299 protein-coding genes, 6 tRNA genes, 1 other RNA gene and 3 pseudogenes are annotated in these 343,433 nt (G+C 71.4%); 149 read left to right on the forward strand and 160 right to left on the reverse strand.

The features are described 5' to 3' along the window. Positions 1 to 319: 319 nt before the first annotated feature. From glgB to ABD784_RS12805, 7 genes and pseudogenes are all read right to left on the reverse strand, one after another. A pseudogene (gene glgB, locus ABD784_RS12775) lies at positions 320 to 2,545 on the reverse strand (1,4-alpha-glucan branching protein GlgB); the annotation flags it as partial. Continuing rightward, the gene (locus ABD784_RS12780; protein WP_344885375.1) at positions 2,545 to 4,602 is read right to left on the reverse strand and encodes an alpha-1,4-glucan--maltose-1-phosphate maltosyltransferase; all 2,058 of its coding nucleotides are present in this window, start codon (positions 4,600 to 4,602) and stop codon (positions 2,545 to 2,547) included. The pseudogene glgB and the gene ABD784_RS12780, both read right to left, overlap by 1 nt. A 132-nt stretch (positions 4,603 to 4,734) precedes the next feature. Then, a complete protein-coding gene (gene glgX / locus ABD784_RS12785) occupies positions 4,735 to 6,831 on the reverse strand; it encodes a glycogen debranching protein GlgX (protein ID WP_344885378.1) in 2,097 nt (698 codons plus the stop codon). A 16-nt stretch (positions 6,832 to 6,847) separates the two neighbouring features. After that, positions 6,848 to 7,819 (reverse strand): 23S rRNA (guanosine(2251)-2'-O)-methyltransferase RlmB, encoded by a 972-nt coding sequence (rlmB, locus tag ABD784_RS12790; RefSeq protein WP_344885381.1) that lies wholly within the window; start codon positions 7,817 to 7,819, stop codon positions 6,848 to 6,850. Positions 7,820 to 8,128: 309 nt separating this feature from the next. Continuing rightward, a complete protein-coding gene (cysS, locus tag ABD784_RS12795) occupies positions 8,129 to 9,568 on the reverse strand; it encodes a cysteine--tRNA ligase (RefSeq protein ID WP_344885384.1) in 1,440 nt (479 codons plus the stop codon). 88 nt (positions 9,569 to 9,656) lie between these two features. Beyond that, positions 9,657 to 11,084, reverse strand: coding sequence for a 2-C-methyl-D-erythritol 2,4-cyclodiphosphate synthase (ispF, locus tag ABD784_RS12800; RefSeq protein ID WP_344885387.1), 1,428 nt, complete (start codon positions 11,082 to 11,084; stop codon positions 9,657 to 9,659). 109 nt (positions 11,085 to 11,193) lie between these two features. Further along, positions 11,194 to 11,676: a CarD family transcriptional regulator gene (locus tag ABD784_RS12805; protein WP_309080829.1), complete on the reverse strand. Its 483-nt coding sequence runs from the start codon at positions 11,674 to 11,676 to the stop codon at positions 11,194 to 11,196. 265 nt (positions 11,677 to 11,941) lie between these two features. On the opposite strand from ABD784_RS12805, the gene ABD784_RS12810 reads away from it, so the two are divergent. Next, positions 11,942 to 12,478: a hypothetical protein gene (locus ABD784_RS12810; RefSeq protein WP_344885391.1), complete on the forward strand. Its 537-nt coding sequence runs from the start codon at positions 11,942 to 11,944 to the stop codon at positions 12,476 to 12,478. Between the two features lie 114 nt (positions 12,479 to 12,592). Here ABD784_RS12810 and ABD784_RS12815 read toward each other — a convergent pair whose 3' ends face one another. Next, positions 12,593 to 13,273 carry a response regulator transcription factor gene (locus ABD784_RS12815; RefSeq protein WP_344885394.1) on the reverse strand — a complete coding sequence of 227 codons (681 nt, stop codon included), beginning with the start codon at positions 13,271 to 13,273 and terminating at the stop codon, positions 12,593 to 12,595. Next, entirely contained in the window at positions 13,270 to 14,466 is a 1,197-nt protein-coding gene (locus tag ABD784_RS12820; RefSeq protein WP_344885397.1) for a sensor histidine kinase, read from the reverse strand. The genes ABD784_RS12815 and ABD784_RS12820 overlap by 4 nt, the downstream gene beginning before the upstream one ends. Before the next feature lie 183 nt (positions 14,467 to 14,649). Between ABD784_RS12820 and phoU the strand changes: the two genes are divergently transcribed. Further along, positions 14,650 to 15,312, forward strand: a complete 663-nt coding sequence (gene phoU / locus ABD784_RS12825; protein WP_344885400.1) for a phosphate signaling complex protein PhoU — start codon at positions 14,650 to 14,652, stop codon at positions 15,310 to 15,312. Between the two features lie 128 nt (positions 15,313 to 15,440). On the opposite strand, the gene ABD784_RS12830 is transcribed toward phoU, so the two are convergent. From ABD784_RS12830 to ABD784_RS12840, 3 genes are all read right to left on the reverse strand, one after another. Next, the gene (locus ABD784_RS12830) at positions 15,441 to 16,187 is read right to left on the reverse strand and encodes a phosphoglyceromutase (RefSeq protein WP_344885403.1); all 747 of its coding nucleotides are present in this window, start codon (positions 16,185 to 16,187) and stop codon (positions 15,441 to 15,443) included. Between the two features lie 77 nt (positions 16,188 to 16,264). Next, positions 16,265 to 16,564, reverse strand: coding sequence for a DUF2516 family protein (locus tag ABD784_RS12835; protein WP_344885406.1), 300 nt, complete (start codon positions 16,562 to 16,564; stop codon positions 16,265 to 16,267). 9 nt (positions 16,565 to 16,573) lie between these two features. Then, complete coding sequence (locus tag ABD784_RS12840) at positions 16,574 to 17,911, reverse strand: trans-sulfuration enzyme family protein (protein WP_344885409.1); 1,338 nt, start codon at positions 17,909 to 17,911, stop codon at positions 16,574 to 16,576. A gap of 82 nt (positions 17,912 to 17,993) precedes the next feature. Between ABD784_RS12840 and tmk the strand changes: the two genes are divergently transcribed. The 4 genes from tmk (at position 17,994) to ABD784_RS12860 (ending at position 21,597) form a co-directional block, all read left to right on the forward strand. Continuing rightward, positions 17,994 to 18,692 (forward strand): dTMP kinase, encoded by a 699-nt coding sequence (tmk, locus tag ABD784_RS12845; protein WP_425582981.1) that lies wholly within the window; start codon positions 17,994 to 17,996, stop codon positions 18,690 to 18,692. Then, complete coding sequence (locus ABD784_RS12850) at positions 18,689 to 19,828, forward strand: DNA polymerase III subunit delta' (protein ID WP_344885412.1); 1,140 nt, start codon at positions 18,689 to 18,691, stop codon at positions 19,826 to 19,828. Before tmk ends, ABD784_RS12850 begins: the two co-directional genes overlap by 4 nt. Positions 19,829 to 19,876: 48 nt before the next feature. Further along, positions 19,877 to 21,388, forward strand: a complete 1,512-nt coding sequence (locus ABD784_RS12855) for an alpha/beta hydrolase (RefSeq protein ID WP_344885415.1) — start codon at positions 19,877 to 19,879, stop codon at positions 21,386 to 21,388. 136 nt (positions 21,389 to 21,524) lie between these two features. Then, positions 21,525 to 21,597 (forward strand) — tRNA-Thr (locus tag ABD784_RS12860). Between the two features lie 134 nt (positions 21,598 to 21,731). Here ABD784_RS12860 and ABD784_RS12865 read toward each other — a convergent pair. The 5 genes and pseudogenes from ABD784_RS12865 to ABD784_RS12880 form a co-directional block, all read right to left on the reverse strand. Further along, the gene (locus ABD784_RS12865; protein WP_344885418.1) at positions 21,732 to 22,577 is read right to left on the reverse strand and encodes an aldo/keto reductase; all 846 of its coding nucleotides are present in this window, start codon (positions 22,575 to 22,577) and stop codon (positions 21,732 to 21,734) included. Positions 22,578 to 22,756: 179 nt separating this feature from the next. Next, entirely contained in the window at positions 22,757 to 23,230 is a 474-nt protein-coding gene (locus ABD784_RS12870; protein WP_344885420.1) for a hypothetical protein, read from the reverse strand. A gap of 107 nt (positions 23,231 to 23,337) precedes the next feature. Next, on the reverse strand, positions 23,338 to 24,327 hold the full coding sequence (locus ABD784_RS12875; protein WP_425582989.1) for an NAD(P)H-quinone oxidoreductase: 990 nt from the start codon (positions 24,325 to 24,327) through the stop codon (positions 23,338 to 23,340). Positions 24,328 to 24,467: 140 nt separating this feature from the next. Beyond that, positions 24,468 to 24,563, reverse strand: coding sequence for an MFS transporter small subunit (locus ABD784_RS14355; protein ID WP_425582990.1), 96 nt, complete (start codon positions 24,561 to 24,563; stop codon positions 24,468 to 24,470). A 237-nt stretch (positions 24,564 to 24,800) separates the two neighbouring features. Then, positions 24,801 to 26,156, reverse strand: a pseudogene (locus tag ABD784_RS12880) (OFA family MFS transporter); the annotation flags it as partial. A gap of 207 nt (positions 26,157 to 26,363) precedes the next feature. Here ABD784_RS12880 and ABD784_RS12885 point away from each other — a divergent pair. After that, positions 26,364 to 26,451: transfer RNA gene (locus ABD784_RS12885), tRNA-Ser, on the forward strand. 146 nt (positions 26,452 to 26,597) lie between these two features. On the opposite strand, the gene ABD784_RS12890 is transcribed toward ABD784_RS12885, so the two are convergent. Beyond that, positions 26,598 to 28,328: an ABC transporter ATP-binding protein gene (locus tag ABD784_RS12890; protein WP_344885425.1), complete on the reverse strand. Its 1,731-nt coding sequence runs from the start codon at positions 28,326 to 28,328 to the stop codon at positions 26,598 to 26,600. Between the two features lie 41 nt (positions 28,329 to 28,369). After that, positions 28,370 to 29,599 (reverse strand): DUF1611 domain-containing protein, encoded by a 1,230-nt coding sequence (locus ABD784_RS12895; RefSeq protein WP_344885428.1) that lies wholly within the window; start codon positions 29,597 to 29,599, stop codon positions 28,370 to 28,372. 262 nt (positions 29,600 to 29,861) lie between these two features. Between ABD784_RS12895 and ABD784_RS12900 the strand changes: the two genes are divergently transcribed. After that, positions 29,862 to 32,459: an ExeM/NucH family extracellular endonuclease gene (locus ABD784_RS12900; protein WP_344885431.1), complete on the forward strand. Its 2,598-nt coding sequence runs from the start codon at positions 29,862 to 29,864 to the stop codon at positions 32,457 to 32,459. 27 nt (positions 32,460 to 32,486) lie between these two features. Here ABD784_RS12900 and ABD784_RS12905 read toward each other — a convergent pair whose 3' ends face one another. Next, positions 32,487 to 34,499, reverse strand: a complete 2,013-nt coding sequence (locus ABD784_RS12905) for an FAD/NAD(P)-binding protein (protein ID WP_344885434.1) — start codon at positions 34,497 to 34,499, stop codon at positions 32,487 to 32,489. A gap of 233 nt (positions 34,500 to 34,732) precedes the next feature. On the opposite strand from ABD784_RS12905, the gene ABD784_RS12910 reads away from it, so the two are divergent. Both ABD784_RS12910 and ABD784_RS12915 read left to right on the forward strand, forming a co-directional pair. Further along, positions 34,733 to 36,976, forward strand: coding sequence for a prolyl oligopeptidase family serine peptidase (locus ABD784_RS12910; protein ID WP_344885437.1), 2,244 nt, complete (start codon positions 34,733 to 34,735; stop codon positions 36,974 to 36,976). Positions 36,977 to 37,017: 41 nt separating this feature from the next. After that, positions 37,018 to 37,109: transfer RNA gene (locus ABD784_RS12915), tRNA-Ser, on the forward strand. Positions 37,110 to 37,254: 145 nt separating this feature from the next. On the opposite strand, the gene ABD784_RS12920 is transcribed toward ABD784_RS12915, so the two are convergent. Then, positions 37,255 to 38,268: a hypothetical protein gene (locus tag ABD784_RS12920; protein ID WP_344885440.1), complete on the reverse strand. Its 1,014-nt coding sequence runs from the start codon at positions 38,266 to 38,268 to the stop codon at positions 37,255 to 37,257. A gap of 25 nt (positions 38,269 to 38,293) precedes the next feature. After that, a complete protein-coding gene (locus tag ABD784_RS12925) occupies positions 38,294 to 40,519 on the reverse strand; it encodes a RecQ family ATP-dependent DNA helicase (RefSeq protein ID WP_344885443.1) in 2,226 nt (741 codons plus the stop codon). Positions 40,520 to 40,649: 130 nt separating this feature from the next. Between ABD784_RS12925 and ABD784_RS12930 the strand changes: the two genes are divergently transcribed. Further along, a complete protein-coding gene (locus ABD784_RS12930; protein ID WP_425582982.1) occupies positions 40,650 to 42,122 on the forward strand; it encodes a phosphohexomutase domain-containing protein in 1,473 nt (490 codons plus the stop codon). Further along, positions 42,119 to 42,598, forward strand: a complete 480-nt coding sequence (locus ABD784_RS12935; protein WP_344885450.1) for a hypothetical protein — start codon at positions 42,119 to 42,121, stop codon at positions 42,596 to 42,598. Before ABD784_RS12930 ends, ABD784_RS12935 begins: the two co-directional genes overlap by 4 nt. Before the next feature lie 114 nt (positions 42,599 to 42,712). Here ABD784_RS12935 and ABD784_RS12940 read toward each other — a convergent pair whose 3' ends face one another. From ABD784_RS12940 to ABD784_RS12950, 3 genes are all read right to left on the reverse strand, one after another. After that, complete coding sequence (locus tag ABD784_RS12940) at positions 42,713 to 43,486, reverse strand: alpha/beta fold hydrolase (RefSeq protein WP_344885453.1); 774 nt, start codon at positions 43,484 to 43,486, stop codon at positions 42,713 to 42,715. Then, positions 43,483 to 44,010: a PadR family transcriptional regulator gene (locus ABD784_RS12945; protein ID WP_344885456.1), complete on the reverse strand. Its 528-nt coding sequence runs from the start codon at positions 44,008 to 44,010 to the stop codon at positions 43,483 to 43,485. The genes ABD784_RS12940 and ABD784_RS12945 overlap by 4 nt, the downstream gene beginning before the upstream one ends. 152 nt (positions 44,011 to 44,162) lie before the next feature. Continuing rightward, a complete protein-coding gene (locus ABD784_RS12950; protein ID WP_344885459.1) occupies positions 44,163 to 46,004 on the reverse strand; it encodes a phosphoenolpyruvate carboxykinase (GTP) in 1,842 nt (613 codons plus the stop codon). 311 nt (positions 46,005 to 46,315) lie between these two features. Here ABD784_RS12950 and ABD784_RS12955 point away from each other — a divergent pair. Next, positions 46,316 to 46,392, forward strand: a tRNA-Arg gene (locus ABD784_RS12955). A 114-nt stretch (positions 46,393 to 46,506) separates the two neighbouring features. Here the strand turns inward: ABD784_RS12955 and ABD784_RS12960 are convergent. The 4 genes from ABD784_RS12960 to ABD784_RS12975 all read right to left on the reverse strand — a co-directional run bounded on the left by ABD784_RS12960 (position 46,507) and on the right by ABD784_RS12975 (position 48,816). Continuing rightward, positions 46,507 to 47,043, reverse strand: coding sequence for a DUF488 domain-containing protein (locus ABD784_RS12960; protein ID WP_344885462.1), 537 nt, complete (start codon positions 47,041 to 47,043; stop codon positions 46,507 to 46,509). A 10-nt stretch (positions 47,044 to 47,053) separates the two neighbouring features. Then, positions 47,054 to 47,269: a hypervirulence associated TUDOR domain-containing protein gene (locus ABD784_RS12965; protein ID WP_344885464.1), complete on the reverse strand. Its 216-nt coding sequence runs from the start codon at positions 47,267 to 47,269 to the stop codon at positions 47,054 to 47,056. Beyond that, on the reverse strand, positions 47,266 to 47,811 hold the full coding sequence (locus tag ABD784_RS12970; RefSeq protein ID WP_344885467.1) for a SixA phosphatase family protein: 546 nt from the start codon (positions 47,809 to 47,811) through the stop codon (positions 47,266 to 47,268). Before ABD784_RS12970 ends, ABD784_RS12965 begins: the two co-directional genes overlap by 4 nt. Before the next feature lie 201 nt (positions 47,812 to 48,012). Continuing rightward, positions 48,013 to 48,816 carry a winged helix-turn-helix domain-containing protein gene (locus ABD784_RS12975; RefSeq protein ID WP_344885470.1) on the reverse strand — a complete coding sequence of 268 codons (804 nt, stop codon included), beginning with the start codon at positions 48,814 to 48,816 and terminating at the stop codon, positions 48,013 to 48,015. Between the two features lie 457 nt (positions 48,817 to 49,273). Here ABD784_RS12975 and ABD784_RS12980 point away from each other — a divergent pair, with 457 nt between their 5' ends. Further along, complete coding sequence (locus ABD784_RS12980; RefSeq protein ID WP_344885472.1) at positions 49,274 to 50,014, forward strand: response regulator transcription factor; 741 nt, start codon at positions 49,274 to 49,276, stop codon at positions 50,012 to 50,014. Further along, a complete protein-coding gene (locus tag ABD784_RS12985; protein ID WP_344885474.1) occupies positions 50,011 to 51,534 on the forward strand; it encodes a sensor histidine kinase in 1,524 nt (507 codons plus the stop codon). The genes ABD784_RS12980 and ABD784_RS12985 overlap by 4 nt, the downstream gene beginning before the upstream one ends. A 36-nt stretch (positions 51,535 to 51,570) precedes the next feature. On the opposite strand, the gene upp is transcribed toward ABD784_RS12985, so the two are convergent. Then, entirely contained in the window at positions 51,571 to 52,209 is a 639-nt protein-coding gene (upp, locus tag ABD784_RS12990) for a uracil phosphoribosyltransferase (protein ID WP_344885476.1), read from the reverse strand. A 58-nt stretch (positions 52,210 to 52,267) separates the two neighbouring features. Between upp and tadA the strand changes: the two genes are divergently transcribed. Next, on the forward strand, positions 52,268 to 52,750 hold the full coding sequence (gene tadA, locus ABD784_RS12995; RefSeq protein ID WP_344885479.1) for a tRNA adenosine(34) deaminase TadA: 483 nt from the start codon (positions 52,268 to 52,270) through the stop codon (positions 52,748 to 52,750). Between the two features lie 105 nt (positions 52,751 to 52,855). Continuing rightward, a tRNA-Ser gene (locus tag ABD784_RS13000) sits at positions 52,856 to 52,946 on the forward strand. 62 nt (positions 52,947 to 53,008) lie between these two features. Here the strand turns inward: ABD784_RS13000 and ABD784_RS13005 are convergent. The 3 genes from ABD784_RS13005 to ABD784_RS13015 all read right to left on the reverse strand — a co-directional run bounded on the left by ABD784_RS13005 (position 53,009) and on the right by ABD784_RS13015 (position 56,368). Next, positions 53,009 to 53,968 carry a carbohydrate ABC transporter permease gene (locus ABD784_RS13005; RefSeq protein WP_344885482.1) on the reverse strand — a complete coding sequence of 320 codons (960 nt, stop codon included), beginning with the start codon at positions 53,966 to 53,968 and terminating at the stop codon, positions 53,009 to 53,011. After that, positions 53,965 to 54,936: a carbohydrate ABC transporter permease gene (locus ABD784_RS13010; RefSeq protein ID WP_344885485.1), complete on the reverse strand. Its 972-nt coding sequence runs from the start codon at positions 54,934 to 54,936 to the stop codon at positions 53,965 to 53,967. Before ABD784_RS13010 ends, ABD784_RS13005 begins: the two co-directional genes overlap by 4 nt. 94 nt (positions 54,937 to 55,030) lie before the next feature. Beyond that, positions 55,031 to 56,368, reverse strand: a complete 1,338-nt coding sequence (locus ABD784_RS13015; RefSeq protein ID WP_344885488.1) for an ABC transporter substrate-binding protein — start codon at positions 56,366 to 56,368, stop codon at positions 55,031 to 55,033. Between the two features lie 193 nt (positions 56,369 to 56,561). Here ABD784_RS13015 and ABD784_RS13020 point away from each other — a divergent pair, with 193 nt between their 5' ends. The 11 genes from ABD784_RS13020 to ABD784_RS13070 all read left to right on the forward strand — a co-directional run bounded on the left by ABD784_RS13020 (position 56,562) and on the right by ABD784_RS13070 (position 73,304). Next, positions 56,562 to 57,566 (forward strand): LacI family DNA-binding transcriptional regulator, encoded by a 1,005-nt coding sequence (locus ABD784_RS13020; RefSeq protein ID WP_344885491.1) that lies wholly within the window; start codon positions 56,562 to 56,564, stop codon positions 57,564 to 57,566. Positions 57,567 to 57,888: 322 nt separating this feature from the next. Then, a complete protein-coding gene (locus ABD784_RS13025; protein ID WP_344885494.1) occupies positions 57,889 to 59,874 on the forward strand; it encodes a BCCT family transporter in 1,986 nt (661 codons plus the stop codon). Positions 59,875 to 59,958: 84 nt separating this feature from the next. After that, entirely contained in the window at positions 59,959 to 60,417 is a 459-nt protein-coding gene (locus tag ABD784_RS13030; protein ID WP_344885497.1) for a 23S rRNA (pseudouridine(1915)-N(3))-methyltransferase RlmH, read from the forward strand. A gap of 45 nt (positions 60,418 to 60,462) precedes the next feature. After that, on the forward strand, positions 60,463 to 61,737 hold the full coding sequence (locus ABD784_RS13035) for a hypothetical protein (protein WP_344885500.1): 1,275 nt from the start codon (positions 60,463 to 60,465) through the stop codon (positions 61,735 to 61,737). 352 nt (positions 61,738 to 62,089) lie between these two features. Then, positions 62,090 to 67,402, forward strand: coding sequence for an Lhr family helicase (locus ABD784_RS13040; protein WP_344886200.1), 5,313 nt, complete (start codon positions 62,090 to 62,092; stop codon positions 67,400 to 67,402). Then, positions 67,395 to 68,201 carry a DNA-formamidopyrimidine glycosylase family protein gene (locus ABD784_RS13045; RefSeq protein ID WP_344885503.1) on the forward strand — a complete coding sequence of 269 codons (807 nt, stop codon included), beginning with the start codon at positions 67,395 to 67,397 and terminating at the stop codon, positions 68,199 to 68,201. Before ABD784_RS13040 ends, ABD784_RS13045 begins: the two co-directional genes overlap by 8 nt. Before the next feature lie 187 nt (positions 68,202 to 68,388). Continuing rightward, positions 68,389 to 69,492 carry a hypothetical protein gene (locus ABD784_RS13050; protein ID WP_344885505.1) on the forward strand — a complete coding sequence of 368 codons (1,104 nt, stop codon included), beginning with the start codon at positions 68,389 to 68,391 and terminating at the stop codon, positions 69,490 to 69,492. Between the two features lie 133 nt (positions 69,493 to 69,625). Continuing rightward, the gene (locus tag ABD784_RS13055) at positions 69,626 to 70,612 is read left to right on the forward strand and encodes a pseudouridine synthase (protein WP_344885508.1); all 987 of its coding nucleotides are present in this window, start codon (positions 69,626 to 69,628) and stop codon (positions 70,610 to 70,612) included. Beyond that, complete coding sequence (locus ABD784_RS13060; RefSeq protein ID WP_344885511.1) at positions 70,609 to 71,223, forward strand: DedA family protein; 615 nt, start codon at positions 70,609 to 70,611, stop codon at positions 71,221 to 71,223. The genes ABD784_RS13055 and ABD784_RS13060 overlap by 4 nt, the downstream gene beginning before the upstream one ends. A gap of 9 nt (positions 71,224 to 71,232) precedes the next feature. Continuing rightward, positions 71,233 to 72,168, forward strand: a complete 936-nt coding sequence (locus ABD784_RS13065) for a DUF1684 domain-containing protein (protein WP_344885514.1) — start codon at positions 71,233 to 71,235, stop codon at positions 72,166 to 72,168. 50 nt (positions 72,169 to 72,218) lie between these two features. After that, the gene (locus ABD784_RS13070) at positions 72,219 to 73,304 is read left to right on the forward strand and encodes an NADH:flavin oxidoreductase/NADH oxidase (RefSeq protein ID WP_344885517.1); all 1,086 of its coding nucleotides are present in this window, start codon (positions 72,219 to 72,221) and stop codon (positions 73,302 to 73,304) included. 109 nt (positions 73,305 to 73,413) lie between these two features. On the opposite strand, the gene ABD784_RS13075 is transcribed toward ABD784_RS13070, so the two are convergent. Beyond that, positions 73,414 to 74,898, reverse strand: coding sequence for an MDR family MFS transporter (locus ABD784_RS13075; protein ID WP_344885521.1), 1,485 nt, complete (start codon positions 74,896 to 74,898; stop codon positions 73,414 to 73,416). A gap of 341 nt (positions 74,899 to 75,239) precedes the next feature. Here ABD784_RS13075 and ABD784_RS13080 point away from each other — a divergent pair, with 341 nt between their 5' ends. Next, positions 75,240 to 75,779, forward strand: a complete 540-nt coding sequence (locus ABD784_RS13080) for an NUDIX hydrolase family protein (protein ID WP_344885524.1) — start codon at positions 75,240 to 75,242, stop codon at positions 75,777 to 75,779. Positions 75,780 to 75,820: 41 nt separating this feature from the next. Beyond that, positions 75,821 to 76,720, forward strand: coding sequence for a DUF6707 family protein (locus tag ABD784_RS13085; protein ID WP_344885527.1), 900 nt, complete (start codon positions 75,821 to 75,823; stop codon positions 76,718 to 76,720). Positions 76,721 to 76,774: 54 nt separating this feature from the next. On the opposite strand, the gene ABD784_RS14360 is transcribed toward ABD784_RS13085, so the two are convergent. After that, entirely contained in the window at positions 76,775 to 77,176 is a 402-nt protein-coding gene (locus ABD784_RS14360; RefSeq protein ID WP_425582983.1) for a DUF6480 family protein, read from the reverse strand. A 157-nt stretch (positions 77,177 to 77,333) separates the two neighbouring features. Between ABD784_RS14360 and ABD784_RS13095 the strand changes: the two genes are divergently transcribed. After that, entirely contained in the window at positions 77,334 to 78,305 is a 972-nt protein-coding gene (locus ABD784_RS13095) for a TIGR03885 family FMN-dependent LLM class oxidoreductase (RefSeq protein WP_344885530.1), read from the forward strand. Beyond that, positions 78,302 to 80,044 carry an alpha-amylase family protein gene (locus ABD784_RS13100; protein WP_344885532.1) on the forward strand — a complete coding sequence of 581 codons (1,743 nt, stop codon included), beginning with the start codon at positions 78,302 to 78,304 and terminating at the stop codon, positions 80,042 to 80,044. The genes ABD784_RS13095 and ABD784_RS13100 overlap by 4 nt, the downstream gene beginning before the upstream one ends. 6 nt (positions 80,045 to 80,050) lie before the next feature. Here ABD784_RS13100 and ABD784_RS13105 read toward each other — a convergent pair whose 3' ends face one another. Continuing rightward, complete coding sequence (locus tag ABD784_RS13105) at positions 80,051 to 81,139, reverse strand: FUSC family protein (protein ID WP_344885534.1); 1,089 nt, start codon at positions 81,137 to 81,139, stop codon at positions 80,051 to 80,053. A 41-nt stretch (positions 81,140 to 81,180) separates the two neighbouring features. Between ABD784_RS13105 and tgt the strand changes: the two genes are divergently transcribed. From tgt to ABD784_RS13120, 3 genes are all read left to right on the forward strand, one after another. Continuing rightward, complete coding sequence (tgt, locus tag ABD784_RS13110; RefSeq protein WP_344885537.1) at positions 81,181 to 82,491, forward strand: tRNA guanosine(34) transglycosylase Tgt; 1,311 nt, start codon at positions 81,181 to 81,183, stop codon at positions 82,489 to 82,491. Positions 82,492 to 82,655: 164 nt separating this feature from the next. Continuing rightward, the gene (locus ABD784_RS13115; protein ID WP_425582984.1) at positions 82,656 to 85,382 is read left to right on the forward strand and encodes a phosphoenolpyruvate carboxylase; all 2,727 of its coding nucleotides are present in this window, start codon (positions 82,656 to 82,658) and stop codon (positions 85,380 to 85,382) included. A 71-nt stretch (positions 85,383 to 85,453) separates the two neighbouring features. Beyond that, entirely contained in the window at positions 85,454 to 85,714 is a 261-nt protein-coding gene (locus ABD784_RS13120; protein WP_344885539.1) for a hypothetical protein, read from the forward strand. 30 nt (positions 85,715 to 85,744) lie between these two features. Here ABD784_RS13120 and ABD784_RS13125 read toward each other — a convergent pair whose 3' ends face one another. After that, positions 85,745 to 86,443, reverse strand: coding sequence for a queuosine precursor transporter (locus ABD784_RS13125; RefSeq protein WP_344885542.1), 699 nt, complete (start codon positions 86,441 to 86,443; stop codon positions 85,745 to 85,747). A 157-nt stretch (positions 86,444 to 86,600) separates the two neighbouring features. Between ABD784_RS13125 and ABD784_RS13130 the strand changes: the two genes are divergently transcribed. The 4 genes from ABD784_RS13130 to dctA all read left to right on the forward strand — a co-directional run bounded on the left by ABD784_RS13130 (position 86,601) and on the right by dctA (position 94,747). Then, a complete protein-coding gene (locus tag ABD784_RS13130) occupies positions 86,601 to 88,613 on the forward strand; it encodes a penicillin-binding transpeptidase domain-containing protein (protein ID WP_344885544.1) in 2,013 nt (670 codons plus the stop codon). 131 nt (positions 88,614 to 88,744) lie between these two features. Beyond that, a complete protein-coding gene (locus ABD784_RS13135; RefSeq protein ID WP_344885547.1) occupies positions 88,745 to 89,560 on the forward strand; it encodes a hydroxymethylpyrimidine/phosphomethylpyrimidine kinase in 816 nt (271 codons plus the stop codon). Between the two features lie 179 nt (positions 89,561 to 89,739). Next, the gene (locus ABD784_RS13140; protein ID WP_344885550.1) at positions 89,740 to 93,024 is read left to right on the forward strand and encodes a S8 family peptidase; all 3,285 of its coding nucleotides are present in this window, start codon (positions 89,740 to 89,742) and stop codon (positions 93,022 to 93,024) included. A gap of 283 nt (positions 93,025 to 93,307) precedes the next feature. Then, a complete protein-coding gene (gene dctA, locus ABD784_RS13145) occupies positions 93,308 to 94,747 on the forward strand; it encodes a C4-dicarboxylate transporter DctA (RefSeq protein ID WP_344885553.1) in 1,440 nt (479 codons plus the stop codon). 83 nt (positions 94,748 to 94,830) lie between these two features. On the opposite strand, the gene ABD784_RS13150 is transcribed toward dctA, so the two are convergent. Next, on the reverse strand, positions 94,831 to 96,156 hold the full coding sequence (locus ABD784_RS13150; RefSeq protein ID WP_344885556.1) for a Y-family DNA polymerase: 1,326 nt from the start codon (positions 96,154 to 96,156) through the stop codon (positions 94,831 to 94,833). Then, positions 96,153 to 96,554, reverse strand: a complete 402-nt coding sequence (locus ABD784_RS13155) for a LexA family protein (RefSeq protein WP_344885559.1) — start codon at positions 96,552 to 96,554, stop codon at positions 96,153 to 96,155. Before ABD784_RS13155 ends, ABD784_RS13150 begins: the two co-directional genes overlap by 4 nt. Positions 96,555 to 96,754: 200 nt before the next feature. Between ABD784_RS13155 and ABD784_RS13160 the strand changes: the two genes are divergently transcribed. Together ABD784_RS13160 and ABD784_RS13165 are read left to right on the forward strand one after the other, a co-directional pair. Beyond that, positions 96,755 to 97,297: a hypothetical protein gene (locus ABD784_RS13160; protein ID WP_344885561.1), complete on the forward strand. Its 543-nt coding sequence runs from the start codon at positions 96,755 to 96,757 to the stop codon at positions 97,295 to 97,297. A gap of 161 nt (positions 97,298 to 97,458) precedes the next feature. Next, positions 97,459 to 99,771: a LuxR C-terminal-related transcriptional regulator gene (locus ABD784_RS13165; protein ID WP_344885563.1), complete on the forward strand. Its 2,313-nt coding sequence runs from the start codon at positions 97,459 to 97,461 to the stop codon at positions 99,769 to 99,771. A gap of 74 nt (positions 99,772 to 99,845) precedes the next feature. Here the strand turns inward: ABD784_RS13165 and ABD784_RS13170 are convergent, their stop codons facing one another. The 6 genes from ABD784_RS13170 to ABD784_RS13195 form a co-directional block, all read right to left on the reverse strand. Beyond that, positions 99,846 to 100,460, reverse strand: a complete 615-nt coding sequence (locus ABD784_RS13170; RefSeq protein WP_344885565.1) for a malonic semialdehyde reductase — start codon at positions 100,458 to 100,460, stop codon at positions 99,846 to 99,848. A 174-nt stretch (positions 100,461 to 100,634) separates the two neighbouring features. Further along, the gene (locus ABD784_RS13175; RefSeq protein WP_344885568.1) at positions 100,635 to 101,066 is read right to left on the reverse strand and encodes an acyl-CoA thioesterase; all 432 of its coding nucleotides are present in this window, start codon (positions 101,064 to 101,066) and stop codon (positions 100,635 to 100,637) included. Between the two features lie 106 nt (positions 101,067 to 101,172). Beyond that, positions 101,173 to 102,648 carry an aldehyde dehydrogenase family protein gene (locus tag ABD784_RS13180; protein ID WP_344885571.1) on the reverse strand — a complete coding sequence of 492 codons (1,476 nt, stop codon included), beginning with the start codon at positions 102,646 to 102,648 and terminating at the stop codon, positions 101,173 to 101,175. Between the two features lie 175 nt (positions 102,649 to 102,823). Then, complete coding sequence (locus tag ABD784_RS13185; RefSeq protein WP_344885574.1) at positions 102,824 to 104,356, reverse strand: APC family permease; 1,533 nt, start codon at positions 104,354 to 104,356, stop codon at positions 102,824 to 102,826. An 88-nt stretch (positions 104,357 to 104,444) separates the two neighbouring features. Then, positions 104,445 to 105,392, reverse strand: coding sequence for an AraC-like ligand-binding domain-containing protein (locus tag ABD784_RS13190; RefSeq protein ID WP_344885577.1), 948 nt, complete (start codon positions 105,390 to 105,392; stop codon positions 104,445 to 104,447). Between the two features lie 94 nt (positions 105,393 to 105,486). Next, on the reverse strand, positions 105,487 to 106,095 hold the full coding sequence (locus tag ABD784_RS13195) for a TetR/AcrR family transcriptional regulator (protein ID WP_344885580.1): 609 nt from the start codon (positions 106,093 to 106,095) through the stop codon (positions 105,487 to 105,489). A 177-nt stretch (positions 106,096 to 106,272) separates the two neighbouring features. On the opposite strand from ABD784_RS13195, the gene ABD784_RS13200 reads away from it, so the two are divergent. Both ABD784_RS13200 and ABD784_RS13205 read left to right on the forward strand, forming a co-directional pair. Then, a complete protein-coding gene (locus ABD784_RS13200; RefSeq protein WP_344885583.1) occupies positions 106,273 to 108,327 on the forward strand; it encodes a primary-amine oxidase in 2,055 nt (684 codons plus the stop codon). Continuing rightward, the gene (locus tag ABD784_RS13205) at positions 108,303 to 108,794 is read left to right on the forward strand and encodes a hypothetical protein (RefSeq protein ID WP_344885586.1); all 492 of its coding nucleotides are present in this window, start codon (positions 108,303 to 108,305) and stop codon (positions 108,792 to 108,794) included. Before ABD784_RS13200 ends, ABD784_RS13205 begins: the two co-directional genes overlap by 25 nt. Before the next feature lie 19 nt (positions 108,795 to 108,813). Here the strand turns inward: ABD784_RS13205 and ABD784_RS13210 are convergent, their stop codons facing one another. Continuing rightward, positions 108,814 to 109,395, reverse strand: coding sequence for a TetR/AcrR family transcriptional regulator (locus tag ABD784_RS13210; RefSeq protein WP_344885589.1), 582 nt, complete (start codon positions 109,393 to 109,395; stop codon positions 108,814 to 108,816). A gap of 234 nt (positions 109,396 to 109,629) precedes the next feature. On the opposite strand from ABD784_RS13210, the gene ABD784_RS13215 reads away from it, so the two are divergent. Continuing rightward, complete coding sequence (locus ABD784_RS13215; protein WP_344885592.1) at positions 109,630 to 110,361, forward strand: SDR family oxidoreductase; 732 nt, start codon at positions 109,630 to 109,632, stop codon at positions 110,359 to 110,361. Positions 110,362 to 110,413: 52 nt separating this feature from the next. Here the strand turns inward: ABD784_RS13215 and ABD784_RS13220 are convergent, their stop codons facing one another. The 6 genes from ABD784_RS13220 to ABD784_RS13245 all read right to left on the reverse strand — a co-directional run bounded on the left by ABD784_RS13220 (position 110,414) and on the right by ABD784_RS13245 (position 118,286). Beyond that, positions 110,414 to 111,547 (reverse strand): FecCD family ABC transporter permease, encoded by a 1,134-nt coding sequence (locus ABD784_RS13220; RefSeq protein ID WP_344885594.1) that lies wholly within the window; start codon positions 111,545 to 111,547, stop codon positions 110,414 to 110,416. Next, a complete protein-coding gene (locus ABD784_RS13225; protein ID WP_425582991.1) occupies positions 111,544 to 112,602 on the reverse strand; it encodes a FecCD family ABC transporter permease in 1,059 nt (352 codons plus the stop codon). Before ABD784_RS13225 ends, ABD784_RS13220 begins: the two co-directional genes overlap by 4 nt. A 1-nt stretch (position 112,603) precedes the next feature. Then, positions 112,604 to 113,650, reverse strand: coding sequence for an iron-siderophore ABC transporter substrate-binding protein (locus ABD784_RS13230; RefSeq protein ID WP_344885597.1), 1,047 nt, complete (start codon positions 113,648 to 113,650; stop codon positions 112,604 to 112,606). A 264-nt stretch (positions 113,651 to 113,914) separates the two neighbouring features. Beyond that, entirely contained in the window at positions 113,915 to 115,606 is a 1,692-nt protein-coding gene (locus ABD784_RS13235) for a ribonuclease J (protein WP_344885600.1), read from the reverse strand. Positions 115,607 to 115,818: 212 nt separating this feature from the next. Next, positions 115,819 to 116,595 (reverse strand): response regulator, encoded by a 777-nt coding sequence (locus tag ABD784_RS13240; RefSeq protein ID WP_344885603.1) that lies wholly within the window; start codon positions 116,593 to 116,595, stop codon positions 115,819 to 115,821. Then, the gene (locus tag ABD784_RS13245; RefSeq protein WP_344885605.1) at positions 116,592 to 118,286 is read right to left on the reverse strand and encodes a sensor histidine kinase; all 1,695 of its coding nucleotides are present in this window, start codon (positions 118,284 to 118,286) and stop codon (positions 116,592 to 116,594) included. The genes ABD784_RS13240 and ABD784_RS13245 overlap by 4 nt, the downstream gene beginning before the upstream one ends. 141 nt (positions 118,287 to 118,427) lie before the next feature. Between ABD784_RS13245 and ABD784_RS13250 the strand changes: the two genes are divergently transcribed. The 5 genes from ABD784_RS13250 to ABD784_RS13270 all read left to right on the forward strand — a co-directional run bounded on the left by ABD784_RS13250 (position 118,428) and on the right by ABD784_RS13270 (position 124,276). Continuing rightward, positions 118,428 to 119,396, forward strand: a complete 969-nt coding sequence (locus tag ABD784_RS13250; protein WP_344885608.1) for a Bug family tripartite tricarboxylate transporter substrate binding protein — start codon at positions 118,428 to 118,430, stop codon at positions 119,394 to 119,396. Further along, complete coding sequence (locus ABD784_RS13255; protein ID WP_344885610.1) at positions 119,393 to 120,019, forward strand: tripartite tricarboxylate transporter TctB family protein; 627 nt, start codon at positions 119,393 to 119,395, stop codon at positions 120,017 to 120,019. The genes ABD784_RS13250 and ABD784_RS13255 overlap by 4 nt, the downstream gene beginning before the upstream one ends. Beyond that, positions 120,020 to 121,552, forward strand: a complete 1,533-nt coding sequence (locus ABD784_RS13260) for a tripartite tricarboxylate transporter permease (RefSeq protein ID WP_344885613.1) — start codon at positions 120,020 to 120,022, stop codon at positions 121,550 to 121,552. 286 nt (positions 121,553 to 121,838) lie between these two features. Next, complete coding sequence (locus ABD784_RS13265) at positions 121,839 to 122,465, forward strand: TetR/AcrR family transcriptional regulator (RefSeq protein ID WP_344885616.1); 627 nt, start codon at positions 121,839 to 121,841, stop codon at positions 122,463 to 122,465. A gap of 275 nt (positions 122,466 to 122,740) precedes the next feature. Beyond that, a complete protein-coding gene (locus tag ABD784_RS13270; RefSeq protein WP_344885619.1) occupies positions 122,741 to 124,276 on the forward strand; it encodes an alanine/glycine:cation symporter family protein in 1,536 nt (511 codons plus the stop codon). A 99-nt stretch (positions 124,277 to 124,375) separates the two neighbouring features. On the opposite strand, the gene ABD784_RS13275 is transcribed toward ABD784_RS13270, so the two are convergent. Continuing rightward, the gene (locus ABD784_RS13275; protein ID WP_344885622.1) at positions 124,376 to 124,672 is read right to left on the reverse strand and encodes a putative quinol monooxygenase; all 297 of its coding nucleotides are present in this window, start codon (positions 124,670 to 124,672) and stop codon (positions 124,376 to 124,378) included. Positions 124,673 to 124,800: 128 nt separating this feature from the next. On the opposite strand from ABD784_RS13275, the gene ABD784_RS13280 reads away from it, so the two are divergent. Further along, positions 124,801 to 125,325, forward strand: a complete 525-nt coding sequence (locus ABD784_RS13280; protein WP_344885625.1) for an SRPBCC family protein — start codon at positions 124,801 to 124,803, stop codon at positions 125,323 to 125,325. 90 nt (positions 125,326 to 125,415) lie between these two features. Here ABD784_RS13280 and ABD784_RS13285 read toward each other — a convergent pair whose 3' ends face one another. Further along, positions 125,416 to 126,255: a DUF4352 domain-containing protein gene (locus tag ABD784_RS13285; protein ID WP_344885628.1), complete on the reverse strand. Its 840-nt coding sequence runs from the start codon at positions 126,253 to 126,255 to the stop codon at positions 125,416 to 125,418. 234 nt (positions 126,256 to 126,489) lie between these two features. On the opposite strand from ABD784_RS13285, the gene ABD784_RS13290 reads away from it, so the two are divergent. Next, a complete protein-coding gene (locus tag ABD784_RS13290) occupies positions 126,490 to 126,975 on the forward strand; it encodes a YciE/YciF ferroxidase family protein (protein WP_344885631.1) in 486 nt (161 codons plus the stop codon). Between the two features lie 172 nt (positions 126,976 to 127,147). Here ABD784_RS13290 and ABD784_RS13295 read toward each other — a convergent pair whose 3' ends face one another. From ABD784_RS13295 to ABD784_RS13315, 5 genes are read right to left on the reverse strand one after another with little or no spacing between them, the layout of a single operon-like run. Then, positions 127,148 to 127,660: a GNAT family N-acetyltransferase gene (locus ABD784_RS13295; RefSeq protein ID WP_344885634.1), complete on the reverse strand. Its 513-nt coding sequence runs from the start codon at positions 127,658 to 127,660 to the stop codon at positions 127,148 to 127,150. A gap of 21 nt (positions 127,661 to 127,681) precedes the next feature. Then, positions 127,682 to 128,617, reverse strand: a complete 936-nt coding sequence (locus ABD784_RS13300; RefSeq protein WP_344885637.1) for an ABC transporter substrate-binding protein — start codon at positions 128,615 to 128,617, stop codon at positions 127,682 to 127,684. Beyond that, on the reverse strand, positions 128,614 to 129,303 hold the full coding sequence (locus tag ABD784_RS13305) for an ABC transporter permease (protein WP_344885640.1): 690 nt from the start codon (positions 129,301 to 129,303) through the stop codon (positions 128,614 to 128,616). The genes ABD784_RS13300 and ABD784_RS13305 overlap by 4 nt, the downstream gene beginning before the upstream one ends. Then, entirely contained in the window at positions 129,300 to 130,007 is a 708-nt protein-coding gene (locus ABD784_RS13310) for an ABC transporter permease (RefSeq protein ID WP_344885642.1), read from the reverse strand. Before ABD784_RS13310 ends, ABD784_RS13305 begins: the two co-directional genes overlap by 4 nt. Continuing rightward, a complete protein-coding gene (locus tag ABD784_RS13315; protein WP_344885645.1) occupies positions 130,004 to 130,822 on the reverse strand; it encodes an ABC transporter ATP-binding protein in 819 nt (272 codons plus the stop codon). The genes ABD784_RS13310 and ABD784_RS13315 overlap by 4 nt, the downstream gene beginning before the upstream one ends. 228 nt (positions 130,823 to 131,050) lie before the next feature. On the opposite strand from ABD784_RS13315, the gene ABD784_RS13320 reads away from it, so the two are divergent. Together ABD784_RS13320 and ABD784_RS13325 are read left to right on the forward strand one after the other, a co-directional pair. Further along, positions 131,051 to 131,536 (forward strand): hypothetical protein, encoded by a 486-nt coding sequence (locus ABD784_RS13320; RefSeq protein ID WP_344885649.1) that lies wholly within the window; start codon positions 131,051 to 131,053, stop codon positions 131,534 to 131,536. 9 nt (positions 131,537 to 131,545) lie between these two features. Then, entirely contained in the window at positions 131,546 to 132,007 is a 462-nt protein-coding gene (locus ABD784_RS13325) for a DUF421 domain-containing protein (protein ID WP_344885652.1), read from the forward strand. Positions 132,008 to 132,123: 116 nt separating this feature from the next. On the opposite strand, the gene ABD784_RS13330 is transcribed toward ABD784_RS13325, so the two are convergent. The 6 genes from ABD784_RS13330 to ABD784_RS13355 form a co-directional block, all read right to left on the reverse strand. Continuing rightward, positions 132,124 to 133,344 carry a metallophosphoesterase family protein gene (locus ABD784_RS13330; RefSeq protein WP_344885656.1) on the reverse strand — a complete coding sequence of 407 codons (1,221 nt, stop codon included), beginning with the start codon at positions 133,342 to 133,344 and terminating at the stop codon, positions 132,124 to 132,126. 104 nt (positions 133,345 to 133,448) lie between these two features. Further along, complete coding sequence (locus ABD784_RS13335; RefSeq protein ID WP_344885658.1) at positions 133,449 to 135,260, reverse strand: bifunctional sugar phosphate isomerase/epimerase/4-hydroxyphenylpyruvate dioxygenase family protein; 1,812 nt, start codon at positions 135,258 to 135,260, stop codon at positions 133,449 to 133,451. A 5-nt stretch (positions 135,261 to 135,265) separates the two neighbouring features. Next, positions 135,266 to 136,285, reverse strand: coding sequence for a shikimate dehydrogenase (locus ABD784_RS13340; protein ID WP_344885661.1), 1,020 nt, complete (start codon positions 136,283 to 136,285; stop codon positions 135,266 to 135,268). Beyond that, entirely contained in the window at positions 136,282 to 137,292 is a 1,011-nt protein-coding gene (locus tag ABD784_RS13345) for a DctP family TRAP transporter solute-binding subunit (RefSeq protein ID WP_344885664.1), read from the reverse strand. The genes ABD784_RS13340 and ABD784_RS13345 overlap by 4 nt, the downstream gene beginning before the upstream one ends. Before the next feature lie 77 nt (positions 137,293 to 137,369). Then, complete coding sequence (locus ABD784_RS13350; RefSeq protein ID WP_344885667.1) at positions 137,370 to 138,644, reverse strand: TRAP transporter large permease; 1,275 nt, start codon at positions 138,642 to 138,644, stop codon at positions 137,370 to 137,372. Further along, entirely contained in the window at positions 138,641 to 139,225 is a 585-nt protein-coding gene (locus ABD784_RS13355) for a TRAP transporter small permease (protein WP_344885670.1), read from the reverse strand. The genes ABD784_RS13350 and ABD784_RS13355 overlap by 4 nt, the downstream gene beginning before the upstream one ends. A 132-nt stretch (positions 139,226 to 139,357) precedes the next feature. Between ABD784_RS13355 and ABD784_RS13360 the strand changes: the two genes are divergently transcribed. Together ABD784_RS13360 and ABD784_RS13365 are read left to right on the forward strand one after the other, a co-directional pair. After that, on the forward strand, positions 139,358 to 140,371 hold the full coding sequence (locus ABD784_RS13360; RefSeq protein ID WP_344885673.1) for a LacI family DNA-binding transcriptional regulator: 1,014 nt from the start codon (positions 139,358 to 139,360) through the stop codon (positions 140,369 to 140,371). A gap of 192 nt (positions 140,372 to 140,563) precedes the next feature. Further along, positions 140,564 to 141,307 (forward strand): Ltp family lipoprotein, encoded by a 744-nt coding sequence (locus tag ABD784_RS13365; protein WP_344885676.1) that lies wholly within the window; start codon positions 140,564 to 140,566, stop codon positions 141,305 to 141,307. 4 nt (positions 141,308 to 141,311) lie between these two features. On the opposite strand, the gene ABD784_RS13370 is transcribed toward ABD784_RS13365, so the two are convergent. Next, positions 141,312 to 141,911, reverse strand: coding sequence for a GNAT family N-acetyltransferase (locus ABD784_RS13370; protein WP_344885679.1), 600 nt, complete (start codon positions 141,909 to 141,911; stop codon positions 141,312 to 141,314). Between the two features lie 178 nt (positions 141,912 to 142,089). Between ABD784_RS13370 and ABD784_RS13375 the strand changes: the two genes are divergently transcribed. From ABD784_RS13375 to ABD784_RS13395, 5 genes are all read left to right on the forward strand, one after another. After that, positions 142,090 to 142,539 carry a DUF4383 domain-containing protein gene (locus ABD784_RS13375; RefSeq protein ID WP_344885682.1) on the forward strand — a complete coding sequence of 150 codons (450 nt, stop codon included), beginning with the start codon at positions 142,090 to 142,092 and terminating at the stop codon, positions 142,537 to 142,539. A gap of 58 nt (positions 142,540 to 142,597) precedes the next feature. Beyond that, positions 142,598 to 143,275, forward strand: coding sequence for a fasciclin domain-containing protein (locus tag ABD784_RS13380; protein WP_344885685.1), 678 nt, complete (start codon positions 142,598 to 142,600; stop codon positions 143,273 to 143,275). Positions 143,276 to 143,471: 196 nt separating this feature from the next. Beyond that, the gene (gene sigK / locus ABD784_RS13385; RefSeq protein ID WP_344885688.1) at positions 143,472 to 144,059 is read left to right on the forward strand and encodes an ECF RNA polymerase sigma factor SigK; all 588 of its coding nucleotides are present in this window, start codon (positions 143,472 to 143,474) and stop codon (positions 144,057 to 144,059) included. Next, positions 144,059 to 145,009, forward strand: a complete 951-nt coding sequence (locus tag ABD784_RS13390; protein ID WP_344885691.1) for an anti-sigma factor — start codon at positions 144,059 to 144,061, stop codon at positions 145,007 to 145,009. Before sigK ends, ABD784_RS13390 begins: the two co-directional genes overlap by 1 nt. Positions 145,010 to 145,050: 41 nt before the next feature. Further along, entirely contained in the window at positions 145,051 to 146,613 is a 1,563-nt protein-coding gene (locus tag ABD784_RS13395) for a molybdopterin-dependent oxidoreductase (RefSeq protein ID WP_344885694.1), read from the forward strand. Between the two features lie 25 nt (positions 146,614 to 146,638). Here the strand turns inward: ABD784_RS13395 and ABD784_RS13400 are convergent, their stop codons facing one another. From ABD784_RS13400 to ABD784_RS13410, 3 genes are all read right to left on the reverse strand, one after another. Continuing rightward, positions 146,639 to 147,214, reverse strand: a complete 576-nt coding sequence (locus ABD784_RS13400; protein WP_344885697.1) for a type II toxin-antitoxin system RelE family toxin — start codon at positions 147,212 to 147,214, stop codon at positions 146,639 to 146,641. 9 nt (positions 147,215 to 147,223) lie between these two features. Continuing rightward, positions 147,224 to 147,526: a type II toxin-antitoxin system Phd/YefM family antitoxin gene (locus ABD784_RS13405; RefSeq protein WP_344885700.1), complete on the reverse strand. Its 303-nt coding sequence runs from the start codon at positions 147,524 to 147,526 to the stop codon at positions 147,224 to 147,226. An 80-nt stretch (positions 147,527 to 147,606) separates the two neighbouring features. Then, positions 147,607 to 148,353 (reverse strand): class I SAM-dependent methyltransferase, encoded by a 747-nt coding sequence (locus ABD784_RS13410; RefSeq protein ID WP_344885703.1) that lies wholly within the window; start codon positions 148,351 to 148,353, stop codon positions 147,607 to 147,609. An 83-nt stretch (positions 148,354 to 148,436) separates the two neighbouring features. Between ABD784_RS13410 and ABD784_RS13415 the strand changes: the two genes are divergently transcribed. After that, positions 148,437 to 150,083: a cell wall-binding repeat-containing protein gene (locus ABD784_RS13415; protein WP_344885705.1), complete on the forward strand. Its 1,647-nt coding sequence runs from the start codon at positions 148,437 to 148,439 to the stop codon at positions 150,081 to 150,083. Positions 150,084 to 150,105: 22 nt separating this feature from the next. On the opposite strand, the gene ABD784_RS13420 is transcribed toward ABD784_RS13415, so the two are convergent. The 3 genes from ABD784_RS13420 to ABD784_RS13430 all read right to left on the reverse strand — a co-directional run bounded on the left by ABD784_RS13420 (position 150,106) and on the right by ABD784_RS13430 (position 151,926). Beyond that, on the reverse strand, positions 150,106 to 150,915 hold the full coding sequence (locus ABD784_RS13420; RefSeq protein WP_344885708.1) for a hypothetical protein: 810 nt from the start codon (positions 150,913 to 150,915) through the stop codon (positions 150,106 to 150,108). Continuing rightward, a complete protein-coding gene (locus ABD784_RS13425; protein WP_344885711.1) occupies positions 150,912 to 151,286 on the reverse strand; it encodes a PadR family transcriptional regulator in 375 nt (124 codons plus the stop codon). The genes ABD784_RS13420 and ABD784_RS13425 overlap by 4 nt, the downstream gene beginning before the upstream one ends. 127 nt (positions 151,287 to 151,413) lie before the next feature. Further along, positions 151,414 to 151,926 (reverse strand): phosphoribosyltransferase, encoded by a 513-nt coding sequence (locus tag ABD784_RS13430; RefSeq protein WP_344885714.1) that lies wholly within the window; start codon positions 151,924 to 151,926, stop codon positions 151,414 to 151,416. Between the two features lie 139 nt (positions 151,927 to 152,065). On the opposite strand from ABD784_RS13430, the gene ABD784_RS13435 reads away from it, so the two are divergent. After that, positions 152,066 to 153,088 carry an LLM class flavin-dependent oxidoreductase gene (locus tag ABD784_RS13435; RefSeq protein ID WP_344885717.1) on the forward strand — a complete coding sequence of 341 codons (1,023 nt, stop codon included), beginning with the start codon at positions 152,066 to 152,068 and terminating at the stop codon, positions 153,086 to 153,088. Between the two features lie 15 nt (positions 153,089 to 153,103). Here ABD784_RS13435 and ABD784_RS13440 read toward each other — a convergent pair whose 3' ends face one another. Beyond that, on the reverse strand, positions 153,104 to 153,601 hold the full coding sequence (locus ABD784_RS13440; protein ID WP_344885720.1) for a GtrA family protein: 498 nt from the start codon (positions 153,599 to 153,601) through the stop codon (positions 153,104 to 153,106). A 256-nt stretch (positions 153,602 to 153,857) separates the two neighbouring features. Here ABD784_RS13440 and ABD784_RS13445 point away from each other — a divergent pair, with 256 nt between their 5' ends. The 3 genes from ABD784_RS13445 to ABD784_RS13455 all read left to right on the forward strand — a co-directional run bounded on the left by ABD784_RS13445 (position 153,858) and on the right by ABD784_RS13455 (position 155,550). Beyond that, entirely contained in the window at positions 153,858 to 154,301 is a 444-nt protein-coding gene (locus tag ABD784_RS13445) for a hypothetical protein (RefSeq protein ID WP_344885723.1), read from the forward strand. 91 nt (positions 154,302 to 154,392) lie between these two features. Then, positions 154,393 to 154,803: a VOC family protein gene (locus ABD784_RS13450; protein WP_344885726.1), complete on the forward strand. Its 411-nt coding sequence runs from the start codon at positions 154,393 to 154,395 to the stop codon at positions 154,801 to 154,803. Positions 154,804 to 155,394: 591 nt separating this feature from the next. Continuing rightward, on the forward strand, positions 155,395 to 155,550 hold the full coding sequence (locus tag ABD784_RS13455; protein ID WP_344885729.1) for a hypothetical protein: 156 nt from the start codon (positions 155,395 to 155,397) through the stop codon (positions 155,548 to 155,550). A gap of 47 nt (positions 155,551 to 155,597) precedes the next feature. Here the strand turns inward: ABD784_RS13455 and ABD784_RS13460 are convergent, their stop codons facing one another. From ABD784_RS13460 to ABD784_RS13475, 4 genes are read right to left on the reverse strand one after another with little or no spacing between them, the layout of a single operon-like run. Continuing rightward, positions 155,598 to 156,401, reverse strand: coding sequence for an ABC transporter permease (locus tag ABD784_RS13460; protein ID WP_425582985.1), 804 nt, complete (start codon positions 156,399 to 156,401; stop codon positions 155,598 to 155,600). Beyond that, positions 156,402 to 157,346 carry an ABC transporter permease gene (locus ABD784_RS13465; RefSeq protein ID WP_344885732.1) on the reverse strand — a complete coding sequence of 315 codons (945 nt, stop codon included), beginning with the start codon at positions 157,344 to 157,346 and terminating at the stop codon, positions 156,402 to 156,404. It abuts the gene before it with no gap. Next, the gene (locus ABD784_RS13470) at positions 157,343 to 158,524 is read right to left on the reverse strand and encodes an ABC transporter ATP-binding protein (protein ID WP_344885735.1); all 1,182 of its coding nucleotides are present in this window, start codon (positions 158,522 to 158,524) and stop codon (positions 157,343 to 157,345) included. Before ABD784_RS13470 ends, ABD784_RS13465 begins: the two co-directional genes overlap by 4 nt. 56 nt (positions 158,525 to 158,580) lie before the next feature. Then, positions 158,581 to 159,819 (reverse strand): ABC transporter substrate-binding protein, encoded by a 1,239-nt coding sequence (locus ABD784_RS13475; protein ID WP_344885738.1) that lies wholly within the window; start codon positions 159,817 to 159,819, stop codon positions 158,581 to 158,583. A gap of 321 nt (positions 159,820 to 160,140) precedes the next feature. Here ABD784_RS13475 and ABD784_RS13480 point away from each other — a divergent pair, with 321 nt between their 5' ends. The 3 genes from ABD784_RS13480 to ABD784_RS13490 all read left to right on the forward strand — a co-directional run bounded on the left by ABD784_RS13480 (position 160,141) and on the right by ABD784_RS13490 (position 163,692). After that, a complete protein-coding gene (locus ABD784_RS13480) occupies positions 160,141 to 160,620 on the forward strand; it encodes an Lrp/AsnC family transcriptional regulator (RefSeq protein WP_344885741.1) in 480 nt (159 codons plus the stop codon). After that, the gene (locus ABD784_RS13485; RefSeq protein WP_344885744.1) at positions 160,617 to 162,068 is read left to right on the forward strand and encodes an aspartate aminotransferase family protein; all 1,452 of its coding nucleotides are present in this window, start codon (positions 160,617 to 160,619) and stop codon (positions 162,066 to 162,068) included. The genes ABD784_RS13480 and ABD784_RS13485 overlap by 4 nt, the downstream gene beginning before the upstream one ends. Before the next feature lie 175 nt (positions 162,069 to 162,243). Continuing rightward, a complete protein-coding gene (locus tag ABD784_RS13490) occupies positions 162,244 to 163,692 on the forward strand; it encodes an NAD(P)/FAD-dependent oxidoreductase (RefSeq protein WP_425582992.1) in 1,449 nt (482 codons plus the stop codon). A gap of 88 nt (positions 163,693 to 163,780) precedes the next feature. Here ABD784_RS13490 and ABD784_RS13495 read toward each other — a convergent pair whose 3' ends face one another. The 4 genes from ABD784_RS13495 to ABD784_RS13510 form a co-directional block, all read right to left on the reverse strand. Then, entirely contained in the window at positions 163,781 to 165,172 is a 1,392-nt protein-coding gene (locus ABD784_RS13495) for an NAD-dependent succinate-semialdehyde dehydrogenase (protein WP_344885750.1), read from the reverse strand. Between the two features lie 283 nt (positions 165,173 to 165,455). Further along, positions 165,456 to 166,526, reverse strand: coding sequence for a Fic family protein (locus ABD784_RS13500; protein WP_344885753.1), 1,071 nt, complete (start codon positions 166,524 to 166,526; stop codon positions 165,456 to 165,458). A 197-nt stretch (positions 166,527 to 166,723) separates the two neighbouring features. After that, positions 166,724 to 168,289 carry a GMC family oxidoreductase gene (locus tag ABD784_RS13505; protein ID WP_344885756.1) on the reverse strand — a complete coding sequence of 522 codons (1,566 nt, stop codon included), beginning with the start codon at positions 168,287 to 168,289 and terminating at the stop codon, positions 166,724 to 166,726. 142 nt (positions 168,290 to 168,431) lie between these two features. After that, positions 168,432 to 168,635, reverse strand: a complete 204-nt coding sequence (locus ABD784_RS13510) for a hypothetical protein (RefSeq protein WP_344885759.1) — start codon at positions 168,633 to 168,635, stop codon at positions 168,432 to 168,434. 26 nt (positions 168,636 to 168,661) lie between these two features. Here ABD784_RS13510 and ABD784_RS13515 point away from each other — a divergent pair, with 26 nt between their 5' ends. From ABD784_RS13515 to ABD784_RS13530, 4 genes are read left to right on the forward strand one after another with little or no spacing between them, the layout of a single operon-like run. Beyond that, entirely contained in the window at positions 168,662 to 169,279 is a 618-nt protein-coding gene (locus tag ABD784_RS13515) for a CGNR zinc finger domain-containing protein (RefSeq protein WP_344885761.1), read from the forward strand. Further along, positions 169,276 to 170,286, forward strand: a complete 1,011-nt coding sequence (locus ABD784_RS13520) for an acyltransferase family protein (protein WP_344885763.1) — start codon at positions 169,276 to 169,278, stop codon at positions 170,284 to 170,286. Before ABD784_RS13515 ends, ABD784_RS13520 begins: the two co-directional genes overlap by 4 nt. 57 nt (positions 170,287 to 170,343) lie before the next feature. Beyond that, a complete protein-coding gene (locus ABD784_RS13525; protein ID WP_344885765.1) occupies positions 170,344 to 170,799 on the forward strand; it encodes a 6,7-dimethyl-8-ribityllumazine synthase in 456 nt (151 codons plus the stop codon). Positions 170,800 to 170,809: 10 nt separating this feature from the next. Continuing rightward, positions 170,810 to 171,952 (forward strand): FAD-dependent oxidoreductase, encoded by a 1,143-nt coding sequence (locus tag ABD784_RS13530; RefSeq protein WP_344885767.1) that lies wholly within the window; start codon positions 170,810 to 170,812, stop codon positions 171,950 to 171,952. 129 nt (positions 171,953 to 172,081) lie between these two features. On the opposite strand, the gene ABD784_RS13535 is transcribed toward ABD784_RS13530, so the two are convergent. After that, positions 172,082 to 173,392, reverse strand: coding sequence for an MFS transporter (locus ABD784_RS13535; RefSeq protein WP_344885770.1), 1,311 nt, complete (start codon positions 173,390 to 173,392; stop codon positions 172,082 to 172,084). 123 nt (positions 173,393 to 173,515) lie between these two features. Beyond that, positions 173,516 to 174,583, reverse strand: a complete 1,068-nt coding sequence (locus ABD784_RS13540) for a C45 family peptidase (RefSeq protein WP_344885773.1) — start codon at positions 174,581 to 174,583, stop codon at positions 173,516 to 173,518. 134 nt (positions 174,584 to 174,717) lie between these two features. Between ABD784_RS13540 and ABD784_RS13545 the strand changes: the two genes are divergently transcribed. Continuing rightward, positions 174,718 to 175,737 carry a LacI family DNA-binding transcriptional regulator gene (locus ABD784_RS13545; RefSeq protein ID WP_344885776.1) on the forward strand — a complete coding sequence of 340 codons (1,020 nt, stop codon included), beginning with the start codon at positions 174,718 to 174,720 and terminating at the stop codon, positions 175,735 to 175,737. A gap of 12 nt (positions 175,738 to 175,749) precedes the next feature. On the opposite strand, the gene ABD784_RS13550 is transcribed toward ABD784_RS13545, so the two are convergent. From ABD784_RS13550 to ABD784_RS13580, 7 genes are all read right to left on the reverse strand, one after another. Beyond that, complete coding sequence (locus ABD784_RS13550) at positions 175,750 to 176,448, reverse strand: cation diffusion facilitator family transporter (RefSeq protein ID WP_344885779.1); 699 nt, start codon at positions 176,446 to 176,448, stop codon at positions 175,750 to 175,752. Further along, positions 176,448 to 176,822, reverse strand: a complete 375-nt coding sequence (locus tag ABD784_RS13555) for an ArsR/SmtB family transcription factor (RefSeq protein WP_344885782.1) — start codon at positions 176,820 to 176,822, stop codon at positions 176,448 to 176,450. Before ABD784_RS13555 ends, ABD784_RS13550 begins: the two co-directional genes overlap by 1 nt. Before the next feature lie 28 nt (positions 176,823 to 176,850). Continuing rightward, a complete protein-coding gene (locus tag ABD784_RS13560) occupies positions 176,851 to 178,158 on the reverse strand; it encodes a DUF3500 domain-containing protein (RefSeq protein ID WP_344885784.1) in 1,308 nt (435 codons plus the stop codon). A 100-nt stretch (positions 178,159 to 178,258) separates the two neighbouring features. Further along, positions 178,259 to 178,855 carry a GNAT family N-acetyltransferase gene (locus ABD784_RS13565; protein ID WP_344885787.1) on the reverse strand — a complete coding sequence of 199 codons (597 nt, stop codon included), beginning with the start codon at positions 178,853 to 178,855 and terminating at the stop codon, positions 178,259 to 178,261. 3 nt (positions 178,856 to 178,858) lie between these two features. Beyond that, positions 178,859 to 180,166, reverse strand: a complete 1,308-nt coding sequence (locus ABD784_RS13570) for an MFS transporter (RefSeq protein WP_344886212.1) — start codon at positions 180,164 to 180,166, stop codon at positions 178,859 to 178,861. A 111-nt stretch (positions 180,167 to 180,277) separates the two neighbouring features. Continuing rightward, entirely contained in the window at positions 180,278 to 180,460 is a 183-nt protein-coding gene (locus ABD784_RS13575) for a hypothetical protein (protein WP_344885790.1), read from the reverse strand. 15 nt (positions 180,461 to 180,475) lie between these two features. After that, a complete protein-coding gene (locus ABD784_RS13580; RefSeq protein ID WP_344885793.1) occupies positions 180,476 to 181,102 on the reverse strand; it encodes a hypothetical protein in 627 nt (208 codons plus the stop codon). Positions 181,103 to 181,202: 100 nt separating this feature from the next. On the opposite strand from ABD784_RS13580, the gene ABD784_RS13585 reads away from it, so the two are divergent. After that, a complete protein-coding gene (locus tag ABD784_RS13585) occupies positions 181,203 to 182,135 on the forward strand; it encodes an aldo/keto reductase (RefSeq protein ID WP_344885796.1) in 933 nt (310 codons plus the stop codon). 670 nt (positions 182,136 to 182,805) lie between these two features. Here the strand turns inward: ABD784_RS13585 and ABD784_RS13590 are convergent. From ABD784_RS13590 to ABD784_RS13630, 9 genes are all read right to left on the reverse strand, one after another. Beyond that, entirely contained in the window at positions 182,806 to 185,718 is a 2,913-nt protein-coding gene (locus tag ABD784_RS13590; RefSeq protein WP_344885799.1) for an NACHT domain-containing protein, read from the reverse strand. 184 nt (positions 185,719 to 185,902) lie between these two features. Beyond that, positions 185,903 to 186,904: an ADP-ribosylglycohydrolase family protein gene (locus ABD784_RS13595; RefSeq protein ID WP_344885802.1), complete on the reverse strand. Its 1,002-nt coding sequence runs from the start codon at positions 186,902 to 186,904 to the stop codon at positions 185,903 to 185,905. A gap of 64 nt (positions 186,905 to 186,968) precedes the next feature. Further along, a complete protein-coding gene (locus ABD784_RS13600; RefSeq protein WP_344885805.1) occupies positions 186,969 to 188,213 on the reverse strand; it encodes a DUF6880 family protein in 1,245 nt (414 codons plus the stop codon). Positions 188,214 to 188,384: 171 nt separating this feature from the next. Continuing rightward, the gene (locus tag ABD784_RS13605) at positions 188,385 to 189,524 is read right to left on the reverse strand and encodes a Gfo/Idh/MocA family protein (protein WP_344885808.1); all 1,140 of its coding nucleotides are present in this window, start codon (positions 189,522 to 189,524) and stop codon (positions 188,385 to 188,387) included. Further along, a complete protein-coding gene (locus tag ABD784_RS13610) occupies positions 189,521 to 190,309 on the reverse strand; it encodes a ThuA domain-containing protein (RefSeq protein WP_344885811.1) in 789 nt (262 codons plus the stop codon). The genes ABD784_RS13605 and ABD784_RS13610 overlap by 4 nt, the downstream gene beginning before the upstream one ends. Positions 190,310 to 190,390: 81 nt before the next feature. Beyond that, entirely contained in the window at positions 190,391 to 191,281 is an 891-nt protein-coding gene (locus ABD784_RS13615) for a carbohydrate ABC transporter permease (protein ID WP_425582986.1), read from the reverse strand. 14 nt (positions 191,282 to 191,295) lie between these two features. After that, on the reverse strand, positions 191,296 to 192,252 hold the full coding sequence (locus ABD784_RS13620; RefSeq protein ID WP_344885814.1) for a carbohydrate ABC transporter permease: 957 nt from the start codon (positions 192,250 to 192,252) through the stop codon (positions 191,296 to 191,298). Between the two features lie 4 nt (positions 192,253 to 192,256). Continuing rightward, positions 192,257 to 193,495 carry a sugar ABC transporter substrate-binding protein gene (locus tag ABD784_RS13625; RefSeq protein ID WP_344885817.1) on the reverse strand — a complete coding sequence of 413 codons (1,239 nt, stop codon included), beginning with the start codon at positions 193,493 to 193,495 and terminating at the stop codon, positions 192,257 to 192,259. 110 nt (positions 193,496 to 193,605) lie between these two features. Continuing rightward, entirely contained in the window at positions 193,606 to 194,802 is a 1,197-nt protein-coding gene (locus tag ABD784_RS13630) for a Gfo/Idh/MocA family protein (RefSeq protein WP_344885820.1), read from the reverse strand. Between the two features lie 185 nt (positions 194,803 to 194,987). On the opposite strand from ABD784_RS13630, the gene ABD784_RS13635 reads away from it, so the two are divergent. Further along, the gene (locus tag ABD784_RS13635) at positions 194,988 to 196,013 is read left to right on the forward strand and encodes a LacI family DNA-binding transcriptional regulator (RefSeq protein WP_344885823.1); all 1,026 of its coding nucleotides are present in this window, start codon (positions 194,988 to 194,990) and stop codon (positions 196,011 to 196,013) included. A 162-nt stretch (positions 196,014 to 196,175) separates the two neighbouring features. Here the strand turns inward: ABD784_RS13635 and ABD784_RS13640 are convergent, their stop codons facing one another. From ABD784_RS13640 to ABD784_RS13650, 3 genes are all read right to left on the reverse strand, one after another. Then, positions 196,176 to 197,018: a hypothetical protein gene (locus tag ABD784_RS13640; protein ID WP_344885826.1), complete on the reverse strand. Its 843-nt coding sequence runs from the start codon at positions 197,016 to 197,018 to the stop codon at positions 196,176 to 196,178. Between the two features lie 558 nt (positions 197,019 to 197,576). Next, complete coding sequence (locus ABD784_RS13645) at positions 197,577 to 199,298, reverse strand: DNA/RNA helicase domain-containing protein (RefSeq protein ID WP_344885829.1); 1,722 nt, start codon at positions 199,296 to 199,298, stop codon at positions 197,577 to 197,579. Then, positions 199,285 to 199,602: a nucleotide pyrophosphohydrolase gene (locus ABD784_RS13650; RefSeq protein ID WP_344885832.1), complete on the reverse strand. Its 318-nt coding sequence runs from the start codon at positions 199,600 to 199,602 to the stop codon at positions 199,285 to 199,287. Before ABD784_RS13650 ends, ABD784_RS13645 begins: the two co-directional genes overlap by 14 nt. Positions 199,603 to 200,043: 441 nt before the next feature. Here ABD784_RS13650 and ABD784_RS13655 point away from each other — a divergent pair, with 441 nt between their 5' ends. The 6 genes from ABD784_RS13655 to rbsD all read left to right on the forward strand — a co-directional run bounded on the left by ABD784_RS13655 (position 200,044) and on the right by rbsD (position 206,278). Further along, the gene (locus tag ABD784_RS13655) at positions 200,044 to 201,183 is read left to right on the forward strand and encodes a LacI family DNA-binding transcriptional regulator (protein ID WP_344885835.1); all 1,140 of its coding nucleotides are present in this window, start codon (positions 200,044 to 200,046) and stop codon (positions 201,181 to 201,183) included. A gap of 50 nt (positions 201,184 to 201,233) precedes the next feature. Then, positions 201,234 to 202,799 (forward strand): sugar ABC transporter ATP-binding protein, encoded by a 1,566-nt coding sequence (locus tag ABD784_RS13660; RefSeq protein WP_344885838.1) that lies wholly within the window; start codon positions 201,234 to 201,236, stop codon positions 202,797 to 202,799. Next, positions 202,796 to 203,758: an ABC transporter permease gene (locus ABD784_RS13665; RefSeq protein WP_344885841.1), complete on the forward strand. Its 963-nt coding sequence runs from the start codon at positions 202,796 to 202,798 to the stop codon at positions 203,756 to 203,758. The genes ABD784_RS13660 and ABD784_RS13665 overlap by 4 nt, the downstream gene beginning before the upstream one ends. 77 nt (positions 203,759 to 203,835) lie before the next feature. After that, the gene (locus ABD784_RS13670) at positions 203,836 to 204,768 is read left to right on the forward strand and encodes a substrate-binding domain-containing protein (RefSeq protein ID WP_344885844.1); all 933 of its coding nucleotides are present in this window, start codon (positions 203,836 to 203,838) and stop codon (positions 204,766 to 204,768) included. A gap of 91 nt (positions 204,769 to 204,859) precedes the next feature. Next, the gene (locus ABD784_RS13675) at positions 204,860 to 205,834 is read left to right on the forward strand and encodes a ribokinase (RefSeq protein WP_344885847.1); all 975 of its coding nucleotides are present in this window, start codon (positions 204,860 to 204,862) and stop codon (positions 205,832 to 205,834) included. A gap of 60 nt (positions 205,835 to 205,894) precedes the next feature. Beyond that, positions 205,895 to 206,278 (forward strand): D-ribose pyranase, encoded by a 384-nt coding sequence (gene rbsD, locus ABD784_RS13680; protein WP_344885850.1) that lies wholly within the window; start codon positions 205,895 to 205,897, stop codon positions 206,276 to 206,278. Here the strand turns inward: rbsD and ABD784_RS13685 are convergent. After that, complete coding sequence (locus tag ABD784_RS13685; RefSeq protein WP_344885853.1) at positions 206,275 to 207,414, reverse strand: YkvI family membrane protein; 1,140 nt, start codon at positions 207,412 to 207,414, stop codon at positions 206,275 to 206,277. The genes rbsD and ABD784_RS13685 overlap by 4 nt on opposite strands. A 229-nt stretch (positions 207,415 to 207,643) precedes the next feature. On the opposite strand from ABD784_RS13685, the gene ABD784_RS13690 reads away from it, so the two are divergent. The 3 genes from ABD784_RS13690 (at position 207,644) to ABD784_RS13700 (ending at position 210,387) form a co-directional block, all read left to right on the forward strand. Next, positions 207,644 to 208,843 carry a pyridoxal phosphate-dependent aminotransferase gene (locus ABD784_RS13690; RefSeq protein WP_344885856.1) on the forward strand — a complete coding sequence of 400 codons (1,200 nt, stop codon included), beginning with the start codon at positions 207,644 to 207,646 and terminating at the stop codon, positions 208,841 to 208,843. After that, positions 208,840 to 209,799 (forward strand): 2-hydroxyacid dehydrogenase, encoded by a 960-nt coding sequence (locus tag ABD784_RS13695; RefSeq protein ID WP_344885859.1) that lies wholly within the window; start codon positions 208,840 to 208,842, stop codon positions 209,797 to 209,799. The genes ABD784_RS13690 and ABD784_RS13695 overlap by 4 nt, the downstream gene beginning before the upstream one ends. Positions 209,800 to 209,946: 147 nt before the next feature. Continuing rightward, complete coding sequence (locus ABD784_RS13700; RefSeq protein WP_344885861.1) at positions 209,947 to 210,387, forward strand: DoxX family protein; 441 nt, start codon at positions 209,947 to 209,949, stop codon at positions 210,385 to 210,387. A 112-nt stretch (positions 210,388 to 210,499) separates the two neighbouring features. Here the strand turns inward: ABD784_RS13700 and ABD784_RS13705 are convergent, their stop codons facing one another. The 3 genes from ABD784_RS13705 to ABD784_RS13715 all read right to left on the reverse strand — a co-directional run bounded on the left by ABD784_RS13705 (position 210,500) and on the right by ABD784_RS13715 (position 212,788). Next, a complete protein-coding gene (locus ABD784_RS13705) occupies positions 210,500 to 211,279 on the reverse strand; it encodes a DUF6308 family protein (protein ID WP_344885864.1) in 780 nt (259 codons plus the stop codon). Positions 211,280 to 211,319: 40 nt separating this feature from the next. Beyond that, positions 211,320 to 211,940 (reverse strand): flavodoxin family protein, encoded by a 621-nt coding sequence (locus tag ABD784_RS13710; RefSeq protein ID WP_344885866.1) that lies wholly within the window; start codon positions 211,938 to 211,940, stop codon positions 211,320 to 211,322. Positions 211,941 to 212,059: 119 nt separating this feature from the next. Next, entirely contained in the window at positions 212,060 to 212,788 is a 729-nt protein-coding gene (locus ABD784_RS13715; RefSeq protein ID WP_344886218.1) for a M50 family metallopeptidase, read from the reverse strand. 193 nt (positions 212,789 to 212,981) lie between these two features. Between ABD784_RS13715 and ABD784_RS13720 the strand changes: the two genes are divergently transcribed. Further along, complete coding sequence (locus ABD784_RS13720) at positions 212,982 to 213,491, forward strand: DUF4396 domain-containing protein (RefSeq protein WP_344885870.1); 510 nt, start codon at positions 212,982 to 212,984, stop codon at positions 213,489 to 213,491. Then, a complete protein-coding gene (locus tag ABD784_RS13725) occupies positions 213,488 to 213,619 on the forward strand; it encodes a hypothetical protein (RefSeq protein WP_344885873.1) in 132 nt (43 codons plus the stop codon). Before ABD784_RS13720 ends, ABD784_RS13725 begins: the two co-directional genes overlap by 4 nt. A 96-nt stretch (positions 213,620 to 213,715) precedes the next feature. On the opposite strand, the gene ABD784_RS13730 is transcribed toward ABD784_RS13725, so the two are convergent. Then, on the reverse strand, positions 213,716 to 214,168 hold the full coding sequence (locus ABD784_RS13730) for a VOC family protein (protein ID WP_344885876.1): 453 nt from the start codon (positions 214,166 to 214,168) through the stop codon (positions 213,716 to 213,718). 50 nt (positions 214,169 to 214,218) lie between these two features. On the opposite strand from ABD784_RS13730, the gene glsA reads away from it, so the two are divergent. Then, the gene (gene glsA / locus ABD784_RS13735) at positions 214,219 to 216,018 is read left to right on the forward strand and encodes a glutaminase A (RefSeq protein ID WP_344885879.1); all 1,800 of its coding nucleotides are present in this window, start codon (positions 214,219 to 214,221) and stop codon (positions 216,016 to 216,018) included. 167 nt (positions 216,019 to 216,185) lie between these two features. Continuing rightward, on the forward strand, positions 216,186 to 216,926 hold the full coding sequence (gene aqpZ, locus ABD784_RS13740; RefSeq protein ID WP_344885882.1) for an aquaporin Z: 741 nt from the start codon (positions 216,186 to 216,188) through the stop codon (positions 216,924 to 216,926). 166 nt (positions 216,927 to 217,092) lie between these two features. Here aqpZ and aztD read toward each other — a convergent pair whose 3' ends face one another. The 4 genes from aztD to aztB are packed head-to-tail and all read right to left on the reverse strand — an operon-like array spanning position 217,093 to position 221,706. Beyond that, positions 217,093 to 218,295, reverse strand: a complete 1,203-nt coding sequence (aztD, locus tag ABD784_RS13745) for a zinc metallochaperone AztD (protein ID WP_344885885.1) — start codon at positions 218,293 to 218,295, stop codon at positions 217,093 to 217,095. 26 nt (positions 218,296 to 218,321) lie between these two features. Next, positions 218,322 to 219,248 (reverse strand): zinc ABC transporter substrate-binding protein AztC, encoded by a 927-nt coding sequence (gene aztC, locus ABD784_RS13750; protein WP_344885888.1) that lies wholly within the window; start codon positions 219,246 to 219,248, stop codon positions 218,322 to 218,324. After that, entirely contained in the window at positions 219,245 to 220,630 is a 1,386-nt protein-coding gene (locus ABD784_RS13755; protein WP_344885891.1) for an ABC transporter, read from the reverse strand. The genes aztC and ABD784_RS13755 overlap by 4 nt, the downstream gene beginning before the upstream one ends. A 44-nt stretch (positions 220,631 to 220,674) precedes the next feature. Next, entirely contained in the window at positions 220,675 to 221,706 is a 1,032-nt protein-coding gene (gene aztB / locus ABD784_RS13760) for a zinc ABC transporter permease AztB (RefSeq protein ID WP_344885894.1), read from the reverse strand. Between the two features lie 57 nt (positions 221,707 to 221,763). Here aztB and aztA point away from each other — a divergent pair, with 57 nt between their 5' ends. The 3 genes from aztA (at position 221,764) to ABD784_RS13775 (ending at position 225,005) form a co-directional block, all read left to right on the forward strand. Continuing rightward, positions 221,764 to 222,390, forward strand: coding sequence for a zinc ABC transporter ATP-binding protein AztA (aztA, locus tag ABD784_RS13765; protein WP_344885897.1), 627 nt, complete (start codon positions 221,764 to 221,766; stop codon positions 222,388 to 222,390). 38 nt (positions 222,391 to 222,428) lie between these two features. Beyond that, the gene (locus ABD784_RS13770) at positions 222,429 to 224,234 is read left to right on the forward strand and encodes an FAD-dependent oxidoreductase (RefSeq protein WP_344885900.1); all 1,806 of its coding nucleotides are present in this window, start codon (positions 222,429 to 222,431) and stop codon (positions 224,232 to 224,234) included. Positions 224,235 to 224,351: 117 nt separating this feature from the next. After that, complete coding sequence (locus tag ABD784_RS13775) at positions 224,352 to 225,005, forward strand: nucleoside/nucleotide kinase family protein (RefSeq protein ID WP_344885902.1); 654 nt, start codon at positions 224,352 to 224,354, stop codon at positions 225,003 to 225,005. A 107-nt stretch (positions 225,006 to 225,112) separates the two neighbouring features. On the opposite strand, the gene ABD784_RS13780 is transcribed toward ABD784_RS13775, so the two are convergent. Both ABD784_RS13780 and ABD784_RS13785 read right to left on the reverse strand, forming a co-directional pair. Continuing rightward, the gene (locus tag ABD784_RS13780) at positions 225,113 to 226,396 is read right to left on the reverse strand and encodes a FecCD family ABC transporter permease (RefSeq protein WP_344885904.1); all 1,284 of its coding nucleotides are present in this window, start codon (positions 226,394 to 226,396) and stop codon (positions 225,113 to 225,115) included. Then, positions 226,393 to 227,490, reverse strand: coding sequence for a FecCD family ABC transporter permease (locus tag ABD784_RS13785; protein ID WP_344885907.1), 1,098 nt, complete (start codon positions 227,488 to 227,490; stop codon positions 226,393 to 226,395). The genes ABD784_RS13780 and ABD784_RS13785 overlap by 4 nt, the downstream gene beginning before the upstream one ends. A 198-nt stretch (positions 227,491 to 227,688) precedes the next feature. Here ABD784_RS13785 and ABD784_RS13790 point away from each other — a divergent pair, with 198 nt between their 5' ends. Then, entirely contained in the window at positions 227,689 to 228,702 is a 1,014-nt protein-coding gene (locus ABD784_RS13790) for an iron-siderophore ABC transporter substrate-binding protein (RefSeq protein WP_344885910.1), read from the forward strand. A gap of 3 nt (positions 228,703 to 228,705) precedes the next feature. Here the strand turns inward: ABD784_RS13790 and ABD784_RS13795 are convergent, their stop codons facing one another. Continuing rightward, on the reverse strand, positions 228,706 to 229,764 hold the full coding sequence (locus tag ABD784_RS13795) for a GTP-binding protein (protein WP_344885913.1): 1,059 nt from the start codon (positions 229,762 to 229,764) through the stop codon (positions 228,706 to 228,708). Between the two features lie 147 nt (positions 229,765 to 229,911). On the opposite strand from ABD784_RS13795, the gene ykgO reads away from it, so the two are divergent. The 5 genes from ykgO to ABD784_RS13820 all read left to right on the forward strand — a co-directional run bounded on the left by ykgO (position 229,912) and on the right by ABD784_RS13820 (position 233,693). Further along, positions 229,912 to 230,034: a type B 50S ribosomal protein L36 gene (gene ykgO, locus ABD784_RS13800; RefSeq protein ID WP_336716599.1), complete on the forward strand. Its 123-nt coding sequence runs from the start codon at positions 229,912 to 229,914 to the stop codon at positions 230,032 to 230,034. A 138-nt stretch (positions 230,035 to 230,172) separates the two neighbouring features. Next, the gene (locus ABD784_RS13805) at positions 230,173 to 230,475 is read left to right on the forward strand and encodes a hypothetical protein (RefSeq protein ID WP_344885916.1); all 303 of its coding nucleotides are present in this window, start codon (positions 230,173 to 230,175) and stop codon (positions 230,473 to 230,475) included. Then, positions 230,472 to 232,640 carry an alpha/beta hydrolase gene (locus tag ABD784_RS13810; protein WP_344885918.1) on the forward strand — a complete coding sequence of 723 codons (2,169 nt, stop codon included), beginning with the start codon at positions 230,472 to 230,474 and terminating at the stop codon, positions 232,638 to 232,640. Before ABD784_RS13805 ends, ABD784_RS13810 begins: the two co-directional genes overlap by 4 nt. Before the next feature lie 50 nt (positions 232,641 to 232,690). Continuing rightward, positions 232,691 to 233,299 (forward strand): hypothetical protein, encoded by a 609-nt coding sequence (locus tag ABD784_RS13815; RefSeq protein ID WP_344885920.1) that lies wholly within the window; start codon positions 232,691 to 232,693, stop codon positions 233,297 to 233,299. Between the two features lie 25 nt (positions 233,300 to 233,324). Continuing rightward, positions 233,325 to 233,693: a nuclear transport factor 2 family protein gene (locus ABD784_RS13820; RefSeq protein WP_344885923.1), complete on the forward strand. Its 369-nt coding sequence runs from the start codon at positions 233,325 to 233,327 to the stop codon at positions 233,691 to 233,693. An 81-nt stretch (positions 233,694 to 233,774) separates the two neighbouring features. Here ABD784_RS13820 and ABD784_RS13825 read toward each other — a convergent pair whose 3' ends face one another. Then, positions 233,775 to 234,818, reverse strand: coding sequence for an FUSC family protein (locus ABD784_RS13825; protein ID WP_344885926.1), 1,044 nt, complete (start codon positions 234,816 to 234,818; stop codon positions 233,775 to 233,777). 113 nt (positions 234,819 to 234,931) lie between these two features. Then, positions 234,932 to 235,612: an NAD(P)H-binding protein gene (locus ABD784_RS13830; RefSeq protein WP_344885929.1), complete on the reverse strand. Its 681-nt coding sequence runs from the start codon at positions 235,610 to 235,612 to the stop codon at positions 234,932 to 234,934. 185 nt (positions 235,613 to 235,797) lie between these two features. On the opposite strand from ABD784_RS13830, the gene ABD784_RS13835 reads away from it, so the two are divergent. Then, entirely contained in the window at positions 235,798 to 236,670 is an 873-nt protein-coding gene (locus tag ABD784_RS13835) for an EamA family transporter (RefSeq protein WP_344885932.1), read from the forward strand. A 306-nt stretch (positions 236,671 to 236,976) separates the two neighbouring features. On the opposite strand, the gene ABD784_RS13840 is transcribed toward ABD784_RS13835, so the two are convergent. The 5 genes from ABD784_RS13840 to ABD784_RS13860 all read right to left on the reverse strand — a co-directional run bounded on the left by ABD784_RS13840 (position 236,977) and on the right by ABD784_RS13860 (position 243,411). Further along, a complete protein-coding gene (locus ABD784_RS13840) occupies positions 236,977 to 238,347 on the reverse strand; it encodes a hypothetical protein (RefSeq protein WP_344885935.1) in 1,371 nt (456 codons plus the stop codon). A gap of 213 nt (positions 238,348 to 238,560) precedes the next feature. Then, on the reverse strand, positions 238,561 to 240,954 hold the full coding sequence (locus tag ABD784_RS13845) for a SulP family inorganic anion transporter (RefSeq protein WP_344885938.1): 2,394 nt from the start codon (positions 240,952 to 240,954) through the stop codon (positions 238,561 to 238,563). Positions 240,955 to 241,245: 291 nt separating this feature from the next. Then, positions 241,246 to 241,977 (reverse strand): FadR/GntR family transcriptional regulator, encoded by a 732-nt coding sequence (locus ABD784_RS13850; protein WP_344885941.1) that lies wholly within the window; start codon positions 241,975 to 241,977, stop codon positions 241,246 to 241,248. Between the two features lie 10 nt (positions 241,978 to 241,987). Continuing rightward, positions 241,988 to 243,025, reverse strand: coding sequence for a cation diffusion facilitator family transporter (locus ABD784_RS13855; protein ID WP_344885944.1), 1,038 nt, complete (start codon positions 243,023 to 243,025; stop codon positions 241,988 to 241,990). Continuing rightward, the gene (locus ABD784_RS13860; RefSeq protein ID WP_344885947.1) at positions 243,022 to 243,411 is read right to left on the reverse strand and encodes an ArsR/SmtB family transcription factor; all 390 of its coding nucleotides are present in this window, start codon (positions 243,409 to 243,411) and stop codon (positions 243,022 to 243,024) included. The genes ABD784_RS13855 and ABD784_RS13860 overlap by 4 nt, the downstream gene beginning before the upstream one ends. A gap of 118 nt (positions 243,412 to 243,529) precedes the next feature. Here ABD784_RS13860 and ABD784_RS13865 point away from each other — a divergent pair, with 118 nt between their 5' ends. The 5 genes from ABD784_RS13865 to ABD784_RS13885 all read left to right on the forward strand — a co-directional run bounded on the left by ABD784_RS13865 (position 243,530) and on the right by ABD784_RS13885 (position 248,500). Continuing rightward, entirely contained in the window at positions 243,530 to 244,378 is an 849-nt protein-coding gene (locus ABD784_RS13865) for a (Fe-S)-binding protein (protein ID WP_344885950.1), read from the forward strand. Next, on the forward strand, positions 244,375 to 245,850 hold the full coding sequence (locus ABD784_RS13870) for a lactate utilization protein B (RefSeq protein WP_344885953.1): 1,476 nt from the start codon (positions 244,375 to 244,377) through the stop codon (positions 245,848 to 245,850). The genes ABD784_RS13865 and ABD784_RS13870 overlap by 4 nt, the downstream gene beginning before the upstream one ends. Further along, a complete protein-coding gene (locus ABD784_RS13875; RefSeq protein WP_344885956.1) occupies positions 245,847 to 246,488 on the forward strand; it encodes a LutC/YkgG family protein in 642 nt (213 codons plus the stop codon). The genes ABD784_RS13870 and ABD784_RS13875 overlap by 4 nt, the downstream gene beginning before the upstream one ends. Positions 246,489 to 246,777: 289 nt before the next feature. Continuing rightward, positions 246,778 to 247,143: an L-rhamnose mutarotase gene (locus tag ABD784_RS13880; RefSeq protein WP_344885959.1), complete on the forward strand. Its 366-nt coding sequence runs from the start codon at positions 246,778 to 246,780 to the stop codon at positions 247,141 to 247,143. A 7-nt stretch (positions 247,144 to 247,150) separates the two neighbouring features. Beyond that, on the forward strand, positions 247,151 to 248,500 hold the full coding sequence (locus ABD784_RS13885) for an MFS transporter (protein WP_344885962.1): 1,350 nt from the start codon (positions 247,151 to 247,153) through the stop codon (positions 248,498 to 248,500). A 147-nt stretch (positions 248,501 to 248,647) separates the two neighbouring features. Here the strand turns inward: ABD784_RS13885 and ABD784_RS13890 are convergent, their stop codons facing one another. Next, a complete protein-coding gene (locus tag ABD784_RS13890) occupies positions 248,648 to 249,700 on the reverse strand; it encodes a helix-turn-helix transcriptional regulator (RefSeq protein ID WP_344885965.1) in 1,053 nt (350 codons plus the stop codon). A gap of 61 nt (positions 249,701 to 249,761) precedes the next feature. Between ABD784_RS13890 and ABD784_RS13895 the strand changes: the two genes are divergently transcribed. From ABD784_RS13895 to ABD784_RS13910, 4 genes are all read left to right on the forward strand, one after another. Continuing rightward, the gene (locus ABD784_RS13895; RefSeq protein WP_344885968.1) at positions 249,762 to 250,364 is read left to right on the forward strand and encodes a DinB family protein; all 603 of its coding nucleotides are present in this window, start codon (positions 249,762 to 249,764) and stop codon (positions 250,362 to 250,364) included. 39 nt (positions 250,365 to 250,403) lie between these two features. Continuing rightward, positions 250,404 to 250,997, forward strand: coding sequence for a DinB family protein (locus ABD784_RS13900; protein WP_344885971.1), 594 nt, complete (start codon positions 250,404 to 250,406; stop codon positions 250,995 to 250,997). 319 nt (positions 250,998 to 251,316) lie between these two features. Then, on the forward strand, positions 251,317 to 252,318 hold the full coding sequence (locus tag ABD784_RS13905) for a trypsin-like serine peptidase (protein ID WP_344885974.1): 1,002 nt from the start codon (positions 251,317 to 251,319) through the stop codon (positions 252,316 to 252,318). Between the two features lie 2 nt (positions 252,319 to 252,320). Beyond that, entirely contained in the window at positions 252,321 to 252,635 is a 315-nt protein-coding gene (locus ABD784_RS13910) for a hypothetical protein (protein WP_344885977.1), read from the forward strand. Between the two features lie 135 nt (positions 252,636 to 252,770). Here ABD784_RS13910 and ABD784_RS13915 read toward each other — a convergent pair whose 3' ends face one another. The 3 genes from ABD784_RS13915 to ABD784_RS13925 form a co-directional block, all read right to left on the reverse strand. Beyond that, positions 252,771 to 254,297, reverse strand: coding sequence for a rhamnulokinase (locus tag ABD784_RS13915; protein ID WP_425582987.1), 1,527 nt, complete (start codon positions 254,295 to 254,297; stop codon positions 252,771 to 252,773). Beyond that, the gene (locus ABD784_RS13920) at positions 254,298 to 256,331 is read right to left on the reverse strand and encodes a bifunctional aldolase/short-chain dehydrogenase (protein WP_344885980.1); all 2,034 of its coding nucleotides are present in this window, start codon (positions 256,329 to 256,331) and stop codon (positions 254,298 to 254,300) included. It lies immediately after the preceding gene. Between the two features lie 171 nt (positions 256,332 to 256,502). Further along, a complete protein-coding gene (locus tag ABD784_RS13925; RefSeq protein WP_344885983.1) occupies positions 256,503 to 257,267 on the reverse strand; it encodes a DeoR/GlpR family DNA-binding transcription regulator in 765 nt (254 codons plus the stop codon). Positions 257,268 to 257,357: 90 nt separating this feature from the next. Between ABD784_RS13925 and ABD784_RS13930 the strand changes: the two genes are divergently transcribed. Next, on the forward strand, positions 257,358 to 258,188 hold the full coding sequence (locus ABD784_RS13930) for an SDR family oxidoreductase (protein WP_344885986.1): 831 nt from the start codon (positions 257,358 to 257,360) through the stop codon (positions 258,186 to 258,188). Here ABD784_RS13930 and ABD784_RS13935 read toward each other — a convergent pair. Together ABD784_RS13935 and ABD784_RS13940 are read right to left on the reverse strand one after the other, a co-directional pair. Then, on the reverse strand, positions 258,173 to 259,624 hold the full coding sequence (locus ABD784_RS13935; protein ID WP_344885989.1) for a xylulokinase: 1,452 nt from the start codon (positions 259,622 to 259,624) through the stop codon (positions 258,173 to 258,175). The two genes, ABD784_RS13930 and ABD784_RS13935, sit on opposite strands and share 16 nt — an antisense overlap. Continuing rightward, entirely contained in the window at positions 259,621 to 260,691 is a 1,071-nt protein-coding gene (locus ABD784_RS13940; protein WP_344885992.1) for an NAD(P)-dependent oxidoreductase, read from the reverse strand. Before ABD784_RS13940 ends, ABD784_RS13935 begins: the two co-directional genes overlap by 4 nt. Before the next feature lie 59 nt (positions 260,692 to 260,750). Between ABD784_RS13940 and ABD784_RS13945 the strand changes: the two genes are divergently transcribed. Continuing rightward, positions 260,751 to 261,500 carry a DeoR/GlpR family DNA-binding transcription regulator gene (locus ABD784_RS13945; RefSeq protein ID WP_344885995.1) on the forward strand — a complete coding sequence of 250 codons (750 nt, stop codon included), beginning with the start codon at positions 260,751 to 260,753 and terminating at the stop codon, positions 261,498 to 261,500. Positions 261,501 to 261,532: 32 nt separating this feature from the next. Here the strand turns inward: ABD784_RS13945 and ABD784_RS13950 are convergent, their stop codons facing one another. The 3 genes from ABD784_RS13950 to rhaI all read right to left on the reverse strand — a co-directional run bounded on the left by ABD784_RS13950 (position 261,533) and on the right by rhaI (position 265,075). After that, positions 261,533 to 262,816, reverse strand: coding sequence for an MFS transporter (locus tag ABD784_RS13950; protein WP_344885999.1), 1,284 nt, complete (start codon positions 262,814 to 262,816; stop codon positions 261,533 to 261,535). A 187-nt stretch (positions 262,817 to 263,003) separates the two neighbouring features. Then, positions 263,004 to 263,897, reverse strand: coding sequence for an alpha/beta hydrolase fold domain-containing protein (locus ABD784_RS13955; protein ID WP_344886002.1), 894 nt, complete (start codon positions 263,895 to 263,897; stop codon positions 263,004 to 263,006). Then, on the reverse strand, positions 263,894 to 265,075 hold the full coding sequence (gene rhaI / locus ABD784_RS13960; RefSeq protein WP_344886005.1) for an L-rhamnose isomerase: 1,182 nt from the start codon (positions 265,073 to 265,075) through the stop codon (positions 263,894 to 263,896). The genes ABD784_RS13955 and rhaI overlap by 4 nt, the downstream gene beginning before the upstream one ends. Positions 265,076 to 265,163: 88 nt before the next feature. Here rhaI and ABD784_RS13965 point away from each other — a divergent pair, with 88 nt between their 5' ends. Beyond that, positions 265,164 to 266,165 (forward strand): LacI family DNA-binding transcriptional regulator, encoded by a 1,002-nt coding sequence (locus ABD784_RS13965; protein WP_344886009.1) that lies wholly within the window; start codon positions 265,164 to 265,166, stop codon positions 266,163 to 266,165. 83 nt (positions 266,166 to 266,248) lie between these two features. Here the strand turns inward: ABD784_RS13965 and ABD784_RS13970 are convergent, their stop codons facing one another. Beyond that, positions 266,249 to 267,418, reverse strand: coding sequence for an MFS transporter (locus tag ABD784_RS13970; RefSeq protein ID WP_344886012.1), 1,170 nt, complete (start codon positions 267,416 to 267,418; stop codon positions 266,249 to 266,251). Positions 267,419 to 267,555: 137 nt separating this feature from the next. Here ABD784_RS13970 and ABD784_RS13975 point away from each other — a divergent pair, with 137 nt between their 5' ends. Together ABD784_RS13975 and ABD784_RS13980 are read left to right on the forward strand one after the other, a co-directional pair. Continuing rightward, positions 267,556 to 267,771 (forward strand): PLDc N-terminal domain-containing protein, encoded by a 216-nt coding sequence (locus ABD784_RS13975; protein ID WP_344886014.1) that lies wholly within the window; start codon positions 267,556 to 267,558, stop codon positions 267,769 to 267,771. A gap of 307 nt (positions 267,772 to 268,078) precedes the next feature. Then, entirely contained in the window at positions 268,079 to 270,016 is a 1,938-nt protein-coding gene (locus ABD784_RS13980; RefSeq protein WP_344886017.1) for an FAD-binding monooxygenase, read from the forward strand. 113 nt (positions 270,017 to 270,129) lie between these two features. Here ABD784_RS13980 and ABD784_RS13985 read toward each other — a convergent pair whose 3' ends face one another. Further along, complete coding sequence (locus ABD784_RS13985) at positions 270,130 to 271,032, reverse strand: hypothetical protein (protein ID WP_344886223.1); 903 nt, start codon at positions 271,030 to 271,032, stop codon at positions 270,130 to 270,132. Between the two features lie 226 nt (positions 271,033 to 271,258). Between ABD784_RS13985 and ABD784_RS13990 the strand changes: the two genes are divergently transcribed. Continuing rightward, entirely contained in the window at positions 271,259 to 271,690 is a 432-nt protein-coding gene (locus ABD784_RS13990) for a MarR family winged helix-turn-helix transcriptional regulator (RefSeq protein ID WP_344886020.1), read from the forward strand. A gap of 87 nt (positions 271,691 to 271,777) precedes the next feature. Beyond that, positions 271,778 to 273,010, forward strand: coding sequence for an MFS transporter (locus ABD784_RS13995; protein WP_344886023.1), 1,233 nt, complete (start codon positions 271,778 to 271,780; stop codon positions 273,008 to 273,010). A gap of 12 nt (positions 273,011 to 273,022) precedes the next feature. Here the strand turns inward: ABD784_RS13995 and ABD784_RS14000 are convergent, their stop codons facing one another. The 6 genes from ABD784_RS14000 to ABD784_RS14025 all read right to left on the reverse strand — a co-directional run bounded on the left by ABD784_RS14000 (position 273,023) and on the right by ABD784_RS14025 (position 280,156). Further along, complete coding sequence (locus tag ABD784_RS14000) at positions 273,023 to 273,886, reverse strand: HAD family hydrolase (protein ID WP_344886026.1); 864 nt, start codon at positions 273,884 to 273,886, stop codon at positions 273,023 to 273,025. A gap of 55 nt (positions 273,887 to 273,941) precedes the next feature. Further along, complete coding sequence (locus tag ABD784_RS14005) at positions 273,942 to 275,240, reverse strand: glycerate kinase family protein (RefSeq protein WP_344886029.1); 1,299 nt, start codon at positions 275,238 to 275,240, stop codon at positions 273,942 to 273,944. Between the two features lie 44 nt (positions 275,241 to 275,284). Next, complete coding sequence (locus tag ABD784_RS14010; RefSeq protein ID WP_344886032.1) at positions 275,285 to 276,880, reverse strand: SLC13 family permease; 1,596 nt, start codon at positions 276,878 to 276,880, stop codon at positions 275,285 to 275,287. Further along, entirely contained in the window at positions 276,877 to 278,430 is a 1,554-nt protein-coding gene (locus ABD784_RS14015; protein WP_344886035.1) for an ATP-binding protein, read from the reverse strand. The genes ABD784_RS14010 and ABD784_RS14015 overlap by 4 nt, the downstream gene beginning before the upstream one ends. Beyond that, positions 278,417 to 278,584 carry a hypothetical protein gene (locus ABD784_RS14020; protein ID WP_344886038.1) on the reverse strand — a complete coding sequence of 56 codons (168 nt, stop codon included), beginning with the start codon at positions 278,582 to 278,584 and terminating at the stop codon, positions 278,417 to 278,419. Before ABD784_RS14020 ends, ABD784_RS14015 begins: the two co-directional genes overlap by 14 nt. A gap of 129 nt (positions 278,585 to 278,713) precedes the next feature. Next, a complete protein-coding gene (locus ABD784_RS14025; RefSeq protein WP_344886040.1) occupies positions 278,714 to 280,156 on the reverse strand; it encodes a helix-turn-helix domain-containing protein in 1,443 nt (480 codons plus the stop codon). Positions 280,157 to 280,302: 146 nt separating this feature from the next. Between ABD784_RS14025 and ABD784_RS14030 the strand changes: the two genes are divergently transcribed. Next, positions 280,303 to 282,183, forward strand: a complete 1,881-nt coding sequence (locus ABD784_RS14030; RefSeq protein ID WP_344886042.1) for a calcineurin-like phosphoesterase family protein — start codon at positions 280,303 to 280,305, stop codon at positions 282,181 to 282,183. 127 nt (positions 282,184 to 282,310) lie between these two features. Here ABD784_RS14030 and ABD784_RS14035 read toward each other — a convergent pair whose 3' ends face one another. From ABD784_RS14035 to ABD784_RS14055, 5 genes are all read right to left on the reverse strand, one after another. Then, a complete protein-coding gene (locus ABD784_RS14035) occupies positions 282,311 to 283,018 on the reverse strand; it encodes a FadR/GntR family transcriptional regulator (RefSeq protein ID WP_344886045.1) in 708 nt (235 codons plus the stop codon). Beyond that, the gene (locus tag ABD784_RS14040; protein ID WP_344886048.1) at positions 283,015 to 284,382 is read right to left on the reverse strand and encodes an MFS transporter; all 1,368 of its coding nucleotides are present in this window, start codon (positions 284,380 to 284,382) and stop codon (positions 283,015 to 283,017) included. Before ABD784_RS14040 ends, ABD784_RS14035 begins: the two co-directional genes overlap by 4 nt. A 97-nt stretch (positions 284,383 to 284,479) precedes the next feature. Then, positions 284,480 to 285,148 carry a DNA alkylation repair protein gene (locus ABD784_RS14045; protein WP_344886051.1) on the reverse strand — a complete coding sequence of 223 codons (669 nt, stop codon included), beginning with the start codon at positions 285,146 to 285,148 and terminating at the stop codon, positions 284,480 to 284,482. Between the two features lie 9 nt (positions 285,149 to 285,157). Continuing rightward, entirely contained in the window at positions 285,158 to 285,541 is a 384-nt protein-coding gene (locus ABD784_RS14050; protein ID WP_344886054.1) for a PIN domain-containing protein, read from the reverse strand. A gap of 2 nt (positions 285,542 to 285,543) precedes the next feature. Beyond that, positions 285,544 to 286,059: a helix-turn-helix domain-containing protein gene (locus ABD784_RS14055; protein WP_344886057.1), complete on the reverse strand. Its 516-nt coding sequence runs from the start codon at positions 286,057 to 286,059 to the stop codon at positions 285,544 to 285,546. Between the two features lie 174 nt (positions 286,060 to 286,233). On the opposite strand from ABD784_RS14055, the gene ABD784_RS14060 reads away from it, so the two are divergent. The 3 genes from ABD784_RS14060 (at position 286,234) to aceB (ending at position 289,908) form a co-directional block, all read left to right on the forward strand. Beyond that, positions 286,234 to 286,686 (forward strand): hypothetical protein, encoded by a 453-nt coding sequence (locus ABD784_RS14060; RefSeq protein WP_344886060.1) that lies wholly within the window; start codon positions 286,234 to 286,236, stop codon positions 286,684 to 286,686. Positions 286,687 to 286,895: 209 nt separating this feature from the next. Then, positions 286,896 to 288,209 carry an isocitrate lyase gene (gene aceA, locus ABD784_RS14065; RefSeq protein WP_344886063.1) on the forward strand — a complete coding sequence of 438 codons (1,314 nt, stop codon included), beginning with the start codon at positions 286,896 to 286,898 and terminating at the stop codon, positions 288,207 to 288,209. A 67-nt stretch (positions 288,210 to 288,276) separates the two neighbouring features. Beyond that, a complete protein-coding gene (aceB, locus tag ABD784_RS14070; RefSeq protein ID WP_344886066.1) occupies positions 288,277 to 289,908 on the forward strand; it encodes a malate synthase A in 1,632 nt (543 codons plus the stop codon). Positions 289,909 to 290,149: 241 nt separating this feature from the next. Here aceB and ABD784_RS14075 read toward each other — a convergent pair whose 3' ends face one another. Continuing rightward, positions 290,150 to 291,451, reverse strand: a complete 1,302-nt coding sequence (locus ABD784_RS14075; protein ID WP_344886069.1) for a hypothetical protein — start codon at positions 291,449 to 291,451, stop codon at positions 290,150 to 290,152. A 417-nt stretch (positions 291,452 to 291,868) separates the two neighbouring features. Between ABD784_RS14075 and ABD784_RS14080 the strand changes: the two genes are divergently transcribed. Together ABD784_RS14080 and ABD784_RS14085 are read left to right on the forward strand one after the other, a co-directional pair. Then, on the forward strand, positions 291,869 to 292,429 hold the full coding sequence (locus ABD784_RS14080; RefSeq protein ID WP_344886072.1) for an NADPH-dependent FMN reductase: 561 nt from the start codon (positions 291,869 to 291,871) through the stop codon (positions 292,427 to 292,429). Positions 292,430 to 292,479: 50 nt separating this feature from the next. Further along, on the forward strand, positions 292,480 to 293,235 hold the full coding sequence (locus tag ABD784_RS14085) for a DsbA family oxidoreductase (protein WP_344886075.1): 756 nt from the start codon (positions 292,480 to 292,482) through the stop codon (positions 293,233 to 293,235). 107 nt (positions 293,236 to 293,342) lie between these two features. On the opposite strand, the gene ABD784_RS14090 is transcribed toward ABD784_RS14085, so the two are convergent. The 3 genes and pseudogenes from ABD784_RS14090 to ABD784_RS14100 form a co-directional block, all read right to left on the reverse strand. Further along, entirely contained in the window at positions 293,343 to 294,779 is a 1,437-nt protein-coding gene (locus ABD784_RS14090) for a sugar porter family MFS transporter (protein WP_344886078.1), read from the reverse strand. Between the two features lie 105 nt (positions 294,780 to 294,884). Continuing rightward, positions 294,885 to 295,523, reverse strand: a complete 639-nt coding sequence (locus tag ABD784_RS14095) for a LytR C-terminal domain-containing protein (RefSeq protein ID WP_344886081.1) — start codon at positions 295,521 to 295,523, stop codon at positions 294,885 to 294,887. Between the two features lie 131 nt (positions 295,524 to 295,654). Then, positions 295,655 to 295,951, reverse strand: a pseudogene (locus ABD784_RS14100) (type II toxin-antitoxin system VapB family antitoxin); the annotation flags it as partial. A 178-nt stretch (positions 295,952 to 296,129) separates the two neighbouring features. Between ABD784_RS14100 and ABD784_RS14105 the strand changes: the two are divergent. Beyond that, positions 296,130 to 297,164 (forward strand): isopenicillin N synthase family dioxygenase, encoded by a 1,035-nt coding sequence (locus tag ABD784_RS14105; RefSeq protein WP_344886084.1) that lies wholly within the window; start codon positions 296,130 to 296,132, stop codon positions 297,162 to 297,164. Here the strand turns inward: ABD784_RS14105 and ABD784_RS14110 are convergent. Continuing rightward, positions 297,161 to 297,781 (reverse strand): hypothetical protein, encoded by a 621-nt coding sequence (locus ABD784_RS14110; protein WP_344886087.1) that lies wholly within the window; start codon positions 297,779 to 297,781, stop codon positions 297,161 to 297,163. The genes ABD784_RS14105 and ABD784_RS14110 overlap by 4 nt on opposite strands. 268 nt (positions 297,782 to 298,049) lie before the next feature. Between ABD784_RS14110 and ABD784_RS14115 the strand changes: the two genes are divergently transcribed. Continuing rightward, positions 298,050 to 298,379, forward strand: a complete 330-nt coding sequence (locus ABD784_RS14115) for a stress protein (protein WP_344886090.1) — start codon at positions 298,050 to 298,052, stop codon at positions 298,377 to 298,379. A 146-nt stretch (positions 298,380 to 298,525) separates the two neighbouring features. Further along, positions 298,526 to 299,407 carry a manganese catalase gene (locus ABD784_RS14120; RefSeq protein ID WP_344886093.1) on the forward strand — a complete coding sequence of 294 codons (882 nt, stop codon included), beginning with the start codon at positions 298,526 to 298,528 and terminating at the stop codon, positions 299,405 to 299,407. Positions 299,408 to 299,522: 115 nt separating this feature from the next. Here ABD784_RS14120 and ABD784_RS14125 read toward each other — a convergent pair whose 3' ends face one another. From ABD784_RS14125 to ABD784_RS14135, 3 genes are all read right to left on the reverse strand, one after another. Then, entirely contained in the window at positions 299,523 to 300,362 is an 840-nt protein-coding gene (locus tag ABD784_RS14125; RefSeq protein ID WP_344886096.1) for a Rieske (2Fe-2S) protein, read from the reverse strand. A gap of 169 nt (positions 300,363 to 300,531) precedes the next feature. Then, on the reverse strand, positions 300,532 to 301,848 hold the full coding sequence (locus ABD784_RS14130) for a DUF3100 domain-containing protein (protein ID WP_344886099.1): 1,317 nt from the start codon (positions 301,846 to 301,848) through the stop codon (positions 300,532 to 300,534). Further along, positions 301,845 to 303,065 carry an amidohydrolase gene (locus ABD784_RS14135; RefSeq protein WP_344886102.1) on the reverse strand — a complete coding sequence of 407 codons (1,221 nt, stop codon included), beginning with the start codon at positions 303,063 to 303,065 and terminating at the stop codon, positions 301,845 to 301,847. Before ABD784_RS14135 ends, ABD784_RS14130 begins: the two co-directional genes overlap by 4 nt. Positions 303,066 to 303,150: 85 nt before the next feature. Between ABD784_RS14135 and ABD784_RS14140 the strand changes: the two genes are divergently transcribed. Beyond that, positions 303,151 to 304,281: an Lrp/AsnC family transcriptional regulator gene (locus ABD784_RS14140; protein ID WP_344886105.1), complete on the forward strand. Its 1,131-nt coding sequence runs from the start codon at positions 303,151 to 303,153 to the stop codon at positions 304,279 to 304,281. A gap of 64 nt (positions 304,282 to 304,345) precedes the next feature. On the opposite strand, the gene ABD784_RS14145 is transcribed toward ABD784_RS14140, so the two are convergent. After that, positions 304,346 to 304,430: transfer RNA gene (locus ABD784_RS14145), tRNA-Ser, on the reverse strand. 143 nt (positions 304,431 to 304,573) lie between these two features. Between ABD784_RS14145 and ffs the strand changes: the two genes are divergently transcribed. The 4 genes from ffs to recR all read left to right on the forward strand — a co-directional run bounded on the left by ffs (position 304,574) and on the right by recR (position 310,196). Beyond that, positions 304,574 to 304,670, forward strand: an RNA gene (gene ffs, locus ABD784_RS14150) — signal recognition particle sRNA small type. 29 nt (positions 304,671 to 304,699) lie between these two features. Beyond that, complete coding sequence (gluQRS, locus tag ABD784_RS14155) at positions 304,700 to 305,617, forward strand: tRNA glutamyl-Q(34) synthetase GluQRS (protein WP_344886108.1); 918 nt, start codon at positions 304,700 to 304,702, stop codon at positions 305,615 to 305,617. A gap of 42 nt (positions 305,618 to 305,659) precedes the next feature. Continuing rightward, on the forward strand, positions 305,660 to 309,559 hold the full coding sequence (locus ABD784_RS14160) for a DNA polymerase III subunit gamma and tau (protein WP_344886111.1): 3,900 nt from the start codon (positions 305,660 to 305,662) through the stop codon (positions 309,557 to 309,559). A gap of 37 nt (positions 309,560 to 309,596) precedes the next feature. Beyond that, positions 309,597 to 310,196, forward strand: a complete 600-nt coding sequence (gene recR / locus ABD784_RS14165) for a recombination mediator RecR (protein WP_344886113.1) — start codon at positions 309,597 to 309,599, stop codon at positions 310,194 to 310,196. A 12-nt stretch (positions 310,197 to 310,208) separates the two neighbouring features. Here the strand turns inward: recR and ABD784_RS14170 are convergent, their stop codons facing one another. The 3 genes from ABD784_RS14170 to ABD784_RS14180 all read right to left on the reverse strand — a co-directional run bounded on the left by ABD784_RS14170 (position 310,209) and on the right by ABD784_RS14180 (position 313,079). Next, positions 310,209 to 310,826: a DinB family protein gene (locus tag ABD784_RS14170; RefSeq protein WP_344886115.1), complete on the reverse strand. Its 618-nt coding sequence runs from the start codon at positions 310,824 to 310,826 to the stop codon at positions 310,209 to 310,211. Positions 310,827 to 310,899: 73 nt separating this feature from the next. Further along, positions 310,900 to 312,087 (reverse strand): ABC transporter permease, encoded by a 1,188-nt coding sequence (locus tag ABD784_RS14175; protein WP_344886118.1) that lies wholly within the window; start codon positions 312,085 to 312,087, stop codon positions 310,900 to 310,902. Next, positions 312,084 to 313,079 (reverse strand): ABC transporter ATP-binding protein, encoded by a 996-nt coding sequence (locus tag ABD784_RS14180; protein ID WP_425582993.1) that lies wholly within the window; start codon positions 313,077 to 313,079, stop codon positions 312,084 to 312,086. Before ABD784_RS14180 ends, ABD784_RS14175 begins: the two co-directional genes overlap by 4 nt. Before the next feature lie 489 nt (positions 313,080 to 313,568). Here ABD784_RS14180 and ABD784_RS14185 point away from each other — a divergent pair, with 489 nt between their 5' ends. After that, positions 313,569 to 314,855: an aspartate kinase gene (locus ABD784_RS14185; protein ID WP_344886123.1), complete on the forward strand. Its 1,287-nt coding sequence runs from the start codon at positions 313,569 to 313,571 to the stop codon at positions 314,853 to 314,855. On the opposite strand, the gene ABD784_RS14190 is transcribed toward ABD784_RS14185, so the two are convergent. Together ABD784_RS14190 and ABD784_RS14195 are read right to left on the reverse strand one after the other, a co-directional pair. Continuing rightward, complete coding sequence (locus tag ABD784_RS14190) at positions 314,852 to 315,019, reverse strand: hypothetical protein (RefSeq protein WP_344886126.1); 168 nt, start codon at positions 315,017 to 315,019, stop codon at positions 314,852 to 314,854. The two genes, ABD784_RS14185 and ABD784_RS14190, sit on opposite strands and share 4 nt — an antisense overlap. 101 nt (positions 315,020 to 315,120) lie before the next feature. Beyond that, positions 315,121 to 316,770: an alkaline phosphatase D family protein gene (locus ABD784_RS14195; RefSeq protein ID WP_344886129.1), complete on the reverse strand. Its 1,650-nt coding sequence runs from the start codon at positions 316,768 to 316,770 to the stop codon at positions 315,121 to 315,123. Positions 316,771 to 316,876: 106 nt separating this feature from the next. Between ABD784_RS14195 and ABD784_RS14200 the strand changes: the two genes are divergently transcribed. The 6 genes from ABD784_RS14200 to ABD784_RS14225 all read left to right on the forward strand — a co-directional run bounded on the left by ABD784_RS14200 (position 316,877) and on the right by ABD784_RS14225 (position 323,465). Next, complete coding sequence (locus ABD784_RS14200) at positions 316,877 to 317,647, forward strand: aminoglycoside 3'-phosphotransferase (RefSeq protein WP_344886132.1); 771 nt, start codon at positions 316,877 to 316,879, stop codon at positions 317,645 to 317,647. Between the two features lie 60 nt (positions 317,648 to 317,707). Further along, entirely contained in the window at positions 317,708 to 318,577 is an 870-nt protein-coding gene (locus tag ABD784_RS14205) for a 3-methyladenine DNA glycosylase (protein WP_425582988.1), read from the forward strand. A gap of 143 nt (positions 318,578 to 318,720) precedes the next feature. Next, positions 318,721 to 320,421 (forward strand): carbon starvation CstA family protein, encoded by a 1,701-nt coding sequence (locus ABD784_RS14210; RefSeq protein ID WP_344886138.1) that lies wholly within the window; start codon positions 318,721 to 318,723, stop codon positions 320,419 to 320,421. A gap of 16 nt (positions 320,422 to 320,437) precedes the next feature. Beyond that, positions 320,438 to 320,692: a cory-CC-star protein gene (locus ABD784_RS14215; protein ID WP_344886141.1), complete on the forward strand. Its 255-nt coding sequence runs from the start codon at positions 320,438 to 320,440 to the stop codon at positions 320,690 to 320,692. Between the two features lie 62 nt (positions 320,693 to 320,754). Next, a complete protein-coding gene (locus ABD784_RS14220; protein WP_344886144.1) occupies positions 320,755 to 321,819 on the forward strand; it encodes an ArsA family ATPase in 1,065 nt (354 codons plus the stop codon). A gap of 74 nt (positions 321,820 to 321,893) precedes the next feature. Next, the gene (locus ABD784_RS14225; RefSeq protein ID WP_344886147.1) at positions 321,894 to 323,465 is read left to right on the forward strand and encodes a Na+/H+ antiporter; all 1,572 of its coding nucleotides are present in this window, start codon (positions 321,894 to 321,896) and stop codon (positions 323,463 to 323,465) included. Positions 323,466 to 323,501: 36 nt separating this feature from the next. Here the strand turns inward: ABD784_RS14225 and ABD784_RS14230 are convergent, their stop codons facing one another. Beyond that, positions 323,502 to 323,933, reverse strand: a complete 432-nt coding sequence (locus tag ABD784_RS14230; protein WP_344886150.1) for a YchJ family protein — start codon at positions 323,931 to 323,933, stop codon at positions 323,502 to 323,504. Positions 323,934 to 324,043: 110 nt separating this feature from the next. Between ABD784_RS14230 and ABD784_RS14235 the strand changes: the two genes are divergently transcribed. The 5 genes from ABD784_RS14235 (at position 324,044) to ABD784_RS14255 (ending at position 329,412) form a co-directional block, all read left to right on the forward strand. Continuing rightward, on the forward strand, positions 324,044 to 325,003 hold the full coding sequence (locus ABD784_RS14235) for a hypothetical protein (RefSeq protein WP_344886153.1): 960 nt from the start codon (positions 324,044 to 324,046) through the stop codon (positions 325,001 to 325,003). Between the two features lie 136 nt (positions 325,004 to 325,139). After that, positions 325,140 to 325,391: a phosphoribosylformylglycinamidine synthase subunit PurS gene (gene purS, locus ABD784_RS14240; protein WP_309080546.1), complete on the forward strand. Its 252-nt coding sequence runs from the start codon at positions 325,140 to 325,142 to the stop codon at positions 325,389 to 325,391. A 2-nt stretch (positions 325,392 to 325,393) separates the two neighbouring features. Then, positions 325,394 to 326,143 (forward strand): phosphoribosylformylglycinamidine synthase subunit PurQ, encoded by a 750-nt coding sequence (gene purQ / locus ABD784_RS14245; RefSeq protein WP_344886156.1) that lies wholly within the window; start codon positions 325,394 to 325,396, stop codon positions 326,141 to 326,143. Then, positions 326,140 to 328,458 (forward strand): phosphoribosylformylglycinamidine synthase subunit PurL, encoded by a 2,319-nt coding sequence (gene purL, locus ABD784_RS14250; protein WP_344886159.1) that lies wholly within the window; start codon positions 326,140 to 326,142, stop codon positions 328,456 to 328,458. The genes purQ and purL overlap by 4 nt, the downstream gene beginning before the upstream one ends. A gap of 90 nt (positions 328,459 to 328,548) precedes the next feature. Then, positions 328,549 to 329,412: an aldo/keto reductase gene (locus ABD784_RS14255; protein ID WP_344886162.1), complete on the forward strand. Its 864-nt coding sequence runs from the start codon at positions 328,549 to 328,551 to the stop codon at positions 329,410 to 329,412. 87 nt (positions 329,413 to 329,499) lie between these two features. Here the strand turns inward: ABD784_RS14255 and ABD784_RS14260 are convergent, their stop codons facing one another. Continuing rightward, positions 329,500 to 330,687, reverse strand: a complete 1,188-nt coding sequence (locus ABD784_RS14260; RefSeq protein ID WP_344886165.1) for a zinc-dependent alcohol dehydrogenase — start codon at positions 330,685 to 330,687, stop codon at positions 329,500 to 329,502. Positions 330,688 to 330,887: 200 nt separating this feature from the next. Beyond that, a complete protein-coding gene (locus ABD784_RS14265; RefSeq protein ID WP_344886167.1) occupies positions 330,888 to 331,862 on the reverse strand; it encodes a sugar-binding transcriptional regulator in 975 nt (324 codons plus the stop codon). A gap of 220 nt (positions 331,863 to 332,082) precedes the next feature. Here ABD784_RS14265 and ABD784_RS14270 point away from each other — a divergent pair, with 220 nt between their 5' ends. The 9 genes from ABD784_RS14270 to ABD784_RS14310 all read left to right on the forward strand — a co-directional run bounded on the left by ABD784_RS14270 (position 332,083) and on the right by ABD784_RS14310 (position 343,227). After that, positions 332,083 to 333,303, forward strand: a complete 1,221-nt coding sequence (locus ABD784_RS14270; protein WP_344886170.1) for a zinc-binding dehydrogenase — start codon at positions 332,083 to 332,085, stop codon at positions 333,301 to 333,303. Next, complete coding sequence (locus ABD784_RS14275) at positions 333,300 to 334,748, forward strand: RbtT/DalT/CsbX family MFS transporter (protein WP_344886173.1); 1,449 nt, start codon at positions 333,300 to 333,302, stop codon at positions 334,746 to 334,748. The genes ABD784_RS14270 and ABD784_RS14275 overlap by 4 nt, the downstream gene beginning before the upstream one ends. Then, positions 334,745 to 336,472 (forward strand): dihydroxyacetone kinase family protein, encoded by a 1,728-nt coding sequence (locus ABD784_RS14280; RefSeq protein WP_344886176.1) that lies wholly within the window; start codon positions 334,745 to 334,747, stop codon positions 336,470 to 336,472. Before ABD784_RS14275 ends, ABD784_RS14280 begins: the two co-directional genes overlap by 4 nt. A gap of 11 nt (positions 336,473 to 336,483) precedes the next feature. Next, on the forward strand, positions 336,484 to 336,963 hold the full coding sequence (locus ABD784_RS14285; protein ID WP_344886179.1) for a ribose-5-phosphate isomerase: 480 nt from the start codon (positions 336,484 to 336,486) through the stop codon (positions 336,961 to 336,963). Positions 336,964 to 336,977: 14 nt separating this feature from the next. Further along, a complete protein-coding gene (locus tag ABD784_RS14290) occupies positions 336,978 to 337,727 on the forward strand; it encodes a GolD/DthD family dehydrogenase (protein ID WP_344886182.1) in 750 nt (249 codons plus the stop codon). Positions 337,728 to 338,545: 818 nt separating this feature from the next. Beyond that, positions 338,546 to 339,943, forward strand: coding sequence for an ABC transporter substrate-binding protein (locus ABD784_RS14295; protein ID WP_344886185.1), 1,398 nt, complete (start codon positions 338,546 to 338,548; stop codon positions 339,941 to 339,943). Between the two features lie 6 nt (positions 339,944 to 339,949). Then, positions 339,950 to 340,945: a carbohydrate ABC transporter permease gene (locus ABD784_RS14300; protein WP_344886188.1), complete on the forward strand. Its 996-nt coding sequence runs from the start codon at positions 339,950 to 339,952 to the stop codon at positions 340,943 to 340,945. Positions 340,946 to 340,982: 37 nt separating this feature from the next. Beyond that, positions 340,983 to 341,864: a carbohydrate ABC transporter permease gene (locus ABD784_RS14305; protein ID WP_344886191.1), complete on the forward strand. Its 882-nt coding sequence runs from the start codon at positions 340,983 to 340,985 to the stop codon at positions 341,862 to 341,864. A 31-nt stretch (positions 341,865 to 341,895) separates the two neighbouring features. Then, the gene (locus ABD784_RS14310) at positions 341,896 to 343,227 is read left to right on the forward strand and encodes a cytochrome P450 (protein ID WP_344886194.1); all 1,332 of its coding nucleotides are present in this window, start codon (positions 341,896 to 341,898) and stop codon (positions 343,225 to 343,227) included. Positions 343,228 to 343,433: the final 206 nt, after the last annotated feature.

The following is a 343,433-nucleotide window of genomic DNA, read 5'->3' on the forward strand; positions in this document are numbered from 1 at the left end:
ACACTATTGAGTTCTCAAACAACAGACACCCCGGACTACCACAACCAGGACCAACATCCCGACCGCTTCGCTCCGAAGCAACTTGTCTATCTTACCTCAGTCGATCCGGCGTGTCAACTTGACTCCGCCGAACTTCCTGAGAAGTTCATCCGCCGTTGTCCGTCAGGCTTCGTTTCCGTTGCCTTCCGTCCCCGGCGCGAGAAAAAACTATACACGCCCCCGAGCACCCTCGCAACTCCGGCCGCCTCCCCGGCCGCCGCCGGGTCCGCAGCCCTGATTTCCAGGCCCAGAGCGGCCCTCCGCCCCGCGGCGGACCCGGTCAGCGGACCGTCGACCCCTGATCGGCCGGGGTGAAGTAGAGCACAGAGAACGCCGGGATCACGATGTCGGCACTGGCCGGCTGCCCGTAGTGTCGCTCCGCCGCCGCATTGAGTCCGCCGGCATTGCCCAGCCCCGAGCCGCCGAACTCCTCGGCATTGGTATTGAGCGCCTCCACCCAGTGCCCCGCCTGCGGCAGTCCCAGGCGGTAGCCGTGGTGGTCCGAGCCCGAGAAGTTGGCGACCACGACCAGCTGCCCGCCGTCGGTGCCCCGGCGCGCGAACGCGAGGACGTTGCCCAGGGCGTGGTGCGCATCGATCCAGTCGAAGCCTGCGGGGTCGTTGTCCTGGTTCCACAGCGCCGGCGTTCGGCGGTACACCTCGTTGAGTGCCCGCACCGACAGCTGCACCCCGCGGTGCGCGGGGGTCTCCGTCAGCCACCAGTCCAGCCCGTGCTGCTCGCTCCACTCCGACTCCTGGGCGAACTCCGTGCCCATGAAGATCAGCTGCTTGCCCGGGTGGGCCCACTGGAACGCCAGGTACGCGCGGACCTGGGCGGCCTGCTCGTACCGGCCGCCGGGCATCCGGCGCAGCAGCGACCCCTTGCCGTGGACCACCTCGTCGTGGCTGATCGGCAGCAGGTAGTTCTCGCTCCACGCATAGGCCAGGGAGAACGTGATCCGGTCGTGGTGGTACTGCCGGTTGATCGCGTCCTCCTGCATGTACTGCAGGGAGTCGTGCATCCAGCCCATGTTCCACTTCAGCCCGAACCCGAGCCCGCCGTGGGCGGTCGGGCGGGTCACGCCGTCGTACGCCGTGGACTCCTCGGCGATCATCACGGACCCGGGGTAGCGGCCGTAGGCGGTGGCCGTGGCCTCCTTGAGCAGGGCCACCGCCTCCAGGTTCTCGTTGCCCCCGTGCACGTTGGGCTCCCACTCGCCGTCCTCGCGGGAGTAGTCGAGGTAGAGCATGGAGGCCACGGCGTCCACGCGCAGGCCGTCGACGTGGAACTCGTCCAGCCAGTACAGCGCGTTGGCGACGAGGAAGTTGCGGACCTCGTTGCGCCCGAAGTCGAAGATGTGGGTCCCCCAGTCCGGGTGGTCGCCCCGGCGCGGGTCCGGGTGCTCGTAGAGCGCCGTGCCGTCGAACCGCGCCAGCGCCCACTCGTCCTTGGGGAAATGCGCCGGGACCCAGTCGAGGATCACGCCGATTCCGGCCCGGTGCAGGGTGTCGACCAGGTAGCGGAAGTCGTCGGGCGTGCCGAAGCGCGACGTCGGGGCGTAGTACCCCGTGACCTGGTAGCCCCAGGAGCCGCCGAACGGGTGCTCCGCCACGGGCATGAACTCCACGTGGGTGAAGCCGAGCCAGCCGACGTACTCGGCGAGCTGGTGCGCCAGCTCGCGGTAGTCCAGCCCGGGCCGCCAGGAGCCGAGGTGGACCTCGTACACGCTCATCGCGGACTCGTGCGGGTTCGTCTCCGCGCGGGCCTGCATCCACTCGTCGTCGTGGAAGGAGTAGGCGGACTCGGTGACGATGGAGCCCGTCCGGGGCGGCACCTCGGTGCGGCGGGCCATGGGGTCCGCCTTGTCCCGCCAGACGCCGTCGGCCCCGAGGACCTCGTACTTGTAGACCGCGCCGTCCCCCACCCCGGGGATGAAGATCTCCCACACGCCGGAGTGGCCCAGCGAGCGCATCGCCGCGCCGCCGCCGTTCCAGTGGTTGAAGTCCCCCTTGACCCGCACGGCGCGGGCGTTCGGGGCCCACACCGCGAAGCTGGTGCCGGCGACGTCGCCCAGCGCCGAGTGGTAGCGGCGCACGTGCGAGCCGAGCACGGTCCACAGCCGCTCGTGCCGCCCCTCCCCGATCAGGTGCAGGTCCAGCTCCCCGAGCGTCGGCAGGTGCCGGTAGGGGTCGTCCTGGGTCACGGGCTCCGCGTCGGCGTACGTGGTGCGGACCCGGTAGTCCGGCACGTGGCCGGGGCGCCGGGTGCGCGGCAGCACGGCGGTCCACACGCCGCCGTGCTCGTGGCGCAGCGGGAGCGTCTCGCCGGAGTCCAGCACGACGTCGACCGCCTCCGCCAGGTGCCGCAGGGCACGGAAGGTGACGGCGTCGTCGTCGTGCAGGTGCGCGCCCAGCACCGCGTGGGGCTGGTGGTAGGTGCCGTGCGCGACGGCGTCGAGCACCTCCGGCGCGACCGGCAGCGGGGCGGGGCGGGCGGGCTGGTGCGTCATGCGGTGCTCCGGACGATGTGGAGGATGTGCGCCGGCTCCTGGTAGGGATCGAGCCGGACGTAGTTGTGCTCGCCCCACCGCCAGGACTGGCCGGTGAGCAGGTCGCGGACCTCGAAGCGGCCGTCGCCGTCGAGGTCGCCGGGCGTGAGGTCGAGGGCGGGCAGGTCGAGGGTGACCGTGGACTCCCGGGCCGCGTGCGGGTCCAGGTTCACCACCACGAGGACGGTGTCCGTGGGCTCGGAGCCGGCCCCGTCCAGCAGGCCGCGCGGGGCGGGCCGGGACTTGGAGAAGACGAGCGTGGCCTCGTCCGTGGAGGTGTGCAGGTGGACGTTCGCCAGGTCGCCGAGGGCGGGGTGGGCCCTGCGGATCTCGTTCAGCCGGGTCAGGTAGGGCGCGAGCGAGCGCCCCTCCGCCTCGGCGGCCGCGAAGTCGCGGGGCTTGTACTCGTACTTCTCGTTGTCCGCGTACTCGCCGGAGCCGGGCCGGGCCGCGTTCTCGCAGAGCTCGTACCCGGTGTAGACGCCCCAGAGCGGGCTGCCCGTGGCGGCGATGGCCGCCCGCAGCTTGAACGCGGCGGGGCCCCCGTACTGCAGGAACTCGGGCAGGATGTCCGGGGTGTTGACCCAGAAGCTGGGCCGGAAGTACGGCGACGTCCGGTGCGAGACCTCGGTGAGGTACTCCTCCAGCTCCTCGCGCGTGTTCCGCCAGGTGAAGTACGTGTAGGACTGCTGGAACCCGGCCTTGCCGAGCGCGTGCATCATCGCCGGGCGCGTGAACGCCTCGGCGAGGAACACCGCGTCCGGGTGGAGCTGGGAGACCTCGCGGATCAGCCACTCCCAGAACCAGAGCGGCTTGGTGTGCGGATTGTCCACGCGGAAGATCCGCACACCCCGCTCGATCCAGAGCAGCACGATCCGCAGGACCTCCTCGCGCAGGCCCTTGGGATCGTTGTCGAAGTTCAGCGGGTAGATGTCCTGGTACTTCTTCGGCGGGTTCTCGGCGTAGGCGATCGACCCGTCCGCGCGCGTGGTGAACCACTGGGGGTGCTCGGCGACCCACGGATGGTCCGGCGAGGCCTGCAGGGCCAGGTCCAGGGCGACCTCCAGCCCCAGCTCGCGGGCGCGGTCGACGAACGCCGCGAAGTCCTCGACCGTGCCGAGATCCGGATGGATGGCGTCGTGCCCGCCCTCGGCCGCGCCGATCGCCCACGGGGAGCCGGGATCGTGCTCGCCCGCGGTGAGCGTGTTGTTCGGTCCCTTGCGGTGGGTGCGCCCGATCGGGTGGATGGGCGGCAGGTAGACGACGTCGAAGCCCATCCGGGCGACCGCGTCGAGGCGGTGCCGGGCCGTGGCGAAGGTGCCGGACGTGTACCGGCGCGTGCCGTCGTCGTACTCCTCCTCCAGGACCGCGCCCTCGGAGCGCGGGAAGAACTCGTACCAGGCGCCCTGCCCCGCGAGGCGGCGCTCGACGAGCAGCGGGTACGCGCCGCCGCGCGTGACGTGGCGGCGGATCGGGCGCTCGGCCAGGAGCGCGGTCAGCTCGGGCGACTCGGCGGCGGCGAACCGGTCGGCCACGCTGCGGTCGGTGTCCTCGAGGACGCGGGCGAGGCCGCGGAACAGCTCGGCGTCGGCCGCAGCGGTCTTGCGGTCCCGGGCGGCGGCCGCGAAGAGCCGGGCGCCCTCGGCGAGCATCAGCTCCTCCTCGATGCCGGCGCCGATCTTGATGCCGGCCGCGTGGTGCCAGGTGCCGTAGGGGTCGTCCCAGCCCTCGATCTCGAAGGTCCAGGCGCCGGCGGCGTCCGGACGGAGGGTGGCGTGCCAGCGGTCGGTGCCCGGGGCGCCGGGGACCATCCGGACCCGCTGGGCGGCCGAGCCGTCCGGCCGGTAGAGCACCGCGGTGGCGCCGACCGCGTCGTGCCCCTCGCGGAAGCAGGTCGCCGAGACCGGCACGTCCTGCCCGGTGACGGCCTTGGCGGGGAAGCGACCCCCGTCCACCACCGGCTGGACATCGGTGACGGGGATCCGTCCGAATCGCGTCGCGGGAAGTCTCTTCACACGCTAGACGCTAGTGGGCGCCGGTGGGCCTGCCAAGGTCTTGACCGAAAGCGACGGGCCGGACGGTCGCCTGACCAGCCCGTGATCGGGCCGCCCGCGATCGCGCCGGCGGACGGGCCGGCCGCCGGCGCGTCAGCTGCGGAAGACCGCCACCGAGTTGCCGGCCACCCGGTAGGACTCGCCCGCGCGCAGGACGGTCCCGCGGCGGGCGCGATCGGCGGGCTCGGTGCTGAAGCGCAGATCGAAGCGCAGATCGTCCTCGTCGCGGCCGATGAACGCCCGCAGCTCCTCGCCGTGCGGCAGGGTCAGCTCCACCGGATCCGGCGTGCCGTTGAAGACCACCAGGCCGTCGAACCGCCCCTCGGGGGACCCGATCAGCAGCTGCATGAGGCGCGTCTCCGGGTCCAGCCACTCCTCCTCCTGGAGCGGCTCGCCGGAGGTGTTGAACCAGAGCAGGAAGCCCGTGTCGTCCTGCGCGGGGTACGTGTACGGCTGGTTGGCGAGGAACTCACGGCGGATGCGGACCAGCGCGCGCGTCACGCCGAGCATCGCCTCCTGCTCGGGACCCAGGTCCCAGTGCAGCCAGGACATGGGGTTGTCCTGGCAGTAGGCGTTGTTGTTGCCGGCCTGGGTCTTGCCGATCTCGTCGCCGGCCGTGATCATCGGGACGCCGAGGGACAGCAGCAGCGTGGCCATCATGTTCGAGGCGGACTTGAGGCGCTCGCGGGTGATGTCCGCGTCGCCGGTCTGCCCCTCGACCCCGTGGTTGTAGCTGTTGTTGTCGCTGGTCCCGTCGCGGTTCTCCTCGCCGTTGTCCTCGTTGTGCTTGCGGTCGTAGGAGACCACGTCGCGCAGCGTGAAGCCGTCGTGGGCGGTGACGAAGTTGACCGAGGCCAGGGCTCCTCGGCCCGAGGGCGCGAAGAGGTCGCGGGACCCGGCGAGGACCGTGGCGAGCGAGGCGACCGAGGACCCCTGCTCCCCCGCGGCGAGCCGTCCCTGGTCCGCGGCCCAGAAGGTGCGGACGGTGTCCCGGAACTTGTCGTTCCAGTCGGCGAACCCGCGCGGGAACCGGCCGGTCTGCCAGCCGCCCATGCCCACGTCCCAGGGCTCGGCGATCATCTTCACGCCCGTGAGGGTCTCCGAGGCGGCGATCGCGGCGAAGAACGGGTGGTCCGGCGTGAAGTTGTTGTTCCCGTCCCGGCCCAGGGTCGCGGCGAGGTCGAACCGGAAGCCGTCCACGTGGAACTCCTCGACCCAGTAGCGCAGCGAGTCCATGGTCATGCGGATGACGGCCGGCTCGGTGAAGTCGAGGGTGTTCCCGCACCCGGTGGTGTCCAGGTAGTGCCCGTCCTCGGTGTGCCGGTAGTAGTGGTGGTCGGCGAGGCCGCGCCAGGACAGCGCCGGCTCGCCGGAACCGCCCTCCGCCGTGTGGTTGTAGACGACGTCGAGGATCACCTCGATCCCCGCATCGTGCAGGTGCTTGACCATGCCCTTGATCTCGTCGCGCACGGCGGCCGGCCCGGCGGCGCGCGCTGCGGCGGTGGCGTACTCGTGGTGCGGGGCGAAGTAGCCGAGCGTGTTGTAGCCCCAGTAGTTGGGCAGCCCGAGCTCGCGCAGGTGCGGCTCGTCGATGTGGAAGTGGATCGGCAGCAGTTCGACGGCGGTCACGCCCAGGGCACGCAGGTAGTCGAGCATCACCGGGTGGGCCAGGCCGGCGTAGGTCCCGCGCACCTCCTCCGGCAGGTCCGGGTGCAGCATCGTCAGGCCCTTGATGTGCGCCTCGTAGATGACCGTGTCCCGCCACGGCACGTGCGGCCGCCGGACGGTGCCCCAGTCGAAGCCGGCGTCGGGGACGTAGACGCCCCAGTAGTTGCCGTCGTCGTCCTGCTCGATGGCGCGGGCGTACGGGTCCACGAGGAGCTGGCCCGACTCGGGCCGGTCCGCCCCGTGCTCCCAGAACGCGTAGCGGGCGCCCGGGCGCAGCCCCTCGACGGCGCCGTGGTGGGCGCCGTCGGTCAACTCGGTCAGCGTGGCCGAGGCGAGCCCGCCGCCCGGGACGGTGAACCAGACGTCGACGTCCTCGAGCTCGGGGGCGAAGACGGAGACGTTGACCGTGTCGGCGACGTCGGCGATGCCCGCGACGTCGTCGTGGACCCCCCGCGGGAACTGCCGCGACGGGTGGCCCCGGCCCTCGAGGGAGGCCGGGATGTTCAGGGGTGAACTGGTCATGTCAGCAGGATGCCCCTCACGCGCCGCGGCGCCGGGAGACCTCGTAGAGCGAGATCCCCACGGCCATCGAGGCGTTGAGGGACTCCATGGCGGAGTCGATCGGGATGGACACGATCGCGTCGCAGGTCTCGCGGACCAGCCGGGAGAGGCCCTTGCCCTCGGAGCCGACGACGATGCACAGCGGCTCGGTGGCCAGCTCGAGGTCGGGCAGCTGGACGTCGCCCTCGCCGTCGAGCCCGACGACGAAGACGCCCATCGCCTTGATCTCCTTCAGCGCGGTGGTCAGGTTGGTGGCCCGGGCCACGGGGACGCGCGCGGCGGCGCCGGCGCTCGTCTTCCACGCGGCGGCCGTCATGCCCACGCTGCGGCGCTCGGGGACGATCACGCCGTGCCCGCGGAACGCGGAGACGGAGCGGACGATCGCGCCGAGGTTGCGCGGGTCCGTGATCCCGTCGAGGGCGACGAAGAGCGGCTGCGTCCGGATGTAGCCCTTCTGGGAGCGCGCGACGGTCGCCTCCGCGAGCTCGATCGCGTCGGCGTACTCGTACGGCGGGACCTGCAGCACCAGGCCCTGGTGCACGGCGTCGTCCGTCATCCGGTCCAGCTCCTGCTTGCTGGTCTCCAGCACGGCGATCCCGCGCTCCGCGGCCAGCTTGAGCGTCTCGCGGACGCGGTCGTCCACGTCGATGCGGGTGGCGACGTAGAGGGTCTTCGCGGGGATCTCGGCGCGCAGCGCCTCGACCACCGAGTTGCGCCCGGTGACCATCTCCGCCGCGTTCTTGGAACGACCGGTGCGGCCGCGTCCGCCCTGCTTGGCGCTCGAGCGCTCGGAGAGCTGCTTGGCGCGGTAGGCCTTGTGGTAGACGCGCTCCTCCGCCTTGGGGGTGGGGCCCTTCCCCTCGAGGGACTTCCGGCCGTGGCCGCCGGTGCCGACGGAGGGGCCCTTCTTGGTCTTGCGGACGGCGCCGGGACGCTTGGGAGTTGCCATGATTCGGATCCTTGTCACGTTTGTACTGGGTCGCGTGTCCTGAGCCGCGATCGAACTGCACCGCGATCGGACCGGGCCGCGCTTCGGACCGGGCCGCGCTGGGAGGGCGCCGGGGCACGGGGGCCTGCGGCGGCACCCGGCACGTGTCGAGCTCAGGCCCCGGGCAGGGACCATCCTACGCGGGCGGCGCCAGCCCGGCGCGGGCCCGGCGGGACTCTTGAGGAACCCTGCATGCCGCGGGCCGCGCGCCCGCGGCCCCGGCCCGGGGCCGCGGAGGGCTCCCGTCCCCCGGCGCCACGGGCCTGCGGGCTAGCCCCCGAGGCTCCAGCGGGCTCCGTCGGCCGAGTCCTCGACGACGATCCCGGCCGCGGCCAGCGTGTCGCGAATCGCATCCGCGGTGCCCCAGTCCCTCGCGGCGCGGGCGGCCGCACGGGCCTCGAGCTGCGCCCGGACGAGCACGTCGAGGGCCGCCGTCGAGCCCGGGTCCCCGCCGGCGTCGTTCCCGGCGTCGTCGAGGCCGAGGACCGCGGTGGCGGCCGCCGCCTGTGCGTACGCGGCGGCGACGGCGTCCCGGTCGCCCGCCGCGAGCGCCGTGTTGCCCGCCCGGACCGTCTCGTGGAGCGCGGCCAGGGCCTGCGGGACGTTCAGGTCGTCGTCCATCGCGGCGGCGAAGGCGTCGGGGACGCGGCCGACGACGGCGTCCGCGCCGAGCATCCGCTGCGCGTTGCGCAGGAACGTGTCCACGCGCTCGACGGCGGCACCGGCCTCGGTGAGCGACGTCGGGCTGTAGTCCAGCTGGCTGCGGTAGTGCGCCTGGCCGAGGAAGTACCGGACCACCCGCGGCCCGGCCGCCTCCAGCATCTCCTCCGGCGAGACGGTGTTGCCGACCGACTTGGACATCTTCTCGCCCTCGAAGGTGACCATGCCGTTGTGCATCCAGAAGTTCGCGAAGTCCTGACCGGCCGCCGTCGACTGCGCCAGCTCGTTCTCGTGGTGTGGGAACCGCAGATCCAGGCCGCCGCCGTGGATGTCGAACGCGTTGCCGAGGTACTTGCCGGCCATCGCCGAGCACTCGAGGTGCCAGCCCGGGCGGCCCCGGCCCCAGGGGCTGGCCCAGGAGGCCGTCTCCGGGTCGGTGCCCTTGTGGCCCTTCCACAGGGCGAAGTCGCGGGGATCGCGCTTGCCCCGCGGGTCGGCGTCCGGGGCGGCCTGCATGTCGTCGATGCGCTGGTGCGTGAGCGAGCCGTAGGCCTCCCAGGAGCGGACGTCGAAGTAGACGTCGCCGGAGTCGTCGAGGGCCGGGTAGGCGTGGCCGCGCTCGATCAGCTCGGCGATGAGCTCGTGCATCTCGCCGATGTGCCCGGTGGCACGGGGCTCGTAGGTGGGGCGGCGCACGCCGAGGGTCTCGTAGGCCCGGGCGAACTCCTGCTCGAACCGGTACGCGAGCGCGAACCAGGGCTCCTCCGCGCGGTAGGCGGGCTCCGGGACGAAGCCGTCGGCGAAGGACGCGGCGGACTTCTCGAGGATCTTGTCGTCGATGTCGGTGACGTTCCGGACCACGGTCACGCGGAAGCCGCGGTACTCGAGCCAGCGGGTGAGGAGGTCGAACGCGATGGCGGAGCGGATGTGCCCGACGTGCGGCATGCCCTGCACCGTGGCCCCGCAGTAGTACAGGCCCACCTGCCCGGGGACGAGCGGCGTGAAGTCGCGGACCTGGGCCTGGCGGGTGTCGTAGAAACGGATGCTCACCCGCACAAGGGTAGCGGAAGGCCCGCCGTCGTCCCGGACGCGGTCCGCCGCCGGGCCGCGGGCGCAGCCGCCGGCGGGGACGGCCCGGCTACGGCCGGTACACGAGCGCGTTGGCGTAGGCCGTGACGCCCTCGCCGGCGCCCTCGAAGCCGAGCCCGTCCGACGTCGTCGCAGTCACCGTGACCGGTGCGCCCGCGGCCTCGCTGAGCACCCGGTCCGCCTCCTCCCGCCGCGGCCCGAACCGGGGACGGTTGCCGACGAACTGAACCGCGACGTTGCCGATCTCGAAGCCGGAGGCGCGGACGAGGCGTGCGGCCTCGGTCAGGAGGGCCGCCCCCGATGCGCCGGCGAGCTCCGGCCGCGACGTGCCGAAGTGCGTGCCGAGATCGCCGATCCCGGCCGCCGAGAAGAGGGCGTCGCAGGCCGCGTGCGCCACGGCGTCCGCGTCCGAGTGCCCCTCGAGGCCGCGCTCGCCGGGCCAGTGCAGGCCGGCGAGCCAGAGCTCGCGGCCACTGCCCTCGGGGGCGAACCGGTGCACATCGATGCCGGTCCCGATCCGGGGCATCGACGGGTGGTCGCGGTCCATGGGGCCTCCGGTCTCCTCGGTCTCGCCGGTGGGTGCGTTCTCGCCAGTCGGTGCGTTCTCGCCGGTGGACGCGTTCTCGCCGGCGGACGCGACGGCGGCCTCGGCGATGCGCAGGTCCTGCTCGGTGGTGATCTTCAGCGACTCGAGGCTGCCGGGCACCAGGTGGACGGGGATCCCCGCCAGCTCCATCAGCATGGCGTCGTCCGTCACCGCCTCGGCCCGGTGCCCGGCCCAGGTCTCCGCCTGCCGGTGCGCGGCGGCGAGGGCGGACCGGACGAAGCCCTGGGGCGTCTGCACGGCCCGCAGCGTGGAGCGTGCCGGAGTGTCGTAGACCTGCTCGGGAGCGATCCGCGGGTCCTCGGCGGGGACCGCCGTCTTGACGGTGTCCACCACGGGCAGGGCCGGGATGACCGCCGTGGCACCGGACTCCAGTGCGCCGACGACGGCGTCGAAGACCGCGGCCGGGGCCAGGCAACGGGCCGCGTCGTGGACCAGGACCAGATCCGCGGCAGGGCCGATCGCGTCGAGTCCCGCCCGGACGGAGGCCGTCCGGGTGGCTCCTCCCGCCACGAGGACGACGCCGCCGGTCCCCGCTGCCTCGTGCCCCGCGGTGTCCCGGACTGCGGCGGCCGACCCGCCGTCGTCGGCGTCGGGCTCCGTTGCAACGGGCCGGCCGCCGAGCTCGCGGCCGATCCGCCAGAGGTCCTCGCTCTCGGCCGGCAGCACCGCGACGATCTCCGCGCCGGGCAGTGCCCGCCGGACACCGCGCACCGCGCGGACGAGCATGGGCTCGCCGGCGACCGGGACCAGTGCCTTGGGCAGGTCGCGGCCCAGCCGGGTCCCGCTCCCGGCGGCGACGACGATGACGGCCACCCGGGAGCCGTGCTCCGGCGGCGCGGATGTTCCACGGGAAGGAATGCGTGAGTCCACGTCAGCACTCTATCCACTGCGTCGGTCCGGCGGGGCGCTGAGTGCCCGTTAAAGCAGAACAGCCCGTTCCCTCGAGGGGAACGGGCCGGAATGCCAGCTGCGGGGCCTGCTAGGAGGCGAGCACCTCGTCGAGCATGCTCTCCGCCTTGACCTCGTCCAGCTTCTTGGCCAAAGCCAGCTCGCTGATGAGGATCTGCCGGGCCTTGGCCAGCATGCGCTTCTCGCCGGCCGAGAGCCCGCGGTCGTGCTCGCGGCGCCACAGGTCGCGGACGACCTCCGCCACCTTGATGACATCGCCCGACGCCAGCTTCTCGAGGTTCGCCTTGTAGCGACGCGACCAGTTGGTCGGCTCCTCGGTGAACTCCGCGCGGAGGACGTCGAAGACGTCGTCGAGACCGTCCTGGTCGACGACGTCGCGCACACCCACCAGATCCACATTCTCCGCCGGAACCTCGATCGTCAGGTCGCCCTGGGCGACCTTCAGTTTGAGGTACATCTTCTCTTCGCCCTTGATGGTCCGCATCTTGATCTCTTCGATCCGTGCGGCCCCGTGGTGGGGGTAAACTACCGTCTCGCCAACCTCAAAAACCATGTTTGATTTTCCCCTTTCCCACAGACGAGTTTATCACGTGCCTTCTGGAAATACCGGCGCGTTGACCCTCCGTCCCCGGCTCCGTGCGCAATAATCCGCCCGCAGGGCAACGGCGGACCGCCGCTGCGGAGGCCGCGACGCCGCCGTCCGGACCGGGGCGGTGATTCTCTTCTACAACGAGTAGGATTGACGGGAATGCCGTCGCAGCGGGCCCCGCCCGGTGCGATCGATTAGTCGAGACCGAACCTGATGAGGAGTTCGTGCAGTGATCACCGCACAGAAGACGCGCGGACGCCGCGCCCTGGCCGTCGCCGCCCTCGGCCTGGTTGCCCTGAGCGCAGCCGGCTGCGGCGCCATCAACGACCAGGCCACCGCCACCGAGTACGCAGCGTCGGACGGCGTGAACTTCACCGCCGGCGACGCCGAGGTCCGCAACCTCATGCTGGTGACCACCGGGCCCGAGGCCGAGGCCCGCGTGCTCGGCAACGTGGTCAACGAGTCGGATCAGTCCGCCGAGCTCGAGCTGGGCATCAACGGCTCCTCCGTCACCATCGACGTCCCGGCCGGCACCACGGTGATGCTGAGCGAGGACGGCCACAAGACCACCGTCCCGTCCGCCGGCGAGCTCCCGGGCTCCATGGTCCCGGTGGACGTGACCGCCGGCAGCGAGTCCACCGAGGAACTGGTCCCCGTCATCGACGGCACCCTCGAGGAGTACCGCCAGTTCCTGCCGGAGGGCTACCAGCCGGAGAACAACGAGCACCTCAAACACGAGGAAGAGGAAGAGGCCGGCCACCACTAGCCGTCCCGTGGCCGCCGGCACGACGACGTCGGGCGGCGGCCGACAGCGCGAAGGGCTGCGGCCCCGGTCCACCGCTCGGTGGGCCGGGGCCGCAGCCCTTCGTCCGTCCCGGCCTCAGGCCTCGAACTTGTAGCCGAGCCCCCGCACCGTGACCAGGTGCTGCGGGTTGGACGGGTCCGGCTCGATCTTCGAGCGCAGGCGCTTGACGTGCACGTCCAGCGTCTTGGTGTCGCCGACGTAGTCGGAGCCCCAGACCCGGTCGATCAGCTGCCCGCGGGTGAGGACGCGTCCCGCGTTGCGCAGCAGCATCTCCAGCAGCTCGAACTCCTTCAGCGGGAAGGGCAGGGGCTCGCCGGACACGCTGACCACGTGCCGCTCGACGTCCATCCGGACCGGCCCCGCCTGCAGGGTGGCCGTGACCAGCTCCTCCGGCTCGGCCTGGCGGCGCAGCACGGCGCGGACGCGGGCGACCAGCTCCCGCGACGAGTAGGGCTTGGTGACGTAGTCGTCGGCCCCCAGCTCGAGGCCCACCACCTTGTCGATCTCGGAGTCCTTGGCCGTGAGCATGATGACCGGGACGCTGGAGCGCTGGCGGATCTGCCGGCACACCTCGGTGCCGGACTGGCCGGGCAGCATGAGGTCGAGCAGGACGAGGTCCGCGCCGGCCCGGTCGAACTCGGTCACGGCGTCCAGCCCGTTGTCCACGACCCCGACTTCGAACCCCTCCTTCTCGAGCAGGTAGGCCAGGGGGTCGCTCAGGGACTCCTCGTCCTCGACCACCAGAATGCGCGTCATCTGTTCTCCTCTGAGTGCGTCGCGCGCGAGCCGCGCGGTTCGTCGACGGGCGGCGGGTTCTCCGCCGTCGTGCCTTCCTCGAAGACCGGCAGCCTCACCGTGAACGTCGAGCCCTGACCGGGCTGGGACCAGACGGTCACCTCGCCGCCGTGGTTGGACATGACGTGCTTGACGATGCTCAGGCCGAGGCCCGTGCCGCCGGTCTGGCGGGACCGGGCCGAGTCGACCCGGTAGAAGCGTTCGAAGATCCGTTCCTGGTCGTCCGCGCTGATGCCCGGGCCCTGGTCCGTCACGGATACCTCGACGAGGTCGTCGCGGACCCGCACGCCGACCCCGACCGTGGTGTTCTCCGGCGAGTAGCGGATGGCATTGTCCACGAGGTTGCGGAACGCGGTCATCAGCAGGTCGGGGTCCCCGTGGACGACGGCGTCCCTGGCCCCGCCGACCTTGACGGCGATGTTCTTGCCCTCGGCGGTCAACTTGTTGCGGTCGACGGCCTCGGCGAGGGTGTGCGCGACGTCGACGGGCCGGCCCTGGAGGACCACGTCCGTCCCCTGCAGCCGGGAGAGCTCGATGATGTCCTGCACGAGCGCCGAGAGGCGGTGCGTCTCCTTGTGCAGGCGGCCGGCGAAGCGCTTGATCGCGACCTCGTCGCCCGCGGCGTCCTCGATCGCCTCCGCCAGGAGCGAGACGGCCCCGACGGGCGTCTTCAGCTCGTGCGACACGTTCGCCACGAAGTCGTTCCTGATCGCCTCGGTGCGGGTGATCTCGGTGCGGTCGTCGGCCAGGAGCAGGATGTACCGCTCGGCCAGGGGCGCCACCCGCACGTGCACGACGATGCCGCCCTGGCCCAGCGGGCCCCGGGGCAGCTCGAACTGGCGTTCCTCGATCACGCCGTCGGCCCGCACCCGGGCCGCGAGGTCGAGCAGCTCCTGGTGCACCACGGTGTGCCCGCGGACGAGCCCGTAGGCGTAGGCGGCCGGATTCGCCCGGACCACGCCGTTGACCTCGTCGATGACGACGAACGCCCGTCCGACGATGGAGAGGATCTCGGCGGTCCCGTCGGGCAGCGTCGGCTCGAGGACCTCGGGCACGGCGTCGCGGCGGCGCTGGCTGATGTGGAAGGCCAGCAGGCCGCCCGCACCGAGGAGCAGGCCGGTCAGGCCGGCCAGCACCAGTAGTAGGGAATCCATCACTGCACCAGCTTAGGCCGCTCGGACGGGCGCCCGCCGCCGCCCGGGGCCCCCGCGGGGCCGGTTCACCCAACGTTCACTTGCCCCGCCCGATTGGTTTACTTAGTAGTGTCAGTGTGAGCAATTGAGCCAGACCGCCTCTCGCAGGTTTCAGGACGCAAGGTTCTGATGAAAGGACCCCCCATGCGCAAAGTCTTCCAGGCCGAACTCCAGACCATCGGCGAGGAACTGATCAATCTCTCCAAGCTGGTCGCCGAGGCGATGGAACGGGCCTACGAGTCCTTCGCCAATGCCGACACGCAGCTGGCGCAGGAGGTCATCGCCGCCGACGCGCGGATCGACTTCCTGCAGAACAAGCTCGACGAGCACGCCATCGACGTGCTCGCCCTGCAGGGGCCGGTGGCTTCCGACCTGCGCATGATCGTGGGCTCGCTGCGCATGAGCGCCTCGCTGGAGCGCATGGGCGACCTCGCCCGGCACATCGCCCAGCTGACCCGGCTGCGCTTCCCGAACCAGGTGGCCCCCGAGTCCGTGCAGCCGACGTTCGCGGAGATGGCCCGCCTGAACATCGAGATCGCCACCAAGGTCGGCCAGCTGCTGGACACCCGGGACCTGGCCATCGCGGCGGAGATCATCGGGCTGAACAAGGAGATCGACGAGCTGCACTCGTCCGTCTTCAAGGCCATCGCCAGCGACGACTGGGCCGAGTCCGCGCCCACGACGACGGACGTGACGCTGGCGAGCCGCTACATGGAGCGCTTCGGCGACCACGGCGTCTCGGTGGCCCGCAAGGTCAACTACCTCGTCACGGGCGAGTGGGAGCCGAACCTCAACGACAACGTCTGAGTTCCGGCGCCGCCCTCCGCGGGCGGCAGCAGAGAGGGGGAGGCCCCGGCGCGATGCCGGGGCCTCCCCCTCTCTCGCCCGCCGTGCGGCGGTGCTGCGTGCGGTCCGCTGCTACGCGGGCCCCGGCGCTACTTGCGGCCCTGGCTCGCGACGGCCTTGACGGCCTCGGCCGCGGCCTCGGGGTCCAGGTACTTGCCGCCGGCCACGGCGGGCTTGAAGTCCTCGTCCAGCTCGTACAGCAGCGGGATGCCCGTGGGGATGTTCAGCCCGGCGATGTCCTCGTCCGAGATCCCGTCCAGGTGCTTCACGAGCGCGCGCAGCGAGTTGCCGTGCGCGGCGACCAGCACGGTCCTGCCGGCGACCAGGTCCGCCTTGATCTCCGACTCCCAGTAGGGCAGCATCCGCTCGAGGACGTCCTTGAGGCACTCGGTGCGCGGGGCGTCGTCGCCGAGGTCCGCGTAGCGCGGGTCGCCGATCTGGGAGAACTCCGAGGAGTCGTCCAGGGGCGGCGGCGGGGTGTCGTAGGAGCGGCGCCACTCCATGAACTTCTCCTCGCCGAACTCCTCCAGCGTCTCGGCCTTGTTCTTGCCCTGCAGCGCACCGTAGTGGCGCTCGTTCAGCCGCCAGTCGCGCTTGACCGGGATCCAGAGGAGGTCGGCCGACTCGAGGGCGAGGTTCGCCGTGGTGATCGCGCGCTTCAGCAGGGAGGTGTGCAGCACATCCGGGCGCAGGCCCGCCTCGATCAGCAGCTCGCCGCCGCGCTTGGCCTCGGTCCGGCCCTGCTCGGTCAGGTCGACGTCCACCCAGCCGGTGAACAGGTTCTTCTCGTTCCAGTCGCTCTGCCCGTGACGGAGCAGGATGAGGGTGTAAGTCATGGTTTCATCCTACAGACGGGCCGCCGCCGGGCACCGGCTGCGGCCGGATTCGCAGTAATGTTCCGGGCGGCTCGGCCTCAGTAGCTGTAGCCGCCGCGGCCGGAGACCGCAGGGCGCACGTCGGCGAGGTACACCGCGGCGACGCAGGCCGCGATGAGCTGCAGCAGGCCGCCGCTGCCCCCGTAGACGCTCAGCAGGCAGAACAGGGTGGACCCGGCGGTCAGCGCTAGCCAGAAGCCCTTGGAGCGCTTGCCGGCGCCCTCGAAGTTCGCTGCCGGGCGGCGCACCGCGTCCAGGAACGCCCAGACGGCGAGGACGAGTGCGACGACGCCCAGCGCCAGGAAGAGATAGTGCTCGATCGCGTAAGCCAGACCCATGCTGACAGTCTAGGCCCGGGCCCCCGCGCCGTGGTCGAGGGCGCGCGCCAGATCGGCCCAGAGGTCCTCGGCGTTCTCGATGCCCACGCTGAGCCGGACGAGGTTCTCCGGGACGGTGGGCGCCTCCCCCGGGTGACGACGCCGGCGCTCGGCGAGCGACTCGACGCCGCCGAGGCTCGTGGCCGGCGTCCACAGCCGCAGCGCGGCGACGACGGCGTCCGCGGCGCGGAGGCCGGCCTCGGCGCCGTCGTCGTTCCCGGCAGCGTCGTTCCCGGCGCCCGCCGGCGCCACGGCGATGGAGACGACCGAGCCGAAGCCGTCCATCTGGGCGGCGGCGCGGGCGTGGCCGGGGTCCCCGGGCAGGCCCGGGTAGCGGACCGACTCGACCGCGGGATGGGCGGCGAGGCGCTCGGCGAGAAGCTGCGCGGTCGCCTGCGAGCGCTCCAGGCGCACCGCGAGCGTGCGCATCCCGCGCAGGGTCAGCCACGTCTCGAACGGCCCGGCGATCGCCCCGTGGAGGGTCCGGTAGGCCAGGAGCCGCTCGCGCAGAGCCGCCGAGGAGGTGACGACCGCGCCGAGGATCACGTCCGAGTGGCCGCCGAGGTACTTGGTGGCCGAGTGGACTACCACGTCGGCCCCGGACTCCAGCGGGCGCTGCAGCAGCGGCGTGGAGAACGTGTTGTCGACGACGGTCAGGATCCCGCGCTCCCGGGCGGCGGCGAGGATCGCCGGCAGGTCGGCGACCTCGAGCATCGGGTTGGTGGGGCTCTCGACCCACAGCAGGGTGGACGGCCCGGCGTCACCCGCGGCCCCGGCCGCCTCCGCGGGTGCGGCGTCGAGGGGAGCCGCGTCGAGGGGTGCGGCGTCCAGTGCGGCGACGACGGCGTCCGTGTCGGCGATGTCGACGTGGACCACCCGCAGCCCGGTCCGCCGGGTCAGGTCGCCCACGATGGCCAGGCTGCCGTTGTAGCTGTGCCGCGGCAGGACCACGGTGCCGCGGGCGGGCAGTAGCGACATGGCCGCGGCGATGGCGGCCATGCCGGAGCCGAAGGCCAGGGCCGGCTGGTCCGCCCGCTCCAGCTCCGCCAGCGTGGCCTCGAAGGGATCCCAGGTGGGATTGGTGAAGCGGGCGTAGCCCCGCTCGCCGGCGTCGGGCAGGCCGGCGCCGCGGAAGGTGGAGGAGAGCACGATCGGGGGGTTCACGGGCTCGTCCGTCTCGTGCGGCGGGCGCCCGGCCGCCACGACGACGCTGTCCGGCGCCAGCCCCTGCCCGTGGCCGTGCCCGCCGGCCGGGGATCCGTGCGGGGAGAACTGTCCGGTGCCCTGCTCTGCGGTGCCTTCGCTCATGCTCACGAGGGTAGGGCGCGGCGTTGTCCACGGGCCAGCCCGCGACCGCCGGCGACGGCATTGTTGCGGCTAGGCTGGTGGGGTGAGCCAGCAGCATGAGCACCCCCGCACGCCCGAGCGCTCGCCGTCGGCCCACCCCGGACCAGGCCTGTTCGTGGTCTTCGAGGGAGGCGACGGCGCCGGCAAGTCGACGCAGGCGGCCCGCCTGGCCGAGGCGCTCGACGCCGCCGGCGAGACCGTCCTGCGGACCCGGGAGCCGGGCGGGACGGAGATCGGCGAGGAGCTCCGCTCGCTCGTCCTGGACCACGGGCACGGCACCGTCGACCCGCGCACCGAGGCCCTGATCTTCGCCGCCGCGCGGGCCGCGCACGTGGAACAGGTCATCCTGCCCGCCCTCGCGGCCGGGCACGTGGTGGTCTGCGACCGCTACATCGACTCCTCGGTCGCCTACCAGGGCGTCGGCCGCGGCCTCGGCGTCGAGGACGTCCTGAACGTCAACCGCTGGGCGACCCAGGGGCTCATCCCCCACCTGACCGTGTTGCTGGACGTGGACGCCGCGGCCGGGCGCCGGCGTCGGACCGTCCGCGACGCCGGCGGGGCGGACCGGCTCGAGGCCGAGTCGGACGACTTCCACACGCGCAACCGCCGGGCCTTCCTGGACCTGGCGGCCGGCGATCCGGCCCGATACCTGGTGCTCGACGCCGGTCAGGGCGTGGACGAGCTCGCCGGGGCCGTCCTCGAGCGGGTCCGCGGGCTGCGCGGCACCGGGGCGGGCGCATGAGCGTCTGGGACGAGCTGCCCGGGCAGGACCAGGCCGTGGCGCAGCTGGAGCGCGCCGTCGCCGGCGGCGGCCCCGCGCACGCATGGCTGTTCACCGGGCCTCCCGGCTCCGGACGCTCGAACGCGGCGCGCGCCTTCGCGGCCGCCCTGCAGTGCGAGCACGGCACCGGCTGCGGCGCATGCAAGGGATGCCGGCTGACCCTGGCCGGCGCGCACCCCGACGTCTCCATGGTGACCACCGAGAACGTGAACTACATGATCAGCGACGTCCGCGAGCTGATCACCAAGGCGCAGGACCGTCCGTCCGGCGGACGGTGGCGCGTGATCGTCATGGAGGACGCGGACCGCATGACAGAGCGGACCACCAACGTCCTGCTCAAGGCGATCGAGGAGCCGCCGCCGCACACCGTGTGGATCCTGTGCGCGCCGAGTCCGGCGGACGTGCTCGTGACGATCCGGTCGCGGTGCCGGCCGCTGGGCCTGCGGGTGCCCAGCCGGGAGGCCGTCGCCGAGCTGCTGGTCCGCCGCGACGGCCTGACCGCCGAGCAGGCGGAGTTCGCCGCGCGGGTCAGCCAGTCGCACATCGGGGTGGCCCGGCGGCTCGCCCAGTCGGAGGAGGCCCGGCTGCGGCGGGACAAGACCGTGCGGCTGCCCCTGTACCTGCGCACGGTCGCCGACGCCGTCGCGGCCGCCGGGGAGATCGTCGAGATCTCCACCAAGGAGGCCACGAGCTCGGCCGAGGAGCGCGCCGCCGCCGAGACGGCCGGGCTGCGCGAGCTGCTGGGGCTGGAGCCCGATGCGCAGATCCCGCCGCAGCTGCGCAGCCAGTTCAAGCAGGTCGAGGAGGCCACGAAGCGCCGTGCCCGCCGCGGGATGAACGACTCGCTGGACCGGGCGCTCATCGACCTGACGACCGTCTACCGGGACGTGCTGGTCCTGCAGCTCGGGACGGGGACCGAGCTGGTCAACGACTATCTGGCCGAGCCGCTCCGGCAATTCGCCGCCCGGGGCACCCCGACCGATACGCTGGCGAGGATCGACCTCATCGCCGAGGCCCGCCAGCGCATCACGGCCAACGTGACACCGCTGCTGGCGATGGAGGCCATGATGGCCGGCCTCCTGCCGCGCCGCGGCTGAGCACCTCCCGTCCGCGCCCCTCCCATCCGCACAGGAGTCCCCACCCGCATGATCCGACGCCCCGGCCTCCCCGCGCTCCCCCGGCACCGGGCGGGCACCCGACGCGGCCGGTGGGCCGCAGCGCTCGCGGCCGCGGCCGCCGTCGTACTGGCCGCCACCGGGTGCACGCCGCAGCCCGACGAGCGCGGCCCGGAGCCGGCGGCGGTCCCCTCCGGCCTGGAGCGCTTCTATGAGCAGAAGCCGGCCTGGGAGGAGTGCCAGGGCAGCTTCGAGTGCGCGAGCGTCCAGGTGCCCCTGGACTACGCCGCCCCCGAGGGGGAGAGCATCGAGCTGGCGATGATCCGCAAGCGCGCCCCCATGCCGGAGGGATCCCTGCTCGTGAACCCGGGCGGCCCCGGCGCCTCCGGCGTGCAGCTCGTCCGCAACACCGCGACCACGACGTTCTCCACCGACCTGCGCGAGAACTTCCACCTGGTGGGGTTCGACCCGCGCGGCGTCGGCCAGTCCGCTGCCGTCGAGTGCCGCACCGACGCGCAGCTGGACGAGGGCCGCGCGGGCGAACCGATGTCCATCGCCGAGCTCGGGGAGCTGTGCGACGCGAAGAACGGCGAGATCCTCTCCCACGTGGACACCGACAGCGCCGCCCGCGACCTCGACATCCTGCGCGCCGTGAACGGCGACCACGACCTCAACTACCTCGGCTTCTCCTACGGCACCAAGCTCGGCGCCGCGTATGCCGACCTGTTCCCGGAGAACGTGGGGCGCCTGGTGCTCGACGGCGCGATGGACCCGACGCTCGGGATCTCCGAGGTGACACTGGCGCAGGCGGAGAGCTTCCAGCAGGAGCTGCGCGCGCTGGTGGAGTGGTGCGGCGGCGAGGCGTCCTGCCCGCTCGCCGGCGGGCAGGACGGGCTGGACGAGCTGGTCCAGATCATGGACCGGCTCGAGGCGGACCCGATTCCCGTGGAGGACGGGCGCGAGTTCACCGAGGCCGAGTTCGTCAACGCCCTCCTGCTGCCCCTCTACGACGACGGCTGGTGGCAGTCGTTCAGCGAGGGCCTGACCGAGCTGCAGCGCCAGGACAGCGCCGAGTCGCTGATGTACATGGCGGACGCCCGCTCGGGCCGGCTCGACGACGGCACGTACGCGGACAACTCCTGGGACGCGTTCACGGCGATCAACTGCCTCGACTACCCAGACCCGAGGGTGGACGGCGCCGCGCTGGACCGCGCCCTCGACGACGTCTCCCCCACGATCGGCTGGTACCTGGGCGGGGACCTCTCCTGCGACGCCTGGCCCGCTCCTCCCGTGGGGGACCTCGATCCCGCGCAGCCGCTCGCCGGGGACGCCCAGGCACTGGTCATCGGCACCACGGGCGACCCGGCGACGCCGTACGAATGGTCCGAGGCGCTCGCCGAGCAGCTCGGCCCGAGGGCCCGTCTGGTCACCTACGAGGGGCACGGCCACACGGCCTACGGGCGCAGCAACGACTGCATCACGAAGGCGGTCGACGCCTTCCTGATCGACGGCGAGGTCCCCGCCGAGGGCCTCACCTGCTGAGTAGTTCCGCGCCGGGCACAGCGCCGGATCAGGGCCGGGGCAGGGCCGGGACGGAGGGGACGGAGCGCGTTTTGACCGGGCCCTGACCTGTCCTATAAAGTTGTCGCTCGTGGGAAATCCTCGGATCCCCCACGGTGCCTCCTTAGCTCAGTCGGTAGAGCGTTTCACTCGTAATGAAAAGGTCGCCAGTTCGATTCTGGCAGGGGGCTCGGCGAAAGAGAGCGGCTGATCTGCAGAGGCAGGTCGGCCGCTCTTCTCGTTCCCGGTCCTTCCGGGCCCGGGAACGCGCGAGGCGCCGCCCGGTTCCCCGGGCGGCGCCTCGCCGTCGTACGGCTCGCGTCGACTACTCGAAGTCGCTGACCGCAGGGTCCGGCCCGATGCGGCCCTCGGCCCCGCGGTCCAGCCCGTCGATCTTGGCCAGATCCTCCTCGTCGAGCGTCAGCGCCACGGACTCCCAGTTGGCGACGATGCGCTCCGGGGTCACCGATTTGGGGATGACCACCAGGCCCTTGGCCAGGTGCCAGGCGATGACGACCTGCGCCGGCGCGGCCCCGTGCTTCTCCGCGATCTCGGTGATCACCGGGTTCTCCAGCAGGTCGGAGCGGTTGCCCAGCGGCGACCAGGACTGGTGCAGGATGTCGCGCGACTTCTCGTACTCGCGGAGGCTGCGCTGCGGGAAGTACGGGTGCGTCTCGACCTGGTGGATCGCCGGGACCACGCCCGTGGCCTCCTCGATCTCCTGCAGCGCCTCGACCGTGAAGTTGGAGACGCCGATCGACTTGACCTTGCCCGTCTTCTGCAGGTCCACGAGGGCCTTCCAGGTGTCCACGTACTTGCCCTGCTTCGGCTGCAGCCAGTGGATCAGGTACAGGTCCACGTACTCGAGGCCGAGCCGCTGCAGGGAGGCGTCGAACGCGGCCAGCGTCTCCTCGTAGCCCTGGTCCGCGTTCCACAGCTTGGTGGTGATGAACAGTTCCTCGCGCGGCACGCCGGACGCGGCGATCGCCCGGCCGACGCCCTCCTCGTTGCCGTACACCTTGGCCGTGTCGATGTGGCGGTAGCCGGCCTTGAAGGCCTCGCCGACCACCTTCTCCGCGACGTCGTCCTCGACCTGCCAGACCCCGTAGCCCAGCTGCGGGATGGTGTTGCCATCGTTGAACTTCAGTACCGGTGATTCGTGGGTAGTCATGCACCTCATCCTGCCATCGTCCACGGCTGCACGGGAGGCCCCCTACGCCGACCGCGTAGTGCTGCGTCAGACGGGAATAAAGCCGGTCCCGCGCTGAGTTGAATCGTTTTTCGCGGGACAGTGGCCGGCCGCGATGCGCCGGGTCGGCCGAGTACGCAGGGTCAGCCGAGTGCGCCGGGTCAGCCGAGTGCGTCGGCGGCGGCCCGGGCGCTGGCGACGCCCTCCACCACGACGTCGGCCCGGCGGCGGACGCTGTCGAGCCCGGTCTGCAGGTCGGCGGCCGCGTGGCTCTCGGCGTCGAGACGGGCCATCGCGGCGGCCTGCGCCGCCTGGGCGAGGTCGTTGGCCGCCTTCGAGAGGGCGCGGTGCACCGCGGAGGCCCCCGGGGGGATGTCGGTCCCCTCGCTGGGCCGGGCGGCCTGGGCCCGGACGCAGATGCGGCGGACCTCGTCGAGCTCGTCGGCGAGCCGGTTCGCGATGGAGGCCAGGCCGTTGTAGAGCTCGTTGTACTGCGGGTCGTCCTCGATGCCCTCGAGGACCTGGTGGAAGCGGTCGAGCCCGCGTTCGAACCGGTCGTGGGCGCGCCGCCACACTCCCAGTCCGAGCTCCTTGGTGTCGCGGTGAGCGCCGCGAAGTCGTGCGAAGAGACCCACGGAACCATCTTGCCATGAAGGCGGGCGCGTCCGGCGGGCGCCCTCGGACTGTCCGCCGCCCCGGCGGCCCGGAGTACTGCCGTCGGGGGTGCCGCGACCGAGCACGGCTAGGGACGCAGGAGGACCTTGCCCCGGTGCTCGCCGGAGTCGAAGTAGGCGTGCGCCGCCGCGGCGTCGGCGAGCGCGAACACGCGGTCGGTGGTGGGCTTCAGCCGCCCGGCCGAGACCATCGGCCAGACGTGCCGGCGGACCTGGTCCATGATGGCCGCCTTCTCCGCGCTGGGACGGGAGCGCAGCGTGGTGGCGATGACCCGGCCGCGGCGTGCCATGAGCGCGGACAGGTCCAGCTCCCCGCGCACGCCCCCGGCCAGCCCGATCACCACGAGGCGCCCGCCGGTGGCCAGGGTGGAGACGTTGGCGCCCAGGTACTTCGCGCCGACGACGTCGAGGACCACGTCCGCCCCGTGCCCGTCGGTGGCCTCCCGCATCCGCTCGGCGAAGTCCTCGGTGCGGTAGTCGATCAGCAGGTCGGCCCCGAGGCCGGCCGCGTAGTCCAGCTTCTCCCGTGTGCTGCCGGTGACGGCCACGTGGGCGCCGTAGGCCTTCATGATCTGGATGCCGGCCGCCCCGATGCCGCCCGAGCCGCCGTGGATCAGCACCCACTCCCCCGGGCGGACCGCGGCCTCCAGGACCAGGTTGGACCACACCGTGGCGGCCACCTCGGGCAGGCCGCCGGCGTCGATCGGGTCGACGCCGGACGGCAGCGGGACGGCCTGCCCCGCGGGCACGGCCACGTACTCGGCGTACCCGCCTCCGGCGAGGAGCGCGCAGACGGGAGCGCCGTCGTTGTACTCGCCGGCCGGGGACGCGACGTCCGCGCCGCGGGCGGCCACCGTGCCGGAGACCTCGAGGCCGGGGATGTCGCTGGCGCCCGGCGGCGGCGGGTAGACGCCCTTGCGCTGCTGGACGTCGGCCCGGTTCAGTCCGGCGGCGGAGACTCGGATCAGGATCTCCCCGGGCGCGGGAGTCGGCACGGGCCGGGAGACGATGCGCAGGACCTCGGGTCCGCCGGAGCCCTCGAAGACGGCCGCGCTCATGGTCTGGGGAATCGTCTCGGTCATGCGCTCTCCTCCTGCGTGCGGGCGGGGCCGGTCGGCGGCGGGCGTGCCGCCACTGCTGCTGGCAGTCTCGCACAGTGGGCCGGTACCCGGCCTCCTGCACGGAGCTGCGGTCGCGGTCAGCCGAACAGCTGGCCCACGCGCAGGAGCGTCTGCCAGACGCCGAACAGCAGGGGGACGCCGACGAGGAGCCAGCCGAAGGCGACGCGGCCCACGGCGCGGTCGGTCTCCGGGCGGTCGGTCTCCGGGCGGTCGTCGTCGGCTGCCGAGCCGGCGTTCTTGGCCCCCGGTCCATCCCGGTGCGGGCCCCCGGCCGCCGTCGCCGCCGAGCCGCTCTCCGCCGAGCCGCTCTCCGCGGACTCCCCGGCCGCGGGGTCCCCCGCCGCCGAGGGGCTCGAGACGAGCTCCCGTCCACGATCGTCCGCTGCCCCGCGGGCGTCACCGGCTCCGGCGGGCGGGGGCTCGTGGAAGCGCTCGTGGACCGGGCGGATCAGGAGATTGGCGGCGAAGCCGACGGCGAGCAGCGCGACCATGGTGAACAGGACGGGCCGGTAGTTCTCCGCCATCATGGTCCCGGGCTCGCCCTGCGCGTCGAGGAACCCGTTGACGATGGCGGGTCCGGCGATGCCGGCGGCGGACCAGGCGGTCAGGAGCCGGCCGTGGATGGCGCCGACCTGGTACGTGCCGAAGAGGTCCTTCAGGTAGGCCGGGGCCGTGGCGAAGCCGCCGCCGTAGAAGGAGATGATGACGAACGCCAGGAAGATGTAGAGCAGGCGGCTGGTGTCGCCGACCAGGGCGAGGGCGGTGTAGAGCACCGCGCCGGCGCCGAGGAAGACCATGTAGACGCCCTTGCGGCCGATCCGGTCCGAGGCCGAGGACCAGCCGAAGCGGCCGAGCATGTTGCCGATCGAGAGCAGGCCCACGAAGCCGCCGGCCACGGCCGCGGACACCGCGGATGCGCCGTCGCCGGCCCGGAAGAAGTCCTGGATCATGGGGGCCGCCTGCTCGAGGATGCCGATGCCCGCGGTGACGTTGAGGAACAGGGCCGCCCAGAGGAGCCAGAACTGCGGCGTCCGGATGGCGCTCCGCGCCGAGACGTTGTTGTCCGTGACGAGCGCCGACTTCTTGGCCTGGCTCGGGTGCCAGCCCCGCGGCCGCCAGCCCTCGGCCGGGACGCGGATGGTGAGCGCGCCGTACACCATGAAGCAGAAGTAGACGACGCCGAGCGTGACGAACAGCTGGCCGACGGCCTCGCCGGAGGGGATCCATCCCTCGGCGCCGGACTCGGGGTCGTAGAGGCGCATCAGCCGGGTGGACAGGGGCGAGGCCACGAGCGCGCCGCCGCCGAAGCCCATGATCGCCATGCCGGTCGCCATGCCGGGGCGGTCCGGGAACCACTTCATGAGCGTGGACACCGGGGAGATGTAGCCGATGCCGAGCCCGATGCCGCCGAGCAGGCCGTACCCGACGTAGACGAGCCACAGCTGCTGGGAGAAGATGCCGGCCGATCCGACGAGGAAGCCGGCGGACCAGAAGCAGGCGGCCACGAACATGGCCTTGCGTGGACCGGACCGCTCCACCCAGGTGCCCATCACCGCGGCGGAGAGGCCGAGCATCACGATCGCGATGGAGAAGATCACGCCGATCTCCGTCAGGCTCGCGCCGAAGTGCTCCACGAGGGCCGTCTTGTAGACGCTGGTGGCGTAGGCCTGTCCGATGCACAGGTGGACGGCCAGGGCCGCGGGCGGGATCAGCCACCGGTTGAAGTTCTGCGGTGCGACGGAATGGGACCGGTCCAGCCAGCTCATGCGACCTCCTGGGAGCGCGGCCGGCCGGCCGACGGGGCCGGCCCGCCGCCAGCGGACCGCTGGGACTCGGCCGCCGACGTGACGACGGCCACCACGCATTCTGCCTCAGGTCAGCGCGTCGTGGAAGAACCGTTTCGGGTACCGGGGAGGGGCCGCGCGCCGTGGCTTTGGCGACGCGCAGCGGCTGGCTCTAGAGTTGGTCTCTCCGGATGGTTGTCCGAGCGGCCTAAGGAGCCGGTCTTGAAAACCGGTGTGCGGCGACCCCGCACCAAGGGTTCAAATCCCTTACCATCCGCAGTGTCGAAGGCCCCGGCCCTCCCCGTCCGGGAGGGGCGGGGCCTTCGCCGCGTCCGGGGACGTGTCCGCCCCGCCGCGGACGCCGCGGCCACGACCGGATCGGCCGGGCACGAGTCAGTCGGGCACAGTTCAGTCCGGCACAGTTCAGTCGGGCACGACGACGACGCGCGCCCCGGGCTCCGGGCCGTCGCCTTGCGGGCCCTCGCCGGCCGGGGCGGCCTCCCCCGCGCCGCCGGTGCCATCGGACCCGTTGGACGCGAGGACCACGATGCCCGGGTAGCCGCGGACGAGCGCGCGCAGTGCGCGGCGACCGGCCGCGTCCAGATCGGCGTCGATCCGGTTGAGCAGGAGCAGCGGCGGCGTCCCGAGCACGGCCCTGGCCAGGTGGACCTGGGCCCGCTGGCCGGGGGTGAGAGGCTGCCCCCCGTTCCGCAGGAGAGTCCGGAGCCCCTGCGGAAGGGTCCGTTCCCAGGCCTCCGGATCCGCGCCGGCGGCAGCGAGCGCGGCCCGGGCCTCGTCGTCGTCGGCGTCCGGGAGCCGGTAGCGGACCGCGCGGAGGATGCTCCCGCGCTCCAGCGGCATGCCCGAGGACGCGTAGCCGACCAGCCGGCGGCGCTCCCGAGGACCGGCCGCTGCCAGATCGACCCCCGCGACCCGGCACGCGGCACGGCCCGGGGCGAGACCGGCGAGCTCGTGGAAGACCGCGTCCACCTGCACGTCGCCGCCAACCAGCCGGACCGTCTCGCCGGGCACCGCCTCCAGGAGTGGTTCGGCATCCCCGCCGCCGTCCGCGGGCCGGCGGGTGAGCTCCACGGCCTGCCCGGAGGCCCCGGCGGACCCGGACGGCGCGGACTGGCCCGTGCCGGGGCCCCCGAGCCCCCGGCGGGCCGCTCCTGCCCCAGTCGCGGAGGGACCCGCCTCGCTGAGGACCGGTGCGATGATGCGGCGCGCGGCCCGGAAGTTCTGCCGGTACTCGACCACGCGCCCCTGCTCCGTGGACTGGGCGCCCACCACGCCGGCGAGCATGAGTGCGCTGGAGGCCGTGGCGGCATCGACCCGGCCGCTCGAGGCGAGCAGTCCGACCCCGATGGACGCGGCGATGGGCGCGACCATGGAGGCCGAGCGGAGCACGCCGGTGATGCGGGCGCGCGACAGGGCGGCCTCCACCACGCGCTGCCCGGCCCGGTCGACGCGCCGGGCCTCGCGCGCCGACCCGCCGGCGAAGCGGACGGCTTCACGGGCGTGCACAGTGTCGGCGACCTGTGCGGCCAGCCGGCCTCGGGCCCGCCGGACGGTGCGCGCGCGCTCGAACGCCGGGCGCGAGAGCAGCAGCAGCACGGCCACCAGCAGCAGCAGCGGCAGGCCGACCGCCGCCCCGAGCCAGACACTGGTCAGGGAGAGCCACACGACCGTGACGACCACGAGCGGGATCCCGGCGACGAGGGGCGCGATGCCCTGCGCCACCCAGTTGCGCACCGCCGTGAGGTCGTTGGTGCTGCGGGCGATGGTCACCCCGGCGCTGCGGCTCCGGTCCGAGTCGAGGGTCGAGCGCACGAGCTTCACGCGCAGCTCGTGGATGTAGTCCTGCCCCAGCTGCTCCGCGACGAGCCGCTCGGCGAACACGCTGGCGCCCACCGCGACGACGGCGGCCGCCGCGGCGGCCAGCAGCCCCTGCACGGGTGCGCCCGTCCCGGCCGCGCCGACGAGCCGGCCCGCCAGCGCGGCGGCCAGGACCGAGGCCCCGGCGCGCACCAGCGCCAGGGCGATCAGCCCCGCGAGGTACCAGCGCCGGGTGCCGACCAGCAGGGGAGGCAGCGGCTCGTCGCCGCGGCGCTCGCCCGGCGCGCGGTCACGGCGCGGGGCCGGCGTCGACACGGGTGCCGGCGTCGACGCGGGCGCCGGGGGGCCGGCGGAGATCACCGGCGCGCCCCCGCGAGGAGGCTGGCCGCGACCTCCGGCCGGCAGAGGTCGAAGGTCGGGATGATCCGTTCCGGGACATGCCCCGCCGCCTCGGCCGCGGCCAGCGGCGACGCGGTCAGGACACCTGAGATGGCGGCGACCTCGACGCCGGACTCACGCAGGATGCTGCTGCCGGAGAGGGCTCCGAGCGCCTCCTGCGCGGCGAACAGGGTGGAGTCCACGACCCGGTGGAACAGCGGATCGGCCAGCAGCCGCCCCGTCTCCCCCTGGAAGATGCCGTCGGCGATCTCCAGCACGATCACGTCCGGGGCGTCCGCGGCGAGCGCGGCGACCATGCTGGTGAGGAGCTGGCAGATCTCGGCGTAGTCGGTCTGGAAGGTGGTGGGGTAGCCGAAATCGGTGAAGTCCATGACGCGGGTGGCGCCGGCATCCCGGAAGAGGTTGACGTCGTTCCCGGCGCCCGTGCCGGTCACCTTGCCCGCCGCGACGGCGAGGCCGGCGTTGGAGAGCCCATTGACGAGGCAGCCGACCGTCGTCGACTTGCCCGAGTTCATGGACGAGCCGAGCACGGCGAAGATCGGGGGCAGCGCGTCGGGCAGCCGCTCAGCGGCGACGAGGCGCTCGGGTGCGTGGTCGCGGAGGTTGACGACGCCGTCGTCGTCGGCGAGTAGGCCGATCGGCTCGATCCGGGTGGCCTCCTCGACGCGGGCGTGGGCCTTGCGGACCTGCGAGGCGAGGCCGCCGCCGGCCACGAGATCGCACGGCTCCAGCGACGACGGGACGTAGGCGAGGAACTGGTCCGGCGCGTACCGGTGACCGTAGGCGACGAGGATCTCCTGCCCCGGGAACAGCAGGGCCTTGCGCGAGACCGGACTCTCGAGCCGCTTGTGCTGGCCGATCTCGAGCACGCGCGCGAGGACGACGTCGCCGGCCTGGGGGACGACCCCTGCCCCCGACCGCAGGGCGTACCCGGACGGTGCGGCCGCGACGTGCCCGGCGACGAAGCGGGTGGTGTAGGCGGGGCGGGCGGCGAGGAGGCGCTCCTCGGCGAGCGCCTCCTCGTGCAGACCCGGGCGGACCGCCTCGAAGGTGGGGGCGAGGAAGGACTCGGGCTCGGCGGCGGCGGCGCGCCCCTCGGGACGGCTCTCCGCTCGGGGAGCGGGGGCGTGGAGACCTGCCATCCCGGTGCCGGGGAGGGTCGAGGTCCTGGTGTCGGTGACAGTCATGGTGCACTCCTGGGGTGGTCGGTCGGCGACAGCGGGACGTCCGGTCGCAGAAACCATCTAGTCAGACCCAGATGAGGCGCGGATGAGAAGCGCAGGAGGAACCGATGAGAGACCGGTCGCCGAGCCTGCACCGGCGGTCCACCTCCCGGACACCGTGACGCAACTCACCGTTCATGGAAAACTGGTGAACTCTGAAGCTGTTGTTTTGCGTCCGCGCCCGCGGACCGTCCTGCTCCGTTCCCGTCCTCGTGAAGGAACCCCTGTGCGTCCACACTCCACTCGCCCCACCGCTCTCGCGGCGGCACTGGCGCTGACGGCCTCCCTGGCCGTCGCCTCGGCGGCCGCCGCCGCAGTCCCCGCCTCGACGGCCGTCGCGTCGCCCTCCGCCTCCGCGTCCGCGGCGGCGGAGGGCGGCGTCATCATCAACGAGGCCTACCTCTCCGGCGGCAGCCGCAACGCCGTCTACACCCACAAGTTCGTCGAGCTCCTCAACACCTCCGGCGCGCCGGTGTCGCTCGCCGGCTGGAGCCTGCAGTACCGCTCCGCCTCCGGCACCGCGGCGACGCACTCCACCGTGGAGCTCACCGGGACGATCGCCCCCGGCGAGACGTTCCTGGTGGCCGGCGGGAGCAACGGCACCTCCGGCGCCGCGCTGCCCGCCCCGGACCTGACGACCTCGTTCAACCCCGGCGGGACGAACGGCACCGTGGTCCTCGCCGAGACGACGGAGCCGCTGAGCCTGCCCACCGGCTCGATCATCGGCGTCCAGGACGTCGCGGACCTGCTGGGCTACGGCGGCTCGAACACGTTCGAGACGCAGGCGGCCCTCTCGCCCGCCAGCAACTCGGAACCGCTCTCGTTCAACCGGACCGACGGCGTCGACACCGACGACAACCGCGCCGACTTCGCGCTCAGCCCCGACGTCACGCCGACGGCCTCCGGCGGGGCCGGCGATCCCGGCACCACCCCCGAGCCGGAGCCGGCACCGGAACCGCAGGCGGTCTCCATCGCCGAGATCCAGGGTGCGGGCGCGGCCAGCCCGCTGGCCGGCGAGCGCGTGTCCACCCGCGGCGTGGTGACGGCGGCCTTCCCCACGGGCGGGATCGACGGATTCTTCCTCCAGACCGCCGGCACCGGATCCGAGGGCGGCGACGACGCGGCCGCCAGCCACGGGATCTTCGTCTACGCGCCGGAGGCGGTGGCCTCCGTGGCGGTCGGCGATCACGTCGAGGTCGCCGGCACCGCCACGGAGTACTACGGCATGACCCAGGTGGACGCGACCGCGGGGCGGGTCTCCCCCGTGGACGAGCCGGCCGAGGCCGTCAAGCCGCTGACCGCGGCCTGGCCCACCACCGACGCCGAGCGCGAGCGGTACGAGGGCATGCTGTGGCAGCCGGAGGGCCGCTGGACCGTCGCGGACAACTACTCGCTGAACCAGTACGGGGAGATCGGCCTGGCCTTCGGCGAGAGCTCCCTGCTCCCCGGGGAGGCGCGGCTGCCGCAGCCGACCGACGCGGCTCCGGCCGGGTCGGACCTCGCTGCCGCGATCGAGGCGGAGAACGCCCAGCGGAGCGTCACGCTCGACGACGGCGCGACCGTGAACTTCATGGGCGGCAGCCGCAACCAGGACATCCCGCTGCCCTATCTCTCCCCCGGGACGCCCGTGCGCGTCGGCGCGGCGACGACGTTCACGTCACCGGTGGTCCTCGACTACCGCTACGACCAGTGGCGGTTCCAGCCCCAGACCCAGCTGACCGGCGAGAACCCGGACGACGCCCCGGCGTCGTTCGCCGACACCCGCACGCAGGCGCCGGCCGAGGTCGGCGGCGACGTGAGGATCGCCTCCTTCAACGTCCTGAACTACTTCACCACCACCGGCCGGGAGTTCGTGGAGGAGCTCGGCGGCAGCTGCTCCTGGTACACGGACCGGGACGGCGAGCCCGTCGGCACCAACCGCTGCAACCCGGACGGACCGCGCGGCGCCGCCGACGAGGACGACCTCGAGCGTCAGGAGGCCAAGATCGTCGCCGCGATCAACGGGCTCGGCGCGGACGTCGTCTCGCTGGAGGAGATCGAGAACTCGGCCGCGTTCGGCCAGGACCGCGACGAGGCCCTGGCGACCCTGACGGCCGCCCTCAACGAGGGGGCCGGCGCGCCGGTCTGGGACTTCGTGCCCAGCCCGGCGGACCTGCCGGCGGACGAGGACGTGATCCGCACGGCGTTCATCTTCAAGCCCGCGGCGGTGAAGCCGATCGACGAGTCGGTCATCCTGGACGACCCCGCCTTCTCCAACGCGCGCCAGCCCCTGGCGCAGGCCTTCCAGAAGGTCGGCGGGAACAGCAAGACGCGCTTCCTCGCGATCGTGAACCACTTCAAGTCCAAGGGCTCCGCGCCGGACGACGGATCGTCCAACGACGACGCCGGCGACGGCCAGGGCGCCTGGAACGCGGCCCGCGTGGCCCAGGCCGAGGCGCTGGTGGCCTTCGCCGGGGAGATGACGCAGGAGCGGAACACCGAGAAGGTCTTTCTCACCGGCGACTTCAACTCCTACACGCAGGAGGACCCGATGCAGGTCTTCCACGCGGCCGGCTACACGAACCTGGGCGCCGCCGCCGACGGGGAGAAGGAGCACACGTACCTCTACGGCGGGCTGGTCGGCTCGCTGGACCACATCCTGGCCTCGCCCGCCGCGGCCGCGCAGGTCACCGGCCACACCGTGTGGGACATCAACGCGGACGAGCCGATCGCCCTGGAGTACAGCCGCTACAACTACAACGCGACCGACTTCTACGCGCCGGATCCCTACCGGGCCTCGGACCACGACCCGGCGATCGTCGGCATCGACCTCCCGAAGAAGTAGCCGCACGCCGGGCCGCCCGGCGACGGGCTACCGGGCCGCGAGCCTGACGATCTCCACGGCGACGGCGTCCGCATCCGCGAGGGTGCGGGCGCCGTCGTCGTCCGTGCCCTCCGACTCGGCGGCGATGGCCGTGCCCCACTGGACGCTGGAGAGCTGCAGGCCCAGGACGAACAGCGCCCGGTGGGCGACCCCGTGGGCGTCCACCAGACGGTAGGGGCGCCCGACGACGTCGAACCCGGACCCGGGCATGAGCTCGCCCTCCTCGGTGGGCATCGCCCGCGGGCGGGCCAGCCCGTCGTCCTGCAGCTGGCGGAGCAGCTCGGAGGCGGTGTGGGCCACCCGGTTGGCGGGCATCATCGCCTCGAGCATGTGGTGCGCGGTCGCCGGCGAGGCGTCCACCCACGGGGACGAGGCGGTGAAGACGCCGGCGTACTCGCCCTCCTCCTCGAGCGAGTACACCGGGTCCGGCCCGAGGAAGCGCACGACGCCGGCCCGGCTGAGCGCGATCAGCTCCTCGATCCGGCGCAGCGGCGGCCCGCTGGCCGTGCCCTCGACCAGCGGCTCGAACCAGCGCTGGAGCTCGTCGGTGCGCGAGACCTCGTCCACGAGGCCCTCGGCGACCATGCGCTTGATCAGGAGCCGACCGGCATGCAGCGCGCCGATCGCCATCTTCAACGGGTCCTCCTCGCCCGCCGCCGAGGACCTGGCGTCCTCCTCCAGGTACGCCTGCACCGCCCGCTGGTACTCGTCGGCGTCGGCGAATCCGCGCCGTGCGAACGGGTGCCCCAGGGCGGGGACGTCCAGCCAGCCGACGCCGGGGGCCACCTCCTCGACCAGCTCGGCCAGCCGCGAGCGCCAGACCTCCTGGCCGTGGACGCGGGTCCCCTGCACGGTCTGGTCGGCATGGCGTGGGGCGTCGAGGATCTCGTCCATCCGCGCCAGGAACCCGGCCGGGTCGGAGAACGCCCCCGGGCGCACCCGCGCCGCGACGGTGTAGAAGGTCCGGAGCACGTCCCGGTGCAGCAGCGGCCAGATGTGGGCGTCGAAGCCGACCTTGCCCGCCGGCTCGCCCGGCGCGCCGGCGGCGGCGAGGGCGTGCACGCGCTCGAACGTCAGGTACGCCAGCTCGACGCTGGGCGGCACGAACGCGGGGACCTCGGCCTTCGCCCGGTATGGGACGCCGCGGCGTGAGCCCGCGTGGATCAGGGGCTCCCGGCCGCTCGGACGGTACTCGAGCCGCCGCCCGGGCTCCCGGCCGACGGTGACGAAGTCGCCGCCGCGGCCCTGCGTCAGCTGGGCGAGCGCGTCGAAGAAGTTCAGCCCGAGGCCGCGCACCAGGAGCGGCTCGCCGCCGGGGAACACGGACCAGTCCACGTCGGAGGGCACGTTGGGGCCCTGGTACACGAGCCCGAGCTCGTCGGCCCGCTGCCCGGCCGCGGCCTGGCGGGGGTTCAGCTCGGCCGGGACGTGCCCCACGGCCAGGACGACGGCGTCGGCCGCCAGGGTGCTGACGTCCCCGTCGGTGGAGCGCAGCGTGAGCAGGTAGTCGGTGCCGCGCTTGTCGAGCCGGACCGCCGAGGCCGGCACGTGCTCCACCGACGCGACGGCGGGGTGCTCGCGCAGCCGCTGCGCCACGGCGTCGTACACGTGCTCCAGGTACCGCCCGTAGAGGGCGCGCGAGGGGTAGTCGCCGGGACCGAGCGAGTCCAGCTCCTCGAGCTCGACCGGCGCCAGGGTGGCACCGTCCCCGCGGAGCCGGCGCCACTGGTCGAAGGTCAGGCCGGGCTCGCCCGAGCGGCGCGGGGGCGCGACGGTGGGGTACACGGCCGGCGTGTTCATGAGGAAGAGCCGGGACTGCCGTGGCGACCACACATGCCCCGAGCCCGGGCGGTACGGGTCCACCACGCGGATGTCGACGGGTCCCGGCACGGGCTCGTCCGGAGCGGTCGCCGCCTCGAGCCGGGCCAGCAGCCGTTCCAGGGCCGAGGTCCCCCGGGGTCCGGCCCCCACCACCGTGACGACATACCGTTCGCGCCGCATACACTCTCCAAGAATTCGGTCCGACCGGTGAAGTGTCCCCGGTCCTGCACGCCCCCGGCTCCGAGGCCCGGCCTCCGAGGGCCGGATCCGGGGCGCCGGTCTCCGCGTGCCCCTCAGCGTAGCGCGGTGCGTGCCGCCACCCGGGGCAGCGAGCCGATCCCGCCCCCTAGACTGGCTCGCAAGCGCCGGCCGGCGGAGGCCCGGCAGCGGTGGGAGCAGCAGTGGAAGCGGCGATGGGAGCAGCGATGGATGGAACCGGCACAGCGCTCGGCGGCGGAGACGCCCGGGCCGACGGGGCGGCGGATCCCTTCGCGTGGCTCGAGGACATCCACGGCGCCGACGCGCTCGACTGGGTCCGGGCGCGCAATACCGAGACGGAGGCCTGGCTGCAGGACGGCCCGGCCGGCCCGGCCGGAGGCTACGAGGCCCTGGTCGACTCCCTGCAGGAGGTCCTCGAGGCGGAGGACCGGATCCCCGGCGTCGTGAAGCGCGGCCCCCACTACTACAACTTCTGGCGCGACGCCGAGCACCCCAAGGGAGTGTGGCGGCGGACCGAGTGGGCGTCCTACCTGACGGACGAGCCGGAGTGGGAGACGCTCCTCGACGTCGACGCGCTCGCCGCGCGCGAAGGCGTCGACTGGGTCTACGCCGGCGTGCAGATGCTGCGGCCGGCCCTCCGGGAGCCGTACGAGCGGGCCCTCGTGAAGCTCTCCCCCGACGGCGGGGACGCCGTCCGGATCCGCGAGTTCGACGTCGTCCGGCGCGCGTTCGTGCCCGCCGAGGACGGCGGGTTCGACTTCGAGGTGGCGAAGTCCCGGGTGTCCTGGGCCGGCCCGGACGCGGTCTACCTGGCCTCCGACTTCGGCCCCGGGTCGCTCACCCGGTCCTCCTACGCACGCACCGTCCGGCAGGTGCGGCGGGGGCACGACGTCGCCGCGGCCCCCGAGGTCTTCGCCGTCGATCCCGGGCACGTGCTGGCGGCAGTGGTCCACGACCAGACCCCCGGCTTCGAGCGGACGCTCGCGATCGACATGGTCGACTTCCACCACTCCCGGACGCACCTGCTCCGCCCCGCGGCGGACGGGCGCGAGGAATGGGTGCGGGTCGACGTGCCGGAGGACGTCCGGGTCGATGCGCACCGGGAGTGGCTGGTGTTCGCCCCGCGCACCGACTGGTGGCTCGCGGACGGCACGGTGGTGCCGGCCGGTTCGCTGGCCGTCGCCGGGCTCGAGGCGTTCCTGGCCGGGGATCCGGGCGTGACCGTCGTCTTCCGGCCGGACGCGCGCACGGCCCTGCAGGGGTACTCGTTCACGCGGGACTACCTGGTCCTCGCAGTCCTGGAGGACGTGGCCTCCGCCGTCTTCGCCGCGGACCCCGCCGCCGGGTGGAGCCTGACGCGGCTGGACACCGGCGCGGAGTTCGAGGCGGTCTCCGTCGCCGCGGTCGACGACGAGGATCCCGAGCGCCCCAACGACGTCTGGGTGACCAGGTCGGGCTTCCTCACACCGACCACGCTCCTGCGCGGCGTGCTGGACCCGGCGGAGCCCGACCCCGCGGCCGGCGACGACGAGTCGGCCCGCGGCGTCGAGATCGTGGCGCTCTCTCCCGTCAAGGCCGCCGGCTCCCACTTCGAGACGGCCGGGCTGCGGGTGGAGCAGCACTTCGCCACCAGCGACGACGGCACGCGGGTGCCGTACTTCCAGGTCGGACCGGCCCGGCTCGCGGCCGACGGGCAGAACCCGGTCCTGATGACGGGGTACGGGGGCTTCCAGACGAGCCTGACGCCGTCGTACTCCGCAGCGGTGGGACGCGGCTGGCTGACGCGGCGCGACGGGGCCGGCCGCACGGGCGTCTACGTGGTGGCGAACATCCGCGGCGGCGGCGAGTACGGGCCCGAATGGCACCGGGCCGCGCTGAAGGAGAAGCGGCACCGGGCGTACGAGGACTTCGCGGCGATCGCGCGGGACCTGATCGGGCGCGGCGTGACCTCGCCGCAGCGGCTCGGGGCCACCGGGCGGAGCAACGGCGGGCTGCTCATGGGGAACATGGTCACCGGGTACCCGGAGCTGTTCGCCGCCGTGTCCTGCGGCGTGCCGCTGCTGGACATGCGCCGCTACACCCGCCTGTCGGCCGGCCATTCGTGGATCGCCGAGTACGGGGACCCGGACGTACCGGAGGAATGGGACTTCGTCCGCACGTTCTCCCCGCTGCACCGGGTCGACGACGTTCCCCCGGGGACACGGTTCCCGGCGACGCTGATCTGGACCGCCACGAGCGACGATCGGGTGGGACCCGTGCAGGCACGGAAGATGTACGCGAAGCTGGCCGAGCGGGGCGCCGAGCACCTCCGCTACCACGAGGACATGGAGGGCGGTCACGCCGGGGCGGCCGATCAGCGGCAGGCGGCCCGCATGCTGGCGATGAGCTACGAGTTCCTCTGGCGGCACGCGGCGGCCCCCGTTTTGGCAACGCGGTGACGGATTCGCTAGTCTTGTCTGGCTGGTTCTTCCAGCGGTCTGGAGACGTGCCGGAGCGGCCGAACGGACTTCACTGCTAATGAAGGGTCGGGGTTAAACTCGACCGGGGGTTCAAATCCCCCCGTCTCCGCCAAAAACCCCCTCGTCAGAGGGGGTTTTTTGTTGTCCTGACCCGGAGCCGGCGGGGCTTGCTCCTGCCCGGATCGGCCCCGCACGGCGGTGTCGGAGCCGATCCGGCCCAGAGGGCGGAGGCCCGGGGGCGGAGGCCCGGGGGCGGGCTACTTGCCGCCCTGGAAGCTCGTGAGGACCTGCCGGACCACGGCCTCGGGCAGTCCGGTGAAGTCGACGACGATCCGTCCGGCCTCCTCCAGTCGTCCGGCCCCGAGGTGCTCGAGGAACTCGACCCGCTGGGCCGGCGGGAGGTCTGCGGAGTTGAACGAGACGGGTCCGTTCGGCCCCTCGCCCTCGAATCCGAAGTCGGAGACCCCGTCGCCGATGCCACCGTTCTGGGCGGCCGGGGCGGACTCCAGGAGCGGCTGGATCTTCTCCTTGGTCAGCCCGGAGAAGTCGGCGAACAGCTCGGCCGCGCCCTCATAGTCGCGGTCGCGCATCATGGACTGGAACTGGTCGGCCTCCGCCGGCGGGAGGTCGGCCGTGCTGAACTCGCGGGCCTCGCCGTCGACCTGCTCCGTGATCTTGTACGTGGCCACCCTGCGGTCTGCCTCGCTGCCGAACTGCTCCGTCCAGTCGGAGGGGATGACCAGGTCTCCGGCCGGGGCGGGGCCGGCGGGCTGGCGCTGCGGGGTCGCTCCGGCCTCGGGGTGCTCGGCGTCGGCGGGTCCTGCGTCCTCGTTCCGGTCGTCCGCGGCGGACGCCTCGGGTTCCGCCCCGGAGTCCGACTGCGGCCGCGGGGACGGTGCCCCGGTCTCCGCCGCCGATCCGGCGTCCCGGGGGTCCGGGCCGTCCTGCGCCGCGTCCATCACGTCGCGCGGGCCGTGGATCTGGGGATACTGCTCCAGGCTGCGGACGGCGATGATGCAGGTCTTGACGCTGCGCTCACCGGTGGCCCGCTGGTACTCCTGCACGGCGGCGAGGAAGTTCCCGGTGCCCAACTGCCGGTAGATGGCACGGTGCTGGTCGGCGTTCAGGCGCGCCGACGCCTCCCTCGCGCCCTCCGCAGTGACGTGCGCGGCGACGTCGGCCGCGTTCCGCTTGCGCAGCGTGGAGACTCCCCACCACAGGAGGGTCAGCACGAGCAACGGAATCAGGACCCAGAACAGCGCTTCCAGCATGCCAACAAGTGTAGTAGCTCCAGACCTAGGCGCTGAGGGCGAGGGTGAAGGGCAGGACTCCGGGGGCTCCGGCGAGCCGGAGTACCCTGGTCGCCTCGGTCAGAGTCCATCGACTGTCGGCGATGTCGTCGACCAGCAGGACGGGGCCGGAGGCCGCCGCGAGGTTCGGCGCCATCTGCTCCGGGACGCCGAACTGCCCGTAGACGTCGGCCAGCCGGAAGGCGCTGCTGCCTCCGGGGCCGTTGCGTGGGCCGCCATGACGATATTCCAGCTCGCCGCCGTAGGGCAGTTTCCCGATCTCCGCGAGCCCCTGGGCCAGCGAGCGGACCAGCTGGGGACGTCGGCGGGACGGCAGGTTGAGCACGGCGACGGGCCGTTCGGACCAGCCCCACTGCGCGAGGACCTGCACGCAGGCCCGCAGCATCTCGTCGGGGATCGGGGCGTCGGGCGCCTCCCCCTCGAAGATGGCCCGCAGAGGTCCTCCCCAGCCGAGGTCCGTCAGCCGAGCGAGGGCGCGGCCGGGGCCCATGATCTCCTCCGGCTTGATCTTGCCCTTCAACGGCACCCCGAGCCGGTCCATCCCGCCCGGCCACATGGCCCGTGGCTCGAGTTCTACGCCGACGCGGCCGAGGGCGGCCTGCGCCCCGGCGTTCGCGGACTCCTCGATCCCTGTCGGGTACCAGGCGCCGGCGCAGTTATCGCACCGGCCGCACGGGGCCGCCTCGGGGTCGTCGAGGGCCAGGGCGAGGAACTCCATCCGGCACGCCGACGTGTTCTCGTAGTCGAGCATCGCGTTCTGCTCGGCGACGCGAGCGGCCGCGACGCGCGCGTACCGTTCGCCGTCGTAGGCCCACGGCGTGCCCGTGGCTGCCCAGCCGCCCGAGACCCGCTGCACCGCGCCATCCACTGCCAGCACTTTCAGCAGCAGCTCCAGCGGGGTGCGGCGCAGGTTCACCCTGGCCTCGAGCTGCGGGGCCGAAAGGGTCCCGGACTCGTTGAGTGCCACCAGCACGGCCTCGGCCCGCTCCCGGTCCGGCATGGACGAGGTCGCGAAGTACTGCCAGATGTCCCTGTCGGCCGTTCCCGGCAGCAGCAGGACGTCGGCGTTGTCCGTCCCGCGACCGGCGCGGCCGACCTGCTGGTAGTACGCGACCGGCGAGCTCGGCGCACCGACGTGCACGACGAAGCCGAGGTCCGGCTTGTCGAATCCCATGCCGAGCGCGCTGGTCGCCACCAGCGCCTTGACGGCGTTGGCCTTGAGGGCCTGCTCGGCCTCGGCCCGTTCCTCGGTCCCGGTGCGGCCGGTGTAGGCGAGCACGTGGTGCCCGGCCTCGCGCAGGGCACGGGCGATGTCCTCGGCCCCTGAGACGGTCAGCGCGTAGATGATGCCGCTGCCGGGCAACGACTCCAGATTGGACAGGAGCCAGGCGAGCTGGCTGCGCGGGCTCGGGAGCTTGAGCACGCCGAGCCGGAGGGATTTGCGGGCCAGCGGCCCGCGCAGCACGAAGACGTCGCCGGCGTCCGCGGCGAGCTGCTCCTGCACGTCGTGGACCACGCGCTCGTTGGCGGTCGCGGTCGTGGCCAGGACGGGCACGTTGCCGGGCAGGACCTGGATCAGGTCGCGGATGCGCCGGTAGTCGGGGCGGAAGTCGTGCCCCCAGTCGGAGATGCAGTGCGCCTCGTCGATCACGAGCAGCCCCATGCGGCGGACCAGCTCCGGTAGCTGCTCGTCGCGGAAGCGCGGGTTGTTCAGGCGTTCCGGTGAGACCAGCAGGACGTCCACCTCGTCCGCCGCGAGGCGGGCCCGGATCTCGTCCCATTCGAGCGCGTTGGCCGAGTTGATGGCGGCGGCGCGCACGCCGGCCCGCTCCGCGGCCGCGACCTGGTCCCGCATGAGGGCCAGCAGTGGACTGACGATCAGCGTGGGGCCGGCGCCCCTGGCCCGCAGCAGGAGGCTCGCCACGAAGTAGACGGCGGACTTGCCCCAGCCGGTGCGCTGGACGACGAGGGCCCGGCGGCCGCCCGAGACCAGAGCCTCGATCGCCTCGAACTGGCCGGGGTGGAAGTCGACGCCGTCGCGCCCGACCAGCCGGCCGAGCACCTGGCGTGCCTCGGCACGCAGTTGCGTCTCCGCCGCCCGGCCCGTCGCGGTGCCCTCCTGCCCGACGGCAGCGCCCGGGGCCGTCGTTGCGGGCGGCGGTGCCGCGTATCCGGGGTGCGCCGCTGCGTTCGATCCTGCATTCTCAGCCATGCCGGTCAGTATGTCAGCCGTCGCTCACAGCTTGGCGTGAGCCCGCCCCGGCTGTGGACGGCCGCGGCTCGGGCCCACCGAACGGGGCCCGGTCCGGCGGGCCGGGCGTGCGCCTACTATGCTCGTCGTCGTGGACAGACTGAATCTCACTGACTCATTCAAGGCGTACGACGTGCGTGGCGTGGTGGGCTCGACCCTGACGGCGTCTGCCGTGGAGGCGGTCGGCGCGGCCTTCGTGGACGTGCTGGGCCTGGCCGGGAAGCCGGTGCTGGTGGGCCGGGACATGCGCCCGTCCTCGCCCGAGTTCGCCCAGGCGTTCGCCCGCGGGGCCGCCTCGCGCGGCGGCCGGGTGCAGCTGCTCGGACTGGTCTCGACCGACGAGCTGTACTTCGCCTGCGGCACGCTGGAGGCGGCGGGAGTGGTGTTCACGGCGAGCCACAACCCGGCGGAGTACAACGGCATGAAGATGGCCCAGGCCGGCGCCGTTCCGGTCTCCGCCGACACCGGCCTGTTCGAGATCCGCGATCTGGCCCAGCGCTACCTGGACGACGGCCTGCCGACCCCCGTGGAGGGCGGGAGCACCGCCGAGACCGATGTCCTGGCCGACTACTCCGCCTACCTGCGCTCGCTGGTCGACTTGTCCTCCATCCGGCCGCTGAAGGTCGTGGTCGACGCCGGCAACGGCATGGGCGGGATGACGACGCCGGCCGTTCTGGGCGACTCGATCCTGCCCGCGCTTCCGCTGGAGATCGTGCCGTTGTACTTCGAGCTGGACGGCACCTTCCCGAACCACCCGGCGAATCCGCTGGAGCCGGAGAACCTGCGCGATCTTCAGGCTGCGGTCGTTGAGCACGGGGCCGACATCGGACTGGCGTTCGACGGTGACGCCGACCGCTGCTTCGTCATCGACGAGCGCGGCGAGCCGGTCACCCCGTCGGCGATCACCGCGATGGTGGCACGCCGGGAGATCGCCCTCGCCGTCGCCGGCGGCGAGGAGACTCCCGTGGTGATCCACAACCTCATCACCTCCCGTGCGGTGCCCGAGCTGATCGAGCGGGAGGGCGGCCGCGCCGTCGAGACCCGCGTGGGCCACTCCTTCATCAAGGCCGTCATGGCGGCCGAGGGCGCGGTTTTCGGCGGCGAGCACTCGGCGCACTACTACTTCCGGGACTTCTTCAACGCGGACACCGGCATGCTCGCGGCTCTGCACGTCCTCGCGGCGCTCGGCGGCCAGGACCGCCCGCTGTCGCAGCTGGCCGAGGAGTTCGACCCGTACTTCGCCTCCGGCGAAATCAACTCCCGGGTCGAGGACAAGGACGCGGCCGCCGCGGCGGTCCTGGCGCAGTTCGCGGCCGGCTGGGAGTCCGACGGCGGCGGGCGCGGGACCGTGCGGGCCGCGGCCCTGAACGGCCTGGTCGGCACGGGGACGTCCGTGGGCACCATGGACGGTCTCACGGTGTCGGCCCAGGACGGTGGGTGGTGGTTCAACCTCCGACCGTCCAATACCGAGCCCTTCCTGCGCTATAACGGCGAGGCGAAGGATCGTGGCACGATGGAGGCTGTCCGCGACACCGTCCTTGAAATCGTCAGGAGTCACGCATGACCACCAACCGCATCGCCGATCTGGGCGCCGCGGCGCACGAGGAACTCAACCGCCTGCTCGGCACCTCGCTGGGCATCGCCCGCGAGCAGCTCGAGGAGCACGGCGTGTTCCTGCCCTTCGCCGTCGGACTCACGCCCGCCGAGGGTGACGCCGACGGCGAGATGCGCCTGCTGGCCGTCCAGCCGCCCGAGGAGGCGGACGATCCCGAGGCCGACATCGACGCCGACGTGATGATGCAGGACCTGATCGCCGTCCTGAAGGAGCAGAAGGACGAGTTCGTCGCCGTCGCCATGGTCTCGGACGTGACGCTGCTCGAGGAGGGCCGCGACGCGATCCATGCCGCCGGCGAGCACAGCCTCGGCGGGGCCGTCGCCGCATTGCAGGCCTACTCCGCCCCGTCCCCCGACGCCGACGAGCCGGCGTGGGACTTCGCCGAGCCGAGCGTGGAGTCCAGCGACGTGGTCGTCTGGGCCTGACGGCCGGCTGCATCGTCCCGACCTGACCGAGGGCCGGGCCCCGCCTGGCGGCGCATCGCGCCGCGGCTCGGGGCCCGGCCCTCGTCGGTCACCCCTCCCGGGGTGCCGTTCGGGTCAGGGGGCGACCAGGAGCGGGTGCGCCTCCGCCCGCTCGGCCCAGCGCCGGACGACGGCGTCGAACAGCAGCGGCTCCTCGAGGTTCCAGGCATGATGCGCTCCCGGAGCGAGGCGCACGGTCGCCTGCGGGACAGCCCTCCGAAGTTCGGCGAGCCCCCTGCGGACGAAAGCCGGCTCCTTCGCCCCGGCGACCAGGAGGAGCTCGGCCTCGACGCCGTCGAGTTGCGGCACTCCGCCCCGGACCACGTCCGCGGCGACGGAACGGAGCGTCTCCGGCTCCGCATCATCGATCCCGGCGCTCTCCAGCGCCCCGTAGGCTCCGGCCTGGGTACGGACGAACCAGTCGGCGCCCCACATCCGGGGCCGGGCCCGGACGGCGGCGCGCTGGGCCGCCGTCTGGGGCAGCACGGGAAGCCCGCTGAAGACGGCCGTGCCCACCAGCTCGGGATGGCGCTCCAGCACGCGGAGGCCCACCAGCCCTCCCAGCGAGATACCCACGAGATGCACCACGCCGGTGTCCACCCGCTCGGCCACGAACGCCGCGACATCGTCCGCCGCGCTCTCGAGGCCCTGCCAGGGCTCGCTGCGGCGCGCGCCATACCCCGGCAGATGCGGGGTCAGCACACGGTAGTCGCCGAACGCCTCGACCTGGCGATGCCAGGACCAGTTGCCGGTGGCTCCTCCGTGCAGGAAGACGATGGTCCGTGTCGGCCCGCCGTCGCTGCGGGGCCGCCGCGAGGGGTGGACCTCCGGATACTCCTCGACCGTCACGGGAGGTTCCTCTCCACCTGACGGAGCCACTTGAGCTCCGAGTCCGCCTGTCCGATGCTCCGCTCCAGTGTGGCCGCCATCAGGTAGGCCCGGCGGTCGAACCCCTCCAAGTCACCCAGATCCGCGCGCTGCTCGCGGTAGTCCTCGAGCTGGGCGGCGATGCGGGTACGGCGCTCCTGCAGGAGCTGCACGACGGCGTCGCGCTCGAGCTCGCCGGCGAAGAAGACGCGGCCGAGGAACGGTTCGCGCGCGGGCTCGGCGTCGGGTTCGGCGCCCAGCCACGCCCGGAGCGCGCCGCGGCCGGCCTCGGTGATGTGGTGCTCCTTGCGGTCCGGGTAGTTCTCCTGCGGGACGACCTTCACGACCGCCATGCCGGTCTCGACCAGCTGGCCCAGCGTCCGGTAGATCTGCGCCTTGTCGGCGTTCCACACGTGCCCGATGCTCGCATCGAAGTGCCGCTTCAAGTCGTACCCCGTCATGGGCGACAGGGTGAGGAGGCCGAGGATCAACCGTGCGAGGATCATGCGCCGATTCTTTCACCAGCTAGTCGTCTCGTCGCCTAGGCACGCTGACGACGCCGCGCGGCGGAACCGCACGTCAACGCAAGACGCCGCCGTTCTGGGACGGAGGTCCGTCCCGGAGCAGCGGCGTCGGCGCGGAGTGGCGGCTCGGAGGCTCAGGCCCGGAAGCGCTCCTTGAGCCCGGCGAGCTCGTCGCGCAGGGACGCCGGCAGGGCGTCCCCGAAGTTCGCGTACCAGGTCTCGATGTCCTCGACCTCGGTCCGCCACTCGTCGGCGTCGACGCGGACAGCGGCCTCGACGTCCTCCGGGGTGAAGCCGTCGAGCCCGGCGAGGTCCAGGGCGTCCGCCGTCGGAACGTACCCGATGGGCGTCTCCCGGGCGCCCCCACCGCCCTCGATGCGCTCCGTGACCCACTTGAGCACGCGGCTGTTCTCACCGAAGCCCGGCCAGGCGAAGCCGCCGTCGGCTGTGCGTCGGAACCAGTTGACCAGGAAGATCTTCGGCCGGCGCTCGGGGTTGAGCTGACCGGAGATCCTGTCCCAGTGGTTCAGGTAGTCGCCGGCGTTGTAGCCGATGAAGGGCAGCATCGCCATGGGGTCGCGGCGCACGACGCCGACGGCGCCGGCCGCCGCCGCAGTGGTCTCGGACGACAGCGTGGAGCCCATGAAGACGCCGTTGGCCCACGAGCGCGCCTCGGTGACCAGCGGGATCGTGGTCTTGCGCCGGCCGCCGAAGAGGATCGCGTGGATCTCCACGCCCTCCGGGTTGTAGTACTCCTGCGAGAGCATGTCGATCTGGTCGATCGGCGTGCAGAAGCGCGAGTTGGGGTGCGCCGCCGGACGGCCGGAGTCCGGCGTCCACTCGTTGCCCTGCCAATCCGTCAGATGCGCCGGGACCTCGTCGGTCATGCCCTCCCACCACACGCCGCCGTCGTCGGTGAGCGCTACGTTCGTGAAGATCGAGTTCCCCTTGGCGATCGCGCGCATGGCGTTCGGGTTGGTGGACCAGCCCGTTCCCGGCGCGACGCCGAAGAGACCGTACTCCGGGTTGACGCCGCGCAGCTCACCGTCCTTGCCGATCCGCATCCAGTTGATGTCGTCGCCGAGGGTCTCCGCCTTCCAGCCCTCGATGGTCGGGTCCAGCAGGGCGAGGTTGGTCTTGCCGCACGCCGACGGGAACGCCGCTGCGATGTTGTAGGCCCGGCCCTCGGGGCTGGTGAGCCGCAGGATCAGCATGTGCTCGGCGAGCCAGCCCTCGTCACGGGCGATAACGGAGGCGATGCGCAGTGCGTAGCACTTCTTGCCGAGCAGGGCGTTGCCGCCGTACCCGGATCCGTAGGACCAGATGGAGCGCTCCTCCGGGAAGTGGACGATCCACTTCTCCTCGTTGCACGGCCACGGGACATCCGCCTCGCCGTCGGCCAGCGGTGCTCCGACGGAGTGGAGCGCGGGGACGAAGAAGGCGTTCTCCGCCTCCATCTTGCGCAGGACGCCCGTGCCGATGCGGGCCATGATCCGCATGGACGCGACCACGTAGGCGGAATCGGTGATCTCCACGCCGTACTGCGGCTGCTCGGCATCGAGCGGACCCATGACGAAGGGGATGACGTACATGGTGCGGCCGCGCATCGAACCGGTGAAGCGCTCCCGGAGGATCGACTTCATCTCCTGCGGGTCCATCCAGTTATTCGTGAAGCCGGCGTCGCGCTCGTCCTTCGAGCAGATGAAGGTGCGCTCCTCCACGCGCGCGACGTCCGCCGGGTCCGAGAACGCCGCGTAGGAGTTCGGGAACAGGTCGTCGTTGAGCTTGCGCAGGGTCCCCGCCTCGACCAGCTCGGCGGTCAGGCGATCGCTCTCCGCCTGGCTGCCGTCCACCCAATAGACATCAGCCGGCTGCGTCATCTCCGCCACCTCGGCCACCCAGGCCGCGAGCTCCTCGTGCGTCGTCGGCACTAACGCCTCGTCGTCACGAACCTGCTGATTCAAGCTCACGCTCATGTCCATTCCCTCCATTGGGCTGTTACTGGTGAACTCGATGCTAGGTTGCCGCCCTGACGGCGTCCTGTGACAGAGGTCTCCGGAAGGCGGTGTCCGAATCGCACCCGGCGCCGACTCCCCCGGAATCCCGCGGTTCGAGCCGAAATTGATGTGATGTAAGTCACGTAGACCGGTCTAGTTCATGCGTCGCGGGGCGCGAATCTTCACCCACCGACGGGCGCCCGAGGCGCACCCCGAATTTGCACGCCCGTCGGACTCGTGTAAAGTTATTCGAGGTCGAACGCACGACGGTCGGCCGGAGAACAGAATATGCGCCCATAGCTCAGCTGGATAGAGCGTCTGTCTACGGAACAGAAGGTCAGGGGTTCGAATCCCTTTGGGCGCACCAGTTCTAATGTCCCGGGAGCGAAGATCATCGCTCCCGGGACATTTCTTTGTCCGGCCCCCTGCCTGCCTGCCAGCCCGCCTGCAATCGCAGGCCGGAGGGCCGGCCCCGACAGCCTCAGGCCGGGTACTCGACGGTCCCGCCCCGGACGACGGCCCCACGCGTCAGCTCGGCCGGCTGGACCCGCCCGCCGGGCATGAGGTGCCGGACATCGACGCCGCGGGCCAACAGGTGATCGGCGATGATGCGCCGGTGGCAGCGCCACCAGACGGCCTCGGAGCACATGATCGCCGGCCGCGCCTCATCGGCCATCGTCCGCAGCTCGGCCAGCCCGGCCTCGAAGTCCTCGGACAGCGCATAGTCGGCGTAGTTGTGGAAGCTGCGGTTCTGCCAGAACCCATTCACCTCCGGCTCGATCGCCCGCTGCAGGTTCCGGCGACCACCGAGGTCAGGGACGCGTCGATAGGCGATGCCCTGCGCGGGCAGGTTCTCCGCGAGGTTCTCAGCATTGAACTGAGGGTGCCGATTGGACCCGGGCAGGCTCCGGACATCCACCACAACTCCTATCCCGGCGCTCTGGAGCAGCTCGACGAACTCCTCCAGCGGGTGGGTCGAGTGACCCACCGTGAGGACCACGGCTTCCTCGTCCGGCATGGCTCCCCCTTCAGTCGGAGAGGCGCTTCAGGGCGCTGCCCTTGTGCGCCGCCACGTGGTCCGTCTTGTCGCTCTCGATCTCGTACTGCGGCTCGTCTTCGCTGGCGCGGCGACGATGCCCCTTGTAGTCGAAGTCGGACGTATGGACCTTGATCACTCGGCCGGAGACGTGGCCGGCCTCGGAGTTCCAGCCGACGTGGTCGCCGACCTTGAACTTGCGGCTCATCGAGGGCCTCCTGTCGTGGGGTGGACGGGCGGGACGAAAGCGGTGACGCGGGCATCGCGCCCGTCCAGCTCCGCCCACGGCGAGGCGGTCTCCAGGACGGTCAAGCCGGCGGTCGGGTAATCCTGAGCCAACTCCATGACGGCCTCCTGGTCCGAGTCCGCGGAGGCGAGACGCAGGGCGGTGTCCTGGACGGTCGGCAGGTGCCCGATGACCAGCAACGTCCCCACGGTCTCGGGTGTCTCGTTGATGATCGAGATCAGACGCACCGCGTCGGCGCCATAGACCCGCGAGTCGATGTACGGCGTCGGACCCCGCTCGCCGAGGACGTGCGAGACCCAGACGCACGTGGAACGGGCGCGGAGCGCGTCCGAACAGACGACGTAGTCCGGCACGGTGCGGTGCTCGAGCATCCAGCGGCCGGGACTCGGCGCCTCCTGCTCGCCGCGCGAGCCCAGCGGCCGGTCGTGGTCCTCCACACCGAAGAGGAAATCCGCCTGCGCATGGCGGAGCAGCATCAGCCGCTTGAGGTGGTGCCGATTCATGCCCCCCACCCTACTCACCTACCGGAACCGAGGGGAGCGTCCGGCGGCAGGGCTCCGGCGGCGCCGCCGACGCCGTGGCGCCCCTCGGCGGACGCCGGCGAGGCGCAGGGAGACCCCGGGCAGCAGAGCGGCCGCGGAGCATCCAGGAGGATGCTCCGCGGCCGCCCTGCTGCCCCATGCCCTGCGGGGCGTACGTCGCTGCTAGATGGAGTACTCCGGTGCGGCCCAGACGACGACCTCGGGGTGCTCGTAGAAGCGGTAGCCCTGACCGCGGACGGTCCGAACCGTGTTGGCGAGCCGGCCCAGCTTGGAGCGCAGCCGACGGATGTGCACGTCGATGGTCCGCTCGTTGGGCACCTCCTCGGCGTTGCGCCACAGGTTGACCAGCAACTCGTCGCGGCCGACCGTCCGCGTCCCGTTCTCGACCAGGTAGTTCAGCAGTTCGAACTCCTTGTAGGTCAGGTTCAGGGACTCGCCGTCGAGGTGGACCTCGCGACGCGAGAGATCGATCAGCACGCCGGACGGTCGCGGCGCTGCCTGCTGCGGGCGCTGCTCACCGCGCGGGCGGCGGGAGACGGTCGGGTCGCCGAGAGCCTGGCGGACCACGTCGAGGCTGTCGCCAGTGGCGTCGGCCGGGGCGAGCGCCACCGCGGCGTGCGTCTTGGCGTCCGGAGCCAGCGTCTGCAGGAAGGCGCGCACCTGGGTGGCCAGCTTGCCCAGCGAGGTACCGGCCTCCTGGGCGGCCCCCTCGTCGAGACCGACGTAGAGGACGAACCCGCGGGCCTGCGTGTCGTTCTTCACCGGCTGCGGGCCGGCCTGGCCGCTCGGCGTGACCACGGGCGTCGGCGAGGTCATCGGCTGCTGCTCCTGCATGCCCGGGACCGCATGGAGCGGCCGATAGCCCTGGGGCGCCCCGTAGCCCGCCTGCGGCTGGCGCTGCGCGGCGGCCGCCCGGTTCTGGGCGTTGCGGACGGAGATGTGGACGTATCCGGAAGTCACGGACATGCTTTACCTCTTAACTGTGCGAAGAGCAGGTGGCGCCGCCAAGCCCGTCCGCCGGGGCGTTGAGCCCGCCCGTCGGCCGTCTATGACGATCACACCACTCAGTGTGACGGGGCTCTAAGCGAACCCGCAAGTAATATTCCTCGCTACTGTTCAGTATTTGAGACGAAACGGGTCGATTGTGACGATGATCACTCTGAGCACATCGGCACTGGACGGAATTGCCACTGGACAGATTGTGCATTCAACGCCCCTCCCACTGACACTCAGCCGTGCCGAGGGTCCATCGATAGATCTTTATGAGCATCCTTGTATAACTATTCACAAGTATTCAGCTGTTCACACGGCAGATTCCCAGCCCCCGCCGCTTGACTCGGCCCTGGCGCCGTGCCGCCGCTTTCACAGCCGCGTCACAGCCCGGCCCTAGATCCGCCCTACGTACCGGGTGCACAGTTGGACCATGAATCCCGAACACTTCGCGCCGCACCAGCTCCCGCGGCTGCAGCACCCGGACGGCACCCCGGTCCGGGCCCTGGTGGTCGACGACGAGCCGTCGCTGGCCGAACTCGTGAGCATGGGCACCCGCATGCTCGGCTGGGACGTGCGCACCGCCGCGGACGGGCCCGGCGCCGTCGCGCTGGTCAAGGAGTTCACCCCGGACGTCCTGGTCCTCGACTGGATGCTGCCCGGCTTCGACGGCCCGGAAGTGCTGCGCAGGGCCCGCGCGCTGCTGCCGGACCTGCCCTGCCTCTTCCTCACCGCCAAGGACGCGCAGGAGGACAAGATCGCGGGCCTCGCCACGGGCGGCGACGACTACGTCACCAAGCCCTTCAGCCTCGAGGAGGTGCTGCTGCGCCTGCACCGGCTCGTGGAGCGCTCCGGCGTGGCCGCCAGCGACGCCGCTGAGCTCGTCGTGGGCGACCTGGTGCTCGACCTCGACCTCCGCGAGGCCCGCCGGGGCGGCGAGTCGATCGCCTTGACGGCGACGGAGTTCGATCTGCTCCGGTTCCTGATGGAGAATCCCCGCCGGGTCATGAGCAAGCGGCAGATCCTGGACAACGTGTGGGACTACGACTTCGGGGGCCAGGCGAACATCGTGGAGCTGTACATCTCCTACCTCCGCAAGAAGATCGACGCCGGCCGCGAACCGCTGATCCACACGGTCCGCGGCGCGGGCTACGTCCTGAAGCCCGCCTCGTGACCCACGCGCACGGCACCCCGCCGCGCCCGGCGTCCCCTCCCCCGGCCCCGCCGCGCCCGCTCTCCCTGCGTTCGCGCATGCTGATGGCGCTGCTCGGCATGCTGGCCCTCGTCTGCCTGGGCATCGGCGTCGTGACCTACTCGGCGATGTCGAGCCAGCTGCACGATCGGCTGGACCAGGACGTCGCCCAGGCCGCCGAGCGCTCGGCCGCCCACCTCTCGCAGTCGGGCCAGGCCGATCCCCTGCGGGCTCCCGGGCAGGCGTCGGGCACCCTGAGCTTCCTGCTGCTCGACGACCGGCTCGGAGTCGGTGGAGTGCTGGACTCCACCACGGGTGAACGGCGCACGGTCTCGGCCCTGTCCGCGGACGACGCCGAGGCCCTGCTGGAGACGCCGGCGGACGGACGCGCGCACTCCCTGCAGCTCAGCATCGGCGGCTACCGCGTGGTCGCACTCGACCTGCGCGGCACCACGCTGGTCACCGGGCTGCCCACCGCACCCGTCCAGTCGACCCTGGGCCAGCTCGCGTGGACCATCACCCTGGTATCGGCGGCGGGCCTGGCGGGCACGGGACTCGTCGGCTCGCTGATCGTCCGCCGCTCGCTGGAACCACTGGAGCGGGTGGCGTCCGTGGCGGACGGCGCCGCGCGGCTGCCCCTGGAGGCCGGTCCCGTGGAGCTGGCGGACCGGGTGCGGGCCGTCGACGCCGTCCCGGGGACGGAGGCCGGGACCATGGGGGCGGCCCTGAACCTCCTGCTGGACAATGTCGCCGCGGCGCTGCAGGCCCGGCAGCACTCGGAGGAGAAGCTGCGCAGGTTCGTCGGCGACGCGTCGCACGAGCTGCGCACGCCACTGGCCGCGATCCGCGGCTACGCGGAGCTGGTCGGAGCCACCGAGCACCTGAGCGACGACGGACGGGCCAGCATGAACCGGGTGGTCGAGCAGAGCCGGCGGATGGGCTCCCTGGTGGACGATCTGCTGCTGCTCGCCCGCCTCGACTCCGCGCGCGGCGGCTCCGCTCCGGCGACCCCCGACGACGACGTCGACCTCTCCCGGCTCGTCGCCGAGGAGACGGCGGACTTCAGGGTGACCGCTCCGGGGCACCAGTGGCGCCTCGAGCTGCCGCCGGACCCCGTCGTCGTGCGCGGACAGACCGCGCAGCTGCGGCAGGTGGTGGCCAATCTGCTCTCCAACGCCCGCAAGCACACACCGGACGGGACGGAGGTGACCGTGTCCCTCCGCATCGCGGCGGCCGGTGCCTCCGAGGGAACGACGGCGGCGCTCTCCGTGGTGGACGACGGCCCGGGCATCCCCGCCGACTTCCTGCCGCACGTGTTCGAGCGCTTCGCCCGCGCCGATGCCGCACGCTCGGGCGGGGAGGGCACCACCGGCCTGGGGCTGCCGATCGTGCAGGCGATCGTCGAGGCGCACGGCGGCGGCATCGACGTCGACAGCCGGCCCGCGGATGTCGGCTCGCCGGGCTGGACCCGGTTCGAGGTGCGGCTGCCGCTGGCCCGGTGACCCGGGCGCCCGGGCACCGGGTGGCTGGGTGGCTGGCTAGTGCGCCAGGCCGTAGAGGCGGTCGCCGGCGTCGCCGAGGCCCGGCACGATGTACGCCTTCTCGTCGAGGCGCTCGTCCAACGAGGCGAGGACCACGTGCAGGCGCTCGACCCCGCCGTGGGCGTCCTTGAGCCGCTGCAGCCCCTCGGGGGCGGCGATGAGGCAGATGCAGGTGACCTCGTCGGCCCCGCGGTCGAAGAGGAACTTGATGGCCTCGATGAGCGTCCCGCCCGTGGCGAGCATGGGGTCGAGAACGAAGACCTGGCGTCCCGTCAGGTCGGCCGGCAGGCGCTCCGCGTAGGTGACGATGTTGAGCGTCTCCTCGTCGCGGGCCATGCCGAGGAAGCCGACCTCGGCGGTCGGCACCAGCCGCGTCATGCCCTCGAGCATGCCGAGGCCCGCCCGGAGGATGGGCACCACGAGCGGCGTCGGCTTGGCGAACGCGGTGCCGGTCGTCGTCGCCACGGGCGTCTCGACCTCGACCTCGACGGTGCGGACCTCCCGCGTCGCCTCGTAGGCCAGGAGGGTCACCAGCTCGTCGGTCAGCTGCCGGAAGACCGGCGAGGGGGTGGTCTTGTCGCGGAGGACGGAGACCTTATGGGCGACCAGCGGGTGGTCCACAACCTGTACACGCATGCTCCAAAACTACCAGCAGGGACCCGTGCAGGGAGGGCCGCTCCACTAGGCTGGGGGCGTGATCTCGCGCGCCTCCCTCCACGATGCGTGGATGGGCCTCGCCCTCGACGAGGCCCGGGCGGCCCTGACGACAGCGGACGTGCCGATCGGCGCTGTCGTCCTCGGCCCGGACGGGTCGGTCATCGCGCAGGGGCGCAACCGCCGCGAGGCCGACGGCGATCCGACGGCGCACGCCGAGGTCGAGGCGATCCGCGCGGCCGCCGCCGCCCTGCGGGGCACGGGGAACGACGACGGGTGGCGGCTGACGGACTGCACGCTCGTGGTGACCCTGGAGCCCTGCGCCATGTGCGCGGGCGCCATCGTCCTGGCCCGGATCCCGCGCGTCGTGTTCGGCGCCTGGGACGAGAAGGCCGGGGCCGCCGGCTCGGTGTTCGACGTCCTGCGCGAGCCCCGGCTCAACCACTTCGTGGAGGTCCATGCCGGCGTCCGCGAGCAGGAGTGCGGCGACCTGTTGCGCTCCTTCTTCCGGGACATGCGCTGACCCGGGCCCGATCCGGGGCCCGCTGGCGCCGCGACTGGCGCGTCGGACAGCACGGGAGTGCCGATTTGAGCGGATCGGACGCGCTCCGGTACAGTAGTCCAGTCTGGTGACGTGTCCGAGCGGCCGAAGGTGCAACACTCGAAATGTTGTGTACGGTAACCCCGTACCGTGGGTTCAAATCCCACCGTCACCGCCAGCCGAGAAGGCCCCGAGATCTCATCTCGGGGCCTTCTTCGTGTGCTCTTCTGCGGGTGCGGGCTACCCCTTCGCCGAGCCCGCGAGCAGGCCCCGGACGAAGTACCGCTGGAGCGAGAAGAACACGATCAGCGGCACCACCAGGGAGACGAACGCACCGGCGGTCAGGCGCGCCCAGCTCTGCCCGCGCGAGCCGGCCAGCTCGGCCAGTCGCTGCGTGAGCGGCGCCGTGTCCGGCGTGCCGGAGGAGAACACCAACGCCACGAGCAGGTCGTTCCAGACCCAGAGGAACTGGAAGATCGCCACGGAGGCCAGCGCCGGCATCGCCAGCGGCAGCACCACCTTCAGGAAGATCTGCCCATGCCCCGCGCCGTCGACCCGGGCCGCCTCGATGACATCGCGGGGGATCTCCGAGATGAAGTTGTGCAGCAGGAACGTCGCCAGCGGCAGCGCGAAGATCGTGTGCGCGATCCAGACGGGCAGGTACTGCTGGTCGGGGATGATCGGGATGACATCGCTGATCGAGCGCATCGCCGGGTGCAGGAAGGCCACCGTCATCTGCAGCAACGGGATCAGTGCCAGCTGGAGCGGGACGATCTGCAGGGCGAAGACGAGGATGAACAGCGTCGAGGAGCCCTTGAACTTGATCCACGCGAACGCGTACGCGGCCATGGCCGCGAGCGCCAGGGGGAACAGCGTCGCCGGGATCGCGATGAAGAGCGAGTTGATGAAGTACTCCCCGAGCTGCGGCGCGGAAGCGGACCCGGAGAGGAGGACCTCCTGGTAGTTCTGCAGCGAGAACCCGGGATTCTGGAAGACGGTCCACCAACCGGTGGACTCGATCAGGTCCGGCTCCCGGAACGAGGAGAGGAAGAGACCGAACGTCGGGATGGTCCACAGCACGGCGATGATCAGCGCGATCACCGAGGCCACGCGCGAGGTCACCCGCTTCTTGACGCGGCCCGCCTTGGCCTCCACTTGGCCCCGTTCGACGGGTGGCGTGGGTACGGCTACCTGGGTCATCGGATCTCCCTCTGCTTCCGGAGCACGCGGATGTTGTAGACCACGATCGGCGTCACCATGAGGAACAGGATCAGCGCCAGGGCCGCACCGCGGCCCGGCTCACCGGCGCGGAAGGCCTGCGTGTACATCTCGTTGGCGACCACCGATGTGTCGAAGTTGCCGCCGGTCATCGTGCGCACGATGTCGAAGACCTTGAGTGTGGCGATGGTGATGGTGGTGACCACGACGACGATCGAGGACTTGATCCCGGGCACCGTCACGTTGAAGAACCGCTGGACCGGGGACGCGCCGTCCAGCTCGGCGGCCTCGTGCTGCTCGACCGGCACTCCCTTGATCGCGGCGGAGAGGACCACCATCGCGAAGCCCGTCTGGATCCAGATCATGACGACGATCAGTGCGAGCGTGTTCCAGGGCGAGTTCTGCAGGACCTGCTGCGGCTCTCCCCCGAGCCACACGATGACCTGGTTGACCAGGCCGTACTGCTCCCGGCTGGGGGAACGGTAGGCGTACATGAACCGCCAGATGATGCTGGCCCCGACGAACGAGATCGCCATCGGCATGAAGACGAGCATCTTGTAGTACTTCTCGCCGCGGGACTTGTCGATCAGGACCGCGTAGACGAGCCCGACGACGGTGGAGACGGTCGGCACCAGGAGCACCCAGAGGACCGTGTTCCACAGCGTGTTCAGGGCCTGCGGCTGCGTGAACATCCAGACGAAGTTGTCCATGCCGTTGAAGGCACCGGTCCGGTCCGTGAACGCCATGAAGCTGGTGCGGATCGCCGGGTAGACGAGGCCGATGGCCAGCAGGAGCATGGCCGGGCCGAGGAAGAGGGCGAGCTGGATGAAGTCCTTGCGCCCCCGTGAACTGCGGTCGAGGAAGAAGAGGATCAGTCCGAAGACGGCGATGAACGCGGCGATGCCGGTCGCGAACTGGAGGATCTTCCCCATGAGGTCGAGTGAGGTCATGTTGTCTCCGTTCTTCGATGGGCGGACGGCTCGTGCCGCCCGCCCATCGAAGCTGAAGGGGGCGCCGGGCAGTCCCGGCGCCCGCGGGTTCGATCTACGGCCAGCTGCTCTCGACCTGCTTGAGGACGGTCTCGGACTCGGCGCCGCTGATCCAGTCGACCATGGCCTTCCACAGCGACCCGGCGCCCACTGCGCCCGGCATGAGATCGGATCCGTCGAACCGGAACGAGGTCTCGGGGTTCTGCAGCATCTCGATCGAGTCGACGAGGAGCTGGCCCGAGGTCTCCGCCGCAGCCGGGTCCACGCCGCTGTTCGCCGAGATGACGCCGCCGAGGGAGACCCGCTCGTTGGCCCAGGTGTCCGAGGCGAGGAACGTCTGGACGGCCGTGATGGCCTCCGACTCGCGGAAGGCGCCGACCAGCTCGCCGCCGCCGGTGACCGCGGGTGCTCCCTCCTCGACCCCCGGCAGCAGGAAGGCGTAGACGTCGCCGTCCTCGGCGATGGTCGTGCCCTCCGGCCAGAAGCCGGCGTAGAAGGAGGCCTGGTGATGCATGGCGCACTCGTCGTCGAGGATCGGCAGGCCCGCCTCGCCGAAGTCGGTGCCGGCGATCGTCGAGACGTCGCCGAAGCCGCCGTTGACGTAGTCGGGGTCCTTGATCAGCGCGCCGACGCGGTCGAGGGCCTCGACGATGCGCGGGTCGTCGAACGGGATCTCGTGGTTGACCCACTGGTCGTACACCTCGGGCCCGTGGAGCCGGAGCACGTAGTCCTCCAGCCAGTCCGTCCCCGGCCAGCCCGTGGCCTCCTGCGAGCCGAAGCCGACGCACCACGGCTTGTTGCCGTCGGCGGCGATCTGCTCCGTCAGCTCGTCCACCCCGTCGAGCGTCGTGGGCACCTCGTAGCCGTTCTCCTCGAAGAAGGCCGGCGAGTACCAGACGTAGCCCTTGATGTTGGCCATCAGCGGAGCCGCGTAGAACTCGTCCTCGACCGTGCCGTAGCCCTTCCAGTCCTCGCTCCAGAACTCGTCGACGTTCGCCTCGACCGACTCCGCGGCCGGAACGAGATGCTCCTGGGCGACCATCGTCGCCAGCAGCCCGGGCTGCGGGAAGAAGGCCAGGTCCGGTGCGTTGCCACCCTGGGCGCGCACGTTGATCTGCGTCTCGAACTCCCCCGAGCCCTCGTACTCGATGTCGATCCCGGTGCAGGACTCGAAATCGGCCCACGACTCGTTCAGCAGGTCGGCCTCGACGTCGATGATCGAACCGTAGGCCGAGACGGTCTCGCCCTCGAAGGTTCCGTACTCCTCGTACTGGGCGCAGTCCGTATCACCTCCGGCCTGCGGATCCGTGTCCCCCACGCAGCCGGTCAGGGCGAGCGACGCGGCGCCCACCACCCCCAACGACAACGCGGCTCTGCGATGTGTGTGCTTCACGTGAACTCCTGTGATCGAAATGCCATCGGAACGCTGACCAGCCGCCCGTGCAACCGGTTCCACTGGTACCGTAACGTAGATCACACGGACTCCCAAGGGTTCGTTCAAGGTTTTCGGCTACGGTTCGGTCACGACGGGGCGGGAGGGGCCCTCCGCGGTCGGCGCCGTTCGAGCAGATCGGAGAGACGACCTCATGGTCACCCTCGCGGACGTCGCCCGGCGGGCGGGCGTGTCCAAGTCCACCGCTTCCCGAGCCCTCTCCGACGGCCGCGTCTCGGCCGCCACGCGCGAGCACGTCCTCCGGATCGCCGCCGAGCTGCACTACGTCGCCTCCCCCGCAGCGGTGAGCCTCGCCACCGGGCGCACGGGGACCATCGGCGCGATCGTCCCCGCCTTCGACACCTGGTACACGGCCACGCTGATCCGGGGCATCGCCCATGCGGCGCTGCGGCACGACTTCGACCTGCTGCTCTTCGAGCTCGGCGAGCACGGCGAGCACCGCGACCGGGCGTTCGACCACTTCCGCAGACGGCGGCATGTGGACGCCGTCTTCTCCGCGAACTTCGCCCTCACCCGCCGGGAGGTCGGGGCACTCCGCGACCTCGGCATCCCCGTCGGAGCCATCGGCGGCCCGACCCCGGGCATCCGCACCTGGTGCCTGGACGACGAGGCCGCCGGCCGCCTGGCCACCCAGCACCTCCTCGGCCGGGGCCACCGGGACATCCTCTTCGCCGGCGGGCGGCCCGAGGAGCCATTGGCGATGTACGTGGCCGAGGAGGCCCGCCATGCCGGGTATCTCTCCGCGCTCCGCAGCGCCGGACTCGCTCCCCGCCCCCGGCGCGCTCTGCTGCCGACGGTCGCCGCGGCCAAGGAGGACGCCGCCGCCGCCTTCGCCGCCGATGACCGCCCGCGGGCCGTCGTCGCCGCCAGCGACGAGATCGCCATGGGCTACGTGCTCGCCGCCCGCGAGGCGGGACTGTCCGTCCCGGCGGACGTATCGGTCGTCGGCGTGGACGACCACCCGCACGCCGCGGCCTTCGACCTCACGACGGTCCAGCAGGACCCGGCGGAGCAGGGACGGCTGCTCATCGACTGGCTCGCCGGCGAGATCGACGAGCCCTCCGGCGAGCGCCAGCACACGGCGCTGGCGCCGGTGCTCGTGGCCCGCGGCTCGGTCGGCCCGGCACCGGCCGCCTGACCGGCCGGCACCGGGGCCCCGCGACGGCGCGGGCCGTGATCCGCATCACCTCTATGCGTGATAACGATGACGCGTCGATCCGCGCCTCGACCCCCGGCCCGGCGGGGATCCAGCCGCGTCGGCGACCGCCACGGGTCGGCGGCTGGGCTAATCCCGTGGCATGGATCACTGCTAGGGTCTGGGGCTTGTCCGGCGCGGAAGCCCCCGAGGGGCCGGTACCGCGCCCTTCACCGGGATCCTGCGAGGCTCCGCAGAGCTACGCCGTGCCCCGCGCCAGCGTGCGGGCCGCCGGACTGACCTGTCCCCGATCCGAGGAGTCACCGTGGACGCACCACGGCCAACCGACCACCCCGTCCAGCCCACCGCCGCGACCCGTTCCGGGCGCCCGGAGGCGGCGGAGAGCTACCCGCACGACATCCATCCCGGGCTGGTGCCGGGCATCGCCGTCGACGAGCAGCGCGTCCGTTACGGGACCGACAAGGCGGTCTTCGGCGTCGCCGCCGTGCTGATCGTCGCCTTCATCATCTGGGGCGTGACCAACACGGCCTCACTCGCAGCCGTCTCCGCGGCCGCGTTGAGCTGGGTCGTCCACAACACCGGGTGGCTGTTCAACCTCCTGGTGGCCATCGTCCTCGTCTTCCTGCTCTATCTCGCCTTCAGCCGCTACGGCCGCATCCCGCTCGGCCGCGACGGCGAGGCACCCGAGTACAAGACGTTCTCGTGGATCTCCATGATGTTCTCCGCCGGCGTGGGCATCGGGATCTTCTTCTTCGGGCCCTACGAGCCGCTGCTGTACTTCATGAGCCCCGCGCCCGGCGTCGGCACGGACCCGGAGACTCTGGACGCCATGCACAAGGGCATGGCCCAGACGCTCTACCACTGGGGCTTCCATGCCTGGGCGCTGTACTCCCTCGTGGGCGCCGCCGTCGCCTACGGTGCGTACCGCCGCGGCCGGGTGCCGCTGATGAGCTCCATCTTCACGCCGATCTTCGGCCGCGACCGCGTCGCCGGCTGGCAGGGCAAGACCATCGACATGCTCGCGATCGTGGCGACGCTCTTCGGCACGGCGGCGTCGCTGGGCATCGGCACGCTGCAGATCGGCCGCGGCGTGGAGATCGTCGCCGGGATCGGCCGGCTCGGCAACGGGCTGCTGGTCGCGATCATCGCCATCCTCACCATCGCCTTCGTCGCGTCCGCCGTGTCCGGCATCGGCCGGGGCATCAAGTGGCTCTCCAACATCAACATGACGGTGGCGTTCTGCCTGGCGCTGTTCATCTTCGTGGCGGGCCCCACGCTGTTCCTGCTGAACTTCCTGCCGTCGGCGGTCATGCAGTACTTCACCGACTTCTTCCAGATGATGGGCCGCAGCGCGTCCTGGGGTCCGGACGCGGCGGCCTTCTCCGAGTCGTGGACGGTCTTCTACTGGGCCTGGTGGGCCTCGTGGGCGCCATTCGTCGGCATCTTCCTGGCCCGCATCTCGCGCGGCCGCACGCTCAAGCAGTACTTCCTGGCCACGCTCGCCGTCCCGTTCATGGTCTGCGTCCTGGCCTTCGGCACCTTCGGCGGGGCCACGATGTGGCTGCGGGCCAACGGGAATCCGCAGATCACCTCGGAGTCCTCGCCGCAGGACCTACTCTTCGACGTGCTGCACGCGCTGCCGCTGGGCGAGATCACGCCGTTCGTGGCCATGTTCTGCATCGCCGTCTTCTTCATCACCTCGGCCGACTCCGCGTCCCTGGTGATGGGCACGCTCTCCCAGCGGGGCAACCCGGCCCCGGACAAGAAGGTCACGGTCTTCTGGGGTCTGGCCATGATGGGCATCGCGGTGGTCATGCTGCTCGTCGGCGGAAGCGATGCCCTGAGCGGCCTGCAGAACCTGATCATCGTGTCCGCCCTGCCGTTCTCGGTGATCCTCCTGCTGATGATGGTGGCCTTCTTCCGGGACCTACAGACGGACCCCGCGGCCATCCGCCGCGAGTACGGGATGACGGCCCTGGAGAACGCGGTCCGCAGCGGCATCGACGAGCACGGCGACGATTTCGCCCTGGTGGTCGAGAAGGCTCCCGACGGCGAGGGCGCCGGCTCCGAGTTCGACTCCTACGCCGACGAGGTCACGGAGTGGTACCAGCGCACCGATGAGGACGGGAATCCGGTGGACTACGACTACGGGAAGGGCGAGTACGCCGACGGCTGGACGCCGGAGACCGGGGCCCTCCCGACGGTCGACACAGCGCGCGCCGACGCGACGGGGACCGGCGACGACGGACGCCGCCCCGACGGCGATCCGGAGCGCGAGCTCGCGCGGTAGACACCTCCGTCCACCGTCCCACGGCACCACGGAGGGCCGGCCGTCCGTTCCTGGATGGCCGGCCCTCGATGGAAGACTGGACCCATGGCAATACGGGTGTTGGCGATCGGCAAGAAGCACGAGTCGTGGGTGCGCGAGGGCATCGACCGCTACGGGCAGCGCATGAAGAAGCCGTACGACGTCGCCTGGCAGCTCCTGCCGCACTCGTCGCGGGAGGCGGACGCGGCCCGGGCGGAGGAGTCGGAGCGGCTCCTGGGGCGGATCGCCGCCCAGGACTACGTGGTGCTGCTCGACGAGCGCGGGCGGAACGTCGACTCGCCGACGCTCGCGCGGACCCTGCAGCAGCAGTTCGACACCGCCAGGCCGGTCACCGTGGTCATCGGCGGGGCCTACGGTGTGGACGACTCGGTGCATCGGAGGGCGGACTTCGTGTGGAGCCTGTCCAAGCTCGTGTTCCCGCACCAGCTGGTGCGGCTGGTCCTCGCCGAACAGCTCTACCGGGCGCAGGAGATCTCGGGCGGCCGTCCGTACCACCACGTCTGACCGCCTCACAGAATCCGTCCAGTCGGGCCCGCTAGAAAAGACGCCATGCCGCGCAGAGACCTCACCCGCTTCGCCGACCTCCCGCACCACAGCTTCGGCTCCGTCGCGGAGTTCCTGGCCGCCCCGGTCCCGGACGGGATCCTGACGATCGACTACCACGGCTCGCCCCTGGACCTGCTCGTCCAGCGGCGCCCGGGCGCCGACACGACGCTCGTGCTCTTCCACTCGGCACTCTCCCCCAACATGCAGACCCTGCCGGTCTTCAGCGGCCTCGGCGTGACGCGGGGGCTGGACGTGAACGTGGTCTGCGTGGCGGACCCGAGCCTCGAGCTCGACGACGAGCTCAACATCGGCTGGTTCTCCGGCAACAGCCGCCAGCCGCTCCAGCAGGATCTGCCGGGCGTCCTGCGGCACGTGGTCGAGGGGCTGGCGGCGGAGCACCTGGCCTTCTTCGGCACCTCGGCGGGCGGATTCGCCGCCCTGCTCTACGCCGCCCACTTCCCCGGCTCCCTGGCGGTGCCGGTCAACCCGCAGATCATCCTCCGGGACTTCTCCGACGTCGACGTCCTGTCCTACGGCCGCTCCGCCTTCGGAGCCCCCGACCTCGCCGCTGCACGGACCGCCCTGACGGAGCGGATCTCCGGCGACCTGCGCGAGACGTATGCCGGCCGAGGGGACGTGACCATCGGCTACGTCCAGAACCTGCGCGACGGCCGGCACTTCTGGCGGCACCTGAGCCACTTCATGCTGGCGGTGCAGGACACCGCGGACCTGCTGGTCCTCGCCGACGACTGGGGGATGGGACACGTACCCCCGCCGAAGAGCGTCAATCGCACCATCCTCGAGACCGTCGCCGGGGCGCGCGGCGACTGGGCGGCGGCGCTGGGGCGCCTCGGCTTCCGCGGCGGCCTGACCTTCGAGGACCTCAAGGAGGCGCGAGCCGCCCTCCCGCCGACGGAGGCCGCGGCGCCCGCGTCCGCAGCGCCGGGCCCGACCGACGCGCCGCCTGCCGCCACCGATCGTGCCGCTACCGCTCCCGCGCCCGCAGGGGCTGCCACCGCCGCTGCCCCGGCCGCTCCCCCGGTGGCCACCGCGGGCTCCGGCGCGTTCCCGGGGCATCCCCGGCGCGCGGCCTCCCGATGCGCGTGGAGGATCGGGCGGAGGATCGCCTCACTGCTGCCGGAGCGGATCCGGCCCCGGGCAGCAGCGGTGGCCCGGGCCGCGGCGCGCCAGGGGCGGGCCGCTGCCCGATCGGCCCGCGCCTGCCTGCGCCGGTGCGCCGCGTCGGTCAGGGCCTCGGCCGGGCGCCGCACCCCGTAGCCGCTTCCCCTAGCCGCACCCCGTAGTCGCACCCCGTAGTCACACCCCGTGGCCGCATCCCGAGAAACAGGGAGAGCGGTCGCGCAACACGGCGTGCCGGACCGGAGCTTCGGGTACGGTAAAACCACTAGTGAGCAAAACCTTCAGCGCAGGCCCCCAGCGAGGTGAAGAGTATGTTCCACCGCAACGCACGCTCGGCCGTCCCGGCCCGCACGGCACGCCGTGACACCGGGACGCACGATGCCGCCCTCGATGCCGCCACCGCAGGCGTCGGCGTTCGGATGGACGCCCTCCGGGTCCCGGCCGCACCGGGGGCCGCCTCACCAGGACCCGCCGGGCTGGAGGTCGCGCCATATCGCGCTCAGTCCTGACCCGGTTCAGCCCCGCGACCCGCGACTGGTTCGAGGGCGCGTTCAGCGCGCCCACGCAAGCGCAGGCCGGCGCGTGGGAGGCGATCAGCCGCGGCGAGAACGCCCTGGTGGTAGCGCCGACCGGATCCGGCAAGACGCTCTCCGCCTTCCTCTGGGCCCTGGACTCCTTCGTCCGGCACACCCGCGACGAGACGCCGGACCCGGCGCGAGCACCAGCACCGGGACAGGCTCCGGCGCCAGCACACGCTCAGGCACCGGGACAGGATCAGGCACCGGCACAGGCTCCGGCGCCCACGGCGGGTGAGGCGACGCCGTCGTCCACGGCCCGGCAGCGGCAGAAGCGCGCCACGCGCGTCCTGTACATCTCGCCGCTCAAGGCGCTCGGGGTGGACGTGGAGCGCAACCTGCGCAGCCCGCTCATCGGCATCACGCAGACCGCCGCGCGGCTGGGCCTGCCGGCACCGGAGATCCGGGTCGGCGTGCGCTCGGGCGACACCCCCGCCGGCGAACGCCGCAAGCTGCAGACCAACCCGCCGGACATCCTCATCACCACCCCGGAGTCGCTGTTCCTGATGCTCACCAGCCGGGCGCGCGAGACCCTCGGCGCGGTGGACACGGTGATCGTCGACGAGGTCCACGCCGTCGCGGGGACCAAGCGCGGCGCCCATCTGGCGGTGTCGCTGGAGCGACTGGACGCGCTCCTGCGCCGGCCCGCGCAGCGGATCGGCCTCTCCGCCACCGTGGAGCCGCGCGAGGAGGTGGCCCGCTTCCTGGGCGGGACGCGCCCGGTCACGGTGGTCGCCCCCGAGTCCACCAAGAAGTGGGACCTGACCGTCACGGTCCCCGTGGAGGACATGACGGACCTGCCCGCCGCGGCCGCGGCGCACGACCAGGGGCCCGCGTCCGGGCTGCAGCCGCAGGCGAGCATCTGGCCCCACGTCGAGGAGCGGATCGTGGACCTGATCGAGGCGAACCGCTCGACGATCGTGTTCGCCAACTCGCGCCGGCTCGCCGAGCGGTTGACAGGCCGGTTGAACGAGATCCACGAGGAGCGCCTGCAGCTCGCGGCCGAGCAGGCAGCCGAGCAGGCGGCTCAGCAGGCGGCCCGGCCAGCCGCGCCCGCCGGCGCCCCGTCCGGTTCGGACGCGGACGCGTGCACGGACGCGGACCCCGACGGCGGCTGGGCCTCCGCCTGGGAGGGTCTGCGCGAGGGCGCCGCGGCCCGCTCGGACCCGACCCGCACGCCCGCAGAGATGATGGCCCAGGCCGGCCAGACGTCCGGCGCCCCGGCGGTGCTGGCCCGCGCCCACCATGGCTCCGTCTCCAAGGACCAGCGCGCCGAGATCGAGGACGCGCTGAAGTCCGGCCGGCTGCGCTGCGTGGTGGCGACCAGCTCGCTGGAGCTCGGCATCGACATGGGCCTGGTGGACCTGGTGGTCCAGGTGGAGTCACCCAACTCGGTGGCCTCGGGCCTGCAGCGCGTGGGCCGCGCCGGGCACCAGGTGGGCGCCGAGTCCCGCGGTGTGTTCTTCCCCAAGCACCGCGGCGACCTGCTGGACACCACGGTGACGGTGGAGCGCATGGTCCGCGGCGCGATCGAGCCGCTGAAGATCCCGCAGAACCCGCTGGACATCCTCGCCCAGCAGACGGTCGCGGCCGCCGCGCTCGGCGAGGTGGACGTGGAGGAGTGGTACGACGTCGTCCGGCGGTCCGCACCGTTCGCCGCCCTGCCGCGCTCCGCCTACGAGGCGACGCTGGACCTGCTCGCCGGCAAGTACCCCTCCGACGAGTTCGCGGAGCTGCGTCCCCGCGTGGTCTGGGACCGCGATGCCGGCACGCTCGAGGGACGCCCCGGCGCGCAGCGGCTCGCGGTCACCTCGGGCGGCACCATCCCCGACCGCGGGCTCTTCGGCGTCTTCCTCGCCGGCGACGAGTCCGGCGCCAAGCGCGTCGGCGAGCTGGACGAGGAGATGGTCTACGAGTCGCGGGTCGGCGACGTGTTCGCGCTCGGGGCCACCAGCTGGCGGATCGAGGACATCACCCACGACCGCGTGATCGTCACCCCCGCCTACGGCCAGCCGGGCAAGCTGCCGTTCTGGCATGGCGACGGGCCCGGCCGGCCCGTGGAGCTCGGCTACGCCGTCGGGCGCGCCCGCCGCGAGCTCGCCGCCCTCGGCGAGGACGACGCCGTCGCCCGGCTGTCCGCCGCGGGCCTGGACCCGTGGGCGGTCTCCAACGTCCGCGCCTACCTGGAGGCCCAGCGCGAGGCGACGGGCAGCATCCCGTCGGACCAGACGCTCGTCGTCGAGCGGTTCCAGGACGAGCTCGGCGACTGGCGGGTGGTCCTGCACTCGCCGTTCGGCATGCCGGTCCACGCACCGTGGGCGCTCGCCGTCGGCGCCCGGCTTCGCGAGCGGTACGGGCTGGACGGGGCCGCCATGGCCTCCGACGACGGGATCGTGCTGCGGGTGCCCCTGATGGAGGACGAGCCACCGGGCGCCGACCTCTTCCTCTTCGACCCGGAGGAGCTCGACGACATCGTCACCCGCGAAGTGGGCGGGTCGGCGCTGTTCGCGTCCCGGTTCCGCGAGTGCGCGGCCCGGGCGCTGCTGCTCCCCCGGCAGAACCCCGGCCAGCGGACGCCGCTGTGGCAGCAGCGGCAGCGGTCCGCGCAGCTGCTAGACGTGGCGAAGAAGTACCCGACCTTCCCGATCATCCTGGAGACGGCCCGCGAGTGCCTGCAGGACGTCTACGACGTCCCCGCCCTGCGCGACGTCGCCGCGGCGGTGGGCCGGCGGGAGATCCGGATCGCCGAGACCACCACGCGCCAGCCGTCGCCGTTCGCCCAGTCGCTGCTGTTCGGCTACGTGGCGCAGTTCCTCTACGAGGGCGACTCGCCGCTGGCCGAGCGCCGGGCCGCGGCCCTCTCGCTGGACCCGACGCTGCTCAACGACCTGCTCGGCCGCAGCGAGCTGCGCGAGCTCCTGGACCCGGACGTCATCCGACGCACCGAGGCGGAGCTGCAGCGGACCGCGCCCGACCGCCGGCTGCGCGGCGTGGAGGGGGCCGCCGACCTGCTCCGTCTGCTCGGTCCGCTGACCGCCGAGGAGCTGGCGCTGCGGCTGCGGCCGGACGGCGAGGCCACCGACACGGAGCCGGCGGGGGGCGCCCCTTCGACGGAGTCGACCGACGACGCCGGGGCCGACGACGCGGGGGCCGAGGACGCGAGCCCGGACGGGGAGGGGGTCGACGACGGCGGCCACGCCTCGGTGGCGACGGCCCGAGCCTGGGCGGAGGAGCTGGTCCGCAGCGTGCGCGCCCTGCGCGTGAACGTCGCCGGGCGCGAGGTCTTCGCGGCCATCGAGGACGCGGCCCGGCTGCGCGACGCACTCGGGGTGCCGCTGCCCATCGGCGTGCCGCTGGCCTTCGTCGAGCCGGTCGAGGACCCGCTCGGCGACCTGGTGGGCCGGTACGCGCGCACGCACGGCCCGTTCGCCTCCGCCGAGGCGGCCGGCCGGCTGGGGCTGGGCGTCGCCGTCGTGCACTCGACCCTGCAGCGGCTGGCCCAGTCCGGGCGCGTGCTGGACGGGGAGTTCCGGCCGCGGGAGCTGCTGCCGGCGGAGCACCGCGGCGGCGACGCGGGACTCGAGTGGTGCGACGCCGAGGTCCTGCGCCGGATCCGCCGCCGCTCCCTGGCCGCCCTGCGGGCCGAGGTGGAGCCCGTGGACGCGGCCACGTACGCGCGGTTCCTGCCGGCGTGGCAGTTCGTGGGCGACGGCGAGACGGCCGCGCCGCAGCTGCGCGGGGCGGACGGCGTGGCGGCCGTCGTCGAGCAGCTCGCCGGGTACCCGGCGCCGGCAAGCGCCTGGGAGACCCACATCCTGCCCGCCCGGGTGGCCGACTACCGGCCCGGGCTGCTGGACGAGCTGCTCTCCTCCGGCGAGGTGCTGCTCACCGGCGCCGGGGCGCTCAGCGGCAACGACGGCTGGGTCGCGCTGCACCCGGCCGGCACCGCCGAGCTCACCGTCAACGGGGCCCCCGGCCCGGCGCCCGCCCCTCAGACCGCGCCACGGACCGCCCCACGAGCCGACCGACCGGGCACCAGCGAGGCGGACGAGTCCGGGGAGGCGGCGGAGGTCGGCGAGGCGGCGGAGGCGCCGTCGGCCGCACGCGACGCGGTCCTCTCCACCCTCTCCACCGGCGGCGCGTACTTCTTCCGCCACCTGGCCGAGGCGCACCCGGGCGTGCCGCAGCCGGACCTGCTCGATGCCCTGTGGGAGCTGTTCTGGGCGGGGCGCCTGACCAACGACACGTTCGCCCCCGTCCGCGGGCTGCTCGACGGCGGCCGCACCGCCCACAAGGCGCGGGCCTCGACGCCGCGCTCGCGCCTGGCCCGGCCCTCGCGCCTCGGTCTGCGGTCCGGTCTGCGCGGGCGGCTCGAGGGCGGCAGCAGCGCGGGCCTGCGCACCGGCCTGCGCACCGGGGCGGGCGGGCCCGACGGCGGAGACGCGCAGGCGGTCACCACCGGCGTGCTGACCCCCGCGCAGCAGGCCCGGGCCGCCGGGCGCTGGTCCCTCGCCCCGGCGCCCGAGCCGGACGCCACCCTGCGCGCCCACGCCACGGCGGAGCTGCTGCTGGACCGCTACGGGGTCCTCACCCGGGGACCGGTCGCGTCCGAGGAGGTGCCGGGCGGGTTCGCGCTGCTGTACCGGGTCCTGGCGCGGCTGGAGGAGGCCGGGCACATCCGGCGGGGCTACTTCATCGAGCACCTCGGCGCGGCCCAGTTCGCGCTCTCGGCCACGGTGGACCGCCTGCGCGCGCACGTCGGCTCGGGCGGCCGGGCCGGCCTCGGGGACGACGTCACCGGGCCGGACGCCCTGCAGTACAGCGCCGAGGCCGCGCGCCGGGCCCCGCTCGCCGTCGCGCTCGCCGCCACCGACCCGGCCAACCCGTACGGGGCGGCGCTCGGGTGGCCGGCGGCGCCGTCGTTCGCCGGCGAGGACGCGCCGCGGCACCGCCCGGGCCGGAAGGCCGGGGCCGTCGTCGTGCTGGTCAACGGGGCGCTGGCGCTCTACGTGGAGCGCGGCGGCCGGACCGTCCTGGCCTGGACGGAGGACCCGGCCGAGCTCGCCGCGGCCGCCGAGGCCCTGGTGCGCGGACTGCGCGCCGCCCGGGTGGAGAAGATTTCTGTCGAGAAGGTCAGCGGGGTCCCGGTCCTCGGGACGCCGCTGGCGCAAGCGCTACGTGCCGCCGGGTTCTACGCGGCGCCGAATGGGGTGAGATTCCGTGCCTGAGGGTGATTCCGTGCACCGGGCCGCGCGCATGCTGGATGCTGCGCTGACGGGCCACGTGCTGACCAAGACGGACTTCCGGGTGCCGCAGGTGGCCACGGTGGATCTGGCCGGGCGGCCGGTCGACTCCGTGTGCGCCCGCGGCAAGCACCTGCTGATCCGGATCGGGGCGGACCCGGCCCAGCTGCTGACCATGCACACGCATCTCATGATGGACGGCCGCTGGGAGGTGTACGCGCCCGGCGAGCGCTGGCGCGTGGCCGGGCACAAGGTGCGCTGCGTGCTGACGAACTCGACGTTCGAGGCGATCGGGGTGGACCTGGGGTTCCTGCGGCTCTTCCCCTCGCGGCTGGAGCCGCAGGCGGTGGGCCATCTGGGCCCGGACCCCCTGGGGCGCGACTGGGACCCGGACGAGGTGCGGGAGCGCATGCTGCAGGCGCCCGAGCGGGCCGTCGGGCTGGCTCTGCTGGACCAGCGGAACATGGCCGGGGTGGGCAACATCTACCGGTCGGAGGCCCTGTTCGTGTGCCGGGTCCACCCGCTGACGCCGGTGGGCGAGGTCCCCGACCTGCCCCGGCTGATCGAGCGCTGCTTCCTGATGCTGCACGCCAACCGGGACCGGGAGCGGCGCAAGACCACGCCGGCCGAGCTGCGGGAGCCGTACTGGGCATACAAACGGGCGGGCCGGCCGTGCTTCCGCTGCGGGACGCCCCTGGACCTGCTGCGCATCGGGCCGGCGAAGCTGCAGCAGGACCGGGACGCGTACGTGTGCCGGACGTGCCAGCCGGATCCCGCGGCCTAGCGCCCGGCCAGGTCGCCGGCTGGGCGTCAGCTGGCGGTGCACTCCCAGCTCGCTGCGGATCGCCGGGGCATCTCGCCCCGGCGCGGCCGGGCGCGTACGTTGTGAACCAGGGACGCCCGCCGGCCGGCGCGCGGGCGTCCGCGCCGCGCCTGCGGTGCCCGACTGGAGCGAAGCGAGGAACCGAACCATGCCCATCGTGGGAGTGATGGCCGACCCCGGCCTGCCGGAGATCATCTCCCGGCAGGCACGCGCCGCCGTCGAGGAGAACCTGGCCGAGTTCGACCGGGACGGCTGGACCGTCGTGGTCGAGCGGGGCGCCCTGCCGCTCACCGGCGACGGCGACATCCCGCTGATGGAGCGCTCCTCCGCCCTGCTCGCCGAGCGGGACTGGGACTACATCATCTACGTCACCGACCTGCCCCGCACGTACGAGGGCCAGCCGCTGGCGTACGAGCTGGAGAACGAGACGAACGCCGCCCTGCTCTCGCTGCCGGCGCTGGGCTTCTGGCGGCTCACGGCCCGCCTGCGGACCCTCCTCACCGATCTGGCGCTGACGCTGCACGAGCGCCAGGCTCCGGAGGACGAGCGCCGAGCGTCGAACATCCGGACCCCCGGGGTCCGCACCGCCCACCACGAGGACCACGACGGGCGCGTCTTCGTCACCCTCGACTCCCCGGTGAGCCGGCTGCGCCTCCTGGCCGGCATGATCCGCAACAACCGGCCGGGCCGGCTGCTCACGGCGCTCTCCACCTGCATCGCCACCGCGGCGGCCGCCGGCGCCTTCGGCATCTTCTACACGAGCATTTGGAACATGTCCGACGCGCTGCCGTCCCGGCGGCTGCTCCTCATCAGCGTCGTCGCCGTGCTGACGCTGAGCATCTGGCTGATCGTGCGCAACAACCTGTGGACCCGGAGTGCCAGCATCGAGCAGTCCGGCACCGCGCGCGTGGGTGTCGGCTCGGCGTCCAACCAGGCGGCCCTGGACAACACCGCGACGGTCATCACCGTGGTCCTCTCCGTGGCGTTCATGTACGCGGTCCTGTTCACGGTGCTGTTCGCCGGTTCCATCACCATCGTCGACGCCGGCTACCTCGAGTCCCAGCTGGAGCATCCGGTGGGCGTCGGCGACTACGCGACGCTGTCCTGGCTCGCCGCGTCGCTGGGCACGATGGCCGGCTCGCTCGGCTCCAACTTCGACAGCGACGCGGCGATCCGCGAGGCCACCTACAGCCGCCGGGCGCGGCAGCGGCGCCAGCTCAACGAGGAGGCCGAGGAGCACGAGGCGGACTAGGGGCCCGCCCCTCCGCGCCCGCCACCGGATGGCCCGCGGCCACCCCGGGGCCCCGACCACTGGGCCGCCCCGACCACCGGACGGCCCGCGGGGCGGCGTCGCACCGTGCCCGTGGGACACTGGGACGGTGGCCATGAAGTCTCCCCTCCCCGTCCGCAACGGCGTCGGCGCAACCCGGCTCCGGCTGCCGGAGACCCCGCGGAGCGGACAGGCCACGGTGCTGGAGCACCTGGTGGCCCGCTTCGGCCACATCGACCCGGCGGAGATCGCCCAACGGTTCGACGACGGCGAGGTGGTCGCCCGCGACGGCGCGCCGCTGTCCCGCGCCACGCCGCTCGGCGCCCACGAGTTCGTCTGGTACTACCGGACCCTGCCGCCGGAGACGCCGATCCCGTTCGAGGAACGGGTCCTGGCGCAGGAGCGCGACCTGCTGGTGGTGGACAAGCCGCACTTCCTGCCCACGACGCCCGGCGGCGGATTCCTGCAGGAATCGGCGCTCGTGCGGCTGCGCAACCGGCTCGGGCTGCCGGAGCTGACGCCGATCCACCGGCTGGACCGGGCGACGGCCGGCGTCATCCTGTTCTCGGTCCGCGCCGAGACGCGCGGGGCCTACCAGACCATGTTCGAACGGCGCACCGTCCGCAAGGAGTACGAGTGCGTCAGCGCGCTCCCCGCTCGAGCCGACGCCCGGGCAGACGGGGCGGCCGCCGGGAGCCGCTTCCGGGACTTCCCGGTCCTGGTGCGCAGCCGCATCCGGAAGACCAAGGGCGAGCTGCGCGTGCACCTGGAGGACGGGCCGGCCAACGCCGAGTCGGCGGTGGGCCTGCTCGGGACCGGCGTCAGCGGCGGCCACCGGGCCGGCCTGCCCGTGGCCCACTTCCGGCTCGTGCCGCACACCGGCAAGACGCACCAGCTGCGCGTCCACATGGCCTCCCTCGGCCTGGGCATCCTGAACGACGTCTTCTACCCGGAGCTGCTGGACAAGGCCCCGGACGACTACCGGCGCCCCCTGCAGCTGCTGGCCCGCAGCATCGAGTTCCCGGACCCGCTCACCGGCGACCGCCGCCGGTTCGAGTCAGGCCTGCGGCTCAGCGAGGCCCCCGGCGGCAGCACCACGTGACCGACCCCGGCGCGGGTCCCCTGGGCCTCGAGGGCGGCGGCCTCTGGTACTACGCGTCGACCTTCGTGCTCGTGGCGCTCGACGCCGCGTTCCCGCCCATCCCCTCCGAGCTGCTGGTCCTCGGCTCCGGCCCCCTGGCCGCCGACGGGCGGCTCTCGGCCCTCTGGGCCTGGCTGGCCGCCGCGGCCGGCTGCCTCGCCGGGGACCTGGGGCTCTACTGGGTCTTCCGGCGGGGCCTGACCGGGTGGCTGGACCGCTTCCGGGCCGGGCGCTGGATCCACCGCAACACGGTGGCGGTCATGAACCGGCTGGGCCGCGACGCCACCTACGCCTCGCTGCTCGGCCTGCGCTTCGTCTCCGGGGGCCGGACGGCGTCGGTGGCGGCCGCCGGCATCGCTGGCGTCGGGCTGCGGCCCTTCCTCGCGCTGGCCGCCCTCGGCTCCGGACTCTGGGCAGCGTGGATGATGCTGCTCGGCTACCTCACCCAGTCGGTCACCGGCTGGCCGACCTGGGCCGCGACGCTGGCCTCGCTGGTCCTCGGGGCGGTCATCGGCGGCCTTCTCGCCGGCGCGCTGACGTGGGCGAAGCGCCGTGGGGGTCCCCGGGCGTAGGCTGGAACCATGGCTCAGGATGCAACGGCTCAGGATTCCACCCTGCCCTCCCCCTCCCCCTCGCGCGCCGCCTGGCAGCAGTGGCACCAGGTCCGCGAGGAGGCTCTGGCGACCGAGTTCGGCTGGCTCACGCTGACCAGCTACCAGTGGCTGCCGTCGGCCCCCGCCCCCGTGGAGCTGGTCCCCGGGCGCTTCGGCGCCGGCCCCGACGGCGCGGTCTTCGAGCCCGACGGCACCGAGGTCCTCGAGCACGACGACGGCCGGCCGGTCACCGACCGGCTCACCCGCGCGCTCGACGAGGGCGAGTCCGTCGACTGGCTGCGCACCCGGGATGTCACCGGCCAGGAGACCGTCGTGGAGCTCGGCGTGCGCGGCGGGCGCTACATGATCCGCACGCACGCGCGCCGGAGCCCCCAGCTGGACGCGTTCGACGGCGTCCCGACCTTCCACTACAACCCCGCCTGGGTGGTGCCCGGCCGCTTCGAGCCCTACCCGGAGCCGAAGCGGGTCCAGGTCGGGACCTACCGGCCGGACACCCGGCTGGAGAAGGAGCTCGCCGGAGAGATCGTCTTCGAGATGCCGGCCGCCTTCCCGCATCGACTGGCCGCCGAGCGGAACCGGGACGGCTCCCTCACCGTCGCGTTCCACGACGCCTCCAACGGGGACACCACCCCGGAGTGGCGCTTCGTCACGGTGCCGGAGCCGGGCCAGGACGGGGCGGTGACCATCGACTTCAACCGGACGCTGTTCTACCCGTTCGCGTTCTCGCAGTTCGCGGTCTGCCCGCGGCCCCCGGAGGGCAACCGGCTCGAGATCGCCGTCAACGCTGGCGAGCGCTCGGAGCGTCCGGCCGACACGACGGGCAGCCTCTCCGCCGCCGACGTGGAGCGCACCACCACGGCCGGCCCCGTGGACGCGGGTGACGCCCGGCACACCGGGGAATAGTCGCCGGCCCGGACGGGTTCGGCCAGAGTGTGAGCACACTCTTCAGCCCTGTGACCCTGTCCACCCCGGACGGCGACGGCCTCGCGCTGCGCAACCGCGCCGTCGTCGCGCCGATGTGCCAGTACTCGGTGGACGCCGAGGACGGCGTCCCCACCGACTGGCATCTCTCCCACCTGGGCGCGCTGGCCGCCGGCGGATTCGGCCTGGTCATCGCCGAGGCGACCGCCGTGGTCCCCGAGGGACGGATCTCCCCGCGGGACACCGGCCTCTGGAACGACGAGCAGACCCGGGCGTGGAAGCGCATCACCGACCTGATCCGCGCCAACGGCTCGGTCCCCGGCCTCCAGCTGGCGCACGCCGGCGCCAAGGCGTCCACGGAGCCGATGCTGCCGGGTCTGCGCGAGGCATCCGTCCCGGAGTCCGAGGGCGGCTGGCAGACCGTCTCCTCCTCGGTCTCCGACGTGTTCGGGCTCGCCCCGGCGCGGGAGCTCACCGGCGAGGACATCGAGCAGCTCGTCGCCGACTGGGCGGCCGCAGCCCGGCGCGCCGACGAGGCCGGGTTCGACGTCGTCCAGATCCACGCCGCGCACGGCTACCTCCTGCACCAGTTCCTGTCGCCGCTGGCCAACACCCGCACCGACGAGTACGGCGGCTCCTACGAGAACCGCACCCGCCTGGTGAAGCGGATCGTCGAGGCGGTCCGCGCGGAGTGGCCGGCGCACAAGCCACTCGCCATCCGCTTCTCCGGGACGGACTGGACCGAGGACGGCTGGACGCTCGCCGAGACCGTGCGCCTGGCCGGTGAGCTGCGCGCCCTGGGCGTGACCGCCTTCGACATCTCCTCCGCCGGCATCGGCCGGTACGCCGGCCCCAAGTCGGGGCCCGGCTACCAGACCGCGCTCGCCGCCGCCGTGCGGGCCGGGCTGGAGGGGACGGACTCGTTCGTGACCGCCGTCGGCATGATCACCACCGGCGTGCAGGCCGAGCACGTCCTCGTCACCGGGCAGGCGGACGGCGTCGCCATCGCCCGCGCCGCCCTGGAGAACCCGCACTGGGCGGCCGTGGCCGCCCGCGAGCTCGGCGTGCCCGCCGAGGAGAACCCGCGCGCGACGCCGCTCTGGCGCGGCCACTGGTGAGCCGCGTCCGGCCGGACAACGACGAGAGCCGGTGTGCTCCCCACCTCGCGGTGGGGAGCACACCGGCTCTCGTCGTCCGCACGGCTCACGCCGGGCAGGGGCCGGCCCCTCAGTGGGCCGCGGGCGTGTGCTCCGCGGACGGCTCGTCGGCGAAGACGCTCTTGCGCATGAAGCAGGAGAGCACCAGGACCAGCACGGCGAAGATCGCCGCGGTGAGGAAGCCCTGCTGGTAGCCCTCCACCTGGGCCTGCACCGGGCCGAGGCCCTCGGCGGCGGCGCCGACCGTCCCGCTGGCCATGATCCCGACCAGCAGGGCCGTGCCGGCCGCGCCGCCGAGCTGCTGCAGGGTGCTGAGCACAGCCGATCCGTGCGAGTGGAGGTGGTGCGGCAGCGGGTTCAGGCCGGTGGTGAACGCCGGCGTGAAGAGCAGGGCGAAGCTCAGCGACATGAACAGGTGCGCCACCACCATGATCCAGACCGGAGTGGTCTCGGTCAGCTGGGTGTAGCCGAGCAGCACCGCGACCAGAATGACGCCGCCGGGGACCATGAGCGGGCGCGGCCCCACCTTGTCGTACAGCCGACCGACCACGGGCGCCAGCAGGCCCATCAGCAGACCGCCGGGCAGCAGGAGCAGGCCGGTGCCCAGCGGATCGAGCCCGCGGACGTTCTGCAGGAACAGCGGCAGCAGGATGATGATGCCGAAGAGGGAGACCATCGCCAGGACCATCAGGGCCAGGGAGAGCGTGAACGGGCGGTAGGTGAAGGGCCGCAGGTCCAGGAGGGCGCGGTCCTGGCGCTGCAGGCGCAGCTGCAGGAGCGTGAAGCAGGTCAGCAGGACCAGGGCGACGCCGATGGCGACGAACGGGCCCGCCCCCGGGCCGGTCGCGGCGGCGCCCCCGCCGTGGCCGCCGCCGAGCGTGCTCAGCCCGTACACGAGCAGGCCGAAGCCCGGCGCGGCCAGCAGCAGCGACGGCACCGAGAGCGGCTTGGCCTCCTCCGCCTCGCCGCCGAGCAGGCGCGCGCCGATGAAGAGCGCGACCAGGGCGACCGGGAGGACCAGCAGGAAGATCCAGCGCCACTCGAGGAACTGCAGGATGAGGCCGGAGATGGTCGGTCCGACCGCCGGCGCCACGGAGATCACGATCGAGACGTTGCCCATCATGGCGCCGCGCTTCTGCGGCGGGACGATGTCGAGGATCGTGGTCATCAGGAGCGGCATCATGATGGCCGTGCCGCACGCCTGGATGACGCGCGCGGCGAGCAGGATCCCGAAGATCGGCGCCACCGCGGCGAGCAGCGTTCCCACGGAGAAGAGCAGCATCGCCAGGATGAAGACGGTGCGGATGGCGAAGCGCCGCAGCAGGAAGCCCGTGGTCGGGATGACCACGGACATGGTCAGCAGGAAGGCCGTGGCGAGCCACTGGACGGTGGACTCGCTGACGTCGAACGCGACCTGCAGCCGCGGCAGGGCGACGTTCATGATGGTCTCGTTGAGGATCACGACGAAGGCCGCGATCAGCAGGGTGAGGATCGTGGTGCGGGCGCGCGGATCGAGTTGGTCCGGTCGACGCTCGGTTGCGGCGGATTTCGGCACGGGTTTCCTTAACGTTCGGCGCGGTTCGGGCCCGCTGGGGGCCGCGGCCGGAGCGGTGGGCTGGGCTGCGGACCGACACACGGCCGCCCGGGCGGCCACGCGGGGGCGACGGCGCTGGGCCGAGGGGTGTCGAGAGAGCCTCCACAGCTTACCCCTGCGGATTGAGTTACAGCGGGTTAATGAGAGGAGGATCTCATCTGATTGACTCTTCTCAATCACTCAGTCTGCCACACGGCCGCCCGACACGCCAGCGGTCGCCCCGCGGGGCCGGTCGGCGGCGCGGAGCGGATCGGGCCGCCGCCTCCGTGCCCCGGCCCTCCGAGTGCGCTAAACATGAGGGTATGAGCGTTCGCACACCAGACCCCTACCCCGGCTGGCTGTCCGAGGAGGACCTCCACGAGGCCCGCCAGCGGCTGCCGATCGCCTACGTCGAGGCCATCCCGGTCCGGGTCGACCCGCTGGGCTACGTCTCGGAGGTGGGGCTCCTCTACAAGGCCGACGCCGACGCCCGGTTCCGCTTCGCGTTCGTCTCGGGCCGGGTGATGTACCGGGAGACCGTGCGCGCCGCCCTCATCCGGCACATCGAGCAGGACCTCGGCCCGCTCGCGATGCCGCAGCTGCCGCCGTCGCCGTCGCCGTTCACGGTGGCCGAGTACTTCCCGTCGCCGTCGGAGACCGGGCTGACGGACGACCGCCAGCACGCGATCGCGCTCTGCTACGTGGTGCCGGTCCGCGGCGAGTGCAATCCGCGCCAGGACGCCCTGGAGCTGAACTGGATGAGCCCGGCCGACGCCCTGAGCGCCGACGTCTGCTCCGAGCTGCCCGGCGGCCGCGCGAACCTCATCCGGCAGGCCCTCGCCCACGTCGGCTGGTGCGAGTAGCGCCCCCGGCACCCCTGACCCGACAGGAGAGGAACCACCCCGTGCAGACCCCGCAGCCGGCAGGACCCGTCTACGTCCGGAGCGTCCGGGCCGAGCAGGTCCGCCCCGGCGACCGGTTCATCACCCGCCACGGATCGCCGAGCGCGCCCGTGACGTCGCTGCGCGTCCTGCCGGACAGCTTCGGCACGCCGGCCCTCGTGGAGGCGACGCTGGCCAGCGGGCAGAAGGCGAGCATCGCGTACGGCTCGTCGATCCGGGTCCACACCTCCACGCCGACGCCGTCGCTGACCTACGAGGACCTGCAGGCCCTGCCCGTCGAGGCCGAGTCGCCGGAGGCCGTGCTGCTCTCGATCGCGGAGAACTACGCCGAGGACGCCGGGATGGTCGAGCGCATCGGCAAGCTCGCCCGCGGAGTGAACCCCAAGGCCGGCGCGCACCTGGAGGACCTGTACGCCCTGACGGAGCACCTGGTGGTGGACCGGGACGACCGCGCCAGCGCCTGGCGGGTGCTCGACATCCTGACCGAGATCCCGTTCGACGGGAACTTCGGCCGCTGGAAGTCCGTGGAGTCCGCGCTCGCCCTGGCGGCGTTCCTCGCCTACGACGGAGGCGACCTCGATGCCGCCGAGCGCTACGCCGCGGTCCTGCGCCGGACGGCCCACGAGGAGCAGGACCCCGTCCAGGCGAAGCTGACCGCCGAGCTGCGGCAGCGCCAGCTGGACGAGCCGAACCTGTTCGACCGCGAGATCCACCGGGCCGTCGCGGCCCGCGACCCCGAGGCGGAGGGCAGCTGGCGGCTCCAGCGGCTGCGCACGCTGCTCTATCTGCTCGCCCATGGCGGCTCGCGCACGCTGGACGCGGCGGAGCTGCGCCGCCGCATCCAGCACGAGCTCCGGGCGCTGGGATCCCCGGGCGGGCGCCCCGCCTGGAACGCCTCCTGAGTCGCGCCGCCGCACGGGCGGCCTGCGTCCCGGGAATCTGACGCCCCGCCGGGGCTACTCGTCGTGGCCCTGGTCGCCGCTCATCTGCCCGCTCGCCGGAGGCGTCTCCCCCGGGCGGACCCCGCCGCCCTCCTGGAGGCCGGCGTCGCGCTGCTGCTCCGGGTCCGGGTTGGCGTCGTCGGCCTGCTGGGCGCCGGCCCCGCTGCGGGACGCGTCCTCCGTGTCGGCCAGGTCGCTGCCGCCGAGGTCCGTGGACGGGACGTTCCCGTCCACGGCGTCCCGGCCCTCGGCCGGGGACTCGGTGTGCGCCCGCGGCTCGCCGCCCGGCTCACCGCCCGGGGCCTCCTGGCCCGGGGCGCCCTCGCTGGGCGCCTGGGCGTGCTCGCGCGGTTCGCGGCCGGCCTCGCTGCTGCCGCCGCCTGACAGGTGCTCTGCTTCGTTTCCGTGATGTCCCATGCCCGCATCATGGCACCGGGGGGCGCGGGCGGTGAAGAGGGGGCCAGGTGGGAACTCCCTGACAACCGCCGGGAGACCTTGACCGTGCGTCGCGGCCGGCCGCTAGGGTGAGCGCAGAAGGGAGCACGGCACCGGCGACACAGGAGAGGGAGCACGGATGGTCCTCCTCGGATTCCACGCCTCGCACGAGCAGATCGGGCCCCGGCAGCTGCTCGAGGACGCCCAACGGGCGGAGGCGGCAGGCTTCAGCGCCGCGATGTGCTCGGACCACCTCAACCCCTGGGGCAGCGCCCAGGGCCACGCGGGGAACGCCTGGACCTGGCTCGGAGCGGCCCTGGCCACCACGCGCCTGCGCTTCGGCGTCGTCACCGCCCCCGGCCACCGGTACCCCGCGGCGACCTTCGCCCACCAGATCGGCACGCTGGCCAGCATGTTCCCGGGCCGCTTCTGGGCGGCCGTCGGCACCGGGGAGTACGTCAACGAGTCGGTCACGGGCCAGGCGTGGCCGCCGAAGGACGAGCGCCGACGCCGCGTCGCCAGCACCGTCGAGGCACTGCGGCGCCTGATCGCCGGCGAGACCGTGACGAGCCGCGACGACCTGGCCCGGCTCGAGCAGATGCGGCTCTGGGACCGGCCGGACGTCCCACCGCAGCTGCTGGCCCCGGCGGTCTCGCCGCAGAGCGCCGAGTGGGCCGCCGGATGGGCCGACGGGCTGATCACGCTCAACCAGCCGGTCGAGACGCTGCGCGACGTCGTCGAGGCCTACCGCGGAGCGGGCGGCCAGGGGCCCCTGGCCCTGCAGGTCCACCTCAGCTGGGCCGAGACGGCGGGCGAGGCCGAGTCGATCGCCGTGGACCAGTGGTCCACCAACGTGGTCTCCCCGCCGGTGACCTGGGACCTCCCGACGCCGGAGCACTTCGAGGCCGCCACGCAGGCCGTGCGCCCCGAGGACGTCCGCGGCGCCGTCGTGGTCTCCGCGGACCTGGACGAGCACGCGGAGCGCCTGCGGGAGTACGCCTCCCTGGGATTCGAGGAGATCTACCTGCACCACGTGGGACAGGAGCAGTCCGGCTTCATCGAGGCCTTCGGGCGGGACGTCCTGCCCCGGTTCGAGGAGGCACGCCGATGAAGGGCACGGACTCCTCGGACCTGTGGTGGAAGACCGGCCTGGTCTACTGCGTGGACGTCGAGAGCTTCCTCGACTCGAACGGCGACGGGGTCGGCGACCTCGCCGGGCTGACCCGCCGCATCGACTACCTGGCCGAGCTCGGGGTCACGTGCCTGTGGCTCATGCCCTTCTACCCGACGCCGGGACGGGACGACGGCTACGACATCACGGACTTCTACAACGTCGACCCGCGGCTGGGCAGCCTCGGCGACCTGGTGGCGCTGCTCCGGACCGCGCACGACCGGGGCATCCGGGTCATCGCGGACCTGGTGCTGAACCACACCTCGGACCAGCATCCGTGGTTCCAGCGGGCCGAGGAGGACCCGGACAGCCCGGAGCACGACTTCTACGTCTGGCGGGACAGCGAGCCGCCCGACACCTCCGACCTGGTGATCTTCCACGGCGAGCAGAAGGGCATCTGGTCCTGGAGCGAGAAGGCCGGCAAGTGGTACCTGCACCGCTTCTACAAGCACCAGCCGGACCTGAACGTCTCCAACCGGCGGGTGCGCAACGAGATCGCCAAGATCATGGGGTTCTGGCTGCAGCTGGGCCTGGACGGCTTCCGGGTGGACGCCGTCCCGCAGCTGCTGACCGTGGGGCTCCACGACGACATCGAGAACGACGGCTTCACCGACCCGCACGGGTACCTGGGCGAGCTCCACGCGTTCATGCGGCGCCGCTCCACGGACGCGATCCTGCTCGGGGAGGTGAACCTCCCCTACCGCGAGCAGGAGACGCTGTTCGGCGAGCCGCCGGCGGTGGAGCTGGACCTGATCTTCGACTTCGTCGCCATGCAGAACCTGTACCTGTCCCTGGCCCGTGGGGAGGCCGGGCCGATCTCCGCCGCCCTGCGCACCCGGCCGCCGATCGACCCGGCCAACCAGTGGGTCACGTTCGTGCGCAACCACGACGAGCTGGCCCTGGACCAGCTCGGCGAGGCCGAGCGCGAGGAGGTGTTCGCGGCCTTCGCGCCCGAGGAGCGCCAGCGCGCGTACGGCCGCGGCATCCGCCGCCGGCTGCCGCCGATGCTGGAGGGCGACCAGCAGCGGATCCGGATGGTCTACTCCTTCATGTTCTCGCTGCCCGGCACCCCGGCGCTCTTCTACGGGGAGGAGATCGGCATGGGCGAGGACATCGACGCCGAGGGCCGGCAGGCGGTCCGCTCGCCGATGCAGTGGGCGCCGGGCCCCGCCGGCGGCTTCTCCGAGGCCGAGCCCGAGGACTTGGTCGCCCCGGTGGTCGGCGGCGACTTCGGCCCGGAGAACATCAACGCGCACGACGCCGCCGCGGACTCGCAGTCCCTGTTCAACTTCATCCGCCGGCTGGTCGCGGCACGACGGCGGTGCCTCGCCCTCGGCTGGGGCTCCACGGAGCTCCTCGAGCAGCCGGAGACCGCCGTGCTCGCGCACCGCGCCGCGCTGGAGGCGAACGACTTCGTGGCCGCCGTGCACAATTTCGCCGCCGAGCCGGTCGAGACGCGCGTCCTGATCCCCGACGCCGCGCCCGGCGACGAGCTGGAGGTCCTGGTCGACGTGGGCACCACCGACGACGACTCCAAGGAGCCGATCGACGAGGGCGAGCACGCCCACCGGATCCGGAAGCTCACGGTCGAGGACGACCGGCGCGTCCCGGTGGCCCTGGGCCCCTACGGCTTCCTCTGGTTCCGGCCCTTCAGCCTGGGCCCGGGCGGGATCTTCTAGGGGCGCCTAGGCGGACCGCCCGGCCCGGTCGCCGCCCAGCAGGCGCGGGGCGAGCACCACGGCCATGCCGACGGCGCTGCCGATGACGGTCTCCACCAGCCGGTCGTACAGCAGCGCGGCATCGAGGCCGTGCGTGAGCGAGATGCCCAGGATCGCCAGCGGGGTCACGAACGCCTGCGCGAAGAAGTAATTGCGCAGGATGAACATATCCGTGGCGAACTGCAGCAGGCCCATCAGCAGCAGCGTGGCCACGGGGTTCGGGCTCGAGGCCGCGATCACCGCCGTGAGCAGCAGTCCGGCGAGCGTGCCGGCCACGCGGTGGAGCCCGCGCGCGACGCGCTGCCGGGTCGACTGGCCCACCAGCGGTACGACGGCGGCGACCATCGCCCAGTAGCTGAACTCCGTCCCCAGCACGGGCATCAGCAGGGTCGCGACGGCCCCCGCCGCCGCGGGGGCGACGAAGTAGCCGATCGACTCCCGCCACACCTGCCGCCGGATCGCGGGATCCAGCGGTGCCGGCTCGGCCCGCCGCCAGGGCGTCCGCCGTTGCGGCAGCACCCGGCCGGCCTGGCCGAGCAGCACCGAGAACAGCGCGGTCAGCACCGCGGTCAGCATCCCCTCCCCGATCGGCAGCGGGGCCGCGGCCCCGGCCGGCAGCGTGGAGATCGCCGAGAACGCGAAGACCTGGAACAGGGAGCCGGCGGGCCGGATCTGGTTCAGGCCGGCGATGATCGACGTGACGACGGACACCGCGGAGGTCAGCCCGACGGCGACCCAGACGCCCGCCGTCGGCCCGTGCAGCTGCGAGACCGGGTCCACCAGGAACCGGCCGGCCAGGGCCGCAGCCAGGATCAGGACCAGCATGTAGCCGCCCACCTGCCCCTGCCGCACCAGCCGGGCCCGGTGCCCCGGGACCCGCCCGTACACGCCCGTGAAGGCCGCGAAGACCACGAAGAGGGACAGGTCCAGCCGGTCCAGCTGGAGCAGCACGAACAGGGGGACGAAGATCCCCAGCCCGCAGCGCAGCCCGAGCCAGTGGTCCTCCCGGGCGGGGCCGAGGCGGAACAGCTGGCGCCAGTGCAGGGGATCGCTCATGCCTCCATTTCTACCCGCACGGATACGGCAGACTTGGAGGCATGACCGCGCCAGAGACTTCCGTGACCGATACCGCAGCCGCGCCCGCGACCGTCCCCGACGTGCCGCCGTCGCACCCCCGGCAGGCCGACTTCGGCTTCACCGTGGGCACCCGGCTGCCCAACGGCCGCGGACGCACCGGCGTGATCCGCACGCCGCACGGCGAGATCGCCACGCCCGCGTTCGTCGTGGTCGGGACCAAGGCGACCGTCAAGGCCGTCACGCCGGAAGCGGTGGCGGACCTCGGCGGGCAGGCCGTGCTCGCCAACGCGTACCACCTGTACCTGCAGCCGGGCGCCGACGTGGTGGACGCGGCCGGCGGGCTCGGCCGGTTCATGAACTGGTCCGGCCCCACCTTCACGGACTCCGGCGGATTCCAGGTGATGAGCCTGGGCTCCGGGTTCAAGAAGGTGATCGACATGAAGGCCGCGGACTCCTCCGGCGGCGACGACGCGGTCGCGCCCGGCAAGGAGCGCCTCGCCAACGTGGACGACGACGGCGTCTGGTTCAAGTCCCACCTCAACGGCGATGTGCACCGGTTCACCCCCGAGGTGTCCATGGGCGTCCAGCACCGGCTCGGCGCGGACATCATGTTCGCGTTCGACGAGCTGACCACGCTGCACAACTCCCGCGGCTACCAGGTCGAGTCGCTCGAGCGCACGCGGCGCTGGGCGGAGCGCTGCATCCGCGAGCACTTCCGGCTCACCGACGACCGGGCGGGCAAGGACTACCAGGCCCTCTTCGGCGTCATCCAGGGCGCGCAGTACGAGGACCTGCGGCGCAAGGCCTGCCGCGACCTGGCGGCCATGCCGTTCGACGGGTTCGGCATCGGCGGGGCGCTGGAGAAGGAGAACCTGGGGACGATCGTCGGCTGGTGCGCCGAGGAGCTGCCCGAGGACCGGCCCCGCCACCTGCTGGGCATCTCGGAGCCGGACGACGTCTTCACCGCCATTGAGAACGGCGCCGATACGTTCGACTGCGTCTCCCCCACGCGGGTGGCCCGCAACTCCGCGTTCTACACCCCGCACGGGCGCTTCAATCTCTCCGGCCGGCGCTACCGGACCGACTTCACGCCCCTGCAGGAGGGGTGCGACTGCTACACCTGCACCCACTACACGCGCGCCTACATCCACCACCTCTACAAGGCCAAGGAGATGCTCAGCCACACGCTGATCTCCATCCACAACGAGCGGTTCGTGGTGGGCCTGGTGGACGCGGCGCGGCACGCGATCGAGGACGGCACGTTCGATCAGCTCAAGGAGCGCGTGCTCGCCGACTACTACGCCGGCACGGGCGATCCGCAGGGACTCTGACCGCTGCGGGCCGGCGCGCCGGGCGCCGTCATCCTGCCGTTTCGTGACGCCGTGGACGGGCGGTATCCGTGACGCGTTGATACCGTGTGAGCCATCTGACGTGACGATGGGGTCGCGTGAAGTCCGACTGCCGCGGTGATCCCGCGGCTTGATCGAGGAGATTCATGCCCCACGAGACAACGTTCGACAGCGCCCGCGACCGGGCGGGCGGCCCCTCCGGGACGGAGACCTCCGCCCGCGCCGTCGCCTCCCACGAGATCCCCGACGCCATGCGGCACGACGTTGGCCTGCTGGTGGGCCTGCTGGGCCAGGTCCTCGCCGAGTACGGCGCCGACGGACTGCTCGACGACGTCGAGCGGCTCCGCGGCCTGACCATCGAGGCGCTCGAGGACCCGGACGGGACGGCCCTGGCCGCCGCGGAAGAGCTCGTCGAGTCCTTCTCCGCCGAGCGGGCCAAGGAGGTCGCCCGCGCCTTCACCTGCTACTTCCTCCTCGCCAACCTGGCCGAGGAGCAGCACCGCATCCGCAGCCTGCGCGAGCGGGACGGCTCCGTCCCGCTCGCCGAGCAGCAGCCATCCGACTCGGTCGCGGCGGCCTTCGCCCGCCTGGCCGACGAGGTCGGCCGCGAGGAGGCGGAGCGCCGCCTCCAGGAGCTGCGCTTCCACCCGGTCCTGACGGCGCACCCGACGGAGGCGCGCCGCAACGCGATCAGCTCCTCGGTTCGCCGCGTCGGCGAGCTGCTCGACGAGCGCGACGACCCGCGGCTGGGCACCCGCGCCCGCGAGGAGAACACCCGCCGCATGCTCGAGGAGATCGACAACATGTGGCGCACGGCCCAGCTGCGCGTCTCCAGCCCGTCCCCGCTGGACGAGGTCCGCAACGCCCTGGCCGTGTTCGACTCCTCGTTCTCCCGCGTGTTCTCCGCGGCCTACCGGCGCATGGACGACTGGCTGCAGGGCGAGGACCGCGGCACCCGCGCACCGGTGGCCCCGGCCTTCATCCGGCTGGGCTCCTGGATCGGCGGCGACCGGGACGGCAACCCCAACGTCACCGCCCAGGTGACGCGGGCCGCCGTCGCGCAGGCCGCCGATCGCGCGCTGGCCGAGCTCGCGGCCCGGACCCGCCGGGTCGGCACGGCCCTGACCGTGGACGACCGCTACGCCACGGCCTCCGCCGACCTGACCGCCCTGTGGAACAGGCAGCGCCAGCTCTCCGAGGAGCTCACGACGGCCGCCGCCGAGCACTCGCCCAACGAGCCGCACCGCCAGGTCCTCCTCGCCGTCGCCGCCCGCTTGGACGCCACGCGCTCCCGCGACGCCGACCTGGCCTACGGGCGTCCCGACGAGCTCGTCGCCGACCTGCGGGTGGTGCAGGACTCGCTCGCGGGCGCCGGGGCCCGGCGCGCCGCCTACGGCGACCTGCAGGAGCTGATCTGGCAGGTGCAGACGTTCGGCTTCCACCTCGCCGAGCTCGAGGTCCGCCAGCACTCCAAGGTCCACACCCAGACCCTGCAGTGGCTGGAGGACCCCGACTCCGTGGAGCGGATGGCCGTCCCGGGCGAGGAGGTCATCGAGACGTTCCGGGCGATCGCCGCCGTCCAGCAGCGCTACGGCGTGGACGCCGCCCGCCGCTACATCGTCTCCTTCACCACCTCCGCCCAGAACCTCGCGGACGTCTACACGCTGGCCGAGCGCGCGCTCGGGAGCCCCGAGGAGGCCCCCGTGCTGGACGTGGTCCCCCTGTTCGAGACGTACGAGGACCTGCAGAACGCGCCGCGGATCCTCGAGGAGATGCTCGAGATCCCGGCCGTGCAGCGCCGCCTCGAGCAGACCGGGCGCCGGCTGGAGGTCATGCTCGGCTACTCGGACTCCGCCAAGGACGTGGGCCCGGTCGCGGCGACGCTGGCCCTCTACGAGGCGCAGGAGCGGATTGCCGCCTGGGCGCAGCGGCACGGCATCCTGCTGACCCAGTTCCACGGCCGCGGCGGCGCGCTGGGCCGCGGCGGCGGTCCGGCGAACCGGGCCATCCTGGCGCAGCCGCCGCACTCGGTGGACCTGCGCTTCAAGGTCACCGAGCAGGGCGAGGTCATCTCGGCCCGCTACGGCAACCCGGAGATCGCCCTGCGCCACATCGAGCAGGTCGCGGCCGCCACGCTCATGGCCTCGGCCCCCTCCACGCAGGAGCGCAATGCTCGGGCGGCCGAGCGCTTCGCCGACCTGGCGGCTCGCATGGATGCGGTCTCCCGGGAGCGGTTCGACGCCCTGGTCGGGGCCGAGGGCTTCGCCCCGTGGTTCGCGGAGGTCACGCCGCAGGACGAGGTGGGCCTGCTGGCCATCGGCTCGCGGCCGGCCAAGCGGGGCCTGTCCGTGGAGTCCCTGGAGGACCTGCGCGCCATCCCGTGGAACTTCGCCTGGAGCCAGGCCCGCATCAACCTCACCGGCTGGTACGGCCTGGGCTCCGCCCTCGAGGCGGTCGGCGACGCGGAGCTGCTGCGCGCCGCCTACGCCGAGTGGCCGCTGTTCCGGGCGCTGATCGACAACATCGAGATGTCCCTGGCGAAGACGGACCGCCGCATCGCGGAGCGCTACCTGGCCCTCGGAGACCGCGACGACCTGGCCGCGCTGGTGCTGGAGGAGCTGGACCTGACCACCAAGTGGGTCCTGGAGATCACCGGCCAGGAGCGCCTGCTGCAGGACCACCGCGTGCTCGGCCGCGCCGTCGAACTGCGCAACCCCTACGTGGACGCGCTCTCGCTGCTCCAGCTGCGGGCGCTGCGCACCCTGCGCTCGGACGCGGTCGAGGAGCTGGACGAGGCCGCCCTGCGGGACCAGCGGAACCTGCTGCTCATCACGCTCAAGGGCGTGGCCGCCGGCCTGCAGAACACCGGGTAGCTGGCGGCCTCCGCACCGGGGCAGCGGGGCCGCCTTCGCGGCCGTCCCCGGCCTTTCGCTAGAGTCGGGGCATGGAGTCCACCGCGCGCCGACCGCTGCTGCCGGAGACGCTCCGTGGCCGGTTGACGCTCTGGGCGATGCTCTCCGGGGCCGTGCTGGCCCTGGCGTACTGCGGCTCGCTGCTGCTGCCGGAGGTGACCGCGCCGAGCCCCGGGGACGCCTTCAAGGTCCTGTTCACGACCCTGCCGTTGCTCTACGGCCGCGGCGGGGCGCAGAGCCGCCGCCGTCCCGACGCCCGGCCGGGCGGGGCCGGGGGCGGCACCGCGGAGTGACCGCCGGCCCGGCGCGCCGGCACCGCCGGGTCAGGCGGCGTAGGTGGGCTCGCGGCGCTTGAACCAGCCGATCACGGCGGTGGTGATGGGGACCAGGAGGACCTCCACGGCCGTCTTGTAGAGGAAGCCGACCACCACGTAGTTCACGAACGTGCCGGCGTCGGTGATCCCGATGACGCCCGCCGCGATGGAGCAGAAGATCAGGGTGTCGGCGAACTCGCCCACGCCGGTGGAGCCGATCAGCCGGGCGATCAGCCGGCGCTCCCCGAAGCGCTCCTTCATCCGGACCAGCACCCAGGAGTTGAGGGTCTGGCCCGCCGCGAAGCCGAGCAGCGAGGCGGCGACGATCTGCCAGACCGGGCCCAGGGTGGCCGCGAGCGCCTCCTGCCCCTCGTACCACTCGGCCCCGGGCAGCGCGATGATGACCCAGAAGCACAGGCTGGTGAAGACCGAGAGCGCGAACGTGGTGATGATCGCCCGGCGGGCCGCCCTGAAGCCGTAGACCTCGGAGACGACGTCGCCCAGGATGTAGGCCAGCGGGAAGAGGAAGAAGCCCCCGTCGGTCACGATGGGGCCGAAGGTGACGCCCTTGGTGGCGCCGATGTTGGACAGGACGACGACGACCGCCATCAGCGCGAGCACGGTCGCGAAGTAGGGGCTGCCCGCCGAGGCGAAGGCGGCCTGTGCGGCGCGTTGGGGCGCGGAGGAGCGAGGATCGGCTGAGGCCATGAGGTGGTGTCCCGTTTCTACAGTGGTTCGCCTGGCGCTCCGGGCGGTGTCCGCCGGCGCCGGCTGTATTAGCACGTGCCCGGCAATTCTCCCACGGGGACGGGACCGGTTAGCGCGGCAGATTGCGCAACCCCGTCCCGGCCAACATAATGGCGCCATGCGCCCCCTCTCCCGCGGCCTCGGCCTCGTCACTGTCCTGTGCCTCGCCGGAGCCTCCCTGGCCGCCTGCAATCCCGCGCCGCCGGACCCGCGCCCGGCCGCAGAGGCCCTGGTCGACGCGCTCGAGGCCGGGGACCTGACCGCGGTCCCGATGAGGGGGACCGAGCCCGCCGCGGCCACCGAGGCGCTGACCACGGCGTACGGCCCGCTGGAGGACGTGGACCGCGAGCACTCGGTGGTCGACGTCGCCGTCGACGAGGACTCCGCGGACGGCAACGGGCCGGTGACCGCCACGGGCACGGTGCGCACGGTCTGGGACGTCGACGAGACGGACCGCGACTTCGTCTACGAGACGCAGGCCGTCTGGGAGCTCGACGGGGAGGCCGACGCCTGGCGGCTCCGGTTCGAGCCGTCCGTGCTGGCCCCGGACCTGACGGCGGGAGAATCCCTGGCCATCGCCTACGAGCCGGCTCCGCGCGGCGAGATCCTCGGCGCGGCGGAGGAGCCGTTGGTGACGGACCGGCCCGTGGTGCGCGTCGGCATCGACAAGACCCGCGCGGAGGCCGAGGCGTGGGAGGACTCGGCCCGGGCCCTGGCCGAGCTGGTGGGCATCGACCCGGACGCGTACGCGGAGCGCGTGGCGGCGGCCGGCGAGCGCGCCTGGGTCGAGGCCATCGTCCTGCGCGACGACGAGACCCGCACGGCCACGGACACCGAGATCTCGGCCATCCCCGGCGCCGCCGCCCACGCCGACACCCTCCCGCTGGCCCCGACCCGGTCGTTCGCCCGGCCGCTGCTCGGGACCGTGGGCCAGGCGACCGCGGAGATCGTCGAGGCGTCCGACGGCCGCGTCAGCGCCGGGGACCAGGTGGGCCGCTCGGGCCTGCAGTCCGCCTACGACGCGGTGCTCGCCGGGACCGCGGGCCTGACGGTCACGCGCAACTCCGCCGAGGGCGAGCCGGTGGCGGAGCTGTTCGCCGCGGGGCCGGTCCCCGGCGCGAGCGTGGAGACCACCCTGGACCGCGAGCTGCAGAGCCTGGCCGACTCCCTGATCGCCGATTCGGCGTCGCCGGCCTCGATCGTCGCCGTCCGCCCGTCCGACGGCGCGGTGCTCGCCGCGGCGTCCGGCCCGGAGGACAACGGCTACAACACCGCGCTGCTGGGCCGCTACGCGCCCGGCTCGACCTTCAAGGTGGTCACCGCCCTGGCGATGCTGCGCGACGGCGCCACCCCGGAGACGGAGGTGCAGTGCCCGGAGACGATCACCGTGGACGGCCGGTCCTTCAAGAACTACGACGGCTACCCCGAGGACGCGCTCGGCACCATCACGCTGGCCGAGGCGCTCGCCCAGTCCTGCAACACGGTCTTCATCCAGGCCGCCGTCGACCTCGGCGCACAGCCCCTGGCGGACGCGGCCGCCGCCCTCGGCCTGACCGCCGAGGCGGCCACGGGACTCGAGGCGTTCCTGGGCTCGGTCCCGACCGGCTCCACGGGCACGGAGCTCGGCGCCAACGGGATCGGCCAGGGCGTCGTCCAGTCCTCTCCCCTCGGGATGGCGACAGTCATGGCCTCGGTGGTCGCCGGCGCACCCGTCCAGCCCCGCCTGGTGGTCGACCCCGCACCCGAGGCGACCGCCGGGGACTCCGAGTCGGCCTCCCCCTCGGCGTCGGCGTCGGCGTCGGCGTCGGAGCCGGCCTCGCCGTCGGCCTCGGCGGCGCCCGACGGGAACCCGCTGACGGCCGAGGAGGCCGGGACGCTCGCCGCGATGATGGCCGGCACCGTGGAGCGCGGCACGCTGACCGACCTGCAGTCCGTTCCCGGGGCGGCGGTGATCGGCAAGAGCGGCACCGCCGAGTACGACGCCGACCGGAACGCGCACGCGTGGGTGATCGCGGCGCAGGAGGACCTCGCCGTCGTCGCCTTCGTCGAGGACGGCGAGGGCGGCTCGCAGACCGCCGGCCCGCTGGTCCGCGAGTTCCTCACCGGCGCCCGGGAGGCCTCCGCCGGGTAGGTCCGCGCCTGCGGCGGGACTGTGGGGCGGAAGCGTGGTGCAGGGCGGCGGGGCAACGTGCACAGTCGCGGTCCCGCGGGCGTGCGCCCGCGCTGGGCACGGCCGTGGCGCCCGCCCCTAAAATGGGGGCCATGACTTCCACCGACAACGCAACGGCCCCCGCCATCACCCTGACGATCGCTGGTTCCGAGGCGACCGGCGGCGCCGGCGCGCAGGCCGACCTGAAGACGTTCCAGCAGTTGGGCACGTACGGCATCGTCGCGCTGACGTGCATCGTCTCCTTCGACCCGAAGGAGAGTTGGAACCACCGGTTCGTGCCGGTCGAGCCGGGTGTCATCGCGGACCAGCTGGAGGCGGTCCAGGAGTGCTACCGGGGCCAGCTGGACACCGTGAAGCTGGGCATGATGGGCTCCCCGGCCACCATCGGGACCGTGGCGACGGCCCTGAGGAGCCAGGACTGGCGGAACGTGGTGCTGGACCCGGTGCTGATCTGCAAGGGCCAGGAGCCGGGCCACGCGCTGGACACCGACGAGGCGCTCAAGGCCGAGCTGCTCCCCCTGGCCACATTCGTGACCCCGAACCACTTCGAGGCCGAGCAGCTCTCCGGCCTGTCCATCGAGGACGAGGACGGGCTCGTCGCCGCGGCGAGGCGCATCCACGAGATCTCCGGCGCTGCGGTGCTCGCCAAGGGCGGCGTCCGCCTGGCCGGACCCGATGCCGTGGACGTCTTCTACGACGGCGAGACGCTGGAGGTCCTGCGCGCCCCGAAGATCGGCGAGGTCGCCGTCTCGGGCGCGGGCTGCTCGCTGGCCGCAGCGGTCACGGCCGAGCTGGCCAAGGGTGCGGCACCCCTCGAGGCCGCCCGTACCGCCAAGGCGTTCGTGACCCGCGGCATCGAGCGCCGCGTCTCCTCCAACGCGCCCTTCGACGCCCTCTGGCAGGGCTGAGGCGGCGAGCGGACTCGGATGGGAAGCGCTCTCAACGCAAGGTAAATATCAAAGAACTCCTTGACAAGTGACATGGGTCACCTAGGCTGGCACGCGGAGGCCGCCGCCCGGCATCACGCCAGGAGCCGGCCTCCCGCGCCGCCTCACGACGTGCGCGAATCCTGAATCCAAGGAGCAGCATGTCCCACTCGCACCGTTCCCGCCGGGCCGCCCGCGGCCTGTCGCGGGCCGTGGCCGCCTCCGCGGGCCTCGCGCTCGCGGTGACCATGGCCTCGCCGGCCCAGGCGACGCCGTCGGACCCACCCGCCGAAGCCATCGCCGGCACCTCGCTCAAGGGCCACGACGCCAAGCTGTCGCCGTCGCTGGCCCGCGCCGAGGGCCAGGTCTCCGTCTTCGTCCAGTTCGCGGGCCAGGGCGCCTACGAGCAGACGCAGCCCGACGCCGTCCTCAAGCGGAAGGGCAAGCCGGTCGACAAGTCGGCCAAGGTCAAGGAGATCCGCAAGAACATCAAGGCTCAGGGCAAGGCCGCCGCGAAGGCGGCCAAGGCCGAGGTCGTCTACACCACCACCAACACGCTCCCCGGCGTCGCGCTCCGCGGGGACGCGGACCAGCTCCGCGCCCTCGCCGAGCGCGACGACGTCGTGAAGGTCAGCGCCATCACGCCGAAGACCCCCAGCAACTCGGGCGCCGTCGTGGACACCCGGACACTCAACGCCTGGCAGGACCTGGGCGCCACGGGCGAGGACACGACCATCGCCGTGCTGGACACCGGCGTCGACTACACGCACGCCGGTTTCGGCGGCCCCGGCACCCGCGAGGCGTACGAGCAGGCCCAGGCCTCCACCGAGCTCCCCGGCCCGGACTCGGGCCTGCTGGACCCCGAGAAGTTCATCGGCGGCTGGGACCTCACGGGCGACGACTACAACGCCAACCCGTCCGCGGACAGCTACCAGCCGATCCCCCACCCGGACCCGAACCCGCTGGACTGCGCCACGGCCGGGCACGGATCCCACGTCGCCGGCAGCGCCGCCGGCTACGGCGTGAACGCGGACGGCACCACGTTCCGCGGGGACTACTCCTCCCTCACGGCCGCCCAGGTGGCCGAGATGAAGGTCGGCCCCGGCACGGCCCCGGCGGCCCAGGTGGTCGGCATCCGCGTCTTCGGCTGCGAGGGATCGTCCGCCGTCGTCGGGCAGGCGCTCGACTACGTGCTGGACCCCAACGGCGACGGCGACTTCTCCGACCGCGCCGACGTGGTGAACATGTCGCTCGGCTCCGACCACTCGCCGGTCGACGACCCGGAGAACGACATCGTCGACGCCCTGACCCAGGTCGGCATCCTCTCGGTGGTCGCCTCCGGCAATGCCAGCGACGTGACCGACGTCGGCGGGTCCCCGGGCAACGCGGCCTCCGCTCTCACGGTCGCCAACAGCGTCGGCTCGACCGTCACGCTCGACGGCGCCGAGGTCCTCGCGCCGGCGGACGTCGCGGGCCGCGCCGCCGGCCAGTACTCCGTGAACTTCGACTACCAGAGCGCCACGGAGGAGCAGCTCACCGGCGAGGTCGTCATGGCGCCGGCGGAGAACGCCTTCGGCTGCGACCCCTGGCCGGCCGGCACCGACCTGGGCGGCAAGTGGGTCTGGATCCAGTGGGAGGAGGACGGTGCCTTCCCGTGCGGCTCCGCCCAGCGCTTCAACAACGTGGAGGCCGCCGGCGGCGCCGGCGTCATCCTCGACTCCCCGCGCCTGGTCTTCGACGCCGGCATCGCCGGCAACAGCACCATCCCCGGCATGCAGTTGAACCAGACGTACTCGGAGCAGCTGCGCCCGGCCGCCGAGGCCGGCACGCTGCAGATCCGCCTGGACGCCGAGTGGATCGGCTCCACCAAGGCCGACTCCGGCGCCCTGGACACGCTCAACGCGAGCTCCTCGCGCGGCGTCCACGGCAGCGCCGGCACCGTCAAGCCGGACGTGGCCGCCCCCGGCACGTCGATCGGCTCCGTCGGCGTCGCGACCGGCAGCGGCCAGGCCGTCATGACCGGCACGTCGATGGCCACGCCGCACGTGGCCGGCCTCGCCGCGCTCCTCTACGGCGCCGGCGACTACACGCCGTACCAGGTCAAGTCCATGCTCATGAACACGGCGACGGCGGACATCGAGACCGCCGAGGGCGAGGTCTACGGCCCGAACCGCGTGGGCGCCGGCCGCGTCGTCGCCGACGCCGCACTGCAGACTCCGGCCCTGGCCTTCGCGACGGACGCCCCCGAGCGCACGTCCCTGGTCTTCGGGGTGATCGAGCTCGGGACCGAGGCCTACACGGCCACGAAGTCGGTGACCGTGCAGAACCTCTCGGACACCGAGCGGACCTACGCGGCCTCCTACACGGCGGCGACGGAGATCCCCGGCGCCGCGTACTCCCTGAGCGCGGACAGCGTCACCGTCCCCGCCGGCGGGACGGCCACCCTGGACGTCACCCTGACGGTCGACCCGGCGCAGTTCGCGAAGACCATGGACCCGACCATGGAGGCGACGCAGCAGGGCCTGGCCCGCCAGTGGCTGGCCGATGCCACGGGCCGCGTCGAGCTGCGCGCGGACTCCGTGCCGACCCTGCGCGTCCCCGTGCAGGCGGCCCCCAAGCCGGTCGCGGCGATGGAGGCGGCGAAGAAGTCCAAGGTCCGCGACGGCGAGGCCTCGATCCAGCTCTCCGGCCGCGGCATCGACCAGGGCGAGGGCGCGGAGAACATCACGTCGCTCGTCTCGCCCTTCGAGCTCGGCGCGAGCTCCGGCGACCAGCAGGACAGCGAGACGCCGGGGGCGAACGCGATGGACCTGGCGTTCGTCGGCGCCAACTCGGATGCCTCCACCGTCGGCGCTGCCGACGGCGTCCTGAGCATCGGCGTCGCAACCCACGACCAGTGGGCGCACCTGGCCGGCGGCCTCGAGATCAACGCCGAGTTCGACGTCGACCTGGACGGCACCGTGGACTTCTACACGATCACCACGCGCTACGACGACATCGACCTGGACGTGGCGGCGACCTTCGACGCCGAGACCGGTGAGAACGTCGACGTGTGGCCGGTCAACCTCGCCCAGGGCGACACGGACACCAACCTGTTCGACTCCAGCGTGGCCGCGCTGCCGGTCTCGCTGGCCTCGCTCGGCGTGACGGGGGACCAGCAGATCAACTACCGCGTGGCCACGTTCAGCGAGTACTACACGGACGACGACGGCCGGTCGGTCCCGGTCGACGCGACCGACTGGATCGGCTACAACCCGGTCTCGCCGGAGGTCTCCTTCGGCGGGCTGCTCTTCGCCGATCTGCCGCAGAGCACCCTGGAGGCCAGCGTGGCCACCAGCCCGGCGGGCAAGAACGGCAAGGGCAAGCCCAAGCCGGACTCCGAGGCCCTGCTGCTGCACCACCACAACGCGCTCGACGCGCGCGCCGAGGTGGTGGAGTTCAAGTAGCCCTCACCAGGCGAGCGGGCCGTGCCCGCGGCGGAGACGGATCCCCGAGGGATCGATCCGCTGCGGGCACGGCCCGCTGTTTCGCGTCGCCTCCCGCAAAATCGTCACTGACCTGCGCATTTCCACTCTCCGCCTGGAGAATCTTCCGAAAAAGCCGCCCCTACTCTTTCGTATTGCGGAAAAGAATTATTCTCTTGTGAAATCCGCCACGCCCATTTACCTTTGAGGTTGCCCGCCGCGCATGTGACGGGCCTCTCACCATCGACCGAATGGGTTCCGACCAATGAAGATTTCACACGAGGCCACGCTGAAGGCGAGTTCGGCGCCGGCCAAGAAGCGGCGGCTGCACCAGTCGCTCTTCTTCCAGATCCTGATCGCCGTAGTCGCGGGGGTGCTGATCGGCCATTTCTGGCCGACCATCGGCGAGCAGCTCAGGCCGCTCGGAGACGGTTTCATACGTCTGATCAAGATGATCATCGCCCCGCTGATCTTCCTGGTCATCGTCACCGGCATCGCAGCCGTGGGCGACGTGAAATCCGTGGGCCGCGTAGGGGTCAAGGCTCTCCTCTACTTCACCGGAGCCACGCTCTTCGCGCTTCTGTTCGGCATGGTCGTCGCCAACATCGTCCAGCCCGGCAAGGGCTTGAACATCGATCCGTCCACCATGTCGCAGGAGGCTCTGGACGAGAAGACGGGCGGCGCCCAGCCGCACGGGGCGTCAGAATTCCTGCTCGGCGTCATCCCGGAGAGCGCCTTGGGCGCCTTCGCCGAGAACTCGCTCCTCCAGGTGCTCTTCTTCTCGGTCTTCTTCGGCATCGCGGTCATCGTCCTCGGCCAGGACCGCTGCCGTCCGCTGCTGAACATCTTCGAGCTGGTCCTGGAAATCGTCTTCAAGATCATGTCCTGGATCATGCGCGTGGCACCCATCGGCGCCTTCGGGGCCATGGCATTCATCATCGGTCAGTACGGCATCGAGACACTCGGCACCTACGCCAAGCTCATCGCAGCCTGCTACGCGGCAGCGCTCATCTTCATCGGCCTGCTGTTCGTCGTTGCCTGGGTGATGGCAGGCGTCCCGCTCTGGTCATTCATCAAATACACCCGCGAGGAATTCCTCCTGGCCCTGGGCACGGCCTCCACCGAGGCCGTCATGCCCCGCATCATGACGAAGCTGACGCGGGCGGGCTGCTCCCGCGCCACGACCGGACTGGTGATCCCCACCGGCTACTCGTTCAACCTCGACGGCGCAGCCATGTACCTCTCCATCGCCGTCCTCTTCCTGGCCCAGGCCTTCGGACACGACCTGAGCCTCGGCCAGCAACTGGCCGCCCTCGGCATCCTGCTCCTGACCTCCAAGGGCATGGCCGGCGTACCCGGCTCCTCCTTCCTGGCGCTCTCGGCCACCGCCGCAGCACTCGGCATCTTCCCCGTCGCCGGCGTCGCCCTGATGCTCGGCGCCGACCGTCTCATGGACTCCATGCGAGTCGCCGTGAACCTCCTCGGCAACTGCGTCGCGACCTTCGTGGTGGCCAAGTGGGAGAACCAGTTCGACCGAGGCGTCATGCAGCGCGCCTTTGCGGGCACGCTCACGGACGAGGACGAGTCCGAGTTCCAGCGCCAGCACTCCCCCGGGGCGAATGTCGCTGCCGGCAGCGAGTCCACACCTGCCCCGGGCGCCGTCCAGGTGGCCCAGCCGGTCCCGGCGACGGGCACCGCGCGGTAGCCGCCGCGCCCACCTCCGCCCCAATGACGAGCGGGCGGCCCGGATCTCCGGGCCGCCCGCTCGTCTGCGTCCAGAGACCTGGCCTAGCCGCGGACGACCGGCAGGTCCGTCCACTCGGTCGTGAAGCGGGGCGAGGAGAACTGCCGGCGCATGCTCCACGCCGCCGGCTCCGCGAGTCCGCCGCGGCCGATCCCGATCGAGGCCTGTCCGAACCGGGACTTGACCCGGCCGAGGACGTCGCTGAGCTCCGGGCCGGCCTCCGCGCCGCCCGCAGCACCGTGGCCGTCGTCGTCCCCGCCCAGCGCGGAGAACAGATCCAATTCCTCCTGTTGCGGGGCGTCGGCCGGGCTCAGTCCGGAGAGCACCACGCCGGCGCGGGCGTAGGCAGCGTCCGGCGCCACCCGGCCGCCGAGGGCGGAGACGGCGGCGCGGACGATCTCGATCGGGTCGGCGGTCGGCGCCGCCAGCGGCACGGAGACCGTGGGGTTCGACGCCATGCCGGCGGCGAAGCGGCTGGTCCCGGCGAACGCGGTGACCACGCTGGCCCGCAAACCGCGCGCGGCGAGCCGGGAGGCGGCGCTCTGGGCGTAGACGGTCATGACCTCGCGCATCTCGGCGGCCGTGGTGACGGGCTGGGAGAACGAGCGGGAGAACATGATCTGGTGGGCGTCCGCCCGCTCGTCGATCGGCGGGATGCACGGCGTGCCGTTGAGCTCCAGCACGGTGCGCTGCAGCACCACGGAGAACTTCCGCCGGATCCAGGCCGGGTCGGCATCGCGCAGGTCGGCGATGCTGCCGATGCCCAGCCCCTCGAGCTTCTCGCCGCTGCGCCGTCCGACGCCCCACACCTCGGTGGCCGGCAGGCGCTCCTGCAGCCGCCGGAGCTGCTCGGCCGGCAGGGAGCCGAGGGAGCAGACGCCGTCGAAGCCGGGGTTGTTCTTCGCCACGTGGTTGGCGAACTTCGCCAGCGTCTTGCTGGGGGCGACCCCCACGCAGACCGGCAGTCCCACCTGGCGACGGACGGCCTCGCGCACGGTCCCGGCGGCCTCGACGGCGGCCGCCTCGTCGCCGGCCGGCAGGCCGAGGAACGACTCGTCGATCGAGTAGATCTCCTGCCACGCGCCGAAGCGGCCGATGACCTCCATCGCGCGCGCGGACATGTCGCCGTAGAGCTCGTAGTTGCTGGACCGGGCCACGAGGCCGTGCCGCTCGGCCTCCGGCGCGAGCTTGAACCACGGCGCCCCGGTCCGGATCCCCAGCGCCTTGGCCTCGGCGCTGCGCGCCACGACGCAGCCGTCGTTGTTGGAGAGCACGACGACGGGGCGGCCCTCCAGCCGCGGGTCGAAGACGCGCTCGCAGGAGACGTAGAAGTTGTTGACGTCGACCAGGGCGAAGAGGTGCCCGCTCATAGCCGGTGCAGGCTCCGGGTGACGACGCCCCAGACGTCGAATCCTCCGGGGATGCGCTCGACCGCCGGCTCCCCCGGCGGCAGGGGGTCGGTCTCGAGCGCGCCTCCGCCGCCGTCGTGCCGGAGGCGCCGGACCATTAGCTCTCCGCCCACGACGGCGACCACGACGTTGCCGGGACGTGGTGCGCGGGCGCGCTCGACGATGATCTCGTCGCCGTCGGAGATGCCGGAGGCGGCCATCGAGTCGCCGGCGACGCGCATGACGAACGTGCTGGTGCGATCCGGGATCAGGTGCCGGTTCAGGTCGATGCCGCCGTCGTAGTAGTCCCCAGCCGGCGAGGCGAAGCCGGTGGCGGCCTTCGGGCGGACGGTCCCGGCCGCGTGCTCGGACGACTCCATGGCACCTCCCCGACGATCCGGACCACCCGCATCGAACAAACTTTCGATCATCAGTGTAGTGCCGGGCCGGGCCCCGCGCCACGCCGAGGGTGAGCCCCGGGGTGACACCGGACCGGGCCGGGCGAAAAGCCGGATGAAGGACCCCGTCCAGTTCGCCCCACCCGGCCGCGGCGCCCCCTGCCGGCAGTCGACTGGTGCGCATGGACACACTCGATACAACCCCAGTCACGCAGCACGCCGCCACCGGAACGCCCCCGGGCGTCCGCCGACGGCGGGTCCTGACCGGCGCCGCCTGGTCGGTTCCCATCATCGCCGCCGCGGTCTCCGCGCCGGCGGCATCGGCCAGCCCCTCCACGGGCGGCCAGCTGACCTATCCGGCGCCCTTCCGGTACAACGGGGCGGGGCTCCAGGTCGTCCAGACCTTCATGACCGCGACGGCGGACGGCCTGGTCGCCGGCGCCGCGACCGGGGCGATCACGCTCACGGTCAACGCCCCGGCGGGGACGACCCTGCAGACGCTCTCGCTCAACGCCGGATGGGTGCTGACGAATCCGGACTCGACGAGCGGCACCTTCGTCTTCATCCACTCCGCGGGCATCGTCACCGGTCGCGACGGGACAGAGGAGATCTCGCTCCCGACCTACACCCTCCAGACGCCGGAGGAGCCGCCGGCCGCGGGCTCGGTCACCATCTCCTGGACGAGCGACAACTTCACGGGAGGCTCGGTGACCTACTCGGGCTAGTCCCGGCGGGCAGCGACCAGGGCAGGGGGTGAGGAAAAGGGTTAAAGGCTCAAGTAACTGTCAAACCCTCGTCCCCGCCGGGTCCACCGCGCCCGAAGCGACGTACCCTCGTGACTACCGGCTGTTCCGCCCAGCCGGTTCTGGGGGAGGCGAAGTGCATCGTGGAGGAGAGGCTCGCAGGGGCGATCCCGGTCTGGACGCGGTTCCACACCGTCGCCCCTGACGTGCGCCTGATCGGGTTGCGGGGCCCCGTGGGCTCGGGGAAGTCCGGTTTCGCCGCCCGCTGGATGCGGTGGCAGGCGTCCGAGCTCGGCCGGCGGCCCTCGCTCGTCGACGCGCGGATCCCGGGCGCCGACCTGTCCACCGGGCCCGGTCCCGGGGAGGCGGCCTGCGTGCTGCTGCCGCCGGACCCCGCCGCGGACGCCGCGCTGCGGGCCAGGGGCGGCTTCGTGCTGGGGCCCCGCATGCTCATGCTCACCCGCGACGAGACCCTGCACGCCCTCCGCCCGGACGGTACGGCGCCGGAGGCCTTCGCGGACGTGGTCGACGAGGCCCGCCGGTACGTCGGCGGCTGGCTCCACGGCCTGGCCTTCCTCACGTCGCCGTCAGCGGTCCCGATGGCCGAGCGGGCCGAGCAGCTGCTCCCCGCCGTCGAATCCGCGTGGCTGCCCTGGCTCCTGGCGCAGGACGATCCCGACCTCCTCCTCGACGCCTGCTTCCTGCCCCGCCTGTCCCCCGGCCTCCTCTCGGCCCTGACGGGGAACGACGACGGCCCCGGGCTCTTCGACCACGCCGTCCGCGCGGGGCTCGCCCAGGAGGGGCGGGTGCCGGATCTGATCCAGACCGCCGTGATCGGGCAGACGCGCCGCACCCGCGAGTCGGAGGCGACCCTCCGCTTCGACGCCGCGACCCGGGCGCTGGCCACGGAGGCGGGACCGGTGGAGGCGTTGCGCTACGCCGTGGAGCACCGGCGGTGGACGGCGGCCTCCGACCTCGCCCGGCGCGCCTGGCCCCGCCTGCTCAACACGGACCCGCAGTTCCTCATGGAGGCCGTGCGCCTGGTTCCCGAGCGCTTCGCGGAGGCGCACCGGGAGAACATCATCGGGCGGATCCTGCTGGACCTCCTGGGCCCGCTGCGGCGCGACGTGCCCCTGCAGTTCGTGGACGTGCCGGAGCACCCGCCGGGGCTCGAGGAGCTGCGCCTGATCCTGCGCCACTCCCCGCGGCGGGACCACGTGCTCGCCCTGAACGGGCTGACCCTGCTGACGATGTACGAGCGGACCATCGGGCTCTACGGCGATGCGGCGAAGACCGCACGGAGGTCGCTGGCGCTCGCGTCGACGCTGCCGGGTGGGCCCCGGAGCAGCGATCTCTCCGTCGCGGCGCTGCACGCGGGCCTCTCGCTGCTGCTCGTCGACGACGTCGAGCGGGCCCTCGAGGCCTTCGAGCTGGCATGGCACCACAGCGGCGGACGCGAGAACCCCTACTCGGCGTCGGAGGCAGCGGCGACGGCGGCCCTGGTCCACGCCGAGCGCGGCGGGCGGGACGCGGCCGTCGGCTGGTTGGAACGGTTCGAGCACGTGGCCGCCGTCGAGTGCTGGAACATGCCGCGGGCGCACGACAAGGCGGATGTCGCCCGCGCGCTGCTGGCGCTCGACGAGCTCGATGTCCCCGCCACGGCCGAGCACCTGGAGTGCCTGCGGCACCAGCCGGAGATCGCGGAGCTCTGGCCGTTCAGCGTGCTGGCGCGGGTCCGGCTGCAGCGACTCCAGGGCCACCCGAGCCTGGCGGACGAGACGCTCTCGGCGGTGGTGCGGCAGCGGCGCCGGCAGGCCGAGGCGCCCCTGTCACGTCGGTTGCTGACCGTCCTGCGGGCCGAGGCGCTCCTCGCCGGCGAACGGCCGCACGAGGCCCGCGACTTCGTGCGCTCGACCATGGAGGGGATGCCGGAGGCGATCGTCTGCGACGCGTGGCTGGCGGTGGCCTTCGGCGACCAGCGGCTCCTGACGGCCGCGCTGCGGCATGCCGACGACCCGGCGCTGGCCCCGCGGCTGCACCGGTTCCTGGCCGGCGTGGCGGTGGCCGTGCGGAACTCGCCCGGGGAGATCGAGTCCGCGGTCCGGGACCACCTCGAGGCGGGCCTGCCCCTCGTGGGGCTGGTCCCCTACTGGAGGTCGACGGCGGCGCGGGACCTGATCCTCGACCGGCGGCTCCTGCCGCCGGAGTGGGTGGCCCGGCTGGACGGCCTGGCCCTGGCGGAGCAGGACCCGGGCGAGCGCAGACCCTCCCTGACGGCGCGCGAGCGCGAGATCCTGGCGGCGCTGGCCGAGGGGAAGTCCCGGCCGCAGATCGCCCGCGAGCTGTTCGTCTCCACGAACACCATCAAGACGCAGACGTCCGCCCTCTACGCGAAGCTCGGCGCCTCCACCCGGGAGGACGCCGTGCGCGAGGGCGGACGCTGGGGATACCTGTGACGCGCGGGCCGGGGGCGGTGATCCCGCCCGGTGATCCGGCCCGGCGATCAGCCCGGGCCCGTTGACGCGTCGGCTCAGACGGTGCGGACTGCGACGTCCGGGGCCAGGCGCGGCAGCCGCTCGTGCGCGGCGTCCTCGCCCGGGTGGCCGACGTTGACCACCATGAAGGACCGGTGCCCGGTGCCCTCGTTGAAGGCGGCGTCCACGGCGTCGGCGTCGAAGCCGGCCATCGGCCCGGCGTGCAGGCCGACGGCGCGGACGGCCATGATGAAGTATCCGGCCTGGAGCCAGGCGTTGTTCTTGCCGACCTCGAGGCGGGTGCCCTCCTCGGAGAACATCTCCACGGCCTGCGGGGCATGCGGGAAGACGTCGGCGAAGTGCTGGGTCCACGCGGTGTCGAAGGAGAGGATCGCCGTGGCGGGCGCCGTCTGGGTCTTGGGCCGGTTGCCCTCGGCCATGGCCTCCACGAGCCGGTCGCGGGAGGCGCCCTGCTCCACCCACGTGATGCGCAGCGGCTGGTTGTTCATCAGCGTCGGGCCGAACTTCAGCAGCTCGTACACGTGCGCCAGCTGCTCGTCGGAGACCGGCTCCTCGGAGAACGTGCGGATGCTGCGGGCCTCGCGGAACAGCAGGTCGGCGGCCTCGTCGTCGATCGCGAGCGGGCGGGTCTGGAGGGTTTCCACGGTCATGCTGGTGATCCTGTCGGTAGGGGATGTCAGGGAAGCAGTGTCCCTCCCTTCAACAGGACGGATCCCGGCGCCCATACCGCGCCCGGGTGTGAGATGAGCCATACGCAGCCGTGACGACGGCGGCCCGTCGCCGCCGCGTCTGCCGGCGGGGACGGCCAGGGGGACGGCCCGGGACTATGCTCCCCGTCGCCCGCGCCCGGGCCGCGTCTCCACCAGGCAGGCCGAGAAGACGTCCCGTTCCTCCGCCGTCACGGCCCGGGCCGAGCGGCCGTCGTCGGCGAGCGGGACCAGGACGGTGGTGGCGTCGAACACCGTGGTCCCGCCCTGCACCCCGACGTGCCGGACGTCGACGGACTTGGTCCCGATCCGCTCGACGCCCACCCGGACCACCATCTCGGGGACGTACTCGCCCTGGGCCAGATAGTCGACCGTCAGCGACGCCACCACGGTGCCGGCACCGCCGCGGAAGCTGTCCAGGCCGGTGTGGGCGCGGACCCAGCGCACCCGCGACTCCTCGAGCAGGGTGACGATCCGCGCGTTGTTCAGGTGCCCGTTGGCGTCCTGATCGGACCAGCGCAGCGCCACGGGGATGTCGGTGAAACCCATACCGGGATCATACGGCCGCCACGGGGGGGCCGGCCGCGCCGGGCGGCGTCGCCCGCCCGGCACCGGCTCCCGCGGCGGCCGTGCTCAGTTGTCCAGGCCCGCGGCCTCAGTAGTTGATGACCTGCGGCGCGCCCAGGTGCTTGAGCCCCTCGACGCCGAACTCGAGGCCGAAGCCCGACTGCTTCATGCCGCCGAACGGCATGCGCGGATCCACGGCCCCGTGCTTGTTGATCCAGACCGTGCCGGCCTCGATCCGCGCGGCGATCTCGACGGCGGCCTCCCGGTCCGCGGACCACACGGAGGCGCCGAGGCCGACCTCGAGCCCGTTGGCCATCTCCACGGCCTCGTCGACGCTCGAGTACTTCACGATCGGCAGGGCCGGCCCGAACTGCTCCTCGGCGACCAGCGGGTTCCCGTCCTCGATGTCGGCCACGAGGGTGGCGGGATAGAAGTAGCCGGGGGCGGACTCGTCGGGGTCGCCGCCGGTCAGGACCCGCGCGCCGGAGTCCTTCGCGGCCTGCACCAGCCCCGCGACGACGTCGTACTGGGCCTGGTTCTGCAGCGGACCCAGGACGTTCTGCTCCTCGAGCCCGACGCCCATCGGCATCACCTCGGCGACCTCGACGAGGGCGGCGCACACGTCGTCGTACACGTCCTCGTGGACGTAGAGCCGCTTCAGCGCCGCGCACGTCTGGCCCGTGTTGATGAACGCGCCCCAGAAGAGATCTTCGGCGATCGCCCGCGCGTCCACGTCCGGCAGGACGATCCCGGCGTCGTTGCCGCCGAGCTCCATGGTCACGCGCTTGACCGTGTCCGCGGAGTCCTTGATGATCTTCTTCCCCGCGGCCGTGGAGCCCGTGAACATGATCTTGGCGATGTCCGGGTGCTCCACCAGGAGCGCGCCGACGTCGCGGCGGCCGGCCACCACGTGCAGCAGGTCCGCCGGGAGCGCCGTGTTCATCACGTGCACCAGGGCGAGGACGGACAGCGGCGTGTTCCCGGAGGGCTTAACCACCACCGTGTTGCCCATGCGCAGCGACGGCGCGATCTGCCAGACGGAGATCATCATGGGCCAGTTCCAGGGGCCGATGGCGCCGACCACGCCGAGCGGCCGGTAGTGCAGCTCGGCGCGGCCGCCGTCGTCGTCGAACAGGACCTCGGGCTCCAGCTCGAACCCCGCCGTCGCGCGCAGCCAGGCCACGCAGGCGCCGACTTCGAAGCGGGCGTTCGGCCCGTTCAGGGGCTTGCCCTGCTCGCGCGAGAGGAGCTCGGCGAGCGCCTCCGCGTTGGCCTCCACGGCGTCCGCCGCGGCGTTGAGGGCCGCGCTGCGCTCGGCGTGGCTCCTGGCGCCCCAGGCCGGCTGCGCGGCGCGGGCCGCGGCGATCGCGGACTCGAGGTCCTCGGGCGTCGCCTCGGGGGCCCGGCCGACGACGGCGCCGGTCGCCGGGTCGAGGATCTCCCGGCCGCCGGTGCCCGGCTGGATGGCCTCGAGCAGGTCGGCGGCGGTGGCGAAGCGGGCGGCCGATCCGGCCGGCCGGGTCTCGGTGGAAGGTGCCTCGGTGGAAGGGCTCTCGGTGGTCATCGTTGCTCCTGCGGGTAGGCGGGTGGTTCAGTGCGATCAGGGGAAGCAGTGGTCCGGCTCTCATCGTCTCCGACGAGGCGCGGCGGCGGCTTGCCCGGGCGCGCACCGGTCTTGGACCAGCGCGCGCCGTGGGCGGCGGGGTCTCCCGGCGGCAGGTGTCGTCGGGAGACCCCGCTCATCGCGCGGCCCCCGCCCCGATGCGGGAGTACACGTCCGGACGGCGGCGGCGCAGGGCGATGGCCCAGAGGGAGCCGAGGACGCCGGCCGCCAGCACGAGCGCCGGCAGGAGCCAGCTCAGGACGCCTCCCTCGGCGCCGATCAGCACCCCGAAGTTGGCAAGGATCATGACCAGCAGCACCACCATGGCGGCCCCGGCCAGCAGCGGTGCGAGGAGGGCGGTCCAGGCGCCCTCGGTGTGGGCGTGCCGGCGGAAGAACCCGACCACCGCGAACGAGGTCAGCATCATGAGCGCGACGAGGCCCAGGGCGCCCATGTTGGTCAGCCAGGTGAAGAGGGTGAGGACCGGGAACAGCGCGCCGAGCTCGTGCCCGGCGCCCGCCACGGCGAAGACGACGATGACGGCGAGGGCGACGGCCGACTGGACCAGCGACCCGGCCACCGGCGCGTGGACCCGGTTGGTGCGGGCGAGCACCGGCGGCAGGACGCCCTCACGGCCCATCGAGAAGAGGTACCGGGCGATCACGTTGTGGAAGGCGATGAGGGCAGCGAGCACGCTGGTCATGAACAGCAGGTTCCCGAGGACGATGAACCATCCGGCGACCCGGCCCTCGAGGAAGACGAACATCAGGTCCGGGCCCAGCTCGGCGGAGCGGGCGACCACGGCCGAGTCGCCCTCGCCGACGGCCATCGCCCAGGCCGAGAACGCGTAGAAGAGGGCGATCACGACGATGGCCACCAGGGTGGCCCGCCGGGCCGTGGTCCGCGGGTCCTTCACCTCCTCGTTGTAGATGGCGCCGGACTCGCAGCCCATGAAGGCGGCGATGCTGAAGACCAGCGCGGCGCCGACCCCCGCCGAGAAGAGGGCGCTCGGCTCGAGGGACGCGGCACTCAGGCCCTCGGGAGCGGCACCCAGCGCGACGACGTCGTACACCAGCACGATCAGGAACTCGAGGGCGACGACGACGCCGAGGACCTTGGCCGAGAGATCGACCTGGTTGATCCCGAGGAATCCCACCACGGCCCAGCCGGCGAGCGCCGCCGCCCACCACGGGACCGTCAGTCCGAGCGCCGCGAGGAACGAGGACAGGACGAAGCCGAACATCCCGTAGATGCCGATCTGCATGGCGTTGTACGCGACGAGGGCGACCCAGGCGGAGCCGACGCCCGCCCAGCGGGCCAGCCCGAGCGAGATGTACGAGTAGAAGGCGCCCGCATTGGAGACCCAGCGGCTCATGGCCGTGTAGCCGACGGCGAAGACCATGAGGACCGCGCCGAGGACGAGGAAGGACAGCGGGATGCCGAGCAGCCCGGTCACGGCGTAGTTGCTGGTGACGCCGCCGGCGACGACGGTCAGGGGCGCCGAGGCCGCGATGATCATGAGGGCCAGCGCGGGGACGCCGAGCCGCCGTCGGCCCAGGCCCGCGGCCCCGGCGGGGATGCCGGCGGGGACGCCGTCGGCCGTGGGCGGCGACGGGCGGGGGCGGGACCTGCGGCTAGGGGCCGCTCCGGTGCGGATCGCTTCGGGCATGGGGACCTCCTGGGTGGTGCCGTCGACGCGACGGCGCATCGATACCCAGTGTGGCCTGACTCACTTTATTTTCTCTAGCCGTAGAGCGTCATGTGCTTGCCGTTGCGTGCACGCCCTTGCGATAGGCGGCCGGCGACGCGCCGTAGGCGGTCCGGAAGGCCCGGCTGAAGTGCGCGGCGTCGATGAGACCCCACCGCGCCCCGATGGCGCCGACGGGCACATCCGCCTGGAGCGGGTCGGCGAGGTCGCGCCGGCAGTTCTCCAGCCGGCGGGTGCGGATCCACTCCGCGACGGTGTGCCCGGAGTCGGCGAACAGCTTGTGCAGGCTCCTGGTGGACATGTAGTGCTCCGCCGCGACCAACCCGGGCGAGAGCTCGGGATTGCCGAGCTGGCCCTCGATGAAGTGCTGCACGCGCCGCAGCTGCCGGCCGCGCGAGAGCGCCTCGGACATGTCGCGACTGCCGATCTCGTCCGCGAGGAGCGTGCCGAGCAGATCCACGGTGTTCGTGGCCAGCCGGTGGCCGATCGGCCCGTCGAGCGTGGGCAGGAGGCCGCCGATCTCCCGCAGGAAAGGCCCGATCGCCCCACCGAGGCGCTGGTCCTGCCCCATGGAGACCGCCGTCAGTTCGGCGACGTCCGGCGCCGAGAGTCCGAGCATGTGCTGCGGGAACATGAGCACGAAGGCGGAGAACTCCTCCTCGTACGTGATGGTGTACGGCCGCTGCGTGTCGTAGATGGCCAGGTCCCCGGGGCGCAGCACGGTCTCCCGGCCGTCCTGCGCCAGCAGCCCGGTCCCGGCCAGCTGGATGCTGAGCTTGTAGAAGCCCCTCCGGCCCTCGGCGATGCGCGCGGGGGTCCGCTCGACGCGCTGGGGCGCCGCGTCGATCCGCATCATCCCGACGTCCGCCACCGTGCCGCCGCCGACGCTTCCGCGGAAGCTGCCGCCGGCGACGGGGCGCGCCTCCAGGGGGACGAAGGAATTCGAGACGAGCCGCTGCCAGGAGTGGAAATCGGTGGCGGTGTGCAACTGGTACATGAGGGCGCCCTGTGGTATGGATCACGAGTGGATGTAGCCCCAATGTAGACAACCTCGGCGGGGTTGTCACACTCGGCGCTCGTCCGGGGGTGGGCTAGGGGCCCGGGCGGGCGCGCGGCCGGAGATGGCCGAGCTGCACCTGGAGCTGCCGCTCGAGGTCCTCCACCGAGTTGAACGAGGTGTCGAGCACGGCCGCGCCCTGCGCGCCGAGCAGGAAGTTCAGGAGGGACTCGACGGCGGAGGCGACGTCGAGCTCCGGGCGCACCTCGCCGGCCTCCATGCCCTCGCGCATCCAGGAGCGCATCCGGCCGCGCCAGGTCAGCATGGCGCCGTCGTTGATCTCCGCGAGTCCGGGCTCGTGGAGCGCCAGCTGCCAGAACGGCAGGACCACGCGGGCCTCGTCGAGCCGCTCGGCGTCCAGCGGCAGGACCTCGCGGGCGAACCGCTCCAGCGCCACGAGGCCGTGGGCCCCGGCGACGGAACGGTCGATCCTGCGGTTCGTCTGCTCGAAGACGTACGTGTAGGTGGCGCGGGCGAGCTCCGTCTTGGTGGGGAAGTACGGCTTCAGCGCGCCGTTGGCGAAGCCCGCCTCCGCGGCGACGTCCCGGAGGGTGAGCCCGTCGAGGCCGCGCCGGGCGACCACCCGGCAGGCCGCGCGGGCGATCTCATCGCGGCGGGCCGCGTGGTCGACGATCTTCGGCATGACCACATCCTAAGTCCGACGCCCCGTAGGCACACGGGACGCCCGCCGGGCAGCGCCCCCCTTGCCACCCGCCGGGCCGCCACGTATTCTCTACGCCAAGAGAAAATAAACGTGGCTCGCGTCACAGGGCGCCGTCGGCCCCGCCACACCGCGCACCACCGCCCCCGGAGGAGAACCATGTGCAGTCCCGCCTCGCCCACCACCGTCGCGACCGACCCCGGCGTGGCCGCCCCGGCCCCAAGCGGGTCCAGGGGGTCCAGCGGAGCCGATGGCGCCTACCGGCTCCCGACCACCGAGGAGGTCGCCTCCGTCCGCGACCTCCTCCACCGCGAGGGCCACCTGACGGAGAGCCACCGGGTCGCCTACCTCGGCCTGCTGGATCCGCCGCGCCGCCCCGCGGCGGACGACCCGGCCGTCCGGCGCTTCCGGATCTTCCTCGTGGACACCGCCGAGGGCACGGCCGCGGACCTCGTGGTGGACGCCACGGCGGCCCGCGTCGAGTCCGTCACCGCCCTGGACACGGCGGAGACGGGCGAGCTGCCGGTCATGGAGCAGGAATTCGCCGTGGTCGAGGAGATCCTCGCCGGCGACCCCGAGTGGCAGAAGGCCATCGCCCAGCGCGGCCTCGAGCTGGACAAGGTGCGCGTCGCGCCTCTCTCAGCCGGCTTCTACGACTACCCGGAGGAGCGCGGCACCCGCATCCTGCGCGGCCTGGCCTTCTACCAGGAGCACGAGACCGACTCGGCCTGGGCGCACCCCATCGACGGACTCGTCGCCTACGTCGACGTGGCCCACCGCCGGGTCACCCGGGTCCTCGACAGCGGCGCCGTGCCCGTCCCGGCGGAGCACGGGAACTACACGGACCCGTCCCTGACCGGTGCGCCGCGGACCACGCAGAGGCCCATCAGCATCACCCAGCCGGAGGGCCCGTCCTTCACGGTCACGGACGGCAACCACGTGGAGTGGGAGCGCTGGAGCCTGGACGTCGGCTTCGACATGCGCGAGGGGCTGGTCCTGCACAACATCTCCTTCGACGACAAGGCGCCCGACGGCGGGGTCCGCCGCCGCAGGATCCTCAACCGCGCCTCCATCGCCGAGATGGTGGTCCCCTACGGCGACCCCTCGCCGGTGCGGAACTGGCAGAACTACTTCGACACCGGCGAGTACCTGATCGGCTCCTGCGCCAACTCGCTGGAGCTCGGCTGCGACTGCCTCGGCGAGATCACCTACCTCTCCCCCGTCATCGCGGACAACTTCGGCAACCCGCGCACCATCCGCAACGGCATCTGCATGCACGAGGAGGACTGGTCCATCCTCGCCAAGCACTCGGACCTGTGGAGCGGCATCGACTACACGCGCCGCAACCGCCGCCTGGTCATCAGCTTCTTCACCACGGTCGGCAACTACGACTACGGGTTCTACTGGTACCTCTACCTGGACGGCACGATCGAGTTCGAGGCGAAGGCCACCGGCGTCGTCTTCACCTCCGCGCAGCCGGCGGGCGACTACCCGTACAGCTCCGAGCTGGCCCCCGGGCTGGGCGCTCCCTTCCACCAGCACCTCTTCGGCGCGCGGCTGGACTTCGCGCTCGACGGCGGCCCGGGCCGGGTCGTCGAGGAGGAGGCCGTACGGGTGCCGATGGGCGAGGGCAACCCGCTCGGCAACGCCTTCACGCGGCAGCACACGGTCCTCCGGCGCGAGTCGGAGGCCGTCCGCGACACCAGCATGGAGACCGGCCGGGCCTGGTTGGTGCAGAACCCGGAGTCGACCAACCGGCTGGGCGCCCCCGTCGGCTACAAGCTCCACCCGGAGGGGAACCCGACGCTGCTGGCCGACCCGGGCTCCTCGGTCGCCCGCCGCGCCGCCTTCGCGGCCCACTCGCTCTGGGTGACGCCCCACGACGAGTCCCAGAAGTACCCGACGGGCGACTTCGTCAATCAGCACCCCGGCGGGGCGGGCCTGCCCGAGTGGGTCGCGGCCGACCGCAGCATCGACGGGGAGGACCTGGTCCTCTGGCACACCTTCGGCCTGACCCACTTCCCGCGGGTGGAGGACTGGCCGATCATGCCGGTGGACACGGCCGGCTTCAGGCTCCGTCCGGAGGGCTTCTTCGACCGCTCGCCGGTCCTCGACGTCCCGGCCCCGGCGCAGGCCCACTGCGCGTCGGACGCTGCGGCCGGGCCCGCGGAGGAGACCGGGGCGGACCAGTGCGGCTGCGGCCCGCGGGAGTAGCCATCGCCCTGCTCGGCTCCGCCGCGGCGGTCGCGCACGTCGCGCTCCTGCCGGAGATGGGCGGCCGCCACGGCTGGGTCGCGGCCGCGCTGATGGCGGTCGTCGCGCTCCACTGCGCCAGGTGCGCCCTCCACGCGGGCGGCCTGCGCCGCCGTCGTACGACGGCGGCCGCCGCGCCGGCGCTGTGCCCGCGCTCCCTGCTGCACGTGCACGTGTGCGCGGCCGTGATGGCGCTGGTCCACACAGCGCTCGTGCTCGGGCTGCCGGGCCACGGGCACGGCCTCGGCCACGGCGCTCACGGGGCGGCCCACGGGCACGGCGGCGGCATGCTCGCGATCCTCGGCGTGGAGCTCGCGCTCTGCTGGTCGGCCGCCTGGGCCCGTGGCCGACTCCTGCGGCCCGCCCGGACATCCCCGCCCTCGCCGCTCGCCGCGGGACGCGCAGGCCGCCACGCCCCCGTGCAGTGACGGCAGCGGGTCCGAGGGGTCAGCCGCGGAGCAGGTGCAGCAGCGAGTCGAGCTGGCCGCGGAGCTGGTGGGCCGAGTTGAACGAGGCGTCGGCCAGTGCTCCGGCCTGCGCGCCACTGATGAAGTTCAGGACCATCTCGGTGACGCCGTCGACCGAGACGTCGGCGCGGACCTCGCCGTCGGCCATGGCCTCGCGGAGCCAGGTGCGCATCTGCAGGCGCCACGAGGCGGTCAGGGCGTTGCCCTGGGCGGCGATCTCCTCGTCGTGGAGCGACATCTGCCAGGCGGGGACGAGGACGCGGGCGAAGGCCAGGCGCTTGTCGTCGAGCGGGAGCAGCTCGAGCACGAAGAGGCGGAGGGCCTCGATGCCGAAGTGGCCGTCGACGGCCGTGGCGATGCCGGCAGTGGCGCGGTCCCGGGCGTGGCCGAACGCGGCGCGGGCCAGCGCGGACTTGCTCGGATAGCAGCGGGCCATCGTCTGCCGGCTGACGCCGGCCTCGGCCGCCACGTCGGCCAGGGTCATTCCGTCGAAACCGCGGCGGGCCACGACCGCCGTGACCGCCTCCGAGTACTCGAGGGGGCGCAGTTCTAGATGGGGCATGCCGAATATCATAACGCCGCGCCGGGGCCGCCGAGGCGCGCCTTTAAACCTCTGTCTGGACGATCAGAACACGCCTTCGAAAGCTGACCCGGGGCGGCCCTGCGACGCCGCCGGGGGCCGGATCAGTGACGTGCTCGCCCGGCTCCGCGTAGATTCGGACCAGGGGCCGGCGCCGTCGCCCCACGGCGGTGAACGCGGCCGCGAGCGCAGCCGCACGAGGAGGGACCGGGGAGCATGAGGATCGCCATTGCAGGGGGCACGGGAACGGTCGGACGGCACGTTGTCGACGTCGCCACGGAGCGCGGACACGACGTGGTGGTCCTGAGCAGGTCCGCGGGCGTCGACCTGACGTCCCCGCAGCCGCTCGACCTCGCCGGCGTGGACGCCGTCGTCGACGTCGCCTCGATCCAGACCGCCAGCGCCGGCGCGTCGCGGGCCTTCTTCGCGGCGGTGACCACCAAGCTCCTCTCCGCCGCCCACCGAGCGGGCGTGGGCCACCTCGTGGCGCTCTCGATCGTCGGATCCGACGTGGCGCCGTTCGGCTACTACGCCGGCAAGGCCGAGCAGGAGCGCCTGGTGAGCTCGGGGCCGGTGCCCTGGACCATCCTGCGGGCGACGCAGTTCCACGAGTTCGCGGGCCAGATCCTCGAGCGGATGCGGACGGGCCCCTTCTCCGTGGTCCCGGCGATGCGGTCCCAACCGGTCGCGGCCCGGGAGGTCGCCGAACGCCTGGTGGAGCTCGTCGAGACGGGTCCGGCCGGCCACGCCGCGGACCTCGCGGGTCCGCGGGTGGAGCGCATGGCGGACCTGAGCCGACGCTGGGCCGAGGCCACCGGAACGGCGGCCCGCGTGCTCGAGGTCCCGGTCCCGGGACGGTTCGGGCGCGCGCTGCGCGACGGCACGCTGCTGCCCGGCGCCGGAGCGGACCGGGGCCGCCTGGCGTTCGCCGACTGGCTCGCCGGCTAGCGGGTCCGGGCCCGACGCCCGGGCCCGGGCCCGGACCCGGACCCGGGCCGGTTCACATCGCGCCGGCCCGGTTGCTGCGCACGATCAGGTAGACCAGGAACGGTGCGCCGAGCACGCCCGTGACGACGCCGACGGGATAGCGGGTCGCGAACAGGTGCTGGCCGGCGAAGTCCGCGCCGAGGACGAGGGCGGCGCCGACCAGCGCCGCCGGCAGCAGCAGCGATCGCCCGGGGCCGACGAGCCCGGCGGCGATGGGGCCCGCGAGGAACGCGACGAAGGCGATGGGCCCGGTCGAGGCCGTCGCGAACGCCACGAGCGCGACCGCCACGAGGATCACGGTGACCCGGGTGCGCGGCACGGCGACGCCGAGGCCCGCGGCGGCGTCGTCCCCGAGCGCGAGCGCCGTCAGGGCCCGGCCCTGGGCGAGCAGGACCGGCGCCAGCAGCACGAAGGCGAGGGCGACCGGCAGGACCCGGTCCCAGGTGGCGCCATTGAGGCTGCCGGCGAGCCACCGGGTGGCCTCCTGGAGGTCCCAGCTGCCCGCCTTGGACAGCGCGTACAGCGTCAGCGACTCGAGCATCGCGGCCGCGCCGATGCCGATGAGGATCAGCCGGGTCCCCGCGGCCCCGCCCCGGCGGGCCAGCCCGTAGATGGCGGCCGCGACGGCCAGGGCCGCGACGACGGCGATCGACGCGAGCCCGGTGCCGGAGACCCCGAACCAGACGATCCCGACGACCGCGGCGGTGCTGGCGCCGGCGCTGATCCCGATCACGTCGGGGCTGGCCAGCGGGTTCCGCAGCAGGGTCTGGAAGCTGACGCCGGCGAGCCCGAAGGACAGCCCCGCGACCAGGGCGAGGGAGGCGCGCGGCAGCCGCAGCCTGCCCACCACGAACGTCGCGCCCTCGACGTCGTGCCCCAGGGCGACGGCGACGACCTCCGGGAGGGAGTGGAACTGCCGCCCGGCCATCAGGGTGAGCAGGTAGAGCCCGGCGACGGCGGCCGCGAGGACCACCACGACGGCGGCCCAGCGGAGCCGGCGACGGCGGCGCTCGGCCGCCGGAGCGGAGGGCTGCGGCCGGCCGGACGGCACCGCGGCCGGTTCCTGCCGCGCCTCTGCGGGGCCCTCCGGGGCGTCGTGGTGCGGGGGCCGCGGCGCGCGGGCCGCCTCGGTGACGGGGGCGGTCACAGTTCACGCACCTTGTGCCGGCGGACGATGTAGATGAAGAAGGGCGCGCCCACGAGCGCGGTGACGATTCCGACGTCGATCTCGACCGGGCGCGAGGCCACGCGGCCGAGGATGTCCGCGGCGGTGAGCAGCGCCGCGCCGCCGAGCGCCGAGAGCGGCAGGAGCCAGCGGTGGTCGGAGCCGACCAGCAGCCGCACGACGTGCGGCACGACGAGCCCGACGAAGCCGATCGGCCCGGTGAGCGCCGTGACGGCGCCGGCGAGCACGATCGCGCCCAGGGACGCGAGGCCGCGGACGAGACCCACGCGTTCCCCGAGCCCGGCCGCCAGCTCGTCGCCGAGGGCCAGCGAGTTCAACGACTTCGCCGAGAGCAGGCCGACGGCGAGCCCCGCGGCGAGGAACGGCAGGACGACGCCCATGGTCCCGAAGTCCGCTCCCCCGACGCCGCCGATCTGCCAGGAGCGCACCCCCTCGGCGATGTCGTTGCGGCCCAGGACGACCGCCGAGATGAAGGAGGTCAGGGCGGCCGTCACGGCCGCCCCGGAGAGCGCCAGCTTCAGCGGCGTCGCGGCCGCGGCATTGAAGCCGTTGGGCCCGAGCGACGCGATGGCGTAGACGACCGCCGCGGCGGCCGCGCCGCCCCCGATGGCGACCCAGACGAACCCGCCGGGCGACCTCAGCCCGAAGTGGGCGATGCCGACGACCACCGCCAGCGCGGCCCCCGTGTTGACGCCCAGGATGCCCGGATCCGCGAGCGGGTTGCGGGTCACGCCCTGCATGACCGCCCCGGAGACGGCGAGGGCCGCCCCGGCCAGGAGGGCCAGGGCGGTCCGGGGGATGCGCTGCGCCACCGAGGCCGGGCCGAACCCGTCGGCGGGGCCGGTGAGCCCCGCCCAGATCTCGGCCGGGCTCACCGGCCGGGCCCCGAAGGCCACCGACAGGACGGCCAGGACCCCGAGGAGCACCAGCAGGACGAGCACCCACGCACCCCGCCGCCGGCCGGAGGGCACGGCGGCGGGCGCGGCGGGCGGCGCCGGCGGCGCTTCGACGGGCAGGCTACTCAATGGCGTCGGAGAGCATCTTCAGGTACTCGTCCAGGTACCACGGCAGCGAGAGCGCCGTGGGGTTGGCGGCGTTGCCGATCGGCCCGTCGCCGGGAAGCGCCACGACGGCCTCGTTGGCGACGGCCGGCATCTGGGAGAGGATCGGGTCCGCCTTCAGCGCCTCGAGCAGCTCGTCGCCGCCGTAGGTCACGATCAGCTCCGCATCGGCGAACTCGTCCGCGGTCTCGGCGGACTGCTCCACCGAGTAGGTCCCGTTGGCCTCCGACTCCGCGATGACGCTCTCCGGGGACGTCATGCCGAGGTCCTCGAAGTACTGCACGCGGGTGTCGAGGGTGGAGTAGTAGCTGACGGTGGAGAGATCGGCCTCGTCCACGTGGGTCAGGAACATCGCGGCCTTGCCCGCGAGCGCCGGGTAGTCGGCGGCCTTCTCCTCGATGAGGGCCTCGTACTCGGCGACCAACGCCTGGCCCTCCTCGGCGCGGCCCATGCCGGCGGCGTTCATCAGGATGGTCTCGCGCCAGTCGGTGCCCCAGGCCGTGTCCGGGAAGGCGACCACGGGGGCGATCTCACTCAGCGTCTGGTAGTCCTCCTCGCTCAGACCGGAGTAGGCGGCGAGGATGACGTCCGGGTCGGACTCGGCGACGGCCTCGAAGTCGATCCCGTCCTCCTCGTCGAAGAGCACGGGGGTCTCGGCGCCCAGCTCCTCGAGCTTCTCCTCGACCCACGGCATGACGCCGTCGCCGTCGTCGTCGCCCCACGTGGTGGCCGCCATGCCGACGGGCACGACGCCGAGCGCGAGCGGGACCTCGTGGTTGCCCCAGGCGACCGTGGCGACGCGCTCCGGCGTCCCCTCGATGACGGTCTCGCCGAAGGCGTGCTCGATGGTGACGGACTCCCCGCCGGTGGCTCCGGAGGACCCGGCGGCGCTGCCGGCGGCGTCGGCGCCGCAGGCACCGAGGCCCAGGGCGAGGGCCCCGACGGCGAGTGCGCCGACGAGGCGGCGGGGCGAGCGGGCCGAGCGACGGCGGCGGTCGGTCATGGATGCGAGTGGCACTGGTCCCCCTGGGGTCTTCGGCGGCAAGGGTGCCCAAACCGAATTAGCGAATAGTTTCATCACCTAACCTAGTCGCATCGGCCGTTCCCGCCAAACAGTCCCCTCCAGTGGCCGTCACGGCGGCTGCAGGACACCGTCCGCCGCGGCCGGGCGTCGCCGCCCGCAGACACGACAGCGCCCTCCCGGACGGCGCGTGGCCGCCCGGGAGGGCGCTGGCTGGAGCGGGCCGCAGGGGCCCGCCGGTGATCGCTAGGCGTCCACCGTGATGACGGTGAAGACGGGCTTGCGACGCAGGGCGCGCTGGGCCCAGCGCGTCAGGCCGGCCGCGATGGCCTTCTCCGCGTCGGGGCCGGTCTTCTCGCCCTTGAGGCCGTTGATGGTCTTCTGGACGATCCCGGTGGCGGCGTCCAGATCCTTCTTGTTGAGCTCGAAGCCGAGCGGGAAGAACTCCGGATCCTCCTCGAGCCCGCCGGTGTCCGGATCGACGATCGCGAGCACGGTGACGGCGCCGTCCGCGGCGAGGCGGACGCGGTGCGCCAGCGACTCCTCGGTCGCCGCGCCGGCCACGTTGTTCTCGACGTACACGTACTCGGCCGGGATGTGCCCGGCGACCCGTGCGACGCCGTCGACCAGGTCGACGACGATGCCGTCCTCGCCGATGATCGTGTTCCGCGGCTCCACGCCGGTACGGATCGCGAGCTCGGCGTTGGCCTTCAGGTGGCGGTGCTCGCCGTGGACGGGCAGCACGTTCTTGGGCCGGACCAGGTTGTAGCAGTAGACCAGCTCGCCCGCGGAGGCGTGTCCGGACACGTGGACCTTGGCGTTGCCCTTGTGGACCACGTTGGCGCCGAGCTTGGTCAGGTCGTTGATCAGGCGGTAGATGCCCGACTCGTTGCCCGGGACCAGCGACGAGGCCAGCAGGACGGTGTCGCCCTCGGCCAGGTCCACCACGTGGTCCTGGTTGGCCATGCGGGCCAGCGCGGCCATCGGCTCGCCCTGCGAGCCCGTGCAGATGATGACGACCTTCTTCGGCGGGAGCTTGTCCAGCTCCTTGAAGTCCACCAGCATCCCCTTGGGGATGGTGAGGTAGCCCAGCTCCTGCGCCGTGGTCATGTTGCGGACCATCGAGCGGCCCAGGAACGCGACCTTGCGGCCGTACTTCTGCGCGGTGTCGATGACCTGCTGGATACGGTGCACGTGCGAGGCGAAGCTGGAGACGATCACGCGGCGCGGGGCCGTGCGGATCACCTGGTCGATCGCGGGCACCAGATCGGCCTCGGCGGCCAGGAAGCCCGGCACCTCGGCGTTGGTGGAGTCCACGAGGAACAGGTCCACGCCCTCCTCGCCGAGGCGGGAGAAGCCCGCGAGGTCGGTGATGCGGCGGTCCAGCGGGAACTGGTCCATCTTGAAGTCGCCCGTGGCCAGCGCCAGGCCGGCCGGGGTGCGGATCGCGACGGCGAGGCCGTCCGGGATGGAGTGGTTCACCGCGAGGAACTCGAGGTCGAACGGGCCGAACTTGCGCTTGTCGCCCTCCTTCACCTCGATCATCTTGGCGTTGATCCGGTGCTCGGCGAGCTTGTTCTTCAGGAACGCCAGGGTCAGGCGGGCCGAGATCACGGGGATCTCGCGACCCTCCTTGAGGAGGTAGGGGACGCCACCGATGTGGTCCTCGTGACCGTGCGTGAGGACGACGCCGACGACGTCGTTCCAGCGGCCGCGCAGGTAGCTGAAGTCCGGCAGAATCAGGTCGACGCCGGGGTGCTGCTCCTCGGGGAACAGGACGCCGCAGTCGACGATCAGGATCTTGCCGCCGTACTCGAAGACCGTCATGTTGCGGCCGATCTCGCCGAGGCCGCCGAGCGGGACGACGCGCAGGCCGTTCTTGCTCAGGGCCGGCGGGTTCTTCGAATTCGGATTATTGCGGGTATGACGTTTGGTCATCTCATCCTTTGCGTGGGCATCGCGAAACGGGCGCGATATTTGGGCGCCGCATGAACAGGGCGCAGAAAGTCTGACCCCAGCCTATCAGCGAGCCTTGTGCCCCGCGTAGGCCGCCCCCTTTGCTCGGCCCTCCGCCGTCCCCGCCCCGCCCACGACGGCGGGCGCGGACCGGGCCGCGGACCGGGACGAGGATCAGGCCGCGACGGCACCGGTCAGGGGCGCCAGCGGTAGCGGTGCTCGGGGCGTCCCGCCGAGCCGTAGCGCGGGCGCAGCTCCGCCCGGCCCTGCCGGGTCAGCAGGTCCAGGTACCGCCGTGCGCTCACCTTCGAGATGCCGCAGGCCTCGGCCACCTCGGCGGCGGAGGCATCGGGTTCCATGGGGACAGCCGGGCCGGTCACCTCCCGCAGGACCCGCGCCACGAGATCCAGGGTCGGCTGCGAGAAGCCCTTGGGCAGCGGCTTCACGGCCCCGGGCGGCGGGCTGGCCGGCTGGCCGTCGGCCGCACCGTGGTCGACGAGCCGGTCGACCCGGGCCTGCCGGGCCGGGTCGAGCGCATCGCGATCGCGCGTGCGCCCGGACTCGCTCGCCCGGACGGCGCGGGAGGAACGGAACATCTGGAGCCGGCGGGTGAACTCGACGACGGTGAAGGGCTTGACCAGGTAGTCGTCGATCCCGCTGCCGAGCGCGCTGCGCACCGTGTCCGCCTCGGCCGCCGCGGTGATCATGATGACCCCGGCCCGGTGCCCGGCGGCGCGCAGCCGCTCCAGGACCTCGACGCCGTTCGCGTCCGGCAGATGCACGTCCAGCAGGATCAGGTCCACGGGGTGCTCCGCCAGGAAGGGCTCCACCTCGGCCCCGCGCCCCAGCGTGCCCGCGACCTTGAATCCGTCGGCGGCCTCGACGAAGAGCCGGTGCATGCGCACCACGTCGGGATCGTCGTCGACGATCAGCGTCCTGATGCTCGCCGTCCCGTCCGTCGTATCAGTCATCGCCGCTCCCCCTCTCTCCTGGTCGGCTCTCCTGGCCGGTCCGATCCGATGCCGCCGCCTCGGGCGTCCGGGCCCCAGCGGGCCGTCAACCGGGCCCCGCCGAGCTCGGAGCGGTCCACCTCGATGCTCCCGGCCCGCCGCTCGATGATACGGTCCACCAGCGCCAGCCCCACCCCGCGCCCGGCCCGGTCCTCGCTCGGCTTGGTGGTGACGCCGCGCTGGAAGACCCGCGCGACGTCCTCGGGGGCGATGCCCGGCCCCGAGTCCTCCACGCTGATCAGGAAGGACTCCCCCGCCCCGCGCACCAGCACCCGCACGTCCCCGCCGTCCCCCGCGGCGTCGATCGCGTTGCTGAGCAGGTTCCCGGCCACGGTCAGGACGTCGTCGTCGGCCTCGAAGGGGTCCCGGGTGACGGACTCCGGCGCCACGGCGAAGCCCACTCCGCGCTCGCGGGCCACCGCCGCCTGGGCGGCGAGCACGCCGGCGAGCCCGGGATCGGACACCACGACGGCGGAGCGGTCGGCGGGGCCGGCGATCCGCTGGATGTACTCGAGCGCGGCCTCGTGCGCCCCGACCGAGAGGTAGCCGGACAGGACGTGGAGCCGGTTCGCGAACTCGTGGGTCTGCGAGCGCAGCGCGTCGGTGAGGCCACGCTGGCCGTGCAGCTCCCTCAGGGTCGCCTCCAGCTCGGTGCGGTCCTGCAGGGTGAGGGTCTGGCCGGCGGTGCGGCCATCGGCCAGCGTGGCGGCGCGCCGGGCGGCCAGCAGCATCCGCTCGCCTACGAGGACCAGCCGCGTCTCCTGGCTCTCCGCCGGCAGGTCGAGCAGGTCCACGAGCTGCGGGTCGAGGACGTCGGCGGCGGGCCGGCCGGCGAGCGCGGCGAGTTCGCCGTCGTCGGGCTCCCCGAGGCCGAGGAGGCGGGCCGCCTCCCGGTTGAACAGCGTGATCCGGCCGTCGGGGTCCACGCCCACCACGCCGTCGCGCACGCTGTAGAACAGGGCGTTGCTGGACTGCAGGAGGCCCGCGACCTCCTCCGGCTCCACGCCGTAGATGCGCCGGCGGATGGACCGGGCCGCCCAGAGGCTGAGCACGGTCCCGACGGCGGAGGCGCCGAGCACCCAGGGCGCGAACCCGAGGACCACGCCGGCGAGCTCGCCGCGGACCTTGTGCTGGAGCGTGCCCACGGAGACGGTCCCCACCACGGTGTCGCCGTCGTAGACCGGCTCCTTCACACGCAGCGTGACGCCGATGGTGCCGCGCTCGACGCCCTTGAAGGACTCCCCCTGGAGGACCAGCGAGTGGTCGGTGGAGACGGGCTCGCCGATGCGCTCCGGGTCCGGGTGGGCCACGCGCAGCCCGTCGAGCCCGACCACCACCACGTAGTCGACGCCGGAGGTCTCCTGGGCGAGCCGGGCCAGGGGCGCGATCACCTCGACGTCGTGCTCGGTGTTGAGGGCGGAGACGACGTCGGGCTCGTCGGCGATCTCGAGCGCCACCGTCCGGGCGCGCTCGTAGGCGCGCTCCTGGATCCGCTGGTCCTCGAAGACCATCACCACGCACGCCACCAGCACCATCAGGCCGATCACGATGGCGACCTGCATGGCCGCCAGCCGGGCGCGCAGCGGTCCCCGTGCCGGCCCGCGGCGCTGGCCGGCACGGGCGGCGGACCCCGCGATGGGTGCGCTCGGCATGGTCCCTCCGGCCGTCGTCCTTGTTTTTCTTTCGTTGCTTATGACCCAAACCCCGATTCCGGTGTGCTCGGGGTCACAGCGCTGTCATCGTAGTGAGTCGAGCACGCACCCAATCTACGGAATGCGATGAGGAACAACACAGTGAAACGCATACTCTTCGGCGGCGCCGTGGCCGTCGTGACGGCCCTGGCCCTGGTCAACGCGGCCAGCACCGGTGGCGAATCGACCGCCCGCAGCAAGCTGGTGCTCATGGCGCCGGCCTCCCCGGGCGGCGGCTGGGACGGATTCGCGCGCGAGTCCCAGCAGGCCATCAAGTCGGACGGCATCAGCAACAACGTGCAGGTCGTCAACGTCCCGGGCGCCGGCGGCACCATCGGACTGAGCCAGTTCGCCCAGATGGAGGGCCGCTCGGACATGCTGATGGTCACCGGCGGCGTGATGATCGGCGCGGTCGAGCTGGCCGACTCCGGCGTCGGCCTGGACGACGTCACCCCGCTGGTGCGCATGTCCGACGACTACTCGGTCATCGTGGTCCCCGCCGACAGCCCCTACGAGGACCTCGGGGACTTCGTCGAGGCCTGGAAGTCCGACCCAGGCGGCACCTCGATCGCCGGCGGGTCCCTCGGCGGCATCGACCACCTGCTCATGGGCATGGTGGCGGAGGAGGTCGGCATGGACCCCCGGGACGTCAACTACATCCCGTACTCGGGCGGCGGCGAGGCGATCACCTCGGTGCTCTCCGGGACCACGTCCGCGGCCGTCTCCGGCTACAACGAGCTCTCCGACCAGATCGAGGCCGGCAACCTCCGCGCCCTGGCGATCTCGTCCGAGGAGCCGCTCGAGGGCATCGACGTGCCGACCTTCAAGGAGGCCGGCGTGGACGCGGCGATGGCCAACTGGCGCGGCCTGGCGGCAGCGCCGGGGATCAGCGACGCCGACAAGGCGGAGCTGGTCGAGATCATCAAGGAGTACCGCCAGACCGAGCACTGGCAGGATGCGCTCGAGCGCAACGACTGGACGGACAGCTTCATGGTGGGCGAGGAGTTCGACCGCTTCCTGGAGCAGGAGACCGCCACCACCAAGGAACTCGTGGAAGGACTGGGACTGTGAGCGCCACCGACACCGCACCCGCGGAGCGGGAGACCGTCAAGATCACCGGGTTCTGGTCCGGCCGCAGCGAGCTGGTGGTCTCGGGCCTCGTGCTCGCCCTGGCGACCGCCGTCGTCGTCGGGATCCTCACCATGGACGTCAAGGGAGACACGGTCCCCGGACCGCAGTTCTTCCCCACCATCGTGGCGGTGGCGCTCTACGCCATCGGCATCCTGCACGCGATCAGCGTGATCCGCACCCGGCGGTTCCCGCACGGCGGCGGCACGCAGAGCCCGGACGTCTCCTCGGACATGCTCGCCGAGCTCAGCCACGCCGAGCGGACCGAGATCTACGGCCGGCGCGGGGACCGCCCGCGGGCCGCGGGGCGCGTCCGCCTCTACTCGGACTGGCGGACCATCGGCCTGGTGGTCGGCGGCATCGTGCTCTTCATCGTGGCCCTGCCCGTCCTCGGCTGGGTCATCACGGCGGCAGGTCTCTTCTGGGTGATCTGCAAGGCCTTCGGCAGCAAGCGGCCCGTCTTCGACGTCGGCGTCTCCCTGCTCTTCTCCTCGATCACCCAGCTCGCATTCGGCGCCGGCCTCGGCCTGAGCCTGCCGTCCGGCTTCCTGGGAGGGATGCTCTAAATGGATCAGCTTTCGCACCTGATGGAGGGTTTCGCCGGCGCACTGACGCTCGCGAACCTGGTCTGGGTCATCGTCGGAGCGCTGCTCGGCACCGCCGTCGGCGTCCTGCCCGGGCTCGGCTCCTCGATGGCCGTGGCCCTGCTGCTGCCCGTGACCTTCAGCCTCGACCCCACCGCCGCGCTCATCATGTTCGCCGGCATCTACTTCGGCGGCATGTTCGGCGACTCGACCGCCGGCATCCTGCTCAACACGCCGGGGGCCTCCTCGGCGATCGCGACGACCTTCGAGGGCCACCGGATGGCCAAGAGCGGCCAGGCTGCCCGCGCGCTGGCGACCGCCGCCATGGGCGCCTTCATCGGAGGGCTCCTCGCCAGCACGCTCGTCGTCTTCTTCGCCCCCACGCTGGTCAAGCTGGCCACCGAGTTCGGGCCCGCGGAGTACTTCGCCCTGGCCGTGTTCGCCTTCGTGGCCATCTCCTCCGTGGTGTCCGACTCGATCATCAAGGGCCTCACGACGCTCTGCATCGGCCTGGTGCTCGCCATGATCGGCGTGGACGACTCGTCCGGCACCACGCGCTTCACGCTCGGCTCGCAGCAGCTCTTCGACGGACTCTCGATCGTCGTCATCACCGTCGGCCTGCTGGCCCTCGGCGAGGTCATCCACGTCGCCTCCCGCATCCACCGGGATCCGAACGCGGTCAAGATCCCCGCGAGCGGCCGGGCCCTGCTCAGCCTGGCGGACTTCCGCAAGGCCATGCCGGCCTGGCTGCGCGGCACGGCGTTCGGCGTCCCGTTCGGCATCATCCCCGCCGGCGGCGCCGAGATCCCGACCTTCCTGGCCTACGGCACGGAGAAGCGGCTCGCGGCGAAGCGCCGCGACCAGGAGTTCGGCACCACGGGCTCCATCAACGGCGTCGCGGCCCCGGAGGCCGCTGGCAATGCCACGGCCGGCATGGCCATGGGCGCCCTGCTGGCCCTGGGCCTGCCCGTCTCCGCGACGGCGGCGCTCATGCTCGCCGCCTTCCAGCAGTACGGCATGCAGCCGGGCCCGCTGCTCTTCGAGCGCTCCGGGGACCTGGTCTGGACGCTCCTGGCGTCGCTGTTCGTGGGTCTGGTCATCCTGCTGGTCATCAACATGCAGTTCGCGAGCCTCTGGGCCAAGCTGCTCCTGGTGCCGCGCCAGTACCTCTACGCGGGCATCACCGTCCTGTCGATGCTCGGCGTGTACGCCGTGAGCTCCTCGGTCGTGGACCTGTGGTTCCTGCTGGCGATCGGCGTGCTCGGCTTCGTGATGCGGCGCTACAACTTCCCGGTGGCGCCCGTTCTGATCGCCGTCATCCTCGGCCCGCTGGCCGAGACGTCGCTCCGCAACGCCCTGACGGTGTCGGAGGGCAACCTCGGCTACCTCGTGTCCTCGCCGGCGACGGTCATCATGTACGCCCTGCTGGTCGCCGCAGTGGTCTTCGCGGCGGTCAAGCACTCGCAGACCCGGAAGGCGGAGCGCGAGGAGGCGCGCATCCTCGAGGACGCCTAGCCCTCCGCCGGGGACGGCAGTCCCCGCGAGAACCGCACCAGGAGGTGGCGGCCCGCCCCGGGCCGCCACCTCCTGCTCGTTCTCCAGCCGGCGGCGAGCTGCTCGTCGCCCGCGGCCTGGGCGATGTGCGGGCGCGGCTGCCCCTCGGCTGACCCGACTCGCTAGGGTGGTTGCCGGGGCTTGTCCCGGCAACCACCCTCTGCCGTCTCCCCACCGAGTCGCGGCGTCGCCTCCACGACGAGCGCGCCGCACCCGGTGTCCACCCCAGCGAGAGGATCCTCCGTCCATGCCCGCTCCCCCTCGTCCGCGCTCCACCAGCGGCCGGCCCCGCGGGGCCGACTCGACGCAGCGCCGCGCCGCGATCCTCGACGCCGCGGAGGCCCTGTTCTCCGAGCAGGGCTACCGGGGCGTCTCCATGAGCGCGGTCGCCCGGGCCGCCGGGATCAGCGGCACAGGGCTCGTCCACCACTTCGCCACCAAGGACGACCTGCTGCAGGCGGTCATGGACCGTCGCGACGAGAGGGATTCCGCGCAGTTCCAGCTGAACGCGGGGAAGACGGGGTGGGCCTTCGTCGCTGCACTCAAGGACCTGGCCCGGCACAACGAGGGCCAGGAGTCGATGGTCCGCCTCTACGCATCGGTCGCCGGGGAGGCCGTCACCCCCGGGCATCCGGCCAGCCGATGGCTCAGGGAGCACTACGCCCACACGCGCACCCTCCTGGCGAGCGCCGTCCGCGAGGCGGTCGCCGCCGGCGAACTCCGCGCCGACGCGCCGGCGGAGACGATCGCACGGCTCCTGCTCGCCGCGATGGACGGCCTGCAGCTGCAGTGGCTGGCCGACGACGCGTACCCGAGCATGGCGGAGGACTTCGCCGAGCTCGTGGACTCCCTCCACGCCCGCTGGGCCGCCTGAGGCCCGCAAAACCCGCCGCCGGAGGCCCCCAGGGTGCGGGAGGGGGCCGATCCCTGCAAATGTGTCCGGGATCTCAGACCAACCGCTGAAAACTTTCCCGGCCCGCCCACTTCCCCGGATTCGCGAGGCGTTCCGCGGCATCGCGGCGAGGCCGGCGGGGGACGCGCCCGGCAGGCGCCCGGATTGGCGGTCGGCGGCAACCTGCAGGCAACATGAATGTCATGTGACGTATGTCATTATTGTTCATCATTCGTACCCCCGTGGAGGTTTCAACTATGAGCGACGTCTTAGGTGCTATCAACGACGTCATCTGGAGCGACTGGCTCGTCTATCTGTGTCTGGCGGCCGGCGTCTACTTCTCTGTCCGTTCTCGGTTCATGCAGGTCCGTCACTTCAAGGGCATGATCCACCAGCTGGTCCGCGGCGAGACGTCGCCGTCCGGCGTGTCCTCGTTCCAGGCGCTGGCGATGTCCCTCTCCGGCCGCGTCGGCACCGGCAACATCGCCGGCGTGGCGACCGCGATCGCCTTCGGCGGTCCCGGCGCGATGTTCTGGATGTGGATGGTCGCGTTCCTCGGCGCGTCGACGTCGTTCGTCGAATCGACGCTGGGCCAGATCTACAAGACCCGCGATCCGCTGACCGGCGAGTACCGCGGCGGCCCGGCCTACTACCTCAGCCGTGCCCTCGCGCACACCCGCGCCGCAGGGATCTTCAAGGTGTACGGCTACGTGTTCGCCGCCGTCACCGTCCTCGCCTGCGGCGTCCTGCTGCCCGGCGTGCAGGCCAACTCGATGGCCACCGCCATCGACGGCGCCTGGACCGTCAGCCCCTGGATCGTGGCGGTCGGCGCTGTGATCGTCCTGGCGTTCGTCATCATCGGCGGCGTCAAGCGCATCGCCACGTTCGCGTCGTTCGTCGTGCCGTTCATGGCGCTGGCCTACATCATCCTGGCCCTCATCGTGGTGCTCATGAACGCGTCGGTCCTGCCCGAGGTGCTGGGCATGGTCTTCCGCAGCGCCTTCGGCCTCGACTCCGCCTTCGGCGCCGTCGTGGGCCTGGCGGTCATGTGGGGCGTCAAGCGGGGCGTCTACTCCAACGAGGCCGGCCAGGGCACGGGCCCGCACGCCGCTGCAGCCGCCGAGGTCTCGCACCCGGCCAAGCAGGGCCTGGTCCAGGCGTTCGCGGTCTACGTGGACACCCTCTTCGTCTGCTCGGCCACCGGATTCCTGATCCTGTCCACCGGTGCCTACCGCGTGTTCCATGGCGGCAGCGAGGACGGCGGGGTGCTCGCCGAGGGTGGTCTGCTCTCCGCCACCGCCGTGGTGGGTCCGCAGTTCGTCCAGGAGGGCTTCGACTCCGCCTTCTCGGGCTTCGGCGCCTCGTTCATCGCGTTCTCGCTGATCTTCTTCTGCCTGACGACGATCATCGCGTACTACTACATGGCGGAGACCAACCTCCGGTTCCTGGTGGGCAACTCCTCCACCACCCTGATCCCCGGCATCAAGGCGAGCATCGGCCGGGTCACCACCATGGCGCTCCAGGTCGCGATCCTCATCGCCGTCGCCTACGGCACCGTGAACACGGCGGCCGACGCATGGCTCATGGGTGACATCGGAGTGGGCCTGATGGCCTGGCTGAACATCATCGGCATCCTGATCCTGCAGCAACCGGCATACAAGGCCCTGCGCGATTTCGAGCGCCAGAAGAAGCTCGGCATCGATCCGGTGTTCGATCCGAAGGCGCTCAACATCGTCGGCGCGACCTTCTGGGAGAGCTACGACCGCGACCGCTCCAAGGAGCCCGTGGCCTAGCCCGGCCGACGCGCGGCGGCCGCCTCCACGATTCACTCGGAGGCGGCCGGATACACGAAGCCGCCGGTCCCGCTCACGGGGCCGGCGGCTTCGTCGTGCTCAGAGCGGGGAGCCGACGACCCTGAACTTGAACCCGCCGCGGTTCCCCGTGAGCAGAGGCATCGACTCGCTGATGGCCGAGCGGATCGAGGTCCGTTCGAGGGCCTCCCGGTGCGCCTCCTCGCTCGTCCACTGCTCGATCACGAACACGGTGTTGGAGTGGTAGTCGCTCACGCCGACGTCGTACGTCAGGCAGCCCGCATCGATCAGCTCGGGGCGGTGCCGGGTGAGGATGTCGATGAGCTGGTCGCGCTTGCCCGGTTGCGCTTCGAGCGTTCCGACAGTGACGAAGGTCATGGCTCGACGCTACGACTCTCGGCTGGTGGGGGCAAGACCTCGCAGGCTCCGAAAGGTCTCGGCACCGGCCGGGACGCGTGCTACTTTGTGCTCGACGATCGTCCCGCTCCCCCACGAAAAGAGTCGTCGTGTCGCAGATCAACATCAGCCGTGCTGTCGGGATCAACGCGGGACCGGACGTGATCCGCCCCTTCCTGACCGATTTCCGGGCCTGGCCGGAGTGGGCGCCGCTGGGCCATCTGGACCCCGCACTCCGGCGCGAGTACCACGGAGCCGAGGCCGGCGTCGGAGCCGTCTACGAGTGGTCCGGCAGCAGGGAGACTGGCAGCGGCGTCATGACGATCACCGCCATCACCGAGGACCACGTCCAGATCCATCTCGAGTTCCACGAGCCCTTCAAAGGTTCCAGCGACCATACCTTCAGCCTGGATCCCGTCCCCGGGCGGGACGGGTCGAACCCGAAGGACGTCACCGAGGTCACGTGGACGATGGTCGGCTTCCAGTCCGGCCTCCGCGGCCTCGTCGCCAAGCTCTTCGGCAAACTGGAGGTCAGGATGGCCGAGGCGATCACGCAGGCCCTGCTCGATCTGAAGTACAGGGTCGAGGGCGAGGAGCCAGTAGGCGAACCGGACCGGGTGCGAGCCGAGTCCTGACGCGGCTCCCCGGCGAACGCACGGAGCGGGTGCGGCCCACACCTCGTGGGGCCGGCACCCGCTCCGTTGTCTCGCTCGCGCGATCGTGGACTACTGGACGTTCCAGGCCACGGACTCCCCGTTGAAGTCGAGCGCGGCACCGACGCGGAGGGCCGCGCCGTGGACCGCCTCCGCAGGGACATCGAAGCAGACCTGGTAGGACGTGCTCCCGCCGCGGGCGAGGTTCGGCTGCTCGACGCTGTTCTTCTCGAGGACTGCCGTGCAGGTGGTCGTCGAGTAGATGCGGGCGTCGGACCCGGCGAGCTCGATCGAGAGATCGAGCCACGGAGTCCCCTCCTCGGCACCCTCGTAGGTCACGGTCAGCTCCGCGAGGACGTACTGGCCCGTCGCCGGCTCGTTGAACTCGTTCACGGCGGCGATCGCCTCGCCGGCGTCCGGGTTCACCGCGTCCACGGTCACCTGGTAGTCACCGACCGCTGCGGTGGCCCCGAGCGGGTTGGCCTCGGCCGGGGCGGTGGCCGCCTGCTCCTCCTCCGTCGCGGCGCGCTCGCCGGTCTCGGCCTGCTCGATCGCCTGGTCCATGGCCGCGCCGGCTTCGTCCAGGACGGAGACGTAGAACGCCTGGGTCACGAAGACCACCACAATGGCCACGACCGCGATGAGGCTGGACGCGATGCCGAGTCCCTTGCCGCCGTTCCGCTTGGCGGCGATCACCAGGGAGGCGATGCCGAGAGCCAGGGCGATGACTCCGAGGACCGCCGCGACGTTGTTGACGATCGGCACGGCCGAGAGGCAGATGGCGACGATCGCGACCACGAGCGCTGCGATGCCGAGGCCGCGGCCCGCGCGCGTCCTGGGTGCCGCGCCCGTCGGCCCGGTCGGTGCGGACGGTGCGGACGGTGGTTGGACGGTCTGTTCCGGAAAGCTCATTTCTCCCCCAAAGGTCGGTGACATGTTCGGCTCCGGCGTGCCCGGGCCTGAACCAGAACACTAAGGAGAGGCACCCACAGAATGGTGTCGGCGACCCGGCGGCGCGCGTCCGACCGACTTCCAGCGAACTCCGAGGAGGTGCCCGTGTTCTTTCAGGACCAGGTTGTTAGGTTCGAGAAACAGGTGGCCGGCTGGCCGCCGCAGGCATCAGTTCACTAAGGAGAATCTCCGGACATGCAGATCAAGAACTCGGAAGAACTGTTCGTGCGACTGCTCTCGCTAGCCAACAGCGCGGAGCAGCAGATGACCAAGGCGCTGCCCAAGCTCGCACGGGCCGCGGAGAACCCCGAGCTCGTCGAGATGTTCGAGCACCACCTCGAGGAGACCGAGGGGCAGCTGGAGCGCATCGATCAGGTGGCCAGCACGCTGGACATCACGCTGAAGCGGATCAAGGACCAGTCGATGGCCACCCTCATCGGCGACGGCGAGGAGTTCATCGAGGCCACGGAGAAGGGCGCCCTGCGGGACGCGGCCCTCATCGGTGCCGCCCAGCGGGTGGAGCACTACGAGATCGCCGGCTACGGCACCCTCTGCGCCCTGGCGGAGGAGCTCGGCTACACCGAGGCGAAGAACATCCTGGCCGAGACGCTGGCCGAGGAGAAGTCGACCGACGAGAAGCTGAGCACCGCCGCGGAGACGAAGATCAACAAGCAGGCCTGACGGCCAAAGAGTCCAGGTGGACCGGAGGAGACGAACGGTCTCCTCCGGTCCATCGCAGGAAAGGCGGAGGACCCCGGGAGAGACGAACGGCTCCCGGGGTCCTCCTTCGTCTCGTTCGAGACCGTCCCGCTCGAGAGCGTCCGGCTGGAGAGCGTCCGGCGGGCGGCGGACTTCAGAGCCGACGCGTCATGAACGCGCTGTTCTCGTCCGGCACGTACGCGCCGAAGGGCTCGCAGGGCAGGAATCCCTCCGACGCGTACAGGCCGCGGGCAGCGGCGAAATAGTCCTCGGTGCCGGTCTCGAGCGAGACCCGGCGGACCCCGCGGGCCGCTGCGTCCTCCAGCAGCAGGCGGACCATCGCCCGCGCGAGCCCCCGTCCCCGGTAGCCCGTGTGGGTCCGCATGCTCTTGAGTTCCTCGTGCCCCGGCTCCTGATCGCCCCCGGGACGGTGCACGACGGCGATGCCTCCGGTCGCGACGAGGACGTCGCCGTCGTACGCCGTCCAGAGGCGGACGGTCGGCCGGTTCAGGCCGTCGAGATCGAGGGCGTGCACGCTCTCGGGCGGTGAGGTCGCCGCCATATCGGCGAGATGCTCGCCGAGGAAGGCGCCGAGGCGCGGATCCGCGAAGTCGGCACGGCGGACGGAGAAGCCGGCCAGTACCGGCGCGGATGAGGTTGCGGTCACGCCTGCGAGTCCGGGCATCGCCTACAGGTCCTGCTCCGCCAGCCATTCCTCGGCGATCGTCGCCGCGGGCAGCTGCTCGTCCACGCTGCGCCCGTTGAGCTCGAGGAGCTCCTCCGAGGTCAGCGCCGCGCTGACGCCGTCGATCACCTCGGCCGCCTCCTCGCCGACGTTGTCGCTGGCCAGCGGGATCAGGTGGGAGGCGAGGAACAGTCCCTCGGTGTCCTCGAGGACCTTCAACCCGTTCTTGGTGATCGAGGGGTCGCCCGTGTAGACGATCGCGATCTGGATGTCGCCGTCGGTCAGCGCCTTCACGGTCAGGGGTCCGCCGCCGTCCTCGATCGGCGTGAAGCCGACCTCGACGCCGTAGGCCTCCGCCAGGCCCTTCGGCCCGTTCGGGCGGTTCTCGGCCTCCGAGTTCGCGCCCATGGTCATCTGCGAGTCGACCTTCTGCAGGTCCTCGATGGTCTCCAGGCCGTGCTCGTCCGCGAACTCCTGCGTCACGGCGTAGGCGTCCTGGTCCGTGGCCGGCGCCTGCTCCAGCACGCGCAGCCCCTCGGGTGTGGAGCCCTGGAGCTCAGAGTAGACGTCCTCGCTCCGTGTCGCCTCGGTGTCCGGCACCCAGTACTTCAGCAGCGGTCCCGTGTACTCGGGGAAGAGGTCGATCGACCCGGCCTCGATCTCCGGCAGATAGGCCTCGCGCTGGCCGATGCGGAACTGGCGTTCCACCTCCTGCCCGGCGCCCTCGAGCGCCTGCGCGTATATCTCGGCGACGATCTCGTTGGAGTAGTAGTCCTGGGATCCGACGACGATCGGCTCGCCCGCGGACGGTCCGCCGTTGTCCTGGCCGCCGTTCGCGGAGTCCAGCGGGTCGCCGGACCCGCAGGCGGTCAGGGTCAGGGCCGCGGCGGCGAGCGCGCCGGTCAGGCCGGTGAGGCGTGTGAGGGTGCTGTCCTTCATGCGTGCGCCTTTCGGTTCGGTGATGTCTGGAGCCTAGCGGCCCGGCGCGCCCGGCGCTGCAGCTGCGCCAGGACGATCTCGGCCAGGAGCGCGAGTGCCGCCACCAGGAGCGCGCCGGCGAGCATCTCCGCGTAGTCGCGGGACTTGAGCCCGGAGAACAGGTAGCGGCCGAGCCCGACGTCCGCGAGGTACGCGGCGAGCGTCGCCGTGGCGATGACCTGCAGGACCGCGGCGCGCAGTCCCCCGATGATGACGGGGGCGGCCAGCGGCAGCTCGACGCGGGTGACGATCTGCCATTCGCTCATGCCCACCGCGCGCGCCGCGCCCGTGACGTTCGGGTCCACGGCCTGCACGCCCGAGTAGGCGCCGGCGAGCAGTGACGGGATCGCGAGGACCACGAGCGCCAGCATCGGCGCCTGCACCCCGATGCCGAGCCACAGCCCCAGCAGGGTCAGCAGGCCGAGCGTCGGGACGGCGCGGGCGGCCCCGGCGAGGCCGACGACGGCGGTGCGGCCGCGGCCGGTGTGCCCGACCAGCACCCCGGCGGGCAGTGCGACGGCGGCCGCCACCGCGACGACCGCGGCCGTCACGAGGACGTGCTCGCCGATCCGGTGCCCGACGGTCCCGGGTCCGGACCACTGGGCCGGGTCCGTCATCCAGGCCCAGGCCTCCAGCAGCAGGCTCATGTCCGTCCCCCGTCCCCGGGCTGCAGGGCGGAGGGCGGGAGGATGGCCGGCGCCTTCCCGGCGGAAGCGGCCGAGGCGCGGGCCCAGGGCGTCGCGGCGCGGGCCGCGAGGACCACCAGACCGTCGAGCAGGAGGGCCAGGAGTACCGTGGCGACGAGCCCGGTGACGACCTCGGCGACGATCCCCCGCTGGAACCCGTCGGTGAACAGGGTGCCCAGGTTGGCGACGCCGATGAGGGCACCGATCGTCACGAGTCCCACCGTGCTGACGGTGACCACGCGGAGGCCGGCCGCCACGACGGGGACGGCCAGGGGCAGGTCCACGGTCCAGAACATCTGGCGGGGCGAGTGCCCGACCGCCACGGCGGCCTGCCGGACGGCGGGGTCCACGGAGGCGAAGCCGTCCGCGACGCTGCGCACCAGCAGCGCCACACCGTAGACGGTGAGGGCGATGATCATGGTCGCCGCGGAGCGCAGCGGCACGCCGAAGACGGCGGGCACCAGGATCAGCAGCGGGAGCGCGGGGATGGCGTAGAGCAGGCTGGCACCGGAGAGCAGGGCGCCCCCGAGCCGCGGGCGCACGTGCGCGAGCCAGCCGATCGGCACGGAGAGCAGGAGGCTGAGCAGGATGGCCGGGACGCTCAGCCAGAGGTGGGCCCAGGTCAGTTCCGCGATCAGCCCCCACGAGTACTGGAGCCACGTCACGGGCTGCCCTCCAGCACCCCGATGGGCCGGCCGGCCCCGTCCACCAGGATCCGCCGGCCGCCCACCTCCTGCTCGTGGATGCGCCGCTCGTGGCGATCGGCGCCGATGAACTGGCGGACGAAGTCGTCGGCGGGCGCGGCGAGCAGTTCGGCCGGGGTCCCGGCCTGGGCGATCCGCCCGCCCTGCTGGAGGACCACGACGTCGTCGCCCAGGCGGAAGGCCTCGTCGACGTCGTGCGTGACCAGGAGGACGGTCTTGCGCAGCTCGCGCTGGAGGCGGCTGAGCTCGTCCTGGAGCTCCCGACGGACGATCGGGTCGACGGCACCGAAGGGCTCGTCCATGAGCAGGACGTCGGGGTCGGCCGCGAGGGCGCGAGCGACCCCGACTCGCTGCTGCTGCCCGCCGGAGAGCTGGCCCGGGTAGCGGCGGCCGAGCGCCGGGTCGAGGCCGACGCGCTCGAGGAGTTCGGAGGCCGCGTGGCGGGCCTGCCGGCGGCCGACGCCGTCGAGCACGGGGACCGTGGCGACGTTGTCCAGCACGTCGCGGTGCGGGAGGAGCCCTCCGGCCTGCAGGACGTAGCCGATCGAGCGCCGCAGCCGGACGGGGTCCTCGGCCGAGACGGCGCGCCCGTCGACGTGGATGGACCCGGAGGTCGGTTCGACCATCCGGTTCACCATGCGCAGGAGCGTGGTCTTGCCGCAGCCCGACGATCCGAGGAGCACCGTGATGGTGCCGGCGGGGACGGTGCGGCTGAAGTCCTCGACGGCCACGGTGCCGTCCCTGTAGGTCTTGCTGACGGATCGGAACTCGAGCATCGGCACTCCTCAACTCCCTGGGATGGACTCCACCCTATACTCGCTCCCCCACCCGATCGGCGGCGGGGACCGAGCCGCTCCGGAGCCCGCCGCCGGGAATCCGGGCACCGCCCGGATGGTTCCTGAGAAGTGGATGGGAACTCGTTCCGGGCCGGTTGCCGCTGCCTCCGTACCTGCTAGCTTGACGGCAGAGCTGACATGGGAAGACACGACCGTGAGGAGCCACTGGTGGACTTGGAGATCAAGCAACACGACGAGTTCCAGAGAAAGGAATGGCTCGCCACGCGGATCGGCTGGGCCGCGATCGCGCTCTTCCTGCTGGCGGGCCTGCTCGGGTTCCTCGGCTCGGGCCCGTTCAGCCAGACCACCGCCGCGAGCGATTCGGGGGACGTCGCCGTCGAGTTCCAGCGCATCGGGCACAACAACGCGGACGACAATCTGACGATCGACCTGGCCAGCCAGACCGTCGCCGATGGCAAGGTCACCGTCCACCTCACCGGGGACTGGCCGAACAACGTCGACATCACGGGCGTCTCGCCGCAGCCCAGTGCCGAGTACGCCGTGCCCGGCGGCACGGCGTACGAGTTCGAGGTGCTGGACGGCGCGGACGTCTCCGCGTCCTTCGCCTTCCGCTCCACGGGATACGGTCCCCTCGACGGGACGGCGTCCGTGGACGGCGACGCCGTCGACTTCACCCAGTTCGTCCTACCGTAGGGAGCCATCATGGATGCCGTACTCCGCGCACTCGCCATCTACCTGGTCCTGCTCCTGCTGTTCCGCCTCACGGGGAAGCGGACCATGAGCCAGGTGACGACGTTCGACTTCGTCCTGCTGCTGATCGTCGGCGAGGCGACCCAGCAGGCGCTCCTCGGCGAGGACTTCTCGATCGTTCAGGCCGCCCTGGTCATCGCCACGCTCATCGCCCTGAGCCGCTTCTCCGACTTCCTCGGCTGGAAGTTCCCCAAGTTCGGACGCGTCACGGAGAGCGTGCCGCTGATCCTCGTGCAGGACGGCAAGGTGCTCGAGGACGTCCTGGCCAAGGAGCACCTCACCGCGGACGAGATCATGGACGCCGCCCGCGAGACGCAGGGGCTGGAGCGGATGGACCAGATCAAATGGGCGGTCCTGGAGCAGTCCGGCACCATCAGCGTGGTCCCGCGAGAGAACGCGGCCCCGAAGTCCTGACCGGCGGGCAGGTCAATACCCCACAGCACCATCCGTACAGCGCGACGGCGCCGCTCCAGCGGGACTGGAGCCGCGCCGTCGTACTCTGTCCGGGTTCGACCCGGCAGCCGACGTCCCTACGGGAGGGGCGCAGGCTCCGCGATGCGCTGATTCCCGGGGGCCGTGTCGATCCCGAGGTCCCGGGCGAAGAGCGTGCGCGTGCCGGTGTAGACGCCGTCCGCGTTCTCGTCGAGTTCGAAGACCCGGGTGCCGCGCAGCCGGTGCTGCTCCGCCCCGGACAGGCCGTAGGTGCCGTAGCCGGTGCCGGGGCCGTAGCCGAGCTCGATCCCGTAGTAGTCGCCCATGTACGTGTTGATGTGGTCGTGGCCGACGTAGACGCCGCGGACGTCGCCGCGCTCCTGCATCGCCGCGTAGAGGCCGGAGTTCCACGCGCCGACGTAGACGTCCTCGTGCTTCTCGCCGACGATGCCGTGCTTCTTCGCCGCCGCGGCGTGCGTGGCCGGGTCGGAGCCGAACTGGGTGCCGAACCACAGGTGGTGGTGCTCCCAGAGCGGGATGTGGAAGAACGCCAGCGACGGGATCTTGCGGCCGTAGCGCTCCTCCGTGGCGAGCGACGCCTCCCGGTACCAGTTGACCTGGTCGGCGTGGATCCAGTCGTAGTTCTTCAGGCCCTCGCGGCTCTGCCCGCCGATGGTGCCGGGTGCGTAGCGGTTGGAGTCGAACAGCCAGACGCCGAAGGCCGGCTCGTTGGCCCGCGAGGAGCGGATGAGGAGCTGGCCGTTGGAGTGCCCGTACAGCTTGGGGTCGATCGCCGGGTTGAGGTTGTTCGGGTAGACGTCGTGGATCCAGTCCACGATCTTCTGCTCCGTCATGCCGGTGTCGTTGCCGAGCGAGTCCTCGTCGTGGTTGCCGAAGACCATCGCCCACTTCACGCCGCGCTCCTCGATGGGGCGGATGATGTTGTTGTAGGCCTGCTTGACCTGCTTCTCGGTGGCGGGGCCGCCGTTGATGGTGTCGCCGTTGAGCACCACGAGGCCGGGCTTCTCGGTGTCCAGCGACTTCTCGATGAGCTCGATGGTGCGCCGGTCCGTCAGGTGCGTGTCCTGCGTGTCGTTGATCTGCAGGATCCGCAGCTTGCCGTCGTCGCCGAACCGCACCGGCATGGCCGTAGCGGGCTTGGCGGGTGTGGCGGCGGCCGCCGGCGAGGCACCGGCGGCCGTACCGAGGAGCCCGGCGACGGTGGCGAGCCCGGCGCCGGCGAGGACGCCGCGACGGCGCACGCCGTCCGGGACGCTCTGGGCAGGGGTGACTGGAGTATCGGAATGATGGGAATCCATGCCTGGCACGCTAGAGCGGCCCCGTGAACCGGTGGTGACGCCGCCGTGACCCGCGGGCGTCCAGCTCTCCTCGGAAGAGGCGGGCCCATCGATCGACGCCGCGGTCAGCGGCCGTCGCGGTCGAGCCGGGACTGCGCGGCGAGACGGACCGGCGCGTTCTCGGCCCCGTAGCCGTCGTAGGCGTCGATGCGCTGGACCACCTCGATGAAGAGCCGGCCGATCTGGCGGGTGTAGAAGTGCAGGAACTCCCCCTGCTGGTCCCGGTCGTAGAGCACCTGGTGCTCGCGCAGGCGCTCCACGAACGCTGGATCCAGGCCGAAGCGGGCCCGCACGTCGTCGTAGTAGTTGCCCGGCACGGGCAGGAGCCGCATGCCGCGCTCGCGGGCGCGGCGGGCGACGGCGATCGCGTCGGGGCAGGACAGCGCCACGTGCTCCGTGGGCTGGGTCCGGCTGGCGGGGAGCACGTTCAGGGGCAGACGGACGGCACCGTCGGCGGTGCGCAGCACGCGGCTGCGGACCAGCCCGTGCGGGCTGGCGACCTGGTTGCTGCGGCCCTTCTCCAGGCCGAGGACCCCGGTGTAGAAGTGCACGGTCTCGTCGTGGTCCTCCCACGTGCTCATGAGGTTGACATGGTCGACGGCGACGACGCCGTCGGGTTCCGGTGTGGCGCGGAGCCCGTGCTCGAACTCGTCCACCCAGCCCGGTTCGCCGGCGCGGGTCCGCTCGGCGAAGAAGAGCTCCAGCCCGTGCGGGGTCGCGAAGGCCGGCAGTCGTTGCTCGCCGGCCTGCATGCGGCGGGGCACCCGGGTGACCCCGAGGGCCGCGGTGCGCGCCTCGGCGGACGCGACGTCGTCGTACTGCAGGCCCAGGCCCGCCACGTGCGGCGGGAGGTCCCGCGCGTACTGCTCGTTGAGGACGATCCGGGCGCCGCCCGCACTCCAGAGCCGCACGGGCTTGGTCCGGTGCTGGCCGCGGAAGGCGAACCCGAGCTGGTCCAGGACGATCTCCACCTCGGTGGTGTCCTCGGCCTTGATCTCCACGAAGTCGACGCCGGCGGCCGGCGCCGACTCGGGGACGGTGGGCAGTTGATCGGTGCGGCCCTCGCGCCGCGCGGTCTGGTCGGCGAGCGCGATGAGCGAGCGGTAGGCGTGCACGGCCGTGGCGCCGGCCGCGGTCTGCCGGAACGTGTCGTTGAAGACCTCCAGGGAGACGGGGCCGGAGTAGCCGGTGCGGACCACGTGCGCGAGGAACGCGGGCAGGTCGAAATCGCCCTCGCCCGGGAAGAGCCGGTGGTGCCGGCTCCAGGAGAGCACGTCCATCGACAGCGCCGGCGCGTCGGCCAGCTGGACGAAGAAGATCTTCTCCGCCGGGATCTCCTCGATCCCGGCCGGATCGTGCCCGCGGGAGAGGATGTGGAAGCTGTCCAGGCAGGTGCCGACCGCCGGGTGGTCGGCGAGCTCGACGATGCGCCAGGCGCGGCGGTAGTCGCTGATGTAGCGACCCCAGGCGAGGGCCTCGAACGCGATGCGCACGCCGTGGCGCTGGGCGAGGTCGCCGAGGCGGCGCAGCTGGGCCGCCGACACCTCGTCCGAGTCGATCGTCGCCGTGGCGACGTTGCTGCAGACCAGGACGGTGTCGATCCCCAGCCGCCCCATGACCTCGAAGCGGGCCTCGGCCCGCCGGAGGTTGGCCTCCAGCAGGTCCTCGGTGACGCCCTCGAAGTCCCGGAACGGCTGGTAGAGGTCCAGGGTCAGGCCGAGGCGTTCGGCCCGGGCCCGGATCTCCTCCGGCGAGAGGTCGGAGGCGACGAGGTCCGGCTCGAAGACCTCGATGCCGTCGAACCCGGCCTCCGCGCAGGCGGTCATCTTCTCCTCGAGCCCGCCGCTGAGGCAGACCGTCGCGATCGATGCGTGCATACTCCTCAACCCTCTCCTTCATGTCCGGTGCGGTCCCGACCGGGACGGTCCGGCCGCGACTGCCCGCCCCGCTGGGGCGACTGGCCTTGCTGGTCAGCGGCGGCGCCGGGCGGCTCGCCGATGAGCTCGCGGAAGTGCGCGAGCATGCGCTGCCGGTCCGGCTCGGCGCCGGTGATGAGCCGGATGCTGTCCGCGGCCTGGCCGACGGCCATCCGGCCGCCGTCGAGGACTCCGAGCCCGTGGGCGCGAGCCCGCCGGAGCAGCTCGGTCTCCAGCGGCCGGTAGACCACCTCGGACACCCACGCCCCGGCCGGCAGGTCCTCCGGGGCGAACGCGACGCCGGGGTGCTCGGCCATGCCGACCGGCGTCACATGGACGACGCCGTCGACCTCCGGCAGCCACGCCGCGAGGTTCCCGCCGGTGGTGCGCAGCACGGTGTCCGGGTGGCCCGGCTGGTACCGGTCCACCAGGGCCTGCGCCGCGTCCTCGGAGAGGTCGTGGATGACCACCTCGTCGAAGCCCATGGACACCAGCGAGTACGCGGTGGCCAGGCCGGCGCCGCCGGCGCCGACCTGGAGGACGCGTCGCCGCGGGCGGTCGCCCAGGAACGACTCGAGACCCGCCCGGAACCCGGTGTAGTCGGTGTTGTGCGCGGTCCGCTGGTAGCCGCCGAGCAGGACCAGGTTGGCGGAGCCGATCGCCCGCACGGCGTCGCTCTGCACGTCGACGTACTCGAGCACGCGCTGCTTGAACGGGTGGGTCACGTTGACCGCGACCAGCTCGTCGCGCTCGGCCGCCTCGAGCACGGCCCCCAGGTCGGCGCCGGGGACGCCGGCCAGATCGATGAGCTCGTAGGAGTAGCCGTAGCCGAGCGCGGCGGCCTCGCGCTCGTGCAGGGCCGGTGAGAGCGACGGGCCGATGTTGTGCCCGACGAGCCCCACGCGGAAGCCGTCGTGGCCGCCCTCCGGTCCAGGCGGGGCGCCCGGCTCCGCCCTGCCGCCCGGCTCCGCTGCGCCGGCCGTCATTCCGCCGAGCCCCGGATGGCCTCGAACGCCGCCAGCTGCTCGCCCTCGAGATTCTCGCGGTACCAGGCGTCGGTCCGCTCCTGGAACGCCTCGACGTCGACGTCGTCGACGATCTCGATGCGGTCGCCGGAGCGGTACTCGTTCAGCAGCTCCTCCTCCGCCTCGGCGACGCACTCCACCATGCGGTCCTCCGCCGTGGCGATGGCGGCCTGCAGGGCCTCCTGCTGCTCGGCGTCGAGCTCGTCCCAGACGGGACCGACGACGATCAGGTTGGAGTTCAGCGAGTGGCCGCTGAGGCTCAGGTAGTCCTGGACCTCCGCCATGTTCTGCGAGTCGATGTTGGTCAGGGGGTTCTCCTGGCCGTCCACCGTGCCCTGCTGGAGGGCCAGGTACAGCTCCTCGTACGCGACCTCGGTGGCTGCGGCGCCCAGGGCCTCGGCGTTCTGCAGGAACTGCGGCGAGCCGGGGAAGCGCATCCGCAGGCCGTCGAGGTCCTCCGGCGTGCGGATCGGCGAGTTGGCGGTGAAGTGGCGTGCGCCGATGGACCAGGCGCCCAGGACGTTCACCTGGGACGCCTCCTCGAAGGCGCCCACCAGGTCGTCCGAGGCCTCGCTGCGGAAGAAGTCCGTGAGGTGCTGGCCGTCCTCGAAGACGTAGGCGGCGTCCACCATGCCGATCGGCGTGTGCAGGGCGGACAGGGCGGAGGCGCCCTGCAGGTCGATGTCGATGTCGCCCGAGGCGACGGAGGCGATGCGGTCGGCGTCGCCGCCGAGCTGGCTGGAGTCGTAGATCTCGACCGTCAGTCCGACGTCGGCGCCCTCCGCCTCCTCCTTGATGACCTGGGCGCCGCAGCGGTGCGGCGGCTGGTCCTGTGTGTAGGAGTGGGCGAAGGTCAGCTCGACGTTTCCGTCGCCGCCCTCCGCCTCGCCACCGCTGCCGCCGCAGGCGGTGAGGAGGCCGAGGGGCAGGAGCGCGGCGATGGCCAGTGACTTGCGGGGGATGTTCATGGTTCTTCCTTCGGTTCGGTGCCCGGCGGGCGGGCGTTCATGGGTGCGGATGAGGCAGGGGGCGGATGGTCGGATCGTCAGAGGTCGAGGAGGCCGGGCAGCCAGAGGACGACGTCCGGCACGAAGATGACGAGCAGGCAGATCGCGACGAGCGGGACGAGGAAGGGCAGGCAGCCCCGGAACACCTCCCCCACGGGGACCTTGAGCGTCGAGGAGAGGACGAAGAGGACGGTGCCGACGGGCGGCGTCAGGAGCCCGATCATCAGCGAGATGATCATCAGGACCCCGAGGGCGATCGGATCCACGCCCAGGTCGACCGCGATGGGCATCAGCATCGGCACGGTCAGGACGAGGATGGCCACGGCGTCGACCACCGTCCCGAGCACGAGCATCAGGAGCGCCACGAGGAGCAGGAAGACCGTGGGGTCCTCGGAGATGCCGAGCATCAGCGTGGCGAGATCCTGTGGCACGCGCTCCCGTGCGAAGACGTACCCGAGGAGCGCGGCCGAGGCGACGATCAGCATGATCGCCGACGTCGTCATGACGGTCTCGACGAAGATCCTCGGCAGGTCGCGGACCTTCATGGTGCGGTAGCAGAGCCCGAGGATCAGGATGTAGAGGGCGCCGACGCCGGCGGCCTCGGTCGGGGTGAAGAACCCGCCGAGGATGCCGCCGAGGATGATCACCGGGGCGAAGAGCGGCGCGACGACCTTCTTGCCGGTCTCGGCGACCCGGGCCCAGGAGAATCCGACGTTCTGGATGTCCGGTTGCCGGCGGACCAGGATGAAGACCACGATCGTGAGGCCGGCCGCCATGAGGAAGGCCGGGACCACGGACGCGGCGAACAGCGCGCCGGTGGAGACCGCGCCGAGTCCGGCGAAGATGACGGCGGGGATGCTCGGCGGCATGACGGGCGCGATCAGCGCGGAGGATCCGACCACGCCGAGGCTGAACGGCCGGCTGTAGCCGCGGCGGACCATCTCGGGGACCTGGACCTTGCCCAGGGCAGCGGCGTCGGCGACGGCGGAGCCGCTCATCCAGGAGAAGCCCAGGCTCACGCCGATGCTGACGTAGCCCAGCCCGCCCCGGACGCGCCCCATGAGGGCCAGGGCGAAGTCGAAGAGCCGCTCGGCGATGCCGGCGTGGGCGGCGAGGCTGCCGAGGAGGACGAAGAGCGGCACCGCGAGGAGCGGGAAGCTCGCCGTGTCCTCGGCGATCAGGCGCATGGCCAGCCCCACGGACTGCCCCGTGGCGATCAGGTAGACCATGCCGGGACCGAGGAAGGCGTAGGCCACGGGCACGCGCAGGAGCAGCAGGACCGCGATCGAGATCAGGAGGAGGACGATGGTCATGGCTGCACCTCGCGGTTGACGGGGACGGCGAGCGAATCGGTGTCGTGCTCGGCCCCGACGCCGTGGCAGAGGACCAGCCAGCCGGCGACCAGGGAGCGGATGGCCGTGCTGACGAAGCCGAGGAGCGGCAGCACGTAGAGCCACGCCATGGGCATCCGCATGGACGGCGAGCGCAGGGCGCCGGCGTCCGCGATGAGGGTCCAGCACTCCCGGGCGAACAGGACCGCGATGACGGCCATCGCGAGGTCGGCGAAGACGTGGACCGCGCGGACGGCCCGCTCCGACTTGAGCGTGTCCACCACCTGCAGGGCGATGTGCCCGTCGCGGGAGACCAGCACGCCTGCCGCCGTGAACGTCATCCAGACGAGGCTGAAGCGCGCGAGCTCGCCGGTCCAGGCCCAGCCGTCGACGGGCAGGTACCGCTGACCGGCCTGCACGAGGATGAGGACGAAGATGATCAGCAGGGCCAGGGCAGCCAGTCCCAGTTCGACGGCGGTCACGGCCTTGATGATCCGGTGCAGGGTCCCGCCCGGGGTGGGCGGAGCTCCTTCGCGGTCGGTCGGGGCGCTCTGCTGGTCCATCGCGCCTCCTTTCTGCAGGGGACTCTGATCGGCCACGGGATGTGGCTCCGGTCACGTTCCCTCCAAGCTAGCGAGCACACGGAAAACGCGGCAAGAAGTTGCCAAAACTTGCCAAAATGATTGAATGGCCCCATGAAGAAGGTCACGATCTACGACGTCGCCGAGGCGTCCGGCGTCGCCCCGTCCACGGTCTCGCGGGCCTTCAGCTCGCCCGGACGGGTCAATGCGGCCACCAGGGAACGGGTCGTCGCGGCCGCCCAGGAGCTCGGCTACCGCCCGAAGCACGAGTTCGGCGCTGCGCGGTCGTCCCGGAGCCGGACCATCGCCATGGTGCTGGCGGACATCACGAACCCGCACTTCTTCGAGTTCATCCGCGGCGCGGAGCAGCGGGCCAAGGCGGCGCAGCACACCCTGGTGCTGGTCAACGCGGAGGAGTCGCCACAGATCGAGCTGGCGCAGATCCGCGAGCTCTCGGCGAAGGTGGACGGCTTCGTCCTGGCCTCCAGCCGCCTGCCGGACCACGAGCTGCAGTACCTCTCCCGCGACCGGAAGCTGGTGTTGCTCAACCGGGACGTCGAGGGGCTGGCCAGCGTGAAGCTCGACATGGAGTCGGGGTGCCGCCAGATCCTCGAGCATCTCGCGTCGCTGGGGCACACCGAGTTCACGTACTGCGCCGGGCCTCCGGCGTCCTGGATGGGGACCACCCGGTGGGCCGAGCTCAGTGCCGGGGCTGCGGCCCACGGGCTGACGGCACACCGGATCGGCCCCTACGCGCCGACGGTCGCCAGCGGCGGTGCCGCCGCCGACGCCGCCCTGAGGACGAACCCGACTGCGCTGGTCGCGCACAACGACCTGCTGGCGATCGGCATCCTGCGACGGCTGGCCGTACGCGGGGTCCGCGTTCCGGAGGACATGAGCCTCGTCGGGTTCGACAACAACTTCGCGGCCGATCTGGTCGGGGTCCCCCTGACCACGCTGGGCGGCCCGGGCGCCGAGGTGGGGCGCCGGGCCGTGGAGATGCTCCTGCACTCCATCGATGAGCAGCCGGAGCGGATGGGAGCCCTGACGGACCCGCCCAACGACCGAATCCTGCTGCCGACGGAGCTGTTCATCCGTTCGTCCTCCGGGCCGGTCCGCGCCGGCTGAGACGCCTCGCTCGTGGCGTCGCCGAGACCTGATCACAACATGATCACTTTCCGGTTCACGCACTCTCTTCGGGCGTATGGTCATGGGACTGCGCGGCATGGGGGGCTGTCTCGGAGGCACCTGCGGATCGACCCCGCTGCGGCGTCAAACGTCGAGGGCGGCCACGCCGATGTGGCCGGATCAGGGGGAATCATGACAGACAACACGCCCACGCCCAGCGGCTACCCGGAGAACCCGGAGAACCCGGAACCCGGAGTCGCCGGCGCGGAGAAGCCGGCTCGCCGCTGGTACCAGAAGAAGCGATTCCTCATCCCGACGGGGATCGTCCTGGTGCTCCTCATCGCCGGTATCGCCGGGGGCGGCCGCGATGAGGACGCAGCACCCGTCAGTGCCGATGCGACCGCTCAGAGCGAGGAGACGGTCAGCGCCGCCGAGGCCAGCGCATCGGCGGCGGCGAAGTCGAGCGCCGAGGCGGCGGCGGCAGCCGAAGCCAGCGCGGAAGCCGCGGCCGCCGCAGAGGCCGAGGCGAAGGCTCAGGCGGAAGCAGAAGCCAAGGCGGCCGAGGAGTCCGCCGCGGCGGCGAAGGCTGCCGAGGAAGCCAAGGCGGCCGAGGAGGCGGCAGCTGCCGAGGCTGCCGCGGAAGCCGGCACCGTCAGCCAGCAGAATGCGCTGCGGGCTGCGGAGAACTACCTGGAGTTCACGGCCTTCTCCCGCCCGGGGCTGATCCAGCAGCTCGAGTACGAGGAGTACTCGACGGAGGACGCGACGTGGGCCGTGGACCGGGTCACCGTCGACTGGAACGAGCAGGCGGCGGAGTCGGCCAAGAACTATCTCGAGTTCACGGCCTTCTCCCGCCAGGGACTGATCGACCAGCTGCTCTTCGAGGGCTTCACGCCCGAACAGGCCGAGTACGGGGTGAGCCAGACCGGGCTGTAGGTCTTCACCAGCGATCCGGCGCCGAGGCTCCGCTTCCTTCGGGAGGCGGGGCCTCGCGCGTCGCGGAGTAGAGCAGCATGTCGCGGGCCTCGCCCGCGATGACCCGGTGCGCCGGGAGCAGCTCCTGGAACGTGTAGCCCGCTCGCTCGGCGGTGCGGATCGAGGCCGCGTTCCACGGTTCGATGTAGAGGGCGATGCGCTGGAGCCCGGGGATGGTCCCGCCGAATTCGGTGAGGGCGGCGAGCGCCTGGGCCGCGTAGCCGCGGCCGCGCGCCGAGGGGACCACGGCGTATCCGGCCGTGGCGAGCCCCGTGTCCAGTTCCTGGAGCCACAGGCCGCAGTGTCCGACCGCCCTCCCGGTCAAGGCTTCCTCCATCGCGAACGAGAACCCCGACCCCTCCGCATGGCGGCCCCGCTGCCGCTGCACCCACGCGTGCGCCTCGGCGCGGTCCGCATGCGCTGGAAGGGTCCCGATGTGCGGGATGTAGGGATCGGTGGACAGCTCCTGCGCCATCGCCGCGTCCGCGTCAAGGACCGCACGCAGGCGGATCGCTCCGCTGGTCGGGGCCCGGCTCGGCCAGGGCGGGAGGGGAGACGGTGTCATGGCCCCATCATGCAGTGCCGTGCCCCCGCGCGGTACCGCTCGGACCTCCGGTTCCGGACTGACGACCGCCGGTCGAGAAGTTTTCCGCCCTTCCTCCAATCCACTTCCGCCCTCGGCTCCGAATGACCTGTGTGACCGCGCAAGAGCGGTAGCGAACACCAGAATCTAGGAGCACCTCATGAGCACCTCTCACACCAAGGGCCACAGCGGGGTCACGCTCGCTGCGCGGACCGTCGGAGCGGTCTTCCTCCTGGTCGGCATCCTCGGCTTCGTCCCGGGGATCACCAGCAATATCGGGGACCTGTCCTTCGCCTCGGACCACTCGGAGGCGATGTTGCTCGGCCTGTTCCAGGTCTCCGTCCTGCACAACGCGGTGCACCTGCTGTTCGGCGTCGTCGGACTCATGGCGGGCCGCAGCCCGGCGGGCGCCACCCGCTACCTGGTCTGGGGCGGCGCCGTCTACCTGGTCCTGGGCGTCTACGGCGTCCTGGTCCCCCACGGCAGCCCCGCGAACTTCGTCCCCGTGAACGGCGCGGACAACGTCCTGCACTTCGGTCTCGGCATCGGCATGGTGGCGCTCGGCGTCATTCTCGGCCGCGCCGTGAAGGTCTCGGCCCGCACGCCCTGACCCCTCTCCCGACCAACCACCACTTCCGCACAGCACGTCAATCCTCAAGGAGATCGTCATGAAAACCACCAAGCTGCTTCCCGTCCTCGGCGTCCTCGCCACCGCAACGCTCGCCCTGGCTGCCTGCTCCGGCGGCGGCTCGGAGGAGACCATGGAGTCGAGCCCGGCTCCGGCCAGCGCCTCCTCCAGCTCCTCGGCCCCGGCCAGCGCGTCGGCGGACACCATGGACCCGGCCGCCAACCTGGTCGGCCCGGCCTGCGCCTCCTACGCCGAGCAGGTCCCGGACGGCGACGGCTCGGTCCAGGGCATGGCCCAGGATCCCGTGGCCGTCGCCGCGTCCAACAACCCGCTGCTGACCACGCTCACCTCCGCGGTCTCCGGCGAGCTGAACCCGGACGTGAACCTGGTGGACACGCTCAACAGCGACGAGTTCACCGTCTTCGCCCCGGTCGACGACGCCTTCGCGGCCATCCCCGAGGCCGACCTCAACGCGGTGGTCTCCGACGCCGACCTGCTCACCAGCATCCTGACCTACCACGTGGTGCCGGGCCAGATCTCGCCGGACGAGATCGTCGGCGAGCAGGAGACCGTCCAGGGCGGCACCGTCGAGGTCGCCGGCGAGGGCGACGAGCTGACCGTCAACGGCGCCAACGTCCTCTGCGGCGGCGTCCAGACGGCCAACGCCACCGTCTACCTGGTGGACCAGGTGCTGATGCCCGCCGCCGAGGAGAAGTAGGCGGCGACGCAGGCGGCACGGCAGCCCGCAGGAGGCCGTCGGGCCCCGGGAGCCTCAGACAGCGATCTGAGGCCCGGGGCCCGACGCCCCCGGCACGGACCGGGTACCACGGCGCACGGCCGACCCACGAGACCCCCGAGGGCCACGGAAAAGATTTGGAGAGGAGGCGGGCGCATTGGAACCGGACTATGGAAGCATGTGGATCGTGAACCTGCCTGGCTCCGCGCGGCCCAAAGCCGACCCCGCACCCCTCGACGCGATGCTCGCCCGTGTGGCCGTCGGCGACGAGGCCGCGTTCGAGGACCTCTACGATGCGGCGTCCAGCATGGTCTTCGGCCTCATCCGCCGCGTGGTCCGCGACCCCGACCTCAGCGAGGAAGTCCTCCAGGAGGTCTTCGTCGAGGTCTGGCAGCAGGCCACCCGGTTCGACCCGGAGCGCGGCAGTGCACGCTCGTGGATGTTCACGCTGGCCCACCGCCGCGCGGTGGACAAGGTCCGCGCCACCTCCTCGAGCTACCGCCGGGACCTGGTGCAAGGCATCAAGGACTTCCAGGAGTCCACGGACGACGTGCAGGACACGGCGATCCTGAGGGCCGACGTCGAACGCGTCCTGAAGGTCCTGGAGACGCTCACGGAGGTCCAGCGGGACGCGATCCGGCTGGCCTACTACGGGGGCTACTCCCACCAGGAGGTCGCGGCCCTGCTGCACGTCCCGCTGGGAACTGTGAAGACGCGGATACGCGATGGAATGATCGTTCTGAGAGACAGGCTGGGGGTGGCGTGATGAGTGACCACAAGCATTCGATGACCGGGCTCTGGGCGCTCGACGCCCTCGACGACGCCGAACGCGCCGAGGTGGAGCAGTACCTCGCGGAGAACCCGGAGGCCGCCGAGGAGGCGCGCACCCTCCGGGAGACCGCGGCCCATCTGGGAGCGGCCGCCGGACCCGCGACTCCCCCGGCCCGCGCCAAGGCGGACATCATGTCCGCCATCAAGCAGACCCGCCAGCTGCCGCCCCTGCCCCGGCAGGAGTCGTCGACCGGGGAATCTGGCACTGCGGAGTCCGGCACTGTGGAGTCCAGCAGCGGGGACCAGTACGACGGCGGGGCGGACACGCGCTCCAGCGTCCAGGGCCCCGGCGCCGACCACCCGGACGGAACGGCCACGGCCGCTGCGGCACCGGAGGCGGCCGACGACCGCGAGCCCGACCTGGAGGCCAACGTGGTCCCCCTGGCGGCGTATCGGCGCAAGCAGCAGACCCAGCGACTCCTCGGGGCTGCCGCGGCGGTCCTGCTGGTGGCCACGGGCGTCCTGGCCGGCGTGGTGATGGTCCAGCAGAACGAGCTCGACTCCACCCAGGAGCAGCTGGCGGACTCCGCCCGCTACCGGGAGGTGGTGGACGAGATCCTAGCGTCCGCCGACGCGACCACGGCGACCGTCCCCTCGGAGAGCGGCGGCGCGGTCCACCTGACGTACTCGGCCTCCGAGGGAGCGATGCTCCTGAAGTCGTCCGGCCTGCCCGAGCTGCCCGCGGACCGCGCCTACGAGCTCTGGCTCATCTCCGCCGACGGCGCCGAGCCCGCGGGTCTGCTGACCCGGGAGCAGGCGGCCGGCAGCGAACCCAAGATCCTCCAGGGGTCCATGGAGGGCGTCACCCACTTCGGCATCACCGTCGAGCCCGCGACCGGTTCGGAGCAACCGACCACCGACCCGATTGTGCTCAGCGAACTCTAGCCAGTTCGGTGCCGACCCACTCCTGAAGTAGAGGTCAGATCATGGCACACCGCACACGAGCATTCCGCTTCATCGTCGCCGGGCTGACCGCGGCCCTGGTCCTCCTCGGCGTGGCCGAGGCGTTCTCGGCCTTCTTCTCGGCGGCATCCGCGCCGCTGGTCGCGATCGGCGGGGCGTTCATCGACATCATCCCGCCGTGGGTGAAGGACGCGGCCATCGCCCTGTTCGGGCTGTACGACAAGATCGCCCTGTTCGCCACCATGGCCCTCGCGGTCGCCGCGCTCGCCGCGGGCATCGGGCTCCTCGCCCGGCGCCACCGCGGCGCGGCCCTGGCCGCCGTCGTCCTCCTCGGCGCGGTGGTGGGCGCCGTGGTGATCAGCCGGTCCGGCACCACGCCCGTCGACGTGATCCCGATCCTCGCCGGCACGGCCGCCGGGGTCGCGGTCCTCGCCTGGCTGGCCCGGCTCGCCGGCGCGGCCGACGACCCGGCGGCCGCGGATCCCGTCCCGTCCGATACCGCGCCGAACGCACCCGACCGGCGCCGGTTCCTCCGGGCGGTGGGGCTCAGCGCGGTGGCCGGCGCGGGCCTCATCGTCGCCGGACGCGCCGTCGCGGGGATCCGCCACGGGGTGGACGCCGCCCGCGAGGCGCTCAACCTCCCCTCAGCGGCCCGGAAGGCGCCGCCCCTGCCGGCCGGCGTGCAGGCGCCCGTGGACGGCATGCCCCCGTTCACCACCCCCAACGGGGAGTTCTACCGGATCGACACGGCCCTGGCCGTCCCCCGCGTGAACCCGGCCGACTGGCGGCTGCGGATCACCGGACTGGTGGAGCGCGAGATCGAGATGAGCTTCGACGAGCTGCTCGCCGAGGATCTGGTGGAGGCGGACGTGACCCTGACCTGCGTCTCCAACCCGGTCGGCGGCGACCTGGCGGGCAACGCCCGGTGGCTGGGCGTGCCGGTGCGGCGGCTGCTGGAACGGGCCGGCGTGGACCCGTCAGCGGACATGGTGCTCTCCCGCAGCGTGGACGGCTTCACGGCCGGCACGCCGCTGTCGGCGCTGACGGACGAGCGGAACTCGCTGCTCGCCGTCGGGATGAACGGGGAACCGCTGCCGGAGATCCACGGCTTCCCGGTGCGCATGGTGGTGCCCGGGCTCTACGGGTACGTCTCCGCCACCAAGTGGCTGGAGGAGCTGAAGGTCACCCGCTTCGCCGACGACAACGCCTACTGGACCGATCGCGGCTGGAGCGCCGAGGGGCCCATCAAGCTGGCCTCCCGGGTGGACGTGCCGCGTTCCTTCGCGAACGTCCCGGCGGGCCAGGTCATGATCGGCGGCACCGCGTGGGCGCAGCAGCGCGGCATCTCCAGGGTGGAGGTCAGCATCGATGGCGGCGAATGGCAGCCGGCCGAGCTGGCCGCGGACGCCAACGAGGACACCTGGCGGCAGTGGTCCTTCGCCTGGGAGGGTGCGACGCCGGGCCGGCACGAGGTGTCCGTCCGCGCCACGGACGGCGACGGGGTCCTGCAGACGAGCGACCGCGCCGACCCGGTCCCCAATGGGGCGAGCGGCTGGCACCGCATCCAGTTCACGGTGGAGGGGTGAGCGCTCTGCCGCCTCGGACGAGGCGCTACTCGCCGCCTTCGTTTGGCCGGCTCCAGACCTCAACGAGCAGTTGCTGCGCCTCCTCGAGGCCGAGACCTTCGATCTCTTCAGCCGTCATGTGCCGCGTCTGTTTCAGTCCCTCGACGATCCATTCAGGAAGGTTCGTGTGGGGGCTGGGCTCGGCTTGGGCGTGAATCTCGCGATAGAGCGGCCCCAGCGCTTCGACTACCTCTGCGAGGGGTTTGGCTAGTGGGCTGCCAGACCGGCCGAGCGCTTCCACGCGCTGCGCCATCTCATCGTAGATCTCCCTGTCGGCGCGCACCCCGGCCGCCCAGACCTCGGCGATCTCAAGGACCGGATCATGATTTTCGTCGCGGGTCTCACGCCAAACGATCCTCCAGTCCCGATCACCGACAACGAGCTTGCGAAACCCGAGTAAGTTGCCCAGCAGCGGCTCGCCAGCCTGTGGCGAGCGCTCTAGGAGAAGCATCTTCTTGAAGACCTTCCGGACAATCTCCGGATCTTTTCTCTGCAGACGATGGAGGTCCTGGACAGCATCCTCGGTAAGTCGAACGCGACACTTCCGCTCGGCGGAATTCACTGCAGGGCGTCAGCGCTCGAAGCGCTCGGCGTCGAGTTCGACCTCGAGCTCCCCGCGGTCTATCCCGAAGGCCGCCATGGCACTGTCGAGATCGGTCCGTACGCCAGAGTCGGTCGCGATTCTCGTCATCAGCAACGCAGCGTCTCGGAGCGACTCCCTGTCCCGTCGAAGCCCTTCGATCTCACGTGCGGAAATGACTTCTGCGACTACCCGCCCATGCTTGGACAACGCGATCTCGCGTCCCGATTCGGCGGCGTTGACAAGATTCGAGATGCCAGCCCGAGAAGCCTCCGTGATGCTCATGGTCTCCATGGCTCAAATCTACACAGATTTCTACACAGATTCAAGGGCAGCAGGGGCTGAGACTCGTGCCGCGTTCTATGGAACGCGTTTCACTCGTCCTTGCGGTAGAGGTGCACTTCAGTGAGCTGCCGGAGCTCCAGCATCTCCCGGCCGCTCGTCTCGGGGTCTGCATCGAGAATTGCCTCGATTCGGGCTGTCTTCGACAGCCTCTCGGCCGGTTCAGCGGCGAGGAAGGTGCTGACGGTCTGCCAGCGCAGTAGATAGTCGGCCCGGGAGATGCGCTCTTTCCAGGGGATCCGGACCCCGCGGACGGTTTCGAACCCGGGCAGGTCCTGGGGTCGGAACACCGTCTCAGCACGTCCGACATTGGCAGTGGTACCCGGATGCGCGACCTCGTGGGCTGCCAGATCCCACGGGCAGGTCGGGTCGGGCCCGTTCCAGATCAGGCTGAGCACTCCCCCGTCCGTAAGTACGCGTGCGATCTCCCGACAGGCGGCCGCTTCGTCGAACCAGTGAAACGCCTGGGCCACCGTCACGGCGTCCTGACTCTCGGCGGGCACCGGAATCGATTCGGCCGTGCCCACCATCGCCTCGACATCGGGATAGCGGCCGCGCAGCTGGTCGAGCATCGCCGACGACGGATCGACGGCGATCACGGCCTCTGCCCGATCGATCAGAAGGCCCGTGAACTTTCCAGTGCCAGCGCCGAGATCGAGCACGCTGGCGACCTGCTCCGGGAGGATCATCTCCGCCGCCTGGCGGGGAAAGCCCGGCCGGTACCGCTCGTAGTCCGCACCGGTGGAGAGGAAGGTCTGTGCCAACGTGTCGCGCGTCATCACAGCACCCTACGCGGACATGCACGCCAGCGGCTGGGCTGCAGTTCCCTCCTGGCAACGCGTCCTGCCGATACTGTGAGCTCATGCTTCGTTGGGGGAAGAAAACCGCATCAGTCCTGTCCGCCTCGCTCCTGGCCGTCGGCGCCCTGCTGGGAGTCGACGCCGCGGGCCCGACGGTGCCGGCGGCACATGCCGCCGAGACGATCACGACCGACCGCCTCGCCGGCGCGGACCGCTACGCGACGGCCATCGCCGCCTCGAAGTCGGCCTACCCGGGCGAGGCCGACACCGTCTACCTGGCCACCGGGCTGGACTATGCTGACGCGCTCGTCGCTGGCCCGGCCGCGGCCAAAGAGCGAGGTCCGCTCCTGCTCACGCGGCCGTCCGGTCTGAATGCCGCCGTCGCGGCCGAGATCGACCGCCTGAACCCGTCGAAGGTCGTCGTTGTCGGCGGAACCGGCGCGATCGGGCGGGACGTCGTCCGATCCGTCGAGGAGCTCGGCCCGAGGGTCGAACGGCGCGGCGGTGCGAATCGCTACGAGACCGCCGACGCCGTCGTCCGCGGTGCCTTCGATGCTGCAGACCAGGCCTACGTCGCCACGGGGTTGAACTACGCGGACGCCCTCTCGGCCTCCGCCGTCGCGGCGTCGCGGAACGCGCCTGTCCTGCTGGTCAGGGGGACGGCCTCAACGGTGCCCGCAGCGACCGAGGAGACTCTGCGGGACCTCGGCGTGACGAGCACCGTGGTGACGGGCGGCCCGGCGATCGTGAGCCACCCGATCGTCAGCGAGCTGGGCGAGTTCGGCCCGCGGCGCGTCTACGGCCCGGACCGATTCGAGACCAACCGGAGACTCAACGCGGAACTGGTCCAGACCTCCATCCGCGCCTATCTCGCGACCGGGTTCGACTACCCGGACGCCCTCGCCTGCGCGGCGGTCGCAGGCGCCCAGAAGTCCCCGCTCTACCTGGCGCGGCCGCACTGCGTGGCGGACGGCATCGCCACGGACCTCCAGGCCTCGCCGGTCGCCCGGCTCACGCTGGTGGGCGGCGCGGGCGTGCTCTCCGACGACGCCGGCCGGCTCGCCTCCTGCACGCCGAGATGGCAGTTCAACGCCGACCTGCCGAAGAGCAGCGCCACCGTCCTGCAGCAGCTCGAGACGATCCCGGTGAAGGGCCGCGCGCCGAAGACCGGCTACACCCGCGCGGAGTTCGGACCGACCTGGGCGGACGTGGACAACAACAGCTGCGACACCCGCAACGACATCCTCCGCCGGGATCTGCGCGACATCGTCCTCGGCAGCGTCAGCGGCTGCCGGAACCACACTGTGATGTCCGGCATCCTCGACGACCCGTACACCGGGACCACCATCGGCTTCCAGCGCGGGGTCGGCACCAGCAACACCGTGCAGATCGACCACGTGGTGGCGCTCTCCGACGCCTGGCAGAAGGGTGCGCAGCAGATGACGGAGCGCAACCGCACCCTGTTCGCCAACGACCCGCTGAACCTGCTGGCCGTGGACGGGCCCGCCAACGGGTCCAAGGGCGATTCCGACGCCGCCACCTGGCTGCCGCCGAACAAGGTGATCCGCTGCGACTACGTCACGCGGCAGACCGCCGTGAAGGCGAAGTACGGCCTCTGGGTGACGCAGGCCGAGCATGATGCGATCGAGACCGTCGTGACCACCAAGTGCCCGGGCCAGAAGGCCCTCGCGGTCACGCCGGTGAAGTAGCGCGGCGGAGCCTCGACTGGCCTTACCGGGTGAACCACCACGTGAAGGCCAGCAGTAGCGCGGTGGCGATCGGAAGCTGGAGCGAGAGCAGCACCTGCGGCACGCGCGCCGCGCGTCCACGCGTCCGGGCCGGCGCGGATCCCTCGGGGTCCGCGCCGACGTCCGTGCCGGACAGTGGCGACTCGATGGGATCCTCCGGGGTCTGCAACCCGGTCCGGCCGATGAACTGCCAGGCCAGCCCGCCGAGCAGGGCGAGCACCCCCAGCACAAGGCCCCACACCGGCGGGAGCTCGGCCACGACGTCGTCCCACAGGACAGCGGGGACCGCGACGGCCGCCGTGTTCAGCATGAACCCGGCGACCGTCAGCACCGGGTGGCTCACCATGAACCGCAGTAGACGCTGGGCCAGCAGCCCGATGGCGACGCTCTCCACCACCATGGCCACGGCCAGGAGGGTGCCGCCGGCGGTGATCTCGAAGACTCCTCCGCGTCTCCAGTCGGTGAAGCTCCAGAGCAGCAGGAGCATCCCGAGGGTCTGGATCAGGACGGGCACGACGGCGCGCAACATGTCTCCAGCGGAATCCTCCTCGCTGGGCAGGTCGAGGCTGCGGGCGTAGGCCACGGGGTCGCCGAACGCCCCGGCAGCTCCCTCCCCACTCTCGGCGCAGTGCGAGTCGACCTCGGCGAGGACGTCGCCGATGCGGCTTCCGTCGACGCCGAGCAGCCGCAGCTCGAGGATCAGGTCGCCGGCCCATTTCCTGTCCACGTGCGGCGCGAACCGCTCCTCCAGCGAGGCGCCGGCACCCTGCTTGGTCCGGGTCGAGAGTCTCATCGGTTCTCCTCCGCGTCGGTATCGGTTGGGCCCTCGCCAGTGGCGATGAATTGCCGAGTGAGGTCCGTGAACCCGTTCCAGCGCCGGGCACTCGACTCGAGCTCGGCGCGGCCGTTCTCCGTCAGGACGTAGTACTTCCGGCCCGGCCCGCCATCCCCGGCTCGCCACTCCGCGGTGACCCATCCGGCCTTCTCCAGCCGGGCGAGCAGGGGATAGAGCGTTCCGCCCTTCACGGCGCCCAGGCCCGCCTCGGCGAGGCGCTGCGCGATCGAGTACCCGTAGACGGGGCCGTCGGCCAGCGTCCGGAGGACGCACGTGCCGAGCACGCCGCGCATCCAGTCGCTGGGCCAGGGCTGTTCGGGGGCGGGCATGACTAGACAGTAGCGTTAACTAGTTCGACTGTCTATCTAGACAGTCTCTGCGCCGCCTCGGCCGGAAACGACGACGGCGCCCACCTTTCGCAGGTGGGCGCCGTCGTCGCTTTGAGGAACCGGGCCGTCAGGCTCCGGCCGGCGTGACCGGCGGCTCTGCCGACCACGGGAAGACGATCCACTCGTCGGTGCGGCGCCAGACGAAGTCCGGGTCCACCACGGAGGCGGACTTGGCGTAGAGCACCGCGCTGCGGGCCTCGGCGCCCTGGCCCCGCAGCAGGTCCAGCACGAGGGCGAGGGTGCGGCCGGAGTCGGCGACGTCGTCGACCACCAGGAGCCGCTTGCCGCGGATGGCGTCCTCGTCCAGCAGCGGGGCGAGGAGGACCGGGTCCGGCAGGGTCTCGTGCACGTCCGTGTAGAACTCCACGTTGATGGCGTCGGCGAGCTTGAGGCCCAGCGCGTAGGACAGGGAGCCGGCGGGGAGGAGCCCGCCGCGGGCGACGGCGATGACGATCTCCGGGCGGTAGTCGCTGTCCGCGATCTGCTGGGCCAGTTCGCGCGAGGCGGTGCCGAACAGGTCCCAGCTCAGGACCTCCTTGACGGGCAGCTCGGTGGAGTCGGCGTGATGGGCGAGATTCATCGGGGTCCTCTGGTTCGGGGTCGGTCGGCCGCGCGGCGGCCTGACGGGGAGATTGCGTCGATACTACCGGCGTTCGCCATCGCTCGCGGTGGAGCAGCACGCCGGAATAGGCCCGCCTCGGCCTGTGTTGAAGCCGATCGTGAAGAACATCGGATTCCTGTCCTTCGGTCACTGGACCGACTCGCCGCACTCGGCCACCCGCAGCGCCTCGGATGCGCTGCTCCAGGCCATCGATCTGTCGGTCGCCGCCGAGGAGCTCGGAGCCGATGGCGCGTACTTCCGTGTCCACCACTTCGCCCAGCAGTACGCGTCGCCGTTCCCGCTGCTCGCGGCCATCGGCGCTCGGACCAGCCGGATCGAGATCGGCACGGGCGTGATCGACATGCGCTACGAGAACCCGCTCTACATGGCGGAGGACGCAGGCGCTGCTGATCTGATCTCCGGCGGCCGGCTCCAGCTCGGCATCAGCCGCGGTTCGCCCGAGCAGGTGATCGACGGCTGGCGCTACTTCGGGTTCGAGCCGGCCGAGGGCCAGTCCGACGCCGACATGGGCCGCCAGCACGCCGAGCGCTTCCTCGAGGTCATCGGCGGCGAGGGCTTCGCCGAGCCCAACCCCCGGCCGATGTTCCCGAACCCACCGGGCCTTCTCCGGGTGGAACCACACTCCCCCGGGCTGCGCGACCGCATCTGGTGGGGCTCCGGCTCCACGGCCACGGCCAAATGGGCAGCGAAGCTCGGCATGAACCTGCAGAGCTCCACCCTCAAGGACGACGAGAACGGCAAGCCCTTCCACGTGCAGCAGGCCGAGCAGATCGAGGTCTACCGGCAGGCATGGAAGGAGGCCGGACACGCCCACGAGCCGCGCGTCTCGGTCAGCCGCAGCATCTTCGCCCTGACGGACGAGCGCGACTGGTCCTACTTCGGACGCGACCGCTACAGCTCCGACCAGGTCGGCAACCTCGACGAGAAGACGCGCGCCGTCTTCGGGCGCAGCTACGCGGGCGAGCCGGATGAGCTTGTCGCCAAGCTCCGCGAGGATGAGGCCATCGCCGCGGCGGACACGCTCCTGCTCACGGTGCCCAACCAGCTGGGCGTGGACTACAACGCGCACGTTATCGAGTCGATCCTGAAGCACGTCGCCCCGGAGCTCGGCTGGCGCTGACGCTTACGCGGTGTCCTACCGCCGAGTGGGGGCCGATGCTCGATCGACAGCGACACCAGCGTCAGCCGGGTCATCAGGGTCGGCCTCGAAGAGCCCACGATCGTGCGCGAATTCTGGCTCGGCCTCGAGCTCCACGGTGAAGACGAGGAACCGATAGGCCAGGAATCGGAAGATCGTTCCCAGGATCAGCCCAACGACTCCACCGGCAATGAAGTCAGCGGTGAAGGACTCGAAGCCCAGGACGTAGCGCGAGACGACCTGACAGACGAGCACGATCGCCAGTCCGATTCCGTTCATCGTCAGGAAGAGCAGGAATTCCTTCCAGACGCGGTCCGAGCGCCGGTGGCGGAACGTCCAGTGGCGGTTCGCGAACCAGGAGAAGAAGATGGCCACTCCTGTGGAGACGACGCGCGCCTTGACCGTGCTGTCGCCCATCGGGCCGTGCCAGAGCAGTGCGTAGATCCCGTTGTCGATGATCCAGCCCAGCCCGCCGACCACACCGAACTTCGCCACCTCCCTCCGGAGGAGTTCGATCAGCCCTCGGATTCGTTTCCCCAGTCCCCGCACTGTTCCTTCCGCTGGGCCACGGCCCGTCGTCGTCGGCGCCTCGGCCGGCAGGCCGCGTCTACCGCTGCTGCCGACGACTATTTCACGAGTTCGAGAAGAGCCCTCCCTCGGAGGATCGATCACGCAACCGTGGATTTCCCTTCCGGTATCGATCTGAGAAGGTGAGTTATCGAATCTGGGGGATGAATTGAAGAAACGAACAATGGACCGCGTCGAGCAGACGACGAGTCTTCCGGCAGCGGAGGTCTTCGACCGACTCCTGCGCATTCTGGTAGCGGCGACCGGCGCCGGCGTCATCTACGGGGTCCTCGCCCGCGGGAGCGTTGGGGGATGCCAATTGGTAGCACCGGCCGCCCCGTCCGCGCCGGGCTGCATGCAGCTCACGATGGAGCCGAGTGGTTGGATCTATCTCGTCATGGCGCTCGTCGCGATCGTGCTGATCAGCAGCGCGCTTCGCTTCGCAGCAAACGAAGCAGCGGCCGTCCGGAGCCTCCGGATCACGGCGATCGTCGTCTCGGCGATTCCCCTGGTGGCCCTCGTGGTCGCACACGTCTTCTTCCGCTTCGTGCCGTTCGAGGACTGGCAGTACGGCGAGGACTTCACCTACTTCGTCCCGTTCGTCGCAATCGAGCAGGAACTCACCTAGGGGCTCGCTGCCCGGCATAGAGGCAGCGTCAAGCGTCGTTCGAAATCCGCCTTTTACGGCGCAGCTAAGGGAAACTCACTAGTCTCGGGTCATGGCCGACTTCCCCCAGTTGCTCCACACCGTGGTGGACACACCTGACGTCCGCGGGCTCGCCGAGTTCTATCGCCAACTCTTGGGTCTGAAATATCGCCCGGGAGACGAGACGCGGCCCGAAGGTGAGGACGATGCCGATTGGCTAGTGCTGACGGACGAGAACGGCCGCCGTGTGCTTGCGTTTCAGCACGTTGAAGTGCTCGAGCAAACGACCTGGCCGGCGTCTGACGTGCCGATGCAGATGCACCTCGACTTCACCGTGCCCGACCGCGCAAGTCTCGAGAAACAGCACCGCCGAGCGCTGGCACTGGGGGCCAAGCTGCTGTTCGACCGAACTGCGGATCTCGACGAGCCCCTGTACGTCTACGCCGACCCTGCCGGTCACCCCTTCTGCATCTTCGTGGGCTGACGCCAAGGCAACGGCGCCTGTCACGCAGCGCCACCAGAAGACCCCGTCGAACGCGGCTTCCTCAGCCGGCCCTGTCCCGATTGCCGAGCGTCCAGAAATGGCCGGTCGTGCCCGTACCGGTATGCCGCTGCGGCTGCGGCCGCGAGGAACAGCACTCCGGCGGCAATCCAGCAGACCGCCGCGTAGTCGCGCAGGGGACCGATGCTCGACAGGCCGACCAGCGCGCCGCCAACCAGCATCAGGGCCGCTACTGCGTATGAACCTCTCGACCGTTCCACTCGCCTAGTCCTTCCGCGACCCTCCAAGATGCGTATGCTCCGAGTCGTCACGGCCCTGCGGGTCGTCCTCCGTGCGACGCCCTACCGCAGCCCGCCAGAGGACCACGAACACGGCAATAATGAGCGCGGCGGAAATGGCCAGCGTCATCACCGTGAGGCCTGTCCAGTCGGCTATACCCATGTGGTCCAAACTATCGTCGCAACGCGACGACGAATAGGGCTTGTCGCTCGAACGGGAGCACACGGGCCCTCATGGATCCCCTGCAGAGCGCCTACAGTAAGCCGGACCGGACCACCAACATCTGGAGCAGAGATGCAGCTCTATCAGATCGTGATCGTCATCGTTGCAGTCCTCTTCGTCCTGGCCCTCGCCAGTGCCGTCGTCGAACTGCTCCGCCGGCTCCGCAATCGAGACGTGATCAGCACCGACTTCGACGCTTCCGGCCCCGATCGAGACGCCTCGCTGTAGGAGCCACGGCGCTCGGGTGGCCTGACCGGCCGCGCCGGACAGACTCCCTACCGCGCTGCGAGCGCCTTCTGCCGGCGGTAGGAGACCACGGTCCCGACGATCACAATCGCCAGCGCGATGAGGAAGATCCCCGAGCCGATCACGTTGGCCTGTGCGGGGATGCCGCGCGTGGCGGCCACATAGATGAACTTCGGGAACGTATCGAAGCTGCCGGAGTTGAAGTTCGCGATGATGAAGTCGTCGAAGCTCATCGCGAAGCTGAGCAGTGCGGCCGCGACGATCCCCGGCAGGAGCAACGGGAACGTCACCTTCCAGAAGGTGGCCCGCGGCGACGCGTACAGGTCGCCGGCGGCCTCCTCCAGCCGGCCATCCAGCGCCGAGACGCGCGCCCGGACGGTCACCACCACGAATGCCATGCAGAACGTGACGTGGGACAGGACCACGGTCCAGTAGCCCAGCTGCCATCCGATGTTCAGGAACTGCGCCAGCAGCGAGGCGCCCAGCACCACCTCCGGCGTCGCCAGCGGCAGGATGATCAGGATGTCCGCGAGCTTCCGGAACCGGAACTTGTAGCGGGCGAGTCCCAGCGCGATCGCCGTCCCCAGCACGGTCGCGATGACGGTCGCCACCAGGGCCACGGACAATGAGTTGCCCAGCGCGTCGCAGATGTTCGGCGCCCCGCACGGGTTCCTCCAGTTGGCCAGGGTGAAGCCCTGCCACGTGAGGTTGGTCCGTCCGGCGTCGTTGAAGGAGAACGCGAAGATGTAGGCGATCGGGACCAGGAGGTACACGAACGCCAGTCCTCCGAGGACCGGCACCAGCCAGCGGCCGATTCGTTGCTTCAGGCGCATCTAGAACAGCTCCTTGGTGCCGAACCTGCGGATGTACAGCATCACCAGGATCAGGATGACCACCATGAGGATGGCGGACAGGGCCGCGGCCGTCGGGTAGTCGACGATCTTGAAGAAGCGCGAGTCGATGACCTGGCCGATCATGGCCGTGTCCCGGTTGTTCCCGAGGATCGATGCGTTGATGTAGTCGCCGGAGGCGGGGATGAAGGTCAGCAGGGTGCCTGCGAACACCCCGGGCATGGACAGGGGCAGCGTGACCTTGCGGAAGGCCGTCAGCGGCGAGGCGTACAGATCGCCGGCGGCTTCGAGCAGCCGGACGTCGAGCCGCTCCAGGCTGGCGTAGATCGGCAGCGTCATGAACGGCAGGAAGTTGTAGGTCAGGCCCGCGACGACGGCGACGGACGTCGCCGTGAGCCGCCCGTCCTCCGGCAGGATCGCCATGAACCGCAGGGCCTCCACCACGAATCCCTCGTCGGAGAGGATCTGCTTCCACGCCTGCGTGCGGAGCACGAAGCTGGAGAAGAAGGGGGCGATGAGGATGACCAGGAGGATCGAGGCCAGCAGCCTGTGCTGACGCAGCCGGACCGCCACCAGGTAGGCCATGGTGTAGCCGATGAGCAGGGCGAGGACGGTCGCGATGCCGGCGAAGAGGAAGGACCTCAACAGCGGCACCCAGTACGCGGCGAGGGCCTCGGTGTAGTTGGAGACCTCGAACGCGGGGACGAAGACACCCGTCTCCGCACCGGGCGGCTTGGCGTAGAGGGACATCGCCAGCAGCACGAACACCGGCGCCGCGAAGAACAGCAGCAGGTAGACGAAGCCGGGCACGATCAGCCCGACGCCGATCCGTCCCCGCGCCCTCTCGGCCCGCCGCTCGGTGGCGGAAAGCTCGGCGGCGGGCTCGGGCCGCTTCGGCCGGGGCCGCCGGACGGCCGGGGTGCTCATGCGTCCCGCTCCGCCGCGCCCGCCGCGACGTCGTCCTCGCCCGCGAGGCCGAAGGTGAAGTCCGGGTCCCAGCACATCACCGCCCGGTCTCCGGCCCGGCCGGTGGCCTGCCCCATGTTCTGCGTGAAGGTCCCGACAACGCCCACGCCGGGGACGTCGACGAGGTACTCGGTGGAGACGCCCGTGAAGGAGGCGTCGACGATGGTCCCGTCGAGGCGGTTGTGCCCCTCGGGCACCTGCTCCTCGCCGGCCGTGTAGAGGCGCATCTTCTCCGGCCGGACGCCCAGGAGCACGGCGCCCTCGTGCGCGACGGCGCGGTCCGCGCGCAGCCGCTGGACGCCGCCGGCCGCCTCCACCCGCAGGTAGTCGCCGTCACGGCCCACCACGCGGCCGCGCATCAGGTTGGACTTCCCCAGGAAGTTGGCCACGAAGGCCGTCCGCGGCAGTTCGTAGAGCTCGCGCGGGGCGCCCATCTGCTCGATCCGCCCCTCGTGCATGACGGCCACGACGTCGGCCATGGTCATGGCCTCCTCCTGGTCGTGGGTGACGTGCACGAACGTCAGGCCGAGCTCGGTCTGGATCTGCTTCAGCTCCACCTGCATCTGCCGGCGCAGCTTCATGTCCAGGGCCCCGAGCGGCTCGTCGAGGAGCAGCACCTGCGGCTTGTTGACCACGGCCCGGGCCAGGGCCACGCGCTGCTGCTGTCCCCCGGAGAGCTGCGCGGGCCGGCGCCCGGCCAGATGCCCGAGCTCCACGAGCTCGAGGGCCTCCTTGGCGCGTGCGACGGCGTCGCGCACCTTACGCTGCTTCAGGCCGAACGCGACGTTGTCCAGGACGGACAGGTGGGGGAAGAGCGCGTAGGACTGGAAGACCGTATTGACGGGCCGCCGGTGGGAGGGCAGGTCCGTGACGTCCTCGTCGCCGATGCGCAGGCGTCCCGCGGAGGGCTGCTCGAGGCCGGCGACCATGCGCAGCGTCGTCGACTTGCCGCAGCCGGACGGGCCCAGGAGGGCGAAGAACGAGCCGGACGGGATGGTCAGCGACAGGTCGTCCACCGCGGTGAAACCGGCGAACCGCTTGCTGATGTGCTCGATCACCAGGTCGGCGCCGCCGGAGGCCCCCGGGACCGCCCCGCCGCTGCCGACGGCCGCCCCGGCCTGGACTGCTTCTGCGCTCATGCCCTGGGCCGCCTCCTCCTGCGTCCGTCGCGTCGATTTCTGCATCACGGCCATGCTCAGACTCCGATGGTCTCGGCGAACATCGCGGAGAGCTCCGCCTCCTCGTCCGAGTCCAGGGTGCGGAAGATGCTGACGTTGGACATGAACTCCTCCGTGGGGAAGATCAGGGGGTTGTCCACGAGCGTGGGGTCGATTCCCTCCATCGCCTCGCGGGCACCCTCGACGGGGCAGATGTAGTTCACGTAGGCGGCGACGGTGGCCGCGACCTGCGGGTCGTAGTAGTGGTTCATCAGCTGCTCGGCGTTGGCCTTGTGCGGCGCGCCGATGGGGACCAGCAGGTTGTCGCTCCAGAGCGTCCCGCCGGCCTCCGGGATGGCGAACTCCCACTTGTCGCCCTCCTCGAAGTTGAGCTGGGTGATGTCCCCGGACCAGCCGATGACGGCGAGCGCGTCCTCGGAGACCAGGTCCTCCTTGTAGGAGTTGCCCTTGACTTGGCGGATCTGCCCGGAGGAGATCTGCTCGGCCAGCAGGTCCGCGGCGTTCCCGAACTCGTCGGCGCCCCACGCGCCGGCGATGTCCACGCCCTGCTCCAGCATCAGCAGGCCCATGGTGTCCCGCATCTCGTCCAGCACCTCGACGCGCCCCTTCAGCTCCGGGCTCCAGAGATCGGAGACGGACTTGAGCCCGCCGGGGACCTTCTCCTTGTTCCAGGCGATGCCCGCGAAGCCGGACTGCCAGGTGAGGGAGTGCTTCCGCCCCGGGTCGAAGTCGACGTCCCGCAGGTTGGCCAGCAGGTTCTCCGCGTTGGGGATGTTGGCCCGGTCCAGTTCCTGCGTGTAGCCCTGCCGGATGAGGCGTGCGGCCATGTAGTCGGTCAGGGTGACGATGTCCTGGCCGATGTCCTGTCCGCGGGCCAGCTGCGCCTGGACCTTGCCGTAGTAGGAGTCGTTGCCGTCCACGTCCTCCGAGTAGTTGACGGTCAGGCCGGACTGCGCCATGAACTCCTCGAGGCTGGGGTAGGTCTTCGTGGCGTCGTCGTAGTCGAGGTAGAGCGTCCAGTTCGCCCAGTTCACCACCGCCTCGTCGGCGGAGACGTCCTGGGCTGGCGTCAGCGCGGCGGCCGAGGACCCGCCTCCCGTGCTCGCCCCCGAGGTCCCGCAGGCCGCGAGCAGACCGGCCAGGCCCAGGCCGCCGGCCCCGCCGAGGAGCCGGCGGCGGCTGAGCTGGGCGGAGACCAGACGATCGAGACGGGGATCGTGGGACGGGCGGCGGCGGTTGAAAGGCTGCGGTGCCATGATGCGGCTCCTCGTGGTGCGTCGGTGCGGTGCGTCGGTGCGGTGCGGTGCGTCGGTGTGATGCGGTCTTGGCGGTCTTGCAGTGCGGACGTGCAGTACGGCCTGATGTGATGTGTCCCACATCCTGCCACCGCCTCGAGTCCTGGACAAGGGTTCCGTGTGTAAATTCTCCGTTTCGCAACTGATTCAGTCGGAATTCCCCATTCCAGCCTCGCTTTCCCTTTTCAATCGGGCATCAGGCCACTATGGTCGACCTCACAACCGGCGGCCCCCGCCTCCCCGCGGCACGACGGCCGCACAGCACGAGAAGGTGATACTGACGTGACTCGCGACGCCGTGCAGTCCCATGCCGAGCTCCTGGTCCAGGACGAGATCTCCCGGGCGATCATCGAGGAGCTCCAGCGCAACGGGCGCCAGTCCTACGCTGCCGTGGCCAAGGTGGTCGGGCTGAGCGAGGCCGCCGTGCGGCAGCGGATCCAGAAACTCATCGACGCACAGGTGATGAAGATCGTCGCCGTCACGGACCCGATGCAGCTGGGCTTCACCCGGCAGGCCATGGTCCTGATCCAGAGCCACGGGGACCTCACCGCCACCGCGGACCGCGTGGCCGAGCTCCCCAACGTGGACTACTGCCTCGTGACGGCCGGCCGGGTCGACATCCTGGCCGAGGTGGTCTGCACGGACGACGACGATCTGCTCGAGACCATCAACACCATCCGCCAGATCGAGGGGGTTGCGTCCTCGGAGACGCTGACCTACCTCTCCCTCCGCAAACAGGAATACGACTGGGGTACCCAATGACCATCGCAGAAACCACCGGAATCACCGGCACCACCGCGGGGAACGCCGCCGGAGCCACAACGGCGCCGGGCACCACGCCCCGCGGGACGGACCGGCAGCAGGCGGCCCGCGACCACCTGTGGATGCACTTCGCCAAGCACTCCCCGCTGATCGAGGGCGGCAGCGTCCCGACGATCGTGCGCGGGGAGGGCCACCACGTGTACGACGCCGCCGGACGCCGCTACATCGACGGCCTCGCCGGGCTCTTCGTGGCCCAGGTGGGCCACGGCCGGGCCGAGCTCGCCGAGGCGGCGCGCAGGCAGGCCGAGAAGCTCGCCTTCTTCCCCCTCTGGTCCTACGCCCACGAGCCGGCGATCGACCTGGCCGAGCGCCTCGCCCAGTACACGCCGGGCGACCTGAACCGCGTCTTCTTCACCACCGGCGGCGGCGAGGCCGTGGAGTCCGCGTTCAAGCTGGCCAAGCAGTACCACAAGCTCACCGGCAACCCCGGGAAGTACAAGGTCATCTCCCGCGCGCTCGCCTACCACGGCACCCCGCAGGGCGCTCTGGCGATCACCTCGCTGCCCGGCATGAAGACGCCGTTCGAGCCGCTGGTACCCGGCACCTTCCGGGTTCCCAACACGAACTTCTACCGCGCCCCGGAGCGATTCGCGGACGACGAGGAGGCGTTCGGCCTGTGGGCCGCGGAGCGCGTCCGCGAGGCCATCGAGTTCGAGGGGCCGGACTCGGTGGCGGCCGTCTTCATGGAGCCGGTCCAGAACGCCGGCGGCTGCTTCACTCCCCCGCCGGGGTACTTCCAGCGGGTCCGCGAGATCTGCGACGAGTACAACGTCCTCATGGTCTCCGACGAGGTCATCTGCGCGTTCGGGCGGATCGGCTCCATGTTCGCGTGCCAGGACTTCGGCTACACGCCGGACATCATCACGTGCGCCAAGGGGCTCACCAGCGGTTACTCCCCCATCGGCGCGATGATCGCCTCCGACCGCCTGTTCGAGCCCTTCGCCAAGGGCGACACCACATTCCTGCACGGCTACACGTTCGGCGGGCACCCTGTCTCGGCCGCCGTCGCGATGGCCAACCTGGACATCATGGAGCGCGAGGGGCTGAACCAGCGGGTCAAGGACAATGGCCCCGCCTTCAAGGCGACGCTCTCCAAGCTCTCCGACCTCCCGATCGTCGGCGACGTGCGCGGCACCGGTTACTTCTACGGGATCGAGCTGGTCAAGGACAAGAAGACCAAGGAGACCTTCTCCGAGGAGGAGTCTGAGCACCTGCTGGCCGGCTTCCTCTCCCACGCGCTCTTCGACGCCGGACTGTACTGCCGCGCAGACGACCGCGGGGACCCCGTCATCCAGCTGGCGCCGCCGCTGACGATCGGCCAGGGCGAGTTCGACGAGATCGAGCAGATCCTGCGCGGCGTGCTCACCGAAGCCTGGGCCCGGCTGTAGGGGCGAGCGCGTGAGCACCGACTTCCCGACAGGCGCCGGCACTGAGAGGACCGGCACGGGACCGGCGGCCGGGTCGGCCGGGTCGGCCGGGTCGGCCGGGTCGGCCGGCCTGAAGCCGACGCCCCGGTCCCGGGTGCGCGCCTGGCTGCGGGGCCCGCACGAGACGGCCTTCGACGTGGCCGAGCGGCAGGTCCCCGAGGCGCTCGCCGCGCGCAACTTGGCCGGTGCCCGGCAGTCCGTCTACTGGTGGGACACGGCCGAGGCCCCGGAGGCCCTCCCCGCGTTCGGGGCACCGGGGGCGCAGGCCGGGCCCGGGGCCAATACGGCGGACCTCGCCGTGGTGGGCGGAGGCTACACGGGTCTGTGGACCGCCCTGATGGCGAAGGAGCGCGACCCGGACCGGGACGTCCTGCTGCTGGAGGGCGCCCGCTGCGGCTGGGCCGCCTCCGGCCGCAACGGGGGCTTCCTGGAGCCGAGCCTGACCCACGGGGACTCCAACGGCGAGCAGCACGCGCCGTCGGAGAACGCCCGCCTGCGGCAGCTCGGCGCGGCCAACGCCCGCGAGATCGCCGCCACCATCGAGCGGTACGGGATCGATGCCGACTACCGGGCCAGCGGCGAGCTGATCCTCGCCTCGGAGCCGCACCAGGTGGACGAGCTGCGGGCCGAGGCCTCCGGCACCGGCCAGGAGGTCCTCACCGGCGCGGCGCTGCGGGCCCGGGTGGACAGCCCGCTGTACCTGGCGGGCCTGTTCGATCCCGACGCCTCGGCGATCGTGCACCCCACCCGGCTGGCGTGGGGCCTGCGGCGGGCCGCGCTGGAGGCCGGCGTGCGGATCGTCGAGCACACCCCGGTTCGCGGGCTGGACCAACCGCGGGCCCACGGGCTGCGGCCGGTCCGCCTGCGCACGGACGGCGGCGACGTCGTGGCACAGCAAGCGGTGCTGGCCACCAACGTGTTCCCCTCGCTGATTCGGCGGCTGCGCCGGTACACGGTGCCGGTCTACGACCACGCGATCGTCACCGAGCCGCTGACGCCCGAGCAGGAGGCGGCGATCGGCTGGGCCGGCCGGGAGGGGCTGGCGGACATGAACAGCCGCTTCCACTACATCCGGCCGATCGACACCCCGGAGGGCCTGCGCATCCTGGTGGGCGGCTACGATGCCCACTACCACTTCGGGCGGACCCTGCGGCGGGAGTACGAGCACTCGCCGGCGACCGCCCGCCGCCTGGCGCAGCACTTCGCGGCGATCTTCCCGCAGCTGGCGGACGTGCGGTTCACGCACAGCTGGGGCGGGGCGATCGATACGTGCAGCCGCTTCTTCAGCTTCTTCGACCTCACGTGCGGCGGGCGCGTGGCCTCCGCCGCCGGCTTCACCGGCCTCGGCGTGGGCGCGACCCGCTTCGCGGCCAACGTGATGCTGGACCTGCTCTCCGGCGAGCGCACGGAGCTCACCGAGCTGGAGATCGTGCGGAAGAAGCCGATCCCCTTCCCGCCGGAGCCGCTCGCCTGGCTGGGGATCCGCACGACGACGGCCGCCATGATCCGCTCCGACCGGAACCGCGGGCGCCGCGGCCCGTGGCTGCGCGCGATGGACGCGGTGGGGATGGGCTTCGACTCCTAGGACGGGCCCGTCCAGCACAGAGGGAGGGCCTCCGGACCGCATGCCTGGTCCGGAGGCCCTCCTCGCGTCGTGCCGGTGGTGCCGGGTATCAGTCGGCGATGTAGAGCAGGCGCTTGTTGACGAATTCGTCCATGCCCAGCGGGCCGAGCTCGCGGCCGAAGCCGGAGCGCTTCACGCCGCCGAACGGCATCTCGAAGGACTCGGCGCTGGGGGCGTTGACGTTGGTCATGCCGACCTCGAGCCGCTCCGCGACCCGGCGGGCGCGCTCGGTGTCGGTGGAGAAGACGCTGCCGCCCAGGCCGAACGGGGTGTCGTTGGCGAGCTGGAGCGCCTCGTCGTCGTCCGAGACCTTGTACACGGCGGCCACCGGGCCGAACAGCTCCTCCTTGAAGGCCCGCATCTCCGGCGTGATGCCCGTGAGGACGGCCGGCGAGTAGTAGCTGGCCGGACCGTCCAGCAGCTCGCCGCCCACGTGGAGGGTGGCGCCCTTGGAGACGGCGTCCTGGACCTGCTCGTGCAGCTTCTCGGCGGCCGCGCGCGAGGACATCGGGGCGAAGGTGCCCTCCTTCTCCTCGGCCGGGTCGCCCGGCGTCAGCCCCTGGGCCTTCTCCACCAGGCCGGCGACGAAGTCGTCGAAGACGCCCTCGGCCACGATCATGCGCTTGTTGGAGTTGCAGGCCTGGCCCGTGTTCTCGATGCGGGTGGCCCACGCGGTCTCGACGACCTCGTTCACGTCGGCGGCGTCGAGGACCACGAACGGGTCCGACCCGCCGAGCTCCATGACGGACTTCTTCAGGTGCTTGCCGGCCAGGGAGGCGATCGCGGAGCCGGCGCGCTCGGAGCCGGTCACGGAGACGCCCTGGATGCGCGGGTCCGCGATGATGTCCGCGACCTGGTCGTGCGTGGCGAACAGGTTCTGGTAGACGCCCTGCGGGAGCCCGGCGTCGTCGAGCAGCTTCTGCATCGCCAGCGCGGAGCCGGGCACGGTCTCCGCGTGCTTGAGCAGGATGGTGTTGCCGAGCATCAGGTTCGGCGCTGCGAAGCGGGCGATTTGGTAGTACGGGTAGTTCCACGGCATGACGCCCAGGAGCGGGCCGACGGGCCGGCGCTGGATGACCGCCTTGCCGCCGATCGTGGACTCGATCTCCTGGTCCGCGGTGAACTTCTCGGCGTTGTCCGCGTAGTACTTGAAGATGTCGCCGCAGAACTCGGCCTCGCCGATGCTCTCGGAGAGGGGCTTGCCCATCTCGCGGGTGGCGATCCGGCCGAGCTCGTCCTTGCGCTCGTAGAACAGCTCGGCGATCCGCTGGCCCACGGCCACGCGCTCGGCCATCGGGCGTGCGCCCCACTCGGCGTAGGCGGCCTGCGTGGCGTCGAGGGCGGCCGCGACGTCGGCGTCGGTGGCCGTCTCGAAAGTCTCTTCGACCTGGCCGGTGGCCGGGTTCAGGATCTGGTACCGCAGTGCGGTCGCTGTCGTCATGTGTGTTCCTCTCCTACTGCCGGGCCGGCCGCGATCACGGATGAGATCTGGTGGCGTGCCGTCCGGCGTCGAGCCGTTGAAATGAAGTTGATTCATTTACTTGCTACGAATGTACCGCGCCCACGCGCTCCGTGTGAAGAACGGCGTGAACCGCGTCACTCAATCGTAGGCGCTGGTGCCGCGGCCCCGCAGGACTTCTCCGACGGCGGAACGCGGTGGCCGCTGGGACGCCCGGATGATGCGCTGCCCTGGACGGGGAATCGAGCGCGAGCCCGACCATCGATCAGGCCGAGCGCCGGCCGGCGCGCTCCGCGAACGCATCGACGGCGTGCAGGACCTCGTCACTTCTCCAGAACGGCCCCGACCGGTACTCGTCCTTCTTCCTGAGGATCCCGGCCTCGCCCAGGGCCCGAAGCGCGGGATAGATGTTCGGCGTCTGCACGCCCAGTTCCTCGGCCGCGACCGCCGCGGTCAGCACGGGCCGACGCACGATGACGTCCAACAACCGCCAGGCGTTGCTGCTCCTGCGCACCTTCAGGCGCTGGGGCCACGAGTCCCGGATGCTCTGCACCTGTTGGACCAGCTGGCGGGCATTGCCGATCGCGCGCAGAGAGGCCGCGGCGAAGGCCTCCACGATCGGCGAGACATTCCCGCACCGGTACTCGGTGAGCGCTTGGTGATATCCCTCGACGTTGGCCAGCAGACCGGCCGAGACAGGTACCGCGATATTCCGCGTCACCCCGCGGTGACGGAGCACCGCCTGAGCCAGTGCACGGCCGGTGCGGCCATTGCCGTCCGAGAAGGGGTGGATGGTCTCGAACTGGGCGTGGGAAACGGCGACGGCGACGAGCGGTGGCACGGCCTCCGCACGCAGGAAGGAGACGACGTCGTCGACCAGTTCCGGCACCCGCCCGTGGCGCGGCGCGACGTACTCGGCACCCACCGGCGAGTCGCTACGGGTCCCGGTCCAGACCGGCTCGTTCCGCCACTGGCCCGGACGGTGAGCCGTTGACTCGGCCATCAGGACCGCGTGCATCTCCAGGATCGTCTCCGCGGAGATACTCTCCGCCAGGCGGATCGCCGCCTGCATAGCACGGGTGTTGGCCACGATCTCGAGTGCGTTCCGCTTCCCGGTGACGCCTAGCTCTGCGTTGAGAATTGCACGCGCGCTCGCGGTCAGATTCTCGATTTGGGACGACGAGGCGGCCTCCGACCTCAGCAGGATGGGCGCGAATGCACCGATCCGATCGCCCAGCTCGGCATCGAATCGGCTCAGCTCGGCTTCGGCCCGGCGCGCCGACTCCATCGCCTCCGCGCTGGGATGGGGCACCGCGTCTGCAATCAGGGGCGGCACGGCCGCTAGGTACGGCTCCTCGAGTCGGCCGGCGTCCGCCGCCCGCAGTCCCCAGGTGGTCGATGGGGTCCAGACTTGCTCCTCGTACTCGAGAGCAGGCCACGGGGCCGCTTCTGGCGACGCTGGTCCGTTTCCCATAACCCTCCGTCTCGACTCTTATGAGTAACCACGTTACTCATAAGAGTCGAGACGGAGGGTTATGCGTAAGTGCCGATCTCGCCCACGGCCGCGCTCGCCCCGACCAGCTCCTCCAGCAGGAACTTCGCACCCTTCTCGCCGATCAGGATGGACGGTGCGTTGGTGTTGCCGGTGGTGATGGTGGGCATGATGGACGCGTCCACCACGCTCAGGCGTTCGACGCCGACCACGTTCAGCCGCGGGTCCACCACGGCGTCGTCGTCCGTCCCCATCCGGCACGTGCCCACCTGGTGGTGGTAGGTGACGGCGTTGCGCCGGATGTAGTCCACCAGCTCCTCGTCCGTCTGCACGCCCGGGCCCGGGTAGGCCTCGACGGCGCCCCACGCCTCGGCGAGCGCCGGCTGGCGCATGATGCCGCGGCACTGCTTGAGGGAGAACAGGAGCGCCTCGACGTCGGCGGGATCGGAGAGGGCGCCGAGGTCGATCGTGGCCGGGTCGTCCAGGCCCGGCCCGGTCAGCCGGATCTCCCCGCGGCTCCGCGGCGAGACGATCCCGGAGTGTAGCGTGAACGCCGTGCCCTCCACCGGCTCCATGCCGGGCGAGTACATGGGCACGGAGAAGAAGATGGGCTGCGTGTCCGGGGCGTCCAGGTCCGGGCGGCTGCGGGCGAACAGGTGCGTCTGCGTGACGGAGACGCCGGCCAGCGGCGCCTCGATGTCCCGGGCGGTGGTCCGCCCGATGACGGGGGCCAGCAGGTGGTCGTGCAGGTTCTTGCCGACGCCGGGCAGGTCCCGCACGGGCTCGACGCCGGCCGCCGCCAGCTCGGCCGCCGGCCCGATGCCGGAGCGCAGGAGGATCTGCGGCGAGCCGAGCGCCCCGGCCGCCAGCACCACCCGGTCGGCCCGCGCCTCGGCCGTCTCGCCGTCCAGGCGGTAGCGGATCCCCACCGCGGCGCCGTCCTCGACGATCACCGACTGGACCTCCGCTCCGGTGACGATCCGCAGCCGGTCGCGGACCGGCTTCAGGTAGCCCTTCCAGGTGTTGATCCGCTCACCGTCGCGGATGTTGACCTGCTCCTTGGAGACGCCGTCGAGGCGCTCGCCGTTGTAGTCGGGGTTGTAGGGCACGCCGGACTCGACGGCGGCGTCGAGGATCGACTGGTGGATCGGTGCGAGCTGGTAGTGGTTGTCCACGGGGATGGGCCCGCCGGTCCCGTGGTACTCGTCGGCCCCGCCGGAGTAGTCCTCGATCGCCCGGTAGACCGGCAGCACGTTCTCCCAGGCCCATTCGGGTCCGCACTGCTCGGCCCACCCGTCGAAGTCGCTCGGCGCGCAGCGGACCCAGATGGTCGCGTTGAGTGCGTGCGAGCCGCCGAGGACCCGGCCGCGGGGCAGGTGGATCGCCTGATCGGCGGTGCCCTTCATCGGCACCGTGTAGTAGTCCCAGTCGTCCGGGCTATGCCAGAGCTCCCCGAGGCGTCCGACGTCGTGGATCGCCGGGTTGGTGTCCTCACCGCCGGCCTCGAACAGGGTGACGTCGACTCCGGCGTCGACGAGCCGGCGCGCCACCACGGATCCGGCGGATCCGGCGCCGACGACGATCACGCTCTGCTGCTGCTCTTCCATGCTGTGTCCTCCGCTGTCTCGATGAGTGAGGGTGTGCCGCGGCGGGCGCCCTCGCCTGCCGCGGCGGCCGGCCCCCGTGCTGCCCAGTACCGGCGGCCCGGCCACGTCTCCCCTCGACTCTCCTCCGGCGATCCCGGCTGCCCTAGTGATTCAGAGCACAGGGCTTGGACGCCGGCGCACAGGCGGCGCCGAGCGACGCCACGGACCGGCTGGCGGCGGACGGCGGCTGCTCCGGATGCCCCTGCAGATCCATCCGGCGGGTCCCGCACTGCGCGCAGCGCACGTAGAGCAGCCGTCCCTCCAGCGTGGTGTGGGCCGACTCGGTGATCCAGGCATGTTCCCTCATGCCCCTCACCATGCTGTAATGCCCTTATGCAACTCAACCCTTACGGCGAGTACGCGGTCCTCCTCGCCGCGTCGCTGGCGAACGAGTGGCCCGCGGACCGCGACGCCCTCGAGGCGCGGACGCGCGAGTTCGGCATGACCATGGCGTTCCCGGTCCGGGACGACGACCTGGCGGCCACGCGGGCCGTGATCGACGAGTGGCTCGGCGTGGTCGACGCCGACGAGGAGAACCAGCGCGCTGCGCTGCTGAACTCGATGATGGCCGCGGCCACCGCGTACCCCCGGCTGACGGATCACGACGACGAGGGCTGGCACCTCCACTACCGCGACGACCAGCAGAGCCTGCCGCATGTGCTCCGGGCCGTGATCAGCGTCGGGACGGCCCTGCACCTGACCACTCGGGGCATGCACCGCCTGGGCCGCTGCGCGGCGGGCGCCACGGACGAGGACCCGTGCACCGCCGTCGTCGTGGACGTCACCCGCAACGGGCGCCAGCGCTACTGCTCCGTCCGCTGCGCGAACCGGGACGCGGTCCGCCGCCATCGCGCCCGCGCCGGCGGAGGGCGCACCGACGAAGGACGCACCGGCGAAGCGCGTGCTGCGTCGCTCGATGGGCGGCGTCGGGAACAGCGGGCCGCAGGGTGACCGGCGCCCGACCGGCGGAGAACGCCCTGGGCTCCGCCCGGCTGCACTGGATGGACTTCCTCCGGGGGCTGGCCGTGCTGCTGGTGGTGCTGATGCATTCCAACGAGCACGGCGGCGTCTCGCTCCCGTGGTGGACGGACGCCAACGAGTACCTGGCGCCGTTCCGGATGCCGCTGCTGATGTTCCTCTCCGGGCTGCTGGTGGAGCACTCCATGGCCAAGCCGCTCCCCCAGTACGTGTGGGGAAAGGTCGCGGCCATCGCGTGGCCCCTGGTGATCTGGCTGGTCCTCTACGGACTGCTCGCGCGGGACGGTTTCGGGCTCCCACTGGATCTCCACGCGTACCTGACCAGCGGCGACTACCTGTGGTTCCTCATGGCGCTGCTGGCCTGCTACGGCCTGGCCCTGCTGTTCAAACCGCTGACGGCCGCCCTGCCGCGGACGCACCACTGGGGCTACCTGCTGGTCTTCGTCGCCGCGGTGCTCCTGGCGGTGGCCACCGGGATCGAGCAGGGCCTGAAGGGCAACACGCTCTGGTACGGCGCGTTCTTCTTCCTCGGCGCCTGGGCCCGCCCGTACCTGCGGCGCTGGCTGGACGCACCGTGGGCCGGCGTCGTACCGCTGCTGCTCGTGGTGGCCGCCGCGTCCTACGCGACCGTGCGGGCGGGCATCCCGAGCTTCGCGACCCTGCCGGGCGCGTGCCTGTCCGCGCTGGGGATCCTGGGGATCGTGTGGGTCGCGCCGCATCTGCCGCCGTCGGCGTTCCTGCGATTCGTCACGTGGTGCGGCCGCAGCTCGATCGTGGTCTACGTGGTGCACTTCCCGGTCCTGGTGCTGCTGCGGGACCGGGTCCTCCCGGCCGGCGCACTGCCGGACGTCGCCCACGTGCTGGTGCTCACCGTGGCGACGCTCGCGGTCACCGTACTCCTCGTGTGGGCCCGGCCCTGGACGCCGTGGCTCTACACGATGCCGCAACATCTTCGCCCGGGTCGCGTGCGCGCGGCCTAGGATGATCCCCTGAAGGGGCCGGCCAGCGGCCCCCTGCGAGCGGACCGAGGAGCACCCATGACACGGCGACTAAACGTGGCTTTCATCAAGGCCGGATGGCACGCGGAGATCGTCGACCGGGCGCTGGAGGGCTTCACCGCCGACATGGAGGCGGCGGGGCAGGACCACGCGCTGGAGGTCGCCACGGTGCCCGGTGCCTTCGAGATGCCCCTCCAGGCCAAGCGGCTGGCCGAGTCCGGCCGGTTCGACGCCGTGGTGGCCGCCGCCCTAGTAGTCGACGGCGGCATCTACCGGCACGAGTTCGTGGCGCAGGCCGTGGTGGACGGGCTGATGCGCGTCCAGCTGGACACCGGCGTCCCCACGTTCTCCGTCAGCCTCACGCCCCACCACTTCCAGACGGCGGAGCACGAGAAGTTCTTCTACGATCACTTCGTCACGAAGGGCGCCGAGGCGGCCCGCGCCGTGCGCCTGGTCGCCGCCCTCGAAGCAGAGTCGACCGGCGCTGCCGAGTAGGGGGCCCTGGATGAACGACGCCGTGGACTACGCCGTCGTCGGGGCCGGGCTGGCCGGAGCGTCGACGGCCTGGCGGCTGGCCCAAGGCGGGCACCGGGTGGCCCTGCTGGACGCGTCCGGGCCGGCGAACCAGCGCGGATCGTCCCACGGCTCGGCCCGGATCCTCCGCTACGTCTACCCGGACCCGCTCTACATCCGCCTGATGCAGGAGGCCGAGGACGGCTGGGCGGAGCTCGAGCGGCTCCACGGCGCGCCGCTCGTCACCCGCACGGGCTGCCTGGACGCCGGCGAGCGCCACGATCCGCGCGGCCTGGCCCGGCTGCTCGCGGAGGCCGGGATCGAGCACGAGCTGCTCTCCCCCGCCGTGGCGGACGAGCGCTTCGGCGACCGCTTCGCCTTCGGCACGGAGGCGCTCTGGCACGCGTCCGCGGGGGTGCTGGACGCGGAGTCGACGGTGGACGCGATGGTGGCGGCCGCCGTCGCGCAGTCCGCCACCATCCTGACGGACTGGGCCGTCGCGGACGTGACGCGTCAGGGCGCCGGCTACGTGCTGCGGTCCGACGACGGCCGGCGGCTCTCCGCGCGGCGCGTGGTGGTCGCCGCCGGCGGCTGGCTGCCGCGGATGCTGGGCCGGCTGGACCTGCCGACGCAGTTCACGCGCGCGCTGCCGGAGTTCACGGTGATGCAGGAGGCGGCGTTCCACTTCCCGTACCGCAACGAGTCGTTCGCGCAGGACCCCACGCCGTGGCCCACCAGCATCCACTACCTGCCGGACATGATCGTCTACACGCTGCCGGGCGGGCGGGACGCCGGTTTCGCCGGGCAGAAGGTCGCCGAGTTCAACGGCGGCACGCCCCTCCCGGACGCCTCGGCGCAGACGGGCCGGATCACCGACGAGCAGCGGCGCCGCGTCACCGACTACGCCGCCCGCTACCTGCCGGGCGTCGAGCCGGAGTCCTACGCGGAGACCACCTGCCTCTTCACCAACACCCCGGACGAGGACTTCGTCTTCGACCAGCACGAGGGCCTCACCGTAGTCTCCGCCTGCTCCGGGCACGGTGCGAAGTTCGCCCCGCTGCTCGGCACCCTCGCGGCCGGCCTGGCCACCGGCGAGCGCGACGTCCCGGCGCAGCTGCGCCCCACACGGCGGTAGCACCGCCGGATCGGCGCGCGGAAGCGAACGACCGAGCCCTCCCGGCGCCCCCCCCTCCAGGGGGGCGGGCCGGGAGGGCGGGTACGACGTCGTACGTCAGCGCCTCGGCGTACGCCAGCGCACCGGCTTTCAGCGACCGTGGGAGGCGACGCCCAGGTGCTGGGTCTCCACGCGGTAGGTCTCGCGGAGCCGGGAGGCACAGAACACCAGGACCGCGGCGGCCGCCGCCGTGTACAGGGCCACGCCGATCGGGTTCTGGTCCATCGCCGCGAACAGGGCCGCCGCCACGGTGGCCGCGGTGCCGCCGCCGATCGCCGCACCGGTCTGGTACGTGGTCGAGATGGCCGAGTAGCGCGTGGCCGCGGGGAACTGCTCCGAGAGGAACGCCGGGATGCAGCCCTGCGGGGCGGCCATGAAGACGTTGACCAGTGCGTAAGCCACCACCACCAGCCACGCAATGTGGGTGTCCACGAGCGGGAAGAACGCGAAGAAGAACAGCGCGTAGGCCACCGTGCCCCAGCCGATCACCTTCTTGCGCCCGTACTTGTCCGACAGGATCGCCATGGTGGGGGCGGCAGCCACGAATACGGCGGCGCCGACCACCTGCAGCAGCAGGGAGATGGTGGAGCTGTAGTCGCGGTGCTCCGCGTAGGTGACGGTGAAGATGGAGCCGATGTAGGCGAGCGTGTTGTAGCCGTAGGCGACGCCGATCGCCAGCAGGATCTGCTTCGGGTGCTGGCGGATGGCCACCAGCAGCGGGACCTTGACGGTGTCCGATTCTCGCTTGGCCTCCTGGGGCAGCTTGGCGCGGGCGATCAGCCCGACGATGACCAGCGCGCCGCCGACCCAGAACGGGATCCGCCAGCCGTAGGTCTGGAGCGCCTCTTCCGGCAGGAGCGTGACCAGCATGAACGCGGCGGAGCCGACCAGGGAGCCGATCCCGATGCCCATCGACGTGAAGCTGCCGAAGAGCCCGCGCCGGTTCTCGGGGGCGTTCTCCACGCCCGTCAGGGACGCGCCGCCCCACTCGCCTCCAGCGGAGAAGCCCTGGAGCAGGCGCAGCGCGACCAGCAGGATCGGCGCCCACGCGCCGAGCACCTGGTAGGTGGGCAGGCAGCCGATGAGGAACGTCGCGGCCCCCATCAGCATGAGGGTGACGATCAGGACGGTCCGGCGCGAGTACTTGTCGCCGAAGTGGCCGAAGACGATGCCGCCCAGCGGGCGGGCCAGGAAGCCGGACCCGAACGCGGCGAACGCGATCACGGTGCCGACCAGGGGGTCGAAGCTGGGGAAGAAGAGCTGCGGGAAAACGAGCGCGGCGGCGAGCCCGTAGACCGTGAAGTCGTAGAACTCCAGCGCGGTGCCGAAGCCGGAGACCATGAAGATCCGGCGGGCCGGGATCCGCGGGGTGTCCCGGCGGGTGGTGTCAGTGAGTGTCATGCGATGCCTCTGCGAGTGGGAGTGGTCGGAGTGGTGCGGTGTTCGTGGCGGGGCGGGCGTGGAGGATCCGGGCGCGGAGGATCCGGGCGTGGAGAATCCGGGCGCGGAGGATCCGGCCGGCGGCTAGAACCGGGCGAACCCGGTGGCCGCGGCCGTCTCCACGTCCTCGGTGGAGTAGACGAGCGCGAAGCCGTCCACGTCCAGCCCGATGGTCAGGAGGGTCTGCCATTGCTCGATGGCGGGCTCGCCCTCCTTGGGGTGCATGCTCAGGACGGAGGCGGCGCCGGCCGGGCAGGCCAGCGCGCGGGCGAGCTCCGCCGTCGTGCGGGGTTCGGTCTCCGCGGTGGCCGCGCCGAGGTGGGCGAGGCGCTCCGCGGTGGTGGAGTCCGCGGGCATGGTGTCCCCGCGGTGGAGGTCCTCGGCGAGGAAGTGGTTGGTGTGCAGGACCCAGCCGTCCTCGGTGCGTCCGACGACGCGGCGGCCCACCGGCGAGAACTCGATGCTCGCCGCGCGCGGGGTCTCGCCGCCCTCGACGACCGTCAGGACAGTGGAGGCGCTGACGGGGACGTCCGCGGTGAGCTCCACGGCCTCCTCGAGGGTGGCGGCGCGCTCCAGGACGGAGCGGGCGATCGAGTGCACGGAGACTCCGCCGGCCGGGTGGTCCTGCTGGTGGGAGAGGATGTTGAAGTGGACGCCGAGCCCGTCCGAGTTCACGCCGATCTTCCCGCTCATGCCCAGCTCGGTGAAGATCTTGACGCGGCGCTCATCGGTGGCGAGCTGGTGCAGCAGGCCCTCCTCGGCCAGGTGCGGGTGCCAGTCCCAGGTCTGGAACGTCACCGGCTCGGTGCCCGGGCGGAGGACGACGGCGGTGGAGCACTCCCCCTCCCGGCTCGGCGGGGCGGCGGCGAGCACCTCGGTGCGGGCGTTGAGCGCGGCGAGGTGCCAGCGCTCGAGGCCGAGGGCGTCCGCCATGGCGTCGATCTCGACGGCGAGGTCCGCGTGCCAGGCGCGGAGGGCCTCGTGGCTGGACTCGGCGGTGCCGCGGACGGTGGCGGCGTCGATGCCCTTGGCGGCGAAGTGCTGGAGGTAGTCCGCGGCGTTGCGGCGGATCTGCCCGCCGTGGGCCTCCGCGATCTGGCGGCCGCGCTCGGCGGGGTCGGTGGTGCTGGTGACGAGGGTCTGGAGCCTCATGCTGGGGTGTGCCTCCTGGCTGGCGGGATGTGAGCTGGAGAACACGCTAGGAACATAAAACGTTTTATACAATGGGTTCGGCTGAGCCGGGCAGAATCGCGGCCTGATCAGCGCAAACAGGAGGAGGCCACGCCATGGCGAGGGCGCAGCAGGTGAAGATCCGGGACGTAGCGCAGGCCGCGGGCGTCTCGATCACGGCGGTCTCCCACGCCCTGAACGGCAAGGGCACGCTGAGCGAGGCGACGCGGGAGCGGATCAAGGCGGTGGCCGAGCGGATGGGCTACCAGGCGGACGCGCTGGCCCGCGGCCTGCGCCGGGCCCCGCTGGGGGCGATCGGCATTGTGGTGCGCTCGCTGGACTCGCTCGGCGAGTACTACGTGCCGGGCGTGGACGTCTTCCAGCGGACGCTGGGCGTGCTCAGCGCCAAGGCGCTGGAGCGCGGGCTGGCGCCGATGCTGGTGCCGGATCTGACGGGCCGGAGCATCCCCATGATCTCCTTCATGCTGGACGGGTACATCGTCCTGAATCCGCACCGGAATGATCCGGTGGTGGAGCTGCTGCGCAACCGGGGCATCCCGTACGTCACCCAGGGCGCGGACCCGCAGCGCCCGGAGTTCCAGGCGTGGGCCTCGGAGGACGACGCCGCCAGCTGCCGCACCGTCCTGGAGCACTTCGCCGCGGAGGGCGCGCGGCGGCCGGTCCTGGTGGCCGGGACGGACCAGAACGCATGGAACCTGGACTCGGAGGCCGCGTACCGGGCGTGGTGTGACGAGCACGGCGCGGAGCCGCGGGTGTACCGCGTGCCGGAGGGCGCGGGCGTCCAGGGCGGGATCGACGCCGTGGGGCGGATCCTCGCGGAGGGCCGCCCGGACGCGGTGTACGCGCTCACCGGGCGCCACGCGGCGGGGGTCCAGTCCGGCCTGCAGTCCACCGGCCTGGACGTGCCGGCCGACGTCCTGGTGGCCACGGGGTCCGATTCGGAGCACGCCCGCCACTCGCGCCCGCCGATCAGCGCCATCCAGTTCAACCCGGAGGCGACGTGCAACGATCTGCTGGACCTGCTGGAGCAGTCCATCGCGGGCGAGCCCGCCGTCGCGCACCGCCGCGCCGCCACCCGCTTCCGCCCGCGCAGCTCGTCCCGCCGCAGCGGCTGAACGCCCGAGGCGCTAGCTCCCCGATGATGGCGCTGCGCCGCCACCGTGGCAGTGGTCCTCCCCGGCGTGCTCGTCCTCGAGGATCATGCCCACGGACATGCCGCAGGTGTCGCCCTGCCAGGCCTCGACCCCCTCGCGGATCGCGAAGACCACGATGACCAGCCCGGCGACGGCGTCCGCCCACCACCAGCCGAAGAGGCTGTTCAGGACGAGTCCGGCGAGGACGGCCGCCGAGAGGTACGCGCAGATCAGCGTCTGCTTCGAGTCCGCGACGGCGGTCGCCGAGCCGACCTCCCGGCCCGCCCGGCGCTCGGCGTAGGACAGCAGGGGCATGATGACCACGCTCAGCGCCGTCAGGACGATGCCGACCGTGCTGTGCTCCGGCCGGGCCTGCGTGAGCAGGGTGAGCACCGACGTCGTACTGACGTAGGCGGCGAGCGCGAAGAACGCGACCGCGATGACGCGGAGGGTGGGCTTCTCCCAACGCTCAGGATCGCGACGCGTGAACTGCCAGGCGACGGCGGCCGCGGAGAGGACCTCGATGGTGGAGTCGAGCCCGAAGCCGATCAGCGCCACCGAGGATGCGATGGTCCCGGCGGAGATCGCGATGACCGCCTCGATGAGGTTGTAGCCGATGGTTCCGGCGACAATCAGCTTGATCCGGCGGTGCAGGGTGCGGCGGCGTTCGTCGGTGAGGGTCGGGGACGCCATCAGCAGGTGCACCCCTCGTCCTGGCAGCAGTCGGGGTCCGCCGCGACGACGACGCTCATGAGCTGCTCCAGCGCCGGGGCGAGGTGCCCGTCGGCCAGGCGGTAGAGCGTGCGCCGGCCCTCGGGCGTCGCCTCGACCAGGCCGCAGCCGCGCAGGCAGGTCAGCTGGTTGGACATGACCTGCCGGGACACGTCGAGCGCCGCGGCCAGGTCTGACGGATAGGCCGGCGCCTCGCGGAGCGCCAGCAGCACGCCAGCGCGCGTCGGGTCGGAGAGCGCGTAGCCCAGCCGGGAGAGCACGGCGGCCCGGCTCGGCGGTGCGTTCCTGACGGGCGGTGCGGTCCTGATGGGCGGCGCGGCGGTGCTGGAGGGCATGGCACCCACAGTACATGGAACGCTGTACTCAGCCGTCGGACGGCGGGGTCCTGCCGGGCCCTCCCCCCGCCCCGGGGGCGCCGCCCATGCCCGCGGTCTCCTGCTGCTCGACGCTGCCGGCGTAGTCGTTGGTCGGGTCGCGGTAGATCGTGTGGACGTGGCCCCAGCCGGCCGTGGTGTAGCCGTCGACGTCGGCACCGGCCGATCCCTGCTGGTTGGAGAACTCGATGTAGGCCTGGGGGCCGGAGATTTGGAAGTAGATGCCGTCGCCCTGCGTCATGTCGTACTCCGTGGCTCCGGACCAATTGATGTAGGTCTCGTCCAGCGTCGCCTCGATCGCGGCGAGCTCCGTGGCCGTCGTCTCCTCGTCGGCCAGTCCCACCCAGTTCTCGACGACGTCGAGCAGGAGTTGCCGCTGCTCGGCGGACAGGTCCGCCCCGGAGAGGCCGGTGCCGGTCGGGTAGTCGCAGGTCCCGCCCGGCGCGCAGACCAGGTTCTGCACTTGCTCGCCCTGGTACAGCTCCGCCTGCTGCTCCTCGGTCAGGCTGTCGTAGAACGCGAAGGCCGTCTCGTAGAAGGTCGCGAACGTCTGGATCTCGTTGCCGTCCCCGTCGGTGTAGACGGCCGGCTGGGCACCCAGGTGCGTCGGGGCGAACGTCACGGTGTTCGCGTCGCCGTCCAGCGTCGCGTTCAGGCCCAGGTGGTGCCCGCCGAACTGGACCTCCCAGGCGCTGGTGTCGCTCGGGTCGCCGAAGAAGGCGATGTAGTACTGGCCCAGCGAGTCCTCCGTGCTGGAGCTGTTCTCCAGCAGGAACTGGTCGCCGCCCATGATGTTGGAGACGGTGGCGTAGCCCTCGTCGCTCAGGAGCCCCTCGAGGACCTCAAGGGCCGCGGCCTGCTGCTCCTCGGTGAGGTCCGCCAGGTTGAGGCCAGCCCGCTCGACGAACGTCACCGGGAAGTTGGACCAGGACGTCGTCTTGGTCTCGTCGTCGTAGGCGTGGAGCAGTTGCTCGCGCTGCTCGTCGCTCAGGGTCTGCATGAACGCCTCGGCGGCGGACGCGGTGTCGGCGATGGTCCGGGCCGTCGTCGAGGACTCCTCGGCCTCCGCGACGGTGCCAGCCGAGGAGTCCGACGTCGTCTCCGCCGTGGCGGTGGTGTCCGCCGCCGCTGTGCCCGCCGACGAGGCGCCGGCGGCACATCCGGTGAAGGCGAGGGCGGCGGTCAGGAAGACGCCCGCGAGCCAGAGGGCCCGGCGGTGGCGTGGCCGGTGGACGTCGTCCGCCGTGGCTGCGGAAAGGGCGGTGTCGGTACGGGAATTCGGTGAATTGTTCGTCATGGCAACGACATTACGAAGCCAGTTTTTGGCAGCCCTGTGAAAGCCGTATGCCCGGCTTATGAGTATTGGCCGGATACTGGCTGGACGCACTGGCGGGCGGTCAGCGGGCGCTCTTCTCCCGCACCATCGAGTACACCACCGGGCCGTTGGGGACCTGCGTCGTTTCGACGACGGCGAAGCCGAGTCGTTCATAGAGGCGCACGTTGCGGTCGTCCGACGTCTGCAGCGCCACCGGCGCGCCGCGCTCGTCGATGACAGTGAGCCCCGCCGCCGTCACGGCCGTGCCCAGTCCAGTGCCCTGACGGCGCGGATCGACGCCGACCGTCTCCAGGGTCCAGGCGCCGTCGGGGGCGTCCGGGAGACTGAGCCCCATGAGCTCCGTCAGGCGGTCCCCGTGGAGTTCGGCGATCCGCTCTTGCACGAACGGCTCGGGTTCGGCCGCATCGGGTGGCAAGAAGGCGGCGACCGCCGCCATCTGGTCGTCGAGGAGCACCAGACCGTACTGGAGCGCGTGACCGAGGTAGAGCCGCTGAAGCTCCTCGAGGCGCTGCGCGTAACCCTCCTCGGGGATGGCCCACCGAGTCCAGGCGTACTCATCGAAGGCCGCGGCCAAGGTGCGGGCAGCCGCGGCCAGATCCTCCACTCGGGCTGGGCGGATAGCGGTCGTCGTCGTTGTCCCGTGACTATGCGCGTTCATGCTTTACTTCTCCCTCTTCGGCTTCTTGATTCGGGGACGCCGCGGCTCGTCGATGCCCACCCAGATACGGGTGCGCTTGCGCTCGCGGGCAATGAACACCATGCCGAGCACCCACAACGGCACCTGCATGAGGAACGCGACCTTGAAGGCGGACAGCGTGTAGTCCTCCGGCTGGCTGGCGCCCTGGAGGTCCATGGCCATGCCGATGAACAGGATCGCCAGCAGTGCGGCGAGGAAGCCGCCGACGTTGGTGATGCCGGTGGCCGTGCTGAGCCGGTGGCTGGGGTTGTGCGTGCGCGCCTGGTCGAACGCGATCATCGAGGCGGGGCCACCGACGGCGAGGGCGATCGCGAGCAGGAACAGTAGCCACAGCGGCGCCTGGCCGGGCCAGAGGATCACCACCAGCCATGCTGTCATCTGGATGGCGACGGCGGGCAGGACCAACCGGCGCGAGCGGTGCACCGGCGCCCGGGCGGACAGCGTGCCCATGATAGGGCCGAAGAGGATGCCGGCCACCACCAGCGTGCTCGCGACGGCCGAGGCCTCGCCGAGGCTGAGGCCCTGACCGACGGTGAGGAAGGGGATGCCCCACAGGATGACGAACGCCGTACCGGCGAACGGGGTGGAGAAGTGCGTCCAGAACGCCAGCCGTGTGCCCGGGTGATTCCAGGCGGCCCGGATGCCCACGCTGGTGTCCACGGAGCTCTGGACAATCTCGATGGCGCCGGTGTCCGTGTTGACGGAGACGTCCGCGCTCCGCTCCGGCGGGTGATTCTTCACCAACGCCCACACGAGGATCGCGAAGAGGATGCCGAGCCCGGCGAGGCCGCCGAAGGCGATGGACCAGGTGGTGGAGTGCAGCAGGGCCGCCAGCGGAATGAGGGCCACGATCTGTCCCAGCTGCCCGAAAATGCCGGTCAGCTGCACCATCACCGGGCTGCGCTGGGCCGGGAACCACGTGGCGATGAGGCGGAGGACACCGGGGAATACGGCGGCGTCTCCCGCACCCAGGAGCATGCGGGCGAAGACGGCGATGCCGACGGTCGGCGCGAACGCGATCATGATCTGCCCCAGCGCCATGAGGACCATGCCGATCGCCATGATCGGCCGGGCGCCGAACCGGTCCAGCCACAGCCCCACGGGGATCTGCATGAAGCCGTAGACCGCCAGCTGCAGCACGGCGAGCATCGAGAGCATGGAGGCGTCGGCGTTGAACCGCTGGGCCGCGTCCACCCCGACGGCGGAGAGCGACGTGCGGTTGGTGATGGCCAGGACATAGGCCAGGACACCGACCACCCAGATGGACCACATACGCCAGGACGGAGTGACGGAAGGAGTTGTGCTCACGCTCTGCGACCTTACTCCTGAGCCAAGTCAGGTTCTATTGACGCGACTCAGGACCCCGGCAATGCCTGCTCTCACTTACTCTTTCGACGCCTGCCGGCGGACCGCCGACCATTTGGTCAGGACAGTCGTCATGAGGAGGGACACGCACACCACGGTGATCAGCCGCCTCCAGAACGGGACACCGAAATAAGTGTCGGCGACGAAGCTCACCACAAAGGCCACGATGACGCTCGCGAACACAATCAGAGGCTGGCGCATGGGTTCAGTCCCTCCCTAGACCGCAGCGGCCTTCGACGCCGCAGTACCGTCCTCAAGGATCACCTGGCGCAGCTGCGGGACGGGGACCGTGTGCTCGCCGTGGGCGGCGACCCGGATGACCTCCACGCAGCGCGGAGCCGCCGAGCCGTCCGCACTCAGGATCCACGGGCCGATCATCACCAGCGATTCGTCGGAGGCGGCCGCCGTCGCCACCCCGGAGACCACGAATCGGCCGTAGGGCTGCTGCTCGAACGCCCCGGTCACCAGGTCGCCGTGGCGGATGTCCTGCGCCGCGGTCGGCTCGCCGGAGATCGTCTCCGGCGGGACCGCCGGGTACTGGCGGACCTCCTGCTCGGGACGGCGGATCGCCACAGGCTCGTCCGAGCGCTTCTCCTTGTCCTTCTTGCCGGCGATCAGAACGCCGCCAATGAGCACGTCGTCCAGATCCGTCAGATGGGGCACCCCGGTGATCAGGTACGAGCCATAGCGGGCTGAGCGCATCAGCACCGTAGCGGGCTCGCCCGGCGCCACCTCGGCCAGCTGGCGTTTCATGCCCGCGACGTCCCGGCGGGGCGGTCCCTGCAGTGCGTCGGCAAGCGTCGGCCCTGCGACGCCGTCGGTCTGATTGATTCCCGTGGTCATGGGTTCCCCTTCGAAGTGGCTGGCCTATTCTGAAGACCGCATCCATCTAATCATCGGGCGCCCCGGTAATCGGACGCCGGTCTTGCCACCAAGGAGCCGCATGAGGACCATCGATCTGCCGGGGGTCGCCCTGCCCGCACCCAACGTCGTCCAGGGGCTGATGAGGATCCAGGAGCTGGATGATCACGACGTCCGCACCCTCGTGGCGACCGCCCGCGACGCCGGGATCACGTACTTCGACCACGCGGACATCTACGGTTCGGAGCTCCACGGATGCGAGCGCCGCTTCGCCGAGGCGATGCAGCTCTCGCCGTCCGAGCGCGGTCAGTACACCCTGCAGACCAAGGCGGGCATCGTCCGGGAGGGGCCGTACTTCGACTTCTCCTATGAGCACCTCGTCGCCTCCGTCGAGGGTTCGCTGAAGGCGCTCGGCACCGATTACATCGACGTCCTGCTGCTGCACCGCCCGGACGCCCTGGTGGAGCCGGAGGAGGTTGCCCGCGCGTTCGATGATCTGGAGGCCGCGGGCAAGGTCCGCGCGTTCGGCGTCTCCAACCACACTCCGCGGCAGATCGAGCTGCTGCGGCAGTACGTGCGGCAGCCGATCATCGCCAACCAGGTCCAGCTCTCCCTCACGCACGCGCCAATGCTGGCGCAGGGCATCGCAGCGAACATGCAGGGGCTGGAGCAGTCGGTGACCCGGGACGACGGGCTGGTGGACTACTGCCGGCTGCACGGCATCACGCTGCAGGCGTGGTCGCCGTTCCAGTCCGGGACCGGCGAGGGCCCGTTCCTCGGCTCGACGAGGTACCCGGAGCTAAACCGGGCCATCGAGCGGATGGCCAACAAGTACAACGTGCCGCCGATCGCCATCGCCGTCGCGTGGATCACGCGCCACCCCGCAGATATGCAGGTGGTGCTGGGCACCACCACGCCGGAGCGCATCACGGGCGCCGCGAAGGGCTCGGAGATCCCCTTGACCCGGGCCGAGTGGTACGAGCTCATCCGTCTGGCCGGATACGTCGTGCCATAGGGAACCATTCCCCAGCCCGGCGGCGGCAGCGACACTGCACTAAGCAGCGCTCCGAATCTCGTCGTCCGGCCGCCTCCGCCCGGCCGACCGCTTCCTTACCACCATCGCGGCTCGGAGAGACGCCAATCACGATGCCAATCACGATGCTCGGCCGGGTCCATGCGAAAACGCCAGGAAAAACGTCCAGAACGGAGCTCTTGGCGGACCGTGAGGACGCTCGTGAACATGTTCAGTGACTGGCACATAGTCACAATCTGTGGCGGGGTCGTTGGCACCATCCTCACGAGCATGGTTCGCACCCGTCCTCACGGCGTCGTTCTGCCTCTCAACGATGTCGATGGGGCTCAGAGAGCGGGCAGTCCACACGGTAGTGGTTACTACCTGGGGGTAGAGGCTCTGCCCGCAGCGAGCCCGGGCTACATGTTCACGCTCCTATCACGGAGCCTCAGACGGCACACGTTTACAAACATTACACACATCCCGACATGCCGTTCCGGCCGTGCGGGAATCCGCCAACGCCGCAAGCTGTGTTCGCTTGGATGACAATGATGTTGCCAGTAAACCGCAGAAACGGGCGGGCGAGGCCACTGACCGTGCCCGAGAAGCAAGCGGGCTGACACAGCGACACTTCGAAACACGAACTATAACGAGATCTTAAAGTGAGATCTGACTATTCGATCGCCGTGAAGACACTTACCAAGTTCCGAGACCAAGAGGTCGCAAACTCAGCAATACCGCTCGAGAGGCCCAAGTCTTCAATATCACTCAGCTCAACTTCTCGTTGTTTGTACCTGGCATAGGCTAATCTTGGAAGAATTTTGGATGGCGCATCAGGGAGCTCCGCGAAGCTCTTTCGTATAAACGGTTCAAGTAATTCATAGTGAGCAAGCGAAACTACGACTGCGGCTTCGACAATCTCTGCAGGATGATCCACTTCCACCTTTGGACTAAACGCGATCTGGTAAGGAGGGAGAACCTTATCAGGCCTCTGCAAAGGTCTTTCGGCAGCAAACCGTGCGAGTAGTATCCGAGCCAAGACCAAGGCGAGCTCATCCTTCTCCGAGTCGGCGCCTCGAGGCGGCCTGCTCCCGAGCGTAGATAACGCGAGAGCTAACGAAGGAGGAGAAAAGTATGCATTGTCGATATCATAGGAATTGAAGAATGCCTCCGCAAGAGAGCGATGAGGTGTTGCGTCGGCCTTGACCGCGTCAGGAGACTCGATACCTGCGAGGATCAAAGTCGCTAGATAAACCGGCTCTTCGTGAACTATCTGACTAAGATCGCTCGAGAACTTATGTGCTACACCGCAAAAGAACTGCCATAGATTTCGGTTATCAGGAGAGCCTCCGGAGAAACCGCTCCACGAAATACTCAGAGCTAATATGATAAGGCGACATGCCGCAGACTTCTCGGCCGTTGTTCCGTTTGCAAGAACTTCTGCGAGGACCTCGGATTGCGTGCGCTCGATTACCGGATCGCGCGGACTAATAAAAACAAGGTCGATCCAAGCATTCGCCGGCCCCGTCCCCGAGCTTCTAATATCGATGTGGTCAAGGAAAAACTTGGTAACTCGAATTGTCAAGTTCTGGATAAAGTGCGGAGAGACATTGGCAATAACGGCCGCGCGAACAACGAACTGGAGAACATTCGACCGACCCGAGACAGCCCGCTTTCTTGCTTCCTCGAGCATTGTCCTGAGCGCTCTCTCCGACCCTCGGTCCGCAGCTTTCTCCATAATTTGTACCGCCAGCTGGGCTACAACGTCCCATTCCTCCTTCGCGATTCGGGGAAGAACCGCTCGGGCGAGTCTTTCTGGTGTCTCGTGGATTCGCGTTAAGTGATAAGCAGCAAAGTATTCCATAAATGTTCTATGCGTGAACGTAAATAGTGAAGTGCCGTCGCTTGTTGTGCCCGCGTCTGAGAATACCCAAGCTCGCCCCTTACAATAATCCACGAATTCCTTAGCCGCTTTCTCTGCTTCCATTTCAGTCTCAAAGGCTCTTTCGGCCAAGTACGCAGAGATCTCTCTCACGAGACGTTCGTAGTTGACTCCCAGGTCGGCCACTTCAGATTCCAACATCCAATGCGCAATATATTTCAGCGCTGAATCGACGTAGTTTCTTGCTTCTAATGGCACAACAATTTCCCGGTGGCCGTCCCATTTTTCGAACAGTAATGTAGCACATTTTTCGTAAACTGCGGGGCGATTTCGTGGGATAAAGTTCTCACCCCTGAAGATGATACACATCAGAGCTAACATCAATGGGTTCGACCGAAGGTCAGTAACAGCTTCGCTTTGTGCAACAAAGGACTCTGCGAGTTGCTCAGCGGTTGATTCTTCATACTCATCCTGGGAAGCAAACCACTTGTGTACGTAATTTGCGACATCTTCCTGCTTGAACTCACCGATAACACGAACGAGAAAGATCTCCGGGTCGAGCCGTGCTTGATCGTAGCCGATGCGGCGTGACGTAACGAGTATTCTAGTCAATGGGTAACGAACACCGAACGTCTCAACAATAGAACTGATAGAGCGACGTTTTGTTGCATCGATCAACTCGTCAAGACCGTCAAATATTACCAACGCACGTCCCGAGACAAGAAGTTCCTCAACAAAGCCAGCTGGCGGGAGGGCTTGATACAAAGTGGACAATTGCTTTTCGATATATTGCAGCACCGATTGGTCGGTTGCGACCTTGGCGTATTCCCGGAGTGTGATGTGGAAAGGGATCTCGTCATTTGTCGTTTTCGCTACCGTCGCCGCTAGGTAGTTCGAGAGGGTCGATTTTCCTCCGCCAGGATCTCCCAAGAGAACGGTCCTGTCTATCGCCGAAACGAACTCCTCGAAGTCTAGGTCCGGGCCACCCTTGTATTGACTCGGACCACCATCCGCGATACTAGGGATAACGTATAGTTCGTCCATCGGCACCTTGCGGTTCGTCTCGAAGTCCGGTGGAACGATGTATCCATGAATCTTGGCGCACAGTCCCTTGTATGTCTCTGTCCATTTCCTGCGAGTTGCTACAGTTTCCGGCGAGACGCCTGCTGAGATTAGTTTCAGGTGCTCATCGATGTTGCCTAGTGTTGTATCGACGCGCTTTAACAACGATACATTCTGGAGCGCAACCAGTGCCGAAGGGTTATTCTGCCGCAATTCATCGGCCAACGTCTGGCAAGTTGTCACTAGGCAGCTCGACAAACTTTCGGAGAAGCATTGAATGTCGGGCAAAGTGGCGTGACTCTCCAGAGTGCGTGTCCAGAATGCGTCCATCGACGCTAGTACTAATTGCTGCTTTTCGTCTTCGTTATCAACTAGAACGGTAAGAAGTAGTTCTGTAAGTAGCGACCTATACTCCACGGTTTTTAGAGCCGGGTGTACCTCGGCGGCAAATACTGTCCCCTTCATGTGCGCAGCCAATGAGAGGGCGGTGGTATCTTCCTTGAATATTTCCAAATCAAGTTTTTGCAGTGTGGCAAGAAGTGTATCGCTCGAAGCCTGCTTTCTTCGTTTGCCGACTTCGCCGATCAGTACGGCTGCCTGAGAAGCGGCTTCTAGAACTAAAGATACGACTCCAATTTCCATTTTTCTCCACCTTGCTTATATGTCTGCGCGCTCCACGGAACCTGAACGGCCGATGTTTAAGTTTTAGAGCCTGTCCAAGAGCGGGCGCGTTCAGAGTCTTGCCGCAACACCTGCGCCCGCTAATGCTCAAGGAGCATTAGCGTATTGATGTTTGGCTCATCTGCTAGTGAAAACCCAAAGTCGGTCACGTTTCCTCCAGGCCAGAGCGGAGGGGCAGCTTCATCGTCAGGCCGATCAGGTCGCGGGCGCGCAGGCCCGGCCAGCCGTGCAGGATGCGGAACCACTCGTTCGGGATCGCGGGCACACCGTACGCCGCGCCGAGCAGTGAGCCGGCGATCGCCGCCACAGTATCGGTGTCCCGGCCGCCGCGGACGGCAGCCTCGAGCGCCAACTTGAAATGCCCGGGCCCGACGGCGCCGCCGGCGGCAGTGGTGGCGATAGCGCTCCAGGCACCCTGGAACGCCTGGACGACCCAGCCGTTGCGATCGAAGTCGCACGGCAGGCTGGCCTCAGCCGTCTCGATGCGCTCCAGCCAGACGGCGGAGCGTTCCGGCGGCAACAAGTCGAGCCCAGCGCGGATGTCCGGCTCGCCGGTCAAGACCGCATGCCGGATCGCAACGGTCCAGAGGCCGCAGGCCTCACCGGCCTCCGGATCGAAGTGGGTCAGCCCGCTGATGCGCACTGCTGCCGCGTAGGCCTCCTCCGGAGTACGGTCCAAGAAGGCCAGGGCCACGGGCGACGTCCGCATGAGACTGCCGTTGCCACCGGACTTGCCAGCCCGGCGGTGCGTCTCCTCCGCCGCCGCGACGGCGTCCTCCGAGTTCACCGCCGCCCGGTGCTCGGCCGCGGCGCGACGACGTGACCGCTCCAGGACGCTCCGCGTCTGCGCGCCGACATCGGACGCCGTCAGGTCCCACTCCGCCCACTGCCGCACCATGTCGTCGCAGGCCGCGTCCGTCAGCTCGCTGCCCGAGCGGACCAGCGCCTGCGCGATCGAGACCGCCATCGACGTATCGTCCGTCCACTCCCCCGGTGCGAACGGGCCCAGCCCGCCGCCGATCATGTCGACCGGTTCAGTCGGCTCCATCGGCGAATGGAACTCATAGCCCGCACCCAGCGCGTCGCCGGCGGCCTGACCCGTCATGACACCGGCAACACGAGCAGTCTGCTCTGATGAGAAGTCCATGGTTCCCCCTTTTCGCATGACCCTAGGCCCCAGAGCCTTGCCAAGTACACATTGCACAGACATGTCACGGCGTGCGCGGCAGCTTTGCATCGTCGAACTCACGCTGGAGGCGCGGGCGGCGGCGATGCTCTTCACGTAGCTCGAGAATGAAATCGTCGACGGCTGTGGATTGCTCCGTGTCCCTGGCTAATCGGCGCATCCGCGCTAGACGACGGGCCGCTTCCTGGTAGTTCCGCGCATCCGCAGCCACCAGGAGATCCGAAACAATCTCCCGCAGAACTGGTAGCACGGCCAATGGGCCAACCTGCTGGTAGTCCTCGACGAGCATGTCCCACACTCGCAGGTCGTTCAGGTTCAGCTCATGGGCCAAGTTCCACGCTCGTTCAATATCCCCCACGCCCCGGTAGACGAACAGGACGGCCTCCTTCGGGGTGGAGGCCAGGCGCTGCATGACCTGCTCCGCGAACTCTGGCCAACGCGCGCCAGCGACTTGATGCAGCGCAGCCGCCTGCTCACTGTTCGGCCATCGATCGAACATCCACTGCCGCGCGTCCAGAAGCTCATCAGGCCGGTGCTCCGCCAACAACTGGCACCAGTGCTCAGCAGCGCGATGTGCTTGGAAGTCTCGATCGAATTCGGCGCCGCGCCGCGCCCAGATGATGGCGTCGTCATAAGCTTCAATCTCTTCCAGTGCTGCGGCCGTCTCCGTGAACCACGCGGCCGCCCTGCCGTCGCGCAGGTGCGTGCGGACGATCGCCTCCACATCCCGGTCGTAGACCGCCAGCCGTTGAGCGTTCCACTGGAGGAGAAACCGTTCGTGAGAGTATCCATGGCGAAAGTCGAACGAAGTCTCTGAAGAGTCGATTCCGCACTCGTCGGCCATCTCCTTCAGTCGCGCCCGGTATCGATCCATCCCCTCGGACCCGAGCGCGGGGCCATAGGCCACCGGGTCGATGGTAAAGAAGTCGATCTCCTGGTGGAACTGGAACTTGATCATCCAGTCGACGAGTTTGTCCGGCGCGATGCCGGCGGCGGCGGCTGCGCGCGGATGCAGTTCCAACAACATCCGACACGCATCGCCGATCACGCCGGAGGAATCGTCGGCTCGGAGGACTACCCTCAGTGCTGAGGCGATGGCGCGCTGGGTGACGTTGTAGACCTCCACCGGATCATGGGTACGGTCCTCGTGGGCAGCGTGGAGTGCAGCGGCAGCATCATTCATCTGGAAGCCGTGATCCATCGCGGCGTAATAGCTCAGGTGGGCCCGAGTACGAATCAGCGGCAGCACCACATCGGCAAGGGAAGCCATGTCACCAGCGTGCCAGACCGCGCTGGCCGACGGCACCTGGCGCTCCTCACCACCTCCGGGCCTAGTAGGTGAACCATGTATCGCTGCGGCGGGCGTTCCCCCTCCGCAGGCGCCCTCGTCAGAGCGTCTGCCGGAGCCGGCGCCGGACGGCCGGGCCGGCGGCGGACTCCGCTACGCCACCGCCGCTCCGGCCGTCAGCCGTTCGAGTTCGGCGCGCACCGCGGGTCGGTCCTCCGCGGCCAGCGCCTCGCGCAGGGACGCCGCGAGCACGCCGTCGATCCGGACCCGCTGCCCCGACTCGGCCGACGCCACGGCGGCCTCGACCATCGCCAGGCTCCGCACGTTCTGCGCCGCCTCCGACTGCGGTACCCGACCCGTGCGCAGGCAGTCCACGAACTCGGCGAGCGCCCCGGCGATCTCCTGCTTCCGCGGCTCGACCGCGGCTTCGACCGGCTCCCCGCCCTCCCCCAGGGCGACGGTCGGCGCGTGGTCGCCGTCCCACAGGGCGGTCCCGTGCTCGGCGCTCACCCGCCACTGCCCGTTCCAACTGGTCTCGGCGCCGGGCGCGCACCAGCTGCCGGTGTAGACCAGGCGCGCGCCGCCGTCGAACTCGAAGACGGCGGACGCGTTCGCGGCACCGCGGTACCAGGACCAGCCCGGGTTGTGCTCCTCGCAGTACACGGAGACCGGGTCGCTGCCGATGATGCGGCGGGCGGCATCGAAGTGGTGCACCGCCATGTCCACCAGCAGCACGTGGTCCATCTCCTCGCGGAAGCCGCCGAAGTGCGGGGCCTTGAAGAAGCCGCAGTCCACCGTGCCGATTTCGCCGAGGCGCCCCACCTCGCGGGCGAGCGCGTCCAGGGCGGCGAAGTAGCGCCGCGATTGGCTGATCATCAGCAGTTGCCCGGCCGACCTCGCCGCGGCCGCCTGGCGCAGCGCCTCGGCGACGGTGGGCGCGGCCGGCTTCTCGCACAGCACCGGCAGCCCGGCGAAGAGCGCCTCCTCGTTCACCGCCCGGTGCGCCGCAGGAACGGTCACATTCACCACCGCGTCCGCCCCGGCCCGCGCGGCGACCTCGGCCACGGACCGGCCCAGGACGACGTCGTGCGTCCCGGTTCCGCTCTCCGAGGGCCCGGCGGCGAGCTCGGCGAGCGCCGCCCGGGCGGTCTCCAGGTCGAGGTCGACGACGCCGACGAGTTCCGTCTCGCTGCTGGCGGCGATGGTGCGCAGCCAGTTGCGGCCCATGCCGCCGGCGCCGACCTGGACGACCCGCAGGGGACGCCCGGCCGGGAGTGTTGCGAAGTCGCTCAATTCTCCATCGCTCCTTCGTACCCGTGGCCGTTGTAGAAGTCCTCGCGGTCGTAGCGCAGCAGGGTGGGGGTGGCGCGCTCGGGGCGCAGGGTCTTGGCCCACTCCACGCCGTTGGCGATTACGCGGCGGACCTCCTTCTGGTGGTAGACGGGGTAGTCCTGGTCGCCCGGGCTGAAGTAGAAGATCCGGCCGTGGCCGCGCCGGTAGGTCATGCCGCTGCGGAACACCTCGCCGCCGGTGAAGGTCGAGAGGAAGACCAGCTCGTCGGGGGCGGGGACGTCGAACTGCTCGCCGTACATCTCCTGCGCGGGGATGACGAACGGGTGCGGGATGCCGCGGGCGATCGGGTGCGTGGGGTCCACGGTCCAGACGAGCTCGCGGTCCTCGTCCGAGCGCCAGCGCAGGGTGCAGGTGGTGCCCATGAGCTTGGTGAAGATCTTGGACCAGTGCCCGGAGTGCAGGACCAGCAGGCCCATGCCGTCCAGCACGTGGCGGTGGACGCGGGCGACGATCTCGTCGTCGACCTCCGCGTGGGCGGCGTGACCCCACCACACCAGGACGTCCGTGGCCGCCAGGAGTTCCTCGGTGAGGCCGTGCTCGGGGTCGTCGAGCGTGACGGTCCGGACGGTGGCCCGCTCGCCGAGGTTCTCCTCGATGCCCTCCTTGATGGTGGTGTGCATGCCGTCCGGGTAGATGTCGCGGACCTTCTGCTGGACCTGCTCGTGCCGGTTCTCGCCCCAGACGACGACGTTGATGGGGTATTCGGGCGTGGTGGTGCCGTTCAAGGTGTGCTCCTTGGTAGAGGTGTGGGTGGTGGGCGGCGGCCGGGACGCGGCCTGCCTGACCGCGGCCTGCGTGACCGCCGGTTACTTGACAGCGCCCCCGGTGGCGCCGGCGGCGATGAACTTCTGCGCGATGAGCAGCAGGACGATCGCCGGCAGGGAGGACAACACCGCGGTGGCCATGACGGCGCCCCAGTTGGACACTTGCGTGCCCAGGTACTGGTAGATGCCGAGCGTGACCGGGCGCAGATCATCCGTGGTGGTGAGGGTCAGTGCGAACAGGAAGTCGCTCCAGGCGAAGAGGAACGCGAACAGCCCGGCGGTGACCACGGCGTTGCGGGAGACGGGCAGCGCGATCGCGACGAACGCGCGGACGTGCCCGGCGCCGTCCACCCGGGCGGCCTCGAGGATGGACGGCGGCAGGCCCTGCATGAACGCCCGCAGGATGAGGATCGCGAACGGGATGGAATGCGAGGCATCGGCCAGGATCAGGCCGACCGCCGAGTTGAGCAGGCCCACCGAGTTGTAGGCGGCGTAGAGCGCGTTGGCGATCACGATGCCCGGGATCATCTGGGCGATCAGGATGACCAGCAGCGCCGCGTCGATCCAGCGGTAGCGGAACTGCGCCAGCGCGTAGGCCGCCGGCGTCGCGATCAGCAGGCTGACCACGACGGCGCCCAGCGAGATCACCAGCGACGTGACCAGGTTGGCGCCCTGGTCCTCGATGGCGGTCGCGTAGCCCTCGAAGCTCGGGTTCAGCGGGATCAAGTCGGCGTTCAGGGTGTTGCCGGACGGCTGCAGCGAGGCATTGACCATCCAGTACACCGGGAACAGCATGACGGCCACGAAGATCACGCCGAGCACCGTGTAGACGGTGTCCTTGCGGGACCGCGCGGACGTCGGCCGGTAGTCGGGGCGCTGGGCGACCGATGTGGTGGCAGCGGGGCCGGCGGCGGTGGCAGCAGGGGTTGTCATGGCGGCTCTCCTCTCTAGTTGGCCGGCCGGCGGGTGGTCCGCAGGTACACGAGCGCGAACACCAGCGAGATCAGGATCAGGACGTTGCTGAACGCGGCGCCCACGCCGAACTCGAAGTCCACGAACGAGGACTGGTAGGAGCGGATGGCGATGGTCTGGGTGGCGTTGGCCGGGCCGCCGTTGGTGAGGCCCAGGATGATGTCGATGACCTTCAGCGTGTAGACCACGCCGAGGACCAGCACCACGGAGATGACGCCCTTCAGGTTCGGCAGGGTGATGTGCCAGAACGCCTTCCAGCCGGTGGCGCCGTCCAGCGCGGCGGCCTCGTACTGCTCCTCGGGGATCTCCTGCAGGCCCCCGTAGAGGATGGTCACGTTGAACGGGATGCCCACCCAGATGTTCACGAGGATCACGGCCAGCAGCGCGTAGTCCGGGTTGGTCAGCCACGGGATCGCGTCCAGGCCCACCGCGCCGAGCGCCCGGTTCAGGACGCCGCCGTCCAGGTCCATGATGGAGCGCCAGGTGGCGCTGGCGACGATGAGCGGCAGCAGCCACGGCAGCAGCAGGATCGCGCGCAGGAAGCTGCTGAGCGGGAACTTGCGGTGGAAGAACACCGCCAGTGCCAGGCCGATCGCGAACTGCCCGGCGATGGAGCCGAACGTGAACACCGCCGTGTTCCACAGCGCCGGGACGAACAGCTGGCTGCTCATCGCGGTGACGTAGTTGGTCAGGCCCACCCACGGCGCCTCGCCGGTGAAGAAGGTCTGGGTGGTGTAGTCCTGGAACCCCATGACGATGTTCTTGACCACGGGGTAGCCGAAGAACAGCACCACGTAGATCGCCGCGGGGACGATGAACATGAACTTGACGACGTCGTCGCGCCGCAGCCGCTTCCGCCGCGCCGGCGGCTCGGTACCGCCGGCACCCGCGGGGGGGCTCACGCCGTTGACGTGCTCTTGGATCACGGACATGGGATCAGCCCTGGCCTGCCTGCTCGAACGCATCCTCGGGCTCGGCCTGGCCGGTCAGCGCCAGCTGGATGCCGGTGTAGATGTCCGTGGCGGTCTCCGGCCAGTCCGTGCCGAGCTGGCCGGTGCGGGAGCGGGCGTTGCGGACCTGCTCGGCGAACGCCTCCATGGAGGGGACTTCCGCCACGTAGCCGTCGATCAGGTCGGTGCGGGTCGGCACCTTGTAGGTCGCGTTGGCGATCGCCATCTGGTTCTCATCGTTGGAGATGCACTCCACGAACTCGGCGGCCTTGGCCTGCTTGGCCTCGTCCCCGGTATTGGGCACGGTCCAGACCTCGCCGCCCAGGGGCGCCACCGGCGTCGCACCCGCCTCGTTGACCGGGACCTGCACGGACGCGTACTCCACGTCCGACTCCTCCAGGGCCGGGATCTGCCACGGGCCGTTGACCATCATGGCCAGGTTGCCGGCGACGAACTGGTCCTTCACGTCGGCCTGGGACCAGTTGAGCACGGACTCGGACGCGGAGCCGGACTCCACCAGGTCCACCCAGAGCTTGAGCGCCTCGGCGGCCTCGGGGCTGGTCAGATCGGTCTCGTCGGCACCGTTGGTCCACATGAACGGCAGGAACTGCCAGGCGCCCTCGTAGGTGGCGACGGCGGAGAAGCCGACCCCGTAGCGGCTGCCCTCGGTGAGCTGCGCGGCGGCGGCCTTGAGCTCCTCCCACGTCTTCGGCGGCTCGATGCCGGCCTCCTCCAGCATCTCCACGTTGTAGAAGAGGCCCAGGGTGTTGACCACGGGGCCCAGCCCGTAGACCTCGCCCTCGTAGCTGGCCGCCTCGAGGATGCCGTCGGCGAAGCCGGAGGTGTCCACGCCGTACTGGCTCAGCGGGGTGAGCCCGCCGGTCTGGGCGATCTCCTGCACGTCCGGGTTGTCCAGCATCAGGACGTCGGGGAGCGTGTTGGAGGACGCGCGCTGCAGGACCTTCTGGATGAGGTCGGCCCCGGGCATGGTCTCGCGCTCGATCGTCACGCCGACCTCGGTGCCGCACGCCTCGAGCGCGTCCTGCCAGAGGGTCTTCTCCGGCTCGTTGTTGTAGTAGTCCAGGACGGTGAGGGTCTCGACGTCCCCGCCGCCGGCGGCGTCTCCCCCGCCGCCGCACGCGGTCAGGGCCAGGGGGAGCGCGGCGGCGGTGGCCGCCGCGGACAGCAGTCGCCGGCGAGTGCTGGATTCGTGGGTTTTCTTCATGGTTCTCTCCTTGATCGGGTCAGGATGGTGCGGGCAGATGGTGAAGCGGTCTGTGATTAATCGGTGTGCAGTGAGGGGAAGGAAGCGTTGGGGGCGCGGACTGGCGGGCGCTAGCCGACCGGCGTCATCCGGGAGCCGTGGGCCGCGCTGGCCTCGACGGCGGCGAGGACCCGCTGGACGTAGGCGCCGGACTCGAACGAGGGCTCCGGGGCGGTGCCGGCGGCGATGGCGCGGGTGAGGCTCACGGCCTGGTGGACGAAGGTGTGCTCGTAGCCCAGGCCGTGGCCGGGCGGCCACCAGGCCTCGAGGAACGGGTGCTCGGCCTCTGTGACCAGGATGCGGCGGAAGCCGGCCTCGGCGGCGGGGAGCGCGTGGTCGTGGAACCAGAGCTCGTTGAGGTTCTCGAAGTCGAAGTACACGGATCCGGCGGATCCGTTGATCTCCAGTTGGACGGCGTTCTTGCGGCCGGTGGCGAAGCGGGTGGCCTCGAACGTGGCCAGGGCGCCGGTGTCGGTGCGGCCCATGAAGAGCGCGGCGTCGTCGACCGTCACGTCCCCCATTCCGCTTCCGGCGGCCGTGGCGGACAGCCCGCCGGAGGCCGAGGGCAGCGGCCGCTGCTTCACGAAGGTCTCGGTGAGCGCGCTGACCTCGGTGAGGCGCTGTCCGGTGACGAAGGCGGCCATGTCGATCAGGTGGGCGCCGATGTCGCCGAGAGCGCCGGAGCCGGCGCGGTCGCGCTGCAGGCGCCAGACCAGCGGGAAGCCCGGATCGACAATCCAGTCCTGCAGGTAGCGGGCGCGGAGGTGGCGGATGGTGCCGAGGCGGCCGGCGGCGACCAGCTGCTGGGCGTACGCGATGGCCGGCGTTCCGCGGTAGCTGTAGCCGACCATCGACTGCACGCCCCGCTCCGCGGCGGAGCGGGCGGCGGCGACCATGGCGTCCGCCTCGTCGGTGGTGTTGGCCAGCGGCTTCTCGCAGAGCACGTGCTTGCCGGCCTCGAGGGCGGCGATGGCGATGGGCGCGTGGAGATCGCCCGGGACGCAGATGTCGATCAGGTCCACGTCCTCCGACTCGACGAGCCGCCGCCAGTCGGTCTCCACGTGGGCGATGCCGAAGCGGTCGGCGAAGGCGCCGGCCCGGTCCGCGTCCCGCCCGCAGACGGTAGTCACCTCGGGACGCACCGGCAGATCGAAGAAGCGCGGGGCGCTCTGCCAGGCCTGGGCGTGGATGCTGCCCATGAACGAGTGCCCGATCAGGCCGACCCGCAGGACTGGCGGCGACGCCTGAAACTCTGGTGAATCCGGCATGATGCTCTCCTCTCGTCGTCGATGGCCCGGGGGCCGCGGCGCTCACGGCCCGGTTGAGCCAGATGGAGCGGTCAGATTGACCAGCCATCGGTTAAGCGCTTAACTAGCTGGAAGACGAGTATGGGGTGCCTCAGATCACACTGTCAACCCTCAGGCATACTGTTGGAACCGAGAGGAGGGCGAACATGGCCACCATGCAGGACGTGGCGCGGCAGGCGGGAGTTTCCATCGCCACGGTGTCGTTCGTTCTCAACGGCACCAAGGCTGTGACGGAACCGACGCGGAAGCGCGTCGAGGCCGCGATGGCGGAGCTCGGCTACCGTCGCAACCCCGCCGGCAGCGCACTGGCCCGCGGCCGGACGGACATCATCGCCTTGCTCTACCCGGCGCTGCAGCGCCAGTTGCACGCGACGGCAACCCGCTTCTTCACGAGCGCAGCAGAGCGGGCGCAGGAACGCGGCTTCAGCCTGGTCATGTGGCCGGCTGCGAACGAGGCGCACGAGATCGACGAGCTGACGCGCAGCGGCCTGATCGATGGCGTGCTGCTGATGGAGGTGCAGCTGGAGGACGAGCGCGTGGAGGCGCTCCGGAAAGGCACCACACCCTTCGCACTCATCGGCCGCACTCAGGACCCGACGGGGTTGCCGTACGTCGATATCGACTTCGAGCAGACCGTGGTCTCTGGCATTGAAGAGCTCGTTGCGCGCGGGCATACGAACATCGCGTTCCTGTACGACCACTCGGGTCCCTCGACCCTGCACGCCTACGGAGCCATTGCTCGGGCGAGCCGCACATTCCGGGACACCATCGCGCAATCCGGACTGAGCGGGGTGACGGTCGACTGCGGGGAGACCCCGCGGGCAGGCCGCGAGGTGGGCGAGATGTTCCGGGAAAAGCATCCGGATGTGACAGCGGTGCTCATCATGAATGAGCTGGCGAGCCCGGGCTTCATGACGGGACTCCGCCAGGCGGGCACCTTGGTGCCGGACGAATTGTCGGTTCTGTCGCTGGTCTCGTCGGACACTGTTGCATCGATGTGCGATCCAGAACTGGCATTCATGCGGGCCCCGGCCGAGGAACTGGGACGACTCGGCACGGATGCAGTGATCGACCGCATCACGAAACCCGACTCGGCACTCCCGCACAGGCTGGTCCCTTGCCAAATGGTCCCGGGAAGCTCCGTCGGCCCAACCTCGGCCGTCGGCGATTGAGCCTTTCGGGCGAAGCAGGCCTTGGGCGGCGACGCCAATTAGGCCCGGCACTCAGAAGATATCCTTCGCGACTCGCCTATCGGGCCCGACATGGAGGGGAAGAGGAGGTCCTAACGCTTCTTCCATCGGACCAACGATTCTATGTCAGCCAGCTCTGGGAGTTTACTCTCCCGTGCGTCGAATTATCTCGAAGTCGCTCAGGCCATCAAATTCGCGATCAACAAACTCCTGATACTCTGCTACTAGATCCCGCCCCTTTTGAGTCTTGTATTTTGTGGCCTGGTCACGATTCAATGTCCGCATGTCACGATTCGCCTCACGAATGGACTTTTTTGAAGGCTTTATCGCCTTGCCATCCGACCGAATGACGGTTTGCTCATCCTGCACGGTGGCAGACGCGTACCGGTTGTAGAAGGGGCCGACGTCCATAAGGGTACGCCAATAAACCCATCCTTTTGGAACCAGAAGCAATGTGCGGCCGTCGGCAATCGGCAACTCAGTAGAGCGGGCTTCCCATGTAAGAGAACTAGTGTCGAACACCTCAGCGTCGACCGATTTCGCCCCAAACATCAATTCTGGATAACGTTTCATCATGCTCTGAGTGAAGTCGCAAAGGTGACCAAACAAGATGCGCGTCGTAGCATCGGAGATAAGGTCATATCCGACTCCATCAGCAAATAACCGCAGGTGCTCGAGACGGGTCATCACGGACGCTTGCGCTTCACGACTCTTGCCAAGAAGATCCCAAAGGTCAGTGGCGTGCTGAGACCCAAACGCACGTCCGAACTTGCTGGCGACACTCATCCCAAGGCGCGTCTCATTCGGCTCATGCAAGTGAGATAACAGCTCCTGCCCTATCGCATGGTCGGTAGGACTGGCCGAAGAACGCAAGCGCAGAACCTCGGCGAAAAAACGAATCAACGTGTCGTTAGCCGCCTTGGAAAGCGCGTCAGACCCGTTTCGGATAGCGCTAGGATCCAGGAACAGCAGGTTGTCCCTGTCCACGTGGACGTCTACGAATGGAACTGGTCCCTTGATGGCAAACTCGGATGTGATACGCATTGCTTCCCCCAACGTCTGTGTCAACGTAACGATACACCCCTGACCGGCGCTATGGACGGAAGTTGGCCCCACAACGTCTCCTCGCACTTCTCAAGCTTCATTCAGGACGACATACCTCGTCGCCCACACGACGTCAGTAGGTTAGACTCCGGCGTCTACTCGTCACGCCCTCTTAGCGTTGCCCGGAACAGACGACTTGCTTCTTGGCGTCCACTTTTAATGGTGCATCTGCCCCGTGTCATATCGATAGAAGTACCGAGCGCGCCGCAACTGCTTGGGGACGCCTGGCCGCTGAGTGAACTATGGGACCTAGCGAAAGCAGGAGTGTCTCTTCAGCTGGGGTCGCGACCACAAAATGTCGGCGTGACCGTCGCCGGAGCATACGACGGCCGATTCAATTGGACGCGGAGTCGATTTCGGCGCTTCCTATGTAGGGTTCAGGCGAGCTCCGTTCGTCTGCACGGTCACAATTAACGCCAACCTCCCACTCAGGACGGGAATTTACGCGAAATACTTCTTCAACCGGCTCCTCAAAGGGAGATCAGCAACATAAACATATGTTCCGAGCATTCCACGCGTTAGCAGCACCGTGTAAATGTTTCGAATGAACACCAGCACATCTTCGTCGGAATACTTGATATTAAGCTTGGAATTATTCTCTCGCCCTTTAACATCAAAGTACTCAGATCGGTCGAACACAATGCGACCCGAGTCAATCTCGTATCGGAGATCGCGGCCAATAATGACACCCGCATAATTCAAGTCGTACCCTTGAACCGTGTGGATTGACCCAACCTCGTTGACTGCATCCGGAGAATTGATCCAGTCCCGCGGGGTGGAATTCCAACGCAATTGGATTCCGTCGAGCTCGATATCGTAAGCGCTCTTGTCAGATTTGCTTCGCCACTTCCACGCGTAGCCAGCCACAAGTCGTGACAGACCGTGCTCCGAGTTGCGCTTAATGATGGCGTCTCTCATTTCGCGCAGATCACTGAAGAACTGCAAATCGTAACCTTTGAACTCCTCACGCTTGTTCGGCGGTGAATCACTGAGGACTGAACGGACGTACTCCACGTAATTCTGCCCCGCCGAGACTCGCATCTGAGACAACAAGGGATAAACGCGTCGTTCACTTTCGGCTTTTTCAAGGAGGCCACGTGTTACGCCCGAAGGCAAATCAGCCGGCCGAACGCTTTGACCCGTGTCGAGCATGAATATGGCATGTGTACTCTGCTTGATGATCCAGTCCAACTGCGTAATTTCCGGATCATCGGCCCCGAAAAGTCGTTCATTGATCTCAGCGAACTTCTTATTCAGTGGCCCCGACGGCTGGTTGGCGCGCTGGTTCAGACGATGCGCTTCGTCAACCACTAGAAGATCGAACGGCTCGTCACTGGCCCCGACCTCGTAGGGCGTTAGGACTGATCTCCTGCTCAACCCTGGAGTCAGCGCGAAAACACGCGAAATCGACTCGCGCAACGACTGCTGAGGAACCACGAGGCCTACGCGGAGGCCTGCCAGCATCTCCGGATGTCCAGGCGTAAAGAAGTCGCTGAACATGGAATCGCCGTCGAGCGGCTCTCCCGAGTCATGTCGGCGGATGTCCTCAAGGAGCTTCAAGAGATAGATCCCGACAACGGTCTTGCCCGTCCCAGGGTTCCCATGAACCACCGACACGCTGCTCTCGCCCCGTTCAAGATCTTCGAACAGTCCCTCGAGTACCTCCTCGACTGCGCCGGCTTGATCGTGATTCAAAGCCTTGAACGGCGACAATTTGAAGAGGTCGCTATTGATGATCTCCGGAAGAGTTCGCTGAAAAATTCCTTCTTCAGCGCGAAGAGTCTCGAAAATCTCCTCGAAGGTCTTCTGATACCGGTGCCGGTCATAATAATCCGCATCGGTGATGCCAGCATTGTGATTAAGGACTTGCCAGCTCCCATCACCAGCTAAAAACCGAATCAAGAACGATTCCAGGTCAAGGCAAGCTGATTTATTGAATGTCTCATGCAACATCACGCGCACGGACTGAAGATTCCGCTTCTCGTCGGATTCAAGATGCTGACGCATCCTGCCCTCGACATTGATGGACTCTCCGACGTAGATTTCAGAATCGTTATTCATAATATAGACGACTGGCCAGTTGCGGTGTCGGGGGTCGGAGGCACCCCATTCACGCACTTCCTCAGGTGAGAAGCGGAATTTCTCCAGGTTAAAGCCGGTCATACTTCGCACTTCTTCCGTAAGACTTCTCGACCGGATATTTGTCGCGACTCTTTTCCAGTTTTGCGGTAACGATCTCGGCGGGGTCCACGCCCAGCTTGTCGGCAAGTAGAAGACAGTAAGTCAGCACGTCGGCCAACTCCTCCTTGGCTGACTCCAACTCCGCGCCATCCCATTGGAAGCACTCCAATAGTTCGCCTGCTTCAATACTGATGCTTTTCGCTAAGTTGCCCGGAGTATGAAACTTACCCCAATCGCGCTCGCGTACGAACTGCCGCAACTCATCGAGGACGGGGTCTTGAACCATGATGGCAATCCTAACAATATAGAGTCGGATCGCGCTCGACGCGCGCTGAAGATAACGGCCGACTTCGGAGCCTAATTAATGGTGCGCCAGGATCTTTGACCCCGCGCTCTTAGCGTGTGAACCACTTGTCACCGCGCCGGACAATCCCTGTGGCAGCCCCACATAGCTGCGGTCATCTGCTACGAGCTCAGGAGCATCGGAGAGGATTCTGTCCGCCACGGTCACGGCGATGCCTTGGACCTCCTGACCGGTACTGCCGTACGGGCCACTGCAGGCGCGCCTCATGCGGAAGATCTTCACCCTGCCCGAAACCTGCGGGCCCAAGGGGGGATCGGGACCGACTCCCCGTCCTTGACCACTCGCGAGAGCTGTGCCACACTCGTGTAATCGATTCCATGGAATCGATTGCAAACGTTCACCTCTCGCGCAAAGGAGCCGGGGATGCAGACCGTGACCCTCCGGGACGTCGCACAGGCCGCCGGGGTCTCCCCGGCCACCGCGTCCCGTGTGCTCTCCGGCAACCCGGCCACCAGCGCCGTCGCCCGCGAGAAGGTCCAGGCCGCCGCCGCGCAGCTCGGCTTCTCCCCCAACGCGCAGGCCCGCTCCCTCCGCTCCACCCGGACGGACAGCATCGCCCTGCTGATCTCCGACGTCCGCAACCCCTACTTCGCCGACCTCGCCCACTCCGTGGAGCTCGCCGCCCGCGAGCTCGGCCTGGTCACCTTCATCGGCAACGCCAATGAGGACCCCGAGCAGCAGGACGAGTTCCTGGGCGCGATGCTCTCCCGCCGCGTCGACGGCGTCCTCGCCGTCCCACAGGGCCTCGGCGATGCGTCCCACGCCACCGCCACCCCGGCGCTGGAGCGGCTGCTGGCGCGCAGGATCCCCACCGTGCTCGTGGACCGCACCCTGCCGGAGGTCCCCGCGCTCAGCGTCACCGCCGAGTCCACGCAGGCGGTGCACGACGCCGTCGGCGCCCTGCACGAACTCGGCCACCGGCGCATCGCGGTCATCGGCGGCCCCGAGCACACCTCCACCGCCCAGGAGCGCTACGCCTCCTACGCCGCCGCGCTCCAGGCGCACGGCCTCCCGCTGGACGAGCGGCTGATCTTCCACGGCGACTTCCGCAGCGCCACCGGCGCCGAGGGCGCCCGCTGGCTGCTCGACCTCCGGCAGGACCCGGAGACGTGCCCCACCGCCGTGCTCATCGCCGACTCCCCCATGGCGATCGGTGCCCTCGCCGTCTTGCGGGAGGCCGGCGTGCGCGTCGGCACCGACCTCAGCGTGGTGACGTTCGACGAGATCGAGGCGTTCGCCCTGCACGACCCGCCGCTGTCCACCATCAGCCACGACGTCGGCGCGATGGGACGGCTCGCCGTCGAGGCCCTCGCCTCGCTGCTCAACGGCGAAGCCGCCGTGTCCGCCGAGACCGCCGGGGCTGCCGTCGGGTCGAGCGTCCTGCGCAGCGAGTTCACGCTCCGCGGCTCGATCGGCCCCGCGCCCGGCGCACCGACGGCGGCGCCGACGCCGACGCCGACGACAGTGAAAACGACGCCGCCCGGACCACCGCCCGCCACCTGACCCTCCCGTCCCCCGCCCACCCGTTCAACGACGAATGGAGCATCACCGCCATGAGCCCGCAACCCATGCTGACCTTGGACTCCGTGTCCAAGTCCTTCGGGCGCATCCAGGTCATCCACAACGTCACCGTGGACGTCTACCCCGGCGAGGTCACCGTCCTCCTGGGTGAGAACGGCGCCGGCAAGTCCACGCTGATCAAGATGATCGCCGGCGTGCACCAGCCCACCTCCGGCCGCATCCTGCTGGACGGCGAGCCCGTGTCCATCACGGACACCAAGACCTCCGAGTCCCTCGGCATCGCCACCATCCACCAGGAGCTGAACCTGGTCCCGTCCATGACGGTCGCGGAGAACATCACGCTCGGCCGCACCCCGCGCCGCTTCGGCGTGATCAACCGCGCGGAGATGCGCCGCATCGCCCGCGACGCGCTCGCCCAGATCGGCCTGGACCTGGACGTGGACACCCACGTCGGCGAGCTCGGCATCGCCCGTCAGCAGCTCGTCGAGATCGCCAAGGCCCTCTCGCTGGACGCCCGGATCCTCATCCTCGACGAGCCGACCGCCGCCCTGACCACCTCGGAGATCGAGGCGCTGTTCGACGTCGTACGCGACCTCAAGGCCAAGAACGTCGGCATGGTCTTCATCAGCCACCACCTGGACGAGATCGCCGCCATCGGCGACCGCGTCAACGTCCTGCGCGACGGCGGCTTCGTCGCCCAGGTGCCCGCCACCACCGACGAGGACGAGCTGATCCGGCTCATGGTGGGCCGCAGCATCGACAAGCAGTTCCCCCGCGAGCCCGGGGCATCAACAGGGGACGCCGAGGCAGCTCAGCCGCTGCTGGAGGTCAAGGGCCTCAACGCCGACGGCCTGCGGGGCATCGACCTGTCCGTCCGCCCGGGCGAGGTCGTCGCCCTGGCCGGGCTCATGGGCGCCGGCCGCACCGAGCTGCTGCGCTGCCTCGCCGGCGCGGACCACTACGCCTCCGGCGAGGTCCGCGTGAACGTCCGCAAGCTCAAGCCGTACGACGTCGCCGCCGCCACCCGCGCCGGCGTCGGCCACGTGCCCGAGGACCGCAAGACGCAGGGCCTGGTGCTGGACGCCTCCGTCGCCGAGAACATCGGCTACGCCACGATGGGCGCCACGTCCCGGTTCGGTCTGGTGGACCGCCGCGGGCAGCGGGCCCGGGCCGAGAGGATCGCCGAGCGCCTGCGCATCCGCATGGACTCGATCGAGCAGCCCATCCGCTCGCTCTCCGGCGGCAACCAGCAGAAGGCCGTGTTCGGCCGCTGGTTCAGCGCCGGGTCCAAGGTCCTGCTGCTGGACGAGCCCACGCGCGGCGTGGACGTCGGCGCCAAGGTGGAGATCTACGAGCTCATCAACGAGATCACCGCCGGCGGCGGCTGCGTCCTCATGGCGTCCTCCGACCTGCCCGAGGTGCTCGGGATGTCGGACCGGGTGCTCGTCATGAGCCAGGGCACCATCGCGGGCGAACTGCCCACCGCCGAGGCCACCCAGGACTCGATCATGCAACTCGCGGTCTCCAACGTGCACCGCGACGAAGAAGAACCCCACGCCGCCTCCGCCGGCACCGGAGATGAAGGAGCCACCGCATGAACGCCGCAGCGAAGCAGCGTCACTTCGACCTCAAGTCGTTCCTCGCCAACAACGGCGCCCTCGTGGGGCTGGTGGTCCTCTGCATCGCGCTGTGGATCGCCACCCCGCACTTCCTGACCGGACCGAACCTGATGAACATCGGCATCCAGGTCTCCACCATCGCCGTCATGGCATTCGGCCTGACGTTCGTCATCGTCGCCGCCGGCATCGACCTCTCGGTCGGCTCGGTCGCCGCGCTCTCGGCGATGGTGTCCGCCTACTGGACCACCACGGCGGGGCTGCCAGATGGGGTGAGCATCCTCGTGGGACTCGCCGTCGGCGCGGTGTCCGGCCTGGTCACGGGCATGATGAGCGCATACGGCAAGCTGCCCACGTTCATCGCGTCGCTGGCCATGCTGACCATCGTCCGCGGCCTGACCCTGGTGGTCTCCGACGGCCGCCCGATCTCCACCTCCGAGTCCGTGTCCTTCCTCGGCTCCAACCTGGGCCCGGTACCCATGCCGATCATCGTCATGGTGGTCACCGGCCTCATCGCCGCGTTCGTCCTGAACCGCACCATCATCGGCAAGAACGCATTCGCCGTCGGCGGCAACACCGAGGCCGCCCGCCTGTCCGGCATCCCGGTCAAGCGGGTGCTGGTCACCGTGTTCGCGATCTCCGGGCTCTTCGCCGGACTCGCCGGCATGCTGCTCGCCGGACGCCTCGACTCCGCCCAGCCCACGCTGGCGACGGGCTACGAGCTGGACGCGATCGCCGCCGTCGTCATCGGAGGGGCCTCCCTCGCCGGCGGAGTCGGCCGGATCAGCGGCACCCTGGTGGGCGCGCTGGTCCTCGCCGTGATCCGCAACGGCCTGAACCTGCTGTCCGTCTCGTCCTTCTGGCAGCAGGTGGTCATCGGCGTGGTGATCGCCCTCGCCGTCGGGTTCGACGTGATCCGCCGCAAGAACGTCCGGCACTAGGCGAGCACCGGAACCGCCGCATCATCCGTTCCATCCCACACCACCGAACCGCACCACCTCACCGAAGGAGAACCATCATGAAGAGCAACGTCGCTCGCCGCGTGGCCGCCGCCGGCCTCGGCCTCACGCTGGCCCTCACCCTGTCCGCCTGCAACCGCGGGGAGGACGCCGGCCAGAAGGTCACCCTGGCCGTGTCCACCCTGAACAACCCGTTCTTCGTCGACCTGCGCGACGGCGCCGAGGACGCCGCCGAGGAGCTCGGCATCGAGCTGGACGTCGTGGACGCCCAGAATGACTCCGCCACCCAGGCCAACCAGCTGGCCACCTCCGCCTCGGACGGTTCGGCCGGCGTGATCGTCAACGCCGTGGACTCCGCCGCCGCGGGCTCCGCGCTCGGCCCGGTGGTGGACGCCGGACTGCCGGTGGTCGCCGTCGACCGCGCCGTGGAGGGCGCCGAGGTCGCCTCCCTGGTCGCCAGCGACAACGTCGCCGGCGGCGAGCAGGCCGCCAAGGCGCTGGCCGAGGCCGTGGGCGGCAAGGGCCAGATCGTGATCCTCGAGGGCGTGCCCGGCGCGTCCTCCACCAACGAGCGCGGCGAGGGCTTCACGAAGGGCCTGGCCGAGTTCCCGGAGATCGAGGTGGTGGCCCAGCAGACCGCGCAGTACGACCGCGCGACCGCCCTGGACGTCACCACCAACCTGCTCGAGGGCAATCCGGACATCGTCGGCGTGCTGGCGATGAACGACGAGATGGCGCTCGGCGCCATCCAGGCCCTCGGCGCCCGCGCCGGCGAGGACATCCACGTGGTGGGCTTCGACGGTACCGAGGACGGCTTCGCCGCCGTGGAGGACGGCAAGCTGTACGCCACCATCGCGCAGAACCCGGAGGAGCTGGGCCGTCAGTCGGTGGAGGTCATGTCCAAGGTCCTCGCCGGCGAGGAGGTCGAGGAGCTGCAGAACGTCGCCGTCGACACCGTGACGGTGGAGAACGTCGAGGAGTTCTCCGACTAGCAGGACCCCGGCTTCGGGCCCCGCGGGCGCAGTTGCCCCGGGGCCCGAGCCACCGAACACCACCAGTGAAACTGAGAGAAACGTAGAGGGAATGAACCAGCCAGCACGCGTCACCGTCGTCGGTTCCAGCAATGCGGACCTCGCCGTCACCATGCCCCGACTGCCCGGGCCGGGCGAGACCCTGCTGGCCCATTCCTTCACTGTCTCCCCCGGCGGCAAGGGCGCCAACCAGGCCCTGGCCGCCGCCCTCGCCGGGGCGCCCACGGAGTTCATCGGGGCCGTGGGCCGCGACGCCAACGCGGAGGAGGCCCTGCGCCTGCTCCGGGAGGCCGGCGTCGAGCTCGGCCGCGTCCGCACCGTGGACGGGCCCACCGGCGTGGCACTCATCTCGATCGACGACCGCGGCGAGAACTCCATCGCCGTGGTCCCCGGCGCCAACGGCACGGTGACGGCGGACTTCGTGCGCGAGGTCGGCGGCGGAGACGGCGCCGCCGGGCTCGGCGGCGTGGTGGTCCTGCAGGGCGAGATCCCCGCCGAGGCCGTCGAGGAGGCCGTCCGCCAGGCGGCCGTCGGCGGGGCCCGCGTGGTCCTGAACCTGGCCCCCGTCATCGAGCTGGCGCGGGAGGCCGTCCTGGCGGCGGACCCGCTGGTGGCGAACGAGCACGAGGCCGCCCTGGTCCTCGAGATGCTCGGCGCCCCCGTGGCGGCGGATGCCGACGCGGAGACCATGGCGCGGGAGCTCTGCGCCCGCGGGCTGCGCAGCGTGGTCATCACGCTCGGGGCGGCGGGCTCGCTCGTCGCCGAACTGGACCGGATCGAGCACGACGGCGGTCCCGGCCAGAGCGGCGAACCGACCCTCACGCGCGTGGAGGCGGTGCGGGTCTCCGCTGTGGACACCACCGGCGCCGGCGACGCCTACACCGGTGCCCTGGCCGCCCGGCTGGCCCACGGCGACTCGCTGGTGGAGGCCGCAGGGTTCGCGGCGCGCTTCTCGGCCGCGTCGGTCACCCGTCCGGGCGCCCAGGCGTCCTACCCGCGCTCGCTGGACGAGGTCGACGCGCTCTAAGCGCCACCGCACTTGTGCCCGCCCGCTCCCCCGAACGCCCCTCCCTCCGGAAGGACTCCCGTGCTGAAATCCGGCATCCTCAACCCCCACCTCCTGCACGCCCTGGGCACGCTGGGGCACACCGACACCGTGGTGATCGCGGACTGCGGGCTGCCCCTGCCGCGCACGGCCACGGTGGTGGACCTCTCGCTGGTCCCCGGGCTGCCGACGTTCGAGTCGGTGCTGACGGCGCTCGCTGAGGCGCTGGTCGTGGAGGGCGTCACCATGGCGGCCGAGGCCCGCGGCCAGCGGCCCGAGGCGCAGGTGCGGGAGCACTACGCGGACGTCGAGTTCGTCAGCCACGAGGAGCTGAAGGCGCGGCTGCCGGCGGCCAAGGTCATCGTCCGCACCGGCGAGACCACCCCGTACGCGAACGTGATCCTGCGCAGCGGGGTCGGCTTCTAGCGCAGCACCGCCACCGCCGAGCGGCGGCGGAGGAGCCGCCGGCCCGTGCTGACCAGCATCAGGACCAACAGCAGGATGCCTACGTAGCCGTTGATGACGTAGACGATGTTGACCATCTGCGAGAACGGCAGGACCAGCCCGATGAGCGTGCCCGCGGCCGCGAGGCCCAACGTCAGACTCTTGAATGGCACGGTCCGCTCGGCGAAGACCCGCGAGGAGACCGTCCACAGCAGCGGGACCGCCGTGGTGTAGATCCCGGCGAGGATGATGACGGAGAAGCCCGACGCTAGCAGCGGGCTCAAGTCGGCCGCGAGGACCAGCATCGGGATCTCCGTCCCGTTGACCCGGGAGATGTTGGCCAGCAGCCCCAGCCCCACGACGATGCAGGCCAGCGAGAAGGCCGCACCGCCGACGAGGCCGCCGGAAGCCGCCTCCCGGCGGTTGCGCGCCGTCTTGCCGAGCGCCGTGAGGAACGCCGCCAGCCACAGCATGCAGAAGCCGACGTAGGACAGCCCCGCCAGGAACCAGTTGCTCGAGGCCTGCGTCAGGTCCAGGGTGGGCAGCACGTGGTTCCCGCCCACCACGCCGCCCGGGCCGCGCATGATGCCCAGGAGGCCCAGGCCGACGGCGATGACGACGATCAGCGGGCCGACCTTGCCGATGACGTCGACCACGCTGCGCAGGCCGAACCAGACCGTGACGCCCACGGCGACGGCCAGGCCGATGCCGCCGAGGTACTTGGAGAGGCCGTAGTGCTCCTGGAACACGGCGCCGGCGCCGGCCACCATGACGGTGAAGCTGAGGAAGACGAAGACGATCGAGAAGAAGTCGAAGAAGATCCCGAGGTGCTTGCCGCAGTAGAAGTGGAAGATCTGCGACGGCCGCGCGAACTGGCGGGACTGGCCGGTGGAGAGGAGCTCCACGCAGACGTACGTCATGAGGACGAGGACCAGCAGTCCGGTGCCGAAGATCCCCCAGTACCCGTAGGACGTGAAGTACTGCAGGATCTCCTGGCCGGTGGCGAATCCGGACCCGATGAGGAAGGCGATGATGGCGCCCGCGTAGGTCAGGATTCGGGGCAGGCTCCGGGTCCCGGAGGACGCGGGACGGGTTTCGGTCAGCGCTGTTTCGGCCATGTCGGCGATGTACTCCCGGTGCGGTGAGGTTGCGTCGGCAACTGATATATGAGAAGTGTATTGAAGGTATGTCACAGGTGTGACCCAGTCAACACGTGGCCCGCCCGGGCGGCCGCCCAGATCCCGAAAAAGGTATGGCGCGACCATCCGACCCGCTGATATATTAGTCGCATACTAGTCCTCGCTCTGCTCGGGGGCGCATCGTCAACTCGATGAGGAGTGGAACCGCATGCCGCAGCTCGCTAACCGGCTCGAGAGGCTGGGGACCGAAACCGCCTTCAGCGTCGCCCAGGCCGCCGCCGCCTGGAAGGCGAAGGGGAACACCGTGTACCCCTTCCATCTGGGGGACATCAACATCCCGACCGCACCGCACATCGTCGAGGCGATGAACCAGGCGATCTCCGACGGCTACACGGGCTACTGCCCCGGCCCCGGCATCCCCCAACTGCGCGAGGCCCTGGCCGAGGACGTCGGATCGCGTCGCGGCATGGAGTTCACTGCGGACAATGTGGTGGTCATGACCGGCGGCAAGCCCGTCATCACCAAGTTCCTGCAGACCGTGATGAACCCGGGCCAGGAGGTCCTCTACCCCAACCCGGGCTTCCCGATCTACGAGTCCCAGATCGAGTACCTGGGCGGCACCGCCGTCCCCTACGGCTACGCCCCCACCGAGTCCGGCTTCGCCATCGACATCGAGAAGATCCGCGCCTCGATCACCAAGAACACCGTGGCGATCATCTACAACGACCTGCAGAACCCCATCTCTGCGGAGTCCACCGACGAGGAGCGCGAGGCCGTGGCGCAGCTCGCCCAGGAGCACAACCTCTGGGTCCTCTCCGACGAGGCGTACTTCGAGACCCGCTACGAGGGCTCCTCCAAGTCGATCGCCGCGCTTCCGGGCATGGCCGAGCGCACCGTCATCCTCTACACGTTCAGCAAGAAGTTCGCGATGACCGGTTCGCGGCTGGGCTGCGCCGTGGCGCCGACGGAGATCGCCAACGTCATGAGCAAGCTCAACACCAACGACGAGTCCTGCACCACGCACTACGTGCAGTGGGCGGGCATCTCCGCCCTGCGCGGCCCCCAGGAGCCCGTCCAGGAGATGCTGGACACCCTCAAGGAGCGGCGCGACGTCGCCTGCGAGATCCTCAACTCGATCCCGGGCTTCTCCGTCGCCGTGCCGCAGTCCACCTTCTACCTGTTCCCCGACGTCACGGACGCCATGGAGCGGAAGGGCTTCACCGCCGTCGGCGACTTCGCCACTGCGGCTCTGGAGGCCACCGGCGTCTCCTTCTGCACCCGCGAACACTTCGGCCGCCGCCTGCCCGACGAGGACCGGCAGTACATCCGCCTGGCCTACTCCGGCATCGAGACCGACGCGATCCGCGAGGGCCTGGGCCGCCTGCGCGAATGGATCGAGGCAGCATGAGCCGCGTCGTCGTCACCGGGCGGATCCCGGAAGCCGCGCTCGAGAAGCTCCGCGCCGAGCACGAGGTCGACGCCTGGACCGGGCAGGATTCGATCGACCGCGACGAGCTGCTGCGCCGCGTAGCGGGAGCCGACGCGATCGTCAGCCTGCTCACCGAGCGGATCGACGGCGAACTGCTCGACGCCGCCGGCCCCCAGCTGCGCGTGGTCGCCAACGTGGCGGTCGGCTACGACAACATCGACGTCCCGGCCTGCCGGGAGCGCGACGTGGTGGCCACCAACACGCCGGGCGTGCTCACCGAGGCCACCGCGGACATCGCCTTCGGCCTCATCCTCATGGCCACGCGCCGGCTGGGCGAGGGCGAGCGGCTGATCCGGTCCGGCACCGCCTGGAAGTGGGGCATGTTCTTCCTCCTGGGCAGCAGCCTGCAGGGCAAGACCCTCGGCGTGGTCGGCATGGGCGGCATCGGGCAGGCGACCGCGCGCCGGGCCAAGGCCTTCGGCATGGAGGTGGTGTACCAGTCGCGCAGCGAGATCGATCCCGCCGTCGCGGAGGAGCTGGGCGCTCGCCGCGTGGAGCTCGACGAGCTCCTGAGCGTGTCCGACGTCGTCTCCCTGCACTGCCCGTACGGACCGGCCACGCACCACCTGATCGGGGCCGAGCAGCTCGCCGCGATGAAGGAGTCCGCCTACCTGGTCAACACCGCCCGCGGGCCGATCATCGACGAGGAGGCGCTCGCCGCCGCGCTCCGCGCCGGGCTGATCGCCGGTGCCGGGCTGGACGTCTACGAGCACGAGCCCCGAGTGCATCCGGACCTGCTGGACCTGGACAACGTGGCCCTGGTGCCGCACCTGGGCTCGGCGACGGTCGAGACGCGGACCGCGATGGCGACGCTCGCCGCCGACAACGCCATCGCCGTGCTCGCCCGCCAGGAGCCGCCGACGCCGATCCGCTAGACCAGGCCGGCAGCACGGGCCTCGCCTGCTTCCGGACGCCCTGGAGCGTCCGGAGGCAGGCGAGGCCGATGTGTCCTAGTCAACAACGGTTACGCGGACAGCGTCTTTAAGATGAAACTTCAAGTTTCTACTGGTGCACTGGTAGCCATGAACAACACGAGTTCCTCCGCAGCCACCGCAGCCCGCCTCATCCTCCGCGTCGCCGTCGGCTTCCTCTTCCTGGCCCATGGATGGCAGAAGTTCACCGAGTGGACCATCGCGGGCACCACCGAGTCCTTCGCCCAGATGGGCGTCCCCGCCGCCGAGATCGCGGCGCCCTTCGTCGCCGGCCTCGAGCTGGTGGGCGGCGCGCTGCTGATCCTCGGCTTCCTGACCCGCCCGATCGCCGCGATGCTGACCGTGGACATGCTCGTGGCCCTCTTCCTGGTCCACCTCGGCGCGGGGGTCTTCGTCTCCGAGGGCGGCTACGAACTCGTCCTGGCCCTGGGTGCCGCCGCCGCGGGCATCGCCCTGCTCGGCGCCGGCAAGTTCTCCGTCGATGCGGCACTCTTCGGCCGCCGCCAGGGTGCGGTCGCGAAGCTCGCCTAACCACCACTCACTCGATCGCTCACTGACGAGCGCGTACTACCCCGAGGGCATCGGGCGCCGGCCGCTGCGGCCCGCGCCCGATGCCCTTCGCTTGTCCGCGTCGAATGAGCAGCTATTCGGCCGCGGCCATCTCATCGGCGACGTCGGCATCGCCCTCGATGTTCAGGCCCCGGGCATGGTGCATCCAGAGCACGACGTCTAGAACCCGCAGCAGTGACAACTGCCGGCCGGCACTCGCGTCCCGTATCTCGCGGAGTGTCCGCACGAACCCATCGTGCTGGAAGGCCTCGCGCCAGAGCGTCCACTGCTTGCCACTACCGCTGAGCCCAGCCTGAGCCTTCACGAAGGAGTCGTAGACCGGAATGAGTTGAGGCCGCTTCCGCGCCAACAGCTTGCTCGCAGCGGTCGGACCGATCCACCAAGGATCCTCGTGCTGCCGGAGCAGATCCCATGCCCGCTGTGCCGGACTATTGGAATCGTCGAGGAGCCGTGCGAACTCCTCTTCGGTCAGGTCCTCGAAGCTCCTGTCGGTGGGCAGCTCGGACAGGCAGCCACTCAACTCTTCCGCCGCCGGGCCCAGAATTCCAACAGCAGCCTGCCCGGAGACAGGCTTCGACAGCAACGAGGTGGCCAACAGGTCCTCTGCCGAGAACTCGTTGGGACGGCTCAGGCCTCCGCCGCCGAAGGTCTCGAAATGGGAACCGGAGTACTTGGGCCGGCCGTTCTCTCGACGGGCAAAGTACTCGTCGACGTAACCGATGGCTACGTCAGTAGGGATCTCCGGCGGAATCTGCCCCTCCGCTCCGCCTACCGCCGCAAGCTTCCCGACGAGTCGATCAACACCGTTCTTCTCGGCGCCACTCCGTACAACCATGTAGATGCTCCCCCTCATCGCGCACCCGTCCCCAGCGGATGGTGCCGTCGACGAGAGCCTACGCGTCGCCGTCGTCCGCGGGGTAGGGATGGCTGCGCAGCAGACGGGCCAGGTGGACGGCATTGCGGGCAGCTCCCGCCGTCGTCGAGGCCACCGCCTCCGGGACCTCCTCGAGGTCCTGGTAGTCCACGCTCTGCATGGCCTCGCCGACCCAATAGGTGCCCGCCTGCGCCGGGACGGTGAAGCCGACGTCGCTCAGGGCCTGCGTCAGGTCGGCGATGGTCTTGTGGGCGCCGTCCTCGTTGCCGACGACGGCGACGATCGCCGTCTTGTCGTACATGACCGGCCGACCGCGCTCGTCCGTCTCGGAGAGCTCGGCGTCCAGCCGTTCGAGGACCCGCTGGGCCACGCTGCTGGGATGCCCCAGCCAGATCGGGGTGGCGATCACCAGGATGTCCGCGTCCAGGACCCGCCGGCGGATCGTCGGCCACTGATCGCCACCGCCCATGTCCGTCTTCACGCCCGGCCGCACATCGTGGTCCACCACCCGAACGGAGGACGTGCGCACGCCGTGCCGCTCCAGCCCCTCGAGCACGTGCCTGCCCATCAACTCGCTGCTGGACGGAGTCGGCGACGGGGTCAGGGTGCAGACCAGGGCGAGGGCAGAGAGTTCGGGCATGGCTGATCTCCTTCAGGCATAGCGCGTTCCGGCCGGATGCGGCCCACGCTAGGCCTCCCGTGAGCCGTTGGGAACACCCGGCCCACGCCTGCCCCTCGGGGACCGGAGCGGCGGGCGGGTCAGCCGACGACGCTGCCCAGCGCCGTCGTACCCCAGAAGGCCGCGGCGCCGATGACCAGGGCGAAGCCCGTCAGCCAGACGAAGGACGGCACCCCGCTCATGCGGGAGAGCAGGTAGGCGTCCGAGCTCCGCCGGTCGCCGCGGCCGCCGTGGACGGCGGCGACCTTGAACCAGTCGCGCACGGCGCCGACCAGCAGCGCGATCCCGAGGACCAGCACGACGACGCCCACGTTCGCCGGCGGCAGGAACACCACCAGGGCCTGCGCGACGGCGGCGCACACCAGGGCGATCAGCATGCCCCAGCCGTTGCGGATGAAGAGCAGCGACACCAGCAGCATGGCGGCCCCGAGCGAGAGGGCGGCGCCCGCCCAGCCGGCCGAGGCCGCCCAGACCATCAGGGCACCGGCCACCGCCGGCGCCGGGTAGCCCCAGAAGCCGGACCACACGCTGCCCGCCGTGCCGCGGCCGGCGCTGATCATCTCGCCCGAGTGGTCCAGGCGCAGCCGGATGCCGCGCACCACGCGTCCGGTCATCAGAGCGGCGAGGGCGTGGCCGAGCTCGTGCACGAACGTCACGTAGAGGCCGAACCACCGCCACGTCGCCCGCGGCACGGACAGGGCCGCCGCGGCCACGACGACGATCACCACCACCTGCATGTCCAGCTGCAGCGGCGCCCCGTGGGCGAAGCCGTCCCGGAGCGCCTGCCACCATTGCTCGAGTCCTGTCATCACGGCCATCACCCTAGGCGGCCAAGCTGTGGCGGGGCTCGGTGCGCGGGCGCGGGACACGGTCCCGCGCGGTGATCGCTCCTCCGCGCGAAGGAAGGCGTTGGTCGCGAGCCCTTGACATGCCGCCGGATTCGGGGGATCTTAGAGACGTTCAGATACCCCCTAGGGGTATAGATCGGCTGCAGGAGGTCCCATGAATCCGCGCAACGCTCTCGCGGCGAGCGCCACGCTCCACTGCCTCACTGGCTGCGCCATCGGCGAGATCCTCGGCCTGATGATCGGCACCGCCGCGGGATTCTCGACCGCGGCGACCATCGCCCTGGCGGTCGGCCTCGCCTTCTTCTTCGGCTACCTGCTCTCGCTCATCCCGATCGTGCGCAGCGGGGCCGGTCTCGCGGTCGCCGTGAAGGTCGTCCTCCTCGCCGATACCCTCTCCATCGCCACCATGGAGATCGTCGACAACGCGGTGATGGCGCTCATCCCCGGGGCCATGGACGCCGGCCTGGTCAACCCGATCTTCTGGCTCGGCATGATGATCGCGCTGGCGGTCGCCTTCGCCGCCGCCTTCCCGGTCAACCGCTACCTGATCGATCGCGGCAAGGGCCACGCGCTGACGCACCAGTACCACGAAGGCCACGAAGGCCACGAAGGCCACGATCACGGTGACCACACCGGGCACCAGCACGGGAAGGAGCAGTCATGAACACCAAGATCCTCGCGGCCGGCCTCGTCGGCTTCCTGCTCGGCGGGCTCGTGGTCTCCGTCGCGGCTCAGCTGGAGGAGCCGGCGCACAGCGAGCCGACGGGCATCCACCGGTCCCTCGACGGCTGAGTCCTGCCCCGAACCACCCCACGCCGGGCGGGCCGGGCGCGGCGGGACCCAGCACGGCGGGACCCAGTGCGACGGAACCCCGCGCCGTGGTACCCCTTACCCCTCCCGCGACCCCGATTTCGTCAGGTCCTCCGCGAGCATCACCAGGATGCCGCTGGGGCCGCGGACATAGGTGAGTTTGTAGACGTCCCCGTAGGTGGCCACGCCGCGGAGCGGGTGGCAGCCGTGCCGGGCCGCGATCTCGAGGGCCTCGTCAATGCTGTCCACGGAGAAGGCCACGCGGTGCATCCCGATCTCGTTCGGACGGGTCGGTTCGGTCTCGATCGCGTCCGGGTGGATGTACTCGAACAGCTCCAACTGGCCGTGGCCGTCCGGGGTCTGGAGCACCGCGATCCGGGCGTGGTTGCCGTCGAGGCCGACCGCCGTGTCCGCCCACGCGCCGCTGACGGTGTCCCGGCCGAGGACCGTCAGCCCCAGGTCGGTGAAGAAGGAGATCGCCTCCTCCATGTCGCGGACCGCGATGCCGACGTTCTCCAGTTTGATGGCCATGCGGGCATGGTATCGAGGGCTGGCGCCCAGGTCACCAGTACGCTCGGAGCATGCGTTCACCGATCGAGCGGTACCTGCGGGACCTGCACCAGGAGCTCTCCGGCCTGAAGGACGGCGTCCCGTTCCAGGGCATCCCCGCCATGGCGGACGCGGACCCGGACGATTTCGCGATCTGCCTCGCCACCGTGGACGGGCACGTCTACGAGGTCGGCGACTCCCGCACCGACTTCACCATCCAGTCCATCTCCAAGCCCTTCACCTACGGGCTCGCACTGGAGGACCACGGGCTGGACGCCGTGGACCGCAAGGTGGACGTGGAGCCCTCCGGCGACGCCTTCAACGAGATCTCGCTGGCCCACGACACCGGCCGCCCTGCCAACGCGATGATCAACGCGGGCGCCATCGCGGCGGCCTCCCTCATCAAGGGCTCCGGCGGGCGCGACGGCTTCGCCCGGATCCTCGACATCCACTCCCGCTTCGCCGGCCGCTCGCTGGACGTCTCCGAGCGGGCGTTCGCCTCCGAGTCCGCCACCGGCTACCGCAACCGCGCACTGGCCCACCTGTTGCGCAGCTTCGACATCATCGAGGACGACCCCGAGCGCGCCGTGGAGAACTACTTCCGCCAGTGCTCCATCAGGGTCAACGCCCGCGACCTCGCGCTCATGGGCGCCACGCTCGCCAACGGCGGCCGCCAGCCGCTCACCGGCGAGCAGGTGGTGGATCTGGAGACGGTCCAGCGGATGCTCTCCGTCATGCTCACGTGCGGGATGTACGACGACGCCGGCGCCTGGACCAGCGCCGTGGGACTCCCGGCGAAGTCCGGTGTCGGCGGCGGGCTCATGGCCGTCCTGCCGGGCCAGCTCGGCATCTCCGTCTACTCCCCCGCACTGGACCCGCATGGGTCCTCGGTGCGCGGCATCGCGGCGGTCCGCCGGCTCTCCGCGGAGATGGGCCTGCACTTCGTCAAGGCCGCCCGCATCGGCCGCTCCGCCATCCGCGAGCACTTCCCCATCACCGACGCCCCGTCCGGGGTGCGCCGCAGCCGGGAGGCCATCGACCTGCTCACGGAGCAGGGGCACCGCGCCCAGCTGGTGGAGCTGCACGGCGACCTCCTGTTCGCCGGCGCCGAGTCCGTGGTGCGCCACGTCAGCTCCCTGCCGGAGGAGGTGGAGATCGTCCTGCTGGACGTGCGCAAGGTGGACGAGGTCAACGACGTGGCGCTGAACCTCATGGAGGAGCTGCGGCAGAAGTTCGAGGTGGACGGCCGTCGCATGGCCGTGATCGACGACGCCGGCCGCATCTCCGAGGTGCTCTGCGCCGGCCGGACCCCGCTGTTCCCGGGCAGCACCGAGGCGATCGAATGGGCCGAGGAGCGCCTGCTGCGCCGTCACGGCGGCCCCGGCCTGGTGCCGAGCACGGTGGCGTTGCCGGACTTCGCGGCCCTGGCACCGCTGACGGAGGAGCAGATCGCCGCCCTCGAGGAGCGCATGGAGGACCGGGAGTACCACGACGGCGAGCTGATCCGCCGCTCCGGTCAGAAGTTCGGCGGCATCTATTTCATCGTCTCCGGCCGGGTGGCCAACAGCACCGTGCGCGACGGTCACCGGGTCCGGTACACGACGCTCGGCCCGGGCATGACGTTCGGGGAGATCGCGCTGGGAGGCGGCGCACCCGTGCGGGTCCGTGCGGAGGAGAAAGTGAGGGTCCGGCTGCTCTCGGCCGACGCGATCGAGCGGTTGGAGCGCGACGACCCGGAACTGGCCCTCGCGCTGTGGAAGGCCGTGGCCGTGGACGCCTACACGCGGGTGGAGCAGAACCTGCAGGAGGTGGCGGTCCGCGACCGCGACTGACGGCCGACTGGCGACGGGCGACGGGCGCAGCGCTTCTGTGTTCTCTCCTCCGACATGACGGGGAAACCTGAAGGCCTCCTATTTGTCGTTCCTCTGGAGTATCGTCGCGCTTGTCAGAGCGTGCTCGGCCCGGCGCCCTGGCCTCCCCTCCAGCAGAGAGAGACATCATGCATCAGTCATTCCCGGTCCGACTCGTCGCCGAGGCCCTCGGAACCTTCGTCCTCGTCTTCGGCGGCTGCGGCAGCGCGATCTTCGCGGCGTCGGTCATCGCCGACGGCCCCATCAACATGGGCATCGGCTTCACGGGCGTCGCGCTGGCCTTCGGCCTGACCGTCCTGACCATGGCCTACGCCGTCGGCCACATCTCCGGCGGACACTTCAACCCGGCCGTCACCCTCGGTGCCGCCCTCGCCGGCCGCGTCGAATGGAAGGCCGTGGGCCCCTACATGGTGACGCAGGTCGTCGCCGCCTCGATCGCCGGTCTGGCGCTCTTCGGCATCGCCTCGGGACGCGAGGGGTTCGATGCCGTCGAGTCCGGTTTCGCCTCCAACGGCTACGCCGACCGCTCGCCGGACGGCTACTCGCTGGTGGCGGCCCTGCTGGCCGAGATCATCCTGACCGCGATCTTCCTCTACATCATCCTCGGCAGCACGGACTCGCGCGCGCCGAAGGGCTTCGCCCCGCTGGCGATCGGCCTGGGCCTGACGCTCATCCACCTGGTCTCGATCCCGATCACCAACACCTCCGTCAACCCGGCCCGCTCGCTCGGCGTCGCGTGGTTCGCCGGCCCCGAGGCACTCGGCCAGGTGTGGCTCTTCATCGTCGCACCCCTCATCGGCGCCGCGATCGCGGGCCTCACCTACAAGATGCTCTTCCCAAACACCGAGGACGTCATCCTGGAGCGCTGACCCGCACCGTGCGGCACGGCAGCGGACGAGAGGAGCGGCCCGGGAGATTCCTCCCGGGCCGCTCCTCTGTCACGTTCTGCTGCCGACCCCGCCCAGCGGTGCGCTGGTCAGCCGTGGCTGATCGGCCTGGCACCGGTCAGCACGGCGTCGATCAGCAGGGCGCTGGTCAGCCGAGCGCCACCGCGATCTCGTTCGGCGCCGCGGACAGCTCCACCGAGGCGGTCTTCTCGCCCGTGGTCAGGTCCACTGCATGCACGGTGTTGGTGGCCGGCTCGGTCACATAGGCGGTGTCGCCGTTGACCTTGATGGTGGGGTGCGGGTCCTGCCACTCGGCGGGGCCCTCCCACGGCTCCACCACCGGGAACTCGTCCGTCAGCTCGCCGGTCTCCGGGTCCAGGACGTGGATGGAGCCGTCGGTGGAGAGGATGTAGGCCAGGTTCTCCGGCCCGCGCACCACGTCGCGGTATGTGTACTGGACGTTGTCCGGCAGGTCCACGACGTCGAACGTGTGCTCGGCCGTGTCGATGAGGGTGACCATGTTCAACAGGTAGCCCTCGGCGTCCGGGTCCGTCTTGTAGTCGCCGACCACCAGCGGGCTGGTCTCCGAGACGTAGGCGTTGCCCATGCGGCCGAACTCGTCCGGCGCCGTCAGCTTCTCGAACTCCCCGTGGTGGTAGAGCAGGGCGCCGTCCTCGCAGCCGAAGACCACGGCCTCGTCGGCCGCCGTTCCCTCTCCGTGGATGCCCGGGCAGTCCTCGCTGCGGGCGATCTCCTCCCCGTCGGCGTCCAGGGCGCGGGCGCCGGTGCGGGCGGTCTCGTCGCCGATGGTGGTCAGGAACGTGCCGTCCTCCAGCTCGATCGAGACGCCGTGGTGCGCGGCCTCCGCCGGGATGACCTCGCTCTCCGGCAGCCCCTCGGAGCCGATCAGGGCGTCGGTCTCGAAGACCGTGCTGTCGCCCGTGCCGTCGTCGTACAGGACCGTCTTGCCGCCGTGCGGCACCACGTGGCCCGGCGTGGTCGCGTCGAAGACGCGGTCCGTCAGGGCCGGCTCGGCGGTGTCCAGGACCTGGAAGCCCTTCGACATGGTGACCATGACGTTGCGCCCGTCGCCCACCGGGTTCAGGCGGGTGAACTCCTCCGACTCGAACTCGTCGACGATCTCCAGGGTGGTCCCGTCGAGGACGGCGATCCCGTTCTGGTAGGCGACGGCGACGCGCCCCTCGGCGGCCTCCCCGCCCGTCTCGCCGGAGTCGGCCGTGGAGGCCGAGCAGCCGGTGGCCACGAGGGCCAGGCCGGCGAGCGCGGCGACGCCCGCGAAGGTGCGGCCGCGCGTCCCCCGGGCCTCGGTGCTGGGTGATGGTGTGCTCATGTACTTCCCTTTCCAGTGCTCGGCTCTCATCGAGAGAGCCCTTCGGTCATCAATTCGGTGTTCGCCCGCATCATCGTCAGGTAGTCCTCGGCGCCCTCGCCCGGCTCGGTGAGGGATTCCGTGAAGAGCTCCACGACATCCACCTCGACGCCGGCCTCGGTGGCGAGGACCTGGGCCAGGCGGTCCGGCTGGGAGGACTCCGCGAAGACGGTCGGCACCCCCGCTTCCCGGATGGCCGACGCGAGGTCCTCGAGATCGGCGGCGCTCGGCGAGGCGAGCGTGCTCCCGCCGGGGATGATCGCGCCGATGACGCGGAAGTCGTAGCGCTCGGCCAGGTAGCCGAACACGTGGTGGTTGGTCACCAGGGCGCGGCGCTCCGCCGGCAGGGCGGCGAAGGCGGCCGTCATCTCCTCGTCGAGCGCGGTCAGCTCGGCGCGGTAGGCCTCGGCGGCGGAGTTCAGGGCCGCGGCGTCGAACCGCGGGTTCTGCCCCAGCCGCTCCTCGAGGGCATCCACCACCTCGACCATGCGCGCCGGGTCGGTCCAGAAGTGCGGATCCGCTGCCCCGCCGGCGTCCGCGCCGCTGTAGGCCAGCGGCTCGATCTCGTCGCCGGCGACGAAGTGCTCGGCGCCGGCCTGCTCGGCCCGGTCCAGGTGCTGCTGCAGCCCCTCCTCCAGCCCCAGCCCGTTGGAGACCACCAGGTCCGCCTCGCCCATCCGAGCGGCCTCCTGCGCGGAGACCTCGAAGGAGTGCGGGTCGGCGTTCGGCTTCATCAGGGTGAGGACGTCGGCCTGGTCCCCCACGACGTTCTCGACGACGTCGTCGAGGATGTTGGTGGTGACCACGATCTGCGGCTCCTCGTCATCCGCGGATGCGCCGCCGAGGGCGGAGCAGCCGGTCAGCGCGGCCACCAGTGCGAAACCGGCGAGGGCGGCGCCGCTCCGGGCGCTCATCGTCCGACCTCCGTGAAGAAATCGGCCCCGACGGGCGTCTCGAGGGTGCGGGCGAGGCGGGCCTCGCCGTTGTAGGCGATCTCGTGGACCACGCCGGAGGCGGGGTCGTTGACGTAGGCCCGCTGCTGGTCCACCACCAGGTCGAGGCCCGGCGTGTCAGCGGTGAGGGCGCCGCCGTCCGGGGCGGCCGCCAGCGCCTCGGTGGAACCGACCACGGCGGGCGCCTCCTCCCCCGGGCCCGCGGTCAGGACGTGCAGCCGGCCGGAGGCGCCGAGCGCCACCACGTGCGTGTCGGCGTCGTCCACGGCGGCCACCTTGACCAGCGGCTCGGGCGCGGGCAAGAGCTCCCAGACCCGCTCCCGGGTGTCCAGGAGCCAGACGCCGCGCTGGGCCTCGCCCTCGCCGGCGAGCGCGGCCACGGTGGGCCGGCCCTTGCGGTTCGCGAACGCGGTGGCCGGCGGCGCTTCGGTGCCTTCCGGGTAGGGGACGTGCTCCAGCGCCGGCTTGCCGTCCGCGTCGACGGTCGCGAGCACGGCGCCGTCCAAGCAGCCCACCACCACGCCCACGCGGGTGGTGATGGTGCCCTCCGCCGCGGGGCACGCGGCCGAGACGCCCTCGACGGGGCTCCCCTCGGCGTCGTAGTACTGCACCTCCGCCACGGTCCCGGAGGCGTCCGGGACCGTGACGAGCGCTCCGGCGCCGACGGGCGCCACGAGGCCCCGGTGCGCCGGGAGCCCGATCCGGAAGCGCTCCTCCGGCGCGCCCTCGGACAGCGCCTCGTTGTCCAGGAGCACGGCCTCGTGCGAGCCCTGGAAGAACACGCCGGTGCTGCCGGCGGTGGGCAGGCTGGAGGTGGAGACCGTGGACTCGCCCTCTCCGGCGACGGCGCCGACGGGCCGCGGGTCCGAGCGGTAGTAGTGGAAGTGGTCCACGTGGTCCCAGGTCCAGACGCCGCTGTCCACGACCTCCAGTCCCGCTTCCGTGGTGACGAACAGGTAGCGCCCGCCCGAGGCCAGGGCCTGCGGCTTGCCGACGGGATCGAGCTCGGTGGACTCGCCGGTCAGGAGGTCGTGCAGTCCCACCGCGCCCGCGGCGTCCACGGAGGCGATCTTGACCTGCGGCTCGCCGACCTGCTGCGCCCCCTCGACGGAGCCGTGGCCACCGGCCTCGGCGTCCGCGCCGGCCTCCTGGCCGGATTCGCTGCCGGTCTCGTTGCCGGTCTCGTTGCCGCCGGGGTCGGCGACGCCGGCGGAGCAGCCGGCCGTCGCGAGCACCGCGGCGGCCGCGAGCGCGAAGAGCGCGACCGGGCGCCTCGACGGCACGCGTCCGGTCGGCACGCGTCCTGACAGCGCCGGGGCTCCGGGCGGTGGCGTGGTCTCCACGGGTTCTGTTCCTGCGTCGATGGCCACGGGTGGTGCGAGGCGCGTCATGCGGTCCTTTCGGGGACGGGGGCGGATGCGGGCGGCGCCTCGGAAGGCGCGCCCGAGGAGTTCTGGATCGGGCTCGGGGTCACGGCCGAGACCGAGACGGGAATCGGAGTCGGGGTCTGGGTCTGGGCCTGGGCCTGGGCCTGGGTCGGGGTCGGGGTCGGCGCGTGCACCGGTTCCGGGACCGCGTCGGCGTGGGGCCGGTAGCGGTTGGCCACGGCGCCGACGGCCCGGCGGGCGGCGGCGGAGAGCCCGGCGAGGAGGATCGCGGCGCAGGCGATCGAGGCGCCGGCGGCGGTCCCGCCGTACCAGGACGTCGCGAGGCCGAGCACCACGGCGGCGACGCCGAACGCGCAGGCGGCGAGCATCGTCGTCGGAATCCTCCGGGTCCACTGGCCCGCCGCGACGGCCGGCGCCAGCAGGAGCCCCACCACCAGCAGCGAGCCGACGGCCCGGTAGGACGCGACGACGGCCAGGGTCACGAGGACCACCAGCATCACCTGGGCGAGCTGGGGCCGCAGACACAGGGTGGCGGCGACGCGGGCGTCGAACGCCGCGGCGACGAACCGCCGGTGGAACAGGACGGCGATCACCACGGTGGCCACCAGGGCGCCGGCGAGCACGGCGACGTCGACGGGCGCGATGGCCAGGACGTCGCCGAAGAGCATGACGGTGGCGTCGGTGGCGAAGCTGCGCGAGTGGGACACGATGATGATGCCGAGGGAGAGCATGCCGACGAAGAGCAGGCCGATGCTCGTGTCATAGGAGAGCCGACCGCGGCGCTGGAGCAGGCCGATGGCGGAGCTCATCGCGGCGGCGCTGACGGCGGCGCCCAGCAGGGCCGGAGCGCCGACGAGCGTGGCGATGGCGACGCCGGGCAGCATGCCGTGGCCGATCGCCTCGCCCAGGAACGCCATCCCGCGGACGACCACCCAGGTGCCGACGATCCCGCAGATCAGCGCGACGAGGGACCCGCCGAACAGGGCGCGGGCCATGAATTCCGTGGTGAAGGGGTCAGTGAGTGCGAACACAAGAAGCTAAGCTAGCATTAAAATGAGAATCATTCGCAACAGAACGGAGTGGTGACGATGGACCACGCCCCCGCCCTCTCGGCCCGCGGCCTGTGCTTCGCCTACGACGGCCGCGACGTCCTGCACGACGTCGGCGTCGACCTGCAGCGCGGACACGTCACGGCGATCGCCGGACCCAACGGATCAGGCAAGTCGACACTGGTGGAGCTGCTCGCCGGGGTCCGCCGGCCCCGTGCGGGCCGCGTCGACCGGAGCGCCCCGGTGGCGCTGGTGGTCCAGCGGCCCTCGGTCCCGGAGGGGCTCCCGGTGACGGTGCACGACGTCGTCGCGATGGGGACGTGGCGGACGGACCGGGCCCGCCGGCGCGGCGAGGCGAAGGAGGCGATCGCCGCCGCGATCGAGCGGGTGGGCCTGCAGGGCCTCGAGGGCCGCCAGCTCCGCGACCTCTCCGGCGGCCAGCGGCAGCGCGCCCTCCTGGCGCAGGGACTCGTGCAGGAGACGGACGTGCTCCTGCTGGACGAGCCGGCGGCCAACCTGGACGCCGCGAGCCGGGAGCGCACGCGCGCCCTCCTGGCCGCCGAGGCAGCCCGGGGCAGGGCGATCGCGTGCGTCAGCCACGACCAGGCCGCGATCGACGCCGCCGACTCGGTCATCCGCCTCGAGGCGGGCCGACGCGTGGGCTGACCGGACGCGCCTGACTGCGCTCCACGTAGCATGGCGCCATGACCAGTCGTGATGCGCAGGACCAGGGCCAGCCGCCCGCCGACAGCACCTCACAGGATGGCGGCGCCCCGGGCGACGGAGCCGGCCAGGACGGTCCGCCCCGGCGCATCGTGGTGGTCGGCGGCGTCGCCGGCGGCATGAGCTTCGCCGCCCGCGCCCGGCGCCTGGACCGGCACGTCCGCATCACGGTGCTGGACCGCGGCGAGTACGTCTCCTTCTCCAACTGCGGGCTTCCCTACTACGTCGACGGCGAGATCGAGGACTCCTACCACCTGGCCCCGCGGACGCCGGAGACGTTCGCGCAGCAGGACATCGACGTCCGCCTGAGGCACGACGTCGTCGCGCTCGATCCGGACGCCCGGACCGTCACCGCCCGGGGGACGTCCGAGTCCGGCACCACCCGCGAGGAGACCTTCGAGTACGACGACGTGGTCCTCTCCCCCGGCGGCAACGCGACCATCCCGCCCATCGACGGGCTCCAGGCCGGGTTCGACGCCGGCCGGGTCCACACCCTGCGCACCGTGGACGACTCACTGGACCTGCGCGGCCACGTCGACTCCGGAGCACGCACCGCCGTCGTCATCGGCGGCGGGTTCATCGGCGTCGAGGCCGCCGAGGTCCTCGCCCGCGCCGGGCTGGACGTGGCGCTGGTGCAGCGCTCCGAGCACGTCCTCCCGCCGCTCGAGCCGGAGACGGCGCACCCGGTGGGCGAGGAGCTGGAACGCCTCGGCATCGCCGTGCACACCGGGGCCGAGGCCACCGCGTACCGGCACAACGGCGACGCCCCGGTGATCGTGCTGGGAGGCGGCACCGGGCCGGACGGGCGCACCGAGCTGCCGGCCGACGTGGTGGTGGTCTCCGCCGGGATCGAGCCGGCGACGGGGCCCTTCGAGGCCGCCGGCATCGCGTGCCAGGACGGCGCGATCCTCGCCGACCCGCACGGCCGCACCAACGTGCCCGGAGTGTGGGCGGTCGGCGACGCCGTGGCGAGCGTGGACGCCGTCACCGGCGAGCGCCGCGTGGTGGCCCTCGCCGGTCCGGCGAACCGTGCCGGGCGGGCCGTCGCCGACGCGATGCTCGGCGTCGATGCGCGCCCCATCCCCGCCGCGCTCGGCACGGCGGTGGTCCGGGCGGGCGAGCTGACGGCGGCGATGACCGGTGCCAACCGGAAGGCGCTCTCGCGCGCCTCCATCCCCGCGCACACCGTCCACCTGCACCCGACGCCGCAGGCGGGCTACATCCCCGGCGTCGAGCCGCTCCACCTGGTGGTGCACTTCGGGCAGGACGGGCGCCTGCTCGGCGCGCAGGCCGTCGGCAGGCTCGGCGCGGACAAGCGGATCGACGTGCTGGCCACCGCACTGCGGGCCGGCCTCGGCGCGGACGACCTGGTGGACCTGGATCTGGCCTACGCCCCGCACTACGGCTCGGCGAAGGACCCGGTGAACCTCGCCGGGATGCTGGGCCAGGACGTCCTCGACGGCTCCCTGCGCCTCTGGTACGCCGAGGACGCCGAGTCGGTGCTCGCGGACAGCCTGGTGGTGGACGTGCGGGGCGAGGACGAGTTCGCCGAGGAGCGCCTGCGGGACTCGGTCAACATCCCGGTCGACGCGCTCCTCGAGCGCCTCGACGAGCTCCGGGACCGGGCCGACGGCGGGCCCGTCCGTCTGCTGTGCTCCACCGGCGTGAAGTCCGCCGCCGCGCACCGCATCCTCGCCGAGGCCGGATTCGACTCGGCGTCCCTCTCCGGCGGGCTCGTCACCCTCCGTGCGGCGCTCGGGCCGGGAGCGGACCGCCTGCTGGCCTGACGGCCATCATCAGCGAGCATCCAGCCACCCCTCAGGGCGGGCATGGTTGAGGCGTGGAGTATTGATCCCACCACGGACCGATCCAGCCGATCACGTCAGCCGACCGAAGGAGGCGCCATGCTGCTGCTCAGCCCCGCGACCCGCCTGTCCCCGCGCGTCGGACTCCCCACCGGCCGCAAGCTCACCGTCGCCGTCGTCGGAATCGACGGCGCCGGCAAGACCACCGCCGCCAGCCATCTCGCCGCCGACGCGGCCGACACCGGCTGGCCGGCCCAGTTCATCAAGAACCCCTCCGGCCGCCGCTGGTTCGCCCGCCTCGCCGAGCGGCACGGTCTGGCTCTGCCGACGCCCCTCCTCGACTGGGCCGAGACCGCCATCCGGATGTACCGGGTTCTGCGCTCCACCGCCACGGCGGACCGCTTCGACGGACTGACCGTGATGGACCGGCATCTGGCCTGCCAGACCGTGCTCCGCGAGGTCCGCGGCCTGCCGGCGGGCCGCCTGCTGCCCGCGCTCGAGCGGCTCCTCGCCCGGCGGGCGGGCGTCGGACGGCGGCTGGGCGGCCCCGACGTCGTCGTCCTCCTGGACGTGGACCCCGCCACCGCCCTGCAGCGGATCACCCTGCGCGGCGAGGACAGCGAGTCACTGGCGGACCTGCAGGCCGCCCGGGCGGCGTACCTGCACCGGGCCGGCGCCGAGGGCTGGACCGTGATCGACGCGAACCGCGAGGCCCCCGAGGTGCTGCGCGACCTGCGCCGCGCGATCCTCTAGCCCGGCGCACCACGACAGCGGCGCGTCGAGGAGTCGCTTCGGGGGACGCGCCTCACCGACCGTCCCCCGGAACGAGGGGTGGCGGACACCGCAGACCGCGCCAGCAGTCAGGTGGTGCGGCGCTGCTGCCGGACCACCAGGTAGATCAGATAGGGGGCGCCGACGACGGCGGTGGCCACGCCCGCGGGCAGCGCCACCGCGAACAGCCGGGCGGCCGCGAGATCGGCGAGCAGGATGAAGAGCGCGCCGACGAGGGCCGAGGAGATGATCGGCGGCAGCGTGGAGCGCGCCATGAGCTTGGCGATCTGCGGGCTGGCCAGCGCGACGAACGCCACCGGCCCGGCGAGCACCGTCGCGGCCACGGCCAGCAGGGTCGCGACGCCCAGCAGCCAGATGCGCGTCAGGTTGATGCGCAGGCCGAGCGCCACGGCCGTGTCCTGGTGGAGGGCGATCACGCGCAGGCTGCGCTGGGACACCAGCGCGGCGAGGAACCCGGCGGCGACCAGCGGGATGATGGGCAGGACCTGCGCCCAGTCGCGCCCGTTGATGGTCCCGGTCATCCAGGTCAGGGCCTGGGCGGCGTTGGTGACGTCGCCCAGCGTGAGCATCCAGGTGGTCATCGCCGCCGCGAGGCCCGAGAGCCCCAGCCCCACGATGATCAGCCGGTTGGACTCGAGCCCGGACTTCCAGGCGAGGACGAACACGGCGACGGCCGTCAGCGTGCCGGCCAGCGCGGCGCCGAGCGGCAGTCCGAGCGTCGCGGCCAGCCCGGAGACGCCGCCGGCCGAGCCCGCCAGCACCAGCACGGACACCGCCCCGAAGGACGCGCCCTGCGTGATGCCCAGGACGTCCGGGCTGGCCAGGGGGTTGCGGGCCACCGTCTGCGTCAGGGCGCCGGCGACGCCGAGGCCCACGCCCGCGACCACCGCGGCGAGCGTGCGCGGGGCGCGGAACTCGATCACGGCCAGCTCGGTCCGCCCGTCGGGCGGCTGCCCGGCCAGGGTGGCCAGCACGTCCCGGAGAGGGATCTCCGAGCCGCCCACCGCGATGTGCCACGCGGCGGCAAGCAGGCAGGCGACGCCCAGCAGCAGTGGGACGGCGAAGCGCCGCAGCGCGGCGGCGCCGGCCGGCCACCGGGTGACCACCGGCCGGCGTGCGACGGCGGGGCGCACCCCGCGCTGTTCCGGCGCCGCCGCCGTCGAGGCCGAGGTCGAGGTTGAGGCCGAGGTCGATTCGGGTCGGGGCGCGGCGTCCGGCGGGGCTACCGAGCCGGGGACCGGGACCGAGCCGGGCGCCGGGACCGAGCCCGGGGCCGACGCCGGGCCGGTCGCGGGGGGCGTGCCGACGACGGCGGGCGTGGTCCCGGTCGGGGTCGTCTCGAGGGAGGTCATACGGCCACCACCTTCCGGCGCCGGGCGATGTAGACGAAGACCGGCGCGCCGATCATCGCGACCACCACGCCGACCGGCAGCTCGCCCGGGCGGGCGATGACCCGCCCCACCACGTCGGCCAGGAGCAGGAGCGCCGCACCGGTCAGCGCCGCGGCGGGCAGCAGCCACCGGTAGTCGGCGCCGATCGCCCACCGGACGATGTGCGGGACCAGCAGCCCCAGGAACGCGATGGGCCCGGCCACGGTCACGGCGACGCCGGTGAGCAGGACCAGCGCGGCCAGTCCCACGCCGCGGGCGCGGGCGGTCGTGACGCCCAGCGACGTCGCGACGGACTCGCCGAGGGCGAGCGCGTTCAGCTGCGTCGCGTTGAGCCACGCGATGACCGCGCCGACGATCACGAGCGGCCAGAGGACCTCGAGCGCCCCCGAGCGGCCGGCCACCGAGCCGACCTGCCAGAACCGCAGTGTCTCCAGCGCCGCCTCGCTGAGCAGCACGATCCCGGAGACGATGCCCGTGCACAGGGCGGTGACGGCCGCGCCGACGAGCACCAGCGTGGTCGGCGAGCCGCCGCGCCGGCCCACGTGCCCGATCCCGAAGACGACGACGGCGGCGAGCAGCGCGCCCGCGAAGGCGAGGACCGCCTGGACGGCGTACGGCTGGGGGCCGAGCAGCGCCGTGGTACTGACGATCGCGAGCGCGGCGCCCTGGTTGATGCCCAGCAGGCCCGGCTCGGCGATCGGGTTGCGCGTGTGCCCCTGCACCAGGGTGCCGGCCATGCCCAGCGCGGCGCCGACGGCCAGGGCGGTCACGGTGCGCGGGAAGCGTAGCTCCCGGATGGTCATGTCCATGACGGTGCCGGTGGGCGAGAGGATCGCATGGAGCGCCTCGGCCACCGTGTTGGACGCGGAGCCGATGCAGAGGCTCAGGACGGAGACCACGACGACGGCGCAGGCCAGCCCGACGAGGACCAGGAGCGGGCGCCGCCGCGAGCCGGCGCCGGCCCCGGGGAGCGTTCCGAGCGCTCGGAGCGCGGCCGGGGCGGCGTCGGGGCCGGCGTCGGGCGGCGCGGTCTGGGACTGGGGGGTGGTGGTCACATGGATCCTGGCGGGTGGGCGACGGAGCGGGGCGGGGTGCGCGGCGGCGATGGCCGACGAAGTGTGACGTAGGCGGCGGAAATTAGCTTAGACCATGGTAGCGTTTTGGTCGCTCGGGCGGGTTAGGTGACCCTAAATCGGGCACTCTGTGTAACCCCACCGCCCGCACCACTCGATATCCCCCTGAGGAGAACCAGCATGAAGAAGACCCGTCTGGCCATCGCGGCCGTCGCCGCGGCCACGCTCCTGGGCCTGACGGCCTGCGGCGGCGGCTCCACCGCCGAGCAGGCCTCCGGCGCCCCGGCCTCCGCCTCCAGCGCCGAGGCGGCCGGGTTCCCCAAGACAGTGGAGCACTTCCGCGGCAGCACCGAGATCCCGGAGCAGCCGCTGCGCATCGCCGCCCTGGACCCCAGCTACGTGGACGCGACGCTCCTGCTCGGCGCCGAGCTGGTCGCCTACACGGAGTACCGACAGGGCAGCAATCCGTTTCCCGAGTACCTGGGCGACGTGAGCGAGCAGACCGACGAGGCCGTCAACGTGGGCACTATCGCCGAGCCGGACCTGGAGAAGATCCTGGAGGCCGAGCCGGACCTCATCATCACCGCCGACGTCCGCCAGGGCGCCATGTACGACCAGCTGAGCAAGATCGCCCCCACCGTCATGTCCGAGTCCACGGGCCCGACGTGGAAGGAGAACGTGGTGCTCCTGGGCGAGTCGATCGGCAAGAAGGCGGAGGCCGAGCAGGCCGTCGCCGACTACGAGGAGCGCGCGGCCGCCGTGGGCGCCGCCATCCTCGAGAAGGACCCGGAGACCACCTACTCCCTCCTCCGCTTCGTCGGCGAGGACACCGCCCGCCTCTACTCGTCCAACTCGTTCATCGGCGAGATCATGGCGGACATGGGCGTCCCGCGCCCGGAGGGCCAGCCGGACACCGAGGAGGAAATCATGGTGCCGCTGTCCACCGAGCAGCTCCTCGAGGCGGACGCGAGCCTGATCATGGAGGCCACCTGGAACCCGGGCGGCAGCGAGGGCGAGGCATCGGTGGCCCAGCGCGACCGCTTCCGCTCCAACCCGCTCTACTCGGAGCTGACCGGCGAGATCCTCGAGGTGGACGACAACGTCTTCCTCTCCTCCGTCAGCATCCAGGGCGCCAACGAGGCCGTGACCCAGCTCGCCGAGCACTTCGGCGTGGATCCGCTGCTGGAGAAGTAGCCGTCAGGCCCGGTCCCTCACGTGGATCCAGGCGGGGAACGGATCGTGGAAGCGGGCCCACTCGCGCGGCCCGGCCAGGAGCTCGGCGTCGGTCAGGACGGCGGCGTCGAGCAGCCGGCGCAGGCGATCCTCGTCCAGCCCGATGCCGGTGAGGATCAGGTCCTGCCCCACGCAGAGCGGCTCCTCGGCGGTCCCGTCCCCCTCGAGGGGGAGCAGGTCGAACATGCGGCCCACGTGCTCCCACTGCGCCGTGATCCCGGAGCGGGTCGCCAGCCGGGCGAAACCGGCCGAGCGGACCACGCGGCCCGCCCCGCGGCCCCGCCCATCCGACTCCCGTCCGCCCCGCTCCAGCTCCTCGAGCGCCGCCCGCAGGCGCCCGGGGTGGAAGGGGCGGACGGATTCGTAGCGCACGGTCGAGACCCGCTCGTCGCGGATGCGGGGCGAGAAGGAGCTCGGGTGGTCCGAGTTCAGGCGGCGGATCCACCCCGGACGCAGGCCCGTCGGCGTGTTGGGCGCACCGCGGCGGTCGTCGTCCAGCCACCGCTGGACGTCCAGTTCCAGATGCGCCGTGGGATTGAGGTGGCTGACGAGGCTGACGACGAGCGAGACGTCCGGTGCCGTCAATCCACTCCAGTTGGTGACCACCACAACGGTGGCGAACTCGATCTGCCGCACGGCCAGGAGGGCCCGGGCCACGAACTCCGGCAGGTAGTCGTCGTCGAACAGGTCCTCGAGGAGGTGGCCGGCGTCCACCACGCAGACCACGTCCGCGAGCGCGCCGGGTGTGCCGTCGCTGTCGAGGAGCCCGATGGCCTCGAGCACGGGCACCTCGGAGGCGACCTCGACCACCAGGTCCCGCGCGCCGTCGTGCGGACAGTCCTCCGGGGCGGCCACGTGCAGCGTGGCCGCCAAATCGTCGAGCCAGCGCCCGGGCCGGTCGGCGGCGCGGGGCCGCTCCGACCGGACGATCGCAGCGCCGCGAGCACCGGCGATCGCCTCGGCGTGCTCCCGGCGCTCCGGTCCGCACGCACCGACCACCAGCACCGACTTCACCTCGGTCATCGGTTCTCCTTCTCCTCGGGTTCACGCGCCCGCCGACGTCGCTCGACTCGGCTCGCCTCGCCGTCGCGCTGTTCGTCATGGCTTCGTCCGGCGTCGATCTCAGCATATAATGAGAATCATTCGCAACAACAACGGAGGAGAAGCACTGTGAAGGTCCGCAACTCGCTCAAGGCGCTCAAGCAGCAGCCCGGAGCCCAGATCGTCCGACGGCGCGGACGGGTGTTCGTCATCAACAAGAAGAACCCGCGGCTCAAGGCCCGCCAGGGCTAGCCCCTGGCCGCGGTGGAGTCCCGCTCCCCGGCGGAGGTGCCCGCGAGCCACCCCATGGGGAGCTCTGCCCATGGTCACCGGGGCGGACTGGGCCTACGGTGGTAGCACCCAGCCCGCCCTCGACCCCGCGGAGGCCCCATGCGCTACCGTCTCGACCAGCCCGAGTTCAACAACTCGCTGCGCTCGTGCGACGACGTGGTCCTGGACCTTCCGTCCCGGATCCTGGCCATCGAGGACGCCGTCGCCGACCTGAAGCTCGCCCTGGACGGGACGGACTGCGGCGGCCCCGTGGAGACGTGCGGCGCGGACGTGATCCTCCCGGACGCCCGTGCCACCGTGGTCCGCTGCGAGAACGCGGTGGGCGCCGGCTGGGGCGTGAGCGTCGCAATCTCCCAGGGGGACGAGGACATGGCCGACGAGGCGAGGCTGGACGCCCGATGAGCCTCTTCACCATCGACTATTCCGGGCTGGACACCCTGCCGGCCAGCGGCGAGGCCGTCCGGAGGGCCGCCCGCGCCCTGAAGACCTCCGGCGACGACTTCGACACCGACGTCACGACGGCCAGCACGCGCTGGGGGCGCGTCCAGAACCACTACGAGGGACCCGGCGCCGAGACGCTCGCGTCCGCGCTGAAGCCGGCCGTGACCGACGCCGGCCAGCTCGCCGACAACCTGAAATCGCTCAAGTCCGCCGCCGTGGCACTCGCCGACGAGATCGACGACCTGCGCCAGCGCGAGAGCACGTTCAAGAGCACCACCCAGCCCAATGCCGAGGCCGATTTCAAGCGGACGCACCCCGCCCAGGCAGCGCCGGGCTACGACATGCAGCACACGGTCGCCGAGAACAACCTGCAGGGCAAGTTCGACCTGATCACCGCCGATTGGACGGCGGCCCAGAGGACGTTCAACACCGCCGTCGAAGCCATCGACCGGGTCAGCGTCAACACCCCGGCGCATTTCGACTACGGCACCAACTCCACCCGCATCGCCGACGCCGCACGGCTGTACAGGCTGGCGACCGGCGACAACGCCACCCCGGACGACGTCGAGGCCTACTACGCCCACCTCGCCACGCTGAACGAGGACGAGATCGCCGCGTTCGGCGCCATGCACCCGGACGCGCGGGTGACCCCGCCGCCGCTGCCCACCGAGCCCGCAGTCGGCAACGGCTATCCGTCCGGGAAGCACGGCGCCGCGTGGTGGGACGGCCTCACACCCGCCCAGCAGGCGGCGCTCGGCCTGGCCCTGCCGGCCCTGGTGGGCAACACCAACGGCGTCCCCTACACGGACCGCTCGGCGGCCAACGTCCGCACGCTGAAGCTGGTCCGGGACGATCCCGCCTTCACCGAGGAGCAGCGGACGGCGTTCGATTCGATCGCCGATGCCTTGGTCCCCGGCGACACCACCGAGAACCCCGGCCAGCGATACCTGACGCACCTGATCCCGGACGACCCGGCGTCGGGCCGCGCGCTCGCCTCGGTGGCGATCGGCAATCTGGACACCGCCGACAACGTCACCGTCTCCGTGTCCGGGATGGGCAGCGGCACCCACAACATGGACGGCGAGGTGGACAACGCCCAGGGCCTCTACAACGGCATGAAGGGCGATCGCGCCGTCGTCACGTGGCTGGGGTACGACAGCCCGGACAAGCCTGCCTGGGACGGGAGCAACTTCAACGCGGGCGCGCCCGGCCCGAGCCTGGCCAGCGCGATCCTCGAGTCCGGCACGAGCTCCACCGAGGTCCTGCGCAACGACCACGCGAACACCGGCGGCATGCAGCTGGCCCATTTCCTGGACGGATTCCACGAGACGCGGGACCACCGCGGGGACGTCCCCACCACCAACGTGATCGCCCACTCCTACGGGACCACCACGGCTGCGGCCGGGCTGACGCAGACGGAGCACGCGGTGGACCGGTACGTGATGTACGGGTCGGCCGGCATCGACCCGAAGGTCGCGGACCACGCCAGCGACTTCAACGTCAAGCGCAACGACGAGGGCCGCCCGCAGGTGTACGCCACGATGGCCTACGACGACCCCTGGGCCGCGCCCGGACAGATCGCCTCGGAACGGCTCTCGCCGACCGCCGAGGAATTCGGCGCCTACACGTTCTCCTCCGACGGCGAGGGCAATGTCCCCGGCAAGGCGGGCACCGTGCACGATCAGACGACCTCCCCGGACGATGACGACTGGGGCTACCTGGAGGAGCGCGGCCAGGCCTACAACAGCATCACCCGCATCCTGGACGGGAAGGCGGAGAGCATCGAGTACATCGACGAGAGCCGCTACGACCGGGACCCGAAGGCGCACCTGGAGGCCCTGCAGGCCGGGATCGACGCCAAGAACGCCGTGGGGGACGGCATTGGCTGGCTCGGCGACCGCAAGGACGACGTCGTCGACGGGGTCGAGGCCACCGGCGAATGGCTCGGCGACCGCGGCGAAGACATCGTCGACGGAGCCGAAGCCACCGGCGAATGGCTCGGCGACCGCGGCGAGGACGTCGTGGACGGCGCGAGGGAGACCGGCAAGTGGGTCGGCGACCGCGGCGAGGAGGTCGCCGAAGGGGTCAGCGACGCGTGGGGCTGGGCGAAGGACAAGGTCACGTGAGGGACGGCGTTGTCCCGCCCGGTCGTGGGCCCAGGCCCTACGCTGGGTTCATGTCGCGCTCGATTCGAACCGCCGCCGTCGTGCTCCTGGGCGCTGCCGCGCTGACCGGCTGCACCGCCCCGGGAGCCACGTCGCCCGAGCCCACCACCGAGACAGGAGCCGAGATGTCGGAGAACGCCACGATCGAGGAACTGCGCGCCGACGCGAAGCGTGTCCTGGGAGCCCTGCACGGGATCGTGCCCGCAGCACCGGAGAAGGACGAATTCCTCTCCCGCATCGATGCCCTGGCGCCCGCCTCCTGCGGATCGAGCGGAGCCCTGCGGCTGGCGCCGGCGCTCGAGGGCGGCGGGATCGAGGATCCTGCGGCGTTCGTCGACGAGGCCGAGCGGATCCTCGCCGAGCTCGGCATCCCGAGCACTCCCGAGGACCGCAACGGCGTCCTCGACGGGGACGCCTACGTGGGTGCCGGGCTGCCGGACGGGCGGATGGTCGCCATCCAGGCCGGCCCCGAGCGGACCATGGTCCAGTACGAGACGGCCTGCTCGGACCACGAGAGCCTGCGCGACGCCTTGGACCAGGCCAGCGATGAAGCTCTGGAGACGGGCGACGACGCCCCGCAGTCGGCGCCGAAGCCCTCGCGCTGGGGCATTCACGGCTGACCGTGCACTCGGTACGCTGCGGAGCATGGATCTCTCACTGGACCGGCTCCTGGAACTCGAGCACCGTGGCTGGCAGGCGCTGTGCTCCTCGCGCGGCGGCTCGTTCTACAGCGATCTGATGACCGCGGACGCCCTGATGATCTTGGTCAACGGGGCCGTCCTGGACCGGGACACGATCGCCGCGACGCTGGACGAGGCGCCCCCATGGGACAGCTTCACCATCGAGGAGCCACGCGCGGTCCCCGTCGGGGAGGACTCCACGGCATTGGTGTACCGGGCCCGGGCGCTGCGTGGTCCGGACCAGCCGTTCACGGCGCTGATGGCCAGCACCTACCGGCTCGTCGACGGCGTCCCCCGGCTGGCGCTCTACCAGCAGACCACCATCACCCACTGAGGTCCGCGCCGGTCCCCCTGGCACGGCCGGTGAATCCGGAGGACGAGCAGGGTCCGGCCCGGCCCTGGTCCGCGACCTCGCCTAGGGCGCGCGGCGGAAGAGTGCCGCCACGACGAGTCCCGACCCCGCTCCGATGACGATTCCGACGAACCGGTCCAGCAGGAGCCACGCGGGGTCGGCCTGCTCGACCAGACTCATCATGAGCAGGATCAGCGGCGTGAAGAAGCCCAGCGCGAGGCCGTAGTTGCGGGCCATGAACATCTCGGTCGGGAACATCAACACGATCACCAGGACCGCCCTGGCCACGGGCGGCCACCCGGGCAGCAGCGCGACCGCAGCCACCGCCAGCCCGACCATGGTCCCGGCGAGGCACTGCGCGCCGCGGGCGAGCCGCCTCCCGAAGGTCGGTGCGGCCAACGGGACCGCAGCACCGGCCGCGGCCCAGCCGAGATGACCGACGTCGAATCCGAGGGCGATCGCGGCGGCGAGTGCCACGGCCACGCCGTACGTCGCTGCACGCCATGCCGCCTCCGCGGGCGGAGTGGGGATCGCCGAGCCGGGCACCGGCGCACTGCGGAACGGGCCGAGCACGCCGATGCGGGTCAGCTGGCCCATCCCCAGGCAGAACGCCGCCGTGGCCGCGAAGACGAGCAGACCGACCTCCGCGATCGCCTCCGAATCGCGCCGGGCCTCGAGCGGCAGCGTGGCGAAGGTGCAGAACGCGAAGAGAACGAAGAAGGGCCCGAGCGGGCGCAGGCCGAGCCGCTCGATGAGCCAGGAGGCGGCGACGGCATAGGCCACAGCGCACGCGGCGATGACCGGAGGGCCGGCGCCCACGGCCGGCAGCGCCGTCCCGGCGGCGACCGCCATCCCGAGGAGCCCCGTGGCGAGGACCTGCTGCCGGAGCCGGACGCCGGCCATCTGCCCCCGGCCGTACATGCCGACGAAGGAACCGAACACGGCGAAGATGAGGAGGTCGATCCGCCCCAGGGCCAGCAGCGCCACGGCCGGAATGGCCAGCCCGAGACCCACCCGGACGGCCGGGCGGTGGTCGGCGGTCTCAGCGATCCGCTGGGCATGCCCGACCAGCGCGGGGCGTCCGAGCAGTCGGGAGGGCGGCGTCACCTGTTCATTGCATCATCCTGCGGCGGGGGCCGCGCGCAGATGACGGACGTCTACGTCCGGTGACGCTCTGCGAAGCGACCCCCGGACGGGGTGCCGTTCCGAACCGGCTGCGCCTACGGGAGCTCCTGATGCAGGAGCTCGACGACGGTTCCCACGGCCTCCTGGACGGTCTCGGGGCCGTCGGTCACCTCGACGATCGCCCGCGACAGCTTGGGCGTGCGGAGCACCTCGGCGACGAACAGGGCGACGTCGTCGCGCGGGATATCGCCGTACTCGACGGCGAGCCCGGCCGTGACGCGCCCGTTGCCCTCGTCGTCCGTCAGCCGCCCCGGCCGCACGATCACCCAGTCGAGCCCGGAGCCCGTCGTCACGGTGTCCCCGCGCTTCTTGGTCTTCATGTAGTGCTCGAACGACGGCGTCGTCTCGCGTCCGCGCGCTGCCTCGGGCATCGCCGAGACCACCACCAACCGGTAGACCTTGGCCTCCTGCGCCGCTCGGAGCGCCTTCTCCAGCCCCTTGCCGTCGATCAGGGTGGTCTGATCCTCACCGGTGCCGTGCGCGCCGGCCGTGAAGACCACGGCGTCGCACCCCTCGAGGATCTCCTCCAGGTCGCCGTCCGACCCCTCGATCAGATCGAACTGCCGCCCCGTGGCACCGGCGGCGTTCACGGTCTCCGCCTGCTCCGCGCGTCGGAAGACGCCCACGGCGTCATCGCCTCGCTCGGCCAGAATCCTGCACAGCCTGCTGCCTATTCCGCCGGCCGCTCCAATCACTGCAACTCTCACGATCACCACTGCCTTTCGCAGAACCGCTTGCTCTCAGGACAGCAGTCCCAGCGGCGGTACGCAAGGGTTGTTCGCTGGGAGTTCCCGGGACGGACCCGGTACCGGGGTGGCCGCCAGCCGGCCGTCGGGAGGAGCGTGCCGACACCGGTGCTGCCGGGCCTCCGGCTCCCCTCCGCTGCCTCTACAGTTGGGGCGTGACAAGCATCTATTCGCCCGCCATCCTGCTGGTGCTGGTCTCCCTCTTCTGCCAGCAGCTCGGCGCCTCCATCGCGGTGACCATCTATCCGGAAGTGGCGGCGCAGGGTGTGGTCGCGATGCGGTTCGGCTTCGCCGCGATCCTGCTCCTGATCTTCACGCGTCCCGGCTGGGGCACCCTTCGCTCGATGGACCGGGCGGCGTGGACGGCGGTGATCGGGCTCGGGTTGACCATGGCGGCCATGAACTCCCTGATCTACGAGGCGTTCGGCCGGATCCCGCAGGGCGTGGCCGTGACGCTCGAGGTCCTCGGACCGCTCGCGCTGTCCGTCATCGCCGGCCGACGGCTCATCGGCCTGCTCTGGGCCGGGCTCTCGCTGGCCGGCATCGTGATCCTCGGCCGCGACGGGTTCGATGCCGCCGAGGGCCTCGATCCCGTGGGCGTGCTCTGCGCCCTCGGCGCGGCGGCGTGCTGGGCCGGGTTCATCCTGACGAACCAGCGTGCCGGTCGGCACCTCCCCGGAGTGCAGGGCCTGGCCCTCGCCATGGTCATCGGGAGCCTGGGGACCGTGCCGATCGGCTTCGCCACGGCCGGCACGGCACTGCTCCAGCCGTGGGTGCTGGCGCTCGGCGTCGGCATCGCGGTCCTCTCCTCCGCGCTGCCCTACGGGATCGAGATGCACACCCTGCGGACGCTGCCCGCGTCCCTCTTCGCGATGATCACGTGCCTCTCCCCGGTCGTCGCCACGCTCTCCGCCCTCGTGGTGCTGCGCCAGCAGCTCGAGGCCCCGGACCTCGTCGCGATGGCGCTGGTGGTCGCGGCCTGCCTCGGGGCCGTCCGGTCCAGCAATCGCCCGGCCCACCCGGCCTAACCTCTGAGCAGCTCGTCGCGAGGGTTGCACCCCCAGGGCGACCGGTTCGGGAGGGCCGCCCCTCCCCAGGGGTTGCGTCTCCGAGGGGCGGCGTCTCCCGAGGGACGGCATCTCCCGAGGGATCGCGTCTCCGTGGGGCGGCGTCTCGGCGTGGTCCGCTCACGCCCCGTTCGTTGTGTCCTCCAGCGGCGGCAGGCGGTAGCCCACCATGCCGTCGGTGGCGCCGAGGACGACGTACTCCTCGTTCCGGTGGCCGACCCGGCGCAGCTCGCCGACGGTCGGCGCCGCCTCGGCGACCGCACGGTCCTAGCGGTTGCAGGCGAACGCTGCGTCGGCGCGCGGCGGGGCGACGAGGTCGTCTCCACGGCTCCAGGTCCCGGAGCCGCGGCTGGCGGAGAACCGGCGGACTTCGAGGCTCTCTCGCGGCGCCGTGCAGATCACGGTCTCCTCGTAGGCCTCCGCCAGTGGCGACCGTTTCTCGGATTCCATCGAGACGGCGAGGGCCTCTCCAGCAGCGTCCACGAGCTGCACGTGTTCGGCTCCGGCGGCGATCAGGGGTCGGCCGTCGGTCGCGTCCAGGACGCTCGTCCCCGTCTCGACGCGCCACAGCTCGTCGCCTGTCTCCAGGTCGATCCCCGCGACGTAGGCGACCACGCCGTCTTCGGCCAGGTCCGGTCCCTCGTCGGTATCGGTGCGCGTCAGCGTCCCCTCGGCATAACCGCAGACCACGAGGACCTGCAGATCCTCGTCGAGGCGGGATTCCTCGCAGCGCGACGTCCCCGGCACCGACCAGAGCATCTCCCCGGTCTCGCGGTCGAGCCGCACCGTCTTCTCTACCGCGGGGAGGTCGAAGACCGTGGTGGTGCCGTCCTCGGAGGTCTCGAAGTGCCCGAATGCCGTGCCGACGAGCGGCGAGCCCTCGGAGTCGTACCAGCCCCACCCGGCCTCCAGCTCGTAGCCGTCCCCGAAGACCTCGGAGTACGTCCGCGTCCACGCGATGTCCCCGTCACGGCCGTAGCCGAGCTCGGCTTCCTCGTCATCCGTGCCCGGCGATACCGAGAGCCGGTCCCCCAGCGTCCACGCGTCCCGGTCGACGAGCGGGATCTCGCGCTCGGCCGGGTCGTGGTTCTGCCAGCGGCCGAGTTCCCAGTCGAAGGCCACGTGCGTGTCCGGCGACCAACTGCCCCGATCGGGGCTGGCGGCGTACCACCACGAGGCCCGGGCGCAGAACGTCTCGCCGCAGTCCTTGGGCATGCTGGCATAGGCCGGCTGCGCCCGGGCGACGCCCGCGCGCTCACCGCTGGCCGCGGCGACCACGCGCAGCTCGCCCGGGCCCTCCTCGACCGGCGCGTAGTAGGCGGCGTAGGTCTCGCCGTCCCGCTCGACTGTGGCGACGGCGGGGACCCGGCCGCCGTCCCGTGATCCGAACAGCGCCGGCTCCCGCCACAGCTCCTCGCCGGTGGCCGCCTCCCGGGCGAGGAGCTGCATCCTCCCGCGGTCGGCCACGTAGGCCAGCACCACGCCGTCCACCCGGACCGGCTCGCTCAGCACCCGGTCGTTGGATTCCCAGACCAGCTCCGCCGGGGTCTCGAGGCGGCGCTGCTCCGCCGCCTCCGCGAGCTCCTGATCGCTCGGCCCGCAGCCGGCGAGTGCCAGCACGCCGACGGCGCCGAGCACGGCGGCGACCGCCCCTCGGGCACGGGCCGCGGGTCGCCGCGGCCCGGAAGCCGGATGCACCGCCCGCGGGCGACCGGGGCCGGCCGGTTCGCCGGGAGGGACCGTGCGGCTGGAGGGGGCGGATCGACGGTCGGGGGCCGTCGGACGGGACGTGATGGTGCGGGCGGCGGCCACGGATGCTCCTGGCTGGTCGGTTCCTTGTGCCGCTCGAACCTATCGGGCGGACGATGCGGCCTGCGACCCGTGCTGCCGGCCTGTGGACAACGCTCCGCCGGCGTTCCGGACCAGGTCCGCCTCGGCGTCGGTCAGGGGTTCGAACCGGTCGCCGTGCAGGACCTGGAGCGTGCCGTCCGCGACGTCGAGGAAGAGGCCGATCAGCCGTATGTCCCGGCCGCCCAGCTGGCGCTTCACCTGGTCCAGGGCGACGGCGACATTGACCTGCGCCAGCTGGTCCGGCGTCCCCAGCCCGCCCGCCGCCGCGCTGGCGCCGACCGGGTGACCCGCCCGCCAGGCCCGCACGGCCGGCTCGGCATGCGCGAGCCAGTCCCCCACCGGGCCGTCGGCCGGACGGCCGTCCTCGCCGGCGAGGACGGCCTGCATGGCGCCGCAGGAGGAGTGACCGCAGACGATCACGGTGTCCACGCCGAGCTCGTCGACGGCGAACAGGAGCGGCGCGGAGACGGAGGCGCCGGTGCGCGGCACCAGGTTGCCCATGTTGCGGCTGGTCAGCAGGTCGCCCGGACCGCTGCTCGTGATCAGGTTCGGCACCAGGCGTGAGTCGACGCAGCCGAGGAAGAAGGCCCGCGGCGCCTGACCACCGGCCAGGCCCCGGTACACGGATCGGAGCCGCGGCGCCTGGCGGCGGTGGTACTCGCGCACGCCGGCGACGAGCGGATGCGCCTCCCCGGCGCGGCCGCGTGCCGGGTCCAGCCATGCTCCCCAGGGGAGCAGGCCGCGCGGGCTGACCGGGGACGCCTTCGCGGGTCGCTCGGTCGGCGCGTCGGGGCGCTGCGGCAGGGAGGCAGCGCCACCTGGCCCGGTGGTACCGGATGCGTCGCCGGCACGGTCGTGCGCGCCGTCGTCGGAGCCCCCGTGCGGGCCGGAGTGCTCCAGCAGCGCGTCGCCGCCGCGCTGTTCGTAGCGGGCCACCCAGTCGGCGAGCTGGTCCTGCGCGGCCGGGTCGATGTAGTCCACGAGCAGGTCGACCTCCACGACCTGGCCCTCGGGGAGCGACTGCAGGTGCCGCAGCACCAGCGGCATGGCGAGGAAGGTCAGGCTTCCGCGGAGGTCCACCAGCCACAGCTCGCGCCCGTCCGGGGCGTCGCCGGCACGGCGGACCGCCACGGAGAGCCGGAGCACCCGCCAGAGGACCAGTCCGACGGCGGCGAGCAGACCCAGCAGCACGCCCTCGACGAGGTTCAGGAGGAGGACGCCGAGCACGGTGACCGCATAGATCCAGAGCTCGCCGCGCGCCCGGGCCTGAAGGATGTCGCGGCGCCGCACCAGGTTCACCCCCATGACGATCAACAGCCCGGCGAGGGCGGCGAGCGGGATCTGCTCGATCAGCCCCACCAGCACCAGGGCGAACAGGAGCACCCAGACGCCGTGCAGGACGGCCGAGGCACGGGTGCGGGCGCCGGCCGCGACGTTGGTGGAGCTGCGGACGATCACGCCGGTCACGGGCAGTCCGCCGAGCAGACCGGAGGCCGAGTTGGAGAGGCCCTGGCCCACGAGCTCCCGGTCGAGGTCCGCGCGCGGTCCGGAGTGGAGCTTGTCCACGGCGACGGCGGAGAGGAGGCTCTCGACGCTGGCGATCAGGGCGATCGTCAGGACAGCGCCGGCGACGGCCAGCGGGGCGCCCTCCGGCAGTGCCACGTTGCCGAGCACCGCGGCGAGGTCACCGCCGAGGTCGACGCGCTCGGCGTCGGGCAGCCAGAGGGCCGCCGCGACCGTCACCGCCGCGACGGCGACCAACTGGCCCGGCACTGCCCTGGCCCGGGCGGGCAGCCGGGGCCAGAGGAGGAGGACAGCGACGACGCCGGCCGCCGCCAGGACCGCGTGCGGATTCAAGCGGGCGGCGTTCGCGAACGCCGCCTCCACGTTGGTCAGGGCGCTCGACTCGGAGCTCCCGCCCAGCGCCACATTGAGCTGGCCGAGCACGATCGAGACGCCGATGCCGGCGAGCATCGCGCTGACCACGGTGGGCGAGATGGCGAGGGCGTACCGTCCGAGCCGGGTGACGCCCAGCACGATCTGCAGGACGCCGGCCGCCGCCGTGATCGCGCACGTGGCGGGCCAGCCGAACTCGGCGACGACCTCCGCCACGACCACCGTGAGGCCCGCGGCCGGACCGCTGACCTGGAGGGCCGATCCACCGAACAGGCCCGCCACGATCCCGCCGACGACGGCGGCGATCAGCCCGGCCGCCACCGGTGCTCCCGACGCGACGGCAATGCCCAGCGAGAGCGGGACGGCCACGAGGAACACGACGAGCGAGGCGGACACGTCGAAGCGCGCATCGCGGCGGAACCAGGTGCGCCATCCGGGCGCCGGAACGGAGTCGGGGGTGGGAGCGGGCGTCGGCGGAGAACTGGAGGAAATGGACACGGCGAGACTCCTTGAAACATCGTCGGTGTTGTTTCTCCGGCCCCTTCCGGGCCGGCGCCGTCAACGTATTTTCGGAAGATGAGCCGAAAATGAGAAAGGGGTCCCGAATCACCACGTTTCAGCGTGTGACAGGGGGCGATGCGCCAGAGTCCGCGGATTTCCACCACAGAAAATTAACAGAGAAGAGGCCCGGCGCATTCATGACTGGAAATTACGTGCAGAATAAACTAACCGGCGTAGCAGAATCGCGTGAGGACGCTGCGTGCATGCCCTGATGCACTGCGGGCGACGTCAACGCGTCGGCTTCGCCACCCGATCGTGGAACCAGACGATGTGCTCCGCCACGAGCCGGGCGGCGTCGGACCGGCGCCCCTCCGCGACGGAGGCGAGGATCTCGCGGTGCTGCGCCCGCAGCGTGCTGACCACGCGATCCCAGTCGGCCTCGCTGGTGATCGACTCGGCCACGTAGTCGCGGATGGACAGGCGCAGCGACTCCATCATCGCCTCGATCACGGCGTTGCCGGCCAGGGAGGTCAGCAGGACGTGGAAGCGTGCGTCGAGGTCGTGGAAGTCGCCCCGCGGTGTGGCGGGGTCCTCCATGGCCTCCAGCAGTCCGGCCGCCTCGTCCAGGACCGCCCGGCTCCGCTCCGGGTGCGCCTCCAGGTCCGTGGCCTCCGCGGCCCAGGACTCGAGCAGGATGCGGGTCTGGACGATCTCCTCCACGCTCAGCTGCGCCGACGCCACGTGCATGCGCAGCGCGGTGGAGATGCCGGCGGCCGGCCGCGAGATCAGCACGTTGCCGGCGGTCGGGCCGGAGCCGGTGCCGGAGCGGACCACGCCCATCACCTCCAGGATCCGCATGGCATCCCGGACCGAGGCGCGAGAGATGCCGTGCTGCTCGGCGAGCGCCCGCTCCCCCGGCAGCTGGTCGCCGACGCGCAGCCGCCCGGCGCGCAGCTCGGCCTCGATGCTGTCGAGGACGGGCTGATAGGCCTTGGCGGGGGCTGGGAGCTGTTCGTTCACGCCCACAACTCTATGCGGGGCGCTCCGCCGGGTGCGCGGCCTCGGCGCAGAGGACCACGCCGTCCAGTCGGGGCAGCTCCCGCGCCAGGCGGGCCGTCGCCGCCCGGCGGACGGCATCCGCCGCGGGCAGCGACGTCTCGGCGACGCCGAGGGTCGCCGAACCCTGGAGCCGGTGCCCCACCCAGCGCAGCCGCAGGTCGGAGACGTGGACGACGCCGGGCGTCCCGGCGAGCGCACCCCGCGCCCGGTCGACGAGCTCGGGCTCGATCCCGTCCATCAGGCGCCGCCCGATGCTGCGGACGGTTCCCCACAGGAGGACGACGATCGCCGCCGAGATCAGGAGCCCGACGATCGGATCCGCCAGCGGGAAGCCCAGCATGGCGCCGAACCCGCCGATCACTACGGCGAGCGAGGTGAAGCCGTCGGTCCGGGCGTGGACCCCGTCCGCGATGAGGGCCGCGGACCCGATCCGCCGGCCGACCCGGATCCGGTACACCGCGACCGCCTCGTTGCCGGCGAACCCGATGACGCCGGCCGCGATGACCCACCAGAGGTGCGCCAGCGGCTGGGGATCGATGAGCCGCTCGATCGACTGGTAGGCGGCGACGATCGCCGAGAGGGCCACGACGGCGATGATGAACAGGCCGGCGAGGTCCTCGGCGCGGCCGAAGCCGAACGTGTACGTCCGGGTGGCGGCGCGGCGGCCGAGGACGAACGCGATCCACAGCGGGACGGCGGTGAGCGCGTCCGAGAAGTTGTGGACCGTGTCCGCGAGGAGGGCGACGGAGCCGCTGACCAGCACCACGGCGAGCTGCAGCACGGTGGTCGCCAGCAGGATCAGTAGGCTGATCTTCAGCGCCCGGACGCCCTGGCTGCTGGCCTCGACCGCATCGTCGATCGAGTCGGCCGCATCGTGGCTGTGCGGGACGAAGACCCCGTGCAGAAACCCCCTGATCCCGGTGTGATGGTGCCCGTGCGCGTGCCCCGGCGACCCGGCATCGCCGTGGTCGTGGTCGTGCTGGTGCTGGTGCTGGTGCGACGAGCTCATTCCCGGTCACCCTCCACGGTCGACGGCGACGGCCGGCGCTCGTGGCGGTGGTGCCATGGCGTCCCGCCGAGCGAGTGCTCGGCCTGGAAGATCGCGTCGGAGACCAGCTGGCTCGCATGCTCGTTCTCCAGCCGGTAGAAGACGCGCGTGCCCTCCTGCCGGGTCCCGACGATCCGCGCGAGGCGGAGCTTGGCCAGGTGCTGGGAGACGGCGGCCGGCGACTTGCCGACCTCCTCGGCCAGGCTGTTCACGGACCGCTCCCCGTCCCGCAGCGCCAGGATCACCCGCACCCGCGTGGCGTCGGCCAGCATGGCGAACACCTCCACCGCCAGCTCCACGTACTGGCTGTCCGGGTGCCGTCCGCACCGTTCCTTATCTGCATCCATGCGCAGATTCTTGCATAAGGAGCTCCACAGCACGAGCCCTTGACGTCGCCACCGCCCGGGTGGACGCTCGCGGTACGTCGATCTACTATGGTCTGACCACATACCGAGAGAAGTCCCCATGCGAATCGCCCTCTTCGCCACGTGCATCGTGGACGCCATGTACCCGCGCGTCGCCCGCGCCACGGTGCAGATCCTCGAGCGCCTCGGCCACGACGTCGTCTTCCCGTCCGGCCAGGCCTGCTGCGGCCAGATGCACACCAACTCCGGCTACTTCGACGCCGCCACCAAGGTGGTGGACAACCACGTCCGCGCCTTCGAGGCCGACGAGTACGACGTCGTGGTGGCGCCCTCCGGGTCCTGCGTCGCCTCGGTGAAGCACCAGCACCCCATGCTGGCCGAGCGCAGCGGCGACGCCGGGCTCAAGGCCCGCGCCGAGACGATCGGCGCCAAGACGTACGAGCTCTCCCAGCTCCTCGTCGACGTGCTCGGCGTGACGGACGCGGCCGCGCAGATCGGCAGCCACTTCCCGCACACGGTGACCTACCACCCCTCCTGCCACGGCATGCGCCTGCTCCGCCTGGGCGACCGGCAGCTGAACCTGCTCAAGAGCGTCGGCGGGATCGACGTCGTCGAACTCCCCGAGGCGGACCAGTGCTGCGGCTTCGGCGGGACGTTCGCGATGAAGAACTCCGAGGTCTCCGGCGCCATGCTCGAGGACAAGGCCCGGAACATCTGCTCCACCGGGGCCTCGCTCTGCTCGGGCGGCGACGCGTCCTGCCTCCTGCACATCGGCGGCGGCCTGTCCCGCTCCGGCGCGGCCGCCGGGACCCTGCACTTCGCCGAGATCCTCGCCAGCACGCTCGAGGATCCGGCCCAGCTGCCGGACTCGAGTGGCACCACGGCGGGCACGGCCACCCCCACGACCGCCGGCACAGCGACCGGGACGACGACGGGAGCGACACGATGAGCACCACCTTCGTCGGGATGCCGGGCATCCCGGGCCGCGGCAACCTGCACGCCGAGCTCCCCTTCCCGAAGGCGGCCAAGGCGGAGCTGACCAACCCGCAGCTGCGCGCCAACCTGCGGCACGCCACGCACACCATCCGCGACAAGCGCGTCCGCGTGGTCGGCGAGCTGCCCGACTGGGAGGACCTGCGCCAGGCCGGCGCGGACACCAAGAACGCCGCCATGGCGAACCTGCCGGCCCTGCTGGAGGAGTTCGAGCGGAACTTCAGGGCCCGCGGCGGCACCGTCCACTGGGCGCGCGACGCCGACGAGGCCAACCGGATCGTCACCGATCTGGTCCGCGCCACCGGCTCGCCGGAGGTCGTGAAGGTCAAGTCCATGGCCACCCAGGAGATCGGGCTCAACGAGCACCTCGAGGAGCAGGGCATCCCCGCCTTCGAGACCGACCTCGCCGAACTGATCGTGCAGCTGGGCCACGACAAGCCCAGCCACATCCTGGTCCCCGCCATCCACCGGAACCGGTCCGAGGTCCGCGACATCTTCCTGCGCGAGATGCCCGACGTCGACCCCGCCCTGACCGACAACCCGCCCGAGCTCGCCATGGCCGCCCGCGCTCATCTGCGCCGGAAGTTCCTCTCGGCGCGCGTGGCGGTCTCCGGCGCCAACTTCGCGCTCGCGGACACGGGCACGCTCGGCGTCGTCGAGTCCGAGGGCAACGGGCGCATGTGCGTCACGCTCCCGAAGACCCTGATCACCGTCATGGGCATCGAGAAGGTCCTGCCGACGGCCCAGGACCTGGAGGTGTTCATGCAGCTGCTGCCGCGCTCCTCCACCGGCGAGCGCATGAACCCGTACACGTCCCTCTGGACGGGGGCGACCGCCGACGACGGCCCGCAGGACGTCCACATCGTGCTGCTGGACAACGGCCGCACCAACGCGCTGGCCGATAAGTACGGCCGCACCGCCCTGAACTGCATCCGCTGCTCCGCCTGCATGAACGTGTGCCCGGTGTACGAGCGGACCGGCGGCCACGCCTACGGCTCCACGTACCCGGGGCCCATCGGCGCGATCCTCTCGCCGCTGATGACCGGGATCGAGGCCGAGGACAACGGCTCGCTGCCCTACGCCTCCAGCCTCTGCGGCGCCTGCTACGACGCCTGCCCGGTCAAGATCGACATCCCCGAGATCCTGGTGCACCTGCGCGGCGAGGACGTGAAGGCCCAGCACGCGCACCGGCGGATTCCCACCGAGATGGACCTGCTGATGAAGGGCGCCGAGGTGGTCCTGAGCTCCGGCCGGATGCTGGCCCTGGCGGAGAAGGGGCTGCCCCTGGGACGCCTGCTGGCCGGACGGGACAAGAAGATCAAGAAGCTGCCGGGCAAGCTCGCCGGCGGCTGGACGGCGTCGCGGGACATCCCGGCGCCCCCGGCGCAGTCGTTCCGCGACTGGTGGAAGAAGGAGGGCCGCGCATGAGCGCGCGCGAGGAGATCCTGGGCCGCATCCATTCGGCGCTCGCGGACGCGCCCGTGGCGCCGACCGTGCAGCGGACCTACCGACGCGAGGCCGACCTGGCCGGCGAGGCCCTCGTCGAGATGCTCGTGGACCGGCTCGTGGACTACAAGGCGAACGTCGACGTCGTCGTCTCCGCCGACCTCCCCGCGACCCTGGAGCGCCGGCTCGCCGCCGCCGAGTCCTACGTGGTCCCGCCCGGGCTGGCGGACTCGCCCTGGTGGGGCACTGCCGCGCTGGAGGCGGACCCGCGCCGGGTGGTGGACGCGGTCGACGCGCCGCTGTCCGTGACGGACCTGGACACGACGTCGGCCGTGGTCACCTCCTCGGCGGTGTCCGTCGCGGAGTCGGGGACCATCATCCTGGACGGCTCCGCGGAGATGGGCCGCCGCGCCATCTCCCTGGTGCCGGACCACCACGTCTGCGTGGTGCCGGGCTCGACGATCGTGCAGCTGCTCCCCGAGGCGCTGCCGCGCCTGGACATCACCCGACCGCAGACCTGGATCTCCGGGCCGAGCGCCACGAGCGACATCGAGCTGGAGCGCGTCGAGGGCGTGCACGGACCGCGCGACCTCGACGTCGTGATCGTCACGGACCTGTAGCGCTCCCCGCCCCGCGCCGGGCGTGGACGCCTCGGCGGAGCCCTCCGACCTGCACTTTCAGGCTGACGGATCTCCGTGGTTGAAACGTCTCAAAATGCGGGTAGGATAGACCGCGATCACAGAGACTGCGGTCACAGGCCCGGGTGAGGAAGGTCTACGCGATCCCCTCGCCGTGCCGCACCGGTCGCCTGGGTGCGGCCCTCCAGCCGGAGGGTCGCGCGCACCCGCCGCATGAATCGATTCATGCCTGCCAGGCACCGACCGTCGAATCCACACAAGGGAGTTTGCAATGGACGCCACCAGCGGCACGATCGCCGGCCTGGTCGAGCTGGGCCCGGAGGTCACCACCACCCGCGCCTGCTTCCTGCTGCACATCCGGCCGGAGCGGCTGGCCGAGTACGTCGAGGTCCACCAGCGCGTCTGGCCGCGGATGCTCGACGCGCTCCGCCGCCACGGCTGGCGCAATTACACGCTCTTCCTGCGCGAGGACGACGGCCTGGTGGTCGGCTACTTCGAGGCCGACGACGTCGCCGCGGCCCAGGCCGCCATGGACGCCGACCCCGTCAACGCCGAGTGGCAGGCCGAGATGGCCCAGTTCTTCGTCGAGGACAGCGTCCAGGAGGCGCTGCTCCCCTACTTCCGCCTCCCCGAATAGGAACACCATGTCCGAAGCAACCCAGCAGCCCGCCCGTCCGCGGATCAGCGGGTGGAAGGCGACGATCGCCGTCGCCATGTCCAACTACATCGAGGCCGGCTCCATCATCGCCCTGGCCACGTCCCTGACCTTCTGGCAGGACTACTTCGGCTTCTCCAACCTCATGGTCGGGCTCGTCGCGGCCGTCAGCGCCAACGCGTTCGGCGCCGCCGTGGGCGCGCTCATCGGTGGTCAGCTGGGCGACCGGTTCGGCCGGAAGTTCATCTACACGTACGACCTCATCGTCTACATGCTCGGCACCCTGCTGGTGGTCTTCGCAGCGCACCCCGCGATGCTGCTGACCGGCGTGGTCCTGACCGGCATCGCCGTCGGCGCGGGCGTGCCCGTCGCCTGGACGTACATCGCGGAGGAGGCCCCGGCCACGGACCGGGCGAAGCACGTGGGCTCGGCGCAGCTGGCCTGGTCGCTCGGCCCGGCACTCGTCTTCCTGTTCGCCACGATCGTGGTGCCGCTGGGCCTGCTGGGCTCGCGGATCATCTTCGCGCACCTGTTCGTCGTCGCCTTCGTGACGTGGTGGGTCCGGCGCGGCCTCGCCGAGTCGGACACCTGGAAGAAGTCGAACGCGGAGCGCCTCGCCTCCGAGGCCTCCACCGGCATCCGGCGCCGCAACTACCGCGAGCTGCTGCTCAACCGCGGCAACCTCAAGGCGCTGCTGTTCCTGACCGGCGTCTACGCGCTGTGGAACCTGGTCGCCGGCCAGATGGGCATCTTCATGCCGCGCGTCTACGAGACCGCCGGCGTCGAGTCCGGCACGCACCAGAACCTGCTGCAGGTCCTGCTGTGGACCTGCACCGTGGCCGCCACCTACTGGGGCTTCATGAAGTACGGCGACCGCGTCTCCCGCCGGAAGCTCTACATCGTCGGCGCCGTGCTCGGCATCGCCGCCTGGGTGCTGCTGGTCTTCGCGCACATCACCATGCCGCTGCTGATCGTCTTCGCCGTCCTCTGGGGCGTCTCGGCGGGCATCGGTGCCCAGGCCTTCTACGCGCTCTGGGCCGCTGAGATGTTCGCGACCCGCTACCGCGCCAGCGCCCAGGGCGTCCTGTTCTTCGTCGCCCGCATCCTGGTCGGCGTGCTCAGCTACTGGTTCCCGACCATGCTGGCCGAGCAGGGCGTGCCGTTCGTCGGCTCCGTCATGATCGCCCTGCTCGTCGCCGCACTCATCATCGGCGCGGTCGGCGCACCGAACACCAGCGGCCGCACCCTCGAGGAGATCGAGGCCGAGCGCTACGGCACCGCACCGGGCGAGGCCCCGGCCGACGCCTCCAGCACGACGCCGACCGCCGGCACCCGGTAGCCGCGCACCCGGTAGCCGCGCACCCGCTGGCAGCCAGCTGCGGCACGGGATCCGAGCCCCGGTCCGACCACCCCCTCTCCCCTCGAGGCTGGTCGGGCCGGGGCTCTCGCGCTTCTCGGGGGTGACGCCCGCGGCACGGTCGGACGGTCAGGCTCCTCCACGGCCCGTCGGCGGCGGTCGGACGCCTCCGCCGCCCGCGGCCCCACCGTCGATCGACTCGCGCCCCGGCTGCCCGCCGCCGGCCATCCGGAGCAGCTGCTCCCCGAGCCGGGCCGCCGCTGCGACGGCCTCGTCCGGTTCGAGGATGCGGCAGGGGAAGCCGAGCCGCCCGACGTGGAAGAGCACGAAGTCCGGCGACGCCGCCCCGGCCGTGAGCACGCACGCGTCCGGACCATCCGGCTCGATGGTCGCGGCCCCGGCCGGCACGCGCGCCCGCACCGCCTCGGCGGGCGCCTCGATCCGGATCCGGGTCACGGAGGGGTACGGGTTGGAGGAGATCGCCCGGCCCACGAACTCGACCGGGTCCGGCGCCTCGCGCGGCCGGAACCTCCACCCCGTCCGGCGGACCGTGCCCACGCGGTCCAGACGAAAGGTCCGCCAGTCGTCCCGGTCGACGTCGTACGCCATCAGGTACCAGCGCCGCCCCGCCGAGACCAGGCGGTACGGCTCCGCGCGCCGCTCCGCCAGGTCGGACGGGCGCCCGTACGCCTTGGCGTAGTCGAACACGATCCGCTCCGGGGTGCGGATGGCCCGCGCGATCTCCACCAGTGTCCCCGAGGGCACCGACTCCGCGGTCCCGCGCGATCCGTCGAGCGAGACGGTCGACTGGGCGACGGCCTCCACCGCACCCCGCAGCCGGGCCGGCAGGACCTGGTCCAGCTTGGCGAGGGCGCGCACCGCCGCCTCGCCGGCGCCGGAGACGCTGCCGCCGGTGGCCAGCCGCAGTCCCACGGCGACGGCGATCGCCTCCTCGTCGTCCAGCAGCAGCGGCGGCAGCGCCCGGCCCGCCTCCAGCAGGTAGCCGCCGGCGGCACCCTGCTCGGCGCGGATGGGATAGCCGAGGTCGCGGAGCCGCTGGACGTCGCGGCGCACCGAGCGCGTGGTGACCCCGAGCTCGGCGGCGAGCTCCGTGCCGGACCAGACCGGCCGTGACTGCAGGAGGTTGAGCAGGCGCAGGGCCCGCTGCAGGGTTTCGGCCATGTCCACAGCCTGCCACGGACAACGGACAGTTCCTGTCCTATATGCGCGCCAGAGTGGAGCCATGGAAACAGAACGCACCGTCCACGTCACCACCGGCACCGACTGGAACGAGCGGCTCGTCGAGCAGCTCGACCTCCACTGGCGGGTGGCGCTCCGGCCCCGCCTCGAGGGCCTGACCGATCACGAGTACCGCTGGGAGCCCGTTCCCGGCTGCTGGAACGTCCGGCCCCGCGGGGAGAGCGGGCCGGCCTTCGAGGGCGCGGTGACGGCCGGTGGCGGCGACTTCGTCATCGACTTCGCCTTCCCCGAGCCGACGCCCCCGCCCGTGACCACCATCGCGTGGCGGCTCGGCCACCTGATCGTCGGCGTCCTCGGCGCACGGAACGCGAGCCACTTCGGCGGGGCTCCCATCGACTACCCGACGCACCCGTACGCCGGCACCGCCGCGGCGGCACTGGAGCAGCTCGACGAGGTCTACGCGCACTGGATCTCCGGCGTCCGCGGGCTCGGCGCCGAGGGGCTGTCCCGCCCCTGCGGACCGGCGGAGGGGCCCTACGCGCAGAGCCCGCTCGCCGACCTGGTGCTGCACATCAACCGCGAGGTCATCCACCACGGGGCCGAGATCGCCCTGCTGCGCGATCTCTACGCCCACCGAACCCACTGAACCACCCTCCGCAGATCAGCCTCTTCGAAAGGAACCACCATGCCCGCCATGCCCGGACCCGTCGCCGACGAGAAATCGTCCCTCCTCGCCTTCCTGTCCCAGCAGCGCCAGAACTTTCGCACCGTCGCCTTCGGCCTGACGGACCAGCAGGCGCGCCTGACCCCCACCGCGTCCGCGCTCTCGGTGGGCGCGTTGATCAAGCACGTCACGGCCTGCGAGGCCGGCTGGGTGGGCCGGATCGCCGCCGCACCCGAGTACCCCGCCTCCGACTCCGTCCCGTTCGAGGAGGCCGCGGCCGCCTACGCGGAGCAGTACCGGATGAACGAGGATGAGACGCTCGAGGGGCTGATCGCCGCACTCGACGAGCAGGAACGGACCACCGAGTCGATCATCCTCGCGGCCGATCTGGACGCCGCCGTGCCGGTGCCGCGCAACGCCCCGTGGTTCCCGCGCGACCTCGAGGCCTGGTCCGTGCGCTGGGTCCTCGGCCACGTGCTCGAGGAGCTCTCCCGGCATGCCGGCCATGCGGACATCATCCGCGAGAGCATCGACGGCGCCACCTGGTTCGAGCTGATGGCCGCCATCGACGGGATGGAGGAGACGCCCTGGCTCAAGCCGTGGCAGCCGGCCTGACACCCGCTCCGCCGTCCTCGCCGCCGAAGCCGTGCCGCCGCACCGCGGCACGGCTTCTCTGGTTTGGCTCAACGCCCTGGCCCCGGCCCGCACGCGGTTGCTTGACTGGCCTCGAGGCGCAGGAGCCGAGCCACCCCAACCGGGCATCTCCCCGTCCGCGGCCCGGCCGGTCCGGCCGGGCCGCTGCGAGCCGAGTCTGAAAACTTTTTCAGGTTCTTTTGCTCAAGGGGCTAGTCAAAGTGGCGTGTTCTTGTTTGACTCTGTCCGTGACCGGACTGTGAACTAGGTCACGATTCGGAATCCATCCCTAGGAGGACTCATGAACGCAGAATCATCCAATACCCGACGACCCGGCGAGGGCCGCTCGACCACTGGCCGGCGCAGGGCCGCGAGCATGCTCGGCGCCGTGGCGCTGGGCGCGGCCCTGCTGGTCGGCGGCACGCAGGCGGCCGCCGCCGATCCGAGCGAGCGCGCGGGCACCGTCTCGAAGGGGATCTCCAAGCAGGAGGCGTCCTCGGCCGTCTCCTACTGGACCTCGGAGCGCATGAAGAACGCCAAGTCCGCCGACGTACTGCTGAAGGACAACAAGAAGTCCAAGCCGAGGATCGAGATCGGGGCGCCCACCAAGATCAAGGGCGAGCGTCCGGTCCAGAAGGCCAAGCCGACCAAGAACGCCTCCGAGACCCCGGTCTCCCACATCGGCAAGGTCTTCTTCACCATGAACGGCTCCGACTACGTCTGCTCCGCCAACGCCGTGGTCTCCGCCAACGAGTCGACGGTCTCCACCGCCGGGCACTGCCTGAACGAGGGCCCCGGCGGCTTCGCCTCCCGCTTCGTCTTCGTCCCCGCCTACGAGAACGGCTCGGCGCCCTACGGGACGTGGGCCGCCACCGAGCTGCACACCACCCCGCAGTGGGCCAACCAGGGCGACATCACGTACGACGGCGCCTTCGCCGTCGTCGCGCAGGTCAACGGCCGGACCCTCACCGACACCGTCGGCGCCTCCGGCGTGGCCTTCAACCAGTCCCGCGGCCTGACCTACAGCGCCTACGGCTACCCGGCGGCACGCCCCTTCAACGGGGAGACGCTGGAGTCCTGCTACGGAAAGGCGACCGACGACCCGTACGGCCAGACGCAGTCCCAGGGCATCCCCTGCGACATGACCGGTGGCTCCTCCGGCGGCCCGTGGTTCATCGGCTCCGGCACCAACGGCTACCAGAACTCCGTGAACAGCTTCGGCTACTCGGGCGTCCGCAACACGATGTTCGGTCCGTACTTCGGCACCGACATCCAGAACGCCTACCAGCAGGCCCAGAGCTAGGCATGACCGAGCACCCGGACCAGGATCCGCCGGCCGAGCACCGCATCGTCGCGAGCCCGGACGAGCAGATCGCCCACTTCACCCGCGAGCGCCGGCGTCAGGCGACGCCCCGCGAGATGGTGCGGCCGAGCCCCGGGGACGACGATGCCCCCGAGGACACGCGCACCGGGCGGGGCGGAGGATCCGGGGGCACGGCGGCCGGGCACGGGGACACCGCGTCCGGGGATAACGGCGAGCCGTCGCAGGACGACGGCGGCCGGTCCCCCGGTCCGGACGAGCAGTCGCCCGGCCCCGAGCGGGCGGGCGACACCGGCTGACGGCACCGTCCGTCCGGAGGGTCCGCCCTCGGCGGTCCGGCCGTCGAACGGGCGACGCCCCGGTTGGGAGAGAGGCCTGAACCTCTCCCAGCCGGGGCGTCGTCGTCTGCGGACCGGGCTAGCCGGACATCGCGGCTAGCTCCCCGCCGGCTCGTAGCGGACCGGGTCCGCCGCCACGGCGGCGCGGAGCTCGGCCAGCCCGCCGGTCAGGAGTCCCGCCGCGCGGGCCTGGACCAGCAGGTTCCCCTGCGCGGTCGCCTCGACCGGCCCGGCCAGCACCGGCAGACCGGTGGCGTCCGCGGTCAGCTGGCACAGCAGGGCGTTCTGCGATCCACCGCCCACGATGTGGAGGACCTCCGGCCGCTTCCCGGACAGCTCCGACGCCTGCCGCAGCGACGCGGCGTAGCCGGCGGCCAGGCTGTCCATGATGCAGCGGACCGTGGCGGCCTGCTCGGCGTCGACGGCGCCCGCGTCGGCGCTCGCAGCCGCAGCCCCGGCGGCGGCCAGCGTCCCGCCGTCGGACTCCACGGCGGCACGGAGCCGCGCCGGCATGCCGCCGGGCGCGATGAACTCCGGGGAGTTCGCGTCGACCACCGGCCCGCCGGCCGGCAGGGCCGCGGCGGCGGCCAGCAGGTCGGCCAGCGGCCGCTCCCGGCCCTCCTCGGCCCACGTGCGCGTGCACTCCTGCAGCAGCCAGAGGCCGCCGACGTTCTGCAGGTACCGGATGGTGCCGTCCACGCCGCGCTCGTTGGTGAAGTTGGCCCGGCGGCTCGCCTCGGTCAGCACGGGCTCGTCCAGCTCCAGGCCCACCAGGGACCAGGTGCCGGAGGAGACGTAGGCGAACTCGCGGTCCTCGGCCGGCACGGCGGCGACGGCCGAGGCCGTGTCGTGCGAGCCGACGGCCACCACGCGCACGTCCGGGTCCAGCCCGGTCTCCGCGGCGACCTCCGGCAGGAGCGTCCCGTAGGCCTCCCCCGGCGCGATCAGGTCGGCGAACACCTGCGGGACCCCGATCGCCTCGAACACCTCGGCGGACCAGGCGACCTCCCGCGCGTCGAACAGGGCCGTGGTGGACGCGTTGGTCTCCTCGGTGCGCTCCGCCCCGGTCAGCCAGTACGCCAGCAGGTCCGGGATCATTAGGGCGCGCAGACCCGCCAGGTCCGGCTCGGCGGCCAGCTGGTACACGGTGTTGAAGGGCAGGAACTGCAGGCCGCCGATCGCATACAGCCGCTCCGGCGCGATCGCCGCGTGCACGCGGTCGATCACGGGCTCGGTCCGGCCGTCGCGGTAGGCGTGCGGCGGGCCCACGAGCTCGCCGTCCGCGTCCAGCAGGCCGTAGTCCACGGCCCACGTGTCGATGCCGATCGACACCACACGCTCGCCGCTCTCCCGCACGACGGCGGCAGCGGCCTTCAGCCCGTCCGTCACCTCGCGCTGGAGCGACCGGGCGTCCCAGTGCAGGGTGCCGTCGATCTCGGTCACCCCGTTCGGGAACCGGTGGACGATCTCCATCTCGAGGCGGCCCGGCCGCCCGGCGCCGCCGGGCCCCAGGCGGCCGACGATGACGCGGCCCGAGGACGCGCCGATGTCCACGGCGATCATCGCCGCACCGGGCGCTGCGTGCGCGCCGTCCCCCGCCGTCGTCGTACCCACCGCGGCCATCTAGCGCAGGAAGGCGGCGGCCACGCCGGCGTCGACCGGGATGTGGAGGCCGGTGGTGTGGGACAGGTCGGCGGTGCAGAGCGCGAAGACCGCGTTGGCGACGTTCTCCGGCAGCACCTCGCGCTTGAGCAGAGTGCGCTGCGCGTAGAACTTGCCCAGCTCCTCCTCCTCCACGCCGTACACGGCGGCGCGCTTGGCGCCCCAGCCGCCGGCGAAGATGCCGGACCCGCGGACCACGCCGTCCGGGTTGATGCCGTTGACCTTGACGCCGTACTCGCCGAGCTCGGCGGCCAGCAGGCGGACCTGGTGGGCCTGGTCCGCCTTGGTGGCGGAGTAGGCGATGTTGTTGGGGCCCGCGAACACGGAGTTCTTGGAGGAGATGTAGACGACGTCGCCGCCCATGTCCTGCGCGATCAGCACCTTGGCGGCGGCGCGGGAGACCAGGAAGGAGCCCTTCGCCATCACGTCGTGCTGCAGGTCCCAGTCCTTGACCGTGGTGTCCAGGAGGGACTTGGACAGGGACAGGCCGGCGTTGTTGACCACGAGGTCCAGTCCGCCGAAGGCCAGCACGGCGGCGTCGACGGCGGCCGCGACCTCGTCCTCGCTGGTGACGTCGGCGCGGACGCCGATCGCGACGTCGGTGGAGCCGATCTCGGCGGCGACGGCCTGGGCCTTCTCCAGGTCCAGGTCGGCGATGACCACGCACGCGCCCTCGGCGGCGAGGCGCTCGGCGATGGCCTTGCCGATGCCGGAGGCGGCACCGGTGATCAGCGCGATGCGGGTGGCCAGCGGCTTCGGCTTCGGCATGCGGGCCAGCTTGGCCTCCTCCAGCGCCCAGTACTCGATGCGGAACTTCTCCGACTCGTCGATCGGGGCGTACGTGGAGACGGCCTCCGCGCCGCGCATGACGTTGATGGCGTTGACGTAGAACTCGCCGGCGACGCGTGCGGTCTGCTTGTCCTTGCCGAAGCTGAACATGCCCACGCCCGGGACCAGGACGATCGCCGGATCGGCGCCGCGCATGGCCGGGGAGGAATCGTCCGCGTAGCGGTTGTAGTAGGCCGCGTAGTCCTCGCGGTAGGCGGCGTGCAGCTCGACCAGGCGCGCCTTGGCGTCCTCGACGGAGGCGTCCGCCGGGAGGTCCAGCACCATGGGCTTCACCTTGGTGCGCAGGAAGTGGTCCGGGCAGCTGGTGCCCAGGGCGGCGAGCTCGGCCAGGCGCTCCGAGCCGAGGAACTCGAGGACCTCGGGGGCGTCGGTGAAGTGGCCGACCTGCGGCTTGTCGGTGGAGGCGAGGCCGCGGATGACCGGGGCCAGCGCGGCGGCCTTGGCGCGGCGCTCCGCCTCCGGCAGGGCGCCGAAGCCGGACTTCGCGGCGCCGAACGGGTCCTGGCGGCCGTGCTCGGCGATGTACTGCTCGGCGGTGCGGATGATGTGCAGGGAGTTCTGCTCCGACTCCTCGGCCGTGGCGCCCCAGGCGGTGATGCCGTGTCCGCCGAGGATGCAGCCGATGGCCTGCGGGTTGCGCTCCTTGATCTCGGCGATGTCCAGGCCCAGCTGGAAGCCGGGGCGGCGCCACGGCACCCACACCACCCGGTCGCCGAAGATCTCGGCGGTGAGCTTCTCGCCCTCGACCGCGGTGGCGATCGCGATGCCGGAGTCCGGGTGGAGGTGGTCCACGTGGGCGGCGTCGACCAGGCCGTGCATGGCGGTGTCGATGGACGGGGCGGCGCCGCCCTTGCCGTGCAGGCAGTAGTCGAACGCGGCGACCATCTCGTCCTCACGCTCGACGCCCGGGTACACGTTGACCAGGGCGCGCATGCGGTCCAGGCGGAGGACGGCCAGGCCCTGCTCGGTGAGAGTGCCGAGGTCTCCGCCAGAGCCCTTGACCCAGAGCAGCTCGACGTCCTCGCCCGTCACCGGGTCCTGCTCGGTGCCCTTGGCGGAGGTGTTGCCGCCGGCGTAGTTGGTGTTGCGCTTGTCGGCGCCCAGGCGGTTGGACCGTGCGATCAGATCGGCGACGGGAGTGCTCATGTCAGTTCCTTCGATCAGGGGGCGGTCCGGCCGGCGCGCCGAGACCCGTTTGTTCATTCGTGTTAAGTGTTACACGAAACGACACGACCGACAAGGGTCCGTCGCAGATTCCCCTCCCCCGCCTCAGGGCAGGTCGACCTCAGGGCGGGTCGGCGCCACAGGGGCTGGTGGTCACAGCAACTCGACGCGCCCGCGGTAGGCCTCGAGCGCCGGGTCCGCCGGATCGAGTTCCGTCACCATCATCCCGATCCGATCCCACGCCAGCCCCCGGACCAGCGCCCGCTGCCCGAGCTTGGAGGAGTCGACGATGAGGACCGTCTCGTCGGAGGCGTCGGCGAAGGAGAACTTCACCTGCGTCTCGGCCAGCGTGACCTCGGACGGCCCGTCCGGGTCGACGGCCGCGGCGGAGACGAAGAACGTGGAGTAGTGCAGGCTCGCGGCGGCCTGGCAGGCGATGTGCCCCACGAAGGAGTCCGTCTGCTCCTCGGCCTCGCCGCCCACCAGCAGCGCGGAGAGCCCCTCGACGCCGCGGGCGACGCCGAAGTTCTCGTAGGAGTTGGTGGCGGCGATGACCTGCCGCCCGTCGACCCGCGGAACCCCGCCGAGGACGACGCCGGCCGTGGAGGACGCGTCGAGGGCGATCGCCCCGTGCTGGGGCACCAGGTGGGCGACCTTCTCCGCGATGACCCGCTTGGCGTCGGCGCGCCGGGCCATCCGGTCGGTGAAGGAGCGCGGCCGCAGCGACGGCACGGCCCCGCCCCGCACGCGGCGGAGGTCCCCGGCCGCCTCCAGGTCCGCGAGATCACGCCGCACCGTCATCGAGGACACCGAGAGCTCCGCCGAGGCGGCCTCGATCCGGATCCTCCCGTCGCGCTGCAGGATCTCGAGCAGTCGCTGGCGCCGGACCTCGGCGTCCACAGTTCCCGTTGTAGCCATGCTGCGATGCTACTGGGCCGCCGTTCCCGCGACCGCCGCTCGCACGGGCAGGCCCTACCGGGACCCGGGCGCCGCCGCTACAGTCGTCCCATGTCTCCCGCATCGATGTCCCACGCAGCGGCGTCCCACACAGCGACGTCCCACGCGTCGACGGGCCCCCTCGCAGGCCGACTCATCGCCATCACGGGGGGTGCCCGCGGGATCGGCCTCGCGCTCGGCCTCGCCGCGGCGCGCGCCGGGGCCCGCGTCGCCCTCCTCGACCGGCTCGACACGGTGGGGGCCAGCGCCCGCCGCCTCACGGAGGAGACGGGCGCCGACTGCCTCGGCGTCGAGGTGGACGTCACCGACCCGGCGTCGGTCGAGCAGGCGTTCGACCAGGTCGAGGGGGCACTGGGCCCGGCCGACGGGCTCGTGAACGCCGCCGGCATCACGCTCGGGACGCCCGCCCTCGACATCGGCCTCGAGGACTGGAATCGCATCCTCGCCGTCAACGTGACCGGCACCCTGCTGACCTGCCAGGCCTTCGCCCGGCGCCACATCGCGCGCGAGTCCGGGCGGGAGGCCGCCGTCGTCAACGTCTCCTCCATGTCCGCGTTCGCCGTGAACGTCCCGCAGACCCAGGCGGCGTACAACACCTCCAAGGCGGCGGTCTCGATGCTGACCAGGAGCCTCGCCGTGGAGTGGCTGCCGCTCGGCGTCCGGGTCAACGCGATCGCGCCGGGTTACATCGCCAGCGACATGACGCGCGACTTCGTGGCGCAGAACCCGGAGATGGCCGAGGACTGGGTGTCCCGGATCCCGGCCGGCCGCATGGGCACGCCCGAGGAGCTCGGCGACCTGGTGGTCTACCTCCTCGGCCCGGGCAGCGCCTACATGGTGGGGCAGAGCCTGGTGATCGACGGCGGCTACACGCTCGTCTGACCGCGCTCGGCGTTGAGCTGCGCGACCCGCTCGAACCAGGTCCGGCGCGCGGCGTAGGCCGCGTGCAGGTCCGCGTCCGGCTCGCAGCTGCTGGTCACGTCCAGTGCCAGCTGGGAGAGCCGGTCGACGTCGATCTCGCCCAGCGCCATGCCCGCCAGGTAGGCGGCCCCGCGGGCGGCGCCGTGGCCGGCCTCGGGGCGGTCCACCGGCACGCCCAGGACGTCGGCCTTGATCTGGCGCCACAGCGCTGACCGGGCGCCGCCGCCGGTGCTGAGCACCCGCGCGACGTCGAACCCGGCCTCCCGCAGGAGGTCCACGTCGCGGGCCATGGCCAGCGCGTTGCCCTCCAGGGTCGCCAGCATCAGGTCCTCCGGCTCGGTGTTGAGGCCCACGCCGTCGATGATGCCGCGGGCGGCGGCGTTCCAGGTCGGCGTCCGCTCGCCGGCGAGGCTGGGCACCACGGTGATCGCCGAGGGCCGGGGGCGGGCCTCGAGCAGGCTCTGGTCGCGCAGGTCGCGGCCGGCCCCGATGCGCCCGTTGACCCAGTCCACCGCGCCGCCGGCGGTGACCTGGGCGGTGATGAGGAGGTCCACGTCCGGCACGGCGTGCTGCACGTGGATCATCCCGGCCACGCGGGTGCCGCGCGGCACGGGGAGGATGGTGACGCTGGAGAACCCGGACATGTCCACGAGCTGGCCGCCCGGGGCGAGGGCGCCGGCCTCCAGCGCCGAGCCGACCGAGTCGATGCCGCCGGCGACGATGGCCGCGCCGGCGGTGATGCCCGTCTGGCGCGCCGCGTCCTCGTCGACCCGTCCGACCACCTCGGTGCAGCCGACGACGGCGGGCAGCCACTCGAGGCCCAGATCCGCCTCGAGCAGGCGGGCGTCGAAGCGGCCGGCGGCGTCGTCGAACCCCTGCATGAGCGACGCCGTGGACACGTCGAGGCAGTAGTCGCCGCCGAGCCAGGCGATGATCGCGCCGTTCGCCGCGACCACCCGCGCCGTCCGGCCGGCGATCTCGGGGCGCTCCTCGCGCAGCCACGCGAGCTTGGCCGTCCCGAAGAACGGGTCGGCGCCGTTGCGGGAGTCGGGCACGAGCTCCGCGAGCCGTACCGCCTGCTCCCCCGCCCGCCGGTCCATCCAGGTCAGGGCCGGGCCCGCCGGGCGTCCCTCCTCCGTGAGCGGCACCAGGGTCGGCCCCTGGGACGTGACGGCGACCGCGGAGACGCGGCGGCCGCCGAGCAGCGGCCTGGCCACGCGGCAGAGCGTCTCCCACCAGACCCCCGCGTCCTGCTCCCCGCCGGAGCCGTCCGCGTCGACGTGCGTGGGGTAGGGCTCCGAGCTCTGGTCGATCAGGACCCCGGCGAGGTCGGTGACGACGACCTTCACCGAGCTGGTCCCGATGTCGATGCCGACCAGCACGTCGGCGGGGCTCATGCCCCGGCTCCGGCGGGGAGGGCCACGGCGTGCGCCAGCGGGCGGCCGGCCAGGAAGTTCCCGAGGTCGACGGCGACGCCGGTCGCCGCGCGCTCGGCGGTCTCCACGCTCGCGCCGGCGATGTGCGGGGTGAGCACCACGTTGGCGCCGGCCCGGGCCAGCTCGAAGAGGCGGTGGTCGGTGTCGGCCGGCTCCGCCGGGTAGACGTCGAGGGCCACGCCGCCGAGGCGGCCGGACTCGAGGGCCTCGGCGGCGGCGTCGTAGTCCATCAGCGGACCGCGGGCCGCGTTCACCAGGATCGCCCCGGGCCGCATGGCGGCGATGCGCTCCGCCGAGAAGAGGTTCTGCGTCTCGGCGGTGACGCGGGCGTGCAGGGAGACGACGTGGGACTCGGCGACGAGCCGGTCCAGGTCCACGAGCTCGATGCCCGGGCTGACGCGCTCCGGCGCGAGGTAGGGGTCGAAGACCAGCACGCGGGCGCCCATGGCGACCAGCACCTGGGCGACGTGGCCGCCCACGGCGCCCGCGCCGACGAGGCCGATCGTGGAGCCGTTCACCTCGGTCCCGACCTGGTCCGCCCGGTACAGGTCGCCGCGCCACCGGCCCTCGAGCAGGGAGCCGTGGGCCGCCGGCAGCTGCCGGAGCGCGGCGAGCAGCAGCGTGAGGGTCAGCTCCGCCGTGGCGATGCCGTTGCGGCCCGGCACGTTGGCCACGGTGATGCCGCGCTCGGTGGCGGCGGCCAGGTCGATGTTGACCGGGCCCCCGCGGCTGACGCCGATGAAGCGCAGCGAGGCGCTGGCCTCCAGGACCCGCCGGGACATGGGCGCGAGCTGCGTGACGATCGCGTCCACCCCGTCGAGGGCCTCGATGAGCTGGTCCTCGGTGCCGGAGGCCTCGGAGACCGTGCCCACGTCGCCGAAGGGCTCGTCCGGCCACGGCAGCTCGAGGGTGCTGATCTCCAGCGGCGCGCCGACCTCGCGGCGCAGGGCCGCCTCGAAGGTGGCGGGCCGGATGAACCGGTCGCCGGCGGCGAGCACGGTGGTCTTGGGGGCCTTCTCGGGGCTCATGACGTCCTCTCTCCGGAGCGGTTCCGGGGCCGCCTCCGCGTATTCATATGATGGTCGGTGTGAAAAGTCTTGCTGCAGAAGAGCGCCTCGATTGGCTGCGCACCGAACTCCTGGCCGCCGGCTCCGTGGAGCTGGCCGCCGCATCGGAGGCCCTGGGCGTCAGTGAGATGACGGTGCGACGCGACCTGCGGATGCTCGAGGAGGCCGGCGAGGCCCGCCGGGTCCGCGGCGGCGCCGTGGCGCCCGGCCCGCGGACCTTCCAGAGCCGCGAGCTCACGCGCAGCGCCCAGAAGCGCCAGATCGCGCTGAAGGCGGCGGCGCTCGTGCCGCCCCGGGGCGTCATCGCCGTGGACTCCTCCTCGACGATGCACCGGCTGGCGTCCCGGCTGGGGGCGGCCGAGCAGCTCCGCGCCCTGGCCAACGCCCTGCCGATCTACGAGGCCCTGGCCGAGCACCCGGGCGTGACGCCGATCCTCCTCGGCGGCACCCTGGACCGGCGTTCCGGATCGTTCGTGGGCCCGGTCACCGAGCGGTTCCTGGAGGAGGTCCACATCGACCTGTACTTCATGTCGACGGCGGCGCTGGACCACACCGGCTGCCAGGAGGACACCTGGGAGGAGGCCTCGCTCAAGCGCCGGATCGCCCAGGCGGCGGACCGCGTGGTGGTGGGCGCCGACTCCGCCAAGCTGGGCATCCGCGCCGAGGCGCGCTCCGTCCCGCTGGCGGACGTCGACATCCTCATCACCGAGCTGGACCCGGACGCCGAGGAGGTCGCGGAACTGGCGAACGTCATCCCGACGGTCCTCTAGTCCGCGTCGGCGCCCTGCCGGGGCGTTCCGGATCACGCGGCGGCCGCCTCCCGCTCCGCGGCGGCCAGGGAGCCCTGGTCCACCTTCATCAGGAAGGAGACCCCGAAGCCCACCAGGTAGGTGCAGGCGAGGGCGATGACCGTGCCGGTGGTGCCCAGGACGTCCCAGAGCAGCGTCACCAGCAGCGCGCCGATGAACTGCGAGGCGCCGGCGGCCAGATTCAGCAGGGCCACGGCGTTGCCGCGCCGGTGCGGCTCGAGGGCCGGCATGAGCGCCGACAGCGGCACGTAGGCGGCGATGGCGAAGCCGAACACCACGATCGCGGCGGCCGTGAGCCAGACGTTGGGGCCGGCGAGCATGGGCGTGAAGTACACCAGCAGGGTGGCGACGAACATGCCGATGCTGCCGAACCAGCGGATCGTCCGGACCCAGCCGATGCGGTCGCCGATGATGCCCCACATGAGGTTGGTGAACACGGTGACCAGGTAGACGAGGGCCCAGAGCTGGAGCCACGTCGACTGGTCGAACCCGTAGTCCTGCACGAACACGATGGGCAGCAGGACGATGAAGCCGTAGAGCGAGATCTGGTTGATGATGCGCTGCAGCATGCCGTAGGCGAGCTGGACGTTCTGGAACGGCATGGCCAGGGTGACCTTGAGCGTCTGGCCCAGGCCGCGGAGGGTGCGCGGCCCGGCCGTCTCCGGCCCCTTGCCGCTGACCAGGAAGCCGGCCATCAGGGCGCCGACGGCGACGAAGCCGATGGCGGACCACAGCGTGGTCACCTCGCCCACCCACGGGATCGTCAGGCTCGGCATGTAGCTGCCGAAGACGCCGACACCGATCGAGTAGCTGGCCCAGAACCAGCCCATGGCGGAGGAGAGCCGCTCCTGCGGCGCCGCGTAGGAGATCCAGACCACGAAGCCGAACACGAACATCGGGTAGGTGACGGCGCGGATCGCGTACATGGTCAGCAGCATGGCGTAGTTCTCCGCCATGACGCCGAAGAGCATGAAGCCGGCGTGGAAGACGATCCAGCCGATCGCCGCCACGATCATGATTCGGCGCGGGCCGAAGTACTCGGCGAGCACGCCGGAGGCGAACGCGCCGAGGGCGGCCACCAGGCCGTAGACGGTGAAGACCGTGCCGATCTGGGCGTTGCTGAAGTCGGTGGTGGTGGAGAGGAAATTGGAGAGGAACGCCTGCTCCAGACCGTCGCCGGTCATGAAGAAGGCGATCGCCACGTATCCCCAGAGGAGGCTGGAGGACAAGCCCAGGAAACTTCTCGGCGCCCCGGTGGGGCGGATCGAGGCACTCATGTGAACTCCCTTGTTTCGGTGCCAGGTGTCAAGCGTCACATGTTAGAGTATGACATAAGACGTCAGAAGTTGTTAAGTCCTGCTCGTCAGACCCAGAATCCCAGGGGTGCGCATGACAGAAGCCGCAGCCCCGCGAGGGGACTGCGGCTTCTGTGCGGTCGACGCCCGGGCCTCCGGGCTCCATGCCTCAGCCGGCGGACCGGCCGAGCAGACGGCTCGCGAAGCGTTCCACCGTGGACGCCGCACCCGGCTCCTCGTCCGACCGGTTGAGATAGCCGTGCGTGGCTCCGGGCTCGACGGCGAGGTCCACGTCCACGCCGGCCTCGCGGAGCGTCGCGGCGAAGGCCTCGGCGGACACGCGCAGCTCGTCGATCTCGGCGACGGCGATGGAGGACGGCGGGAAGTCGGCGAGCTGCGAGGCCGTCCCGGTGCCCGGCACGGCCTCGAGGGGTGCGTCCTCGGCCGGACCGGCGGGGCCGAGGTAGTTCTCGTAGAAGGACCGCACTGCAGCCGGGGCGAACTCCTCGGTCCGCCCGGCCGCCGCCAGGGCCCGCCGCAGCTCCTCGCCGACCGGCGGCTGGACGGCGTGCAGGGTGGGATAGGCGAGCAGCACGCGCCAGGGCGCGGCCCGATCGGCGAGCAGGCGCAGGGTGGCGCCGGCCGCGAGGTTCGCGCCGGCGCTCGCGCCGCCGATGGCGACCCGGGCCGGGTCGGCTCCGAGCTCCTCGGCGCGCTCCCGCGCCCAGGCGTGGACGAAGGCGAGCTCCTCCAGAGCCACCGGGAAGTGGACGCCGGGCCGGACAGCGCCGCCCCAGCGGGCCTGACCGTCGAGCGGGGCCAGCCGGTAGTCGACCGAGACGACGGCGATCCCCCGCCCGGCCAGTTGCCGGGCCAGCCAGTCGGCCTCCGGCATGTCCAGGTCGCCGACGGCGAACGCACCGCCATGCGCCCAGACCAGAGCGGGGGCCGCCGTCGGCCGCGGCGCCCGCGCGCCGCCGTCGGACGCCTCCGCACCCGCCGGCAGGTAGGCCCGCACGGGGAGCTCACCGTGCGGGCCGTCGAGCAGCAGCTCTCGGATCATGCGCCCCAGCTGGCCTGCTGACCGCCCTGGCGCTCCTCGTTGATGCGCGCCTGGTAGCCGGACTCGGCGTAGGCGGCCATCGGGTCCGCGGGCAGGCCACGGGACTCGCGCCACTCGGCCAGCGCCGGGCGGACGTCCGTGTAGAAGGCGTCCATGAAGACCGCGTTGGCCGCCAGGACGTCCTGGTTGCCGCGGGCCTCGGCGAGGGCCTCCTGGTCCACGAGCAGTGCGCGGGCCGTCATCTCCTGGACGTTGAGGACGGAGCGGATCTGCCCCGGGATCTTCTCCTCGATGTTGTGGCACTGGTCCAGCATCAGGCCCAGGTCCGTGCCCTCGTCCAGGCCGCCGCCGCGCACCACCTCGGCCATGATGCGGAAGAGCTGGAACGGATCGGCCGCGCCGACGATCAGGTCGTCGTCGGCGTAGAAGCGCGAGTTGAAGTCGAACGAGCCGAGCTTGCCGAGGCGCAGGAGCTGCATGACGATGAACTCGATGTTGGTGCCCGGCGCGTGGTGGCCGGTGTCCAGGCAGACCTTGGCCTTTTCGCCCAGCGCCGCCACCTGGGCGTAGGACGTGCCCCAGTCCGGGACGTCCGTGTGGTAGAACGCCGGCTCGAAGAACTTGTACTCGAGCACCATGCGCTGCTCGTCGCCGAGCGCGGCGTAGATCTCGGCGAGCGACTCGGCCAGGTTGTCCTGGCGCTGGCGCATGTCGCCCTGGCCCGGGTAGTTGGTCCCGTCGGCGAGCCAGATCTTGAGGTCGTTGGACCCGGTGGCGGTCATGATCTCGATGCACTCGAGGTGGTGGTCGATCGCCGCGCGGCGGATCTTGGCGTCCGCGTGCGTGAGCGAGCCGAACTTGTACTGGTCCGCCTGGAACGTGTTGGAGTTGATGGTCCCGATCGTCATGCCGAGGTCCTCGGCGTAGCGGCGCAGCGCCGCGTAGTCGTCCACCTTGTCCCAGGGGATGTGGAGTGCGACGGCGGGGGCCAGGCCGGTGGTCCTGTTCACCTGGGCGGCGTCGGCGATCTTCTCCTCCACGGTGCGGGGCGTGCCCGGCGTGGTGAAGACCTTGAAGCGGGTTCCGGAGTTGCCGTAGGCCCACGACGGGACCTCGATGGCCAGTCGCTCCAGCTGCGGCGCGATGGCGCTCAAACCGGCGGCGGACAGTGCGGTCATGGGAGTGCCCCTTTGAATCGTTTCAGAAATACGATTCAAATGTAGGATGGGACGAACATCCTGTCAAGTGCGTCACACGGAGGACCCCATGAGAGCTGCCAGCGTCAAGGACGTCGCCGACCGCGCCGGGGTCTCGGTGGGCACCGTCTCCAATGTGCTGAACAACCCGGACCGCGTGGCGACCGCCACGCGCGAGCGGGTCCTGGCGGCGATCTCGGAGCTGGGCTTCGTCCGGAACGACGCGGCCCGCCAGCTGCGCGCCGGCCAGAGCCGGACCATCGGCCTGGTGCTCCTGGACGCGGCCAACCCGTTCTACGCCGCGCTGGCCGCCGGCGCCGAGGACGAGGCCGCGAAGCACAACTCCACCGTCCTGCTCGCCAGCAGCCAGGGCGACCCGCGCCGCGAGGAGCGCTACGTCGACCTCTTCGAGGAGCAGCGCGTCCAGGGTCTGCTGATCAGCCCCGTGGGAGACCCGTCCGCCCGCCTGGGGCAGCTGGTCAGCCGCGGCGTGCCGACGGTCCTGGTGGACCGGGACGCCGAGGCCGAGAGCTACGGGTCCGCCTCCGTGGACGACGTCCATGGCGGGCGCCTCGCCGTCGAACACCTGGTGGCCGACGGCCGCCGTCGGATCGCGTTCCTGGCCTCCGACCCGGGTCTGCGCCAGGTCGCGGACCGCTTCGCCGGGGCCCGGCAGGCCGCCGAGTCCGCCGGCGCCGAGCTGGAGTTCGTCCGGACCTCCGGCATGACCATCCTCGGCGGACGCGCCGCCGCGGCCGACCTCCTCCGCCGGGAGACGGCGCCGGACGCGATCTTCTGCGCGAACGATCTGCTCGCGACCGGCGTGCTTCAGGCCCTCATCATGGACGGCCGCTACCGGGTGCCGGGCGACGTGGCGCTGGTCGGCTACGACGACATCGAGTTCGCCTCGAGCGCGATCGTCCCGCTGACCACCGTGCGCCGTCCGGCCGAGGAGATGGGCCGTACCGCCGTGCGCATGCTCCTGGGCAAGGTCGAGGTGGAGCACACCGTGTTCAAGCCCGAGCTCGTGGTCCGCGCGAGCAGCCGGCGCACCGGCGACGCCGCCAGCTAGGACAGAACCCACGACCCGAGACCCGGACCCAGGCCCAGGCCCAGGCCCAGACCCAGGGTCTGCTCGCCCTCCTGCCGCGGGATCTAGCGCTGGATGCCCGGCGTCCGCAGCTGCCAGACCAGCGCGACCACCGCGATCGCCGTCAGCACCGACATGGCCACCGGCAGCGAGGCGGCCCCGCTCATGAGGCCGATCGCGGGGCTGAGCACGATCGTCGTCGCACGCATCGCGAAGCTCACCCACGTCACGCCGCTGTGCGGCGGCAGGCCGGGCACCGCGTCGGCCTGGGCGAAGGCGATCGGGACCGTGACCGCGCAGCCGAGCCCGGCGATGACGAACCCGAGGAGCGTCAGCGGGACGTTCGGCGCCCAGGCGGCCGCCACCAGGCCGACCGCGACGGCCGCCAGCGAGATCACCAGCGCCCGCCGGTCCCCGAGCCGGTCGACGACCCGGTCGCCGAGCAGCCGGCCCACGAACTGCGCGCCCAGCAGCACGCTCACGCCGATGCCCGCGGCCCCGGCCGGCAGGCCGCGCTCGCTGGCCAGCAGCACCGCGGACCAGTTGCCGCCGATCTCCTCCACACTGATGCCGGCGAGCGCCACCAGCGCGAGCGGGACGAGGAACTTCGCGACCCCGCGACCGCCCAGCGGGGCGACCGGCGCCTCGTCGGCGATCGCCGCGCGGTCTGGCAGGAAGTTCCGCGCCGCCCACGCCATCGACCCCACGCAGACCGCGCCCCACAGGGCCAGATGCGCCACGAGCGGCACGTCGGCGAGCGCCATGAGCGTCCCGACGCCGCCGCCCACCGCGGCGCCGATGCTCCAGCCGGCGTGCATGAAGTTCAGCAGGGAGCGGCCGTAGGCCTCCTGGACGCGCAGCCCCTGGGAGTTCTGCCCGACGTCCACGCAGGCGTCCCCGAGGCCGGAGAGGAACAGGCCCAGGAAGAAGAGCCACGGCAGCCCGACGACGACGCCGGTCGCCGCCGTCGTCAGGGCGAGGGCGCACCAGAGGGTGCCGAACGCCGTCGTGCGCGGGGTGCCGAAGCGGCGCAGCACGGCCGCGGGCAGGTGGAAGGCGGCCGCGCCGCCGATCGTCATGCCCACCACGAGCAGGCCGAACACCGCGGGGCTGACTCCCAGGACGTCCTTGACCTCGGCGTAGCGGGCCAGCAGGGAGGCTGGGAGGGCGCCGTTGGTCGCGAAGGCCAGCATGGCGGAGACGCGGGCGCGCCTGAGCACGGAATCTGGATGCATGGGGTCGAGTCTTCCGCATGCTCCGCCGACGGGTGAAAAACCGGTGCGGCGCGTCGGGCTCGGGCCTGACCGGGGATCGCCGGGGTGGTTGACCCGGATGCGTAGGCTGGGACCGAATCCATCGAGAGGGGAATGACATGGCGAAGAAGTCGTGGGCCGAGCTGACCCGGCAGCAGAAGTGGCGCCTGGGCGTCCTCGGCGTGGTGCAGCTGGCCCTGCAGTTCGTGGTCCTGCGGGACATCGCGGAGCGCCCGGCGGACGAGGTCAACGGCCCGAAGGCCGGCTGGATCGCCGCGAGCTTCCTCAACTTCGCGGGGCCCCTCGCCTACCTGGCGCTCGGTCGCAAGAACTAGCTCCACTCCCCGGCCCGGGGCCGTCCACCGCGGACGGGCCCGGGCCTTTCTGCGTCCGGGGGTCGGCGGCCCGGTCCCGACGCATCGACGTCGCGATCCTGCAGGCCAGAGCCCGCTTCCGCCCGCTGGAGTGCGACCTCGAGGCCTGCGACCTGCGTGGTCGCACCGCGAAACTCACGCCGCCCGGCTATGACTGCAGTCACATCTACCTTACAGTTGAGGCAGGTGCTTGTTCGACTATCGAACCGGCCGTTCTATTATCGAACACAAAGGGGCAGCAGCCCTCTCACGAAGGAGTGACAGAGCCGTGCAATTCCACCACCAGGGCTACGTCTCCGGGGATCCGCGCGTCCAGCCCGCCGCCGGCGTCGGACTGGACCGCCCGGAGGAGCTCCCCGACCAGGTCGACGTCCTCATCGTCGGGACCGGCCCCGCCGGGATGATCACCGCCGCCCAGCTCTCCCAGTTCCCGGACGTCACCACGCGCATCGTCGAGCGCCGGCCGGGTCGGCTCGCGATCGGCCAGGCGGACGGCATCCAGGCGCGCAGCGTCGAGACGTTCCAGGCCTTCGGCTTCGCCCAGCGCATCACCGAGGAGGCGTACCGCATCACCGAGATGGCGTTCTGGAAGCCGGACCCCGAGGACCCCTCGCGCATCGTCCGCACCGCCCGGCCGGAGGACGATCCCGCCGGTGTCAGCGAGTTCCCGCACCTGATCGTGAACCAGGCGCGCGTGCTGGACTACTTCGCGGAGTTCATGAAGAACTCCCCCACCCGGATGGAGCCGGACTACGGCTACGAGTTCACGGGCCTCGAGGTGGACGACGACGCCGAGTACCCGGTGACGGTGACGCTGACGCGCACGGCCGGCGAGGACATCGGCGCGGAGCGCACCGTCCGCGCCAAGTACGTGGTCGGGTCCGACGGCGCCCGCAGCCGGGTGCGCCAGTCGATCGGCTGCACGCTGGCCGGCGACCAGGCGAACCACGCCTGGGGCGTCATGGACATCCTGGCCGTCACCGACTTCCCCGACATCCGCCTCAAGTGCGCCATCCAGTCCGGCAACGGCGGCAGCATCCTCCTCATCCCCCGCGAGGGCGGCCACCTCTTCCGCATGTACGTTGACCTCGGCGAGGTCGACCCCGAGAACCACGGCGCCGTGCGGGACACGAGCATCGACGAGATCATCGCCAAGGCGAACGCGATCCTCAGCCCGTACACCCTGGACGTGCGCAACGTGGCCTGGCACAGCGTCTACGAGGTCGGGCACCGGCTCACGGACCGGTTCGACGACGTCCTGCCGGAGGACCGCGGCCGGCGCACCCCGCGTATCTTCATCACGGGCGACGCCTGCCACACGCACAGCGCGAAGGCCGGCCAGGGCATGAACGTGTCCATGCAGGACGGGTTCAACATCGGCTGGAAGCTCGGCCATGTCCTGGAGGGGCGCAGCCCGGAGGCCCTGCTGGCCACCTACTCCGCCGAGCGCCAGGTGGTGGCGCAGAACCTGATCGACTTCGACAAGCAGTGGTCCACGCTCATGGCCAAGAAGCCCGAGGAGTTCGAGGACCCCTCGGAGCTCGAGGAGTTCTACGTCCGGACGCAGGAGTTCCCCAGCGGCTTCATGACGCAGTATTCGCCGTCGATGCTGGTCGCCGAGGCCGAGCACCAGGACCTCGCCAGCGGCTTCACCGTGGGCAAGCGCTTCAAGTCCGCCCCTGTGGTGCGCGTGTGCGACGCGGTGCCGATGCACCTGGGTCACCACGCAACGGCGGACGGCCGCTGGCGGATCTACGTGTTCGCCGATCAGGCCGAGGCCGGCAGCGCGTCGGCCGTCGCGGACCTCGCCGCGTGGATCGGCAGCGCCGCGGACTCGCCCTTCTCCGGCCTGCCCGAGGGCGTGGCACCGGACGACTGGTTCGATTTGAAGGTCGTCTACCAGCAGAAGCACAGCCAGGTGGATCTCGGCGGCGTGCCCGTCGAGTTCAAGCCGCCGATGGGGCCGTTCGGGCTGACCGACTACGAGAAGGTCTACGCCGCCGACCCGAAGGAGGACATCTTCGAGAGCCGGGGGATCGCCCGCTCGGGGGCGATCGTCGTGGTGCGGCCGGATCAGTACGTGGCCGATGTCCTGCCGCTGACGGCCACCACGGAGCTCGGCCGGTTCTTCGCCGGCGTCCGCGGCATCGACCAGCCGGTGAGCAGCGCGTCACGGCACGCGGCCGTCCCGACGCCGCCGCAGTAGGCAACCGCAGGGAGGCGGCCCGGCACTTCGGTGCCGGGCCGCCTCGTCATGTCGCTGGCAACCGGATCTCTGAGCCCTCCGGCGAGCGCGCCAGAGGCCTTCCGGCCACAGGATCAGACCTCGAAGTCGCCGAAGCCCCCGCCCTCGCCGCCGAATCCACCGAAGCCGCCACCCTCGCCGCCGAAGAGGCCGCCCAGCATGCCGCCGGCCTGGTCGGTCAGTCCCTCGCCGGCCGCGGTGATGCCCTCGCCGGCACCGGCGATGCCGTCCGTCAGACCCTCGGCCGCACCGGAGAGATCCTCGCCCATGCCACCGAAGCCGTCGAGCAGCGGACCGGCGATCGCCGAGCCGATGAACCCGCCGGCCACGCCGGCCATGAGGCCTGCGCCGAGACCGCCGGCAGCACCCGCAGCCAGGCCGCCCATGCCGGGGCGCCGGGAGCCGCCGCGCGAACCGCCGCTGCCGAGGAGCTTCTCCATGAACCCGGGCTGGGAGACCTCTGCGCGGGTCGCCGCCCGGGCCAGGTCGTGGGGCCGGTCCGTGCCGGGCCGCTCGGCTGGCGGCAGCTGCTCCGAGAGCTCGGCCTGGAGGAGGTTCCGCTGCTGCGGCGTGAGCCGTGCGAACGCCTCCTCGTGGGCGCGCTCCATGTCCTGGGGCGGCGCCGTCCGCAGCATGTAGCGGTACTTCTCGATGGCGGCCCGGTCCTCGCGGGACACGCCCTCCGCGCCGACGGGCCCGCCCTGCGGCTGCCGCTGGGGGCCGTCATAGCCCGGGCCGCCATAGCCCGAGGTGTCATAGCCCCGGTGGTCGTCGCCGCGATTGTCGTAGCCCCGGTGATCGGCGCCGCGGTTGTCATCACCACGATTGTCGTGGCCGCGGTTGTCATAGCCGCCGTACTGGCGACCACCTGAGGGAGCTCCCCGCTCCCGTCCGTCTCCACCGCTGCGCGACTGGAGCTGCTCGCGGACATAGTCGCCGGCCATCTGCTTGCCCTTGCGGATCAACTTGTCGAACATCGCCACGGTGCGGCCTCCTCGTCCTCTGGTGCGGCACGGCTCTCACCGCGCCTCTCCCGGTTAAACTCCCACGCCCGGCCGGGAGTTCCCTCAAGCGCTGCCGATACCGGATCCACAGGTCCAGTTCGCGCTCGATCCTCCAAAAGCGCCCGGAGGCGCGGAGGGTGGCGTGGGCAGCAAGGCGAACTGAATAACCTCCTTATATAAGCATGTTATGGTGTAGGGCGTGTCCACCCCCACGAGCACCGCAGAACTCATCAGCCGCCTCCTGGGCTCGGCCTATCGCACCACCCGCTTGGCGACCCACCTCTCCCCCGCCCTCCGCGGCAACACCAACTACCGCGTCCTCGGACTGCTGCGCCAGTTCGACGGCGTCAGGGTCGGCCAGATCGCCGCCCACGAGCGGATCAGCCAGCCCCGCGCCACGCAGGTCGCCGCCGACCTCGAGGCCGCCGGCCTGGTGGAGCGCGCCAGCGACCCCGAGGACGGGCGGGCCTCGATCGTCCGGATCACGCCCGAGGGCAGCTCCGCCCTGGACGAGCGGATGATCCACCTGGCCGGGCTGCTGGAGTCTCGCTTCCCCGAGCTCACCGAGGAGGACCGGGCCGCGATCGCGCGCACCATCGAGCTGCTCGAGGAGGCCGCGGCCACCGGCTGACGGCCCCGTGCCGCGGCATCGCCCGGAACCCGACACCGAACACCGAGAACGCCTCTTCCGCACGACCCTCGAAGGACCGAACCCCGCGTGACCCGAGTCCCCAGCGCCCGCCAGAACTCCATCTTCGACCAGCCCCGCGCCGTCTGGGCCGTCGCCTTCGCCGCGGTGATCGCGTTCATGGGCATCGGTCTCATCGGCCCGATCCTGCCGACCGTCACCGTTCAGCTCGGCGCCACGCCCACGCAGACGTCGCTCCTGTTCACCAGCTATCTGGCGATCACCGGGCTGGGAATGTTCTTCACCAGCTGGGTCTCCTCACGCATCGGGTTCCGCACCACGCTGATGCTCGGCCTGGCCGTCATCGTCGTGGCGGCCGCCCTCGCGGGGTTCGCCACGTCGATCGAGGCGCTCATCGCCTTCCGTGCTCTCTGGGGCCTGGGCAACGCACTCTTCATCTCCACGGCGCTCGCCTCCATCATCAGCGCCGCGAACGGCAGTGCCGGCTCGGCCATCATCATCTACGAGGCAGCGCTCGGCCTCGGCATCGCCATGGGGCCGCTGGCGGGCGGGCTGCTCGGGATGATCGGCTGGCAGGCCCCCTTCTTCGGCACCTCGGTGCTGATGCTGATCGCGCTCAGCTCCATCCTCTTCTTCCTCCCGCGGAGCAGCTCCCGGCCGGAGCGCGCATCGATCGGCGCGCCCTTCCACGCACTCGCCGTCCCCTCGATCCTCACCCTCGCCGTCGCCGCCTTCCTCTACAACATCGGCTTCTTCGTCCTCATGTCCTACACCCCGTACCCGCTGGGCTTCACCTCGCTCGGCATCGGCATGGTCTTCACCGGCTGGGGGCTCGGAGTGGCGCTGACCAGCGTCTTCGGGGCACCACTGCTCACTCGGCGGGTGTCGCCGCGCCGCGTCCTGTGGGCGATGCTCCTGTTGTTCGCCGCGGCCCTCGCGGTCACCGGGCTGGAGGTCCGCAACACGCCCCTGCTGGTCGCCATGGTGGTGGTCGGCGGACTGATCATCGGCGTCATCAACACCGTCCTGACCGAATGCGTGATGGAGGCGAGCGATCTGCCCCGGGCCGTTGCGTCCTCGTCCTACTCCGGGGTGCGGTTCCTGGGCGGCGCGATCGCCCCGCCGGTCGCGGCGGCCCTCGCCGCCGCGTGGACGCCGACGGTCCCGTTCCTCTTCGGGGCCGCCGCGGCCGTGCTCGCCGCCCTTCTGGTGCTGACGGCCGGCCGAACGCTCGACCGCACCGAGGAGCCGGTCCAGGCCTCACCGGCGCAGGAGGCCGAGGCCATCACCCTCGGCGAATAGGCCGGGACCGACTCAGATCAGGCCGAGCTCGGCGAACGCGGCCACCAGGCCCTCGTCCCGCGGCGGTGCCGCCGTCCGGTCCGCCAGCGCCATGAGGCGCTCCGAGGCGCCCTCGATGACGATCCCGACGCCGGCGAACTCGATCATCTCCAGATCGTTCTCGCCGTCGCCCGCGGCGACCGAGTGCTCGCGGGCGATACCGAGGTGGGCGAGCACCGCTGCGACGCCGTCCGCCTTGCTGATGCCGCGCTGGTAGAGCTCGCCCGTGTGGCGGCCCTCGTCCGCGATCGAGTTCTCGACGACGGCGATCCCGTCGCCGATATCCTCGACCAGCCGGCTCATCGGCACGGCGCTGTCCATGACGGAGACCTTCGAGAAGGGCACCTCGGTGCGCTCGGCCGCGGGTCGAAGGGCACCCAGGATCGCGGACTCCCCGGCGCCCACGCCCTGGTCGAAGTGCTCCTGGACGATAGCCCGGAAGCGCTCCTCGGCGGCCGGCGGGACGTGGAGGAACTCCTGCGCCTCCAGGACGTAGACGACGTCGTGCGCGTCGAGGACCTCGACCGTGCGGGCCGCCAGGTCCGCCGGGAAGCGACGGTCCACCAGGACCTCGCCGGCGGCCTCGGCGTACGCGCCGGCGCTGGCGACGACGCCGTCGAAGCCCGCACCCAGGATGTCCGCGGACAGCATGGACCGGGGCCGGCCGGTGCACAGGAAGACCCAGTGCCCGGCCCTCCGGGCCGCCCGCACGGCACCGGCGTGCCCGGGCGGGACCACACCGTAGTCGGCGTAGGTCCCGTCGACGTCGAGGAACACCGCGCGCACGGCGCCGCCCGCGTCGGGTCGCGCCGGATGGCTCGCAGGCTGGGATCGCATGGCACGGATCCTACCGGTCGGGCCGCGGGCGGAGCCTGATCGCCCGGCCGGGCCGCTACCAGGCGGGGCGCGGGCTCAGCCGGGTCGCCGCCATGCTCGCACCGAAGATGATGGTGCGCATGAGCCGCTCCGCCGCCTCGATCAGGAGCCGCTCGCCGTCGTCGACCGCTTCCTGGAGCGTCATCGGGATGGGGACGATCGACGCGATGGCGTCGATGCCGATGTCGTGGACGTCGCGCGCCCCACGGCCGAGCGTCCCGGCGAGCGCGACGACGGGCACGCCCTGGCGGGCGGCCCGGCGAGCGACCTCGGCCGGGACCTTGCCCCGGGGCGTCTGGAAGTCGATGGCGCCCTCGGCCGTGATGACCAGGTCGGCCCCGTGCAGCAGCGCGTCGAGGTCGAAGCCCGCGAGGCCGGAGTCCAGGATGGCCTCGAACCGGGGCATCAGCGTGGCGCCCACGGCTGCCAGGCCCGCACCGAGTCCGCCCGAGGCCCCCGTGCCCGGCCCGGTCGCCAGGTCGACGGCGCCGCCACCGGGTCCGTCCCCTGCCAGGCCGGCCAGGCCCGGGACATCCCCGGGGAACCCGCCCCGGTCGAGTCCGCTCCGCGTCAGCCCGTCCCGCTCGAGGACGGCGGCCCAGCGCTCGAAACCGGCCGACATCTCCTCGACCTGCTCCGGCGTGGCGCCCTTCTGCGGGCCGAAGACCCGGGCCACGCCGCGAGCCCCCGTCAGCACGTTGTGCGGGTTCAGGGCGAGCGTGATGTCGACGGAGCGCTCGGCGAGCGCCGGATGGAGCCCCGTGAGGTCCAGCCGGGCCACCCGGCCCAGATGGTCGCCGCCGGGCGGGACGGGCTCGCCGTCGGCGTCCAGGACCCGGGCCCCGAGGCCCTGCAGGGCGCCCATGCCGCCGTCGGACGTCCCGGAGTCGCCGCAGCCGACGAGGATGCGCCGCGCCCCGGCGTCGATGGCCGCGGCGATGAGCTCGCCGACACCGCGGCTCGTGGTCCGCCCGGGGTCGCGCCGGTCGCACGGCACCAGCCGGAGCCCCGCGGCGGCGGCCATCTCCACGACGGCGGTCCCGCGGGCCTCCCCGCCCAGCAGCGCGAAGTGGGAGTCGACGGGGTCGCCGACCGGGCCGGTCACGCGCAGCGGCACGAGTCGACCGCCGGTCGCCTCGGCTAGCGTCTGCGCCGTTCCCTCGCCGCCGTCGGCGATGGGCACGGCCTTCACCACGGCGCCCGGGAGGGCACGGCGGACGCCCGCGGCGATGGCCTGGGCGACGGCGGCCGAGTCCAGCGACTCCTTGAATCCGGAGGGGGCGACGAGGATGCGCTGGGGCAGGAGATGGTTCATGGCGAGGTCCTTTGCGGTGTGGTGGAGCAGTGGTTGGAAGGTGGTCACAGGAAGAGCGGCAGGCCCATCGCCGGCCAGATCCAGAGGGTGAAGGCCAGGACCAGGAGCACCATGACGGGTGCCAGCACGGCGCTGAGCCGCAGCAGGTCCGCCGGTTGGTACGTGGCGACGCCCTCGACGTCGGAGAAGAGGTTGACGGGTTTGGCGCTGCTGGTCAGGGTGTGGCAGAAACCGGCGGCGGCCGTGGACGCGAACGCGATGGCGACGGCGTTGACGCCGAGCCCGGGTGCCAGCGAGACGACCAGCGGGATGAGCACGGCGGAACGGGCCGAGCGGGACTGGATCACCAGGTGGGCGCCCGCCGAGACGACCACGACGAGCACCACGAAGAGGGGCGCCGCGGCGTCGCCGAGCTGCTCGACCGGGCCGATCGTCCGGCGAGCGAGCCATTCGGCGGCCCCGGTGCCCACCAGGGCGGTGCCGAGCGTCAGGGTCGCGGCCATGAAGAGCAGCATGGACCACGGCACCGCCTTCAGCGCCCGCGGCAGCCCGACGGATCCGAACCCGGGGCTCGCCACCAGGAGGGAGCCGAGCAGCGCCACGATCGCCGGGTGCAACTGGTGCAGCGGCTCCGTGCACCAGAGCACCACGACGCCGCCGATCAGCAGTGCCGAGCGGGACTGCCCCACGGTCAGCGGACCGGTCAGCGGGACCGGCGAGTGCTCCTGCAGCCGGGCCATGCCGACACTGAGGGGCGCCCGCCGGTCCTCGGGGCGGGTGAAGAGCAGCAGGACGAGCTCCGCGCAGAGGTGCGAGGAGACGAACGCCAGCGGCAGGCCGTAGAGCAGCCAGGTCGCGAAGGAGAACCCCTCGTACCCGGAGGTGGTCAGGACCTGGCTGGTGATCAGGTGCGCCCCCGCGCCGAGGTAGGACGCGACCGCGGAGAGCAGGATGACGGACGGGAAGACCAGGGAGAGTGCGAGCACCACCCGGCGCCGCTCCGGCAGGGCCTGCGCGAGGGCCACGAACACCGGGAGCGCCAGGGCGGCCCGGCCCGAGGTCGACGGGACCGCGAACGCCGTGGCGACGAGGGCCCCGGTGCTCAGGTGCACCAGCTGCCGCGGGCTCCGCGCACCGGTCACGATGAAGGCCGCCGCGCGCGTGGCGAGCCCTGTGGCGGTGATGCCGGCCGCGATCACGAAGGCCGCCAGCAGCAGCCAGACGGTGTCCTCGCCGAGGGACGCGAAGAGCTCGTCCTCCGGCAGCACCCCCATCAGGACGAGGACCAGCGCGGCGCCGAGGGCCACATACGTGTCGCCTACCGGGGAGAAGATCCAGAGCCAGACCGCGACGGCGAAGACGGCCAGTGTGAGCGCCGCCTGGGCGGGGAGCGCCCGCGGCGTCCCGGCTGCCGGCCCGAAGGCGTCCAGCCCGCACCAGAGCAGGAAACCCGCGAGCAGGGCTCCCGCGAGGAGCGCCGTGACGCGCCGGCGTGGCCGCCTCGGGGACGACGCCGGGGCCGCGCGCTCCGCCCGGGCGCCGGCGGGGCGAGGACCGCCGGCCGCGGCGCGGCCGGTCCCGGCCACAGGCGCCGTGCTGTAGCGGAACGGCGCCCGCGGGCGGACGTCCTGGACGCTCATGACTCCGCTCCCAGGGAGACGGCCATGCGGTCCGCGAAGTCGTCGTCGCGCCGGGCGGCCGGTGCCGGGCCTGCGGCGGGGAACGAGATCCCGAAGGCGGTGCCGGCGTCGTCCGCCGATTCCACCCAGGCCGCTCCCCCGTGGGCCTCCGCCACGGCCTTGACCACCGCCAGTCCGAGCCCCATGCCGGGCTCGCCCGCGTCGCGGCCGTGGGTTCCGCGGTAGCTCTCGAACAGCTCCCGGGCGGCCTCGGGCTCCAAAGGTGCACCCGGGTTGGCGACCCAGAAGTCGACGACGCCGTCGGCGACGGCCGAGCCGATGCGGATCGTGTCGCCCGGGCCGGTGTGAGCCACCGCGTTCTCGACGAGCTGGCGCATCGCGTCCGCGATCCGGCCGCGGTCGAGACGGGCGGTGGCGTGCGCCGTCGCCTCGATCCGGACGTGCCGGGCGGCATGGGTGCCGGGGGCGGACGCCTCGGCCGCGATGTCCGCGGTGACCTCGCCGACCGGGACCTCGACCGGCCGGACGAAGTCGGGGCGGGAGGACTGGGCGAGCAGATCCAGATCCGCCAGCGTCCGGCCCATGCTGCCGATCAGCTGCCGGGCACGGGAGGCGGTCTCGACGCGCTCGCGGGCGGGCAGGTCCGCCCGGACCAGCTCGTCCAGGGCGGCCGCGATGCGGCGCTGGGGCTCCCGCAGATGCTCGCGGGCCTCCGCGACGAAGTGGCGCTGCATGAGATGCGCGTCCTCGACGCGGTCCAGCATGGCGTTGAGCGTCTGCGCCAGCTGGGCCAGGTCGTCCCGGCCAGCCACCGGGATCCGGGCGGACAGGTCGGTCGCCGTGACGGCGTCGGCGGTCTCCCGGACGGTCCGGATGGGGCGGAGGATCTGCCGCGAGACCAACCAGGCGATCCCGGCCGTCAGCCCCAGCCCGCCCACGGCCACGCCCAGCAGGAGAACGGACTGGCGGTCCACCGCCTCCTCGGCGGCCGCGGTGAAGTGAGCGACCACCAGCTGGGCCGGCTCGGCGCCGTCGGCCATCGCGACGGCCTTGCCCCAGCGGACCGGACCGTGATCGCTCTGGTACACGCCCGAGGCCGCCGGGTCGTCGAGGATCCGCTGCAGCAGCGCCTCGTCACCGGCCAGGACGGCGCCGGAGTCGTCCGCGATGCCCTGCGCGTGCACCGTGGCACGTCCCTCCGGCGAGCCGGCGGCCACGCCGACGATCGCCTCGCCGCCCATGGGCTGCTGCCGCTGCACGTAGTGCTCCATGAGCGCTCCGAGCGAGGAGAACGGGCGCGCCGTCCGTGGGTCCAGGCCCTCCGCCGCGAAGGCTCGGAACTCGTCGATCTCCTGCACGACGGCGTCGTTCGCCGCCTCGGCGACCTGCCCGGCCATGACGCTGCGCATGGTGACGGTGACCGCCAGCAGCGCGACCGCCGTCGTGAGGACGATCCACCCGACGATCCGCCAGCGGACCGACACGGCGGAGCCGTGCTGCTCGGCGGCCCGGTCGGCCGTCTCGGGCGTGCTCGGGTCAGCGCTCGCCATGGTCCGCCCCCTGGTCGCCGGCGGCGATCTCGACGACGACCGGCTCCTGCCGCGGCAGGGGCGGGTCGGCGGTGGTGGCCAGCAGCTGGCTGGCCATCGCCAGACCGGCCGGGACGGCGAGGACCGCGAGGAGGAGCAGGATGCGTCTGATCATGCCGTTCACACTAGAAAGGCCTAGTGAGACTCACATGAGGGGAGTATGAGGGTTCGATGAGACGCCCGTCGCATCCACCCGTGGCTCGACCGGCCGCACCGGCGGGCCTCCCTGCGGGCGGCCGGGAGGTCAGTCCGTGTGCGACTCCAGGAACCGGTAGACCTCGGTGTCGTCCACCCCCGGGAACGCCCCGGGCGGCATCGCCGCGAGAAGGTGCTCATTGGCCCGGGTGGCCGGCCAGGCGTTCCCCTCCCACGCCGCGGCGAGGGCCTCCGGCGGCCGCCGGCAGCACGTCTCGTCCGGGCACCGGGACTTCGACCGCTCGGTGGTGTCCCGGCCGCGGAACCACTTGGCGTGCTCGAACGGGACGCCCACGGAGAGCGAGAACAGGCCCGCCGAGTGCCGCTCGGTCCGCGCGGTGCACCAGAACGTGCCGTTCACGGTGTCGGTGTACTGGTTGAAGGCCCGGAACTTGTCCGGCACGTCGAACACCACCCGGCTGGTCCAGTACCGGCAAATCGCCTGCCCCTCGATCGCTCCCGTGTGGTCGGCGGGGAAGTTGACGCCGTCGTTCTCGTAGGCCTTGTGCACGATCCCCGACTCGTGGACCTTCTGGAAGTGCGTGGTGATGCCCAGGTGCTCGGTCGCGAGGTTCGTGAACCGGTGCGCCGCCGACTCGTAGGACACCGCGAACGCATCGCGCAGATCCTCGATCGCCAGCTCCTTCTGCGCCTTGGCCCGCTGCAGGAGCGCCACGGTCTGCCGCTCCGGGAGCAGCAGCGCCGCGGCGAAGTAGTTGGTGTAGACGCGCTGGCGAAGGAATTCGGAGTAGTCGGCCGGCGTCCGGTGCCCCAGCACGTAGTTCCCCAGCGCCTGCAGCAGCACGGACCGCTGGTCGTGACCGCGGTCGTCCTGGGTGAGGTAGATCCGCTTGTTCCTCAGATCCGTCACGGAGCGCGTGGAGTGCGGCAGATCGTTCACGAAGCGCAGGCTGAAACCCAGGTGGTCCGCCAGGTCGGCGGTCACGTGCTGGGACAGCGGCCCGTCCTCATGCCCGACGGCGTCCAGAAGCTCCTGGGCCTGCCGCTCCAGCTCCGGGTAGTAGTTGTTGCACGCGCGCATCTCGGCGCGGAGCTCGGTGTTGGCCCGCCGCGCCTCCTCGGGGGTGGCGGCCTGCTCCTCCATCCGGCGGGCGAGCTCCCGCTGCAGCCCCACCAGGGCCTCGAGCACCTCGGTGGACATCCGTGGCGAGACGCGCACCTGCGGCAGGCCCAGCGCTGCGTAGAGCGGGCCGCGCTGCGCCTTCTCCAGCTCGATCTCCAGTGCCGCCCGCCGGTCCGCCGGCTGCGCGCCGAGCAGCTGCTCCAGCGTGGTGCCGAGTGCGGTGGCGATCCGCATCAGCAGGGAGACCTTGGGCTCGCGCTTGCCGTTCTCGATGAGGGACAGCTGGGAGGGCACGACGCCGACGCGCTCGGACAGCTGCCCGAGCGTCAGTCCCAGCGACTTCCGCGCGTGACGGATCTGGCGGCCCACGGCCACCGTGTCCAGTGCTTCCTCGGTGACGTCCGTCATACCGGTAATCTACGCCAACACGATCACGGGGGCCTGTTCACGGCTGCGTCAACGCCTCGTCAAGTGGGCGGTCCCGGCCGTTCACGGCCGCCCGGCAGCGTGGAGGAGCGTTGGGGGGATTCCGACCGCTTCTACGGAGGACCAACGTGAACTCGACCGCCCGCACCGACCATCGAACCGAACGTCCCACCCGCTTCGCCCGTCTGACCACCGGCACCCTGGCCGCCGGCGCCGTCGCCCTGCTGGCAGCCACCGCAGGCGGCGCGGCCGCGACCGCTACGCCCGCTCCCTCCGCCCCGGCACCGTCGGCGCCGGCCGCGTCCGCACCCGGCGAGTGGGCCGAGCAGGCCTACCGCGGCGACGTCGAGGTCGTCCCGGCCTCGGGCGGCACCGAGGGCGAGACCCTCGACGGCGTCGTCTTCAACGACAAGGACCGCGACTCCACGCAGGACAAGAACGAGCCCGGCATCAAGGGCGCCACGGTCTCCAACGGCCGCGACGTCGTCACCACGGACGCCCAGGGCGCCTACTCGCTGCCCGCCTTCGAGAACATGACGGTGTTCGTCACCCAGCCGGCCGGCTGGCAGGTGCCGGTCGACGAGGATAATGTCGCCCAGTTCTCCTACAACCACCTGCCCGAAGGATCGCCGGAGCTGAAGTTCGGCGGGATCGAGGCCACGGGGGCGCTGCCGGAGGCCGTGAACTTCCCGCTCGCGAAGGCCAAGCAGACCAAGTCCAAGGAGCAGCACTGCCTGATCGGCGGCGACGTCCAGACCTACACCCAGGAGGAGGTCGAGTACGCCAAGGACGGCGCGTTCGCCGACCTCGCCGAGCGGACGGACTACGAGGGCTGCGGCGCCCTGTTCATCGGCGACGTGGTGGGCGACGACCTCTCCCTCTACCCGCAGACGCGCGAGCTCGCCGGCATGCTCAACGGCCCGGCCCGCTTCCTGCCGGGCAACCACGACCTGGACTTCGACGCGACCGACTCCGCGCACACGTTCGACACGTTCCGCGCGAACCTCGGCCCCGAGTACTACTCCTACGACGCTGGCCAGGCCCACGTCGTCGCACTGAACACGGTGGAGTTCCCGACCAAGCAGCCGGCCGCGAAGGGCGACTACACCGGCTCGCTGGACGAGCGCCAGCTCGAGTGGCTGCGCAACGACATCGCCAACACCCCGGAGGACAAGCTGATCGTCCTCGCCGCGCACATCCCGCTGCTGGACTTCGCCGATCAGGGCAGCTCCAAGCACCAGGTGGCCCAGGTCAAGGAGATCTACGAGCTGCTGGAGGGCCGCGAGGCGATCGCGCTCGGCGGCCACACCCACAGCATCGAGAACCTGCGCGCCGGCGACCGGCTCGAGGGCTGGAAGGACGTCATGGGCGTCGACGAGCTGCCGTTCACGCACATCACCGCGGGCGCCATCTCCGGCGACTGGTTCTCCGGCCAGCTGACCGAGGAGGGCTACCCGGAGGCCGTGCAGCGCGACGGCGGCCGCCCGGGCGTGCTGACGCTGGACATCCGCGGCACCGAGGTGAAGGAGCGCTTCACCGTCCGCGGCGAGGACGACTCCGAGCAGATGAGCCTGGGCGTGAACACCCCGCGCTACCGCGAGTGGTTCGAGGCCAACAAGGGCAACAAGGGCGAGGCCGAGGAGTTCGCTGAGCCGCTCGCCGTCTCCCGCGACGACCTGGCCGGCACCACGTGGCTGACCACCAACTTCTGGATGGGCTCCACGGGCTCCGAGGTCGAGGTCTCGATCGACGGCGGCGAGCCGGTGGCCGCCGAGCGCACGCAGAAGATGGACGGCGAGGGCCAGCTGGTCGGCGCCGAGTACTCCGACCCGGTGGCGGCCCAGCAGCAGCTGGTCCACGGCGGCTCGCTCGCCGACCGCATGATGCACCTCTGGCGCCTGGAGCTGCCGGCCGATCTGGCCGCCGGCGAGCACACCGCCACCGTGACCGCGACCGACGTGCACGGCCGCGAGTACACCGAGGAGCTGACCTTCACGGTCGCCGACTGATGAGCGCGTCCGGCGTCGCCTAGCCGACGCCACCGGACAGCGAACGACGGCGGTGCCGGACCTGGAAAGGTCCGGCACCGCCGCCGTCGTCTCGGGCCGTACCGGGCCTGGGAGGTCCGGGGCGTCGTCAGCGCGCGGGCTGGCGGCGCGCGGGCTGGCGGCGCGGGACCCAGCTCATGCAGTAGTCCAGGTTCGCGATGACGGTGCGCACCGCGGCCTCGTCGTCGCCGGCGGCGATGGCATCCGCGAGCTCGTCGTGACCGGAGGCCAGGCAGCCATCGAACCCGGCTTCGAGCCGCTGGACCATCTTGGTGCCGTGGAAGACGTCGCCGAAGCTCGCGTAGAGCTCGTGCAGCAGCGGGTTCCCGGACGCCTCGGCGACGCGCAGGTGGAAGCCCCAGTCGGCTTCGGACCAGGCCTGGTAGTCCGCGGCGTCCCACGCCGACCGGCGCCGGGCGAGCAGCTCGCGCAGTTCGGCGACGACCAGCGAGTCCGCGGCCTGCGCCGCGAGCCGGGCGGTCTGGGTGTCCAGCGCGAAGCGGACCTGGAGCACATCCTCGTCCGCGTGCTCGCGGTAGACGCGCTGCGCCGTCGCACTGATCTCACTCGTGGCGCGCACGTAGGTCCCGTCCCCGCGCAGCACCTCGAGCAGCCCAGCGTGGGCGAGCGCCTTCACGGCCTCGCGGAGCGTGCCGCGGGAAACGCCGAACTCCGCGACGAGCTCCGGTTCCGGCGGGATCCGCTCCCCCACGGGCCAGCGGCCGGAGGCGACGGCGTCCCGCAGCCTCCCGACGACCTCCTGCATCAGGGGCGCGCGGACCGGGCCGCCGCTCATGCGCGCGCCTGCCCCGGCATGCGGCCGTAGCGGGTGATCCGGTAGCCGAGGACGAACTGGACCACCGTGCACCCGATCAGGATCATGAGTGGGACCGTCCAGGATCCCCGCGCCCCCTGGAGCAGCCCGAGGCCGAACGGACCGATCGCCGCGACCAGGTAGCCCAGCGACTGGGCGAGCGTGGAGAGCGCCGTGGTCTCCGTGGCGGTCTCGCCGCTGCGGCTGATCAGCAGCATGAGCAGCGGGAAGATGCCCAGGCCGAACCCGATGAAGACGGACGGGACGGCCGCGGCCCCCACCGGCAGGACCAGCAGGGCGACGGTCCCGACCACATAGGACGCGCAGGTCAGGATGAACGCCGGGCGCAGCAGGCGCGGCTTCGAGGCCATCCAGAGGACGATCATCACGGTGGGGATGCTGACCGCCTGGAGCAGCCCGAGCATGAACCCGGCCGTCGCGGCATCCAGCCCGCGGGTGACCAGCATGTGGGGGTACCAGCTCATGAACGTGTAGACCAGCAGCGCCTGGACAGCGAAGAGGGACGTGAACAGCAGGCCCTTGCGGGTGGCGAGCATCGGCCACGGGGAGACGTGCGGGGGGACCGGGCCGGACGAGCGTCGCGCGGCGGCGGCGATGGGCAGCAGGACCAGGAGCGCCAGGGCCGCCGGGACCGCCCAGGCGGCGAGGCCGAGCGTGGGCGAGCCCAGCGCGGTGGCGATGGGGAAGCTGAACGCCGCGGCCGCCGTCGCACCGACGGACAGCGTCACGCTGTAGGAGGCCGTCATCGCGGCCGTGCGGTGCGGGTGGTGCTCGCGGATGAAGGACGGCATCGCCACGTTGCAGACCGCCAGGCCGCACATGCCGAGCACGGTTCCCGCCAGCAGGAGCCACGTCGATTCGACGGCGCGGACGGCCAGGCCGAGCGTGAGCAGCAGGAGCGCGAGGGCGAGCGCCCGCTCGAGCCCGGTGCGCTTGACCAGCCATGCGGTCCCGGCGCCGGCGAACGCGAAGCACAGGACCGGGATGGTGGGCAGCAGCGAGGCGATGAACGTCCCGTAGCCGAGCATGGCCTCGAGGTCGTGGTAGAGCGGCGCCGCCGAGGCGATGCCCGCGCGGAGGTTCAGACCCACCAGGACGACGGCGGCCACGGCCAGGAGCCCGGCGAACCAGCGGCGCGGCTGCTCGCCCGTGGAGGGCCCCGAGCCGGACCGCCCCGGAGCGGGTCGTTCTGGAGCGGGGTGTTCCGGAGAGGCGGTGGCCTCTGCGACGGCGGGACGCTCGAGCTGCTCGGGTACGGGCGCGCTCTCGGCGAGCGCGGTGGTCGGTTCCGGGCGTGCGGCGTCGGCGGCGGTCTCAGAGGTCATGCCTCAAACATTAGACGTCTGATGTTTGCCGCAACGAACTTCGTGACCGATTCCACGGGCTGTCCGGGCGCTCCGCGAGCGGCCGATCCGGCGCCGCTCAGGCCTCGCTGCGCCGCCGGACGATCTCGTTGACCCAGATCGGAACGTAGGGCGACGTGCAGTTCGGCGGTGTCGGGTAGTCCTTGAGGACGCCGAGCCGCTCGCCGATCGTGAGGACGCGCTCCCGGTGCTCCGGGTGCTCGATCCCGATGTTGCCGAGGCATGTGTTCATGGCCCATTGCAGGCGCTCCGAGGCGTCGCGCATCTCCGCCTCGATCGTGTCCAGCAGGCCGGGGAGATCCAGCCCCTCCGGCTTCTTCACCACCCGGGTGCTCGTGAGAGCCCACCCTGCGCTGGCCACCACGGGATCGCGGTCGTCCAGCCAGGAGACCCGGAGCTCCTCGGCGTGCGGGCTCTTGGCGACGACGTAGGCGACCAGCCAGTCGTGCACCTTGGGCGTCCGCGCGTCGCGGAGCATGGCGTCCAGCTCGTCGCGCGCGAAGGCCTTCGGCCGGCAGATCAGCAGCGAGAGCAGGCGGGCCGTGGTGTCGCCGGTGGCCCACAGCTCGCGCGCGAGGTCCTGCTGCGTCTTCAGCCGCTTGGCGACGGCCCGCAGCTTGGTCAGATTCACCCCGTGCTCGTCGCCGTGGCGCTCGTTGACGGCGCGGATCCTCGGATCCTCCAGCCCCGCCAGTTCCACCATGATGTCCTCGACCGTCTCCGCCATGGCCCCTCCTCATCGTTTCGAATCAAGCTGATCCGTCTCCCAAATGCACACATTCCAGCGCCCCCGTCGGTCCGGGCGCACCGACCCGAGCCGCTTCCCCACCGCATTGGCGAAGAGTGGCATACCGCACCTCGGGTCGCACGTCATCGCACCAGTCAGGGCCTCGCAGTCCTCCACCAAGGCATCCGGGAAGTTGTCTCTCATCGCTTCAAGGCGACGGCGGGCACCTTCGGCCGTGAAGCCGATCTTGCGGACCAGATTTCGCTCGAGTTCGGCGAGGATCTCCTCAGACCACAGGATACGGAAGACCTTTGCCTCAGCGAGGCGCAGAAACAGGTCCGCCACCGAGATCGGGACGAGGACGCATGTATCGACCAAGACGGGGGAGGACACGACTACCGCGTTGAGTCATCGTCCGGAGTGCGAAGGGCGGATCCGTCACGGACCGACTCCTGCGTGAGCTGATCGAGAGTCGTCCGACGCCTCGAACGCGCCTCCGCTTCGTACTCGATGAGGTCCCGGAGCATCACGCGGCGATGGCGCCCGACCCGAGAGAACGGGATCTCGCCCCGCTCGAGCAGCTTGACGAGTGTCGGCCGCGAGTACCCGAGGTAGTCGGCCGCCTCCTGCGTCGTCAGTTGCGTGTCCGTCGGCATCACCGAAACGGCGCGCCCCTCAGCCAAAGCCTCAGCTATCAGCAGTAGTGCATCAAAGACCCCATGCGGAACCTGATGCTCAGTGCCGTCGTCCGCGACGAGCTTCGGCACCCCCTGGGCAGCAGAAACGCTACCCTTCAGGAAGACCAGAAAGTCGCTGTCCGCGTCGGGGTCCTCGGCAAGGTAGGTTCGGCGCGCCACGGCAACAGTCATCTCTAGCCTCCTGTATTCGAAATATTCGAAATCTCTAGGCATCAACTTACGCCTTGGGGCCCAGTCCAGCAAGGTCCGCATCAGCACCGAGCGGCCGGGGGCTGCATCTTTCGCACCCCTCGCCGCGGGCCTATCCTGAGCATGCAGCCCCACCCGCCGCCGCAAGCACGGGCGGTCGCCGCCACCGCAGCCGCCGCCACCACCGAAAGGCCCGCCATGTCAGTAGAGCAAGCAGAGCCCGCCGAGTCGGCCGAGGACGTCAGCCGCCGCCTGCACCTGGAGCCGGGCGACGCAGTGTTCGTCATCGGCGGCACGCCGGAGGAGCACCAGCTCCTGGAGCCGCTCCCCGACGGGGCCGGCAAGGTGGACGCGGCCGCGGACGCCGACGCCGCCGTCCTCTTCGCCGCCGTGCTGGAGGACCTGGAGATCCTGCTGGACCAGAAGCTCATACCCCTCACGGCGGCCCGCGCCGTGTGGGTGGGGTACCCGGTCGACGACGAGCTGACGCGCCCCGCCGTGGACGCCGCCGTGCGCGACCGGGGCTGGGAGCCCGGCGTCGAGACGACGCTCTCGGACGCCTGGCGCGCCGTGCTCGTGGTCCCCCGCTCCGCCGAGGATCGCCTGAGCGCCCCAGGCAGCCGACCCGCGGACGACGCCGACGAGGAGTAGCGCCTCGGCCTCGCGAAGTAACTCCGTCACTTCTGCTCAAAATGAGAAGAAGTGCGGAAATTTTCTTCCTCGCACCCTATTGACGGGGTGAAATCTGGCGAAAAGTTGATCCCACGACGAGGAGCCACCGGAACCCCACCGGCACGGACCACAGGGTCCGGCACCTCGAGAAGACGTTCCGCAACGGACGATCACCGAGGGAGTCAACGATGACGAACAGCCAGAACCGCGAGCAGGAGACCCAGCAGCGCATCGAGCGGCTGGAGCTCCAGTGGACCGCCGACCCGCGCTGGGACGGTGTTACCCGCGACTACGCCGCCGCCGACGTCGTACGCCTCCAGGGCACGGTCCAGGAGGAGTACACCCTGGCCCGCCGCGGCTCCGAGAAGCTGTGGACGCAGCTCCGCGAGGAGAACGCCACCGGCGCCTACACCAATGCCCTCGGCGCCCTCACGGGCAACCAGGCTGTCCAGCAGGTCAAGGCCGGCCTCCGCGCCATCTACCTCTCCGGCTGGCAGGTCGCCGCCGACGCGAACCTCGCCGGGCAGACCTACCCGGACCAGTCGCTCTATCCGGCGAACTCGGTGCCGCAGGTGGTCCGCCGCATCAACAACGCCCTGCTCCGCGCGGACCAGATCGAGCACGCCGAGGGCACCAGCACGGTCGAGGACTGGCTGGTCCCGATCGTCGCGGACGCCGAGGCCGGGTTCGGCGGCCCGCTCAACGCCTTCGAGCTGATGAAGTCGATGATCGGCGCCGGCGCCGCGGGCGTCCACTGGGAGGACCAGCTGGCCAGCGAGAAGAAGTGCGGCCACCTCGGCGGCAAGGTGCTCATCCCCACCGGCCAGCACGTCCGCACCCTCAACGCCGCACGCCTGGCCGCCGACGTCTCCAACGTCCCGAGCGTGATCGTGGCCCGGACCGACGCCGAGGCGGCCACGCTCCTGACGTCCGACGTCGACGAGCGCGACCAGCCGTTCCTCACCGGCGAGCGAACGGCCGAGGGCTTCTACAAGGTCCGCAACGGGATCGAGCCGTGCATCGCCCGCGCCAAGGCCTACGCCCCGTACTCCGACCTCATCTGGATGGAGACCGGGACGCCGGACCTGGAGCTCGCCCGCCGGTTCGCCGAGTCCGTCAAGGCCGAGTTCCCGGACCAGATGCTCGCGTACAACTGCTCGCCGAGCTTCAACTGGAAGAAGCACCTGGACGACGAGACGATCGCCAAGTTCCAGCGCGAGCTCGGCGCGATGGGCTTCACCTTCCAGTTCATCACCCTGGCCGGATTCCACGCCCTCAACCACGAGATGTTCGACCTCGCCCACGGCTACGCACGCCGCGGCATGAGCGCCTACGTAGAGCTGCAGGAGCGGGAGTTCGCCTCCGAGGCCCGCGGCTACACCGCCACCAAGCACCAGCGCGAAGTCGGCACCGGCTACTTCGACGCCGTCTCCACCGCCCTCAACCCGGGCGGCTCCACCCTGGCCCTGGTGGGATCCACCGAGGAAGGCCAGTTCCACTAACCCCTCCGGTACGACGGCGGCGCGAGGCCGCCGTCGTACCCCCTCCACTTCTCCCGAGGAGACCGCCATGAACAACCCGATCACCCTCAACGGCATCACGATGACCGCCTCCCCCGTCTGCCAGCAGCAGCGGGTCATCACCCCCGAGGCCCTGGACTTCCTGGGCGAGCTGCACCGCCGGTTCGACGGCCGGCGGCGCGAGCTCCTCAACGCCCGCGAGCAGCGCCGCCAGGCCATCTCGCGGGGCGCGGACCCCAAGTTCCTGCCCGAGACCCGGCACATCCGCGAGGACGACTCGTGGCGAGTGGCGCCGATCGCTCCCGGCCTCGAGGACCGCCGCGTCGAGATCACCGGCCCCACCGACCGCAAGATGACCATCAACGCCCTGAACTCCGGCGCCAAGGTATGGCTGGCCGACATGGAGGACTCGCTCACGCCGAACTGGCGGAACGTGGTCAAGGGGCAGCTGAACCTCCAGCGCGTGCTGGACCGCGAGATCGACTTCACCACCGAGGAGGGCAAGGAGTACCGGCTCACGGGCGAGAAGCTGACCGACCTGCCCACGATCGTGGTGCGGCCGCGCGGCTGGCACCTGCCGGAGAAGCACCTGCTGATCCAGAACCAGCCGATCGCCGGCGCCCTGGTGGACTTCGGGCTGCACTTCTTCCACAACGCCAAGCGCCTGATCGAGCTGGGCCGGGGCCCGTACTTCTACCTGCCGAAGCTGGAGAGCCACCAGGAGGCCCGCCTCTGGAACGACGTGTTCGTGTTCGCCCAGGACTACCTGGGCATACCGCAGGGCACCATCCGGGCGACCGTGCTGATCGAGACCATCACCGCGGCGTTCGAGATGGAGGAGATCCTCTACGAGCTGCGGGACCACGCGGCGGGGCTGAACGCCGGCCGGTGGGACTACATCTTCTCCATCATCAAGAACTTCCGCGAGCGCGGGCCGCGGTTCGTGCTGCCGGACCGCTCGATGGTGACCATGACGGCCCCGTTCATGCGGGCCTACACCGAGCAGCTGGTCCGGGCGTGCCACCGCCGCGGCGCCATGGCGATCGGCGGCATGGCGGCCTTCATCCCGAACCGCCGCGACGAGGCGGAGAACGCCGTCGCCTTCGAGAAGGTCACCGCGGACAAGACCCGCGAGGCCCAGGACGGCTTCGACGGCTCGTGGGTGGCCCACCCGGACCTGGTGCCCGTGGCACGCGAGGTGTTCGACGCCGTGCTCGGCTCGCGTCCGAACCAGCTGGACCGCTCCCGCGAGGACGTCCGGCCGGACGATGTGGCGCTGCTGAACGTGGCGGCGACGCCGGGCCTGATCACGGAGCAGGGCGTGCGCAGCAATATCGAGATCGGTATCCGCTACATCGAGTCGTGGCTGCGCGGCAACGGCGCGGTGGCCCTGCAGAACCTGATGGAGGACGCCGCCACGGCGGAGATCTCCCGCTCGCAGATCTGGCAGTGGATCCACCAGGGCGCCGTCACGGACGACGGCGAGCTCGTCACCCGCGAGTACGCGGTGGAGCTGCTCGAGGAGGAGTTCGCCCGGATCCAGCGCTTCGAGGGCGACCGCTTCTCCGAGGCGCGGGAGATCTTCGAGGCGGCCGCCCTGGCGGACCGGTTCCCGGACTTCCTGACCCTGCCGGCCTACAACCGGTACCTGTGCGAGACCAAGGAGCTGCAGACCGTCTGACCCGGCGCGCCGACGGCCGGCGACCGCCCGGCGCAGTCCCGACCGACATCGCAGTCCCGACCGACATGGCGGCGGATCCCCTTTCCTGGCAGAGCAGGGGGTCCGCCGCCATTGCGCTGCCCTGGCTCCGGATGCGGTCCGGCCGCGCTGCTGCTCGAGGGCCGGTCGGCTGCTACCCGGGCGGCCAGTCGGCAGCCGCTACTCGGCGGTGCCTACCCGGCGGCTTACTGGTCGGCGGCTGCTACTCGGCGCGGTGGCGCCGGATGAGGAGGACCGCGCCAGCGACCACCGCCAGCGCCCCGCCCCCGGCCAGCGCTGCGGTGACCGGCCCGAGCGGCCCCTCGGAGTCCGCCACGGCGCCCGCGTGGTCGGCGTCCAGGCCACCCGTCCCGGACGGGTCGGCCTCCTCACCGGCCGGACCGGGGCCCGACGGGTCCGCCCCGCCATCGCCCGAGGGGCCGGCACCGGAGCCGTCCGTCCCGGCGCCGCCGGGAACGCTGTCGCCCGCGTCCGGGCCACCCGGGCCCGAGCCGGCCCCGGAGGAGCCGTCCCCGCCGTCGCCCGGCGTTCCCGCCGATCCGCCGGGTGAGTACCCACCGGAGCCGGCTCCACCGGAGGCGCTCCCGTCGGATGCAGTCCCGTCAGAACCCTGCCCGCCGTCCGTGCCCGAGCCGTCGCCGGAGGAGCCCTGGGAGGGCCCGCCGCTCGTCGGGGAGTCGGTCCCGCCGCCGTCGATCCCCGTCGGGTCCGGGGCGCCGGTCGGCGCGGGAGTCGTCCCGGGCGCCGGGCCCTGCGAGGGGCTCGCCGGTGCGGAGGGCTCGGGGGTGGACGACGTCGGCCCGGGGGTCTCGGTGGGAGTGGTGCTCGCCGGGTCCTCGGACTCCGGAGCGCCGTCGTCCACCACCTCGACGGAGTAGTCCACGATCATCGAGCTGGAGTAGCCGTCGGTGGCCTGCATCGTGAAGTCGTAGGTGCCGGGCCGCGAGGGTGCGGGCAGGCTGAAGCGGCCGTCCTGGTCCACCGCGTAGGCGACCGCGCCGGCCCCGCTGGACCGGACCATCACCTGCACGTTCGTGGCTGCGCCGGGGACGACGCCGACGATCGGCTCGCCCGGGGCGACCTCGCCGCCGCGGGGAGTCGAGGTGATCTCGGGGTCGGACACGGTTCCGCTGGTCGGCTGCGGCGTGGGGGCCGGCGACGACGTCGACCCGCCCGCGGTGCTGCCGGCGGGTGCGGAGGCATCCGGGTCCGACGGTGCGGGCGCCGTGCCGGGGTCCGACGGCTCATCGGAGGGCTGAGGGGACGGCTCGTCGGACGGCGTCGTACCGGTCGGCTGGTAGGTCGCCGCGGCATCGTCCGTTGAGTCGGAACCGCCCGTGCCAGAGCCGCCCGCATCGGGCGCGCTCTCTGCGGGCGCCGCGGCCGCCGGCTGGGCCCCGGGGGCGGCGACCGCCGCAGCGGGGGCCGCGAGACCCGCCGCCGTCAGCACCGCGGCTGCGGCGGCCGCCTGCAATGCGGCCGTCCATGGTCGGGTCGAAGTCATACCCCAGCGCTTTCCGTCGGGTCGGGCCCGCCTGTCGATTTCGGGCTGCGCGCCCGCGGCGCGTTCTGCCTGCTGCGCACCGCTGAAGGGTGCACCGCCTCCAGCGTAGGCGCATCCATAAGGTCACAGCAAGGTAACGATTGCCACCGGAGATCCGCCGCGGGTCCTCCGCGACGACGCGCGGCATGGCCGGGCCGGCCGGGAATCACCGGCTGATCTGGGCGGCAGCGAATCCCGACCCTGGATGGGGTTCCGTTACCGCACCGGCGCCAGTAGCGTCGCCCTAGAGCCCGGGTTGAAGCGGGACCGCTCCACGGCGCGACCCCGGACGCGGGCGCCAGACACGGCCCCAGGCACGGGCCCCGGCAGTAGCGCAGACCGCGATTGACGAGGGCCCGACGGACGAAGGAGAGAGTCATGACCCGCATCGCGATCATCGCCGGCAGCACCCGCCCCAACCGCAAGGCCAGGACCGTGGCCGACTGGGTGCTCGAGCACGCCGCCCAGCGCAGCGACGCCGATTTCGAACTCGTCGACCTGGCCGATCAGGGGCTCCCCCTGCTGGACGAGCCGATGCCGCCGTCGCTCGGCGAGTACACCAAGGAGCACACGCGGGCCTGGGCGGAGAAGATCGCCTCGTTCGACGGCTTCGTCTTCGTCACACCTGAGTACAACCACTCCGTCCCGGCCGCCTTCAAGAACGCCGTCGACTTCCTGTACGCGGAGTGGAACAACAAGGCGGTCGGATTCGTCAGCTACGGCAGCGCCGGTGGGACCCGCGCGGTGGAGGCGTGGCGCCTGATCGCCGCCGAGGTGCAGATGGCCGACGTCCGGGCCCAGGTGTTCCTCCCCTTCTCCGACGACTTCGCGGAGGACCAGTCGTTCGAGCCCAGCGACGGCGCCACCGGCGCGCTCGGCACGCTGTTCGACCAGCTCGTCGCATGGTCGGAGGCCCTCCGCACCGTCCGCGAGGCCTGACGCGGCCCGCCGCGGGGAATGAGCCGGCCGGGCGCGGCGTTGTCCCGGGCATGACCGACACCCCTTCCCCCGCAGCCCCGCTGCGCGCCCCCGGACCGGCCGCCCGCCTGCGCGTGGACGTCTGGTCGGACGTCGCCTGCCCCTGGTGCTACATCGGCAAGCGCCGCTTCGAGACCGCCCTCGCCCGCGTCCCCTTCGGCGACCGGGTGGACGTGGCCTGGCACAGCTTCCAACTGGACCCGGGCCTGCCGGAGCACTACGACGGCACCGAGCTGGACTACCTCTCGGAACGCAAGGGCATGGCCCGCGAACAGGTCGCCGGCATGTTCGAGCACGTCTCCGCCATGGCGGCCGGCGAGGGGCTCGCCTACGACTTCGACGCCGTGAAGGTCGCCAACACGTGGACCGCGCACCGCCTGCTGCACCTGGCGGCAGAGCGCGGCCTGTCCGGCACGCTGAAGGAGGCGCTCCTCTCGGGGCACTTCGAGCACGGCCTGGACCTCGGCTCCCGCGACGAGCTCCTCGCCGTGGCGACCGGTGCCGGCCTGGCCGAGGACGACGTGGTGCGCGTCCTGGACTCCGAGGCCTACTCCGACGCGGTGAGCGACGACGTCGAGCAGGCCCGGCGGCTGGGCATCAGCGGCGTCCCCTTCTTCGTGCTGGACATGAAGTACGGGGTCTCCGGGGCGCAGTCGGCGGAGGCCTTCGAGCAGGCCCTGACGCAGGCGTGGTCGGAGCTGCCCGTGCTCCAGGCCGCCGGGGGAAGCGCCGACGGGGACGCCTGCGGCGTCGACGGCTGCGACTGACCCGACCCTACGGACGAACACCGTACGAACGAAGCCCGGAGGCCGACGCTCACCGCGTCGGCCTCCGGGCTTCTCTGGTCCATGCCCCGGCCCGTGGCCGGGAGGGGTCAGGCGTGCATCTCCTCGAGTTCCTTGCCCTTGGTCTCCTCGACGAACTTCCAGACGAAGATGAAGGACAGGACGGCGAACGTCGCGTAGAGCCCGTAGGCCAGCGTGAGCCCCACGTTGGCCAGCGGCGGGAACGTGTAGGTGATGACGAAGTTCGCCAGCCACTGGGCGGAGGCCGCCACGGAGAGCGCGACGGCACGGAGGCGGTTCGGGAACATCTCGCCGAGCAGGATCCAGACCACCGGGCCCCAGGACATGCCGAAGGCGACCACGAACACGTTCGCGGCGATGAGGGCGATGATGCCCCACGGCTGCGGCAGGTCGACGACGGCCTCGCCGCCGGGCTCGGTCGCCGGGGTCACGATCGCCTGGCTGAAGGAGATCGCCATCGTCAGCAGGCCGACGGCCATGCCGGCCGAGCCGATGAGCAGCAGGAGCTTGCGGCCGATCTTGTCCACCAGGAGGATCGCCACGATGGTGACGGCGATGTTCACGATCGAGGTGACCACCGAGATGGTGAACGACGCCGACTCGGCGAAGCCGACCGACTTCCAGAGCGTGTTGGAGTAGTAGAAGATCACGTTGATGCCGACGAACTGCTGGAAGACCGAGAGCAGGATGCCAACCCAGACGATCGGGAGGAGCCGGCCGTTGCCGCCCACCAGGTTGCGCAGGCCCTGCTTGGTCTCGATGTTGATGGTCGCCTTGATGTCGGCGATCTTCGCCTCGACCTCCTCCTTGGTCTGCAGCCCCATGACCTCGACCAGGGTCTTGCCGGCGCGGGCGTAGTCGCTGATGGCGACCAGGTAGCGCGGCGACTCCGGGAGGCGCAGGGCGAAGAGGCCGTAGAGCACGGCCGGCACGGTCTCGGCGAGGAACATCCAGCGCCAGGCGTCCAGGCCCATCCAGCCCATGGCGTCCGAGCCGCCCAGCGCACCCGCGATCAGGGCGTTGGAGAGCAGGGCGGCGAAGATGCCGGTCACGATCGCCAGCTGCTGCAGCGCGCCGAGGCGGCCGCGGCTGTGCGCGGGCGAGATCTCGGCGATGTACGCGGGAGCGAGCACGGAGGCCATGCCGACGCCGATGCCGCCGAGGAAGCGCCACAGGATGAGGTCGACGACGCCGAAGGCGAAGCCGGAGCCCAGGGCCGAGGCGGTGAAGAGGATCGAGGCCAGGACCATCGCCCAGACGCGGCCCTTGCGGTCGGCGATCGGGCCGGCGCTCCACGCGCCGGTCATGGCGCCCAGGAGGGCGCAGGAGACCGCGAACCCGGTCAGATGGGGGCCGAGGCCGAAGTCGCCGCTCATGGCGTCGACGGCACCGTTGATGACCGAGCTGTCGAAGCCGAAGAGGAACCCGCCGACGGCGGCCGCGATGGCGACGCCGATGACCCGCCGAGGTGTTTTGTTTCGTTCGGTAACTGAGACGTCTGACATGGCGGACATGCTACCCCTCGGCGGACGCCGTGCGAATGGCGGCCGCACGACGTTGCGCCGCGGAACGGCTACAGGCCGACCAGGGGCCGGCCAGCGGTCGGCCCGTCACTGGCAGACGAGCGGTCCCGGCGCGGTGCTCACCTCTGCCGGCGGCTGCAGCTCCTGGAAGCTCTCCCCGAGGACCAGCCGCACGGTCACGCCCTGCATGTCGTCGTCCCGTTCGTAGACGGCGCCGGGGATCTGGCGCTGCACGGTGAGCGCGGCGTCGTACCCCTCCGGACCGCTCACTACGAGCCCCACCATGCCGCGCGACGGCAGCGAGTCGTTGCCGAGCGCCCCCGGGCGGAAACCGCGGTCGACGAGCTGCGACTGCGTCCCCTCGGCGAGGCCGGGCCGGCCCGTCGCGTTGTAGACGTCCACCGTCACCCCGACCGGGTCCAGGTACTGCCGCTCCCCCGGCGGGCACGCGGGCTCCGATGGCGCCGCGGCGGCGTCGGAGCCGGGCTGCGGCCACGGCAGGTCGAGCCGCTTGGTCAGCACCAGGTAGCCCGCCACCGCCATGGCGATGACGAGGAGCAGGACGAGGACGAGCGCGATCCCGTGGCGGAGGCGCCGCCGGTAGTGCTCAGGGTTCTCCACGTGCTCGGGGTCGTCGACCGCATCGGTCAGCTGCTCGAGGTCCTCCCCGGTGTAGACCTTCCGGCCGTCCCACTCGAGCGGCCCCTCCCCGGTCCGGCGCCTCATTCGGCGGCGCTCCGGGCACCCGCGCTCCGGGCCCCCGCGACCCTGGTGCCGGCACCCCAGGGGCCTGCGGCCGACGCCGCGCCCTCGGCCGCGTCGGCACTCCGGGCGGCCGCGCCGGCGTGCAGGCCGGCCCCGTCCAGGCGCAGCACCCGCGCATGCAGGACGGAACGCTGGTGCAGGGCCGTCCGCACGGCCCGGTGCAGGCCGTCCTCCAGGTACTTCTCGCCCCGCCACTCCACCACGTGCGGGAAGAGATCGCCGAAGAAGGTGGAGTCCTCGGCCAGCAGTGCCGAGAGGTCCAGCGTGGTCTTGACGGTGACGAGCTGGTCCAGCCGGACCTGCTCGGGCGGGATCTGCGCCCAGTCCCGGGGCGCGGTGTACCCGTGGTCGGGATAGGGGCGGTGGTCGCCGACTGATTTGAAGATCACGCTCCCAGCCTAGACAACGCCGGGCCCGCGCCCAATGGACGCCACGACGGCGGCCCGTCGCCCTCCACGGCCACCCGGCCGCGGTGACCGTCAAGGGGTCCGCAACGCGGCGTCACGCACGGCAACCGAGCGTCACAGACGCTGGGGCGGCCGCAACAAATGGCCCTACGGTGTCGCCATGGCTACTGTTCGCACTTCCGTCCCCGTGCTGGATCTCTCCACCGCGCGTCTGGCCGACGGACTCTTCAACCCCGAGTTCATCGACGCCCTGCGCGACGCCGCCCACAACGTCGGGTTCTTCCAGATCGTCGGCTACGGCGCCCGCGAGGGGCAGCCGGCCGAGCTGCTCTCCACGCTCGCCGAGTTCTTCGCCCTGCCGCTCGAGCAGCGCCTGGCGCTCGACAACCGGAATTCCGCCCAGTTCCGCGGCTACACGCGACTGGGCAAGGAGATCACGCAGGGGCGCGCCGACTCGCGCGAGCAGATCGACTACGGCCCCGAGCTCCCCGAGCGGGCGGACGTCCCGGCCGACCAGCCGTACCTGGGCCTGCAGGGCCCCAACCAGTGGCCAGCGGAGTTCCCGCAGCTGGAGCGCGTCGCCATGGAGTGGGCGCAGCTGATGAGCGGGATCGGCGCGGAGCTGCTCGGCGCCATCAGCGTCTCGCTCGGCCTCCCGGAGGACCACTTCGCCGAGCCGTTCGACGGCGACGCCGCCTGGATGGGGAAGCTGGTCCACTACGTGGGCGGGCAGGTCCCGGAGGCCGGCACGCAGGGCGTGGGATCGCACGCGGACTACGGGTTCGTGACCCTCCTGCTGCAGGACCAGGTGGGCGGACTCGAGGTCCAGCCGTACGGGCAGGACGAGTGGATCACCGTGGAGCCGATCGAGGGCGCCCTGGTGGTGAACCTCGGCGAGATGCTGGAGGTCGCCACGGACGGCTACCTCATGGCCACGATCCACCGGGTCACGGCGCCGCCGCCCGGGGTCGACCGCTACTCGGTCCCCTTCTTCTGGTCGCCCCGTCTGGACGCCGTGATCGACCGCGTCGAGCTGCCAGCCGAGTTGGCCGCCGAGGCGCGCGGTGTGTCCGACGACCCGACGAACCCGATGCTCTCCTCCTACGGCGCCAACGTGCTCAAGGGCTGGCTGCGCGCCCACCCGGAGACGGCGGCGAAGTTCTACCCGGAGCTCGTCGGGGCGGCCGCCCGCTAGCGATCCGCGCGGTCGCGGTCGGCCTGCGGGGCACGCCGCTCCAGCTCGAACACGGCCCAGGACAGGACGGCAGCGCCGACGGCCATGACCGCCCGCGGCCGCGCGACGCCCCGGGCCGCCAGCGCCCGGTGCACACGCGCATCGACGGCGGCCCCGCCGGCGGCGCTCGCATAGACGGCGCCCGCCAACAGGCCTCCCACGGCGATGGCCCCGAGCGTCGAGACCCGGCGGGACGCCCTCGCGTCCGGCGCACCGGCGGTGCCCGGCCGGGTAGCACCCGGTACGACGCCGTCGTCGGGGTCGCGCTGCTCGGTCGCCTCCGGGCTGCCCTCCGCAGCACCGCCCGAGCCCGCGCCGTCCTGATCGGCCGCGGTCGCCAGCGAGGCCCGGAATCCGGACCTCCAGCCCAGGGCGCCGACGGCCCCGACGGCGAGCGCCAGCCCGGCGCGGAAGCAGCGCCTGGTCGCGGGACGGAACGTCGCCGGGTCCACGAGGGTCAGGGCGCCCGTGAGCGCGGCCTGCACCAGACCCGACGTCGTCGAGTCCCGCCAGGGCGAGCGGTCGGGTGCTTCCTGCGGCAGCGGCGGGACAGGCGTGGGAGTGGGGTCTGCAGTCATGCGTCCACCCTAGGGCCGCGGGGCGATTCGTCCGGCGATCCGTCCGGCGATCCGCCGGTGCCGCGAGCGTGAGGGGCGCCGGCGCTCACGGCTCACTCCCACGCAGGGGCCGCATCCTTGGAGTCGGCTTCACGCACACTCAGAGACGGCGAAGAGTCGTCCCCACGGCCTTGAGCCTCCCTAGAGACACTTCTAGCGTCGAAGACGTCGGCACCGGAGAGACCGGACGCGACGCAAGACGCAAGACTCAAGCAGAAGGGAGACAGACATGGCTGACAACAACAACCCCGGGCAGTTCGGCAACCGCGAGGACACTGAGCAGCAGGCCTCCAGGGGCGGCCAGCAGAGTTCCGGCAGCTTCGGCGAGTCCAACAGCGCCGACCCGAGCCGCGCAGGCCAGCAGGGCGGCCGGGAGAGTTCCGGCAGCTTCGGCGAGTCCAACAGCGCCGATCCCAGCCGCGCAGGCCAGCAGGGCGGCCGGGAGAGCTCCGGCAGCTTCGGCGAGTCCAACAGCGCCGACCCGAGCGAGGCCGGTTCGCGGGGCGCCGACGCGCAGCCGACCGAGGCCAAGGCCGAGGGCGGACGCAACAGCCATTGATACCGATCGAGCATTCGCGCGAGGGTGCGGGTCCGGAACCGACCGGACCCGCACCCTCGCTTGTTCGGTCCGCTTCCACCACGTTTTCCAGCTCGTTCTGAATCCGATCCGTCCGCCACCCAGCGGGCGCTGAGTGAGGAGTTGAGATGTTCCTTCACAAGCAGGCACTTCAGTACAAGTCCACGCCCGAGAAGCCGGATGCCGTCTACGCCCGGAAGCTGCAGGAGGTGATCGGCGGCCAGTACGGCGAGATCACGGTCGCCATGCAGTACAGCTTCCAGGCGTGGAACACGCACATCCCCGGCAAGTACCGCGATCTGCTCTTCTCCACGGCCGCGGAGGAGTTCGGCCACGTGGAGATGCTCGCGACCATGGTCGCGCAGCTCCTCGAGAAGGCTCCCGTGGGAGTGACGGAGGAAGCCCTCCAGGACGATCCCACCGTCGCCGCCGTGATCGGCGGAACCGACGTGCAGCAGGCCATCGTCGCCGGCGCCGGCGCGCGCCCCGTCGACAGCAACGGCAATCCGTGGAGCGCCGCGTACGTCACGGCCAGCGGAAACCTCCTCGCGGACTTCACCTCCAACGTGAACGCCGAGATGCAGGGCCGCACGCAGGTGGCGCGGCTCTACCACATGACCGACGACCCGGGTGTTCGGGACATGCTGGCGTTCCTGCTGGCCCGCGACACGATGCACCAGAACCAGTGGCTCGCGGCCGCGAGGGAGCTGCAGGAGGAGTCCAAGGAGAACCTGCCCGTCCCCAGCAACTTCCCGCAGGGCAAGGAGCACCAGGAGTACTCGTACAAAGCCTTCAACTTCTCCGACGGGGAGGACATGGCCAACGGCTCCTGGGCCAACGGCACCGCGCCGGACCAACTCGGGGAGTTCGCGTACGTCCCCACGCCGATGGACGGCACGCCGATGCCCCCGCCCACCCATCCCGACGCGCGGTTCTACGGCACCACCGACGTGCCGAACGCCGCGGAGAAGGCTGCAGGGATGGTGCAGGACAAGCTCAAGCGCGAGTAGTCGACGACGACGGCGGCACGCCCCCGCGACGCAGGAGCGGCGCCCCGGCTGACGGCCGGGGCGCCGCTCCTCTGCTCTCTTCTGTCCGCCTGCCGCTCTGTCCGCTTGCCGCCGCTCAGGCGGGACGGAGCCGGACGTGCCCGTCGGAGACCATGGCCTCGTAGCGGGGCTGCGGGACGCTGGCCGGGCCGGTGTCCACCGCCCCGGAGTCCAGGTCGAACGCGCTCCCGTGCCACGGGCAGACGATGCACCCGTCGCGGACATCGCCCTCGGCGAGCGGACCGCCCAGGTGCGAGCAGGTGTTGTGCAGGGCCCGGACCCGGCCCCCGGTGCGGAGCACCATGACCGGCTCGCCGTCGACGTCCACGACCACGGGCGCGCCGTCGTCGAAGTCCTCCAGCCGGCCCACGTCCACCCAGTGCTCCGTCCGCTCGGGCGTGCCGGCGCGGTTGACGCCGACGCCCTGGACGTAGGAGAGGTGGCCGCCGAGGAACCCGGAGGCGCTGACCACGCCGAGCCCGGCGAAGGACAGGCACCGGCCGAGGCCACGGTGACCCGCGCGCCGGCTGAGCAGCGAGGCGAGGTACAGGACGCTGGCCACGGAGTTGGCGGCCGCGTGCACCACGCCCACCCGCCGCTCGGCGCCCTGCGTGTAGGACCAGTCGTGCAGGCCCGTGGCGACGGCCGGGACGGAGCCGAGCAGGCCCGTGGCGACGGCGGTGTCCGCCGCCTGGTCCTGGCCGCACGCGTCGAGGACCGCGGCCATGCCGTAGGCACCGAGCGGCACCGCGATGAGCGCCGGGTGCAGGGGGTGCCCCAGGTGCTTGCCGCCGAGGAGGTTCCGGATCGGAGCCGGGGACAGCACCGCACCGACCTTGGAGGCCAGGGGCTCGGCCACCCGGTCGAGGTCCTTCCACTTCTCCAGTTTCGACAGGAGGGGTTCGAGGTAGTTCACGTCTGCCTTCCTTTCTCACCGCTGGTTCGGCCCGCGCAACGGGCGCCTGCTGCGAGCTTCGCCCGTCCCACGCGGAAAGGCAATGCCTGCGCGCCCTCGACGCCCCCTCGATCGGCGGGCGCCCGGCGACCCGGCAGCGGCCCGGCAGAAGTCCGCCGGGCCCGCGGCGTCAGCCCGCGCCCAGGACGAGCTGCGCGATCAGGACGGAGCCGAGGAACGTCCCGGTCAGGACCAGCAGGCCGACGGGGACGATACGCCACCCGACGCTGCCGAGGACCCGGGCGTCCCGGCCCAGGCCGAGCCCGGCGAGCACGAGCACCGGAGTGGTCATCGGCAGGAAGTCGATGGGCTCCGCCAGCGCCAGCACGCCGCCGGCGATCGGCGACCACGGCAGGGTCGCCAGCATGGCCAGCGTCATGGTCACCACGAGCGAGGAGATCCGCAGGTACCGGTGCGCCAGCATGCCGACGACCACGAAGGCGACGATCATGCCCATGCCCGGCAGCACCTCCAGCGAGACGCCTCCCCCGGCAGCCCACACGGCCACCAGCATCAGCACGGCGGTCAGACCCAGCAGCGACCAGTCGGACGCCGCCTTGCGCGGGGCGGTGTCCTTCTTCGGCACCACCTTCGCCTCCGGCAGGACCGTGCCCGCGTCCTGCGTCTCCCCGCGCTTCCCAGCGCGGCCCCGCGTCAGGAAGCGGTAGAACCGGTCGGCCAGCGGCAGCGCCACGTACACGCCCATGTAGAGGCCCAGCGCGGAGCTGAGCAGGTTGCTGAGCGCGGCGAGGGCGAGGATGTCGCCCTGCATCGCCGGGAACTGGGCGGCGACCGCATTGGAGGCGGCGGCCATCATGGATCCCGAGCCGACGCCGGACCCCATGGCCAGCGCCAGCGGGTCGAACCACCCGGCCCCGGCGAGGATCGAGGCCAGGAGCCCCACCCAGAGGGCGCCGAACACGGTGCCGAAGACGTACATGGCGAGCACGCCGCGGGTCTCGGCGGAATCGACCCCGTAGCGCTCGCCGGTCATGGCGAAGGCGCCCTCCCGGGCGATCGAGAAGGTCGCACCGATCGACGCGCGGCCCATGCCGAGCAGGACGGCGATCGGCATCGCCACCGCGATCGTGAAGAGATTTCCGATCTCCTGGATGATCAGGGCCGGCCCGGCCTGGAGCAGGACGGAGATGTTCTCGCCGACCAGGAAGGCCAGCCGCGTCACGAGGAGCAGGACGCCGACCTGCATCGCGGCCGACGCGACCCGCTGGGTGCCCTCGGGGAACGGCTTGAGCCGCTGCAGGCTGACCGCCGCGCCCAGGAGGAGCCCCCAGATGAGCGGGAGCAGGGTCAGCGTCCCGATCCCGATCCCGATCTCGTGGGTGCCGATGAGCTCGGCGGCGATCGTCACGGCGCCGGCCACCAGCAGGAGCGGGATCCACAGCCGGACCCCGGCGGTGGCCCCGCGCGTGGTCGTCCCGGCGGTCATGACCGCGTCCCGACGCTGGTCGCGACGGCGGACGTCGCGTAGGGAGCGCGGGCGGACTGCTCGGCGAGCAGGTCGCGGCGCACCCCGGGGTCGGAGGCGACCTCGACGATGGCCCGTGCCATGGCGATCGCGCCGTCCACGGCGGCCTCGTCGCCGCCCGGTGCGGCGGCATCGTCCGCGAAGGCACGCGTGTGCGGCGGGTTGCCGCTGCCCTTGACGTCGATCATCGGGTGGATCGAGGGCAGGTACTGGGAGACGTTGCCCATGTCCGTGGAGCCGCCGGTCATGTCGCTGGCGTCCAGGACCGTGCGCCCGAGGCCGCGGACCGCGTCGGCGAACGGGCGAGCGAGCCGCGCGTCCTGGAGCAGCGGCGCATACTCCGGCTCCGTCTCCTCGAACTCGACGGTGCATCCCGTCGCGAGCGCACCCGCCTCGAAGCAGGCGTGGACCCGGCGGCTCAGGTCGCGCAGCCGCTCCAGGTCGAATTCGCGGACCTCGAAGTCGACGATGGTCCGCTCCGGGATGATGTTGGTGGCCTGGCCGCCGTCCCGCACGAAGAGCCCCACGCGGGCGGTCGCCGGCAGCTGCTGCCGCAGGAGGCCCACGGCGACCTGCGCGACGACGGCGGCGTCGCTCGCGTTGACGCCGTCGGTCGGCGCGGCGGCCGCGTGCGCGGCCCGGCCGGAGAACGTCGCCGCGAAACGGGAGACGCCCTGCGTGAACGTCGTCGCCGGGTCCGCGTCGGCCGTGGCGGGGTGGACCATGAGCGCCACGGTGTGGTGGTCGAAGCAGCCGCGCTCGAGCATGAGGACCTTGCCGCCACCGTGCTCCTCGGCGGGGCAGCCGACCACCTCGACCGTCAGGCCGAGCTCGTCCGCGACGGCCGCGAGTCCGATTCCGGCGCCGACCGCGGCGGTGGCGATGATGTTGTGCCCGCAGGCGTGGCCGATCTCGGGCAGCGCGTCGTACTCCGCGCACACGCCGACCACGAAGTCGCCGCTGCCGAAGCGGGCGGTGAACGCGGTGGGGAGGTCGGCCACGGTCTCGGTCACGTCGAACCCGGCGCGGGCGAGCTCGTCGCGGACCCGCGCGGCGGCGCGGTGCTCGGCGAAGGAGGGCTCGGCGTAGTCGTGGACATCGTGGCTGAGAGAGACGAGCTGCGCACGGGCATCGCGGATCGCTCCGTCCACGCGGGCGAGAAGGGCTTCGGAAGTCATGGGGACAGCTCCTGAGGAGGTGATTCGGGTCACTGAAAGCGTACGAAGAGTTGTCACCGACTCCGTCGAGATGCACGATTTCTTCATGGGCACGCATTCACCGCACGATTCCGTCGCAACACCACCCGCTCAGACCGCCCCGGGACCCTCCCGAGGCGGTTCCCGGCGCGGCGGCAGCGGTCACGGCGGGAGCGGGCACGGCGGGAGCGGGCACGGCATCGTCCTCGACGAGGAGGACCTCCGGCTGCTCCACGCCCTGCAGATCGCCCCACGGGCGAGCTGGGCCGAGCTCGGCCGCCTCCTGGGCATGGCCCCGTCCACGGCCGCGCGTCGGTGGGTGCGGCTGGAGGAATCCGGCGCCGCCTGGGTCTCCTGTCAGCCGATCGACGACCCGGACACCTCCATCGGCGTGCTGGAGGTGAGCTGCCGGGCGGGGTCCGCTCTGACCGCGGCCACCACCCTGGCGGCCGACGCGGCCGCGATGACGATCGACATCGCCTCCGGCTCCCGCGACCTCCTCGTCACCGTGACGCAACCCGACCAGCTCGCGCTGAGCGACTACCTGCTGGAGCGGGTCGGCAGGATCCCCGAGGTCGAGTCGGTGCGCAGCCACGTCGTCGCCCGGCGCTACACGGACGCGAGCCGGTGGAGGCTGCGGAGCCTCTCCAAGCGCCAGGAGGCGGCCATCGGCGCGGCCGCCCAGACGGCGATCCATCCCGGCGCGGTCGGCCCGCTGGACCGGCGGCTCGTGGAGCTGCTCTCCACCGACGGGAGGCGGCCCGTCGCGGATCTTGCGGAGCGCCTGGACGTCTCGGAGAGCACGGTGCGCCGGCGCCTGCAGGCGCTCTCGGCGTCGGGCTCGCTGCGGCTGCGCTGCGAGGTGGCGCGCGATCTCACCGAGTGGCGGGTCCTCGAGTGGTTCTTCCTGCGCGTGCCGCCGGACCGGATGGACGAGGCCGGGCAGGCCCTGGCCGGGATCCCGGAGCTGCGGACGGCCCTGTCGACGGCGGGCCCGACCAACTTGATCGCGGCCGCCTGGCTGCGCACCGTGACGGACGGGCAGCGGCTGGAGGCCCGGCTGCGCCAGCAGATGCCGTGGCTCGAGTTCGTCGACCGCAGCGTGGTGCTCCGGCCCGTGAAGCTCGTCGGCCGGCTCCTGGACCCCCGCGGGTTCGCGGTCGGCACCGTCCCCCTCGGCGCCGGCCGGAGCGCCTGAGCGAACGGGTCGTGGAACGACTTCGGGCGGGACACCCGACTGGTGTCCCGCCCGAAGATTTCGGCGGAGGATGGGGGATTTGAACCCCCGAGGGCGTGAACCCAACACGCGTTCCAGGCGTGCGCCATAGGCCGCTAGGCGAATCCTCCAATGGCACTCGACTCCGATCCCGCGACAACGCCGCAGCATCAAAATTGAGCAGGCTCCAGCCTACCCGAGTCGCGCCGGAACCGCGAATCCGGCATCGCCCGCCGCGATTTTCGCGGCCGCCGCCGATCGGCTAGACTCGTTGATCGGCCCCTCATGTGGTGTCATCCTGCTGAACTCCCCCAGGACCGGAAGGTAGCAAGGGTAGGTGGGCTCTGGCAGGTGCATGAGGGGTCTTTACTTTTCCCGGCTCTCTCGCGGAAGGTGTCCCATGGGTTGTGGCCGCTACGCCCCGAGCCCGTCGGGCGAACTCCACCTCGGCAACCTCCGCACCGCCCTCCTGGCCTGGCTCTTCGCCCGCTCCACGGGCCGCGGCTTCCTGCTGCGCGTCGAGGACCTGGACCGTGCGCGGGCCGGCGCCGAGGAGGCTCAGCTCCGCGATCTCGCCGCGATCGGCCTCACGTGGGACGGCGTCGCCGAGCGCCAGACGGACCGCGCCTCCGGCTACGCGGACGCCCTCGACCGGCTGCGCGCCGAGGGCCTCCTGTACGAGTGCTTCTGCACGCGCCGCGACATCTCCGAGGCCCCTCGGGCACCGCACACGCCTCCCGGCGCCTACCCGGGCAACTGCCGGGACCTCTCCCCCGGCGAGCGGGCCGCCCGCCGCGCGGAGCGCCCGGCTGCGCTCCGGCTGCGCGCCGACGTCGTGCAGCTCTCCGTGCAGGACGACCTCCACGGCGAGTACACGGGTGTCGTGGACGACTTCGTGGTCCTCCGGAACGACGGCGTGCCCGCCTACAACTTCGCCGTCGTCGTCGACGACCACCTCCAGGGCGTCGACCAAGTGGTGCGCGGGGACGACCTGCTGTCCTCCGCGCCGCGCCAGGCGTACCTCGCGACGCTCCTCGGCGCGCGGGCCCCGCAGTACGCGCACGTCCCGCTGGCCCTCAACGCGGACGGCAAGCGCCTCGCCAAGCGCGACGGCGCCGTTACGCTGGGTGATTTGTCCACCACTCGCGTGGTGGACGGCGTGGAGCACGGCCCCGTGGGACCGGACCGGGTGCGCGGGGTGCTGCTGGAGTCCCTCGGCCTGCCCGGGGAGTCCCTGGCGGCGGCGCTCGAGGCGTTCGATCCGGCCGCGCTGCCGCGTGAGCCGTGGATCCTCGACTCTCCCCTCACAGGTGCCTGACCCGGCGTGCACGCCCGTGCGGGAGGGGCTAGGGTTTTACGCGTGAGTACAGCCCTTTATCGCCGATACCGGCCGGACACCTTCGCGGAGGTCATCGGGCAGGAGCATGTCACCACACCCCTGATGACGGCCCTCGACAAGGACCGCGTCAACCACGCCTACCTCTTCTCCGGCCCGCGCGGCTGCGGCAAGACCACCAGCGCGCGCATCCTGGCCCGCTGCCTGAACTGCGAGCAGGGCCCCACCCCGAACCCGTGCGGCCAGTGCCCCAGCTGCATCGACCTCGCGACGGGCGGGGCCGGCTCGCTGGACGTCATCGAGATCGATGCCGCCAGCCACGGCGGCGTCGACGACGCCCGCGACCTGCGCGAGCGCGCCACGTTCGCCCCCACGCGCGACCGCTTCAAGATCTTCATCATCGACGAGGCCCACATGGTCACTTCGGCCGGCTTCAACGCGCTGCTCAAGATCGTCGAGGAGCCGCCGCCCCACATCAAGTTCATCTTCGCGACCACGGAGCCGGACAAGGTCATCGGGACCATCCGCTCCCGGACGCACCACTACCCCTTCCGGCTGGTGCCGCCGGAGACCCTCATGGAGTACCTCGAGCGGCTCTGCGCCCAGGAGGGCGTCCCGGTGGCCCCGGGCGTCCTGTCGCTCGTCCTGCGCGCCGGCGGGGGCTCCGTCCGGGACACGCTCTCCGTGCTGGACCAGCTCATCGCCGGTGCCGGCCCCGACGGGCTGGACTACGAGCTCGCCGTGTCGCTCCTCGGCTACACGCATGCCGCCCTGCTGGATGACGTCGTCGACGCCCTCGCGGCCAACGACGCCGCCACGGTCTTCGGCGTCGTCGACCGCGTGGTGCAGACCGGGCACGATCCGCGCCGGTTCGTGGACGACCTGCTGGAGCGGTTCCGCGACCTGATCATCGTCAAGGCGATGCCGGACAGCGCCGCTCAGATCATCCGGGGCGTTCCCGAGGACCAGCTGGACCGGATGCGCCAGCAGGCCGCCACGCTCGGCCAGGGGGAGCTCAGCCGCTCCGCAGACGTCACGAACCAGGCGCTCACCGAGATGACGGGCGCCACCAGCCCCCGCCTCCACCTCGAACTGCTGTGCGCGCGGCTGCTGCTGCCCGCGTCGGACACCGGCGAGAACGGAGTGGTCGCCCGCGTGGACCGCATCGAGCGCCACCTGACCCAGGGCGGCGCGGCGCCGCTCGCCTCCGGGACCTCCCAGCACGACGCCGGTGCGCCGGCGGGTGCCCTCGCGGACGCCGGTGCCGGGCTCGACGGCAACGGCGGGGCCGCCGCGGTGCGCGAGGCACTGCGCGCGGCCAAGGCGCGGCAGGACCAGGACGGCCCCGTCGCCGCTCCGCCCACAGTGCAGCCGGCCGTGCAACCCGCCGTGCAGCCAGAGGCACAGCCGACCGCGCAGCCCGCCGCACCGGCCGCGGGTGCGGCACCGGCGCCTGCACCGAACGCTCCAGCGCCCTCCACGCCGGCCGCACCGACGGACGGTTCCCCTGCCGGAGTACCGTCCACTCCGCAGGTGTCCTCCGATGCGACGAGTCAGGCGAATGCCTCCGGCGTCCCGCACGTCTCGCCCTCGAATGTACCGGCGCCCCAGGACGCGGCACCCCAAGATTCGGCACTCCAAGATTCGGCACCCCAGGACGCGGCTCCCCAGGACGCGGCTCCGCAGCAGCCTCACGGGGCGCCGGCGCGGGCCCCGCAGAATACTGAGCACTCCGCCGCGGACACGCAGGCGCCTGCGCAACAGGCCCCTGCCGCGCACCCGGCCCCTTCCCCGGGCCCGGCGCAGGGATCCGCGGCCGACTGGGGAGGCACCTGGGCCGCCGCCCCCGAGCCGCCCCGCCAGACGCCGGCTTCCGGGTCGACCGCCGAGCCGGCCCGTCACACGCAGGCTTCGGAGCCGACCGCCGAGCGGCCGGCGCAAGCACCCGCCGCACCGCCGGAGCAGGCCGCCCCCCGGCCGGAGACGGGATCCGAGACCTCCGTCCCCGCCGGTGCGCCCGCCGCACCAGACGCATCCGACGCATCCACGGCACCCGCACAGAGGGCCGCCGGCGAGCAGCCGGCCGCCGACCCGACTCCGCACCAGCCCGGCGGCGCCGGGTCCGTGGAGATGTTCCGCCGCGCTTGGCCGGAGATCCTCAAGGTCGTCGCCGGCGAGCGCCGCGCCGTGCAGATGAACCTGCAGCAGAACGCGTCCGTCTCCGGCTTCGACGGCCGGATGCTGACCGTCTCCTTCGCGAACCCCGGAGCACTGGCGCACTTCACCAGCCGACCCGACAACGGGGCGCTGCTGCAGTGGGCGATCAACCAGGTGCTCGGCGTGCAGGTACAAGTCGACGTCGCCGCGGGAGGATCCGGGCCGACGGGTGGTGGTTCCGGCCCAAAAGCTGATCGCCGGCCCGAGCCGGCGTCCGCAGGGAACCAGACGGGCAACGCGTCCCCCCGCGCGAACGCCCCTTCGCCGCGGCCGCAGCCCAACCCGCCGCGCGAAGTCCCCCCGTTCCAGCCGGAACCACAGCTGCAGGAGCACTACGAGCGCCCCGCCGCACCCGAATGGACCGAGTTCCCGCCCGCCGACGCGGCCCAGCCGAACCCGGATCGCACCGCCCCGCGCCCCGCGGACGGGACCGCCTCCCCGGTGGACGCGACCCCCGCAGCCACTGCGGGCGGGCCGGATTCTGGACGCTCCGCGGGCACTGCGCCCTCGGGCGCCTCGGCGGCGACGGCAGCGTCCGTGACGTCGGCCTCGTCGGCCCTCTCCGCGCCGTCGGCGCCGTCCGCAGCATCGGCAGCCTCGGCTCCCACCGCGACTTCCGTGCCGTCGGCCGGGTCCGCCCCGTCAGCGGCGCCAGTGCCGTCAGAATCGTCCGCACCGCCGGCCGGGTCCGCACCTTCCACGACGTCAGCGCCGTCGGTCGCATCCGCCCCGTCTGCGGGCTCAGCGTCGTCAGCGGCCTCAGCGTCGTCAGCGGCCTCAGCGTCGTCCGCGGCAGCGCCGATGCCGGCCCCGGCGGCCTCCGCGCCGTCGGCCGGCTCGGCAGCCGTCCCGGAGGCACCGGAAGGCCTAGCGCCAGACGCGTCGGCAGCTGAGGCATCGCATCCGTCAGCCGCCGCCGATCCGCCGTCGCAGGGCGGCTGGGAGTCCTCCGACGGCTGGGTGCCGCCCGACGAGCCCCCGGCCGACGACGAACCGCCGTACCCGTACGACGACTATGGCTGGTCCGACGCACCGCGTGAGGCTCCCCGCGACGACGCTGGCCGGAACGAGCCTGGCCGGAACGAGCCTGGCCGGGATGACGTGCCCGGCCCGTCCGCAGGGGCCGCCAGGGGCGGACCGGCCGAGCAGGCCGGTCCTGCCCGGCAGCCCACCGCCTCCGATCGCGGTCCGTCGCCGGTCATCCCGCCGGCTCCCAAGGGTCCGACGCCGCCCCCGCCCTCCTGGGCAGGCTCGGCCCTGCCGCCCACGATGCGGCCGGACACCAGCGAGCGTCCGGCCGACCCGGAACCCGAGCAGCAGAGCGCTGCGCAGAAGGTGAGCCGGTACCAGCGCCTCCTCGCCCAGGCCCAGGGCGACGGCGGCTCACCGGCGCCCGGCACCGGCTTCGGCGGTCCGCCCGGCGGCGGTCAGCAGGGTGCCGCACCGTCCTACCCCGGCACCCCCTACGCCGGGACCGCCGGCCCCGGCTCATCGGGCGGGACCCCGGGCGGCGGAGCGGGTCGGGGCCCGCAGGTCGTAGACTCGTCCTACGCCGGGAATCCGGCGAGCGGGCCCGAGGACTTCGAACCCAGCGACGACGACATCGCGATCGAGGACTCCACGGTGATCGGCCGGGCCGCGATCGAGCGGATCCTGAACGGACGGCTGATCGAAGAACGCGGTCTCGACGGAACGCCCGTCAACTAGGCGCCCACGCGGCGTCGACATCCGAGTGTGAGGTTTCGTGTACGAAGGCGCAGTCCAAGAACTGATCGACGAGTTCGGCCGGCTCCCCGGCATCGGACCCAAGTCGGCCCAGCGCATCGCCTTCCACATCCTGGAGGCCGACCGCGAGGACATGAACCGGCTGGCCGACGCGATCCGCGTGGTCAAGGACAAGGTGAAGTTCTGCTCGATCTGCTTCAACGTGACCGAGCAGGAGACCTGCAGCATCTGCCGTGATCCCAAGCGGGACGAGACGGTGCTCTGCGTGGTGGAGGAGTCCAAGGACGTCATGGCCGTCGAGCGCACGCGCTCCTTCCGCGGCCGGTACCACGTCCTCGGCGGCTCCATCAATCCGATCGGCGGCGTCGGCCCCGACCAGCTCCACATCCGCGAGCTGCTCGGCCGGCTGAACGACGAGAAGATCCAGGAGATCATCATCGCCACCGACCCGAACCTCGAGGGCGAGGCGACGGCGACCTACCTGGGCCGGCTGCTCAGCACCATCGGCATCCGCGTCACCCGGCTCGCCTCGGGCCTGCCGGTCGGCGGCGACCTCGAGTATGCCGACGAGGTCACCCTCGGCCGCGCCTTCGAGGGGCGCCGCACCCTCAACAGCTGATCGCCCGGCGCCCTACCGGGCCCGCTCCTCCAGCCGGAACCCGTCCGCGATCTCCAGCAGCCGGTCCCGGTACCCGGTCCACCAGGCCTGGCCCGACTCCGGCAGGTTGCTGTTGCCCGGCAGCAGGCCGGCGCTCCCGTCGATGGCCTCGCGGACGATGTCCGCCTGGCCGGCGTGGCGGGAGATCTCCGCGATCATGTGCACCACGAGCCGGCGGACCGTCGTGTCGCGCGACGCTCCGCCCCACCAGGGGACGTGCCCCGGCGCGTCGAGACCGAGCTCGTCGATGGCGGCCTCCGCCCGGGCCGCGGCCCGCCGGTAGAAGTCCACGACCCACTCGCGGCTCTCCTCCGCCGTCGCGTACATGTCCGCGTTCGGCTCGGCGTCGTCCGCCATCCACGGCAGCTGCTCCTGCTCCCGGCCCAGGACCTGCCCGAGGTAGTCGGTCTCCACGCTCGCCACGTGCTTGAGCAGACCCAGGAGATTCGTCCCGGTCTGCGTCATGGGCCGGCGCACGTCGTACTCGCTCAGTCCGTCGAGCTTCCAGAGCAGGGCCTCGTGGGCCTCGCGCAGGTAGCGCTTGAGGATCTCGGTCTCCGTCGTCGTGCTGCTCGCGCGCTCACCCGTCATGCCGTCCACCCTAGGACGGCCGCGCCGTCGGCACTAGGGGCCGACGGCCGGAGCCTCGCACGGCACGACGGCGTCAGGCGACCCGGGTGCCCGTCGCGAGCTTGCGCGCCGGGGTGACCAGCCGGCGTCGTCCATCCGCCATGAGGAGCCCCACGAGGACCAGCTGCACGCCCAGACCCACGGGCCACAGCGGCGGCATCTCTCCCGGGTTCATGGTGGGCTCCGGCTGCCGCACACCGTTGACGCAGTCCGGACCGTCGACGCCGTACTGCGCCATGCGGACCCCCACCTGGACGGCGCCGAGCGGCCCCTCGGGCGAGTAGTCCTGGCCGGCCTCGACCGGCTGCGTGGCCACGGCGTCGGCGACGACGACGAACGGGTTCGCCGCGAGCATCCACGCCGTCCGCTCGGTGTGCAGGATGGTCCGCTGGATCGGCTTGTCCGTGCAGATCTCGTCCTCCGTGCGGTACACGAAGTCGGCGTGCTCGGCGTCGAACTCGCGCCAGAACTGCTCCTCGTTCTCGACCGGCTCGCCGTCCTCGTCCAGGGGGACGCCGTTCTCGTCCATCTCGATGCTCGCGTACGGGTCCTTGGGGTTGACCACCTCGTAGTCGGTGATGGTCTCCTGCGTCATGCTCAGACTCAGCCCGAACCCGATCAGCGTGCCCAGCCCCAGCAGCGCCACCACCAGGTAGGTGCCCACCACGGCGAACAGCGGCCGGGTGGAGCGCGCCGAGATCCCGACGCCGATGGCGCAGGCGACCCCGAGCTCCACCGCGCACATCAGCACGAACAGCGGCACCGACGGCAGGTACACGTCCCCGTAGGACATGGCCCAGGCGAGCATCGGCAGCGTCACCACCAGGAACGCGAGCGCCGCGATCCACGAGGCCAGCCACTTGCCCCACAGCAGCTGCCCCGGGGTGAGCAGCGTGTTCTGGAGGATCGCCAGGGTGCCGCCGGCGCGGTCGCCCGTGATGGTGTTGGCGCTCAGCGCCGGGGCGACCAACAGGCCGAAGAGCAGGACGAAGGAGATCACCAGCTCGAACATCATCTGGCCGATCTGCTCCGCCTCCGCCGTGCCGAGCAGCATCGGCGACGCCGAGTACGCGGCCAGGGCCGTGACGGCCAGGATCACCAGGAACCAGACCACCAGCATGATGAACCAGGACTTGGACCTGACCCGCTGCCTCAGCTCCAGCTCGACGACCGTCCTGATCCCGCTCAGGTAGCCCAGGCTCGTTGCCTTCTCGTCAGTCACTGGCCGGCCTCCGGGTTCCCGCCCTCGCGATGGGCGCTGGTCATTCGGTGCACCTCGGCCGCGTAGACCGAGCTCATGTAGGTCTCCTCGAGCGCCCCGACGCTCGGGGCGAAGGCGGACACGGCCACGCCGGCGTCGATCAGCTCGCGCAGCAGCTGGGCCGCCTGGAGTTCGCTGGAGGCCTCCACCAGGGCCTCGGGCCGCCGCTGTCCGGCGGGCACCGTGAACAGGACGCCCAGGTCGGACAGGGTCCGCAGCAGGTGCTCCTGGTCCAGCGCGCGGATGGTGTAGCCGCGGAGCTGCTCCTCGACGTCGTGCACGGACTGGTCCCGCACGGTCCGCCCGTCGGCCACGAAGACGGCGCGGTCGGCGATCTCGTCCAGCTCCGCGAGCACGTGGGAGCTGACGACGACGGTGCGCCCCTCCGCCGCGAACTGGCGCAGGAGGTTGCGCAGCTCGATCCGGGCTCCCGGGTCCAGCCCGGAGGCGGGCTCGTCCAGGAGCAGGACGGCGGGGTCGTTCATCAGGGCGCGGGCCAGCGACAGGCGCTGCTGCTGTCCGCGGGAGAGGACGCGCGCGGGCTGCTTCGCCAGCGTGCTCAGCTTCACCATGTCCAGGAGCTCGTCGGCGCGCTCGCACGCCTGATCCTTGGTCATGCCGTAGAGCCGGCCGACCGCGACCAGGATCTCCCGCGCCGTCAACGCCTCCCACACGCCGAGCGTGTCCGGCATCCATCCGATCCGGGCGCGCACGGCGCGCGGGTTCTCGACGACGTCGAGCCCGCCGATCCGCACCGTGCCGGCGTCCGGACGGAGCAGGGAGGCCAGCATCAGCAGCAGGGTGGTCTTGCCCGAGCCATTGGGCCCGATCAGCGCGGTGACCTCGCCGGGGGCCGCCGCGAAGTGGATGTCCTTGACGGCCTTCACCGAGCCGAAGGCGCGCGCGAGCCCGGTCGCGACGATGCCGCCGCCCTGCCGCGCTGCGCCGGTCATGCCGGTGCCATCGTCGTGCGCGCCGCCGTCGTCGTTCACGACGCCGTCGTTCCGGCCGCCCTCGTTCCGGCCGCCGTGCGCAACGCCGCTCACGGCGGCGCGGTTCCGGTCGTCGGCGGTCCCGTCCTCGACCGTCCCGTCGTCGACGGTCCCGTCATCGCGCCCGGCGCCCTGCGGCCCCATCGGTGCCCCTGCCACGGAATCCTCCTCACCCGCGGCCACACGACCGCTCAGGCCTCAAGCCTAGAAAATGCGTCCCCGACCAGACACCTCCCACGGGATGAGTTTGAGGCTGCGCGGCTCATCCCGGGCGGGAATATGACCGGCCCGGTTCACGAAAACGAGGGGTCGCAGAGGCGCTGGATACACTGTCTGGCAGCATCCACGGCCGAACCGCGGCCCGGCGCTGCCCGGCGGGGCGGAGCCGCGGCAGCCGACCACCCCAGCCGGTGACGACACCGGGAGACCCCTTCAGGAGAGTGCTACGGCATGAGCCTCATTGTGCAGAAGTTCGGCGGATCGTCCGTGTCCGATGCCGAGGGCATCAAACGGGTCGCCCGCCGGATTATCGACACGAAGGCGGCCGGGCACGACGTCGTCGTGGTGGTCTCCGCGATGGGCGACACGACGGACGAGCTGCTCGACCTGGCCAGCCAGCTCACGGCCGAGGCGCCGGCGCGCGAGATGGACATGCTCCTCTCCGCCGGCGAGCGCATCTCCATGGCGCTGCTGGCCATGACGATCGACGGCATGGGCGAACGCGCGGTGTCCTTCACGGGCAGCCAGGCCGGCATGATCACCGACTCGGTGCACGGCAAGGCCCGCATCATCGACGTCTCCCCCGAGCGCGTGCGCCAGGCGGTGGACCGCGGATACGTCTCGATCGTCGCCGGGTTCCAGGGGATGAGCCGGTCCAGCAACGACATCACCACCATGGGCCGCGGCGGCTCGGACACGACCGCGGTGGCCCTCGCGGCGGCCCTGAACGCCGACGTCTGCGAGATCTACACCGACGTGGACGGCGTCTACACGGCGGATCCGCGGATCGTCGCCTCGGCGCAGAAAATCGACCGGATCTCCAGCGAGGAGATGCTGGAGATGGCCGCGTCCGGCGCGAAGATCCTGCACCTGCGTTGCGTGGAGTACGCGCGACGGTTCGGAGTGCCGCTGCACGTGCGGTCCTCCTTCAGCCCGAACGAGGGCACCTGGGTCATGCCCAGCCCCGACGACCAGATCAAGATTCAAGAGGGAGAGCCCTTGGAACAGCCCATCATCTCCGGTGTTGCACACGACCGCTCCGAGGCGAAGGTCACCGTGGTGGGTGTGCCGGACATCCCCGGCAAGGCGGCCCAGATCTTCGGCGTCATCGCGGGCGCGCACGCGAACATCGACATGATCGTCCAGAACGTCTCCACGGCCGGCAAGGAGAAGACCGACATCTCCTTCACCCTGCCCGTGATCGAGGGCAAGGACGCGCTGGACGCGCTCCGCGCCACGATGAACGAGATCGGCTTCGAGGCGATCGAGTACGACGACCAGATCGGCAAGCTCTCGCTGATCGGCGCCGGCATGCGCTCCAACCCGGGCGTCTCCTACAAGTTCTTCCAGGCCCTGCACGAGGCCGGCGTGAACGTCGACATGATCTCCACGTCCGAGATCCGGATCTCCGTGGTCACCCACGCGGACAAGCTGGACGAGGCCGTCCGCGCCGTGCACGGGGCGTTCGACCTGGACACGGACGTCGAGGCGACGGTCTACGGCGGCACGGGCCGCTAGTTCCGGCGCCCTCCGCGGGCCCGCACGTGCCTGGCCGCCACATGGCGGGCCAGCACGGGCGGCGCCGCGAGATGCCGCCCCAGCACGTGCCTGGCCGCCAGAAGGCAGGCCAGCACGTACCAGGCCGCCACGTGCCGCTTCAGCACCAGATTCTCCGTGAGCACGGTGCTCCACCGGCACGCCGCGAACCCGCCCGTGCCCTACCGGCACGTCGCGGGACCACCGGTGCTCCACCCGCACCCCGCGGACCCGCCGCCGGCCCGGGTCAGCGCTCGGGCGCCAGCGTCTTCGAGAAGACGGCCTCCCCGAGCGCGTTGCGGAGGGTCACGGTGAACTGATCGGCCTCGTCGAGCTCCACGTGGCCGAAGAACTGGCTCTTCCCGTCGCGCGGGGACTGGTTGGCCCGCTCCCCGGCCTTGGCGAAGACCACCTCGGGCCCGAACGTCCCGTCCATCGCGTTGGGCCCGAACGAGCCGGCGTTGATGGGCCCCGCCACGAACTCCCAGAACGGGTCGAAGTCGGTGAACGCGGCCCGCTCCGGCGAGTAGTGGTGGGCGGCGCAGTAGTGCACGTCGGCGGTCAGCCAGACGATGTTCCTCACGCCGGCGTCCTTGAAGGCTTTCAGCAGCCGGGCCAGCTCCAGCTCGCGGCCCAGCGGAGCGCCGTCGTCCGCGTTGGAGATGGACTCCTGGGCGTCGCCGTCGGGCACGACGATCCCCAGCGGCAGGTCCGAGAGAATCACCTTCCACGTCGCCTTGGAGCGGCGGACCTCCTTGATCAGCCACTGCAGCTGCTCCTCGCCGAGGATCGGCGTGGCCCGCGGCTCCAGCCCGTCGGTGTTCTGCCCCTTGAAGGTCCGCATGTCCAGCGAGAACAGGTCCAGCTGCGGCCCGCGCTCGATCTTGCGATAGATGCGCGCCGGCTCGAACCCGGTCCCGCGCCGCATCGCCCGGGGATCCGCGATGGGCTGATACTCCTGCCAGGCCCGGCGCCCGCGGGCGGCGAGCGTGTCGACGTCGCGCACCGTGTACCGCTCGTCCTCGAGGACCTCGCCGTGCCACCAGTTGTTGGTGGTCTCGTGGTCGTCCCACTGCGCGATGACCGGGACCTCGGCGTAGAACGCGCGGATGTTGGCGTCCATCAGGTTGTAGCGGTGGCGGCCGCGGTACTCGTCGAGGGTCTCCGCGACCTTGGCGACCTCCGGCGTGACCAGGTTCCGCCAGATGCTGCCGTCCGGCTCCTCCACCGTCTCCGCGATCGGCCCGTCCGCGTAGATGGTGTCGCCCGAGTGGACGAAGAAGTCCGGCTTCACCGCGCGCATCGCCGAGTAGGCGAACATGCCGCCGATCTCCTCGTTGATGCCCCACCCCTGGCCGGCGGTGTCGCCGGTCCAGACGAAGCTCTGCCCGCGCGGGACCTCCCCGCGGCCCCGCCCCGGGCCCCGTCCGACGGCGTTCGGGCCGGGTGCCGTCGCGAAGCTCCCCTCGCGGGCCTCGCCGAGGTTCCCGTGCTCGTCCTCGAACGCCATGGTCACGGCGAAGCGGCTGCCGGAGGGCAGCTGGGCGGCAGCGATCTTCGCGGTGAAGTCGGAGTCCTCGGTGGCCCAGCCGCTGCGCAGCGTCCGCGCGAAGGCGCCCTTGCCTCGCAGGACCCGGCCCTCGGCGTCGACCGTCCGGAGGGTGGCGACGAGCCTCCCCCGCCCCGACGCCCGCGACCAGAGGACGGCCGAGTCCGTCCCGGCGTCGCCGAACTGGATGCCGGAGGGGAGCTTGAGCCGCTGCCGGACCTGGCCGGGCGAGGCGGTGCGCAGCAGGCCGCCGGCCGTCGCGGGCCGGGCGGTCACCGCGGTGGCCAGGCCGGCCCCTCCGGCGGCGAGCGTACCGAGGACCAGGGAGCGTCGTGAGATCTCAGGCATGCCTCCGAGTGTGGGACACGCGGACGACGCCGGGGTGAACCCGCCGTGACGGCGGCCTGACGATCCGGTGCGGCAGTAGGCTGGAGCCACCCGACCGAGGAGCCCGATGCCCTTCCGCCCGCTCGCCGCCGCGCCCGAGGCCGACGTCGAGGTCCCAGCGCCCGTGGCGGAGTACGCCGCCGGCCACGGCGTCGGGCCGGACCGCGTGCTGCCCGTCTGGCGGAACGAGCTCGGCGGCCTCACCTTCAGGCTGGGCCTGCCCTCCGGCGGCGCCGAGTTCGCCAAGTGGTCGCCGGCCGCCGCGGGCCTCGACCTGCGGGCAGAGGCAGAACGCCTCGCCTGGGCGGCCGACTTCACGCCGGTCCCCCGCCCGCTCCACACGGCCCGGCACGACGACGGCTCGCACCTCCTCGTCACCGCCGGGGTGCCCGGGGAATCGGCGGTCTCGCCGCGCTGGATCGCGCAGCCGGAGCAGGCCGCGCGGGCCATCGGCACCGGACTGCGGGCCCTGCACGACGCCCTGCCCGTGGACGGCTGCCCCTTCGACTGGTCGCTCGGCTCGCGGCTCGCGCGCGCCGGGGACGCCGCCCTGGGCCGCGCCCTGGCGGCGGAGGCCCCGCGCATCGACCGGCTGGTGGTCTGCCAGGGCGATGCCTGCGCCCCGAACACGCTCATCGGCGAGGACGGCGCCTGGAGCGCCCACGTCGACCTGGGGGCGCTCGGGGTCGCCGACTTCTGGGCCGACCTCGCGATCGCCGCGTGGAGCACCGTCTGGAACTACGGTGCCGGCTTCGAGCACCTGGTCTACGACGCGTACGGCGTCGCCCCGGACGCGGAGCGGATCGCGTTCTACCGGGCGGTGTGGGACGCGACCTGACCGACGCGACCTAACCGACGCGACCTAACCGGCGAGCCGCCGGCTTCTAGAATGGTGGGGATGACCTCCCTCCCCGAATCCGCGTGGCTGCCGCGCGCCCGCGCCCACCGCGAGCGCGTGGAACGGTTCGCCGCGCCCTTCGTCGAGCGCCGGATGAAACAGCGCAAGCATCCGGTCGAGGACTTCCTCTTCACCTACTACACCCAGAAGCCCGGCCAGCTGCAGCGCTGGCACCCGGGCGCCGGCGTCGTGCTGGAGGGCGAGGCAGCGGCGGAGCGCCGCGCCTGGAAGTTCTACACGGAGCACGACGGCGGCACGGGGCTGGACGTCGAGGCCTTCGGCGCCGCTCGGGCCGAGGCGATCCGGTTCGCGCGCATCATCCTGGCGGGGACGGCCAGCCGGCCGGGGAACTTCGCCTGCTTCGGCCTGCACGAATGGGCCATGGCGTACCGGTCGGAGAGCAACGGCATCCGGCACGAGTACCTGCCGCTGCGGCTCGGCGCCTCCGGCACGGACCGGGTGGTGGAGGAGCACCGGATCCGGTGCACCCACTTCGACGCGTTCCGGTTCTACACGCCGGAGGCGGCGCCCCTGAACGAGCTGCAACCGACCCGCGAGACCCAGCGCGACCTGGAGCAGCCCGGCTGCCTGCACGCCAACATGGATCTGTACAAGTGGGCGTACAAGCTCACGCCGGCCGTGCCGAGCGAGCTGGTCATGGACTGCTTCGAGCTGGCGTGGGACATCCGCACCATGGACATGCAGGCCTCCCCGTACGACCTCTCCGAGTGGGGCTACGAGCCCCTCCGGATCGAGACCCCCGAGGGCAAGGCCCGGTACGTGGAGCTCCAACGCCAGTTCGCCGAGCGGGCGGACGTGCTGCGCGCCCGGCTGCTGCAGGTCGCCGAGGCGCTGGCCCTGCCCTCGTAGCCGCACGTCACAGGCACCGCCCCGACACTGTGACTCGGAGCACCGAGGATCTAGGCTGTGCTCAGGCATCACCGAAGCCGCACCCGGCGGAGCGCCGACGACGCCGCCCCGGGCCCGGCACCATCGTCAGAAAGAGGTTCGCCGTGAGTTCCATCCTCCTCGCACTCATAGGCATCGCGATCGTCATTGCGGGCTACCTGCTGTACTCGAAGTACCTCAGCAAGAAGGTCTTCGCTCTCGACCCCTCCTACCAGACGCCGGCCCACCGCTACGAGGACGGCGTGGACTACGTCCCGACCAACAAGTACGTGCTGTGGGGCCACCACTTCACGTCCGTCGCGGGCGCCGCGCCCATCGTCGGCCCGGCCATCGCCGTCATCTGGGGCTGGCTGCCGGCGCTCCTCTGGGTCACCCTCGGCACGGTCTTCTTCGCCGGCATGCACGACCTCGGCGCGCTCTGGGCCTCGAACCGCAACCGGGGCCAGTCCATCGGCACCCTCTCCGGCCGGTACATCGGCGGCCGCGGCCGCAACCTCTTCCTCGTGGTGATCTTCCTGGTGCTGCTGATGGTCAACGCGGCCTTCGCCGTCGTCATCTCCAACCTGCTGGTCTCCACACCCACGGCGGTCATCCCCGCCTGGGGCGCGATCGTCGTCGCACTCCTCATCGGCCAGGCGATCTACAAGCTGAAGTGGAGCCTGCCGATCGTGTCGATCGTCGGCGTCCTCGCGCTCTACGGCCTGATCCTCCTCGGCGACGCCTTCCCCGTGGTCCTGCCGGACGTCATCATGGGCCTGAACGCCAACGCCTTCTGGATCATCGTCCTGTTCGTGTACGCGGCGATCGCCTCGATGCTGCCGGTCTGGATGCTCCTCCAGCCGCGCGACTACATCAACGGCCTCCAGCTGTTCATCGCCCTCGCCATCCTCTACGGGGCGATCATCATCTCCGGGCCCACCATGGTGGCCCCGGCCTTCAACACCAACGTCCCCGAGGGGACGCCCTCGCTGGTGCCGCTGCTGTTCGTGACCATCGCGTGCGGCGCCATCTCCGGCTTCCACGGCATCGTGGCCTCCGGCACGACGTCGAAGCAGCTCGACCGCGAGACCGACGCCCGGTTCGTGGGCTACTTCGGCGCCGTCGGCGAGGGCCTGCTGGCCCTCGGCACGATCATCGCCGTGTCCGCCGGCTTCCAGACGGTCGCCGAGTGGGAGGAGATCTACTCCGCGTTCGGCGAGGGCGGCGTGGGCGCCTTCGTCAACGGCGGCGGCGCGATCGTGAACCAGGGCCTTGGCATCCCCGAGTCGCTCTCGGCGACCATCCTGGCCACCATGGCCGTGCTGTTCGCCGCCACCACCATGGACACCGGCGTCCGCCTCCAGCGCTTCGTGGTGCAGGAGGTCGGCGAGATCGCCGGCGTCCGGATCCGGCCGGTGCTCGCCACCCTGGTGGCCGTGGCCGTGACCGTGGCGCTGACGTTCAGCGCGGGCGCGGACGGCTCCGGCGGCATGCTGATCTGGCCGCTCTTCGGCACCACCAACCAGCTGCTCGCCGGGCTGACCCTGGCGATCGTGGCGGTGATGCTGATCAAGCGCCGCCGCCCGGTGCTCCCGGCCCTCATCCCCCTGACGTTCGTCCTGGTCATGACGGTGATCGCCCTGCTGGTGCAGATGGTGGACTTCTACCAGGCGCAGAACTGGCTGCTGCTGGGGCTGGACATCGTCATCCTCATCGCGGCCGTCTGGGTGATCGCGGAGGCCGTCACCGCCATGGGCCGCGCCCGTCGCGAGCCGGCGGACCTGGACGACGCCGACGAGGACGCCGACGCCCTCGCCGGCCGGTAGCGGGCCGAGGACGGGCATGGGGCGACTCTCCGCCTTCGCCGAGGGCCTGCGGGAGTTCTACATGGCGCCCTACCGGCGCACGCTCGCGCGGGCCCAGCGCGACGAGGAGGACCTCTTCATGATGCTGGTCCTCTCCGAGGCCCTCGGCGTCCCGAACCCGGCCAGCTACTACACGCTGGAGCTCCTGCCCGTCCTGTTCGACCGGTTCCACGACTGGCACCGGCGGATGGGCATGGACCGCTCGCCGCTGGACTCGATCTCCTGCTGCTGACGGGTCCCACGCCGACGCCAGACCCACACCCAGACAGCCCCTCCGACCGACGAGAGGACGCGATGCCTTCCTCGAACCACGCCGCCCCGGCCCCCGGGGCCGAGGCCCTGCGCGGGCTGGCCGCGGGAGCCCGCGTCGTCTTCTTCTCGGGCAAGGGAGGCGTGGGGAAGACGACGACGGCGGCGGCCACCGCCGTCGCACTCGCCGACGCCGGGGAGCGGGTCTTGCTGGTGTCCACCGACCCGGCACACAACCTGGGCCACCTGTTCGAGCGGCGACTGCGGGACAAGCCGTCGAGGCTGGCGACCACGGACGCGGGCGGGCGGCTGGACGCCGTGGAGATCGATCCGGCGGCGGCCACAGCACGGCACCTGAAGGAGGTCGGCGCCACTATCCGCGGGATGATGCCCGAGCACCTGCACCGCGAGGTGGAGAAGTACCTCCGGCTCGCCGCCGACGCGCCCGGCACGCACGAGGCCTCCGTCCTCGAGCGGGTGGCCGAGCTCACGGAGGATTTCACGGCGGATCTCGCGGAGAACCCTGCGGAGGCATCCGCCGGCGGTTCCAGGCCCGCGGACCGCTACGACGTCGTCGTCTTCGACACCGCACCCTCGGGGCACACCGCCCGGCTCATGGCGCTGCCGGATCTCATGACGGCCTGGACGGACGGGCTGCTGCGTCGGCGCGAGGCCAGCGAGAAGTTCGGCGAGGCCGTGGTGGGGCTCGGCGGCAAGCGGCAGGCCCAGGACTCCCGCGACTCCCGGATCCGGTCCGTGCTCACGCGCCGGCGCGAACGGTTCGCACGGCTGCGCGCGCTCCTGGCGGACGAGTCGCGGTGCGCGTTCGTGCTGGTGCTGGCCGCCGAGCGCCTGCCCGTGGCGGAGACCGTCGAGTTCCACGAGCAGCTCCGGGCCCAGGGGATCCGGGTGCGCGCGCTCGTCGTGAACAAGCGCTCCCCGGGCAAGGAGGGCGAGTTCATGGAGCGGCGGCGGGCGGCGGAGGAGCGCCACGTCGCCGAGCTGCGGCGGTCCGTGCCGGGGCCGCCGGTGCTCAACGTCCGGCTCGCACCGGACGAGATCCGCGGCCTCGACGGGCTGGGCCGCGTCCCGGAGCTCGTCGAGGACTGAGCCGGGGGCTGAGTCGCGGGCCGAGTCGCGGGCTGAGTCGGGGACGGCCCCTCCGCGTGGAGTAGTTTCGGAGCATGGAATTCATGATCCTGCTGGTGGGGCTCCTGTTCGGGACCGTGGTGGTCGTCGGGCTCGGGGAGCGGATCCGGCTCCCCTACCCGGTGCTGATGCTGTTGTTCTCCGCCGGTGTGGCCTTCCTGCCGTTCATCCCGGAGATCCGGATCGACCCCGAGCTGATCCTGCCGCTCTTCCTCCCGCCGCTGCTGTTCGCGGCGGCCCAGCGGAGCTCCTGGTCCGTGTTCCGGTTCCGCTGGCGGAGCCTGGTCCTGCTCGCCGTGCTGCTGGTGGCCGTCACGGTGGCTGCCGTGGCCGGCCTGACCTGGTGGCTGGTCCCCTCGCTGGGCATCCCGGCCGCGATCGCGCTCGGCGCGATCGTCGCGCCGCCGGACCCGGTCGCCGTCGAATCCGTGGCCGGCAAGGTCAGCATGCCGCGGCGGCTGGTCTCGACCCTGCAGACGGAAGGTCTGTTCAACGACGCCATCGCGATCGTCATCTTCCAGGCGGCCGTGGCCGCGGCCGTCAGCGGGGGCGACGTCGGATGGGGCATCGTGCCCGCCTTCCTCCTCGGGGCCGCCGGCGCGGTGCTGCTGGGGCTCGGCATGGCCTGGCTCGTGGGTGCCCTCAACCGGTTCGTTCCCAACCTGGTCGCCCGCTCCGCGACGACCCTGGTGGCTCCGTACGCGGTCTACCTCCTCGCGGAGGAGGCGCACTGCTCCGGCGTCGTCGCCGTCGTCGTCACCGCCCTGGAGCTCGGCCGGCGCGCCCGGCCGCAGGACTCCGAGGAGCGGCTGACGCGCGCCGCGTTCTGGGACGTGGTCGAGCTCCTCACCACGGGCGTCGCGTTCGGCCTGGTGGGCATCGAGATGCGCTACGTCATCCAGGACGAGGGCGCGGACCTGCTCGGGTTCGTACCCGGCATCGCCGTGGTCTGCGCGGCGGTCCTGCTGGTGCGGCTGCTCTGGATGATGGCCATCCTCCGGCTCGGCGGGACGGAGCGCCGCAACAAGGTACCGGGATCGTTGAAGGAGGTCCTGGTCCTGACCTGGTGCGGCATGCGCGGGCTCGCGACGCTGGCCCTGGCCCTGGCGCTGCCCGCGACCACCGAGGCCGGGGATCCCCTGCCGGAGCGGAACTTCGTCATCGCCGCGGCCTGCGCGGTGCTCCTGGTAACGCTCGTGGGTCCGGGGCTGACGTTGCCCTGGCTGATGCGGAGGCTGCGGCTGCCCGACGACCACGCCGCGCTCGAACGGCAGGAGCGGGCCCTCGCCCGGCGGGCGCAGCAGGTGGCGCTGAAGGCGGTCAGGAACTCGACGGCGGCCCAGCAGCTGCCGCCGGAGCGGCGGGCCGTACTGGCCAAGCGCATGGAGTCGCTGCACACGCTCCTGGAGAGCGACGTCGAGGACGACCCCGAGAAGATGCGCGCGCTCCGGCAGACGCTCTCCGTGATGGACGAGGTGCAGCGGCAGGCGTTGAACGCGGCCCGGCGCGAGGTCCTGGCGGCACGCAAGGCGCCCGGGACGGACCCGGAGGCGGCCGATCTGGTGCTGCGGCGGCTGGATCTGCGGACCGTCACGCTGGACCGGTAGCGCTCGCGGCGCCCTACCGGCCGCGGTGGTGCCGGCTCAGTCGCCGTCCCCCGATACGTCCCCCGTCACATAGAGCCAGCGCCCGCCCTCGCGGCGGAACCGGCTGACCTCGTGCATCCGGTGCCGGGCGCCCGAGCCGTCGCGGAACTGGGCCACGAACTCGACGGTGCCGGCGTCGTCGAAGGGACCGCCCGCCGTCGTCCCCACGATGGTCAGTCTCCCCCACTCCGGGCCGGGCTCCATCAGACCGGCGAGCGGCGGGCGCTCCGCCGCGTCCCACGTGCGGTGGAGGTAGCGGGCCAGCGGCGCGGGGTCGCGGTCCAGGAGCGCGTATGCGGAGTAGCGCGAGCGCATGAGCGCCTCGGCGGTGGGCGCGGCGCCGCCCGAGTGGAAGCGGGCGCAGCACTCGCCGTAGCTGTCGCCCGTGCCGCAGGGGCAGCGCTGGGACGGGTCGATGGTGGCGGGCATGCCTCCAGCTTAGGGGGCCGGACGTCAACGGTGGAGCCGCAGCTGTGGAGAGGACGCAGCCCTGTGGACGGGCCGGCGCACCGTGGCCGCGCCGACCGTAGCGTGAGGCCATGAACACGGCACACCGCAGCCCGGCGCTCCTCGCCGCACTCCCCCTGGCGCTCGTCCTGGCCTCCTGCTCGGCCCCGTCCGAGCCGGCCGGGCCGGACCCCGAGTCAGCAGCGGGTCCGACCGCCTCGTCGACGGCCTCGTCGACCGCCGAACCGACCGCCGAGCCGAACCCCGAGTCGGCAGCCGATCCGGCCGCCAAGACTCCGGCGCCGGGGGCAGGCGCTGCCGCTGCGCAGGACACCCCCGCGAACGCCCAGGGGAACGCCGAGGAGGACGCCGAAGTGCTCCAGGCGGCCGACGAGGCGCTCCAGGAGGCGGCCGACGAGGCACTCGGCCTCATGGCGGGCGTCGAGGACCTGGGCCCGGGCTGGCGCGTCTCGGAGAGCAACTCGAAGTCGTTCGCGCCCAGCGAAGTCGAACCCACCGCGGCGGAGGCGTGCACCGAACCGCTGGCCCTGCTCTCCGGCGACCAGCGGATCTTCCTGTTCGAGTCGATCCGTCTCGGCTACATCTATGCCACGGAGGAGGGCCAGAGTGACCGTCACCTGACGGTGACGAGCTTCCCCGCGCTCTTCGGCACCGGCCTCCTCCGCAGTCCGGAGGCCGAGGGGCTCCTCGGCCAATTCGAGGACCGTGCTCGAGAGTGCTCCCGGATCACCTCCCCGGACGGCCTGCAGGATGCCTGGGTCGAGCTCAGTCTGGTCGACGAGCTCGATGACGACTCCGCGCTCCTCCTGACGGAGCATGGTCCGCGACCGGGTTTCCCCGGGACCACCAGCATCTACTCCTACATCACGGTGGTGAGCGAGGACCTCCTGGTCATCACCGAGCTCGGTTCGGAGCACACCGACGGGGAGTCGCTCGCGGAGCTGGATCGGGTCCACCATCTCGAGGTGGAACGCGCGCGGGCCGCACTGGACGGCCTCACCGCCTACGACGAGCTCCTGGAGGCCGCGTGAGTGCCGCCCGTCACCCGTGCGCCCGCGCGCGCCGCATCCCGGTAGACTGGTGGGGCAAGCTCGCGGAGCGCCCCTCGGCGTGAGACGGCACCCCTTCCGCGGGCGCCAATCCCCTCGCGCACAGGAGTAGCACCGGATGCCCCGGATCGTTGTTGATGTCATGCCCAAGCCCGAGATCCTGGACCCCCAGGGCAAGGCGATCGTGGGCGCCCTCCCCCGCCTCGGCTTCGACGCCTTCTCCGGCGTCCGCCAGGGCAAGCGCTTCGAGCTCGCCGTCGACGGCGAGGTGACCGAGGCGGTCCTGGCCCAGGCCCGCGAGGCCGCCGAGACGCTCCTGTCGAACCCGGTCATCGAGGACGTCGTCAACGTGCAGGTGGTTGAGGACTAACGATGACGGACCTCCCCCTGATCGGCGACTACGCGACGCCGACCACCGAACTCTCCGGCGCCCGCATCGGCGTCGTGACCTTCCCCGGCACCCTCGACGACCGGGACGCCGCGCGCGGTGTGCGCATGGCCGGCGGCGAGGCCGTGGCCCTGTGGCACGCCGACGAGGACCTGCAGGGCGTCGACGCCGTCGTCATCCCGGGCGGATTCTCCTACGGCGACTACCTGCGCGCCGGCGCGATCGCCCGCTTCGCCCCGATGATGGGCCGCATCATCGACGCCGCCACCTCGGACGCCCGCCTGCCCGTCCTGGGCATCTGCAACGGCTTCCAGATCCTCACCGAGGCGCACCTGCTGCCGGGCTCCATGGTGAAGAACGACCACCTGAAGTTCGTCTGCCGCGACCAGATCCTGCGGGTCGAGAACAACACGACCGCGTGGACCAACCAGTTCGCCTCCGGCCAGGAGATCAGCATCCCGCTGAAGAACCAGGACGGGCAGTACGTCGCCGACGAGAAAGTGCTGGACGAGCTCGAGGCCGAGGGCCGCGTGGTGTTCCGCTACGTCGGCTGGAACCCGAACGGCTCGCGCCGCGACATCGCTGGCATCTCCAACGCGGCGGGCAACGTCGTCGGACTCATGCCGCACCCCGAGCACGCCGTCGAGGCGGGCTACGGACCCGACCACACCGGAACCGACGGTCTGGGCTTCTTCACCTCCGTCCTGACCCAGCTTGTTGGAGGCACCAAGTGAGCGCCGAAGTCGCCGAGAAGGAATTCAACATCGACACGGTCGACAACGCGACCGCGTCCCCCGACGTGGAGCTGCCCTGGGCCGAGCTCGGCCTGAAGCAGAACGAGTTCGAGGAGATCGTCAAGATCCTCGGCCGCCGCCCGACGGCCGCCGAACTGGCGATGTACTCGGTGATGTGGAGCGAGCACTGCTCCTACAAGTCCACCAAGAACCACCTGCGCCAGTTCGGCCAGAAGGTCACGGACGAGATGAAGAAGGACCTCATGGTCGGCATCGGCGAGAACGCCGGCGTCACCGACCTGGGCGACGGCTGGGCCGTGACCTTCAAGATCGAGTCCCACAACTCGCCGTCCTTCGTGGAGCCCTACCAGGGCGCCGCGACCGGCATCGGCGGCATCGTCCGCGACATCATCTCCATGGGCGCCCGCCCGGTGGCCGTGATGGACCCGCTGCGCTTCGGCGCCATCGACCACCCGGACTCCCAGCGCGTGGTGCACGGCGTGGTCTCCGGCATCGGCGGCTACGGCAACTCGCTCGGCCTGCCGAACATCGGCGGCGAGACCGTGTTCGACCCGATCTACCAGGGCAACCCGCTGGTCAACGCCCTCGCGGTCGGCACCCTCCGCCACGAGGACCTCCGCCTGGCCAACGCCTCCGGCGTCGGCAACAAGGTGGTCCTGTTCGGCGCCCGCACGGGCGGCGACGGCATTGGCGGCGCCTCCGTGCTGGCCTCCGAGTCGTTCGACGACACCAAGCCCTCGAAGCGCCCCGCCGTGCAGGTCGGCGACCCGTTCGCCGAGAAGGTGCTCATCGAGTGCTGCCTCGAGCTGTTCAAGAACTCCCTGGTCGAGGGCATCCAGGACCTCGGCGCCGCCGGCATCTCCTGCGCGACGTCCGAGCTGGCGTCCAACGGCGACGGCGGCATGCGCGTGGAGCTGACCGACGTGCTGCTGCGCGACCCCACCCTGACCCCGGGCGAGATCCTCATGTCCGAGTCGCAGGAGCGCATGATGGCCGTCGTGACGCCGGAGAACGTCGCCGCGTTCGAGGCCGTCATGGCCAAGTGGGGCGTCGAGTACTCCTGGCTGGGCGAGGTCACCGACGACGACCGGCTGATCATCACGTGGAACGGCGAGGTCATCGTCGACGTCGACCCCAAGACCGTCGCGCACGACGGGCCGGTCTACGACCGCCCGTACGCCCGCCCGGAGTGGCAGGACGCCCTCCAGCGGGACACGTTCCGCGGCTCGGTGAACGCGGCCGTGCTGCCGTCCACCGGCGACGAGTTGAAGGCGGCCGTGCTCGAGCTGATCGCCAGCCCGAACATGTGCAGCAAGAACTGGATCACCGACCAGTACGACCGCTACGTCGGAGGCAACACGGCCCTGTCCTCCCCCGACGACTCCGGCGTGGTCCGCGTCGACGAGGAGACCGGGCTCGGCGTCGCCATCGCGACGGACGCCAACGGCCGCTACGCCTACCTGGATCCGTACGTCGGGGCGCAGCTCGCCCTCGCCGAGTCCTACCGCAACGTCGCCACCTCCGGTGCCGTGCCCGCGGCGGTCTCCGACTGCCTCAACTACGGCTCCCCCGAGGACTCCGATGTCATGTGGCAGCTGGCCGAGGGCATCCGAGGCCTCTCGGACGCCTGCATGGAGCTGGGCGTGCCGGTCACGGGCGGCAACGTCTCGCTCTACAACCAGACCGGCGACCGGGCCATCCACCCGACCCCGGTGGTGGCCACGCTCGGCAAGTTCGACGACGTCGCCCGCCGTACGCCGTCGGGCTGGCGCCCGGAGGCCGACGGGCAGGCGATCTACCTGCTCGGCGAGACCGCCGACGAGCTGGACGGCTCCGAGTTCGCGAACCTCCGCGGCCACCTCGGCGGCCTGCCCCCGAAGGTCGACCTCGCCAAGGAGCGCCTGCTCGGCGAGCTCCTGATCAACGCGTCGCGCGACGGCATGATCGACGCCGCCCACGATCTCTCCGAAGGCGGCCTCGCGGCGACGCTGAACGAGATGGTGCTGCGCTACGGCGTCGGCGCGCGCGTGGCGTTGGACGATCTCTGCGAGCGCGACGGGATCGACGCCTTCACGGCCCTGTTCTCCGAGTCGCAGGCCCGCGCCGTCGTCGCGGTCCCGCGGTCCGAGGAGGTCCGCTTCAACGACATGGTCGGCGCGCGCGGCTACGCCGTGACCCGGCTCGGCGTCGTCGACGCCCAGTCCGGCGCGCTCGAGGTCCAGGGCCACTTCACGGCCACGATCGACGAGCTCCGCGAGGCGCACGAGGGCACGCTGCCGAAGTACTTCGGCTAGGCCCCCGGACCCCGCACGACGGCGGGGCCGTCACCCTGCAGCGGAGGGTGACGGCCCCGCCGTCGTGGTGTCTCCGGCTACGATCGGGGCATGGCTAACTCGGCGTACAAGCAGCCCCTGCCCGCGCCCCTCGTCCCGCTCGCGGACGGTGTGGCGATACCGCAACTCGGTTACGGCCTGTACAAGGTCGAGGAAGCGGAGGAGCTGGTCGGCCACGCGCTGCGCGCCGGATACCGCCACCTGGACGGTGCCGCGTTGTACGGCAACGAGGCCGGCGTGGGACGGGCCATCGGCGCGGCGATCGCGGACGAGTCGGAGCACAGCCCGGCCCGCGAGGACCTCTTCGTAACGTCGAAGGTGTGGAACAGCGAGCAGGGGTACGAGTCGACGCTGCGCGCCTTCGAGCGGACCCGGGCCGACCTGGGGCTGGAGTATCTGGACCTCTATCTCATCCACTGGCCGTGCCCCGAGCGCGGCCTCTTCGTCGAGACGTACCGGGCCCTGGAGCGCCTCCTGCAGGACGGGCTGGTCCGGGCCATCGGCGTGAGCAACTTCCAGCCGGACCACCTGCGGACCCTGCTCGACCACGCAGACGTGCTGCCGGCCGTGAACCAGGTGGAGCTGCACCCGTGGCTGCAGCAGCGGGAGCTCCGCGCGGTCCACGAGGAGCTGGGCATCGCCACCGAGGCTTGGTCGCCACTCGCCCGCGGCCGCCTGCTCGACGATCCCGAACTGGCGCGCCTCGCAGCGGACCACGGCGTCTCCGTGGCGCAGCTGGTCCTCCGCTGGCACCTCCAGGAGGGCACGATCATCTTCCCGAAGGCGAGCACCCCCGAGCGGATGGCCGAGAACGCCGACGTGTTCGGCCTGGAGCTGGACGACGGCGCGCTGGAGGCGATCCGCGGCCTGGACCGCGGCTTCCGCAGCGGGTCGCACCCCGACCAGGTCAACTGAACCCCGCGCGACCGAGTCCGGGTCGGTCGAGACCAGCGCGACCGAACCCAGCGCGACCGAGCCCAGCGCGCCTCGGGGCCCGGAACGCTACGGCGTCAGGACAACCTTCACGCAGCCGTCCTCCTTCTTCTGGAAGGTCGAGTAGAGGCCGGGCCCCTCGGAGAGCGGCGCCCGATGGGTCACCAGATCGTCCAGGCCCAGCGGGTCGGCCGGGTCCTCGGTCAGGGGCAGCAGCCGGTCCGTCCAGGACCTGACGTTGCACTGGCCCATGCGCAGCTGGATCTGCTTGTCGAAGAGCTTCAGCATCGGCATCGGTGTCGCCTGCCCGCTGTAGACCCCGCTGAGGGAGACCGTCCCGCCGCGGCGGACCGCGTCGATGGCTGCGTGCAGCACCGATGTGCGGTCCACGGCGGCGGTCTCCATGACCTTCTGCGCGGCCCTGTCCGGGAGGAGCCCGGTGGCCTGCTGGAGGAACGACGCCGGCCCGTCGCCGAGCAGCCCCGTCCCGTGGGCCTCCATCCCCACGGCGTCGACGACCCCGTCCGGCCCGCGGCCGGTCATGTTCCGCAGCCGGGAGGGGACGTGCCGGTCCAGCTCCAGGACCTCGACGCCGTGGCGCTCGGCCATGGCCCGGCGCTCCGGCACCGGGTCCACGCCGATGACGCGGTAGCCGCGATGGCGGCCGATCCGCGCCGCGAGCTGGCCGACCGGGCCCAGCCCGAAGACGGCGAGCGTCCCGCCGTCGGGCACGGCGGCGTACTCGACACCCTGCCAGGCGGTCGGCAGGATGTCGGAGAGGAAGAGGTACCGGTGGTCCGGCAGGTCGTGCCCCACCTTGACGCAGGAGTAGTCGCCGAACGGGACGCGCAGGTACTCGGCCTGCCCGCCGGGGACGCTGCCGTAGAGCGAGGAGTAGCCGTAGATGGCCGCGCCGCTGCCCTTGGCCGTGACCTGGGTCGTCTCGCACTGGGACTGCAGGCCGCGCCGACACATCCAGCACTGCCCGCAGGCGATGTTGAACGGCACCACGACCCGGTCGCCCGGCCGCAGTGAGCCGACCTCGCCGCCGACCTCCTCCACGATGCCCATCGTCTCGTGGCCGAGGATGTCGCCCGCCTCCAGATAGGGGCCGAGCAGTTCGTAGAGGTGGAGGTCGGAACCGCAGATCGCCGTGGAGGTCACCCTGATCACGACGTCGGTCGGCTGCTGGATGCGCGGGTCCGGCACCTCCTCGTACCCGATGCTCCGCTTGCCCTGCCAGGTCAGTGCTCTCATCGTCGCTCCCCGAGGTCTCGATGGTCGTCTCGCTGGTGGTCTCGAGCCGGCGGAGGAACGGGTCCGACGCCGGCCGAGGCCAGTCAAGCATGCAGGTGGCTCCGGGCCCGGAGGCTTCAGCGAATTGTCAGCGAATGGCTAGCCGCGTCCATGACTGTCCAAGACGGCGGACGCTCCGCGCTAGGAGTCCCGCAGCCGCGCTACGCGTCCCGCAGCAGGGCCCGGGCGGTGGCCTCGTCGGTGATCAGTCGGTTGAACCAGCCTGCCCGGGCACCGGCCCGGATGCTCGGCGCCTTGTTCTCCCCGATCGCCGCGGCGATGCGGATCGGCACCGCACGGAGTGTCTGCCCGGGGATGCGGACCATGCGCTCGCTGCCCGGAAAGGTCACCTCCGTCCCGTCCTTGTCGAAGAACGCCAGGCACACGTCGCCGACGGACCGGGCGAGGCTGGGATGGTCCCGGGGCACCGACCGCGCGATCGACTTGCGCGACAGGGCGGGAGCGCCGACGCCCACGAGCGCGACGCGCGCCGAGTTCCAGTCCTCGACGATCTGCTGGAAGCCGGGGTCGTCCTGCAGCGCCGCATGCAGCGCGGGCGAAGGCATGGAGGGCGCGAAGAGGTAGTGCGGGTAGCCGCCCGATGAGGCGGCGAAGGCCCGCACCACCTCGTTGGTCTGGTGCCACGCATCGGGCTCCGCCTGGCCGCCCACGGTAGGGGCGATGACGACGCCGCCCAGGTCGCCGAGCCGCTGCTGCGCGAGTGCGTACGTGGTCTCGCCGGAGGCGACCAGGAGTACGTCGCCGGAACGCAGGTGGCAGTCGGCCAGGGCCTGGCGCACGACGGCGCCCAGGCCGGGGCCGACCCGCCCGGACTGGTCGCCCGGGGCCAAGTAGACGGCCTCGAGACCCAGCGCCTCGGCGAGCTGGCTGCGCAGGTCGTCGCTGCCCGCGGCGGTCGGCCGGTGCACGCGGATCTCCACGATCCCGAGGCGCCGCGCCTCGCCGAGCATGCGGCTGATCGACGGGCGCGAGACCTGCAGCTGCTCGGCGACCTCAGCCTGGGTGGCGCCCTGCTCGTAGTACATCTGTGCAGCCCGGTAGAGGCGCTCGAGCTCGCCCCGGCCCGGGTTCTCGGCTTGGTCTCGCTGGCCCGACAGCGCTGGGATTTCGGTCACGTCTCGCCTCCGCGGCCATCCTACCGGCCATCCATCGCCTGCATCTCGCCCCATCGTACGGCGTGAACATATGTGCTTGACGTATGTTCACGAATGGCTACCATGGAACGAGTGACCTGCCCCACGTGATGGCCGACACGAGTCGTGCTGCGGAGCAGACCACCGCGCCCCCGCCCCGTGGCCCGGCCGCGACCAGCTCAGAGTTGAGGAGTTCCGTTTCATGAGCACTACAGCCATCTGCCCCGAGTCCCAGCCCACCGGGCCCCAGCCCACCGAGTCCCAGCCCACTGAGTCCCAGCCCACCGGGGCGAGCCTGCCGCAGACCATGCGCGCCGTCGTCGTCCACGGACCGGAGGACTACCGCCTGGAGGAACGCCCCGTGCCCGCACCGGGCCCGGGGGAGCTGCTCCTGCGCACCGACGCCGTCGGGGTCTGCGCCTCCGATCTGAAGTGCTACCACGGCGCCGAGAAGTTCTGGGGCGGCGAGCACAAGCCCGCCTGGGCCGAACGCGACCGCGTCGCGGGCCACGAGTTCGTCGGCACCGTGGTCGCCGCCGGATCGGGCGCGCTCGAGACCCGGGGCGTCGCGCTCGGCGACCGGCTCGCCTGCGAGCAGATCGTGCCCTGCCGCGAGTGCTTCTACTGCAAGCGCGGCATCTACTGGATGTGCGAGCCCCACGACATGTTCGGGTTCAAGGGCTTCGACGGCGCCATGGCCGAGTACGTCCTGGTCCCCGAGCGCGCGCTCACCCACCCGGTCGCCAACGACCTGCCCGGGCACTTCGCGGCCTTCTCCGAACCGCTCTCCTGCGCCATGCACGCCGTGGAACGCGCCTCGATCCAGTTCGAGGACACCGTGGTGGTCGCCGGCGCCGGCCCGATCGGCCTCTCGGCCATCGCCGGTGCGCGGCAGAAGAACCCGCTGCGGATCATCGCGCTCGACATGGTCGACGAGAAGCTCGAGCTCGCCGAGGCGTGCGGTGCCGATGTGGTCATCAACATCGCGCAGACCGACGCCGTCGCCGCCGTCAAGGAGCTCACCGGCGGCTATGGCGCCGACGTCTACATCGAGGCCACCGGCCACCCCTCGGCCGTCGGGCAGGGCCTGAACCTGCTCCGGAAGCTCGGCCGGTTCGTCGAGTACTCCGTCTTCAAGGACAAGGCCGCCGTGGACTGGTCGATCATCTCCGACGACAAGGAGCTCGACGTGCTCGGCGCGCACCTCGGACCGCACTGCTGGCCCGCCGCCATCAAGCTCATCGAGGACGCCAAGCTCCCGATGGAGCGCATCTGCACCCACCAGTTCCCGCTGGAGCGCTTCCAGGACGCGCTCGACATGGTCGCCGACTCGTCCGGCGCGTCCGTGAAGGTGTCCATCCTGCCCAACGGCCCGGTCCCGGCCGGCTCCGCGAACAACTACCAGGAGGGCGAGACCGCATGAGTGCCACCGTCTCCGGGCCGCTGCCCTACGGGCACGCCTCCGAGTCCCGCATCGACAAGCTGGGGATGCCCGGCATGCTCAAGTTCGGGTTCCTCGGGCTGCTGCTGGTCATGACCGGCGTCGGGGTGGAGTCCAACATCCTCACCCCGCACATGGTCGACGTCCTCGGCTCGCCGGAGGCCACCGTCTCCGCCATCATCACCGGGCACTCGATCGCCGTGCTCGTCGCCTCCTACCTCGGCGGCTCCCTGTCCGACCTCTTCGGCCCCCGCCGGATCATGGCGGCCGGCGCCGTGGTCTTCGTCGTCTTCCACGCGCTCTTCCTCGTGGCACTGTCCGCGGGCAGCGTCGAGATGGCGGCCGCGACCTACTTCCTGCGCGGCTTCGGATTCCCGATGTTCGCCTTCGCGTTCCTCGTCTGGGTGAACGTCACGGCCCCGATCCAGCGGAACTCCACCGCCATCGGCTGGTTCTACGTGATGTACACCGGTGGCCTGCCCACCCTCGGCTCCCTCGTCGCCATCGGCGCCATCCCCGCCTTCGGCGGCGGCACGGTCGGCGAGACCGGTGCCATGTGGCTCGCCGGCGCCCTCGTCGTCGTCGGATTCCTCGTCGCCCACTTCGGCATCCGCGACCCGCGCGGCTCGCGGCGACTGGCCCCCGAGGGCGAGACCGCCTCGCAGGTCCTGACGGCCGGGCTCCGACTGACGTTCACCAACCGGCGCGTCGCCATGGGCTTCCTCATCCGCCTGATCAACACGGCGCCGCAGTTCGGCATGTTCATCGTGCTGCCAGCCGTCATCTCCACCACGCTGGAGTGGGGCCAGTCCCGCTGGCTCGCCATGACGGTGGCCGTGTACGCGACCAACATCCTCGTGAACGCCGTGTTCGGCGCCGTCGGCGACCGCTGGGGCTGGCGGCGCACGGTCAAGTGGTTCGGCATCACCGGATCCGCGATCGGCCTGCTGCTCTGGTGGTACGTCCCCCACATGGTCCCCGCCGGATCCACCTGGGGATACATCGTCTCCGTGATCGCGGGCTGCATCTTCGGCTGCCTGCTGGCCGGGTTCGTCCCGATGGGCGCCATCATGCCGGCGCTGGCACCCGACCACCGCGGGGCCGCCATGGCCATGTACACCACCGCTGCGGGCGGCGCGACGTTCCTCGGCTCCGCCGTCGTCGCCGTCGTCTTCAACATCTCGGCCGCGATCGGCGTGGACGACTTCACGCGGAACTCCGCCGTCGTCTGGACGTTCGTGGCGCTGTACGCCTGCGCGTTCCTCATGATCCGCCACCTCGAGGTCCCCGAGGACGCGGAGAAGGAGAAGTACGGCCGGCTCTTCGGACGCACCCGCCTCCCCGCCGCGGGCGAGGAAACGGTCGAGGAAGCCGACCTGGCCGCACAGCACACCCAGAAGACCCCCGCTAGGAGCGCCGACCAGTGACCACTCTCTTCAACGACCCAGCACGATTCATGGAAGACCAGCTCGCCGGCTTCCTCGACGTCTACGGCGACCGGCTGGTGGGCGTCGACGGCGGCGTCGTCTCCGCGGCCCCCCAGCCCACCCCGCAGGTCGGCGTGATCGTCGGCGGCGGCTCCGGACACTATCCGGCGTTCTCCGGACTCGTCGGCCCGGGGCTGGCGACCGGGGCGGTGGTGGGCAACATCTTCACCTCGCCCTCCGCGAGCCGGGCCTGCTCCGTCGCCAAGGCGGCGGAGAACGGCCGCGGCGTCGTGTTCAGCTTCGGCAACTACGCCGGCGACAACATGAACTTCGCCCTCGCCGTCCAGCGCCTCGCGGCGGAGGGCATCGAGGCCCGCTGCGTCGTCGTCACGGATGACATCGCGTCCGCCGAGGAGCCCGCCCAGCGGCGCGGCATCGCCGGCGACTTCACAGTCTTCAAGGTCCTCGGGGCCGCGGCCTCCGAGGGCCTGGACCTCGATGCGGTCGAGGCCGCCGGCAACAAGGCGAACGCGGCGACCCGCACCCTCGGCGTCGCTTTCTCCGGCTGCACCATGCCCGGAGCGGAGCAGCCGCTCTTCGAGGTTCCGGAGGGACACCTGGGACTGGGCCTCGGCATCCACGGCGAGCCCGGGATCGAGGACGTCCCGCTCATGAGCGCCGACGACCTGGCCCATCTCTTCGTCGAGAGGGTCCTCGCCGAGGCCCCGGCCAGCTACGGCAAACGCGTCGCGGCCATCCTCAACGGGCTCGGGACCACGAAGTACGAGGAGCTCTTCCTCGTCTGGAACCGCGTCTCCGCGCTCCTCGCCGAGCGCGGGTACGACGTCGTCCAGCCCGAGGTCGGCGAGCTGGTCACCAGCCTCGACATGGGCGGCTGCTCCCTGACCCTGATGTGGCTCGACGAGGAGCTCGAGCGCTGGTGGACCGCCGACGCCTACACCCCGGCCTTCCGGCGCGTGGCCGCAGCCTTGCCGGCCGAGACGCGCGAGCGCGCAGCCGTCGCCCCGGCCGCGGCGGAGCCCGAGACCGCCCCGGCCAGCGCCGCAGCCCAGCGCACCGCTCAGGCGGTCCGCGCAGCGGTCTCCGACATCGCGGTGCTCCTCGCGGAGAAGAACGAGGAGCTCGGCCGGATCGACGCGGTGGCCGGCGACGGGGACCACGGGCGCGGCATGCTCTGCGGCATCGAGGCCGCCGCGACCGCCGTCGACCGTCTTCCCGCGCACGCTGGCCCCGCCACGGTCCTCCGCGCCGCCGGACGGGCCTGGGCCGACGACGCCGGCGGCACGTCCGGCGTGCTCTGGGGCGCCGCCCTGGAGGCCGCCGCCGCCACGCTAGACGACTCGGCCGATGCGTACACGCAGGACGACGCCGTGGGCGCCGTCCGGGCATTCCTCGACTCGATGCAGCAGCTCGGCAAGGCCCGCGTGGGAGACAAGACCCTGCTCGACGCACTCGTGCCGTTCGTCGAGTCCCTCACCGGGCGCGTCGGCTCCGGGGAGCCCCTGGCCGAGGCGTGGAGGACTGCCGCCGCCGAGGCGGACCGCGCCGCCGAGGCGACCAGAGACCTCCGGCCCGCCGTCGGACGCGCGCGCCCGCTCGCCGAGAAGAGCCTCGGAACCCCCGACGCCGGCGCCGTCTCCATGGCGATGATCCTGGACCGGCTGGCGGGCCGTCTCGCGACCAGCGCACCCGTGAAGAAGTGAGAGAGACGACCATGAACTCCCCCAGCACGCCCCGGTTCCGGCTCGTCGTCGGGTCCGACGACGCCGGATACACGTACAAGCAGACCCTGATCGAGGACCTGGCGGACGACGCGCGCGTCGCCTCGGTGACCGACGTCGGCGTCGATGCCCACGGGCACACCCCGTACCCGCGCATCGCCTTCGAGGCGGCCCGGCTGATCTCCGAGGGCAAGGCCGACCGCGCCCTGTTGATCTGCGGGACCGGCCTCGGCGTGGCCATCTCCGCCAACAAGGTCCCGGGGATCAGAGCGGTCACCGCCCACGACTCCTACTCGGTGGAACGCGCCGTCAAGTCCAACAACGCGCAGGTGCTCTGCCTCGGCGAGCGCGTCATCGGCCGGGAGCTCGCGCGGAAGCTCGTCAAGGAATGGCTCGGGCACGAGTTCGACCCGGCGAGCCCCTCGCAGGACAAGGTCAACGCCATCACCGAGTACGAGACAACGGGGTACTGACCATGAGCGCAGGCATGTTCGACTTGACCGGACGGCTGGCCCTCGTCACCGGCGGGGCCTCCGGCCTGGGCGAGGCCATCGCCCACGGCCTCGCCCGCCAGGGGGCCGACGTCGTTCTGGCCGACCTCAACGAGGCCCGGCTCGACGCCGTGGCCCAGGACGTCGGGCGTCACGGCCGGACCGTGGAGACGCTGCTCCTGGACGTGACGGACCGGCCCGCAGTCACGGCCGCGCTGGACGAGGTCGTGGCGCGGCACGGACGGATCGACGTCGTCGTGAACTCCGCCGGCGTGGCCGCGCTGGACCCCGTGGACAGCGTCCCCGACGCCCACTGGGACCTGGTGCTCGGGGTGAACCTGACGGGTACCTTCGCCGTCTGCCGCGCGGCTGCATCCCACATGCGGCGAGCCGGGTACGGCCGGATCATCAACATCGCGTCGCAGGCCGCGCACGTCGCGCTCGAGCACCACGCGGCCTACAGCGCGTCGAAGTCGGGCCTCTTCGGGCTCACCAGCACGCTGGCGCGCGAGCTGGGCCCCGACGGAGTCACGGCCAACACCATCTCGCCCACCGTGGTGATGACCGACCTCGGGCGGAAGGCCTGGGAGGGTCCGCACGGCGAGGCGCACAAGGCGCAGATCCCGGCGCGCCGCTTCGCGGAGCCGGAGGAGATCGCAGCAGCGGCCGTCTTCCTGGCATCGACGGAGGCCGCCATGGTCAACGGCGCCGACCTGAAGGTGGACGGCGGCTTCACCGTCGTCTGAGCAAGGGTCAGGCATCTCCGCGATGCGCCGGAGTCCGCCATGGGCGGGCTCCGGCGCGCCGTACGCCGGTATGCCATACGCCGGTACGCCGCCATCTACCACCGGCGGGGGCACTTTTGCTCCCGGGCATTCCGAAATCCGGGCCGGTTCATTCTCTGCGGATCTGCTTCTTGCTTCCTGCTTGCTTCTCACGCCTTGCTTCGACCCGATTCCGGCCGTCTTTTCGGACCCTTGATCGGTCGCCCTCCGCCCGGTTTTTCCGAGGCGCGAACGGGGACCCGTCGTTTTATCGTGCTCCTGCCTCGAACCGGTCACGGCGGCTTTGCCTCTGCTCTCCGGCTGGCGCGCCGGGTCCGTACCGATCCGACGCGCATCGCCGAGTGTTCCGTGCTCGGTTCCCTGCTCGGCGACCTAGTCAGCGCCCGGGATAGCCGTAGTCCGCGGTCCCGGGCGGCATGACATGCGCGGCCGTCGGCCCGCCGTCCACCGGTGCCCACCCCCTCGAGAGCGGCTGGGTGACTCCACCATTTCAGAGGTGTTAATCCGGTCCTATCGACACCCGCTGACGCATCAAAGCGCTTCTTTCCTGAGACAAGTCGGGATCATTTCCCGGGTCTGTGGACAGGACTGTTGGTTGAGGTTATGTTGAGCGGGCATGCCCGTCACCGAGGTTTGGGGGCGGTGCGCAGTGTTGAGGATCACGCCCTGACGGAGTCTGATTTCTTCACGTACTCCGCTCGGGGCCAGGCTAGAAGGAGTCTCCCGTGCACCAGCCATCAGCATCCGTCCGTCGCTCCGCTCCGTCCCGGAGGCGGCGCTTGGCTCCGGCAGCCGCCGTCGCAGTCCTCGCGCTCGGCATGGGCGCCTGCGCCACCGGCTCGCAGCCCGATCAGCCCGCCGAGGGCCCGTCCTTCGAGGCGGACGCCGAGATGCAGGGCGAGCTGAGCATCATGGGCTTCAACCCGGACGCAGACGAGATCGCCCGGACCCGAACGGATATCGCGATCGACGCCGTCGAGGGCGCCGACCCGAACATCATCGAGGGCGAACTGGACGTCCAGCAGTTCCTGTCCTCCATCGCCTCGGGCGAGGCCCCCGACCTCATCTACGCGAACCGCAACCAGCTCGGCACGTTCGCCTCCCGCAACGCCATCCTCCCGCTCGACTCGTGCCTCGAGGCGGAGGGCGTCGAGGTCGGTGATTTTCGTGAGCCGGCGATCGAGCAGGCGACCTTCAACGACAGCCTCTACGGGCTGCCCGAGTTCAACCAGGTCCAGATCATCATGGCCAACGGAGACCTCCTCGAGCAGGAGGGCCTGACCACGGACGACGTCGACGGCTCCGACTGGGAGGCCGTCGCGGCCGCGAACGAGAAGCTCTCCCGCTCCGAGGGAGGCAAGCTGTCCGTCATCGGCTTCGATTCGAAGCTCCCCGAGTTCCTGCCGCTGTGGGCCAAGGCGAACGGCACGGACCTGATCTCGGAGGACGGACGCACCGCGCAGCTCGACGACCCGAAGGTGGTCGAGGCGCTCGAGTTCGCCGTCGGCATCTACGAGGCCCAGGGCGGTTTCGGGGACGTGAAGGCATTCCGCGACTCAGCGGACTTCTTCGGTGCGGGCAACCAGTTCGCGTCCAACACGCTCGGTGCGATGCCGATGGAGCAGTGGTACGTCAACATCCTCAACGACGTCTCCCCCGAGGCACCGATGGCGTTCACGACCTTCAAGGACCAGGAAGGGGAGCCGCTGAGCTACGCCACCGGCTCTGCGTGGGCCATCCCGGCCGGCGGGAGCAACCCGGCGGCCGCCTGCCGCTTCCTCGCCTCCATGACGAAGACCGACACCTGGCTGGCCGCCGCAGAGGCACGGGCGTCCGCACGCGAGGAGGAGGGCAAGCCGTTCACCGGCCTCTTCACCGGCAACCGCGAGGCCGACGAGGAGATCCGCAGCACGTACGTGGACACCTCGGAGGCCCTGACGGGACCGTGGGCCGAGGCCGTCGAGGCCTCCTACACCGCCAACGAGAACTCCTTCTCGCAGCCGGCGACCCCCGCAGACGCCGAGTTCGAGCAGGCCTGGATGGACGGCGTGAACCGAGTCCTCACCGGCGAGCAGACGCCCGAGGACTCCTTGGCGGCCGCGCAGGAGGAGGCGCAGGCCGCGCTGGACGAGGCGTGGGCCGAGTGGGATGACAGCGAGGCCGGGTCCGAGGGCTGACGGACCATGACCGACGCTTCCATCCCCGGTCCCGCCGCGCTGAGGCCGCGGCGGGACCGCCCCAGCGGCACCCCCGCACCGTCGCTCCGCCCGGGCCAACGACGGGCGCGGCGACGCCACGTGCGCAACGCCTTGGTGTTCATCTCGCCGTGGATCCTCGGGTTCCTGATCTTCACGGCCTGGCCGATCATCTACAGCGGCTACCTCTCGCTGACGGACTACGACGTCCTGACAGACCCCAACTTCGTTGGTTTCGACAACTATCAGGCGCTGACCACGGACCCCAAGGTCGCCATGGCACTGCAGAACACCTTCGTGTTCGCTGCGCTGTCCGTGCCGACCAACATCATCCTCTCGCTCGGACTCGCCGTCCTCCTGCACCGGACAGTGCGGGCCCGAGGCTTCTTCCGGACGGCGTTCTACCTGCCGAACATGACGCCGCCCGTCGCCGTCGGCGTCCTGCTGCTGCTGCTGTTCAACGGCCACAACGGCCTCGTGAACGACGTGCTGGAGTTCTTCGGCATCCCGGGCCCGGCCTGGACCACGGACCCGACGTGGGTGAAGCCGGGACTGGTGCTGATGAGCCTCTGGACGCTGGGCGCCTCGGTGATCATCCTGCTCGCGGCGCTGAACAACGTCCCCCGCGACCTGTTGGACGCGGCCCGCGTGGACGGCGCCGGCCCCGTCCGGCGGTTCGTGTCGGTGACGCTGCCGATGATCTCCAGCACGCTCTTCTTCCTGGTCATCGTCAACACCATCGCCGGGATGCAGTCCTTCACGGAGGCCTACACCGCGTACTTCGGGGCCGGCAACGATACGTACAGCAACGATGCCGCACTGTTCTATGTGATCTACCTGTTCCGCCAGGCCTTCGAGTTCCTCAACATGGGCTTCGCCTCGGCGATGGCCTGGCTGCTGTTCCTGATCATCATGGTCATCACCGCCGTGCAGATGGTGGTGGGCCGACGGTTGGTCTTCTATCAGGGGGAAGACGGTGGATAGTACGACGACGCTGCCTGCGGCAGTACCCGATCCGCAGGTGGCCGACAGGGCCACGAAGCTCAGGGAGCGCGCCGACTATCGAGCGAACCGCAAGGGCTGGCTCGGACGCGGGCTGATCATCGCACTGCTCACGCTCGCCACGGTCGTCTTCGTCTACCCCTTGATCTGGCTGGTGAGCGCGTCCCTCAAGCCCCGCTCCGAGGTCTTCGACAACAAGCTCATCCCCGAGTCGCCGACCATCGAGAACTACATCACCATCTGGCAGGAGGCGCCGCTCGCGCTCTGGATCGGCAATACGCTCCTCGTGACGGTTCTGGCGGCGGTCGCGGTCACCTTCAGCAGCGCCCTGGTGGCGTGGGGGTTCTCGTACTACCGATTCCGGGGCCGGGATGCACTGTTCTTCCTCGTCCTCGCCACGATGATGCTGCCGGGTGCCGTCACGATGATCCCGACGTTCCTCATCTGGGACGCGCTCGGGCAGGTCGGCACGCTGACGCCACTCTGGGCGGGGAACCTGTTCGGATCGGCGTTCTACATCTTCCTGATCCGCCAGTTCTTCCTGGATCTGCCGCGTCAGGTCTTCGAGGCAGCGCGGATCGACGGCGCCACCGACTGGCAGATCTTCACGCGCATCGGGGTGCCACTCTGCAAGCCGGCCCTGGTGGTGACCCTCCTCTTCGAGGCACAGGCCGCCTGGACCGATCTGATGCGACCGCTCATCTACCTCCGGGACTCGAGCACGTTCACCATCCCGCGCGGACTCAAGGCCATGCTGGACCAGTTCGGCTTCGCCGGAAACTGGCACTGGGAGCTGATCGTCACGGCGGGCGTCATCACCACGGTGCCGATGATCATCCTGTTCTTCATCGGCCAGCGGCACTTCATCGAGGGCGTCGCCACCACGGGAGCCAAGTCATGACGGGGGCCCGGTCTCATGCGAGGGAGACGCCGTGATCCCACATCTTCGAGCCCCCGACCTTGCACCGTCCTTCCTCGCCCGGGGCTACACCTTCATCGGGTGGCACTGCGACCGCCTCGGAACGGATGCCTTCACTGGCCGCCTGCTCGGGCGCCAGACCCTGTTCCTGCGCGGAGCGGCAGCCGCCGACCTGGTGTACACGCCGGGTCTGTTCCCTCGTCCGGGTGCGCTGCCGCGTTCCGCAGTCCTGCTTCTCCAGGACCGTGGGAGCGTTCAGACTCTGGAGGGCGAGGAGCACCGGCGTCGGAAGCTGCTCTTCACGTCGTTGGCCCACCCGGGCGAAGCCGAGCGCTTGGCCGATCTCTTCGAGGAGGAATTCACCGCGGCACTTCCCGTCTGGCGGTCGGCCGGGCGGATCAGGTTTCACGACGAGGCCGTCCGGCTGCTCGGGCGGGCTGCCATTCGCTGGGCGGGGATCCAGGCAGACGACCGAGTCATGGACCAGCGCGCTGCCGAACTCGGTTCGATGGTGGAGCACGCCGGGTCGATCGGGCCACCGAATTGGGCTGCCCGACTTCGCCGGCGCCGCACAGAGCTTTGGGCGCGGTCGGTCATCTCCAGCACACGCCAGCATCTCGATGCCGACGCGCCAGACGGGGTATCTGGCAGGGCACGTGACGGTGCCAGGTGGCCCGTCGACGTCGTAGCCACTCACGCCGAGCCGAGCGGCGGTCTTCTGGACGAGGCGACAGCGGCGGTCGAGTTGCTGAACCTCCTGAGGCCCATCGTCGCTGTCTCCCGCTTCATCGCGTTCGCCGCTGTGGCTCTCGACGCGCACCCGCACTGGAAACGCATGCTGGCCGAGGCCGGTGGAACCGGCAACGTGGAACTCAAGAGCGTCGCCGCACCATCCCACGGGGACGGCGTCGCCGGCGAGGGCCTTTCTGACGCCAGACGCTTCGCGGAGGAGGTACGCAGGACCACGCCCTTCTTCCCGGCGGTCGCGGGGCTCGCGGCGCGCGACTTCGAATGGGAGGGAGCCCGGTTTCCGGCCGGGACCCGGACCATGGTGGACCTCTATGGCACCAATCATGATCCGCGGATCTGGGCGGATCCGCGGGCCTTCGACCCGGATCGCTTCGAACGAGTCCGCGTCAACGCCGACAACCTGGTTCCACAGGGCGCTGGCGACGCGGGGGCCGGCCACCGTTGCCCCGGCGAGGCCATGACGCTGGCACTCATCGAACGCGCGGCGGTCGCTCTGGCTCGCCTGGAGCCAGCCTTTCCCGCGCAAGACCTCACGGTCGATCTTCGGCGGCTTCCGGCGCTGCCCGCGTCGGGCGTCATCCTCGACCTGTCCTGAGGTGCGGTGTTCGTCACGACGCCTCCGCCAGTGACTGACAGTGCTCGCGCGCCGATCCGGGTCCGCAGTCATCAGAAGGGGATGGGGTCGGGTTCGGTCGGTGGTGTGAGGTTCAGGGTCGTTTGGGCGGTGGTGTCGGGGTGGAAGTGGGTGTTGCGCATCAGCGGTCGTGTCGGGTCGACGGTGGCCGGGGGTCGCCAGAGGGG

The sequence above is a fragment of the Zhihengliuella alba genome, assembly GCF_039538765.1.
Classification (GTDB): domain Bacteria; phylum Actinomycetota; class Actinomycetes; order Actinomycetales; family Micrococcaceae; genus Zhihengliuella; species Zhihengliuella alba.

Bases quoted from the DNA above. Each gene is read 5' to 3' on its own strand.
- glgX (WP_344885378.1), bottom strand. From the start codon at position 6,831: ATGACCAGTTCACCCCTGAACATCCCGGCCTCCCTCGAGGGCCGGGGC.
- rlmB (WP_344885381.1), bottom strand. From the start codon at position 7,819: ATGGCAACTCCCAAGCGTCCCGGCGCCGTCCGCAAGACCAAGAAGGGC.
- ABD784_RS12805 (WP_309080829.1), bottom strand. From the start codon at position 11,676: ATGGTTTTTGAGGTTGGCGAGACGGTAGTTTACCCCCACCACGGGGCC.
- ABD784_RS12815 (WP_344885394.1), bottom strand. From the start codon at position 13,273: ATGACGCGCATTCTGGTGGTCGAGGACGAGGAGTCCCTGAGCGACCCC.
- ABD784_RS12820 (WP_344885397.1), bottom strand. From the start codon at position 14,466: ATGGATTCCCTACTACTGGTGCTGGCCGGCCTGACCGGCCTGCTCCTC.
- phoU (WP_344885400.1), top strand. From the start codon at position 14,650: ATGCGCAAAGTCTTCCAGGCCGAACTCCAGACCATCGGCGAGGAACTG.
- ABD784_RS12830 (WP_344885403.1), bottom strand. From the start codon at position 16,187: ATGACTTACACCCTCATCCTGCTCCGTCACGGGCAGAGCGACTGGAAC.
- ABD784_RS12835 (WP_344885406.1), bottom strand. From the start codon at position 16,564: ATGGGTCTGGCTTACGCGATCGAGCACTATCTCTTCCTGGCGCTGGGC.
- ABD784_RS12840 (WP_344885409.1), bottom strand. From the start codon at position 17,911: ATGAGCGAAGGCACCGCAGAGCAGGGCACCGGACAGTTCTCCCCGCAC.
- ABD784_RS12850 (WP_344885412.1), top strand. From the start codon at position 18,689: ATGAGCGTCTGGGACGAGCTGCCCGGGCAGGACCAGGCCGTGGCGCAG.
- ABD784_RS12855 (WP_344885415.1), top strand. From the start codon at position 19,877: ATGATCCGACGCCCCGGCCTCCCCGCGCTCCCCCGGCACCGGGCGGGC.
- ABD784_RS12865 (WP_344885418.1), bottom strand. From the start codon at position 22,577: ATGACTACCCACGAATCACCGGTACTGAAGTTCAACGATGGCAACACC.
- ABD784_RS12875 (WP_425582989.1), bottom strand. From the start codon at position 24,327: ATGAGCGCGGCCGTCTTCGAGGGCTCCGGCGGACCCGAGGTCCTGCGC.
- ABD784_RS12895 (WP_344885428.1), bottom strand. From the start codon at position 29,599: ATGACTGTCACCGACACCAGGACCTCGACCCTCCCCGGCACCGGGATG.
- ABD784_RS12905 (WP_344885434.1), bottom strand. From the start codon at position 34,499: ATGCGGCGCGAACGGTATGTCGTCACGGTGGTGGGGGCCGGACCCCGG.
- ABD784_RS12910 (WP_344885437.1), top strand. From the start codon at position 34,733: ATGGGAGCAGCGATGGATGGAACCGGCACAGCGCTCGGCGGCGGAGAC.
- ABD784_RS12920 (WP_344885440.1), bottom strand. From the start codon at position 38,268: ATGCTGGAAGCGCTGTTCTGGGTCCTGATTCCGTTGCTCGTGCTGACC.
- ABD784_RS12925 (WP_344885443.1), bottom strand. From the start codon at position 40,519: ATGGCTGAGAATGCAGGATCGAACGCAGCGGCGCACCCCGGATACGCG.
- ABD784_RS12935 (WP_344885450.1), top strand. From the start codon at position 42,119: ATGACCACCAACCGCATCGCCGATCTGGGCGCCGCGGCGCACGAGGAA.
- ABD784_RS12945 (WP_344885456.1), bottom strand. From the start codon at position 44,010: ATGATCCTCGCACGGTTGATCCTCGGCCTCCTCACCCTGTCGCCCATG.
- ABD784_RS12950 (WP_344885459.1), bottom strand. From the start codon at position 46,004: ATGAGCGTGAGCTTGAATCAGCAGGTTCGTGACGACGAGGCGTTAGTG.
- ABD784_RS12960 (WP_344885462.1), bottom strand. From the start codon at position 47,043: ATGCCGGACGAGGAAGCCGTGGTCCTCACGGTGGGTCACTCGACCCAC.
- ABD784_RS12965 (WP_344885464.1), bottom strand. From the start codon at position 47,269: ATGAGCCGCAAGTTCAAGGTCGGCGACCACGTCGGCTGGAACTCCGAG.
- ABD784_RS12970 (WP_344885467.1), bottom strand. From the start codon at position 47,811: ATGAATCGGCACCACCTCAAGCGGCTGATGCTGCTCCGCCATGCGCAG.
- ABD784_RS12975 (WP_344885470.1), bottom strand. From the start codon at position 48,816: ATGTCCGTGACTTCCGGATACGTCCACATCTCCGTCCGCAACGCCCAG.
- ABD784_RS12980 (WP_344885472.1), top strand. From the start codon at position 49,274: ATGAATCCCGAACACTTCGCGCCGCACCAGCTCCCGCGGCTGCAGCAC.
- upp (WP_344885476.1), bottom strand. From the start codon at position 52,209: ATGCGTGTACAGGTTGTGGACCACCCGCTGGTCGCCCATAAGGTCTCC.
- ABD784_RS13005 (WP_344885482.1), bottom strand. From the start codon at position 53,968: ATGACCCAGGTAGCCGTACCCACGCCACCCGTCGAACGGGGCCAAGTG.
- ABD784_RS13010 (WP_344885485.1), bottom strand. From the start codon at position 54,936: ATGACCTCACTCGACCTCATGGGGAAGATCCTCCAGTTCGCGACCGGC.
- ABD784_RS13020 (WP_344885491.1), top strand. From the start codon at position 56,562: ATGGTCACCCTCGCGGACGTCGCCCGGCGGGCGGGCGTGTCCAAGTCC.
- ABD784_RS13030 (WP_344885497.1), top strand. From the start codon at position 59,959: ATGGCAATACGGGTGTTGGCGATCGGCAAGAAGCACGAGTCGTGGGTG.
- ABD784_RS13035 (WP_344885500.1), top strand. From the start codon at position 60,463: ATGCCGCGCAGAGACCTCACCCGCTTCGCCGACCTCCCGCACCACAGC.
- ABD784_RS13050 (WP_344885505.1), top strand. From the start codon at position 68,389: ATGCCCATCGTGGGAGTGATGGCCGACCCCGGCCTGCCGGAGATCATC.
- ABD784_RS13055 (WP_344885508.1), top strand. From the start codon at position 69,626: ATGAAGTCTCCCCTCCCCGTCCGCAACGGCGTCGGCGCAACCCGGCTC.
- ABD784_RS13065 (WP_344885514.1), top strand. From the start codon at position 71,233: ATGGCTCAGGATGCAACGGCTCAGGATTCCACCCTGCCCTCCCCCTCC.
- ABD784_RS13080 (WP_344885524.1), top strand. From the start codon at position 75,240: ATGAGCGTTCGCACACCAGACCCCTACCCCGGCTGGCTGTCCGAGGAG.
- ABD784_RS14360 (WP_425582983.1), bottom strand. From the start codon at position 77,176: ATGGGACATCACGGAAACGAAGCAGAGCACCTGTCAGGCGGCGGCAGC.
- ABD784_RS13095 (WP_344885530.1), top strand. From the start codon at position 77,334: ATGGTCCTCCTCGGATTCCACGCCTCGCACGAGCAGATCGGGCCCCGG.
- ABD784_RS13100 (WP_344885532.1), top strand. From the start codon at position 78,302: ATGAAGGGCACGGACTCCTCGGACCTGTGGTGGAAGACCGGCCTGGTC.
- ABD784_RS13105 (WP_344885534.1), bottom strand. From the start codon at position 81,139: ATGAGCGATCCCCTGCACTGGCGCCAGCTGTTCCGCCTCGGCCCCGCC.
- tgt (WP_344885537.1), top strand. From the start codon at position 81,181: ATGACCGCGCCAGAGACTTCCGTGACCGATACCGCAGCCGCGCCCGCG.
- ABD784_RS13115 (WP_425582984.1), top strand. From the start codon at position 82,656: ATGCCCCACGAGACAACGTTCGACAGCGCCCGCGACCGGGCGGGCGGC.
- ABD784_RS13120 (WP_344885539.1), top strand. From the start codon at position 85,454: ATGGAGTCCACCGCGCGCCGACCGCTGCTGCCGGAGACGCTCCGTGGC.
- ABD784_RS13125 (WP_344885542.1), bottom strand. From the start codon at position 86,443: ATGGCCTCAGCCGATCCTCGCTCCTCCGCGCCCCAACGCGCCGCACAG.
- ABD784_RS13130 (WP_344885544.1), top strand. From the start codon at position 86,601: ATGCGCCCCCTCTCCCGCGGCCTCGGCCTCGTCACTGTCCTGTGCCTC.
- ABD784_RS13135 (WP_344885547.1), top strand. From the start codon at position 88,745: ATGACTTCCACCGACAACGCAACGGCCCCCGCCATCACCCTGACGATC.
- ABD784_RS13140 (WP_344885550.1), top strand. From the start codon at position 89,740: ATGTCCCACTCGCACCGTTCCCGCCGGGCCGCCCGCGGCCTGTCGCGG.
- dctA (WP_344885553.1), top strand. From the start codon at position 93,308: ATGAAGATTTCACACGAGGCCACGCTGAAGGCGAGTTCGGCGCCGGCC.
- ABD784_RS13150 (WP_344885556.1), bottom strand. From the start codon at position 96,156: ATGAGCGGGCACCTCTTCGCCCTGGTCGACGTCAACAACTTCTACGTC.
- ABD784_RS13155 (WP_344885559.1), bottom strand. From the start codon at position 96,554: ATGGAGTCGTCCGAGCACGCGGCCGGGACCGTCCGCCCGAAGGCCGCC.
- ABD784_RS13160 (WP_344885561.1), top strand. From the start codon at position 96,755: ATGGACACACTCGATACAACCCCAGTCACGCAGCACGCCGCCACCGGA.
- ABD784_RS13170 (WP_344885565.1), bottom strand. From the start codon at position 100,460: ATGACCGTGGAAACCCTCCAGACCCGCCCGCTCGCGATCGACGACGAG.
- ABD784_RS13175 (WP_344885568.1), bottom strand. From the start codon at position 101,066: ATGGGTTTCACCGACATCCCCGTGGCGCTGCGCTGGTCCGATCAGGAC.
- ABD784_RS13180 (WP_344885571.1), bottom strand. From the start codon at position 102,648: ATGACCACCGAGAGCCCTTCCACCGAGGCACCTTCCACCGAGACCCGG.
- ABD784_RS13185 (WP_344885574.1), bottom strand. From the start codon at position 104,356: ATGCCCGAAGCGATCCGCACCGGAGCGGCCCCTAGCCGCAGGTCCCGC.
- ABD784_RS13190 (WP_344885577.1), bottom strand. From the start codon at position 105,392: ATGTACCAGTTGCACACCGCCACCGATTTCCACTCCTGGCAGCGGCTC.
- ABD784_RS13195 (WP_344885580.1), bottom strand. From the start codon at position 106,095: ATGCCGAAGATCGTCGACCACGCGGCCCGCCGCGATGAGATCGCCCGC.
- ABD784_RS13200 (WP_344885583.1), top strand. From the start codon at position 106,273: ATGTGCAGTCCCGCCTCGCCCACCACCGTCGCGACCGACCCCGGCGTG.
- ABD784_RS13210 (WP_344885589.1), bottom strand. From the start codon at position 109,395: ATGCCCCATCTAGAACTGCGCCCCCTCGAGTACTCGGAGGCGGTCACG.
- ABD784_RS13215 (WP_344885592.1), top strand. From the start codon at position 109,630: ATGAGGATCGCCATTGCAGGGGGCACGGGAACGGTCGGACGGCACGTT.
- ABD784_RS13230 (WP_344885597.1), bottom strand. From the start codon at position 113,650: ATGACCGACCGCCGCCGTCGCTCGGCCCGCTCGCCCCGCCGCCTCGTC.
- ABD784_RS13235 (WP_344885600.1), bottom strand. From the start codon at position 115,606: ATGACCAAACGTCATACCCGCAATAATCCGAATTCGAAGAACCCGCCG.
- ABD784_RS13240 (WP_344885603.1), bottom strand. From the start codon at position 116,595: ATGACTGATACGACGGACGGGACGGCGAGCATCAGGACGCTGATCGTC.
- ABD784_RS13245 (WP_344885605.1), bottom strand. From the start codon at position 118,286: ATGCCGAGCGCACCCATCGCGGGGTCCGCCGCCCGTGCCGGCCAGCGC.
- ABD784_RS13260 (WP_344885613.1), top strand. From the start codon at position 120,020: ATGGATCAGCTTTCGCACCTGATGGAGGGTTTCGCCGGCGCACTGACG.
- ABD784_RS13265 (WP_344885616.1), top strand. From the start codon at position 121,839: ATGCCCGCTCCCCCTCGTCCGCGCTCCACCAGCGGCCGGCCCCGCGGG.
- ABD784_RS13270 (WP_344885619.1), top strand. From the start codon at position 122,741: ATGAGCGACGTCTTAGGTGCTATCAACGACGTCATCTGGAGCGACTGG.
- ABD784_RS13275 (WP_344885622.1), bottom strand. From the start codon at position 124,672: ATGACCTTCGTCACTGTCGGAACGCTCGAAGCGCAACCGGGCAAGCGC.
- ABD784_RS13285 (WP_344885628.1), bottom strand. From the start codon at position 126,255: ATGAGCTTTCCGGAACAGACCGTCCAACCACCGTCCGCACCGTCCGCA.
- ABD784_RS13290 (WP_344885631.1), top strand. From the start codon at position 126,490: ATGCAGATCAAGAACTCGGAAGAACTGTTCGTGCGACTGCTCTCGCTA.
- ABD784_RS13300 (WP_344885637.1), bottom strand. From the start codon at position 128,617: ATGAAGGACAGCACCCTCACACGCCTCACCGGCCTGACCGGCGCGCTC.
- ABD784_RS13305 (WP_344885640.1), bottom strand. From the start codon at position 129,303: ATGAGCCTGCTGCTGGAGGCCTGGGCCTGGATGACGGACCCGGCCCAG.
- ABD784_RS13315 (WP_344885645.1), bottom strand. From the start codon at position 130,822: ATGCTCGAGTTCCGATCCGTCAGCAAGACCTACAGGGACGGCACCGTG.
- ABD784_RS13325 (WP_344885652.1), top strand. From the start codon at position 131,546: ATGGATGCCGTACTCCGCGCACTCGCCATCTACCTGGTCCTGCTCCTG.
- ABD784_RS13330 (WP_344885656.1), bottom strand. From the start codon at position 133,344: ATGGATTCCCATCATTCCGATACTCCAGTCACCCCTGCCCAGAGCGTC.
- ABD784_RS13335 (WP_344885658.1), bottom strand. From the start codon at position 135,260: ATGCACGCATCGATCGCGACGGTCTGCCTCAGCGGCGGGCTCGAGGAG.
- ABD784_RS13340 (WP_344885661.1), bottom strand. From the start codon at position 136,285: ATGACGGCCGGCGCAGCGGAGCCGGGCGGCAGGGCGGAGCCGGGCGCC.
- ABD784_RS13345 (WP_344885664.1), bottom strand. From the start codon at position 137,292: ATGAACATCCCCCGCAAGTCACTGGCCATCGCCGCGCTCCTGCCCCTC.
- ABD784_RS13350 (WP_344885667.1), bottom strand. From the start codon at position 138,644: ATGACCATCGTCCTCCTCCTGATCTCGATCGCGGTCCTGCTGCTCCTG.
- ABD784_RS13355 (WP_344885670.1), bottom strand. From the start codon at position 139,225: ATGGACCAGCAGAGCGCCCCGACCGACCGCGAAGGAGCTCCGCCCACC.
- ABD784_RS13360 (WP_344885673.1), top strand. From the start codon at position 139,358: ATGAAGAAGGTCACGATCTACGACGTCGCCGAGGCGTCCGGCGTCGCC.
- ABD784_RS13365 (WP_344885676.1), top strand. From the start codon at position 140,564: ATGACAGACAACACGCCCACGCCCAGCGGCTACCCGGAGAACCCGGAG.
- ABD784_RS13370 (WP_344885679.1), bottom strand. From the start codon at position 141,911: ATGACACCGTCTCCCCTCCCGCCCTGGCCGAGCCGGGCCCCGACCAGC.
- ABD784_RS13375 (WP_344885682.1), top strand. From the start codon at position 142,090: ATGAGCACCTCTCACACCAAGGGCCACAGCGGGGTCACGCTCGCTGCG.
- ABD784_RS13380 (WP_344885685.1), top strand. From the start codon at position 142,598: ATGAAAACCACCAAGCTGCTTCCCGTCCTCGGCGTCCTCGCCACCGCA.
- sigK (WP_344885688.1), top strand. From the start codon at position 143,472: ATGTGGATCGTGAACCTGCCTGGCTCCGCGCGGCCCAAAGCCGACCCC.
- ABD784_RS13390 (WP_344885691.1), top strand. From the start codon at position 144,059: ATGAGTGACCACAAGCATTCGATGACCGGGCTCTGGGCGCTCGACGCC.
- ABD784_RS13395 (WP_344885694.1), top strand. From the start codon at position 145,051: ATGGCACACCGCACACGAGCATTCCGCTTCATCGTCGCCGGGCTGACC.
- ABD784_RS13405 (WP_344885700.1), bottom strand. From the start codon at position 147,526: ATGGAGACCATGAGCATCACGGAGGCTTCTCGGGCTGGCATCTCGAAT.
- ABD784_RS13410 (WP_344885703.1), bottom strand. From the start codon at position 148,353: ATGACGCGCGACACGTTGGCACAGACCTTCCTCTCCACCGGTGCGGAC.
- ABD784_RS13415 (WP_344885705.1), top strand. From the start codon at position 148,437: ATGCTTCGTTGGGGGAAGAAAACCGCATCAGTCCTGTCCGCCTCGCTC.
- ABD784_RS13420 (WP_344885708.1), bottom strand. From the start codon at position 150,915: ATGAGACTCTCGACCCGGACCAAGCAGGGTGCCGGCGCCTCGCTGGAG.
- ABD784_RS13425 (WP_344885711.1), bottom strand. From the start codon at position 151,286: ATGCCCGCCCCCGAACAGCCCTGGCCCAGCGACTGGATGCGCGGCGTG.
- ABD784_RS13430 (WP_344885714.1), bottom strand. From the start codon at position 151,926: ATGAATCTCGCCCATCACGCCGACTCCACCGAGCTGCCCGTCAAGGAG.
- ABD784_RS13445 (WP_344885723.1), top strand. From the start codon at position 153,858: ATGGACCGCGTCGAGCAGACGACGAGTCTTCCGGCAGCGGAGGTCTTC.
- ABD784_RS13450 (WP_344885726.1), top strand. From the start codon at position 154,393: ATGGCCGACTTCCCCCAGTTGCTCCACACCGTGGTGGACACACCTGAC.
- ABD784_RS13455 (WP_344885729.1), top strand. From the start codon at position 155,395: ATGCAGCTCTATCAGATCGTGATCGTCATCGTTGCAGTCCTCTTCGTC.
- ABD784_RS13460 (WP_425582985.1), bottom strand. From the start codon at position 156,401: ATGCGCCTGAAGCAACGAATCGGCCGCTGGCTGGTGCCGGTCCTCGGA.
- ABD784_RS13465 (WP_344885732.1), bottom strand. From the start codon at position 157,346: ATGAGCACCCCGGCCGTCCGGCGGCCCCGGCCGAAGCGGCCCGAGCCC.
- ABD784_RS13470 (WP_344885735.1), bottom strand. From the start codon at position 158,524: ATGAGCGCAGAAGCAGTCCAGGCCGGGGCGGCCGTCGGCAGCGGCGGG.
- ABD784_RS13475 (WP_344885738.1), bottom strand. From the start codon at position 159,819: ATGGCACCGCAGCCTTTCAACCGCCGCCGCCCGTCCCACGATCCCCGT.
- ABD784_RS13485 (WP_344885744.1), top strand. From the start codon at position 160,617: ATGACCATCGCAGAAACCACCGGAATCACCGGCACCACCGCGGGGAAC.
- ABD784_RS13495 (WP_344885750.1), bottom strand. From the start codon at position 165,172: ATGACGACAGCGACCGCACTGCGGTACCAGATCCTGAACCCGGCCACC.
- ABD784_RS13505 (WP_344885756.1), bottom strand. From the start codon at position 168,289: ATGGAAGAGCAGCAGCAGAGCGTGATCGTCGTCGGCGCCGGATCCGCC.
- ABD784_RS13510 (WP_344885759.1), bottom strand. From the start codon at position 168,635: ATGAGGGAACATGCCTGGATCACCGAGTCGGCCCACACCACGCTGGAG.
- ABD784_RS13515 (WP_344885761.1), top strand. From the start codon at position 168,662: ATGCAACTCAACCCTTACGGCGAGTACGCGGTCCTCCTCGCCGCGTCG.
- ABD784_RS13525 (WP_344885765.1), top strand. From the start codon at position 170,344: ATGACACGGCGACTAAACGTGGCTTTCATCAAGGCCGGATGGCACGCG.
- ABD784_RS13530 (WP_344885767.1), top strand. From the start codon at position 170,810: ATGAACGACGCCGTGGACTACGCCGTCGTCGGGGCCGGGCTGGCCGGA.
- ABD784_RS13535 (WP_344885770.1), bottom strand. From the start codon at position 173,392: ATGACACTCACTGACACCACCCGCCGGGACACCCCGCGGATCCCGGCC.
- ABD784_RS13540 (WP_344885773.1), bottom strand. From the start codon at position 174,583: ATGAGGCTCCAGACCCTCGTCACCAGCACCACCGACCCCGCCGAGCGC.
- ABD784_RS13545 (WP_344885776.1), top strand. From the start codon at position 174,718: ATGGCGAGGGCGCAGCAGGTGAAGATCCGGGACGTAGCGCAGGCCGCG.
- ABD784_RS13550 (WP_344885779.1), bottom strand. From the start codon at position 176,448: ATGGCGTCCCCGACCCTCACCGACGAACGCCGCCGCACCCTGCACCGC.
- ABD784_RS13555 (WP_344885782.1), bottom strand. From the start codon at position 176,822: ATGCCCTCCAGCACCGCCGCGCCGCCCATCAGGACCGCACCGCCCGTC.
- ABD784_RS13560 (WP_344885784.1), bottom strand. From the start codon at position 178,158: ATGACGAACAATTCACCGAATTCCCGTACCGACACCGCCCTTTCCGCA.
- ABD784_RS13565 (WP_344885787.1), bottom strand. From the start codon at position 178,855: ATGAACGCGCATAGTCACGGGACAACGACGACGACCGCTATCCGCCCA.
- ABD784_RS13570 (WP_344886212.1), bottom strand. From the start codon at position 180,166: ATGTGGTCCATCTGGGTGGTCGGTGTCCTGGCCTATGTCCTGGCCATC.
- ABD784_RS13575 (WP_344885790.1), bottom strand. From the start codon at position 180,460: ATGCGCCAGCCTCTGATTGTGTTCGCGAGCGTCATCGTGGCCTTTGTG.
- ABD784_RS13580 (WP_344885793.1), bottom strand. From the start codon at position 181,102: ATGACCACGGGAATCAATCAGACCGACGGCGTCGCAGGGCCGACGCTT.
- ABD784_RS13585 (WP_344885796.1), top strand. From the start codon at position 181,203: ATGAGGACCATCGATCTGCCGGGGGTCGCCCTGCCCGCACCCAACGTC.
- ABD784_RS13590 (WP_344885799.1), bottom strand. From the start codon at position 185,718: ATGGAAATTGGAGTCGTATCTTTAGTTCTAGAAGCCGCTTCTCAGGCA.
- ABD784_RS13595 (WP_344885802.1), bottom strand. From the start codon at position 186,904: ATGGACTTCTCATCAGAGCAGACTGCTCGTGTTGCCGGTGTCATGACG.
- ABD784_RS13600 (WP_344885805.1), bottom strand. From the start codon at position 188,213: ATGGCTTCCCTTGCCGATGTGGTGCTGCCGCTGATTCGTACTCGGGCC.
- ABD784_RS13615 (WP_425582986.1), bottom strand. From the start codon at position 191,281: ATGACAACCCCTGCTGCCACCGCCGCCGGCCCCGCTGCCACCACATCG.
- ABD784_RS13620 (WP_344885814.1), bottom strand. From the start codon at position 192,252: ATGTCCGTGATCCAAGAGCACGTCAACGGCGTGAGCCCCCCCGCGGGT.
- ABD784_RS13625 (WP_344885817.1), bottom strand. From the start codon at position 193,495: ATGAAGAAAACCCACGAATCCAGCACTCGCCGGCGACTGCTGTCCGCG.
- ABD784_RS13630 (WP_344885820.1), bottom strand. From the start codon at position 194,802: ATGCCGGATTCACCAGAGTTTCAGGCGTCGCCGCCAGTCCTGCGGGTC.
- ABD784_RS13635 (WP_344885823.1), top strand. From the start codon at position 194,988: ATGGCCACCATGCAGGACGTGGCGCGGCAGGCGGGAGTTTCCATCGCC.
- ABD784_RS13645 (WP_344885829.1), bottom strand. From the start codon at position 199,298: ATGACCGGCTTTAACCTGGAGAAATTCCGCTTCTCACCTGAGGAAGTG.
- ABD784_RS13650 (WP_344885832.1), bottom strand. From the start codon at position 199,602: ATGGTTCAAGACCCCGTCCTCGATGAGTTGCGGCAGTTCGTACGCGAG.
- ABD784_RS13655 (WP_344885835.1), top strand. From the start codon at position 200,044: ATGCAGACCGTGACCCTCCGGGACGTCGCACAGGCCGCCGGGGTCTCC.
- ABD784_RS13660 (WP_344885838.1), top strand. From the start codon at position 201,234: ATGAGCCCGCAACCCATGCTGACCTTGGACTCCGTGTCCAAGTCCTTC.
- ABD784_RS13665 (WP_344885841.1), top strand. From the start codon at position 202,796: ATGAACGCCGCAGCGAAGCAGCGTCACTTCGACCTCAAGTCGTTCCTC.
- ABD784_RS13670 (WP_344885844.1), top strand. From the start codon at position 203,836: ATGAAGAGCAACGTCGCTCGCCGCGTGGCCGCCGCCGGCCTCGGCCTC.
- ABD784_RS13675 (WP_344885847.1), top strand. From the start codon at position 204,860: ATGAACCAGCCAGCACGCGTCACCGTCGTCGGTTCCAGCAATGCGGAC.
- ABD784_RS13685 (WP_344885853.1), bottom strand. From the start codon at position 207,414: ATGGCCGAAACAGCGCTGACCGAAACCCGTCCCGCGTCCTCCGGGACC.
- ABD784_RS13690 (WP_344885856.1), top strand. From the start codon at position 207,644: ATGCCGCAGCTCGCTAACCGGCTCGAGAGGCTGGGGACCGAAACCGCC.
- ABD784_RS13695 (WP_344885859.1), top strand. From the start codon at position 208,840: ATGAGCCGCGTCGTCGTCACCGGGCGGATCCCGGAAGCCGCGCTCGAG.
- ABD784_RS13700 (WP_344885861.1), top strand. From the start codon at position 209,947: ATGAACAACACGAGTTCCTCCGCAGCCACCGCAGCCCGCCTCATCCTC.
- ABD784_RS13705 (WP_344885864.1), bottom strand. From the start codon at position 211,279: ATGAGGGGGAGCATCTACATGGTTGTACGGAGTGGCGCCGAGAAGAAC.
- ABD784_RS13710 (WP_344885866.1), bottom strand. From the start codon at position 211,940: ATGCCCGAACTCTCTGCCCTCGCCCTGGTCTGCACCCTGACCCCGTCG.
- ABD784_RS13715 (WP_344886218.1), bottom strand. From the start codon at position 212,788: ATGACAGGACTCGAGCAATGGTGGCAGGCGCTCCGGGACGGCTTCGCC.
- ABD784_RS13720 (WP_344885870.1), top strand. From the start codon at position 212,982: ATGAATCCGCGCAACGCTCTCGCGGCGAGCGCCACGCTCCACTGCCTC.
- ABD784_RS13725 (WP_344885873.1), top strand. From the start codon at position 213,488: ATGAACACCAAGATCCTCGCGGCCGGCCTCGTCGGCTTCCTGCTCGGC.
- ABD784_RS13730 (WP_344885876.1), bottom strand. From the start codon at position 214,168: ATGGCCATCAAACTGGAGAACGTCGGCATCGCGGTCCGCGACATGGAG.
- glsA (WP_344885879.1), top strand. From the start codon at position 214,219: ATGCGTTCACCGATCGAGCGGTACCTGCGGGACCTGCACCAGGAGCTC.
- aqpZ (WP_344885882.1), top strand. From the start codon at position 216,186: ATGCATCAGTCATTCCCGGTCCGACTCGTCGCCGAGGCCCTCGGAACC.
- aztD (WP_344885885.1), bottom strand. From the start codon at position 218,295: ATGAGCACACCATCACCCAGCACCGAGGCCCGGGGGACGCGCGGCCGC.
- aztC (WP_344885888.1), bottom strand. From the start codon at position 219,248: ATGAGCGCCCGGAGCGGCGCCGCCCTCGCCGGTTTCGCACTGGTGGCC.
- aztA (WP_344885897.1), top strand. From the start codon at position 221,764: ATGGACCACGCCCCCGCCCTCTCGGCCCGCGGCCTGTGCTTCGCCTAC.
- ABD784_RS13770 (WP_344885900.1), top strand. From the start codon at position 222,429: ATGACCAGTCGTGATGCGCAGGACCAGGGCCAGCCGCCCGCCGACAGC.
- ABD784_RS13775 (WP_344885902.1), top strand. From the start codon at position 224,352: ATGCTGCTGCTCAGCCCCGCGACCCGCCTGTCCCCGCGCGTCGGACTC.
- ABD784_RS13780 (WP_344885904.1), bottom strand. From the start codon at position 226,396: ATGACCTCCCTCGAGACGACCCCGACCGGGACCACGCCCGCCGTCGTC.
- ABD784_RS13790 (WP_344885910.1), top strand. From the start codon at position 227,689: ATGAAGAAGACCCGTCTGGCCATCGCGGCCGTCGCCGCGGCCACGCTC.
- ABD784_RS13795 (WP_344885913.1), bottom strand. From the start codon at position 229,764: ATGACCGAGGTGAAGTCGGTGCTGGTGGTCGGTGCGTGCGGACCGGAG.
- ABD784_RS13805 (WP_344885916.1), top strand. From the start codon at position 230,173: ATGCGCTACCGTCTCGACCAGCCCGAGTTCAACAACTCGCTGCGCTCG.
- ABD784_RS13810 (WP_344885918.1), top strand. From the start codon at position 230,472: ATGAGCCTCTTCACCATCGACTATTCCGGGCTGGACACCCTGCCGGCC.
- ABD784_RS13815 (WP_344885920.1), top strand. From the start codon at position 232,691: ATGTCGCGCTCGATTCGAACCGCCGCCGTCGTGCTCCTGGGCGCTGCC.
- ABD784_RS13820 (WP_344885923.1), top strand. From the start codon at position 233,325: ATGGATCTCTCACTGGACCGGCTCCTGGAACTCGAGCACCGTGGCTGG.
- ABD784_RS13855 (WP_344885944.1), bottom strand. From the start codon at position 243,025: ATGAGCTCGTCGCACCAGCACCAGCACCAGCACGACCACGACCACGGC.
- ABD784_RS13860 (WP_344885947.1), bottom strand. From the start codon at position 243,411: ATGGATGCAGATAAGGAACGGTGCGGACGGCACCCGGACAGCCAGTAC.
- ABD784_RS13865 (WP_344885950.1), top strand. From the start codon at position 243,530: ATGCGAATCGCCCTCTTCGCCACGTGCATCGTGGACGCCATGTACCCG.
- ABD784_RS13870 (WP_344885953.1), top strand. From the start codon at position 244,375: ATGAGCACCACCTTCGTCGGGATGCCGGGCATCCCGGGCCGCGGCAAC.
- ABD784_RS13875 (WP_344885956.1), top strand. From the start codon at position 245,847: ATGAGCGCGCGCGAGGAGATCCTGGGCCGCATCCATTCGGCGCTCGCG.
- ABD784_RS13880 (WP_344885959.1), top strand. From the start codon at position 246,778: ATGGACGCCACCAGCGGCACGATCGCCGGCCTGGTCGAGCTGGGCCCG.
- ABD784_RS13885 (WP_344885962.1), top strand. From the start codon at position 247,151: ATGTCCGAAGCAACCCAGCAGCCCGCCCGTCCGCGGATCAGCGGGTGG.
- ABD784_RS13890 (WP_344885965.1), bottom strand. From the start codon at position 249,700: ATGGCCGAAACCCTGCAGCGGGCCCTGCGCCTGCTCAACCTCCTGCAG.
- ABD784_RS13895 (WP_344885968.1), top strand. From the start codon at position 249,762: ATGGAAACAGAACGCACCGTCCACGTCACCACCGGCACCGACTGGAAC.
- ABD784_RS13900 (WP_344885971.1), top strand. From the start codon at position 250,404: ATGCCCGCCATGCCCGGACCCGTCGCCGACGAGAAATCGTCCCTCCTC.
- ABD784_RS13905 (WP_344885974.1), top strand. From the start codon at position 251,317: ATGAACGCAGAATCATCCAATACCCGACGACCCGGCGAGGGCCGCTCG.
- ABD784_RS13910 (WP_344885977.1), top strand. From the start codon at position 252,321: ATGACCGAGCACCCGGACCAGGATCCGCCGGCCGAGCACCGCATCGTC.
- ABD784_RS13915 (WP_425582987.1), bottom strand. From the start codon at position 254,297: ATGGCCGCGGTGGGTACGACGACGGCGGGGGACGGCGCGCACGCAGCG.
- ABD784_RS13920 (WP_344885980.1), bottom strand. From the start codon at position 256,331: ATGAGCACTCCCGTCGCCGATCTGATCGCACGGTCCAACCGCCTGGGC.
- ABD784_RS13925 (WP_344885983.1), bottom strand. From the start codon at position 257,267: ATGGCTACAACGGGAACTGTGGACGCCGAGGTCCGGCGCCAGCGACTG.
- ABD784_RS13930 (WP_344885986.1), top strand. From the start codon at position 257,358: ATGTCTCCCGCATCGATGTCCCACGCAGCGGCGTCCCACACAGCGACG.
- ABD784_RS13935 (WP_344885989.1), bottom strand. From the start codon at position 259,624: ATGAGCCCCGCCGACGTGCTGGTCGGCATCGACATCGGGACCAGCTCG.
- ABD784_RS13940 (WP_344885992.1), bottom strand. From the start codon at position 260,691: ATGAGCCCCGAGAAGGCCCCCAAGACCACCGTGCTCGCCGCCGGCGAC.
- ABD784_RS13950 (WP_344885999.1), bottom strand. From the start codon at position 262,816: ATGAGTGCCTCGATCCGCCCCACCGGGGCGCCGAGAAGTTTCCTGGGC.
- ABD784_RS13955 (WP_344886002.1), bottom strand. From the start codon at position 263,897: ATGATCCGAGAGCTGCTGCTCGACGGCCCGCACGGTGAGCTCCCCGTG.
- rhaI (WP_344886005.1), bottom strand. From the start codon at position 265,075: ATGACCGCACTGTCCGCCGCCGGTTTGAGCGCCATCGCGCCGCAGCTG.
- ABD784_RS13965 (WP_344886009.1), top strand. From the start codon at position 265,164: ATGAGAGCTGCCAGCGTCAAGGACGTCGCCGACCGCGCCGGGGTCTCG.
- ABD784_RS13970 (WP_344886012.1), bottom strand. From the start codon at position 267,418: ATGCATCCAGATTCCGTGCTCAGGCGCGCCCGCGTCTCCGCCATGCTG.
- ABD784_RS13975 (WP_344886014.1), top strand. From the start codon at position 267,556: ATGGCGAAGAAGTCGTGGGCCGAGCTGACCCGGCAGCAGAAGTGGCGC.
- ABD784_RS13985 (WP_344886223.1), bottom strand. From the start codon at position 271,032: ATGTTCGACAAGTTGATCCGCAAGGGCAAGCAGATGGCCGGCGACTAT.
- ABD784_RS14000 (WP_344886026.1), bottom strand. From the start codon at position 273,886: ATGCGATCCCAGCCTGCGAGCCATCCGGCGCGACCCGACGCGGGCGGC.
- ABD784_RS14005 (WP_344886029.1), bottom strand. From the start codon at position 275,240: ATGAACCATCTCCTGCCCCAGCGCATCCTCGTCGCCCCCTCCGGATTC.
- ABD784_RS14010 (WP_344886032.1), bottom strand. From the start codon at position 276,880: ATGAGCGTCCAGGACGTCCGCCCGCGGGCGCCGTTCCGCTACAGCACG.
- ABD784_RS14015 (WP_344886035.1), bottom strand. From the start codon at position 278,430: ATGGCGAGCGCTGACCCGAGCACGCCCGAGACGGCCGACCGGGCCGCC.
- ABD784_RS14020 (WP_344886038.1), bottom strand. From the start codon at position 278,584: ATGATCAGACGCATCCTGCTCCTCCTCGCGGTCCTCGCCGTCCCGGCC.
- ABD784_RS14025 (WP_344886040.1), bottom strand. From the start codon at position 280,156: ATGACGGACGTCACCGAGGAAGCACTGGACACGGTGGCCGTGGGCCGC.
- ABD784_RS14035 (WP_344886045.1), bottom strand. From the start codon at position 283,018: ATGAGCGGCGGCCCGGTCCGCGCGCCCCTGATGCAGGAGGTCGTCGGG.
- ABD784_RS14040 (WP_344886048.1), bottom strand. From the start codon at position 284,382: ATGACCTCTGAGACCGCCGCCGACGCCGCACGCCCGGAACCGACCACC.
- ABD784_RS14045 (WP_344886051.1), bottom strand. From the start codon at position 285,148: ATGGCGGAGACGGTCGAGGACATCATGGTGGAACTGGCGGGGCTGGAG.
- ABD784_RS14055 (WP_344886057.1), bottom strand. From the start codon at position 286,059: ATGCCTAGAGATTTCGAATATTTCGAATACAGGAGGCTAGAGATGACT.
- ABD784_RS14060 (WP_344886060.1), top strand. From the start codon at position 286,234: ATGTCAGTAGAGCAAGCAGAGCCCGCCGAGTCGGCCGAGGACGTCAGC.
- aceA (WP_344886063.1), top strand. From the start codon at position 286,896: ATGACGAACAGCCAGAACCGCGAGCAGGAGACCCAGCAGCGCATCGAG.
- aceB (WP_344886066.1), top strand. From the start codon at position 288,277: ATGAACAACCCGATCACCCTCAACGGCATCACGATGACCGCCTCCCCC.
- ABD784_RS14075 (WP_344886069.1), bottom strand. From the start codon at position 291,451: ATGACTTCGACCCGACCATGGACGGCCGCATTGCAGGCGGCCGCCGCA.
- ABD784_RS14080 (WP_344886072.1), top strand. From the start codon at position 291,869: ATGACCCGCATCGCGATCATCGCCGGCAGCACCCGCCCCAACCGCAAG.
- ABD784_RS14085 (WP_344886075.1), top strand. From the start codon at position 292,480: ATGACCGACACCCCTTCCCCCGCAGCCCCGCTGCGCGCCCCCGGACCG.
- ABD784_RS14090 (WP_344886078.1), bottom strand. From the start codon at position 294,779: ATGTCAGACGTCTCAGTTACCGAACGAAACAAAACACCTCGGCGGGTC.
- ABD784_RS14095 (WP_344886081.1), bottom strand. From the start codon at position 295,523: ATGAGGCGCCGGACCGGGGAGGGGCCGCTCGAGTGGGACGGCCGGAAG.
- ABD784_RS14105 (WP_344886084.1), top strand. From the start codon at position 296,130: ATGGCTACTGTTCGCACTTCCGTCCCCGTGCTGGATCTCTCCACCGCG.
- ABD784_RS14110 (WP_344886087.1), bottom strand. From the start codon at position 297,781: ATGACTGCAGACCCCACTCCCACGCCTGTCCCGCCGCTGCCGCAGGAA.
- ABD784_RS14115 (WP_344886090.1), top strand. From the start codon at position 298,050: ATGGCTGACAACAACAACCCCGGGCAGTTCGGCAACCGCGAGGACACT.
- ABD784_RS14120 (WP_344886093.1), top strand. From the start codon at position 298,526: ATGTTCCTTCACAAGCAGGCACTTCAGTACAAGTCCACGCCCGAGAAG.
- ABD784_RS14130 (WP_344886099.1), bottom strand. From the start codon at position 301,848: ATGACCGCCGGGACGACCACGCGCGGGGCCACCGCCGGGGTCCGGCTG.
- ABD784_RS14135 (WP_344886102.1), bottom strand. From the start codon at position 303,065: ATGACTTCCGAAGCCCTTCTCGCCCGCGTGGACGGAGCGATCCGCGAT.
- ABD784_RS14140 (WP_344886105.1), top strand. From the start codon at position 303,151: ATGGGCACGCATTCACCGCACGATTCCGTCGCAACACCACCCGCTCAG.
- gluQRS (WP_344886108.1), top strand. From the start codon at position 304,700: ATGGGTTGTGGCCGCTACGCCCCGAGCCCGTCGGGCGAACTCCACCTC.
- ABD784_RS14170 (WP_344886115.1), bottom strand. From the start codon at position 310,826: ATGACGGGTGAGCGCGCGAGCAGCACGACGACGGAGACCGAGATCCTC.
- ABD784_RS14180 (WP_425582993.1), bottom strand. From the start codon at position 313,079: ATGACCGGCGCAGCGCGGCAGGGCGGCGGCATCGTCGCGACCGGGCTC.
- ABD784_RS14185 (WP_344886123.1), top strand. From the start codon at position 313,569: ATGAGCCTCATTGTGCAGAAGTTCGGCGGATCGTCCGTGTCCGATGCC.
- ABD784_RS14195 (WP_344886129.1), bottom strand. From the start codon at position 316,770: ATGCCTGAGATCTCACGACGCTCCCTGGTCCTCGGTACGCTCGCCGCC.
- ABD784_RS14200 (WP_344886132.1), top strand. From the start codon at position 316,877: ATGCCCTTCCGCCCGCTCGCCGCCGCGCCCGAGGCCGACGTCGAGGTC.
- ABD784_RS14205 (WP_425582988.1), top strand. From the start codon at position 317,708: ATGACCTCCCTCCCCGAATCCGCGTGGCTGCCGCGCGCCCGCGCCCAC.
- ABD784_RS14215 (WP_344886141.1), top strand. From the start codon at position 320,438: ATGGGGCGACTCTCCGCCTTCGCCGAGGGCCTGCGGGAGTTCTACATG.
- ABD784_RS14220 (WP_344886144.1), top strand. From the start codon at position 320,755: ATGCCTTCCTCGAACCACGCCGCCCCGGCCCCCGGGGCCGAGGCCCTG.
- ABD784_RS14225 (WP_344886147.1), top strand. From the start codon at position 321,894: ATGGAATTCATGATCCTGCTGGTGGGGCTCCTGTTCGGGACCGTGGTG.
- ABD784_RS14230 (WP_344886150.1), bottom strand. From the start codon at position 323,933: ATGCCCGCCACCATCGACCCGTCCCAGCGCTGCCCCTGCGGCACGGGC.
- ABD784_RS14235 (WP_344886153.1), top strand. From the start codon at position 324,044: ATGAACACGGCACACCGCAGCCCGGCGCTCCTCGCCGCACTCCCCCTG.
- purS (WP_309080546.1), top strand. From the start codon at position 325,140: ATGCCCCGGATCGTTGTTGATGTCATGCCCAAGCCCGAGATCCTGGAC.
- purQ (WP_344886156.1), top strand. From the start codon at position 325,394: ATGACGGACCTCCCCCTGATCGGCGACTACGCGACGCCGACCACCGAA.
- ABD784_RS14255 (WP_344886162.1), top strand. From the start codon at position 328,549: ATGGCTAACTCGGCGTACAAGCAGCCCCTGCCCGCGCCCCTCGTCCCG.
- ABD784_RS14260 (WP_344886165.1), bottom strand. From the start codon at position 330,687: ATGAGAGCACTGACCTGGCAGGGCAAGCGGAGCATCGGGTACGAGGAG.
- ABD784_RS14270 (WP_344886170.1), top strand. From the start codon at position 332,083: ATGAGCACTACAGCCATCTGCCCCGAGTCCCAGCCCACCGGGCCCCAG.
- ABD784_RS14275 (WP_344886173.1), top strand. From the start codon at position 333,300: ATGAGTGCCACCGTCTCCGGGCCGCTGCCCTACGGGCACGCCTCCGAG.
- ABD784_RS14285 (WP_344886179.1), top strand. From the start codon at position 336,484: ATGAACTCCCCCAGCACGCCCCGGTTCCGGCTCGTCGTCGGGTCCGAC.
- ABD784_RS14290 (WP_344886182.1), top strand. From the start codon at position 336,978: ATGTTCGACTTGACCGGACGGCTGGCCCTCGTCACCGGCGGGGCCTCC.
- ABD784_RS14300 (WP_344886188.1), top strand. From the start codon at position 339,950: ATGACCGACGCTTCCATCCCCGGTCCCGCCGCGCTGAGGCCGCGGCGG.